The sequence below is a fragment of the Stutzerimonas stutzeri genome, from assembly GCF_009789555.1.
Lineage (GTDB): Bacteria > Pseudomonadota > Gammaproteobacteria > Pseudomonadales > Pseudomonadaceae > Stutzerimonas > Stutzerimonas stutzeri_R.
Window position 1 is genome coordinate 2,569,981 of the sequence record NZ_CP046902.1, and the last position, 461,373, is coordinate 3,031,353.

Genomic DNA, 461,373 nt, shown 5'->3' on the forward strand with positions numbered 1-461,373 from the left:
GCCTGCTGCAAGGCCGTGGCGAGGCGCGCCAGGCTACGTGGCACGTTGAGGTTCGAGGCGGCCACGTTCTTTTCGCCCTCGGGATGGTTCCAGAACATCAGCGCCAGGCGTTTCTCGGTGGGTGCGAGCCGGCGCAGGCGGGTCAGGCTGTCAACCTTGGCGAGCAGCGCCTCGACTTGCTCGGCAATGGGTGAAGGCTCGCCATTTTCGACGGCGGCGATCACCAGCGGGTCGCTCATGCCCCAGCTTTCCGGGACGGTCAGCAGGCTCGCGGCAGTGCGTGGCGAAATGCCGCTGTCGGATGCGCGCCACTGGGCGGGGCTCCCATCGCGCCAGGTGAGCGTCGAGATCACTGGAATACCAAGCGTCAGTAGTTCCGCCTGGCGCGCCGCACCGTTCTGCATGTGCTGGAGGTTGATCAATACATCGCTGCGCGCGGGTGCCAGCACCTCGGTCAGCGCTTGCGGATTCGCGTCGTCCATCCAGAACGCCAGCGGCGCCTGGCCTCGCGATTCACTGCGGCTCATCAGATCATCGATCAGTCGCAACTGACCGTCCACCAGGGCGCCGCGGTGTATGGCGAAGGCAACCCGCGGCGTATCTGCTTTCCAGCGCTTGGCGCCCCAGGCGAGGTAGTCGTCGAGCCGAGTGAAGGTCGAGGGAGCGTCCGGGTGGTAGAAGCCTGTCTTGCCCAGCGCTGCCGGCCCGGCAATGGCGTCGGTGGGCACCTTGTCGTGCCAGGCTCGCAGGTAAGCGAACAAATGCCTGAGGTTCTGCTCGCCACCGTTGCTGTAATAGCCGATCAATCGTGTCGCGACCGGTGCTGGCAGGCCGCCGAATGCGGGTGGGCCGCCGCCGACGCGTATCCATGGCCGTTCGCTGGCCATGAGCGCGTCGCCGACCTGTTGCTGCACTGCCGCAAGATCGGCCGGTCTCGGGGTGTCCAGTATCGTCAGGTCCGCCTCGGCCATAGCGGGCGCCTGGGTCGCTGAGCCGACGCGCACGCCCTCGAGCGTGACCCCGGCGTCGCTCGCCCAGCCTGCGAGCCGGTCGAGCTTGCCCTGCAGGACGAAGTCGGTGGTCAGCACCTGCACCTGGATGGTGCTTCGCGGAAGCGGGTCGGCGGACACCGTCGCTCCGCAACTGGCCAGGGCCATGAGCGCGATGCCGAATCTGATCCAGCTGGGCATGTCAGAAGCTCAGGCTCAGGCCGACGTGGTAGGTGCGCCCTGGTTCGGAGAAGGTGAAGTGATCGGACGTATCGGTAAACGCTTCGTCAGTCAGGTTTTCGATACCGCCGCGAATGCTGAGCGAGTCGGTGACCCGCTGGGTCAGCTCCAGGTGCCACAGGCTATAGGCCGGGACATCGAAGGCCGAATTACGCGAATAGGTCACTTGGCTGCCCACGTACTCCGCCCGGACCTGCCCGGTGAAGCGAGCGCTTGGCGACCATTGCAGCCGCGTGTTGGCCAGATGCCGGGCGCGGTCACCCAGACGCTGGTCGGCGCTGCGGTCGATTGCATCGAGATAGGTGTAGTTGAGGTCCCAGCGCAGGTTGGCGGGTAGGTCCAGGCTGCCGCCCAGCTCCAAGCCCCTGATGCGCGCCTCGTCGACGTTGTCGTAGTTGCGAACTTCCCGCCCGCGGACGCCGCAGCTCGATACGCAGATCGTCTGGATCAGTCCGCGCACGTTATTCTGGAACACCCCCGCGTTCAGCGACCAGCCGTCTGCCTTGTAGTCCGCGTTGATTTCGTAGGTTGTGTTGATCTCCGGTTCCAGGTCGGGGTTGCCGTGGATGATGAACTGCCCACCGCCGCCGATGGCCGAATAGCCTGGCGAGAGTTGCTTGAGTGCAGGCGCCTTGAAGCCGCGGCCACCGCCGCCCTTTATTGTCAGCGAGTCGTTCACGTGGTGGACCAGGTAGGCGCGTGGGCTGTTGTGCCAGCCATACGCCTCGTGGCGATCGAAGCGATTGCCCAGGACCAGGGACCACGCTTGGCTGAGTTCGATTTCATCCTGCAAGAACAGTGCGCGATGGATGGCCTGGGCATCGCCGTCCATGAATCCGCCGTCTTCGAGCTGTTCCCTGCGCCATTCACCGCCCAGCGTAAACAGGTGCGCGTCTGCCAACGGCAGGCTCAGGCTGCCATCGACAATGTCGTCGGTCATCCGCTGGTTTGGAGAGGAAGGGACGACCCCCTGGGTATACCGATTGGTGCGCTCCAGGCTGTTGCGATAGGCCCTGAGCGTGCTGTTGCCCCAGGTCCATGCACCACTGTGGGCGATGGCGTACCGTTCGCGTTCGATGCGGTCACTTGACTCGTATTCGACGGGTGCGGCGCCTGCGCTACGGGTATTGCGCCAGCGGTCGTCCAGGCCCTTTTCGACCGTGAAATCGATGCGCTGCGCCGTGTCCGGGGTCCAGCTCAGTGTGGCGCTTGCGCTGTGGGCGTCGCGTCCCTCGATTTCCGATTGCGCTGTGTCGCCGTGCAGCGGGGTTTCCTGTCGGCGTCGGGTCTCTGCGTTCAAGGACAGCCCCAGCAGGCCGGGTACCAGCGGGCCGCCCGCGTAGACGCCGAGCTGATGTGTCTGTCCGCCTCGATCATCCTCACGCACGCCACCGTTGAGCTGCATCGCACCGCGCCACGCGTCGGTCGCGCGTCGCGTGATGACATTGACCACACCGCCGAGGGCCTCCGAACCGTACAGGGACGACATCGGTCCGCGTATCACCTCGATACGCTCGATGGCCTCGACCGGCACCCAGCCCAGGTCGAAGTCCGCGTGCGCAACGGCACCCGCCGCCGAATTGATGCGCTGCCCGTTGACCAGCACCAGCGTATGTTCGCTGCTCATCCCGCGAATGCTGACGCCACGGCGTGTCATGCCGATACCGGTGAACTGCAAACCCGGTGTGCCCCGTAGCGCATCTTCCAGATCCTGAACCGGGCGCATGCTCAGATCGCTTCGCGTAATGACCGTAACGCTCGCAGGCGCATCGCTTAGCTGACGCGCCGTCGACGTCGCGGTGATAACCGTCGGTTCGAGTTTTACCGCTTGCTCGGCCAGGGCGGTCAAGGGCAGCAGGAGAAAGGTGGATAACAGACAAGGGTGGGGGCGGGTGATGCATGGTCGGATACTGCGGAACATCGAAACGTCTTCCGTGGGTTGGATGATGGCGATCTGGCGAGAAAACGATCCACCCGAATTCGAGCGGATCGCCTGGCAGCTCTACGAGCGGGGCATCACTTCTTGGCTGTAAACCCGGCAAAGCGCTTGTTAAAGCCGGCGATGCGGCCTTCGGAGGCCGTCTTGCGCTGCTTGCCGGTGTAGATGGGGTGCGATGCGCTGGAGACATCGAGGGTGACGTAGGGATAAGTGTTGCCGTCGGTGTGCTGGTGCGTACGGCCGGTCTCTACCGTCGAGCCGATGAGAAAATAGACGTCGGCGGCGGTGTCATGAAAAAGCACGGGGCGGTAGTCGGGGTGGATGCCTGGTTTCATGAGCAGCTCCTGCTGAGGGTCAACGAAGCGAGCGCAGCGGTTTGCCGGTGCGCTCGAGTACATATGTTATATCATAACTTTACTATCGAGCGAGGCGTGAAATTCACGGGCGACGCTTCGATGCCCAAGCCCACGCGGTGCGTCACGGCAAGCGATCCGTTGGGACCATGAACGAAGCCGAAGATAAGCCTGCGTCAGTAAGCCCTGGGTTATGCGCCAGGCACCGCAGCGTTCATTCGCCCCTGGCAGCGAACTGCCAGAGCGTTCAGCGCAACGGTCGCGTGGCGAGTTCGAGCCCCAACAACAGCAAAAATGACAGGAAGCACAGCCGAAAAGCCGTCGGGCTGATCCGCGCCTTGATCCGTTGTCCCAGCCACATGCCTACCAGCGCTGGGGCGATGGCCAGCGAAGACATCCCCAGTTGTTCGACATGGAAGGCGCCGTGAAGGATCAGCCCGGCGGCCAGGGCGAGGGTCGATGCGGTGAACGAAAGCCCCAGGCTCTGGACCAGTTCATCGCGCTCCATGCCCAGGGCCTGCAGGTAGGGCACCGCGGGGAAGACGAATACCCCGGTGGCGCCGGTGACCAGCCCGGTGGCCAGTCCGATCAGCGGCGACAGCCACGGTTCGACGTTCGGGGGGACGGAGAGCGTTGGGGCGAAGAGGGCAAATCCGGCATAAAGCATCAGGGCGATGCCCAGCGCTGGCGAGGACCACTGCGGGTCAAGCGAGGCGAGCATGGCCGAACCCGCGACCGTGCCGATCCCTATGCCGGAAATCATCGTCCACAAGCGCCGCAGCAGGCGCAACGTGGCGGGTCCGGCGAGCAATTGCCACAGGTTGGTCACCAAAGACGGTACGACCAGTAGCGCCGCGGCCGCGGCCGGAGGCATCACCACGCCGAGCAGACCCATGGCCACGGTGGGCAAGCCCATCCCCGTGACACCTTTGACCGTCCCGGCAACCAGAAACGTCATGGCCAGGGCAATGAGCAGAGCAGGTGAGTATTCGTTCATGCGGCTATTGGAGCCCGACCGAGCGGTTGGCACAATGCGGATATTCGAGTGGCAGTCTTCGGTTGAACCGAAGCCTTAGGGGCAGGTGATCACATGCGCTTCGATCTTGCGGACTTTCGCCTGTTCCTCTGTGTCGTCGAGGCGGGCAGTATCACCGGGGGCGCCGCCCGAGCGAACCTGGCCCTGGCCTCTGCCAGTGAGCGCCTGCGCAACATGGAATCGGACGCGGGGGTGCAATTGCTCGTGCGAGGTGCCCGGGGTGTCACGACCACCGAGGCGGGCGAGGCGCTGGCCCATCATGCGCGTCTGATGCTACGTCAACAGGCGGCGCTGATGAGCGAACTGCAAGGGTTCGCCGATGGCGAGAAAGGCACCTTGCATCTGTATGCCAACACCGCCGCGCTGACCGAATTTCTGCCTGGCAGGCTCGCGCGCTGGCTGGCTGGTCGACCGCACCTGAATGTCGAGCTCAAAGAGCGAACCAGTGCTGACATCGTCCGGACGATCGCCGCCGGGCTGGCCGAGGCCGGTATCGTTTCCGACGCCGCCGAGGTGCCGGGGCTCAGCTTTCAGCCGATCGCGGAGGATCACCTAGTACTGCTGCTCCCCCCGGAACACGGCTTCGCCAGTGCCGGCGCGGCCTGCTTCGCCGATCTGCTCAATGAGCCCTTCGTCGGCCTCGCGCCAGGCAACGCCCTGCAGGACCACATTGAAGATCATGCGCGCAGCGCCGGTCGCTCGCTGTCCGTGCGTATCCGCATGAAAACCTTCGACGGGGTCTGCGAGATGGTGTCGCACGGCATCGGCGTCGCCGTTATGCCGAAGGGGATTGCCAGCCGTTACCGCCGGCGTCATGCCTATCGCACATTGCCCCTGCAAGACCGCTGGGCGCTCCGGCAACTGTGCCTTTGCCACGGCGACTGGCAGGCCCTGTGCGCCCCCATGAAAAGCCTGCTGCTGCACCTGGGGGCCAAGCCGAATGCGCCATAGCGTAACCGGAACGGGGCGACAATATGTGCGGAGCCGGTGCACTGCGTTGCTGCCAGACATCTGCCATGAAGAGGGGGTTTTTGCCCTTACGAACTGAAGTTACGGTCGGGTTGTAAAGACCAGGTTGGTGCTCGCATGACAGATCCGAATGTACCAAGGGCTGGGTGCTGCGCATCACTGGAAGTCCCGGCTGCGCACGTCCAGGCCTGTCAGCAAGGGGGTGAGGTCGCTCAAGCGCCCGGCAATGACGTGGCGCACCCCGTTCGCCGACTCCAGGCGACCGTCGATCCGCAGCATCTGCGACTGTATCAGCACCCGCCGCTGGCGCTCGGCCAGATCGTTCCAGACCACCACGTTGATCATGCCGAACTCGTCTTCCAGGGTCACGAAGATGACTCCGCTGGCGGTTTGCGGGCGCTGACGGCCAATCACCAGGCCGGCGACGCTGATCAGGCGACCGTGCTCAATGTCGGCCAGCTCGCGCGAGCTGCGACAGCGCCGACTGCTGAGTTGATCCCGTAGCAGCGCCAGCGGATGCGGGCCTAGCGTGGTGCCCAGGGTGGCATAGTCGGTCACCAGATCTTCCCCGACGGTGGGGAGTGGAAGTGGCGCTGGTGCTTCCTGTGGCGCGCACTGGCCAGCGAACAGGGGCAGTTGTGGCTCGACTCCGGCCACCGCCCAGCGCGCCCGATGACGATGCCCAGCGAGACCGCGCAGGGCGCCGGCATCGGCCAGCTGCGCACGCGCGCGCGCATCCAGTTCGGCGCGCAGGCAGAGGTCATCGACGGCGACGAACGGCTGTAGCTGTCGCACCGCCTCGATACGCCGCGCATCCGCTTCTCGAAATCCACGGACCATGCGCAGGCCCAGGCGGATCGCGGGTTGATCATGGCCGGTTGGTTCAAGGCTGCAGTCCCAGTCGCTGTGATGCACATCCACTGGACGGATTTCCAGACCGTGACGGCGAGCGTCCTGGAGAATCTGATCGGGGTTGTAAAAGCCCATCGGCCAACTATTGATCAATGCGCAGGCGTAGGCGGCGGGTTCGTGGCATTTCAGCCAACAGCTGGCGTAGGTGAGCAGGGCGAAGCTGGCAGCATGGGATTCGGGAAAGCCGTAGCTGCCGAAGCCTTTGATCTGTTCGAAGATGCGTGCGATGAACTGTGCCGGGTAACCCCTTGCGGACATGCGTTCGGTCAGTCGTTGTCGGTGGGGTTCCAGGCCACCGTGACGCTTCCAGGCGGCCATGGATCGGCGCAGTTGATCGGCTTCGCCAGGCGTGTACTGGGCCGCGACGATCGCCAGCTCCATCACCTGTTCCTGGAACAGCGGCACACCAAGGGTGCGCTCGAAGACCAGTTTCAATTCATCGGAGGGATACTCCACCTTCTCTTCGCGGTTACGTCGACGCAGGTAGGGATGAACCATGTCCCCCTGAATTGGCCCCGGGCGCACGATGGCGACCTGGATCACCAGATCATAAAACGTGCGGGGCCGCAGCCGCGGCAGCATGGCCATCTGTGCCCGTGACTCGATCTGGAACACGCCGACGGTGTCGGCACGGCTGATCATGTCGTAGGTCGCACGGTCTTCCTTCGGCAGGCTGGCGATCGTCCAGCATGTGCCGCGATAGTGCTCGATCAGGTTGAAGCAGCGACGTAGCGCACTGAGCATGCCGAGGGCGAGCACATCGACCTTGAGCAGACCGACCTGGTCGAGATCGTCCTTGTCCCACTGAATCACGGTGCGCTCGGGCATGCTGGCGTTTTCCACCGGGACCAGGGTTTCGAGCGAGTGCTCGGAGATGACGAAGCCTCCGGGGTGTTGGGACAGGTGCCGTGGGAAGCCGATCAGCTCGCCGGTCAGTGTCAGTATTCGGCGCAGCACGGGGCTGTCAGGATCGAATCCGGCCTCATGCAGGCGTTCGGCATCAGGTACCCGGTCGCTCCAGCGGCCACAGCAGTCGGCCAGTGCGTTGATCTGGTCCGCCGGCAGGCCGAGTGCCTTGGCCACGTCACGCATCGCTCCGGTGGCGTGGTAGGTGCTGACCACTGCGGTGAGCGCGGCCCGCTCGCGGCCATAGCGGCGAAATACGTACTGGATGACTTCTTCCCGGCGCTCGTGCTCGAAATCGACGTCGATGTCCGGTGGCTCCTTGCGCTCCCGGGAGAGAAAGCGCTCGAACAGCAACGTGCTGCAAGACGGATCGAGTTCGGTGATACCCAGCACGAAACATACGCTGGAATTGGCTGCCGAGCCGCGGCCCTGGCAAAGAATCGCCTGGTCACGGGCGAAGCGAACGATGTCGTGAACGGTGAGGAAGTAGCTCTCATAGCCCAGTTCGGCGATCAGTTGCAGCTCGTGCTCCACCTGTGCGCGGGCTGACGCTGCGACGCCGGTTGGCCAGCGCCAGCGAATACCGTCCTCGACCAGCTTGCGTAGCCAGGAAGTGGCGTCATGATCCGTCGGCACCAGCTCGTGTGGGTACTGATAGCGCAGTTGGTCAAGATCGAACCGGCAGCGCTCGGCGATGCGCAGTGTTTCGGCGAGCAGTTCGGGGGGGTAGAGCTGCGCCAGCTCCTCGCGCCGACGCAGGTGGCGTTCGCCGTTAGGGAATAGATGGCGTCCGGCCTCAGCCACCGGCAGGTGTTGGCGGATCGCGGTCATGCAGTCCTGCAACGCACGACGGCCACGGGCGTGCATATGCACATCGCCGCACGCCACAGCAGGGATGTTCAGGCGCCTGGCCAGTGCATGCCATTGGCGCAGGCGCAGCGCATCGTCCGGACCACGATGCAGTTCGATGCCCAGCCAGAGGCAATCTGCAAAGCGCTCCCGTAGCCAATGACCTTCGGCGTCAGCCTCGGCATGCTGAGCGATCCAGATGACCAATAGCCCATCCAACGGCTCGCTCAGGTCTTCGGGGAGAAGTCGGTAACGGCCCTTTTCGGCACGGCGACGGGCACGGGTGATCAGCCGGCACAGGCTTTGATAGCCGGCCAGGTCGGCAACCAGCAGAACCAGCGTTGGCCCGCCTTCAATATGGATTTCGCTGCCGATAATCAGCGGGATGCCAGCCTCTTTCGAAGCCTGCCAGGCCCGTACGATGCCGGCCAGCGTGCATTCATCGGTAATGGCCAGAGCTCGATAGCCCAGACGTGCGGCGCGCTCGAACAACTCGCGGGCACTTGAAGCGCCCCGCTGGAAGCTGAAGTTGGACAGGCAATGCAGTTCGACGTATTCGACCGTCATGCGAACCAGCCGTGCAGCAGCAGGGGGCCTGGGCCGGGCACGGCGCGATAGGCCCAGCCACGCTGGCCGCTACGAGTTTGCACCTGATAATAGTCGCGGCGCACATCACTGCCGTCCCACCAGCCGGACTCGATGCGCTCCGGACCGGCGAGTATGCGCAGGGATGCTTCGTGCAGTGCTTTGGGCTCGGACAACAGCCAGCCGGGGCGGGGAAGTGCGGCTGCCGATGGTTCATGCGCACAAGCATGTTGTGGTTGCCAGGCGCATTCGGGGCGATGATCGGCGCGAGCGCTGAGCCCCTGCACGGCGTCATCACCCAGTCGCGCCCGCAGACGTTCGCGCAGCGGCTCCCAGGGCAGCGACTGTTGCGGTCGTTCTTCGAACAACTGGCGGTGTTCAGGAACGAAAGCGGGTAATTGGTGGGCCACCAGGCGCAGCGCCAGTACCGGCGCGGGCAATTGCACATGTTCCAGCCGCCCCCGCGTCAATTCGAACAGCATGGCCGGATCGCGTTCGGCGCTGAGCAGGCCAACCGGCATCGGGGTGTCGGCCAGGTTGCGGTGCTCCAGAAACAGGGTAAAACGCTGCACGCCGCTGTCACGACCGGCCAGATAGGCGGCAAGGTCGGCGGTCAATCGACGCAGCGGGAACAGCAGTGCCTGGTGCGATTCGACCTCGAAGTTAAGTTCGATACGGGTATCGAAGCGGTCCGGTGGTCGATAGAAGTCCAGCCCCAACGGACGATGCTCGAACAATGTGTCGAGGTGCCTCATGGCTTCGGCCGGAAAGCGCCGCGCCAGGCCATCGCGAGGTAGCGCGAGTACCTGCTTCAGGGTTCGCAGGCCCATGCGCGCCAACGCCGCCGTCACTTCACGCGGCAAGCCGATACGCTCGATCGGCAGTGGGTTCAGCACGCTGCGCAGCGTCTGGGAATCCGTCACGGCCAAGCCGTCATGTGCATTGGCCAGAACCCGTGCGGCGGCTGGGTTCGGTGCCAGGGTTATGCGGTGCTGAAAGCCCAGTGCATGCAGTTCATCGCGCAGGCGTGACTCCAGGCGAGGCCAGGGGCCGAACAGGTTGAAACTCGATTGCACCTCCAATAGCAGGCAGCGTGGGTAATGCAGGCTGACCTGTGAGCTGAAGCCGTAGGCCCAGGCGGCGAGGAATTGCTGCCAGCGTTCGATGGACGCTTGATCGTAATCGGCTGTGGCGAACGCGCGAGTCAGCGCCTGGGCAGCGATCAATGATTGCCCCGGCCTGAGGCCAAGCGCCCGTGCCGCCGGGTTGATTGCCTGCAGTACGCGGCGTTGCGCTGTGCCGCCCAAAAGCGCCAGCGGCGCCTCGGCATCGGCGCGACCGCGCAACACACCGTCCATGGCCAGTTGCGGCAGCAGGATACAAGCCCAGAGCGCGCTCATTTCAATGCCATGCCGTGGCAGGGATCGGCTGGGGCGAAGCCAGGCCGCCACGACACTTGAGCACTCGCAACTGGGCCGGCTGGGCTTCGACCGCCAGGCGCAGTGCCGCCGGTGACGGATTGACGGCCTCGCGCAGTGAACGGTAGGCGAAGGCCAGTGTCTGGCCGGTCTCGGCGGCGACCTGCAGGCGTCGCAGGGCGCGGTCATCGGCGTGCTGCGGCCAGCACAGCACCGCCCCACAGCTGCCCGAACGCAGGCATTGCTCGGTGGCCCACAGGGCATCGCGGCCCTGTGTGTCGATGATCGTCAGCTGTCGCAGGTCGATACCGGCAGCCAGCCAGGCCTGGGGATAAGGCACATGAGGCGGCGCCACCAGCACCACGCGCTCATTGGCCATGGTCAGCCGTGCCAGGGTCGGCCAGAGCAGGCTCAATTCTCCAATACCCGGGTGGTCGACGAGAATCTCGCTCAGCGCCGATTCCGGCCAGCCGCCGCCCGGCAGTGCAGCATCCAGCGCGGCACATCCGGTAGGTTGCGTGCTGGACGATACGGGTTTGGTCTGGCCGCGCCACAGACGGCGCGCGTCGATTAGATGGTTGAGTGCGACCACGGATGTCATGGCGGAGTATTCCGTACTACTGTATATCAATACAGTATTCGGCCTGGCCAATATGCCGGTCAAGCTGGGCCGATGAAACGCGTCTTCGTAAAACCCAGTCTTTTTATTTTGGTTATAACTAAATGAATTCTTATTCTTTTATTGTTTTCAACGCTTCTGGCTAGACTGGCTTCCATCACTCCGGAGGCACCGCGATGCGCAGCGAATCGATCCATTATCTGGTAGTGCCGGGCTGGCACGGCTCGCCTGACAATCACTGGCAAAGCCATTGGCAGCGCAGCCTGCCCAATAGCGCCAGGACAGAACAGGCCGATTGGTCGAGCCCTCATCGCGAGCAGTGGGTTGCCGAACTGGAACGCCGTATCGCACAGAGCACGTCCCCGGTCATTCTTATCGCCCACAGCCTGGGCTGCATCACCGTCGCACACTGGGCCGCGCAAGCTCCGGTCGACATGGTGCGGCGGATTCGTGGCGCGCTGCTGGTGGCACCGGCTGATGTGCAGCGTGACGGCTGCCCGGAGGCCCTGCGGGATTTCGCGCCGATTGCGCGCCAGAGGCTGCCGTTTCCCAGTCTGCTGATCGGTTCCGACAACGATGCTGCCGCGACAGCGGGTCGGGCCATCGAGCTGGGCCTGGATTGGGGCAGTGACACCGTCATCCTCTCAGGGGCCGGCCATATCAATGTCCAGTCGGGGCACACCCGTTGGGAGCAGGGTTTCGCCTACCTGTACCGCCTGCAGAATCGCATCGCCGAACAGGCCCGCAAGACAGCCTGAGGCATCGTCACCACCAGGACCCGGCCGCTCCAACGTGGCCGCCATCAGCAGCAACCGCATGAGGAGCAAGACATGAGTATCCGTCTCGGCGACATCGCACCCGACTTCGAGCAGGACTCCAGCGAAGGGCGCATCCGTTTTCATGAATGGCTCGGCGACAGCTGGGGCGTGTTGTTTTCCCATCCCGCTGATTTCACGCCGGTCTGCACCACCGAGCTGGGCTTCACCGCCAAGCTGAAGGACGAGTTCGCCAAGCGCGACGTCAAGGCCATTGCGCTGTCGGTGGACCCTGTCGATTCGCACGTGAAGTGGATCGATGACATCAACGAGACCCAGAACACCCGGGTCAACTTCCCGATCCTGGCTGACGGCGATCGCAAGGTGTCCGAGCTGTACGACCTGATCCACCCCAACGCCAATGACACCCTGACGGTGCGCTCATTGTTCGTCATCGATCCGAACAAGAAGGTACGCCTGACCATTACCTACCCGGCGAGCACGGGGCGGAATTTCAACGAGATCCTGCGCGTGATCGATTCGCTGCAACTGACCGACAACCATAAGGTCGCGACCCCGGCCAACTGGCAGGACGGCGACGAAGTGGTCATCGTGCCCTCGCTCAAGGACGAGGAGGAGCTCAAGCAACGCTTCCCCAAGGGCTATCGCGCGGTGAAACCCTATTTGCGCCTCACCCCGCAGCCCAATCGCGGATAGTGCATCACTTCGCACCTGTCGACCGCCCCGGTGACCTTTGCTTGTGCTGGAAAAATCTGTCGATTAGGATTCGCGCCCGGGTATGGGGCGCGAGTGTTCATCACTGCGCATGACCCTTATCGAATGCTGAAGCCCGGTTCGGAAACGACCGGGCTTTTTCGTGTGCCAGTGCGTCATGCGTGAACGGATCGGTTCCGCCCCTGAGAGTCAGAGGTGTCAGTGAGAATAGAGAGGATTGCCATGCGCGAACGCTTGTTGGCCGCGGAAAAGGTAAAGGCTATCGAGTGGCAGGACGGGCAGTTGCGCTTGCTCGACCAGCGCAAACTGCCGCTTGAAGAGGTATGGCACACCTACGATTCCGCTGCCGCTGTTGCCACGGCCATCCGCGAGATGGTCGTGCGTGGCGCTCCGGCGATCGGGATCAGCGCCGCGTACGGGCTGGTTCTGGGGCTCAGGGCCCGCCTCGCCGAAGGCGGGGACTGGCGCGCAGCCCTGGAAGCCGACTTCGAGATCCTGGCCGGTTCGCGCCCGACCGCCGTCAATCTGTTCTGGGCCCTGAATCAGATGCGCGAGCGGCTCGAGCGCCTGAAGCCGGATGAAGATCCGCTGACAGCCGCCGAGGCCCAGGCTGCCTCCATCCATGGCAGCGACCGCGAGGCGAACCTGACCATGGCGCAGTTCGGCGTCGACCTGATTCGCAAGCACCAGGGCAATCGGCAGAATCTGCTCACGCACTGCAACACCGGCGCGTTGGCCACCGGTGGTTTCGGCACGGCGCTCGGGGTGATACGGGCGGCGCATCTGGAAGGGCTCGTGGAGTGCGTTTACGCCGACGAGACGCGGCCCTGGTTGCAAGGGTCGCGGCTGACTGCCTGGGAGCTTGCCGGCGAAGGCGTGCCGGTCACGCTGAATGCCGATTCGGCGGCGGCGCATCTGATGAAGACGCGCGGCATCACCTGGGTCATCGTCGGCGCTGACCGGATTACTGCCAATGGCGATGTCGCCAACAAGATCGGGACCTATCAGCTTGCGGTCCTCGCGATGCACCATGGCGTGCGGTTCATGGTCGTGGCGCCCAGTTCCACCATCGACATGGAGTTGGAAACCGGCGACGACATTCCCATCGAAGAACGTGCCGGCAGCGAGTTGCTGGAAGTCCATGGCCAACGGTTCGCGGCACAAGTCGATGCGTTCAATCCGGTGTTCGATGTAACGCCGGCAGACCTCATCGATGCGATCGTGACCGAAAAAGGCGTCGTCGAGCGACCGAACGCCGCCAAACTCACCGCCCTGATGAGCCGCAAGCGACTTCATTGAACCCGGCTCAAGGCTTCCTGGATGTGCTTGCTGGAGCCTCCGGCTCGCCAGCTGTGATACCATCCCGCGCTTAATCGCAGGACCCTGCTGACTATAAGGAACCAGGCTTCCATGGGCGAACTGGCCAAAGAAATCCTCCCGGTCAATATCGAAGACGAACTCAAGCAGTCCTACCTCGATTACGCGATGAGCGTGATCGTCGGGCGGGCGCTGCCGGATGCGCGCGACGGATTGAAGCCCGTTCACCGCCGTGTGCTATATGCCATGAGCGAGCTGGGCAACGACTGGAACAAGCCATACAAGAAATCCGCCCGTGTGGTCGGTGACGTGATCGGTAAATACCATCCTCACGGCGACTCGGCGGTATACGACACCATCGTGCGAATGGCGCAGCCGTTCTCGTTGCGCTACATGCTGGTCGACGGCCAGGGCAACTTCGGTTCGGTCGATGGCGACAATGCCGCGGCCATGCGTTACACCGAAGTGCGGATGGCCAAGCTGGCTCACGAACTGCTGGCCGATCTGGACAAGGAAACCGTCGACTGGGTGCCCAACTATGATGGCACCGAGCAGATTCCGGCGGTCATGCCGACCAAGATCCCGAACCTGCTGGTCAACGGCTCCAGCGGCATCGCCGTGGGCATGGCGACCAATATCCCGCCGCATAACCTGGGCGAAGTCATCGACGGCTGCCTGGCGCTGATCGAGAACGCGGATATCACCATCGATGAGCTGATGCAGTTCATTCCGGGTCCCGATTTCCCCACGGCCGGCATCATCAACGGTCGTGCCGGTATCGTCGAGGCTTACCGCACCGGTCGCGGACGCATCTATATGCGGGCGCGCTCGATCATCGAAGACATCGACAAGGTCGGTGGTCGTCAGCAGATCGTGATCACCGAGTTGCCTTACCAGCTGAACAAGGCCCGACTGATCGAGAAGATCGCCGAGCTGGTCAAGGAGAAGAAGCTCGAAGGCATCACCGAGCTGCGTGACGAGTCGGACAAGGACGGCATGCGCGTGGTGATCGAACTGCGTCGCGGCGAAGTGCCGGAGGTCATCCTCAACAATCTGTACGCCCAGACCCAGCTGCAGAGCGTGTTCGGCATCAACGTGGTAGCGCTCATCGATGGGCAGCCGCGCACGCTGAACCTGAAGGAACTGCTTGAAGCCTTCGTTCGCCATCGCCGCGAAGTCGTGACCCGCCGGACCGTCTACGAGCTGCGCAAAGCGCGAGAGCGTGGGCACATCCTCGAAGGCCAGGCGGTTGCGCTGTCCAACATCGATCCGGTGATCGCCTTGATCAAGGCCTCGCCGACCCCGGCCGAAGCGAAGGAAGCGCTGATCGCCGAAGCCTGGGAATCCAGCGCCGTCGAATCGATGGTCGAGCGTGCCGGAGCCGATTCCTGCCGCCCCGAAGGGCTCGATCCTCAATACGGGCTGCGCGACGGCAAATACTACCTGTCCCCGGAACAGGCGCAGGCCATTCTCGATCTGCGCCTGCATCGCCTGACGGGGCTCGAGCATGAAAAGCTGCTCAGCGAATATCAGGAAATCCTCACCCAGATTGGCGAGTTGATCCGCATCCTGACCAACCCGGTGCGCCTGATGGAAGTCATTCGCGAGGAGCTCGAAGGCGTCAAGCGCGACTTCGGCGATGCCCGTCGTACCGAAATCCTCGAGGCGCGCCTGGACCTGACCCTGGCGGACCTGATCACCGAAGAAGAGCGCGTCGTCACCATTTCCCATGGTGGCTATGCCAAGTCGCAGCCGCTGGCGGCCTATCAGGCCCAGCGTCGCGGCGGTCGCGGAAAAGCGGCTACCGGAGTCAAGGAAGAGGACTACGTCGAGCATCTGCTGGTCGCCAACAGCCACACGACGCTGTTGCTGTTCTCCAGCAAAGGCAAGGTGTACTGGCTCAAGACCTACGAGATTCCCGAAGCGTCGCGCACATCGCGCGGTCGCCCGCTGGTCAACCTGCTGCCGCTTTCCGAAGGCGAGCACATCACTGCCATGCTGCAGGTCGACATCGAGGCGGCGCGTCAGCAGCAGCTCAACGGCGAGGATGATGTCGAAGATGCGGAAATCATCGGTGAAGCCGATGAGGTGGACGAGTCGCTCGAAGGCGAAGAGTCCGACGAGTCGGTAGACGAGCCGACCGGCACCTACATCTTCATGGCGACCGCCAAGGGCACCGTGAAGAAGACGCCGCTTTCGCAATTCAGCCGTCCACGCAGCGTCGGCCTGATCGCGCTCGGCCTGGAAGAGGGCGACACCCTGATCGCCGCCGCGGTTACCGACGGCGCCCGCGAAGTCATGTTGTTCTCCGACGGTGGCAAGGTCATCCGTTTCAAGGAAAAGCACGTGCGCACCATGGGGCGTACCGCCCGCGGCGTTCGTGGCATGCGTCTGCCCGAAGGGCAGCGTTTGATTTCCATGCTGATTCCCGAGCCCGACGCGCAGATTCTTACCGCCAGCCTCAATGGCTATGGCAAGCGCACGGTGATCGATGAGTTCCCGCGCCGCGGGCGTGGTGGCCAGGGCGTCATCGCCATGGTGACCAACGAGCGCAACGGCCCGCTGGTCGGTGCCGTTCAGGTGCAGCAGGGCGAGGAAATCATGCTGATTTCCGATCAGGGCACGTTGGTTCGTACCCGTGTCGATGAAGTGTCGTCGCTGGGTCGTAATACCCAGGGTGTGACGCTGATCAAACTGGGCAAGAACGAGCATCTGGTGGGCCTCGAAAGGGTTCAGGAGCCTTCCGAGGAAGATGTCCTGGAAGACATCGAGGCGGTTCTGGATGATGAGGCGCTGGACAAGGAAATGCCGGTTGTCAGCACCGAACCCAGCGAGGACGAGCTGCTCGGCGGGGGCGGAGACGTTCCGCCCGACGTAGTGCCTACCGACGACGAAAACTGATTCGGACGACATGCGAAGCCTCAGGCTTCGCATGTCCGTATCGAACGGAACCCGCTGCGGGTGAAGGGATTGCAAGCGCTGGACCTGAGCGCCTTGGCGACGGGCGGAGCGAGCATGGTATCGACCGTTTTTGAGAGAACGAAGATGAGCAAACGCGCCTTTAACTTCTGTGCAGGTCCAGCCGCGCTCCCTGAAGCCGTGCTGCAGCGCGCCCAGGCCGAACTCCTGGATTGGCAAGGTCGAGGCCTGTCGGTGATGGAAATGAGCCATCGCAGCGACGAATACACGGCCATCGCCGAAAAGGCCGAGCAGGACCTTCGTGACCTGCTGAGCATCCCGTCGAACTACAAGGTGCTGTTCCTGCAGGGCGGCGCCAGCCAGCAGTTCGCCGAGATCCCGCTGAACCTGCTGCCCGAGGGGGGCGTTGCCGATTACGTCGACACGGGCATCTGGTCGCGCAAGAGCATCGAGGAGGCCAAGCGTTTTGGCCATATCAATGTCGCGGCCAGTGCCAAGCCTTACGACTACTTCGCGATCCCGGGGCAGAACGAGTGGGCCCTCAGCGACAATGCGGCCTATCTGCACTACGCCAGCAACGAAACCATCGGCGGGCTGCAGTTCGACTGGGTGCCGGAGCTGGGTGATACGCCGCTGGTGGTCGACATGTCCTCGGACATTCTCTCCCGGCCGTTGGATGTGTCCCGCTTCGGCCTGATCTATGCGGGCGCGCAGAAGAACATCGGCCCGTCGGGGCTGGTGGTCGTCATCGTTCGCGAGGACCTGCTGGGTCGTGCGCGTTCCAGCTGCCCGACCATGCTCGATTACAAGATCGCCGCGGACAATGGCTCCATGTACAACACGCCGGCGACCTTTTCCTGGTACCTCTCAGGCCTGGTGTTCGAGTGGCTGAAGGAGCAGGGCGGTGTCGAGGCGATGGAGCATCGCAATCGTGCCAAGAAGGAGCTGCTTTATGGTGTGATCGACGCCAGCGACTTCTATTCCAACCCCATCGCCCATAATGCCCGCTCCTGGATGAACGTGCCGTTCAGGCTAGCCGACGAGCAGTTGGACAAGACGTTCCTGGCCGGGGCCGATGCACGCGGACTGCTCAATCTCAAAGGCCATCGTTCGGTGGGCGGCATGCGTGCTTCCATCTACAACGCGGTCGGTCTGGACGCTGTCGAGGCCCTGGTCGCCTACATGCGCGAGTTCGAGAAGGAGCACGGCTGATGAGCGATGTCGACCGGCTGAAGGCGCTGCGTGTTCGCATCGACAGTCTCGACGAGAAGATTCTCGAGCTGATCAGCGAGCGTGCCCGTTGCGCCCAGGACGTGGCGCGAGTGAAAACCGCCTCGCTGGCTGAGGGCGAGGAGGCGGTGTTCTATCGTCCAGAGCGCGAAGCCTGGGTGCTCAAGCACATCATGGAGCTGAACAAGGGGCCGTTGGATAACGAGGAGATGGCGCGGCTGTTCCGTGAAATCATGTCCTCCTGCCTGGCGCTGGAGCAGCCCCTGCGGGTCGCTTATCTCGGCCCGGAAGGCACCTTCTCACAGGCGGCGGCGCTGAAGCATTTCGGTCAGGCCGTGATCAGCAAGCCGATGGCGGCGATCGATGAAGTCTTTCGCGAAGTCGTGGCCGGTGCGGTTAATTTTGGCGTGGTCCCGGTGGAAAACTCCACCGAGGGCGCGGTCAACCATACGCTCGATAGCTTCCTCGAACATGACATCGTCATTTGCGGTGAAGTGGAGTTGCGGATTCATCATCACCTGTTGGTTGGCGAGACGACCAAAACCGACCGCATCACCCGCATCTATTCCCACGCGCAATCACTGGCGCAGTGTCGCAAGTGGCTTGACGCGCATTATCCGAGCGTCGAGCGCGTCGCGGTGTCGAGCAACGCCGACGCGGCCAAACGCGTCAAGAGCGAATGGAATTCCGCTGCGATTGCGGGCGACATGGCGGCTCAGCTTTACGGTCTGAGCAAAATTGCCGAAAAGATCGAAGACCGCCCGGATAACTCCACGCGCTTCCTCATCATCGGCAGCCAGGAAGTGCCGCCCACCGGCGACGACAAGACCTCGATCATCGTCTCCATGCGCAACAAGCCGGGCGCGTTGCATGAGCTGCTGATGCCGTTCCATTCCAATGGCATCGATCTCACACGCATCGAAACCCGCCCCTCGCGCAGCGGCAAATGGACCTATGTGTTCTTCATCGACTGCATCGGCCATCACCAGGATCCGCTGATCAGGGACGTGCTGGAGAAGATCGGCCGTGAAGCAGTGGCATTGAAGGTGCTGGGTTCATACCCGAAGGCGGTCCTCTAAAAAAAGCCGCTGAAAGCCGGGAGCCGGAAGCTGGAAGCCCAGAGCAATGCGATTGCTTCAAGCGCCAGCCACCGTGTGCTGGCTTTCAGCTTCAGCGGAGCTGAAAAATGAGCTGTGATTTCCTTGCCTTGGCTCAGCCAGGCGTGCAAAAGCTTTCGCCGTATGTGCCGGGCAAGCCGGTAGACGAACTGGCCCGCGAACTCGATCTGGATCCAGCTACCATCGTCAAGCTGGCCAGCAACGAGAACCCGCTGGGCCCCAGTCCCAAAGCCATCGCGGCGATCAAGGCGCAGCTCGACGAACTGACCCGCTATCCCGATGGCAACGGTTTCGTGCTGAAACATAAGCTGGCGGAGCGATACGACGTCGACGTCGACCAGGTGACGCTTGGCAACGGTTCCAACGATATCCTCGAACTGGTTGCGCGTGCCTATCTGGCGCCCGGTCTCAACGCGGTCTTCAGTGAACATGCGTTCGCCGTATATCCGATCGCAACCCAGGCGGTCGGCGCGCAAGCGAAGGCCGTGCCTGCCCGGCAATGGGGGCACGACCTGGATGCCATGCTGGCGGCTATCGATGAACGGACTCGTGTCGTGTTCCTCGCCAACCCCAACAACCCCACGGGCACCTGGTTCGCTGCCGACGCGCTGGGCACATTCCTCGCCAGCGTTCCCGAGCAGGTTCTGGTAGTGCTTGATGAGGCCTATATCGAGTACGCCACCGGTGGCGAACTGCCCGACGGCGTGGCGTTCCTGGCCTCGCACCCCAACCTCCTGGTTTCGCGGACCTTCTCCAAGGCCTACGGACTGGCTGCGTTGCGAGTGGGCTACGCCATCTGCTCGCCTCGGATTGCCGATGTGCTCAATCGCGTGCGCCAACCGTTCAATGTCAACAGCCTGGCGCTTGCAGCAGCTTGCGCAGCGCTCGATGACGAGCGCTATCTGACCGAAAGCCGGGCTTGCAACGCGGCCGGCATGCTTCAGCTCGAGGCCGGCTTCAAGGCGCTGGGTCTGGACTGGATTCCCTCGAGGGGCAATTTCATCGCCGTCGATTTCGGCCGCGACGCGGCACCGATCAACCAGGCGCTGCTAAGCCAAGGCATCATCGTACGGCCGATCGCAGGCTACGGAATGCCAACCTTCCTGCGGGTTTCCATCGGCACCGAGGCGGAGAACGCGCGCTTTCTCGACGTGCTTGGCAAGGTGCTCCAGTCTTGAGCCGAAACGCCACGCCACGCTCCGATATGCCGAAGGTCGGTCGTCTGGTCGTCATCGGCCTGGGCCTGATCGGCGGATCGTTTGCCAAAGGGCTGCGTGAAGCCGGTTTGTGCGAGGAGGTCGTCGGCTTCGATCTGGACCCACGCTCGCGCGAACTGGCCGTCGAGCTCGGGGTAGTGGATCGCTGCTGCGCCAACCTCGCTGAGGCGTGCCAGGGTGCGGAGGTCATTCAGCTTGCCGTTCCGATCCTGGCAACGGAACGCTTGCTGGCGGAACTCGCCACCCTCGATCTCGGCAACGCCGTACTGACGGATGTCGGAAGCGCCAAGGGCGATGTGGTGCGCCGCGCCCGTGAACTGTTCGGCCGGATGCCGCCGCGATTCGTGCCCGGCCATCCGATAGCCGGCTCGGAACAGAGTGGCGTCACGGCTGCCCAAAGCACGCTTTTCCGGCGGCACAAGGTGATCCTGACCCCGCTGGACGACACCGATCCGGCCGCGCTCCAGCTCGTCGACAGGCTGTGGCGCGCATTGGGGGCCGATGTCGAGCACATGGACGTACAGCACCACGATGAAGTGCTTGCGGCGACCAGCCATCTTCCTCATCTGCTGGCATTCGGGCTGGTGGATTCGCTGGCCAAGCGTAACGAAAACCTTGAGATATTCCGTTATGCAGCGGGCGGGTTTCGCGATTTCACCCGTATTGCCGGCAGCGATCCGGTGATGTGGCACGACATCTTTCTCGCCAACCGTGAAGCGGTGCTGCATACGCTGGACGATTTTCGCGCCGACCTCGACGCACTACGCGCGGCGGTCGATGAAGGAGACGGGCACAGGTTGTTGGGCGTTTTTACACGCGCCAAGGCTGCCCGGGAACATTTCAGCAAAATACTGGCTCGCAGAGCCTACGTGGACGTTATGCATTCCAAAGATCTGATCTTCCTTGCCAATCCTGGCGGCAGCCTCAGCGGTCACCTGCGTGTGCCAGGCGACAAATCCATTTCCCACCGTTCGATCATGCTCGGTTCGCTTGCCGAAGGCACCACCGAGGTGGAAGGCTTCCTCGAGGGCGAAGATGCCCTCGCGACCATCCAGGCATTCCGTGACATGGGCGTGGTCATCGAAGGGCCCAACCAGGGGCGCGTTACGGTGCACGGTGTCGGCCTGCGCGGCTTGAAGCCACCGCCGGGGCCGATCTATCTCGGGAACTCCGGTACGTCGATGCGCCTGTTGTCCGGCCTGCTGGCGGCGCAACCTTTCGATACGACGTTGACCGGCGATGCCTCGCTGTCGAAACGGCCGATGAATCGGGTAGCCAAGCCCCTGCGGGAAATGGGCGCCGTGATCGAGACCGCCGCCGAAGGTCGCCCACCGCTGACGATTCGCGGAGGCCAGAAGCTGTCGGGCATGCATTACGAAATGCCCATGGCCAGCGCGCAGGTCAAATCCTGTCTGCTCCTGGCTGGCCTGTATGCCGCTGAAAAGACTTCGGTCACCGAGCCGGCGCCGACGCGGGACCACACCGAGCGGATGCTGCGCGGCTTCGGTTATCCGGTGCAGGTGCGGGACAATACCGCGACGGTCGAGTCCGGCCACACGTTGCGTTCGACCCACATCGAGGTGCCAGCCGATATTTCATCTGCCGCGTTCTTCATGGTCGCAGCCAGCATCGCGCCAGGCTCCGAGATTATCCTCGAACATGTCGGCATCAACCCGACCCGTACCGGCGTCATCGATATCCTCAAGCTGATGGGCGCCAACATCGAACTGACCAACCTGCGTGAAGTAGGTGGCGAGCCGGTGGCCGACATTCGCGTGCGGGCAGCATCGCTGCGGGGTATCGATATTCCGGAAGATCTGGTTCCGCTCGCCATCGACGAATTCCCCGTGCTGTTCGTGGCTGCCGCCTGTGCCGACGGTCGGACTACCTTGCGCGGGGCGGAGGAGTTGCGCGTCAAGGAGTCCGATCGTATTCAGGTGATGGCCGATGGTCTGCAAACGCTGGGTGTGAAGGCCACGCCGACGCCGGATGGGATTATCATCGAAGGTGGCGGCCCGATCGGTGGTGGCGAAGTCTGGGCGCACGGCGATCACCGGATCGCGATGTCCTTCAGTGTTGCCGCGCTTCGGGCCGGTGCACCGATCCGTATCCATGATTGCGCCAACGTTGCCACTTCGTTCCCGAACTTCCTTGCCCTGGCCGAACGGGCCGGAATGCGTGTAGGTGTGGAGGATAATTCATGATCAGGCAGGTCCCGGTCATCACCATCGATGGCCCGAGCGGCTCCGGCAAGGGCACTGTGGCGGCGCTACTGGCGGCGAAGCTGGGATGGAACTTCCTCGATTCCGGCGCGCTGTACCGTTTGCTCGCCTTTGCCGCACGCAACCATGGGGTCGACCTGACCAACGAGGAAGCGCTCAAGCTCCTGGCCGCTCATCTGGATGTCCAGTTCGGCGCCGCCAAGGGCGGGCAGGGGATGCAGATCATTCTCGAGGGCGAGGACGTAACCCACGCGATCCGTAACGAGCAGGTCGGCGCCGGTGCCTCGCAGGTCGCCGCATTGCCGGTGGTGCGCGATGCATTGTTGCAGCGGCAGAAGGCGTTCCGCGAACCGCCCGGGCTGGTCGCTGACGGGCGAGACATGGGAACCGTGGTGTTCCCCGACGCATCCCTGAAGATTTTCCTGACCGCCAGCGCGGAGGAAAGAGCCCGTCGCCGCTTCCTGCAGTTGAAGGACAAGGGTGATGATGTTAATCTCGCGAGTCTTCTCGATGAGATACGGGCGCGCGACGAGCGTGATACCCAGCGTGAAGTGGCTCCGCTGAAACCGGCAGACGATGCGGTCGAGATGGATTCCACCGATCTTTCCATCGAGCAGGTGCTAGGACAGATTCTGAGTGAAGTCGCCAAGCGCGATTTCGCCTGAAGAGCGACCGCCGAGAGGCGGCCCGACGGCTTCTCGAAACCGGGAGGCTGTTAACAAGGAGGCATGTGGGAGTCCAGATCTCGTCCCGCAGGCCTTTTTTTATATGAATGAACCCACTTCTATCTGGGATGTGGAGATTGGGCGGATCCTCGTCCGAAAACAGCAGGAATAAACATGAGCGAAAGCTTTGCAGAACTTTTTGAAGAAAGCCTGAAAACCCTCGACATGCAGCCGGGTGCGATCATCACCGGCATCGTGGTCGACATCGACGGTGACTGGGTCACTGTTCATGCCGGTCTGAAATCCGAGGGCGTCATCCCGGTCGAGCAGTTCTACAACGAGCAGGGCGAGCTGACCATCAGCGTGGGTGACGAAGTTCACGTTGCGCTGGACGCGGTTGAAGATGGCTTCGGTGAAACCAAGCTGTCCCGCGAAAAAGCCAAGCGTGCAGAGTGCTGGATTGTTCTGGAAGCGGCTTTCGCAGCTGAGGAAGTGGTCAAGGGCGTTATCAACGGTAAGGTTAAGGGCGGCTTCACGGTCGACGTTAACGGCATCCGTGCGTTCCTGCCAGGTTCCCTGGTTGATGTCCGTCCAGTGCGTGATACCACTCACCTGGAAGGCAAGGAACTCGAGTTCAAGGTCATCAAGCTCGACCAGAAGCGCAACAACGTTGTCGTTTCCCGTCGTAGCGTCCTGGAAGCCGAGAACAGCGCCGAGCGCGAAGCGCTGCTGGAATCGCTGCAGGAAGGCCAGCAGGTCAAGGGTATCGTCAAGAACCTCACCGACTACGGCGCATTCGTCGACCTGGGCGGCGTGGACGGCCTGCTGCACATCACCGACATGGCCTGGAAGCGCATCAAGCATCCGTCGGAAATCGTCAACGTTGGCGATGAGATCGACGTCAAGGTGCTGAAGTTCGACCGCGAGCGTAACCGCGTATCCCTGGGTCTGAAGCAGCTGGGTGAAGACCCATGGGTTGCCATCAAGGCCCGTTACCCGGAAAACACCCGCGTCATGGCCCGCGTCACCAACCTCACCGACTACGGCTGCTTCGCCGAGCTGGAAGAGGGCGTCGAAGGTCTGGTACACGTTTCCGAAATGGATTGGACCAACAAGAACATCCACCCGTCGAAGGTCGTTCAGGTCGGCGACGAAGTGGAAGTCATGGTGCTGGACATCGACGAAGAGCGTCGTCGTATCTCCCTCGGCATCAAGCAGTGCAAGTCCAACCCATGGGAAGACTTCTCTGGCCAGTTCAACAAGGGCGACCGTATCTCCGGCACCATCAAGTCGATCACCGATTTCGGTATCTTCATTGGTCTGGACGGCGGCATCGACGGCCTGGTTCACCTGTCCGACATTTCCTGGAACGAAGCCGGTGAAGAAGCCGTGCGTCGCTTCAAGAAGGGCGACGAGCTGGACACCGTCATTCTGTCGGTCGATCCGGAGCGTGAGCGCATCTCCCTGGGCATCAAGCAGCTGGAAGACGATCCGTTCTCCAACTACGCCTCCGTCAATGACAAGGGCAGCATCGTTCGCGGTATCGTGAAAGAAGTTGACGCCAAAGGCGCCATCATCGATCTGGGTAACGATATCGAAGCTACGCTGAAAGCCTCCGAAATCAGCCGTGACCGCGTTGAAGACGCGCGTAACGTCCTGAAGGAAGGCGAAGAAGTCGAAGCCAAGATCATCAGCATCGACCGCAAGAGCCGCGTCATCAGCCTGTCCATCAAGTCGAAAGACGTTGAGGACGAGAAAGACGCGATGAAGGAACTGCGTACCAAGCAGGACGTAGAACCTGCTGCCGGTCCGACCACCATTGGTGATCTGATCCGTGCGCAAATGGAAAACCAGAACTAAGTTCTGCGATCCATTAAAAAGGGCGACTTCGGTCGCCCTTTTTTGTGCCCGCTTTTCGGCGGTGCGCCTTGCGGCCAGCGCCTGCTGCACGCCTCAATCTCGATGTGTGCCGGACGCCAGTGCCTGGTTCACGGCCAGCCAGCCCGCCACGGCTTCGTCGCCTACCTGTTTGAATGCGCGTTCGAGCAGGCGCACTTGCTCCCGTCTGAGCGCCTGCTCGAGCTTGGCGCCCTCAGGGGTGAAGCGCAGCATCCGCTTGCGCTTGTCATCCTCGGCCGTCCGGCTTTCCACCAGGTGCATTTCGATCAGTTGGCGCAGCGGTATGTTCAGTGCCTGCTTGCTTACGCCCAGGTAGTTGAGCAGCTCTTTGACGCTGAGGTCTGGATAACCTGCGATAAAGAACAGGATGCGGTGATGCACGCGGGAAAGTCCCCGGCGAGCGAGCATTTCATCCGGTTTGGCCGTGAAGGCCTGATAACCGAGAAAGAAACTCTCCATGATCTGGCGCTGAATTGTGCTTTTTTTTAGGTCAGGCATATTGACGTATTCGCGATCTTGGGCGTAATTTTGGTCAAGTAGTTTGACTCATTTTATTCCCTCCTGCATCCGGTACCCCAATGGCCTTCTCCGAACGCGTCGACCGCCTGAAAAGCTCGCTGATCCGTGAAATTCTCGCCGCTGCGCAGCGTCCCGAGGTGATGTCGTTTGCTGGAGGATTGCCAGCCGAGTCGATGCTGCCGAAGGTGGAGTGGGCGCAGATGCCGGTGAGCATGGGGCAGTACGGCATGAGCGAAGGAGAGCCGGCCTTGCGTGAGGTCATCGCCGCACAAGCACGTGCGCTCGGCGTTGATTGCACGGCCAGTCAGGTGCTTATCGTCAGTGGGTCCCAGCAGACCCTGGACCTTGCCTCGAAGCTGTTTATCGACCGTGGCACCGAGGTCTTGCTCGAGGCGCCGACCTATCTGGCGGCGCTACAGGTTTTCCAACTGTTCGGTGCTGATTGTCTCGCCGTGCCGCAGGAGGCCGATGGTCCGTCGCTGGAGGCGTTGCGTCAGCGATTGGAACAGCATAAGCCGGCATTCGCTTACCTCATTCCAACCTTCCAGAATCCATCGGCCGTGCGCTATAGCGAAGAGAAACGCGACGCGGTCGCGGCGCTGCTCGATGAGTTCAACGTCACCCTGATCGAAGATGAGCCCTATCGCGAGCTGGTGTTCGACGAAGGCAGTGCCCGACCCATTGTCAGCCGCATGCGCAAGGCGAGCTGGATATACACCGGTACGGTGTCCAAGACCTTGTTGCCGGGCCTGCGGGTGGGTTACCTGATCGCAACACCCGATCTTTTCCCTTATTTGCTGCGGCTCAAGCAATCGGCCGATCTGCACACCAACCGTATTGGCCAATGGCAGGCACTGCAATGGCTGGGAAGCGAGCAGTACCATGCTCACCTGAGCGAGCTGCGCCGCTTTTACCGGTTGCGCCGTGATGCGATGCAGGACGCGTTGCAAGCGTATTTTGGCGACCTGGCTGATTGGCAGCTTCCCCAGGGCGGGCTGTTCTTCTGGTTGCAGCTCAAACACCCGGTGGATACGCGAACCCTGCTCAAGCCCGCCCTGGCAGAGAACGTGGTGTTCATGCCCGGAGAGCCGTTCTTTGTCGATCCCGAGCAGAATCTGGGGTACCTGCGGCTCAATTTCAGCCACGTTGCGCCGGAGCGCCTGAGCGAAGGCGTGCGGCGCTTGGCGAATGTGATACGCGAATCACACGTGGTCGAGGCGGCATAACGAAATGCCGGTGCTTGCGGTGCCGCAGGGGGGAGGATATGTACAAGGTTTACGGTGATTACCGGTCCGGCAACTGCTACAAGGTCAAGCTGATGCTGCATCTGCTTGGGCGGGACTACCAGTGGGTGCCGGTGGATATTCTTCGCGGCGAGAGCCGTGAAGAGGCGTTCCTGAAAAAGAATCCCAACGGCAAAATCCCGGTGCTCGAACTGGACGATGGCACCTGTCTATGGGAGTCGAACGCCATCCTCAACTTTCTCGCCGAGGGCTCCGAGTTTCTCCCGTCGAGCCCGCGGTTGCGCACGCAGGTTCTGCAGTGGCAGTTCTTCGAGCAGTACAGCCATGAGCCGTTCATTGCCGTGGCGCGATTCATCAAGGTCTACCTGGGCTTGCCCGATGATCGCCTGGGTGAATATGCGGCCAAGCAATTGGACGGTTATCACGCACTGGATGTCATGGAGCAGCAGTTGCTGCGCACGCCCTATCTCGTCGATGACCAATACTCGATTGCGGACGTTGCGCTGTATGCCTATACGCATGTAGCCGAGGAGGGCGGCTTCCGGCTGGACGGGTATCCTGCGATCCGTGCGTGGTTGCAGCGTGTCGCCGGGCATCCACGGCATGTGGGTATGTTCGACGGGAAAGCGGAAGCGTAGCGCGGCGATGCGCTTGGCAATGGCCGGCCGCGCGCGGGAGCGCCCAGCCGGTCGGTTACCGGACCAGGCCGAGGAACTCGCTGCGGGTGGCGGCGTTTTCGCGGAACTGGCCGAGCATGACCGAGGTGACCATCGACGAGTTCTGCTTCTCGACGCCGCGCATCATCATGCACATGTGCTGGGCTTCAATGACGACAGCCACGCCCCAGGCGCCGGTGACCTGCTGGATTGCCTCGGCGATCTCGCGGGTAAGATTTTCCTGGATCTGCAGTCTGCGAGCGTACATGTCGACGATACGAGCGACTTTGGAAAGGCCGAGCACCTTGCCGTTCGGCAGGTAAGCGACGTGAGCCTTGCCAATGAACGGAAGCATATGGTGTTCGCACAATGAATACAGCTCGATGTTCTTCACCAATACCATTTCGCTGTTGTCGGAGCTGAACAGCGCACCGTTGGTGACTTCCTCGAGCGTCTGCTGGTAGCCCTTGCACAGGTACTGCATGGCTTTGGCGGCGCGCTTGGGCGTATCGAGCAGGCCCTCGCGGTTAACGTCCTCACCCAGTTGGCCGAGGATCGCGGTGTAATGTGTTTCCAGGGACATGTGACTACCTGTCAGGCTTGCGAAAAAGCGCGAATGCGAAGGTTAGGGGGTCGGCGGCCGGGCTGCAAGCAGCATGCGGCATGAATGAGCGGATCGAGCGTCGGACGTGACGCTACTCGTCGCGTCCCTCCAGCATGGTCCGCTTGAGGATCACGTATACCGCGCCGGTACCGCCATGCCTCGGCAAGCAGGAGGTGAAGCCCAGTACCTGCGTATGTTGGCGTAGCCAGGTATTGACGTGGCTTTTGATCAGCGGCCGCTTGCCGTCGATTCTGGCGGCCTTGCCATGGGTTACCCGCACACATCGGATTTCGAACCTGCAGGCTTCGGCGAGAAAGTCCCAGAGCAACTCGCGCGCTTTCTCAACGCTCAGGCCATGTAGATCCAGGCTGCCTTCGAAGGGGATCTGGCCGGCTTTCAGTTTGCGCATCTGGCTGTCCTGGACACCGTCGCGTGCCCAGTACAGTTCATCTTCTGCGGCAACATCGATGACGAACTGATCTGACAGGCCATCGATACGGGTCTGGTCATCACGGATGACGGCATTGGCTCGCCGCGTGGCGATCTGCGCCTTGTTACTGCGCGGTTTGCCGGTGTCGGCGCGGTCGTGCTCGATCGGCTTGACGCCACGAACAGCCGACTTGAACAGGGAAAAATCATCTTCTTGCATGGGGCCTCCGCAGTTGCCGGCAATTTTACCCCAAAGTTCCACCGATCGATCGCTTCGCTGAACCAGTGCAGGCACGCGGCGGTTGCCGTGCGATCACCGCTTGTTTTTCAGGCGGGGAGACAGGCTCAGCCCGCCAGGCTCACGTAAGCGACGGCGCACGCGACGCCGGATGAGCAAGCCGAGCAACCACAGGACCAGGCCGACCACCAGCAGCGTCACGGCAGCCTCGCGATCGAGCGCCATGCGCGCAATGGCTTCCTGGGGGCCGAACAGAGCGGCCGCGCCAGCGCCGCCCAGCAGTATGCCGAAGAGGATCAGCAGCAGACCGAGCGCTGAGCCGAGGCGCGCACCCCAACTGCGCTGTTGGCGAGGGCGCAGGCGGCGCGCATCGAATCCATCGGATCGTTTCATGGTTACCTCGTCAGAACTGGCTATGACCGGGACGGGGCCGGTCAGGTTCATTCATTGCCAGGTAACGCGTTACGGCTTGAAGGCTACGCCAATGCGCTGGCATCGGCCACGCAGACGGCGAAGTTGTCGGCAAGGATGGTCATCTCCATGCGGTGCACTTGCGCCGCCTCGATCGCGCCGTCTCCCATCGGCAGGTCGCGCGTCGCGCAGGCCTTGTCAACGAGGGTGCAGCGATAGCCATAGTCTTTCGCAGCGCGAACCGTGGTGCTTACGCTGGAATGGGTCATGAAGCCGCAGACGATGAGGTCGAGACGGCCGTGCTGCTGCAGTAATTCGTGCAGTTGGGTACCCGCGAAAGCGTTGGGGAGCGTTTTGCCAATCACGGTTTCGCCGGGAAGCGGAGCCGCCTCCGGCATGATCTGTCCGCGCAGGCCTTGCGGATCGAAGAGGCCGCCGGGAATGCCCAGGTGATGAACGTGTACGACGGGAGCGCCAGCCGCGCGGGCAGCGGCCAGCAACGTGCGGATTTGCTCGAGCGCCGCGTTCAGATTCGGCAGAGCCAGTGTGCCTGTCCGATATTCTTCCTGAACGTCGATGACCACCAGGGTCGCGTTAGCCAGAGTCGCCGGTGCATAACTACGGCCACTGAGCTGAAGCATGGTCTGTGGCTTGGACATGACTGACTCCTTGTTTTGAGAGGGGCATGATTGTGGCGCCAGTTGAACGATATGTGAACAGCCCAAGGTAATGAATTCGCCATCTGAATCGAAGATAACAGGCAATAGGCCACTACCTTCTCCGCATAACGCTGAGAAACTCGCTCGGCCATCGGCTAAACTTTCGCGCTTTTGACAGGAGATGCCTTGTGACCGCTTCGCTTTCCCGCTTGCGCACCTTGCGTGACCACATCCGCTGGGCGGTCAGCCGCTTCCATGCCGAGCAACTGTATTTCGGCCACGGCACGGACAACGCCTGGGATGAGGCGCGTCAATTGGTGCTCGGTGCGCTGCACTTGCCGTGGGAAATGGCGGACAGCTATCTCGATTGCCGTCTGGAGGACGATGAGCGCGAACACTTGCAGGGCTTGCTGCGCCGACGGATCGAGGAGCGCGTGCCTACCGCCTATCTGCTCGGGCAGGCATGGTTCTGCGGACTGCCGTTCATTGTCGATGAGCGCGTGCTGATCCCACGTTCACCGATCGGACAACTGATCGAGCGCCGTTTCGAACCCTGGTTGGCGCAGAGCCCCGCGCGGATCCTTGACCTGTGCACCGGCTCCGGCTGCATCGGTATCGCCTGCGCCTATGAGTTTCTCGATGCCCAAGTGGTGCTGGCGGATCTGTCCTTCGAGGCGCTCGAAGTGGCTAACCGCAACATCGAACAGCACGGATTGGAGGACCGGGTCTATACGGTTCAGAGCGATGGCTTCGACGGCCTGCCCAGGCAGCGCTTCGACCTGATCGTCTCGAACCCGCCGTACGTGGACGCGGAGGATTTCGCCGACATGCCCGATGAGTATCACCATGAGCCGGCGTTGGGGTTGGCGTGCGGCGATGATGGCCTGGACCTGGTGCGCCGAATGCTGGCCGAGGCTGCCGATCACCTGACCGAAACCGGCACGCTGGTCATCGAGGTCGGCAACAGCCAGGTGCACGTGGAAGCGCTTTATCCGGAAGTGGATTTCACCTGGCTGGACTTCACCGACGGTGGCCATGGGGTGTTCCTGCTCGCCGCGAACCAGTGTCGGGAACACCAGGCGCTGTTTCGCGAGCGGCTCGAACGCTGATGCACAGCCGGCGCTGACCGTGAGGCGGCGCCGGCGTGATCAGCGGGTCGCGATCCAGATCAGCAGCCCCGCCTGGAACAGCGCGAACGCGATGAGGCAGGCGATGGTGAACCTGAGCCCGCCGTCTTCGCGGCGAAACCTGTTCAGGCGCTCCTGCATGTCGCGAATCGTGTTTTCCTGCATCAATAGATTCTGATCGGCTTGTTCGAGCATCGCCGCGGCGTCCTTGAGCTCGATGATCTGCACCTTCTCGGTGTTCCAGTCGGGGCGCAGCGCACTGACCCGAGGCGCGCCATAGGTTGCCTTGAGCTGTTGAGGCTCTGGATAGAGGACATCCAGGCCCTGGCTCAGCAGACAATGGTCCCGTCGCAAACGCATGTCATTGCTGGTGATGTCCCTGGCCGGAAGCGCGCGCCCTTCGACCAGGTAGTGCGCCCAGCGCTTTTGTGCCCAGAGCGCGCCCTGTGCCAGCAGGAAGCGCCCAAGGCCACGGTTGACCGGCTCCACGCGCAGCCCCGAATCGGGACCGAAGCGCACTTCCTTGGCGCGATGATCCGCCCAGATTTCCAGTACGTTGTGCTTGTTGGACACGATCTGGCCCGGCAGCCGCACGATGAGCCTCAGCAGGCTCTGCTGCGGCGTGTGCCGCTCGACCTGCGCCAGTTCGACGAACCTGAGCGGCCGTGGGCCGGTCTCACGGTCGGTTGGCAGCCCTGACAGGCGCAGCAGCCGAAAGCGATCCGGGACCAGCGCCGCCCATGGATGCGGCTGTGGTGTCGTGGGCGCTTGGGCCTCGTTGTCCTGGGGTGATGGTGAACTCTCGGTCATGTCAGCGTCCTGGGCCGCGCGAATCATTGCGGCGTTCAACAGGCGTATCGGCCGATGGACGGTTAACTGGAGGCTGGCAATATGCCATGATCCTTCAGGAAGCGGGCGATCCGTTCCGTCAGCTCATGGGCGATGGGCAGCTCGGGCTGGTTGTAGCTGGCCGTCTGCGTGGCACGGTCCATTGCAGCGATGCGCAGCACATGATTCATCCTGGTTATCAGCGCCAGTTCCGCGTCCTCCCTGGCGCGCTGCAAGGCGAGCGCATCGTCGCGCTCGACCTGGATATCGTGGGTACCCTGGACGATCAGCGCGGGCGCGCGCGCATTGGCGAATGCTTGTGCAGGGTCCTGGGCGAACAGTGAGATCAAATAAGGCTGCACGCTTGGGCGAAACAGCACCTGCAATGCCTCCGGAACCGGTTCATGGGTGCGTCCCGCCTTGAGTTCATCGATCAGATAATGGGCGGTCGCCAGCAACGGCGGGGGCAGCCGGCCCTGGAGCTGTTCGCGCAGGAGCAGATCGATAGGGCGACCGCTCCCAGCAATGCTGATCAACGCGGCCGGCTCAACGAGCGGCGCGGTCAGGCTGGCGATCAAGGCGCCCTCGCTGTGGCCGATCAGCACCACTTTGGAGAAGCGCGGGTCGGCTTTCAGCAGCCGCACCCAGGCCACGGCATCGGCCACGTAACCCTCCACGCTCAGTTGACGCTCGTCCGGCGACGTCGCCAGGCTGCGGCCAACCCCGCGCTTGTCATAGCGGAGACTGGCGATGCCGCGTCTGGCAAGCGCTTGTGCCAATCGCTTGAGGCTGTCGTTGCGGCCCATGGGGTTGTTGCCGTTGCGGTCGGTCGGGCCCGATCCTGCGATTATCAGTGCCACCGGCAACGGTTCGGCGCTTTTAGGCAGGAGCAGCGTGCCGTGCAGATAACCTCCGGGTACCGGCACGGTCATCGTCTGGTTCAGCAGCGTCTGGGCCTGGCTGTGGGTGGCAAACATGGCAACAAATGCAAAGAGTAAGAACAAACGCATGGGCGGGAAGTCAGCCATCGGCGGAGCGGGTTGGATGCACAGCGAGCCGATTGGTTCGCTTGTCCGCAGTATGCGCTGTCACCATAGGGCAGTGAAACCGGTGGCGGCTCGGGTATACTTTCGGCCCTTTGTTTAGGTCGATCGCGGAGCGCCCTGCATGTCCGGCAACACATACGGCAAGCTGTTCACCGTTACCACCGCTGGCGAGAGCCATGGTCCGGCGCTGGTCGCCATCGTCGATGGTTGTCCGCCGGGGCTGGAGCTGTCCGCCGCAGACCTGCAGCGGGACCTCGACCGACGCAAGCCCGGCACCAGCCGGCATACCACCCAGCGTCAGGAAGCAGACGAGGTGGAAATCCTTTCCGGCGTATTCGAGGGGCGCACCACCGGTTGCCCGATTGGGTTGCTGATTCGCAATACCGACCAGAAGTCCAAGGATTACTCGGCGATCAAGGATCAGTTTCGTCCCGCTCATGCTGACTACAGCTACCATCACAAGTATGGCTTGCGCGACTATCGTGGTGGCGGACGCAGCTCGGCGCGCGAAACGGCCATGCGCGTTGCGGCAGGTGCCATCGCCAAGAAATACCTGGCGACGCTGGGCATTCAGGTGCGCGGCTACATGAGCCAGTTGGGGCCGATCGAAATCCCGTTCAAGACCTGGGACAGCGTTGAACAGAACGCGTTCTTCAGCCCCGATCCGGACAAGGTGCCGGAGCTGGAGGCGTACATGGACCAGTTGCGTCGCGACCAGGATTCGGTCGGTGCGAAAGTCACCGTGGTCGCCGAAGGCGTACCGCCCGGTCTCGGCGAGCCCATCTTCGATCGCCTGGACGCGGACCTTGCGCATGCCCTGATGAGTATCAACGCAGTCAAAGGCGTGGAGATCGGTGCCGGTTTCGCCAGTGTTAGCCAGCGCGGCACCGAGCACCGCGATGAAATGACGCCGGCCGGCTTCCTGTCGAACAATGCAGGTGGCGTGCTGGGTGGCATCTCCTCCGGTCAGCCGATCATCGCCCATCTGGCGCTCAAGCCAACCTCCAGCATCACCACGCCGGGTCGCTCGATCGATGTCGCTGGCCAGCCGGTCGAGGTGGTCACCAAGGGTCGTCACGACCCCTGCGTTGGTATCCGGGCCACGCCGATTGCCGAGGCGATGATGGCCATCGTGTTGCTGGATCATCTGCTGCGCCATCGTGGCCAGAATGCCGACGTGCAGGTGGCCACGCCGGTGTTGAGGCAACTATGAGCGTGAAGCTGGCAGATTGAAGCCGACAGAAGCGCCGCGCGCTCGACGCGGCGGCAGCCGTTGCTTCCCGCTCATGGCGCCAGGCGTATGACGACTGCTCTGCCGTACTGGCGCCTGTCCGGCTTTTATTTTTTCTACTTCGCGTTGCTCGGTTCCACCGCGCCGTTCCTCGGCCTGTATTTCGACCACCTTGGCTTCAGCGCCGAGCGAATCGGTGAACTGGTCGCCATCCCCATGCTGATGCGCTGCCTGGCGCCGAACCTGTGGGGTTGGCTGGGCGATGTCACGGGGCGGCGGCTGCTAATCGTCCGCGTTGGCGCGCTTTGCACGCTGCTTTCGTTCAGTTTGATCTTCTACGGTAAAAGCTACGCCTGGCTCGCCCTGGTGATGGCGCTGCATGCGTTCTTCTGGCATGCCGTGCTGCCGCAATTCGAAGTCATCACCCTGGCTCACCTGCGGGGGCAGGCGTCTCGCTACAGCCAGATTCGCCTGTGGGGCAGTGTCGGGTTCATTGTCGCGGTGGTGGGGCTTGGCGCACTGTTCGACCGGCTGAGCCTGGATATCTACCCCGTGGCGGTCATGGCCGTCATGATCGGCATTCTCATCAGCAGTGCCTGGGTGCCCAATGCGGTACCCGAGCAGCGACCGGAGACGGCCGGGCAGGGCGGCTTCCTCCGTCAACTATGCCGCCCTGGCGTACTGGCGTTCTTCGCCTGTGTTGGGCTGATGCAGGTCAGTCATGGGCCTTACTACACCTTCTTCAGCATTCATCTCGAAGCGCTCGGATATGGTCGCGGCACCATCGGCCTCCTGTGGGCGCTGGGTGTGATTGCCGAGATCCTGGTGTTCCTGGTGATGGCCAGGCTGTTGGCGCGCTTTTCGTTGCGCCAGGTCCTGGCGGCGAGTTTCGTGTTGGCGGCGATACGCTGGCTGCTGCTGGGCACGCTGGCCGATCACCTTGGCGTGCTGCTGGTCGCGCAGTTGATGCATGCCGCGACATTCGGCAGTTTTCATGCGGCGGCGATTCATTTCGTCCAGCGCAGCTTCGGCCATCGCCAGCAAGGGCAGGGGCAGGCGCTGTATGCGACGCTGGCTGGCATCGGTGGGGCGCTGGGTGCGCTTTACTCTGGCTACAGCTGGGCCAGCCTTGGCCCGCTATGGACCTTCGCCATCGCGAGTCTGGCGGCGCTGGCCGCAGCCGTTATCATTGCCATCCCCAAGCAGGAGAACCCGGCATGACCGCCAATCGTGAACACTTGTCGCAGGCCATCATCGACGCGGGCCGTTTCCTCTATGGTCGCGGCTGGTCGCCGGCGACCAGCAGCAACTATTCGGCGCGGCTGACGCGCGGCGAAGCCCTGCTGACCGTATCCGGCAAGCACAAGGGCCAACTGACGATGGATGATCTGCTGGCGGTCGACATGGACGGTCGCAGTCTGGAAGCGGGCAAGAAGCCGTCGGCCGAAACGCTGCTGCACACGCAGTTGTATCGCTGGAAACCGGAAATTGGCGCGGTGCTGCACACCCATTCGGTCAATGCCACCGTCCTGTCGCGCCTCTGCCTGAGCGATTCGCTGGTGTTTGCCGACTATGAACTGCAGAAGGCCTTGGGCGGCATTTCGACCCATGAATCCCAGGTCCTGGTGCCGATTTTCGACAACGACCAGGATATCAGTCGGCTCGCCTCACGGGTCCAGCCCTGGCTCGATGAGCATCCCGATTGCGTCGGCTATCTGATTCGCGGCCACGGCCTGTATACCTGGGGCGCCCAGATGAGCGATGCGCTTCGCCAGATCGAGGCATTCGAGTTCCTGTTCGAGTGCGAGCTGAAGATGCGCTCATTGCAGCGGGTCTGACCTCGCACCGCTTTCACCGCACGCAGCGCGTGCCCGAACAACCGATAAGGACCGGGGCAGCCATCCCGGCCGGAGACATCAATATGAGCATCCTCAGCGTTTATCAGGACAGCATTCCCGAGCAGCCACTCAAGGTCCTCACCCATGTCGACGACATCGCCGCCACACTGGCCGAGGTGGGTGTGCATCTCGAACGGTGGGAGGCCAGTGCCCCCATCGGTGCCGGCGCTGACCCGCAGGAGGTGATTGCTGCCTATCGCCCGCAGATCGACCGGCTGATGAAGGAGCGCGGCTACGTCACGGTCGATGTCATCAGCCTGACCCGCGATCACCCACAGAAGGCCGAACTGCGCGCCAAGTTTCTTGAGGAGCACCGTCATGCCGAGGACGAGGTGCGCTTCTTCGTCGCCGGTCGCGGGCTGTTCACACTGCACGTCGAGGACAAGGTATACGCGGTGCTCTGTGAAAAGAACGACCTGATTTCGGTGCCCGCCGGAACCCGGCACTGGTTCGACATGGGCGAAAACCCTTACTTCGTGGCCATTCGTCTGTTCAACAACCCTGAGGGCTGGGTCGCGCAATTCACCGGTGAAGACATCGCCGCGCGCTTCCCGAGGCTGGAGGATTGACGATGCCGATCAAAGCCATTGTCACCGACATCGAGGGCACCACCAGCGCGGTGAGCTTCGTCTTCGACGTGCTGTTCCCCTTCGCGCGGGCGCATTTGCCGGCGTTCGTACGCGACCACGGGGACGAAGCCGAAGTGGCGGAGCAGATTGCGGCGGTGCGTCGCGAAAGCGGTGAGCCGGATGCGGATATCGAACGCGTCGTCGAGATTCTCCTGGACTGGATCGCCGCCGACCGCAAGGCCACCCCTCTGAAGGCCCTGCAAGGCATGGTCTGGGCGCAAGGTTATCGTGCCGGCCAGCTCAAGGGCCACGTGTACCCGGACGCGGTGCAGGCGTTGCGCCGCTGGCACGATCAGGGGTACGCGCTGTATGTGTATTCGTCCGGGTCCGTCCAGGCGCAGAAGCTGATCTTTGGCTGTGCCGAGGTGGGCGACCTGACGCCACTGTTCTGCGGCTATTTCGACACGGGCAGCGGGCACAAGCGTGAGGCTGAATCCTATGTGCGGATCGCCGCCTCGATCGGCCTGCCCGCCGCCGAAATTCTGTTTCTGTCCGATGTCGTGGAGGAACTCGATGCCGCACGCGCGGCCGGCATGCACACCTGCGGACTGGCGCGTGACGGCGGTGAGCTGCCGGGGCATACGGTGGTCGACAGCTTCGCGGCCATCGACCCTGCCGGGTACTGAGCGGACCGCCTACTGAACCCTCAAACCGCCCAGGCATCCTAATTACGAACTCACCGTACTTTGGAGTCTTGCCATGACCGATGCTTTCGGCGGTATTTTCGGCCTGCTTATCCTTGCACTGGATATCTGGGCCATCGTCAGCGTGCTCCGTAGCGATAGCACCACTGGCAAAAAGGCCCTCTGGGTGTTGCTGATCGTCATTCTGCCGGTCCTGGGCCTGATCATCTGGGGCATCATGGGACCGCGTGGCAATCGTCCCGATGACCGGAACCTGAGGCCCTGACCGATGGAGACCTGGAGTGCGCTGCTGGCATTGGCGGTGGCGATCGCTGACGTCATCGCCATCATCCAGGTCTGGCGCACGCGCATCGAACCTGGACGCAAGATCATCTGGAGCCTTGTCATCGTGCTGTTGCCGGTGGTGGGGCTGATCATGTGGCTGGTCGCTGCCGGGCACCTGGCCAGGGTCAGGTTGTAATCGGTGTGCGAACGCTGGCGCTTGCGTTGCTGTTGTCAGCCGTGTCTGGCGCTGGCGCCCAGGAGCATGCGGCGTGGTCGATGTTGCGTGAAGGGCGGGCCGTTCTGATACTGCGGCACGCAACGGCGCCCGGATATGCCGATCCGCCGGGTTTCGTGCTGGAAGACTGCGCCACGCAGCGCAATCTCGACGAAGCAGGGCGCTCGGAGGCGAAGCGCTGGGGCGACTTGCTTCGCCAGAACGGCGTCTCCAGCCCGAGGATTCTCAGCAGTCGGTGGTGCCGGGCTCTGGAGACGGCCCGGCGGATGGCATTGGCGCCAGTCGAACCCGTTGCGGTGCTTGACTCCTTCTTCGATCGGCCCGGTCAGGGCGCAACCCAGACCGCGGCGTTGCGCCGGTTGATCAATTCGCTGTCGCCTGAACCACCCGTCGTGCTCGTCACGCACCAGGTCAACATAACGGCGCTGACCGGTGTGTTCCCGCGTTCCGGTGAGGGGATCGTGCTGGCCTTGCCGGTCAACGATCCACCGCACGTGTTGGCAAGGATTGCACCCCCGTAGGCTGCTTGCGCTTCGGCTCCATGAGGGCGTCGCTGTAGGTTTGCCAGATATGCACGGCCGCGTATGCACGCCACGGCCGCCATGCCTGTGATCGTGCCAGCAGCTGTTTGGCCGTTATGCCCGTGCTTCCCCATAACGGCGCCTTTAGCAGGCCAAGGTCGGCGGCCGGGAACGCATCCGCTTCACCGAACCCTCGAAGCGCAATGTACTCGGCGGTCCAAGGACCGATTCCCGGCAGCTCGCAGAGCCGGCTGACCAGCGCGTCCGCCCCCTGTCCGATCTGGAGTTCAAGCGCGCCATCGGCCACCGCGGCGGCGAAGCGCTGCAAGGTTGCGACGCGCTTGCCCGGCATGCCGATGTTCTCCATGCAGGCGCTGGCGATTACCGCGGCGCTAGGGAACAGCCGGAGCAGGGCGCCATCGGGGCTTGGCGAAGGCAGTTCTTCGCCAAACCGATCTACCAGACGCCGCGCAATGGTCACCGCCGCCTTTACCGTGATCTGCTGCCCAATGATGGCTCGCACGGCTTGTTCGAAGGGGTCGAAGGCACTGGGCAGCCGCAGCGCGGGGCTGGCACCGACCAGCGGCCCGAGCTGGGGGTCGTTGGTGAAATGGCGCGTAATGGCGGCTGGATCGGCGTCGAGATCGAACATCTTGCGAACCCGGGCGCCCAGCAGTGGCGCGTGCGCGTGTAGCGAATCGCTCAGCGTCAGTTCGAGCGCAGGCTGGACTGCCGAGAAACGGACACTGAGCCAGCCCGCGCTGTCGCCGACGCGCACGGTACGGCTGTAGCGGTCGGATTCGAGCGACTCGACACCGGGTAACAGGCGCAGTGCGAAATGCTGGTGGAACTGCGACCAGCTCCAGGGTGGATTGAAGGGGAGCCGAATGGAGGTCATGGGTCGACGATAGCCGGCATTGATGGGGTTGTCTTCACCAGATGCGCTTTGAAAACAGATGGTTCCACCTGTCATATGACCAAAGTAGAATGCGCGTCTTTGCCAGTGGGCGGGCGTGACGATTCGCGCCGCTTGTCCGTTACGCCATCCATCAGGGAGACACCCATGAGCGACTATCAGGAAACTCTCTACGAGGGATACGGCCAGCGTTTCAGGATCGACAAAATGCTGCATGAAGTGCGCACCGCGCATCAGCATCTGGTGATTTTCGAAAACGCACGCATGGGGCGCGTCATGGCGCTCGATGGGGTGATCCAGACGACCGAGGCAGACGAGTTCATCTATCACGAAATGCTCACGCACGTGCCGATTCTGGCGCACGGGCTGGCGCGTCGCGTGCTGATCATCGGCGGCGGCGACGGCGGCATGCTGCGCGAAGTGGCGAAGCATCGCGATGTCGAGAGCATCACCATGGTCGAGATCGATGGCACCGTTGTGGACATGTGCAAGGAGTTCCTGCCGGAACATTCCAAGGGTGCGTTCGACGATCCCCGGCTGAACCTGGTGATCGATGATGGCATGCGCTTCGTCGCGACCACCGAAGAAAAGTTTGATGTGATCATTTCCGACTCGACCGATCCCATCGGGCCGGGCGAGGTGCTGTTCTCCGAGAATTTCTACCAGGCGTGCCGCCGCTGCCTCAACGAGGGCGGGATACTGGTCACGCAGAACGGCACGCCTTTCATGCAACTGGCTGAAGTGCAGACCACCGCCAGGCGCATGAACGGGTTGTTTCCCGATTGGCATTTCTACCAGGCCGCGGTCCCTACCTACATTGGCGGCGCCATGACCTTCGCCTGGGGTGCCTGTGACTCGGACAGCCGCAAGCTGCCGCTTGAAACCCTGTGCCAACGGTTCGCTGGCAGCGGAATCGTCACCCGGTACTACAACCCCCATATCCATCTCGGCGCGTTCGCGCTGCCTCAATACGTATTGCAGGCGATCAACAAGCCCAGCAACGGCTAAGCTGTTCGGTGCACTGCGGCGTTTATCGCAGCGCCCGTTGTCGATTGACCGCAAAGGCATGGGCGCTTGTGACTGAAAGGGCCCATTGCGGCGGCGACACATTCGCCGTATGTTCGGAAGGCGGCTGTATGCCGCCGGCGGTGCGTGATGCGGTACCCGCTGAGTCTTTGCGGTCGAATCGAACTCCCCGGCTTCGCCGAGGCCTATTGGATATACCGCAAGGTCTTCCGCTTCTGACTTCCCATTTTGACCAGGCAACCCCACGGCTGGCACTGCCCAGTCGTTCGCGCAACGAGGCAGAACAAGGCTTTTCATACCTGAAATCGTTCATCCATGAGTGAGAGGAGGTTGTTTTATGAGTACCACCTTCCATGAGGATGTAAGCGGCAACGTGCTTTTGAGGATGAAAGAGGGAGGATTCGATTTTTCCCGCGTGCATCCCATAGAGTTCTACGCCGTGTTCCCGGACCGTGAACGCGCCTTCGCCGCCGCGAGCAGTTTTCGCGGTGAATGCGTCAACGCTCAGATTGCCCCCCGTGATGACGGCGCCTGGGACCTTCAGGTCAGCAAGGTGATGTATGCCACCTTCGATGGTATCGGTGACTTCGAGCAGGACCTGGAGAACCTGGTCGAGCCGCTGGGCGGTGTCGTCGACGGCTGGGGCGTGACGCAGGAAATCTCAGGCTGCGCTGTCTGACCGTCGTTCACTTCAACCAAGACCGAGTCCGCTTTGCAGTGCCTGGTCCCATGGCGGGATCGGGCCAAAGCGGCTTTTCAGAAACTCCAGCAGCAATCGACTACGGGAGTCGGCTTCGCGGGTCAGGCGCAGTGCGTAGATGCCGCTTGGCTCAGGGGCGGGCAGTCCATGTTCGCAGAACAGCGGCAGCAGCTCGCCGCGCAGCAGGTGATCGCTGACCAGCCAGGTCGGCAGATGTGCGATTCCCAGGCCGGCCAAGGTGCCGCACAGCAGTGCCTCGGCATTGTTCGCAACCATGCGCAGGCGTCTCGGGCGAAGCAACTGTCGTTTCCCGGCGTGTTCGAATCGCCAGGCGTGGGGCGGCGCGAGCGCATCCCAGTCCAGCCCGTCATGCTCCGGCAGTTCCTCGACGGTACGCGGCCTGCCCCGTTGCTGGAGATACGCCGGGCTGGCACAGACGATGCGCATCATCGGTGCCAGCGCAGTGGCGACCAGGCGCGTGTCAGCCAATGGCCCGATGCGCAGCACCAGATCGACCTCGCCCAGATGCTCGCCCTGCAGGTCGACGAAGCTGTCTATCAGGCGCAGCTGGATGTCGACGCCTGGATAGGCCTGCAGGAAGTCGGCAAGCGCGGGTGCCAGGTGACGACGTCCGAAGGGCGCCGGCGCGTCGATTCGAATACGGCCTTCCGGGGCACTTTGCAATGAGGTCATTTCCGCCCGCGCCAGATGCAGTTCCTGGACGATGCGCCGGGCGTGTTCGGAAAAGACCTGGCCGGCCGTGGTGGGCTTGATTGCATGGGTGCTGCGGCTGACCAGCTGACAATCGAGCGAACGTTCCAGCGAGTCGATGCGCCTCGCGACGGAGGAGGGCGTCAGCGCGTGGAGGCGAGCCGCGGCGGAGAAACTGCCGGTGTCCAGCACGTCGAGAAACAGCCTGAATTGGTCGGCCAGGGCCTGGGTGTCCATGTCATCAGCCTCTATGCGTAATATGCAAAGCCATTGTGCGCGCTTATGCATATACCCGCTATAAGGGCCTGGGTAGCATGTTCGTTTTTATCCGGAGCGGTTCATGGGACTCGTCGAATTCGGGCTGAACGTCGTGTTGGGTCTGGCGCTGGGAACGCTGGGCGGTCTGTTTGGCATCGGCGGTGGCCTGATCGCGATTCCGGTAGTGGGCGTGTTGTTCGGTCTGGATCAGCAGGTCGCCCAGGGCACGGCGTTGGTGATGGTGGTGCCCAACGTATTGCTGGCGATCTGGCGCTACCACCAGCGCAATCGTATCGACCCCCGTCACGCGGCGGCATTGGGTATCGCCAGTTTCTGCTTTGCCATCGCAGGCGCCGCCATTGCGGTTTCGCTGGATGCCGGGCGCATGCGCATCGCGTTCGTGGGTTTTCTCGTCGCCCTGGCGGTCTATACGCTCTCGCGTGCGTTCTTTCGACCACAGGCTGGCGGCACCGAGCTGCGTCACCCCTGGCCCTGGCTTGCAGCGCTGGGCGCCGGTGCAGGGGCGTTGGGCGGGTTGTTCGGCGTCGGCGGTGCGGTACTCGCGACGCCCGTGCTGACCGCCGTCTTCGGAACTTCCCAGGTCGTGGCGCAGGGGCTTTCGCTTTCTCTGGCGGCGCCCAGCACTGCCGTTACATTGTTCACCTACGCGACCCATGGGCAAGTCAACTGGTCGTTGGGGTTGCCGCTTGCCGTCGGCGGGCTGTTGAGCATCAGCCTGGGGGTAAAACTGGCCCATGCACTGCCGGAACGGCTGCTGCGCGTCCTGTTCAGTGGCTTTCTGCTGATGAGCGCGGTGATGCTGGCGCTGGAAGTCTGAGCCCGCTGGCCAGGCAGCGCTAGGAAACGAGCGGGCTCGGCTGCCGGCGTATCTCGCGGCGGGCGCTGCGAACCAGGCGGACGGTGAGCAGTATCGCGGCGCAACTCAACCCTGCGATGAGCCCTTGCCAGAGCCCGGCTGGACCGCTCGGCTCGCCGAATCGCTCAGTCAGGCCAAGCAGGTAGCCTACCGGCAAACCGAGCCCCCAATAGGCGAAGAGCGTGAAGATCATCGTCATGCGCGTGTCCTGGTAGCCGCGCAAGGCGCCTGCGGCGGTCACTTGCACCACGTCGGAGAACTGGAACAGCGCGGCGTAGAAGAACAGGCTCGCGGCGACCGCGATCACGGCGGGGTCGGTGGTGTAGATACGGGCAATCTGCTCGCCGAACAGGAGCATGGCGCCTGCGGAGAAACAGGCGTAGACCAGGCTCGATACAACGCCCAGGCCCGCGACAAATCGTGCGTCTCGCGGCGCACCGCGCCCCAGCGCCTGCCCGATGCGGATGGTGATGGCCATCCCCAGCGACAGCGGGATCATGAAGATCAATGAGGTGAAGTTGAGCGCGATCTGATGCCCGGCCACAACGGTTGCACCCAGGCCACCGATCAGCAGGGCGATGACCGAGAAGATACTGGCCTCGGCAAACACCGCGACGCCGATCGGTACGCCAACCGACAGCAGGCGGCTCAGTACCGACCAATCCGGCCAATCGAAGCGGGCGAACAGCCGGCTTGGCTGGTAATACTCGGCGCGTCGCACCCAGAACAACATGGCAAGCAGCATGAAGCCCATGACCAGAGCCGTCGACCAGCCGCAGCCGACGCCCCCCATGGCCGGCAGGCCCAGCTTGCCGTAGATGAAGATATAGTTCAGCGGAACGTTCAGCGTCAGCGCCAGGATGCCCACCACCATGCTGGGCCGGGTATGACCGAGCCCATCGCTGTAGCAACGCAGCACCTGGTAAAGCGCCACGGCTGGAAACCCACAGGCGACCGCCCGCAGGTACGCCATGGTGGGGTCGATCAAGGCCGTTTCGACCTGCATGAGGTGCAGGACCGGTTCGGCATTCCACATCAGCAACGCGAACAGCGTTCCGATGCCGAACCCCATCCACAGTGCTTGCCGTACCAACGGGCCGATCTGTTCGTGTTGGTCGCTACCGAAGCGCTGAGCGACGTTGGGTGTCGTCGCCAGGATGATCCCGGTCACCAACAGAAACACCGGGACCCAGATGGAGTTACCCAAGGCGACCGCGGCCAGATCGTGAGGGCTGACTCGCCCGGCCATCAGCGTATCGACGAAGCCCATCGCGGTGTTCGCCAGTTGGGCGATCATCATCGGCAGGGCGAGGGCAAAAAGAGTGCGCATCTCCACGCGCACTCGCCTGAGTTTCAACTCAGTCGACATTTCTGACATTCCGGATTGTATACAGAAGCGCGCTAGTTTACGCCGCTAGCAAGCCTCTCGGGAAGGCAGCACAACGGCGCTGCGCGGTCTAGAATGGGCCGATCACACACGGAGGCCACCCATGCGTATCCTTGCCGACGAAAACATCCCGCTGGTTGACGCCTTCTTCGCCGAGCACGGGGAGATTCGCCGTATGCCGGGCCGAAGCATCAACACGGCGGCGGTCGAGCAGGCCGATGTGCTGCTGGTCCGTTCGGTCACACGGGTAGACCGCGATCTGCTCGAAGGAAGCGCTGTACGCTTCGTGGGTACCTGCACGATAGGCACCGATCATCTGGATCTGGATTACTTCGAGGAGGCGGGTATCGGTTGGGCGAGTGCACCGGGCTGCAACGCCCGTGGCGTAGTCGACTACGTGCTCGGCAGCTTGCTCGCGCTGGCCGAGGGTGAAGGGGTCGAACTGGGCGATCGCCGTTACGGCGTGGTCGGCGCCGGCGAAGTGGGCGGCCGACTGGTGGAGGTCCTGCGCGGCCTGGGCTGGGATGTACGGGTCTGCGATCCGCCCCGGCAGGCGCGCGAGCTCGGCGAGTTCGTCAGCCTCGACGAGATACTTGCAGAGTGCGACGTCATCAGCCTTCACACACCTCTGACGCTGGAGGGCGAGCATGCAACGTTCCATTTGCTGGACAGGGCACGCCTGGAGCGGCTGCGCCCGGGGAGCTGGCTGATCAATGCCGCGCGCGGCGCCGTCGTCGACAATGCAGCGTTGCGCGAACAGTTGGCCGGGCGGCCCGATATCCAGGCCGTGCTCGACGTGTGGGAGGGGGAGCCGCAGGTCGATGTCGAGCTGGCGGAATTGTGCTGGATCGCGACACCGCATATCGCGGGCTACAGCCTGGACGGCAAGTTACGCGGGACGGCGCAGATCTACCAGGCATTCTGCGCCAGCCGCGGTCTGGAGCCGACCGTATCGCTGGCCACACTGATGCCCGCCGCGCCACTGCGCGGGCTTTGCTTCGGCGCCTCGGCCAGGCCAGAGGATGTGCTGGCAACGGTCTGTCGAGCCGTCTATGACCCGCGAAGAGACGATGCCGCATTCCGTCGCAGCCTCAATGCAGACGAGGCGCAGCGCCGTGAAGGTTTCGATCGGTTGCGCAAGCGATACCCGCCACGCCGCGAAATAGATGGACTGCAGGTCGGGTTCGATTCCGCGCAGCCCCAGCTTGAGCGACTCGTGCGGGCACTGGGCGCAACCTTGAAGCCGTGAATCGGCCGTAGCGGTAATCGCGATGCCATTGGCGTTGGCGGTGACGGGCTGGATGCAATTTCCGGCCTGCTCCGCTAGCATTACCCGTCCTCTGCTTTATCCGCGATGGTGTTATGAGTTATCAGGTACTAGCCCGTAAATGGCGTCCGCGCTCGTTCCGCGAAATGGTCGGGCAGACGCATGTGCTCAAGGCCCTGATCAACGCGCTGGACAGCCAGCGCCTGCACCATGCGTATCTGTTTACCGGCACTCGCGGGGTCGGCAAGACCACTATCGCGCGGATCATCGCCAAGTGCCTCAACTGTGAAACCGGCATCAGTTCCACGCCCTGCGGGCAGTGCTCGGTCTGCCGGGAGATCGACGAGGGCCGATTCGTCGATCTGATCGAAGTTGACGCGGCGAGTCGCACCAAGGTCGAAGATACGCGCGAGTTGCTGGACAACGTGCAGTACGCACCGAGCCGTGGCCGTTACAAGGTTTATCTGATCGACGAAGTGCACATGCTGTCGTCACACTCCTTCAACGCGCTGCTCAAGACCCTCGAAGAGCCGCCGCCGCACGTCAAGTTCCTGCTGGCCACGACGGACCCGCAGAAGCTGCCGGTGACCATCCTGTCGCGCTGCCTGCAGTTCTCCCTGAAGAACATGCCACCCGAGCGTGTGGTCGAGCACCTGACCCATGTGCTAGGCGTCGAGCAGGTCCCCTTCGAAGAAGATGCCCTCTGGCTGCTGGGCCGCGCCGCTGACGGTTCCATGCGTGATGCCATGAGCCTGACCGATCAGGCCATCGCATTTGGCGAGGGCAAGGTACTCGCCGCCGACGTGCGCAGCATGCTCGGCACCCTCGATCATGGCCAGGTCTACGGTGTGCTGCAGGCGCTTCTGGAAGGCAATGCCCGGGCACTACTGGAGGCGGTTCGTCATCTGGCCGAACAGGGTCCCGACTGGGGCGGTGTGCTGGCCGAAATGCTCAACGTCCTGCACCGTGTCGCCGTGGCCCAGGCGCTGCCTGAAGCGGTAGACAACGGCCAGGGCGATCGCGACCGGGTACTGGCGCTGGCCCAGGCATTGCCGGCCGAAGATGTTCAGTTCTATTACCAGATGGGCCTGATCGGTCGACGCGATCTGCCATTGGCGCCCGATCCGCGTAGCGGTTTCGAAATGGTTCTGTTGCGCATGCTTGCGTTTCGCCCTGCCGACAGTGACGACGCGCCGCGAACACCGCTAAAGCACCTGGGAGTCAGTCCGGCCACGACTGATTCCAGCGCAACCCAGGTGGCCGGTACGGCGACATCGGCTGCGCCGGCACCTGAGCCGCTCGCCCCCTCGGAGTCTTCGGCGCAAGCCGCTGTCGTGACCTCGCCTGTTCGAGCGACCGAATCGGCAGCCGCGGGCAAGGTCGAATCGGTACCGGCGGCGCCGCAATCCAAAGCCGAGCCCGTGGTGCCGGTTGTGGACGTGCCCTGGAACGAGCCACCGGACACGCCGCCAGTCGCGGTGGAAAGCGAGGCGCTGGAGCAGCGGACCGCAATGATCGAAGAGCCCGAGCACCGGGCGGCGGTGGTCGAGGTGAACGAGTCGGACGACGACGAGCCGCCGTTGACCGATGAAGATTATTTCGAGGTCGAAACCCAGGCCGAAGCCTATCTCGATGGGCTGGATGAGCTGCCGTCAGAGCCGCAGCCTGCCGAGCCAGCCCCGGCGATCGAGCCGGCAACCGGGCTGGCCGCAGAGTGGCTCGATATGTACCTGAAGCTTGGCCTGGGGGGATTGACCGGCAGCATCGCGGCCAATTGCACATTGGTATCGGTCGATGGCGATCGCTGGCTCATGCACCTGGACCCGGCGCAAAGCGCGCTATTCAACGCAACTCAGCATCGACGCCTGAACGATGCGCTCAATCAATACCACGGGCGTACATTGCAGCTGGACATAGAGTTGCAGACACCGCAGCAGGAAACACCCGCGCAGGCAGCCGCACGACGCCGCGGTGAGCGCCAGCGGGCGGCAGAGCAATCGATCCAGGCCGATCCCGTGGTGCAGCAGTTGATGCAACAGTTCGCGGCTGTCATTCGTGACGGTACCATCGAACCCGTAGAACACTCCGAACCCTGATCCGAGGTAAATACCATGATGAAAGGTGGCATGGCCGGCCTGATGAAACAGGCACAGCAGATGCAGGAAAGAATGCAGAAGATGCAGGAGGAGTTGGCCAACGCCGAGGTCACCGGCCAATCTGGCGCCGGCCTGGTAAGTGTCGTGATGAACGGCCGGCACGACGTCAAACGCGTCAGCCTGGACGACAGTCTGATGCAGGAGGACAAGGAGATTCTCGAAGACCTGATCGCCGCCGCGGTCAACGATGCGGTGCGCAAGATCGAGCAGAACAGCAAGGAAAAAATGGCGGGCATGACCGATGGCATGCAGTTGCCACCGGGCTTCAAAATGCCGTTCTGATCTGCGCAGGGTGTCGTCCTGACACCCCGGCAGCAGAGCCCTGCGAGCCATGACAGGCGCAGCGTCCGGGCGCCTGTCTCGGCCCGGACGCAGCCTGGTCCGGCCGCCCTTCAACGTCCGATCCGTCTCGTTTCATCCTCGCTCCCGGTGCCTCATGTCTTTCAGTCCACTGATTCGTCAACTCATCGATGCGCTACGCATTCTTCCGGGGGTCGGCCAGAAAACCGCCCAGCGCATGGCGCTGCAAATGCTCGAGCGTGACCGCAGCGGCGGACTGCGTTTGGCCCAGGCACTGACGCGGGCAATGGAAGAGGTGGGCTATTGCCGGCAGTGTCGTACCCTGAGCGAGGATGAGCTCTGTCCCCAATGCGCCGATCCTCGGCGGGACGATTCACTGCTGTGTATCGTGCAAAGCCCGGTGGATGTATTCGCCGTCGAGCAGACCGGCTTTCGCGGTCGCTACTTCGTGCTCAAGGGGCATCTGTCTCCGCTCGATGGGCTGGGGCCGGAGGCCATCGGCATTCCCGAGCTGCTGGTGCGAGTTGCTGAGGGCCAGTTCAGCGAGGCCATACTGGCGACGAACCCAACGGTGGAAGGCGAGGCTACCGCCCATTACATCGCGCAATTACTGATTCCAAAGGGGCTGACGCTCAGCCGTATTGCGCATGGCGTCCCGCTGGGGGGCGAGCTTGATCTGGTCGACGGCGGAACCCTTGCTCACGCGTTCGCCGGCCGAAAGACGATTACGCTTTAGGGATTTATAACTTCTGGTTAGTGGCTTATGGCTGTCAAGTAGTGCCGATGCGGGCAGAGTTCGTGTAAAGTTCTAAGCCAGAAATGGCTAATAACCAAATGATCTATATTGCTTTCATTTGGTTATATGTGGCGTAACGCTGCCGACGAACTCGAGGTCTCTGATGAAGGCGAAATACTGGCTGGTTCCCGCTCTGTTGCTGCTTGGCGCGGTCGCGCAAGCGCAGGAAAAATTCAAGGTCGGCTACATCCGTGTGATGGATGATGCCCAGGCCATGGTTGCCTACGAAGGCGAGTTGTACAAGAAACACGGGCTCGACGTAGAACTGGTCGAGTTCAGTTCGGGCACCGATCTTATCAAGGCGATTATCGGCGGCCAGTTGGATACCGGCGTTCTCGGTTTTACTAACGCCGTTGCCTGGGCCTCCAAAGGCGCAGACCTCAAGGTCGTCGGCGGTGCCCAGCAGGGCTACCACTCTATCGTGGCGCGGGAAGGGACCGGCATCGAGAACATCGCCGACCTGAAAGGCAAGATCCTTGCCTCGCAGAAAGAGGGCAGCACGGCGGACGCGGTCCTGCGCGGCGTTACGCTGAAGGCCGCCAACCTGGCGCCGAGCGATGTCAACATCATGGGCACCAGCCCGGCAGTCGCGGTGCAGTCCCTCGTGTCCGGCCGCGCCGATGCAGCATTTCTCTTCGAGCCCTACGATCGCATTGCCCAGCTCGTGGCGCCGGTCGAACAGATTTACGAAATCGGCGAAGTATGGCCATTCCCGTGCATGGTCGTGATCACATCCGGCGAAACCCTGGAAAAGCGCAAGGATGACGTCTGGAAGTCGCTGGACGCACAGCGCGAGGCCATCGAACTGCTGGAAAACCAGCCAGCCGAAGCGGCGAAGCTTATCGCTGACTACTTCATTGCCGAGCCAACGCTGAAGACGCTCAACCGGGGCGACCTGCCTCGCGAAGTCGTCATTGAAGAAGCCATCGCGACCCAGACCTTCACCGCCAAGCTGGGCAGCGACGATCTGGCGCGCATCCAGGAACTGGCAGATATCCTTCAGGACCTCGGGTCGCTCAAGACACGCGACGGCAAGCCGTTCGATACCAGCGCCATCCTGGACTTGTCCTGGCAACAGGCCCGCGAACTCTAGGTCGCCAGCAGGTCGTTTCACACACTGCCCGGCCCCAGCGCCGGGCAGTGTCATTACGCCCGTCTGATTGGGCAGTTTTCGAGGTCTTCAACGCGATGCAACTCAGGTTTGAAGAAGTAGACAAGCATTTCGGGCAGCTGGAAGTCATCAAAGGCTTCAATGGCGAATTCGCCCAAGGTGAGTTGGTCGCCCTTGTCGGGCCTTCCGGTTGTGGCAAATCGACACTGTTGCACCTTGTGGCAGGATTGGAGAATCCGACTGCCGGGCGCGTGCTCGCCGATGGCAAGAAGATTCCTGGCCCGAGTCCTCGGCGCACGCTGGTTTTTCAGGAGCACGCCCTGTATCCCTGGCTTTCGCTGCAGGCGAACGTAGCCATGGCGCTGGAACTGCAAGGCGTCGCCAAGGCTGACGCCTTCGATCAGGCGAAAGCCTGGCTCACGCGCGTGAGCCTGGATGGTTTCGAGCACTACTACCCGCATCAGGTATCCGGCGGCATGCGCCAGCGTACCGCGCTGGCGCGTGCGTTCATCGCCAAGCCTGAAGTGCTGTTGCTCGATGAGCCCTTCGGTGCGCTCGACGCGCTGACACGGATGGCCTTGCAGGATGTGCTGCGCGAGCTGATCGACGAGCATCAACCCACCGTGCTGTTGGTCACCCATGACGTAGACGAGGCGCTGTACCTGGCTGACCACGTATTGGTGTTCAGTGCACGCCCAGCGCGGGTGCTGAAGACCTTCAACTTTACCCACTGCGAGAAGAGCCACGATCTTTCCGAGTTCGCTGCCGAGCGGCGGGAAATTCTACGTTTGTTGGGGATCAAGACGGAGGTAGGGCACTGATGAGCCAGGGACGTCGTCTGACCGGTCCGAAAAAATATCTCGCCGTGATCCTGGCGATTCTGTTCATTCTTTTGATATGGCAGATCGCAGCATGGAGTCTGCCGGCATTTCTGATGCCTGGTATTCCGGTCGTTTTCGAGCGCTTGTTCACCACGGTCCAGGAGCCTGCGTTCCGCGATGGGCTATACGGCAGCATGAGCCGGCTCGGCAGCGGCTATAGCTTTGCATTGCTGTTCGGTATCGGTTTTGGCCTGCTGGGTGGTGTGCTGTTCTTCTTCCGCGAAATCCTGCGCTCGGCCATCGTGATTCTCCAGTCGATTCCGTCGATCGCCTGGGTGCCGCTGTTCCTGATCGTGATGGGCTTCGGCAACCTTCCGATCATCGTGGTCGTCGCACTGGCGGCCTTCTTTCCGATGGCGTTGTCGGTCATGAACGCTACCGAAAGCGTGCAACCGGTCCACGTGGCCGCGGCACGGGTGATGGGTGCCTCGCGTTGGCAATTGTTGCGGCGGGTCTACCTGCCGGCGGTCATGCCGGAACTCATCACCGGGGCACAGCTGGCCTTCGGTAACGCCTGGCGGGCGCTGATCTCGGCAGAGATGCTGATCGGCTTTGGCCAGGGGCTTGGGCGTTCGCTCGCGTATTCCGGCGAGATAGCCGACATGGCCGGGGTAATGATGAACATTCTGGTCATTGCCATTCTCGCGACGCTGATCGATCAGGTCGTACTGGAAAAATTCAAGCAACGGATGCTGCGCTACCAGTACGTATGAGAGGTGCGCCGTGACGTCATGCCTGCTGCGGCTGATAGTAATCCTGATGGCGCCGGTCTGGGCGTCCGCGGCGCCCTTGCAGGCTGTGCCGGCTGGCGATTATCGGCCGCTCAGGGCGGCGCAGGCGGAACCGCTCCAAGAAGGATTCGAAGCGGCCTGGCTGGCCGCATTGGGTGAGCAACTGGGCAATGAGATCGCGCTGGTCGAAACCGCGGTCCATCCCGATCTGCGAATCGGTGCGGTCGCCGCCGGGACGGTCTACTTTTCAAGCGAGATCGCGGCGCTGGCAGCTGCCGAGGCGGGGCCTGGGCAGTGGGCAGACCTCGATGGCGAGCCGTTTTGCGTCACGGCGGGTAGCCCTCATGCCGAGGTGGTTGCGTCCCGCTTCGGCGGTATTGCTCGCGTCTATCCCAGCGCAGCGCAAGCACTGATCGGGCTGAAGCTCGGTGAGTGCCGCGCCGTGGTGGATGATCGCCTGTTGCTGGAGCAGATCGCTGTGTTGCCCGAGTGGCGGCGCTACAACCGGCTGCTGACCCTGCCCGACGAGGCGGTCTCGCCCCTGCGAGTCGACGCGTCTGACGCGGCGCTGCAACAGCGGATAGAGCATCTGATCGCAAGCAAGCACGGGCAACAGGCACTGGCCGATATAACACAGCACTGGATCGATGAAGTCGCCTTTCAGGCCTATGTGCTGGCCGACACCCTGGACTGCCACTGATCCGTCGATCCTGAGGTGTTACTCCGCCTCGATGATCTGCGGTAGCGCCTGGCGCAGCCCATCCAGTTCGAATGGGGCTCGGATATGGCCGCGCAGGCTGCCATCGGGCCCGACGATGGCAATATTCGCGCTGTGACTGACACTGTATTCGCCACTGGTTTTGTCTGCCGGAACGAAAGGCAGGCCCAACGCCCTGGACAGTTTCTGCAACTGCGCCATGTCGCCCGTCAGCCCTTTGAATCCCGCCCGGTAGTAACCGAGATAGGTGCGCAGCGCCTCGGGTGTGTCGCGCGCAGGGTCAGCGCTCACCAATGTCAGTTGGAGTCGCTCGCGGACCGTGGGAGGCAGTTGGCCAAACAGTCGCCGCATGTCGCTCAGGGTCGTGGGGCAGATGTCAGGGCAGGCGGTGAATCCGAAGAACAGCAGGTGCCAGCGGCCGCGTAGGGAGTCGGTCGTGGCGGTCTGGCCGTGCTCGTCGACCAGTTCCACGCTCGGCAATGGGCGCTCGCGTGGCAACAGCCATACATTGGCCTCGTCGAGCAGGGCGTTGCGGTCGAGCGCAAACGATGGCGAGCACAACGCCAGCAATGCGGCGCAACGGATGATGCTCATCGTCTTGCGGAGCACGATCAGCGCTCGTTCAGTTCGAATGCAGTCAGCGTGAACGTTGGAATGCCCATGTCCTGCAGCTTGCGCGAACCACCCAGCTCGGGCAGGTCGATGATCGCGGCAGCCTCATGTATCTGCGCGCCCATTCGGCGAACCAGTTGCGCAGCGGCAACCAGCGTGCCGCCCGAGGCGATCAGGTCGTCCAGCAGCAATACCGAATCACCCTCGCAGAGACTGTCTGCATGCACTTCGAGGTGAGCTTCGCCGTATTCGGTGTGGTAGGACGCAGCCAGCACGTCAGCTGGGAGCTTGCCTTTCTTGCGGAACAGGATCAGGGGACGATTCAGTTCGTAGGCGATGATCGAGCCGATGATGAACCCACGTGCGTCTAGCGCGCCAACATGGCTGAAATCGCTTTCGACATAACGTTGAATCAGGCTATCGGCCACCATCCGAAGGGCTTTTGGCGACTGCAGCAGCGGGGTGATATCGCGGAATATCACGCCTGGCTTCGGGAAATCCGGGACAGGACGAATCAGCGTCTTTATCGAGAACTCGTCGAAAATCATACCGGCTCCACTATGCGTCCATATTCCCGCCCGCGAGGGCACATAGCCGACCGGAGTCTAGAATGCGAACTTCCTTGCCTTCAGCCTCGAGCAGGCCGCTCGCCTGGCAACGGGTGAAGACCCGTGAGACGGTTTCGACGGCCAGGCCCAGGTAACTGCCGATTTCATTGCGCGACATGGGCAGACGGAACTGGTTGGCAGAGAATCCACGCGCGCTGAAACGGGCCGACAGATTGATCAGAAAGGTTGCGATCCGTTCATCGGCGGTCTTTTTCGACAGCAGCATCATCATCTGCTGATCGTCGCGAATTTCGCGGCTCATGATTCGCATCAGCTGACGGCGCAGTTGTGGCAGCAGCACGCTGAGCTCATCGAGGCGATCGAATGGGATTTCGCACACTGAGGTCGTTTCCAGCGCTTGCGCCGAGACCGGGTAGGTTTCAGTGTCCATCCCTGAAAGCCCGACCAGTTCACTGGGAAGGTGGAAGCCCGTGATCTGCTCTTCGCCAGCATCCGTGACGCTGAAGGTCCTCAGGGCGCCCGAACGGATCGCGAATACGGAAGCGAACGCATCGCCCTGGCGAAAAAGCATCTCGCCCTTTTTCAACGGGCGTCCGCGCTTGACGATGTCATCCAGCGCTTCCATGTCCTGCATGTTCAGCGAAAGTGGCAGGCACAGGCCGGAAAGGCTGCAATCCTTGCAATGAGCTTGCGGCAGTTTGCGGACCTTGATCGACTCGGACATTGGCGGTTCCTGAAAAACCTTACGGGGCATGTAAGATTAACTCAGGCAGGCGTGTTAAGCCAAATTCGACGACGATCGCGGCGCGTCCTTAAGCCGGTGACCTTATTAGATAGCCCTGGACAATCGCGGAGCGGGGTGCGCGGGCAGGTAGTGGTCGAACGGCATGCACACCGAGTGAGCCAGCAGGCGTCCGGCCGGTAGAATCACGAGGGTGTCATCCTCGAGCTGGATCAGCCCATCAGTGGCCATCTGTTCGAGGGCGGGCCAGGCTTTCTCGAAGTAAGTCTTGAAACAGATCCCGTAGTCTCGTTCGATGTCCTCGAACCGCAACTCGAAGTCGCACATCAGTGCCTGGATGACCTGGCGCCTGATCTTGTCGTCCTCGTTGCATCGCAGCCCGCGTACCGTCGGGAGTTGACCCTGGTCCAGCGACTGCTGGTACAGGGTGATATCGCTGTTGTTCTGGCAGTACAGGTCGCCGATCTGGCTGATCGCCGAAACGCCCAGGCCGATCAGGTCACAGTGGCCATGGGTGGTATAGCCATGAAAGTTGCGCTGCAGCCTGCCGTCCTCCTGGGCCATCGCCAGTTCGTCGTCTGGCAGCGCGAAATGATCCATGCCGATATAGCGGTAGCCGGAACGGGTCAGTTGTTCGACGCTGTGCCGCAGCATCGCAAGTCTTTCGCTTGAGGCCGGAAGGTCGGCGGCATCGATTCGACGTTGCGCCATATACCGTTCAGGGATATGCGCATAGTAGGAAACGGAGACACGGTCCGGCTGTAACGCGATGACGGCGTCTACCGTTCGCGCGAATCGTTCGGGCGTCTGGAGCGGCAGTCCATAGACGATGTCGAGGTGGGTCGAGCGGTACTGCAGGGTGCGCGCCGCTTCGATGATCGTCTGGGTTTGCTCGAACGTCTGGGTTCGGTTGATTGCCTTCTGCACGTGCGAATCGATGTCGGGCAGGCCGATGACGGCGCGATTGAAGCCAAGCTCGCGCAGCATTCCCATCGTCGGCCAATCCGCTTCTCGCGGATCTATCTCGATGCCGAAGTCGGCATGATCGTCTTCCAGCAGGTTGAAATGTTTACGAAGATGCGCCATGAGCCGTCGCAACTCGCCGTGGCTGAAATAGGTCGGCGTGCCGCCGCCGAGATGCACCTGTTCGACCACCTGGTCTGGGCCGAGGTGGCGAGCGATCATCTCGATTTCCTTTTCGAGCCGCTGCAGGTAGGACGACGCCCGGTTGCGATCCTCGGTGATGACCTTGTTGCAGCGGCAGTGATAACAGACGCTCGAGCAGAACGGCAGATGGAGGTACAGCGAAAGCGGTCGGCCGGCGTGCCGACTTCGGCGCAGGCCGTGCAGCAGTTCGAAGGAGCCCAGCTTGCCACTGAACTGAAAGGGAGTCGGATAGGATGTATAGCGCGGCCCAGCCTGATCGTAACGATGGATCAGATCGGCATCCCAGCGAATGGCGTCGAGCATCTTACGTTCTCGGGTTGACGGCGGTGACGGGATTCTAGGTTGGGCGCAGCTGCGTAAACTTGACCTGTATCAAGCGAGCCCGGACCCCGCAGTCCGCGCAGACACCGGCGATACGTAGTGAGAGATTTATTCGCTGAATTATGGTCGGATTAACCAAACGGGCCTTGCGAACCCATTCGCTCATCCGCACAGGAGAAATTCATGCACAGCCGCCAGCAAGAGATCGCTGCCGCCCTCAATGTCTGCCCGCCGTTCGATGGCCCGGCAGCGGTACAGGCCGAGATAGATCGGCGTGTCGCCTTCCTCCAGTCATGCCTGCGCGAATCTGGCATGAAAACGTTGGTCCTCGGGATCAGCGGCGGTGTCGATTCGACCACCGCCGGCTTGCTCGCACAGCGTGCGGTCGAAGGCATGCGTGCTGCAGGGGAGGGCGACGATTACCGCTTCATCGCTGTCCGGCTGCCTTATCAGGTTCAGCATGACGAAGACGAGGCGCAGCTGGCGGTCGACTCGATCAAGCCGGACGAATGCCATACGGTCAATATCGGGGCGGCCGTCCAGGGCTTGTCCCGCGCCACCGAGGCGCTCGACGCGCTGCCCCCTGAGAAGCGCGACTTCGTGCTTGGTAACACCAAGGCGCGTATGCGCATGGTGGCCCAGTACACCATCGCCAACGCGCGCCACGGGCTGGTCATCGGCACCGATCACGCAGCCGAGGCCGTCATGGGGTTCTTCACCAAGTTCGGTGATGGCGCCTGCGACCTCACCCCCTTGGCTGGCCTGGTCAAGCATCAGGTTCGCGAACTCGCCGCCGCGTTAGGGGCACCCGAACAGTTGGTCAAGAAGGTGCCGACCGCTGATCTCGAGGAGCTTTCTCCCGGCAAGCCGGACGAAGATGCCCATGGCGTGACCTATCAGGATATCGATGCGTTTCTGCAAGGGCGCCCGGTGTCCGAGGAGGCAGCGACCATCATCGTCCAGACGTACGACAAGACTGCACACAAGCGGCAACTGCCCAAGGAACCCTGACGGAACGACAGGCGCGCAGGTCGGCTACGGGACGGATCCCGAGCACCTGTCGGCGGTTTCTTCAGGGGTGATGGTGTGCCGGCGCCTGCTGTTGCGGGGCGCTGGCACCATGGCCCATCAGCCAGTGCTGATGAGGGCCCGGTAAGGTCCAGATGCCGAACAGTATCACCATGGCTCCGCCCAGCATCCGAACGCCGCGTTTGCGTAAAAGAGCGGTGACGCGTTCGGCGGCCAGGCCGGTCGCCAGCAGCACGGGCCATGTGCCGATCCCGAACGCCAACATCAGCAAAGCACTGTCAAGCGCATCGCCCTGGCTTGCTGCCCAGAGCAGGGTGCTGTAGACCAGGCCGCACGGCAGCCAACCCCACAGCGCGCCGAGCAGCAGGGCTCTTGGCACGCTTTTCACCGGCATCAGTCGACGGGCGAACGGTTGGATATGGCGCCACAGCCCTCGTCCTACTGCTTCGACACGTGTCAGGCCGCTCCACCAGCCGGCCAGATAAAGGCCCATGCTGATCAGAAGGAGTGCGGCTGCCACTCTCAGCGCCATGGCGGCTGGGCTGTTGGCCACGGCCCACCCGGCAATGCCGATGAGCAGTCCTGCGCTGGCGTAACTGAGTACCCGGCCCAGATTGTAGGCCGCCAGCAGACGCAGGCGCCTGCCGCGTTGCTCGGGCGGGATCGCCATGGTCAGCGCGCCCATCAGGCCACCGCACATGCCCAGACAATGCCCACCTCCAAGCAGGCCGAGGACCAGCGCCGACACCAGAAGAGGGAATAACTCAACCACGGTCGGAGTTCCCCTCATCCCGCGCGGCGTCCGCCTGCTCGATGCCGGCGCGATGCTTGGGGTCTTCTTCGTCGAACAGAATGCTGTGGGCGGGGCCGTCGAGGTCGTCGTACTGGCCGCTGTCGACTGCCCAGAAAAATACCCAGATGGCCAGTGCGACGAGAACCACGGCAACAGGGATCAGAATGTAGAGTGCGGCCATAAGAGCCTCCAGGGCGGTGCGGCGGGCAAAGCTGAGCGGGCGTGAACGATCATCCTACGCCAGGTAGCGTGGGTTGACGGTTCGCCGGTCGGTCCGGCAGGCGCGTCAGGCGCAAGGCATTCAGCACCACGATCAGCGAGCTTGCCGACATGCCCAGGGCGGCCCATAGCGGAGTGACCCAGCCGACCGCGGCGAAGGGGAGGATCAGCCCGTTGTAAAGACTGGCCCAGGCAAGGTTCTCGATGATGATTCGACGGCTGCGGCGCGCTACGGTGAATGCCAGCACGAGACTATCGAGACGGTTGCTGAGCAAGACGGCATCGGCGCTGGTTTTCGCCAGGTCGGTCGCCGAGCCCATGGCCACGCTGATGTCCGCGGCCGCCAGTACCGGAGCGTCGTTGACGCCGTCGCCCAACATCAGCACACGACGACCTGCAGTTTGCAGACGCTGCAGGTGGGCGAGCTTGTCCGTCGGTGTCATTGCGCCGTGGGCCTCGTCGATGCCGAGCTGTGCAGCGATTTCGGCCACCACGGGTGAGCTGTCCCCTGACAGCAGCAGCGTCTTCCAACCACGGCGCTTGCAGGCGAGCAGCAGGGCGGGCGCGTCATCGCGGAGGCGGTCATCGAGCACCAGCCACGCAAGGGGCCCGTGGGTATCGCCCAGCAACAGCCATTGACCATGATCGCCCGGTGTGGCGGGGGCATCGCCCCCATAGCCGGCGGCGACGAAGTCGGGCTGCCCGATACGTAGCGTGCGTCCGGCGACCGAGCCCTGCAGACCATGACCCGGAACGCTGTTCACAGCGTCGGCCGCTTGCGGTGCCTGGCCGAAGGCCTTGGCAATCGGGTGTTCGGAGCGGTTTTCCAGCGCGGCGGCCAGGGACAGGCAGGTATCGGCATCCAGCTCGGCCAAGGGACGAACTTCGCTCAGGGTCAGGCGCCCTTCGGTCAGGGTGCCTGTCTTGTCGAAAACCACCGTGTCGATGTGATTGAGCCCCTCCAGCACGTGTCCTCGGGTGAGTAACAGTCCGAGCCGATGCAGCGTTCCGGTGGCTGTCGTCAGGGCGGTCGGGGTGGCGAGCGACAAGGCACAAGGGCAGGTCGCCACCAACAAGGCCAGGACGATCCAGAACGCACGTTGCGGGTCTATCTGCCACCAGACCATGCCAACCACCGCAGCGGTTACCAGCACGATCAGCAGGAACCATTGCGCGACCCTGTCGGCCAGCTCTGCCAGGCGCGGTTTGTCCGACTGGGCGCGTTCCAGCAGGCCTACGATGGCGGACAGACGAGTGTTGTCACCCAGCGCCTGGACTTCGACCGTCAGAACGCCTTCGACATTAAGGGTGCCGGCCGTAACGGCATCGCCAATATCGCGTGCCTGCGGTAGATATTCGCCGGTAAGGACCGATTCATCGATGCTCGATTGGCCACTGACGATTCGGCCATCGGCCGGAATCAGTGCGCCGGGTTGCACCAGGATCCTGTCGCCGAGTTGCAGCTCGCTGAGCAGAATGCGCGCCGTTTGGCCATCCGACGACAGCTTCAGGCAGGATGCCGGTAGCAGATTGACCAGTTGCGCGGTCGCCGCCGCGGTGCGTTCGCGCGCACGGCGTTCGAGGAATCGTCCCGCCAGCAGAAACAATGCGAACATGCCGACGGCGTCGAAGTACAGCTCGCCCTGGCCGGTCACGGTCGACCAGATGCCGGCGATATAAGCGCCTCCGATCGCCAGGGAAACCGAAACGTCCATGGACAAGTGGCGGGTACGCAAGTCGCGCAGCGCGCCTTTGAAAAAATCAGTGCAGCAGTAGAAGACGATAGGGGTGGTCAGCAGCAGGGCGGTCCAGCGAAGAATGCTGGCCATGCCTGGCGAGAGATCAATATTGAACTCAGGCCAGGTCGCCATGGTTGCCATCATCACTTGCATCCAGAGCAGCCCCGTCACGCCCAGTTGGCGCATGCTGCGACGGTTTTCCTGTGCGAGACGCTCGGCTGCCTGGTCGGCCTGGTAAGGGTGCGCGGCGTAACCGATGCGTCGAAGTTCGGAGAGCAATTCGCTGAGCGGCAGGACGGCATCGTTCCATTGCACACGAAGCCGGTGGTTGGAAAGGTTCAGGCTGGCTTCGGAGATCCCATCGAGTCCGCGAAGGTGCTTTTCGATCAGCCAGCCACAGGCGGCACAGCTGATGCCTTCGATCATCAGGGACGTACGGGCCAGTTCGCCTTCGTGCTCCACGAACGGCTGTTGCACATCCTTGCGGTCGTACAGGGCCAGTTCGTCGGCGAGTGCCCCCGGCAGGTTGCCGGGATTGACCGAGGCATCGCTGCGGTGCAGGTAATAGCTTTCTAGGCCTCCCTGGACGATGGCCTCCGCAACCGCCTGGCACCCTGGACAACACAGCGCCCGCTGCTCATTGAGCACGCGGGCGTGAAAGGCACTACCCGCGGGAACCGGTAGCCCGCAGTGGTAGCAGGGAGTTGGACGTGCCATCGACTGCTCAGTAGCTCAGGTCGAGTGCTTGCCCGCTTACGATTTCCTTTTCCTCGAACAGGCGCCAGTCCTGGTCACCTTCACGGCCAAGCAATTCCACGAAACGCCTGCCGGTGACGGGCTCCTGCATTTGGCCTTGATAGGTACCGTTGCCTTGAGGCTGAAGGACAATGCGACGGTCACGTTCGGGTTGCGTCGGCGAAATCAGATTGAGGACCATTTGTTGCGGTGCGCTGTTACCACTCAGTTGCACTTCGGCCAGCCCGCGCTCGTCATCAAGCGACAGTTGCGCCTGCATTTGCAGGCGTTCGGCGAGCTTCTCGCGTTCCAGCGACTGGTTGATACCCTTGCCGGCGTCGTAATAGTTGTCGGCGACGAGTGAGTCGGAATTGCGGATAGCGATGGTCAGCAGCGAGGTGCCGAGAATCACCGAGAACAGCAGAATGCCGATGACGAACCAAGCCCAGAATTGGGTGTACCACCGCGTTTGTTCATTTTCAGAGCGCATGTATGACCTTGCTTAGCGGATGCTTGGACCGATGAAACGGCTCTCTGCATCGTCATGGATGGATTCGTCGTCGACCGATTGGATACGGAAGACCACTTCATTGGTACTCGAAGGCAGCTTTTCAGGGGCAATGGACAGTTCCACCGGAACGGTGACCAGCTCGCCCGCGTCGGCACGAACCTCGTTGCGGCCCTCGTAGGCCAGGCCGTCCAGGCCGGATGCCTCGATCACGAAGGTCTGCTCGCGCTGAGCCTTGTTCATGATCTTCAGGGTATAGACGTTCTCGATGTTGCCTCGCTCGTTCTCGCGGTAGAGCACACGGTCCTTGATCACGTCCAGCTTGACCAATGGGCGGTGATAGACCGCGTACGAGAACAGGCTCAGCATGGCCAGCAGGGCTACGGCATAGCCAAGCAGGCGCGGACGCAACAGATGGGTCTTCTGACCGGACAGATTGTGTTCGGTGGTGTAGCTGATCAGTCCGCGCGGGTAGTTCATCTTGTCCATGATGGTGTCACAGGCATCGATACAGGCCGCGCAGCCAATACACTCGATCTGCAGGCCGTCGCGGATGTCGATACCGGTTGGGCAGACCTGGACGCACATGGTGCAATCAATGCAGTCGCCGAGGCCCATCGCTTTGTAGTCGGCATCCTTTTTGCGAGGTCCACGACGCTCGCCACGTCGGGGATCGTAGGAGACGATAAGCGTGTCCTTGTCGAACATCACGCTCTGGAACCGCGCATAGGGACACATGTAAATGCACACCTGCTCGCGCAGGTAGCCGGCGCTACCGTAGGTGGCCAGCGTGAAGAAGCCGATCCAGAACGCAGCCCAGCCATTGACGTTGAAGCTGAGGAGATCGGGAACCAACTGCCGGATGGGGGTGAAATATCCGACGAACGTAATGGCCACCAGGACGCCCACGGCGATCCAGATGGCGTGCTTGGCAAGCTTGCGGAGGAACTTGTTGGCGCTCATCGGCGCCTTGTCCAGCTTCATCCGTTGGTTACGATCACCTTCGGTAATCTTTTCTGCCCACATGTAGACCCAGGTAAACACGCTTTGAGGGCAGGTATAACCACACCAGACGCGGCCGGCGAATACAGTGATGAAGAACAGGCCGAAGGCACAAATGATCAGCAGCCACGACAAGAGCATGAAGTCCTGAGGCCAGAAGGTCGCGCCAAAGATATGGAACTTGCGCTCTGGCAAATCCCACCAGACCGCCTGGCGGCCATTCCAGTTGAGCCAGACCGTGCCGAAGAAGAGCACGAACAGGACTGCACCGCCGACGCGCCGCAGGTTGCGGAAAAGGCCGCTGAAAGCTCGGGTGTAGATCTTTTCACGCGCAGCGTAGAGGTCGCCTGACGCATCGATCTTGGAAGGAGGGGTTACATCGCGAACGGGGATCTGCTCAGTCATCAAGTGCGTACCACGGCGGAGGGTGAGTGTCCCGGTCGATACGTGCCGACCGGGATCTTTTGCTTACCTGCTGCGAATGGTACGCCTCGATTGCCGAGCTCAGATGCGACCGTAGGTCGCGCCTGGGCTGTTGGACTCAGTTCTCCGGCTTTTGCGAGAGGCTGTACACATAGGCTGCGAGCAGGTGCACCTTGTCGTTACCAAGAATGTGTTCCTGGGCGGGCATGCGACCGTTCCGGCCGTAGCGAAGGGTTTGCTGAATCTGTCCGAAACTCGAGCCGTAAAGCCATACGTTGTCAGTCAGATCCGGCGCGCCCATTGCCTGGGTGCCTTTGCCTTCAGGGCCGTGGCACGCTACACAGTTGGCAGCGAAGATCTTTTGACCCTGCTCAATATCGGCGGTGATGCCCTCGGGAATATCCCGGCCGGACAGCGTGCGAACATAACCGGCGACATTGCGGATGCCTTCTTCGCCGATCACATCGCGCCACGCGGGCATGGCAGCCTGGCGTCCACCCATGATGGTAGTCTTGATGGTTTCAGGCGCGCCGCCCCACAGCCAATCATCATCGGTCAGATTCGGGAAGCCGTAGGCACCCTTGGCGTCGGAACCGTGGCAGACGGAGCAGTTGGAAGCGAACAGGCGTCCGCCCATCTTCAGGGCTTGCGGGTCCTGGGCGACCTGTTCGACCGGCATCGATGCGAACTTCGCATAGAGTGGGCCGTACTGTTCGTTCGCCTTGTCGATCTCGCGCTGCCATTCCTTGACCTGTGTCCAGCCGCCTTCGTAGCCCGGCAGCAGGCCTTTCCAGTTGCCCAGACCTGGGTACAGAGCCAGGTAGCCGAGGGCGAAGATCACGGTGGCGACAAACAGCATGAACCACCAGCGGGGAAGCGGGTTGTCGTACTCTTCGATGCCATCATAGGAGTGGCCGACGGTTTCTTCGGTGCTGTCGTGGCGTTGTCCCTTGCGAGTGGCGAGCAACAGCCAGACCAATGCGGCGATGGTCCCCAAGCTCAGCAGGGTGATGTACCAACTCCAAAACGAGGTCATTTATTTCTTACTCCTGGAAGCTTCTTCGTCACGCTTCTTGGCGTCGGGCTCGTCTGCGAAGGGCAGATTGGCGGCTTCATCGAAGCTTTTCTTGCGCTTGCTGCTATAGGCCCAGAGCACGATGCCGATGAAGGCGACGAAAACAAGAATGGTGCCCAGACCGCGAAGAGTCCCGATATCCATGGTGCGTTACCGTTTGTTGGTGAGTGCAGTGCCAAGTACTTGCAAGTAGGCGACGAGGGCATCCATTTCGGTTTTGCCCTTGACTGCGTCCTTCGCGCCGGCGATGTCTTCGTCGGTGTAAGGCACGCCTACGCTTCGCAAGGCTTCCATTTTCTTGGCGGTGTCTTTGCCGTCCAGGTTGTGCTCGACCAGCCAGGGGTAAGAAGGCATCTTCGATTCGGGCACGACGTTGCGCGGGTTGTAGAGATGGGCGCGGTGCCAGTCATCGGAGTAGCGACCACCGACACGGGCCAGGTCCGGCCCGGTGCGCTTGGAGCCCCACAGGAACGGATGGTCGTAGACGCTTTCGCCAGCGACCGAGTAATGGCCGTAGCGCTCGGTCTCGGCACGGAACGGTCGGATCATCTGCGAGTGGCAGCCAACGCAGCCTTCGCGGATATACAGGTCACGACCTTCCAGCTGGAGCGCGGTGTAGGGCTTCATGCCTTCGACCGGCTCGTTGACGACGTCCTGGAAGAACAGCGGCACGATCTGGGTCAGACCACCGATGCTCACCGCGAGGACCATGAACAGGGTCAGCAGACCAATGTTCTTTTCGAGTATTTCGTGATTCTTCATTTATCGGTTCCCTCAGGCGATCTGCGCAGCGGCTTCGAATTCAGCCGGCTTGGCGGCACGCACAGTGCGCCAGGTGTTGTAAGCCATCAGCAGCATGCCGGTGAGGAAGAACGCACCGCCCAGCGCTCGCACGATGAAGCCGGGGTGACTGGCCTCCAGCGCTTCGACGAAGGAGTAGGTGAGGGTGCCGTCCTCGTTGATCGCACGCCACATCAGGCCCTGGGTGATGCCGTTGACCCACATCGAGGCGATGTAGAGCACGGTGCCGATGGTCGCCAGCCAGAAGTGGGCGTTGATCAGGCCGATGCTGTACATCTGCTCGCGAGCGAAGACCTTCGGAATCAGGTGATACATGGAGCCGATGGTGATCATGGCGACCCAGCCGAGTGCGCCGGCGTGAACATGGCCGATGGTCCAGTCGGTGTAGTGCGACAGCGCGTTGACCGTCTTGATCGCCATCATCGGGCCTTCGAACGTCGACATGCCGTAGAACGCCAGCGAGACGACCAGGAAACGCAGGATCGGATCGGTGCGCAGCTTATGCCAGGCGCCCGACAGGGTCATCATGCCGTTGATCATGCCGCCCCAGCTCGGTGCCAGCAGGATGATCGACATCACCATGCCCAGGCTTTGCGCCCATTCAGGCAGCGCGGTGTAGTGCAGGTGGTGCGGGCCAGCCCAGATATACAGGGTGATCAGCGCCCAGAAGTGCACGATGGACAAGCGATAGGAGTAGACCGGGCGGCCCGCTTGCTTGGGAACGAAGTAATACATCATTCCGAGGAACCCGGTGGTCAGGAAGAAACCTACCGCGTTGTGACCGTACCACCACTGGACCATGGCATCGGTAGCGCCAGAGTAGATGGAATAGGACTTGAACCAGGTCACCGGTACTTCCAGGTTGTTGACGATGTGCAGCATCGCCGTCACCAGGATAAAGGCACCGAAGAACCAGTTGCCCACATAGATGTGGCCGACCTTGCGCTTGAGGATGGTGCCGAAGAACACCACCGCATAGCAGATCCAGACGACCCCTAGCAGGATGTCGATCGGCCATTCCAGCTCGGCGTATTCCTTGGAGCTGGTGAAGCCCTGCGGCAGGGTGATCACGGCCAGAACGATAACCGCCTGCCAGCCCCAGAAGGTGAAGGACGCGAGGCCGTCAGAGAACAGACGGGCCTGCGAGGTCCGCTGCACGACATAGAATGACGTGGCCATCAATGCACAACCACCGAAGGCGAAGATCACCGCGTTGGTGTGCAGAGGACGCAAACGGCCGAAGCTGGTCCAGGGCAGATCGAAGTTGAGTTCAGGCCACACCAACTGTGCGGCGATAAACACACCCAGACCCATTCCGATAATTCCCCACACCACCGTCATGATGGCGAATTGGCGAACCACCTTATAGTTATATGCAGTCTCACTTATTGCTGTGCTCATGCAAGGCTTCCACGCTAAAGGCATATCAAGGGGCAAAAACGGCGGCAAGTATGGAGAAAGGAGGGGGGCAATGCAATCAACGCCCAGGCCATCTCGTGCCGTTCGGACCCTGATTCCAAGCGTATTCCATGCGCTTCGCAGGGTCGTTTTTCACATCATGCCGATGTGCAGAGTCGAGGGCCTCGCCTTGTAGTTCTGCGGAGTCTGGCGAGTGGGGATGAACTATAGGAGCTGCCGGTCGGCGGGCAAATAGAGGAGGGGGTGGACGGTGTGCGACAGAGCGTCGCAGTGCGGCTTTCGATGCTGGGGCTGAGCTGGAACAGGGCGGCACGGTCGCCGCCCTGTCAGGGGGATTACTGCTTGGCCAGGTGTTCTGCCTGTTGAGACAGACTGTATACGTAAGCTGCCAGCAGGTGAACCTTGTCATTGCCCAGATACTGTTCCTGCGCCGGCATCTGACCGTTACGTCCGTGACGAATGGTCTGTTGCAACTGAGGCAGCGTCGAGCCGTATATCCAGCCCGCAGAATTGGTCAGGTTTGGCGAACCCAGTACCGCCATGCCTTCACCATTCGCACCGTGGCAGACCGAGCAAGTCTGGGTATACACCTGGCTACCGGCGACGAGATCTGCCTCGGTGCCGTCCGGCAGGGCAAGGCCAGCGAGTTCGCTGCGTACATACGCTGCAACGTTCTTCACGCCATCTTCACCGATGACGGCGCCCCAGGCGGGCATGGTCGCGACGCGGCCGTGCAGGATGCTCGCCTTGATCGTCTCGGGATCGCCGCCCCAGCGCCACTCACTGTCAGCCAGGTTCGGGAAACCGTTCGAGCCTTTGGCATCCGAGCCGTGACAAACCGAGCAGTAGTTGGCGAAGAGACGGCCGCCGATCTTCAGGGCTCTGGGATCCTGAGCAACCTGCGTAACACTCATGGCCGAGTACTTGGCGAAGATCGGGCCGAACTTCGCATCGGCTTGGTCGATCTCCTGCTGCCATTGCTTGTCCTGCGTCCAGCCACCTTCGTAGCCCGGTAGTACACCCTTCCAGTTACCCAGGCCTGGGTAGAGCAGCAGATAGACGATGCTGAACACCAGGGTGCCGATGAAGAGCATGAACCACCACTTGGGCAGCGGGTTGTCGTATTCCTCGATACCGTCAAAGGAATGCCCCATGGTCTTGTCGGTCGTGCCTGCAGATTCACCCTTGCGGAAGGCGAAGATCAGCCAGAACAGAGCGACAATGGTGCCCAGCGTAAGCAGGGCGATGTATCCACTCCAGAAAGCGTTCATCTGTTACTCCTGGACAGCCCGAACGCTCGAACTGCCCGCGATGTTGGATCCCTGACGGCTGCCCCTTGCAGCGCGTCGTTTTCGATAGCGGCGCCGATGTCAGCGCTTGTTCTGAAGGGCAGTGCCGAGTACCTGCAGGTAAGCCACCATGGCGTCCATCTCGGTCTTGCCCTTGACGGCGGCTCCGGCTCGGGCGATGTCTTCATCGCTGTAGGGCACGCCAACGGCGCGCAGCGCTTTCATTTTCTTGGCGGTGTCCTTGCCATCCAGGGTGTCTTCTACCAGCCAGGGGTAAGAAGGCATCTTCGATTCGGGCACGACGTTGCGCGGGTTGTAGAGATGGGCGCGGTGCCAGTCGTCGGAGTAGCGACCACCGACACGGGCCAGGTCCGGCCCGGTGCGCTTGGAGCCCCACAGGAACGGATGGTCGTAGACGCTTTCGCCAGCGACCGAGTAATGGCCGTAGCGCTCGGTCTCGGCACGGAACGGTCGGATCATCTGCGAGTGGCAGCCAACGCAGCCTTCGCGGATATACAGGTCACGACCTTCCAGCTGGAGCGCGGTGTAGGGCTTCATGCCTTCGACCGGCTCGTTGACGACGTCCTGGAAGAACAGCGGCACGATCTGAGTCAGACCACCGATGCTCACCGCGAGGATCATGAACAGGGCCAGCAGGCCAACGTTCTTTTCGAGTATTTCGTGCTTCTTCATCAGTTGGCTCCTCAGGCGATCTGCGCGACGGCTGCGTTTTCGGCTGGCTTGGAGGCACTTACGGTGCGCCAGGTGTTGTAAGCCATCAGCAGCATGCCGGCGAAGAAGATTGCGCCGCCGATCATGCGGACCACGAAGCCCGGATGGCTCGCTTCAAGCGCTTCTGCAAAGGAGTAGGTAAGGGTGCCGTCTTCGTTGATCGCACGCCACATCAGGCCCTGCGCGATCCCGTTGACCCACATCGAGGCGATGTAGAGCACGGTGCCGATGGTGGCCAGCCAGAAGTGGGTGTTGATCAGGCCGATGCTGTACATCTGCTCGCGACCGAAGACCTTCGGAATCAGGTGGTACAGGGCACCAATGGAAACCATCGCGACCCAGCCGAGCGCCCCGGCGTGAACATGGCCGATGGTCCAGTCGGTGTAGTGCGACAGCGCGTTGACCGTCTTGATCGCCATCATCGGGCCTTCGAACGTCGACATGCCGTAGAACGCCAGGGAGACGACCAGGAAGCGCAGGATCGGATCGCTGCGCAGCTTATGCCAGGCGCCCGACAGGGTCATCATGCCGTTGATCATGCCACCCCAGCTCGGTGCGAGCAGGATCAGCGACATCACCATGCCCAGGCTTTGCGCCCAGTCCGGCAGTGCGGTGTAGTGCAGGTGGTGCGGGCCGGCCCAGATGTAAACGGTGATCAGCGCCCAGAAGTGAACGATCGACAGGCGATACGAATACACGGGGCGCTCGGCCTGTTTCGGAACGAAGTAGTACATGATCCCGAGGAAGCCGGCTGTGAGGAAGAAGCCCACGGCATTGTGGCCATACCACCATTGCACCATCGCATCGGTCGCACCGGCATACAGCGAGTAGGATTTCGTCGCAGTGACCGGGATTTCCAGGTTGTTGACGATATGCAGGATCGCCACCGTCAGGATGAACGCGCCGAAGAACCAGTTACCCACATAGATATGCTTGTTCTTGCGCGTGGCCAGTGTGCCGAAGAACACGATTGCGTAGGCCACCCAGACGATGGTGATGAGGATGTCGATCGGCCATTCCAGCTCGGCGTATTCCTTGGAGCTGGTGAAGCCCAGCGGAAGGGAAATCGCCGCGAGCAGGATGACCAGTTGCCAGCCCCAGAACGTGAACGCGGCCAGCTTGGGCGCGAACAGTGTGGTCTGGCAGGTGCGCTGGACGGAATAATAGGATGTTGCGAACAATGCGCAGCCGCCGAAGGCGAAAATTACCGCGTTGGTATGTAAGGGTCGCAAGCGGCCAAAGCTGGTCCAGGGCAGATCGAAGTTGAGGAACGGCCAAGCCAACTGTGCTGCGATGAAAACGCCGAGCCCCATCCCGACGATTCCCCACACCACCGTCATAACGGCGAATTGGCGGACCACCTTGTAGTCGTAGGCGGTACTGGTTGCTGTGTTCATGTATGGGCTTCCATCCACGGTAGTGAGCATGTTTTTGTTGCGTTGAGCAGGCATTTCTTCAAAAGAACGCGGGGGCAAGGATGGGCAAAGGGCAAACGGCTGGTATTGACGCTGATCAATACTCCCAGGGCGGTGAAATCCCACTCGTTCGGCGCGATGACCCGCGCCACGGGGCTTTCAGCAGTCTGATACTCGCGCATGGGGCGGGTGCTCCGATGGACAGCCCGTTCATGCAGGAGATGACCGAACGACTCGTGGAGCGTGGCATTGCGGTCTTTCGCTTCGAGTTCGCCTACATGGCGGAACGGCGGATGACGGGGCGCAGGCGACCGCCCAATCCGCAGGCGCAGCTGTTGCAGCAATGGCGGGAGGTGTACCGGTCGGTGCGACAGCAAACCGCAGGGGTTCTGGCGGTCGGTGGCAAGTCGATGGGAGGACGGATGGCAAGTCTGCTGGCCGACGAACTCCAGGTCGATGCGCTCGTGTGTCTGGGATATCCCTTCTACGCCGCCGGCAAGCCGGAAAAACCCAGGGTCGCCCACCTGGGTGAGTTGCGCACCCCGACACTGATCGTCCAGGGCGAGCGTGACGCGTTGGGCGACCGGGAGGCGGTCGGCGTCTATTCATTATCGCCGGCGATTGCCCTCCATTGGCTGGCGGCAGCGGACCACGATCTCAAGCCGCTCAAGAAGTCGGGGCTGACTCACGCGCAGCACCTGGACGCTGCGGCCGATGTCGTTGCGGCATTCTTGCGCGGTCTTTAAGCTGCTCACGGCGACGAAAAACGCCCGCTGCAGGGAGCGCTGCGAGCGGGCGTCGTCCAGTCCTGGCCAGTGCAACACTGCACCGCGTTCGGTCAGCGGTTGAAGCGCTCCACCAGGGTGTACTGCGATTGCGCGGTGAGCGCCAGATCCTCGGAAAGCTGCGCTGAGCTGTTCGCATCGCCGGAGGTCTGGTCGGCGAGGCGGGCGATATTGCTGACGTTGTGGCTGATCTCCTCGGCGACGGAGCTCTGTTGCTCGGTCGCCGAAGCGATCTGCGAGGTCATGTCGATGATGCGTCCCACCGCCATACTGATACCTGCCAGTGCCTTGTCCGCGTCGATCACCCGTTCAACGCCGCGGCTCGCCTGCGTGCGGCCTTGCTCGGTGGTCTCGACGGCCTGGCGCGCCTGCAACTGAAGTTTCTCGATCAGCTGATGGATCTGGCCTGTCGCGGTGGCGGTACGCTGAGCCAGTTGGCGAACTTCGTCGGCCACCACCGCGAAGCCACGGCCACTTTCCCCGGCGCGGGCTGCTTCGATGGCGGCATTGAGCGCGAGCAGGTTGGTCTGATCGGCGATGCTTTTGATCACGTCGACGACCGTACCGATTTCATCGCTGTTGCGTGCCAGCGCGGACACCGCGTCGCCCGTTTCGGTCACGGCGTGCGCCAGCAGTTCGATGGCCTTGCGGGTCTGGGCGCTGATCTCCTGCCCCTGAGCAGCCAACTGGTTGGCTTGCTCAGTGGCTTCCGCCGCCAGGGCCACATTGCCAGCGACTTCCTGCGTCGTAGCGGCCATCTGATTGATCGCGGTGGCGACCTGTTCGGTTTCGTGATGCTGCCGGGTCAGGCCGTCCGAACAGCTGTGGGCCAGCTCATCGGCTCGCCTGGCTTGTTGTTGCAACTGCACGGCGCTGTCCTGCAGGCGCGTCAAACAGGTTTTCAGGCGCGCATGTTCGCTGAGCATCGCCATTTCCAGGCGGGCTTCGGCGCCCTGGCTGTCGGTATACATCCGTGCGATCAGTGGATCGCTCATCGATTGTTCGGCGAGCCGCACCAGGCGGTTGACGCCACGCATCTGCCAGTGACGGCCAGCGAGCCCCAATGGCACGGATAGCAGTGCGGCCAACGCAAAACCCCAGATGTGATCGAGCCACACTCCGACCAGGAAGCCGACCTGGCTGGTCAGAATGAAAGGCATCCAGTTGATGGCGAACGACGTCCACTTGTCTCGCCGCGCAATGCCGTTTTTGCCTGTATTGAGGCGCGCATAGAGTGCCTCGGCCCGTTTTACCTGTTCACGGGTGGGCTTGGTGCGGACCGATTCATACCCGATGACGTTGCGCTGCATGTCGAGCACTGGCGTTACGTAGGCGTTGACCCAGTAATGATCGCCATCCTTGCGCCGATTCTTGACGATGCCCATCCAGGGCTTGCCGTCCTTGAGCGTCGCCCACATATGCGCGAATACCGCCGACGGCACGTCGGGGTGGCGGATGAGGTTGTGCGGAGCGCCGATGAGTTCACCGCGCTCAAAGCCGCTGACCTCGGCGAAGATGTCGTTGCAATAGCTGATCTTGCCTTTCAGGTCGGTCGTGGAGATCAGTCGCTGCTGGTCCGGAAACGCGTACTCGCGCTGGGTGATGGGCTGGTTGTTTCGCATGGGTACGCCTGGCGGTTCGAGGTGGGCTGGTGCGGGTTTCTTATTGTCATGTGATTGTCTTTATTAGCGGCCATCGGTTCGATTAGTTAAATGCGATCGACGGATGGCTGCACGCATAAAGCAGAACGCCCGCCGCAGCAACGCTGCAGGCGGGCGTATCGAGCGGCTGCGCCAGAGGGCTTCAGGCAGCGATCAGTTGCCTCAGCACGTAGTGCAGAATACCTCCGGCCTTGAAATACTGGACCTCGTTGAGCGTGTCGATGCGGCACAACACCTGGAAGTTATCCCGCGAGCCGTCTGCCCGTTCCACGTCCACGGTCAGCAACTGGCGTGGCTTGATATCGCTGCCCAGGCCGCGGATCGACAGCGTCTCGTCGCCGGTCAGGCCCAGCGACAACCGGGTCTGGTCACCGACGAACTGCAGCGCCAGGACGCCCATGCCGATCAGGTTGGAGCGGTGGATACGCTCGAAGCTTTCAGCGATCACGGCCTTTACGCCAAGCAGATTGGTGCCCTTGGCTGCCCAGTCGCGACTGGAGCCGGTGCCGTATTCCTTGCCGGCGATCACCACCAGCGGCACGCCTTCCGCCTGATAACGCATGGCGGCGTCGTAGATCGACATCCGCTGCGCGCTGGGCTGATGGATGGTGTCACCGCCTTCTTCGCCGCCGAGCATTTCGTTCTTGATACGAATGTTGGCGAAGGTGCCGCGCATCATCACTTCGTGATTGCCGCGGCGTGAGCCGTAGGAGTTGAAGTCTTCCGGTTTCACGCCTAACTGCTGGAGATACAGGCCGGCTGGGGAGCTGGCTTTGATGTTGCCCGCCGGTGAAATGTGGTCGGTCGTGATGGAGTCGCCGAAGAGCGCGAGGATGCGAGCGTTCTCGACGTCTTTCGGCGGCGCGGGCGGTTGGCCGATGTTTTCGAAGAAGGGCGGATTCTGCACATAACTGGATTGGCCGTTCCACTGATAGGTATCGCCAGCCGTTACCGCGATGGCTTTCCAATGCTCGTCGCCGCTGAACACGTCCGCGTAGCGCGAGCGGAACATCTGGCCGTCGATCTTGCTCACGGCTTCGTTCACCTCTGCGCTGGTGGGCCAGATGTCCTTGAGGTAGACCGGCTGGTTCTGGTCGTCGTAGCCCAGCGGATCCTTGTCCATGTTGATGCGCGTCGTGCCGGCCAGGGCGAACGCGACGACCAGTGGCGGCGAGGCCAGCCAGTTGGCCTTGACCATCGGATGTACGCGCCCTTCGAAGTTGCGGTTGCCGGACAGCACAGAGGAAACGATCAGGTCATTCTCGGTGATCGCCTGCCCGATCGCGTCCGGCAGCGGGCCGGAGTTACCGATACAGGTGGTGCAGCCGTAACCGACGAGGTTGAAACCGAGTTGATCCAGGTAGGTTGTCAGGCCGGCTCGCTCCAGATAGTCGGTGACGACCTTGGAACCCGGTGCGAGCGATGATTTGACCCAGGGTGCGCGCTTCATACCGCGCTCGATCGCCTTTTTCGCCACCAGCCCGGCAGCCATCAGGACGTTCGGGTTGGACGTGTTGGTGCAGGAGGTGATGGCGGCGATCACCACCGCGCCATGCTTGAGGCCGAAGTCCTCGCCGGCAACCGGTATTGCCGTGTCTGCTTGCTGAATCTTGCCGGTGGTTTCCAGCAGAAGGTCGAAGCTGGCGCCGATATCGCCCAACGAGACGCGATCCTGCGGCCGCTTCGGGCCCGCGAGCGAAGGTTGCACCTGGCTGAGATCGAGTTCCAGCGTGGCGGTGAACACGGGGTCCTGAGACTGGCTGTCGCGCCACATGCCTTGTGCCTTGCTATAGGCCTCGACCAGTGCGATGCGGTCCGGGTCGCGGCCCGTCAGGCGCAGGTAGTCGATGGTGATCTGGTCCACCGGGAAAAATCCGCAGGTGGCGCCGTATTCGGGCGCCATGTTGCCAATGGTGGCGCGGTCGGCGAGTGGCAGATGATCCAGCCCCGGGCCGAAGAACTCGACGAACTTGCCCACGACACCGTGCTTGCGCAGCATCTGCGTGACGGTGAGCACCAGATCGGTAGCCGTCACGCCTTCGTTGAGTTTGCCGGTCAGGCGCATGCCGACCACTTCCGGGATCAGCATCGACACGGGCTGGCCAAGCATCGCCGCTTCCGCCTCGATACCGCCTACGCCCCAGCCCAGCACGCCAAGGCCGTTGATCATGGTGGTGTGCGAGTCGGTGCCGACCAGGGTATCCGGATAGGCGATGGTTTCGCCGTTTTCGTCCTTGGTCCAAACCACCTGGCCCAGGTATTCGAGATTGACCTGGTGACAGATGCCGGTTCCCGGCGGCACCACACGGAAGTTATCGAACGCCTGCTGGCCCCAGCGCAGGAACTCGTAGCGCTCGCCGTTGCGCTGCATCTCGATCTCGACATTCTGCTCGAACGAACTGCCGCTGCCGAAGCGGTCGACCATCACCGAGTGGTCGATGACCAGATCCACGGGTGATAGCGGGTTGATGCGCTGTGGGTCGGCTCCGGCACGTGACACTGCGTCACGCATGGCGGTCAGGTCGACCACTGCGGGAACGCCGGTGAAATCCTGCATCAGCACGCGTGCGGGGCGGTACTGGATTTCACGCTCAGAGGTGTGGGTCTTCAGCCATACCGCCAGGGAGGTGAAGTCGTCGGCGCGTACCGTGACGTTGTCTTCAAAGCGCAGAAGGTTCTCGAGCAGTACCTTGAGGGAGGTTGGCAGGCGACTGATATCGCCCAACTGCTTCGCTGCTTCGGGGAGGCTGTAATAGTGATAGGTCTTGCCGTTTACATCGAGGCTTCGACGGCAATTCAGGCTGTCCAGGGATGGCATTCGTCTCTCCTTGTGCCCGCACGGTCGGGCTGACTGAGTAGGGAGCGGTCTGTTGAACTGGCTCCTGGCGAATCGTTTCGCCACGAACCGGTTGCCAATTCCAATTGGCGTGGAATTGGGCCAGGGCACGCATCAGCGGCGCTGATGCGGACCCCAGTGATTCCGAGCTGACTGTTCACTGGACCGGGACAGCGAGCCTGGGGTTCCCCAGTCGGTTATCATGCCCGGCTTTGGTCGCAGAGCGCTTCGGTGCCCCCGCGCCTTCGCGCCCACGACAGGATTGTTACCATGAAAACGCTGCTGTTGCATTGTCGCCCCGGCTTCGAAAACGAAGTGTGTGCCGAAATCAGCGACCAGGCGGCTCGCCTGGGCGTGGCGGGCTACGCCAAGGCAAAGCCGAACAGCGCCTGCGCGCAATTCATTTGCAACGAGCCGGAAGAGGCGCAGCGACTGATGCGCGGCGTGCGCTTCGCCCGCTTGATCTTTGCCCGGCAGTGGGCGCGCGGCGAGCCCCTGGCGTTGCCGGAAACCGATCGCATCGGCGTACTGCTCGAAGCGCTCAAGGCCTACCCGGTATGTGGCAGCCTATGGCTGGAGGTGCTGGATACCAACGACGGCAAGGAACTGTCGAACTTCTGCCGCAAGTTCGAGGCACCGTTACGCAAGGCGCTGATCAAGGCGGGGAGACTGGTCGAAGAGGGCACCGGGCCACGTCTGTTGCTGACTTTCCAAAGCGGGCGCGAGGTGTTTCTCGGGATTGCCGAAGCGGACAACAGCGCCATGTGGCCGATGGGTATTCCACGGCTGAAGTTTCCGCGGCAGGCACCGAGCCGTTCGACGCTGAAACTGGAAGAAGCCTGGCATCACTTCATCCCGCGCGAGCAATGGGATACGCGTCTGGCCGCCGGCATGACGGCGGTGGATCTGGGTGCATCGCCGGGCGGCTGGACCTGGCAACTGGTCAACCGGGACATTGAAGTGATGGCCGTGGACAACGGACCGATGAACGAGGAACTGCTCGAGTCCGGTCTGGTTGGCCATTACCGGGCCGACGGTTTCGCCTTCCGTCCGAAGCGACCGGTGGACTGGATGGTCTGTGACATCGTCGAGAAGCCGGCGAAGAATGCCGCGCTGCTGGAAACATGGATCGGCGAAGGCTTGTGCCGCGAGGCGGTGGTCAACCTCAAGCTGCCGATGAAGCAGCGCTATGCCGAGGTGAAGCGGCTGCTGGAACGCATCGCCGACGGGCTTGCCCAACGCGGGGTGAAGGCCAGCATCGGGTGCAAGCAGCTTTACCATGATCGCGAGGAAGTGACCTGCCATCTGCGCCGGCTGTGACGCCCTGACGGGGTGACCGCACGATCTGCCTGGGCGACAATGCCGTCCTGTTTTAGGAGCCTGTGATGTCTCAATCTGCTGAACTGTCTGCCGACGCGGTACTCGATGCCAGCGGCCTGAACTGTCCCGAACCGGTGATGATGTTGCACAACAAGGTGCGCGGGCTCGGCGGCGGCGAGCTGCTCAAGGTCATCGCGACCGATCCGTCCACCCAGCGCGATATTCCCAAGTTCTGCGTTTTCCTCGGCCACGAGCTGGTGGAGCAGCAGACCGACGAGGACACCTACGTCTACTGGATTCGCAAGAAGGCGGACTGAACCTGTGCCGAGCGGATAGAACGCGCTGCAATGCCGCCGCTCAGATACAGGGTGGCAGAAACGCCAGTTGCAGCCCGACGAATACCGTTGCCAGCGCGGCGATGAAATGGATTCCCGATGCGACCTTGGTCACGAAGACTTGCCGTTCGTCGAGATCGTGCGGGGGCCGCGACAGTTTCCAGGACCGCCGGCCCAACCCTAGCAACAGTGCGACGACGATCAGGGTGATAACGCCGAAACTGACGTTCAGCCAGTTGAATATGCCTTGCTCGGGAGGCGGCGGCGCGATCGAGCAGACCACCGCGTGCGAACCGTACATCGCTGCGAACCAGAGACTCCAGATCGCCAGCCCGAACGGAATCTGCACCGGATGGAAGACCGAGGTACGACGGTATCTCATCAGGCACCTCCCCACGCGGCCGGGAACAGGACGATGGCTGCATAGGCGCTCCAGACCACGCCCAGGTTGTAGTACCAGAGCTGCTCGACCACCACCGGTTCGTAGGGCGCCTTTTCACCCACGTAGCCGAAATGCACGCGCAACATCTGCAACAGCGTGCAGACAGTCGCAAGGCCGCAGTGAATCAGGCTGTAGGCGAGGATCACGAATATCACCGCGTCATGGGCGGTTTCGGTCAGGCGCAGATCAGCGCTCAGCAAAACCCACAGCAGGGCGCCGAACTGCACCACGCCTATCGCGGAAACGATGCCGAGATTTCGCAGCAGGTGAGTGGTCTCGCCACGCCGCAGTCGTGCCGGTATGACCCGCATCCACAGCGTCCCGACACTCAACAGCACCGCACTGGCCAACATCAGCCAGCCATTGAGCGCCGAATGCTCCGGCACCTGCCACTGTGGCGAAACGGTCCAGAGATAAAACCAGCCGAACAACAACGACAGGTAGAGCGTGCCGTTGGCCAGCAGCGTGACGCCCATGCCCCACAAGCCGGGGCCATCGAATGTCCGCGAATGCAGCGGCGGCTCACCGGGCTGCGTGTGTGCATCCGGAGCGGCGACCGGGTGCGCGCCGTTTTCCCACGACCAGCGAAACAGCACGATGAGCGTGGCAACGGTGGCGAGGAGGGCGACCCAGTAGAACTTGCTCAACAGGCTCAGGCAGAGCACCGCCAGAAACACCGACGCCACGAACGGCCACCAGCTGTTGCCGGGCAAATGGATGATTTCGCGCACGTTGCCGGTCAGCGGGTCCGAGCCCCAGGTTTCCCTGCGACCGTGGTCGATGGTCTTCAGCGCATGCTCGCCGCGCGCGATGCTCTGCGGCAGCTCTGGATCTTTCCAAAGAGGATGACGGTCAGTGATATCCGGCAGGCTGACGAAATTGTACGGACTGGGCGGCAAGCTGGTCGCCCACTCCAGCGTATCGGCGTTCCAGGGATTGGTCCTGGCCGGCTGGCCGAAGCGGAAGTGCAACACGATGTCCAGCAAAATGGTGCCGATGCCGATGGCCATGATGAAACTGCCGATCGAGGAGATCAGGTTGGGTATGTCCCAGCCCAGGCCCGTGTCGTAGGTATAGACCCGGCGCGGCATGCCGAGCAGGCCGGTCCAGTGCATGATCAGGAAGGTCGTGTTGAAGCCGATGAACACCAGCCAGAATCCCCAGCGACCGAGGCGCACCGAGGGCATGCGCCCGGAAAAATGCGGCAGCCAGTAATACAGTCCGGCCATCAGCGGGAAGAACATGCCGCCGACCAGTACGTAGTGCATGTGCGCGACGACGAAGTGAGTATCGTGGACCTGCCAGTCAAAGGGCACCAATGCGACCATCACGCCGGTCAGGCCGCCGCAGACGAACACGATCAGAAACCCCACCAGCCAGAGCATCGGCACGTGATACGCCGGCTTGCCCAGCCACAAGGTCGCGATCCAGGCAAAGACCTGCACACCGGTGGGAATCGCCACCAGCATGCTCGCCGCCGAGAAAAAGCCCAGCGCCAGTGCCGGGATGCCCACCGTGAACATGTGATGGACCCAGAGCCCGAAGCTGAGAAAGCCGGTCGTCAGTACGCCGAGCACCACCCAGCGATAACCCACCAGGGGCCGCTGGCAGAACACCGGCAACAGTGTCGAGACGATGCCTGCGCCAGGCAGGAAAATGATGTACACCTCGGGGTGACCGAACAGCCAGAACAGGTGCTGCCAGAGCACCGGATCGCCGCCCCTGGCGGTGTCGAAGAACGGCAGGTCGGCGGCGCGTTCCAGCTCCAGCAGGATGCTGCCGAGGATCAGCGGCGGGAACCCGAACACGATCATCAGCGCCATCACCAGGATGTACCACGCGTACAGCGGCATCTTGTGCAGGGCCATGCCGTTGGTGCGGGTGCGCAGGATCGACACCACCAGTTCGACACCCGCACTGACGGCGGAAATCTCGACGAAGGTGATGCCCAGCAGCCAGAAGTCGGAATTGACGCCGGGCATGTGCGAGGCGCTCGACAGCGGGGTGTACATGAACCAGCCGGCTTTCGGGGCGATGCCGAGAAACACGCTGGACAGCAGGATGATGCCGCCGAACAGGTAACAGTAATACCCAAGTGCCGACAGCCGCGGAAAGATCAGATCGCGCGCGCCGATCATCTTCGGAATCAGGTAAACCGCCAGACCTTCCATCATCGGCACGGCGAACAGGAACATCATCACCGAGCCGTGCATGGTGAAGACCTGGTTGTAGACGTCCGGCTCCATCAGGACGTAGCCGGGCATCGCCAGCTGCGTGCGAATCAGCATCGCCATCAGGCCGCCGATCAGGAAGAACACCCCGCCCGTAATGAGGAACCGCAGACCGATGCTGGTGTGGTTGACGATAGTCAGCGCGCGCCAGCCGCGAGGATTGCCCCACACGTCGTTGAACTGGTCGTGAAGCTGATCCGGGTCGGTAGAGGGGGCGCTGCCCCTGAACGAAGCATTCATGGCGCGAGCGTCTCCAGCCAGGCGGCGATTTGATCGAGGGTTTCAGGCGGGATGTCGTCATGCGCGGGCATGGCGTTGCCGAACTTGAGCGCTTTGTGTTCGCGCAGCCAGCGGCGCAAGCCTTCGGCATCGTTTTCAATCACACCGGCGCCCAGGCTGGGGCGGGTCGCCAAATCGGTCAGGTCCGGCGCGCGGTCGCCGTCGCTGATCCCCGCGACCCGATGGCACTGTCCGCAGCGATCATCGAACACCTGCCCGGCTTGGCCCGGCGCGCGCTGTTCGAACGCAAGGGTTCGACGTGCGGCAATCCACGCATCGAAGTCGGCCACTGACCGAGCCTCGACGTGAAGTTTCATGCGGGTGTGTTGCAGCCCGCAGAATTCGGAACATTGGCCATGGAATATCCCCGCGTGGCCGGCCTCGATACGGATCACGTTGGTGCGTCCCGGCAGCATGTCCATTTTCCCGCCGAGCCGGGGAATCCAGAACGAGTGAATGACATCGGCGCTGGTGACCTGCACGTCGATCAGCCGGCCAGCCGGAATGATCAACTGGTTGGCCGTGGTCACACCGCTCTCCGGATAGTGCACTTCCCACCACCACTGATGGCCCGTGACCTGCACCTTCAATGGCTGCTCGCCATCCACTGCCAGTGGCAGCATGCTGCGGCCAGTCGGGATGCCGAATATCAGCAGCACGATAATGCTCAGGCTCGGCAGTACGATGCCACCGCCGATGACCCAGCGGCGATTGAGCCGTATCGCATGTTCCTCGCTGGTCTGACGGGGCTTGCGCGCCAGCGCATAGACCCAGAGCACGCTGACAGCCACCAACACCAGGGTGGCGAAAGCGAACATGCCCCACCAGACATTCGCCACCTGTCTCGCCATCGGGCTGGCCGGGTCGAGGGTTGAAAACGGGCCTGTGCAGGCGCTCAACAAAGGAACTGCCAGCGCCAGCGTGGTCCATTTCAAGGGGCAGCCGACTCGTTGCAACGGTTGCGCGGCCCGTTCCTGTTTTTGTCGCTGGAGTGCCGGATGGCCAATTACCGAGGTTCCATTCACAGCCGCGCGGCGATCGCCGGGCATCCTCTGCATCCGATGCTGATCCATTTTCCGGTTGCCGCGCTCACCGGCCTGCTGCCGGTCGATCTTGCCCACCTCTGGACGCTTGATGACTTCTGGTGGCGTGCGGGGCTCTGGCTGGCGGGTGTGGGGGCGCTGGGTGGCTGGGTCGCGAGCATTTTCGGTCTGATCGACCTGATTTCGGTGCGCGAGATTCGCCAGAAGATCACCGCCTGGTGCCATGCGATCCTGGCCGTGATGATGCTGTCGCTGGCGTCGCTCAACTGGTTGCTGCGCTACCAGAACGACGGAGACGACATGCGCCTTTGGGCCCTGTATCTGTCGGCCATCACGGCCGCGTTGATTTCCCTGGCCGCCTATCTCGGAGGTCGGCTGGTCTACGAGCATGCCGTCGGCGTCGATCTGGACAAGGTCTGAGCCGGGCTGTGGATGAGGCGTGAGTCGTTCGGTCATGGGCGCTATTCGGTTAGATCGGCTAGAACGGCTTGGCCAGGACCAGCCAAAGCGTTGCGGTGATGAAGGTCGCGATGGCCACCCCGAGAAAGCGGCAGCGAATGCTCACGCTCTGTTCCGGAGACCGTTCGATACGCAGGACCAGCACGCCGCACAGCGCGTGGCACAGGACCATGCCGGCGACTGTACTGAGCTTGACGATCAGCCAACCGGCCATGATGTCGTCGCGCAGGAACAACGCCGTGCCTGAGATGATTGCGACGAGCGCTGCCGGGGTGCCGACGAGGTTGAACACCATGCGCGTCAGATGAGCATGGTCCCGGTAGAAAAGCGGATCGGTATGTCGGGTGCCGGCGGCAATGAGCGCGGGCAGATACAGCAATGTGCCGCACCAACACAGCAGGCCCGCGAAGTGCAGCAGTTTGAGCAGGGGCATCCACGTCTCCATCCGGCCCGCGGCAAGTCAGAGGTTGTGACAACCCTCTGCCGAGGCGGTTCGGGTGGAGCGGTCCTGTTCGGGAGCGAAAGGCCGCCGCGGACCGTCGCAGCGGCCGCGGTACCGTTCAGCCGTCGGCGCCGTGGTCCGCCTGCTTGAACAGCTGGCTTCCGCAGCGGCTGCAGAAGGCCGCATGAGGTTCATGGCTGAGCTTTTCGCAGGTCGGGCAGCGGCGCTGCAAGGTGTCCGTGCGCATGGCGGTCGCCAGTTCGGCGGTGAAGATGCCGGTCGGTACGGCAATGATCGAATAGCCGGTGATCATCACCAGAGTGGCGACAGCCTTGCCCAGCGGGGTATGCGGGACGATGTCGCCAAAGCCCACGGTCGTGAGTGTCACCACGGCCCAATAGATGCTCATCGGGATGCTGGTGAAACCATTCTGAGGCCCCTCGATGACATACATGAGGGTGCCGTAGATCAGCACCATGGTGGTTACGCTGAGCAGAAACACGATGATCTTCTGTTTGCTGCCGCGCAGCGCGACCAACAGGAAATTGGCCTGGCTCAGGTAATGCGTCAGTTTCAGCACACGAAACACCCGCAGCATGCGGATGGCGCGAATGACCAGCAGGTATTGGGCGTCTGGCAGAAGCAGCGCGACGAAGGCGGGCAGTACCGACAACAGGTCGATCGCGCCGTAGAAGCTGAACACGTACTTGCGCGGCTCGGGATGGCAATAGATGCGCACCAGGTATTCGACCGCGAAAATGGCCGTGAACAACCATTCCAGACCGGTCAGCAGCGCGCCATGCTGATCACGATAGCGGGCGACGCTGTCGAACATCACCACCACCAGACTGGCGAAGATGACGATCAGTAGCCAGGTGTCGAAGCGTTTCCCCGCGGGCGTGTTGGTGAAGAAAATAATCACGTAGAGCCGTTCGCGCCAGCTCATGGAACGGAGGGCGTCGTTGTCCATCTGCAAAAGCTCCTGGTAGATCGGTGAAAGCGAAACCTGTCCTGGCGTTCGAACCGCGCGGGCAGGATATCGTTACGGGCCGGTTGGAAAAAGCCGGGCGAAACCTTTCGGCTGGCACCTTTGCCTCGCGCCGTTTTCCGACATAGTCTTAGCCTTGCGCATCAAGCCTTGGAGAGCGACATGCCAGAATCCCAGTTGGTCGATCCGTTTGGCCGACGCATCACCTACCTCAGGCTGTCGGTCACCGACCGCTGCGACTTTCGCTGCACCTACTGCATGAGCGAAGACATGGTCTTCGCCCCGCGTGCGCAGATCCTCACGCTGGAAGAACTGTATGCGGTGGCCGATGCGTTCATCGGCCTGGGCGTCAGGCGTATTCGGGTGACCGGGGGCGAGCCGTTGGTGCGCAAAGGGCTACCGAGCCTGCTCAGCCGCCTGGGCGCGCGCGAGGAACTGGAAGACCTGGCCATCACCACAAACGGCTCGCAACTGCCTTCCCTCGCTCCCGTGCTGCGTGATGCGGGCGTCAAGCGGCTGAACATCAGTCTGGATTCGCTCAAGCGCGAACGCTTCGCCGAACTGACCCGCCGTGACAGGCTCGATCAGGTCATCGAAGGTATCGATGCCGCGCGCAGCGCCGGGTTCCGCCGGATCAAGCTCAACAGCGTGATCCAGAAGGGCCGCAATGACGATGAAGTGCTCGATCTGGTGAATTTCGCCGTCGACCGGGGGCTGGACATCAGCTTCATCGAAGAAATGCCGCTGGGCAACATCTCCAGCCATGCGCGTGAAATCACTTTCTGCTCAAGCGAGGAGGTGCGTGAGCGCATCGAGAGGGGGCATCGGCTGATTCGCAGCAGCCATACAACAGGGGGGCCGTCGCGGTATTGGCAGGTCGCCGGCAGTGAAACCCAGGTTGGTTTCATTTCCCCTCACAGCAACAATTTCTGTGGAAGCTGCAATCGAGTGCGCGTCACCGCCGAAGGCAAGCTGGTGCTCTGTCTTGGGCATGAAGGCGCGCTCGACCTCAAAACCCTGATGAGGCGCTATCCCGGTGACAGCGAGCGGCTGCGCCAGGCGCTGGTCGATGCGTTGCAGCTCAAGCCGGAGAAGCATGAATTCCGCACTGACGAACAAGTCCAGGTCGTACGCTTCATGAGCATGACGGGCGGGTGAGGCAAGCCGGAAGTATCCCCGTGAAGGCGTTTTCCCGCGGGCGCTAAGCACAAAGGCTTCAGTCGGCCGGGCGCCTCGTCAGTTGGCGGCTGGAGCCTTGCGCGTCGATGATGCCTGCCCATGCGCTTCAGCCGGACCGCTGTGTGCCGCTGCGCATATTTAGGTGAAACCGGCATGATAGACTTTGCCGCTTTGTGCCGGCCCTCACCCGACTCCAGGATTCCTGATGTTCACGGCTACTCTGCTTGTTCATCCCTACGCTGACGCCATGGAAAGGCACGCATGCGACTGAAAAGTATCAAGCTCGCCGGCTTCAAGTCATTCGTCGATCCCACCACGGTCAGCTTCCCGAGCAACATGGCTGCGGTCGTGGGGCCTAACGGGTGCGGCAAATCCAATATCATCGACGCCGTACGCTGGGTGATGGGTGAGAGTTCGGCAAAGAATCTGCGCGGCGAGTCGATGACCGACGTCATCTTCAACGGTTCCAATACGCGCAAACCCGTGGCCCAGGCCAGTATCGAACTGATCTTCGACAATTCCGATGGCACCCTGACGGGCGAATACGCGGCGTTCGCCGAGATTTCGATCCGCCGCCGGGTAACCCGGGATGCGCAGAACACCTATTTCCTCAACGGGGTGAAATGCCGGCGCCGCGATATCACCGATATCTTCCTCGGCACCGGCCTCGGCCCGCGCAGCTACTCGATCATCGAACAGGGCATGATCTCCAAGCTGATTGAGGCCAAGCCCGAGGACTTGCGCAACTTCATCGAAGAGGCGGCTGGCATCTCCAAATACAAGGAGCGCCGTCGCGAAACCGAAAACCGAATTCGCCGCACGCATGAAAACCTTGCGCGTCTGACCGACCTGCGCGAAGAGCTTGAACGACAGCTCGAACGGCTGCACCGCCAGGCGCAGTCCGCCGAGAAGTATCAGGAGTACAAGGCCGAGGAGCGTCAGCTCAAGGCGCAACTGTCGGCGTTGCGTTGGCAGGCGCTGAACGATCAGGTCGGCCAGCGCGAGCACGTGATCGGCGATCAGGAGGTCGGTTTCGAAGCACTGGTGGCTGAACAACGCAATGCGGACGCCAGCATCGAGCGGCTGCGCGACGGCCATCATGAGCTGTCCGAGCGGTTCAATCTGGTCCAGGGACGCTTCTATTCGGTCGGCGGCGATATCGCTCGGGTCGAACAGAGCATCCAGCACGGCCAGCAGCGGTTGCGCCAGTTGCAGGATGACCTGCGTGAGGCGGAACAGGCGCGTCTGGAGACCGAGTCGCACCTGGGCCACGACCGGACGCTGCTCGCGACGCTCGGCGAGGAGCTGGCCATGCTCGAGCCCGAGCGGGACGTCGCAGGGGCGGCGGCAGAGGAGACGGCCGCGCAGCTCGAAGAAGCCGAAACCGCCATGCAGACCTGGCAGGAACACTGGGAGCGGTTCAACCAGCAGAGCGCCGAGCCGCGTCGGGCAGCCGAGGTGCAGCAGGCGCGCATACAACAGCTGGAGCAAGGGTTGGAGCGTCTGGTTGAGCGCCAGCGTCGGCTCGAGGATGACCGCGCGGCACTCGCGGCCGACCCGGAAGATGCCGCAGTGGCCGAGATGAGCGAAATGCTGGCGGTTGGTGAGCTGACGCTCGAAGAACTGTCCGCTGCGCAGGAACATGCCGATCAGCAACTCGAACAACTGCGTGAACACTTGCAGCACGCCAGTCAGGCCGAGCAGCAGGCGCAGGGCGAGCTTCAGCGGCTGAATGGCCGTATCGCGTCGCTGGAGGCCTTGCAGCAGGCCGCGATGGACCCAGGCAAGGGCGTCACGCAATGGTTGCACGCGCGAGGGCTCGACCAGCGGCCGCGTCTCGCCGAAGGGCTTCGCGTTGAGCCCGGCTGGGAACTGGCAGTCGAAACCGTGTTGGGCGCGGACCTGCAAGCGGTGCTGCTGGACGACTTCGATGAACTCGACTTGAGCCACTTCGAGCAAGGCGAGCTGCGTCTCGCCCGTCGCGCACACCCGAGCGGAGCGGCCACTGGCAGTCTGCTGGACAAAGTCGAGTCGACCACCGATCTTTCGTCCTGGCTGGGTCGGGTGCAACCGGTCGACGATCTCGAGCAGGCGCTGGCGCAGCGCGGCTCGCTGGCCGCTGACGCAAGCCTGATCAGCCGTGATGGGTACTGGGTCGGCCGTCACTTTCTCCGGGTGCGGCGCGCGGGTGACGCCGAATCCGGTTTGCTGGCGCGCGGGCAAGAGCTGGAGCGGCTGTTGGTCGAACGCGATGAGCGCGAGGCCAGCCTTGAGTCGTTGGGCGAACGGCTCGGCCAGCTTCGCGAGGCGCAACGTGAACAGGAAGAGCGGCGCGAACAGCAGCGCCGCCGCCATCAGGAATTGTCTCGTCAGCAGAGTGAGTTGAACGCTCGATTGTCCGCCAGCCAGGCCAAGCTCGAGCAGTTGAGCTTGCGTCGCCGCCGTCTGGATGAAGAACTCGGCGAACTGTCCGAGCAGCGCGCGCTGGAGACCGAGCAGTTGGGCGAGGCGCGCCTGCATCTGCAAGACGCAGTCGACGCCATGGCGCTGGACAGCGAGCAGCGCGAGACGCTGTTGGCGAGCCGCGACGGCATTCGCGAGCAACTCGACCGCATTCGTCAGGACGCGCGCCAACACAAGGACCACGCACACCAACTGGCCGTGCGAGTCGGCTCGCTGAAAGCCCAGCACGATTCCACCCGCCAAGCGCTCGAGCGCCTCGAACAGCAGTTCGAGCGTGCCGTGGAACGGCGTGAGCAGCTCAGTCTGAATCTGGAAGAGGGGGAGGCGCCGCTCGAAGAGTTGCGCATGAAGCTCGAGGAGTTGCTGGAGCGCCGGATGGGCGTCGAGGACGAACTCAAAACGGCGCGCCTGGCGCTCGAAGATGCCGATCGCGACCTGCGCGACGCCGAGAAACGGCGTACCCAGGCTGAGCAGCAGGCGCAGCTGTTACGCGGTCAGCTCGAACAACAGCGAATGGAGTGGCAGGCGCTCAATGTTCGGCGCAAGGCCTTGCAGGACCAACTGCACGAGGATGGGTTCGACCTGCACGGGGTCCTCGCGACCCTGCCTGCGGGGGCTGGCGAAGCGGAGTGGGAGGCTGAGCTGGAACGTCTGGGCGCGCGCATCCAGCGCCTCGGGCCGATCAACCTCGCGGCAATCGACGAATATCAGCAGCAGTCTGAGCGCAAGCGCTATCTGGATGCCCAGCATGACGACCTTGCCGAAGCGCTGGACACCCTTGAGAACGTCATCCGCAAGATCGACAAGGAAACCCGCAATCGTTTCAAGGAAACGTTCGACCAGATCAACGCGGGGCTGCAGACCCTTTTTCCGAAGGTTTTTGGCGGCGGCAACGCTTATCTGGAACTTACCGGGGAAGATTTACTCGATACCGGGGTGGCGATCATGGCGCGTCCGCCGGGCAAGAAGAACAGCACCATTCACCTGCTGTCAGGTGGGGAAAAGGCGTTGACCGCTCTGGCGCTGGTGTTTGCGATCTTTCAGCTCAATCCGGCGCCGTTCTGCATGCTCGACGAAGTGGATGCGCCACTGGACGATGCCAACGTCGGGCGGTATGCACGCCTGGTCAAGGAAATGTCGGAGAAAGTGCAATTCATCTACATCACGCACAACAAGATCGCGATGGAAATGGCCGACCAGCTGATGGGAGTGACCATGCACGAGCCGGGTTGCTCGAGGCTGGTGGCGGTCGACGTGGAGCAAGCGGTTGCGCTCGCGGAGGCTTGAGTCGCGCCAGTTTCCGGGCCGGGACTCCGTAGGGGAGACGATAAAAGAGCCGCGTCGGGCGGTGCACATCTACCGTTCGTCGTGCTAGTTTAGAGCGCAATTTTTACGATGCGCGGATGAGCCTGTTCAGCGGCTGTGAATCTGCGTCTTTATCATCGATTTCAGGGGTTCAAGCATTAATGGATATCGGTCTGCGCGAGTGGCTGATCGTCATCGGCATCATTGTTATCGCTGGCATTCTTTTCGATGGCTGGCGGCGGATGCGCGGTAGCAAGGGCAAGTTGAAGTTCAAGCTGGACCGCAATATCGCGAGCAATCTTCCAGATGACGACGATTCGAACGAGCTGCTCGGTCCGCCGCGGGTCGTGAGTCGCGGCAATGAGCCCTCGCTGGACGAAACGGATCTGCCCTCGATGAGTGCCCGTGAGACGGGCAAACGCCGTAGCAGCGCGCCGCAGCAGGGCGACCTGCACTTCTCCAGCGATGAGCCAGAACCCGTTCCGACGCTGCTCGATCCTGTGGTGGGCGACGATGACGGGGCGCCCGAAGCCGATCAGGAGCTGCCGCCGGTCGAGGAAGTGCTGGTCATCAACGTGATTTCCCGCGACCCGCATGGCTTCCGTGGACCGGCGCTGCTGCAGAACATTCTGGAAAGCGGCCTGCGGTTCGGCGAGATGGACATTTTTCACCGCCACGAAAGCATGGCGGGCAACGGCGAAGTCTTGTTCTCGATGGCCAACGCGGTCAAACCCGGCACGTTCGACCTGGATGATATCGATCACTTCACGACGCCGGCCGTGAGTTTCTTCCTCGGCCTGCCCGGACCGCGCCATCCCAAGCAGGCGTTCGACGTGATGGTCGCTGCCGCCCGCAAGCTGTCGCAGGAACTCAACGGCGAGCTGAAAGACGACCAGCGCAGCGTGCTGACCGCGCAGACCATCGAGCACTACCGTCAGCGTATCGTCGAGTACGAGCGTCGCCAGATGACAATCAAACGCTGATCACGAAACCGCTCCCAGGAGCGGTTTTTTTTTGCGAGCAGATTGCCCAAAGCTTCGCCCCGAGGTCGGGCCTCCCACAGAAAGCACCGGCGACGGGCATACCGCAAAACCCAAACCCTCACCCAACCCTGTGGGAGGCGCGCCCCGCGGCGAACGCAGCCACAGGCCTGCCAGAACCCCAAAGCTTCGCCCCGAGGTCGGGCCTCCCACAGAAAAGCACCGCCGACTGGCGTACCGCAAAACCCAAACCCTCACTCAACCCCGTGGAAGGCGCGCCCCGCGGCGAATGCAGCCACAGGCCTGCCAGAACCCCAAAGCTTCGCCCCGAGGCCGGGCCTCCCACAAAAAAGCACCGCCGACGGGCAACCGCAAAACCCAAACCCTCACTCAACCCTGTGGAGGCGCGCCCGCGGCGAATGCAGCCACAGGCCTGCCAGAACCCCAAAGCTTCGCCCCGAGGTCGGGCCTCCCACAGAAAAGCACCACCGATGGGCATGCCGCAAAACCCAAACCCTCACTCAACCCTGTGGGAGGCGCGCCCCGCGGCGAATGCAGCCACAGGCCTGCCAGAACCCCAAAGCTTCGCCCCGAGGTCGGGCCTCCCACAGAAAAGCACCACCGATGGGCATGCCGCAAAACCCAAACCCTCACTCAACCCCGTGGGAGGCGCGCCCCGCGGCGAATGCAGGCCACAGGCCTGCCACCCCTCAAAGCTTCGCCCCGAGGCCGGGCCTCCCACAAAAAAGCACCGCCGACGGGCATACCGCAAAACCCAAACTCTCACTAAACCCCGTGGGAGGCGCGCCCCCGCGGCGAACGCAGGCCACAGGCCTGCCAGAACCCCAAAGCTTCGCCCCGAGGTCGGGCCTCCCACAAAAAAGCACCGCCGATGGGCATGCCGCAAAACCCAAACCCTCACTCAACCCCGTGGGAGGCGCGCCCCGCGGCGAACGCAGGCCTGCCGTCGATGCCGTAATCGGCTAGAATCGCGCAGCTTCCGATCAACCAAGGCGCGCTGATACTGTCTGATCAGCATTGCCACAGCTACGGCTACATCCTATGCCTTCCGCCCAGACCGCCGCAGAGCGCATCGCCGAGTTGCGCAGTGAAATCGACGCCCACAACTACCGCTACTACGTACTCGACGAGCCTGACGTGCCGGATGCGGAATATGACCGCCTGTTCAAGGAGCTCAAGGCGCTGGAAACCGAGCACCCTGAGCTGGTAACCCCGGACTCGCCTACCCAGCGCGTCGGCGGCGAGGCGCTGGCGGCCTTCGGGCAGGTCCGCCATGAAGTGCCGATGCTGAGCCTGGGTAACGCATTCGAAGAGCAGGACCTGATCGATTTCGACCGGCGCGCCCGCGAAGGGCTGGACCTGCCGGGAGGCGACCTTCTCGGTGGCGGCGTTGAGTTGGAATACAGCTGCGAGCCGAAGCTCGATGGCCTCGCCGTGAGCCTGCTCTACGAGAATGGCAAGTTGGTGCGTGGCGCCACGCGTGGCGACGGCAGCACCGGCGAAGACATCAGCGCCAATGTACGTACGATCCGAAATATCCCTTTGAAGCTGCACGGTAGCGGCTGGCCTGCGGTACTGGAGGTCCGGGGTGAAATCTACATGCCCAAGGCGGGGTTCGAGGCACTCAACGCGCGTCAGCTGGAGGCGGGCGCCAAGCCTTTTGCCAATCCTCGCAACGCCGCGGCCGGTAGCCTGCGGCAACTGGATTCGAAGATCACCGCAAGCCGGCCACTGGAACTGTGTGCCTACGGCGTAGGGCGTAGCGACGGCGAGTTGCCGGGTACCCACGTCGGCATACTCGAAGCGCTGAAAAGCTGGGGATTGCCGATCAGCCGGGAGCTCAGGCTGGCCAGGGGCGTGCAGCAATGCCGCGACTACTATCACGCCATCGGCGAGAAGCGCGATGCCTTGCCCTACGAGATCGACGGCGTGGTGTTCAAGGTCAACTCGACCGCTCAGCAGCGTGAGCTGGGTTTTCGCGCGCGCGAACCGCGCTGGGCCATCGCGCACAAGTTCCCGGCGCGCGAAGAAGTCACCGAACTGCTGGACGTGGAGTTTCAGGTTGGCCGAACGGGCGCCATCACGCCGGTCGCGCGGCTGAAGCCCGTACAGGTCGCTGGCGTGACAGTCTCCAACGCTACGCTGCATAACATGGATGAAGTCGCCCGTCTGGGTGTGATGATCGGCGATACGGTCATCGTGCGCCGCGCAGGCGACGTCATTCCACAGATTCTCGGCGTGATCCCCGAGCGTCGTCCCGAGGATGCGCGTGAAGTCCATGTGCCCGAGCAATGCCCGGTCTGCGGCTCGGCGGTCGAGCGTACCCAACTGATCAAACGCAGCAAGGGCCGGGAGTCGATCAGCGAAGGCTCGATCTATCGATGTGTCGGGCGTCTGGCCTGTCAGGCGCAGCTCAAACAGGCGATCATCCATTTCGTTTCCCGCAGAGCCATGGACATCGACGGCCTGGGCGACAAAATCGTCGAACAGCTGGTCGACACCGGCCTGGTCAACTCTCCGGCCGATCTCTATTGCCTGACGTATGAACAGGTGCTGGCACTGGAAGGTTTTGCCGAGATATCGAGCCGTAACCTGATCAAATCCATCGATGCCAGCCGTGCGCCGTCGCTGGCACGCTTCATCTATGCGCTGGGTATTCCGGATGTTGGCGAGGGCACCGCCAAGTTGTTGGCACGGGCATTGGGTTCGCTCGATCGCATCAGCCGGGCGTTGCCCGACGTGCTCGTCTATCTGCCAGACATCGGGTTGGAAGTCGCCCACGAGATCCACAGTTTCTTCGAGGATGAGCATAATCAGCGAGTCATCGAACAACTGCGCGAGCGGGGCGTGCAGTTGCAGGAGGAGGGCGGCGTGCATCCCGAGTTCGCCGCCTGCGCAACGCTGGCCGGATTGCTCGACAGGCTCAACATTCCCTTCATCGCGGCGACGGGCGCCCAGCGCCTCGCCGATCGCTTTGGCAGCCTCGACGCCATCATCGACGCCGACTGGCTCGATCTGCGTCAGGTCGAGCGGCTCAACGAGAAGGCCGCGCGGGCCCTGCGCGATTATTTCGACGACCCGACCCGCGCCGAACGCGCCCGTGCCATTGAAGCCCAGCTGCGTGAGTTCGGCATGCATTGGCAGAGCGAACGGAGGTCGGCGCAAAGCCTTCCGCTTGCGGGCCAGACCTGGGTGCTGACCGGCACATTGGAGAGCATGAGCCGCGACGAGGCGAAGGCACGACTGGAGGCGCTGGGTGCCAAGGTGTCGGGTTCTGTCTCGGCCAAGACCAGCGTCGTGGTCGCGGGGCCGGGTGCCGGTTCGAAACTGACGAAGGCCAACGAACTGGGCGTCGCGGTTGATGACGAGGCGTCCTTCCTGCAACGGCTCGCGGCGCTCGAGAACTGATTCTGAGCCGGCGGTGCGGCGAAGGAGTCGGCGCAGGGCGGGTGCGACGCCAATGCGCCAGGCGTTCGCCACCCCATCGGTTGTATGTCAGCGCTCGGCCGCGACCTTTTCCGGCGTGGTCACTCCGCGCTGAGCAGGCGTGGCCACAAGGCAAACTCTGCGACGAGTAGGCGCGGCCAAGGCAAACGCTTCGCGCCGGGGCGGCCCTCCCACAAAAGCGGCAGCGTTGCGTGGGTCGTGGGATGCGCTCTGCTCGAGCGGCCGTTGCATTCGCTGAAACTCTGCGACGAGTAGGCGCGGTCAAGGCAAAGGCTTCGCGCCGGGGCGGCCCTCCCACGAAAGCGGCGGCGTTGCGCGGGTCGTGGGATACGCTCTGCTCGAGCGGCCGTTGCATTTGCTGAAACTCTGCGACGAGTAGGCGCGGCCAAGGCAAAGGCTTCGCGCCGGCCGCACTCGATCTTTGCCGCGTTCGCCCGGTCGCCACCCGTCCAGGATCTTTTTGCTAAAGAATCCTTCCTCCTGTCCGAAAACCTCTGCAGGCGGACCTGCCCGGTTGCGGGTTCGCCGGTGTCGTACAGGTTGATCCCGGGGCTTGCAAAATATTTTCGACTGCCTCCTAAAGCTCACCGAAACGGCGCCGATAAGCTAATCGAATGCGAACTCAATGGGTGCCTGGGCAAAAGCCGGCCCGGAGTCGCAAGCTCAGGCAACCCTAGTAACTAGCGCCCTTGGAGGCACATCATGGCTCTTACAGTCAATACAAACATTGCGTCGCTCAACACTCAGCGCAACCTGAACAGCTCGTCCAACGCCCTTACTACCTCCATGCAGCGCCTGTCCACCGGTAGCCGCATCAATAGTGCCAAGGATGATGCGGCCGGCTTGCAGATTTCCAATCGCCTGACTAGTCAGATTAATGGTTTGAACGTCGCGGCGCGTAACGCCAATGACGGCATCTCGATGGCGCAAACAGCTGAAGGGGCTTTGCAGCAGTCCACCAATATTCTGCAGCGGATGCGCGAGCTATCGATTCAATCCGCTAACGGTAGTAACAGTGCCGAAGACCGCGCTTCACTACAACTGGAGGTCGATGGACTATTATTAGAGTTGACCCGTATCTCTGATACTACTTCGTTCGGTACTCAGAAGCTGCTGGATGGTAGTCTCACAGAAGCAGTTGATTTTCAGGTTGGCGCAAATGCGAACGAAACTATCTCGATTGATTTCACCACGGATTTCGACGCCGCTGGGCTGGCTGTTGATGCTGTCGATATTTCTACCGCTGACGGATCGCAAACTGCGATTGGATTGATCGACACTGCGCTGCAGACAATTGATGATAATCGCTCTGCCTTCGGTGCCGTTCAGAACCGCTTTGAAAACACCATTGCGAATCTGCAAAATATTGCTGAAAACGTATCTGCTTCCCGCGGCCGTATCCAGGACACTGACTTCGCCGCTGAAACTGCCAACCTGAGCAAAAACCAGATCCTTCAGCAGGCTGGTACTGCGATCCTCGCCCAGGCCAAGCAGCTGCCGCAGGCAGTTCTGAGTTTGCTGCAGTAGTAAGCAGAGGCATAATCATGAGGGTAGCGCCGTGCTCTACCCTCATTGATTCATGAGAGGTGAATCAATGGACGTCGGAAAAGTGGCTGGCGGAACCGCGCCGCAATCGCAGATGACAGCTGGATCGCCACCCGGCCTCCTTACGGAGGCTGGGTTTTCTGCGTCCGATAGGCCTCATCCATCGACAGCGCCAGCAAAAGCGAAAGAGCAGGAAAGCACCGCTGACCTGGTCGAAAAGCTTCGGTCGCAGATGCAGAATATCCAACGGGATCTGAGCTTCAGCGTCGACGATTCCACCGGCGACGTGGTGGTTCGTGTGGTCGATGGGGAAACAGGCAACATCGTTCGGCAGATACCGTCGGAGGAAATTCTTCGCCTTACCGAGCGACTGGATGAAATGCGTAGTTTGTTGTTTGAAGCCAAAGCCTGACGGTACGATTTTTGTATCGTGCTTTCCGGCTAATAATTTTTTGACGAGGTAGGGCTATGGCTGGCGTAACAGGTATTGGTTCCGGTATTGACATCGACAGTATCGTGTCCAGCATGGTCGCGGCTGAGCGTGCGCCCAAAGAGACGCAGCTTGCCAATCTCGAAAAGAAAACCACCACCCAAATTACTGCCGTTGGTGCTTTGAAAAGCGCCATCAGCGACTTCCAGACGGCGCTTGGCGTATTGAACAAGCCGGAGCTGTTCCAGGCCCGTTCGGCTGCATCCAGCAAGGCGGATCTGGTTGACGTCAGCGCCAGTACCAGTGCCGGCGCCGGTAGTTATCAGGTCGAGGTCGAAAAGCTGGCAACCAGCAGCAAGGTGGCCCTCGCTGCGGTCAAGAGCAGCGCCGACGCGCCGGCGATTTTTGCCAGCGGAACGCTGGAGATCTCTCTGGGCGTGCCGGGCGAGACGCCTTCAAAAGAATCGTTTTCCGTTACGGTGGACGAGAGTAACAACACCCTGGCGGGTATGCGTGATGCCATCAACGCGGCCGGCAAAGAGATGGGCGTCAGTGCCACCATCGTGACGGACGAGCATGGCTCGCGGCTGGTGCTCAGTAGCAGCAAGAGCGGTGACGGACGGGATATTACCGTGGCTGCATCTGACGAAGCCTCGGTACCGGCTGGTCAAGTCAGCCTCTCGAAACTGGCTTTCGACGGTACCTCGAGTGTCGATGGGGGCGCACGCACGCTGGCCACGGCCCAAAGCGCCAGGCTGTCTATTGATGGTCTGCAGATCGTGAGTGAAACCAACAAGGTCGAGGGCGCCATCGATGGCGTTACGCTCGATCTAAAGGCCAAAACTGCCGCTAACGAACCACTTACTATCAGTGTTGCGGAAGACAAGGCGGGCGTTAAAAAGCAGATCCAGTCCTTTGTCGATAGCTATAACAAGCTGATCGGCGTTATTAATGCGCAAACCAAAGTAACGTCCGTGGGCGACGACAAGGCTCCGGTAACCGGTGCGCTGGTAGGGGATGCTACGGCCCGCACCTTGCTCAATACCATTCGTAATGAATTGGTGAATGTGCAGGGAGATGGCGCACTGCGCGCATTGACCGATCTCGGCATCACCACGCAGAAGGACGGCACGCTGAAGATCGACGATGCCAAGCTGGGCAAGGCAATGGACAGCAACTTCACCGAGCTGTCGGCATTGTTCACTGGTGAAAAAGGCCTTGCTAGCCGTCTGGACGCGAAGCTCAAGCCCTACACCGAAACCGGCGGCATTCTCGAACAGCGCAACAAGGCGATGACCGAGACCATCTCGAAGATCGATGATCAGAAAGAAGATTTGAACCGTCGTATTACCTCGCTGCAAGAGCGGCTTTTCAAGCAGTTCAACGCGATGGATTTGCTGGTCGGTCAGCTATCGAATACCTCCTCGAGCTTGCTGGCTTCGCTGGAGAATCTGCCATGGGCGGCAGGTAATTCAAAAAAATAACCCCGCTTGACCGAATCGGGCCCAGGCCTTCCAGAAAGGCTTCGCCGCGAGGCGTGCCTGTCACATCAAGCGCCGCCGGGCTCACTCGGACCGCTATAAGCTTCGCCCCGGTTCTTCCGGGACGGCAGCGACTCCGCCGCAGGGTTGCGTGGTGGGACGCGCGACCCGGCACATGCCGAGGGGCTGAGCTTCGCTAGGCGAACAGACGTTGAAGCCCAAGCCTGCTTGCCGAGTGCGGTTTGTTATCGACCTGAAGCCGTCGCTGAGACGGCATTCTTTTTTAAGCAATTTTCTCGGGCGGCTATCAAGCTTGTGCGTCTGCGACCGATAAGCTGTACATGCAAATTGATGTGGCAGGGGGCTTATCCAAATGTACGCTATGGCAGCAATGAAGCAGTATCAGCAGGTGGGCGTCAAGGTTCAGGTCAACGAGGCCGACCCGCATCGCTTGATCCAGATGCTGATGCAGGGCGGCCTGGACCGCATCGCGCAGGCAAAAGGCGCCATGGAGCGTAATGCCTTCGCTGAGAAGGGGGCGCTGGTCGGCAAGGCCATCAACATTATCGGTGGCCTGCGCGATGCACTCGATAAGAGTGTCGGTGGTGAGCTGGCGGAAAACCTCGATCGCCTGTACGAGTACATGACGATGCGCCTGTTCGAGGCGAGCCGGCATAACGACATCGACAAACTGAACGAAGTCGGCAAGCTGCTCGGCGAGATCAAGTTGGCCTGGGATCAGATTGCGCCAAAGGCGTAAGCGGGTCTCCTCAATCCGGCTTGGGTCCGTCGAGCCAAGCCGCGATGAATCTGCGTTATTCGAGGACAATCATGCCGTCACGCACTCAGGCGTTTGCCACACTCACCGGAAAGCTTCGCGATGCGTTGGCCGCAGGGGATTGGGCTGCGATAGCGACGCTGGATGAGGAATGCCGCGCCCTGGTCGCGTCGTTGCGCGACGAAGATGCGTCGGACGTCGGACTCCGGGATCAACTCGAGTCGTTGACTAATCTGTACGGCGAACTCCAGCACTCTGGTCGCAACGAGCGGGAGCGGTTGATCGGTGAGCTGACTCGCTTGAGCCAGTCGAAGCACGTCAATCAAGCCTACACCCCGCTGGACTGAGTCACGCTCCGATCCGGGCGCGGTCGGGCAGGCTTTTGGCGGTGGAGCAGGCTGTCATCCTGTCAGGCGTGGCGCGACAGCCGAGCCGGCTGGATGATGGCGTCTTGTCCATCCACCCAGCCGGCGGCTCGGTCTGTGAGCGCGCTGACTGGGTTCAGCGATACTCGCAAAGGTAGGCCGTATCGCTGGCAACCTTCAGTTGAAACGTGCTGTTCGCAGGCACGGTGAACTGGCTGCCTGCGCCGAAGGTTTGATAGTTCTCGCTTCCGGGCAGCTTCACGTCCAGGCTGCCTGCGACCACGTGCATGACTTCCAGCTGGTTCGTACCGAATTCATAATCGCCGGGGGCCATCACACCGATGGTGGCCGGGCCTGCCGCCATGTCGAAGGCGATGGATTTGACGGTGCCGTCGAAGTACTCGTTGACCTTGAACATCGGAAACCTCTGAGGGTGCGAAAAAGGGTCGCCAGTATGCCGAAGCGCCGTGTTGCCGTCATCTGTCGCTGAGGTTACGAGCCTGCCGGCATTTCCGGCTTTCGGTTGGTGCCAGGGTCACGATCGGAAGATGAAATAAACCGCCCCCAGCAGACACAGGCCGGCCCAGAGATAGTCGAGCTTCAAGGGTTGCTGCATGTACAGGACGCTGAACGGCACGAAGATCGCGAGGGTGATTACCTCCTGCATGATCTTTAGCTGGCCGATGGACAGTTCGGTGTATCCAATGCGGTTGGCTGGCACCATGATCAGGTATTCGAACAGGGCGATGCACCAACTGATCAACGCGGCGATCAGCCAGGGCTTCCCGTTGAGCGTCTTGAGGTGGCCGTACCACGCGAAGGTCATGAAGAGGTTGGAGACGCAGAGCAGGGCAGCAGTCTGAAGCCAGATAGGCATGGGGGAACTCCAGTACGATGGCGGATCCTATTGCGGCGCCGCACCGCTCGCAAGCCCCCTGAAGGCCCCTTTCCGGTTAGTGCCTTTTATCCAGTCAGCCATTATTATCGCCGCCCCGTTTTTCATTCGGATGACTGGAATGAATTGCCGTCCCGGTTGCGGTGCGTGCTGCATTGCTCCTTCGATCAGTTCGCCGATTCCCGGTATGCCTTTCGGAAAACCGGCCGGCGAGCGCTGTATGCATCTCTCCGACAGCAATCACTGTGCTCTGTTTGGCCAACCGTCCAGGCCGGGCGTTTGTGCGGCGTTTCAGGCAGATCGCCTCGTCTGCGGCGACCGTCGGGAGGATGCGATCCGATTGCTCGGTTGGTTGGAGCAGGCCACGGCCTGACGTGCGCGGGTGGGAGGAGGGCGGCTGTGTTCGGAGTGTCGTGACATCGGTGGCTCGGGCAGCGAGATGGCTGACGCGCGTGTCGGGCCGCCGTGGGGCCATAAAAAAGGCTGCCTCATCGGCAGCCTTTCTCGTTCCGGCTAGCGGCTCAGCGAGGCAGGTCGCGCTGCGGATGGCCGGTGTACAGCTGACGCGGGCGGCCGATCTTCTGGCCCATCGCGATCATTTCCTTCCAGTGCGAGATCCAGCCGACGGTCCGCGCCAGAGCGAAGATTACGGTGAACATGCTGGTCGGGATGCCGATGGCCTTGAGGATGATCCCCGAGTAGAAATCGACGTTCGGATACAGGTTGCGTTCTGCGAAGTAGGGATCGTTGAGAGCGATTTCTTCCAGCTTCATCGCCAGTTCGAGCTGGGGATCGTTGATGCCCAGTTCGCCCAGGACTTCGTCGCAGGTCTGCTTCATGACCTTCGCGCGCGGATCGAAGTTCTTGTAAACCCGGTGGCCGAAGCCCATGAGTTTGAACGGATCGTTCTTGTCCTTGGCCTTGGCCAGGAAGGTCTCGATGTTCGATACGTCGCCAATCTCGTCCAGCATGGTGAGAACTGCTTCGTTCGCACCGCCGTGTGCCGGGCCCCAGAGGGCTGCGATACCGGCGGCGATACAGGCGAACGGGTTGGCGCCGGTGGAGCCCGCCAGGCGAACGGTGGACGTGGAGGCGTTTTGCTCGTGGTCAGCGTGCAGAATGAAGATGCGGTCCATGGCCTTGGCCAGAACGGGGCTGATCGGCTTCACTTCGCATGGTGTGTTGAACATCATGTGCAGGAAGTTTTCAGCATAGTTCAGGTCGTTTCGCGGATACATCATCGGCTGACCCATGGAGTACTTGTAGACCATGGCGGCCAGGGTCGGCATCTTGGCGACCAGGCGGACCGCAGAAATTTCGCGGTGGTGCGGGTCGTTGATGTCCAGCGAGTCGTGATAGAAGGCCGAGAGCGCGCCGACTACGCCGCACATGATGGCCATCGGGTGTGCATCGCGACGGAAACCATTAAGGAACGACTTGAGCTGCTCGTGAACCATCGTGTGGTTCTTGACCGTGCTGATGAACTTTGCTTTTTCCTCGGCGGTGGGCAGTTCGCCGTTCAGCAGGAGGTAGCAGGTCTCGAGGTAATCGGCCTTTTCGGCCAGCTGCTCGATCGGGTAGCCGCGATGCAGCAGAATTCCTTTGTCACCGTCTATATAGGTGATCTTGGATTCGCAAGAGGCGGTGGACATGAAGCCGGGATCGAAGGTGAAGCGACCCGTGGAGGTCAGGCCTCGAACATCGATTACGTCAGGCCCTACGGTGCCGGTTAAAACGGGCAGTTCGATGGCATCAGCGCCCTCGATGATCAACTGCGCTTTGTTGTCAGCCATGTATGGCCTCCTGTTTTATGCTTGGAATCATCATGGCCCCCCACGCAGGGCCCGCATCACTATAGTGAGATAAATCTCAAAGTCAATTTGCGGAAGTCGCCTGCGGCAGAGGGGTTTTACGGTCAATTCGCGTCACGGAAAAGGCTATTTACGGCATTTGGAATCCGGGGCGCCATCCGCCTTTAGTGGCACTGCACCACATTGTCATTAGCGACCTAACTGTTTATACTCGGCGACCGACCGGCAGGGGCCAAACAGGCAGTTTCCTGTGGGTTGTCACTCGTGGGTGGCGGGTACCGCTGCGTACTCTTCCCAACAACTTTGCCCTGCGCGTTAGGGGCTCTCAAGTGTGAAAAAAAGCCGTGAAAAGCCAACGACCTGTAAACCTAGATCTTAGGACAATAAAACTCCCGATCACTGCTTACACCTCAATCCTTCATCGCATCTCCGGCGTGATTCTGTTTGTGGGTGTAGCCATTCTGCTGCTTGCGCTGGATACCTCGCTTTCTTCTGCCGAAGGCTTCGAAGAGGTAAAGGCGTATCTTGGCAGTCCGCTGGCGAAGCTCGTGGTCTGGGTGCTGCTGTCCGCATTGCTGTATCACCTGGTGGCCGGTGTACGTCATCTGGTCATGGACACCGGGCATGGTGAGACGCTGGAAGGCGGCAAGCTGGGCTCGAAAATCGTTCTGGCCGTTTCGGCGGTACTGATCGTTCTGGCTGGAGTGTGGATATGGTAACCAACGTCACGAACTTCTCGCGTTCGGGTCTGTATGACTGGATGGCCCAGCGGGTCTCCGCAGTGGTTCTCGCGGCTTATTTTCTTTTCCTGATCGGATACCTGGTTGTGAATCCAGGGCTGGAATACGCCCAGTGGCAGGAGCTTTTTTCGGCCAGCTGGATGCGCATCTTCAGTCTGCTGGCGCTGGTCGCCCTGAGTGTGCATGCATGGGTTGGTATGTGGACGATTTCCACTGACTACCTGACCAACATGGCAATCGGTAAGTGGGCTACCGGTGTGCGTTTCCTCTTCCAGGCAGTGTGTGGCATCGCCATGTTCACGTTCTTCGTCTGGGGTGTGCAGATTCTTTGGGGTATCTGATCCATGGCTAGCATTCGTACTCTTTCTTATGACGCCATCATTATTGGTGGCGGTGGCGCGGGCATGCGCGCCGCGCTGCAGTTGGCCCAGGGCGGCCATAAAACTGCGGTGGTGACCAAGGTCTTTCCGACTCGCTCGCACACCGTTTCCGCACAGGGTGGCATCACCTGCGCCATCGCATCGGCCGATCCGAACGATGATTGGCGCTGGCATATGTACGATACCGTCAAGGGCTCCGACTATATCGGTGACCAGGACGCTATCGAATACATGTGCTCCGTTGGCCCTGAGGCCGTGTTCGAGCTGGAGCACATGGGGCTGCCGTTCTCGCGTACCGAACAGGGGCGTATCTACCAGCGTCCGTTCGGCGGCCAGTCGAAAGACTATGGCAAGGGCGGCCAGGCGGCTCGTACCTGTGCTGCCGCTGACCGTACCGGCCACGCGTTGCTGCACACCCTCTATCAGGCCAACCTCAAGGCAGGTACGTCCTTCCTGAACGAGTGGTACGGCGTGGATCTGGTGAAGAATCAGGATGGCGCCATTGTCGGCATCATCGCGATCTGCATCGAAAATGGTGAAACGGTCTATATCCGTTCCAAGGCCGTGGTTCTGGCTACTGGCGGCGCGGGTCGCATCTACGCATCGACCACCAATGCCCTGATCAATACCGGCGACGGTGTTGGCATGGCGCTGCGTGCTGGTGTGCCGGTGCAGGACATCGAGATGTGGCAGTTCCACCCGACCGGCATCGCCGGCGCCGGCGTGCTGGTGACCGAAGGCTGCCGTGGTGAGGGCGGTTATCTGATCAACAAGCACGGCGAGCGTTTCATGGAGCGTTATGCTCCTAACGCGAAAGACCTGGCGGGTCGCGACGTGGTCGCTCGTTCAATGGTCAAGGAAATCCTGGCCGGCAACGGCTGCGGTCCGGATGGCGACCATGTGATGCTGAAGCTCGACCATCTTGGCGAAGAAGTGCTGCATAGCCGCCTGCCAGGTATCTGCGAGCTGTCGAAGACATTCGCCCATGTCGATCCGGTGACTGCTCCGGTCCCTGTGGTACCGACCTGCCACTACATGATGGGCGGCATCGCCACCAACATTCATGGCCAGGCCATGACTCAGGACGCCAACGGCAACGACAAGATCATTGAAGGCTTGTTCGCGGTGGGCGAAGTGGCATGCGTATCCGTGCATGGCGCGAACCGTCTCGGCGGCAACTCGCTGCTGGACCTGGTGGTGTTCGGTCGTGCGGCCGGCCTGCATCTGGAGAAGGCGCTGAAGGAAGGGATCGAGCACCGCGGTGCTACCGAAACCGATCTGGACGTCGCGCTGAATCGCCTGGCCAGCCTGAACGAGCGGACGGCTGGCGAAGACGTCGCGTCGTTGCGCAAAGAGCTGCAGAGCTGCATGCAGAACTACTTCGGTGTATTCCGTACTGGCGAATACATGCAGAAGGGTATCGCTCAGCTTGCCGATCTGCGTCAGCGTATCGCTACGGTCAAGATCTCCGACAAGAGCCAGGCCTTCAATACCGCGCGTATCGAAGCGCTGGAATTGCAGAACCTTCTCGAAGTGGCCGAGGCGACTGCCATCGCCGCTGAAAACCGCAAAGAGTCCCGCGGCGCACATGCCCGTGAAGACTTCGAAGAGCGTGATGATGAGAACTGGCTGTGCCACACCCTGTACTTCCCGGGTGAAAAGCGTGTAGCCAAGCGTGCCGTGAACTTCTCTCCGAAGACAGTTCCGACTTTCGAACCCAAGGTCCGGACTTACTGAGGTCGCCGATATGTTGCAAGTGAGCGTTTATCGCTACAACCCGGATAAAGACGAAAAGCCCTACATGCAGGATTTTCAGGTCAATACCGATGGTAAGGACCTGATGGTGCTGGACGTGCTGGCCCTCATCAAGGAACAGGACGAAGGCTTCTCCTACCGTCGCTCGTGCCGTGAAGGGGTCTGTGGCTCCGATGGCATGAACCTGAACGGCAAGAACGGGCTGGCCTGCATCACGCCGTTGTCGTCCGTGGTCAAGGGCAACAAGCTGGTGGTGCGTCCGCTGCCCGGTTTGCCAGTAATTCGTGACTTGGCCGTGGATATGGGCATCTTCTATAAGCAGTACGAGAAGGTTCGCCCTTATCTGATGAACGATACGCCGGCTCCGGCTATCGAACGTCTGCAGACCCCGGAGGATCGGGAAAAGCTTGACGGTCTGTATGAGTGCATCCTGTGCGCTTGCTGCTCGACCAGCTGCCCGTCCTTCTGGTGGAACCCGGACAAGTTCCTTGGCCCCGCTGCGCTGCTCCAGGCCTACCGCTTCCTGGCCGACAGCCGCGACACCGAGACCGAGAACCGTCTGTCTGCACTGGATGATCCGTTCAGCGTGTTCCGCTGCCGTGGCATCATGAACTGCGTGAGTGTCTGCCCGAAAGGGTTGAACCCGACCAAGGCGATTGGTCATGTGCGGAACATGTTGCTGCAGAGCGCAACCTGATGTGCCCTCGGTGCCTGTGGTTATTCGTAATTGCAGGCCCTTGATGCTTCACCGCGACACCTACGGCGCCAGAGTTCGACTCGGCGCCGTAGTCTTAGTAGGAATCCCAGCTTACAAAGCCGGGATTTCGCTCTGAAAATTTGATGACCAGCAGGAGCATCCGGGGTGGTTCTCGGAAACTATCTGCGCGGTCCGTAGTGGCTTTACCCGGGTCGCTGCTTCAGAACTTGGGAAGTCATGCTGCGGTCTCCACGCTGGTGGTGTCTCCTTATCGAAGGTGACCAGACATGCAAGAAAGCGTAATGCAGCGCATGTGGGACAGTGCCCACCTATCCGGTGGTAACGCTGCCTATGTGGAAGAGCTTTATGAGCTCTACCTGCACGATCCCAACGCTGTGCCCGAAGAGTGGCGCACCTACTTCCAGAAGCTGCCTGTCAACGGTGGCGCTGCAGCCGATGTTTCGCATTCGACAATCCGCGATCACTTCGTCCTGCTGGCCAAGAACCAGCGTCGTGCCCAGCCTGTTTCCGCAGGTAGCGTCAGTAGCGAGCATGAGAAGAAGCAGGTCGAAGTCCTGCGTCTGATCCAGGCGTACCGGATGCGTGGCCATCAGGCTGCACAGCTCGATCCGCTCGGCTTGCAAAAGCGCCCGGTTCCGGCTGATCTGGCTATTAACCATTACGGTTTGACCGACGCGGACCTGGATACAGTGTTCCGTACGGGCGACCTTGCCATGGGCAAGGATCAGGCAACCTTGCGCGAAATTCACCAGGCGCTGCAAGAGACCTATTGCCGCACCATCGGTGCCGAATTCACCCATATCGTCGACTCCGACCAGCGCAACTGGTTTATCCAGCGCCTGGAAAGCGTTCGTGGGCGTCCGACCTTCTCGCCGGAGATCAAGAGCCATCTGCTTGAGCGCCTGACCGCTGCCGAGGGCCTGGAAAAATACCTGGGCACCAAGTACCCGGGGACCAAGCGTTTCGGTCTGGAGGGTGGCGAAAGTCTGATTCCGCTGCTCGATGAGATCATCCAGCGTTCCGGCTCGTACGGCACCAAGGAAATCGTCATCGGCATGGCCCACCGTGGCCGTCTCAACGTGCTGGTCAATACGTTCGGCAAGAACCCGCGCGACCTGTTCGACGAGTTCGAAGGCAAGAAGGTCGAAGGACTCAGTTCGGGTGACGTCAAGTATCACCAGGGCTTCTCCTCGAACGTCATGACGCCAGGCGGTGAAATTCATCTGGCCATGGCGTTCAACCCGTCGCACCTGGAAATCGTGTCCCCGGTGGTCGAAGGTTCCGTTCGTGCCCGTCAGGATCGCCGCTGTGATTCGGTGGGCGACAAGGTCCTTCCCGTGACCATCCACGGCGACGCCGCGGTGGCGGGGCAGGGTGTGGTCATGGAAACCTTCCAGATGTCCCAGACCCGCGCCTATCGCACGGGTGGCACCATCCGCATCGTGATCAACAACCAGGTTGGCTTCACGACCAACAAGCAGGAAGACGCGCGCTCGACCGAGTACGCGACTGATGTTGCCAAGATGATCCAGGCGCCGATTTTCCACGTGAACGCGGATGATCCAGAGGCTGTGCTGTTCATCACCCAGTTGGCGGTCGATTACCGTATGCAGTTCAAGCGTGACATCGTCATCGACCTGATCTGCTACCGTCGCCGCGGCCACAACGAAGCCGACGAGCCGAGCGGTACTCAGCCGCTGATGTACCAGAAGATCGCCAAGCAGCGCACCACTCGTGAGTTGTACGCCGACTCGCTGATCCAGTCGAACGTGCTGGCAGACGCCCAGGTCCAGGAGAAGGTCGATGAATATCGCACCGCCCTGGACAACGGCCTGCATGTGGTCAAGAGCCTGGTCAAGGAGCCCAACAAGGAGCTCTTCGTGGATTGGCGTCCTTACCTGGGTCATGCCTGGACCGCGCGCCACGACACGCGTTTCGAGCTGAAAGCCCTGCAGGAACTGTCCAGCAAGATGTTGGCGGTCCCGGAAGGCTTCGTCGTTCAGCGCCAGGTTGCGAAGATCCTCGAAGACCGCCAGAAGATGGGTGCCGGTGCGCTGGCAATCAACTGGGGTTACGCCGAGACGCTGGCCTACGCGACCCTGTTGTTCGAGGGCCATCCGGTTCGCATCAGCGGACAGGACGTAGGGCGCGGGACCTTCTCGCACCGCCACGCCGCGCTGCACAACCAGAAGGACGGCAGCACCTACATCCCCCTGCAGCATCTGTACGAAGGGCAGCCGCGCTTCGACCTGTACGACTCCTTCCTGTCGGAAGAAGCCGTACTTGCGTTCGAATACGGCTATGCCACCACAATGCCCAACGCGCTGGTGGTATGGGAGGCTCAGTTCGGTGACTTCGCCAACGGTGCGCAGGTCGTGATCGACCAGTTCATCACCAGTGGCGAGCACAAGTGGGGCCGTCTCTGTGGCCTCACCATGCTGCTGCCGCATGGCTATGAAGGGCAGGGGCCGGAGCATTCGTCGGCCCGCCTGGAGCGCTATCTGCAGCTGTGCGCCGAGCACAACATCCAGGTGTGCGTGCCGACCACGCCGGCACAGGTCTACCACATGCTGCGTCGCCAGGCGATCCGCCCGTTGCGCAAGCCTCTCGTGGCCCTGACGCCCAAGTCGTTGCTGCGTCACAAGCTGGCGACCTCGACGCTGGAAGAGCTGACGCAAGGCTCGTTCCTGACCGTGATTCCGGAAATCGATCAGATCGAGCCGAGCAAGGTCGAACGCCTGATCATGTGCAGCGGCAAGGTCTATTACGATCTGCTGGACAAGCGTCGCAACGAAGGCCGCGAAGATATCGCCATCGTTCGTCTGGAACAGCTCTATCCGTTCCCGGAAGAGGATCTGGCCGAGGTGCTCGCGCCCTACCAGAACCTCAAGAGCATCGTCTGGTGTCAGGAAGAGCCGATGAACCAGGGCGCGTGGTACTGCAGCCAGCACCACATGCGTCGTGTTGCCGTCGCGCACAAGAAAGAGCTGTTCCTGCAATACGCGGGTCGTGACGCCTCTGCTGCGCCTGCGGTCGGCTATGCCTCCATGCACGCCGAGCAGCAGGAAAAGCTGCTGCAGGATGCGTTCACCGTTTAAATCATTCTTGCAAGAGAGGCCGCGATAACGCGGCCTCGATGTAGAAATCGAATCAATAGGACCCAGCTAATGGCTATCGAGATCAAAGCCCCCCAATTCCCGGAATCGGTTGCTGACGGCACCGTCGCCACCTGGCACAAGCAGCCGGGCGAAGCGGTCAAGCGTGACGAGCTGATCGTCGACATCGAGACCGACAAGGTCGTGATGGAAGTACTGGCCGAAGCGGACGGCGTGCTGACCGAAATCGTCAAGAACGAAGGCGACACCGTCCTCAGCGGCGAGCTGCTCGGCAAGCTGGAAGCCGGTGCCACCGTCACTGCTTCGGCCCCAGCTGCGGCACCGGCCGAAGCCTCGGCTCCGGCAGCGGCTGCTCCAGCACCGGCCGCCGGCGGTGAAGACGCCATTCTTGCTCCGGCGGCGCGCAAGCTCGCCGAAGAGAATGGCATCGATCCCAACAGCGTCAAGGGCACGGGCAAGGACGGCCGCGTCACCAAGGAAGACCTGGTCGCAGCCATCGAAGCCAAGAAGTCGGCTCCGGCCGCCGCCAAGCCTGCTGCCAGTGCTGCCGCCGCGCCTGTCGCCGTTGCGGGCGATCGCACCGAGAAGCGCGTACCAATGACTCGTCTGCGCGCCAAGGTTGCCGAGCGTCTGGTCGAAGCACAGTCGAACATGGCGATGCTGACCACCTTCAACGAAGTCGACATGACCGAAGTCATGGCCCTGCGTTCGAAGTACAAGGACCTGTTCGAGAAGACTCACAACGGGGTCCGTCTGGGCTTCATGTCCTTCTTCGTCAAAGCCTCCGTCGAAGCGCTGAAGCGCTTCCCGGCGGTCAACGCGTCCATCGATGGCACCGACATCGTGTACCACGGCTATCAGGATATCGGCGTCGCTGTCTCCAGCGACCGCGGCCTGGTCGTGCCGGTGCTGCGCAACGCCGAGCTGATGAGCCTGGCTGAAGTCGAAAACGGCATCGCCACCTTCGGTAAGAAGGCCCGTGATGGCAAGTTGTCGATCGACGAAATGACTGGCGGCACCTTCACCATCACCAACGGCGGTACGTTCGGTTCGATGATGTCGACGCCTATCGTCAACCCGCCGCAAGCAGCCATTCTCGGCATGCACAACATCCTGCAGCGTCCGATGGCCGTCAATGGCCAGGTGGTGATCCGGCCGATGATGTACCTGGCCCTGTCCTATGATCATCGCCTGATCGACGGCAAGGAAGCAGTCAGCTTCCTGGTAACCATCAAGAACCTGCTGGAAGATCCGGCCCGTCTGCTGCTGGACATCTAACAAGCGTCACGGGCTGCGCGCGACAGGCTAGGCTAAAACCTTGCCGGTCGCCCGTGGCCTTTTTGACTTTTTAGCTGCACTCAAGAGGATTGGTAATGAGCCAGAAATTCGACGTCGTCGTCATCGGGGCCGGCCCCGGCGGATATGTAGCAGCCATTCGCGCAGCGCAACTGGGCCTGAAGACCGCCTGCATCGAAAAATATCAGGGCAAGGAAGGCAAGACCGCTCTCGGCGGCACCTGCCTGAACGTGGGTTGCATTCCGTCCAAGGCGCTGCTCGACAGCTCCTACAAGTTCCATGAGGCCCACGAGAGCTTCAAGGTTCACGGCATCAGCACGGGCGAAGTGGCCATGGACGTTCCGACCATGGTGGCCCGCAAGGACCAGATCGTTAAGAACCTCACCGGCGGTGTGGCGGGTCTGATGAAAGCCAATGGCGTGACCGTGTTCGAAGGCCACGGCAAGCTGCTCAGCGGCAAGCAGGTCGAAGTCACCGGTCTCGACGGCAACACCCAGGTGCTGGACGCCGACAACGTGATTCTTGCCTCCGGCTCCAAGCCGGTGGACATTCCGCCGGCGCCGGTCGATCAGAAGATCATCGTCGACTCCACCGGTGCACTGGATTTCCAGAGCGTTCCGGCGAAGTTGGGCGTCATCGGGGCCGGTGTGATCGGTCTGGAATTGGGCTCGGTGTGGGCGCGCCTGGGCGCTGAAGTCACCGTGCTGGAAGCCATGGACAAATTCCTGCCCGCTGCCGACGAGCAGATCTCCAAGGAAGCGTTCAAGGTGCTCAGCAAGCAGGGTCTGAAGATCCTGCTGGGCGCCCGCGTGACCGGCTCCGAAGTGAAGGGCGACCAGGTTACGGTCAACTTCACCAATGCCGAAGGCGAGCAGCAGCAGACCTTCGACAAGCTGATCGTGGCGGTGGGCCGCCGTCCGGTGACCACCGATCTGTTGGCCGCCGATGCCGGCGTCGACATGGACGAGCGTGGCTTCATCTTCGTTGACGATTATTGCGCTACCAGCGTACCTGGCGTTTACGCCATTGGTGACGTGGTTCGCGGCGCCATGCTGGCACACAAGGCCTCGGAAGAGGGCGTGATGGTTGCTGAGCGCATCGCAGGCCACAAATCGCAAATGAACTACGACCTGGTTCCGTCGGTCATCTATACCCATCCGGAAATCGCGTGGGTCGGCAAGACCGAGCAGGCGCTCAAGGCCGAAGGCGTAGAGATCAATGTCGGTACCTTCCCGTTCGCCGCCAGTGGCCGGGCGATGGCCGCCAACGATACCGCGGGTCTGGTCAAGGTGATTGCCGATGCCAAGACCGACCGCGTGCTGGGCGTTCACGTGATGGGTCCGGCTGCAGCCGAACTGGTTCAGCAGGGCGCGATCGGCATGGAGTTCGGCACCAGCGCCGAAGACCTGGGCATGATGGTCTTCTCGCATCCGACCATGTCCGAGGCGCTGCATGAAGCAGCATTGGCAGTGAATGGCCACGCCATCCACATTGCCAACCGCAAGAAGCGCTAACAGCGCCGCGGTAAAGTAGGCGACCCGCGAATGCTTCACTGGAGCATTCGCGTACCGTCGATACCTTCAACGCAAGGTATGACAGGTCTCTGAAAGGTGTTTCTAGATAGTTTTCAGCGACTTGAGGCGACGCGGCATACATGCAACGTCTGATGCACATCAAACCGAACGGTAGCTAAGATGAATCTTCACGAATATCAGGGTAAGCAGCTGTTTGCCGAGTACGGATTGCCAGTTTCCAAGGGCTACGCGGTCGATAGTCCGAAGGAAGCGGCCGAGGCATGCGACCACATTGGTGGTACCGAGTGGGTGGTCAAGGCCCAGGTACACGCCGGAGGTCGCGGCAAAGCGGGTGGTGTCAAGCTGGTGCGCAGCAAGGACGAAGCCCGTGCATTCGCCGAGCAGTGGCTGGACAAGCGTCTGGTGACCTACCAGACGGACGCCAATGGTCAGCCGGTCAGCAAGATTCTCGTCGAAGCCTGCACCGACATCGACAAGGAGCTCTATCTGGGCGCCGTGGTCGATCGCGCCACTCGCCGTATCGTGTTCATGGCGTCCACCGAAGGCGGCGTGGATATCGAGAAGGTTGCCCACGACACGCCTGAAAAAATCCTCAAGGCCACCATCGACCCGTTGGTTGGCGCGCAGCCGTTCCAGGGCCGCGAGCTGGCTTTCCAGCTGGGTCTGAAGGGTGACCAGGTCAAGCAGTTCGTGCACATCTTCGTTGGGCTGGGCAAGCTCTTCGTCGATTACGACCTGGCTCTGCTGGAAGTCAATCCGCTGGTGATCAAGAAGGACGGCAATCTGCATTGCCTGGACGCCAAGCTGAACATCGACAGCAACGCGATCTATCGCCAGCCGAAGCTGCGTGGCATGCAGGACCCGTCGCAGGACGACCCCCGCGAAGCGCATGCGGCCAAGTGGGAGCTGAACTACGTTGCGCTCGATGGCAACATCGGTTGCATGGTCAACGGCGCCGGCCTGGCCATGGGCACCATGGACATCGTCAACCTGCATGGCGGCAAGCCAGCCAACTTCCTCGACGTAGGTGGTGGCGCGACCGAGGAGCGGGTGACCGAAGCATTCAAGATCATTCTCTCCGATGAGAATGTCGCCGCGGTTCTGGTCAATATCTTCGGTGGTATCGTTCGCTGCGACATGATCGCAGAGGGCATCATCGGCGCGGTCAAGGAAGTCGGCGTGAAAGTGCCGGTTGTCGTCCGCCTCGAAGGCAACAACGCCGCACTTGGCGCGAAGATGCTGGGTGAAAGTGGTCTGAACATCATCGGTGCGACGAGCCTGACCGATGCGGCCATTCAAGTCGTCAAAGCCGCGGAGGGCAAATAATGAGCGTCCTGATCAACAAAGACACCAAGGTCATCTGCCAGGGCTTCACTGGCTCGCAGGGCACCTTCCACTCCGAGCAGGCGATCGAGTACGGGACCAAGATGGTCGGCGGTGTCACGCCTGGCAAGGGCGGCACCACTCACCTGGGGCTTCCGGTATTCAATACCGTCAAGGAAGCCGTTGAGGCGACCGGTGCCGATGCATCCGTGATCTACGTGCCTGCGCCGTTCTGCAAGGATTCGATCCTTGAAGCGGCGTTCGGCGGTATCAAACTGATCGTCTGCATCACCGAAGGCATTCCGACCCTCGACATGCTCGAAGTGAAGATCAAGTGCGACGAACTCGGTGTGCGGCTGATCGGCCCGAACTGCCCCGGCGTGATCACTCCGGGCGAGTGCAAGATCGGCATCCAGCCTGGCCATATCCACCTGCCAGGCAAGGTCGGTATCGTGTCGCGTTCCGGCACGCTGACCTATGAAGCGGTCAAGCAGACCACTGATGCCGGTTTCGGTCAGTCCACCTGCGTCGGTATCGGCGGTGACCCGATTCCGGGCTCGACCTTCATCGACATCCTCAAGCTGTTCCAGGAAGACCCACAGACCGAAGCGATCGTCATGATCGGCGAGATCGGCGGTTCCGCCGAGGAAGAAGCGGCGGCCTACATCAAGGCCAACGTGACCAAGCCCGTTGTGTCCTACATCGCCGGCGTAACCGCGCCTGCCGGTAAGCGCATGGGCCATGCCGGTGCGATCATCTCCGGTGGCAAGGGCACTGCCGACGAGAAATTCGCGGCGCTTCAGGATGCGGGCGTGAAAACCGTGCGTTCGCTTGCCGACATCGGCAAGGCCCTCGCGGAGCTGACCGGCTGGGAAGTCAAGCAAGGCTGATCTTTCGCGCGTGACGCCAAATGCCAGTCAGCTTGTCTGACTGGCATTTTTGTTTCGGGGGCTGCCGGAGCGTAGTGGACGCTCATCGTGCAGACGATGCGTCTTTTTGCCGTCATGCCAGAACGGCGCGAGTCCTCGCCCTGGACGGGAAATTCCATTAAGGTGCGTGCTTTTTTCTCGGGCGGCGCGGCAAGCATCGCGCGTGGTTCGGGACAACACGCCTGGGTGCGTTCGTCGTACCAGAACCCTCCTGCAGTGGTGATTACCGATGACTCGATTGAAAGGCCTGGATTTACTGGCCCTCGGCTTTATGACGTTCGCGCTGTTTCTAGGCGCGGGCAACATCATTTTCCCGCCCAGTGCCGGGCTTGCCGCAGGGCAGTCAATCTGGCCGGCCGCGACCGGCTTCCTGCTGACCGGTGTCGGCTTGCCGCTGCTTACGGTGGTGGCGCTTGCCCGGGTCGGCGGCGGCATGGACAGATTGACCGCACCCTTGGGGCGTGGCGCCGGCACGCTGTTGGCGGTGGCGGTTTATCTGGCCATCGGCCCGCTGTTCGCGACACCGCGCACGGCGGTGGTCTCGTTCGAGATGGGCGTAGCACCGTTCTCCGGCCATGCAGCCACGCCGCTGCTGGTTTATACGGTGCTGTTCTTCGTCGCCACGCTGTTCCTGGTGCTGAATCCCGGTCAACTGGTGGATCGGGTGGGTAAATTCATTACACCCGTGCTGCTTGCCGCCTTGCTGGTGCTTGGTGGCGCAGCGTTGTTCGCACCCGCCGGCGAAATCGGCAGCACTGCCGAAAGCTACCGTCACGCGCCGTTGCTCAAAGGCTTTCTGGAAGGCTATCTGACGATGGACACGCTCGGTGCGCTGGTATTCGGCATCGTAATCGCCACGGCCATTCGTGACCGTGGCGTGTCCGACCCCGCGTTGGTAACGCGCTATTCGATGATTGCCGGCGTCGTCGCGGCCATTGGCCTGTCGCTGGTCTACCTGGCGCTGTTCTATCTCGGCGCCACCAGCCAGGACATCGCGGGCGATGCGCAGAACGGCGTACAAGTCCTGACGACCTACGTGCAGCACACGTTCGGTACCACAGGGAGCCTGTTGCTGGCTGTCGTGATCACGCTGGCGTGCCTGACAACGGCGGTGGGGTTGACCACCGCCTGCGGCGAATTCTTCAGCAACCTGCTGCCGGTCAGTTATCGCATGGTGGTGATCGCCTTTACGCTGTTCAGCCTGGCCGTGGCGAATCAGGGGCTTACCCAACTGATCAGCGTTTCGGTGCCGGTACTGGTCGGGCTTTATCCGCTGGCGATCATGCTGGTCGCGCTGAGTCTGCTCGACCGCTGCTGGCTCTCGCAAAGTCGTGTGTTCATTCCGGTAATGGCCGTGACGTTTGTATTTGGCGTGGTCGATGGCCTCTCGGCTGCCGGGTTCACCGAGCTGGTCCCGGACCTTTTCGCGGCCTTGCCCCTGGCGGCGCAAAGCATGGGATGGCTGGTGCCGGTCATGGTTACGCTGGTGATCGCGGCCAGCATCGACCGCCTGCTCGGTCCGGTGCGTGCAGGCGATGGGACGCGCGCGCGGTGAACCGCGACCCGCTTTGGGAAGCGGAGCCCAGCGTGGAGTGGCTATAATCAGGCGCGAGTGTCCAGGGGACTGTCATGTCGATTCCGAGTCATCTTCTACCGCACCTGATTGCCGTCGTCTGGTTCATTTTGTGTTGGGCCGGGTATACCCGATACGCCAGCTGGCGTGGCCGGGATACCGCCTGCCTGGCCAGCGTGCTGCATCTGTACCGCCAGGACTGGATGCGTCGCATGCTGCTGCGCGACAACCGGATCGCCGACGCCAACGTCATCGGCAATCTGGAGCGCAATGCGGGTTTTTTCGCCTCCAGCACGCTGATCATCCTGGCCGGCATCCTCACGGCGCTGGGGGCCTCTGACCGCGCGGTCTCGCTGCTGGCCGATCTGCCGTTCGCCCAGCCGGTGAGTCGAGGTCTCTCCGAAATCAAGCTGCTCGCGCTGGGGGTTGTCTTCGTCTACGCGTTCTTCACCTTCAGCTGGTGCATGCGGCAATACAATTTCGCCGCTGTGCTGGTCGCTTCGGCACCCATGGCAGGGGAGCGCAACGTAAGCGACCAGGAGCGCAAGTCATTCGCCGAGCGGGCGGCGCGGGTCATCTCGATGGCCGCCAATCAGTTCAACTTCGGCTTGCGCGCGTACTATTTCGGCATGGCCACACTGGCCTGGTTCATTCACCCCTGGTTCTTCATGGGGGTGACCGCCGGCGTCGTCCTGATCCTGTATCGCCGCGAATTTCATTCCGATGTGCTGGAGGTGATGGTATTTACGCCAACCTTGCCCATCGACAGCCCCAAAGAATAGGGCGCCTTCGGCCAGCAGGTTAAAATGCTCGGCTTGATTCGATTTCGAGAGTTCGCATGAGCGATAGTCTGATACTGGAGCGCACGCAGCGTTTCCTTTCCCTGTTACGCCATTGTCAGGTGCTCGGCATGAGTGTCGAACACGCCGACGCCCGCGGGCTCACGCTGCGCCTTCCCTATAGCGAGAAGATCGTCAGCAATCCCGAAAGCGGGCTCGTTCATGGTGGCGCGATTACCACTCTGATGGACACGACCTGCGGCATTTCGACGGCATGTGCGTTGCCGGAGTTGGAGATTTGCCCGACGCTCGATCTGCGCATCGACTACATGCATCCGGCCGAGCCGAATCACGACGTGTTCGGCTTTGCCGAATGCTATCGCGTTACGCCCACGGTGATCTTCACCCGTGGCGTGGCGTACCAGCGCGACATCGACGAGCCGATCGCGCACGTCGTGGGCGCGTTCATGCGCATGGGCAAAAGCGCCCTGGTACCGAAGCCGGAGGTGCGTTCATGAGCAGTCTGGACCTCGATGCGCTGGTCAGCGACGCGCATGCCCGCAACAACTACGACACGCTTTTGCAGATGGTGCCGTACGCCAGGCTCATCGGCATCGAGTGCCTGCGCCTCGGCGACGAGATGGTGTTCAGGCTGCCGAAGAATCAGGACAACATCGGTAACCCCACGCTTCCGGCCATCCACGGCGGCGTGATCGCGGGCTTCATGGAGCACGCGGCGATGCTCCATCTGCTGATGTTCATGGGCGCGCCACATTTGCCCAAAATCATCGACTTCTCGATAGATTATCTTCGGGCCGGTCACTATCGTGACACCTTTGCTGCCTGCCAGGTCTGGCGCCAAGGACGCCGTGTGGCCAACGTTGCCGTTACGGCCTGGCAAACGAATCAGGCCGAGCCCATCGCCACTGCCCGTTGTCACTTCAAGGTCAACGAGCCCTGATACGTCTGGCGGCTACCACGCCACTGTAGTTGCCTTCAAGGATGTTGAATGGATGCGTTGCTGATACTGGGCGGGCTGCTGCTGATCGTAGCGGGTCTGGTCTGGTTGATCGTGCTGGCCTTCGGTAAAGGCCTGTTGTGGGGAGTCGGCAGTCTGCTTCCCCCGCTGACCCTGCTGTTCGTGTTCCGCCACTGGACCGCCGCTCGCAAAGCAATTGGCCTGGCCGGCTTGGGGATCATTCCGCTGACGGTAGGATTCACCCTGCTCGCCAGCCACGAGCCGGAACGCATGGCGGCAATCGCCAGCCTGCAATGGCTCGAACCGGATGAGCAGACGCAGCGTCACCATCTGGCGATCCGGCTGCACGGCCAGCTTGATGGCCGGCCGTTCAGCCCTCGGGTCGGCAGGCTCGTCGACGGCGTGCTGACGCTGCGTGAGGGAGACGATCTGTTTGCCAGGCAGGAAGTACGCATCCGACTCGGTGTCACGCCGCCTGGGCCGTTGCAGGTGGACGTACTGCCTCAGGATGTCGCTCCCGTGCCGGAGGTTGAAATCAACTGGATGCGCCCCGAGCAGGAGTTGCCCGAAGCGCGCCGAATCCAGAGTGGTTACACCCTGCACCTCAACCTGCAGCCGGTCCCGCCGAACAAACTGGTCGGCGATTTCCACCTCGTCTTGCCGGCGCATTACCGCACGAGCCTCAGCGGCGAGGTGGAAATCTTCACCGACGACTTGCGGTATCGCGAGGGGAAGGTCGATCTGAGCCACGATTCGGTGGACACGCTCGGCTATCTGGCCAGAGATCATCTGCAACGGCGCTTCGCCACGCGCGCGGTCACGCTCGAGTCCCTGGCGCCGGTCAGCTTTCCGGCATCGGCCATGGTGCTTCCGGTACGGGCGCGGATAAACGGCAAGCCCGAGCGTTTCGAACTCAGCCTGAGCAAGGGCGATCAGGGCTGGGCGGTAGACGACGACACCTATCCGTCATTGCCAATCGAAGCGCAAACGCCTCCTGAGGCTGCGGGCATTCGGCCGCAAGCGCTCCCGGACAACCCCGCATCGCCTCGCATCGATCGTCGGGAGCGGTTTTCCCTGGCACGCTTGCTGCGCGAACCTGCACGCTATGAGCATTTGCAGATGCGAGCCCATACGGCGCGTGGCGGACTGGCGCAAGGGCGCTTCGTCGGCATCGATCGCGAGGGCAACGTAGCGATCCGGCAAACGCTGAAGGGGCCGGGCGAGGCGACCTACAACCTGGCTCCCGGTGAAATCGTCCTGCTCGAATTGCTCGAGCCCTAGCCTCCTGGCGCTTCGGTCAGGCGATCGGCAACCGCGCCTGGCCGCCCGACGCCCTTGAATTCCTGTGCCAAGCCCCCATCTGCTTGTCATCGCCGCAGTCGCGGTCCGTGCCATTGACGATGTGGAGTTTGCAAGACGATGAGTGTGGAGACTCAAAACAAAGAAACCCTGGGCTTCCAGACCGAGGTGAAGCAGCTGCTTCACCTGATGATCCATTCCTTGTACTCGAACAAGGAAATCTTCCTTCGCGAGTTGATTTCCAACGCCTCGGATGCGGCCGACAAACTGCGTTTCGAAGCGCTGGCCAAACCGGAACTGCTCAAAGGCGGCGCCGATCTGAAGATTCGTGTCAGCTTCGACAAGGACGCCAGGACCGTGACCCTGGACGACAATGGCATCGGCATGAACCGTGAGGATGTCATCACCCATCTCGGAACCATCGCCAAGTCCGGCACCGCCGATTTCATGAAACACCTCACGGGCGATCAGAAAAAGGATTCGCACCTGATCGGCCAGTTCGGTGTGGGCTTCTATTCCGCATTCATCGTTGCCGATCAGGTTGAGGTGTTCAGCCGTCGCGCCGGCACGCCAGCCGAAGAGGGCGTGTATTGGTCGTCGAAGGGCGAGGGCGAGTTCGAAGTCGCCACCCTCGATAAGCCCGAGCGTGGCACCCGTATCGTGTTGCACCTGAAATCAGGCGAAGAAGAGTTCGCCGACGGTTGGCGGCTGCGCAACATCATCAAGAAATACTCCGACCATATCGCCTTGCCGATCGAGCTGCCCAAAGAGTTCCATGGCGAGGAAAAGGACAAGCCGGCCGAGCCCGAGTGGGAAACCGTCAACCGCGCCAGTGCACTCTGGACTCGCCCCCGCACTGAGGTGACGGACGAGGAATATCAGGAGTTCTACAAGCACGTCGGCCACGACTTCGAGAATCCGCTGGCCTGGAGCCACAACAAGGTCGAAGGCAAACTCGAATACACCTCGCTGCTCTTCGTGCCGGGCCGGGCGCCGTTCGATCTGTACCAGCGTGAAGCGCCCAAGGGCCTGAAGCTCTACGTTCAGCGCGTATTCATCATGGACCAGGCGGACGAATTCCTGCCGCTGTACCTGCGCTTCATCAAGGGCGTGATCGACTCCAACGATCTATCGCTGAACGTTTCGCGTGAGATTTTGCAGAAGGACCCGATCATCGACTCGATGAAGTCGGCCCTGACCAAGCGCGTGCTGGATATGCTGGACAAGCTGTCCAAGGACAAGCCGGAGGACTACAAGAACTTCTGGAAGCAGTTCGGCCAGGTGCTCAAGGAAGGTCCGGCGGAAGATTTCGCCAACAAGGAAAAGATCGCAGGTCTCCTGCGTTTCGCTTCTACCCAGGATGCTTCGGGCGAGCAGAGCGTGTCGCTCGCCGACTACCTCGGTCGCGTCAAGGACGGTCAGGACAAGATCTACTACCTCACCGGTGAGTCCTATGCGCAGGTCAAGAACAGCCCGCACCTCGAGGTTTTCCGCAAGAAGGGTATTGAGGTCCTCTTGCTGACCGACCGTATCGACGAGTGGCTGATGAGCTACCTCACCGAGTTCGATGGCAAGCAGTTCGTGGACGTCGCGCGCGGCGACCTGGATCTGGGCAAGCTGGACTCCGAAGAGGACAAGAAGGCTCAGGAAGAGATCGCGAAGGCGAAGGAAGGGCTCGTCGAGCGCCTCAAGACCGCGCTGGGCGATGCCGTGGCGGAGGTGCGGGTGTCGCACCGCTTGACCGACTCGCCAGCGATTCTCGCCATCGGTGAGCAGGATCTGGGCTTGCAGATGCGCCAGATTCTCGAGGCGAGCGGGCAGAAGGTTCCGGATTCCAAGCCGATCTTCGAGATCAATCCGCAGCACCCGCTGATCGAGAAGCTCGACGCCGAGCCGGACGAGGACCGTTTCGCCGATTTGTCGCACATTCTCTTCGATCAGGCTGCACTGGCTGCCGGCGATAGCCTCAAGGACCCGGCTGCCTATGTGCAGCGCCTCAACAAGCTGCTTGTCGAGCTGTCCGCTTAACACGCAGCGTACGCACAAAAGGCCCGTCAATGACGGGCCTTTTGCGTTCAGGTTGACGCACGTCACCGCGCCGAAGGCTCGTTCTGATTCCATGCATCGGCGCAGCTCGATCCGCGCAACGCCATTCGATACATGACGAGCCCGACCGGTGCGCTGGCAAAACCGCTGCGCCCACTGAACCGCCAAGCGGCGCAGCGGTCTATCCGGGTGGCTGTCAGGAGGTCTTGGTTGTTCAACTTACGAAACTGTTTCACCGCGCTGTGCCTGCTCTCGCTGATCTCACCGGCCCATGCGCGCGACTATCGCTACAGCGATGCGCATCTGCATTTTGTGGATTTCTTCCAAGAAAGCGATGGCATGAGCAAGCTGCTCGAGGCCATGGACGCTGGCGATATCGACCATGTGATGATCAGCGGCATTCCGGTCGCCAAGAAATGGCACGAAGACGAGCCCAAGCGGCCGCGTTACTATGCTGGCGATGACGCCCCGGTGTACTGGTACAGCGCAACCGATGTGGTGGTCGCGGCGGCGTTGAAGGCGCTGGACGAGGAGCAGCGGAGCCGGCTCCATCCGTTCCTGTCGGGCTTCAACCCCAACGACAAGAATGCCGACGCCCATATTCGGCGAATGCTCGATCTCGATCCGGGCCTCTGGCAGGGACTGGGGGAGATTTTCACTCGTCACGACGACATCACGGCCTTGACCGAAGGGGATACGCCTCGCGCCAATAACGAGGCGTTGACGCGCGTCTACCACCTGGCGGCCGAATTCGATCTTCCGGTGATGCTGCATTCCAACATCACCTCCAAGCGTGAGCGTAATCCGCTCTATCTGGCCGAATTGGAAGACCCGCTGCGCAATCATCCGCATACCCGTTTCATCTGGGCACATGCCGGGACCAGCATGGAGCTGCACCGTCATCAGGAGAAACTCGACTTCCTGCTGCCAACAGTCAGCCGCTTGCTGGACGATTACCCGAACCTGTTCATCGACCTTTCCTGGACGATGCTCAGGCCCTACCTGATGGACGAATCGGGGAAGCCTGACGAACAGTGGTTGGCGCTGATCGAGCGTCACCCTACGCGCTTCATGCTCGGTTCCGATGTCGTGGGGCGGTTTGACAGCCTCGCCGACGGCATGCGCGAATTCGATCCATTTCTGGATGCCTTGCCTGAGGATGTGGCGCGCAAGGTCGCGCGGGATAATTTCCTTGACGTCCTGCCTCGCAAGCGCAGGGCCAGCATTCGCTGAGCGCGCCGCGTATCTACGAAGGGCACGGCAGTGGTTGTGCGTGACCACTGCATTCGGCCGCTGGTCGTAATGGGCGCGTCGAGCGCTTTTCTGACGTCAAAACACTAAAGCTTCCGGGCTGGACTCCGATATCAGGGCTGTTACCGCTGCGATGTGAGCAGCGCGCCTTCTGGAGTAGAAAGTCCTATGTCGATTCGACGTTTGAATATCTCGAGCCGGTCTGCCGTCGGCTTCGGCCTGATCGGTCTGATGGTTCTGGCCCTGGGTTTGTTCGCCTTGAAGCAAATGGCCGAGATGCGCAAGGAATCCAGCGAAGTGGATCAGAACTGGCTGCCGAGCCTCATCAGCCTGGGCAATCTGAATGGCGGAATGCAGCGCATGCGTGCGCTTACCATGCGCATGGTCCTGCTCACCCACGACGACGCGCGCCGAGCGACGCTGCAGGCACTCGACAGGCTGACCGATGAAGTAAACCGGACCAAAGCCGACTACGAACACATGTTGACGACGGCCGCCGAGAAAGCCGCCTATGAACGGTTCGGAACGAGCCAGGCGTTGTATACGGTCGAACAGCGCAAGGTCCTGGAGTTGGCCAACCAGGGCGCCCGTGAGCAAGCGATGGAAGTCATCAACGGCAGCATGTCCGGGCATGCCGACGCGATGACTGCGGCTCTGTACGAACTCCAGCGCATCAACGGCGAGGAGGCAGGGCTCGCTGCGCAGCGTGCGCGTGCTGCGTACGACACGGCGTTCAACTGGGTGATCATCACGCTCATCATGGCCGCGTTTGCCACCGTGGCGTTGGCCGTACTCTTTACACGAAGCATCGTGCGGCCCTTGGGCCAAGCGGTTGAGGTGGCCGAGGCGGTGGCGTCGGGTGACCTGACCCGTGATTTCACCATTGAAGGCAACGATGAGCCGGCGCGACTCCTGGCGGCCCTGAAGGTGATGCAGGCCAATCTGCGCAGTACTCTCCAGGGTATTTCCGAATCGTCCAATCAGCTCGCCTCGGCCGCTGAAGAACTCAATACCGTCACCGAGGATTCGACCCGCGGCCTGCACCAGCAAAATCACGAGATCGAACAGGCTGCGACGGCGGTTAATGAGATGACGGCTGCGGTGGACGAGGTCGCGCGCAATGCGGTGGCCACGTCCGAGGCGTCGCGCGAGTCGGACACCACCGCGCAGCATGGTCGCCAACAGGTGATCAGGACCGTCGAGTCGATAGGTCTGTTGGCAGGCGACGTGACCACCACTGCGAACCAGGTCGAGCAGTTGGCCGGTCAGGTGAGGGACATCAGCAAAGTATTGGATGTCATTCGTTCGATCGCCGAGCAGACCAATTTGCTTGCGCTCAACGCTGCCATCGAAGCGGCCCGTGCTGGCGAGGCCGGGCGTGGCTTTGCCGTCGTCGCCGATGAGGTGAGGGCGCTGGCGCACCGTACCCAGCAGTCCACGCAGGAAATCGAGCAGATGATCGGGGATGTGCACCAGGGCACTGATAAGGCGGTGCAGGCCATGCAAGCCAGCAACGAACGTGCGCGCACGACGCTTGACGTGGCCCGTACCGCTGGTGAAGCGCTCGATGACATCACCCGGGCGATCAGCCAGATCAGTGAACGCAATCTGGTGATTGCCAGTGCCTCGGAGGAGCAGGCCCAGGTGGCGCGTGAGGTCGATCGAAACCTGGTCAACATCCGCGACCTGTCCTTGCAGACTTCGGCCGGAGCCAATCAGACCAGCGCCGCGAGCCAGGAACTGGCACGGTTGGCGATCAGCCTGAACGAGCTGGTTGCGCGTTTTCGCACCTGACCGCATACAGCCAGTGCCCCGCCCCGATCCTGGGACGGGGCCGTATGCGCACCTGTCTGATCGCGGCAGGCCAGGTCCCGATTCGTCTCAAAGCTGGGCATATCGGGCCGATATGGGTACCATCCGGCGTTTTTAATCGGCCGCAGCCATCGCGCGCGCGTCAGGCGATGCGCCCGGCCCAGCCTCTTACGCCGAGACTCTGCAATGTCCAACCTTTCAAGCCGCCTTTTCAGTGCCTATCAACGTGTCAGCCTGGTGGCGCAGATCCTGGTCGGTCTCGTAGCCGGTTGCGTGCTGGCATGGCTGTTCCCTGAAGCGGCGAAATCGGTCGGCTTGCTGGGCGACCTGTTCGTCGCCGGACTGAAGGCCGTTGCACCGATCCTGGTGTTCGTGCTGGTCACCGCGTCTCTGGCCAACCACAAACGCGGGCAGCCGACGCATATCCGGCCGATCCTGGTGCTTTATGCGTTGGGGACGCTGAGCGCTGCGGTGGTGGCTGTCATCGCCAGTACCTTATTCCCGACCGAATTGACATTGACAAGCCAGGCCAGCGACGTCGTGCCACCGTCGGGCGTCGGCGCGGTCCTGCAGACGCTGTTGTTCAACGTGGTCGACAACCCGGTGCACGCCCTGATCGAAGGCAACTTCATCGGCATCCTGGCGTGGGCCATCGGCCTTGGCGTCGCGTTCCGTCATGCCCGTGAAAGCACGCGTGATCTGATTGCGGATATATCGGACGGGGTGACGCTGATCGTCAAAGTGGTCATACGCTTCGCGCCGCTGGGGATATTCGGCCTGGTAGCCGGGACGCTGGCCGAATCCGGTTTCTCGGCGCTGGCCGGGTATCTGCAATTGCTGGCGGTGCTGGTCGGCAGCATGCTGTTCATGGCATTCGTGGTGAACCCGCTGATCGTGTTCTGGCAGATCCGTCGCAATCCGTATCCGCTTGTCCTGACCTGTCTGCGCGAAAGCGGGATCACGGCATTCTTCACACGCAGCTCGGCGGCCAACGTGCCGGTCAATATGCAGTTGTGCGAACGTCTCGGATTGCACAAGGACACCTACTCGGTGTCGATTCCCCTGGGCGCCACCATCAACATGGGCGGGGCGGCAATCACCATTACCGTGCTGACCCTGGCGGCCGTCAATACGCTGGGTATCGTCGTCGATATCCCCACGGCGATCCTGCTCAGCCTGCTCGCCGCCATTTGCGCTTGCGGCGCCTCCGGTGTGGCGGGTGGCTCGCTGCTGTTGATTCCGCTGGCCTGCAGCCTGTTCGGCATCTCCAACGACCTGGCCATGCAGGTGGTCGCGGTCGGATTCATCATCGGCGTGGTGCAGGACTCGACGGAAACCGCGCTGAATTCCTCGACCGACGCGCTGTTCACCGCGGCGTCCTGTATAGCCCATGGCGATGTGGAGCAAGAGGCTGTGCGTGGCTGAGTGAGCCTGCTGGGCCGGCGGCGTACCCTGGCTCGCAGCCGACAGCCGTGTGGTGCGAGAGAGCAAGCAGGTCCCAGGCGATACGAGGTACGCAAACAACAACGGCGCCCTGAGGCGCCGTTGTTGTTTTCGATGCAGCGATGAATCAGCCTTTCCAGCGCTTGAGAACCAGCGTGGCGTTGGTGCCACCGAAGCCGAAGCTGTTGCTCATCACGGTATCGATCTTGGCGTCTTCGCGGGTTTCGCGAACGATCGGCATGTCCGCGACTTCCGGGTCCAGCTCATCGATGTTGGCCGAGCCGGCAATGAAGTTGCCCTGCATCATCAGCATGCAGTAGATCGCTTCGTGCACGCCTGCGGCGCCCAGCGAGTGGCCGGACAGGCTCTTGGTGGAGCTGATGGCCGGAATCTTGTCGCCGAACATGTTACGCACGGCCTTGCTTTCGGCGACATCGCCGACCGGCGTGGAAGTGCCATGGGTGTTGAGGTAGTCGATGTCGCCATCGACGGTCGCCATTGCCTGCTGCATGCAGCGCAGGGCGCCTTCACCGCTCGGGGCAACCATGTCATAGCCGTCGGACGTCGCACCGTAACCGACGACTTCCGCATAGATCTTGGCGCCGCGCTTGAGCGCATGCTCCAGCTCTTCGACCACGACCATGCCGCCACCGCCTGCGATGACGAACCCGTCACGCTTTGCGTCGTAGGCGCGCGATGCCTTTTCAGGCGTGTCGTTGTACTGGCTGGACAAGGCGCCCATGGCGTCGAACAGACAGCTCTGGCTCCAGTGCTCTTCTTCGCCACCGCCGGCGAAGACGACGTCCTGCTTGCCCATCTGGATCTGTTCCATCGCGTGGCCGATGCAATGTGCGCTGGTGGCGCAGGCCGAAGCGATGGAGTAGTTGATGCCCTTGATACGGAACGGTGTTGCCAGGCAGGCCGAGACCGTGCTGCTCATCGTGCGCGGCACGCGGTATGGGCCGATGCGCTTGACGCCCTTGTCGCGCAGGATGTCGATGGCTTCCATCTGGTTGATGGTCGACGCGCCACCGGAACCGGCGATCAGGCCGATGCGCGGATTGGAAATCTCTTCGGCGCTGAGGCCGGAATCTTCCAGGGCCTGCTGCATGGCCAGATAGGCATAAGCCGCCGCATCGCCCATGAAACGCAGGACCTTGCGATCGATCAGCTCTTCGAGGTTCAGATTGACCGAACCTGAAACCTGGCTGCGCAGACCCATGTCCGCATAGGCCTGGTTGAAGCGAATGCCGGGGCGACTGGCGCGCAGGTTGGCGGAAACGGTGTCTTTGTCATTGCCGAGGCAGGAAACGATACCCAGGCCGGTGATCACGACGCGACGCATGCGGAAGTCCTTCAAAAGCTATCGGTAGATGTAAACAGGCCGACACGCAAACCTTCGGCACTGTAGATCTCGCGACCATCCACGCTGACGGTGCCGTCGGCAATGCCGAGGATCAGAGAGCGATTGATGGTGCGTTTGATATGGATGTTATAGGTAACCTTCTTGGCGGTCGGCAGGACCTGGCCAAAGAACTTCACCTCGCCAGAGCCCAGCGCACGACCACGGCCGGGGTTGCCCTGCCAGCCGAGATAGAAACCGACCAGCTGCCACATGGCGTCAAGGCCCAGGCAGCCGGGCATGACCGGGTCACCTTCGAAGTGGCAGGCAAAGAACCAGAGATCAGGGTTGATATCCAGCTCGGCGACCAGTTCACCTTTGCCGTACTTACCGCCCACTTCGCTGATGTGAACGATGCGATCGACCATCAGCATGTTCGGCGCGGGCAGTTGCGCATTACCGGGCCCGAAAAGCTCGCCGCGGCTGCAACGGAGCAGATCTTCCCGAGTAAAGGCCTGTTGTTTGGTCATGCGTATTCCTCAATGGTCCCTTTATGGAGGGCTTGCTGCTTTTGATCCGACTCGAAAACCGAGAGCCAGATCATAAAGACTAGTCATAGACTGCCACCTTGCGCCGAAAGTCACAGCGCAAGGACATGGATACCGTTCGTTTCGACCGACTACGAGACGACCATGGTAGAAACGGGCCGATACTTTAACACTCCTGACCTTTGACAACGACCATGTCGCGACTTGTCCTTTGCAGACCCTCGGTGAGTGCATCATGTAAATGTCGCAGGGCAGGGCTGCGCGACGGGATCTCATTTCCCCGCGTGGGCGTCTTTGGAAACTGTAACCTGATGATTCCATTGGTGAGTGGCTTTGCACTGGCTGTGTGCCGAGCGCTACGTATAATGCCGGACACTGCCACCGGGTGGCCCAAGACGGATACTCCATGACTGAACAGCAACCCATCGCGGTGCTTGGCGGCGGCAGCTTCGGCACCGCCATCGCGAACCTGCTTGCCGAGAACGGGCACGGCGTCCGGCTGTGGATGCGTGATGCCGAACAGGCCGAGCGTATTCGAACCGAGCGTCAGAACCCGCGCTATCTGAAAGGCGTGACGGTGCTGCCGGCCGTCAGCCCCGTCACCGATCTGGAGCAGACGCTGGCGGACTGCGAACTGGTGTTCGTGGCGCTGCCCTCCAGTGCGCTGCGCCAGGCATTGTCACCATTTGCCGCCCGCCTATCGGGCAAGATGCTGGTCAGTACGACCAAGGGCATCGAGGCGCAAGGGTTCATGCTGATGAGCCAGATTCTGCAGGAAATCGCGCCACAGGCGCGGATCGGTGTGATCTCGGGACCGAACCTGGCGCGTGAAGTGGCCGAGCATGCGTTGACTGCAACGGTCGTGGCCAGCGACGACGAGGCCCTGTGTCGGTGCGTGCAGCAGGCGCTGCACGGCCGGACGTTTCGCGTCTACGCCAGCAGCGATCGTTTCGGCGTCGAACTCGGCGGTGCGTTGAAAAACGTATACGCGATCATGGCCGGTATGGCCGCGGCCCTGGGCATGGGTGAGAACACGCGCAGCATGCTGATCACCCGCGCGCTGGCCGAGATGACCCGTTTCGCCGTGAAGTTGGGTGCCAACCCGATGACGTTTCTGGGATTGGCGGGCGTCGGCGATCTGATCGTCACCTGCACGTCTTCGAAAAGCCGCAACTTTCAGGTGGGCTATGCCCTGGGCGAAGGCCTGAGTCTCGACCAGGCCGTCTCCCGTCTGGGTGAGGTGGCCGAAGGCGTCAACACGATCAGGGTGCTGAAAACCAAGGCCGAGGAACTGCAAGTCTATATGCCACTGGTCGCTGGGCTGCATGCCATCCTGTTCGAGGGGCGTACGCTGGAACAGGTCATCGCGCTACTGATGCGCGGCGAGCCGAAGACCGACGTGGATTTCATTTCCACTGACGGCTTCTGAGAACGATAGCGGAGATAACGATGAGCACGTCACAACACCGCACCGATCGCGAATCGCTGATCCTGCGCACGATCTGGATGCTGGTTTTCTTTTTTGTCTGGCAAGTGGCCGAGCTGGTGCTGCTGGTGGTTGTGGCGGCCCAATTGGTGCTGCGCGCGCTGAACGGCAAGGCGAACGAAAGCCTGCAGGGACTGGGCGACAGCCTGAGCCAGTATGTGGCGCAGATCGGTCGTTTCGGTACTTTCAACACGGACCGCAAGCCCTGGCCGATGTCCGACTGGCCCAAGCCGCGCCCGGCCGACGTAGAAACGGCTCCGCCGGTCACTCCGGTGCCGCCGGCACAGGAGCCCCAGCCATGAAATTATGGCTGCTACGCCATGGGGAGGCTGAGCCGCGGGCACGGACCGATGCGCAGCGCAACCTGACAGCACAAGGCCGAATCGAGGTGCAGGGCGCCGCGGTCCATCTGCTCGATCAGCCCCTGCAGGCTATACTCGTCAGCCCCTATCAACGGGCCCAGCAGACGGCGGAGATCGTTCGCCAGGCGCTGGATTTCGTCGGGCCGGTCGAGACCGTATCCTGGCTGACACCCGAATCGGATCCGGGCGATGCGATGCTGTACCTCGACCGCCGCACCGAGCAGAACCTGCTGCTGGTGACTCACCAGCCCTTCGTTGGTGCGTTGGGCGGCTGGCTGGTCAGCGGCCATCGCGACGCGCCGCTGCCCATGGCGACCGCGAGCCTGGCCGAACTGGAGGGCGAGCACCTCGCGGCGGGTTTGATGCGTCTCGCCGGACTGAGACACCCAGGCTGAAGGGCGACATCGCCTGGCCGACCTGCCGGTTTTATTCAGAATAAAAACAGGAGAGCGACACTTGAGCATTTGGCACCGCCCCCCGGAACTCGAACAACTCAACGCGAACCGCCAGAACACCATCGTCGGACTGCTCGATATTCGCTTCGAAGCGGTCGACGATGATTCGCTCACCGCGAGCATGGTGGTCGATTCCCGCACGCATCAACCCTATGGCTTGCTGCACGGCGGCGCTTCGGTCGTACTGGCTGAAACCGTCGGGTCGGTAGCCAGTTACCAGTGCATCGATGCCAGCCGATTCTATTGCGTCGGTCTCGAAGTGAACGCCAACCATATTCGTGCATTGCGCAGCGGTCGCGTCACGGCGGTCTGCCGTCCGGTCCACCTTGGGCGCTCCAGCCATGTCTGGGATATTCGCCTGTGTGGCGACGACGGCAAGCTGAGCTGCATTTCGCGGTTGACGGTCGCCGTCATCCCGCTGGGCGAAAAGAGCCCGCGCCCTAAAGAGGCGTCGTAGACGCCTTGTTTGGCAGGACTGCCTTGGGTTCTGCCGCTCAGGCCGATTGCCGTAAAGGGAAGGGGACCAGACAATGGTGGTCTTTCCCTTCCCACATCGAACCCATGACGCAACGCATCTTCTTCGCCCACGCCAACGGTTTTCCCTCCGGTACCTATCGCAAGCTGTTCGACGCACTGGCGCCGCAGTATGTCGTCTCCCACCTCGACCAGCATGGCCATGACCCGCGTTTCCCGGTGGACGACAACTGGCAGAATCTGGTGCAGGAGCTGCTGGTACAACTGGAGGCGTTGAAAGAACCTGTGTGGGGTGTCGGGCATTCGTTGGGCGGGATGTTGCACTATCATGCAGCCCTGCAGCGGCCAGCATTCTATCGGGGCGTGGTCATGCTCGATTCGCCGATGACCACCTGGTTCGACCAGACCCTGATCTGGGCAGCCAAGCGCTTGGGTTTCATCGATCGCCTTACGCCTGCCGGCCGGACGCTGGGGCGTCGCGAGCAGTTCAGCAGCACCGAGGAGGCGCGGGACTATTTCGCCAGCAAGACCCTGTTTCGCGCGTTCGATCCCGATTGTCTGGACGCGTACCTCGAGCATGGGCTGGAGCCGACCGCAAAAGGGCTGCGTCTGCGCTTCGATCCGGACACCGAAATTCGGATTTACCGCAGCGTCCCACACGTGACGCCCGGCTGGCCGCACGCGCTGAAGATCCCACTTGCCGTGGTGCGGGGTCGCCAAAGCCGAGTGGTGCTGCCTCACCATGCCTATCTGCTGCGGTTGGTCGCTCACGGCGAGGCTCATTCCCTGCCGGGCGGACACATGTTCCCGCTTGAGCGCCCGCATGACACGGCGATGCTGCTCAAGCGGTTGTTCAGCCGCTGGAGCGACCTGGACCATAGGGGTGCTGCATGAGCGTCCTATTCGAAGAGATACGCCTGAGCCTGCCGCATATCGAGGTCGCGGCTCACCTATACGGCCCTGAAGACGGCCTGCCGGTCATCGCGCTGCACGGTTGGCTGGACAATGCCGCCACCTTTTCCCGGCTGGCGCCGCTGCTCGACGGTGTGCGGATCGTCGCGCTGGACCTGCCGGGGCATGGTCATTCCGATCACCGTCCTGCCGGTGCGGCCTATAACATCTGGGACTATGCCCATGATGTGCTACAGACTGCCGAGCAGTTCGGCTGGCAACGATTTTCGCTGCTGGGGCATTCGATGGGTGCCATCGTGTCGGTGTTACTGGCCGGCGCCATGCCCGATCGTATCGAGCGTCTGGCGCTGATCGACGGGGTGATTCCCTATACGGGCGAAGCCGACACCGCGCCGCAGAAGCTGGGGGAATCCTTGCAAGCGCTGCTCGCGGTCGACGACAAGCGCAAGCCGGTCTATGCCAACTTCGACCAGGCCGTCATGGCACGCATGAAGGGCGTCGGCGCGGTCAGCCGGGAAGCGGCCGAGCGGCTTGCCCAGCGAGGGTTGATGCCGGTTCCCGGCGGCTTCACCTGGCGTACCGATGCGCGGCTGATGCTGCCCTCACCGATGCGGCTGAGTCGTGCTCACGCACGGGCTTTCGCGCAGCGGGTGGCCTGCCCGGCGAGCCTGATATTGGCCGAGCAGGGTTTGATGACCCAACCGGCCACGCTCGAGCTGCTCGAGACACTGCCTTTCACGTTGCATCGTCTGCCTGGCGGGCATCATCTGCATCTGGATGATCAAGCGGGGGCGCAAGCGGTGGCGACCGTTTTCAATCCATTCTTCGCAGCGTGAAGGAGGTGCCAGCGCCGCCACGCAAGAATCTGTCGCAAAGCGTCGCTTGACTTGCTTTTGCCAACTGGTGAGGCTGGGCTATCGCCTCGACAGGAAACGCTTCAATGATCGACCACCGCTCCGCCGCCACGCCCAACGGTAAGACTGCCCGGACGAGGATCAGCCGTTGAGTTGCCGTATGCGAGCGGTATGGATCGCCGCACTGGCCATGCTCGCCCACGGGGCGATGGCTGCCGACCCGCCGGGAAGCCGGGACCTGGATGCGCTTTCGCGCTATCCGCAAGCGCAGATCGTGGCGTTCAAGGAGCAGCAGGTCCCGGAGCGGATCTATCCGCTGGATTCGATCCGCCGCATCAGCGGTCGCCTGCGCATGAGCGATCAAGTCAGCGCGAGCGGCCATCTTGTCGCCGTCACCTACCTGTTGCCGAACACCCATACCGGACTCGAAGCCTTCGAGCGGGCGCGCACTCAATTGTTGCAGAGCGGCGCAGAACTGCTGTTCTGGTGCGAGCAGCGCGATTGTGGTTCGAGCAGTCTTTGGGCCAACGAGATATTCCAGCGCTCGACCCTTTACGGGCCCGACACGCGGCAGGCCTATCTGCTGGCGCGGCTGCCTGGCGACTCGGATCAGTTGGTGGCGCTCTATGGCATCACGCGTGGCAACGGTCGTCCCTATCTGCAGGTCGAGCAATTCACGCCTGACGAGGCACTTGGGGTCATCCTGCCGAGCCCAGCGACCCTGTTGCGTCAGCTGAAGAGTACCGGCGAGCTCTGGTTGCCCCGATTGCCGCAAGCGCCCACGGCGGAGTGGGGCGCATTGCTGGCCAACGTCCTGCGGCTCGACAGCACCATGCGGGTTGCCCTGGAAGGAAAGGGCGCCGCAGGCTGGCATGAAGCCCTGACGCAGGAGCGGATCAAGGCGCGTCGCCTGGATGCCTTGGCAACGGACGAGGACGGCCTGCGAATCAAACTGTTGCGTTGATGGCATGTTTCAGACTGCAATAGCGCGCTCTGGTGCGCTTCGCTGAACACGCACCGCGTTTTCGATAGGTATCCCATGCTCAACAATGATCGCCTGCTGGTGCAGATTCTGCTCCTGGTGCTGCTCGGTGCCTGTGTGTGGGTGCTGGCTCCTTTTGCCTCCGCGCTGTTCTGGGCGGCGGTACTGGCATTCGCGAGCTGGCCGGTCATGCGCGTGCTGACTCGCTGGCTGAAAGGCAATTCGACGCTCGCCGCGACGCTGCTGACACTGGCATGGATGGTATCGGTCGCGGTGCCGCTGGTCTGGCTGGGGTTCAACATTGCCGACCAGATTCGCGAGGTCAACGTTCTGGTGCACAGTCTGCAGGTGCAGGGCTTGCCGGAGCCGCCGGCATGGCTGGGCGACCTGCCGCTTGTGGGCGATCGCCTGTTGATCCTCTGGAGCACGGTTGACGAGCAGGGCACGGCCTTCTTCGCGACCATTCGTCCCTACATCGGCCAGGTCGGCAACTGGCTGCTGGTGCGCAGCGCGCGAATCGGCGGCGGCATGCTGGAACTCGCACTCAGCCTGGTACTGGTGTTCTTCTTCTATCGTGACGGCCCGAAGCTCGCCGCCTTCGTCCACAGCCTGCTGCATCGGCTGATCGGGGAGCGCGCCGATCACTATCTGGAACTGGTAGCCGGTACGGTGCAGCGCGTCGTCAATGGTGTGATCGGCACGGCCGCGGCCCAGGCGATCCTGGCCTATGTGGGGTTCAGCATTGCGGGCATACCGGGTGCGTTGATCCTCGGCCTGCTGACCTTCGCGTTCAGCTTCCTGATGGTTCCACCGCTGATCTGGGGGCCGGCGGTGGCCTGGCTCGCCTGGCAGGGCGACTACGCAATGGCGGTGTTCCTCGGCGTCTGGGGCATGTTCATCATCAGCGGCGTGGACAACGTGCTCAAGCCTTACCTGATCAGCCGTGGCGGCAACCTGCCGTTGGTTGTCGTACTGCTCGGCGTGTTCGGCGGCGTCCTGGCGTTCGGTTTCATGGGATTGTTTCTCGGCCCGACGCTGCTGGCGGTCGCCTACAGCCTGCTGGGCGACTGGCTGATCAAGGAAGTGCCCCCCGACCAATTGCCCCGTAACTGATCGAGGCAACGCCAGAGGACGAGCCTGTCGAGATCGCTAGAGCTGTTCCTGCTCATATTTGTCGAGTGCGTCGCTGGCGATGATCTGGCCCAGCTTGATCAACTCCGGCGCCTTGTAGAACTCGTAGAAGCGGCAGGCGCGCTTGGGGATGTTGACCAGCACATTCGGTGGGTAACCGGCGATCTTGTACTGCGTCAGCGAAGACTGCATCACCTCGAAACTCTGGTTGATCAGTTCCAGCAGCGAGGCCGGACTGCCGACGTCGACCACCCGCGAGCCTTCGGCGGACTTCGGCGCGCTCTGCCCGGTGGGCGCCGAAGGGGGCTGGCTGGCATCGGCCTCGTCAGGGGGCGGGAGTTCGGCGAACTGCTCTTCCAGCCCTTTGCTGCGCCAGAACGGAATGTGCGAGCTGATCGAGCTGACCATCGCATCGAAGCGGCCAGGCCGGACCACTTCCGGCAACGGATACTGGCGATGATTGTTGGCGTTGAGGTTGACTGCAATGATGATATCGCTGTGGCTGGACACCACCGGCACGATCGGCAGAGGGTTGAGAATCCCGCCGTCCACCAGCATCCTGTTGCCCTGCATGACCGGTGTGAACAGGCTTGGAATTGCCGCCGACGCGCGCATCGCCAGTTCCAGGTTGCCTTCCTGAAACCATATTTCCTGCTGGTTGGTAAGGTCGGCCGCCACGGCGGTGAACGGTATCGGCAAATCTTCGATATTGACCGAACCCAGCATCTCGCGGATACGGCCAAATATTTTCTCCCCCCGTATGGCGCCGAGGCTGAAGCTCGGGTCGACCAGTCGCAGCATGTCGAAGTAGTCCAGGCTCTCGATCCATTCCCTGTACTCATCCAGCTTTCCCGCGGCGTAGATCCCGCCAACAACCGCACCCATCGAGCACCCTGCGATGCAATTGATCTCGTAACCCCGAGCGGTGAGTTCTTCGATGACCCCGATGTGCGCGTAACCGCGTGCGCCACCCGACCCCAATACCAGTGCGACCTTGTTGCCCATGTGATTCTCCCTGTGGCTGGGGCGATAGCTTCAAGCCTGGGGCGCCTGGCTTCAACCCCTGCTGAGGGATAAGTCGATAGCGGCCCGATCTGCCGCGGCGATGCGAATGCGTGAAGGGCCGCTGCGATATGCAATACCGCCAGAGGCCGGCCTTCTTGCTACAATCGGCGCCCGTTTTATCTGCGTCGCGAGAGCTATCCCGATGAGCGAACCCATCCGCCTCACCCAATACAGCCATGGTGCCGGCTGCGGCTGCAAGATTTCGCCCAAGGTGCTGGATGTGATTCTTGCCGGCAGTGGCGCACAGAACCTCGACCCGCGCCTGTGGGTTGGCAATGCCTCGCGCGACGATGCCGCCGTGTACGGCATCGATGAAGAGCGCGGTGTGGTATCGACCACTGATTTCTTCATGCCCATCGTGGACGATCCGTTCGATTTCGGTCGCATCGCCGCCACCAACGCCATCAGCGATATCTATGCCATGGGGGGAGACCCTCTGATGGCGATCGCGATTCTCGGTTGGCCGGTCAACCTGCTGCCACCGGAAGTCGCCCGCGAGGTCATCGCCGGTGGGCGTGCGGTCTGTGATGCGGCAGGCATTCCGTTGGCCGGTGGCCATTCGATCGATGCACCTGAGCCGATCTTCGGTCTGGCAGTGACCGGTCTGGTCAACAAATCGCAGATGAAGCGCAACGACACGGCTTCGGTCGGCTGCAAGCTCTACCTGACCAAGCCGCTGGGCATCGGCATCCTGACCACGGCTGAAAAGAAGGCCCGATTGCGAGCCGAGGACGTTGGGCTGGCTCGCGACTGGATGTGCACGCTGAACACGCCTGGCAGCTGCTTCGGCAAGCTCGCCGGTGTCCAGGCCATGACCGATGTCACCGGCTTCGGCCTGCTCGGGCATCTGGTGGAAATGGCGGACGGCAGTGGCGTGACCGCGCGCATCGAATACGCCCGCGTACCACGCCTCCAGGGCGTCGAGTATTACCTCGAGCAGGGCTGCGTACCGGGTGGCACCGGGCGCAACTTCGAAAGCTATGGCGACCGTATCGGCCCGCTCGATGAGATCCACAAACAGCTACTCTGCGATCCACAGACCAGCGGCGGGTTGCTGGTAGCCGTTGCGCCTGAAGGCGAGGCGCAATTCCTGGCAGCCGCGAAGCAACTCGGCCTGGCTCTCGAGCCGATCGGCGAACTCGTCGAGGCCGGCACCTATGCCGTCGAGGTCCGTTGATGCGCGGCGATACCGGCAACTACCGCGAGCTGTTTCTCGACGACGTGCCGATGATGGACGCTCGTGCGCCGGTTGAATTTGCCAAGGGCGCGTTTCCCGGCGTGGTCAACCTGCCGTTGATGAACGATATCGAACGGCAGAAAGTCGGCACCTGCTACAAGCAACATGGGCAGCAGGCGGCGATCGAACTCGGCCATCGGCTGGTCAGCGGATCGGTCAAGGCCCAGCGCATCCAGGCCTGGGTGGACTTCGCACGTAACAACCCGCAGGGCTATATCTATTGCTTCCGTGGCGGGCTGCGTTCACAACTGGTCCAGCAGTGGCTCAAGACCGAGGCGGGGATCGACTATCCGCGCGTGACCGGGGGCTACAAGGCGATGCGTCACTTTCTGCTCGACACGCTCGAGCACGCGGCCAACCGTGACGATTTCGTCCTGGTCGGCGGCATGACCGGTACGGGCAAGACTGAAGTGCTGGCGCGTCTGCAGGACAGTGTCGACCTGGAGGGCATCGCCAATCACCGGGGTTCGAGCTTTGGCAAGCGGGCCACGCCGCAACCGGTGCAGATCGATTTCGAGAATGCGCTGGCGATTCGCCTGCTGAAGCTGCAGCAGGCCGGAGCGCGGCAGTTCGTTCTGGAAGACGAAGCGCGGCTGGTCGGGCGCTGCTCGATTCCGCTGCCTTTGTTCCAGGGGATGCAATGTTATCCGCTGGTATGGCTGGAGGACAGCTTCGAAGGGCGCGTCGAGCGCATCCTCAAGGATTATGTGATCGACCTCTGCGCTGAATTCGTGGGCGAACAGGGCGAGGGCGGATTCAGCGCATTCGCCGAGCGTTTGCAGCAAAGTCTGGTCAATATCAGCAAGCGGCTCGGGGGCGAGTGCTATACGCGTCTGGCCGCGATCATGGATCAAGCGCTTGCCGAACAGGCTCGAAGCGGTGCGGTCGATCTGCACCGTGGATGGATCGAGGCGCTGCTGAGGCAGTACTACGATCCGATGTACGTCTACCAACGGGAGAGCAAGGCGTCCCGTATCGAATTCGCGGGAGAACAGGACGCGGTGGTCGAGTTTCTCCGCGAACGTGCACGCAGGAAAACCGAGCAGGACTCGAAATGAGGGATGTAGCGATGAAAAATCTGATCTGTTTGACCGTGCTGGCGCTGGCCCTGACTGGCTGCGCCGGCAAAACTGCTTATAGAGACAGCTGCGCGGCGCAGCTGAATGCTGCATGGGAGGAGCAGAGCCTTGCCGAAGCGGAGGGTTTTGCCGGCACCGTCAGCTATTCCAAGGCGTTGGCCTTGTTGACGGGCGCCAAGACCCAGCAGCAGTTCGAGGCCTACGAAGGCTGTGTCGAAAAAGCCAAGAAGGCGCGCTTCTATCTGCGTGAGTCGCGCGCTGGACGCTGACAGTGCTGGCGGCATCCGGCCCGGATGCCGCCGACCCTTTCTTTCGGCCCAGTGTGCCGGTCCGTTCAGCAGGACATCTTCATGCAACTTGATTTCTCACGCCTGACGCCGGCCGATGCTTATCGCTGGTTGACGTCCACCGTCACGCCGCGGCCGATCGCCTGGGTCTCGACCCGCTCCAGGGAGGGCATCAGCAACCTCGCGCCGTTCAGCTTCTTCCAGGTAATCAGTAGCGATCCCCCGACGCTGCTGATCAATGTCGGGCTGAAGGACGGCGCGCCCAAGGATACCGCCCGCAATGCCGAGGAAACGGGCGAACTGGTGGTGCAATTGGTGGGGGCGGGGCAGGCGCACGCGATGAATGCTTCCGCGGCGGTGTTGCCCCATGGCCACAGCGAATTCGAGCACTGCGCAATCGCCAGCGAGCCAGCCTCGCTCGTCGACGTTGCGCGCGTGAAGGGGGCACCCATCGCGTTCGAATGCCGGGTTGCGCAAATCCAGCCATACCCGCTGGCGTCGCCCAACTGCTACCTGATATTCGCCGAAGTGCTGCTGGCACACATCGACGACGCGGTGCTGGACGCGCGAGGTCGCATCGATCCGGCGCGGCTCGATCTGGTTGGAAGGCTCGGGGGCATCAGCTACGCCTATACCCGCGAGCGCTTCGAGATGGTCCGACCGTAGCGGCATCGAATCGACCGATGGCGTTCGCGTTCGACCATCCCGTCATCGTCCACCTCTGACGTACCCGTCCTGTCGACCGAGCCGCACGCGAGGCATCGTGGGCAGCACCGCCGGTCACCGCCGACGCCGATCAGGCGCGGGTCACAAGTTCGTCAATAAAGATTGCGGCTGGCTTTGCCTGGAGGCGCCAGGTCAGTAGGATCGATGGACGAATAGAAGGAGAGTGGCATGCGCGCTAGATTGGATGTCTGCCTGCGAGCGGTTAACGACATACTGCTCGGCAAGCAATCACAGGTGCGGTTGGCCATGGCGTGCCTGTTGGCCAGGGGGCACCTGCTGATCGAGGACCTGCCGGGAATGGGCAAGACGACCCTCAGCCACGCACTCGCCCGGGTGATGGGCCTGGAGTTCCAGCGGATCCAGTTCACTTCCGACCTGCTGCCGGGGGACATCCTCGGTACGTCCGTGTTCGACAAGGACAGCGGCCAGTTCGCTTTCCATCCCGGGCCGATCTTTGCCGAATTGATTCTGGCCGATGAGATCAATCGGGCCACCCCCAAGAGCCAGAGCGCTTTGCTCGAAGCCATGGAAGAAGGGCAAGTGACCATCGAGGGCGCTACGCGCCCGCTGCCTGAGCCGTTTTTCGTGGTGGCCACCCAGAACCCGGTCAGCTCCGGCGGTACGTTCTCGTTGCCCGAGTCACAGCTGGATCGGTTTCTGATGCGTTTGTCGCTGGGCTACCCGGCGAAAGCCGCAGAGAAGGCGCTGCTGCTCGGTGATTCGCGGCGCGATCTGCTGGTGCGACTGGAGCCATTGCTCGACCGCGCCGCGCTGGTGGAAATCCAGGACGCAGTGGCGCAGGTCAGGGTCAGCGATGCGCTGGTCGATTACGTACTGCGACTGGTCGAGGCAACCCGTACCCAGCCGCAATTCGCGTGGGGCCTGTCGCCGCGGGGCAGCCTCGCATTGCTGGCGGCTGCGCGCGCCTGGGCCTTTCTCGACGGTCGCGATTACGCCATACCGGAAGATGTCCAGGCGGTATTGCCTTCGGTGGTCGGACATCGCCTGCGCGAGCGTGCCGATGCCACCGGTCACGGCGGTGGCGCACTGGTGCAATGGCTGTTGCGTGAAGTGCCAGCGCTCTGACTCGATCGACCTGCCGGGAGGAACAGCATGCGACTACTGCCGCGGGTACGTGATCGCTGGTTGCTGAAGCGCATCCCGCCCGGCCCGAGCATGCGGCTCGACCAACGACGGATATTCATCATGCCGACGCCGGTGGGCATGACGTTCCTCGCCGCGTTGCTGCTGATGCTGGTGGCCGCGATCAACTACCAGAACAGCCTCGCCTATGGCCTGACGTTTCTGCTTGGCTCGGTATACATGGTCGCGATCCTTCATACTTGGCGCAATCTTGCCGGCCTGACGCTCCAGGCAGCGGGCTCGCAGGCGGTCTTTCTCGGCGAGCAGGCGCGCCTGCACGTACGACTCGAAAGCCGCGACCGGATCTACCAGGCCGTGGCGCTGGGCTGGCCGAAAAGCGGCTTGCAGGTGGTCGACGTGCCAGCGGGCGGGACCTGCGAGGTCGAGCTGAGCCTGCCGACCGAGCACCGTGGCTGGTTACGGCCTGGTCGTCTTCGCGTCGAGAGTCGCTTTCCGTTGGGCATCCTGGTGGCGTGGAGCTGGGTGGACCTGCAACTGGCCGCTCTGGTGTACCCGCGCCCGGTGGCCGGGGTCCTGCCTGAAATCGGAGGCTCGGCTGAGGACGCGCGCGAGGGCACTCGGGCGTCAGGGGCCGGTATCGATGATTACCAGGGCCTGAAGCCCTGGCAGCCGGGCGACTCCCGGCGGCGGCTGAACTGGAAAGCCTATTCACGCGGGCAAGGCCTGTTGGTCAAGGATTTCACTGCGGTGCTCGGACAGGAGCCCGTGCTTGACCTGGATGCGCTCGCCGGCGATATCGAGTCGCGGCTGTCCTTGCTCTGCCATTGGGTCGTCGAGTTGTCTGCTCGTCAACAGCCCTTCGCCTTGAGCGCGGGCGGCGCAATGATCGGGCCGGATGCGGGCGTCGACCACCGCAACCGTTGCCTGCGCCAGTTGGCGGTGTTCGGCCTGGCGCGGGAGGGCGACCGATGAGCACCCTGCAGACGATTCCTCGCAACGGGCTGCTCTGGCTGCTGGTTGCGCAGGTGCTGGTGATCCTGCCGCATCTTGGACATCTTCCGCCGTGGATCATCGGGCTCTGGTTGGCCTGTGCCACCTGGCGAGTGCAGATCTTCCGCATGCGCGCCCGCTACCCGCGCGCCTGGGTGAAAGCATTGATGATGGTCGGCGTCGGCGGCGGCGTGTACCTGTCGCGTGGCAGCCTGATCGGACTCGACGCCGGGGTCGTGCTGCTGATTGCCGCGTTCATCCTCAAACTGGTGGAAATGCGCAGCCGCCGCGATGCGTGGGTACTGATCTTCCTCGGCTTCTTTGCCGTGGCCACCAGCTATCTGTTCTACGACAGTCTGCTGGCCGGGCTCTACAGCCTGCTGCCGGTCATCGCGCTGCTGGCCGCGATGATCGGGCTCCAGCAGAGCAGTCGCGCTACCCACCCCTGGCCTACGATGCGCCTGGCGGGCTCGCTGCTGCTACAGGCCGTCCCGCTGATGCTGGTGCTCTTCGTGCTGTTCCCGAGAATGGGCCCGCTCTGGTCCTTGCCGCAGCCGAACGATCGGGGTGTGACGGGGCTTTCCGACAGCATGACGCCGGGCGACATCGCGCAACTGAGCCGTTCTGCCGAACTGGCATTCCGCGCCAGCTTCGAAGGGCCCATTCCCGAGCGGGACAGCCTGTACTGGCGCGCTGTCACCTTCGAGCGCTTCGATGGGCGGCGCTGGTCGCAGTCGCTCGCTTCACAGGTCCCGCAGGCGCCCGAATGGACGCCTCGGGGCAATCCACTGAGTTACACGGTGGTGATGCAGCCCAGTGGCCGCCCCTGGTTGTACGGGCTGGACGTGGCGAGGGTCGAGACCGGTGATGTGCGCTTGATGGCCGATTTCCACTTGCAGCGCCCGCGACCGATCGACCAGGCGTTGCTATACCGAGCCACCACGTGGCCCGATTCGCTGCGCGAACCCGTGGCGAGCCCCGCCACGTTGGAGCGTACCTTGCAACTGCCGGCGCAAGGCAACCCGCGCAGCCGCGCCTGGGCGGTCGCGTTGCGCCGCGAGCATCCGGACCCGGCGGCGACCGTGCAGGCGCTTCTCGAGCATTTCAACCAACAGCCATACCGCTACACGCTCCAGCCATCGCCGGTGGGGCAGGATATCGTCGACGACTTTCTGTTCGATACGTTGAACGGGTTCTGCATTCACTACGCCGGAGCGATGACCTTCGTCTTGCGCGCAGCCGGCATCCCCGCCCGAGTCGTTGCGGGTTACCAGGGCGGCGAGCTCAACCCCACAGGCAATTACCTGTCAGTTCGTCAGCTGGACGCTCACGCCTGGGTTGAATACTGGCGTGCGGATCACGGTTGGGTGGCCATTGACCCGACCTTCCAGGTTGCGCCGGAGCGTATCGAGCTGGGCTTGGAGCAGGCGCTTGCCGAGGAAGACGCGCTTTTTTCCGACGATCCGCTGGCGCTGCGCCGCTTGCGCGACGTGGGTTGGCTGAAGCAACTGCGATTCGGCTGGGAGAATCTCAACTACGGTTGGCAGCGCTGGGTGCTCGGCTATCAGGGCGAGCGGCAACTGGACCTGCTGAAGGGGCTGTTCGGCGGGCTCGATGCGGGCCGACTGGGGTTGTTCACCGTTGCCGCGACCATGCTGCTGATGGCAATCCTGGCCTTGACCCTGTTCAAGCCCTGGCGCCGCGAGCGTGATCCACAGCTACGGCTGTTCCATCGCTTCGAGCGCCTTCTGTCGCGCCAAGGCCTCGAGCGGCAGGCTGGCGAAGGCGCACGTGATTTTGCCGAGCGCGCGGCCGGTGCGCTGCCCACGGTAGCGGATTCGATCCGGGACTTTGCACATCGCTACGAAATGGCGCGTTATGCTGGCAGACCCGCGGACGGAAACGAACTGCGGGCTTCGCTTGCCAGGCTGCGACGTCAGCTGCCGTGGCGCCCCGGAAACCGCCGACTTCGTCGCGCTGTTCCCGGCGCTCGATAGCCGGGTGCGATAGGGGCCTATCACCATCGCCCAGTCGAATGCCTTGTGGGGCAGGCTGGCGATACCATGGACCATGATAAAAACAAACCTGAGGTGGGCATGACCTTTTCCGAACTGATCCAAGCCGTGCGTGATAATCCCGAGCATATCGTCGTCCCCGCTAGCTGGGGGCAAGGGCGTGCCGGCTTCGGTGGCCTGGTCGCCGCGCTGGTCTACGAGGCCATGCAGGCGACGGTGCCCGATGGCCGTCCGGTGCGCTCGCTGGCCGTTACCTTCGTCGGGCCCTTGACCGTCGACAAGCCGGTCCGCTTCGAGGCTGAAGTGCTGCGCGAGGGCAAGGCGGTCAGCCAGGTGCTCGGGCGGGCTGTACAGGACGGCCAGGTGGTGACCATCGTCCAGGGCAGTTTTGGCGCAGCGCGTACGTCGGCCATCCGCGTGGCTGCGGAGCCGGCTCCTGCGATGCCACCTGTAGACGCGTGTCAGGAATTACCCTATGTGCCAGGCGTGGCACCGGAGTTCACGCGTTACCTGGCGATGCGCTGGGGCATTGGAGGGTTGCCGTTCAGCGGCAATACGTCGCGTGAAATGGGCGGCTGGGTACGGCTACGTGGCGAGGTCGAGCGCGAACCGGTGACTGTCTCGCATCTGCTCGCACTGGTGGACGCCTGGCCGCCTGCGGTGCTGTCGCACCTGAACGGTTTCGCGCCCGGCAGCTCCTTGACCTGGACCATCGAGTTCATTCACCCAACGCCGCCACTCGACACCCATGATTGGTGCCAATACCTCGCGGTAATCGAGCATGCGCAGGATGGCTATGGCCATTGCGCCGCAGCGCTGTGGACACCTGACGGCCAACTGGTGGCATTGAGTCGCCAGACGGTCGCGGTGTTCGGCTGACCGAGGGCCAATCAGGCAGCGCGACCGAAGGCGCGCGAGCGGGAATGAGCCGCTCGGCTCGATACGGTCAGCGCACGGCGGTGAGCGCGCTGACCGGAGGCTCGCTCACAGCCTGAATTGCTGAATCGCCTTGCTCAGTTCCTTGGAAAGCGCCGCCAGTTCGGAACTCGTCGCCGCCGATGCCGCCGTCTGCTCCACGGTCTGCTCGGTGACGTCACGGATGCCGGTGACCGAGCGATTGAGCTCTTCCGCCACGCCGCTTTGCTGCTCCGCCGCATCCGCGATCTGCGTATTGCTTTCGCGCATCTGGGCGACTGCCGCCGTGATCGCCTCCAACGCCACGCCCGCTTCGCGGGCTTCGCTCACACAGTCGTCGGCCTTCAGTGAGCTTTCCTGCATGAATTCCACCGCGTCGCGCGTCATGGCTTGCAGGCCGGCTATCATCTGAGTGATCTCGTCGGTCGATACCTGGACGCGCTTGGCCAGACTACGCACCTCGTCGGCGACCACCGCGAAGCCGCGTCCCATCTCCCCCGCGCGTGCAGCCTCGATGGCGGCATTCAGCGCGAGCAGGTTGGTTTGCTCGGCAATGCTGTGAATGACGCTCACCACACCGCTGATCTTCTGGCTGTCTGCCGCGAGCTGGCCGATCGTCTCGGCTGTCTGTTGGACCCCTTGGGACAGGCTGGAAATGGAGCGCTCGACACGGGTCACGACGCGATGTCCGTCACCGGCGAGGCGATCCGCATGCTGCGACTGATCGCGTGTTTCACGCGCGTGATCGGCGATGTGATGGACCGTGGCGGTCATTTCGTTGATTGCGGTGGCCGCCTGATCGGTTTCGCTTTTCTGGCCGAGCATGCCCTGGCGAACTTCGCCCATGCTCGAGGCCAGGCGACTGGCACCGCCGTCCAGGCGCGTCGCGGCCTGGGTCACGGTGCTGACGATGCGCTGGTAGCCAGCCTGCATGGCATTGAATGCACCGGCCATCTGGCCAACCTCGTCGCGGCTGTCCAGCGGGGCGCGTACGGTCAGATCGCCGCTGCGCTCCACGTGCAACATGACGTCTTTCAGTGTGTTGAGATGGCTCAGCAGGAAGCGGATCATCACTTGGGACGCGGCCAGCAGCGCCAGCATCAGGATGGCCACGGCCAGCGCATAGCTGAAGAAGTGTTGCTTGAGCAACTGCCAGGCGCTGGGCGTGCGGGCCAGGACGACAAGCGTGTCGCCGCTCGGACGGGCGATCCGTTGTGCACCGACCACCGGGCTGGTGGCGAAAAAACGGTCGTGGTCGATGGCGACCCAGCCCTGGCCCGGCGCGATCGGTCGGCCCTCGACGGTCAGTGCCTGGCCGGCTGGGAAGCTGAGCAGATCGGGCTGCTGGGGAAGCGCGCTGTCCGCTGGCCAACTTTGCAACACGCTGGCCAGTTCCTGAGTGCTGGCCTGGGCATCCTGACTGCGCGACCGCTGTTCGAGTTGCAGGGCGAACAGCACCAGCAGCAAGGTGGTGACAAAGGTCACCATGTTCAACGCCCAGAATTTGTATTTCAGGGAAAGATCGCGAATCCAGAGAACCATATGTGCGCTTCTTGTGATGAGTGAAAGGGCATCGGTGCGTTTTTTTGTGAACTCGGTTCTATTAACGGCAGGAACGCGCTGGGCTTTAGCCCTGTTCCGCTGGTTCCAGAGGGGCCATGGCGAAGAACTGCTGAGCGCAGGCGGTCGTGGTTGAGGCAAGTTCACCCAGGCTCACGCCGCGATGGCGGGCTACTTCGCGCAACACCTCGGGGAGGAATGCGGGCTCGTTCTGGCCACCCTTGGGCTTGGGCCGCAACGTGCGCGGCAGCAGGTAGGGCGCATCGCTTTCGAGCATCAGCCGGGTAGCGGGGATCTCGCGAACCAATGGCTGCAGATGCGTGCCTCGTCGCTCGTCGCAGATCCAGCCAGTGATGCCGATATGCAGGTCGAGGTCCAGGTAGGCATAGAGGGCCCGTTTTTCCCCGGTAAAGCAGTGCACGACGGCGGCGCTCAGGCGGTCGCGCACCGGGCGCAGGATGTCCACCAGGCGTTGATCGGCGTCGCGCTCGTGGAGGAACAGCGGCAGGCCGGTTTCCATCGCCAGTTGCAGGTGCTCCTCGAGCACCCGTTCCTGTTGCGCACGCGGGGAGAGGTCCCGGTTGAAATCCAGCCCGCATTCACCGACGGCTCGCACTTCAGGCTCACCAAGCAACGCCTTCAGTCGATCGGCGGTTTCGGATGTCCATTGGCTCGCCTCATGGGGGTGGATGCCCGCGGTGCAGAACAACCGCTGACGGCTTTCGTCCAGTTCGCGGCAGAGCGCCAGCGCTGCTTCGCTCTCGGCCAGGCTGGTCCCGGTCAGTACCAGTTGACCGACGCCCGCGGCATAGGCTCGATCCAGAACGGCACGTGGGTCTCGCGCCAATGTCGGGTGGGTCAGGTTGACGCCGATGTCGATTAGCTGCACGAACTGCCTCTTTGATAAATCAAAATAATATAACGAATAAAAACAATAGCTTATTGATCCTACTTAATATCGATTCGTACGTCTGGCTGGCGGCTTCACTGTGGCTGTGAGAATCTTCGCCCCCGCGCCAGGCGGGATGCGCTTCCTGTTCTTCCGTACGAGTCGATACGCTGTAGATGATCCGACTGTTGCCATTGCTGTTGTGTCTGCTGGTGCTCGCGCCGTGGCCGGCCTCTGCGCGCGTGCCCGGGCCACAGGCCTGGCCGACGGTCGATACGGTACGCGATTTGGCGCAGATTCGCCGCAGTGGCACCCTGCGCGTGCTGGTCAACCAGAGCCGCAACAGCTCCGGAGAGGTCAAGGGGGAAGCCATTGGCATCGAATACGTCCGCCTGCGTGCGTTCGAGCAGTTCCTGAATCGCGGCTCGAAAGGTCCTCCGATCACCCTTGAAATCATTCCGAAGGCCAAGGACCAGTTGCTCGGCGCGTTGCAGCGAGGCGAGGGCGATCTGGTCGCACCCGGGGAGCTGCTCGAGCTGGGCACGATGCGTCGTGTCAGTCGTAGCCGGGCGGTGGTCGATAATGTCGCCATGGTGCTGGTCGGTCGCCAGGGTGGCCCTCGCTACAAGCGCTTCGAGCAGCTATCGGGGCGCAGTCTGGCGTTATCGGCCGGCAGCGCGGCGGGTACGGAACTCGAAGAAATCAATCAGCGGTTGATGCAAGCCGGCCGCGCGCCGATTGCCGTCGAGTGGGTAGACCCGACTCTTGCGGTCGAGGATGTGCTGGAGATGGTTCAGGCCGGCATCTATCCAGCCACGGTCGTCGAACGATCAATTGCGGAGCGCTGGGCCAAGGTGCTGCCCAAATTGCGGATCGAGCGAGAGCTGACCTTGGGCAAGCGTGGCGACATGCACTGGTTTCTGCGAAAGGAGGCGAGCATGTTGCGCGCCAGTGTCGATCGTTTCCTGCGTGACTACCGAGCGCCGGAGAACCAGGACGCCGCTTTCGTTCGCGTGTATCGGCGCCTGTACCGTGTGCAATACCCCCTCGATCGGCTCGGGCGGGAACGCCTTGAGACGGTACGCCCGACGCTGCAGCGGCATGCTCAGCTGCAGGATATCGATTGGCTCAACCTCGCGGCGCTCGCATTCAAGGAGTCGACGCTCAACCCGGCCGCGCGCGGTGCGTCCGGTGCCACCGGCCTCATGCAGGTAACGCCCGCGACCGCCCGCAGCATGGGCGTGAACGATATCGGCAAGCTCGACAACAATGTGCAAGCCAGCGCCAAATACCTGTCGACCATTCGGCGGAAGTTCTTCGCCAGCCCGAGGCTGAACGAGCGCGAGCGCATGGCGTTCATCCTGGCCGCTTACAACATGGGGCCGCAGCGGGTCCAGAGCATGCGTGCCGAAGCGCGTCGCCGAGGCCTCAACGCTGACCAGTGGTTTTTCCAGGTCGAGCGCGTCGCCATGGAAACCATGGGCATGGGCGTGGTCAGCTACGTCAACGCGGTGAACAAGTACTACCTGGCTTACACCCGTGAGCGCTATCTGCTCGAAGGCGGGCCGCAGAGCGCTGCCAATTGAGTGACTAACCGTTCTCCTGCACAAGCAGCTGTTCGGCTGCCTCCAGGCGCCGACGCTCGTTTTCGTTGAAGCGTTCGGCTGCAAGCCGGCGGATAGCCGCGCGTTTGTCCGCTTCTCCCAGGCCACGGCTGCTTTCGATGCGTTGCTTTTCATGGCGATAGTCGGCGAGCCGCCTCAACCAGGCCTGCCGGTCGCGATCAAGCCGTTCCAGGCGATCGGCGGCCGCGTTGCCGACCAGTTGCTGGCGCAGCTGACGCAGTTCGGTCACAGAAGCGCCTTTGGATTCCAGTGCACGGGACTGTTCGCGCAGTTCCGATTGCAGGTCGATGGCCAGCCTATCGCGCAGTTCCGGGGGTAATGCGCTTTGCAGGGGGTCAATGGCGGCTCCCTTGGCTGTGGGATCCAGCGCCGGATCACGGCCGATCGCCAAGCGTTCCAGCATGAAACGATCGGCTGCTTCGTCCAGCGAAAAGAACGCGGCATGTACGGCGTCGCCGAACAACCGCCCGCGCAATTGCTGGACCGCATCCAGCCGCTCGCGCATGGCGCCCAGATCCGCCCGCACCGGGTGGTTGTGTTCGAGGTGCAGCAGCTGGCGTTTGTAGTCCAGATATTGGCCGAGCAGCTGTAGTGCCTGGCCTTCCGCTGGCGGCGGGAGACGCACCTCGATGTACTGGTGCAGGCGGGCGACGCTGGCCTCGATGGGTTCCTCGCCGATCGAGGCGAGGAAATAATCGAAGACGCGACGGATACCGTTGTCAATGATCAGCCTGTCCGAGGCGTCCGCCCGGAGTTGGCCGTCGACCTGAGTGCCGGAGAAGGAGGGCGGCAGCCTGGGAACCGCCACGGGCGCCGCCTGGACGGTTGTCGGCACTGCGCGCGCGTCGATGGGCACGGATGGCGGGAGCTGGTTTGCTTCATCTCGCTCGTGCGGCGTCGGTACCGGCGCGATCGGGTCACGCCATTGAACCGCGACGCCGATGGCCACGGCCAGCAGGAACAGAACGGCAAGCGTCTTCATCGAGTTCGCGCCCGTGTCATGGCCGGGGCGGATGCGCCCCGGCGTCTTTTCATAAGCCTGCGTTCTTCAGGCGGTTGGCATGTTGGCGATAGACCGTCAATGGATCAGTTTCGAACAGACTGGTCAGGCCAAGCACCTGGTTGACCTCGTCCAGATGGTTCATCCGGTAGTTGTCGCGAATCACCATGCCCAGGTGCGAGCTGCAGCGTCCGACGAGGCCGTCGTTCGGCTCGTCGAAGGCGAGCGAGCCTGCGCCCAGCATGGCATCGCTGACATCCAGCGGATTGGTCAGCGGGCTGGTGCCGCTCCAGGAGTAGTAGCGCACACCGTTCACCTTGTACGCGCCCTCGCCGCATTCGCTGGCTGGGATGCCCTGCGGGAATCTGGCGTTGAAGCGCGCAGCGCCCTCGCTGTTGAGCGACTCGAGCGAACCGAGCGAATTCTGTGGCTGGGTGCTGGGACTCCCGGAGAGGAAATGAATCAAGGCGCCCATGCCGTTGACCAGGCCGGCAACGATGGCCTCGGCGCCGGAGCCCTCCGGTATCCTGCGAATCAGATCGGCGACATCCGAGCCCTTGTGCGGGGCGCCGACACTGGTGACTGACGCAACCAGGTCCGGGCGCACGGCAGCAACGTAGCGCACTGTCGGTCCGCCGTGGCTGTGGCCGATCAGGTTCACCTTCGGTTTGCCACTGATCGCGACGATCTCCTCGACCTGCTCCAGCAGTTCCTCCCCGCGCAGTTCAGTGGTGTTGAGCTGGCTCACTTCGGTTACGTAGACCTGCGCGCCGTCGCGTCGAAGGGCATGGGGAATGCCGTACCAGTAATCGATGCCGAGCATGCTGTCGAAGCCGAGCATGCCGTGCGCGAGCACAATCGGGTAGCGCGTCTGGGTGTAGCCACTGGAGCCGAACAGGCCTGCATGGACCTCGCTGGAGGCTATTGCCGCACCCAGGCATAGAGCGATCAGGTTCTTGTTATTCATGTATGCACTCATCGGTGGGTGAATGGGCTTGGGCAATCCGTCGCCTTCCACCGCGCACTGCGCGTACTGCCCTGGCGAGAACGCAGCAATCGTGCCAGCCAGGTCCGATCGAGCTGTGCCGGCGCGGCTGTCGCGGTTTCAGGCGATTCGGTTATGGCCAGGACGACGGCAGCCGCTTTGCCTGTTACCAGAGGCAACGCCACGCTGAGTAGGAGGGTGATGTTTTGCAACACCGCGCCGCTTGGTGAGCGACGTTCGTGCATTTTGACGACTTTACAGTCAGTTCAAAACCTGCCGGTCACGGATAGTCTATGGCGACGACATACCACAGCTTGGGTCCGGTCGGCGTCTGCACCTGGACCTCGGCATCGAGCGGCTTGCCCACGAGCGCCCGGGCCAGCGGCGAGTCGATGCTGATCAGCCCCTGGCGCAGATCCAGCTCGTCCGGACCGACGATGCGGTAGCGCGCCTGATCACCGTTCTCGTCTTCAACCGTTACCCAGGCGCCAAAATAGACCTTGCCCGGATCGCTCGGTTTTTCGCTGACGACCTTGAGCTTCTCAAGACGCTTGGTGAGAAACCGCACGCGGCTGTCTATCTCCCTGAGCATCTTCTTGCCGTAGGTGTATTCGGCGTTTTCGGAGCGATCGCCTTGCGCTGCCGCTTCGCTGACAGCCTGGGTAACCTGCGGGCGCCGGACGTGCCAGAGTTCATGCAGCTCCGCGCGTAGGCGCGCTTCGCCCTCTGGGGTGATCAATGGGGTGCCGGCGGGGCGTGGCGGACGATAACGGCTCATGGGTGTTCCGGGTAAGGCAGGAAGTCGCAGATTCTAGAGGGTCGTCTTCATTCGCTGGCTCAGTTTTCCCTGAGCACGCTGAGCGGGCTGGCATTGAGCGCCCGGCGTGTTCCCATGACACCGGCGGCGCCGACCAGCAGCGCGCCGATGACCGGCAGCCACAACAGCCAGGGATGCGGCTGCCAGCGCAGGTCGAACACGAAGTGGTAGAGCAGGGCACTGACCAGCTCGCAGCCGACCGCAGCAAGCAGGCCACTCGCTGCGCCAAGCACGCCGAATTCGGCACGCCTGGCTTTGAGCAGCAACCTGCGCTCGGCACCCAGTGCCCGCAGCAGGGCGCCCTGGCGGATGCGCTCGTCCAGGGTTGCCTGAAGCCCTGCGAAGAGCACTGCCAGGCCTGCGGCAAGAACGAACATCAACACGTACTCCACCGCCAGCGAGACCTGCGCCAGAATGCTGCGCAACTGGCTGAGCAAGGCCTCGACCTGCAATAGGGTGGCGGACGGGAAGTCGCGAGCCAGTTGCACCAATTCGCGATCCTTTCCCTCGGGCAGGTGGAAGCTGGTCATGTAGGTGGTCGGCACGTCCTGCAAGGTTTCCGGCTCGAAGATCATGTAGAAGTTGGGTTGGAAGTTGTCCCAGTTCACCTCCCGCAGGCTCGTCACGCTGACGTCGCGCGTGAGCCCGCCGACGGTGAAGCTGAGTCGATCCCCCAGTTGGACCTGAAGGCTCTCGGCCAACTCCGCTTCCACCGATACGCCGGGCAGTTCACCGCGTTCGCCATCCCACCAGCGCCCCGCGGCCAGGCGGTTATCGGCCGGCAGATCGCGCGCCCAGGTCAGGCTCAGGTCCCGGCGAATCGCCCGCTCGCCCTGGCTGTCCTTGCTGACCAGTTGGCGCACCGGTTCACCATTGATGGCAACCAGTCGGCCGGGCACCACCGGATACAGCGGGGCGGCGTGCTCCGACAAGCTCTGGATTCTCTCGGCGAAGGCGTCCCGGTCGGCTGGCAGCACATTGAGCACGAAATGGTTGGGGGCGTCCTCTGGGAGCTGGTTCTGCCAGGTATCAAGCAGTTCGCCGCGCAGCAACGCGATCAATGCCATTGCAAGCAATATGAGGCCAAAGGCCAGCGACTGACCGGCCGCCGCCAGCGGGTGACGCAGCAATTGCCCGAGCCCGAGGCGCCATGCCAGAGATGCGCCCGACAGTGTGCGACGCAGCCCTCTCAGGGCCAGCAGCAACAGGCCTCCGAGCACGACGGTGGCGATCAGGCCGCCGGAAAGCAGTGCAAGGGTGATTTTAAGGTCCAGGCTCAGGCGCCACATGATGAGACCGAGGGCGGCTACCGCTGCGCCATACACCAGCCACGTGCTGGGTGGAATCGGCAGGACGTCGCGGCGCAGCACCCTCAGCGGCGGTACACGCCCAAGCGCGGCCAGAGGCGGCAAGGCAAAGCCGGCCAGCGCGACGAGCCCGGTGGCGATGCCCGCCAGGGCTGGCCAGAGCGTGGCTCGAGGCACCTCGCTGACCAACAGGTCGCGCAGCAGAAAGAACAGCCCGTGTTGTGCGGCCCAGCCCAGCAATGCGCCTACAGCGCTCGCCGCCACGCCGAGATAGGCAAGCTGCAAGGTATAAAGCGCCAGCGCTTCGCGTCGTGACAGCCCCAGGCAGCGTAGCAGGGCGCTGGCATCGAAGCGGCGCGCGGCGAAACGGGTCGCGCACAGCGCCACCGCGACGCTGGCGAGCAGCACGGCCGCCAGGCTGGCCAGGTTCAGATAGCGCTCGGCGCGTCCCAGTGCGCCGCCGATCTGTCGGTTCCCGTCCTTGGCGGTCTCGATGCGCTGATGGGCTTGCAGTCCGGCTTTGATGGTTTGCTGGTAAGCGTCCAGTTGCTCCGGCGAGCCGCGCCAGAGGTCGCGATAGCGTACCCGGCTGCCCGGCTGCACCACGCCGGTGGCATCCAGGTCGTCCAGATGCATCAGCACGCGTGGCGTCAGGCTGTAGAAGTCGCCGACCCGATCGGGCTCGTAGGTCAGTACGCGGGTCAGTTGCAGCTGTTTGTTGCCAACCTCGATGTCATCGCCGATCTCGAGATCGAGCGCGGCGAACAGCCTTGCTTCGGCCCAGGCTTCGCCTGGTCTGGGGCCCGGCCCTGGTTGTTCCGGCTGATAGGGCGCGGCTGCGCTGCGCAACGCCCCGCGCAACGGGTAGCCGTCGCCGGCGGCCTTGACGCTGGTCAGCTGGAGATTGTCATCGGTGGCGACGACGCTGGAAAACTCCACGACGCGGGTGTGATCGAGCTGTAGCCGTTGGCCCGCTTCGATCTGCTCGGCTTCGGCAGGCTCGCTGCCGCGCAGCACCAGATCGGCACCGAGAAATTCGGTGGCGCGCAGCAACATTGCATCGTTCAGGCGGGCGCCGAAGTAGCCGATGGCGGTGCTCGCGGCGACGGCAATCACCAGCGCAAGAAACAATACACGCAGCTCGCCGGCGCGTGCATCCCGCAACAGCTGGCGCAGCGCGAGGGCAGCCAATCGGCTGGGCGGCACGCGCTTCATCGGGTCTGCTCGTCGCGAAGCTGACGCCCGCCTTCCAATCGAAGCAGGTGCTGACAGCGTCGTGCCAGGCGCTCGTCGTGGGTGACCAGTACCAGGGTCGTTCCGCGTTCGCGGTTCAGTTCGAAGAGCAGCTCGGTGATGGTCGCCCCGGTGTGGCTATCGAGGTTGCCGGTTGGTTCATCGGCGAACAGGACCTCGGGCTCGGCGGCGAATGCGCGGGCGACTGCGACACGCTGCTGTTCCCCGCCCGACAGTTGCCTTGGATAGTGATGCAGGCGAGCGCCCAGACCGACCCGACCGAGCAGCTCGGTGGCTTTCGTCTGCGCATCACGCCGGCCGTGCAGTTCGAGGGGCAGCATGACGTTCTCCAGCGCGTTGAGGCTGTCGAGCAACTGAAACGACTGGAAGACAAAGCCGACATGCTCGGCGCGCACGCGGGCGCGCTGGTCTTCGTCCAGCTGCGCGAGGCTGTGGCCGGCCAGTTGCACCTCGCCGGAGCTGGGCAGGTCCAGGCCTGCCAGCAGCCCGAGCAACGTCGACTTGCCGGAACCGGAGGTGCCGATGATTGCCAGGCTTTCCCCCTCGTTCAGGCTCAGGGACACGTCGTCGAGTATTGCCAGCTCGCCTTCCGCGCTGGGTACCGCTTTGCTAAGGTTCCGGGCATGAAGAATGCTGGCGCTCATGGAGATTCCGATGCGAAAGTGGCTGAGAAGTGGGGTCCTGGTACTGCTGTGCTGGGCTCAGGGAGCCCTGGCGGGAACGGTGCTGGTGGTCGGGGATAGTATCAGTGCCGCTTTCGGCCTGGAAACCAGTCAGGGGTGGGTGCACCTGCTCCAGCAACGCCTTGATACACACGCACCCGATCATCGGGTGGTGAACGCTTCGATCAGCGGCGATACCAGCGCCGGTGGGCGGGCCCGGTTGCCAACCCTGCTCGAGGAACATGAGCCGGAGATCGTGATCCTGGAGCTTGGCGGCAATGACGGTCTGCGCGGTCAATCGCCGGCCCAATTGAAGGCGAACCTTGCGGCCATGGTTGAGCAGTCGCAGCAGGCCGGTGCCAAGGTGCTGCTGCTTGGCATGCGTTTACCGCCCAACCTGGGACAGCGATACACCACGGCGTTCGCACAGGCGTTCGATTCCCTGGCGCAGGAACAGGCGCTGCCTTACGTGCCGTTCTTGCTCGAGGGCGTGGGCGGCGTCGAAGGCATGATGCAAGCGGACCGGATTCACCCCACTGCCGGTGCGCAGCAACGATTGCTGGACAATGTCTGGCCGGTGCTCGAACCCTTGCTTTGAGACGTGCGCGCGGCTACTGTCGCGCCCCTCGATCGGAGCCTCAAATGCCGCGCCCAGCCTGGACCCTGTTTGCCTATCGCCTCATCGTGCCCGACGAACAGTTCGACCTGTTCGCCTGCCGCGAGAATCGTCTGCATCTGGCGTTGCGGCAGCTTGAACTCGACGGTCGAGTGGACCGTACGCTTTGCGGCGGTTTTCTGCCTGCGCGGCCTCGCTGGCAGGACCTCGAACGCGCGGCGCTCAAGGATCGCCGACTCTGTCCGGCCTGCCGCGATGCGCTCAGCGCACAGCGCAAGGGCCTTCCGTCTGCCTCCAGCCATTGGTAGCTCGGCGCTTGCCGTCGCTTCGAGTACAATCGCAGCCAACCTATCACTCGTTACCAAGGAAACCCTGAATGTTCCCGCGCGCGTCTGCAGTCGCCTCCTGTGTGTCACTCGCTGCTTTGCTGTTGGCCGGACAGTCTGCTGCGCTCGAGTTGCCGCTACCCCCTGAAGGGGAGGACGTGGTGGGGCAGATTCAGGTCATCAAGGCCAAGTACGAAGATACCTTCGCGGCACTGGGCGAAACGTACGATCTGGGCTATCTGGAACTCGTTGCGGCCAACCCGGGTGTGGACCCCTGGTTGCCTGGCGAAGGGACCGACATCATCCTGCCGACGCGCTACATCCTGCCGCCGGGGCCGCGCGAGGGTATCGTCATCAATCTGGCCGAGTACCGCCTGTACTACTACCCGAAAGGCGAGAACGTGGTGCATACCTTTCCGCTTGGGATCGGGCGGGAAGGATGGGGCTCGCCGGTAGGCAATACCCGCATCTCCGCGATGACGAGCAATCCGGCGTGGTATCCCCCGCAGTCGATTCGAGACGAGCATGCCGCTGAAGGCGATCCGCTGCCCAAGGTTGTACCGCCGGGGCCGGATAACCCGCTTGGTCCGTACAAGATGAGCCTGGCATTGCCGGGTTACCTCATCCACGGCTCGAACAAGAAGTTCGGCATCGGCATGCGTGTCAGCCACGGTTGCTTTCGCATGCTCAACCACAACGTGCTGGAGTTGGCTGGACTGGTCAAGGTCGGGACCTCGGTACGGATCATCGACGAGCCTTACAAGTTCGGTGTGAGCGAGGGCAAGATCTACCTGGAGGCGCATACACCTTTGCAGGATGAGGACAAGCACATGACGCTCATGGATAAGCACGCGGTGGTGGTCAATACACTGTTGAAGCGTGACGAGGCGGCCGGTGTGCTGCAGCTCGATTGGGAGATGGTGCGCGAGATCATCGCCGGGGAAGATGGCCTGCCGATCCAGATTGCCGAACAGGCGCAGGCGCTGGCCAACCACGACGAGGAGCCGATCTTCTGAGTCGGTCGAGCGGAGCTATCGCCCTCGAGCGCCCACAAAAAAGCCGACCTGATTGCAGGTCGGCTTTTTTTATCGCCTGAAGCTTACTTGCGGCTGGCGCGTTCCAGCATACGCAGTGCACGCTCGTTGGCTTCGTCAGCGGTCTGCTGAGCCTTCTGAGCGGCTTGCAGAGCCTCGTCAGCCTTGCTGTAGGCTTCGTCCGCGCGGGCCTGAGCACGGGCAGCGGCGTCTTCGGTAGCGGTCAGACGGGCTTCGCTTTCCTTGGTCATGCTGTTGCTGCAACCAGTAGCCAGAACTGCGGCGAAAGCCAGAGCAGAAAATTTCAGAACGTTGTTCATCGTGTTCCCCTTAAGGATGAAATCCATGGCAACTTCCGTTATGGAAAGTTAGCGCGCACATACTACCGATAAGTTGAGCCAAGTAAACTGAGGCAGGCCGTTGTCGCCACAATTTTTTCTGCAAGCTCATCCTGTTTCACGGTCACGCTGGCCAGGTTGATTGAAAAACAATCAGAGCCAGTCGTTACTCGTTAAATGGACCGGCGAGGGGGCTTAAAAGTTGCACTTCGGACGGGCTTTGCCATGTGAGCGATATATCGGTCTCGCTGCCGCGCCGCACTACCAACTTAATCAATTGAAGCCAGGTCTTACATAGCGGTAGCATGCATCGTCCAGCTAACAAGAAAATGGGGTATGTGCGGGCCTCGCACGCACGCTCCCAACCGAAGGGCAGGCCAGCCTGCACAGGAGGCGAGATGACCGACAAGCTAACCATCCACCATGATCGAACAGGTCACCAGTTCGAGACCACCGTGGACGGCTATCGCGCCTATCTGGCTTATGTCGATCTAGGCAAGCAGACGCTCGATATCTATCGTACGTTCGTGCCAGATGCGCTTCGGGGACGGGGCGTTGCCGCCGTGCTGGCTCAGCACGCACTCGATTACGCGGCGCGCGAAGGTTACACCGTGATTCCGTCGTGCTCGTACGTGGAGTGGTATATCGAACGCCAGGCCAATGCGGCCGACCGTCTCGACAGCGAATAAAAAAACGCCGGCAAGCGGCGTTTTTCCAGGGCAGTTCCGCCTTTAGCCGCGAGCGCGCCTGGGCAGTACTTCCTTCAGCTTGGCATGCATGCCGAGAATGGCTTTCTCGGTGGTTTCCCAGTCGATGCAGGCGTCGGTAATGGATACGCCGTACTTCAGGTCGGCCAGGTCCTTGGGAATCGGCTGGCTGCCCCAGCCCAGGTGACTTTCTACCATCAGGCCGACGATGGAGTTGTTCCCCTCCAGGATCTGGTTGGCCACGTTGTCCATCACCAGCGGTTGCAATGCCGGGTCCTTGTTGGAGTTCGCGTGGCTGCAATCGACCATGATGTTGGGGCTGATGCCGGCCTTGTTCAGTTCCTGCTCGCACACCGCCACGCTGACCGAGTCGTAGTTCGGCTTGCCATTGCCGCCGCGCAACACGACATGCCCGTAGGCATTGCCTTTGGTGGTGACGATGGAAACGCCGCCAGACTGGTTGATGCCGAGGAAGCGATGCGGGCTGGACACCGATTGCAATGCATTGATCGCGACGGTCAGGCTGCCATCGGTGCCGTTCTTGAAACCCACTGCCGAGGACAGGCCCGATGCCATTTCACGGTGAGTCTGGGATTCGGTGGTGCGCGCGCCGATGGCCGACCAGCTGATCAGATCCTGCAGGTACTGCGGGGAGATCGGGTCCAGTGCTTCGGTGGCCGTTGGCAGGCCCATCTCGGCGAGGTCGAGCAGCAATTGCCGGCCGATGTGCAGGCCGTCCTGGATCTTGAACGAGTCATCCATGTAGGGATCGTTGATCAGGCCTTTCCAGCCGACCGTGGTACGTGGCTTCTCGAAGTACACGCGCATGACCAGATAAAGGCTGTCCGACACCTTATCGGCCAGCACTTTGAGGCGCTCGGCATATTCATGGGCCGCTTTGAGGTCATGAATCGAGCAGGGGCCAATCACGACGAACAGGCGATGGTCCTTGCCGTCGAGAATGTCGCGTACCACCTGGCGCCCTTCGGAAACGGTCTTCAACGCCGAAGGGGTCAGCGGAATTTCCCGCTTCAATTGCTCTGGCGTGATGAGTGTCTCGTTGGAGGAAACGTTAAGGTCATCGATCGGTAAATCAGCCATCGTGTTCTCGTCAGGTCACGGATGCCGTCCGCCAGCCAATCCCGGTGCGGCGGAGGGCTCAGGGGCGCAGCGGGGAGCGGAACCTTATCGCGTATTGCGTCGACTCGACAATAATCTTGACGTCGCAGGGCTCCTTGGCGCGCCCGACAACCGTGCCCCGCCGACGAGCGCGAGCCGGTGCGGTGGCTGGGCGCCGCCTCGGGACGCTGATAAGGTGGCGATCGAAGCGCGCCGTCGAGCGCGCGTCCCATTGATCAGTAGCTGGAGCTTGTGCATGAGCGCACCCACCCCTCGAATCGGAATCATCGGCACCGGGGCCATAGGCGGTTTCTACGGCGTGATGCTGGCGCGAGCCGGCTACGGCGTGCATTTTCTGCTGAGAAGTGAATACGAGGCGGTCACCCGTAATGGGCTGCGGATAAACAGCGCGGTGCATGGTTCGCTGCATCTGGAGACGGTGCAGGCGTATCGCAACGCGGCCGACATGCCCCCCTGCGACTGGCTGTTGGTCGGCGCAAAAAGCACCAGCAACCCGGAACTCGCGCCGCTGATCATCGAGGCCGCCGGTGAGGATGCCAAGGTCGTGGTATTGCAGAATGGGCTGGGTATCGAGGATGACCTGCGCCAGCTGCTGCCCGGATACATCCATCTGCTGGGTGGCCTCTGTTTCATCTGTGCGCACCGCTCGGCATTGGGTGTGGTCGAGCATCAGGCGCTCGGTGGCGTCAATCTTGGCTATCACTCGGGGTCGGCAGAAACGCCGGCGCAGCAACAGGCCGTGGTGCAAGAGGGCGTAGCGATGTTCCGCGCGGCGGGCGTCGACTCCAGCGCGGCGGTCAATCTCGCCCAGGCACGATGGCAGAAACTGGTATGGAACATGCCATACAACGGTCTTTCGGTCCTGCTGAATGCCGGTACGGCGCCGATGATGGCTGATCCGCATAGCCGCGCGCTGGTCCGGTCGATCATGCTGGAGGCCTGTGGCGCAGCGGCGGCCTGTGGCCATCCGCTGCCCGAGGTGCTGGTCGATCGGATGATGACCTCGACCGACCACATGCCCGACTACCTTCCGAGCATGTTCCACGATCATGCGCACGGACGTGCGATGGAACTCGACGCGATCTATGCCGCGCCGCTGGCTGCGGCTGCGAAGGCCGGCTTCGCGATGCCCAGGACCGAGGCGCTTTACCAGGCCCTGCGCTTCATTGCCGCGCGCGCGGACCGTTAGGCCAGATTATCGTTGAAGGTGACCGATCAGCCGCCGGGCGGCCGTTCGGGACGGTAGAGGTTTCTTTTGTGGCTGCTAAGCTCAGACGAGGCCGCTGAACCCGAGCGCCGCCCTGGCGTCCAGAATGCGATCGGCCTGGCCGTTCGCCGGGCCGGTCGCGGATACGCGGGCTGTTCATCTCGCACTTCGCAGCGCGGCGATCCGGGGCGGAATCGCCAGGAGGCGATACATACGGAAATGACCTAGAATTCCGATGTTCAGGTGCATAAAGTTATAAAAAGTGGTGGCGTTCAGGCGTCATTGGCCTTTGAGGGATCTCTATGAAGCTTCAGCAACTGCGTTACATCTGGGAGGTGGCGCATCATGACCTCAATGTCTCGGCGACCGCACAGAGCCTGTTCACGTCCCAACCCGGCATCAGCAAACAGATTCGCTTGCTCGAGGACGAGTTGGGCGTGGAAGTGTTTGCCCGCAGCGGGAAACACCTGACCCGCGTCACGCCGGCCGGCGAGCGGATCATTACCACGGCAGGGGAAATCCTCCGCAAGTGCGAAAGCATCAAACAGATCGCGCAGGAGTTTTCAAACGAGAAGCGCGGCACCCTCAGCATTGCGACGACCCATACGCAGGCCCGCTATGCCTTGCCGCAGGTGATCAGCTCGTTCATCAAGCAATACCCGGATGTCTCGCTGCATATGCACCAGGGGACCCCGATGCAGATTGCCGAAATGGCGGCCGATGGCACTGTGGATTTCGCCATCGCGACCGAGGGGCTGGAGCTGTTCGGTGACCTGGTGATGATGCCGTGCTATCGCTGGAATCGCTGTGTGGTCGTGCCGCAGGGGCATCCACTGGCGAAGCTGGAAAAGCTCACGCTCGAAGCCTTGGCCGAGCACCCGATCGTGACCTACGTGTTCGGCTTTACCGGACGCTCCAAGCTGGACGAGGCCTTCAGCCACAGGGGCCTGTCGCCGAAAGTGGTCTTCACCGCGGCGGACGCGGATGTCATCAAGACCTACGTGCGCCTGGGACTGGGCGTTGGCATCGTGGCGCGGATGGCCGTCGATGCGACGCTGGACGAGGATCTGGTGGCGCTCGACGCGAGCGAACTGTTCGAACCCAGCGTGACCAAGATCGGGTTCCGCAGAGGCACCTTTCTGCGCGGATTCATGTGCGATTTCATCGAAACCTTCGCGCCTCATCTCGATCGGGAGATGCTCGAGAAAGCCGTGCAATGCCGAAACAAGGCCGAACTGGACGACCTGTTTGCCAATGTCGATCTGCCGACCTTCTAGCGGCGCCGCGAACCGAGGTCCGAACGGCGCCGGGTCGAAGCGCGGTATCGCTGATACCCATGAGCGGGTCCGTCAGGGCCCGCTCAGCGACAGGCGTCCGCGGGTGGGCGAGTCGTCAGGCTCTGGCGATCAGATTGCCGGCGTGCAGGCCGCATTCCTTCTGCGTTGATTCTTCCCACCACCAGCGCCCCTCGCGCTCGTGCTGGTTCGGCAGCACCGGGCGCGTGCAAGGCTCGCAGCCGATGCTGATGAAGCCGCGTTCGTGCAGGCTGTTGTAAGGCAGTTCGAGCATTCGGATATAGGCCCAGACTTCCTCGCTGGTCATCTGCGCAAGGGGGTTGAACTTATACAACGTGTGCGCTGGCGTGGAAAAGGCGCTGTCGACTTCCAGTACCAATACCTGGCTGCGGGTGCCGGGGCTCTGATCGCGGCGCTGCCCGGTTGCCCAGGCACGGACGCCCGACAGCTTGCGGCGCAGAGGCTCGATCTTCCGGATGCCACAGCATTCGCCGTGGCCGTCCCGGTAGAAGCTGAACAGACCCTTCTCATTGACCATCGGCTGCAGCAGGGCTGGGTCCGGCGTCATGATTTCGATGGGAATGGCGTAGTGCTCGCGAACCTGCTCGATGAAGCGATACGTCTCACTGTGCAGGCGGCCGGTATCGAGACTGAACACTTTGACGTTCTTGTTCAGTTTCCAGGCCATGTCCACCAGCACTACGTCCTCGGCGCCGCTGAACGATATCCATAGGTCGTCTCCGAACAGGTCGAAGGCGAGCTTGAGGATATCTTGTGGGGATTTACCGGCATAGGCGGACGCCAGCTCGGCTACATCGATTGTTTGGCTCATCAGGCGGCTTCCTCGGTTGGCGCTTGGCGCTCTGCTGGCCGCGGATGTTAACAAATAGGCTTTATGACCCTAAATAACGTTAGAGCGACGATCCCAAACTTTAATGAATAAGGGCGTCGCGTTGCGTCGTTTCGCCCTTGCCGTTAGAGTGCCGCTTCCAATTTTTTCTGCTTTGAAGGGGTGGTCCGTGGAAATAGCCTGTCTCGACCTGGAAGGTGTCCTGGTTCCGGAAATCTGGATCGCCTTTGCCGAGGCCACTGGAATCGAATCGCTCCGGGCGACCACGCGGGACATTCCTGACTATGACGTGCTGATGAAGCAGCGCCTGCGTATCCTCGACGAGCACGGCCTCAAGCTGTCGGATATCCAGGCCGTCATTGCCACCCTGAAGCCGCTCGACGGCGCCGTGGCGTTCGTCGACTGGCTGCGTGAGCGGTTTCAGGTCGTCATTCTCTCAGACACCTTCTATGAATTCTCGCAGCCGCTCATGCGCCAGTTGGGATTCCCGACGCTGTTGTGCCACCGTCTGATCACCGACGAGTCGGGACGCGTCGTCAACTATGAGCTGCGCCAGAAAGACCCCAAGCGGCAGTCCGTGATCGCATTGAAGAGCCTGTACTACCGCGTGATTGCCGCTGGCGATTCGTACAACGACACCACCATGCTCGCCGAGGCGCATGCCGGTATCCTCTTCCACGCGCCCGACAACGTCATTCGTGAGTTCCCGCAGTTCCCGGCCGTGCACACCTTCGAGGCGCTCAAGCAGGAGTTCCTCAAGGCGTCGAATCGCACGCTCGAACTGTAAGAGACCAGCGGCGCGCGGGGCCTGTCGACCGGCCCCGCACTATAGCTGTTCCAGCGTCTCCATCAGCACCTTCACCTTGTCGAAGGTTTCCTGATATTCGGCCTGCCAGTCCGAATCCGCCACGATCCCGCCGCCGCCCCAGCACGTCGCCTGATCGTCTTGGATCAGTAGCGTGCGAATGGCAATGGAGCTGTCCATTTCGCCGCGTACGTCCAGGTACAGCAACGAGCCGCAATAAATCGAGCGGCAAGTGGGTTCCAGCTCATCGATCACTTGCATGGCACGGATCTTCGGCGCGCCGGTAATCGATCCGCCCGGAAAACTGCCCGCCAGCAGGTCCAGCGCATCCTTGCCGGCGGCCAGGGTTGCGCTGACACTGCTCACCAGATGGTGCACGTTTGGGTAGCTTTCCAGTGAAAACAGCTCCGGTACCCTGACGCTCCCCGTCTCGCAACTGCGACCAAGATCGTTGCGCAGCAGGTCGACGATCATCAGGTTCTCGGCGCGATCCTTTTCACTGGCCAGCAGCGCCTGGGCCTCGGCCTGATCGGCCCGGGGATCGCTGCGGCGCGGGCGCGTGCCCTTGATCGGACGGGTTTCCACGATGCCGTTGGCCAGACGAAGAAAACGTTCCGGTGACAGGCTCACGATTGCACCATCGTCCAGGGTCATGAAACCTGCGTAGGGCGTCGGGCATGCCGCGCGCAACGCCCGATAGGCCTGCCACGGGTCTCCTGCACATGGGGCACGGAAGCGCTGCGCGAAATTCACCTGGTAGCAATCGCCGGCCTGGATATAGCGCTGTATGCGCTCGACGGCGCTTTGGTAGTCGGAGCGTTGCAGGTCGGCGGCAAATCGCGACGCAAGCCTGAACGACAGCGGCCTTGGCTGCCACGGCGACTCGAACAGGTGGATCAGGCGAGTCCGGTCTTCAGCGGTCATCGCGGGGTGAAAGACCAACTGAGTCGTTTGCCGGTGGTGGTCGCTGATCAACGCCCAGGCATACAGGCCGAAGCGGGCGGTGGGCAGTGGCAGGTCCGCCGCGGCATTGGCAGGCAGGCGTTCGAGCCGTGCGCCGAAATCGTAACTGAGAAAACCCAGCAGGCCGCCGGTGAACGGCAGTTCCAGACCGGCCGGGGCCTCGGCGTCACCGAGTGTCTGCAAAGCGTTGCGAAGACGTGCGAAGAAGGCCGTGCCGGCCTCGGTCGTGCCGGGCTCCAGTCGTTCACTCGGCCAGGCGCTCAGCAGGTCGTAGCGCCCCCGTTCGGCAATCGGACGGCCGGAGTCGAACAACACCGCACCGGGCGCATGGCGAATGCGCTCGAACCAGCACGCCGGGTCAGGCTGATAGGGAAGGGCGTGTACCGAGCAGAAAGGCATTGAATAGCTTCGATCCGAAAACGGTCCGGCTGCCTGCCGGACCTCGCGTCACGCGTGGGGCGGTATATGGCCGAACAGATCCTGGGCGAATCGCACCCGCTCCTCTGGCGTCTCCTGGATGCCCTTTTTCTTCAATTCCTCGAGCCGGTTTTCCACCGCGTGCGTGCGGTGAGTCAGGCCGCAGTCGTTGGCGATCTGGATGTTCAGGCCGGGGCGAGCGTTGAGTTCCAGGATCAGCGGTCCCTTGTCCTGGTCCAGCACCATGTCGACGCCGATATAGCCCAGGCCGCAAAGCTCGTAGCAGCCCGCGGCGAGCTTCATGAAGCCATCCCAGTTCGGCAATTGCACGCTGTCCACCGCGTTGGTGGTGTCAGGGTGCTTGGCGATCTTGTTGTTCAGCCAGGTGCCGCGAAGCGTGATGCCCGTTGCCAGGTCCACGCCGACGCCGATTGCGCCCTGGTGGAGGTTGGCCTTGCCGCCGGATTGCCGTGTTGGCAGCCTTAGCATGGCCATCACCGGGTAGCCCATGAGGACGATGATGCGGATGTCCGGGACGCCCTCATAGCTGATGCTCTTGAAGATCGGATCCGGTGTGACGCGGTATTCGATCAGCGCGCGATCACGGTGGCCGCCGAGTGAGTAGAGACCGGTGAGAATGTTCGATATCTGATGCTCGATCTCGTCGTGCGTCATGATCTTCCCGGATACCGTCCGGTACCGGCCTTCGAAACGGTCGGCGATCACCAGGATGCCGTCACCGCCGGCCCCCTGGGCCGGCTTGACGACGAAGTCGACATGGTCCTTGACGATGTCCTTGAGCTTGTCGATGTCCTTCTCGGTCTCGATGACGCCGTACATCTCCGGCACGTCGATACCGGCCTCGATGGCCCTTTCCTTGGTAATGATCTTGTCGTCGACGATCGGATACAGGTTGCGTTTGTTGTACTTGAGCACGTAATCCGCGTTGCGGCGGTTGATGCCCATGATGCCCTTGGCTTCGAGGGCCTTCCACGTCTTGATCAGACCGAACATGGCTCAATCCTTCAGAAAGGCTTTGAATCGGAACAGCTCGGTCAGGCGATAGCCGCGATAACGACCCATTGCCAGCATGAAGCCCACCATGACCAGCAGCACGGCCGGGAACGTGAACATGAAGTAAGTCAGTTCCGGGACGCTCATCAGCATGTGTGCCAGGGTTGCGGCGACCAGCGTGCCTACGGCGACCTTGAACGCGTGGCTTGCGCCGCGTTCCTCCCAGGTAATCGACAGGCGCTCGATGGTCATGGTGAGAATGACCATCGGGAACAGCGCGACGGACAGCCCGCGTTCCAGGCCCAGTTTGTGGCTGAGCAGGCTGATCACCGCGATCAGTACGACGACAAAGGTCAATACGACGGAAAGCCGCGGCAGCATCTGCAGCTTGAGGTGTTCAAGGTACGATCGAAGCGACAGTCCCAGCGCGGTGATCACGGTAAACAGGATGATACCGAAGCCGAGCTGAGTTTCCCGGAACGCCAGGGCGATCAGGACCGGTGTGAAGGTGCCTAGCGTCTGCAGGCCGCCGAGGTTTCGCAGAATCAGAATAACCAATACACCGACCGGGATCATGATCATGATCTGGTAGGTCTGTTGGGTCTGCAGCGGCAGGCCATACAGCGAGTATTCGAGGAAGTCCGCGTCGGTGTTCTCGTCGGTCAGCTTGGCCAGGCGGATGGCGTTCATTTCACTGCTGTTGAGGGTGAAGGTCACCTGCGGATTCCGGCCGCCTTCCAGGCTCACCAACGGCTCGTCACCGGTCCACCAGACCAGGCGATCCTTCGGCAGTCCCTGCTCGCCGGTTTCCGGGTTGAAATACAGCCACTTGTCACCGTTGAAGCTGCGCAGCCACAGCTCGGGCGTTTGCGCCATGTCAGACGACAGCCGTACGGTATGCACGCGCTCCATGGGCACGTGTGCGATCGACAGCAGCAATTCGATCACGCGGGCCTTGTTCACCGTCGCGGAGTCGCCGCCCAGCAGGAGCTTGACGTTATCGTCGTTGGCGTTGTTGACGCGCTTGATGGCTTCGCTGATGAAGGTCTCGACGTCGGCCGAATGCTGGCGAATCGGCGACAGCAGCGCCTCGGCCGCAATCTTTTCGGCGCCTTCGACCGGGATGCTGTCGCGGAAGATCGGGCCGGTGGCCTTGGTTTGCTCACCGCTGTAGCGTCTGGTCAGCACCAGGCGGTAGTAGAGCGTCTGATTGCCGCTGACTCGCCGCGCCGACCAAGTGACTCGGCGGTTGCCGTCGGCGCGGTTGATGCTCACGCCATAGTTGTTGGAAATGAAACTTTCGTTGAGGCTGACGAACTCCTGGTTGAGCGGCGGCACATACATCTGCAGCTTCACCGGTTCGCGCGGATTGGCCTGGAATTCGACCTTGGCATCGATGTTCCACAGGTCGTCGGTTTCATCTTCGGTAATCGGAATTCCGAGGACGAAAATCTGGTACGCGGTAATCGCGATCCCCAATGTGACGAGTACAAAAATCAGAACTTTCAGGTGCAAGGTCAGGGCGCGCATGGCATTACTCGTCGGCGTCGGATTCGATGATGCAGCCGGGCTTGCCAGCAGCGTACTTAAGGCTTGGATCGACCAGGGCTTCGAAGCGGGTAAGCGCATCGGAACCGATTAAAAGTGGGTATTGGAAAGCGCTTCGGTCCGTGAGGTTCACTTCGATGCTGCGTTTAACCTTGCCCATGCACAGATCGAGCTCGACGACCGGGCGCGGCGTGTACGTTTTTTCTTCTTCCGGATCGAAGTCGCCCGCGCGGCGCTTGATCTTGCTGATGCGCTGCAAGGGAAGCTCGATCGGTCGGCTGTGAGCCTCGTCTATGGCGAGGTAGAAGCGCACCCAGCTCTTGCCGTCGCGTTTGAATCGCTCGATGTCGCGCGCGCTGAGTGAGGCGGTCTGCGCACCGGTGTCGAGCTTGGCCGGCACTTCAAGGCCGAAATCGGGCAGTGCGACATGTTCATTCAGGCCGTAGATGGTTTTTTCATCGGCCTGGACAAGCAGCGGAAAGAGCGAAAGACAAAGCAACAGGAGACGGGTTTTGGCGCTCATAGATCCAGAATTAGTCGAGTCAACAGAGGCATGGGCGCAACGACGACCCACGGGTTGAGAGCATGGCGAGGTGGCCGCCAGGCAAAAGTGCATAGCGCGGCATTCTAGCATGGGCATTTATTGGCGCGGCTAGCCTTGATGCGCCGGTGTCGCTATCGACGGCGTTGATGTTATTTGGCGAGCTTCCGGCAGATTGTCGACAATAGCCGTTCGTAGCATTGACTCGACGGCGATGCAGGCATAATTTGTGCGCATTGCTCAACGAGGTGTCAACAATATGCTCGATGCGTTGGAAGTCGCTCGCCCTGATCAGGTCGACAGCGGAACCCTGTCCGAGCACGTTTTCCGGTTGATCCAGGCCGCCATCGTTAAAGGCGAGATTGCTCCGGGTAGCAAGATTTCGGAACCCGAACTCGCACGCACCTATGGGATCAGTCGCGGGCCGCTGCGCGAGGCGATCCATCGGCTGGAGGGGCAGAAGCTGCTGGTGCGCGTGCCGCACGTAGGCGCACGGGTCGTTTCGCTCAGCCATGCGGAACTCATTGAACTCTATGAAATTCGCGAGTCGCTGGAGGGCATGGCCTGCCGGCTGGCCGCGCAACGCATGAGCGAGAGCGAGATCGATGAGCTGCGTCGCGTGCTGGAGACCCATGAGCGAGACGAGGCCTTCAGGGCTGGCGTGGGCTATTACCAGCAGGAAGGCGACTTCGACTTTCACTATCGGATCATTCAGGGCAGCGGCAATCGCACGCTGACCCAGATGCTCTGCGGCGAGCTGTATCAGCTCGTGAGGATGTATCGCATCCAGTTTTCCGCGACCCCGAACCGTCCCCATCAGGCGTTTGCTGAACATCATCGGATTCTTGACGCCATCGCCGACCGGGACGGGGAATTGGCCGAGTTGTTGATGCGCCGGCATATCGGCGCGTCCAAGCGCAATATCGAGCGCCACTACCAGGCGGCTCAACAACAGACACCACAACCAAGAGGTGAGGCATGACACTTCCTACTCCCGGCCAGCGTTTCCGCGATGCGGTGGCCAGTGAACACCCGCTGCAGGTGGTTGGCGCAATCAATGCCAATCACGCGCTGCTGGCCAAACGGGCCGGTTTCAAGGCGATCTACCTGTCGGGTGGCGGTGTTGCGGCCGGCTCGCTTGGTCTGCCCGATCTGGGCATCAGCGGGCTGGATGACGTGCTGACCGATGTACGCCGGATCACAGATGTCTGCGATCTGCCGTTGCTGGTCGATGTGGATACCGGTTTCGGCTCCTCGGCGTTCAACGTGGCGCGTACCGTCAAGTCGATGATCAAGTTCGGCGCCGCGGCGATTCACATCGAGGACCAGGTGGGCGCCAAGCGTTGCGGCCATCGTCCGAACAAGGAAATCGTCTCGCAGCAGGAAATGGTCGACCGGATCAAGGCGGCGGTCGATGCGCGTACCGACGACAGCTTCGTGATCATGGCGCGTACCGACGCGCTGGCGGTCGAGGGGCTCGAGTCTGCTCTGGAGCGTGCACAGGCCTGCGTCGACGCGGGTGCGGATATGGTCTTCCCGGAAGCGATCACCGAGCTGTCGATGTACAAGCTGTTCGCCGAAAAGGTTGGTGCGCCGATCCTTGCCAACATCACCGAGTTCGGCTCGACACCGCTGTACACCACGGACGAATTGGCCAGTGCCGACGTTTCACTGGTGCTTTATCCGCTGTCCGCGTTCCGTGCGATGAACAAGGCGGCCGAGAACGTCTACACCGCGATTCGCCGCGACGGGACGCAGAAGAATGTCGTCGACACCATGCAGACCCGCATGGAGCTGTACGAGCGCATCAACTATCACGCGTTCGAGCAAAGCCTCGACGCGCTTTTCGCGCAGAAGAAGGGCTGAGGTAAGCGGGCGATCCACGGCGATCGCCAGTCTGATGAATGAGCAGATTTGCAGTATCCAGAATAAATTCAATAAGGAGAAAGCAATGGCTGAAGCAAAAGTATTGAGTGGCGCTGGCTTGCGTGGCCAGGTCGCCGGGCAGACCGCGCTGTGCACGGTCGGCAAGACCGGTGCGGGCTTGACCTACCGGGGTTACGACGTACGCGATCTGGCGGCGCAGGCGGAATTCGAAGAGGTCGCCTATCTGCTGTTCTATGGTGAACTGCCGACGGCGCAGCAGCTTGCCGAATACAAGGCGCGTCTGAAAACCATGCGCGACCTTCCGACGGCGCTGAAAGAAGTGCTGGAGCGGATTCCGGCTGACGCGCATCCCATGGATGTCATGCGTACCGGGGCGTCCGTCCTGGGCACGCTCGAACCGGAACGCTCGTTCGAGCAGCAGCGCGACGTGGCCGAGCGACTGATGGCCGCCTTCCCGGCCATGATGTGCTACTGGTATCGCTTCACCCATGATCAGCAACGGATCGAGTGCAGCAGCGATGAAGACACGCTGGGCGGTCATTTCCTGGCCCTGCTGCACGGCAAGAAGCCGAGCGAGCTGCACGTCAAGGTGATGAACGTCTCGCTGATTCTCTATGCCGAACACGAGTTCAACGCCTCGACCTTCACCTCGCGCGTCTGCGCATCGACCTTGTCGGACATGTACTCCTGCGTTACCGGCGCCATCGGCTCGCTGCGCGGTCCGCTGCATGGCGGCGCCAACGAGGCGGCGATGGACATGATCGAGCAGTGGCAGTCGCCGGACGAGGCGGTGCAGGGCATCCTTGGCATGCTCGAACGCAAGGACAAGATCATGGGCTTCGGTCACGCGATCTATAAAGAGTCCGATCCGCGCAACGAGGTCATCAAGGTCTGGGCGAAAAAGCTGGCCGATGAAGTGGGCGATACCGTGCTGTTCCCGGTGTCGGTCGCCGTCGACGAGACGATGTGGGCACAGAAGAAACTCTTCCCCAACGCCGACTTCTACCATGCTTCGGCTTATCACTTCATGGGCATCCCGACCAAGCTGTTCACGCCGATCTTCGTCTGCTCTCGCGTCACCGGCTGGGCTTCCCACGTCATCGAACAACGGGCCAACAATCGCATCATCCGGCCAAGTGCCGAGTATGTCGGTCCGGAACAACGCAAGGTCGTTCCGATCGCTGAGCGCTGATCGAAAAGGGGAGCGCGCGCTGGCGTTCTCCCCGACCTGCTTCTGCGAACATTTTCACTGGATTGAGTCTTTCGGCATGAATACAGAACATCGCAAACCGCTGCCCGGCACGCAGCTGGACTACTTCGATACCCGCGCCGCGGTCGAAGCCATCCAGCCTGGGTCCTACGACACGCTGCCCTATACGTCGCGCGTACTGGCCGAACAGCTGGTGCGGCGTTGCGACCCGGCCACCCTGACCGACTCGCTGAAGCAGATCATAGAGCGTCGCCGCGACCTGGACTTTCCCTGGTATCCGGCGCGCGTGGTCTGTCACGACATTCTCGGCCAGACCGCTTTGGTGGACCTGGCCGGCCTGCGCGACGCGATCGCCGAGCAGGGCGGTGATCCGGCCAAGGTCAATCCAGTGGTGCCGACCCAATTGATCGTCGACCACTCGCTGGCCGTCGAATATGCCGGCTTCGACCCTGAAGCGTTCGAAAAGAACCGTGCCGTCGAAGAGCGTCGCAACGAGGACCGTTTCCACTTCATCGAGTGGACCAAGACGGCCTTCAAGAACGTCGATGTGATTCCGGCCGGCAACGGGATCATGCACCAGATCAACCTGGAGAAAATGTCTCCCGTCATTCAGGCCCGGGGCGGCATCGCCTTTCCGGACACCTGCGTCGGAACCGACAGCCACACCCCGCACGTCGATGCGCTCGGCGTGATCGCCGTGGGCGTTGGCGGCCTGGAAGCCGAGACGGTCATGCTCGGGCGCGCTTCGATGATGCGCCTGCCCGATATCGTCGGCGTCAGGCTGACCGGCAAACGGCAGCCCGGTATCACGGCGACCGACATCGTCCTGGCGCTGACCGAGTTCCTGCGCAGGGAGCGCGTGGTCGGCGCTTATGTGGAGTTCTTCGGGGACGGCGCGGCGAGCCTGACCATCGGCGACCGCGCGACGATTTCCAACATGTGCCCGGAGTACGGCGCGACCGCTGCGATGTTCTACATCGACCAGCAAACCATCGATTACCTGAAGCTGACCGGTCGTGAACCGGAACAGGTAGCACTGGTGGAAAACTACGCAAAGACCACCGGCCTCTGGGCTGATGCGTTGGTCGACGCCGAATACGAGCGGGTACTGGAATTCGACCTGTCGAGCGTCGAGCGCACCATGGCCGGTCCGTCCAACCCGCATCGCCGCCTGCCGACTTCGGCATTGCATGAGCGCGGAATCGCGGTGGATCTCGACAAGGCGCAAGCCGAAGAACGTGAAGGGCTGATGCCGGACGGCGCGGTGATCATCGCCGCGATTACCAGTTGCACCAACACGTCGAACCCGCGCAACGTGGTCGCCGCCGGCCTGCTGGCGAAAAAGGCCAACGCGCTGGGTTTGATGCGCAAACCCTGGGTCAAGACGTCATTCGCACCGGGCTCCAAGGTGGCCAAGTTGTACCTGGAGGATGCTGGCCTGCTGACGGAGCTGGAAGCGCTCGGTTTCGGCATCGTTGCCTATGCCTGCACCACCTGCAACGGCATGTCGGGCGCGCTGGACCCTGCGATCCAGCAGGAAATCATCGAGCGCGACCTGTACGCCACGGCGGTGCTGTCCGGCAACCGAAACTTCGATGGTCGTATCCATCCGTACGCCAAGCAGGCGTTCCTGGCATCGCCGCCGCTGGTGGTCGCCTATGCGATTGCCGGAACCGTGCGTTTCGATATCGAGAAAGACGTGCTGGGCCATGATCAGGCCGGCAATCCGGTGACGCTCAAGGACCTCTGGCCGAGCGACGAAGAGATCGACCGCATCGTCGCGGCGTCGGTCAAGCCGGAGCAGTTCAAGCAGATCTACATCCCGATGTTCGATCTGGGCACAGTGGTCGAGGCCGAAAGTCCGCTGTATGACTGGCGCCCGATGTCGACCTACATTCGTCGTCCGCCGTACTGGGAAGGCGCGCTTGCAGGAGAGCGGTCGCTCAAGGGCATGCGCCCGCTGGCGGTACTGCCGGACAACATCACCACCGATCACCTGTCGCCGTCGAACGCGATCCTGCTGGACAGTGCTGCCGGTGAATACCTGGCCAAAATGGGCCTGCCGGAAGAGGACTTCAACTCTTACGCCACGCATCGCGGCGACCACCTGACGGCTCAACGCGCGACCTTCGCCAACCCGCAATTGATCAACGAGATGGCGGTGGTCGACGGGCAGGTGAAGAAGGGCTCGCTGACCCGCGTCGAGCCGGATGGCACGGTGATGCGCATGTGGGAAGCTATCGAAACCTACATGAATCGCAAGCAGCCGCTGATCATCATCGCGGGCGCCGACTACGGCCAGGGTTCGTCTCGCGACTGGGCGGCCAAGGGCGTTCGGCTGGCGGGCGTGGAAGCCATCGTCGCCGAGGGCTTCGAGCGTATCCATCGCACCAATCTGGTCGGCATGGGCGTGCTGCCGCTGGAGTTCAAGCCCGGCACGACACGCCTGACGCTGGGCATCGACGGTAGCGAAACCTATGACGTGCTCGGCGAGCGCACGCCGCGGGCGACGCTGACGCTGGTGATCACGCGCAAGAACGGCGAGCGCATCGAGGTGCCGGTCACCTGCCGCCTCGATACCGCGGAGGAAGTCTCGATCTACGACGCCGGTGGGGTGCTGCAACGCTTCGCCAAGGACTTCCTCAACCAGTCCTGAAGGGGCGTCAGGCATCGCTGCCCAAGACGCAGCGATGCCTTCCTATGACTCAATCCGTGCCATGGCCAGTGGGTCATGGCTTTTTATGAGGGCAGGTTTCCATGGCTCATGCAGCGCAACTGAAAATTCCGGCCACCTACATGCGCGGTGGCACCAGCAAGGGCGTGTTTTTCCGACTGGAAGATTTGCCCGTTGAGGCGCAGGTTCCCGGCATGGCGCGGGACAAACTGTTCCTGCGCGTCATTGGCAGCCCCGACCCTTACGGCAAGCACACCGACGGTATGGGCGGCGCGACATCCAGCACCAGCAAATGCGTCATTCTGTCGAAGAGTGAGCGCCCGGAACACGACGTCGAATACCTCTATGGCCAGGTCTCGATCGACAGCGCCTTCGTCGACTGGAGTGGCAACTGCGGCAACCTATCTACGGCGGCCGGCGCCTTTGCGCTGCATGCGGGGCTGGTCGATCCGGCGCGGGTTCCGCAGGACGGCGTCTGCAGTGTGCGCATCTGGCAGGCCAATATCGGCAAGACCATCATTGCGCACGTGCCGGTGAGCAATGGAGACGTGCAGGAAACCGGCGATTTCGAACTGGACGGCGTGACCTTTCCATCCGCCGAAATCGTCCTGGAATTCATCGATCCGGCAGACGAAGGAGACGGTGAGGGCGGTGGCTCGATGTTCCCGACGGGGAATCTGGTCGACTCGCTCGAGGTGCCCGGCGTCGGCGTGTTGAAGGCAACCATGATCAACGCCGGCATCCCGACGATCTTCATCAACGCCGAGGAGGTCGGGCTCACCGGTAGCGAACTGCAGGATGCGATCAACGGCAATCCGGAGACGCTGGCCATGTTCGAACTCATTCGCGCACACGGTGCGCTGCGCATGGGGCTGATCAAGACGCTTGAGGAAGCCGGCAAGCGTCAGCACACGCCCAAGGTGGCATTCGTTGCCAAGCCGCGGGATTACGTCTCGTCCAGCGGCAAGGCGATTGGCGCCTCGGACGTTGACCTGCTGGTGCGTGCGCTCTCGATGGGCAAGCTTCACCACGCGATGATGGGCACCGCGGCGGTCGCCATCGGCACTGCCGCCTCGATTCCCGGCACCTTGGTCAATCTGGCGGCTGGTGGCGGAGATCGTTCTGAGGTGGTCTTCGGGCACCCCTCCGGTACGTTGCGAGTGGGCGCCGAGGCACGTCAGGTCGCCGGCGAATGGACGGTGCTCAAGGCCAGTATGAGCCGCAGCGCACGAATACTGATGGAAGGCTGGGTGCGTGTTCCGCGCGATGGGTTCTGAGGGCACGCGCCGCGTCAGCCTGCTCCCGCCTGCTTCCGCCTGCGTCTGATCGCAACGCCCGTTCATGGCGATTACGCAATCAAACGCCATGAAGCAAAAAGTCCGCACTAAGCGGACTTTTTGTTGTCTAGCAAAGCGGCACTTATTTGAGACGGCGCTCGACGCCTTTCTCGACCAGAATCTTGGCGGATATCTCTTCCACCGAGAAATGGGTGGAGTTGATGTAGTTGATGTTCTCGCGGCGGAACAGGTTTTCCACCTCGCGAACCTCGAACTCGCACTGGGCGTAACTGGCATAGCGGCTGTTGGGTTTGCGCTCGTTACGGATGGCCGTCAGCCGGTCCGGGTCGATGGTCAGGCCGAACAGCTTGTCCCGGTGGGTTTTCAAGGCGGTGGGCAGTTGCAGGCGCTCCATGTCGTCTTCGGTCAGCGGATAATTGGCTGCCCGGATGCCGTACTGCATCGCCATGTACAGGCAGGTGGGCGTTTTGCCGCACCTTGAGACACCGACCAGGATGAGGTCCGCCTTGTCGTAGTAGTGCGTGCGGGCGCCGTCATCGTTGTCGAGAGCGAAGTTGACCGCGTCGATTCGCTCCATGTAGTTGGCGTTATGGCCGATCGAATGGGATTTGCCGACCGAATAGGAGGAACGTGACATCAGTTCATGTTCCAGCGGAGCAAGGAAGGACGAAAAGATGTCGATCATGAAGCCATTGGATTCAGCCAGGATGTCCCGAATTTCCTGGTTCACAAGCGTATCGAATATGATCGGGCGCGCACCGTCGCTTTCCGCCGCTTTATTGATTTGCTGTACCATTGCCCGCGCTTTTTCGGCCGTGTCGATATACGGTCGGGTGAGCTTGGTGAAGCTGATGGTCTCGAACTGTGCCAACAGGCTCTGGCCGAGTGTCTCGGCCGTGATTCCGGTACCGTCGGATATAAAAAATGCAGTTCGTTTCATTGCGCCTGGGACCTTAAGTCAAGAACGGTTCTCAGCTATAGTAGGCCCCTTCGCCGAGCCTCGATTGGCGGGCATTGTTACCTATTTTGCAGGGCCAGACCACCGTGCTGCGGATGAGCACGAACCGAGTTTCCAACACAACGTGGAGAGATCACCTTGGTAGAGTACGTAGTTTCCCTCGATAAGCTCGGCAATCATGATGTTGAGCGTGTAGGGGGCAAGAACGCCTCCCTGGGCGAGATGATCAGCAACCTCGCAGGTGCGGGTGTTTCGGTACCAGGCGGTTTCGCCACGACAGCTCAGGCCTATCGTGATTTCATGGAGCTCAGCGGTCTCAACGAGCAGATCCATGCGCTTCTCGATGCATTGGATGTCGATGACGTGAACGCGCTGGCCAAGGCGGGCGCGCAGATCCGGGGCTGGGTGATGGAGGCTGAATTCCCGCCGCAGCTCGATGCCGATATCCGCACCGCATTCGCGGAAATGGCCGGCGGCAACGAAAACATGGCGGTAGCGGTTCGCTCGTCCGCCACCGCCGAGGACCTGCCGGATGCTTCCTTCGCTGGCCAGCAAGAGACCTTCCTCAACATTCGCGGTGTGGACAATGTGATCCGCGCCACCAAGGAAGTGTTCGCATCGCTGTTCAACGATCGCGCCATTGCCTATCGCGTACACCAGGGCTTTGATCACAAGCTGGTCGCCCTGTCCGCGGGTGTGCAACGCATGGTGCGTTCCGAGACCGGCACCGCCGGGGTGATGTTTACCCTGGACACCGAATCCGGCTTCCGTGACGTTGTGTTCATCACGGGCGCCTACGGGCTCGGCGAAACCGTTGTGCAGGGTGCGGTCAACCCCGACGAGTTCTACGTCCACAAGCACACCCTGGAAGCCGGCCGTCCTGCCATCCTGCGTCGCAACCTGGGCAGCAAGGCGATCAAAATGGTCTACGGCGAAGAAGCCAGCGCCGGCAAATCGGTGAAGACTGTCGAGGTCGATCAGGCCGACCGCATGCGCTTCTGCCTGACCGACGCCGAAGTCGCCAACCTTGCTCGCCAGGCAATGACCATCGAGAAGCACTACGGTCGCCCGATGGACATCGAGTGGGCCAAAGACGGCGACGACAACCAGCTGTACATCGTTCAGGCGCGACCGGAAACCGTGAAGAGCCGTAGCAGCGCCAACGTCATGGAGCGCTACCTGCTCAAGGAAAAGGGCACCGTCCTGGTCGAAGGCCGCGCCATCGGGCAGCGCATCGGTGCCGGCCCGGTCAAGATCATTCACGACGTGTCCGAGATGGACAAGGTTCAGCCAGGCGACGTACTGGTGTCCGACATGACCGACCCGGACTGGGAACCGGTGATGAAGCGTGCCAGCGCCATCGTGACCAACCGTGGCGGCCGTACCTGCCACGCGGCCATCATCGCTCGTGAACTGGGCATTCCCGCCGTCGTCGGCTGCGGCAACGCCACCGAGCTGCTACAGGATGGCCAGCGCGTCACCGTGACCTGCGCCGAAGGCGACACCGGTCTGATCTTCGAAGGCGAGCTGGGCTTCGACATCCGCCAGAATTCCATCGATGCCATGCCGGAGTTGCCGTTCAAGATCATGATGAACGTTGGCAACCCGGACCGCGCGTTCGATTTTGCCCAGTTGCCGAATGAGGGCGTGGGGCTTGCTCGTCTCGAGTTCATCATCAACCGCATGATCGGCGTGCACCCCAAGGCATTGCTGAATTTCGACGGTTTGCCGGCGGACATCAAGGCCAGCGTCGAAAAGCGTATCGCGGGATACGGTGACCCGGTCGATTTCTACGTCGAGAAGCTGGTCGAAGGTGTCAGCACGCTGGCGGCCGCATTCTGGCCCAAGAAGGTCATCGTGCGTCTGTCGGACTTCAAGTCCAACGAATACGCGAACCTGATCGGCGGCAAGCTCTACGAGCCGGAAGAAGAGAACCCGATGCTCGGCTTCCGTGGCGCTTCGCGCTATATCAGCGAGTCCTTCCGCGACTGTTTCGAACTCGAATGCCGCGCCATGCGCAAGGTTCGCGATGAGATGGGCCTGACCAACGTCGAGCTGATGGTGCCTTTCGTGCGTACACTCGGCGAGGCGTCGCAGGTCATCGATATTCTCGGACAGTTCGGCCTCAAGCGCGGTGAGAACGGTCTGCGCATCATCATGATGTGCGAACTTCCGTCCAACGCCCTGTTGGCCGATGAGTTCCTCGAGTTCTTCGATGGTTTCTCCATCGGCTCCAACGACATGACACAGCTGGCGCTCGGGCTGGACCGCGATTCCGGCATCATCGCCCACCTGTTCGATGAGCGTAATCCTGCTGTCAAGAAGCTGTTGGCGAGCGCCATTCAGGCGTGCAACAAGGCGGGCAAGTACATCGGTATCTGCGGCCAGGGACCCTCGGATCATCCTGATCTGGCCAAGTGGCTGATGGAGCAGGGGATCGAGAGTGTCTCGCTGAACCCCGATTCGGTACTGGACACCTGGTTCTTCCTGGCGGACGCCGAAATCAAATAATCGCAGGTTGAAAAAGGGCGGTCTCCGCCCTTTTTCATGCGCCGCGAGAGCGCGATTGCATCGCCTGGCTGCGTTGCAGCGGAGCTCCGGCGGTGCGAATGCGATATGGTGGGCAGCGAGCCAGGCGCTGGGCCCTGTGGTGCGGCGAGGCGCTATCCGTCGATGGAGATGGTCAGTGCCAGGGCCCGGTGCGATTCCTCTTCAAGGAGATTTCCCATGCAATACGTCACTCCCGATCTGTGCGACGCCTACCCTGAGCTGGTGCAGGTGGTAGAGCCTATCTTCAGTAATTTTGGCGGACGCGACTCCTTTGGCGGGCAGATCGTGACGATCAAGTGCTTCGAAGACAATTCGCGGGTCAAGGAACAGGTGGATGTCGAGGGTACCGGTAAAGTGTTGGTGGTCGATGGCGGTGGCTCGCTACGGCGTGCACTGCTCGGCGACATGCTGGCAGAAAAGGCCGCCCGTAACGGCTGGGAAGGATTGATCATCTACGGGTGTATCCGTGATGTCGATGTGATCGCCCAGACCGAGCTCGGCGTACAGGCGCTGGCCACTCACCCGATGAAGACCGACAAGCGTGGCATTGGCGACCTCAACGTGCCGGTGACGTTCTGTGGGGTCACGTTCCGTCCTGGCGAATACCTGTATGCCGATAACAACGGTATCGTCGTCTCGCCCGAAGCATTGAAGATGCCCGGCTGAGCACGGCGTCCGGTCACCCGAGCCCGGCTATGCCGGGCTTTTGCAATTTGATGGGGAACACGATTTTGTCTGAGGATTCGGGCCATTCGGGGCTCTTGCACGCGCTGGTGCTGGATGGGAAGGGTGGCGCGCGCCAGGTTGCCTACGCGGACGTTCCCTCGCTGGAACTGGCCGAGGCAGAAAGCCTTTGGCTTCACTGGGATCGCAGCCAAAGGCCGGCACAGACCTGGCTACGCAAGCGAAGTGGGTTGAGCGAATTCATCTGCGACGTGCTGCTGGAAGAAAACACCCGGCCGCGCCTGCTGGCCTTGCCTGGGGACGAGTTGCTGCTGTTCCTGCGTGGCGTCAACCTTAACCCCGACGCCGAGCCGGAGGACATGGTTTCGCTGCGGGTGTTTGCCGATGCGCGACGGGTCATCTCGCTGCGCCTGCGTCCGCTGCGATCCACCGAAGTGGTGCTCGAGCAACTGCGAGCCGGTATCGGACCGAAGACCTCATCCGAAATCCTGCTCGGTCTGGCCGATGCGCTGACCGACCGGGTCGATGACCTGGTGGCGGTGCTGACCGAGAAGCTGGACGAAGAAGAAGAGCGGATCGAGACGGATGAACGCTACACACCGCCTCAGGACAGGATGCTCTCGCTGCGCCGGCAAGCGGCGAGCCTGCGACGCTTTCTGCTGCCACAACGCGAAATTTACGCGCAGCTCACGCGCAATCGCTTGCCCTGGTTCGTCGATGACGATACGGACTACTGGAACGAGCTGAGCAACCGTCTGATTCGCTACCTCGAGGAGCTTGACCTGGTGCGTGAGCGAGTCAATCTGGTGCTCGAGGCAGAAGAAAGGCGAATGCGCGAGCGGATGAACAGAACCATGTATCTACTCGGCATCATCACCGGTTTTTTCCTTCCGATGAGTTTCCTGACCGGTTTGCTCGGCATCAATGTGGGCGGTATCCCGGGATCGGAGAACCCATACGGGTTCGCGTTGGCCTGCGCCGTCATCGCGGGGGTGGCCGGCTTTCAGTGGTGGATATTCCGGCGCCTGAAGTGGGTGTGAATGTGACTCGTCACACGGTCGGGCCGTCTAGAGCAGACTGTTAGCGAGGTAACCATGCGCGATCCTTTCGAAGAATCCTTGCGGGACATGCTCAACGCGCAACCGGCGCGTGACGACGATGCCTGCCTGGACCGCGTACTGAAGACGGCCAACCGTCAGGTTGGTGCCGGCGATCTGTTCGGCCTGATGGGGCATTGGCTCCAGACCGTGCTGATCGCCTTCAGCAGCGGGGCGCCGCACGCGTCGGCGGTCACGCGTCGTCGTTCCTCCTCCCACTCTTCTTTCGATAAGGCTGATTGATCATGGAATTGGATCCCTGGAGCCAGAGTCTGCTGGGTGCGATGAGCGCACTCTGGGCGCCTATCGCGGCGTTCATACCGCGGCTGTTCGGTGCGTTGCTGGTCGTGGTCGTTGGCTTCGTCGTTGCCAAACTGCTCGATACGCTGCTCTCCAAGCTCCTGGCCAAGATTGGCCTGGACCGGCTGGTCGCCGGAACCGGTGTGACCAAGTTGCTCGGGCGTGGAGGCATTCGCTTACCGGTATCGGCCTTGATCGGCAAGATCGTCTATTGGTTCGTGTTGTTGGTGTTTCTGGTCTCGGCCGCCGAATCGCTCGGTCTGGCCCGCGTATCGGCGACGCTCGACATGCTGGCGCTGTATGTGCCCAAGGTGTTCGGGGCGGCGCTGATCCTGCTCGTAGGGGTCCTGCTGGCCCAGTTGGTCAATGGCCTGGTTCGCGGCGCCGCTGAAGGTGTCGGGCTCGACTACGCCAGCGGCCTGGGGCGGATTGCCCAGGGCCTGGTGATCATCATTATCATCTCGGTCGCTATCGGCCAGCTCGAGGTCAAGACCGAGCTGCTCAACTACGTGATCGCCATTGCACTGATCTCCGTCGGGTTGGCGGTTGCGCTGGCCCTGGGGCTCGGTAGCCGCGAACTGGTCAGTCAGATTCTCGCCGGCATCTATGTGCGTGAGCTTTACGAGGTCGGCCAGCAGGTACGCCTCGACGGGCTGCAGCTCGAGGGCACCATCGAAGAGATCGGCACAGCCAAGACCCTGCTGCTCACCGAAGACGGCGAGCTGGTCTCGATTGCGAACCGAGTACTGCTCGAACAGCGCGTGGGCAGCCGTTAGGCCCGGAATCTGTTAAAGTGCGCCGCCTCTTTTGCGGGTTGCCCTGCATAGCGGCCACGACTTTTGCCGGTTCGAAGCGTTTTGACTAAAGCCCATCCGCCTACCATGAGCTACGACCCCCGCCAGCTTTCCGATGAGGAGCTGGTGCAGCGTGCCCATGCGGAACTGTTTCATATAACGCGCGCCTATGAAGAGCTGATGCGGCGCTATCAGCGGACGCTGTTTAATGTGTGCGCGCGCTATTTGGGAAACGACCGAGACGCAGATGACGTGTGTCAAGAAGTGATGCTCAAGGTTTTGTATGGTTTGAAGAACTTCGAAGGCAAGTCGAAGTTCAAGACATGGCTATACAGCATCACCTACAACGAATGTATTACTCAGTATCGGAAAGAGCGGCGCAAGCGCAGGTTACTTGATGCGCTGAGTCTCGATCCGGTCGAGGAAGCATCAGAAGAAAAAGCACCGAACGTGGAGGAAAAGGCGGGCCTAGACAAGTGGTTGGTCCATGTGAACCAGATCGATCGGGAAATTCTGGTGCTGCGCTTTGTCGCGGAGCTGGAATTCCAGGAGATCGCCGATATCATGCACATGGGTCTAAGCGCAACGAAGATGCGATACAAGCGCGCATTGGATAAACTACGTGAGAAATTTTCGGGAATCGTTGAAACTTAATGGCAACAAGCTGTCTTAGTGATAGCGAACAGCTTTGGCTTAGAGACAGCCGGTTTCCTTAGATTGTTCTGATACTCACCACAGATGGGGATTTACGGATGAAACTTAAAAACACCTTGGGCGTTGTAATTGGCTCTATGGTTGCTGCTACTTCACTTAGCGCGCTCGCCCAGGGCCAGGGCGCTGTAGAGGTGGAAGCATTCGGCAAGCACTACTTCTCCGACAGTGCTCGCGGCTTCGAAGACGAAGGCGAGCTCTATGGCGCTGGCGCCAGCTACTTCCTGACCGATGATGTCTCCCTGGGTCTGTCCTACGGTGAATATCACGACGTCACCTCCGACGAGCCTGTAGCGGGCGGCGGCCACAAGAACATCAAGGGCAGCCTGACTTCCCTCGATGCGGCCTACCATTTCGGTCAGCCAGGCGTCGGCCTGCGTCCTTACGTTTCCGCCGGTATGGCTCACCAGAGCATTGGCCAGGCTGCGCGTAGCGGCCGTGACCGCAGCACGTTTGCAAACATCGGTGCGGGTCTGAAGTACTACTTCACCGAAAACTTCTTCGCCAAGGCCAGCGTCGACGGCATGCACAACATCGACGCTGGCGACAGCGAATGGATGGCCGGTGTAGGCGTCGGTCTGAACTTCGGTGGCGGTGCGCGCCAGCAGGTCGCCCAGGTTGAGCCGACTCCAGAGCCGGCACCGGCTCCGATCGTCGATACCGAGCCAGAGCCGGAACCAGAGCTGGTACGTGTCGAGCTGGACGTCAAGTTCGACTTCGACAAAGCTCGCGTTCGTGAAGAAAGCTACAGCGACATCAAGAACCTGGCTGACTTCATGCAGCAGTACCCACAGACCAGCACCACCGTTGAAGGTCACACTGACTCGGTAGGTACCGATCAGTACAACCAGCGTCTGTCCGAGCGTCGTGCTCAGGCTGTTCGTGAAGTACTGGTCAACCAGTACGGTGTTGAAAGCCAGCGCGTCGACTCGGTTGGCTACGGCGAAACCCGCCCGGTTGCTGACAACAGCACCGAGGAAGGTCGTCAGATCAACCGTCGTGTAGAAGCTGAGGTCGAAGCACAGGTTCGTTGATTCGTACCAAGTGCGGCAAGGCTCATCGAAGGTGAGCCTTGCAGACTTCCAAAAATCCGATGCCAGGTTTCTGGCATCGGATTTTTTTTGGCCCAACACACCGGTTCCGGCTCGTAGGGCTGTTCGGCCCCAGCGATGAGGCGACCGAAGCGATACAGTGCCCTCGGTCACGTAGCCGGCTTGGCCGGGCTGGCGGTCGGGGCAAGGCGAGATTGGCCGGCAAGCGTCCGGCCGGGGCTGGATAGCGCGGATGCGAGCGTTGTTTGCCAGGACTGCCGATGGTCCCACGCTGGCGTAAGCCCGCACGGGAGCACGTACTGACCAAGGGCATTCGCCCACGTGGACCGCCTCTTGCAATGCCAAAGCGAAGCCGCCTGGGGGCCTATCGAAACGTCGTGTCGCAGGGTGGGGGTTACGCGAGCGAGATTGGGTTGGCTCGGGTATCGGCGCGCCGAGCGGCCGGGCATTCCGGTCGTCTTCCCTCCATGCCCAGGGGAGGCAAGCAGGCGCTGATCGGTCTCGTCCACATGGTGCGGTGCGAGCAACATGCCGATGGCGACCGTGGGTGCCGACAGGTTAGGGCTGCAGAGGATCGTCGCGCTCTTGCGTCAAGATTGGAAAGGCGAGACATAAAAAAATGCTGCTCCACTGGGGAGCAGCATTCGGCGGATGCCGGGGTATCGCTTAACCTCGGTTCGGGCCGAAGCCCGAACCGAAACCACGCTTAGTGGAACTGGTTCATGGTGTTGTCTTTGCCGCTAGCCTTCAGTGCCGCTTCGCCAGCGAAGTATTCCTTATGGTTGTCCCCAATATCGGAGCCAGCCATGTTCTGGTGCTTGACGCAGGCGATGCCCTGGCGCAGTTCCTGACGCTGAACACCCTTGACGTACGCCAGCATGCCTTCCTCGGCGAAGTAGCCTTTAGCCAGGTTGTCCGTCGACAGTGCTGCGGTGTGGTAGGTCGGCAGGGTGATCAGGTGGTGGAAGATACCCGCCTGAGCGGAGCCATCGCGCTGGAAGGTGCGGATCATTTCGTCTGCGCGGACGGCCAGTTCGGTCTCGTCATAGTCAACGCTCATCAGCTTGGCGCGGTCGTAGGCGGAAACGTCCTTGCCTTCGGCAGCCATGGCATCGAAGACCTGCTGACGGAAGTTCAGCGTCCAGTTGAACGACGGGCTGTTGTTATACACCAGCTTGGCAGTCGGAATGACTTCGCGGATGCGGTCGACCATGGCCTTGATCTGGCCGACGTGAGGCTTCTCGGTTTCGATCCACAGCAGGTCGGCGCCGTTCTGCAGCGAGGTGATGCAGTCCAGTACGCAGCGATCTTCACCAGTGCCCTTGCGGAACTGGAAGAGGTTGCTTGGCAGGCGCTTCGGACGCAGCAGTTTGCCTTCACGCTTGATCACGACGTCGCCGTTGCCCAGTTCGGCTTCGGTGATTTCTTCGCAATCAAGGAAAGAGTTGTACAGGTCGCCCAGATCGCCCGGCTCTTTGGTCACGGCGATCTGCTTGGTCAGGCCGGCACCCAGGGAATCGGTACGCGCCACGATGACGCCGTTATCGATACCCAGCTCAAGGAAGGCGTAACGGACGGCGGCGATCTTCGCCAGGAAGTCGGCATGAGGAACGGTGACTTTACCGTCCTGGTGACCGCACTGCTTCTCGTCGGATACCTGGTTTTCGATCTGGATGCAGCAAGCACCCGCTTCGATCATGCGCTTGGCCAGCAGGTAGGTCGCTTCCGGGTTGCCAAAGCCGGCGTCGATGTCGGCGATGATCGGGACAATGTGGGTTTCGTAGTTGTCGATCTGGTTCTGGATGTCGGCAGCCTTGGCGCTGTCGCCTGCTTCGCGGGCGGCATCCAGTGCAGTGAACAGCAGGTCCAGCTCACGCGAATCGGCCTGACGCAGGAAGGTGTAAAGCTCTTCGATCAGGTCGGAAACGGCGGTTTTCTCGTGCATCGACTGATCGGGCAGCGGTCCGAACTCCGAGCGCAGGGCGGCAACCATCCAGCCCGACAGGTAGAGGTAGCGCTTGTTGGTCGTCTTCAGGTGCTTTTTGATGGAGATCAGCTTCTGCTGACCGATGAACCCGTGCCAGCAACCCAGCGACTGCGTGTAGACGGACGAATCGGCGTCGTATTCGGCCATATCCTTGCGCATGATGTCGGCGGTGTATTGCGCGATTTCCAGACCGGTCTTGAAGCGGTTCTGAGCGCGCATACGGGCTACGGATTCAGGGTTGATAGCGCTCCAGCTGCTTCCAGCTACTTCTTTCAGAGCGGCAACGGCCTTGATGTCGTTTTGATAAGCGGACATGGTCAATCCTTCAAAAAATTCGTGTTTGGTTGAGCACCGACTTTCCCACCGAAACCTACGTGCTTACGCTGATCATGCGGGCTACACGCGGCAGAGCGTCGAAATACCGACCGGGACGAGGATTGGACCAAGAGAGGAGGGGTGTGCAGTTACGACCGCAAGAGCTGTCGGCTCGCGGCGGAATGATCGTGGCATTCCAACACACAGCGGCAAGGCCGTTGCGTGAGCAGCGATACTGACGTCTCGAGCTGATGCGTGAATCGCTTCCCCGTCCCTCAGGACGACTCGTTCCAGTCGCAACCTCGTCAGTCCGCCTTGTGGGCAGTACAGTCACGGAACGCCTCTGCTGGTTGGCTGAGTGCGATCCGGAGGCCCTTTCCAGGGCCCCTGGTTAGCGGGAGCGGGGCCATAATGCGCTGGCAGAAAACGTTCGTCAAATGTTTTGTAGTGCTTTTTTTAAGGCACTACATATTTCGAGGCGAAGCGGCGGGCCACCGAACTTTTCTAGTCCAGGGTGTCTACTTTCAGTCGTAGCGACAGGTCCTGGCGGCCTTGAGTGGAATATCGACGCAGCGTCCCGTGCTGGCTGGAGCTGGCGCTTTCGTCGATGCCGCCAAGCGAAATCCACTCTCCGAGCCGTCCACTGACACGGGTGTCGGTTTGCTGGATATCGATAGCGCCCGTGGCGGACGGATTGACGCGGTCCTGCTGGCTGCTGACGGTGACCTGTACACGGTCGCCATGGATCGTCGCGGTGGCGTAGAACCCGCGAGTCACGTCGCGGTACTGGGTCTGCTGGTAGATCTGGCCGTACCCATCGGTGCCACGCGTGGTAATCGGCACGCTCTGGCCGACCTGTATGAGCGCAGGGTATCCCTCGGTAGCCTGGACCTGTTGAATGCCGCCACCCTGGCTGCTGGTGCTGCGACGAATAATGCGGACCTGATCCCGGTCGTTCCTTTCGCCGCGCCCGGTGTGGGCCTCGACGTCTCCCGCTCGTATCGAGCCATCGACGCTGTAACCGCTGTCACTGCCGGTCGCGGCGTTCTGCGTGTCGATGCTGATCAGCAATCTGCGCGGTTCGCTGTCCAGTTGGGACAATACGTCGCGCAGCTCGCGGATAACCGAGGCGGGTGCGTTGACGATCAATTGGTTGCCATAGGCGTTCACCTTGCCCTGGTCGCCAACGACCGATTGCGCGATTGGCAGAACGTCTTCGGCCAGTCGAAAATTCAGCGGAATCACCTCGGTCGCTGCCTGAAGCGATACGCTGACCATCAACAAGAAGGCGGCGAGAAAACGGCGGGTCATAGCAGAAAGCTCCGCAGGTCAGGGTCTGACACACTGTGGTCCCAGGCGCCATCGAACTGCCGCTGCAGCTGGCGAGCGCGGCCGGGATCACGGTAAAGCGAATAGCCAGCATACGCGTCAGGATCGGGGCAAACCAGCACGCCACAGCCATCGGCTACCAGGAAAGTGGACGATGGCACCGCAGAGTCAGGGTTGAGTTTGCGTATCTGCATGTTGCTGCTCAAGCGACGCGACAGCCCAACCAGGCGGTGGCCGTGCCTGACGGCTTGGGAAGAATCCTTGAGCAGGACGCGCAGACGATTGCGCGGATGCATGCGCAGGAAGCCTACGCACGCCTGCTGAACGCTGCTGTGGTTATACAGCAGTGGGTCGAGATCGGGGCTGTAGAGACTCAAGCTGCGTCGTGCTTGCCCAATCATGGCGAGCACGTGTCGCCGGGCCTCGTCGGGGGAATCGAATGGCTGGATATCGCTCGTTTGGCCAAGAACGAAAGGCGCCGGCAGAGCGTGCGCCGACGGGGCGGGCGGCGCCGGAGGGTTATCGATCGAAAAGCGACCCGGAGAGTGGAAGTCGATGGCCGCCAGCTCACTGGTGGCGTTCGGACGATCCGGGTCGTCGGTGCGCATCGGAAGTCAGCTGCTCTTGCGAAGCATGTCGACGTGCGGTAAGCCCGCTTCGAGGAACTCTTCGCTGATGACCTCGAAGCCAAGTCGTTCATAGAAAGCCGTGGCATGCACCTGGGCGGTAAGCCGTTGCTCGGTCAGGCCACGGCGTTCGGCTTCTTCGATCACGGCTTTCATCAACGCGCCTCCCACGTTCATTCCACGCCAGTCACGAAGGACTGAAACGCGCCCGATGTGCCCATCGTTGAGCAATCGAGCGGTGCCGATGGGATAGCCGCTTTCCAGCGCAAGAAAATGAACGGCTTCGGCGTCGTCTGCGTCCCATTCGAGTTCCGGTGGAACCGACTGCTCTGCAATGAACACGGTTTCACGAATCCGCCTCAGATCGGCATTATCCTGTTGCCAGTCGGCGATGCGTACCTCTATGTCACTCATCAGCAAACTCCAGACTTCCCTGTTTGACCAACTGCAATATCAGATTACGCCCATCCTCGTCGTTCAGCCACGTCGCAAGGTTGTTCGCATGCAGCGCGTCAGCCGAACAGATCAGCTTCAGCAGCTCCTTCATGTGACCTGGAAGCAGCCGGCTCTGGCCGCTGGCGAACAGCAGCAGGCCGATGTCGACCTCGCTCCAGGCCAGGCGCGCGCTCAGGTTTCGTACCAGTATGGCACCCTCATCGAGCGCTGCGAACAGCGCCTGCTCTTCAATCTCAGGCCCTTGCACGCGCTCTGGATAGCGCGGTTCTGTCATGAACTGACCGAACCAGGTGAGCAAGAGGCGCTCATCGCTCATGTGCTCGGTGAGCATCGCGCGCAGACGATCCAGTGCATCGCTCTGGATCTGATGCGGATCCTGGGCAGGGACCAGATCGGCATCGCTGTAGCGCTCTTCGTCGGGCAGGAATTGTGCGAGAAAATCGGTGAAATGGGTCAGCACCTCTGCTGCGCTGGGCGCGCGGAAACCCAGCGAATAGGTCATGCACGCGTCTTCGGCAGTGCCGAAATGCGCCAGCCGTGGCGGCAGATAAAGCATGTCGCCGGGCTCGAGCACCCACTCGTCGGTACCCTGGAAGTCCGCGAGAATCCGCAAATCGGCATGCGCCAGCAGCGGGCTGTCACTGTCGCACATCTGCCCCAGCCGCCAGCGGCGTTGGCCGTGGGCCTGTAGCAGAAACACATCGTAGTTATCGAAATGCGGCCCCACACCGCCGCCAGGCGCCGCGAAGCTGACCATCACATCGTCGATTCGCCAATTGGGCAGGAAGCGGAAGTGCTCGATGAGCTCGGCGACTTCCGGGACCAATTGGTCGACTGCCTGTACCAGCAGCGTCCAGTCGCGCTCCGGCAGGTTCTGGTAGGTTTCCTCGCCGAACGGGCCGCGGCGCAGCTCCCAGGGATGCTCGCCGTGCTCGATGACCAGGCGAGACTCTACTTCTTCTTCCAATGACAGGCCGGCGAGTTCGTCCGGGGAAATCGGGCTTTCGAAGGCCGGGATGGCCTGGCGAATCAGGAGAGGCTTCTTCTGCCAGTAGTCACGCAGGAACTCTCGCGCGCTGATGCCGCCGAGAATTTGCAAAGGGATGTCGGAAGTCATGCCAGTTACCTTGCTCTGCTACAGAGCTGCAAATAAAAACGCCCGGCACAGCCGGGCGTGCAAAGAAAAGGGTCGTTCAGATCCGCTTGGCCTGGGCCGCGGCGTTGCCGATGTAGTTGGCTGGGGTGAGCTTGCGCAGCTCGGCCTTGGCTTCGGCCGGCATGTCCAGGTCATCGATGAACGCCTGCAGAGCCTCCGGGCTGATGCCTTTGCCTCGGGTCAATTCCTTGAGCTTCTCGTAGGGGTTCTCGATGGCGTACCGGCGCATGACGGTCTGGATCGGCTCGGCCAGCACTTCCCAGCATGCATCTAGGTCCTCGGCGATACGCGCTGCGTTGAGCTCCAGCTTGCCGATTCCCTTGAGGCTCGCCTCATAGGCGATGACGCTATGAGCAAAGCCGACACCCAGGTTGCGCAGTACGGTGGAATCGGTCAGGTCCCGCTGCCAGCGCGAAATGGGCAGCTTGCTCGCCAAGTGTTGCAGCAGGGCGTTGGCGATGCCCAGGTTACCTTCGGAGTTTTCGAAATCGATCGGGTTGACCTTGTGCGGCATGGTCGACGAACCGATCTCGCCGGCGACGGTGCGCTGCTTGAAATAGCCCAGCGAGATGTAGCCCCAGATGTCGCGGTCGAAGTCGATCAATATCGTGTTGAACCGTGCGACGGCATCGAACAGCTCGGCAATGTAGTCGTGCGGTTCGATCTGCGTGGTATAGGGGTTCCAGGAAAGCCCCAGATCGGCCTCGATGAATTCGCGTGCGTTGGCTTCCCAGTCGACGTCTGGGTAGGCAGACAGGTGGGCGTTGTAGTTACCCACCGCGCCGTTGATCTTGCCCAGCAGCGGCACGGCGGCGACCTGTGCGATCTGCCGCTCGAGGCGGTAGACCACGTTGGCCAGTTCCTTGCCGAGGGTGGTCGGCGAGGCGGGTTGGCCGTGTGTGCGCGACAGCATCGGAACATCGGCGTGGGCGATCGCCAGTGTACGAATGGCCTCCGCCAGTTGGCGCATCAGCGGCAGCAACACATCGTCGCGGCCCTCGCGCAGCATCAGCGCATGGGAGAGGTTGTTGATGTCTTCGCTGGTGCAGGCGAAGTGAATGAACTCATTGACCTTGGCGAGTTCTGGCAACTGCTTGGCCTGCTCCTTGAGCAGGTATTCCACCGCTTTCACGTCGTGGTTGGTGGTCCGCTCGAATTCCTTGACGCGCTCGGCATGCTCGAGCTGGAAATTTTCCGCCAGCTGGTCGAGGAGTGCGTTGGCCTCGTCGGAGAAGGGTGCGACTTCCGGTATCCCGGCATGGGCGGCCAGACGCTGCAACCAGCGAACTTCAACCTGAACGCGGCAGCGAATCAGGCCGAATTCGCTGAATATGGGGCGCAGAGCGCTGGTTTTGCCGGCGTAGCGGCCATCGACAGGGGAAACCGCGGTGAGCGATGAAAGCTGCATAGAGGGCATTCTCGGACAGTCGAGCAACGAAAAGAGGGCGCAGATTATACATGAATGCGGGCCAATGCCGCCGCCCCGGCTAGAACCGTTGTCGCGCCGGGGCGTGGCGGCTTATTCCGACCGGAGCAGGGGATACAGAGCGTCAAGCAATTTGCGGCGGCTGAATACCATCTGCCAACGGTGCCCGCCGAGCTGTCGCCAGAGCCGGGCGGAACGTATCCCGGCCAGCAGCAATGCGCGAATCTTGGCAGCATTGTCGCTTTGCTGAAGGTGACGCATGTCCCCCTGCACCTGGATGCGCTGGCGGAACGTGCTGAGGGTGTCCTGATACAAGCCGCCAAAGGACGCGATCACGTTTTCGTGTGTCAGCCCGAAGTGGTCGGCTTGTTGTTGTATCTGGTCCAGCCGGCTTGCAATCACCTGCAACAGGTCGCCCCGTTTGTCCAATTGGCGCTCGAGGCCGATCATCGCCAGCGCATAACGCAGTGGCTCGCGCTGCAGGCTGCTGGTATCGCGCTCCAGTGCGCCGACCAGGGCGCGGTAACCGTCGCGCAGGTTGAGGTCGTCGCCCCCGTAGATGTCCAGGGCAGGCTTGTCTTCGCGAACCAGCAGGCTGCCGAGCAGGCTGCCCAGCGCCGCGTTCGGCACCTGGCCGGTCCGCGCGATCCGGTCGACCAGTGCGGCCGCTTCGAATACCGCTCCGAGCGCAACCAGTTGCTCCTGCAGGGGCGTCATGGGCGCGCTCCGGTGAACCAGGGCTCGGCCGTTTCGATCACGCCGCCGCCGAGACAGACATCACCCTGGTAAAACACCACGGACTGCCCGGGCGTGACGGCGCGTTGAGGTTCGTCGAACAGGGCTCGATAGCCGTCGGCGGTCTGCTCCAATGTGCAGGCCTGATCACCCTGCCGATAACGGACCTTGGCGGTAAGGCGCAGCGGCGATGACAGCGCGACGGGGTTGACCCAGTAAATCTCCGAGGCGAACAAGGCGCGCGAGAACAGCCAGGGATGATCATTGCCCTGACCAACGACCAATACATTGCGCTCGAGGTCCTTGCTCAAGACATACCAGGGTTCGTCTCCGGCGTCCTTGAGTCCGCCGATGCCCAGGCCCTGGCGCTGGCCGATGGTGTGATACATCAAGCCATGATGGCGCCCGATCACGTCGCCGTCGATCGTCTCGATATCGCCTGGCTGCGCCGGCAAATACTGTTTGAGAAAATCGCTGAAGCGGCGTTCGCCAATGAAGCAGATGCCGGTGGAGTCCTTCTTTTTCGCTGTCGCGAGGCCGTGCTTTTCTGCGATGGCCCTTACCGCCGGCTTTTCGAGTTCGCCTACCGGAAATAGCGTCTTGCTCAACTGATCGCCGCCGACGGCATGCAGGAAGTAGCTCTGGTCCTTGTTCGGATCGAGGCCCTTGAGCAATTCGCTGCGTCCATCGATGTCGCGGCGCCGCACGTAGTGCCCGGTTGCGATCAGGTCGGCACCGAGCGCCAGGGCATAGTCGAGGAACGCCTTGAACTTGATTTCGCGATTGCACAGGATGTCCGGATTCGGCGTGCGACCGGCCTTGTACTCGGCCAGGAAGTGCTCGAAGACGTTGTCCCAATATTCGGCTGCGAAGTTGGCGGTGTGCAGCTTGATGCCGATCCGGTCGCAGACGGCCTGAGCGTCGGCCAGATCCTCACGTGCGGTGCAGTACTCGGTGCCGTCATCCTCTTCCCAGTTCTTCATGAACAGGCCTTCGACCTGGTACCCCTGTTCGAGCAGAAGCAGGGCGGAAACCGAGGAGTCGACGCCACCGGACATGCCGACTATGACGCGCAGGTTTTCAGGGGCAACGGATGTTGAATCAGACATGGCGACTCAGAGCTGACTGCAAAAGGTGTAATTCTAACAGGCTGGCCGGGCAAGCGGTTAAGGCCGATCAGTCGCGCACGACGGCGAGTGGGTGTGTCGGTCCTGCCAGATAGTCGTCGATGCAGCGCAGGATCAGTTCGCTGCGCCACCGCTCCGGTTGAGATGCCAGTTCGTCCCGTGTCATCCAGCAAGCCCCGACGATGCCGCTGTCGAGCGACCGTTGCGGGTCATGGCGAACCGGATGGGCCGAAAAGCAGATGCGTTGATAGGTGACGTCGTTGCTTGGTGCGGTGTAAAGGTAAACGCCGACGACGCCGCTCAGCTCGACCTCCCATCCGGTCTCCTCGAGCGTTTCGCGCACAGCCGCCTGGCGCAGTGTCTCGTTGGGCTCCAGATGCCCAGCCGGTTGGTTCAGGACCAGCCGACCGCCTTTCGATTCTTCAACCATGAGGAAGCGGCCGTCCGTTTCGACGATCGTGGCCACGGTGATATGAGGATGCCAGGTCATGTTTCAAGGGTCCTGTCTGTGCATGTCGATAGTAACGATCAGCGCGCCTGGAAAAAACAAAACCCCGGCACTGGGCCGGGGTTTCGGTTCAGCGGCGCCAGTCAGCGCCCGGTGACTCAGGCCAACGTCGCGAGGGCAGCGTTGAAGGTCGCGCTAGGACGCATCACCTGGCTGGTCAGCTCGGCGTTGGAGCGGTAGTAGCCACCGATCTCCACCGGCTTGCCCTGGACCTCGGCGAGTTCGGCAACGATGGCCTGCTCGTTATCGCTCAGCTGTTTGGCCAGCGGTGCGAAGTGAGCCTGCAGTTGCGCGTCCTCGGTCTGTGCAGCCAGTTCCTGGGCCCAGTACATCGCCAGGTAGAAATGGCTGCCGCGGTTATCCAGCTCACCGGTGCGACGCGAAGGAGACTTGTTGTTGTCGAGGAGCTTGCCGGTCGCGGCGTCCAGTGTCTTGCCGAGCAGTTTGGCCTTGACATTGTCCGTCTTGATTCCGGTTTCTTCCAGCGACACGGCCAGGGCCAGGAATTCGCCGAGCGAATCCCAACGCAAATGGTTTTCCTCCATCAGTTGCTGCACATGCTTGGGAGCCGAGCCGCCGGCGCCGGTTTCGTACATGCCGCCGCCCGCCATCAACGGGACGATGGAAAGCATTTTTGCCGACGTACCCAGCTCCATGATCGGGAACAGGTCGGTCAGGTAGTCACGCAATACGTTGCCGGTCACCGAGATGGTGTCCTGGCCACGAATCAGGCGCTCCATGCTCACACGAATGGCTTCGTTGTAGCCCATCATGCGGATATCCAGGCCGGTCAGGTCATGCTCCTGCAGGTAGGCTTCGACCTTCTTCTGAAGCTCGCGATCGTGGGCGCGCTCCGGGTCCAGCCAGAAGATGGCCGGGGTGTTGGACTGACGCGCGCGGGTGACGGCCAGCTTGACCCAGTCGCGGATCGGGGCGTCCTTGGTCTGGCAGGCACGCCAGATATCGCCTTTTTCGACCTGATGCTGCATCAGCACGGTGCCGTCGGCGAGCACGACCCGCATGGTGCCGTCGGCCGTCATTTCGAACGTCTTGTCGTGAGAGCCGTATTCCTCGGCTTTCTGCGCCATCAGGCCTACGTTGGGTACGCTGCCCATGGTGGTCGGGTCGAACGCACCATTGGTTTTGCAGAAATTGATCATTTCCTGGTAGATGCGGGCGTAAGTGCTTTCCGGCATTACGGCCTTGGTGTCCTTGAGTTTGCCGTCCTTGCCCCACATCTGACCGGAGCTGCGGATCATCGCCGGCATGGAAGCGTCGACGATCACATCGCTGGGAATGTGAAGGTTGGTAATGCCCTTGACCGAGTCGACCATCGCCATTTCCGGGCGGCCGGCATAGCAGGCGTGGATGTCTTGAAGGATTTCTTCCTGCTGGGAGTCCGGCAGCGACTTGATCTTGTCGTACACGCTGCTCAAGCCGTTGTTCGGGTTGACGCCGATCTCTTCGAACAGCTTGCCCCACTTGTTGAACAGGTCTTTGTAGTAAACGGTGACGGCGTGCCCGAAGACGATCGGGTGGGAAATTTTCATCATGGTCGCCTTGACGTGCAGCGACCACATCACGCCCGAATCCTTGCAGTCTTGCAGGGTGGCTTCGAAGAACTCACGCAGCTTCTTGCAGCTCATGAACATGCCGTCGAGCACTTCGCCTTTCTGCAGCGTGATCTGCTTCTTGACCTCTACGGTGCCGTCCTGGCCAACGAACTCGATACGCACGTCACCCGCTTCCTGCATGGTGATCGACTGCTCGCTGGAGAAGAAGTCGCCGCCGCGCATGTAGTCGGCATGGGACTGGGAAGCCTTGCTCCACTTGCCCATCGAATGGGGGTGCTTGCGGGCGAAGGCTTTGACCGCTGCCGGTGCGCGGCGGTCGGAGTTGCCCTCGCGTAGAACCGGGTTCACGGCGCTGCCGAGGATCTTGCTGTAACGCGCGCGTGCCTCTTTCTCGGCGTCGGTCTGAGGGTCTTCCGGGAAGTTGGGGATGTTGTAACCGAGCGCTTGCAGCTCGGCGATCGCCGCCTTGAGCTGGGGAACGGAAGCGCTGATGTTCGGAAGCTTGATGATGTTCGCGTCTGGCTGGCTGGTCAGCTCTGCGAGCTTGGCCAGGTCATCGGAGACGACCTTGTCAGCGTCCAGTTGGTCGGCAAAGCTTGCAAGAATGCGTCCTGCAAGAGAGATGTCACGTGTTTCGACGGCAATATCTGCGGAGGCGGCAAAGGCTTCTACAATGGGCAGAAGCGAGTAGGTGGCCAGCGCCGGGGCTTCGTCGGTGAAGGTATAGATGATCTTCGATCGGGTGGACATGTAGAGTTGACTCTCTCTTGCTGAGCGTGCACAGAACCTCGAAGTGCGCAGGTAGGCGCCTTGGCTACGTTTGTCGAGCCGGTCTCGAGATTCGCCGCGATGATGTTGGATGCAGCACCACTAGAGTGTTGAGCGTTCGATCCGTCCGGCTGCGGTTGGCAGCCTGGCGGTTTCAGGAGGCAAGGATCTCGTCGGAGGTCGGTTGGCCCCTCATGACTCGTTAGTCACCTAAGCAGTATATCACCCCGGCCCGTTGTCAAAGAATGCCCAAGCCATAAGACGAATGAACATATGGTTTCGGCCGATTCAACTGGGGTACTCTTCGGAGACGACCACTGTTTAATGTTTAACCACAAAAACGGAGTCCAGCATGGGATACCAAAAGATCCAGGTGCCTTCCAGCGGTGACAAAATCACCGTCAATGCCGACAACACCCTCACCGTCCCGAACAATCCGATCATCCCCTACATCGAGGGTGACGGGATCGGGGTCGATATCAGTCCGGTGATGATCAAGGTGGTCGATGCGGCGGTGGAAAAAGCCTACGGCGGCCAGCGCAAGATCTCCTGGATGGAAATCTACGCGGGAGAGAAGGCGACTCAGGTCTACGACCAGGACACCTGGCTACCCAAGGAGACCCTGGAGGCAGTTCGTGATTACGTGGTGTCCATCAAAGGGCCGCTGACCACACCGGTTGGCGGTGGTATCCGCTCGTTGAACGTTGCGTTGCGTCAGGAGCTCGATCTGTACGTCTGCCAGCGGCCGGTTCGCTGGTTCACGGGTGTGCCTAGCCCGGTGAAGAAGCCTGCCGATGTCGACATGGTGATTTTCCGCGAGAACTCCGAAGACATTTATGCGGGTGTCGAGTGGAAGGCGGGGTCGCCGGAAGCGGAAAAGGTCATCAAGTTCCTCACCGAGGAAATGGGCGTCAAGAAAATCCGTTTCACCGAGAACTGCGGCATCGGTATCAAGCCGGTATCGCTCGAAGGCACCAAGCGTCTGGTTCGCAAGGCCCTGCAGTATGCGGTCGATAACGATCGCAGCTCCGTGACCCTGGTGCACAAGGGCAACATCATGAAGTTCACCGAAGGCGCCTTCAAGGAGTGGGGCTACGAGGTGGCTCGTGATGAATTCGGTGCCGAGCTGCTGGACGGCGGCCCTTGGATGCAGTTCAAGAACCCCACGACCGGCAAGAACATCGTTGTAAAGGACGCGATTGCCGATGCCATGCTTCAGCAGATCCTGCTGCGCCCTGCCGAGTACGACGTGATCGCCACACTCAATCTGAACGGTGACTACCTGTCCGACGCCCTCGCCGCGGAAGTCGGTGGTATCGGCATTGCGCCGGGCGCCAACCTGTCCGATACCGTCGCGATGTTCGAGGCGACACACGGCACCGCGCCGAAATACGCCGGCCAGGACAAGGTCAACCCCGGTTCATTGATTCTGTCGGCCGAGATGATGCTGCGCCACATGGGGTGGGTGGAGGCGGCGGACCTGATCATCAAATCGACCGAAAGCACCATCGCGGCCAAGACCGTGACCTATGACTTCGAGCGGCTGTTGGACGGTGCCACGCTGCTGTCCTGCTCGGAATTCGGCGACGCCATGATCACGCATATGTAAGCTGACCGGGCAACACAAAAAGGCCGATCGATGATCGGCCTTTTTGTCGCCTGGAGTCAGGCGTCTACGGTCGACCCTTGTGAGGCAGGCGCCGCTGCCTCACAAGGGGTCTGGAGCGATTGAATGTTGGTTGCGTGCAGGCCCTTTGGACCTTGCAGAATATCGAACATGACCGCTTGCCCAGCTTTCAGAGTTCTGTACCCTTCCATCTGAATGGCAGAGTAGTGGGCGAACAGGTCCTCATCGCCGCCGTCTGCTACGATAAATCCATAGCCCTTGGCGTTGTTGAACCACTTGACCTTACCGCTTAGCATGCTGTTATCCCTCTGCAAAGGAGTCCATCACTGGAGTAACATCCATTTCATTCCGCGCTGATGCAGCACATGGCCCACACGCGCAGCCCGTTGCCGTTGTGGCACATACTGTTTGTATCATCGTTTTGCCGATAGTCAAGGCGACTCGTCAGGTGGCTGTGAAGCCCTTCCACTTACCCGGCCTCGGCGCCCCGATCTAGAACAGTTATACGCATGCGTGCATCTCCAGAGATTCGACTAATATTCAATCAAGATCGCCCCAAGCCCCTGGACGACGACTCTTCCGGCGTGGCTGTAGAAGAAGCCAAGCCGCAACTGAAGGCACCACCGATGTTCAAAGTTGTCATGTTTAATGACGACTACACGCCGATGGATTTCGTCGTGGAGGTGCTCGAGGGAATTTTCAATCACAATCGGGAGCTCGCCACCAAGATCATGCTGGCGGTTCATACCGAAGGGCGGGCCGTCTGTGGCGTCTACACACGAGACGTTGCGGAAACCAAAGCGATGCAGGTCAATCAATATGCAAGGGAATGCCAGCACCCGTTGCTTTGTGAGATCGAGAAGGACGGTTAAACCCGACTGTTGGGTAAGAGGTGAAAGCTATGTTGAACCGTGAGCTCGAAGTCACTCTGAATCTGGCTTTCAAGGAGGCTCGTACCAAGCGTCATGAATTCATGACGGTCGAACACCTCCTGTTGGCCTTGCTGGATAACGAAGCCGCCGCTACGGTCCTGCGGGCCTGTGGGGCCGGTCTGGATAAGTTGCGGCATGATCTGCAGGAATTCATCGACTCCACCACGCCGCTGATTCCTCAGCATGACGAGGAGCGCGAGACCCAGCCAACCCTGGGCTTCCAGCGCGTGCTGCAGCGCGCTGTCTTTCATGTTCAGAGCTCCGGCAAGCGCGAAGTCACCGGCGCGAACGTCCTGGTTGCGATCTTCAGCGAGCAGGAAAGCCAGGCGGTATTTCTGCTCAAGCAACAGAACGTTGCGCGTATCGACGTCGTCAACTACATCGCCCATGGAATTTCCAAGGTGCCGGGCAATAGCGGCAACCCTGAAAGCGATTCGGACATGCAGGACGAGGAGGGTGGTGAAGCGAGTGCATCGGGCAATCCGCTCGACGCGTACGCGAGCAACCTCAACGACCTGGCCCGTCAGGGGCGTATCGACCCGTTGGTCGGCCGCGAGCACGAGGTCGAGCGAGTCGCCCAGATCCTCGCGCGTCGGCGCAAAAACAATCCATTGCTGGTGGGCGAGGCCGGGGTCGGCAAGACGGCCATTGCCGAGGGGTTGGCCAAGCGGATCGTCGACAACCAAGTCCCCGACCTGCTGGCCAACAGCGTCGTCTATTCCCTTGACCTCGGTGCCTTGCTGGCCGGTACGAAATATCGCGGCGACTTCGAGAAGCGCTTCAAGGCGCTGCTGAACGAGTTGCGCAAGCGGCCCCAGGCGGTGCTGTTCATTGACGAAATCCATACCATCATCGGTGCCGGCGCGGCGTCTGGCGGTGTGATGGACGCTTCGAATCTGCTCAAGCCGCTGCTGTCCTCGGGAGAGATCCGATGCATCGGATCGACGACCTTCCAGGAATTTCGTGGGATATTCGAAAAGGATCGGGCGCTGGCGCGACGCTTCCAGAAAGTCGACGTTTCCGAGCCTTCCGTCGAGGACACCATTGGCATCCTGCGCGGGCTGAAGGGGCGCTTCGAGCAGCATCACGGCATCGAGTACAGTGATGAATCGCTGCGTGCCGCGGCGGAATTGGCGTCGCGCTACATCAACGATCGCCACATGCCGGACAAGGCAATCGATGTGATCGACGAGGCGGGCGCTTTCCAGAGGCTGCAGCCCGAAGACAAGCGTGCCGCCCGGATCGACGTCGAACAGGTCGAGGATATCGTGGCCAAGATCGCGCGGATTCCTCCAAAGCACGTCAGCACCTCCGACAAGGAACTGCTGCGTAATCTGCAGCGCGACCTGAAGCTCACGGTGTTCGGGCAGGACGATGCGATCGATTCGCTCGCCACTGCCATCAAGCTGTCCCGTGCAGGTTTGAAAGCGCCGGACAAGCCCGTGGGCTCGTTCCTTTTCGCGGGCCCCACCGGGGTCGGCAAGACGGAAGCGGCGCGCCAGTTGGCACGGGCGCTGGGGATCGATCTGGTGCGCTTCGACATGTCCGAGTACATGGAGCGTCATACCGTGTCGCGTCTAATCGGCGCACCGCCTGGCTATGTCGGTTTCGATCAGGGCGGCTTGTTGACCGAGGCGATTACCAAGCAGCCGCACTGTGTGCTCCTGCTCGACGAGATCGAGAAGGCGCATCCGGAGGTGTTCAACCTGCTCCTGCAGGTGATGGACCACGGCACCTTGACGGATAACAACGGCCGCAAGGCGGATTTCCGCAACGTCATCCTGATCATGACCACCAACGCAGGCGCTGAAACCGCGGCGCGCGCTTCCATCGGATTCACCCATCAGGATCATGCGTCCGATGCGATGGAGGTGATCAAGAAGAGCTTCACGCCCGAGTTCCGCAACCGTCTGGATACCATCATCCAGTTCGGTCGCCTGAGCCATGAAGTCATCAAGAGCATCGTCGACAAGTTCCTCATCGAACTGCAGGCGCAGCTGGAAGACAAGCATGTCACGCTCGAGGTATCGGACGCGGCGCGTGGTTGGCTGGCTGAGCGGGGCTATGACCCTCAGATGGGCGCGCGGCCCATGGCTCGTTTGATCCAGGACAAGATCAAGCGTCCACTGGCCGAAGAGATTCTCTTCGGAGAGCTGGCCGAGCATGGCGGCATCGTTCACATCGACATTCGTGACGGTGAGCCATTCTTCGACTTCGAGACTTCAGCCGAACTGGCTTGACGGTTGTACGACCGAGCCAAACAGAAACGCCCGGCATTGCCGGGCGTTTCTGTTTCGTTATCAGGCGATACGATCAGTTTTCAACGATGGGGGCGGTCCGATGGCGGCTCGATGTTCGAGTCGTCAGGTCGCTGTTCCAGCGCAAACAAAAAGCCCGGTCATAACCGGGCATTTCATGCTCGCGTCCGGTCAGCGGGCGCGGTAGGTGATGCGACCTTTGCTCAAGTCGTACGGGGTCAGTTCCACACGAACCTTGTCACCGGTCAGAATCCGGATGTAGTTCTTGCGCATCTTTCCGGAGATGTGCGCAGTAACGACGTGCCCATTTTCCAACTCCACGCGAAACATGGTGTTGGGCAGGGTGTCGACGACAGTACCTTCCATTTCGAAGCTGTCTTCTTTCGACATTCAGTAAAGCCCTCGGTGTCCAATGATTGACCCGGTGCGAAGAATGCCCGGGTAAAAGCGGCAAGTATTGTGCCTGAAAGGGCCCCGAGAGCCAAGGGCTCAGCTGAGAGTTATCCAGCGTTGATTAACCAGCAGTTCGATTGGACGATATTCGGTTTTGTAGTTCATCTTGCGGCAATTCTTGATCCAGTAGCCCAGATAGAGTGCTTTCAATCCGAGGCGCGCGGCTTCTCCGACCTGCCAGAGAATGGCGAAGCGGCCAAGGCTGCGACGCTCCTCGCTGGGGTCATAGAAGGTGTAGACGGCAGACAGGCCGTTGGGCAGTACGTCGGTCACCGCCAGGGCGAGCAGGCGCCCGTCCAGGCGAAACTCGTAAAAGCGGGAGAAGGGCAGGTCGCGGACGAGGAAGGTGTGAAACTGATCTCTGCTCGGGGGATACATGTCGCCGTCGGCGTGGCGCTGTTCGATGTAGCTCGCATAGAGCGTGTAGTACTCCTCGGTGAATGCAGGCCGTACGTTGGTGACGATCAGGTCGGTGTTGCGCTTCAGGATGCGCTTCTGCTGGCGATTGAGTTGTAGCCCTTCGGCGGGTATCCGGGCCGGAATGCAGGCGGTGCAGCGTTGGCAATGCGGTCGGTAGAGATGATCGCCGCTGCGGCGAAAGCCCATCTCCGACAGTTCGGCATACACCTGTACGTCCATCGGCTGGCTGGGGTCGAGGAACAGCGTGGTGGCCTGTTCGTCGGGCAGGTAACTGCACGCATGAGGCTGAGTGGCATAGAACTTGAGACGAGCCAGTGAAGTCATGGTCAGCTCTCGAAAATCTTGAAGTCAGTGTAGGTCAGCTTGGCTTCGTGGACTAGGACTCCCATCGGGCTGAACTGGGTTCGTCCAGATACCTGTCGAGCGCTTCGGCGAAGGTTTGGCGAGATATGCCGCGCGCACCGAAACTGGCCAGGTGTTGCGTCGGCATCTGGCAGTCAATCAATTTGAATCCCCAGTCTCGGAGACGTTCCACTAATGTCACGAATCCCGCCTTGGACGCATCGGTCGCGCGACTGAACATCGACTCACCGAAGAATAGCTGACCCATGGCCAGGCCATAGAGGCCGCCGACCAACCGTCCGTCTTGCCAGACTTCCACCGAGTGCGCCACGCCGAGCCGGTGCAGGGCCACATAGGCGTCCTGCATCGGCGTGGTGATCCAGGTGCCTTCGGCGTAGCTGCGAGGGGAGGCGCAGCCTTCGATGACCTCGGCAAATGCGCGGTCGAAGGTGATCTCGAATACCCCCTGGCGCAACGTCTTGCGCAGGCTGCGGGAGACATGCAACTCCTGCGGGTACAGAACCGTACGTGGGTCTGGCGACCACCAGAGCAGCGGTTGTCCGTCCTGATACCAGGGGAAGCAACCGTGGCGGTAGGCGGCCAGCAGGCGCTCCGGCGACAGGTCACCGCCCGCGGCGAGCAGGCCGTTGGGCTCGCGCATGGCCTTTTCCAGCGGGGGGAACGACAGGTCGTCGCGCTGCAACCAGGTCAGCATATCGATACGTCACGAGGGGCGGATGAGGGCATCCGCCCTGGCGGTGGGTTATTGGTCCAGGAACTTTTCGGCATCGAGTGCGGCCATGCAGCCGGCGCCGGCGGAAGTAATGGCCTGACGGTACACGTGATCGGCCACGTCGCCTGCCGCGAAGACGCCCGGGATCGTCGTGCAGGTGGCGTCGCCCTCGCTGCCACCCTTGATCTTGAGGTAGCCGTCTTTCATTTCGAGCTGGCCCTGGAACAGGTCCGTGTTGGGCTTGTGGCCGATCGCGATGAACACGCCTGACAGTTCGAGCTTCTGCTCTTCGCCAGACTGTGTGCTTTTCAGCCGCACGCCAGTCACGCCGCTGGCATCGCCCAATACCTCTTCGAGGGTGTGGTTCCAATGCAGTCGGATGTTGCCGTTAGCGGCCTTCTCCATGATCTTGTCTTGCAGAATCTTCTCGGAGCGCAGCTTGTCGCGACGATGGATCAGATGCACTTCCTTGGCGATGTTCGAGAGGTACAACGCTTCCTCCACGGCCGTGTTGCCACCGCCAATCACCGCGACCACCTGGTTGCGGTAGAAGAAGCCGTCGCAGGTGGCGCAGGCCGATACACCGCGCCCAGCGAATGCCTCTTCCGATGGAAGGCCGAGGTATTGTGCCGAGGCGCCTGTGGCGATGATCAGCGCATCGCAGCTGTAGGTGGCGCTGTCGCCCTTGAGGATGAATGGGCGCTGCTGCAGTTCGGCCGTATGGATGTGATCGAAGACGACGTCGGTGTCGAAGCGCTCCGCATGCTTTTGCATCCGCTCCATCAGGGCCGGACCGGTAAGGCCTTCGACATCACCGGGCCAATTGTCCACTTCTGTAGTAGTGGTGAGCTGGCCGCCAGGCTGGATGCCGGTGATCATCACCGGCTTCAGATTGGCACGGGCAGCGTATACCGCGGCGGTATAACCGGCCGGGCCCGAGCCGAGGATGATCAGACGTGAATGCTTGACTTCATTCATAAAAAGCCCTCATAAGCCTTTGTTGCGAATAGAGAAGCGTGCTCCAGTCGAGCCGCGCTGAAAAAACTGGCGTTTATGCTACACCGAAGCATCGAGAAAAGCCCAAGCCGGCGCGGAACCGGCATGCCATCGAATCGACAAACCCGTACAATGTCCAATTATCTGGCTGAATACGGTTCATAGAGCGCGCCGCAGGCGCAGGAAATAAAGCGTTTTGAAGAATACCTCCTCTACCGCGCCGGCTTCCGTCTGGCGACAGCAGTTGCATTACCGTCTCAAGGAAGGCGCCTTGATCGCGCTCGGCGCGCTGTGCGCATACCTCTGGATGGCATTGCTTACCTACGATCCAGCCGATCCCGGCTGGACGCATACCAGCAACGTCCAGCAAGTCCAGAATGCCGCGGGACGCGCCGGGGCCTGGTTCGCCGATGTGCTGTTCATGGCGCTCGGCTATTTTGCGTTCCTGTTTCCGTTGTTGCTGGGCATCAAGACCTGGCAGGTGTTTCGTGCCCGTCACCAGCCCTGGACATGGAACGGGTGGCTGTTCTCCTGGCGCTTGATCGGGCTCATCTTCCTGGTCCTTTCCGGCTCCGCGCTGGCGTATATCCACTTCCAGTTCGCCAACAACCTGCCGGCTTCGGCGGGCGGAGCCCTGGGGGAGAGTCTTGGGCAGCTTGCCGAGGCAGCGCTCAACGTCCAGGGCAGCACCCTTGTGCTGTTGGCGTTGTTCCTGTTCGGCCTGACCGTATTCACCGACCTGTCCTGGTTCAAGGTGATGGACCTGACCGGCAAGATCACGCTCGACCTGATCGAGCTGATCCAGAGTCTGTTCAGCCGCTGGTGGTCGGCCCGGAACGAGCGCAAGCAGGTCATCGCACAGTTGCGCGAAGCCGACGACGTGGTCAACGAAGTGGCTGGTTCACTCTCCGATCAGCGGGAGCGCGCCAAGGTAAAGGAGCGCCTGCTCGAGCGTGAAGAGTCGCTGAGCAAGCACATGAGCGAGCGGGAAAAACGCCCAGCGCCAGTGATCCCTCCCGCTGCACCGCCGAAGCCAGTCGAGCAGAGCAAGCGCGTCTTGAAGGAAAAGCAGGCGAACCTGTTCGTCGACCCTCTGATCGAAGGCAGCGTGCCGCCGCTTTCACTGCTGGACGTCGCCGAAAAGCAGCAAAAGCAGTACTCCCCCGAATCGCTGGAAGCCATGTCGCGCTTGCTGGAGATCAAGCTGAAGGAATTCGGCGTCGAGGTCATCGTCGAGTCGGTTCATCCGGGCCCGGTCATCACGCGCTTCGAGATTCAGCCGGCGGCTGGGGTCAAGGTCAGCCGAATCTCCAACCTGGCCAAGGATCTGGCGCGCTCCCTGGCGGTGATCAGTGTCCGCGTGGTCGAGGTGATTCCCGGCAAGACGACCGTGGGCATCGAAATCCCCAACGAGGATCGCCAGATCGTGCGGTTCTCGGAAGTCCTGTCGTCCGCACCTTATGATGATGCCAAATCCCCGGTCACCATCGCCCTCGGCCACGATATCGGGGGCAAGCCGGTGATCGCCGACCTGGCGAAAATGCCCCACCTGCTGGTGGCCGGTACCACTGGCTCGGGTAAGTCGGTCGGTGTGAACGCGATGATTCTTTCGATCCTGTTCAAGTCGACGCCAGAAGATGCGCGGCTGATCATGATCGACCCGAAAATGCTCGAATTGTCGATCTACGAAGGCATCCCGCACCTGCTGTGCCCGGTGGTGACCGATATGAAGGAGGCGGCCAACGCGTTGCGCTGGAGCGTCGCCGAGATGGAACGTCGCTACAAGCTGATGGCGGCCATGGGCGTGCGTAATCTGGCGGGCTTCAACCGCAAGGTGAAGGAAGCGGAGGAGGCCGGTACGCCGCTCACCGATCCGCTGTATCGTCGCGAGAGCATGGAAGATGAAGCGCCGCTGCTGAAAAAGCTGCCAACCATCGTCGTCGTCGTGGACGAATTCGCCGACATGATGATGATCGTCGGCAAGAAGGTCGAAGAGCTGATCGCGCGTATCGCGCAGAAGGCGCGCGCAGCCGGCATTCATCTGATTCTCGCTACCCAGCGGCCTTCGGTCGATGTGATCACCGGCCTGATCAAGGCCAACATTCCCACGCGCATGGCGTTCCAGGTGTCGAGCAAGATCGACTCGCGCACCATTCTCGACCAGGGCGGCGCCGAGCAACTGCTTGGCCATGGCGACATGCTTTATCTGCCGCCGGGCACCGGTTTGCCGATTCGCGTGCATGGCGCCTTCGTTTCCGACGATGAAGTGCATCGCGTCGTAGAGGCCTGGAAAGCGCGTGGCGCGCCCGACTACATCGAGGAGATCCTGGTCGGTGTCGAAGAGTCCGGCAGCGGCTTCGATGGCGGTGGCGGTGACGGCGGCAGTGGCGAGGGAAGCGAGGAGGACCCGCTCTACGACGAGGCCGTTCGCTTCGTCACCGAAAGCCGTCGCGCATCGATCTCCGCAGTGCAGCGCAAGCTGAAGATCGGCTACAACCGCGCCGCGCGTATGATCGAAGCCATGGAGATGGCGGGCGTCGTCACCTCAATGAATACCAATGGCTCGCGCGAAGTGCTCGCGCCGCCACCCATCCGCGACTAGCGCACTGAGGTCTCATGCAATTGATTCGCGTGCTGTTTGCATCCGCTCTACTGTTTACCCTGGCGCCGGCCCAGGCCGATCAGTCCGCCTCCGTGCAACGCCTGACCGGCTTGCTGCAGCAGGCTGAAACGCTGACTGGGCGCTTCTCCCAGCTGTCGTTGGACGGCACCGGCACCCAGCTCCAGGAGACATCCGGCGAGATGGCGCTGAAGCGGCCGGGCCAGTTTCGCTGGCACACCGACGAGCCGATGGAGCAATTGCTGGTGTCCAACGGCAAGAAGGTCTGGCTGTACGACCCGGACCTCGAACAGGTGACCATCCAGACATTGGATCAACGGCTGACCCACACACCGGCACTGTTGCTCTCGGGCGATGTGTCGGCAATCAGCGAGAACTTCGAGGTGTCGCACCAGCAAGCCGGCGAAGTAGTGGACTTCACGCTCAAGCCCAAGGCCAAGGACACGCTGTTCGATACGCTGCGCCTGTCCTTTCGAGGCAACGTGATCAACGACATGCAAATGGTCGACGGTGTCGGCCAGCGCACCAATATCCTGTTCCAGGGCGTCGAGCTGAACAAACCGCTCAAGGCTGATCTGTTCACCTTCGAAATACCAGAGGGAACCGACGTCATATCCGAGTGACCCGCGTCGGTCTTTTCGCCAACCGATACGGCCTGCTTTCCTGCAGGCCGTTTGCATGAGAGGTTCCCGTCCGCGATGGACCTGTTCAATCGCGATCCTGTCGCCCAGCCCCTGGCTGCACGTTTACGCGCGGCCAGCCTCGATGAATACGTCGGACAGGAACACCTGCTGGCGCGCGGCAAGCCACTGCGCGAGGCGCTTGAGCAGGGCGCGCTGCATTCGATGGTGTTCTGGGGCCCGCCCGGCGTCGGCAAGACGACCTTGGCGCGTTTGCTGGCCAAGGTTTCCGACGCCCACTTCGAGACCGTTTCGGCGGTGCTCGCCGGTGTGAAGGAAATCCGCCAGGCGGTGGAGATCGCCAAGCAACAGGCCGCGCAGTATGGCCGCCGCACCATTCTTTTCGTCGACGAGGTGCATCGATTCAACAAGTCGCAACAGGATGCCTTTCTTCCCTACGTGGAGGACGGCACGCTGATCTTCATCGGTGCCACTACCGAGAATCCCTCCTTCGAATTGAACAATGCCTTGTTGTCGAGAGCGCGTGTCTACGTGCTCAAGAGCCTCGATGAGGCCGCGCTGCGCCGCCTGGTGGCCCGTGCGCTGGGCGAGCCCAAAGGCCTGGGCGACATGCGCCTGAGCCTGCCCGAGGAGAGTTTCCAGATGCTCATGGCGGCCGCCGATGGCGACGGTCGGCGGCTGTTGAACCTGCTGGAAAACGCCTCGGACCTGGCCGAAGAGGGCGGTGAGATCAGTGTCGAGCTGTTGCAGGACCTGCTGGGCGATAGCCGGCGTCGTTTCGACAAGGGCGGCGAAGCCTTCTATGACCAGATATCGGCGTTGCACAAATCCGTCCGCGGCTCCAATCCGGATGCTGCGCTGTACTGGTTCGCGCGAATGATCGACGGAGGGTGCGATCCGCTGTACATCGCTCGCCGCGTGGTGCGAATGGCCAGCGAGGAGGTCGGTAACGCTGATCCGCGTGCGATGGGGCTGTGTCTATCCGCCTGGGATGTTCAAGAGCGCCTGGGCAGTCCGGAGGGAGAATTGGCGGTGGCCCAGGCCATCGTTTACCTGGCCTGCGCACCGAAGAGCAACGCTGTTTATATGGCCTACAAGGCGGCAATGCGCGACGTGGCTGAAAACGGCTCGCAGGAAGTGCCGTTGCACCTGCGAAACGCGCCAACCCGGCTGATGAAGGAACTGGGCTACGGCAATGAATACCGCTACGCCCATGATGAGCCCGATGCCTATGCCGCAGGCGAGGACTACTTTCCGGACGCCATGGCGCCGCGTCAGTACTATCAGCCTGTGCCGCGCGGGCTGGAGAGCAAGATCCGCGACAAGCTCGAGCACCTGGCACGTCTCGATCGACAAAGCCCACGGCAACGGAGAAAACCATGATACGGATGGCACTTGCCGTGGCGGCAGGGGGCGTGGTCGGTACGCTGATCCGTTTCGGTGTTGCGACTTGGGTATCGGCCCATTGGCCCCGCCATTTCTATCTGGCGACGCTGGCGGTCAACCTGCTCGGCTGTCTGCTGATCGGCTATCTGTATGCCGCCTTCCTGGCACGCCCGGACATTTCCCCGGAGCTGCGCGGCGGCCTCATCATCGGTTTCCTTGGCGCGCTGACGACGTTTTCCAGCTTCTCACTCGACGGGTTGCGCCTGCTGGAAAGCGGGCAACTCGCAACGGCATTCGGCTATGTCGGGCTCAGCGTGTTGGGCGGGCTGCTGGCCGCCTGGGGCGGGCTGGCGCTCGGCAGGTTATGAACCTGGCCGCGATCACAGTAAACTCCGCTACCGCTCCGCCTTTCCTCAAAGCTTTCACAGACGAGACTCACCATGCTTGATTCGAAACTGGTACGCACACAGCTGCAGGACGTCGCCGATCGCTTGGCTACTCGCGGCTACCAGCTGGACGTGGCGCGTATCGAGGCGCTGGAAGCACAGCGCAAGACCGTGCAGACCCGTACCGAGCAACTGCAAGCCGAGCGCAACGCTCGCTCCAAATCGATTGGCCAGGCCAAGCAGCGTGGCGAGGACATCGCGCCGTTGCTCGCCGATGTGGATCGAATGGCCAGCGAACTAGACGCAGGCAAGGTCGAGCTGGATGGCATTCAGGCCGAACTCGACCAACTGATGCTGAATGTGCCGAACTTGCCTCACGAGTCGGTACCGGTGGGCAAGGATGAAGACGATAACGTCGAAGTGCGCCGCTGGGGCACGCCCAATCGTTTCGATTTCGAGATCAAGGATCATGTCGCGCTGGGCGAGCAGCATGGTTGGCTGGACTTCGAAACCGCCGCCAAACTGTCGGGCGCGCGCTTCGCGCTGATGCGCGGGCCGATTGCGCGTCTTCACCGGGCGCTGTCTCAGTTCATGCTCGACCTGCACACCCGGGAGCACGGCTACGAAGAAGCCTACACACCGTATCTGGTCCAGGCACCGGCTTTGCAGGGCACCGGACAGTTGCCGAAGTTCGAGGAGGATCTGTTCAGGATCACGCGCGCGAACGAGGCCGACCTTTACCTGATTCCAACCGCCGAAGTGTCGCTGACCAACATCGTGGCCGGCGAAATCCTCGATGCCAGGCAACTGCCGTTGAAGTTCGTCGCGCATACGCCGTGCTTTCGTAGCGAGGCCGGTGCGTCCGGCCGCGATACCCGAGGGATGATCCGCCAGCATCAGTTCGACAAGGTCGAGATGGTACAGATCGTCGAGCCGAGCCAGTCCGCCGAGGCACTCGAAAGCCTCACAGCCAATGCGGAAAAGGTCTTGCAGTTGCTGGGCTTGCCCTACCGGGTGCTGGCCCTGTGCACCGGTGACATGGGCTTCGGTGCAACCAAGACCTATGATCTGGAGGTCTGGGTTCCGAGCCAGGACAAGTACCGCGAGATTTCCTCCTGCTCAAACTGCGGCGATTTCCAGGCACGTCGCATGCAGGCGCGCTTCCGTAACCCGGCAACCGGCAAGCCGGAACTGGTGCACACGCTCAATGGCTCGGGCCTGGCAGTGGGGCGCACGCTGGTGGCTGTACTGGAGAATTACCAGCAGGCGGACGGCGGCATTCGTGTGCCCGACGTCCTGAAGCCCTACATGGGTGGCATCGAGATCATCGGCTGATGCCGGTGCGCGGCGGCGAACCCGTCGCCGCTCTTTGGTTTCCAGTCGGCACTATGCTTACAGCTTGATCGCCGACAAGGGCCGTCTCCGGCGTAACGGCTGAGATGGTCTCACTTTTACAGTCACCAGGGCTCGCTGATGGATTTTCTGCCGCTGTTCCATAATCTCAGGGCGCGCGCTGTGCTGGTCATCGGTGGCGGCGAGATCGCCTTGCGCAAGGCGCGCCTGTTATCCGAGGCCGGGGCCGTGCTGCGTGTCGTGGCGCCCGAGATCGAGCCCCAACTGGCTGAACTGGTCGAGCAGGGCGGCGGGCAGGCGGTCCTGCGCGGCTATGTGCGCGACGATCTGGCGGGCTGCGTGCTGGTCATTGCCGCCACTGATGACGGTCGTCTGAATGCCCAGGTCTCAGAAGACGCCAAGGCGCTGGGCATTCCGGTCAACGTGGTGGATTCGCCCGACCTGTGCTCGGTCATCTTTCCAGCGATAGTCGATCGCTCGCCGCTGATCATTGCCGTGTCCAGCGGCGGCGACGCTCCGGTCCTGGCGCGCTTGATGCGGGCGCGTATCGAAACCTGGGTCCCGGCGGTGTACGGCCAGCTGGCCGGTCTGGCGAAGAAGTTCCGCAGCCAGGTCAAGGCGAAACTTCCGAACGTACAGCAGCGAAGGGTGTTCTGGGAGGAGGTGTTTCAGGGCCACATTGCCGAGCGTGCAATGACCGGACAGGTGAACGAAGCCGAGCGGCTGCTGGCGGCAAAGCTTTCTGGCGCAACGTCCAAGTGCCTTGGCGAGGTGTATCTGGTTGGTGCGGGACCCGGCGACCCGGATCTGCTGACCTTCCGCGCGCTGCGGTTGATGCAGCAAGCCGATGTCGTGCTTTACGACCGCTTGGTCGCGCCCGCCATCCTCGATCTGTGTCGCCGCGATGCCGACCGCATCTACGTCGGTAAACAGCGCGCCGCGCATGCTGTTCCGCAGGATCAGATCAATCAACTGCTGGTCACGCTTGCCCTGCAGGGCAAGCGGGTGTTGCGCCTGAAGGGTGGCGATCCCTTCATATTCGGGCGGGGTGGCGAGGAAATCGAAGAGCTGGCCGCGCATGACATTCCGTTCCAGGTCGTCCCGGGAATTACCGCCGCCAGCGGCTGCGCCGCCTACGCCGGTATACCCTTGACGCATCGCGACCATGCGCAATCGGTGCGTTTCGTTACCGGCCATTTGAAGGACGGCAGCTGCGACCTGCCTTGGTCGGAATTGGTCGCGCCCAGCCAGACCCTGGTGTTCTACATGGGGCTGGTGGGGCTACCGGTGATCTGCGAACAACTGATCGCCCACGGGCGTGCTGCCGATACGCCCGTCGCGCTGATCCAGCAGGGCACCACCAGCCATCAGCGGGTGTTTACCGGAACGCTCGCCAATCTCGCCGCGCGGATCGCGGGCGAGCAGGTCCAGGCGCCGACGCTGATCATTGTCGGCGAAGTGGTCACACTCCGCGAAAAGCTCGCCTGGTTCGAGGGCTCGGGTCGCGCGCCGGAATAAACGCGGCGCGTGCACTCATGCCGGCGCTAACGCGCCCTATCCGCCCTGTCAGCGCGACCAGATGCCCTTGCCTGGGAGGCGGTCGCGATCATGCGCACGATCCAGTGCCAGATGCGGGCCTTTCGGAATGATGCCGTTGGCATTGATATGACGATGACTCGCGTAGTAATGGCTCTTGATATGGGTGAAGTCGACGGTTTCGGCGATCCCGGGCCATTGGTACAGCTCGCGCAGCCAGTTCGACAGGTTCGGGTAGTCCTCGATCCGCCGCAGATTGCATTTGAAATGCCCGTGATAGACGGCATCGAAGCGGACCAATGTGGTGAACAGGCGCCAGTCCGCTTCGGTCAGATATTCGCCAGTGAGGTATCGCCGGTCACCGAGACGCCGCTCCAGCCAGTCCAGTTCGCTGAACACTTCGTCGAACGCCGCCTCGTAGGCCTTCTGCGTGGAGGCGAATCCGGCGCGATAAACCCCATTGTTGACCCGCGGATAGATTCGCTCGTTGAGCATCTCGATCTCGGCGCGCAGCGGTTCAGGGCAGAGGTCCAGTGTCGATCCGGTCAGCCCATCGAACGCCCTGTTGAAGATGCGGATCAACTCGGCGGACTCGTTATTGACGATGCGTTGCTGCTGGCGATCCCACAGCACCGGTACGGTGACGCGGCCGGTGTAGTTTTCGTCATCGCGGGTGTAGCGCTGATGCAGGTATTGCAGACCGTCCAGTGCGTCACCGGTGGAGCCTGTGTCCAGGTCGAAGGTCCAGCCGTGCTCGGCCATTAGCCAACTGACGACCGACACGTCGATCAACTGATCGAGCTGCTTGAGTTTGCGATAGATCAGCGTGCGATGTGCCCAAGGGCAGGCGAGCGAAACATAGAGGTGATAGCGTCCGGCTTCAGCCTTGACCGCGCGTTGGCCGTCCGGACCGGGCGAACCGTCCGCGGTCACCCAGTCGCGTCGTTGCGCCTGTTCTCGCTGGAATTCGCCGTCACGGCTGTTTTCGTACCAGCGGTCCTGCCACTGTCCATCCACCAAGAGCCCCATGTTCTGCCTCCTCGTGCTTTCAGATTAGGGGCCAGTCTATGGAGGATAGTTCGATGGATGGGTCACATTAGCCGGTCTGATCCATCGTTCAGAGCGATAGGTTGCGTCGTTCCCAATACTGGCGCGCCTGGCTGAACGCGGATTCGCGCGATTGGCCGAGCCCGCGCAACGCCAGCGCGATGGTCGCCACGACGGCCAGCTCACCGTACGCGTCCTCGACCGTGCCTTGCCAGACGGCCAGCAGATGCTGCGGATCGAGTGTCGCCGGCTTGACGTGGCGTTGTGGCGAAAGCGCCGGCCAGTCCTCGTCCCAGGACACGCCCGCTTGAGTGCCGTACAGGTGCGCAACGCCGTCCGGATTGACCTCGATCTCGCCGCCTTCACCTTTGATCACGATGGCCGTGTCTCCCAGCAAACGGCTGGCTTCGCGGTGATTGGCCTGGTAGCCGGGATGAAATATGCTTTGCAGACCGCAACGGGCACCCAGCGGGTTGAGGATGCGCGCCAGCGAATGGATGGGCGAGCGCAGCCCGAGAATGTTGCGTTGATCGATCATCCGCTGCAGTCCAGGCATCCAGAAACCGAGCGGGGCGAAGGCGAGGTTGGCCCGGTCCAGAGCAACGGCAACGCTGTTCCAGTCTTCGCAGCGGGCGATTCCCAGCAGATCGAGCTGCTGTTCGCTGTACATCCGGCCGGCGGTATGCGCGCCACCGCCGTGCATAAGGATGCGGACGCCGTTGCGTGCCAGGCACTTGGCTGCGAGCAGGTACCACGGCAGGTGGCGTTTCTTGCCGGCGTAGGTCGGCCAGTCAATATCCACGGCAATCGACGGCGCGTGCAGGCGCTCGCGTACGGCCTCGGTGAATCCGGCAAGCTCCTGCGCGCTCTCTTCCTTGTGCCGCAGCAACATCAGGAACGCACCGAGCTGGGTGTCTTCGACCTTACCGTCGAGCAGCATCCCCATGGCTTCGCGGGCTTCTTCTCGGGTGAGATCGCGGGCGCCGCGCTTGCCTTTGCCCAGGATCCGGACGAAGACGGCGAAGGGGTGTTCGGCAGGGGTGACAAGGCTCATATGCAGTTGCTCGGTTTCGGCAGGCCCGCCAGCTTTGCGGCGAGTTTGGCGGGTGTGCCTTTGAATAGACGGTTCAGGTGCATGCTTTTGCCCTTTTCCGGGCCGAGTTTCAGGGCGGTGTACTTGATCAGTGGGCGCGTTGCCGGAGAGAGCTGAAACTCGCGATAGAATTCCCGCAGCAGATGCAGAATCTCCCAATGCTCGGCTTCGAGGTTGATGCCCTCGGCCTTCGCCAGCGCCTCGGCGACCGATTCGTTCCAGTCGTCGAGGTTGACCAGGAATCCGTCCTGGTCCACAGCAACTTGCGCACCGTTCACATTCAACGCCTTCATAGCCATGTATTGGTCCGTGCATAGCGGCAGCACAGTTCGACGAAGCCTGGGTAATCGACCTGCCGCAAGCGTGCGGGCAGGTCTGAAAGGCCACGAGCGGCAACGTCTTCCTCCAGAGCGTAGAGCGTGATGCCGTCTGGCATCGACTCCAGCGACTCGCGGTGGGTGGTCGCGCACTGCACCGCGTAGACCGCGTCGCCACTCAGCAGCAAGGCATCGCCGTCACCAAGAAGACGAAGACAGCTGACCAGACGGTCGTCGCCGAACGGGGAGTGAGAAAGCACATGCAAGGTAGCCATCAGAGGGTGATCACATGGTCGTAACGGTTGATAAGGGCACCGAGTGCGGCATCGTCGAGCACCTCGACCGGCAAAGGCAGCGTCGTCTCGTCGAGCCCTCGCGATTCGAGGCTGCGCTTGGCGGCAAAGAGGGAATCGACACCGAACATCGCCAGCGCCTGCAGGTTGGCCGTCAGGTCTTTCTGCTGCAGATGTGCTGGCTGCTGCGCGGGGGCCAGCTGGAACACGCCATCATCGAGGAACAGCAGTGCGAGCGGGAGTTCGAACGCGCCGCCGGCCAGCACGATGTCCAATGCCTCGCGAGCCGTGGGGCCGGACCATGGCGATTGGCGGGTAATGATCAGCATCGAGCGCGCCATCAGTGGCCTCCGAAGCAGACGAGACGGTCCGCCTGCTGGCAGGCTTCATGTAACTGCCCCAGACCGGACAGCTCCCAGCCGGGCGCGATATTGGCGGCAGGCCGCTGATAGCGCCTCGCTTCCTGTTCATCCAATACGCCGCGGCGTAGGCCGGCGGCGATGCAGACCACCCCATCGAGCCGGTGGCTGCCGACGAAGTGGGTCCACTGGGCTGCGATGTCCTGCTCGTCCTGCCCCGCGACCAGATTGGCCGAGGCGCTGTGAACACCGTCCTGGTAAAGAAACAGCCGGACTATTTCATGCCCACCGGCCAGCACGGCTTCGGCGAAGCGCAACGCACGCCGCGAGGCCGGCGAATGGGCGGGGGAGAACAAGGCGATAACGAATTTCATGAGGCACCGTCGGATTGCTGGGGACATGATACGCCAGCGGCAGAAACGAAAAAGCCCGCCGAAGCGGGCTCGTTCAACGAGTGGCTATCAGTCGTCGCCACCCATGATGCCCATCAGCTGGAGCAGGCTGATGAACAGGTTATACAGCGAAACGTACAGGCCGATGGTCGCCATGATGTAGTTACGTTCGCCGCCGTGGATGATTGCGCTGGTCTGATACAGGATGCAGACCGAGGAAAACAGCACGAAGCCGGCGCTGATTGCCAGTTGCAGTCCGCTGATCTGGAAGAAGAAGCTAGCGACCATGGCGCCCAGCAGGACGAAGAAACCCGCCGTGATGAAGCCGCTCAGGAAGCTCATGTCCTTGCGGGTGATCAGCACGAAGGCCGATAGCCCGAAGAACACCAATGCGGTCATCGACAGCGCTGAGGCGATCAGCTCGCCGCCGTTGGCGGTGCCCAGGTACATATTGAGAATCGGCCCGAGCGTATAGCCCATGAACCCGGTCAGGGCGAACGTGGAAAGCAAGCCCCAGGCCGAGTTGCGCAGCTTGACGGTCAGGAAGAACAGTCCGTAGAAGCCGATCAACACCACGAAGATGTTCGGGTAGGCCGCATTCGCCTGCATCGCCATGTAGGCGACCAGGGCACTGAAGCCCAGGGTGATGGCCAGAAGGCCGTATGTATTGCGTAGAACGCGGCTGACTTCCTGCTGTTCAACCTGCGTGTGCGTAGATGCGTACTGTTGCTTGAGCATGTCGCCACTCCTGTAGATGTATTCAGCCTGAGGTGAATTGACTCGGATCATAGCAGAGCTTTCGTTTCACTCTAACAACAGAGTTTGACAGTGTGTTTCGTTCCGGTACTATGGCGCCCGCTCTCTGCGGAGGAGTGGCAGAGCGGTTGAATGCAACGGTCTTGAAAACCGTCGAAGGGGAAACTCTTCCGTGAGTTCGAATCTCACCTCCTCCGCCATATCGCAATCTGAAGGCCCCGTATTCCGGGGCTTTTGCGTTTCTGGAGCGTTTAAAAGCGGAGCACGACGGCCCCTGTTGTGCCGTGAAAATCATTCACTGACCGCGATCCGCTCGCCGGTTGGGCAGCACGTCGCCATCGAGTCGCAAGCGCCATCGAACTGGACGGGCGCCAGGCAGGCGCACCGCGCGTCAGCCTTCGTGCCGGTTACCGTTGGTCAGCCAGGTTCCAGCGAAGTGAACGGCCGCCGATAACTGGAGTGGGACATCCGGACCGCTCATTCACGCTCCGCTCTCAACACTGGACAAACGACATGCTTCTTCGACGCATCAAAATCGCGCCGCGCGCGTTTCTCAGCTTTTCCGTAATTGCGCTGCTCATGATACTGCTGGGCATCTTTTCTCTGGTCGAGCTGAAGGCGATCCGCGGAACCGCTGTCGAGCTGAGGGAAAACAGCATGCCCAGCTACGCCGCGCTGGGACAAATCAACGAGAACATTCTACGGATCCGAATCGTCTCATTTCGCATTTTGGTGGACCGTGAGCCGGAGCAACTGAGCGTCAGTATCGCTCGGGCCGCGGAGCTCACCGCGCAGTTGAAGAAAGCCAAGACACAATATGAAACCTTGCTGTCCAGCGAGCGCGAGCGCCAGCAGTTCGCCCGGCTGGAGCAGGCACTCGATGCCTATTACGCCGTCAACGACCAGCTGATCCGGCTATCGAACGAGGGTCGCCTGGATGAGCTCAGCGCGCTGCTCGGCACACAATACAAAGCGATTTCCGATGACCTGGGGGCGCAGTTCGGCGCGCTCATGAAAATAAACGCCGAAGCGGCGGACGAGTCCGCTGCGCTGGCTGACCAGGTTTATGACCGTGCGATCACAGCGGTGATCGGCCTGATTGTGTTCGCCGCCTTGCTTACCGCTGTGTTGGCGCTGATGCTGACCCGCAGTATCGTCAAGCCGCTGTCCGAAGCCGTACGGGTCTCGGAAACGATAGCAGGCGGAGATTTGACCGAGGCATTCGCTGTCGCCGGGGCGGATGAGCCGGCCACGCTGCTCCGTGCCATGCAGACGATGCAACAGAACCTGAAGGGTACGATCCAGAGTATCGCCAGTTCGTCGGATCAACTGGCGTCGGCAGCCGAAGAGCTGAATGCGGTCACCGAGGACTCGAGCAAAGGCCTCCACCAGCAGAATAACGAGCTGGAGCAAGCTGCAACCGCGGTCAACGAGATGACCGCGGCAGTCGATGAAGTCGCGCGAAACGCGGTTGCCACCTCCGAGGCCTCCCGCGACTCGGATAGAACAGCCCGAGAGGGACAGCGCCAGGTGATTAAGACCGTCGAATCTATCAATAGCCTGGCCGAGAATGTGACCGGCACGGCTGCGCAGGTCGAGCAGCTTGCAGACAAGATTCGCAGCATCAGCGGCGTACTCGATGTGATCCGCTCGATTGCCGAGCAGACGAACCTGCTGGCGCTCAATGCGGCGATCGAGGCGGCTCGCGCCGGGGAAGCCGGCCGTGGTTTCGCGGTAGTGGCTGACGAGGTTCGCGCCCTGGCGCACCGGACGCAGCAATCGACCCGCGAGATCGAAAGCATGATCGGCGGCGTGCAACAGGGCACCAACGACGCGATGGCTGCCATGCGCAACAGCAACGAGCTGGCCCATGGCACGTTGGATGTCGCACGCGCTGCCGGCCAGGCGCTCGAAGAAATCACCCAGGCGATCAGTCACATCACCGAGCGCAATCTGGTCATCGCCAGTGCTTCAGAGGAGCAGGCCCAGGTGGCGCGTGAAGTCGACCGCAACCTGGTCAACATCCGCGACCTTGCCGTGCAGACCTCGGCTGGCGCGCATCAGACCAACGCCGCCAGCCAGGACCTGTCCCGCCTGGCGATCGATTTGAATGGCCTGGTCATGCGGTTCAAGGTCTGACGGCGTCCCCCGGCTCAACGATATAGCCTCGTTCGGCGGCCGGGCCGCGCGAGGGCTGGCCGCGCCGAGGCGTTCGGCGTCCACGTTTGCGACGCTCGCACCTCCGCGCCCAGCGTGCAGGTAGTAATTCTTGGAGCTGTAGCGTTCCAGCACGTAGATTTCCTGGGGGATCAGGGGCGTGGGCATGGCTGTCAATGTCCACTCTGATCGGTATCCCAGTGCCAGAGGGTGTAGCCCTTGCTGACTTCGCTGGGAATGCTGGGGAAGACCTCGTCCTGCTCGAAGCGGCGACGGGAATCGCGTTGGGCGCGGGTGTACCAGTAGCCGGTGCGTGGGCAGGGCTGGCCGGCGTAGGTGGGGGGCGGTGGCAAGGCGCTGGGGCCTTTGCCTTCCTCAAGAGGAACGGTCTCGCCGGGCACGCGCTCGACCAGGGTCCAGAGGGTGGGTTGTTTAGTCGCTGCGTTCAAGCCGCTTGGAATGAGACCGCATTTTGCCATAGGGGCTGTGCGTTGGTACTTGCTGTGTTTCCCTGAAGCGATCAGGAATTGAGGCGAGGCATCTTCCACCTCGGGCAGGTAGATACCGGTTTGCAATATTGGCTCGCCCGTACGGACTTGTACCCTGGGATTCGAGCGGTAACGGGGCCAGGCGGTCGGTGGGTCCAATGGGCCCCGGGTAGAGGGGTTGTAACGTGTGGAAAGCGCTCCTTTGCACCACATGGCTTCGCTGGTGCGCATTATGTTACCGGCAAAAAAGGAGGCTCGGCCAATCAGCTCCCAGTACTGGTGTGCCGCCCCCGGCTCCACTTCATCCATCCACTCTTCCGAGTATTCGCGGGCACCGCGCAGGTCATTTTCCACACTGATTGCCGCACCGAGTCCGCTGTGGATACCATGGGTCAGCTCGATAAAACCCTCGTTCAGTGATTGCATGGTTTCACGAAAGATCGGTAATACCGTCTGTCCCCAGACGATATCCGGCTGGTACGGTAGAGGCCGCGTGCGGTAGTCCGGCGGCAATTGCCGAATAAAGCGCTGCAGGCAGCTTTCGACATGTTTGAGCATCACCTCCCAGGCGTCCTGCATATGCAGGTAGTAGTCCTCGGAGCTGTAGCGTTCCAGCACGTAGATTTCCTGGGGGATCAGGGGCGTGGGCATGGCTGTCAATGTCCGCTCTGATCGATATCCCAGTGCCAGAGGGTGTAGCCCTTGCTGACTTCGCTGGGAATGCTGGGGAAGACCTCGTCCTGTTCGAAGCGGCGGCGGGAATCGCGCTGGGCGCGGGTGTACCAGTAGCCGGTGCGTGGGCAGGGCTGGCCGGCGTAGGTGGGGGGCGGCGGCAAGGCACTGGGGCCTTTGCCTTCATCGAGGGGAACAGTTTCGCCGGGCACGCGCTCAACCAGGGTCCAGAGAGTGGGTTGCTCCGAGGCGCTTTGGAATCCACCTGGGGTTAAGCCTACCCGCGCTTCAGGGGCGGTGCGTTCATACTTGCTGTGTTTCCCGGAGGCGATCAGGAACTGAGGACAGGAATCTTCCACCTCGGGCAGGTAGATACCGGTTTGCAATATTGGCTCGCCCGTACGGACCTGTACCCTGGGGTTCAAACGGTAACGGGGCCAGGCAGTCGGTGGGTCCAGTGGTCCTCGGATAGAAGGCTCGTAACCTGTGGAAAGTTCTTCTTTGCACCACATGGCTTCGCTGGTCGACATTATATTGCCGGCAAAAAAGGAGGCGCGACCAATCAGCTCCCAGTACTGGTGTGCTGCCCCCGGCTCCACTTCATCCATCCACTCTTCCGAGTACTCGCGAGCACCGCGCAGGTCATTTTCCACACTGATCGCCGCACCGAGTCCGCTGTGGATGCCATGGGTCAGTTCGATAAAGCCCTCGTTCAGTGATTGCATGGTTTCACGAAAGATCGGCAATACCGTCTGCCCCCAGACGATATCCGGCTGGTACGGTAGAGGCCGCGTGCGATAGTCGGGTGGCAATTGCAGCATAAAGCGTTGCAGGCAGCTTTCGACATGCTGGAGCATCGCCTCCCAGGCGTCCTGCATATGCAGGTAGTAGTCCTTGGAGCTGTAGCGTTCCAGCATGTAGATTTCCTGGGGGATCAGGGGCGTGGGCATGGCTATTAATGTCCGCTCTGATCGGTATCCCAGTGCCAGAGGGTGTAGCCCTTGCTGACTTCGCTGGGAATGCTGGGGAATACCTCGTCCTGCTCGAAACGGCGACGGGAATCGCGTTGGGCGCGGTGTACCAGTAGCCGCTGCGTGGGCAGGGCTGGCCGGCGTAGGTGGGGGGCGGTGGCAAGGCGCTGGGGCCTTTGCCTTCCTCAAGAGGAACGGTCTCGCCGGGCACGCGCTCGACCAGGGTCCAGAGGGTGGGTTGCTCCGAGGCGCTTTGGAATCCACCTGGGGTTAAGCCTACCCGAGCTTCAGGGGCGGTGCGTTCATACTTGCTGTGTTTCCCGGAGGCGATCAGGAACTGAGGACAGGAATCTTCCACCTCTGGCAGGTAGATACCGGTTTGCAATATTGGCTCGCCCGTACGGACCTGTACCCTGGGATTCGAGCGGTAACGGGGCCAGGCGGTCGGTGGGTCCAGTGGTCCTCGGATAGAAGGCTCGTAACCTGTGGAAAGTTCTTCTTTGCACCACATGGCTTCGCTGGTTGACATTATATTGCCGGCAAAAAAGGAGGCTCGGCCAATCAGCTCCCAGTACTGGTCCGATGCTCCCGGTTCCACTTCATCCATCCATTCATCCGAGTATTCACGGGCACCGCGAAAATCGTTCTTGATACTGATTGCCGCACCGAGTCCGCTGTGGATGCCATGGGTCAGTTCGATAAAGCCTTCGTTCAGTGATTGCATGGTTTCACGAAAGATCGGCAGCACCGTCTGTCCCCAGACGATATCCGGCTGGTACGGTAGAGGCCGCGTGCGATAGTCGGGTGGCAATCGCAGCATAAAGCGTTGCAGGCAGCTTTCGACATGTTTGAGCATCGCCTCCCAGGCGTCCTGCATGTGCAGGTAGTAGTCCTTGGAGCTGTAGCGTTCCAGCATGTAGATTTCCTGGGGGATCAGGGGCGTAGGCATGCTGTCAATGTCCACTCTGATCGGTATCCCAGTGCCAGAGGGTGTAGCCCTTGCTGACTTCGCTGGGAATGCTGGGGAAGACCTCGTCCTGCTCGAAGCGGCGACGGGAATCGCGCTGGGCGCGGGTGTACCAGTAGCCGCTGCGTGGGCAGGGCTGTCCGGCGTAGGTGGGTGGCGGCGGCAAGGCGCTGGGGCCTTTGCCTTCATCGAGGGGAACGGTCTCGCCGGGCACGCGCTCGACCAGGGTCCAGAGGGTGGGTTGCTCCGAGGCGCTTTGGAATCCGCTGGGGCTTAGACCTACCCGAGCTTCAGGGGCCGTGCGCTCATACTTGCTGTGTTTCCCGGAAGCGATCAGGAACTGAGGACAGGAATCTTCCACCTCTGGCAGGTAGATGCCGGTTTGCAGTATTGGCTCACCCGTACGGACCTGTACCCTGGGATTCGAGCGGTAACGGGGCCAGGCAGTCGGTGGGTCCAATGGACCGCGGCTGGAGGGATTGTAACGTGTGGAAAGTGCACCTCTACACCAGATGGCTTGGGTTGTTCGTAGTATGTTGCCGGCAAAAAACGAGGCTCGGCCAATCAGCTCCCAGTACTGGTGTGCCGCCCCCGGCTCCACTTCATCCATCCACTCTTCCGAGTATTCACGGGCACCGCGCAGGTCATTTTCCACACTGATCGCCGCACCGAGTCCGCTGTGGATGCCATGGGTCAGTTCGATAAAGCCCTCGTTCAGTGACTGCATGGTTTCGCGGAAGATTGGTAATACCGTCTGCCCCCAGACGATATCCGGCTGGTACGGCAGTGGCCGCATGCGGTAGTCGGGTGGCAATTGCTGCATAAAGCGCTGCAGGCAGCTTTCGACATGCTGGAGCATCGCCTCCCAGGCGTCCTGCATATGCAGGTAGTAGTCCTTGGAGCTGTAGCGTTCCAGCACGTAGATTTCCTGGGGGATCAGGGGCGTGGGCATGGTGCGTCCTATTCGGGCAGGTCGAGTTTGTGGTCGGGTGGCAGGTAGCGTCTGTCGATCTTATTGGTCAGCTTGGGCAGGCCGAGAAATTCGTCGCTCTCGCCAGGGAAGTCTCTGTAGCCCCAATTCGTTGGTTGCCGTTTGCTCAGGTACACTGGTTGCAACTCACGAGGATCGACGACGATCTGCATGGCTCCGCCTTCCAATACATAAAGGCTGTCCTTGCGCAATTGCTGGCTGGCGGCTGGGCCTTCCCAGGCCTTCAGCGATTGGCCCGGCGGCACGGTATAGGTGACATATTCGCCGTTGCGGTTCCAGTAGCGCCATACAGCGAAGCGGCGGCGCCAGTCGTCACGGTTCTTCAGGGCGAGAAATTCCGCTTCGCGCATCCAGTGCCCGGCATTGTCATTGGAGCCTGGCGCGACCACACGGTAGAGCTTTTCTCCGGGTGGAATGGGCACTGGGGTAGCATCCTTGAACGTCTTGTAGAGATCTTTTAAGGGATCTGGTCCTGATGCGCTGATATCCGGCCAACCTGACTTTGAAGGTGCCTCTTCCATCGCTTTATGCACCAGCCTTTCCGTCTTATCCACCCACCCCGGCTTGTTCAGGTCGAGTTCAATTGCGTCGTTGGCTGCCTGTAGTGCCGGGGTGTTTGGGTGCACATTGACCGCGCCGACCCGGGCGCGGTGGCTCATGTCGGCCTCGATATCCAGGCGTCGGGCCAGTTTCTCCATCCAGTCGTGCACAGGGCGGATGCATTCCTCCAGTTTGGCGTGGGCCATGCGCCGAACATTGAGGACGGTTTCCAGCATCTGCCCGGCGCGGGTCGCCATGGCGGCGTCGCTCCAGCGCTGGATCAGCTCGATAAGCTCGCGCAGGCTGTCGATGAGTTGATCGAACACCTTCAGCAGTTCGCCCACGTCGAGTGCAGCGGCAAGCCTGCGTACTTCATCGGCCAGCCAGCGATAAGGCTCCAGAATATTGAGGCTATTAAGGGTCCGCCGTACGACGGGGCTTTGAAGGTGCTGGTTGAGCTTGAGGATACCGGCGTCGACGTAGGAGCGGCTGGCTTCCCAGAACTGCTCCATCTTGACTGCCTTGTCGCTCTTGGCAGCAAATTTGCGTCCGTAGGCGAAAAGAATCTTGCAGCAGCCCTTGGCCAGCGAGCCGAGTAGCGGAATCAGGCCGACCAGGGTCAGCAGCAGGGCGACCCAGGCCCATGTATTGCTGCTGTCGGCGTTGATTTTCTTGCAGTTGGCGGCGAGGTCGCGCACGTCGCAGATCTGATCGACTAACGGAATCATCGAGATCACCGTGCCGGTCACAATCTGCGCGGTGCTCTGTTCGTCGGCGAAGTCGCCCTGGAGCACGATCCATATCCACTCGGCGGCGGCGCTCAGGTCCTGCCTGGCGCTATCGACCCAGCGCACGGGGGCGGCCGCGTACCAGGCGAGCGCGTTTTCAAGTTCATCCCACATAGAGAGTCATCCTTAATTCAACTTGGCGCGGGCGGCAGCGATGAGCGTTGGCAGCGGTTCCCAGGCGGGGTCCTGCTGAGGTGGGAGGGGGGCGTACTCGACCTTGATGGCTTTTTCCGGCACGTTTTCATGCCGGGCGTAGCCTTCGGCATCGAGATTCCCGGCAATGACCTGACCGCCCTCGAAGAAAATCTGGTAGCCCTGCTCCGCGAACGGGGTGCCGTCAGGGCTGCGATGGTCGATGGCTATCCAGTTGCCTTGGGTCATCCAGGCCGGTAACGGCCAGGATGCCTGGCTCGCACCCGTCAGAACGTGCGCTTGAGCCTTGACCGTAAAGCTGCCGGGCATGCCGAACTCGATATCGCCGCCGGCGAGCCGGATGTAGGCCCCGCCGCAGAGCAGGGTGATGTGGTCCTTGGCGGCCATGGTGATGTGTTGCTGAGAGGAACTGAGTTCGATGCTTTGCTCGGCCTGCACCTTGATGCCGTTGTGCTGCGCCTGGATTTGCACTTCGCCCCGGTGGGCGATGTGGCGCATGTCGCCGCTTTGCGCAAACAGCCCCACGTCCTGCCCGGCGTTGAGCACGATGTTCTGCCCGGCGCTCAGGTGTTGGTGCTGTTGGGCGACGCTGTCGATGTGTTCGCTGGCGCTCAGGGCGATGCTGCGCGGGGTGGCGACGGCCACGCCCGCCGGGGCGCTGACGGCGATCAGCGGTTGGCCACCACCGCTGCCTTCGGGGTGGTCGTTGGCGCCCTGGTCGAGTTCGCGCACAGCGCTGGTCAGGGTCTGCTGCGGCTCGGGATCGTGGCCGATGCCCTGGTTGTCGGCGGCGACCTGGCCGAGCGTGCGCGCCAGTTCCAGCGCGCTCTCCAGCAGCGCGATGGCCCCGGCGCGGTCGAGCTGACCGCCGTTGGCTTGCGCCTGGGCCTCGGTGGACAGCAGCAGGCCCTTGGCCGCACGCAACGCGCCGCTGGCATCGCTGCGCAACTCGAAACCCTCGCCGCGTGGCGCGCCGCCTTGTGGCCTGGGATGGGTCAGAAAGCCTTCGTTCAGCGCGGTGTGCGCGTGATCGCTCATCAGCGCGATGCTGATTTCCCCGTGGGTGTCGTCGATGCGCAGCTCGTTGGCCCGGTTGGCCTGATGTTCCTTGCTGCGAATGGCGCTGAGGGTCTTGTAGTCGGGCAGCTTGTAGGGCGTCGGGTGAGTCGCCGGGTAGGTCCGTCCGGTGACGATCGGCTGATCGCAGTCACCGTCGAGGAAATCGACGATGACCTCGTGCCCGACCCGTGGCAGGGCGATATGCCCCCACGCCGGACCGGCCCAGTTCTGCGCCACCCGAATCCAGCAGGAGCTGTGCTCGTCGCCCTGCGCCCGGCGGTCCCAGGGAAACTCGACCTTGATCCGGGCGAAGGCGTCGCAATAGATTTCCTCGCGCGCAGGCCCGACCACCGTGGCGATATGCGGGCCGTCGATACGCGGCTTCGGCGGCAGCGGCGCGCACCAGTCGCTGTGGTCGGGCAGCAGCTCGGCGCGAAGATGATAATGCGTGCCCTGTTCGGCCTCGGCGGCTTCCTCCTGCTGGCTGGTGCTCTGGGTGCCGGCGTGATGCAGGCGCAGGGCGCGCCAGCCGCGATTCATGTCCGCACGCGGGTGGCCGATCAGGGTAAAGGCCGGGCCGGGCAGCAGCCGCGCATCGTCACCCTCGACCCGCGCCACCCGCGCATCGCCGCGCAGGGCCTGCAAACGGGTGCGGGTGAACGGCTGACCGGCTTCGTCCTGCTTGTAGCGTCCGGGATAGTCATAGCGCTGATAATCGCTGCGCTGGTGGTCGAGCTCGGCCCCCTCGACACTGTGCTGCTGGTTGTAGCGCGGGTGCTTGAAGGTGTAGTCGCGCTGGGTCTGGCGCGCGGTGCGCACCTGCTCGGCATAGGTGAAGCGGTGCAGCGCGGGCACGGGCGCATCGCCCCCGGCGCTGGGGTTGTAGAGCAACGGCTCGCCCTCAAGGGTGCCGTGGCTGTGAAGATGGTCGCTGAACAGCAGGCGATGACTGTTGGCACTGTGCGCGAAGGCGTAATAAAAACCTTCCTCGGCGGCCAGCCGCTCAATGAAGGCCAGATCGGTCTCACCGGCCTGCACGCAATACTCGCGGGGCAGGTGTTCACGGGTGCAGACCACTTCGCAATCGCTGAGGCCGTGCTGGGCGAGCACCTGCTCGATAATCTGAGGCACAGACAATGCCTGAAAGATGCGCCAGTCCGAGCACAGGCCCAGACGGGCCAGGGCGGGTTCGACCAGCGCCCGGTAACGGGTGCGACGAAAGCCGCTGTCGGCCTGCTCGAAGGCACTGACGCGGCCCTGCACATGACGCACGGCGACGCCGTACTGCTCGATGGTCAAGGTCAGAGGCTGATCGAGCACCTGAGCGAAATCGATGGCCGGATCGAAACTGGCCAGTTCCAGCTCCAGACGAAAAGGCTCGGAAAGCGCCTCGTCCAGGGTAAAACTCACCACCTCGAAATCACCCGCCGCAGCGGTGACGGTAAAACGCAGATCGGCTTGGCTCGGCATGACGTGCTCCTTGCGGCCGGCAAGCGATACCGGCGTCCATGACAAGAGAAGCCGCCACCGCCCAGGGCGGCAGCGGCGGTAGGCGCATCAGACGATCGGCTTGCGCCAGTCGTCGGAGGCCTCGGTGCCCTGCCACGGCATGGGTCCAGGTGATCTTGCGGTAAGCCAGGCTGATCTCGATCAGCTGGGTATAACCGGACTTGCTGCTGTCCTGCGCGTGCGGCAGCACGGTATTGATGTCGACGATGGTGGCGTCTTCAAGCAGGGTGGTGAAGAAATGCTCCTGCTTGCCCTCGACCGAAGTGCGGAACCATTGCGTTTCGACCTTGTTCAGGGTCTCGCCGGTGGCCAGAGCCTGATATAGCAGCGGGATGGCCTTGTTCAGCGCACAGGTAAACACGAACGGCTTGTGCACGCGCTGGCCGGAAGGCTGGCCGCTTTGCGGGTCGGTGGGCGTGGTCACGCGGTGCTTGATTTCCTGCACCAGGATCTGATCTTCGTGACCTTCCTGATAAACGTTACCGACCGAATCGGAAGTGAAAGCACCTTGGGTGATATTGCCCTGGGTCCTGCCAGTGATGGCAATGTATGCGGGTGTGGACATGACAGATTCCTTATGTCGTCGGGGGCCACGATGGCCTTGGGTCCGTCCCGGTGATGGGGACGAGAGCGACAGAGCATAGGACGTGCCAACATCCATAAAGATGGATAAAAGCCTTTTATAATCAATTGGTTAGGTGAATGTAGAATGTCGTTTACGACAAGCCGTTGGGCCTAAAACCCTAAAAAACACAGGGAAATTCAAGCAAGTCGGGCCATTTTTGACTCGGTGCTTCGTAAGTAATTGAAAACAAAGGATACGCGTCGAGCCATTTTTGGCCCGATCGAGCCAGAAATGGCCCGGTCGGTATTTTGACCAGCGAAGCGCTACTGATCAGTGGAGGTGGTGTCAGGTATATGAGGCGCTAAGTAGCGATATTTTGGAAAGAGAAAGTAGTAGCCCCGCATGCTGTTGCCGGGGCCTGGCTTCGATGAGGTCATCGTATCTGCTGTCGTACGGGTCGGCTTGCCGCGGTAGCGTAGATCAGGTGTCGCGCGGGGTGGATAGCGGAGCGAATTCAAACCCCAAACCCTTTCGACGCGGTTGTATGATGAGTTCGGCTTTGCCAAGATCAGAATGCGCCGGAGAGGGCATGGCCCGTTGAGCGGCGCGGGCGCTCGTTCTCTGAACGTCTGGCCCTGATCCGGCCCGCCAGCTTCCTACCGTGTTCCACCCAATCGACAGGCGAACCGATGCCCGCTGCGAAAACACCTGCTGCAAACGACACGTTGTTCATCCTGTCGCTGGTGGTGTTCAATTTCATCTCGTTCATCTCCATCGGCATTCCCCTGGCGTCGCTTCCAGGCTACGTGCACGAGACGCTTGGCTTCAGCACCGCCATCGCCGGTATCGTCATCGGCGCCCAATACCTGACCACCTTGCTCTGCCGCCCGCTTGCCGGGCGTCTTGCCGACGAGCGCGGCGCGAAGAAGACCGTATTGATCGGTATGGCGTCCGGCCTGGCCAGCGGCCTGTTGCTGCTGATCTCGGCGTTGCTGGAATCCTGGCCGATGGCGAGCATCGGCGTCATGCTGGCGAGCCGCTTGATCCTCGGCTTTGCGCAAAGTCTGATCGGCATTTCGGCGATCACCTGGGGAATCAGTCGACTCGGGCCGCAAAGCACCGCGCGAATGATTTCCTGGAACGGCGTCGCGGCCTATGGCGGGGTGGGTATCGGCGCACCGCTGGGTGTGTTTATGACGCAGTCGCTCGGGTTGTGGAGCCTGGGTGTGGTGACCATGCTGCTGGCCGCGACCGGTTTGGCCCTTGCCTGGCGCCGAGGCGACGCCCCCCTCAATCCGGGTGAGCGCTTGCCGTTCGGCAAGGTGTTGTGGAAGGTCGCTCCGCCCGGCATCAGTCTGGCGCTGGCGACGATCGGCTACGGAACGCTGACAGCCTTCATTGCGCTGTACTACAACGCGCGCGGTTGGGACGGGGCCGCCTGGTGCCTGACCGCTTTCGCGTTCGCCTTCATCGGAACGCGCCTGCTGTTCCCCAACCTGATCAACCGTGTCGGGGGTTATTCGGTTGCGGTGGTCTGTCTGGTGGTGGAAATCCTTGGGCTGCTCATGCTCTGGCTCGCCGAGGCGCCCGGCGTGGCCCTGGCCGGATCCGCCCTGACGGGGTGCGGGCTTTCCTTGCTCTATCCGGCGCTGGGAGTAGGCGTGGTATCACGCGTCGGGGCGGGCAACCGCAGCTCCGGACTCAGCGTCTTCGCTATGTTCTTCGATCTGGCGCTGGGGCTGTCCGGGGCGATCATGGGAGGGCTGGCCGTCTACATCGGGATGCAGAGCATCTTCCTCGGCGCGGCAGCGATGGCCGCGGCTGGCCTGGCAATCGTATGGGGGCTGCTCAAGCAGGAACGCAAGGCAGAAGGCTGACCGGGCGCCACTTTGGCGCCATGCGTTCATTCGAGGGGTGTGTCGGTCGAGGTGGCTGTGCGGGCCAGGGCAATACCGTCCAGGTCGCCCTGCAACTTGCTGAGGTAGTGCAGGAAATTGACGCTGTCATCGAAGCTGAAGCCTTTCAAGCCTTGCCGATAGAATTCCTCGATCCGCTGTTGGAGTGCGTCCCAGTAGGCGCGACCCTGTGCGGTCAACCTGACCAGCCGAGCGCGTCCATCGTCCGGGTGCGGTACGCGCTGTACATGCTGGTCCCGCTCCATGCGCTTGAGCACGCCGTCCAGGCTCTGGCGGCTGACGACCAAGTATTCGGTCAGTTGGTTGAACGAAATTCCGTCTTCATAGCCTGGGCGAGACAGCGCGCCGAGTACGGCCCACTGCACGGTGCTGATGCCCATCTCCTTCTGTACCTGCCGCTGCAGCACGTTGCCGGTCTGGAACAACCGGAAGAAAAGCCGGTTGGGAATGCTCTTGGTTTCAATCGCGGTCATCAGGGTTCCTTTGCGCGAAGGCGGTGCTCAGCCGGTCATGCCGATACGGCTATCTGGGAATGCACTCGCGGGCGATGATATTTTTCATGATCTGCGCCGTGCCGTCACCAATCTGCAGCCCGAGCACGTCGCGCATGCGTTGGGAAAAAGGCAGGTCTTCGCCCCACCCAGTGTGGCCATGGGCAAGCATGCACTGCTTGACCACATCGAACGCCAACTTTGGCGCCCACCATTTGTTCATCGCCGCTTCGGCGTTGTGCCGCTGGCCGGAATCCTTCAGCCAGAGCGCGTAGAAGCACTGCAAGCGGGCGGCCTGGACGTACGTCTGGAACTCGGCCAGCGGGTGGGTCAGTCCCTGGAAGGCGGCGAGTGGCTGGCCGAATGCCTGCCGCTCGGTCAGCCACTGCCAGGTCTCGTCCAGTGACTGCTGGGCCACGGCCAGGCACTGCAGGCCGATCAGCGCGCGGCTGTAGTCGAAGCCCTGCATGACCTGCTTGAAGCCCTGGCCCTCATCACCGAGCCGATGGCTGGCAGGCACCGCGACGTTATCGAAGAAGATCGAACCACGGCCAATGGCGCGCTGGCCGGCATCTTCGAAGCGTGTGGTGCTGATACCGGGCAGGTTCATGGGGACGAGAAAGGCGCTGATGCCATTGGCGCGAGCTTCCTGGGTGCCGGTGCGGGCAAACACGACGGCGACGTCAGCCTGGTCGGCCATGGAGATGGACGTTTTCTCCCCATTCAGGACGTAGACGTCGCCCCTGCGTTCGGCTTTGAGGCGCAGGCTCGCCGCATCGGAGCCGCCACCGGGTTCGGTCAGTGCGATGCACACGATCCGCCGACCGGCGGTAATCTCGGTGAGCCATTCGCTCGCCAGTTCGGGGCGGGCGTGCTGGCTGATGATCTGGCCGTTGAGCGAGGCCAGTAAGGGGATGTAGCCGACGTTGAAGTCGCCGCGTGAGATCTCCTCGACGATGATTCCAGCGGTCACGCAGTCCAGGCCGCTTCCGCCGTACTGCTCCGGTAGTTCTCCGCCGAGCAGCCCCATTTCGCCCATCTGGCGAATGACGTCACGTTCGATGATGCCGGCCTGGTCGCGTTTGCGGTAGGCGGGGGCGAGTACGTCGGCGCTGAAGCGAGCCACACTTTCGCGGATCGCGTTCTGGTCTTCATTGAAGGCGAAATTCATGGCGTTTTCCCCCTGCGCAGGGCGCAGTGATCGATTGGGTCCGGGTGCCCGGCGGAGCACCCGATGATGGGCGGAGCGAATGGCTCAGCGGTAGAACTTGCGGAAGTCCGGCGTGCGCTTTTCCTTGAACGCGGCGGTACCTTCCTTGGCCTCGTCGGTGTCGTAGTACAGGCTCAGGGCCTGCATGCCGAGGCCGCCGATTCCGGCGATGTTGTCACTGTCGGCATTGAACGAGCGTTTGGCGATGGAGAGGGCAGTGGGGCTCTTCTCGAGTATTTCGTCGCACCATTTCTGCACTTCGTCATCGAGCGCCTCGTGCGCTACGACGGCATTCACCAGGCCCCATTCCAGGGCCTGCCGCGCGCTGTACTTGCGGCACAGATACCAGATCTCCCGCGCGCGCTTCTCGCCCACGACGCGGGCGAGGTAGGCGGTTCCGAAGCCCGGATCGACCGAGCCGACCTTGGGCCCGACCTGCCCGAAAACGGCCTTGTCTGAGGCGATGGACAGATCGCAGATGACATGCAGCACGTGCCCGCCGCCGATGGCGAAGCCGTTGACACGGGCGATCACCGGCTTGGGCACCTCGCGGATCAGCCGCTGTAATTCTTCGACCGGCAGGCCGATCAGGCCACGTCCGTCGTATTGACCCGCGTGGGCGCTCTGGTCACCGCCGGTACAGAATGCCTTGTCGCCCGCGCCAGTGAAGACGATCACGCCGATGGATCTGTTCCAGCCGGCACGGTTGAACGCGTCGATCAGCTCCATGCAGGTCTGGCCGCGGAAGGCGTTATAGCGGTCCGGGCGATTGATGGTGATGGTCGCGACGCCATCGGCTTCGCTGTAGAGGATGTCTTCGTAGTCCATGTTGCTCTCCTGTTAGCCGGCCATGGTCAGGCCGCCGGATACGCTGATGACCTGGCCGGTGATGAAGTCCGCGTCGTCGCTGGCGAGCAGGCAGACGATGCCTGGGTAGTCGTCCGGCTGGCCGAGGCGGCGCTTGGGTACTGCGTTACGGAATGCTTCGAGCAGCTTTTCGGGATTGTTCGAGGTCGCCGCCACGCTTTTCAGCAGCGCGGTGTCGGTGGGGCCTGGGCAGACCACGTTGAAATTGACGTTCTTGCTCGCGAGCTCTCGCGCCAGGGTCTTCGACAGGCCGATCAAGCCGGCCTTGCAGGCGGCATACACCGCCTCGCCGGACGAGCCGACGCGTGCAGCGTCGGAGGCGATATTGATGACCTTGCCACCGCCTGCTTCGAGCATTTTCGGCAGCACGACGTGGTGCATGTTGAGCGCGCCGGTCAGGTTGATGTCGATCAGCTGTTGCCAGATGCCGGGGTCGCTCTTGAGAAACGGCATGAAACGATCGAAGCCGGCATTGTTGACCAGCACGGTGGGTACGCCCAGTTCGTCCTGCACACTGTTTACCGTTTCGACGATGCTGGCGTAGTCGGTGATATCCACCGTGTAGGCCTTCGCCTGGCCTGCCGCTTCGGTGATCAGCTCAGCGGTTGCCTGGGCAGCGGACGCGTCACGGTCGAATACCGCGACACGGCTGCCTTCAGCCGCGAAGCGCAGGCACAGGGCGCGACCGATGCCTCCGCCACCGCCGGTGACGATCACGGTTTTTTCACGTAGACCTTTCATGGGTGAGTACTCCGGTTGGGTGCGTTCAGGATGGGTTCAGGCCGGTTTCGCCGCCGAGAGGCAGAGGCTCATGGCCCGTTCGCGCAGTTTGAATTTCTGGATTTTTCCCGAAGGCGTGCGAGGCAATGCCGCCAGCACTTCCAGGTATTCGGGCAGGTAGTTGCGGGTGAGTCGTTGCTCGAGCAGGAAGCTGACGATGTCCTCCAGGCTCAGCGACCCATAACCCTCATGCAGCGTCACGTAGGCGCAGAGACGTTCGCCCAGCCGGGCGTCGGGGCAACCGACCAGGGCGACTGCCGAAATCGCCGGATGCTTGTAGAGCAGGTTTTCGATCTCTACCACCGGCACGTTTTCGCCGCCCCTGATCACCACATCCTTGGTGCGTCCGGTGATCCGGATGTAGCCCTCTGCATCCATGCGTGCCAGATCGCCGGTAGGGAACCAGCCGTTCTCGTCCACGCTGTAAAGGTCCGGGCGCTTGAGGTAACCGATGAACAGGCTGGCACCCCGAACCATGAGATTGCCTTCGGTCCCTTCCGGCACGGCCGCGCCGTCCTCATCGACAACGCGCACCTGCATATGGGGCAGGGCCAGGCCATCGCTGCCAATGGCGCGCTCCGGCGCGTCCTCGGGGCGGGTCATGGTCACCGCACCGTTCTCGGTCATTCCCCAGGCCGAGACGATCCGGGCATTGACCGCTGCGCCGGCCCGCTCCACCAACGCACTGGGTATCGGCGCGCCGGCGGACACAAAGGTGCGCAGCGAGCCCAGGGCCTGCTGATGCTGCGGTGCAACGTCAATCAGATCGGCCAGAAAAGGGGTCGATGCCATCGTAAAGGTGGGCCGCTCGGCCTCGGCGACACGGACTGCGAAGGCGGGGTCCCATACGTCCTGTAGCACGGCGGCGCACTTCAGGTAGATGGGCATCATCAGGCCGTAGAGAAAACCTGTCTGGTGAGCCATGGGGGAGGCCATGAAAATGACGTCCTGGCCGCTCAGGTGCAGGCGCTCGGCGTACGGACGGATGTTGCTCCAGAGGGTATTGCTACTGTGCAGCACGCCCTTCGGCTCGCCGGTGGTGCCGGAGGTGTAGAGCAGTTGCACGACGTCATCTGCACCGGGTCGCCGTTCGGCGAACAGCGCCCGGGTGTCCAGTTCCGCCTCCCAGGCGCGGTCCAGCAGTACCCGCTGGAAGCAGCGGTTTTCATCGTGACTGTCGATCACCAGTACATGTTCGAGCGCCGGCAGCTCGCCACGCAAACCGTCCACCATCGCCCCATGGTCAAAGCCACGGAAGGACTGCGGGACCACCAGCACGCGGCTTTGTGCATGGCTCAGCATGAAGCGCAGTTCATGCTCCCGGAAGATCGGCATCAGCGGATTGAGCACCGCACCGATGCGCACGCAAGCCAGATGCAGCGCGGTCATCTGCCACCAGTTGGGCAGTTGGCAGGACACCACGTCTCCTTTGTTCACACCCAGCGAAGCCAGGCCGGCCGCCATGCGCCGGACCACTCGATCCAGTTCCGCATAGGTGATCCTGTGTCGCTGAGCCTGGTTTGATCGGTACGCGACGATGGCCGTCGAGTCGGCGGCCATTGAAACGGCTTGGTCAAGGTAATCGGTAATGATCATGTCATTCCAGGCGCCAGCGCTGATCATCGATGCGCGGCGTTCGGCTGACACGGTTGCGGTGATAGTCATGGGGTAGACCACCTCTCGTTAGGTCGTATTGTTCTTGTTGTCGGCGAAGGTGAACCTCTGATCGCTGAACTGAAGATAAGACTGAACACATTAATATGTCAACATGTTGTCTTTATTTGAAGCGAGGCTAGACTGGGTTTCGAACATTCGCTGACGCTCCGCCATGCGGCTGGGCAACCTGGAGAAGCTATGAACTACACCCACATCCTGATCGAGCGGCAGGGCGCCGTCGGCGTCATTCGACTGAACCGGCCGCAGGTGCACAACGCCCTGAGCGCCGGCGTGATGACCGAACTGGGCGCTGCGTTACGGGCGTTCGAGCGTGACGGTGACATCCGCGCGATGGTGATCACTGGCAATGAAAGGGCCTTTGCGGCCGGGGCGGATATCGGCGAACTGCAGCACAAAGGATTTGCCGAGGCCTACCTGGAGGATTTCATCACTGCCACCTGGGAGGAGGTCGGGCGCTGTCGCAAACCAGTGATCGCCGCGGTGGCCGGACTGGCATTGGGCGGTGGCTGCGAACTGGCAATGATGTGCGACATCATCATCGCCGCCGACACCGCGCGGTTCGGACAACCGGAGGTCCGGCTGGGGACGCTGCCGGGTGCGGGCGGAACCCAGCGGCTTACCCGTGCGGTGGGCAAGGCCAAGGCGATGGACCTCTGCCTGACAGGCCGCACGATGAGTGCCGACGAAGCTGAGCGCTGCGACCTGGTCAGCCGCGTGGTGCCGGCGCAGACCCTCCTGGATGAAGCCATGCAGGTAGCCAGTCAGATTGCGGACTATTCGGAAATGGCGGTGAAGTTGAACAAGGAAGCGGTCAATCAAGCCTTCGAGACTGGCTTGAGCCAAGGCCTGAAATTCGAGCGGCGGCTACTTCACGCAAGCTTTGCCACTGCGGACCAGAAAGAAGGGATGCAGGCGTTCCTGAGCAAACGGGACCCTGTGTGGAACCACCGTTGACGCCGGCCGTTTCCAAAGCGGCCGGGCTGGCCGCTGCTGGCGGTTATCGTGCAGCCGCGCACATCCCGAGGTCCAGGGAGGCGCGTCGCGCCAACGCGGCGGCACTCGGCCGCCCAGCACCCTGGCGCCGCTGCAGCTGCTTCCATATCTCCAGTGGCTGTTTTGCACTGAGGTCGGATTGCTTGACCAGATCTTCCAGGTTCTTGCTGCTCATGGGGCCTCCGATAGCTCGACCGGGTGAAAGGGGTCTTTGGAAATCGCATCCTTGCGCCAGCCGTCGCGGCTTTCCATGGAGCTGAGAATGCCCTCGACGCGTTACAGCTTGTTGACAGATTCGTGGGCACTCGGCAAGCGGACAAGCGGTCGCCCAGGCTGCCCGAATGGGCAAGGCGAAGCGGGATCGGACCGAGTCGAGAGCGCCTTCGGCCGCCAAGCGCCGTCCTCGCTGCAATAGCCGTTTCGCTGCCTGAAGGGGATGGGTCGATATATAAACGCAGTGCGGTAATTGATTATCGCCAGGGGCGCCGTTCATCGTCCAAGAGGCAATAATTTTCGAACTCTTACCGCCTCCTGGTCTCGGAGTTAGTGAGGCGATTGTCATGCAGTCGCCAAATTCATTAGTACCATCATGTGACTGGAGAAATCTTATGTCGAATGATAAAAGCGGAAACCCAGGTAACTTTGCCAACGACCGTGAGAAAGCGTCCGAAGCCGGACAAAAGGGCGGGCAGAGCAGCGGTGGAAACTTCGCAAACGATCCGCAACGTGCGTCGGAGGCCGGCCAGAAAGGCGGTCAGAACAGCGGTGGCAACTTCGCCAATGACCGTGAAAAGGCGTCTGAGGCGGGCAAGAAAGGTGGCCAGAACAGCCACGGCGGTGGGCGCAACTCCTAGGCGCACATTGTTATAGCGTGACGCCTTTAAATATAAAGCGGGGCCTGCATTGCAGGTTCCGCTTTTTTACGACCCGCATTATCGAATAGCATTGGCTTATTGCAGCTCCCGCAAGTATCGCATTAATAGTGTGAATGGAACGTGTTGTCGCTATAACACTAGCTTATATTGATCTCGTAATGTTTTACGGAATAACCGATACGCTGAGTTGATAAGTCGAGTCGTTATCAACTGCACGATGCCGACCCATTGTCGACCATCGCTGCATCCGCCCGTCACGCCCCGGCTTTGCTCAGTACGAACGCCGACAGGAAGCCGAGCACCGTAATAATGCCGGTCAGGTCGTGTGTGGTTTCGAACGCCTCGGGGATCATCGTATCGACCAGCATGGCCAGGATTGCACCCGCTGCAATGGCGGTGGTCAGGGCAACCACCTCAGGCGGTACGTTTTGAAACAGGCTGTAACCGGCCATTGCCGCGAAACCCGATGCCAGTGCGATGCCCCCCCAGACACCAAACACGTAGCCAGCCGAACGTTTGGCATTCCGCATCCCGGCCGCGCTCGAAAGCCCCTCGGGTATGTTCGAAAGGAAGATGGCCGCGACGGTGACCAGGCTGACCCCGGTCCCGTGAAGCATGCTGATGCCTATCACAATGGACTCCGGAATACCGTCGAGCAAAGCACCCACTGCGATTGCACGGCCGCTGCCGCTCTGGGCCTCCTCCGCCTGCTGTTGACCTGAGCGCTTGCGGTGTCGGGCGCCTTGTCTGGCGAGCAGCGCGTTGGCGGCGGTGTACACGATCGCACCGGCCAGGAAGCCAACCGCGGTGGCCGCGAATCCTCCCCGCTGAAACGCCTTGTCCATCAGCTCGAACGACAACGCCGAGATCAATACGCCGCCGCCGAAGGCCATGACGGCGGCAATGTACCGTTGCGGCACCTTGAGCAGATAGCCTACGGCGGCGCCGATCAGCAGCGCACCGCCGGCCAGAAATCCCCAAAGCCCTGCCTGTAGCCAGATCGGCATGTCGCGCTCCTTCTGCGATGAATACGTGGCCTGCCTGGCGCGACGGGGCGGGGCATGAAGCGGCCGCCACGCTGCACCTTGGCGATACCATCCTACGCGCAACGCCCTGTCGCCCGTGCCCTTAGCTACGCGCGCGTTTCATGCAGGCCAGATGCCGGTCGTTGACCCGGTTGGCGAACCAGGCGGTGGTCAGGTTGCGGGTGATCTTCGGGCTTTCCAGGCGGATGCCCGGAAGCACGGCACGTGGCAAGGGCTTACCGGCACGCTGTTCAGCCAGTTCGAATACGCGTTCGTACAGGCGGGTTTTCTCGAAGCCGTGAGTATCCCCTCGTTCCAGCGCGTTGCGAATACCGGTTTCGCTCATGTCGAGCTTGCTCGCCAGCGAACGCACGGCCCGCTCGGTCTGCCCGGCCTTGCTGCTGCCATGAATGATCAGGTCGCCATCGAGGGCCAGCTTGATGCCGCTGGCGCGCGACACGGCCGCCTGAAACGCGGCGTTGCGGCTGGCATACCAGCCCGCGTTGAAGTCGGCGAAGCGATACAGCGGCTCAGTGTAGCTGGCCGGATAGTCCAGCAGGTGCGCAATGCCGAAGTACATGCCACCCCGGCGGGTGAACACTTCGTCGCGGATCGAACCCTGGCGCTCGAAGGGGTAGTCGCGCCGACGCGCCTCGGCGAAGGCGATGCTGACCTGCATCGGGCCACCTGTCTTGACGGGGTTGAGCGTCCCGAACAGCTGCTTGCCCAGCGGCATGATGCCAAGGAAATCGTCGAAGATTTCGCTCAGTTGCTCCTCGGTGCGCACTGCCGCCAGGCGCTGGCTGTAGGTCTTGCCGTTGGGCGATTGAACGTCCAGGGCAGCGTTCACCACGAACCGCGGAATGTGCAGGCGAGCGGCACGCCGGTGGATTTCCTCTCGGGCGATCTTCGCAAGCCCCGGTACCGGCGGCGTCGCCTGGAAGGTGGATTCCTGCACGGTGACGGCCAGGACCGAGCAGATGTTCTCGTCGTTGGGAACGATATCCAGTGCCTCGAAGGCGCTGTAGATGTCAATGGCCCAGCCCTGGCGGTCGGGGATGTCGCTCGGGATCAGCCGAACGATTTTCGCGCGCACCACCTCGGGCCGGGGCGTTGGCGCTTTCGATGGCTGCGTACCGCAGCCGGCCAGGATCAGCAGCACGGCGCCTGCGGCCGCGAGCCGGCGAGCGGCGCCGGCAGTGAGCGAGGCGAGGGGTAATGCATCGGTCCAGGCATGGCGCTGGAGTATGTTGAAAATCATGCGGTACCGAGTGTGTGAGCCCATGAAAGTCCGACAGTAAAACAGACGGAGCCGTTCTGCAGCCTCGGCGACCTGACCCGGCGCGAGGTGAACTTGCCCGGCTGATGTTGTCCGAATCCGGACGAGCCACCGCGTTGTCCGGGCGACGGCGCCTTCGACGAGCACAGAACCCATGAGCGATCCGCATTTCGATATCCGGCGCCTCGAACGCTACGATAGCAATACAGGCGAGTACCTGCTGGCGATCATTACCGACGAAGATCACGCGTCCCAGGTCGAGCTGGAGGGCGGGCAGATCGCCTGGCAATCGACCTTGCGCCACGACCGTCTGTATCGCGAGATCGGCAGCAGCGGCACGGCGAGCTTCCGCTTCGAGGACATTCCCGAGCACGAGGGTGGCGAGTTCCAGTTGATCAGTCTGATCGCCGAAGGTGGGCGAGGCGCCGAGTTTTCCGAACTGGTGATGTTCGGCAAGCGCCTGGTGACATTCGATGATCGAACGGGACTGGTCTGCGAGATTCGCGATCAGCAGCAATTGGTGCCCCGCCAGATTCTGATGACCGGCAGCGGCGACGAAGCCTTCAAGGGCTTCAAGAGTGAATGGGCGTCGCTTCACAACGATTATCTGGTGGTCGGTAGCCACGGCAAGACACCGGCTCAGGAGTGGGTAAAGGTGATCGACCGGCACTATGGCGTTCGCAGCGTCGACTGGTCGACCCGTTACCAGCGTATCCGCGAGGCGCTGGGTGTCGGCCCGGACGGCTATGTCATCCACGAAGCGGCGGAATGGCATCCGTATCGCCGCGAGTGGCTGTTCTTCCCACGCAAGATCTCGAGCACGCCATTCGATGAAGCGGTCGACGCGCGAGCGCGAGGCGGCAACCGGCTGATCATCGCCAACGAAGACTTCAGCCAGATTCGCACCCTGGAAGTGGGCGAGCGCATCCCCGAGCGCGGCGTTTCCTCGTTCAAGATTCTGCCGGGCCATCCTGATGAATGCGTTGGCTTGAAAAGCGTCGAGATCGGCGAACGGACCGAGAGCTACCTCTTCTGTTTCAACCTCGACGGCGAGGTCTTGCAGGACGATATTTTCATCGGCGACTACAAATGCGAGGGGCTGGAAATTCTCTGACAGCGAAGCGCCGACGGCAGAGCCCAAAACCAGCCGAAGGGCAGGTTTTCCGCTACGCTGATGATCACCCTCCGGCCGCGACAGAGACGACATGCATCGATCCACCCTCAACGAGCAGCACACCCGGGCGGGTTCCGCCTTCTGGCGGGACGCGACGCTGCCCTTCATCGAGGCGCGCACGGTCGCTGACGGGCGCCACGTCTGTTACGCCAAGCACAGCCATGAAACCTTCTCCGTGGGGTTGATCGACAGTGGTTGCAGCACCTACATCAACGGTCGCCATCACGGCCGCATCGATGCCGGGACCCTGGTGCTGATGAATCCGGGTGACGTGCATGCGTGCAATCCGATCGAAAGCCAGCCCTGGGCGTATCGAATGCTCTACGTGGATACCGGATGGCTTGCCGCGCTGCAGGACGAGCTGCGTGCCGATCAGGGCGGGTTTCGTTGTTTCGCGCCGGTATTGACTGGCGATCCACGGTTGCAGACGGGGTTCCGGCAGTTCCATGCGGTACTGACCGACGAGCAGGCCGAACCATTGCACAAGCACAGTGCGGCGGTTGAGTTCTTCACTGCCATGCATCGGCGACTGGGCATGGGAACGGTGGCCTCGATAAGCGACCCCAAGCTGAAAGACGCCGCTGAATTCATCGCCGACAACTATCAGCGTTCCATCAAGCTGGAAGACATCTGCTCGACGGCGGGCGTGTCGCCCTCGAGCCTGATCCGCGCGTTCAAGAAACACTACGGCCTGACGCCGCACGCCTATCTGACCAATCGCCGGGTACAGTTCGCGCGCGCCGAGTTGCGACGCGGCGTGCCGATCGCCGAGGCGGCCTTGGCGGCGGGTTTCGCTGACCAGGCGCATCTGCAGCGCGCTTTCAAGCAGCTGCTGGCCGCGACGCCCGGCCACTATCGAGGCCAGCGACGCGCCTGACGCGGCGCGGGGTGCCGCCGTGCTGGCTGACGAGGCCGCTAGGGCACCAGCAAGTACGTCGCGCAGCCTGCCAACAGCGCCGCCATCACCCGATTGAACCACCGCAACCGCGAAGCGTTGCTCAGATAATGTTGCACGAAGGTGCCGGCATAGGCCCAGCAGGCCAGCGAGGCGTAGCAGATCACAAAGTAGATCGCGGCGAAGCGCCAGACCGACGGGGCGTCACCGGCCGCGGCGAATAACCCCATCCCGGCTACCGACGCCAGCCAGGCCTTCGGATTCAACCACTGCATCAGGGCGCCATAGCGCATGGTCGGGCGCAGGATCGGTTTGTTCGTCGTCAAGCGACCGTCATCGCGCGCCAACCGGTAGGCCATGTAGAGCAGGAACGCGACGCCGGCGAGCCGGATGGATTCGGTGAGCCAGGGCCATCGGCCCAGCACTTCGTTCAGGCCGTGGCCGATCAGTAATAACAGCGCGGTGAACCCGAGGGTGGCTCCGCTGACGTGGCGCATGGCTGCACGCAGGCCGAACTGGGCGCCAGCACTCAGCGCGACGATATTGACCGGGCCGGGCGAGATGGATGAGGCCAGCGCAAAGGCGGCCATGGAGAGCATGAGGCTCATCGAAACTCCTGATTGCACGCAAGATGACCGCGCCAAGATAGGAGCCGGCGATACGTGCGTATTGAATGAAATGCGCACCGGGTCATGTCGCTCGGGCAGCCGTCACGCGCGGGCGGAGCTGGCACCCGGAACCGGGTGGTTACAAGCGAGGCGGTAAAACTCGACGGGTGCGCCACAGTCCAAGGCATGCCCTTGCATCGACGGCGACGCCGTCGCGCAACCATTTCCAGGAGACCCGATGGCCACAATCGACCTGCTGATCAGCGATTGCGATGGCGTGATCGTCGACAGCGAAATCATCAGCCACCGCGTGTTGTTCGAAGCATTGAGCCTGCATGTTCCGGCTGACCGGCTGGCCGAGGCTCTGGAGGGCACCTTCGGTCTGACGGTGCCGAGCATCATTGACCTCATCGAAAAGCGCTTCGATCTCACGATGCCGTCGACATTCGATGAAGACCTTCGTCGCCACAGCGAGAAAACGGTCGCCGACCAAGTCCAGGCGATTGCGGGCGTGCGCGATGCGCTGCTTGCCATCGATCTGCCGCTGGCCGTTGCGTCCAACAGTCGTCTGCATAACGTCCAGGCGTCGCTGCGTCGCGCCGGATTGACCGAACGTGTCGCGGGCAACATCTTCTGCGCCGAAATGGTGGCATCGCCCAAGCCGGCGCCGGATGTCTACCTGCTGGCTGCCGAACGCATGGGGGTCGCGCCGGGGCATTGTCTGGTCGTCGAGGACAGCCCGACCGGGGTACTGGCGGCACGCACCGCCGGGATGCAAGTCATTGGCTTCACCGGCGCGAGCCATATACCGGCCGGTCACGATCAGGCGCTGCGTGAACTGGGCGTGAAGGCAGTCATCAACCATATGCGCGAGCTGCCGGCCACGGTCGCGCGGTTCCGGCAGCCTTAAGCGGCTGAACGCCGCGCACCGCGTGTGTAACGGCCCACGCCTGGTCTTGTCTGTCCTGAAACGGACGTTTGGGGGGAATCGATGGTCGAGCGTTGGAAGTGGTTTCTCATCCGCATCAGCAAGCGGCCCTGGTTCAGAGCCAGCCTGTTTTCGGTGCTGGGCCTGGCGACCGCATTGGTGGCCCTGGCGGTCGCTCCTTACATTCCGGACGACATGCCCACCCGGGTCGGCTCGGATGCGGTGGACAACATTCTCGGCGTGCTTGCCTCGAGCATGCTCGCGGTCACGACCTTTTCGTTGAGCATCATGGTCGCGGCCTACGGTTCAGCGACCAGCAACGTCACGCCACGCGCGATCTCGCTGCTGGTGGAAGACACCACGACGCAGAACACCCTGTCCACCTTCATCGGCTCGTTCATTTTCAGTCTGGTCGGCATCATTGCGCTGAGCACCGGGCTGTATGGCGCCGAAGGTCGGGTCGTATTGTTTGCCGCGACCATTGTCGTGGTGATCCTGGTGGTGTACGCGCTCTTGCGCTGGATCGACCAACTGTCGGGGCTGGGCCGGGTGGCCGAGACCACGGCCAGGGTCGAGCGTGCCGCAACGCGCGCGCTGTGCCAACGGATGGAACAACCCTACCTGGGCGGCCGGCCGCTCGCTGTCGATGCCAGGGGGCTGCCGGGTGTGCGTCCCCTGTACGTCGACAAGGTGGGCTTCGTGCAACATATCGACATGCCTGCGCTGGGTGAGTTGACCCGATCGGACGCGTGTTCGGTGTACATCTGCGTACTGCCGGGCGTGTTCGTGGAGCCCAGCCAGCCGATCGCCTGGTCGGTCGGCATCGACGAACGCGACGATGGCCGGCTGCGTGATGCCTTTGTCATCGGAGCGCAACGGACATTCGAACGTGACCCGCGCTTTGGCTTGACGGTGATGGCCGAGGTCGCGTCCCGTGCCCTGTCGCCGGGGATCAATGACCAGGGCACCGCCATTGACGTCATCGGGCGTGGCGTGCGCGTGCTGTCGCACCTGGCCAGGCCCGCCGCACCCGAGAAGCCCGATTTCGAGCGGGTGTTTGCGCCCGGCTTGAGCGCGGCGGACGTACTGGACGATTTCTTTACACCCATCGCCCGCGACGGAGCGGCGTTGATCGAAGTCGCCCTGTGCCTGCAACAGGCACTGGCGTCACTGGGGCGGCTAGGCGATGCGGCGGTGGCGGTCGCTGCCCAGCGACAGGCGGAACTGGCGCTCAAGCGCGCCGAAGCAGCACTGACCTTGCCCGAGGACCGGGAGCGCCTGCGACAGGGCGCCGCGCAGGCGGGGCTCCTCGGGGGCTTGCGCTAGTGAACGCGCTACGGCCGGCTAGCCGATCAGGGCGTCTGTCGGAAACCTTACTTTTCCTTTACGTACGCTTCACACGAAGCTGACCGTCGCCGGCGTAAAGTCCTGTCCAGGCTGACGGAACAGCCAGCTCCATTGGGTGGGTTTGCCGCGACCGGTTGTGTATCGTGAAACAGCCGTGCAGACGCGGCGACCCGCTGCTTTTTTGTCCTAAACTTTTGCGTCGCGCCTGCGTGGGGCGGTCTAAAACATTTCGTGGGAGAGCAGTCAGCATGATCCTTCGTAGAAACTTCCTGGCGGTCGTGGCGGGCGTTGCGCTGTTCGGGCAAACGCTCGTCGCTCATGCCCAATTGCCTGACTTTACGCCGCTGGTAGAAGACGCCTCGCCGGCGGTCGTCAACATCAGCACCAAACAGAACACACCCGTGCGGGGCGGGCCCATGCAGATGCCGGATCTCGAAGGCATACCGCCGATGTTTCGCGAGTTCTTCGAGCGGGGCATACCGAAGCAGCCGGACCGTCGGCGCGAGGCGCAATCGCTGGGCTCGGGGTTCATCATCTCCGAAGATGGCTACATTCTGACCAACAACCACGTGGTCGCCGATGCCGACGAAATCATCGTGCGCCTGCCTGATCGCAGTGAGTTGCAGGCCAAGCTGGTCGGCGCGGACCCCCGCAGCGATGTCGCCCTGTTGAAGATCGACGGAGACGATCTGCCGATCGTGAAGATCGGCAAATCCGAAGCGCTGAAAGCGGGCGAGTGGGTGGTCGCCATCGGTTCGCCGTTCGGCTTCGATCACACGGTTACCGCCGGTGTCGTCAGCGCTACGGGGCGCAGCCTGCCGAACGAGAGTTATGTGCCGTTCATCCAGACCGACGTGGCCATCAACCCGGGAAATTCCGGTGGCCCGTTGTTCAATCTCGAGGGGGAAGTGGTCGGCATCAACTCGCAGATCTTCACCCGTTCCGGGGGCTTCATGGGATTGTCGTTCGCCATTCCGATCGACGTTGCCATGGATGTCGCCAATCAGCTGCGTGAGGATGGCAAGGTGAGCCGTGGCTGGCTCGGTGTGGTCATTCAGGAGGTCAACAAGGACCTGGCTGAATCGTTCGGCCTGGAGCGCCCGGCCGGTGCGCTCGTCGCACAGGTGATGGACGGCGGGCCCGCGGCCAAGGGTGGGCTGAAGGTGGGTGATGTGATCCTGAGCCTGAACGGCAAGGCGATCGACATGTCCGGTGACCTTCCGCATCTGGTTGGTGCCATGAAGCCGGGCAGCACGGCCAGGCTGGAGGTGGTGCGTGACGGCGATCGCCAGACGCTGTCCATCGATATTGGTGCGCTGCCCGAGGAGGGCGATCTGCTGGCCTCCGCCGGCGCCGGGGGCACCCTGCTCAGCGACAATCGCCTGGGCGTCTCGGTGGCCGAATTGACCGATGCGCAGCGTCAAGCGCTCGAGATCAATGGCGGCGTGGTCATCAGGGAAGTCGGCCAGGGCCCTGCGGCGATGATCGGTTTGCGGCCGGGGGATGTCATTACGCATCTCAACAACCAGGCCATCGGCTCGGTCAAGATCTTCAGCCAAGTGGTCAAGGCGCTGCCGAAGAATCGCTCCGTCTCCATGCGCGTGCTCCGCGAAGGACGGGCGAGTTTCATTACCTTCAGGCTTCCCAACTGACCGAACCGGCTGCGCTGCAGCTGAAAAAGAAAGGCCCGCTCGATGCGGGCCTTTCGCTGTCGGTGGCTGGCCTAGTCGACGACAAACAGCTTGGCGCCGGCCGCGGTGGATGATCGGTGCGCTTCGGCATTGTCCCCAACCTGGTAACTCATGCCGGGTTTGAGTACGAACGTACGGCCATCGTCCAGCTCGGTGTGCAGCTCGCCTTCGAGACAGAGCAGGATGTGGCCTTTGCGGCACCAGTGGTCGGCGAGATAGCCCGCGCTGTACTCCACCATCCGAACGCGAATTTGGCCAAAGTGGCAGGTGCGCCAGCGTGCGCTGCCGGTTTCGCCTGGATGTTCGCTGGGTTCGACCAGTGACCAGTCGGTCGTGCCGAAGGGAATGGCGGTCAATTTCACGACTGAATCCTTCCGTGGTTCGACGGGGTGCAGCCCTGCGGCTTGTACAGGCGCTGGGTAGAGGCCGGGTGGCGGGCGAGCTTGTCGACCGGTCTGCGTGGCCGTGCAACCAGCTCGCCACCGCAATTGGGGCAGACGTAGGCGAGCTTCGATGCTGCGCAGTTCGCGCAGAAGGTGCATTCGAAAGAGCAGATCAGCGCGCCGGTTGATTCGGGCGGCAGATCGGCGTCGCAACATTCGCAGCCAGGCCGAAGTTCGAGCATGTCGATTTCCTTTTTGAGCGGTCTATGGGGTATCCCTTCGCGGCGGTCAGGCCAGCTGGCGCATTGGGCTGGCTGGACGCAAGGACCTCGCGCAGGGAAGAATCGGCGTCACGAATCGCTTAAGCTAAAGCCTTCCATCCAGCGCTGCACCCGCTCTATCCACAACGTCGGGGCCCGAGTCATCGCCGACGTCGTCTGTATGTGCATATTACGGTTTTCATGCCTTCGTCGGGCACCAGGGGTAACACTATCTTGAGTCATGCAAGTGGAGCGAAACCGGCTCGCTCGGTACCGTTGCGCAGTCGTCTGCTGACCATCGCGCTTGCCGGGATCCTGCCCTTGGCCCTGGTCGCGGGCCTGGGCCTGGTATCGATCGTCAACGATCAGAGGCAGATGGCCAAGCAACGCAGCCTCGAGGCCACTCGTCTGGCCGCGACGGCCGTCGAGATCGAACTGGTCCGCTCGCTGAACGTGCTGCAGGCATTGTCGCAGTCTTCCTTGCTCGAAGACGGCGCGCTCGACAGCTTCGCCGAAATGATCCGGCGCGTCTTGCCAACGGTTCCCAGCTGGCATTCGCTGCTGATCATTACGCCGCAGGGCGAGGTCATCCGGCGTATTTCGCTGCATGAATCGCCTCGCTCCAGGCTGATCGCCGAACCCTACAGCTTCGCTGAGCTGATGCGAACAGGGGAGCCGCAGGTTGGCAACATGGCGCAAGGGCTCGACGGCCGCTGGGGCATTCCGTTGCGTGTGCCGGTAAAGATCGGGGGCGAGGTCCGCTATGTACTGACGGCGGTGCTCGAACCCAACGCCGTCGTCGACGTCATCAGCAACCGGCGTTTGCCGGAGGGTTGGGTGACCACGGTGCTGGATGCCCAGGGCATGCGCATCGCCCGATCCCATCGCAATGCCGAAACCCTGGGGCAGCCGGCCTCCGAAACGCTGGCCGAGCTGCTGGAGCACGACCGGGCCGAGGAAGGCATGGGCATGACCACAACCGTGGAGGGGACGTCGGTCTTCACGGCATTCGTGCGGCTCTCGCCGTCGAATTGGGTCGTGGCAACCGGCGTACCCACTGCCGACGTACAAGCCGGCGCGATCAGGGCGTTCACGCTCTATGGCGGTGGGCTGCTTCTGTCGCTGCTGTTGGCCGTTGCTGCCGCCTTGTTTGCAACCCGACGGATAAACGTGCCGATGCGTCAGTTGCGCCGGGCTGCCCAGGCGATCGGTAAAGGCCAGACGGTCAATGAGACCCCCGACAGTGAAATCGAAGAGGTGCGCGAAGTCGGGCGCGCGTTGGCTGCCGCTGCGCAGGCGCGCCAGGCGAGTGAAGCGGAGCGCGATTCGATGCTGGCGAGGCTGGCGTTGGCACAGGAAGACCTCACCGAGCAGGTCAGCGATCTGAAAGCGCTGCAGGCGCTCGGCAACCAATTGCTGCAATTGCCAACGCTGGACGCCCAGTTGCAGGAAATCGTCGAGGTGCTGTGCGAACTGCATGGTGCCGATCACGGCTTGCTGAGCATTCGGGAAACGGATCGCTCGTTGCGTGTCCATGCCTCGAAAGGCTTCACGCCGCCCTCGCTGGAACAGGTGAACGGCCGGCCGTCTGGCGTCGGGGTGGACGAAGCGGCGGTACGCGAGGGGCGTCGGGTGTCGGTCGCGGATACCGAAGCCGATCCGGCGTTCGCCGAGCTTGTCCCGCTCGCCCGCGCTGAGGGTTTCCGCTCGGTCCATTCGACGCCTATCAGACACAGCGATGGCAGCGTGCTCGGGGCCTTGACCGTACTGCTGGCCGAAAACCGGCTGCCTACCGAGCGCGAGACGCGTCTGGCCGATCTCGCCTCAGGGCTCGCCGCCGTGTTCATCGATCGCGCACGGGCCCAGACCAAGGCCGGTATGTTCGAGCAGCGACTGCGGGTTGCACTCGACTCATCGACGGTGCCGTTCAGTATCCTTTCGACGGTGCACGATGCGACCGGGCAGGTGATCGATTTCCTGCTGGCTTTCATCAATCCGACCGGGGCGGCCGCGCTGCGCGGCACGGTAGAGGAACTGACCGGCCGGCGGCTGACCGAGGTGCTAGGGCCCGATGCCAACGTGCAGGCGCTGGAAACGCTGGTGGCGGTCGCGACCTTCCAGCAGCCCCATGACCTTGAAATGCGCAGCACTGCATTTGGCGGGGATCGCTGGGTTCGCCTGGTCGCGACCCCTTACGAGCACAGCGTTGCTGTCTGGTTCGCCGATGTCACGCAAGCAAAACACCAGGAACAGGCGATCCTGGAGGCGGACCGGCGCAAAGACGAGTTTCTCGCGACCCTGGCTCACGAGCTGCGTAACCCGCTCGCTCCCATCCGCCTGGCCGCCGGCCTGTTCGGCACACCCGGCGCGTCCGAGGCACAGAAGCAGCGCAGCCAGCAGATCATCGAACGGCAGGTGAGGCACATGGCGTTGTTGCTCGATGACCTGTTCGATATTTCCCGCATTACCCTCGGCAAGCTGGTGCTGCGCAAGGAGTCGCTGGACCTGGGCGCCGTCATCGAGGCGGCCGTCGAGACCGCTCGCGCCAAGATCGAGGCGAAACAGCATGCGCTGACCGTGGAGTTGCCGGCCCAGCCGATCCTGCTGGAAGCCGATCCACTCCGGCTCGAGCAGATACTCGTCAACCTGCTCAACAATGCGGCGAAATTCACCGCCCAGGGCGGGCAGATTCGCATCAGCGCCACACGGCTGGGCGAAACCGCCACGGTTTCGGTGATCGACAACGGCGTGGGCATCGCCCGCGAACATCTCAAGCTGATCTTCGAACGCTTCGCCCAGGTGCCGACCAGCCGGGCGCAGGTCAACACCGGCCTGGGCATCGGGCTCGCGCTCGCCAGAGGGCTTGCGAATCTCCACGGGGGCGACATTCGAGTCAGTAGCGCCGGGCTGGGGCAGGGCGCGGAATTCAAGCTGAGCCTGCCGGCGCTCGCCGCGCCGCAGCCCAACTGGCCGCGTACGGAGCCTGTCAGGGCGGCGGACAACAAGCGCTGCGTGCTGGTTGCCGATGACAACCGTGACATCGCCGAAACCATGGCGGAGGTCCTCCGCCTGGAAGGGCACGATGTGCACCTGGCGTTCGACGGAAACGAGGCGTTCGAGCGTTACCAGCAACTCCACCCCGAAGTGGTACTGCTCGACATTGGCATGCCTGGCCTGCGTGGCGATGAGGTCGCACGGATGATCCGCTCCCAACCCTCGGCGTTCCATGTTCGCTTGGTGGCCATTACCGGCTGGGGGCAGCCGAGCGACAAGGAAAACGCGCTGGCGGCCGGGTTCGACGTGCACATGACCAAGCCCGTCGACATAGCCCGTTTGATCGCGCTGGTCGGGGCGTGATTGTCACGGCATCGCGCGCACGAACCGTGCAGACGCTGGGGCTTTTCCATCGCTTGCCGGTTGGCCTGCAAAAAAGGAGTGTCGCGCAGGGGTTTTTCTGGCACCTTGGCGACACAAACCGTAGTGCCGGCCGGCATGATCATCGATCGACCTGGCACCGCATGATGTGGAATCGGGAGAGACTGTAGCGGCACCGCCGCTCGCAGCGCCGAAGGAGCAACCGCCCCGGAAACTCTCAGGCAAAAGGACCGATACCACAGGTTTACTCTGAAGAGCCGCCGGGCCGTCGTCGCCCGTCGCACCGAAGGAGCAAGCGAGCGCCGCCAGGTCCGCGCTCGTGAAACTCTCAGGTCCAGAACAGAGGGGGCGCTCGATCCGCTTGTGGCGGACGGGCTCTAACCTTTGACGTTCTGGAGTTGTGCATGAAAACGATCGCAGTCATCGGTGGTGGTATTACCGGCATCACCACGGCTTACGCGCTGGCCAGGCGCGGTTTCGCCGTCACCCTGTTCGAAAAGCACCGCTACGCCGCGATGGAGACCTCCTTCGCCAACGGCGGCCAGCTCTCGGCCTCGAACGCCGAGGTCTGGAACCACTGGTCAACCCTCATCAAGGGCTTGAAGTGGATGCTCAAAAGCGATGCGCCGCTGCTGGTCAATCCCAAGCCCAGTTGGCACAAACTGTCCTGGTTCGCCGAGTTCATCGGCTCGATGCCGCACTACCGTCAAAACACCATCGAGACCGCGCGCCTGGCGATCGCCGCCCGTGAGCACCTGTTCGCATGGGCCGAGGAAGAGGGTATCGACTTCGATCTGAAGAAGGCGGGCATCCTGCACATCTACCGGAACAAGGCCGGCTTCGATCACGCCGGCAAGGTGTCCGAATTGCTTGCCCTGGGCGGCCTGCCGCGCCGCGCTGTAACGCCGGACGAAATGCGCGCAATCGAGCCGACGTTGGCGGGGCAGTATTACGGTGGCTATTACACCGAGTGCGACTCCACCGGCGACATCCATCTGTTCACCAACGGCCTCGCGGCGGCTGCGGTCCGTCTGGGGGTCGAATGCCGCTACGGCCAGGATGTGAAAGGTGTCGCCACCAACGGCAAGCAGGCGAGCGTCGTTCTCGGCACGCCGGGCGGCGATGAAACCCTGGAATTCGATGGCCTCGTGGTGTGCGCCGGTACCGCCAGCCGGGCATTGGCCGTGCAGCTGGGCGATCGGGTGAACATCTACCCGGTCAAGGGCTATTCGATCACCGTCAACCTCAATGACGAAGCCAGCCGCGCCGCCGCGCCGACCGTAAGCCTGCTGGACGATGAAACCAAGCTGGTCACCAGTCGCCTTGGCGATCACCGGCTGCGCGTTGCCGGCACCGCTGAATTCAATGGCTACAACCGCGACATCCGGGCCGACCGTATCCGCCCCCTGGTGGATTGGGTCGCCGAGTGCTTCCCGGGCGTCAGCACCCAGAGCGTCGTGCCTTGGGCCGGGCTGCGGCCGATGATGCCCAACATGATGCCCAAGGTGGGGCGTGGAAGCTCGCCGTGTGTGTTCTACAACACGGGCCACGGCCACCTCGGCTGGACCCTGAGCGCCATAACCGCAGACATGATCGGCGACGTGGTCATGCAATCGCTGGGTTCGCAGGCGACGCCTGTGCCGTCTCGTCCGCAGGCGACGCCGGCCTGATCCGGGCATCGACGGCCGCGGCAATCGCCGTGGTCGTCAGTCGTCGCGCGTCAGCACCTCCAGCAACTCGATTTCAAAGTACAGGTCGGAATTCGGCCTGATGTGTTTGCCCACCTGGCGTTCGCCGTACGCCAGATGGGCCGGGACGTGGAGTCTGCGCCTGCCGCCGACCCTCATGCCCATCAGCCCGATGTCCCAGCCCTTGATCACGCGGCCTGTACCGATCACGCACTGGAAGGGTCTGCCGCGCTCATGACTGGAGTCGAAGACCGTGCCGTCTTCAAGCTGGCCGCGATAGTGGGTGGTGATCAAGGCGCCCTTGACGACTGGCTTTCCTGAGCCGAGTTCGAGGTCTTCGATCTGCAATTCGTCGCTCATGTGCTTGTCTCTTTGAATGAACCGATTCAGACCAATACCTGGCGCGTGCTGGCGATAAGCCGGTGCACCTGCTTCTCCACTTCCGGCGGGGTGGCCGTCTCCGGGCCGCGGCCACGGGGGCAGGGCAGGCTCGCAGTGGTGCCGAACAGCCGGCAGATCAGTGGGCGCTCGGTATAGGCCTCACAACCTGCGGGGCCGAGATGCACGCAATTCCAGTGTGCCAGTGCGGCGTCATGCTGCGCGTCACTGCGCCGTGGCAGCCGGGCCATTTCTTCGGAGGAGGCTGTCACAGGCCCGCAGCAGTCATGGCAGCCGGGCTCACAGGCGAAGCCTGGAATCTGTCTTCGCAGCCGATCGATCGTGCGATTGGTACAACTCATTGCCGGTCCGTCCGGGGTGGGGCGCGCATCGTACCCGCTGGCAGGCGACCATGGGGCCTGTCCGCGCGCTTTTTTATGCCGGCGAGTCGAGGATGTCGTTCCAGTCCGGGTGTTTTTTCACATAGTCCGCAACGAATCCGCACACCGGCACCACGCGCTTGCCGCGTCGGCGGGCGTCGTCGAGCGCCGCTCGGACCAGCACGCTGCCCATGCCCTGGCCTGACAGGCTCGGATCAACCTCGGTATGCGTGAAGACCTGGCGTTCGCCATCGTCTCGGTATTCGGCGAAGCCGAGCGCCTCGCCGCCCATTTCCAGCACGTAGCGGTGGGCGCTTTCGTCGTGTCGTACGGTTGCGTCGGTCATCGAGTGGTTCCTTCTGCGGTATCGGTATGCCGGCGCGATCAAGGTTGCGCGCGGCCAAGCGGGCAGTGTTTAGAGTGCGTCGACCAATGCTTTGCCCATCTCGCAGCCGCGCGCGAGCGCTTCGTCGAAACTGGCGTAATGCCGGGCCTGGTCGACCCGCACCGGGACGATGATTTCGAGGTCTTTCACGACTTCAGCTCCCACCGCCCAAAGCGTCTCGCCGAAGGTTTCGTATTCGTAGCCGGTAATGTGCACGATGACATCGTGGTCGCGGTAGACCAACCGGTGACTGTGCGGGATCTGGTGATCGCTGCCGCTGGGGATGTGCGCCGGCGCATCGAAGTAGGGTTGTTCGGCGTCCGGTTTGACGGCCTTGCTCATTGCGGGACCTCCTCGGGTTGTCTGGATTGGGCCGAGGTCACGGCCCATCGTTCCCGAGCCAGGCGATGCGCGCGATGAACGTGTATCGGCCGGGGGCGATCTCCGCTGGCGCGAACGGCCGCCGACTCCCGTTCAAGGACTGAAATACTGCCTCTTCGAGCTGCAAGCCGCGTGGCCAGGCGGCGTTGATCGCGAGCGATGCGCCGACAGCGCGCTCGGCACCCTTAGTACCGGCAGCCAGGATGTGACCGGTGCGTTCTGCAAAAAAACAGGGCGCCTGTGCAGCGTTGGCGTGTTGCTCTATCGAGCCATCCGGTTAGGATCGGCCAATCCGCTGCCGATTCGCTCGGCGCGTCAACCGGTCAGATAGAAGGGAACCCACCATGACAGCACGCGAAATCGTCGTCGTCGGCGCCGTCCGCACCGCGATCGGCACCTTTGGCGGCGCGCTGAAGGACGTCGACCTGTCCACCCTGGCAACCACCGTCTGCCGCGCGGCGCTGGAACGCTCCGGCACGCCAGCCGATGCGGTGGGCCACGTGGTCATGGGCAACGTGATACCCACCGAGCCTCGCGACGGATACCTGGCGCGGGTTGCCGCCGTGGATGCGGGCATACCGGTGCAGACCCCGGCATTCAATGTCAACCGCCTGTGCGGCTCCGGCCTGCAGGCAGTGATCTCGGCGGCGCAGTCGATCCTGCTAGGCGATGCCGACCTGGCAATCGGAGGCGGTGCCGAGAACATGAGCCGCGGTCCGTTCATCTTGCCGAACATGCGCTGGGGCGCGCGCCTGGGCGACAGCCAGGCGGTCGACTACATGAACACGCTGCTGCACGATCCCTGGGGCAAGTTCCACATGGGCGTAACCGCCGAGAACGTGGCCGAGCGCTACCGAATCAGCCGCGAACGGCAGGATGCGCTGGCACTGCAAAGCCAGCAGCGCGCCGCACACGCGCTGCAAAACGGTTATTTCCGCCAGCAGATCGTTTCGGTCGAGACCGGCGGGCGCAAGGGCACCACCGTTTTCGACACGGACGAGCACGTGCGGGCGGACCTGACCGCCGAACGGCTTGCGGCGCTGAAGCCGGTGTTCAAGAAGGAGAACGGCACCGTGACCGCGGGCAACGCCTCCGGTCTGAACGACGGCGCCGCGGCGCTGGTACTGGCCGAAGCCGGACGGGCGCGGGCCCTGGGTCTGACGCCCATGGCACGGCTGGTCGGTTACGCCCATGCCGGCGTCGAGCCTGCGCTCATGGGGATCGGACCGGTGCCAGCGGTGCGCCAGCTGCTCGAGCGGACTGGCATTCGGCTCGAGCAGATCGATGTGATCGAGGCCAACGAAGCCTTTGCCGCCCAGGCCTGCGCCGTGATGCAGGAACTCGACATGGACCCGGCGCGGGTCAATCCCAATGGCTCCGGCATATCACTCGGACACCCGGTGGGCGCGACCGGCGCGATCATCAGCGTCAAGGCGATCCACGAGCTTCAACGCATCCAGGGCCGCTATGCATTGGTGACCCTGTGTATCGGCGGCGGGCAGGGCATCGCTGCGCTTTTCGAGCGTTGCTGACCTGCAATGGCCATTGGTCGAAAGGCGTTCGGACGACTGAAGATTCCGCTGCGCCGGCCGACAAGCTCTGACGAGGTGATATCGACGCAACGAGATCCGCTTTTCCCCCAGGACTAACCATGAACAACGCATCCGCCACCGACGCTTTATCGCTACTGCTGTTCACGCTGCGCAGCGGCAAGCAGATGGCGATCAACCTGTTGAAAGTCAGCGAAATCATACCCACGCCTTCGTTGACGCGGCTTCCCGAGTCGCATCCACATGTGCGAGGCGTCGCTACGCTGCGCGGCCAACCGTTATCGGTGATCGATCTGAGCCTGGCCATCGGCATGGCGCCCTTGCAGGACCCCAGGGGCGGTTGTCTGATCGTGACTGACATCAGCCGCTCGAAGCAGGGCTTGCACGTGCAGGCCGTGGTCAGGATCGTGCACATCCAGTCCTCGAAAATCCTGCCGCCGCCCTACGGCGCGCGCAACAGTTCGTTCATTACCGGCACGGCCGAGGTGGACGGCGAGCTGATCCAGATTTTGGACGTGGAAAAGGTCATTCACAATATCGCGCCGGTTCCGGGCGACGCGGACATTTCCTATCTCGATGATCAGGATGCGCAACTGCTGACCGAAACGCGTGCCCTGATCGTCGATGACAGCCAGGTGGCGATCCACATGTCGGTGTCGGCGCTGAGCAAGATGGGCATCACCTGCCATGCGGTGCGCAGTGCCCGCGAGGGATTCGAAAAACTCGCCAGCCTGAACAACAGCTACGAGGCGATCAACGTGGTGGTGTCGGATATCGAGATGCCGGAAATGGACGGCTACTCATTCACCCAGGCGCTGCGCAACCACCCCGATTACGCCTCCATCTATGTGCTGCTGCACACTTCGCTGGATAGCACCATCAGCACCGACAAGGCCAAGGCAGCCGGCGCCAATGACATCCTTACCAAGTTTTCACCGCCCGAAATGGCCAGGTGCATGCTGCGTGCGGCAAGGGTCATCCACCTTGGCGACGACGCTTCGGTGGCCTGAACCGATGCATGGCGGCGTGGCGTGATGCTCGGCCACCGCCGCCCGTGCTGGATCAGGCGCGCTGGCCGAAGGTCGCATCCCGAGTGTTGACGTAGAGCGCGTAGAGCGAATGGCTGCTGGCCATGAACAGTCGGTTGCCCTTGCTGCCACCGAAGCACAGGTTGGCGCAACGCTCCGGCAGCCTGATCCTGCCGATCGCCTGGCCCTGTGGATTGAAGATCATCACGCCGTCGAGGTCGGCGGTCACGGCGTCCGGTGAGCCGGAACTGCCCCAGCCGCACCACAGGTTTCCGTCCTCATCGCATTTGATACCGTCCAGCGCGCCATGGGTCGGCGCTTCGATGTGCTGGCGGCGCACGCCCAGGCTGCCGTCGTCATTGACCGGATAGGCCCAGACCAACCGATTGGGCTTTGCCCTGCCTTCGACGACATACAAGGTCTTCTGATCAGGCGAGAAGCACAAGCCGTTGGGGCCGGCGATCGATTCGATCACGCGGGTCACGGCACCGGTCTGGTCATCGATGCGGTAGACGCCGTCGGACAGTTGCGTCTCGATCTTGTGACCCTCGTAATAGTTGGCGGTCTGGAAGGGCGGGTCGGTGAACCAGATCGAGCCGTCTCGCCTGACGGCAATGTCGTTGGGCGAATTGAAACGCTTGCCTTCGAAACGGTCGGCCAGAACGGTGATGCTGCCATCCGGCTCGGTGCGGGTGATGCGACGGCCCAGGTCGTGGGTGGTCGAGCCCTCGCAGACCAACAGCCGACCTTGAAGGTCGCGGCCGAGGCCGTTGGAATGGTTCGACTGATGACGATAGACGTCGAACGAGCCGGTAATCTCGTCCCAGCGCATGATGCGGTTTTCCGGAATATCGCTGACCAGCAGGTAACGGCCGTCGCCTATCCAGACCGGCCCCTCGGCCCAGCGCATGCCGCCAGCGATCTTCTCGACGCTTGCATTGAACAGCCGGTACTTCGCGAAGCTCTCATCGAGAATCTCCACGTGCTCATCCGGGTAGCGTTGGCTCAGCGGTTCGGCCACGGCGAGACGGGACAGGCCCAGGCTGCTCATCGAAGCGATGCCGGCAGACACCATCAGCGAATTTCGCAGAAAGGTGCGGCGGGCGCTGTCCGGATCGGAGGAAGAAAGCTCGGTTTTATCAGTCATGGCGATGCGTCCTGGTTATTTCGAGGGTGAGTGAATCCGTTCCGCCCGTGATGGCGGTCGCGAAGGCTAGGGGTCAGCGGGACAGTCGAAGCAGGCTGTAGGTGACGCGGCGGCGCCGGTGCTTCGGTGGTGGAGCGTGCGAAAGGGACATTCAATTACCCCGTTGTTATTTTAGTTGTCGTACAACATGGCAGAGTATTGATAGGCAATTGCCGCTTGTCAAAGCGTGTCTCAGGGTTATGTCGCCTGGCTGAAGGTTGGGTAGGCGCTTGTCATCGTATGACTGGATGGCGTGTTTATCGGACCATACCCACCGTCGCCACGTACAATGAGCTCCTCGTAGAGATGAGGATGGGCGACGGTGGATGTACAGCAGGGCTTTGTCCTGACCCGGCACTGGCGCGACACGGCAGCCGGCACCGAGGTCGAGTTCTGGCTGGCGACCGATGCCGGTCCGCAGCGGCTACGCGTGCCGTATCAACCCTCGGTTGCGTTCGTCCCAGCGGTGCAGCAACGCGAGGTCGAACGGCTACTCCGCGGCGAGCGCGACGTCGAACTTCGACCGTTGGCCCTGGCCGATTTTCGTCATCGGCCGGTGCTCGGCCTGTATTGCAGGCAGCACCGTCAGTTGATGAATCTGGAAAAGCGCCTGCGGGCCGCCGGGCTGGATGTCTATGAAGGCGATATCCGTCCGCCGGAGCGTTATCTGATGGAGCGCTTCATCACCGCGCCGGTCAGCTTTACCGGTACGGCGGATGCGCAGGGCGTGCTCGTCCAGGCCCAGCTCAAGCCCGCGCCGAGCTACCGGCCCCGGCTCAAACTGGTCTCGCTGGATATCGAAACCACCCTGCGCGGGGAGCTGTATTCCATTGCGCTGCAAGGCTGCGGCGAGCGTCAGGTCTACATGCTCGGGCCGGCCAACGGCGATGCCAGTGCAGTGGACTTCCAGCTGGACTATTGCGACAGCCGCAGGCAACTGATCGAGCGTTTGAACGAGTGGCTGGCGCGCCATGACCCGGATGCGATCATCGGCTGGAACCTGGTCCAGTTCGACCTGCGCGTGTTGCGCGAACAGGCCCAACGCTACCAGGTGCCGCTGCGCCTCGGGCGCGGCGGCGAGGAGATGGCCTGGCGCGAACATGGCAGCCGCAGCCAACACTTTTTCGCAGCGGCCGCAGGGCGGCTGATCATCGACGGTATCGAGGCGCTGCGCTCGGCCACCTGGAGCTTCCCCTCGTTCAGCCTGGAAAACGTCGCGCAGACGTTACTCGGTGAGGGCAAGGCGATCGACACGCCCTATCAGCGCATGGACGAGATCAACCGCATGTTCGCCGAGGACAAGCCGGCCCTGGCGCGCTACAACCTCAAGGACTGCGAACTGGTCACGCGGATCTTCGACAGGACCGAACTGCTGACCTTCCTGCTCGAGCGTGCCACGGTCACCGGCTTGCCCGCTGACCGCAGCGGGGGTTCGGTGGCCGCTTTCGAACACCTGTATATCCCGCTGATGCACCGCCGGGGCTTCGTCGCGCCCAACCTCGGTGAGCGCCCCCCCGAGGCGAGCCCTGGTGGTTTCGTGATGAACTCGCAGCCGGGGCTGTACGAGTCGGTGCTGGTACTGGACTACAAGAGCCTTTATCCGTCGATCATCCGCACCTTTCTCATCGATCCGGTAGGGCTGGTGGAAGGCATGCGCGAACCGGGTGACAGCGAGTCGGTGCCCGGCTTTCGTGGCGCCCGGTTTTCCCGCGACCATCATTGCCTGCCGGCCATTGTCGAGCGCGTCTGGCAGGGGCGCGAAGCGGCCAAGCGCGACGGCAACAAGCCACTGTCGCAGGCACTGAAAATCATCATGAACGCTTTCTACGGCGTCCTCGGCTCAAGCGGCTGCCGCTTCTTCGACCCGCGCCTGGCCTCGTCCATCACCTTGCGCGGCCACGAGATCATGCGGCGTACCCGTGAGCTGATCGAGGCTGAGGGCTACAGCGTCATTTATGGCGACACCGACTCCACGTTCGTCTGGCTCAACCGGGCGCATAGCGATGAGGAGGCGGCGCGTATCGGCAGGACGCTGGTCGAGCAGATCAATGCGTGGTGGCGCGATCACCTGCAGCGCGAGTTCGGTTTGCAAAGTGCACTGGAATTGCAGTTCGAAAGCCACTTCAAGCGCTTCCTGATGCCCACCATCCGCGGCGCCGAGGAGGGCAGCAAGAAGCGCTACGCCGGGCTCGTGACGCGCCCCGACGGCAGCGATGGGCTCGTTTTCAAGGGCCTGGAAACGGTCCGTACCGACTGGTCGCCGCTGGCCCAGCAGTTCCAGCAGGAGCTGTACCGCCGCATTTTCAGCCGCGAGCCGTACCAGGACTATGTGCGCGACTACGTACGCCGCACGTTGGCCGGTGAGCTGGATGACCTGCTGATTCTGCGCAAGCGGTTGCGCCGACGGCTGGATGACTACGAACGCAACGTGCCGCCACACGTGCGTGCCGCGAGAATCGCCGACGATTACAACCAGCAACAAGGCCGGCAACGGCAGTATCAGAATGGTGGCTGGATTCGCTACCTGATGACCGTGGCGGGCCCGGAGCCGCTGGAAGCACGACGCGCGCCCATCGACTACGACCATTACGTGACGCGCCAACTGCAGCCGATCGCCGATGCCATCCTGCCATTCGTGGGCGACAGCTTCAGTGGCCTGATCGACGAGCAGCTGGGGCTGTTCTAGGACGAAGCCGACTGTGCCGGCGTCCGTGCCGTCGCCGTCCTGTCGCAGGCGGCGAGCAGGCAGGTGTCAGTCCGCTGCGCAAAGAGGCCAGCCCCGCTGATTGCCGCCATTCAGTGGGGTAATTTCGCGTGCCCGCCAGCGTATGGCTGGGCATTGAAACTTCCGTTTGAATTTTCGCCTTGACGGTTCTTCGGTTCGTTACCATAGTTTGTCCGGACAACATGACATCCGAACAAGTGGTACAACAAGAAGGAGAGCCGCATGGGCGTCAAGCAAGTGGGCGAGAACCGTTATCGTGGCCAGATCGGCCGGTATTTCGAGGAATTCCAGATAGGCGATGTCTACGAGCATCGCCCGGGGCGGACACTGACCGACGCGGACAACATTCATTTCTCGCTGATGACCATGAATTACCACCCGATGCATTGCGATGCGGCTTACGCCGCCAACAGTGAGTTCGGGAAACTCTTGATCAACAGCGGCCTGACAGTGGCAATCGTGCTGGGCATGACGGTCGCCGATGTCAGTGGCAAGGCGATCGCGAACCTCGGCTGGACAGACATCAAGCTCACCGCGCCGGTCTTCGCGGGCGACACCATCTATGCCGAATCCGAAGTGCTCGACAAGCGCGAGTCCAGCTCGCGTCCGAACCAGGGCATCGTCAAGGTGCGCACCGTGGGCAAAAAGGCCGACGGCACCGTGTTCATGATCTTCGACCGTACGGCACTTATCCAGAAACGTGAGGGCAACACCCTCGACGAGGCGGCCAATTACTGAGCCCGCCACTGGCCGGCGGCCGTCGCCGCCCAGGCAAGCAAAACGCTGTAGCTACACGAACCATCCTCAACAAAAACAATTTCGAGGAGATACCTCTGATGAAGCTCAAGCGCACTATCGCGGCCGCGGTCGCATGTTGCTCCCTGTCGTTGCTACCCGCGCATCTGTTCGCCGATGAACTGGTCTTGCCGAGCGAAGTCGCGGCCGGCCACTGGAAAACCCGTTACATGAAGGAGTTCGCCGAGGCGGTGGGCAACGGGACCGACGGAGAAATCGACGTCAAGATTTTCCCCGCGGGCCAGTTGTATAACGATCAGGATGCGCTCGCCGCGCTCGGTACCGGCGCCGTGCACATGGTCTGGCCGGTATCGGTGCGCGTGGAGTCCATCGACCCACGGGTCGGCGTCATCAACCTCCCGTTCGCCCTCGACGCCGAGCGTATGGCCAACCAGTGCTACGCCAAGGGCGTAACGGAGTTGTTGTCCTCCTACGTCGAGCCCCGCCAACTCAAGATCCTCGGGTTGCTGCGTACCGCCGATCTGTTCTTCATCTTTGCCGACCGCAACGTGCAGACGCTCGAGGACCTCAAGGGCAGCAAGATACGTGTCACTGGCGGCAAGGTGTTCCTCGATACGATCCGCAGCGTCAATGCAAGTCCCGTGTCGATGGCTGCTTCGGAGATGAGCACGGCACTGGGGCAGGGCGCGATCGACGGTGTCTTCACCTCGGCGGCGGGTTGGGCGGAAATGATCGGTTCGACCGGCAAATACGCCTACCACGTGCCCAACCTGTCCATGAGTACCTACGCGGTAGTGGTCGACAAGGGCTGGTTCGACGGACTGCCGGAGCAACAGCAGACGGCGATCAACCAGGCGCTCGAGGAGATCGTTCCGCGCCAGTGGCAGGAAGTGGCTGTCGAGGACCAGGCGCTGATCGACAAGATGGTGGCAGGCGGAGCCGAGTTCAATACCGCCTCGGCGGACGACATCCAGAAGTGGCGGCAATTGTCGGCGGCCAATATCGAGCGTTTTGCCGAGGCCTACCCGGACGTTCAGCCGAAGATGAACGAGCTGGCGCAGAGGTGTGGCAATGGGGATTGATTACATGCCGGCCAAAAAGGCGCCGCCGGCCGACTCCCAGCCCGTCCTGACACGACCGGGCGGCGCGGGATGGGGCCTCACCGGAGGCCGCTTGTTGCACAACGTCGCGACCTGTCTGTTCCTGGTGTCCATCGCCGTCATGCTGTTCGAAGGGTTGTCGCGGGCCGTGCTCGACCTCAGCTGGTTCTGGGCCGAGGAAAGCGTGCGCTATCTGATGGTCTGGGCGTTCTTCCTGACCCTCGGGGTGACCGGTCGGGCGGGGCACCATATTCGCACCGAGCTGTTGGTCGACCACCTGGGGCCGCGGTTGCGCAAGACCTGCCACCTTCTCGCCAGCCTGGTTGGGATCGCCTTCTGCAGCCTGCTGTTTTACGCCTCGCTGCCGCAGGTCCACCGGTATTACACGATGGGAATGATGACCGAGTCGAACCTCGATCTGCCGGTGTGGCTGCTGTTCCTCATCATGCCGCTGGGCGCGCTGCTCTACCTGGCCTACTACATCGGCTGCCTGGTACGCGCGTGGCGCGGCGAGGACCCATTCGCCACCTCGGACAAGGTCGAGGGATCACCCCTCTAGGAGAGCGTCATGCTGATAGTTCTTGCTCTGGTGACGATGCTGCTGTTCCTGGCCATTGGCACCCATGTGGCGGTGGCGCTCGGGCTGGTCACCACCGGTCTGATCCTGTTCGCCGCTGGCGTCCCGACCACGGTGATCGCCCAGACCGCCTTCAAATCGGTCAACAGCTACCCATTGATGGCGATCCCGATGTTTGTGCTCGCCGGCAATCTGATGATGAAGGGCAACATCGCCGAGTTGCTGATCCAGTTGGTCGGCAGCGTGGTGCGTGCGATACGCGGCGGCCTGGCGCTGACCGCCATGATCGCCAGTGTGTTCTTCGCTGCGGTATCCGGGTCCAGCGTCGGCTCGGCAGCGGCAATCGGTGCGTCGACCGTAGGCGGCCTCGACCGCGAGAATTACCCGCGGCGTTTTTCCGCTGCGATCGTCGCGGTCGGTGGCACCCTCGGGCTGATGATCCCGCCTTCGCTGGGTTTCATTCTGATCGGCTCGATTGTCGGTCTGCCGGTCGATCAGCTGTTCATCGCCGGCGTGCTGCCCGGACTGATGGAGGCCTCGTTGCTGATGATCGCGGTAATGATCTTTTCGCGTCGCGGCGGCTACGGCGGAGTGGTGCAGAAGGCTGACTGGGGCGCGTTCTCACGCAAGCTGCCGGGCGCCGGGGCCGCCTTGCTGATGCCCGTGCTGATTCTCGGCAGTATCTACACCGGTTACCTGACGCCCACGGAGGTGTCTGCGTTCGCAGCCGCCTACGCCGCGATTCTCTGTCTGCTGGTGTACCGCAGCGTCACGCTAGGCGGCGCCTGGAGCGTGGCCAAGGACTCCTTGCTGCAGACCAGCATGATCTTCGCGGTGGTCATGGGTGGCAGCCTGGTCGGCTTCGCTCTGGCACGCATGGGGGTGTCCGCCAGCCTGGTGTCCTTCATCACCGAGATGGACATCCAGCCCTGGCAGTTCCTGCTGCTGGCCAACCTGCTGCTGCTGGTGCTCGGCATGTTCCTCGACGGGGTGGCGATGATCGTGCTGACCGCGCCGCTGTTGTTTCCCGTGGCGACGCACCTTGGAATCAACCCCATGCACTTCGCCGTGATCATGGTGGCCAACGTGGAAATCGCCACGCTGACGCCCCCCATCGGCCTCAACCTCTTCGTCATGAGTGGCATCACCAAGCAGCCGGTGCATGAGGTTGCGCGTGGCGTCTTGCCCTTCTATCTGGTCCGGTTGGTCGGCTTGGCGCTGATCACCTTCGTTCCTGCCATCTCGCTCGCGCTGATCAGCTGAGGAAAGTGAAATGAACATCGCACTCGATACAACCAACGCAACGCAACTCATCGCCGGTACGCTGGCTGAATTCGCCGCCACGCTGCGGTACGAGGACATCCCCACCGACATACGCGAACGGGCCAAGCACTTGATGCTCGATGGCATTGGCATCGCGTACGCCTCGACCCACTACGATTTCGCGCACCGTTCGCTGGCCGCGGTCACCGAACTGGGGCAGGGCGACAGTGACGTGATCGGCCTGTCGGCGAAGCTGAGCCTGCGCGACGCCGTACTGATGAACGGCATCCTCGTCCACGGTCTGGATTTCGACGATACCCACGGCCCAGGCATCATTCACGCCACCGCCAGTTGCCTGCCCACCGCGCTGGGGGTAGCCGCCCACCTGGGCATCAGTGGCCGCGAACTGCTGACCGCCTACGTACTGGGAATGGAAGTGGCCACTCGTCTCGGTTCGGTGGCCAAGGGAGGCTTTCACCAGGTCGGTTTTCATCCGACCGGACTGGTCGGCGCCTTCGCGTGCGCCCTGATTGCCGGCCGGCTCCAGGGCCATAACGCCGCGCAGCTGGCAATGGCCCAGGGCATTGCCCTGAGCACGGCCAGCGGCAGCATGGAGTTCCTCCAGGACGGCGCCTGGACCAAGCGGATGCATCCGGGCTGGGCGGGTGTGGCTGGCGTCACGTCGGCAACGCTCGCGCGGCACGGCTTCATCGGCCCGAAGGCGGTTTACGAAGGCCGTTTCGGGCTGTTCAAGAGCCATCTCGGCCCGCTTGAAGAGGCCTGTGATTACGCCCTTGCCACCGAAGGTCTGGGCCGGCACTGGGAGATCGATAACGTCTCGGTCAAGCCGTTGCCGGCGTGCCACTTCACCCACGCCTGCGCCGACGCGGCCGTGCTGATCGGCCAGCAGCCGGGCTTCGATCTGCAGCAGATCGCCCACATTAAGGCGCTGGTACCTGCCGGTGTAATCAAGACGGTATGCGAGCCCGAGCAGTACAAGCGCCAACCCCAGAACACCTACGACGCACAGTTCAGCATTCCCTACGCGGTGGCCAGCGGCCTGGTACGTGGACGCTTCGGGCTGTCGGAGATCGACCCGGCCGCCATTGGCGACAAGGAGGTGCTGCGCGTCGCCAACCTGGTCGAGTATGCAGCCGACCCGGATTCGACCTTCCCGCGCCACTACACCGGGGAGGTGATCGTCACCCTTCGCGACGGAACCGTGCTGCGCCATCGCGAGGCGATCAACCGAGGCGGTTGCGATCGTCCGCTGGCCAACGGGGACATCGTCGAGAAGTTTCGCGAAAACCTTGCCCTGGTCGCGTCCAGCGCGCGTGCCGAAGAGGTCCTGCAAGCCGTACTCACCCTCGATAACGCCGTGTCGGCCAAGGCTGTCTCCAGCGCCTTGGCGGCCCGCGCCTGACTTTCAAGGAATAGACCGATGAACGACTATAACGAACAAGAAGGCATGATCCTCGACGCCCTGGACCGTTTCCTCGAAACCGAAGTCAAGCCGCACGTCCATGCGCTCGAACACGACGACATCTACCCGCACGAGATTGTCGAAAAGATGAAGGAGCTGGGGCTCTTCGGCTGCATCATCGCGCCCGAGTACGGTGGGCTCGGACTGAGCACGGCGACCTATGCCAAGGTCGTCGAGCGCATCTCGCACACCTGGATGTCGCTGTCGGGCATCATCAATTCGCACCTGATCATGGCGTCGGCCATTCAGCGGCATGGCACCGATGCGCAAAAGGATCAGTTTCTGCCACGCATGGCCAGCGGCGAGCTGAGAGGGGGCGTTGGGCTTACCGAGCCGGACGCCGGGACCGACCTACAGGCCATCCGCACCGTTGCCCGTCGCGACGGCGATCATTATGTGGTCAACGGCGCAAAGACCTGGATCACCAACAGCCTGCACGGCAACTGCCTGGCACTGCTGGTCAAGACCGATCCCAGCGCCGAGCCCCGGCACAAGGGGATGAGCCTGCTGATCGCCGAGAAGGGTCCGGGCTTCAAGGTGGCGCGCAAGCTGGAGAAACTCGGCTACCGCGGCATCGATACCTGCGAACTGGTGTTCGAAGACTACCGGGTGCCGGTCGATCGACTGATCGGTGGGGTAGAAGGCGTCGGCCTCAAGCATGTGCTGTCCGGCCTGGAGCTGGGGCGCATCAATGTGGCTGCACGAGGGGTCGGCGTGGCGCGTGCCGCGCTCGACGAGTCGTCCGGCTACGCCCAGATCCGCAAGACGTTCGGAAAACCGATCTGCGAGCACCAGGCGATTCAGCTGATGCTGGGCGAAATGGCCACGCGGGTCGAGGCCTCGCGCCTGTTGGTGGAGTCGGCTGCGCATGCCTTCGACAAGGGGGAGCGCTGCGACATGGAAGCCGGCATGGCCAAGTACTTCGCGACCGAGGCCGCATTGCGCAACGCCACGGACGCCCTGCGTATCCATGGCGGCTATGGCTACTCCAAGGAGTACAACGTCGAGCGGCTCTACCGCGACGCGCCGCTACTGACCATCGGTGAGGGGACCAACGAAATGCAGCGCATCATCATCGCCAAGCAACTGATCCAGAGGAGCCCGGTATGACGTTGCCACTCGAAGGCGTGCGCATCGTCGCCGTCGAACAGTACGGCGCCGGTCCGTTCGGCACCCAGCATCTGGCCGACCTCGGCGCAGAGGTCATCAAGGTGGAAAACCCGGCGGAAGGCGGAGAGGTCGGGCGCAGTGTCGGTCCCTACTTTTTCGAACCAGGCGATAGCCATTTCTATCAGTCGTTCAATCGCAACAAGAAGAGCATCACGCTGGACCTGAAAAACCCGCACGACAAGGGCGTGCTGGTCGACCTGATCAAGGGGGCCGACGCATTGTTCGACAACCTGCGCGGCGACCTTCCGGTCAAGCTTGGGCTGACTTACGAACAGTTGAAAGCGCACAACCCAAAGCTGGTCTGCGCGCACCTGTCGGCCTATGGCCGTGAGGGCTCGCGCAAGGCATGGCCGGGCTACGATTACCTGATGCAGGCCGAAGCCGGCTACCTGTCGCTCACGGGCGAGCCCGACGGTCCGCCGGCGCGCTTCGGTATTTCGATCATCGATATGATGACCGGAACCACGGCGGCGCTGGCGCTGGTATCGGCGCTGGTCGGCGCCCGCGCCACCGGGATAGGGCGCGATATCGACGTAAGCCTTTATGATGTCGCGATGCACAACCTCAGCTACCTGGCCACCTGGTACCTCAACGAGGGCGTGATGACCGAGCGTGCGCCTCGCTCGGCACACCCTTCGCTGACGCCCAGCCAGCTCTACCGTACAGCGGACGGCTGGATTTTCCTGATGTGCAACAAGGAGAAGTTCTGGGCGGTGCTGGCGAACCTGATCGGCAAGCCGGAATGGACGACCGACCCCCGCTATTGCAACTTCAAGGCGCGATTGCAGAACCGCGAGCGGCTGACCGAGGAGCTCGATGCCGTCCTGATGACCGCCAGCACCGAACAGTGGCTGGAGCGCTTCGGGGGGCAGGTGCCGGCGGCGCCGGTCAATGACGTTGCCCAGGCGCTGGACAGTTCGTTTGCCAGGGAGCAGGGGTTGATCGTCGAGATGCAGCACCCGGCCCGTGGCCCGGTCCAGACCGTGGCTTGTCCGATTCGCTGTCCCGGCGAGACGCTACCGAGCGAACCCGCGCCCCGGCTCGGCGCCGACACCGAGGCATTGCTTGTGGAGTTGGCGCGTGCGAAGGGGCGCCTCGAATCTTTTACAGGAGTCAAATGATATGAGCCAGGGTCTGCCATCCCTGCTGTCCGGTGGGCAACCGCGCTATCTCGTTCTCGCCCAGGCGTTGATCGACGACATCAAGGCGGGGCGCTATCCACTGGGCAGCCTGTTGCCGACCGAACATGAGCTGTGTCAGCAGTTCAGCGTGAGCCGGCATACGGTGCGGGAGGCGATCCGTCGCTTGAGTGAGTTGGGTCTGATCAGCCGCCAGCAGGGCGTCGGTACGCGGGTGAAGGCCACGGAAGTGGCCTCTCGTTACGTGCAGGCGAGCGAGGGCATCGCCGACCTGCATCAGTATGTGCGCGACGTGCGCCTGGAGATCGACGCGATCGGGGACGTGACGCTCGACGATGCCCTTGCCGAGTTGCTGGAGGCAAAACCCGGACAGATCTGGCTGCATGTCAGGGGGTTGCGTCATCGCGAGGGCGACACCGAGCCGCTGGCGCGTTCGGACGTGTATATCAATCGTGCCTATCGCGGCATCGCCGACGATCTCGGCGACGGGACGCAGCCGATCTACGCACTGATCGAGCGCCGATACGGCGTCCAGGTCGTCGAGGTAAGCCAGCACCTCAGCGCGGTCAACATCGGCGAAGCCGACGCGCGGTTGCTGGATGTCGAACCGGGCGAGGCCGGGCTGCAGGTCATACGCAAGTATTTCGGCGCCAACCAGGAGCTGCTCGAAGTCGCGATCAGCCTGCATCCGGGCTCTCGCTTCAGCTATTCGATGACTCAGCATCTGCGTTTTCAGGGAGCGTCCTGATGGGCAGAGGCTTTTTTCCGCTGATGGTCACCCTGGCGATTCAGGCGCTGGCGTCGATGGCGTCGTTTACCGTACCGGTACTCGCGCCGGCTGCGGCTCGGGAGCTGGCCGGTCCGGTCGCGCTGGTGGGCGTCTATGTCGCCCTGATCTACCTCAGTGCGATGGTGACCAGCCTGCTCAGCGGGGGCTGGGTCGTCCGTTTTGGCGCCATCCGGATCAGCCAGGTCTGCCTGCTGCTGTGCACGGCCGGCCTGCTGTGCGCGGCCAGCGGCACGCTCACCGGGATGGCCTTGAGCGCCTTGCTCATCGGCGCCGGCTACGGGCCGGTCACGCCCGCGAGTTCGCATATCCTGGCGCGTACCACGCCGGCGCACCTGATGGGCTTCATGTTTTCGTTGAAGCAGACCGGCGTGCCACTGGGCGGCGTGCTCGCCGGGGTCATGGTGCCGAGTCTGGTGGCCACGGTGAGCTGGCAGGGCGCCGCGATCGCGGTGGCGCTGGCCTGCGCCACGATGATGATCATTGCCCAACCTTTCCGCGCCGCACTGGACGATGACCGTCAGCCCGGGCATGCAGGCCCTCGCGACCCCTTGCGGCCACTGGTACGGGTATTCCAGCACCGACCGATTCGCGACCTGGCGCTGTGCTCGTTCTGCTTCGGCGCCATGCAGCTGTGCCTGACCACCTATCTGGTCACCTACCTGACCCACGAGTATGGCTTGCCGCTGACCACCGCCGGCCTGGTGCTGGCCATTACCCAGGGCGCCGGTATGGTGGGCCGCTTGTTCTGGGGCTGGATCGCCGATCGCTGGCTGGCACCCAGGCGACTGCTGCCGCTGCTGGCGCTGGCGATGGGCCTGGCGGCGGGCTTGACCGCTGCGTTCGACGCGGATTGGCCATTGGCGGTGGTGATGCTGGTCAGCGCGCTGTTCGGCGCCACGGCGATCGGCTGGAACGGCGTTTATCTCGCGGAAGTCGCCCGTCTGGCGCCGCCTGGCACGGCCGGGCTGTACACAGGTGGCACGCTGTTTTTCACCTACTTCGGCGTGGTTGCCGGCCCGCCCGTGTTCGCGCTGATCGCCGAGGCGAGTGGTTCGCTGGCCAGCGGCTATGCCACCTTCGCTGTGTTGTTGCTGGCGATCGGCCTGCTACTGGGTCATTTCGCTCGACGGCCAGCGCCTGTAACCGGCTCGCTCTGAGCCGGGACTCGCCCCAACGGAGGAATCATGCTCGCACGGTCCTACTTGTTCGTACCCGGCGATCGTCCGGAACGCTTCGAAAAAGCCTGCGCCAGCGGCGCTGACGCCGTGATCCTCGATCTCGAGGATGCGGTCGCGCCCGAGGGTAAGGACTCGGCGCGTGAAGCCGTGCGCGACTGGCTTGCCCAGGGCGGTCGTGCATGGGTACGCCTGAACGCTACCGAAACGCCCTGGTTCGAAGACGATTGCAGCCTGTTCGACGCACCGGGTCTGCTGGGTGTCTCGCTGCCGAAGGCGGAAACCGCCGGGCAGCTGCGCCAGTTGGCCGAACGTCTGCGCGACCCGTTGCGCATACTGCCTATCGTCGAGACCGCACGCGGTATCTGGCATGCGGGCGAGCTGGCGGGCGCGCCGAAGGTGGAGCGGCTGGCGTTCGGCTCGGTGGATTTCCAACTCGATACCGGCATCGTAGGGGATGGCCGCGAACTGCTGTACGCCCGTTCACGGCTGGTCCTCGCCTCGGCGATGGCCCGTATCGGCGCGCCAGTGGACGGCGTGACGGTACAGCTCGACGATGTCGCGCGGCTTGAAACCGATGTGCTCGACGCGCGGCGCATGGGGTTTGGTGGCAAGCTTTGCGTGCATCCGCGGCAGGTCCAGCCGATCAACCAGGGGTTCCTGCCGACGTCGGAGGAGGTGGCTTGGGCGCATGAGGTCATGGCAGTTGTCGAGGCGCACGAGGGCGTCGGCGCCATCAGCCTGCACGGCAAACTCATCGACCTGCCGGTGATCACCCGTGCCAGACGCATCCTCGACAGCGCCGCGACGGCCTGACACGCCATGGATCGGTACGTTTGGGTGAGTGATCGCGTTGATCGTCTGGAGTACGCAGCGCCTCGAGAACGGCTCAAGCAAGCGGCCGAGCGGTTGTTCGCCGACCATGGATTTCACCGGCTCAGCCTGCGTCAGCTGGCAAGCGAAGTCGGCATGCTTCCGGGCTCGCTATATGCCCATTTCGACGGCAAGGACAGCCTGCTTCAGGAACTCATCGAGGACGGTTACGAAGCCTTGGTCGAGGGCGCCCGCACCGAGCTGCATCACGCGCCGCACGGGGGCGCTCTGGAGGCGCTGGTGCGCCACCATCTCAGGTTTCGCCGTGACCATCCGTGCTGGTTCGCCCTGGCGACGGGTGAACGCCGCCACCTCGCCGCGCAACGGCAGGCCGAGATCATCCGCTACGAAGGCGAGTACGAGCACTTGTTCGTCCATGCGCTCGGTGCAGGCGCGGCCCGGGGCGTCCATGCCGGCGTGCGCCAACTGCTTCGCCTGCTCGATGCCCTGTCGCTGCACGACGAAGCGCACGAGGCGGCGCAGCTCAACGGCTGGGCACGCGATCTGGCGTGGCTGGCTGTACGGCAGCTGGCAGCCGGGCAGGTCACCGTGCCGGGCACCGGGAAACACGGAGCGGAGCGCATGGGAACGCGCGGCTGAGGTGGAACCGGTCGCTCCATAAGACGCTGAATCGCGAGGCAGGGAAGATCGACGACCGCCGCGCGCTGCCCGTCAGCGAAACTGCCGGTACACGATGGGGATCATGCGTACCGCATCGGTGGCGTAGCGCTTGGCCAGCCGTCGCGGCTCGGTGCACATACGATGCAGCCATTCGAGCGACATGCGCTGCATCCATCTCGGCGCACGTCTGACCTTGCCGGAGAGGAAGTCGATGGATGCACCGACGCAGAGTCCGACCCCTCGTGCTCGACCATCGGCCCGGATCAACCGCCCGAGGATTTCCTGGCGCGGGCAACCCACGGCAAGCACCACGAGTTCGGCGGGGTGTCGGATGACGAAGTCCAGGCATGCCTGAACGGCCTGCGGGTGGTCGAAGAATCCCATGGGTGGGTTGTAATGAGAGAAGGTTACATTCGGGTATAGCTGGCGCATCGTTCGTATCTGCGACGCGTCGCTGCCAATCACCGTCACTCGCCAGCTCTTCGCCTCGGCGACGCACATCAGCTCGCCGGTCAGGCTGCTGCCGGGAATGACCTCGGGAACCGGGGTGCGCAGCAGCGTCATCAGGCGTTTCAACACCTGGCTGTCGCAAATCCTGTGGCTGGCGTCGGCGTAGGCGCGGCGAAGTTCGGGGTCATCCTCGAGCTGAACCACATGGTTGACGTTCGGGGTGACGATATAGCTGAAGGTGCGCTCGCTCGCCTCGATGATGTGGTCGATGAGTTGAGCATTCGATCCGTCATAGAAATCGATGTCGAACCCTCTTATCGTGCTTTGTCGATTGCAACAGGACGGTCGCTCGTCTGCATGAGTCTCCTGGCGTCCCGGGTGCTTTTGCAAAAGGTGGTCTCCTCGTTCGGCGCGTGACACTGCACGCGGGGTACGTTCAAGCTCAGCCCAGCGTTGTCATCGCTGTAGCGTTGATTGCTCTTAAACTGAACCCGGTCGAACGCAGAGGTTCGAGCCAAATGCCGAGGAATCGGACCAGGCGTAGCGGGACCGACGCCCGGCCGGCACCGCCTTGCACGTGCGCGTGTTTGACGGAACGACCCCGATGCCGCTAACGCGCGCACCACTTGCAGGCTCAGACCGTTACGCTGGCCGATCCCGATCCATCCAGCGTGAAGGTGATGGTCTGGCCTGCGCGCGCCCAGTAGATGCCCGACCAACTGCCTGTGGCGATCAGGTCACCGGCGCGCAGGGGCGTGCCTTGTGCGGCGGCGTGGCGTGCCAGCCAGGGCACGGAGGACAATGGATCGACAAACGGATGCGATCCAGTGGCCTTGAAGCGTTCGTCGCCATCGACGTGCAGGGTCACCGTCTGGCGCGACCATTGCGGTCGGTCTGGCAGCGGCATCGGATCGCCGAGGACAAGGGCGCGGTTGAGTTGCTGGTCGGCAAGCCGAAGCAGGGCGTTGGCGCTTGCGCCGTTCTCCAGACGGCTGTCGCAGAGTTCGATAGCGGGCAACCAGGCGTCGATCGAAGCGAGTATTTCACCGTGATCCGGCGTGTCGGTCAGGTCTCGTCCGAGACGGATCACCAGCTCGCCCTCGATGCCGAGCGCTGTGGCGTAACCGGGCGGTACCTGCCAGCCCGATGGGTGAATCGCGGCAGCCGGGACTGCCGCCGCGCTGATCATTCCGCCCGGAGCGCCACCGAGTTTCCAGGCGCTCGGGCGAACGCCGTCGAACCACCCCAGCGCCGCGCTGACCTGCCGTTGCACCGCGTACGCCGCAGCGCTGTCCGGCAAGTCGAGGTCGGCCAGCGGCTGGCGCTTGCCGGTACGCCAGGCCGTTATCAAGCGCCTGGCGACTGCGTCGATCTGGGACTCGCTCACAGCGGGATCTCGGTCTGTCGCCGCCGTGGCTTGGCCGGATCAGGCCGGGCGCAGGGCAGGAACTGGCCGCGGCCCGCACTGCCTCGGGGTTGTTTACCGTCCCATACGATTTCGCCGCGCGACAGCGTCATTGCAGGCCAGGCGCTCAGCTGCATGCCGGCATAAGGGGTGTAATCCACATTGTGGTGCAGGCGATCGTTGTCCAGGCAGAAGGGTTGGCCTTCGTCCCAGATGACGAGATCCGCGTCGGAACCGATCGCGATGCTGCCCTTGCGCGGGTACAGCCCGTAGAGCTTGGCCGCATTGGTAGCGGTAAGCGCGACGAAGCTCTGTGGCGTGATCCGTCCGCTGCGCACACCCTCGGACCAGAGCAGGGCCATGCGAGTCTCGACACCCGGTATGCCGTTGGCGACCTGATCGAAAGACACGTGCTCGCCGTGCGCCTTCTTGCCGTCCGGGCCGTCGTAGCGGAAGGGCGCGTGATCGGAGGAAAACACCTCGAACGAGCCGTTTTCCAGGCCATCCCAGATGACCTGCTGGTTGGCCTTGTCCCGAGGTGGCGGGCTGCAGATGCATTTGGCGCCTTCGAAGCTGTCGTCGCACCCCAGCGAGTCGGCTGTCAGAAACAGGTACTGCGGGCAGGTTTCGGCGTACACCTTCAGGCCATTGCTCTGCGCCCAACGAATCTGTTCCACGGCCTCTCGCCCGGATACGTGGACGATCAGGATCGGCACGTCCACCAGCTCCGCCAGGGCAATGGCGCGGTGGGTCGCTTCGCGCTCGACGAGCATGGGCCGCGAGGTCGCGTGGTAGCGCGGCGCGGTGTGGCCGGCGGCGAGCAGGCGCTCGGTGAGCCAGGCGATGCAGTCGGCGTTCTCCGCATGCAGCATCACCATCGCGCCTTCGCTGCGCGCGACCGAGAGGGTATCGAGGATCTCACGGTCGCTGAGCTTCAGCGCATCGTAGGTCATGTAGATCTTGAACGAGGTGTAACCCTCGGCGATCAGGGCTGGCAGCTCGTCGCGAAGGACTTCCGGTGTCGGGTCGGTGACGATCAGGTGGAAGGCATAGTCGATCACCGGTTTCGTGCCTGCACGGCGGTGATAATCCTCCACGGCGGCGCGCAGGCTCTTGCCCTTTTCCTGACAGGCGAACGGAATCACCGTGGTGGTTCCGCCACACGCTGCCGAAACGGTGCCGCTGAGAAAGTCGTCGGCCATGGTCGAGCCATCACCGGTGGGCTGATCCAGATGCACGTGGCTGTCGATGCCGCCAGGCGTGACGTGGCGACCCTGCGCATCGATTTCATGGTTGCCGGCCGGCAGATCGAGGCCCATCGCGGCGATACGGCCATCGCGGATGCCTATGTCGCTGGTGAAGGTGTCCGCCGCGGTGACCACGCGGGCGTTGCGTATGACGGTGTCGAACGGTTGCATGTCAGGCTTCCTGAAGTAGCCGGCCCCAGCCGGTGATGCGGCGGGTGTCCACACCGGTGCGGCGCAGCATGTCCCAGACCACGGTGGTCACGGTATCCAGTACGGGAATACCGTGTTCGGCTTCCCAATGGGCGACGCGGTGGGCGGCATGAAGGTTGGTGCAGAAGGTGGCGACGGCTTCGGCGCCCGCCGCGACCACGTCCGCCACCTGACGGTCGAGCGTGGCTTCGTCGACCAGGGCGAACGCGAAATTTTCCTGGAGCTGCAGATGGCTTTCCGCCGAGGCGTCGATGCCAATTCCGGCATAGTTGGCGACGATCCTGTCCTGCACATCGGCAAGATACGGGGAGACGAGTCCCAACCGACGAATACCGAAGGCCGACAGTGCCTTGTTCAGCGCCAGGACCGATGTGCTGGCGGGCACGCCCGTGGCCTTGGTAATGGCGGCGCAGAGCGCTTCGTCCTGTTCGAAGCCCAGCCAGCCGGCGGAGGTGCCGCTCCAGCCGATGGCATCGACACGGGCATCGGCCAACAGCTTCGCCGCATCGAGGATATGTGTCTGCTGGAACTGCCCAAGCGCGTCGGGACTGAGGGCGATCTGGGTTACGGAAAACCGCGCGAAATGCACGCTGACTTCCGGCAGGCCCGAAATCAGCGACTGGGTCAGCGGTTCGAGCGAGGTGTTCGAGGAGGGCGTGAGAATGCCCAGGCGGATACGTTTCATCGTGCATTACCTGCGGCGGACGGATAGGGACGAAGCGGATTCGGGCAGCGTTGCCAGAGGGCCTGACACACGCGCTCGGCCTCGGCGCGTATTTCGGTTTCGTCGACACGGGTTGCGCGGCCTTGATCGATGACCTGCTCGCCGTTGACGAAGACGCTTTCCACATCGGCCGCGGTGGCGTTGTGAATCAGGCTGCCCAGAGGGTCGATGCAGGGCGTCAAATGCAACTGGCGGTAATCGAGAACGGCTATGTCGGCGAGCATGCCCACGGCCAGTCGGCCAATGCGATCTGCCCAACCCAATGCGCGCGCACCGTTGCCGGTGCCCATGGCGAACACATCCCTGGGTTGCCAGTCATCGGCGACGAAACCGGCTTGTAGACGGCCGACCGCCAGGGTCCAGCGCATCACCTCGATCATGTCGCCGTGCATGGTGTCGGTGGCGAGGCAGATTGGTGCGCCGGCATCGATCAATCGGCGGGTCGGGGCGGTCCGACCGGACATCGCATTGCCTACCGGTATATGCACCACGTGCGCTCCGCTGCGGCCGATCCGCGCAATGTCGGCATCGTCGAGGTGGATGCAGTGGCCGGCCAGCAGGCGATCGTTCAGCAGGCCCAGTCCGTCCAGCAACTCTACGGGGGAACAACCGTGTCGCGCACGGACCCAGTCCACTTCGTCCTGGCTCTGAGCAAGGTGGGTGCTGATCGGCAAGTCGTGCCGTTCGGCAAGGGCGGCTATATCGCACAGCAAATCCACCGAACAGGTGTCCGGCGCGTGGGCGGTCAGGTGTGCCTGGATACGGCCGTCAGCCTGTCCCGCCCATTGCTCTACGAATGCGGCGGCGCGCTCCAATTGCCGCTCGCCACGGGCGCGGTCGAAGCGGCGGTTGCCATCGAGCACCGAGGCGAAATCGACATCGGCGAGACGCTGGCTGGCGAACAGGCGCACGCCGGTTTCCGCCATGCCGGCGACGGTGGCTTCGGCATGTACGAAACTGTCGACCAGCGTGGTGCAGCCGGCGCGCAATGCTTCCAGGGCACCGAGTCGGGACAGGGCGAGCGCTTCTTCCTCGCTCAGCCATGACGCCTGCGGGAGTCCCGGCGTGTAGGACGGGGCGAAGCCGCAGTCCGGCGCTACGCCGCGGACGAAGTTCAATCCGGCGTGATAATGGGTATTGACGAAACCGGGAACGACGACTCGGCCAGGCAGCGCCAGTGTGCGGATGGCCGCGGGGCGCCCGTCGCCGATGAATGCGATGTGCTTGCCCCGTATGCCGAGATTTGACAGGCGGGCGACGCCGTCTTCCAGCAGCACGGTCGCGTCTGTGATCAGCAGGTCCAGAATGGCTTCAGTCATCAGGCAGCCATCCATCCGCCGTCCACCATCAAGGTGGCACCGGTCATGAAGGTCGAGTGATCGCTGGCCAGAAACAGCACGGCGCGGGCTACGTCTTCCGGGCACCCGAGGCGTGGCCAGGGTGTGCGGCGCGATGCGCGGTCGAGCACGCTGGCATCGACGGCGCGACCGGCGGCGCCGGTCTGAATCTTTCCTGGCGCCACGGCGTTGCAGACGATGAGGTCGGCGGCGTAGTCAGTGGCGATCTGTCGGGTCATGTAGTCGACGGCGGCCTTGGTGACGCCATAGCCTAGATCGCCGGGCGCGGCGATCAGACCGTGCTGGGATGAAACATTGATGAGCCGGCCACGCACCTCGTTGATCGGGGACTGGCTGAGCATCTGGCGCACGGCGGCGCGGCAGCAGCGGTAGACGCCGGTCAGATTGACATCCAGCAAGCGCTGCCAATCGGCCTCGTCGAGTTCCAGCAGTGGCCGCGCATGGCGAATGCAGGCGTTGTTGACCAGCACATCCAGGCGACCGAAACGTACGACTGTATCTGCAACGAGGGCGTCTACCTGCTCGCTGCACGCGACATCGGTGCGGATGAAGGTCGCGTCATGACCGTCGCGGGCAATAAGGTCGGCGGTCGGCTCGCCCCCTTCGATCACCTCGGTCGTCACGTCCGCAATCACGACGTGGGCGCCATTGGCAGCCAACTGGCGCGCAATCGCCCGGCCTATTCCGGATGCGGCGCCAGTAACGATACAGACCTTGCCGCTCATGTCGAAGCGTGCGCAAGGAAACGGAATATGTTCAGTCATGGTGTGCTGTGGCACCGATCGGTGCATGTTCCTCGAGCCAGTGGTGGTAGTCCGCTTGCGCCTCGGTCAGCCCGAAGCGCGGTCGAAAGGTGGTGTCGTCAACAAGCCGGTGGATATCCATGGACGCGCGGTCGTAGTCGGCGAAGTAGTCGATGTCGGGCTGCTCGCCCGGCGCCGCCAGACGCCATTCGAAGCCCGGATAGCGAGGCGCTATGCACGCGCACCAGTCGGCCACGCTCCATTCGAACCCAGCCGCCAGGTTGTAGCGTGGATAGCCCCAGTGCGGCTGATCGAGCAAGCTGGCCATGGCAGCGACTGCATCACGTACGTACAGCCAATCGCGCCGACCCGCGCGGGGCAGGATCGCCGTTTCGCCATGGCGGGCCCGCGCCAGGACCTGGAGTGGGGCGCTCAGTGTGTCCCGCACCCCGCTGTCCGCTTCCCAGGGACCGAAGCAGGTGCCCAGGCGACCCACCACGAGTGGCAGGCCGCGCAAGCTCGCGAGGCGCATGGCGGCTTCTTCCGCCGCACGCTTGGACATGCCGTAGAGCCCCTCCGGCAACAGCGGGGTGTCGTCTTCGTGCAGGGCCGTCGGCAGACGTCCGCTGCGCCCGTAAACGGAGCCGGAGCTGACATGCAATACGCGCTCTACGCCGTGATCGGCGGCTGCGCTTATCGCGGCAAGCACACCGCCGACGTTGACGTCGAAGATCGTTTGCGCCGCATGCCGCTCGCGCGCCTCGTTGGCGGTGATCGCCGCCAGCGTCACGAGCCGTTGCGGACGGTGTTCGCTCATCACCTCATACAATGCCTCGGCGTTCCTGACATCACCGATGCAAGACACGAAGCGACCGGGCAGCGCCGCGAACGCGCGGGTAGCGATTTCGGTGGGCACCGAGCGGTCGAAGCCGATCACCGTCTCGCCTCTCGTGAGCAGGTGCTCGGCGAGGGCCAGGCCGACGAAGCCGCTGCTGCCTGTGATGAGTGTGGTCATCTCAAGCCGTTTCCCTGACCGCTTCGGGTCGCAGCAGCGCGAGAATGTGGCGCTTGTAGTCGTTGAATGCCGTGCTGGTCGGGTCGCGTGGACGTTCCAGTTCGATTGGCAGAATCTCGCGGATGCGGCCGGGCCGGGCGGACATCACCGCAACGTGGGTGCCCAGCGCCAGCGACTCATCGATACCGTGGGTGACGAACACGATGGTGCTCTGGCTTTCACGCCAGATGCGGATCAACTCGCCGTGCATGTCCATTTTGGTCTGCTCGTCCAGCGCGCCGAACGGCTCGTCCATGAGGATCACTTCCGGATTCATCAACAGCGCACGGGCAATCCCGACGCGCTGGTTCATGCCACCGGAAAGCTCGCTCGGAAAGTGATTCTCGAAGCCTTTGAGTCCAACCATCTCGATGTAGCGTTGGGCCTTTTCACGGCGATCGGCCTTGCTGGCGCCACGCATCTTCAGGTGAAAGGCGACGTTCTCCCACACTGGCAGCCAGGGCATCAGGTTGGCCTGCTGGAACACCACGCCGCGATCAGCGCCCGGCTCGGTGATGAGCTGACCGCCGACCGTGACCGTCCCGGAGGACGGCTTGTCGAAACCGGCGATCATGTTGAGCAGTGTGGACTTGCCGCAACCACTGGGGCCCAGCAGGCAGAGAAACTCATTGCGCTTGACGGAGAGGCTGACGTTGTCCAGTGCCGTGACGACCTGCTTGCGCTGGCTGTCCTCGAATACCCGCGATACGTTGTCGATGGTGATCAGAGCCATGGTGTCAACCTTCCTTCGCTTGCAGAGTGGAGCCGCGCTGCCAACGCAGAACGCGTCCGGCGATGTACTTGATGACGTAATCGCTTAGAAAGCCGAGCAGGCCGATGCTGACCATCGAGGCGATGACGATGTCGTAGCGCAGGAAGTAATACGAGTCCCACAGCACGTAGCCGACCCCGCTCTTCACCGCGACCATTTCAGCCGTCACCGTGAGCATCCAGGCCGAGCCGATGGCGATCCGCAGGCCAGAGAAAATGCTCGGCAACGCGGCCGGAAACACGATGTGACGCAGCAGCTTCGACGGCGATCCGCCCGTCATGGCACCGGCGCGCAGCAAGTTGCGGTCGCACGTCTTCACGCCGTGAATGGTGCTGAGCAACACGGGGAAGAACGAGCCCATGAACACCAGAAAGATGGCGGGCTTGTCGGCAATGCCGAACCAGATGATCGCCAGCGGAATCCATGACACGGGCGGAATGGGACGCAACGTTTGCAACGTCGGCTCGATCAGGGCCTCAACCCGGCGTGACCATCCAATGGCCATGCCGATGCCGACGCCAAGCACGGTTGCGATCAGGAAGCCGGCAAACACCCGGCCGGAACTGGCGGCGATATCGGACAGCCAGCGGCCGGAATAACTCTGCGTGTTGCCGTCGGTGGTGAAGATCCAGTCGGCCCAGGCCAGTATCACCTGGGATGGCGCCGGCAGCAGGGCGGGTGGAAGGATGCCGGAGCGGGAGAATGTCTCCCACCCGGCGAGAAGCAGGATCGGCACGATGAAGCGCTCGATCCTCTGGTAGACGGCTTGCGAAAGCGAAGAAAACATTAGCGATCCTGAATCAATAGCCGAGTTCGGTTTTGGGCTGGCCGACCACGCGTTCCAGGAAGCCGTAGTCGAGGTTCTTCTCGACCGCCTCGGTGACGTCGGTATTGATGTATTTCAGGTCGCGCATCATCTTGGCGATGGCCACTGCCGATTCGCGATACATCTTGTAGTCCGGATACAGGTTGTCGACTGCGCCGACGGCGATGGCATTGTCCAGGCCGGTGACTTTCTGGATGGTGTCGACGAACAGCGCCCTGTCGTTGGCCATCATTTCGTTGACCGTGACGATGGCACGCACGGTTTCCTCGACGCCTTTCGGGTTGTCATCGATGACATCCGAGCGGGTGACGATCAGATTGGTCAGCTTGCCGGCCGCCTGGTCGTAGGGAAAATCGAAGAACTTTGCCGCCTTCACTTCGCGGATCTGGGTGGCGAACGGATCGACCGAGGTGATCAGTTCGACTTCGCCGCGGCGTAGCGCCTGCACGTGGTCAGACGGGTTGGGGATGTTGATGAACCGGACGTCCTTGTTGATATCGATGCCATGCGTCAGAAAGGCACCGCGCATGTGGATGTCCTGCGCATTACCTCGGGAAGCCGCGACCCGGAACGGTTTGTCGTCTTCCTTGTATTGCGCGATCAGGCGCTTCAGGCCGTCCCAGTCACCCGGTTCGATCGGCAGGTCGTTGCCGACGAGGATCTGCGAACCGCCATTGATCTGGCCGGAAATTCCGACGATGTCGAAGCCCTTGTCCAATGCCGTGGCGTAGTGCAGGTAGGTGACCTGAGCCACGTCGATGCTTTTTGAAAGCAGGGCGGTCAGCACATCGTTGCCGGTGTTGAACGAGATCGCGTCGAGCTTTACACCCGTGGCGCTCGCTGGCGTGAGTGACAGCGGGGTGCAGTGGGCGCACTTGGCGTAGCCGAGCTTGATGGGATCGGCTTCCTGTGCCTGGCTCATGGCCGGGCTCAGGGATGCGGCCAGCATCAGGGGCGCCAGCAGGGTGCCGGCAGTGCGCTTGAGTACAGCATAGGACGAGCGGATGGGTCGCATGTCGTGGCTCCGTTATTGTCACAAAATGAATGTGTCTTTGTGGCAAATCAGAAAGCAACTGTTATGCCAGTGTTGTGGCAATCGTCCGCAGAGGTCGGTATGGATCAATCGCGACCGCAACGTGTCACCCGTATTCGCTGGGCTGCGCCCGGATTGCGCCGGCATCCAACGCTCGGGCCCGCCGGGCAAAGGGCTGTTGGCTTTCGCTCTGACATTGGGTCCGATGCGCGATGCAGGTGCAGCGCGCAAGGGGATGACCCTTGGCGGTGCGTATTTGCACAATTGTTATTATTTTTGTGACAATCCGTTCGCCCAGGTACTCGGCGAAAGGCAGCCGCAAAGGAATCGATGTGTTGATTGAGAAAGAACCCGCACGCTCGCGCAAGGCCCGCAGCACCGGTCAGATACTGGGCACGAGCGACACGCTCGACGCCATCTATGAGCGAATCCTGACGGCCGTGATGGAGCACCGTCTGATTCCAGGGACAAAATTGGTCGAGGAGAAGCTCGCCGGCGTATTCCAGGTGAACCGCACGCGTATTCGCGAGGTGCTGGCGCGGCTTGCGTATGAGGGGGTGGTCACAACCATCCCCAACCGAGGTGCTTTTATTGCCAGCCCGTCAGTGGAAGAGGCGCGACATATCTTTCACGCGCGCCGGATCATGGAGCCGGCCTTGATTCGCAGCCTGGTGGAACAGGGCGATCCCAGGTATTTCCAGAAGCTGCACGACCATGTGGCCGAGGAGCGTGCTGCGCGTGATCGTGATGACAAGCGCGCGGTGATCCGGCTGTCAGGCGAGTTTCACCTGCTGATGGCGGAGATGGTCGGCAGTCCGCCATTAATCAAGCTCATGCGCGAACTGTCATCACTGACATGCCTGATCATCCTGCTGTACGACTCGCCCAACGTGCCGGCCTGCCCGAACCATGAACACACCGACATCATCGCGGCGATGGAGGCGGGCAACGTCGATAGCGCCATTGCGCTGATGCTCGGACATCTCGACCACATCGAGGCCACGCTCGATCTATCGCTGCCCGAGGACACCGAAGTGGACCTCGACGCGATATTCGGAAACCTGTGAACGGGCTCGCTGGCGCCATCGAACTGGCCGCACGGGTTCGCTGCGGCGCAACGCCTGCCGCAGCCGTTGCCGAGCGTCAGCTGGCGCGGATCGCTGCTCTGAATCCAGCGCTGAACGCACTGGTCCAGGTGGACGAAAACGACGTGCGGCGTCAGGCCGTGCTTATCGACGCGCGCTGTGCGGCCGGTGAACACCTGCCGCTGGCGGGCGTACCGGTCACCATCAAGGACAATCTCTGGATCGAGGGACGGATCAGCACCTGCGGCTCATGGCTTTACCGTAACCACCGCGCCGATCGTGACAGTTGGGCCGTAGCGCGTCTGCGACAGGCGGGCGCGCTGCTGGTGGGCGTGAGCAATTGTTCGGAGTTCGCCTGCAAGGGCGTGACGGACAATCGCGTGTATGGCGCGACCGCCAATCCCTGGGACCTGAACCGTACGCCAGGCGGTTCGTCCGGGGGCGCCGCCGCGGCGGTGGCGGCCGGATTGGGCATACTGGCGCTGGCCACCGATGCGGGAGGCTCTGCGCGACGGCCAGCGGCGCATTGCGGCGTGGTGGGCATGAAACCGAGCGTTGGTCGCGTTGCGGACCCCTGGGGCTTTCCCGTCATCGGCCGCGAACTGAACGTGATCGGTCAGTTGGGGCGACGTGTCGCGGATGTCGCCTTGATGCTCGAGGTGCTCACAGGCGCGCACCCGGCCGACCGCTTCTCGGTCCGCATGCCGAGGTTGGCCAGGCGCCCGATCCAGACGCTGCGTATCGGTTACAGCCCGGACCTTGGCCTGGACTATGCCGTCGATGCCGATGTCGCGGCTTGTCTGGAGCAGACGGTGAAACGGCTGCAATCGGCCGGCCTGCAAATACAACCGGTCGTCCCGCAATGGCCGCAGGGCCTTCCAACCGCCTCGTTGCTGGCAGCCCAGCACGCTGAACTCGCCGCGCATTTCGGTGCGGCTTACCGTGCCGACCCCAGCGGCTTCGATCCGGTGATCGCTGAGCAGATCGAGGCGGGACTGTCACTGCCCGCTACGCAATTGGTGGCGCTGGGCGCACTGCGGGACGCCGTCGTCGGCCACACGGCGGCGCTGTTCGAAACGGTGGACCTGCTGCTATGCCCGACCGTCCCGGTCGAGGCCTGGCCACGAGCGGCACTGGGCCCGTCGATGATCGGGGGTCGGCCAGCGAACCCGCGTGCGCACGCGGTTTTCACCCCGCTGTTCAATCAGGCCGGCGTTCCGGCCCTTTCGGTTCCCTGTGGCCTGGGTGCGCAGGGATTGCCCCTGGGACTGCAGATCGTAGGGCCACGCTTTCACGATGACGATGTGCTCCGCCTGGGGGCATTCGTCGAAAACATCCTGGCCCTGGAGCTGGCACCGCTGTGCTTCGCTCAGATGCCCGACACGTTGGAGAAGGCATGAAACTGTTGATCGTCAACCCGAACATATCCCAGAGCGTGACCGACCTGATCGAGGCCGAGGCGCGGCGCGTGGCAGCCCCCGACACGCGCATCACGATGGCCACGGCTACCGCTGGCGTGGCTTACATCGAGACACGCTTCGAAGCGCTGCTCGGCGCGCACGCCGTCGCCACTGTCGCTGGCGAACGGCTGGGGGAGTACGATGCCCTGCTGGTCGCGGCCTTCGGTGATCCGGGGCTTCTCGCCCTCAAGGAGGCGCTGGACGTACCCGTCGTCGGCATGACCGAAGCGGCCCTGATGACGGCGGCCCAGTTGGGACAGCGCATCGGCATCATCGCCATTTCCCACCGCATCACCGCCTGGTACCGCGAATGCGTCGACCAGTACGGGCTTTTGTCGCGCCTGGCGTGCATACGCCATTTGAACGACCCGTTGCGTGATCCCGGCAAGGTCCAGGTCGATCACGCGGCCAGCCTGCTCGATCTCAGTCAGCGGGCGGTTCTGGAGGATGGCGCGGATGTGCTGATCCTGGCCGGCGCGCCCCTGGCGGGCCTGGCTCGTAGTCTGGCGGGTCGATTGCCGGTGCCTGTCGTCGATGGCGTATCCAGCGGGGTCTGTCAGGCTGAGTCGCTTGTGCGCTTGCAGCCGGGCGTTGCGAGGCTGGGGAGTTTCGCGCGTCCACCCATCAAGCATCACGCCGGACTGCAACCGGCACTCGCAGCGCTATTGAATCCTCGAAACGCTTGACCGGCAGCAGGCTGCCGGCTGGGGCATTGCGCGATGCCAGGCACAGGACCCGGTCATCGCGATAATGCCGGCGGGGAGGGCGAAGACTTAATCCACAGAATCTGTGGATAAGCAGGTGGATATCGTCTTCGATTCAGCGCGTGAACCACCGGGAACGGGCCTCCGGTACAGGCTGGCTGATTTTTATCCAGCGTGCTTTCCATTGCGATTCAAAGGCTTAGCACAGTGCGGCTGCCCTGATGGTCGACGCGGCCGTGTTCAGGCTCGCCGGTGGGTTTCGCCGTGCCCGCGCATCGCGGACAGGCTCAGTGCCGGGGCAGATCGGGCGCCGGATAGCTGTCCACCACGCGCCGGTATTGGCTTGGCGAGGCGCCGATGTGCTGCTGGAAGAATCGAGTGAAATGGCCTTGCTCGGAAAATCCCAGACGCTCTGCAAGCACGCCAATGGTTCCGCTTCGTTCACGTTCCAGCCAGCGGAAGGCTTGACGCATGCGGGCATCGTTGAGCATCAGCATTGGCGTCATGCCGGTATTCTGGCGGAACAGGGTGAAAAAATGCGCCCGCGACAGGCCGCCGGCCAGCGCGGCGTTGGCGATACAGTCCGGGTCGTCCAGATGGGTCTGCAGATACTCACAGGCTCGCCGAATGCGCGCATCCGCGAAGCCGTGTCGAGCCGGCATGCCCAGCCGGCGAAGATGCCGCCATTGGGAAAAGTCCTCGATCAGCTCGATCAGAAAATCGAACAGCAGGAACTCGATGCGCTCCAGCGGCACCAGGCCGGACGAGTAGGCTTGGGCGATCAGCCGATCGGCCATTGCCCGATTCTTGCCGCTGAGCTCGATGCAGGGCTGGGAGAAGAATTCCGGATGCCCGCTGAGCGCCAGCGACTGTTGTGCGTCCGCCAGCCACGCCGGCTCGATGTAGAGCGCCAGGATCTGGGTGTATTCGGCGCCTGGTTGATAGTCGTAATAGTGCGGCTGCCAGGCATTGACGAGTACGGCGCTGCGGTCGGTCAGCGGAACCTGGCGACCGTTCACATTGAAAAAGGTATCCGCACCGGCCGCCTTCACCAGCACGTGGCACTCATGATGCGAGTGGGTGACCAGCGGTTTATCCATGTCGAGCAGAGCAACCCGGCCGAACTTTCCGTGAAATACACGTTGGGCAATGGACATCCTCAGCACCTCCATGTCGTGCCGGGATCATGGCCGGCGGGGTTGGACTGGACGGCAATCGAGCCATGCGCTGTCATGCGCCGATCAACCGCTGCGCCACCGATCATGGATTGGCGATGCGGTGGAAACGGAGCGGATTCAGAGCGCATCACGCGCCTTGCCTCGATAAACGCGTAGCACGTCGGCCATTACCGACAGCGCGATCTCGGCCGGTGTCTTGCTCCCGAGATCAAGGCCGATGGGCATGTGGATGCGCTCGATTTCTTCGTGCGTCAGGCCGCCCACGCGATGCAGCCGTTCGGCCCGCTTGGAGGAGGTTTGCCGTGACCCCATGGCGCCGATGTAGAAGGCGGGGGTTCGCACCGCCTCCATCAGTGCCAGATCATCGATACGTGGATCATGGGTCAGCGCGACCACGGCGGTGGCTTCGTGGCAGCCGCCAGCGGCGATGAACACCGAGGGCAGCATCGGCTGGACGACGACGCCGTCGACCAGCATGCCTTGCATCTCCTCGCGCGGATCGCAGGCAATCACTTCGCAGCCCAGGGCCCGCGCAAACCCCGCGCAGGCCTGCGCCACGGGCGATACACCGGCCAATAACAATCGCAGCGCCGGGCCGATCCGGATTTCCACCTGCTCGCCCTTTACACTGGTCTGCTCACCGCCATGGTCCGGCAGCAGTTCGGCGGTCCCACTGGTCAGATCCACGCGCCGCAGCAGACGCCGCTGGCCCTGCAACGTGGCCTGCAGTCCGAGCAGATGGTCGCGCCATGCCTCGCCAGGGGCATGATGTTCCACCAGCACTTGCAAAACGCCGCCGCAGGGCAGCCGCAGGCGGCTCCGTTCATCATCGGATTCGCCGTAGCGAACGATCTGGGCGGGCGCTTGCAGTTCGCCGTGCGCCAGGCTGGTCAGAAATTCCTCTTCCACACACCCGCCGGACAGCGATCCTGCATGAGCGCCATCGGCACGGGCGACGAGCAGCGCGCCGGGCGCCCGCGGGGCCGAGCCGTAGGTCGACAGCACGGTGCAAAACCACAGGTCATGCCCTTCGGCCACCCATTGCAGCGCCTGTTCGATCACCTGCTGATCAAGATGTTGCATGCCTTATCCCCTGGTTGCGGCCAACGCCCTGGCGGGCCGCGGTAATCGGTTACCCTTCGGGTTCGTCAGGTTCAGGAACCCTTGTGATGCTGTCTTGCTCTGTTCTCGATATCGGCACGGCGAAACTCGAGTATCGCCTGCTGAATGCCCCGGATACGACCCGTCCGACGCTCGTTTTGCTGCACGAAGGGCTGGGCTGCGTGGCGCTCTGGAAAGATTTCCCCGAGGCGCTGGCGGCGCGTACGGGCTGGCCGGTATTGGTCTATAGCCGCGAGGGCTACGGCGGATCGAGCCCCGTACCGCTGCCGCGCGGGCTGGACTACCTGAGCGTGGCGGGCCCAGACGAACTGGCAGCGGTTCTCGATGCGCTGTCGCTCGAGCGTGTGGTGCTCGTGGGCCACAGCGACGGCGCCTCGATCGCGCTGGCCTATGCGGCGCACAATGATCCTCGCGTCAAAGGTGTGGTGGCGCTGGCGCCGCACGTGACGGTCGAACAGGCGAGCCTCACCGGAATCCAGCGAACCCTCGATGCCTTTCACGGCGGCCGTCTGCGCGACCGACTGGCCGCCTATCATGGCGACAACACCGATGGTGCGTTCCGCGGTTGGAGCGATACCTGGCTGCAGCCGGCGTTCAGCGACTGGCATCTGCTCGACGAATTGCCACGCATTGCGCTGCCGATCCTGGCGGTGCAAGGACGCGATGACGAGTTCGCCACCGACGAGCAATTGAGGCTGATCGAGCAGCGGGTGCGCCACAGCCGCGTCGAGTTTCTGGAAAACTGCCGGCATTTCCCGCAGGACCAGGCCCGTGAGCGAACGCTCGCCCTGATCGAGGACTATCTGCAAAGCGTCCGACTTTAGCGGTGCGGCAGCTGGCCGGCGCCGCGGCTGCGATGGTGTCATCAGCTGCGCCCCTCGGCGGCGCTGGCCGCCTCGATGTCATCGAGCGTCGGGACGATTTCGGCCTCGTCACGCCAACGACGGACGATGCCCAGTTCGATGTCGAACATATCCAGGACGCGCCCGAGCGTGTGGTTGACCATGTCGTCGATCGACGTCGGGCGTGCATAGAAGGCAGGGACGGGCGGCGCGATCACGGCGCCGAGTTCAGCCAGCTCGGTCATGGTGCGCAGGTGGTTCCGGTGCAGCGGGGTCTCGCGCACCATCAGCACCAGCCGGCGCTGTTCCTTGAGGATGACATCCGCCGCGCGGGTCAGCAGCGAGGAGGTCACGCCACTGGCGATCTCCGACATCGTGCGCACCGAGCAGGGGGCAACGATCATGCCCATGGTCTTGAACGAGCCGCTGGCGATGGCTGCGCCGATGTCCTGGTTGGAATAGCTCACCGTCGCCATGGTCTTGAGTTCCGACCAGGACAACCCGGTTTCGTGAGCGAGGGTGATCAGCGCCGATTTGGTGACCATCAGGTGCGTTTCGATGGGGGTATCGCGCAGCAGCTCCAGGAGGCGCACGCCGTATATCGCGCCCGACGCGCCGGAAAGGCCGATGATGAGCCGCTGGGGGCGCGGGTTAGCTGATGTCATGGTCGATGTCCTGTATCGCGCCTTCCTTGTAGAAATGGATGGCATTGAGAGCGGTGCCCAGCGTTTTGCTGATGATGTCGATGAACAGCGTGGCGGCGGGCGTCAGCGGACGGCGGCTGTCGTGCACGCAGACCATGCGGCGGGTGATGCCCGGGGCGGCGAGCGGGTAGGCGCGCAACGCACCTTCTTCCAGGCCGCGCTGCAATACGGTCGCAGGCAGCAAGCTGATCCAATCGCTGCGCCGCAGAAAACTCTCGATCACCGTCAGGTCGTCGAGTTCGAGATGCGGGGTCAGCTCGATCCCATGTACGGCCAACGCCTGATCGATGACGATACGCAGGCCGTGGCGGCGCGAAGGCAGAACCAGCTTAAGCTGGGCCAGCTCCGTCAACGGCACGGGTGTCGGCATGCGCAATCGGGTCGTGGCGCCCGTCGCGACGAGCAGTTCTTCGTCGAGGATATCGATCCGGTTCAGGTGCTCCTGCTGGAAGCTCTGGTTGATGACTGCAAAGTCCAACGCGCCGGACAGGACACGGTCGATCAGGTCCTGGCTGTAGCCGTAGCTGACCTGCAGTTCGACGTCCGGGTGGTGCTCGACGAAATAGGCCAGGGTGCTTGCCAGTGCCTGGTTAGCCGCCGAAGCGATCAGCCCTGCGTTGATCCGCCCGCCGATCTTGCCGCTGCGATCGATCAGCGTCTGCCGGGCTTCGAGCAGGTCGCTCAGGATCGGCATGAACAGACGGTAGGCTTGCACGCCCGCTTCGGTCGGGGTCATGCCCTTGGGCGTACGGTCGAACAAAGGCTGGCCGATTTCTTCCTCCAGCTTGGCGATCTGCATCGAGAGAGCGGGCTGCACGATGTTCAGACGCTGCGCCGCCTTGGTGACCGAGCCTTCTTCGTAGAGACAGGTGAAGTACTTCAATTGGCGCAGTTCCATTTTCGAACCTCGGCGAGTGGTCTAGCTACAGAGTGCCGACATTCTGGTAGACGTGCTTGAGCTCTGTAAAATCAAGCAATGCGTCATAGCCGTGCAGCCGGCCCAGCCCACTCCTGCGATAGCCACCGGTCTCCGCTTCGGCGAACAGTTTGTTGTGATCATTGATCCACACGGTCCCGTTGCGTAGCGCCCGCGCCAGCCGCATGGCTCGGGCGCCGTCGCCGGTCCATACGCTCGCTGACAGGCCGAACTCGGTGTGATTGGCGCGGCGCACGGCCTCGGCTTCGTCTTCGAATGTTTCCAGTACCAGCAGGGGGCCGAAGATTTCCTCCTGGCAGAAGAACGCGCCGCTGTCCTGGTGGGCGATCAACGTCGGTGACAGGAACGCGCCGCGTTCGAGCCCGTCGCGGGGCCGTTGGCCGGCCAGCAAGACTTCGTCGCAGCTGTCCATCGACTCGCGAATCCGCGCCTCGACGAGATCGCGCGAGCGCCAGTCGATCAGCGGGCCCATCTGCGTGGCAGCGTCCAGCCCATGCCCCAGGCGGACCTCTGCGAGCGCGGCGGCGAGTGCCTTTTTCATCTCTGCCGCTCGGCTGGCATGCACCAGTACACGCCGGGCGGCCGTGCATTGCTGGCCTGAAATGAGGGTGGCGGCGGCGGCGAGCCGGGGCGCCACAGCGGCCACGTCGGCGTCCTCCAGGACCAGGCAGCACGATTTGCCACCGAGTTCCAGTGACAGCTTTTTCATGGTTGGCGCCGCATCGCGCATGATTTGGGTGCCGGTCGCGGTGGAGCCGGTGAAGCTCAGCACATCGACCTTCGGCGTCGCGGTCAGGTAAGCGGCGCCGGCATGTCCGGTCTCGGCGAACAGGTTGACGACTCCCGGGGCCAGGCCCGTCGATGCCAACAGCGGCGCGAGGAAAGCGGCGTTGAACAGCGCCGTTTGCGGAGCCGGTTTGACCACGCAGGTACAGCCGGCGGCCAGCGCCGGCGCCAGGGCTCGTACCAGCAGCACGGCCGGGGCGTTCCAGGGAATGATCAACCCGGCCACGCCGGCAGGCTCGCGCAGCATCGTGGAGAATTCGCCCGGCGCGACTTCCAGTACGTGGCCAGGGTTGTGACGCGCCAGGCCGGCGTAGTAAAGAATCTCCGAGATGGCACCACCGATCTCGCCCCGCGACTGTGCCAGCGCCTTGCCGTTCTCACGCGTGAGCAGGGTGGCCAGCTCCTCCTGGCGAGTCGTCAGTGCCGAAGCCCAGTCCAGCATGACCTGCTGACGCAAGCGCGGATTCTGTGCCCATTGCGGGTTGCCAAAGGCCTTTACGGCTGCCTCGACCGCGGCGCGGGCCTGTTGCTCGCCACCGTCTGCGAAGCGTCCGATGAGTTCGCCATTGGCGGGGTCGAGGCTGTCGGCCCACTGGCCGTCGTCACACCACTGCCCGTCGATGAAATGTCGTGCCTGCTGCATGAGTAACTCCTGTCCGGCGAAGCTTTTTTGTAGTTGTTGTAAGACGCTGGAAACGTCGCTGTGCCCGTTTGCCATGACCGGCCTGTGGCGCTCCGGTACCGCGCGCAGCCTCAGCCGTCGCGCGACTGTTCAATCAGTTGCGCCCAATCGGCGGCGGCCGGTCGGCTGACGTCGGCAAGGTCGACCTCGGCTTCGCCGGGTACGTGGATGCGCTTGAAACGCATCGGCGGTGCCGACAGCGGCACGGTCGCGTCGAAGCCCATCTTCGAACCAATCCCGTCGCGGGTGGACGGGTCGAGCTTGGAGCCCTGGGATTCGTGGATCAGCACCAGGTCTCGATCAGCCTGGAACCGCGTCGCGACCGCCCACTCGACTTCGGTGGGGTTGTGGATGTCGACGTCGGTGTCGACCACCACCACGTGCTTGATGTCGTAATGACCGCCGAGCGCGCCGAGGATCACATTCTTCGCTTCGCCTTCGGAGCGCTTTTCGATCTGAACGTAGAGGTGATAACGGCATACGCCACCGCGTGCCAGGTGCACATCGCGCACCGAAGGAAAACTGCGGCGCAGATGAGCCAGCATCGTCGCCTCGCGCGGAATGCCGCCCAGCAGCAGGTGCTCGAGTCCGCCGCCGACGATGGTGTGGAACATGGGCGATCGGCGGTGGGTGACCGCATCAACCTCGATGACATGGCGTTCGGCGCGCTCGCCGTAATACTGCGGGAATTCGCCGAACGGGCCTTCTTCTTCGCGGGCATTGGCGACCAGGCGGCCCTCGATGACGATCTCCGCCTCGGCCGGCACGCGAATGCGGTTGGTCACACACTTGGCCACCGGCAGCGCGCGTCCTTGCAGCGCACCGGCGATCTCGAGCTCGTCGTGATCGATGGGCACGATGGCCTGCGATGCCATCAGCGTCAGCGGGTCGCAGCCGACGACCACCGCGACCTCCAGGTCTTCATTGTTGCGCTCGGTCTCCTGGAAATACGCCAGGGTATGGCGCGGCAGCAGCAGTGCACCGAGGCGATTGGCGCCGCTGACCTGCAGTCGGTGAATGGACACGTTCTGGACGCCGGTGCGCGGGTTACGCGTGATCAGCAGGCCTGCGGTGATGTAGGCGCCACTGTCGTGCTCGTTGTGCGTGGGAATCGGCAACTGGGCGAGCAGGTCGACGTCGTGATGCACCACCTGCTGGCACGCCGGCTCCGCGACTTCCTGCCAAGGCAACGGCTCGAGGCTGGCATGTTCGAAGCGAGCCAGCACCTGACTGGGCTCCACGCCCATTGCTTCGGCCATCCATTGACGGTCCGAGAGCAAGCCCGAAATCACTGGAATCGCATGCCCATCGGGTTGCAGGAACAGCGACGCGCTGTGGCCGTCGAGGCGATTGGCAATGGCGGCGACACCGAAGCGCAGCGCCGTACCGGGACGGATCACGCTCAGCCGCTGAGTCTTCTGCAGATGATCCAGCCAGCCGCGCAGGCTGGCACCGACCGGCTGGGTGGCCGCAGCGGAATCGGGCGTGGAGGAGGGCATGGACGGCATGGCGAGTTCTCTCGTGGTTATTGTTTTGGCCATGCTAGGAGCGTCGTGCAAGCGTGCCTATTAAGGTTTTCTGATGCGGGCCATCAGTGCCGGCAATGCCCCGTGGTCAATCTCCTGGGCATCATCATTCACTGGTGCTCCAGGACCGAAACGGTGCGCGAGGGTGGCCGTCGCAGGCAGGACCCGGCCCGGATGGACGTGCATCGAGTCGCGCGGCCCGCGCATGGCGGCACGCCCCGGCGAAGAGGCGTGCCGCGCTGTCATGGCCGCAGGATCGCCGGGTCCATGACCAATTCGATGAGGAACGGCCGATCGGCCGCCAGCGCCTGCTCGAACGCGTCGGCGAACGCTTCGGTGCGGTCCACCCGCACCGCGCCGGCGCCGTACGCCTGGGCGAGAGCGACCATGTCCGGATTGACCAGATCAGTACCGTAGCGGCGTCCCGGATAGTGTTTGTCCTGGTGCATCCGGATCGAACCGTAGGACCCGTTGTTGACCACGATGACAATGATATTGGCGCGGTACTGCATGGCGGTCGCCAATTCCTGGCAGGTCATCTGGAAACAGCCATCACCGGCGAAGCACACCGCCGGCCGTGACGGTCGGGCGAGCTTGGCGGCGATCGCGGCGGGCAGGCCGTAACCCATCGAACCGGACGTCGGTGCCAATTGGCTGCCCCAGCCTCGGAATGGATAGAAGCGGTGCACCCAGAGCGTATAGTTGCCGGCGCCGTTGCTGATCACCGCTTCGGGCGGCAAGCGGCGCCCAAGCCAGGCGACAATCTCGCCCAGTTGCACCGGCCCGGGTAGCTCGGTCGGCTGTTGCCAGGCTTCGCGGTTTTCGCGCGCCCGTGACAGCCAGGCCTGGCGTTCGCTGTCGGTATCGGCGGGGGGCAGTGTCGAGACGGCCTCGGCGAAGTCCTGTACCGCGGCGCAGATCGCCAGGTCCGGAACCCGCACGCGACCCGGCTCCTGCGGATCGGGGTGGATGTGGACCAAGGTCTGGCGCGGCTTCGGGACATCCACCAGTGTGTAATGACCGGTGGCGATATCACCGAGGCGCGTGCCGACCGCGATCAGCAGATCGGCCTCTTCGATCAATCCGGCGAGTCCGGGATTCATGCCCAGCCCGGCGTCACCGGCATAGTTGGGGTGCGTGTTATCGAAACGATCCTGGCGCCGAAAGGCCGTGGCTACCGGCAGCCCCTGGGCCTCGGCGAATGCCTGCAGTCGCGCCCGGCATTCGGCGGTCCAGCCCGAGCCACCGAAGATCGCCAGTGGCCGTCGGGCATTGGCGAGCAGCGCTCGCAGGCGGGACATCGCCTGGGGGGACGGATAGCCCTGGCAGTTCGGCGCGGGTCCGATATCGATTGGCTCGATACGCGCGTACAGGAGGTCTTCCGGCAGACCGAGTACCACCGGGCCCTGCCGGCCGGAACACGCCGTCGTGAAGGCCCGGCTGAGGTATTCGGGCAGCCGCGCGGCGTCCTGGATGTCGGTCGCCCACTTGGCCACCGAACCGAACAGCGCACCGACGTCCACCTCCTGCCAGGCTTCGCGCTCGCGGAAGCCACGGGGTACCTGGCCGACGAATACCAGCAGGGGCGTGGAATCCTGTGCCGCCACGTGCAGCCCGGCCAGCGCATTGGCGCTGCCCGGTCCGCGCGTGACGAAGCATACCCCGGGTCGCCCGGTGGTCTTGGCATAGGCTTCGGCCATCATCGAGGCACCGCCTTCCTGGCGGCAGACCACCAGGGCGATGTCCGGCGCGTCATGCAATGCATCGAGCACCGGCAGGAAGCTCTCGCCAGGAACCGTGAAAACGCGGTCCACGCCGTTGCGCCGGAGCAGCTCGACGATGGCCTGGCCGGCGTCGGGTCTGTTGTCTTCTGTCATCGGGTCCTCTCTGGGTCGCCTGGGTGAAAAGGCGGCGCGGGACGGGCCCGCGCCGGGTCGGATTCACTCTAGCAGTCCCGCTTCCTGGTAGTACTTGCGTGCGCCCGGGTGCAGTGGCGCCGCGAGATTGGCCGCTTGCGCCGAGCCCTCGGCGGTCCAGTCTTTCATCGAGCCGAACGAACGCTTGAGCGCGTCCTGGCCTTCCATGACGGCCTTGGTGATGGCGTAGGCGTCTTCGTCGGACATCGACTCTGTGGCATACAGCGACGTGCTGAAACCAACGCCTTCGACCGTCTGGTCCTGTCGCTCGAACAGGTTGGCCGGCATGGTGGCGCGGACGAAGCCGAACTTTTCCAGGTACGCAATGGCGTCTTCGCTCAGGCTCAGAAAGCGCTGGCCGGGGGTGATCGACAGTTGCGCGGTGTTCGGGTGCCCGGCCGTGGTAATGCCGATGATCATGTCCAGCTGCTTGTCGCCGAACTGATCCTGCAAAATGCTCAGGTTCGATTTGCCGATGCTGCCGCCGAAGGATTCGATGTCCTCGTACGTCAGGCCATTGGCTTCGAGAATCAGCTTGGCGATGTATTCGTTGAGGCTGCCCTGCGGACCAGTACCGATGCGCACCGGCAGCTTCTTTTCCTTGATGTCGGCGATGGTCTGGATCGTGCTGTCGTTCTGCACGGTGATGCGTTGGTAGTACTGATCGATGCCGCCGACCAGGCCGCGCACGTTCTCGATCTTGCGATCGAACGGCCCGAACGGTTGCTGCGCCCAGGCGGCGACGGGCGGGAAGATCAGCCCGATGTCGGCGCGCTTGGCCGCCAACAGCTTGGTGTTGGCGATGGCCATGGGCGTGCCCTGGATATCGACTGTGGAGCCGTCGGGCAGGCGCTGGAGCATTTCGCCGCGCAGCGCGCCGGCATAGGCGTACCAGGTGGTTCCGGTCGGGCCAGCGGCGAATTTGACGTTCACCGGGTCGGCGGCCAGCGCGCTGCCGCTCAGTCCCATGGCGCCCAGTACCGCAACGGCTGCGTATCGCGTCAGGAATTTTCTCATGTTGTTGTTCTCCTTGGTTGAATGTGCGGCCCGCTGGCGCTAGGCCCCGGACCGTTCCAGCAGGCTGTGGTCCTGCGCGTGGCGCGCCTTACGGCTCTGCCATGCCCAGACACCGCACAGCAACGCCAGCCCGGCCAGCGACGCCTTGATCACCGGTGCGATCAGCAGGGCGGCGGCCACCAGCAGCAGTGCCGATTCGAACAGCGCGTTGCGCGCGCGCAGGTAGCCGGCCACGCACCCGGCCAGGGCATAGCAGCCGATCACCGCGGTGATGACCGCCGGCACGATTGCCTGCCAGTCGCCCTGCAGCAGCAGCGCCGGGCTGAAGACGAAGGCGAAGGCCACCAGGAAACCGGCCAGGCTATAACGGAACGCCACCCAGCCGGTCTGCCAGACGTTTGCCTTGGCGATACCGCCGGCGACGAAGGCGGCCAGCGCCACAGGGGGCGTGACCATCGACAAGGCGGCGAAATAGAGCACGAAGAAATGTGACGACAGCGCCGGGATGCCGAGTTTGTCGAGCGCCGGAATCGCCAGGATGGCGCCCATGATGTATGCCGCGGTGGTCGGCATGCCCATGCCCATCACAATGACCATGAACATCACCAGCAGCAATGCCGGAATCAGCATGCCGCCGGACAGTGCGGTGACGAAGCTGCCGAAGGTCAGCCCCAGGTTGGTCATCGAGGCGATGCCGACCACGATACCGGCGCCAGCGCAGGGGATAGCCACCGCGATGGCGCCGCGCGCACCGGACTCCAGCGCCTGCAACGAATCGCTGAACACCGAGCCGATGGCTTTCAGCACGCCGCGGCCGCCGTGCTCGGAAAAGCCCTCCCAGGCACGCGAGGCCAGGCCGAGGAACAACGTCAGCCAGATCGCCTGCAGCGTTGCCGAACTCAGCGCACGCCCCGCCATGATCTGGTAGACCAGCACGAACACCGGGATCAGCAGATACAGCCGCTTGAGTACGCTGCTCCAGTTGGTGCCCAGCTCGGAGCGCTTCAGTCCGGCCAGCCCCTTGCGCCGTGCCAGCAGGTCGACCACGAAATAAAGCGCGACGTAGAACAGCAGTGCCGGAATCAGCGCAGCGATCGCCACCTCAGCGTAGGGGATGCCCATGAACTGGGCGATCAGAAAGGCCGCTGCGCCCATGACCGGCGGCATCAACTGCCCGCCGGTGGAGGAGGCCGCCTCCACCGCGGCCGCCTGCTCGGCGCTCATGCCTGACTTCTTCATCGCCGGGATCGTGAACATGCCCATCACCGCCGCGTTAGCGGTGGCGCTGCCGCTCACCGAGCCAAACAGCGTTGAGGAAACGATCGAGACCTTGGCCATGCCGCCGCGGAACCGGCCGACCAGCAGCACGGAGAGATCCATGAACAGCTGGCCTCCGCCGAACAGCTGGAGAAACGCGCCGAACAGCAGGAAGTAGAAGACCTGACCGTAGGAGACGATGCTCGGGATGCCGAACACGCCCTCGTTCTGGAGCACCTGCACGTCGAGAAAGGTTTCAAGGAACAACCGGGTCGGTTCGCCGTCGTGGCCGATGATGCTCAGCATCGGGATGCCGCGCAGCTGCGGGCCGATGAACTGGTAGACCAGGAACACCAGAATCACCACCGTCAATCCCATGCCCAGGGCGCGTCGCACGGCCTCGATCACCAACGCGAGGGTGGCGAGGCCGACTACCAGGTCGATGGGCCGCAGCGGATCGACCATGGCGATACGCATCGTCAACGCTTGCGCGTTGAGCAGGTAGAACACGGCGATGCCGGCCGCCGTGGCGGCCAGGGCATAGTCCGAGACCCGCAGCAGGGTGAAATGGCCGAGGTCGCGTTGGCGCAGCGGATGGATGATGAATGTCAGGACCAGGCCGAACATGATGTGGATCGGCACCGCGACGATCAGGTCCAGCGGCGTCCCGTAGACCATGTAGATCTGGAATGCCGACCAGCAAAGGGCAACGAAGGAGGCGGGGTTGGCTAATCGTTTCATGGGATCAGCCCTCCCGGAAGACGGCCTGAGGCCGTAGACAGGCGAGAGGCCGGGTTGGCGCTCGTCGCGTTACGCGTGAGTAGGCTGTGCGGGCAATCGCCCGCTGCGATGCGGGTGACGAGGCGGGCCGGCGACCCGTGGGTCTGGCAGAGGATCATGGCGGTTCACCGTTGTTGTTCTTATCGGTAGTCTGCTCGGCCGACGCGAGCGTCGGCGGCAGATCCATCTTGGCGTTTGTAGAATGGCCTGGCCATTAACGATTTTTGATACAGGCCATCAGGCACCGCTCTAGCCGTATCGGGCGCAGGCCGTGCCTCAGCGGCGAATCTCGCCCAGCAGCCCCGATACCGCGACGCCGAACAACAGCGCCCAGAACGGAGAGCTGATACCCAGCAGGGAAAACTGGCTCATCGCGACGGCCAACGCCACGAAGGCGCCGATCTGGCAGGCACCCCCTTTCTGGAAGGCCTGCTGCAGGGCGCCCAGCAGCACGCCGATCATCGCCAGCCCTGCGACGACCACGATCAGCGCCTTGGGAAAGGCCAGGATGAAGGGCACCGCAAGCCCGGCGAACAACCCGAACAGCCCGAACAGTACGCCGTTGACGATCGCTGCGCCGTATCGCAGGCGCGGGTCGTCGCCCGCCTGCTCCGACGAACAGATGGCGGTCATCGGTCCCGCGATGTTGGCGTTGTGCCCGCCGAGCAGCCCGGCCAGCACACCTCCGATGCCGCTGATGACGGTCATCGCGTTGACCGGTGGGCGATACCCTTCAGTCATCAGCACACCGGTCGCCTGGGCGTTTTCCGCGCCGATCACCAGCGCCGTCAGCGGAATGGTGATCGCCAGGAAGGCATCGAACGAGAAGCTGGGCGCGGTGAATGCCGGCATCACCCAGGCGATGTTCACATCGGCCGGCTGCAGCTGGCCCAGGGCGAAGGCCAGCACCAGTCCGACCACGCCGGCAACCAGCACTGGCGGCACCGCGCGGGTGAAGCGCGTGACCAGGAAAAAGCTCAGCGCGGCCATGCCCGCGATCAGCGGCGCGCTGACGATGGCGTCGATCGCCCCGGTGGCGAAGCGGATCAGTGCGCCGGCGATCATCGCCATCACGATGGGCATCGGCAGCCAGCGCATAAGGCGGCCGATCAGCCCGGTAATGCCCAGCACGAAGACCAGCAGACCGCTCATGATGAAGGCCCCTATCGCCTCGCTGAACGGGATGACGGTGAGCGAGGCGGCAAGGATCGCCGCGCCGGGAATGGTGTATGCGCCGCAGATCGGTTGTCGGTAGCGCAGCGCCAGGAACAGGCTGATCAGCCCACCGAGGACGTAGATCGCGAACAGCCAGGAAACCGTCTGCGCATTGCTCAGGCGTCCGGCTTCGGCGGCATTGATCACCACCAGAGCCGGGCCGGTGCAGCCGAACAGGGCCGCCACCACACCCGCGCTGATGGACTTGGAATTAAACGCCCGGCGCAGCGTCGGCTCGCCGGTAGGGGCGGCGACATCGACCGCCGGATTGGACAGGTTCTGGGACATGGCAACGCCTTCGCTTTGTTGTTGTGCGTTCGCCGAGCGCCGCCCACGGAGGGCGGCACGCGTGTGTGCAAGCGTTTACTCGCCGCGGAATACCGCCTGGCGCTTGCCGTGGAAAGCCTCGACGCCTTCCTTGAAATCTGCCGAGCTGCGCAGCCGGCTGTAGCAGTGGCCTTCCATCTCGATGGCAACGGTCAGAGGCGAGTCCTCGTTGTCGTTGATCAGCTTCTTGGCGGTGCGCTGGGCCAAGGGCGAAAAACGCCGCAGCTCATCGACCAGTGCGTCCACGGTGCTCTCCAGCTCGCTGTCCGGAACGCATTCGGTGGCGATGCCCCAGTCGTACGCTTGCTGGCCGGTGATGCGCTTGGCACGCATCACCATGTGCTTGGTGCGGGTGATGCCGATGATCTTCTGCAGGCGGGCGGAGCCGCCGGAGCCTGGAATCTGGCCGAGGTTCTGTTCCGGCAGGGCATAGCGGGTGGTCTCGGATGCAACGCGGAAATCGCACGCCAACGACAGCTCGAAGCCCACCCCGAACGTATAGCCGCGGTTGGCGGCAATCACAGGCTTGGTGCAGCGCACCGGGGCCGCTACGTTCCAGGCCAGCTTGGATACGTGCTCCGGCGAGGCTTCGAGAAAGCCCTTGATGTCGCCGCCGCTGGAAAAGTGCTCGCCCTGCGCGCGCAGCACGATCACCCGCACCCCGGGGTGCGCGTCCAATGCTTCGAATACCTCGCGCAGCGTGTCGCGCTGGCTCATGGCGATCACGTTGAACGGAGGACGACCGAGAATGATGTCGGCGCGTTCGCGATCAAGGTCGAGTTCGACGGTGAAGCCGTCGAAGGGCGTTTCCAGAAATTGTTCGATCTGCAGGTTGTTCATTGTGTTTCCTCGTTTTAAAGATGCTCAGCCAACGGTCTCGGGGCTGCCGTACTGCGCCACCAGTACGCGCCGCAGAATCTTGCCGACGGGTGATTTGGGAATCTGGTCGATGAATTCGTAGCGCCGTGGGCGCTTGAAGCGGGCGAGTCCCGAGCAGACGCAATGAGCGTCCAGCTCGTCCTCGGTAATCGGATGGCGCAGCTTGATGAACGCGGCCACCAACTTTCCCCATTGCTCATCGGGAAGGCCGACCACGGCGACTTCCTCGACAGCCGGGTGCAGCGACAACACGTTTTCGATCTCCGCGGGGCTGACGTTTTCGCCCCCGGTGATGATCAGGTCGTCGACACGACCGGTCACGAACAGGTCGCCCGCCTCGTCGAAAAAGCCGGTGTCGCTGGTGAAGTACCAGCCGTGATGGATGGCCTTGGCATCGGAGTCGGGGCGCTTCCAGTAACCTTCGAAGGCTTCGTCGCTGCCGAGGTCGGCGATGATCTGGCCTTCTTCGTTCGGCCCGCACAGGTCATCCGGTGAGGTGCTGTCCAGGGCGACGACGCGGATGCGCTGGTTGAGCGCGCTACGCCCCGATGAGCCCGGTTTGCCGCTGGCCCGCTGGTCGATGGTGAAGGTGTAGATTTCCGAGCTGCCGTAATGGTTGACGAACAGCTCGGGTTTGAAGGCCCCCTCGACTCGCTGCATCAGGCCATCGCTCATTGGCGCGCCGGCGAAGCCAAGCTTGGTCACGCTGGCGACGCGTTCCGGGCTGAACGCCGGGTGCTCGATGAGCATGTGGTAAAGCGTCGGCACCAGATACAGGTTGGTGATTCGCTCGCGTTCGATGGCATCGAGGGTCGCTTCGACATCGAATTTGGGCACGCAGACGAAATGCCCATCGAGCAAGGCCATCGCCAGCAGCGAGCGCACGCCCATGGTGTGGTAAAGCGGCATGACGCCCAGGGTGCATTCCTCATGCCCGTAGAGATTCTGCGCCACGTGAGCCACGGCGGCGGCGCGTTCGGCGCGGTGGCGCCGTGGCACACCCTTGGGCCGGCTGGTGGTGCCCGAGGTGTAGAGCATCAGCGACCAGTCCTCCGGGGTGGCGCGCAAGATGGTTTCGCTCGGCCGCTGGGCACAGAGCTGCTCGAAGCTCAGCGCGCCTTCGGTCACCGCCTGGCCGACGCTGATGCAGGGCAGGTCGGCGATTGCGCAGGCGTTCACGGCGGCCCCTGCCGAGTCGTCATGGACCAGCGCGCGCGCTTCGGCGTCGCCGAGGCACCAGCTCAGGTCTTCTGCGGTGCAGCGCCAGTTCAAGGGCGTCATGATGATTCCGCTGAACTGACAGGCCCAGTGGAGGGTGGCCATTTCCCAGCGGTTCTGCATGACGGTAACCAGATGGTCGCCCTTCGTCAGCCCCAATTGCTCGAGACCGTGGCTGGCGCGCTGGATGTCGTCGAACCAGGTCTCGTAGGTTTTCTTGAGCTTGCCATCGCTGATCGCTATCGCCTGAGGCCGGCGCTCGACCGCGGCGAGAAAGCTGCGTCCAAGGTCAAACATGGTTGTCGTTCTCCACGGTGTTTTCTTGTCGTTGTCGTGCCACTTCGAGTACCGCCTGGACCATGCCGGTGTAGCCGGTACAGCGGCACAGATGCCCCGAAAGCATGTCGCGGACCTGGGTTTCATCCGGGCTGGGGACCCGCTCCAGGAATTCCACGCAGGACATCAGGATGCCGGCGGTGCAGAACCCACATTGCAACGCGTGGTGGCGGCTGAATGCCTGTTGCAGGTCGTTCATCACCTCGTCGCGTGCCAGCGACTCCACGGTATCGATGCGGCGCTCGTGCGCCTGTACCGCCAGCATCAGGCACGAGCGCGACGCGACCCCATCGACCAGCACGGTGCAGGCGCCGCAAACACCGTGCTCGCAGCCCACGTGTACGCCGGTGGCACCCAGTTCGTGGCGCAGGAAGTCGCAGAGCTGCATGCGTGGCTCGGCCAGGGCTTCGCGGCGGCGGCCGTTGAGTTCCAGGTTGATAGGGAAACGTTGGTCAGCTGGCGCGCGCATGGGAGAACCCCTCGATCAGTTGTTGGCCAAGCTCGCGCACCAGTTGACGTCGGTACGCGGCACTGGCGTGTACATCGTCCTGCGCACCGAGCGACCAGGCGAAGGTGTTGAGTGCGTCCTTGAGTTCTGCACCCAATGGCAGTCGGCGCAGGACCGAGCGATCGGCCACACCGCCGATGCCGAGGTCTACCCGGTCCTGACGGATGCAGGCGGCCAGCGCGACCAGGGCGAAATCGCCATGGCGCATCGCGATCTCACGGAAGCGATAGTCGACACCGGCTTCGCGAAGCGGAAAGTGCACTTCGACGACCAGCTCGTCAGGGCGCCTTTCAGTGGTCAGCACGCCCTGAAAGAACTGCTCGGCCGGCACCTCCCGGCGTTTGCCCTTGAGTGATTCGAGCACCACCGTTCCGCCCAGCGTGACCAGGCACAGTGGAATTTCGGCGCTAGGGTCGGCATGGGCGACCGAGCCGCATACGGTGCCGCGGTTGCGCGTCTGGAAGTGGCCGATCCACGGCATGGCCTGAGCGAGAAGGGGCACCTCGTCGGCAAGGCCGGGGCGATCCATCAACTCCACCTGGCGTACCGCGGCGCCAACCACCAGGCGCTGCTTTTCCACCTTTTGGTAGTGCAGATCGCGGGCGTGGTTGATGTCGATCAGTAGTTTCGGTTGGGCCAGGCGCATGTTCAGCACCGCCATGAGCGATTGACCGCCGGCGATGATCCGCGCCTGTTCACCATGCTCGGCAAGCAGTTGCAGGACTTCGCGCTTGTCGCCGGCACGGATGTAGTCGAATGCAGCGGGTTTCATTGGCCACCTCCCAGCAGTGCGCGCAGCCGCTGCCACAGGCTGGTCTCCACTGGCTTGCCAGTCAGCCGAAGGGCCAATCGGGCGAATATCTGGCCGATGATCACTTTCGAGGCGCTTTGCAACATGCGTCCGCCGACGGCGGCGACTTTGCCGCTGACGGCCGCGTCGTAGGCGTAATCCAGCCGCGTGTGGCCGTTTTCCAGCTCGACGAAGGTCACCTTGGCGCTACCCGTCGCGGAGCCCATCGGGCTGTTGCCTGAACCGGACAGTCGCAATGAATGCGGCGGCTCCAGGTCCGTTAGCCCGACGCGGGCGGCAAAGCGCGCGCGAATCATGCCGACGCCCACCGTTACATCGGCTCGGTAATGGTTCTCGCTTTCCAGCTCGAGCGCGTGGCAACCGGGAATGATCGCCTTGAGTGTTTCCGGATCGAGCAGGGCGTCATACACCGCCTGTGGCGGCGCCGGGATCTCAACCGAATCCTGGGCCTGCAGGGCAGAGCCTCCCGCTACCCGCGGGGTTTCCGGCGCCACGCCTTCAGGCGGTGGCGGCTCGTCGATGCCGATCATGGTGCGCACGCGTGAAGGCGTCAGCGGCAGCTTGATGTCGGAACGTCCCAGTGCATCGGCCATGGCATTGGCGATGCACACCGGTGTGCTCATGTTGTTGCCTTCGCCGACGCCCTTGGCGCCCAGCGGCGTAAAGGGAGACGGCGTCTCCATATGCAGGATCAGCGGTTCCACGGCCTCCGGCGCGGTCGGCACCAGGTAGTCGGCGAAGGTGCCTGATAGAAAGCTGCCGTCTTCGCCATAGGCGAACTCTTCCATCAAGGCGACGCCCAGGGCTTGGGTGAATCCGCCACGGATCTGCCCATCGACCAGCATCGGGTTGAGGATGCGTCCGGCGTCGTGGCAGGTCACGTAACGGTCGATGCGGACCTCGCCGGTGACCTTGTCGATCTCCAGAGCGCAGTAATCGAAGATGAATCCGTAACACAAGGAGCTGTTGATGCAGTCGTTGTCGTCCGGAGCGGTCAGTTGCGGTGGCGTCCAGAAAGCGGTTTCGCGCAGCCCGCCGCCTTCGCTCTCGGGCAGCAGGCCCGGCGACCAATGGGTCGATCCGGCGATGCGATGAAACGGCTGGTTCGGGCCGTCTTCGACGAATACCTTGCCGCTGGCGAAACGCACCTGGTCGGCCGGCACGTTCCACATCGAGGCGGCAATGGTAGCCATGCGTTCGCGAATCTTCACGGCGGCGTTGTACACAGCGCCAGCGACCGCACCGGCAAACCGGCTGGAATAGTTGCCCGAGGCGATCGACCAGGCGTCCTTGCCGGTGTCGAGTTCCACATTGACGTTGATGCTCTGGAGTGCCACCCCCAGAACGTCCGCGACGATCTGAGCGACAACGGTCTGGTGCCCTTGGCCCTGGGGTGTCGATGACACGTGCACGGTCACGCCGCCGAGTGGGTCGATGCTCACGGTGGCCGTGCTGACCGCGCCATTCTTGGGGCCACTCTTGCGGCGTTCGTCCGGCGTCATCGCCGTGGTGATATAGCCCATGTTGGAGATCGAGGGCTCGACCACAGCGGTGTAGCCGACACCATAAAGACGGCCCTCTGCACGGGCCTGTTCGCGACGCCGCAACAGTTCATCGAGCCCACCCTCACGAACCGCGAGATCGACCGTTGCGGGGTAATCACCGGAATCGAGCAGGGCACCGGCCGCTGCCCGGTAGGGGAAGACGCCCGCCGGTACGAGATTTCGACGGATGACCTGCAACGGGTCCAGGCCCAGTTGCACCGCCACTTCGTGCATCAGGCGCTCCAGCGCGAAGTACACCTGGCCGCCGCCAAAGCCGCGGTTGAGGCCGCTGGGCACCTTGTTGGTGAGTACCACGCGGTTGCGTACCGACAGGTTGCGGATCGCATAGGCTCCGGACAGGTTGCCGTGCATGCGATAGAAGGTGGCGGGCTCCGGCGCGCGCAGGTAGCCGCCGCAATCGTCGATCTGGTCGTAGTGCAAGGCGACGACTCGGCCATCGCTTTGCACGGCTGCGCTGATTTCGCATACCCGGTTGGTCGCGCTGGACGAGGCCTGCAGATGCTCCAGCCGGTCCTCGACCCACTTGACCGGCGCGCCGACCTTGCGCGCGGCCAGCCCCATCAGCACAACGTACGGAAAGACGCCCTGTTTGATACCGAAGCTGCCTCCCGAGTCCGGCGGGGTGCGTAGCCGCAGGCGATTGCCCGGTACGTTCAGTGCGCGCGCCATCACCGAGTGCAGCGCGTACGGGCCCTGGAAGTTGGACAGGACATCGTAGGTGCCCGTGGCGGGCAGGTATTGCCCGAGCACCACATAGCACTCGATCGGGGTGCAGGAGTTGCGCGGGTAATGAACCTTGATCGACACCTGGCGGTGGGCCGTTTCGAACGCCTGTTCCGGATCGCCGTAGCGAAAGCAGCGTTCGTTGACCACGTTGCTGCCCACGGCTTCATGGAGCACCGGCGCGTTGTCCTCGGCCGCCGCTTCGGGGTCGATGATCGGGGTCAGTGGTTCGTACTCGACCCGGACGGCATCCAGTGCGTCTTCAGCCAGATACCGATCATCGGCGATCACCACACAGACCGGCTCGCCGACATAACGAGCCTTGTCGACGGCCAGACACCAGTGTTCCATGGGCGCGCGGACACCCACCGGGAAGGGGTTCGCCCATCGCTTGACGTCGTCACCGGTCAGCACACCGTGCACGCCTTTCATCGCAAGCGCGGCCTCGGCATCCACCGAAACGATGCGCGCATGTGCATGGGGCGAACGCACGATGGCGGCGTGCAGCGTTCCGGGCGGCGTGGCGACATCGTCAGCATAGCGGCCCAGTCCGCGCAGCAGCGCCGTGTCCTCGACGCGAGCCTGGGAGCGTCCGATGTGGCCGACCCCGGCAGTGGCAGTGGGTTGGTACATGTTCATTGCGGGACTCTTATTCTGATGTGTCCCGAGTATTGGCGCAGGCCCGCCCAGGCTGCCTTGCCGGCGGCTATGGAGTTTTACCGGTGGATGTCCGGATTTGCCCTGGAGTCTGATTTTCGAAGCAGGTCAGACGGACCCTGAGCGGCTTTCGGTAGACGCAAGCGAATGCCGGGGCGTGGCGCGCTTGAGCGGTGCAGAAGGGGATTCAGGTCGGGCCGGCGACCCGGGCGGTTGTTTCGCCCGCGCGGCCGTATCGTTCGGCCAGCGCGCTACGCGCGAGAACACACGGCCCGGGCACGGCAATGGCCAGAATCAGGCTTTTTTCATGGACCAGTAGGCGGGTCTGAACAGGTCCCGTTCGCCCAGCAACAACACGCCCAGCGCAAAGGCGCAAAGCACCAGGACGATGTACACGCCCAACTGGAGCAGGCCATCAGGCGCTGGTAGCCAATGCAGCACCGTGGCGATTGCGGCAGCTGTGGCGATCCAGCGTAGAAGAATCCCTGGCGCCAGCCCGGTTGGCGAGGCGCGGTAGACGTAAAGGCCCATGAACAGCGCCTGCAGCGACGCGCCAGCGGAGAATGCGAAGGCCAGGCCCTCGGCGCCGTACGGGCCGTAGAGCAGCGCATCGAGGCCGATGGTCAGCGCTGAACTGACCAGCGTGATCGCCAGAAACAATCGAGACTGATGCTGGGCGAGCAGGGCGCGGCCCCAGAGCAGCGCCAACCCCATTGCCGGTAGCCCGGCCGCATACAGCACCACCAGCGACGCCGTGGCCTGGGTCTGCGGCGCGCCGAACTGACCCCTTTCCAGCAGAACCGCCACCACCGTCTGCGGAAACGAACAGAGCACTACCGCCGCCGGCACCAGGAACAGCAGCGTCGCCAGCAATCCCTTGCGTATCACCGCGGCGTGGCCGATGAAGTCGATATCGTTCCAGCTGGAGACGAATCGAGGGAAGAGCACCGACAGCACCGACAGTGCATAAAGGGTCAGCGGAATGGTGACGATGCGAAACGCGAAGGACAGCATGGTGATGCTGCCTTCGTCGAGATAGGACGCGAACATCCGCTCGGCCAGGATGCAGCCCTGCTGTGCGCCGGCGGCCAGCAGCACCGGCGCGAACGCGAGGCCGAAGCCGCCGGCGTGTCCGCGGGTCTCGGCCTGTTTCTCGCCGCGAAGATAAGCGATGCGTCGATGTTGCGCGACGATCAGTCCCAGCTGAGGCAGCAACATGCCGATGAAGATCACCATACCCGTGGGCTGGAACAGCAGGATGGCAATGATCGCCCCGGCGTTGAGCAGCACGGTTCGCGTCATCGGCAGGATGAACACCTCATCCATGTTCAACAGCGCGCCCTGGCAGTACAGGACCGCCTGGACGGCGATGAGCGCCGCGCCTACGCAGAACACCAGTTGCCCCGAGGCGACCTGAGCGTCGGTCCAGCCGGGCGCCAGCAAGGTAAGGAGCCAGTAGCTTGCAACGATGGCAACGGCGCTGACCGCGGCGCCCATGAGCATGACACGCCAGTAAAGCCAGCGGCTCACGGTTTCGAACAACGCCTGGGATTGGCTGCGCAGCTTTTGCAGGTACGGAATCATCGCATCGCGCAGGGCGAGGCCGAGGAAGTTTTCGAAGAACATCGGCAGAATCAGCGCGACGAAAATCAGGTCTGCTTCCCAGCTCAGGCCGAAGGCCTTGGCGATGAACAGGTCGCGTAGAAAACCGAGAAGAAAGCTGGCGACGGTCAGTGCCAGGATAACCAGTGATGCGTTCATTCCTTGATCCTGTACAGGCCATTATCGGGTGGCCTGATGAAAGCGGCATATCGACCGGATGCGGTGGATCGTCAGGGCCATTGCCCGGTGCGATGTACGTCAGCGGCCTGTCGAACGATACATAGACTGGACGGCTCAAGCATGGTTCCTGAGTCCTGGTTCGCAGGTTTGGCGATGTAATTCGGGCCGGACACGGCCGGATACGTAAAAATGCCGTAAATCCACTTTGCGAGCGGGGCGCGACTGCTTATGGTTCACGCTCATTTCCAGGCGAACCCAGTACATGTCCGAGGCAAACACTTCTTCTGCCGGCTCGATGCGGCGCTGGCTCATCATCGGCGGCGTAATCATCGTGGTCGCGCTACTGCTCTGGTGGTTGTGGCCAACTGCAACCGAGCAACCGCAACAACAGCGCGGAGGGCGCCCGGCCTTCGGTGCGTTCGGCGGCCCGACGCCGGTGCGAGTGGCCACGGTCGAGAAAGGCCGATTCGACGTTTACGCCAAGGCGCTCGGTACCGTTACGCCGCTGAACACCGTGAACGTTCGCAGCCGGGTAGCCGGGGAGCTGGTCGAGGTGCGCTTCGAGGAAGGTCAGCGGGTCAAGGCGGGCGACCTGCTCGCGGTCATCGACCCTCGTCCCTATGAGGTGGCGCTGCAGCAGGCAGAAGGTACGCTCAAGCAGAACCGTGCGCTGCTTGAAAATGCGCAGGTGGACCTCAAACGCTATCGAGGACTGTTCGCCGACGACAGCATCGCCAAGCAGACCCTCGACACGCAGCAGGCCCTGGTCAATCAGTACCAGGGCACGCTGGCGTCGAACCAGGCGGCGGTCAACGAGGCCAAGCTGAACCTGCAATTTACGCAGATTCGTGCGCCCATCGATGGACGGGTCGGCCTGCGCCAGTTGGACCAGGGCAACCTGGTCGCCGCCAACGACGCCACGCCGCTGGTCGTCATCACCCAGACCCAACCCATGGCGATCAGCTTCACACTGCCTGAAAGCGAGCTGCCGCCGGTCATTTCCCGTTTCCGTCGCGGTGATGAGCTGTCGGTGCAGGCCTGGGATCGTGGCGAGCGCATGCTCTTCGGTGAAGGGGTCCTGGAGAGCCTCGACAATCTGATCGACCCGACCACCGGCACGCTGAAAATGAAGGCGCGCTTCGATAACGAGGCAGAGCTGCTGCTTCCCAACCAGTTCGTCAACATCCGTCTTCGCGTGCAGACGCTGGAGGAGGCGACCCTGATCCCTTCGGCGGCGCTGCAGTTCGGTTCGCGCGGCAACTACGCCTATGTGGTTGGCGACGACTCCAAAGTCGAGCTGCGGGTACTGGAAGTGGGGCCGAGCAACGGTGAAATGACTGTCGTCGCCCAAGGGTTGAGCGCCGGCGAACGGATCGTCATGGAAGGCACCGATCGTCTGCGCGACGGCAGCGAAGTAGAAGTGGTCGACCGCCAGACGCTCGCCGAAGAAGCCGCCGAAAACCCGAAAATCGATCCACAAAGCGCGCAGGAGCGTTCGGCGCAATGAACATGTCGCGGCTGTTCATCCTCCGGCCGGTAGCGACCACCCTGACGATGATTGCCATCCTGCTGGCCGGCTTGATCGCCTATCGCATGCTGCCGGTCTCGGCGCTGCCGCAGGTGGATTATCCGACCATCCGGGTCATGACGCTCTATCCCGGCGCGAGTCCGGAGGTCATGACCAGCGCGGTGACCGCGCCGCTGGAGCGGCAGTTCGGGCAGATGCCCGGCTTGACCCAGATGTCCTCGACCAGTTCGGGCGGCGCTTCGGTGATTACCCTGCGTTTCTCCCTCGATGTCGCGCTGGACGTGGCCGAGCAGGAGGTGCAAGCGGCGATCAACGCGGCGGACAACCTACTGCCCGGCGATCTGCCGGCGCCGCCTGTGTATAACAAGGTCAACCCCGCGGACACGCCGGTAATGACGCTGGCGGTGACCTCGGAAAGCCTCGCCCTGCCTGAACTGCACGATCTGGTCGACACGCGTATGGCGCAGAAACTGGCGCAGATCAGCGGCGTGGGCATGGTCAGCATCGCCGGCGGCCAGCGCCCCGCGGTACGCATTCGGGTGAATCCGGAGGCGCTTGCGGCCTATGGATTGTCGCTTGCCGATGTTCGCTCGTTGATCACCAGTTCCAACGTCAATCAGCCCAAAGGCAACTTCGATGGCCCCACGCGCGTGTCGATGCTCGATGCCAACGATCAGCTGAAAACGCCGGAGGAATACGCAGCGCTCATACTGGCTTACGAAGACGGGGCGACACTGCGGCTCAGGGATGTTGCCGATATCATCGATGGCGCCGAAAACGAGCGCCTCGCGGCCTGGGCCAATCAAAGCCAGGCCGTATTGCTGAATATCCAGCGCCAGCCAGGCGCCAACGTGATCGAGGTGGTCGAACGCATCCAGGCGCTGCTTCCCGAGGTCACGGCCAGCATGCCGGCCGGTCTCGACGTGGTGGTGCTCACCGACCGTACGCAGACTATCCGCGCCGCGATCACCGATGTGCAGCATGAATTGCTGATGGCCACCTTTCTTGTGGTCATGGTCACCTTCGTGTTCCTCAAGCGGCTGTCGGCGACGATCATTCCGTCCATCGCGGTGCCCCTGTCACTCATCGGCACCTTTGCAGTGATGCACCTGGCCGGTTTTTCGCTGAACAACCTGACGCTGATGGCGCTGACCATCGCAACCGGCTTCGTGGTCGATGACGCCATCGTCATGCTCGAAAACATCGCCCGCCACGTGGAAGAGGGTGAGACGCCACTACAGGCTGCCCTCAAGGGCGCCAAGCAGATCGGCTTCACGCTGATTTCGTTGACGCTGTCGCTGATCGCGGTTTTGATTCCCCTGTTGTTCATGCAGGACGTGGTGGGGCGGCTGTTCCGCGAGTTCGCCATCACCCTGGCCGTTGCGATCCTGATTTCGCTGGTGGTATCGCTGACGCTGACGCCGATGATGTGCGCCAAGTTGCTCAAGCCCGCTACGGTGGAAAAATCCAAGCCGGACTGGGTCGAGCGGCTTATTGCCCAGTACGCGAACTGGCTGAGCTGGGTGCTGAATCATCAGCGGCTGACCTTGCTGGTGGCCGTGGCGACGCTGGGCCTGACCGTGGTGTTGTACCTCGCCGTGCCGAAAGGCTTCTTTCCGGTGCAGGACACCGGCGTGATCCAGGGCATCAGCGAAGCGCCGCAATCGATCTCCTTCCGCGAGATGAGCGAGCGGCAGCAATCGTTGTCTCGCGTGATCCTTGCCGATCCCGCGGTGACCAGCCTGTCGTCCTACATCGGTGTCGACGGTGACAACGTCACCCTCAACAGCGGTCGCCTGCTGATCAACCTCAAACCACATGATCAGCGTGACGTCACGGCGAGCCAGGTCATCGACCGCCTGCGGCCTGAGCTGGCGAAACTGCCGGGCATCGATCTGTACATGCAGCCGGTGCAGGATCTGTCCATCGAAGACCGGGTCAGCCGCACGCAATTCCAGTTCAGTCTCGAATCGCCGGACAGCGAATTGCTGAAAGAGTGGACGCCAAGACTGGTCGCGGCCTTGCGCGAACGTCCCGAACTGACCGATGTCGCCAGCGATCTGCAAAGCGATGGTCTGCAGATCTACCTGGATATCGATCGCGATGCGGCGGCACGGCTGGGTATCGAGATATCGGCGATCACCGATGCGCTGTACGACGCCTTCGGTCAGCGGCAGATTTCGACCATCTTCACCCAGGCCAGCCAGTATCGCGTGGTACTCGAAGCACAAGCGGGCAACCGCATCGGACCGCAGGCGCTGGAACAGTTGTTCGTGCAGAGCGAGGGCGGCACGCCGGTGCGGCTGTCGAGCCTGGCCACGCTGGAGCAGCGCAACGCGCCCTTGCTGATCAACCACATCGGGCAATTTCCGGCCGTGATGCTGTCATTCAACCTGGCTGACGAGGTGTCGTTGGGCAGGGCGGTTGAAGTCATCGAAGCGGTCGAGGCCGAGATCGGCCTGCCAGCCGGTATCCAGAGCCGCTTCCAGGGCGCCGCCGAGGCGTTCCGCGCGTCGCTGTCGAGCACCTTGCTGCTGATCCTGGCGGCCGTGGTGACCATGTATATCGTGCTCGGCGTACTCTACGAGAGCTACATCCATCCGATCACGATCCTGTCGACGCTCCCATCGGCGGCGGTCGGTGCCTTGCTCGCGCTGTTGCTGACCGGCAATGACCTCGGACTGATCGCCATCATCGGGATCATCCTGCTGATCGGCATCGTCAAGAAGAACGCGATCATGATGATCGACTTTGCCCTGGAAGCCGAGCGCCACCAGGGCATGAGCCCGCAGGACGCGATCTATCGAGCGGCGCTGTTGCGCTTCCGTCCGATTCTGATGACGACCCTGGCTGCACTCTTCGGTGCGGTACCGCTGATGCTGGCGTCCGGTTCGGGTGCCGAGTTGCGCCAGCCGTTGGGGCTGGTGCTGGTCGGCGGGCTATTGCTCAGCCAGTTGCTGACACTGTTCACCACGCCGGTGATCTATCTGTTTTTCGATCGCCTGGGGCGGCGCTTCCGGCGCAAGGATGTGGCAGAGCAGGAGTCGCTCGCATGACCGGCCCTGTTCGAACGATGGCGAGCCGGGTGACGAGGCTGCCCCGGATGATCGCGCTGGATACCGCCCTGCGTCCTGAGCGTGGCCGATCAGGTACATGCGCCGGGGCTTTCAGGTTCTCTGTTCGCATTGCTGGCTTGCAGCCATGAATCTGTCGGCTCCTTTCATCGCCCGTCCCGTGGCAACCATGCTGCTGAGCCTGGCGATCCTGCTGCTCGGTGGGGTCAGCTTCGGCCTGTTGCCGGTGTCGCCGCTGCCGAACATGGATTTTCCGGTCATCACGGTGCAGGCCAGCCTGCCGGGTGCGAGTCCGGAGATCATGGCCTCCAGCGTGGCGACGCCACTGGAGCGCTCGCTCGGCAGCATTGCCGGCGTGAGCCAGATGAGCAGTCGCAGCAGCCAGGGTTCGACGCGGATCATCATCCAGTTCGACCTCGACCGCGAGATCAACGGTGCCGCCAGGGATGTGCAGGCGGCAATCAATGCGTCGCGCAATCTGCTGCCCAGCGGCATGCGCAGCATGCCGACCTATCGCAAGATCAACCCGGCGCAGGCGCCGATCATGGTGCTGTCGCTGACCTCCGAAGTGCTCGACAAGGGCCAGCTCTACGACATCGGTTCCACCGTACTGGCGCAGAAGCTGTCGCAGGTTCCGGGTGTCGGCGAGGTGCAGGTCGGCGGCAGCTCGCTGCCGGCGGTGCGCGTCGAGCTCCAGCCGCAACAGCTCGAACAGTACGGCGTCTCGCTGGACGAGGTACGCGAGACCATCGCCTCCGCCAACGTGCGGCGTCCCAAAGGCATGGTCGAGGATGACGATCGTCACTGGCAGGTGCAGGCCAACGACCAGCTGCACGAGGCAGCCGATTACCTGCCGTTGATTATCCGCTACCAGGACGGTGCGGCGCTGCGTCTGAGCGACGTCGCCAAGGTGCGTGACGGCGTCGAGGATCGCTACAACGACGGCTTTTTCAACAACGAACGTGCCGTGCTGCTGGTGATCAACCGACAGGCCGGCGCCAACATCATCGAAACCATCGAGGGGATTCGCAACGAACTGCCGGCGTTGCAGGCCATCGTGCCGGGCAGCGTCGATATGGCAGTGGCGATGGACCGTTCGCCGGTCATCCGTGCGACGCTTCACGAGGCCGAGCGGACCCTGCTGATCGCGGTGGGGCTGGTGATCGTGCTGGTCTTCCTGTTCCTCGGTCGGCTGCGCACGGCGCTGATCCCGGCGCTGGCGGTCCCGGTTTCGCTCGTCGGTACGTTCGCGGTGATGTACCTGTTCGGCTTCTCGCTCAATGTGCTGTCGCTGATGGCGCTTATCCTGGCGGCCGGGCTGGTGGTGGATGACGCTATCGTGGTGCTGGAAAACATCGCGCGGCACATCGACGAAGGCGTTTCGCCCGTGCGTGCCGCCTATCTCGGCACCCGCGAGGTGGGCTTCACGCTGCTTTCGATGAACCTTTCGCTGGTCGTGGTATTCGTCTCGATCCTGTTCATGGGCGGTATCGTCGAGCGGCTGTTCCGCGAGTTCTCGATTACCCTGGCCGCCGCCATCCTGGTCTCGCTGCTGGTGTCGCTGACGCTGACGCCGATGCTGTGCGCGCGCTGGCTCAAGCCCCACCAGCCCGAACACGATGGGCGTCTGTACCGCTGGAGCCACCAGGCTCACCAATGGCTGTTGCGCCACTACGACCGTTCCCTCGGGTGGGCATTGCGCCATCACCGCATCACGCTGTTCACGCTCCTGGCGACGATAGGGCTCAATGTCTTTCTCTATATCGAAGTCCCCAAGACCTTTCTTCCGCAGCAGGACACCGGCCAACTGACCGGTTTCATCCGCGGCGACGACGGGCTGTCGTTCCAGGTCATGCAGCCAAAGATGGAAGCCTTCCGCAAGGCGGTGCTGGCCGATCCGGCAGTCGAGAGCGTGGCGGGCTTCATCGGCGGGCAGGGCGGGATCAATAACGCCTTCATGATCGTGCGGCTCAAGCCACTGGCCGAGCGCAAGATCTCGGCGCAGAAAGTGATCGAGCGTATTCGCAAGAACCAGCCGAAGGTGCCAGGTGGGCGCATGTTCCTCATGGCTGATCAGGACCTGCAGTTCGGGGGCGGTCGCCAGAGCAGCTCGGCGTACTCCTACAACCTGCTGGCCAGCGACCTCGCCGATCTGAGGACCTGGGTGCCGCAGGTCACCCGTGCGTTGATGGCCTTGCCCGAGCTGACCAGCATCGATGCCAACGAGGGCGAGGGCGCGCAACAGATCAGCCTGAAGATCGACCGCGACGCGGCCAAGCGGCTGGGTATCGACATGAGCACCGTCACCACGCTGCTCAACAACGCCTTCAGCCAGCGCCAGATATCCACCATCTACGAGTCGCTCAACCAGTATCGGGTCGTGATGGAGATCGACCCGAGTTACGCCCAGCATCCCGAGGTGCTGGAGCAGATCCAGGTGATCACCGGCGATGGTCGCCGTGTTCCGCTGGCCGCCTTCGCCCGCTACGAACGCAGCCTCGAAGAAGACCGGGTCAGTCACGATGGCCAGTTCGCTGCGGAGAACATCGACTTCGACCTGGCGCCGGATGTCAGCCTGGACCAGGCGACACGGGCCATCGAGCGCGCGGTGGCGGCCATCGGCATGCCCAGCGAGGTCCAGGGACGCCTGGGCGGCACTGGCGACGTGTTTCAGTCCACCCAGCAAGGCCAGCCGTTGATGATCCTCGGTGCATTGGTTCTGGTCTACATCGTGCTCGGCATCCTTTACGAGAGCTACATCCATCCGTTGACGATTCTGTCCACCTTGCCTTCGGCCGGTGTCGGTGCGTTGCTGGCGATCATCCTGACCGGGGAACAGTTCAGCCTGATTTCCCTGCTTGGGCTGTTCCTGCTGATCGGCGTAGTGAAAAAGAACGCAATCCTGATGATCGATCTGGCCCTGCAGTTCGAGCGCAACGACGGGCTGTCTCCGCCAGAGTCGATCCGTCGCGCCTGCCTGCTGCGTTTCCGTCCGATCCTGATGACCACCATGGCGGCCATCCTCGGTGCGCTGCCATTGCTGATGGGCGGGGCGGAGGGCGCCGAGATGCGCCAGCCGCTGGGCCTGAGCATCATCGGGGGGCTGGTGCTCAGCCAGATTCTCACGCTTTACACGACGCCGGTGGTCTACCTGTACCTGGACCGGGCACGTCATCGTTTCAACCGCTGGCGCGGTGTACGCACCGACGCCGCCCTGGAAAATCCGTTATGAGCTTGTTGTGTCTGAAGTATTCCGCGCGCCCGCTGGCCTTGCTGGTCATGGCGTTTTCATTGGGCGCCTGCACCCTTGGCCCCGATTATCAGCGCCCGGATCTGCCGACTTCCGCCGCGTTCAAACAGGCCGAAGGCTGGAAGAGCGCAACCCCTTCGGACGTATCGCAGCGTGGCGCGTGGTGGACGCTCTATGGCGATGCCGAACTGAACGCCCTGGTCGAGCGGCTGAATGTGTCCAACCAGAACCTGGCCGCGGCCGAGGCGCAGTATCGGCAGGCGCGCGCGTTAGTGCGCGGCGCGCGCTCGCAACTGTTTCCCGTGGTCGGGGCCAGCGGCGGCGTTTCCCGTGGAGGGCAGGGCCGGTCGACCGACGGCACGCAGAACACCTTCGGTAGCGGGGTCAGCGAAAGCTATGAAGTCGGGCTCGATGCATCCTGGGAGCTGGACATCTGGGGCCGGCTGCGGCGCAATCTGCAAGCCAATCGCGCCGACATGCAGGCGAGCGCGGCGGACCTGGCAGCGGTTCGCTTGAGCCTGCAGTCCGAACTGGTGCAGACCTACCTGCAACTGCGCGTGATGGATGAGCAGCAGCGCCTGCTGGATCAGACGGTGGAGGCGTTCGCACGCTCGCTGCGCCTGACGGAAAACCAATACCAGGCGGGCATCGTGCCCAGGTCGGACGTCAGCCAGGCGTTGACCCAGTTGAAAAGCACTCAGGCCCAGGCGATCGACCTGCGCTGGCAGCGGGCGCAGATGGAGCACGCCATCGCGGTGCTGGTCGGGGTGCCGCCCTCGGCCCTGGACATCGCCGAGCGTGGCGATATTCCTCGACTGCCCGAGGTGCCGCTGGCGCTGCCGTCGCAGTTGCTGGAGCGCCGTCCGGACATCGCTTCTGCCGAGCGACAGGTAATGGCCGCCAATGCACGGATTGGCGTGGCTGAAGCGGCCTGGTACCCGGACCTGACCCTGAGCGCCGGAGGCGGCTACCGCAACAGCAGCTTCAGCGATTTGATCAGCGTACCGAATCGCTTCTGGTCCCTGGGCCCTCAGCTCGCACTGACCCTGCTCGACTTCGGCGCTCGGCGGGCAGAGCTGGAACAGGCCGAAGCCCTCTACGACCAAACCGTGGCGACCTATCGGCAGACGGTTCTCGACAGCTTCCGCGAGGTCGAAGACAACCTCGTGCAGCTGCGCGTCCTGGCCGAAGAGGCGGTGGTGCAGCGCGAAGCGCTGGAGGCGGCGCAAGAGTCGCTGCGCCTGATCGAGAACCAGTATCGCGCGGGCACCGTGGACTTCCTCAGTGTGGCGACGGTGCAAACCACTGCGCTGAACAACGAGCGCACCAACCTCGCCTTGCTGGGTGACCGACTGACCGCCAGCGTGCAGCTCATCACGGCCCTGGGCGGAGGATGGAACGTCGAACAGCTGGAGGACGCTGAACCGGTTCAGCAATAAGCGCGGCCTTACGATTAGGCGGCTGCGTCTGATGTCGGGCGGGCGAGGCCCATAGCTGAGAACCAGTCCATAAAAAAGCGGTGCGCCGTTTGCGCTCGCCAACACGCGTGCAGCAAGGTTCCAGTTCAAATACCGAAAAGGAGATTGGTATGGCTGGCATCCCCATCGTTCACCGGGGGCCCATGACGTGCGCCCCATAATTGGACAGGGCGAAACGCCCATTCGCAGTGGTGCATGGACCGTGATGGTGGGAGGCCCGGCATGAGGCGCTACCACATCACGGTTGGCTCACCGACTACCGCAGGCGGCAGCGTAGTCACCGGTTGGGAACGTAGCACCCTCAACGGCAAGCATCTGGCACGCGAAGGCGACACGGTCGCCTGCCCGGCGTGCGGGGCCACGGGCACCATCGCCTGCACCGGCCCACGGCTTCAGGAAACCTTCGAAGGGCGGCTGGCCGCGCTGGAAGGTGATCTCTGCCTGTGCAAGTGCAGCCCGCCGCCACGGCTGGTCGCCAACCAGACGTTGCGTTACCAGACGCTCGGTGACAGCCCGGCGAGCCGGGCTGGTGCGCCGTTTGCCTCACCGCAGGCAGCGCCTGTCGGCTCGCAGCAGGCCGCCCCGCAAACGGAAAGCCATGGTCTGCAGGAGGAGGAAGAAGAGGAAGAAGAACTGACCGGCATCACCCTGCGTCTGGGGCTGTTCTTCGACGGTACCGGCAACAACCAGTCCAACAGTGAGGCCGCAGCGGGCTGCCGGGCCCGCGATGTGGGGTTGACGGAGGAGGAGGCCAAGGACATCCGCCAGCGCTGCGACGAGTATGGTTTTGATGCCGAAGGCAATGTGCCGGACAACAGCTACGGCAACCACGTCACCAATATTGCGCGGCTGCATGGTCTTTACCCGGATGACAGTATTGTCACCTTGCCTAAGGATGCAGATAAAGCCCACATCAAGGTTTATCTCGAAGGGATTGGCACCCTGAGCGGTAGTTCGGATTCGCTGTATGGCAAGGCGACAGGGCGGGGCGCTACCGGGGTGGTGGCACGTGTCGAGCAGGCACCCGGCTTGGTCATGCGTGCTTTGCGACTGCTGCAAGAGAATAACCCCGATGTCCAGATTCGGCGCATCGAGATCGACCTGTTCGGCTTCAGCCGGGGCGCGGCAGCTGCCCGCCACTGCGCCAACGATCTGCTCAAGGGCGCGGACAGTCTGTTGGCCAAAGTGTTGCCAGCGGGTTCGCCGTTGCTCAACGCCGGCTTCGCCTGGCGGCACAAGCGGGATTTCGAACTCAACTTCATTGGGCTGTTCGATACCGTGGCCGCCATCTTCGACCCGTGGAGCGGTGATCTGAGCCCGGCCAATGCCGCCAACCCCGGTCTGGAGCTGCGTCTGGCGCCCGGTTGTGCCCGCAAGGTGGTGCACCTGGTCGCCAACACCGAGTGGCGGCACAACTTTCCGCTGGTCAAGACCGACAACGACATCCAGGCCCCCGGTGCGCACTCGGACCTTGGCGGCGGCTATCCGCCTGTCGTTCGGGAAACGATCCTCCTCGACAAGCCGCTCAGCAACCTCGTCAGCCGAAATACCGCCGAAGAAGACACCGCAGTCTACCAGCGTATCCGGCAGCTTCTGGAGCAGGACATGCCTCTGTTGCAGGACTATGTGCAACGCATGGAGGTTTATACCTGGTCAGTAGATCAGCCCTACGACAGGCGCGATCATCTGCCCCCGCAAAAACGGGTGTATGCAGCCGCTCGTAGCATCCGTGAAGTGCGTGGCGAACTGTCGCTGGTCTACCTGCGTGTCATGCGGGATCTGGCGGTGCGCGCTGGGGTGGCATTCGAGCCGATACTCGACACCCCGGATTTCGCCCTGCCTGAGGAGTTGCAGCCGATCTCCGAGAAATTACGGGCACAGGCGCTGGGTGACTCCACAGTCGATTTGACGGCGGAAGAAGCGGCGCTGCTGCGCCGCCGCTATATTCACCTGTCCGCCAACTGGAACGCGAGTAACAACCCTGAGCGGGACATATTGTTCATCAATCGTCCGGCCAAGAATGCGCTGCGCAAGGTCTACCCCAATGCCTAGATTCGGATGGATACGGCCATGGCTATTGGCCCTGTGCCTGAGCGGCTGTGCCAACGGCTCCGAGCTGCCCTACGAGGATGTGCCGGCCTGGTATCTCGGTTTCGGAACGCCGAACTATATGCAGGTGTGGATCGAGACCGCTGATGTGGTCGATGTCAATGACCGGGTGTTTCGCCGGGCCATGAGTGGAATTGCCTCGACACAGCATCCGAAGAACCTTGAGAGCATCCCGACCCCGGTCGGCTGGCCGGAGCGTCCCGGGGGGGGGGCTGGCAAATATGTATTCGGCGCAGCGTTGCCCCGCCTGATCTATGTGCGCTGGCAGTCCCTGGTGGAGCCGCAGACCTATCAGGCCTATATCGTGATTCCCGAGGCGATTCAAAAAGAAATGGTCAAGCCGGAAAGAACCTATTGTCGAGCTGACGATAAATGGATTACTGACTATCGCAACATAGTGACCATTGGCCTGGCTCCCGGGGGCATCACCAAGACCTGGATACTGGGTCCATGTCTGGAGCCGATCGAAGTGGCGCGGGTCGAGGGCGAGGTGGTGAAGCGCGGGCCTTATGGGGGGCGATCCAACGGCATGTACGCTTTGCCACTCAAGCCAGAGTCCAAAGCCTATATCGAGAAGTACGGGATTCCGTATGACAGTTGGTAAGGCAGCGGATGTCGCCCTGCCTGAATTCAGATTTCGGCTATGAGCTTTGCGCATTAATGAGGGGCTGGGTCAAGTGAAAGCCCGGAGCAAGCATGCTCGGGCTTTACTCTGCCGGCCGATCAGGGTCGCTGCTTGCGATTCACCGTCTGCGCGGCCTTGATGATGTCGGCACCGATGACCGGTTCGAACTCCTTCCATACCGGTCTCATCGCTTCCCGCCAGGCTTCGCGTTCTTCGGGCGTCAGCTCGATCAGCGTCGAGGTGCCCGCCTTGCGGATGCGCTCCCGGTCGGCTTGGTTGGCTTCTTCAGCGGCGCGGTTCACCTCGTAGGTCACCTCGTCGATGATGCCCTCCAGCTCGGTACGAATCTTGTGTGGAATACCGAACCAGAACCGCGTGTTGCTCACCAGCATGTAGTCGAGCACGCCGTGATTGCTTTCGGTGATATACGGCTGCACGGTATGCATTTTCTTGCTGTAGATGTTCGACCAGGGGTTTTCGGCGCCCTGGACGGTGCCGTTCTGTAACGAGGCGAAGACATCGGCAAAGGCGATTTTCTTGGTTGGCGCACCCACCTGGGCAAACTGCGACTCCAGCACCGCCGAAGGCTGGATGCGGAAGGCCAGACCCTCTGCATCGCTCGGCAGGCGCAACGCCCGGGTGGCCGATAATTGCTTCATGCCGTTGTGCCAGTAGGCCAGGCCGGTGATGTTGTCCTTCTCCATGGAGCGCAGAAGCTGGCGGCCCTTGGCGCGCTTCTGGAAGCGATTCACGGCGTCCAGGTCGTCGAACAGGAAAGGCAGGTCGAATACCTGCACCTGCTTGGTGTATTTCTCGAACTTGGCCAGCGACGGTGCCAGCAGTTGAACGTCGTTGTTGCTCAGGGCTTCCAGTTCGTTGGCGTCGCCGTACAGCGTGGAGTTGGGGTAGACCTCGACGGCCACCTGGCCTGGCAAGCGCTCCTCGACCAGACGTTTGAACAGCAGGGCACCTTTGCCCTTGGGCGTGTCTTCGGCGACCACATGGGAGAACTTGATGACTATCGGTTCGGCTTCGACGGCGGTCGCGGTTAACGCGAGCACCAGGCCTGCAAGGGTGATGATCGGCTTGATCATTGAAAGGCTCTTATTTTGGTTGGTTGGCATGACGTCCGAAGACGCGATTGAGCTTCAACGGGACCTTATGCCAAATAAGCCGAACCACCTGAAGCGCTTTCGCGAAAAATTCACGATTGGATGAGCGGGAGCGGGCATGGATCACACTTTGCCCGCTTCGCCCCGGCAACCGCGCGTCGAGCTGGCGACGCAGGGCTGCCAGCGATCAGCTGCTGGCGAGCTGCCAACCGCCGCCCAGCGCCTTGTAAAGGGCGACGATACCCCGGTACAGATCGACTTCAGCCACGGCCTGCGCGTCCTCGGCGGCGAGGCGTTCACGCTCTGCATCGAGCAGCACCAGGAAATCCACGGTGCCTTCGCGGTAGCGGATCTGCGCCTGTTGTGCGGCGGCCCGGCTGGCATTGGACTGACGCAGCAATGAGAGCAACCGCTCCTGGGCGTGTGCATAGTCACTGAAGGCATTCTCCGATTCCTCCAGCGCAAGCAATACCTGTTGCTCGTAGTTCGCCAGCGCGCCCTCGGCCTGCGCTTCGGCACCGCGCAGCCGGGCGCGTACGCTGCCCATGTCGAACGCCGCCCAACTGATACTGGGCGCCGCGCCCCAGGCCTGTGCGGCGCTGGAGCCAATCTGCGAGCCACGGCCCGCGATGAATCCAAGGAACCCCGACAGGCTGACCCGGGGAAACAGATCCGCCGTCGCCACGCCGACATCGGCAGTCGCGGCCGCCAGTTGCCGTTCGGCCGCGAGAATGTCTGGGCGCCGTCGCAGCAGTTCGCCGGGGTCGCCGATTGGCAATGCCTTGGCGATTGCCGGCAGCGCCCGTGAAGACAGGTCGACGCTAAGCTGATCCGGACGCTGGCCAAGGAGGGTCGCGATTCGATTGCGGGCACGGGTCTGTGTCGCCTGCAACAGGGGCAGGCTGGCCTCGGTGGCCGCCAGTCGGGCGTCGGCGCGCAGCACGTCCAGTTCGCTGCCCATGCCGGCGTCGCGCAACTGCTCGGTCAGTCGATGGGAGTCACGTTGGTTGTCCAGATTCTGCCGAGCGATACGTTCACGCAGTTGTGCGCCACGCAGCTGGCCGTAGGCATCGACGAGTTCGGCGATCAGGCTCACCTGCAATTGGTAAAGCTCGGCTTGCGCGGCCTCGCTCTGCGCCTCGCTCGATTCGATTCGCCGCTGGATGCGCCCGAACAGGTCCAGCTCCCATGCCATGTCCAGGCCCAGGTCGTAGCGTTCGATGCTGCTTCGCTCATCGCTGAAGCCCGGCTGCTGCGCCTTGCCATACTCGGCAGTGGCACCGGCGGTCACGGTTGGAAAGCGATCATTGGCCGCGTCATCGCGAATCGACCGCGCCGCGCGCAGCCTGGCGAAGGCGATGCGCAGCTCTCGGTTTTCCGACAATGCCTCACCGACCAGCGCATCGAGCGTCGCGTCTTCGAACTGGCGCCACCAGGCGGATTCGAAGTGCGCGCGGTCGAAGCCAGCGGTACTGGCCCGCTCGATCCGGGCGGGCTGCGTTTGCGGCGCGCGATAGTCCGGGCCGACGGCGCAGGCGGTCAAGGCCATGAGCGCCGCCAGCAACAACGGAGTGGTGATAACGGCCTTCATGCATGTGCCTCCTTCAGTACAGCCTTGTTCGCTTCACGCTTCTCGACGAAAGCGCGAATCACCAGATAGAACACCGGGGTCAGCAGCAGACCGAAGAACGTCACGCCGAGCATCCCGCTGAACACCGCGACCCCCATGGCATGGCGCATCTCCGCACCGGCGCCGCTGGACAGCACCAGTGGCACCACACCCATGATGAAGGCGAAGCTGGTCATCAGGATGGGGCGCAGCCGCAGCCGGCAGGCTTCCAGTATCGCGGTCAGCCGGTCCATGCCTTCCTCCTGCTTGTCCTTGGCGAACTCGACGATCAGGATGGCGTTCTTGCAGGCCAGCCCCACCAGCACGATCAGGCCGATCTGAGTGAACACGTTGTTGTCGCCACCGGACAGAATCACCCCGGTGATGGCCGATAGCAGGGTCATCGGTACGATCAGAATCACCGCCAGCGGCAGACTCCAGCTCTCGTATTGAGCCGCCAGCACGAGGAAGGCCAGCAGCACGCAGAGCGGGAAGACGAACATCGCGGTGTTTCCGGCCAGGATCTGCTGGTAGGTCAGCTCGGTCCATTCATAGCTCATTCCGTTCGGCAATTCGGCCTTGAGCAGGCGTTCCATGGCGTCCTCGGCCTGGCCGGAGCTATAGCCTGGCGCCGCCGCGCCGTTGATCTCGGCGGTCAGGAACCCGTTGTAATGCATCACCCGATCGGGCCCGGCGCTGTCGCTGACCCTGACGAACGTCGACAGGGGAACCATCTCGCCACGGTCATTGCGAACCTTCAGCTGGCCGATCTGTTCCGGCGACAGGCGAAACCGCTGTTCGGCCTGAACGTTGACCTGATAGGTACGGCCGAAGCGGTTGAAGTCGTTCGCGTACAGCGAGCCGAGGTAGACCTGCATGGTGTCGAAGATCTGATCGATCGCCACGCCATGGGTCTTGGCCTTCTCGCGGTCTATATCGGCATCCACCTGCGGCACGTTGACCTGATAGCTGGTGAACAATCCGGCCAACTCCGGATAGTCGGCGCTCTTGGCGATTACGTTCTGCACCTGGGCGTACAGTTCTTCGTAACCGAGGTTGCCTCGATCCTGGACCTGTACGCGGAAGCCGCCGATGGTCCCCAGGCCTTGTACCGGTGGTGGCGGGAAGATCGCGAGATAGGCTTCCTGAATGCCCGCAAACTGGCCGTTCAGCTCGCCGGCAATGGCGCCGGCGGACATGTTTTCCTCCTTGCGCTGGTCGAAGTCTTTCAGCGCCACGAAGACGATGCCGCTGTTCGGGCTGTTGGTGAACCCGTTGATCGAAAGGCCGGGAAAAGCGATGGTGTTTTCAACGCCGGGGTGCTTGCCGGCGATGTCGGACATCTGCTTGATCACGTCTTCGGTGCGGTCCAGGGTGGCGGCATCCGGTAGCTGCGCGAAGGCGACCAGGTACTGCTTGTCCTGCGGCGGTACGAAGCCTGTCGGTGTACTGGCAAAGCCCATGTAGCCGAGCGCCACCAGGCCGACATAGACCACAAGCGCGATACCGCTGCCGCGAAGGATGCGTTTGACCGCGCCGACATAGCCATGGCTGGCACGCTCGAAAGCGCGGTTGAAGGGGGCGAACAACCAGCCGCCGAACAGTTTGTCCAGCACGCGCGAGAAGCCGTCCTTCGGCGCATCGTGGGCTCGCAGCAGCGCGGCGGCCAGGGCCGGCGACAGGGTCAGCGAGTTGAAGGCCGAAATCACCGTCGAAATGGCGATGGTCAGCGCGAACTGCTGGTAGAACTGTCCGGTGAGGCCGGAAATGAACGCGGTCGGGATGAACACCGCGCACAGCACCAGCGCCGTCGCGATGATAGGCCCGGTCACTTCCTTCATTGCCTGCTTGGTCGCTTCGACTGGCGTCTTGCCCAGGCCGATATTGCGCTCGACGTTTTCCACCACGACGATGGCATCGTCCACCACGATCCCGATTGCCAGCACCAGGCCGAACAACGACAGCGCATTGAGCGAAAAACCGAGCATGTGCATCACGGCAAAGGTACCGATCAGTGATACCGGAACGGCGGCGAGCGGAATGATCGAGGCGCGCCAGGTCTGCAGGAAGAGGATCACCACCAGCACCACCAGCACGATGGCCTCGAGCAGGGTGTGGACCACCGCTTCGATGGAGCCGCGCACGAAAATCGTCGGGTCATAGACGATCTCGTAGTCCACGCCCTCGGGGAAATCGCGCTTCAGCTCGGCCATACGGGCCCTGACCGAATCGGAAATCTCGATGGCGTTGGACCCGGGGCGCTGGAACACCGGGATGGCGACCGCGGGTTGGTTGTTGAGCAGCGAGCGCAAGGCGTATTGGCTGGAGCCCAACTCGATGCGGGCAATGTCTTTCAGCCGAGTGATCTCGCCGTCGTTGCCGGCCCGCACGACGATGTTCTCGAACTCTTCTTCGGTGACCAGGCGGCCCTGGGTGTTGATCGACAGCTGGAAATCGGTGGCACCCGGTGCAGGCGGTGCGCCGAGCGAACCGGCGGCGACCTGGCGGTTCTGTTCGCGGATCGCGCTGACCACATCGGTTGCGGTGAGGTTGCGTGAAGCGACTTTGTTCGGGTCGAGCCAGACGCGCAGCGAATAGTCGCCCATGCCGAACAACTGCACATCGCCGATGCCGTCCAGCCGCGCCAGCTCGTCCTTGACGTTGAGCGCGGCGTAGTTCGACAGATACAGCATGTCGTAGCGCTCATCGGGCGAGGTCAGGTGCACCACCATGGTGAGGTCCGGCGATGCCTTGTCCACCGTCACACCAAGGCGCTGCACCTCGGTGGGCAGCGTTGGCATGGTGCGGGTCACACGGTTCTGTACCTGAACCTGGGCATTGTCCAGGTCAGTCCCCAGGGCGAAGGTGATGGTCAGGGTCAGCTTGCCATCGGCCGTTGCCTGTGACGACATGTAGAGCATGCCCTCTACGCCGGTGATGGCCTGTTCCAGTGGCGAGGCAACCGTTTCACCGATCACCTTGGGGTTGGCGCCCGGAAAGTTGGCCCGTACGACCACCGTGGGCGGCACCACTTCGGGGTATTCGCTGATCGGCAACTGGAACAGCGAGATGGCACCCCCGATGAGGATCACCAGGGACAGCACCGCGGCGAAGATCGGCCGCAGGATGAAGAATTGCGAAAAATTCATGACGCACTCCGGGTCTGAGGGTGCGCATGACGCACCCTGACGGAATCGGTTTCGGGTTGTGCGCCGAGGCGCACGGTCGACTGGGGCCAGGCGTGTGCTCAGCTGTTCGGACGGCGCGCCACGCCGCGCTCAACGACCTGCGGCTTGAAGGCTGCGGTGATGGCGCGATGCTGTTCCTTCAACGCGGCCAGGGTGTCGGCATCGGCCATGGGCACATTTTGTGGCTCGACGGTCGCGCCTGGGCGAACCCGCTGCAGGCCGTTTACGACGATGGTTTCGCCTTCGCCCAGCCCGCTGCGTACGATGCGCAGGCCTTCGAGCTTGGGGCCCAGTTCGACCGAGCGGTAGTTGACCTTGCCATCGTCGCCGAGCACCAGCACGAATTTCTTGCCGAGATCGGTTCCCACGGCGACGTCCTTGATCAGTACGGCCTCATAGGTCGCGCTGCCCACCAGTTTCAGCCGTGCATAGAGCCCGGGCGTGAAACGGCCCTCACGGTTATCGAAGGCGGCGCGACCCCGTATGGTGCCGGTACGCGGATCGACCTGGTTGTCGATGAAGTCCATGTAGCCCAGGTGGGGATGCCCGTCCTCGCTGGACAGGCCGAGATAGACCGGCGTCGCCTCGCCGCGCGTGCCGTTGCGCGCCAGCTCGCGGTACTTCAGGTAGGTACGTTCGTCCGCTTCGAAGTAGGCGTAGACCTTGTCAGTGGACACGACGGTGGTCAGCAAGGCCTCGCCGGCGTTGACCAGGTTGCCGGCGGTGATCAGGGCGCGCCCGACCTGGCCAGCGATGGGCGATGTCACGCGGGTGAAGCTCAGATCCAGCCTGGCCGCTTCCAGTTGCGCCTCGATGGCTGCAACGGCTGATTTAGCCTCGCTCGCCGCGCTGACACGGGCATCGGCCAGTTCCGCGGAGATGGCGTTATTGGCCCGCAACCGCTCACCACGCTGGGCTTCGCTGGCGGTGCGTTGCTGGGTGGCGCGGGCTTGTTGCAGCTCGGCTTGCAGGCGTTTCACCTGTGCCTCGAACGGCCTCGGGTCGATCTGGAACAACAGATCGCCTTTGCTGACCCGCGCGCCTTCCTCGAAGGCGACCCTGTCGATAAAGCCCGACACCCGCGGGCGAATCTCCACCGACTCCGGTGCTTCCAGGCGGCCCGTGAGCTCATCCCATTCGGTGACCTGCTGTTCGATGACCTCGGCCACGCTGACCGTGGGGGCCGGCATCGCCGCTTCGGTGGCTTCCGGCGCTTGTCCGCAAGCCCCAACGAGGGCAGCGGCAACCGCGACCAAGGGGTAACGCAAGGCTTTGAGTGAACGTTCCATGCTTGACTCCGCAACTCGGGTTTTTATCGATGGCGGGAGTGTGCAGGGCGGCTTCGCGATGCAGAAATCGAACGAGGCGAATGTGAATATCATCCAGGATGATGATGCGAATCGCAGCATCGATGGCGCGAGAGGAGAGAGTCGTGCCGGCTGTGGCAGGATCGTCGTCCGGCTACATCGGGAGGTGTGACGGCGCGGTATATAGAATGGCTAAAGCGGGGTAGGCCTCGGGCGCGCTTGGCCGGGCTTGCCGGTTCGCCGAGTGTGCTGCGCAGCCGGAGACGTCGGTGCGGGGGTCAGAGGCTATCGGGGTCGCCGACGAACATCTGGATACGCGAACGCAGCCAGCGCTCGGCCGGGTCGTTGTCTTGCGCGCCGCGCCAGGCCATGGACAGTTCGAAATCCTGGCTGGTCTCGAACGGCAGCGGCTCGGCGCGCACGCCCCCATTGGCCGCCAGCGCTGCGGCCGCATAGTCCGGTACTGTCGCGACCAGGTCGGTGCCGGCCAGCAGGCTTGCCAGGCCGTTGAACTGCGGCACGGCCAGCACGACTTTGCGCTTGCAGCCATGCAGCGCCAGTTCTTCGTCTATATACCCGTTGAGGTCGCCTGCGAACGACACCATGGCGTGCGGGCGCGAGCAGTAGTCTTCCATGCTCATGCGCCCTGGAATGGTGTCGGCACGCAGGAGCATGGGTTTCGGGCGGCGCAATACCTTGCGCTTGGCGTTGGCCGGCAGTTCCTCGGTATAGCAGACGCCGACCGATATTTCTCCGGACGCCAGCAGCCCCGGCATAAGCAGGTAATTGGCGCGCCGCACCACCAGCACCACGCCAGGCGCTTCTGCCCGGATGCGTCGAAGCAATTGGGGCAGCAGCGCGAATTCGACCTCGTCGGTCAAACCGATACGAAACACCAGCTCGCTGGTGGCCGGATCGAAGGTGGATGCGCGGCTGACCGCTGTCGAGATCGAATCCAGTGCGGGGGAGAGCAGACCGGCGATCTCCTGCGCGCGCGCGGTTGGCTCCATGCTGCGGCCCGTGCGCACGAAGAGCGGATCGTCGAACAGCGTGCGCAGGCGTGCGAGTGCGGCACTGATCGCCGGTTGACCGAGGAACAGCTTTTCCGCCGCCCGGGTCACGCTGCGCTCGTGCATCAGCGTTTCGAAGACGATCAGCAGGTTCAGGTCCACACGGCGAAGGTCGTTGCGATTCATGCCATTCACTTCAAGCAGGGGTCTAACCAAGGGTACGGTCGACCTATGGGGTGCGGTGCATTCTAGACAGATCGCGATGACCTCGGCATGTCCATTTCCGCTTTGCAATGACACAAACCTGCAGGTTGTGATGCGGCTTTACATACACGAGATCATCATTCCGGCGCATGGCGACTATCGAGCGGAATGCGGGAATCGCGGCTGGAGTTGTGGCGACGGTGCAGATAGAGTCACTAACACAGTAGTAATCGAGGGGTCTTTCATGTCCCGTATCATCCGTTTCCATCAGTTCGGCCCTGCCGAGGTCCTGCGCTATGAGCAGCAGGATATGCCGCGGCCCGGTCCCGGCGAAGTGCTGATCGCCGCGCGTGCCATCGGCATTAGCTGGAACGACGTGCTGTGGCGACAGGACCTCGCACCGCGTCATGCGCGGCTGCCCTCCGGGCTGGGCTCCGAGATCGCCGGTGAGATCCTGGCGGTGGGCGACGACGTGGACGGTTTCGCGATCGGTGACGCGGTCGCAAGTTTCCCCGGCCATGATCTCAACGAGTATCCCCTGTACGGCGAGCATGCGCTGTTGCCGTACACCTCGCTGGTGCACTATCCCGACATGCTCAGCCCTGTCGAAGCCAGCATTCACTACACGCCGGCGCTGGTGGCCTATTTTGCCCTGGTTGAACTGGCGCAGCTGGAGCCTGGGCAGTATGTGCTGGTGACCGAGGCCCGCCATTGCACTGGCCCGACCGCCGTGCAGGTGGCCAAGGCGCTGGGCGGGCGAGTGATCGCCACGTGCGAGACGGCTGAAGACCGCGACTTCCTGCGCGAGCTGGGTGCCGAGACGGTGATCGTGACCGAGGAAGAGGATCTGGTCGGGCGGTTGCAGAAGATCACCGCAGGCGCCGGCGTGGAGGTCGTGCTCGACGCCTGCGGCGGGTCGCAGATGAAGCTGCTCGGTGATGTGATCGCACCGCGTGGCAAGCTCATTCTGTACGGGCTCAACGGTGGCAACGAAACGGCGTTTCCGGCATGCGCGGCGTTCAAGAAGAATTTCAAATTCTTCCTTCATTGCCTGTGTGATTTCACTGGCCAACCGGAGCTGGGCATCAAGCAGGACCGCGAGGCGGTCGAGCGTGCGCTGCTGCATATCAACCAGCTCACCGCCGATCGGTTGATCACGCCACAGGTCGACAAGGTGTTTGGCTTCGATGAGGTCATCGAAGCGCATCGGTACGTCGAGACCGGTATTCCCCGGGGCCGGGTCGTGCTTCGCGTGGATTGAACAGGGCCCGCTGTGCGGGCCCTCTCATCGCTTCACAGAAACTTTTCCCTCGTGGTTCAAGTCCTCCGAAGACAGGTTATTCACCTTGACGGAGGATTTTGCATGGCCGATGAAAACCAGACCCTACCCCCTCAGGAACAACCTGAGCCCGGTAAGGAAGACTTGATGAACCCGCGCCCCGAGTTTCGCGGCGAAGATTACAAGGCCGCCGGCAAACTGCAGGGTAAGGTTGCGATCATCACCGGTGGCGACAGTGGTATCGGTCGCTCGGTCGCGGTGCTCTATGCCCGCGAAGGGGCTGATGTGGCCATCCTCTATCTCGATCAGCACGAGGACGCACAGGAAACGCGTCGTGTGGTTGAAAGCCATGGCCGTCAATGCCTGACCTTCGCCGGCGACGTGGCTGATCGGGATGTGTGCCGCCAGGTTATCGACGAGACCCTGGCCGCGTTCGGCAAGCTCGACATCCTGGTCAACAACGCCGCCGAGCAGCATCCGCAGAAAGGCCTGGAAGACATCAGCGAAGAGCAGTGGGAGAAGACCTTCCGCACCAATATCTTCGGCATGTTCCAGATGACCAAGGCCGCGCTGCCCCATCTCAAGGAAGGCGCAGCGATCATCAACACCACCTCCGTGACGGCCTACAAGGGCAACCCGATGCTGATCGATTACTCCTCGACCAAGGGCGCGATCGTCGGCTTCACCCGGGCCTTGTCGATGAACCTGGCCGAACGCGGTATCCGCGTGAACGGCGTGGCGCCCGGGCCGATCTGGACACCGCTGATTCCGTCCACCTTCGATGCGGACAAGGTCGCCGAATTCGGCGCCAACGTGCCGTTCAAGCGCCCGGGCCAGCCCGATGAGGTGGCGCCGGCCTACGTCTACCTGGCCAGCAGCGATTCTTCCTATGTCAGCGGCCAGGTCATCCATGTGAACGGCGGTACGGTGGTCAACGGCTGATCATCGTTCGACAGGAGAAAGGTTATGCCTCGCACGATATGGAAGGGCGCCGTCAGCTTCGGTCTGGTTCATATTCCCGTCGCACTGGTTCCCGCCACGACACGGCAAGGGATCGATTTCGACTGGCTGGACAAACGCAGCATGGACCGGGTGGGCTACAAGCGCATCAACAAGACCACCGGCGAAGACATCGAGAGCGAGAACATCGTCAAGGGCGTCGAGTACGAGAAGGGGCACTACGTCGTGATCAGCGACGAAGAGATCAAGGCGGCGCACCCGAAGGCGACGCAAACGGTGGATATCGTCGCGTTCGTCGATGCCAAAGACATTTCGTTTCTCTATATCGATACGCCGTACTACCTGACGCCCGACCGCCGCGGGGAAAAGGTCTATGCGTTGCTGCGTGAAACGCTGGTCCAGACCGGCAAAGTGGGAATTGCCAACGTGGTGCTGCGCAACAAGCAGCACCTCGCGGTAGTCATGCCGCTGGGCAAGGCGCTGGTGATGAATACGCTCCGCTGGGCCGACGAAGTGCGTGGCGTCGAGTACCTCGAGATGAAGGACGAAGCGCTCAACGCCGACCTCAACCCGCGCGAGCTGGACATGGCCAAGCGACTGGTCGAAGACATGACCGAGGAATGGAACCCCGAGCAATACAAAGACACCTTCCAGGACCAGATCATGGATCTGGTGGAAACCAAGGCGCGCGAAGGCAAGCTCGAAGCCGTTGGCGGGCCGGAGGAAGCGGTCGATCGGCGCAGCGCCGACGTCATCGACCTTACCGAGTTGCTCAAGCGCAGCCTGGCCGGCAAGACCGCCAGCAAGGCCGTACCGGCCGAGGAAACCGACGAGCAGGCCGACGAAGACGAGGCGCCGCGCAAGCGCACGACCGCCAAGGGCACCGCCAGCAAAGCCAAGGCGGAGCCCAAGGCAGCGCCAAGCAAAGCCTCCGGCAGCAAGGCCTCGAGCGCACGCAAGAGCGCTGCCAGCAAGTCCAGCAGCAAGAAAGCCAGCTGACCTCGCGAGGTACCCATGGCCGGCAAGTCCGACAAAGCCAGCCGCCCCGATGTGGGCGGCATCGGCATCAGCAATCCACAACGGGTCATCGATGCGCGAAGCGGCGGCACCAAGCTGCAGTTGGCTGAGTACTACCTGGCCGTGGGCGACTGGCTGGTGCCGCATCTGGCCAACCGGCCGCTCTCCATCGTTCGCGCCCCCGAAGGGGTGGATGGGGAACGTTTCTTCCAGCGTCACTGCGGGCGTTTGAAAATGCCGCACATGCGTGTCCTGGACAAGTCCCTCGACCCGGAGCACGCGCGGCTGATCCAGGCTGACAGCGTCACCGCTGTGGTCGAAGCGGTCCAGATGGGCACCGTCGAGTTTCACACCTGGAACGCTCGCAGTGACCGTATCGATCGACCGGATCGCATCGTCTTCGACCTCGATCCGGACCCTTCGCTGCCGTGGTCGAGGATGGTCGAGGCAACCTCGATGACGCTGGACCTGCTGGCCGAACTGGGGCTCAACGCATTCCTCAAGACCAGTGGCGGCCGTGGCATGCACGTGGTGGTGCCGATCGATCGCCGGCAGGACTGGGACTGCGTCAATTCATTCGCCCGTAGCGTGACGGCGCGTCTGGCCAGCGATTTTCCCGAGCGGATCGCCGAGAAGATGGGGCCGAAGAACCGTGTCGGGAAAATCTTCGTGGACTACCTGCGCAACCAGCGCGGCGCCAGCACGGTCGCGGCGTATTCGGTTCGCGCGCGCCCCGGCTTGCCGGTATCGGTGCCCATTGCCCTCGATGAACTGGAACGGATCAGCGGGGCGGATCAGTGGACCATCCACAATCTGCCCGAGCGACTGCAGGCGCTGCCAGGCGACCCCTGGGCCGACTATGGGGCGACGCGACAGTCCATTTCTGCCCGGTTGTTGACTCAGCTCAACGCCTGATTCGACCGGTAACCTTTCCAATATCGAAACTCAAGCTAGCCTTGAACAGGCGCAGCGAACATGCGCCGCCCCCGTTGATCGCGCTGCAGGAACCATTGCAGAGCCCCCGCAGTCGATCATCCAGATGGGGAGATCATAACGAGTAACAGGAGATACCGATGACCGTGCGAGTATCCCGGCGACAGTTCCTGAAGTTCGGTGCGGCTGGTGTAGGCGCATCGAGCATGGCCATGATGGGATTTGCGCCTGATGAAGCCGTTGCGTCAGTTCGTCATTTCAAACTGACCGGCGCAAAGATTGCCCGCAACATTTGCACCTACTGCTCGGTGGGCTGCGGCATGTTGCTTTATTCGCGCGGCGATGGCGCCGCCAACGTCATCGACGACATCTACCATGTCGAGGGCGACCCGGATCATCCGGTCAGCCGCGGCTCGCTCTGCCCACGTGGGGCCGGGGTGCTGGACTTCATCAAGAGCGAATCCCGGGTCAAGTACCCGGAAGTGCGTGAGCCGTTCACCAACGAGTGGAAGCGCATCAGCTGGGATGAGGCCTTCACGCGCATCGCTCGCCACATGAAAGATGATCGCGACAAGAACTTCGAGACCCACGACGAGCAGGGGCGGCTGGTCAATCGCTGGATGACCACCTCCATGGTGGCGGCTTCGGCCTGCACCAACGAGACGGCCTACATCACGCAGAAGATCACCCGGGCACTCGGCATCCTCAAGCTCGACAACCAGGCGCGCGTTTGACACGGACCAACGGTGGCAGGTCTTGCCCCAACATTTGGTCGCGGTGCGATGACGAACCACTGGGTCGATATCGCCAACGCTAACGTCATTCTGTCGATGGGCGGTAATTCGGCTGAAGCGCATCCGGTGGGCTTCCGCTGGGTCATGCACGCCAAACAGCGCAGCGATGCGATCCTGATTTCCATCGACCCGCGTTTCAATCGCACCACGGCGGTTGCGGATTATCACGCGTGGATCAGGACCGGCACCGATATCGTCTTCCTGGGCGGTTTCATCAACTACCTGATCGAATCCGACCGCTACGCTCACGAATACGTACGCGAGTACACCGACGCCCGCCTGATCGTCGCCGAAGGGTTTGGTTTCGATGAAGGGCTGTTTACCGGGTATAACGAACAGGACCGAACCTACGACCGCGAGACCTGGAACTTCGAACTCGACGAGCGCGGTTTCGCCCGTGCCGATCCGACGCTGCAGCATCCGCGCTGCGTATTCCAGCTGATGCGCCAGCATTACAGCCGGTACACCATCGAGCAGGTCGAGAACGTCTGCGGCATGCCTCGAGAGAAAGTGCAGCAGATCTGGGACCTGATGGCCCAGACCTCGGCGCCCGACAAGACCATGACCATCCTCTACGCGCTGGGATGGACGCAGCACACCATCGGGTCCCAGATGATTCGTTGTGGTGCGATGGTGCAGCTGCTGCTTGGCAACATGGGCATGCCCGGCGGCGGCGTCAACGCGCTGCGCGGGCACTCCAACATTCAGGGCCTGACGGACATCGGTCTGCTGTCCAACCTGTTGCCTGGCTACATGAACCTTCCGTCCGTCGATCTGCAGAACTATGCCGACTACATGAAGACGCGGATCAAGCCGCCCTTGCTGGAAGGCGAGGTGTCGTACTGGAAGTTCTACGAGCGCTTCTTCGTCAGTCTGATGAAGGACTGGTACGGCGATGTCGCGACCGTCGAGAACGACTGGTGTTATGACTGGCTGCCTAAACTGTCCGAGCCGATCTACGACGTCCTCTATGCCGTCAACGACATGACGCTGGGCAAGATGACCGGCGCGTTTTGCCAAGGCTTCAACATTCTGGCGGCGTTCCCGAACAAGGCCAAGGTCATGGACGGGCTGTCGAAGCTCAAGTATTTCGTGATCATGGATCCGCTCAAGGTCGAGACCGGGGAATTCTGGAAAAACTTCGGCGAGTACCACGACGTCGATCCGTCGAAGATCGGCACTGAGGTCTTCCGGTTGCCGACCACCTGCTTTGCCGAAGACGACGGTTCCATCACTAATAGCTCGCGCTGGTTGCAATGGCACGAGAAAGCGGCGCCAGGGCCTGGCGAATCGATGACGGACACCGAAATCCTCGGTGAAGTGATGCTGCGGATCAAACACCTCTACGAGCAGGAGGGTGGCGCCTTCCCCGATCCGATCCTGAACCTTTCCTGGAACTACAAGGACCCCAAATTCCCCAAGGCAGCGGAGCTGGCCCAGGAGTACAACGGCAGGGCACTGGCCGACCTGACCGACGAGGCGGGCAATGTCGTTCGGCGCAAGGGCGAGTTGCTCAAGGATTTCAGTGAGCTGCGCGCAGACGGCTCGACCGCATGCGGTTGCTGGATCTATTCGGGTGCCTGGACCGAGGAAGGCAACATGATGGCCCGGCGCGACAACAGCGATCCGTACAACACCGGTAACACGCTGGAATGGGCCTGGGCCTGGCCGATGAACCGCCGGTTGCTCTACAACCGTGCCTCGGCTCGACCGGACGGTACGCCATGGGCGCCGAACAAGGCGTTCGTCTGGTGGAATGGGGAGCGCTGGACCGGGGCGGACGTTCCGGATTTCCCGCTGACTTCGCCGCCGTCCCAGGGCGTGGGGCCTTTCATCATCACCCAGACCGGGGCCGGACATCTGTTCGCCTCGGAATGGCTGAACGAAGGGCCGTTCCCTGAGCACTACGAACCGATGGAGACTCCCATCGACCGAAATCCGATGAACCCGGACAATCCGCTGGCGCTCAATAACCCGATCGCGCGTGTCTTCGAGCAGGATCGGGATTCGTTCGGTTCCAACAAGGATTTTCCCTACGCGGCAACGACATACCGCCTCACCGAACATTTCCACTACTGGACGACCCACGCGCGGCTTAACGCCATCGCCCAGCCGGAAAAGTTCATCGAGATGAGTACCGTGCTGGCCGAGGAACTGGGTATCGCGGCGGGCGAGCGGGTGAAGGTCACGTCCAAGCGGGGCTTCATCACGGCGGTCGCCGTGGTGACCAAGCGGTTGGTCCCGCTGCAGATCGACGGCCGTACCGTGCACCAGATCGGGATTCCGATCCATTGGGGCTTCAAGGGTGTCGCGAAAAAGGCGCACCTGACCAACACGCTCACGCCGTTCGTGGGTGATGGAAACACGCAGACGCCGGAGTTCAAGTCGTTCCTGGTGAATGTGGAGAAGATTGGAGGAGCCGTCTGATGCGTGGTGACCAGATCAACCTGCAAAACATCATCGCCCGTTCAGCGACCACCACCCCCTCGCCGCAGGTGCGGCATGGGGGCGTGGACAAGGTCACCAAGCTGATCGATGTGTCGGTCTGCATTGGCTGCAAGGCGTGTCAGGTGGCGTGTTCCGAATGGAACGACCTGCGCGACGAGGTCGGCGAGTGCGACGGGACCTACAACAACCCGCAGGACCTGACGGCCGAGTCGTTCGAGGTCATGCGCTTCAGTGAATACGAGAACGAGCAGGGCAACCTCGAGTGGCTGATCCGCAAGGATAACTGCATGCATTGCGCCGAGCCGGGCTGCCTAAAGGCCTGCCCGTCGCCAGGCGCCATCGTGCAATACGCCAACGGTATCGTGGATTTCAACTCCGAGCACTGCATCGGTTGCGGTTATTGCGTGGCCGGCTGCCCCTTCGATATCCCGCGTATCTCCAAGAAAGACAACAAGGCTTATAAGTGCACGCTGTGTTCGGACCGGGTCTATCACGGGCTCGAACCCGCCTGCGTGAAAAGCTGCCCAACCTCGGCGATCATGTTCGGCACCAAGGACGACATGCTCGACTACGGTGCCCATCGGGTCGAACATCTGAAGGGACGGGGCTACGAGAACGCCGGCATCTACGATCCACCGGGCGTTGGCGGCACGCACGTGGTGTATGTGTTGCAGCACGCCGACAAGCCGGAGATCTACAGCGGTCTGCCCAAGGACCCGCATATCAGTCCGACGGTCGAGCTGTGGAAGGGCGTAACCAAGCCGATCATGTCCGTGGCACTGGGCGTGTCGGTGCTGGCCGGGTTCTTCCACTACGTGATGAAGGGGCCCAAGGAGGAGCCCGAAGACGATCCGGACCCTGAGCTGGCAGCGCGCGACCGAGCGCTCGATCGTCGCGAGGAGGACCGGTTATGAGCCATTCCAACGTCAAGTACGGAATCCTGCGTTACGGATGGTGGACAAGGGTCAATCACTGGCTCATCGCGATCACCTTCGTCTTGCTCACCCTGAGTGGCCTCGCGCTGTTCTATCCAGCCTTCTTCGGCCTGACCGCGCTGTTCGGCGGGCCGGAGCCGACCCGAATCGTGCACCCCTATATCGGTGTGTTCATGTCGCTATTCTTTATGATCCAGGCGGTGCGCTTCTTCGGCGACAACCTGATCCGGCGCCATGACGTGCAATGGGTCCGGCAGATTGGCGACGTGCTCAGCAACCGCGACGAGCGTTTGCCGCCCGTGGGCAAGAACAACGCCGGTCAGAAGCTGGTGTACTGGATTTTCCTGGCCACGGTGCCGATCCTGCTGATCACCGGCATCGTGCTCTGGCGGCCCTGGATCGCCGATGACATGCCGGTCTGGGCCCTGCGCTGGGCGGTGATGATTCATGCGATCACGGCGTTCGTTGCCATCATCACGCTGGTCATCCACGTCTACTCGGCGATCTGGGTGAAAGGCTCGGTCCGCGCCATGACGCAAGGCCGCGTGAGCCATGCCTGGGCACGCCACCATCATGGTTTGTGGTACGAGGACATCATGCGCAACAACAAATCCGATGCTCAGAGCGCATCGCCGACAAGCGAAGTGCAGGATCGTCGCCCATGAATGGAGCTGCAGTGAATCATGCTTATGGCAGTGCGCCTTCCGGGATCATGGAAGCGCCGCATGTGACGCTTCCCGACGCCAAGGTTTTCAGTAAACGGGCCACCCGACTGAGGGAGCTGGTGGTACAGGTCCCGTCGCTGGATGAATTTCTCGCCTTCATGGCCCGGCTGGTACAGGCCCAGCATCAGGTGCTGAACGATCACGAGCCGGCGTGGCGCCCGGCGGCCGGGGCATTCGATCAGGCGCTGAAACATGGGATGCCGCCGCTGGGCTTCCAGGCGTTGCGTCGTGACGTTGGCTGGCAACACGACCTGCTCGCGCTGCTCGATGCCGTTGAACTGCACGTGGGGACGCGTCAGCGCCCCTTGCTCGGCACCTTGCGCGAAATGCCGCCTGAGCAGCGCGACGCACTGGCCGATGATGTGTTCGAGATGCGCCCCGGTAACGAGGCCACCCGAGCCTTGCTTCCGTTGGTGGCCGCAGCGCTGCAGGTCAGCTGGGTTCGCATGGCCATGGGGCTGCCCGACGCTCCCACGCGTCCGACGGGCGAGGCGAAGACGCTGTGCCCCTGTTGTGGCGCCGCGCCGGTCGCGAGCGTGGTGCATAACGAGCGCCATCGCAGCGGCGTGCGCTATCTGCATTGTGCGATCTGCGCGACAGAGTGGCATCTGGAGCGCATCACCTGCAGCGCATGCGACACCGGTGGCAAGTTGCTCTACCTGTCGCTTGATGACGACCAGGGCAAGCCTTTCCTGCCTGTCCAGGCGGAAGCCTGCGGCGAATGCCACAGCTACCTGAAACTCATGCAGCGTGAACTTCATGGGCGCGCCGAACCGATCGCCGACGATCTCGCCAGCCTGGCCCTGGACTTGCTACTGGCTGAGCAGGGCGAGTACGTACGAAGTGGCTACAACCCGTTGCTGATCACCGCCGACTAGCGTTTCAGGTGGGCTCCGGCTCTTCGTCGGCGACCGCCTGGCCGCCAAACGGGGTGCCGGGTTTGTAATCGTCGAGATCGTCGGGGCAGGGCAGCTGCGGCAAATCGCCCGGTCTGTCGTGCACGACGGGGTCGGGTTGCGGTACATCGGGGCGTGCATGCGGAGTCATGGAGGTCTCCATCCATCGTGATAACCACACCAGCAATAGCGCATGGCGGGCAGGGTGCAAGTGCGTCGCCACCCGTCGCGCCTGGCGTGTCATTGATTACAGACTGTTTTGCATGCCCCGCCCGAGTTTCCGACGTCCGTCAGCCAAGGGCGTCGGCTGGCCCCGTCGCAGCCTGTTCTGCTGAACTTTTAGACCCTCCGTTGGCTCGGAAGAACAGAGCCAGTGAAAGCCTGCCGAGCCGGTTCTCACACGGTAAACCCTATCCTGACGGTCCCGCTCTTCGAGCGGTTGGGTTTGCTGTATCGCAACGATCAAGGCCCCAGGAGCCCGTTCGATGATCGAGTCACAGCCCCACGCAACGATTCACCCCCGACTTGAACAGGCGTTGAAGATGCCGCGTATTGCCATCGAGGCGACCGAGCCGGTGCTCGATGGCGGTCGATTCGCTGCCAAGGCCATCATCGGCCACCCGGTGAACGTGACCAGCAAGATCTTCGCCGACGGTCATGATCAGCTGGCCGCTGCGATCTGCTGGCGCACCCGGGACGAAACCGGATGGCGTCGCGCCCGCCTCAAACTGATCGGTAACGACATATGGGAGGGGCATTTCACGCCAACACAGGTTGCCGGTCATGAGTTCATGATCGAAGCCTGGTGGGACGTGTACGAAACCTACCGTTACGAGCTGTCCAAGAAGCACGCCGCCGGTGTGCCGGTCCAGTTGGAGCTGGAGGAGGGCCGCTTGTTGCTGGAGCGCGCAAGCGGTCGTGCCCAGGGCGAAACCAAGGCCATCATCGATGACTTGCTGCATCGCCTGAGCACCGCGCATCTGGATGACGAGCGCGTCTCGGTGATGCTCGCCGACGAAACCGCCGCGGTCATGGCCGATGCGGACCCGCGCGAGCATTGCAGCCAAAGCCCGGTCTTCGCGCTGGACGTCGAACGCCCACTGGCCCAGTTCGCCAGCTGGTACGAGCTGTTTCCTCGCTCCGAAACCGACGATCCGAATCGCCATGGCACCTTTCGCGACGTCCACAAGCGGCTGCCGTCCATCCGCGACATGGGCTTCGATGTACTCTATTTCACGCCGATTCACCCCATCGGTCGCAAACACCGCAAGGGCCGCAACAACAGCCTGGACGCAGGACCGCACGATCCGGGCAGCCCCTATGCGATCGGCAGTGAAGAGGGCGGCCATGACGCGGTGCATCCGCAATTGGGCACGCTGGAGGACTTCCGGGAGCTGGTCGCGGCCGCGCGTGAGCATGGCCTGGAGATCGCCCTCGACTTTGCCATTCAATGCTCTCAGGATCACCCCTGGTTGAAAGAGCACCCGGGCTGGTTCTCCTGGCGCCCTGACGGGACCATTCGCTACGCCGAAAACCCGCCGAAAAAGTACCAGGACATCGTCAACGTCGATTTCTACGCCGAAGACGCCATGCCGGACCTGTGGATCGCGTTGCGTGACGTCGTCTGGCATTGGGTCGAGCAGGGCGTCAAGATCTTCCGGGTCGACAACCCCCACACCAAGCCGCTGCCGTTCTGGGAGTGGATGATCGCCGATATCCGTGAACGCGATCCGGATGTGATGTTCCTTGCCGAAGCCTTCACCCGTCCGGCGATGATGGCGCGCCTGGGCAAAGTCGGCTTCAACCAGAGCTATACCTACTTTACCTGGCGCAATAACAAGGCGGAGCTGACCGAATACCTCACTGAGCTCAACGAGCCGCCGCTGCGCGATTGCTATCGCCCGAATTTCTTCGTCAACACACCGGATATCAACCCGTTTTTCCTTCACGACTCAGGACGTCCCGGGTTTCTCATCCGCGCGGCACTGGCCACCATGGGCTCAGGGCTGTGGGGTATGTACTCAGGCTTCGAGCTGTGCGAGTCCGCGGCGATCCCCGGCAAGGAGGAATACCTGGACTCTGAGAAATATGAAATCCGCCCGCGTGACTATCACGCGCCCGGCAACATCATCGCCGAGATCGCGCAGCTCAATCGCATCCGCAGGCAGAACCCGGCCCTGCAGACCCATCTCGGGTTCAAGGCCTACACGGCCTATAACGACAACATCCTGTACTTCGGCAAACGCACGCCGGACCGCTCCAATTTCATTCTGGTCGCCATCAGCCTCGATCCGCATAACGCACAGGAAGCGCATTTCGAGTTGCCCTTGTGGGAACTCGGGTTGCCGGACCACGCCGAGACGCGCGGTGAAGACCTCATGAACGGGCATCGCTGGACGTGGTACGGCAAGACGCAATGGATGCGCATCGAGCCCTGGTACCAGCCGTTCGGTATCTGGCGGTTGACCGCCGACGCACCCGATCCGGACTTAAAGTAAATTCTAGGTTACGGGTAGTTATCGTTATATTTCAATCAGATATAAGATATACCTAGAGTTAGTCTCAAATACTGAAGCTCTTAGTCAGGCTCCACCCGACACCTCACAGGGGCGGGTTATGGAGGCCATAAAAGGAACGAGAAGATGGCCAAAGCGCGCAAACCCGCCGCATTCATCAAAGACCCCCTCTGGTACAAGGATGCGGTGGTCTATCAGGTACACCTAAAATCGTTTTACGACTCCAACAATGACGGCGTCGGCGACTTTCAGGGCTTGATCGAGAAGCTCGACTACATCGCCGACCTGGGCGTCAATACCATCTGGCTGTTGCCGTTCTACCCTTCGCCAAGGCGCGACGACGGGTATGACATCGCTGAATACCGGGGCGTGCACCCCGATTACGGGACCATGGCCGATGCGAGACGCTTCATTGCCGCCGCGCACAAACGCGGCTTGCGGGTGATCACCGAGCTGGTCATCAACCACACCTCGGACCAGCATCCATGGTTCCAGCGTGCACGCAAGGCGAAGAAGGGTTCCGCGGCTCGCGACTTCTATGTCTGGTCGGATACCGATGACAAATACGACGGCACGCGGATCATTTTCCTCGATACCGAAGTGTCGAACTGGACCTGGGACCCGGTCGCGCAGCAGTACTTCTGGCACCGGTTCTATTCACACCAGCCGGACCTCAATTTCGACAATCCGCAGGTGATGAAGGCGGTGCTCAGCGTGATGCGCTACTGGCTCGACCTGGGCATCGACGGGCTGCGGCTGGACGCGATTCCCTATCTGGTCGAACGCGACGGCACCAACAACGAAAACCTGCCGGAAACCCATGCGGTGCTGAAACAGATTCGCGCCGAGATCGATGCCAACTACCCGGACCGCATGCTGCTTGCCGAGGCCAACCAGTGGCCGGAAGACACCCAGCTGTATTTCGGCGGCGAGGACGGTGGGCCGGGGGATGAGTGCCACATGGCGTTCCACTTCCCGCTGATGCCGCGCATGTATATGGCTCTGGCGCAGGAGGACCGCTTTCCGATCACCGACATCCTCAGGCAGACGCCGGACATTCCCGCGAACTGCCAGTGGGCGATTTTCTTGCGTAACCATGATGAGCTGACGCTCGAAATGGTCACCGACAAGGAGCGCGACTACCTCTGGAACTACTACGCCTCGGACAAGCGCGCGCGGATCAACCTCGGCATTCGCCGGCGCCTGGCGCCGCTGCTCGAGCGCGACCGTCGCCGCATCGAACTGCTCAACAGCCTGCTGCTGTCGATGCCGGGCACCCCGGTGATCTATTACGGCGACGAAATCGGCATGGGCGACAACATTTTCCTCGGCGACCGCGACGGTGTGCGCACCCCGATGCAGTGGTCGGTGGACCGCAACGGCGGCTTCTCGCGGGCCGACCCGCCAAGCCTGGTCCTGCCACCGATCATGGACCCGCTGTATGGTTACCAGGCGATCAACGTCGAGGCGCAGCAGCGCGACCCGCACTCGCTGCTCAACTGGACGCGGCGGCTGCTGTCCATCCGCAAGCAGTTCAAGGCATTCGGCCGTGGCACGCTGAAGATGCTGGCGCCGAGCAATCGGCGGATTCTGGCGTACCTGCGCGAGTACACCGCCCCCAATGGCGAAACGGAGGTGATCTTCTGCGTCGCCAACGTGTCCCGTTCGGCCCAGGCGGCGGAACTCGAGCTTTCGCACTACGCCGGCATGGTGCCGGTGGAGATGGTGGGCGGAAGCGCGTTCCCGCCGATCGGCCAACTGCCCTATCTGCTGACATTGCCACCTTACGGCTTCTACTGGTTCCAGTTGGCGACCAGTCATCAGATGCCCAGCTGGCACCAGGAACCGGTGGCAACCATGCCTGATTTTCAGACCCTGGTGCTCAAGCGCCTGGATACCCTCACCAGCGCCAACAAGCGCATTCTCGAAACCGAGTCCTTGCCGGCCTATCTGCCCAAGCGACGGTGGTTCGCCAGCAAGGATGCGACCATCGACTCGATCCGGATCTGCTACAGCGTGCCGTTCGGCGACCCGCACAAGCCCGTGCTGTTGAGCGAAATCGCAGTGGATACCGGCGGGCGGACCGACCTTTACCAGTTGCCGCTGGGATTCCTCGACGAGGGCGATTTCGACATCGCCTTGCCGCAACAACTGGCGATGGCGCGGGTGCGCCGTGGACCGCAGGTGGGCCTGCTGACCGATGCCTTCGCACTGAACCAGTTCGTGTTGGGTGTCATACAAGGGCTGCGTGAGGGACAGGTGCTGCCCTGCGGTGAAGGCGAGATCCGCTTCGAGCCGATGGCCACGCTGGATGAAATCGAGCTGCCGGCCGACGCGGAAGTCCGCTACCTCTCGGCCGAGCAGTCCAACAGTTCGGCGATAATCGGCAGCAGCATGATGATCAAGGTGCTGCGTCGGGTGTCGGCGGGCGTGCATCCGGAACTGGAAATGGGCCGCTTCCTGACCGAGCAGGGCTTTACGCATATCTCGGCGATGCTCGGCCAGGTGACCCGCGTCGACAAGCAGGGCGAGCAGCATGCCTTGATGGTCGTGCAGCGCTACCTCGATAACCAGGGGGATGCGTGGGAATGGACGCTGAACACACTGGACCGCGCCGTTCGCGACCAGATTGCCGGTGGCGTTTCCCTGCATGAGAATCAGTACAGCGCCCTCGAGGAACTCGAAGCCTTCAATCGTCTGCTTGGGCAACGCCTGGGCGAGATGCACATGACGCTGGCGGCTGAAACCGATGACCCGGCCTTTGCCAGCGAGCCGACAGGCCCGGCCGACGTCAAGGCGTGGACCCGGGCGATCTCCGCTCAGGTAGAACGAGCGCTCGACCTGCTGCAAACCCACCGGGGCGACTTCGACCGCAAGGCGACCGTGCTCGTCGACCAGTTGTTGGCGCAACGCAAATCGTTGCTGGCCGAAGTCAAGCGCCTGGCCGCCCGTACCCAGGGCGGGTTGCGCACACGCGTGCACGGCGACCTTCACCTCGGGCAGGTCCTGGTGGCGCAGGGCGATGCATACTTCATCGACTTCGAAGGCGAACCGGCTCGTTCGCTGGATGAGCGCAGAAGCAAGCTGAGCCCGTTCAAGGACGTTTCCGGCGTATTGCGTTCGTTCGAATACGCCACTGCCATGACCCTGCGTAACGCGCAGATAAGCGACAGCTCCGAAGCGGCGGACCTGGTGCGGCGCAACATTTCCGATACCTACCAGCAAAGCGCGCGCAGTGTATTTCTCGAGGCCTATCGCGAGGCGACGGCGCAGATGCCGCATGCCTGGCAAGACGCTGCCGGGGCCGAAGCGGCCCTGGCCTTGTTCAGCCTTGAAAAAACCGCCTATGAAGTGGCCTACGAGGCAGAGAACCGCCCAGCCTGGCTGTCCGTTCCCCTTCAGGGACTGGCGGCACTGGCACAACAGATTTCCGATGGAGGTTCCCTATGAATGACCGACCGGCCGTGACCATGCCAGGCGAAACCCTGCTTCCCAGCGACGCTGATGTCGATGCGCTGGTGCGCGCCGAGCATGGCGATCCGTTTTCCATACTCGGCCCACACCCCGACGGTGACGGGCTGGTAATTCGCGCCTACTTGCCAAACGCGTTGGGCGTCGAGGTGCTCGAACGCACCGGGGGCCGCGTGCTGGCGGCGATGGAACAGGGCCAGGTGCCCGGCTTCTTTTTCACCCGGCTGACCAATCCGCAACCCTACCTGTTGAAAATCCGCTGGGCCGGCGGCGAACAGGTGACCGAAGACCCGTTCAGTTTCGGGCCGCAGCTCGGCGAAATGGACATGTACCTGTTTTCCGAGGGCAATCACCGTGAGATCGGCCGCGTGTTCGGTGCGCAGCCGATGGACGTCGACGGCGTGCAGGGCGTGCGCTTCGCCGTCTGGGCGCCCAATGCCCGACGCGTCTCGGTGGTCGGCAGCTTCAACGACTGGGATGGCCGTCGGCACCCGATGCGCCTGCGTTTTCCGGCCGGGGTCTGGGAAATCTTCATACCGCGTCTGCAGCCAGGCGACCGCTACAAATACGAGATTCTCGGTCCGCAAGGGATACTGCCTTTGAAGGCGGACCCCGTGGCGTTGGCCACCGAATTGCCGCCGGGCACTGCTTCGGTGATTTCCCATCCGCTGGAGTACGAGTGGAAAGACGACGCCTGGCTGCAGCAGCGGGTCGCGCGGCAATCGCTACAGGCGCCGATGACCATCTACGAGCTGCACGCCGGCTCGTGGCGCCGGGAGGGTGGCGACGATGGCCGGCTCTACGACTGGCATGAGCTGGCGGAGCGGCTGATTCCCTATGTCGTCGACATGGGCTTCACTCACATCGAACTGATGCCGATCATGGAGCATCCGTTCGGCGGGTCGTGGGGTTACCAGCTGCTGTCGCAATTCGCGCCGAGCGCTCGCTACGGTACCGCGCACGATTTCGCCGCCTTCGTCGACGCCTGCCACAACGCGGGGATTGGTGTGATCCTCGACTGGGTTCCGGCGCATTTCCCGACCGATGCCCACGGACTGGGCGAGTTCGACGGCACGGCGCTGTACGAATACGCGCATCCCTTCGAAGGCTTTCATCAGGACTGGGATACCTACATCTACAACCTGGGCCGCACTGAGGTGCACGGGTTCATGCTGGCCTCGGCGTTGCACTGGCTGCGCGAATTTCACGTCGATGCGTTGCGAGTCGATGCGGTCGCCTCGATGCTCTATCGCGATTATTCACGCAAGGAAGGCGAGTGGATTCCCAACCGTCACGGCGGCCGTGAAAACCTGGAGTCGATCGAGTTCCTGCGCCACCTGAACGACGTGGTGGCCACCGAGACGCCAGGCGCCCTGGTCATCGCCGAAGAGTCCACCGCCTTTCCGGGGGTCAGCAAGCCGACCGCCGAAGGGGGACTGGGCTTCGCCTACAAGTGGAACATGGGCTGGATGCACGACACGCTCAAGTACATTCACGAAGACCCGGTCAACCGTCAGTACCACCATGACAAGCTGACCTTCGGCATGGTCTACGCCTATTCGGAGCACTTTGTGCTGCCGATCTCCCACGACGAGGTGGTGCATGGCAAGGGTTCGCTGATCGACAAGATGCCCGGCGATCGCTGGCAGAAATTCGCCAACCTGCGGGCCTACCTGTCGTTCATGTGGACGCACCCGGGCAAGAAGCTGCTGTTCATGGGCAGCGAGTTCGGCCAGTGGCGGGAGTGGAGCCATGATCGCGAGCTTGATTGGCATCTGCTTGAGGAGGCTGATCATCGAGGGGTGCAGAATCTTGTCCGCGACCTCAATCGTCTGTACAGCCAGGAGCCGGCGTTGCATGAACTGGACAGCGATCCGCGAGGTTTTCAATGGCTGATCGGCGATGACCGCGTCAACAGCGTGTTCGCCTGGCTGCGTAAAAGTTCGACCGGGCATCCGTTGCTGGTCGTGGGCAACTTCACGCCCGTGGTGCGCGAGGGCTATCGGGTCGGCGTGCCGGAGGACAGCCGCTGGCTGGAAGTCTTCAACAGCGACGCGCAGTGCTACGGCGGCTCCAACGTGGGCAACGGCGGCGGGATACTGGCCGAACAGATCCCCGCGCACGGGCAGGACGTATCGCTTTCGCTGACGTTGCCACCGCTGGGCGTGATCATCCTGCGACCGCAGGTATAAAGCCTTCGGCGCCCGATAGGGCGCCCATGACAGAAGCCGGGACGATTCGTCGTCCCGGCTTTCTTGTACCTGTCCCCGTTAGCGGCCGACGGCTTTGTGGGCGGTGGGCGAATGCGCCTGGTCGTCGGCGGCCGCTTCGTTGGGCTGGGCTTCGTTGCCGGAGCGCAGCTTCTTTGCTCGGGCCTCGAGTACGACGTATACAAGGGTGGCGAAGAACAGCGGGACGAGAAAATAGACGACGCGATAGCCGATCAGGCCCGCCACGATCGCGCCTTTGCTGAGCTCGCCGCCCAGCGTCGCCACGAACACCGCTTCGATCACACCCAATCCCGCCGGAATATGGGCGATGACGCCTGCGATGCTGCTGATCATCAGGATGCCCAGCACCTCCGGGTACGGCGCCTTCTGCGACAGCATGAAATACACCACCAGCGCCATCAGCGACCAGTTCGCGGCACCCAGCAGCATCTGCACCACAGCCAGCCGCAACGAGGGCAGGTGGATTTCATGCTTGCGTATCGTCCAGTGCCGACGCTTGGAGAAGCCGCAGGCCCAGAGGTACAGCACCGCGACCACCAGCAGGGCGGCGCCGAGCACGCGTAGCGCGGTGTGGCCGATTTCCCAACTGTCTGGCGGGGTGATCCACCCGAGAGCAAAAATCAGCCCGGCCAGCCAGATATAGCCGAGCCAGTTGGTCAGCACGCTCAGGGTGAACACGCGAGTGATCTGCGAGGCGCGCAATCCCAGTCGCGAATACAGCCGGTAGCGCAACGCGATGCCGCCGACCCATGCGCTCAAGTTGAGGTTGAAGGCATAGCAAACGAAGGTCACCGGCACGATTTGCCGTACGGGCAGGTTGTGCTGCGCATAGCCTTTGCCAAGCACATCGAAACAGCAATAGACCGCATAGCTGCCCAGTGCGGCGGCCCCCGCCAACCACAGCGTCCGGGCGTCGTAGTTGCGCAGCGTCTGGTAGACCTCATCCCAGTCGACATTGCGTGCCAGGCCGATCAGCAGCCCGGCGACCAGAATGAAGAAGACATACGTGAGGATCTTCTTTATCAGCGGCCAGCGTTTGCGCCAGCCGCGGCGTGACGCGTCATGGGGTTCGCTCATTGATGATCTCGTTGCAAAGGGGCCGGGTTGGGCTCAAGCGGCTCCGGGTCGATGAGCTGCAGCTTGGGACGGTGGGCCGGGAACAGGCCGACCAGCTGCGGGAAATGGCGCAGGAAGTGAAAGATGAAAAACGCCAGCGGCGCTCGCCACCAGTAGCCGCGAATGATGCGTTCCAACGGAATGCGGCGGCAGTCCTGCTGCAGCAACCGGTCCAGGTTTTCGTGCAGTTGTCGGTTGAAGGCGTGATCGCGAATGATCAGGTTCGCCTCCAGATTGAGCGAAAGGCTCAGCGGGTCGAGATTGCTCGAACCCACCGTCGACCATTCGTAGTCGGCCAGGGCGACCTTGCCGTGCAACGGTCGACGGCAGTATTCGTGAATCTCCACGCCATCGCTGATCAGATAGTTGTAGAGCATGCGCGCGCCGAACTTGGCGATTGGCATGTCTGGCTGGCCCTGCAGGATCAGCCGCACCCGCACACCACGACGGGCCGCGTTACGGATTTCCCGCAGCACCCGATAGCCAGGAAAGAAGTAGGCGTTGGCGATCACCAGCCGAGAGCGCGCGTCCCGGATGGCCTGCAGGTAGTGTTGCTCGATGTCGTTGCGGTGGTCGTGGTTGTCGCGCGTGACGAACAGTGCCCGAGCCTCGCCTCGGCTGACACCGACGTAGCCGTTGCTCTGCGTGCGCACCCGACGGTGCCACCAGCGACGGTTCGATGGTTCCGCTTCGATGGTGCTGAGGGCGAAGCGGTGAATGTCGTGCACCACCGGACCTTCGACCCGCAGCGCGTAATCCTGCTTGGCCGCCGGGCCGTAATCGCCCAAGTGATCGGCTGAGAAGTTGATCCCGCCGATAAAGGCGACATTACCGTCTACCACCACGATCTTGCGGTGCATGCGTCGGAATACATTGACGCGCTTGCCAAGCAGCCGTTTGCCAGGGTCGAACATGTGAATGCGAACCCCGGCTCGCGCCATCGCCGCGGCGAAGTCTCCGTTCAGGTCTGCCGAGCCATAGCCGTCCACCGTGACATCGACACTGACGCCGCGCTCGGCCGCTGCGATCAGGACCTTTTGCAGTTCCTGGCCAACCTTGTCTTTGAAGAAAATGAAGGTTTCCAGCAGGACTTCCTTTTCAGCGGCCGCAATGGCCTCGAACACGGCAGGGAAGAACTCCTCGCCGTTTTCCAGCAACTGAAGACGATTCCCGTCTCTCCAGTGAAAATTCATAGGTGTATCTCCACCGCCAAGGGCAGATGATCGGACAAGTGCGTCCAGGGTTTGTTACCAAGTATGCGTGCTTTATGGCTCGTGGCATTGCGCACATAGATGCGATCCAGGCGCAGCATCGGCCAGCGCGCCGGGAAGGTCTTGGCGACCTTGCCCTGGGAGACGGCGAACACTTCGTGCATACCGGCGCAGCGGTCCAGTATCCGGGCGCCTTTGAGTCGCCAGTCGTTGAAGTCGCCCGCCACGACAACCGGGGCATCCTCGGCCAGTGAATCGAGTAACTCGCACAACAGGCCCAACTGCTGCTGGCGATGGGATTCGCGCAGTCCCAGATGCACGCAGATGGCGTGAAATTCTTCGTGCCCAGGCACTTGCAGCACACTGTGCAGCAAGCCACGGCGCTCGGGCCCGGCAATGGAGATGTCGAGATTCTCGTAGCGCGTGATCGGGAACTTGGACAGCAAGGCGTTCCCATGGTCGCCGTCCGGGTAGACGGCGTTGCGGCCATAGGCGAAATCGGTCCAGATGCTGTCGGCGAGAAACTCGTACTGGGACATCTTGGGCCAGTCGTGAAAGCGCAGGGCGTGTTTCTCGTGCGTTCCCAGCACTTCTTGCAGGAACACGATATCGGCCGATACAGCCCTGACCGCTTCGCGCAACTCCGGAAGAATGAAACGCCGGTTGAGCGCGGTGAATCCCTTGTGAGTATTGACGGTCAGCAGGCGAACCGCGTTGACCGCAGTGGACATATGAGCGTCCAGATCGCTGCTGTCGAGGGGGTGATTCTTGTCCAGGTTCAAACCAATGCTCCTTCCAGATGGCCCGGAGTGGTCTCCAGGTTTTCCTCCAGCCCGAGCCGGCGCAACAGCTGTCGCGCATCGTAGGGCGCTCGGACCTTCACGTCGTTGTCGAAATAGCAGTACACCTCGCGCCCCTTGCGCGACGGCGGCTTGTCGCTCGAAATGAGGTGGGCGTCGTCGGGCTGTCGGCCGGTGTTCCAGCGCGTGATCCGCTGACACCAGTTGTCCAGCGCCTCTTCGCTGTAGCCGCTGGTATAGAGTTCTTCGGCGCCGTGCAGGCGGATGTAGACGAAATCGCTGGTCAGGTCTTCCCGGTAGGGCCATTTGCCGGCCGTGTCGGCGACTACCAGGGCGACGTTGTATTTGCGCAACAGTGCGACGAACGCGGGGTCGACGAAGCCTTCGTGGCGTATCTCCACGGCATGTCGCAGCCGACGCTTGCGATCGATCTGCAGATAGCTGCGACCCTCCATGCGCGGCTCGCAGCCCTTGGCCATCTCCAGTGCGGCCTCGGTATCGTGTGGCAGCAGCGCGAGAAAGGCTTCGAAGCGTTCCGGGTCGAATTTGAACGAAGGTGGGAATTGCCAGAGCATCGGCCCGAGCTTTTCCTTGAGCGCAAGGACGCCAGAGGCGAGGAAGTTGGCAATGGGCTTCTCGACATCGCGCAACCGCAGGATGTGCGTGATATAGCGCGGCGCCTTGACGCTGAAGACGAAGCCCTTGGGCGTCTCGTCGTACCAGCCCGCATACAGTTCGGGCCGTTGCAGCGAGTAAAAGGAGCCGTTGATCTCGATACTGCTCACCGCGCGCGAGGCGAACTTCAGTTCGTTCTTCTGGGTCAGCCCCTTGGGATAGAAGTCACCTCGCCAGGGTGCGTACCGCCAGCCCGATATCCCGATATGGATGGCCGCCATCGGCTTCTCCTGTTACCTGCCGGGGCTCTGCATGCTGGTCGGATCGCTGGCAGGGAAGGTGTCGGCAACCGCCTTGTCGATCACGTTCTCCTCCGACCCGACCGCTGCCGAGTGAGTGCGTTGTGGCTGCAGTTCCACCTTGATCCAGCCGCGCTCGCGCCGGTCGAATGCCTCGAAGGCCGCAATCGCGTCGGTCATCGGCTTGACCTGCGTGAGGATTTTCGACGGGTCGATGCGACGCGCCTGGATCATCTCGATCAGCCGCGGAATGTATTTGCGGTGATGGCAGTTGCCCATGTTCATGGTGATGTTCTTGTTCATCGCCATGCCGATGGGAAAGCTCGTCGCCTCAGGCGGATAGACCCCGATGATGGACAGCGTCCCGGCCTTGGCCAGGCCCTGTACGGCCCATTCCAGCGCCTGAGCCGGGCCGTTGCCTGGCTGCCACTGAGCGCCTTGGCTCGGTTGTGCGCCATCGGCCGGCTTGCCACCGCAACAACCCTGTTCGGCATCGATACCGACAGCATCGATGGCCCGGTCGACGCCGATACCCGCGGTCAGCCGCCTCAATGTTTCCACCGGGTCCTCTCGATTGAAATCGATGATCTCCGCGCCCTGGTGCTGAGCCATGCGCAGGCGATCCTCGAACTGGTCGATGGCAAAGACGCGCCCGGCACCCAGCAGCTTGGCACTGGCAATGGCGAACTGGCCGACCGGGCCGCAGCCAAATACCGCGACCGTATCGCCGGGGCGAATCTCGGCCATTTCGGCGCCGAAATAGCCAGTAGGGAAAATATCGGACAGCAGAATGGCCTGGTCATCGCTGACGTCCGCGGGCAGCTTGACCAGACCGATATTGGCAAAGGGAATACGCGCTTTTTCGGCCTGCAGACCATGAAAGGGCCCGGTGGTCGAGGGGCCGCCATAGAAAGACGTACCGGCCTGCTTGCCATTCGGATTGGCGACGTCGCATTGCGCGAAATAGCCGGAACGGCAGTAAGAGCAGTTGCCGCAAGCGATGGTCGAGGGAATGACCACGCGATCGCCGATCTGCAGGTTGCGGACATCCTCGCCCAATTCTTCCACGATACCGACGGCTTCATGACCGAGAATGGTGCCTGGCTTCATTCCGCTGACGGTGCCGCGAACGAAGTGCAGATCGGTTCCGCAGATGGCGGAGGCGGTGATGCGAACGATCGCGTCGGTGGATGCCTCGATGCGTGGTTCGGCTACGTCTTCAAGGCGGATATCGCCAACACCGTGATAAACGACAGCTTTCATGGCTACTCCGTAACGCACCGTTCCAGCCGGCTGGGCTCGAAACGGTATCAATGATGGGTAATCCCCGTGCGAATCGGTCAGCCTCAGCCAAGGGCCGGCTGGCGCTCCGTCGGGTCGTCCGGCCTTGGCCGAGCGCGCCATCGGGCAGCACAGGGCGCCGAACGGGTGCACCTTCATTCGGACTGATCACGGCTTTGGCGGTTCATCTTTTTTTCGGACAGGCGTGTAGACGGGCGCGGCGTTCGCGGCGCGGTACACGGCTTCGGACTGATTGCGCGCGACCCGCTGCGCAATAGAGGACGGCTCAGGTGCGGGGCGCGTCCCAGGGCAACTCACCGGAGAAGGCTTCGACAAGGTAGTCGATCATGGCACGCACCTTCGCCGGAGGTCGCCGATCGGGCGGGTAGACCACATGGATGCCGCCCAGACCGAGCGGCGGTTGATCCAGCTCCAGCATCACCAGTTCGCCACGGCTCAGCGCGGCGGCGACGATGAACTGCGGTTGATAGATCAGCCCTTGGTCGCCCACCGCGGCGGCCACCAGGGCTGCACCATTGTTCGCGATCAGGTTGCCCTGGATCGGCACGCGAAACTCACCGGCAGGACCGAACGCCCATTCCCGGCCGCCTTGCAGGCTGGAGAGGCTGTACCCCAGGCAGTTGTGCCGGGAAAGTTCGCTGACCCGTCGCGGCGCGCCATGCAGCGCCAGGTAGCCAGGCGAGGCGCACACTCGCATTGGACAATCCGCCAGCCGCCTGGCCTGCAGCGGGCTGTCGCTGAGACGGCCTATGCGAACGGCCATGTCCCAGCTGCCTTCGATGAGATCGACCTGGCTATCGGTAAGGCCCAGCTCCACCTTGACCGCAGGGTGGCGTTGGCTGAATGCCGGCATCAGCGGGGCGATGAAGCGAGTCCCGAACGACAGCGGCACGTTCATGCGCAGCAGGCCCGCCGCGTCGATCCGCTGCGACGCGATGCTCGCTTCGGCTTCGTCGATTTCCGGGAGGATGCGCAGGCACGCCTCCAGATAGTTGCTACCGGCGGCTGTGAGGGCCAGGCGCCGGGTACTGCGGTGGAACAGCTTGACGCCCAGGCGGCTTTCCAGCGCATCGACATGTTTGGTCGCCATGGCGGGTGAAATCCCAAAATGGCGCGCTGCCGCCGAGAGGCTGCCGGCGCTGGCGGCACGGGTGAACACGCGCATTCCAGTGATTCGGTCAAGCATCCTGGCTCCTACTCCGGGTTGGAAGTGTTGGGGTGTTTTGCCTTGTTAAAGCCAAACGAAGTGTAATTCATACTGTCGCTTCACTTGCGAGGACGACGATGACATGACCCCTCAGCTCGGCCACCCCATCATGCCGGTACGGATGCCGACCCTGTTCGTACCGCACGGCGCCGGCCCTTGTTTTTTCATGGAATGGAACCCGGCCGATGCCTGGGCGCGGATGGCTGCCTTCCTCGAAGGTGTTGCCACGACACTGCCGCAACGTCCGCAGGCCATCGTGGTGGTTTCCGGCCACTGGCTGGAGCGGCAGGTCATGGTCACCGCCAACGCCCAGCCGCCGCTGATCTACGATTACACCGGTTTTCCGCCGCATACCTATGAGCTGCGTTACCCGGCGCCAGGCGATCCCGGGTTGGCGACACGTCTGCTCCAATTGCTTGAACAGGCCGGAATTGCCGCAGCAGCGGACCATCAGCGTGGTTACGATCATGGCGTCTTCATCCCGCTGAAACTGATGTATCCAGAGGCCGATGTGCCAGTGGTCCAGTTGTCATTGCGCCGCGACCTGGACGCCCAGGCTCACCTCGACATCGGCCACGCCATCGCGCCTTTACGTGACGAAGGCGTGCTGATCGTCGGCAGCGGCATGAGTTTCCACAACATGCGGGGCTATGGCGACCCGCTTTTCGGCCCGATCTCCGACGAGTTCGACCACTGGTTGAGCGATGCGGTCGCGGCCTCGCCCGCGCGGCGCGACGCCTTGCTCGCGCAATGGCAGGCAGCCCCGTCTGCGCGGCTTTGCCATCCGCCGAGGGCCGAAGAGCACTTGCTGCCGCTGATGGTGGCGGCCGGTGCCGCTGCGGACAGCGCGGGGCGTCAGGTTTTCTCCGACAGAGTCATGCAAACGACCCTGTCGGCCTATCGATTCGGTTGAGCCACCAACCGACAACAGAAGGAGTCGACATGCTCGTTTCTACCGTACAGATCGAAACATCCGACCCGAGCCGCCTGATCCGTCGGCTCTGCAAACACTGGAGCCACAAGTTCGAGGTCAGCTTCGACGAGCGGCAGGGCCAGATCGCGCTGGGCGATGCTCAATGCCTGCTGACGGCGGGCGAGGGGAGCCTGACGGCGCAAATTCGTACCGAAGACGAGGCGCAGCTGGAACGGATGGAAACCGTCGTGGCCGACCATCTCCAGCGAATGTCCGCGGACGAGTCCTTCAGCTTCGCTTGGCGGCGCTGAGATTGCGCAGAGGCTCAGCGGTCGTTGCGCGCGAAGTTCGGTAACGTGTCGACCGGTTGGGCGAAGCGGAAAGGGATCGATACCATCGAATCGCCATAGGCCTTCTGCACCACGAAATGCAGGTGCGGCCCGGTGCTGCGCCCGGTATTCCCTGACTGGCCGAGCAGCGTGCCGGCCTTGACCCGCTGTCCCGCTTTCACAAGGACCGAGCCGCGCTTGAGGTGCAGGTAAGCGCTGTGCGTGCCGTCGTCATGGGCAATCCGGACATAGTTGCCGGCCGGGTCGGGCAGGCGCCCGGCCTGCCCATTACGCACGTCCATTACCGTGCCCGTGCGCGCCGCAACGATCGGCGTGCCCACCGGCATCGCCACATCGACGGCGTAGCGGCCTTTCGGCGAATTGTGGCTGAAATCGCCACCGGCGCCCTGGGAGATACGGAACGGTCCGCCTTTCCAGGGCAGCGCATAGGCGTAACCGCCTACCGAGCCCTTTTTCCCCGGCTCCGGCGAGTAGATCATCGAATAGCTGAACGACTGCTGATACATCAACGGGTAGCTTGGCTGGCGCTTGTGCAGCGTGGCGATGCGCATGCGGGTTCGCGCGGGTACGGTGGTGCGGATCACGCCCTTGCCAACGCCAGCCACGTTGACCATCCGGGTCAGGCGCAACACCACTTCGACCGGCACATCCATGTCGTTGCGTACGTCCATCGCCTTGCCGGAACCTGCGCGATTGACGAACAGCCGAACGCTGCCAGGTTTGGTGGCGGGAAGCGTCGCGTTGGTAATGGCACCCGCAGCCAGCACAGGCAGTGCAGGCGCGCAGCAGAAGAACAGCAGAGCAAGTGAAATGATCAGCCGGGTCGAAGCCATAAGCGTGTGATCCGTCACGGATGGGACAACCTGTCGGCGGCTGGCAGGACAAATCCGTCGGGGTTCATGGATGCCGCGCAGGGGTTGGGACTCGATGGGTCACACCGGGTTCACTACCGCACGTCGATATCCAACCAAGGATTGAGGGACGATCGTTGCACCGATAAGCGTTGCCCTGACCCAGCCGCCAAGGCTCCAGCGCCCCGCGGACGGGACGCTGTTCACCGAAGCAAGCGCGGGCCCGGAGGTTATTCCTCTTCCTTGACCAGTTCGAACAGCAGCAACGAACGGCCGGTCAGCGCGTATTCATCGCTGAACTCGAACCGCTCGAGCCGCGCGTTGGGGTTGTTGGTGTCGATCAGGCGGTTCCAGTAGATCCCTTGTGGCACCTCCGGCAAGGTGAAATTCACGATGTCGTGGTGGGCGTTGACGATGATCAGCAGCGTCGCGTCCGAGCCTGCCCGACGTATGCCCGTCGGTTGCGCGCGGCCATCGAGCAGCATGCCCATGCAGCGGTTATGACCCTCCTGCCAGTGCTCGACGGTCATTTCCTCGGCGTGCGGAGCCAGCCAGGTGACGTCCTTGACGCCCAGTTCCTCATTGTAGGCACCGACCAGGAAGCGTCCGCGCCGCAGCATGGGGTAGCGCTGGCGGAGACGGATCAGCTTGCGCACGAAAGCCTGCAACGAGCGACTCTCTTCTGGAATGTCCCAGTCCACCCAGCCGATTTCGCTGTCCTGGCAGTAGGCATTGTTGTTGCCGTGCTGGGTACGTGCGAACTCGTCTCCGGCTACGATCATCGGCGTGCCCTGAGAGAACAGCAGCGTGCCGAAGAAGTTGCGCATCTGACGGAAGCGCAACTCGTTGATCTCCGGATCGTCGGTCGGCCCCTCGACGCCATGGTTCCAGGAGATGTTGTTGTCGCTGCCGTCGCGGTTGTCTTCGTCGTTGTCTTCGTTGTGCTTCTCGTTGTACGAGACCAGGTCCCTGAGGGTGAAGCCGTCATGGGCGGTGATGAAGTTGACCGAACTGAAGGGCCGCCGGCCGCGCTGATTGAACAGGTCGCCGGAGCCGGTCAGGCGGCTGGCGAAATCGGCCAATTGCCCGTCGTCGCCTCGCCAGAAGGCGCGGACGGTGTCGCGGAACTGATCGTTCCATTCCGCCCAGCCCGGTGGGAAGCCACCCACCTGATAGCCGCCGGGACCGCAATCCCAGGGTTCGGCGATCAACTTGGTCTTGGCCAGTACCGGGTCCTGGCGACAGGCGACCAGGAATCCGTGGCGCTCGTCATAGCCTTCGTGCTGTCGCCCGAGGATGGTTGCCAGGTCGAAGCGGAAGCCGTCCACGTGCATTTCTTCGGCCCAGTAGCGCAGCGAATCGGTGACCATCTGCACCACGCAGGGGTGGCTCATGTCCAGCGTGTTGCCGGTGCCGGAATCGTTGATGTAGTAGCGCTTTTCATCCGGCATCAACCGGTAGTACGAGGCATTGTCGATGCCCCTCATCGAGAGGGTCGGCCCCAGTTCGTTGCCTTCGGCGGTGTGGTTGTAGACCACGTCGAGAATGACTTCCAGATCGGCGTTGTGCAGGTGCGCGACCATTTCCTTGAATTCACTGATCTTGCCGCTCGCCAGGTATTTGGGGTGGGGCGCGAAGAAGGCGATGCTGTTGTAGCCCCAGTAGTTGCTCATGCCCTTTTCCAGCAGGTGCTGATCCTGGACGAAGGCGTGGATTGGCAGGAACTCGACCGATGACACGCCGAGCTTGCGCACGTAATCGATCACGTCCGCTGACTTGAAGCCAGCGAAGGTGCCGCGCATGTCTTCGGGCACCGAAGGGTGCCGCATGGTGAACCCGCGTACGTGGGTCTCGTAGATGATGGTGCGATCCCAGGGGACCTGTACCGGGCGATCATGTCCCCAGGTGAACGCCGGATCGATGATCTTGCACTTGGGCACGAAAGGCGCGCTGTCGCGCTCGTCGAAGCTCAGGTCCGCGTCGGGGTGGCCGATGGTGTAGCCAAACAGCGCCTCGGACCACTTCAGTTCGCCCACCAATTGTTTGGCGTATGGGTCGATCAACAGCTTGTTGGGGTTGAAGCGATGACCGGCCTCCGGCTCGTAGGGACCATGGACACGGTAACCGTAGACCTGTCCGGGATGCGCATCGGGCAGGTAGCCGTGCCAGATCTCGTCGGTGTATTCGGGCAGCTCGATCCGTTCGAGCTCGGTTTCGCCATCGGCATCGAACAGGCACAGCTCGACCTTGGTAGCGTTCGCGGAGAAGATCGCGAAGTTCACGCCCAACCCGTCCCAAGTGGCACCAAGCGGGAAGGGAAGCCCTTCACGAATCCGTGAAGGCGTCAGAATCTGAGGCGCTGCAGGTGTTTTCTTGCTCATGAAATCTCCGATGGCGGCTCGTGGTGCCTTACAAGGCGATGAAACACCGCGGTCAGTGGCGGCTTGGCAAGCCGGTCGAGGACCGCGGCGTTGGGTTCAGCTGTCCTTCCTGGCGCGGGGCGCGCGGGTTTTCTTCACACCTTCCGGGGTGCCTTCGGCGGCGTCGGTGCCTGCCTTGGCTTTTGGCCGCGCGCTGCCTTTGGCCGCACTGGCTGCCTTGGCCGGCTTGACGTCCTTGGGCTGCGTGGCGTCTTTTGCGGCCTTGACTGGTTTGGCGGCTTTTTCGGCGGGCATCGCATCGGTTGGCTTGGTGGCCGTTTTGCGTGCGCGACTGGCGGGTTTTTCGGACGGCGCTTTCTTCTCCGCCTCGACCAGCTTGCACGCCATTTCCCAATGGCGTTCTTCCTGGCCATCAGGGCGCCCCTCCGATACCCAGATGTCGTACGCGAATTCGCGGATGCGTTGCTCGTCTTTATTCATCGTTCTGATTCTCCTGTGAACTGATTGTTGGCTGTAGAAGCGCCAAAGGCAGGGGTTGCAAAATCTCGGTTACACGCAAACTCGCTTGTCTGGGTGTGACTGTATTTCCGTCAAAAAGTCGCTTCATGGCATGACCGCTCAGCGCATCGGGCAGGTGCACGCAGGTATCGCCCCAACGCTCGGGCGGAATCTGTGGCGACGGGCTGTCTGCGAGCAGGCCACTGGCGAGCCGCGCGGCGACGACGATGAGCCAGGTCCCGTCCAGCTCCCGGGCGAATGCAATGAGCCGATCGGCGTGCTCACCTTCGACTCTCAACGGCAGGTAACGGCCTTCGGTGAACAGTCGCGGCTGCGCGCGGCGCAGCTCGAGCGTCCGCGCGATCAACCATTGCTTGAGGCGAGCGTCCTTCCAGTTGGCCAGCAGCTCGGCAGGCTGCGCCTGTCGATCAAAGGTGCGCCGACGCGCATCGAAATCCACGGGGCGCCGGTTGTCCGGGTCGACCAGGCTGAAGTCCCAGTAATCGGTGCCCTGATAGAGGTCGGGCACGCCGGGGGTGGTCATGCGCAGCAAGGTCTGGGTCAGGCTGTTCAGCGCGCCGGTCGGCGCCAGCTCGGCGGCCGCCGCGGCGATGTCGTTGCGCAGCGTCTTGCACTTGTCGTCAAGCAACAGGGCGCGCACGTAACGCTGGCACGCGCCTTCGTACTCGCTGTTGGGGTCGGTCCAGGTGCTGCGCAGCTTGGCTTCGCGCACTGCCTTTTCCTGCCATTTGATGATCCGCTCGCAATACGCCTCGGCGCCCTGGCGGTCGTCCGCTTGCAGATCCAGCGGCCAGCTCCCCAGCAGGATCTGGAACAACAGCATTTCGTCACCGGCAGAGGGCGCAGGCCCGTCGGCCAGCTCCTGACGCTGGGCGTAGGCGAGCTGACGCCAATGGCGCACCTTGGCGGCGAACCAGGGCGCGCGCTCGCTGATGACGGTCATACGGGCACGGGTGTCTTCGCCGCGCTTGTGGTCGTGGGTAGCGGTGGCCAGCAGGTTGCGCGGGAAATGTTCGGCACGCGCCAGGCAGGCGGCGTGAAACGCATCCACCGGCGCACTGAAGGTCTGCGGATCGAAGCCGACATCGTTTCGCGACAGCAAGGCCCCGGAGCGATAACAGGCGGTGTCCTCCACGGCTTTGGCAGCGGCCGGTGAGGTGAGTTGCTGAAAGCGTGTACAGGCGTAGCGGCGGATACGTCGCGCCGGGCCGGGCGGCAGCGCCCGCAGGCTTTCACCCCCGAGCCAGCGGTCGAGCAGATCCAGCAGCGGCCAGTCCGCCTCGCCAAGCGTGCTGCGCGCGCCCGCCAATGCTTGCTGGAAGAACGGTTCGTCGGCGTCGCGGCGCCCACCGGCGCCGATATAGGTGCGATACACCGGGAAATGAACGATCAGTTCAAGCAGGGCCCGGCGAATGGCACCGAGGGTAATGTCGCGGGTCATCACATCGTAGCGCGCGACCTGCAGCAGCGCCTGAGCGACGGCTTCGAAGTCGCCGGCGAGAGGGCCCGTGAGCACCAGCTGGCGCGCCAGACGCACCTCTTCCATGAAGTCTTCCGGACGCTCGGCGGTTTCACTCCAGAGCGAGCAGAGCACCGATTTGCCGGCGGGGTCGTGCTGCAGCAACGACACCTGATTCATGAACTCATAACCGGTAGTGCCGTCCACGCCCCAGTCGTCGTGCAGACGCTCGCCTTCGGCGAGAATCTTTTCGACATAGATCGGCACATGCGCCTGCGCCGCCTCGGCGGGTCGCGCGGCATTCAGGCGGTCGACCCGGCGCCGCAGTTGTCGACAGTAGCCTCGCGGATTGGCCAGCCCGTCGACATGGTCGATGCGCAATCCATCGATCAGGCCTTCGCTGATCAGTTCGAAGATTTTTGCATGGGTTTCCTCGAACACCACCGGGCGTTCGACGCGCAGCCCGCCCAGCTCGTTGATGTCGAAAAAACGCCGCCAGTTGATATCGTCGCCGGCGGTGCGCCAACTGGCGAGGCGATAGTTCTGCCGCTCCAGCAGGCCGTGCAGCCGCCTGAAGCCCTCTTCGGTGGTCGAGTCGTAATGCGCGAGTGCGCCTTCGAGGATTTGCCGGGTCGCATCGTCTTCGAGCAGACGGGCCAGATCGGCCCGAAGCTGGCGGGCGGTCTGGTAGGCCGCGGGCTCGGTCTTCAATGCATCGAAGTGCTGAGCCAGCGCGCGCAGGTCATGGTTATCGGTCAGGCGCAGGACTTCGCCGTAGCTGGGCGGGGTGATCGGGAAGCGGTGCTCGTAATGTTCGGCGTAGAGCGCGCCGTTGGCCGCATCCAGGCGCAGCACCACGGTGCCCTCCTGCAGCGCCTCGCCGTAGTCGCTGCCGAGGAAGGGCACCAGCAGTTGGCCTTCGAGCAACGGATCGGGCGAATTCCATTGGATGTCGAAAAATTGCGCGTAGGGGCTGCGGCGGCCCCATTCGAGCACGTCCAGCCACCAGGGGTTACCCGAACCGCCGACCGCCATGTGGTTGGACACGATATCGAGGATCAGGCCCATGCCCTTGGCCCGCAACGCCTCGACCAGCCGGTGCAGTGCCGGTTCGCCACCCAGTTCGGGGTTGATGCGCGTCGGGTCGATGACGTCGTAGCCGTGCATCGAGCCGGGGCGTGCGGTCAGCAGGGGCGAGGCGTAGAGATGGCTGATGCCCAGATCGGCGAAGTAATCGACCAGAGCGGTGGCGTCGTCGAGGGTGAAATCGCGATGGAACTGCAATCGCAGCGTAGCGCTTAGGTCTCTCATCGGTGGTCGCTTCCAAGGGTCTGCTTGCGCACATCGGCCAGGATTTTCAATCGACGCGCACAGGCCGGGGCGTCAAGCAACGCGGCGCTGTCGGCGGGATAGCGACGACGCCAGTTGGGATGGGTATCGGTGGTGCCGGGCATGTTCGGCTGTTCCAGCAGGCAGAGCGCATCCTCGATGGGAAACAGCACCAACGGAGCCGGCGTGCGCGCCAGGAACGCGCCACAGGCATCGGCAAGCACCTCGGGATCGGTGAGGTCGCCCTGGATGTCCGGTGCGTACTCACGCAGCAGACGAAGCAGGCCGGCGCGCTCACGCTCGCGCTCCTCCAGTTGAGCCGCACGCTCATGCTCCTGGTTCTGGCCGACGCGGATGCGCCAATCGATGTCATGGCCCTGCCACCAACCATGGATCGTCGGCAGGTCATGGGTGGTCGAGGTTGCGAGGGCGGTGTGCGGCCAACGCATCGGTGGCGTGAATCGGCCATGCTGATCGCGCTCGAAGAACAACACCCGCATCCCCAGCAGGCCGCGCTCGGCCAGTTTGTCGCGAAGCCCTTCGGGCACGGTGCCAAGGTCTTCGCCGAGGATCACCGCATTGCGTCGCCAGGCTTCGATGGACAACAGTCGCAGCAGGTCGTCGAAGGGATAATTGAGGTAGGCACCCTCCGTCGGGCCGGCACCGGCGGGTATCACCCACAGTCGCATCAGCCCCATCACGTGGTCGATCCGCATGCCGCCGGCATGCGCGAGGTTCGCGCGCACCATCTCGATGAACGCACGGTAGCCATGGGCCTTGAGCCCCCAGGGTGAAAACGCCGAAATGCCCCAGCTCTGGCCCTGGCGATTGATGATGTCCGGCGGTGCGCCGACGCTCAGGGCCGCCAGCACTTCGTCCTGCCGGCTCCAGGCCTGGCTGCCGCCCCCATCGGCGCCCACGGCCAGATCACTGATCAGGCCGATCTTCATGCCGGCGCTGTGGGCGGCGGTCTGCGCGCGCTCCAGCCCCCGGGCAATCAGCCACTGGCAGAACGCGTGGTAGCTGACTTGCTCGGCATGCTCCTGGGCAAAACGTTCCACTGCAGGGCTTTGCGGGGTGCGGTACTGGTCGGGCCAATCGCGCCAGTGTTGTGGATGTCCTTGGTGATCGAGCAGCGCTGCGTGCAGCGCCTCGAACCGGCAATGATTTTCCAGTGCTTCGCCGCCTGCTTCGCGAAAACTGTCGAAGTCGGCCCGCTGGGCGTTACCGCCGTTGACGAAGTCGTCGAATAGCGCCCGGAGCAGCCGTTGGCGTGTCGTGGAAACAGCGTCCCAGTCGACCAGTTCCAACCGTTCCAGCCGCTGAAGTTCTTCGGCCAGCCCGCAGGACTCGATGGCAAGGCGCATCGGCGTATCGCCCAGTATCGCCTCCGGTGCGCTGTGGAGGATGTTATAGAACAGCCGGCTGGAGGGTGAGTAGGGACTGTACTGGCCGCTGTTGCCAGTAAACATGGCGTGAATAGGGCTGATGCCCAGCGCATCGGCGCCATGGGCGGCCGCGTTTCGCGCCAGGGTTTCGAGGGCCAGGGTGTCGCCGAGCCCTCCGTCACCGGGGCGCCGAAGACCGTACAACTGGACCGTCAGGCCCCAGGCGCCGGGACCGGCGATATCCTCGACATCGGGACAGGCGGACGGCGCGACCGCCAGCGTCAGGTGCTGACCGGCTATCTCCAGGCGGTGGTAACCGGGCGTATCGATTGCGCCCAGGCGCGCGTGTTCATCGAGCGCGCCTGGGTGGCGGGTGCCGTCCTCGAGCGTAAGCTCGTAAGGCGTGGATGGCTCGAAATAAAGCTCCAGCTCCAAGGCCGTCCCCTGATCGAGCGTGACCAGCGGCGGCAGGTTGGAGGTGCCGGCAATGGCGTCGAGCTTTTCAAGGCTGTTGTCGATTTCCGAGTCGCTGTCGGCCGCAAGCCCCAGTCCGTTGAGCACCGCGCGCAGCACCTCGGGGCGTACGCGCTGATCCTGCCCGTCGGCGTCTACCCAATCGATGGACAGGCCCGCCGCCTCAGCAAGACGGTGCAGTCGTTCATCGCTCATCGGCGACCTCCAGATGCAACGTGGCGGTTCGCGCCGGCAAGGTGCCCGCGCTGGGATCGGCTTCCGTGTCGCGGCTGACATGCAGCAGACGCGCATCGCCAGCCGGCGGAGGGACGCTGACCTCCTTCTCACCGAGGTTCAGTGCCAGGCGCAGTACCTGACCGTCGCCCAGACGCCAGCGGGCGAGGGCGGCCGCGTCGCCAAGGGCTTCAGCACCCAGGAACTGCGAGCCGTCCAGTCGCGGAACGATCTCCTGGTGGCGAATACGCAGCAACTGGCGATACAACGCCAGCCATTCGGCGTGCCCGGCCTGATCCTGCTTGCTGAAGTCGGGTTTCGACGCTTCGAAGGTCTCCACGGCGTTCGGGTCGGGAATGCGCTCACGCGTCTGTTCATCGGCGAACTCGGAAAACTCGGCGAACTCGCCACGACGACCTTCGCGTACCGCATCGGCCAGTTCACCGTGGTGGCTGGTGAAGAATAAAAAGGGTTCGCGGGCCCCCCATTCCTCGCCCATGAACAACAGCGGAATCATCGGCGAGAGCAGCAGGACGGCAGTCGCTGCCCTCAAGGCATCAGGATCGGCAAGGCTGACCAGCCGGTCACCGAAGGCTCGATTGCCGGTCTGGTCATGGTTCTGCAGAAACAGCACGAAAGACGTCGGCGGCAGATGCGCGCTGGGCTCGCCACGGGATTCGCCTCGACGGTTCTGATGGCCTTGATAGATGAAGCCTTCACCGAGAAAACGCACCAGTTTGGTCGTCGAGTCCTGATGATAGTCGGCGTAATAACCCTGACGTTCGTCGGTCAGCAGGGTGTGCAGGACGTTGTGCCCATCGTCGTTCCATTGCGCCGTGAAGCCCTGGGTGAGCAGGCTTGAACGGTTGTCCTCGTTTTCCAGGACCAGATGCAGGCGGCGTCCAGGCTCGGCGGCAGCGTGAACGCGCTCGGCCAGTTCGGTGAGAAAGGTACGGTCCGTAATGGCGTGGACAGCGTCCATGCGAAGCCCATCGAAGCGGTATTCCATCAACCACATCAGCGCGTTGTCGATGAAGAAATCCCGCACCTCGCGGCGCCGGAAGTCGATGGCGTCGCCCCAGGGCGTCTGCTGGTCATGGCGGAAGAAATGCTTGGCGTAACGGTGAAGATAGTTGCCGTCCGGACCGAAGTGGTTGTAGACGACGTCGATGAACACCATCAGGCCCAGGCCGTGCGCCGTGTCGATCAGATGCTTGAGCTGCTCGGGCGTGCCGTAGGCCGCCTCGGGAGCATAGTGCAGCACGCCGTCGTAGCCCCAGTTGCGCTCGCCGGGAAATTCGGCGAGCGGCATCAGCTCAATCGCCGTGACACCCAGCTCGGCCAGCGCCTGGAGTCGCTGCTCGATCTGCGCGTAACCACCGTAGGCGCCGACATGAAGCTCGTAAAGCACCGTTTCGTGCCATGGACGGCCCTGCCAGTCAGGGTTGCGCCAGGTGTAGCCATTCGGGTCGACGACGATGCTCGGATCGTGCACATCGCCGGCCTGCGCGCGAGACGCCGGGTCAGGCACGGTCAATTCGTCATCGATCAGAAAGCTGTAGCGGGTGCCGGGTCCTGCATCGGCTTCGACAGCGTACCAGCCGTTCTCGGCCTCTTTCATGGGCAGCGTTTGGCCGCCGACAATCACCAGGCTGACGCTTTGCGCATCGGGCGCCCAGAGCCTGAACCGGGTACGCGTGGCATCGAGTAACTCCGGTCCGTGTTGCCCATTGCGGGCTGGGCTGTTGTGCATTGATCGACCTCGTTAAAAAATGGCATGGGCCTCGCGCCGCCCGACCAGCAGGCGCTGGTAGAGGCGGTCATAGGGTTCGATCGCGTGACGCCAGAAAAATCCACTGCTCATCGCGCGGCAGCGCATAGCATTGAGCAGATGCGGCTTGCGGTGTATTTCCAATGCGCGCTCCACCGCCTGCCGATAGCTCGGCGTGGTGGCCTCGTTGAACAGAAAGCCGGTCACCCCGTCATCGATGCTGTCGGCGAGGCCACCCGTGCGGTGAGCGATGGGCAGCGAGGCGAAACGCTGCGCATACATCTGGCTCAGGCCACACGGCTCGTAGCGCGACGGCATCAGCAGGAAATCGCTGCCGGCAAAAAGCCGACGGGCATCGGTCTCGTTAAAGCCGATGTGCGCACCCACCCGTCCGGGGAAACGTTCGGTGAGGCGTCGTACTTCGTCTTCTATATGGCTGTCGCCGCGACCGAGGATCGCCAGCTGTCCGCCGCGCTGTACGATCGTCTCGGCAACTTCGATGGTCAGGTCGATGCCTTTCTGGTGAACCAGTCGAGACACCACGGCAAACAACGGGCCCTCGTCCTGCTCTAAACCGAACAACTCGCGGACATGGGCCGCATTGGCCTGCTTGCCCGCCCATTCGTGCGGGCCGAACTGGCTGATCAGGTGCGAGCAGTGCTGCGGTTCCCAGCTGTCGTCGATACCGTTCAGCAGCCCGGTCAACAGACCCTGGCGTGCCTTCATGGCCAGAAAGCCCTCCATGCCGCAGCCGAACGCCGGGGTGGTGATTTCCCGCGCGTAGGTCGCACTGACGGTGGTGACGTGATTGGCGTAGGCAATCCCCGCCTTGAGCAAGGACAATGCGCCGTAGAATTCCATGCGCTCGGGACTGCAGGCTTCGAGCGGGATCCCCAACTGGCGGCGCAGGCTCATGTCGATGTTGCCCTGGTACGCCAGGTTGTGAATGGTGAAGACGCTGGGTGTGCTCAGCCCTCGCCAGTGCATGTAGGCCGGGGTCAGCCCGGTAGGCCAGTCATGGGCATGGACCAGATCGGGTGTCCAGCGGATGCAGGCCGTGCCTGCGGCGATGTCGGCGGCGGCCATGCACAAGCGGGCGAAGCGCACCGGATTGTCCGGCCAGTCATTGCCGTGCTCGTCGCCATAGGGCAGGCCGTCGCGCTCGTAGAGTTCAGGGCAGATCAGCACGTAGATGATCAGGCCGTCCGGCATGTCGAGCCGACCGATCCGACAGGGCGGCAGATCACCTTGCGAAAGCACGTTGCCGACGATGCGGATCGGTACGCCGCATTGCATGACCTGGGTATAACCCGGGATCAGTACACGTACATCGTGACGCTCGCCCAACGCGCGGGGCAGGGCGGCGGACACGTCGGCGAGTCCACCGGTCTTGACCAGATCGGTCAGTTCCGAGGTCACGAACAGTATTTTTTTCTTGTCCACCTGCGTGCTGCGAAGTTGCAGCACCGGGCGCTCGATCGGCGCCCCCGCAGGTGGGGTTGTCTTGAGGTCGGCGGGCCGGGCATCCACTGCAGCAATACTCATAAGCACATCTCTCCAGGTGACCGGGTTTCCAACCGGCCATTACGAGCACGTTTGTTCCAGGCAGCGCCCCTTCGAGAGCTGCAAATCATGAGCACGGCAAGGGTGAAATTTTTCTTGTTGGAGCCGCTTGTTCCGCGGCACAGGGCGAGTTTTGCCCTACTTGAAAAAAGACCGAGCCGCTATGAATTAGTTCTCGGATTTCGAGGTAAACCATCAGGGGGAACTTTGCGGAGGGCGGCCGGTTCCGAAAATTGAGCCCAATCAGGCATTTTTCCACAGCCAGCCGGAGCGAAGATCATGCAAGACCTTGCTGAAATCGTGCAGTTTCTGAGCGACAAAGAATTGAAATTGACCACTGCCGAATCCTGTACCTGTGGCCTGATGGCCTCATTGTTAGGCGACATACCCGGCTGCGGTCAGGTTCTGGACAGCGGTTTCGTCGTGTATTCGCCGAAAGCGAAGAATCGGCTGCTTCACGTCAGTTTCGAAACCATCGAGACCTTTGGCCTGACCAGCGAAGAAGTCGCCACCGAGATGGCGGTCGGGGCACTCAATGCCAGCGTCGCCGACATTGCGATTGCCAATACGGGCGTTGCCGACGACAGCGAGGAGGACCCCGGCGGCACGCAGTGCTACGCCTTCGCGCTCATGCAAGGCGAACGCCAAGTCAGCGTCAGCGAAACAGTGCAGTTCGAAGGTGATCGGGTACAGATACGCAAACAGGCTGCTCGCTACGGGCTGGAGCAGTTACCGAGCAAATACGAACAGCTGCTGCGAAAGTTGCGCGAACACGACTGATCCGGGGCGGGGTGTCCCGGCGCACCGGGATGTGACCGCACGATGCGCGGTGCCCCACCATGCAGCACGTGGCAGGCTCGGTTACACCGGCGGCTGACGCTCCGGTTCGACGTGGTCCGGCACCGAGCTATCGACCTTCGATTTGCGTCCGACGCTCAGGTCCGCCCGCAGTTGCGGCAGGCAATGCGGGTACTGGCGCTGGACGAAGCCGATCAGGCTTTCGCGCACATGGCAGCGCAGATCCCAGTTGCGGGAAGAGTCGGGCGAACTGACCAGCACCCGCAACTGGATGGATTTCTCGCTGGTGTCGGTGACCTGCAGCACGATCACGCGTCCATCCCACAACTCGGGCACTTCCTGGCACACCCGGCGCAGTTCCTCGCGCAACGGCTCCAGAGGCAATGAATAATCGACCCAGAAGAACACCGATCCGATGATGCTCGAGTTGCGCCGCGTCCAGTTCTGGAATGGCTTCTCGATGAAGTACTGCAAGGGCACCACGAGTCGACGGTCATCCCAGATCCGCACGATGACGTAAGTGCCGGTGATTTCTTCGATGCGGCCCCATTCGTTCTCGACGATCACCACGTCGTCCAGCCGGATCGGCTGGGTGAGTGCGATCTGTATCCCCGCGATCAGATTGGCGAGCACCGGGCGGGCGGCGAAACCGACGGCCAGGCCTGCGAGGCCCGCAGAGGCCAACAGGCTGGCGCCGAACTGGCGAGCCGCCGGAAAGATCATCAGCATCGCCGCGGCGCCGATCAGCAGAATGAAGAAACCCAGGGTACGCAGCAGTACCCGCGATTGCGTCTGGATCTGTCGGGCGCGCAGGTTGTCGATCACATCCACGGGGTTTTTCAGCCGCACCGCGTGCTCGACTCCGCGTAGCAGGCGCAATGCCAGCCAGGTGAAGCAGCCAATGATCAGCAAGGTGGTCAGGCGCCGCGCCGCGCCGATCAGCGCGAAGTCGTCGCTGGCGGCCGTCAACACGGCTTGCAAACCCAATAGAGGCAGCAGCAGCCGAATGGGTTTCTCCAGCTGTTCGGACACCGCCTTGGTCAACAGAAAGCCGCGCCCCAGTCGCAACATCACGGCGGTCAGTACACGGCTGAACACGCTCAGCAGTACGACCACGAAGGCTGCGGCCAACAGGGTACGCAGCGCGGGTTCTGTTATGTAGGTTTCCCATTGCAGGGGTAGGTCGAGGAATTCGATACGCCAGCTCCGCTCCGATGAGTGCCTCAAGTGACTGATGACACCTCAGCAAAGTTCAGGCCGCGCATGCAGCCAGTCGGATAGGTGGAACTCCCATGGACGGCTCCTTTCACATTTATCAACAGGTGCAAGCCTTGATCGGAATTCGAACCAATGGGAGACACGCCATGCAAAGTGCACAGACCGGAAACGATGTCCGTATCGAACGTTTGATCGAGTGGCTGCGCGACGCGCATGCCATGGAAGCACAGGCCGAATCCATGCTCACCAAGCAGGCCAGCCGGATCGAGCATTACCCGCAGCTCAAGGCACGTATCGAGCAACACATCACCGAAACCCAGAACCAGGCCAAGCTGATCGAGACCTGTCTGCAACGCTACGACAAATCCTATTCGGGGCTGAAGGACCTCGGCGGCAAGATGATGGCGATGGGGCAGGCCATGGGCGGCATGATGGTCAACGATGAAGTGGTCAAGGGCGCCCAGATGGGCTACGTCTTCGAGAATTTGGAGATCGCCTCCTATGAGATTCTGATCGCGGCTGCCAAGGCCGTCGGCGATACCCAGACCGAGGAAATCTGCACCCGCATCCTGGCCGAAGAGGTTGCCATGGCCGAATGGATGCGCAGCCATCTGGCGGAACTCACCCAAGCTTATCTGACCCGCGCACAGGCCCCTAACACCGAGGCCAAGCGCTGACGGGCGAGCCCGTCAGCGAGGCTGGCGAGCGGCTTGGCTAGCGCTCGGCGGTCTTGGACGTAATCGAGGCGGTGACCAGGCCGCCTCGGGTCGCGTAAAGCTCGAAGCGCAGTTCCTGAGCGAGCCGCACCAGATTGGCCGCGTCGCGGCATTGGTCGTCCGTAATGCCGAAGACGGTCAGCTCTTCGCCGTCCACATGCTCTTCGTAGAGACGGACGGTGACGCGGCTGTCTTCCTGCGCATGGCAATCACAGCGAAAGGGATGAAGGTAGTTGCGAAGGATGTTTTCGATCGTCAACAGGGGTAGGCGCGACGCCATGATCCTTCCTCCCATCGTATGCCTGAGTTTGCGAGGCTGGTCGCCATCGGGAATGGCCGCCGTTATAGGGCGGCCCCTCTCAACGCTAGCAGGACCTGGTCCGTTGTAAATACCCTTTTGCCACCGCTCGGCAGAAGACCGTCCGTCATGTAACAACTGCCGTTGGGCTTGCCCGGCGGGTTGTGCCGCCGCTCTGGGCGCACAGACCTACAGCCACTGACCGCGCCGTTTCGCTCGCGGCCAATACAGACCCGAGATAGAGGAACCAGCATGAAATTGATATCGAAGTGGGTACTCGCAAGCCTTGTCGCGTCATCGTCGGCGTTCGCGCAATGGCCGGCAGGAACGCCGGAAGCCGAGCGGGGCGCGCGCCCCAGTCCGATGGGTAATCCGACGCCGCAGGAGACGCTCGATACCTACAAGGACAGCCAGGGCCGAACGGTTACCGAAGACGGCGACGTGGTCAGCACGCCACCGCGAACCGAAGGGGAGTCGGACCCCGACGTTGAAGATCCCTCCGTCAGCCCGGGTCGCCACTCCAGTCATGGCGGACCCACCGACTCGGCCTCGGACCCTGGCTCGATCGAATGAATGCGACTCGCGCAAGAGGCGACACGGTTGACCGCGACGTCGGACTTGCAGCATTGCGACGTGGCGACGTGCATGCCCGATGCAACCCACCGGGCATGCGGCAATCGCACGCGCTGCAAGACAGTGCTGTGCGATTACCTGAGCACTAACAGCCGGTAGACGCCAGCCTCGCTTTCAATCCCGTGAGTGTCGTGGGTGAAGCCGGGAAAGGATCGGTCGAATGCTTCCAGTGCCTTCAGATAGCCCAGCAGCGGCCCCTGCGCCGGGCCGGCGTTTTCTCCTGGCATCAGCAGCGGTATTCCCGGTGGGTAAGGCACGATCCCGGTTGCGACGACGCGGTCAGCCGCCTCATCCAGGGTGACCAGCTCGACCTCGTTCCTGACCAGTTTCTCGTAGGCCTGCACCGGGCTGAACTCGGCATCGGGCAGCGTACCGAATGCATGGGCCATTGCCGCCGTGGTCTTGTGCGCCTTCATGGCGGCGAAGATTTCATCGGACAGGTCCTTGAGGCCCATGCCGGCGTAGCGTTCCTGGTTGGCCACCAGCAGATCGGGCAGGCACTGTTCCAGCTCGAGGTTGGCGTCGTAGTCGCGCTTGAAGTCCAGCATTGCGTTGACCAGCGTGCCCCATTTGCCCTTGGTAATACCGATGGAAAACAGGAACAGGACGGTGAAATCAGTGGTTTTCTCAACCACGATGCCTTGCCGCGTCAGATACCGGCTCAGTACGCAGGCCGGGATGCCGGACGCGAGCAGGTTGCCGTCATCGCCCATGCCCGGGCTGAGCACCGACACCTTGATCGGGTCGAGCATGCAGTAGCCGTCTTCGATATCGCCAAAGCCGTGCCAGACCTCGCCTGGGTGCAGCACCCAGCAGTCTGGTTCGCGCCTGAGCCTGGCCGGATCGACTTCATGGAACGGAATCGACGCTGCGCCTACCCGGACCGAGCGCGGTTGCCAGCAGGTGAAAAACCAATCGTCCCGGCTCGACATTTCGCATTGCATGCGTGAAATGACCTGGCGGAACGCGATGGCTTCCTCAATAGACTCATTGGTCAGAATTTCGCCGTTGGGGGCTTCCATCATCGCGGAGCTGACGTCGCAGGACGCCATGATCGCGTAGTTGGGTGAGGTCGAGGCATGCATCATGAACGACTCGTTGAAGCGCCCGTGGGATATCGGGTTGCGGCCGTTGCGCACGTGGATCATCGAGGCCTGCGAAAGGGCGGCGAGCAGCTTATGGGTCGACTGGGTCGCGAAGACCGTCGGCTTCGACGCGTCGTGATCGTCCGGGCTGCCATGCATGGCAAATCGCTCCCTGTACAACGGATTGAAACGCGCATAGCCGTACCAGGCTTCGTCGAAGTGCAGCCGATCGACACTTTGCCCAAGCAACTCTTCGACGCGGCTCACGTTGTACGTCAGACCATCGTAGGTGGAGTTGGTGATGATCGCGTGGACCGGTGTCGGATCGATACGGGACGTCACCAGCGGGTTACGAGCAATCGCAGCTTTCACATGATCGGCACTCAGCGTCTGCGGGAGGATCGGGCCGATGATGCCGAAACGGTTGCGAGTCGGGACCAGATACGTCGGAATCGCACCGGACAGGGTCATCGCATGCTCGGCGGACTTGTGGCAGTTGCGGTCGCAGAGCGCGATCTGGTCGCGCGTGACGCTGGCCATGAGGATCACGCGGTTGGACGTGGAGGAGCCGTTGGTGACGTAATAGGTGCGATGCGCCCCGAACACTTTCGCCGCATAGCGCTCGCCCTGGCCGATGGGGCCGCTGTGGTCGAGCAGCGAGCCCAGCTCGTCAACCGAGATCGACAGGTCGGAACGCAGCATGTTCTCGCCAAAGAACTCGTAGAATGCCCGGCCTGCGGTGCTTTTCAGAAAAGCCGTGCCGCCGGCGTGGCCCGGCGTGTGCCAGGAATACTCATAGCTGCGGGAGAACTTCAGTAACGCACCGAACATCGGCGGCAATACCGCCTGTCGATAGCGCTCGATGGCCGCCAGGATACGGCCGCTCAGGAACTGGCTGGTGTCTTCGGGCAGCCAGATGAAGTCGTCGGCGTGCTGCATCACCAGCAGCGGCACATTCGAGGCCGTGCTGCGATTGCTGATCAGGAACACCGGCACTCGCGTGTTGCGTTCACGCAGGGCAGTGAGCAGCTCAATGCATTGCTGGTGATTTTCGCTGGTGTCCAGTTCCCAGCTGAGCAACACGCACTGGATCGCCGGGTCGCAACTGAGAATGGATCTGGCATCGCTCAGGCTTTCGGATGTCAAAACGCTGATCGAGCGTGCTTCCACGTCGTGGATCAATTGGCCCAGGGCCCTGCCGAACACGCTGTGTTCGTCGGGGGTGTCGCTGACCAGCAATGCCAGCATGCCAAGCGATTGTCTGTGCGTCATGGGCGCTTCTCCAGTCGGGTCAAGTCCAGGCGATGCACCGGGATGGGCTCACCCACGATGTGCTGCGCTGCAACGGTCTGCGTCGGGACGCTGTTGTTGACCGCTTCCAGGCGGATCAGCCGGTTGTTGACGAAGCCGAACAAGGTGTAGCCGACGATGGTTGCGACGCCGCCCAGCATCAGCGCCTGAGCGCCGGAGCTGTATAGCGCCAGGTAGCTGTAAGCCGCGGCGATGCAGGCGACGATATTGGTGACCAGCGCCTTTTTAGGTGGCACGTTGGAGACGTTCTGCAGCGTCATCAGCGTGGCCATGCAAAGGATGTAGGGCACCAGGTTGGTGACCACCGCAAGATTGACCAGGGTGTCGAACTGTTTGGAGAGGTCCGGGCTGATGGTCAGCAATGCCATGGCCGTCTGGATCGCCAGCAATATCAGCATGCTGATGATCGGAACCCCATGCTTGTTGGCCTTGGCGAAAATAGGCAGGAAGTAGCCGGTATCCGCCGAACTCTTGAACACCTGTGCGACGGTGAACTGCCAGCCCAGCAGCGATCCGATGCACGCGAGGACCATCAACCCCATGACGACGCTGCCAACCATTGGGTCGAACATCTTGGCGAACACCAGACCGAACGGCGCGGTGGACGCCACGAGTTCAGCGTTCCCGACGATGCCGGCGATGACATTGGTGGACGCGATGTAGATCACCGCGGCTCCCAGGGTTCCACCGAGCACCGCAATCGGTACGTTTCGTTCCGGATTCTCGACGGCATCGCCGTTGGCGCACGCCGACTCCAGCCCCAGGAACGCCCAGAGGGTGATGGCCACCGAAGCGCCTGCTGCTTCGTACCAGCTTTTGTCGTGCGGGTTCCAGCCAGCCGCATAGACGCTGCTGTCGAACCAGAACCAACCGATGGTCGAGACCAGCACGACCGGGGCGATCACGCCCCACACGGTCACCGAGCCGATCTTGCCGGTGATGTGCGCACCGCCGAAGTTGGCGGCGGTGGTGATCCATAACAACGCAATGGTCGCCAGACCGACTTGTAGCGAGTCGAGCGTTATACCGAATAACGTCTGGATGTAGCCCACCGCGGTGATGCTGATCGCAACGTTGGCGATCAACAACGACAGGCCGTAGGTGTAGTTGGTGATGTAGTTACCTGATTTGCCGAATGTATATTCGGCATAGCCACCCATGCCGCCCGTCTTCCGGCTGAGCATCCCGCACCGTGCGAATGCGTAAGCCAGCGCCAGGGAGCCGGTGGCGGTAATCAGCCAGGAGAGAATCGAGATCCCGCCCACCTCGGCGAGTTTGGAGGGCAGCAACACGATGCCGGACCCCAACATGTTGACGGCGGTCAACAGGGTCAGTTGCCCTACGCTCATTTTTTTTACGACAGACATGCTTCATTTCCTGAATTGAGGAACCACTGATAGCGGAGGGAGAAACGCAAGCTCAGTGCACGCACGGTCGTGATGGGCCCGCCGAGCAAAGCAGTCCCGGGCAGGCAAGTTGAAGCGTCTGGCGCATCCCGCGCCGATATAGGAATTTTCGCGGCGCACAGTAACACCGGGAAGTCGGTATCGATATTCGACAGATTGCCGCATCGAGCAAGCGTAGCCTGCCGTTCGGCGCTGAATGTCTTGATGAACGACCCAACGTCGTTTGAACACTTTATAAACAGAACGTAAGTCGAACAGGTTACAAGTCGATGTAAAGCCTGATACCACTCGCGCCAGACACCGAGGGCGCGTTGCACCCTGCAACCGGGGCGCCGCCGTTCACGCCACATCGTCCGGCGTTGGGAACTCCAGCCTTTGATCGCGGCTCTGTGGTCAATACAGGCAGGGAACCGGTCATGGCAGATGCATTAGACGAATACAACCGAAAACGGGATTTCAACGCCACCTCCGAGCCGTCGGGTGCCGACAGCCCCAAGGGCAAGCGCGCCGCGCCGAAGCGCTCGTCGGGCCATGCCCTGCAATTCTGCATCCAGAAGCACGACGCGACACGGCTGCATTACGACTTCCGCCTCGAGCTGGACGGCACGCTCAAAAGCTGGGCAGTGCCCAAAGGGCCGTCGCTCGATCCCCGCTCGCGCCGTCTGGCCGTGCACGTTGAAGATCATCCGCTGGAATACGCGACCTTCGAGGGCACGATTCCGGCGGGGCATTACGGCGCCGGTGATGTCATCGTCTGGGATCGCGGCATCTGGATACCGCAGGGCGATCCGCAAGAGGGATACCGCAAGGGAAAGCTCAAATTCAGCCTGCAAGGCGAAAAGCTCAGCGGTAGCTGGAACCTCGTGCGCACGCGTATGGATGGCGGGAAGGAGCAATGGTTTCTGATCAAGTCGAACGACGACGCGGCCCGACCTGAACAGGAATATGACATCGTCAGCGAGCAACCCGACAGCGTGCTGAGCGACCGCACGCTGGTTCCGCGCAAGCCTGGCAAGGCGAAGGCCGAAGCCAAGCCAAGGGCGGTCAAGACGCCCATGCGCAGCCGCCAGAAAGAACCCCCACCGATCATGCTTTCAGGAGCCAAGCCGGCGCCCTTGCCCGACAGCATCAAACCCCAGCTGGCCACTCTGGTCGACTCAGTGCCTGACGGTGACTGGCGTTATGAGGTCAAGTTCGATGGCTACCGGATCATGGCGCGAATCGAATCCGGAAAGGTGCAACTGTTCACCCGCAACGGCCACGACTGGACGGCAAAGATGCCTCGGCAGGCCGAAGCGCTTGCTGCACTGGGGCTGGAATCCGCCTGGCTTGACGGTGAAGTGGTGGTGCCCAACGAGGAAGGCACGCCCGATTTCCAGGCGTTGCAGAACGCCTTTGAAGTCGGCCGCAGCGGCGCCATCGTCTATTACCTGTTCGACCTGCCTTACCTGAACGGCATGGATCTGCGCGAGGTAGCGCTGGAGCAGCGGCGGGCGGCGCTGAGCGAACTTCTGGAGCATAACGACAGCGATCTGCTGAGGTTTTCCGCCGACTTTACCGAACAGCCTGAAAGCATGCTCGAAAGCGCCTGCCAGATGAAGCTCGAAGGGCTGATCGGAAAGCGCGCCGGCAGTCCCTACGTCTCCAGACGCAGCAATAGCTGGGTCAAGATCAAGTGCAAGAACCGTCAGGAATTCATCATCGTCGGCTTCACCGAGCCCAAGGGGACGCGTAGCGGCTTCGGCGCGCTACTGCTGGGCTTGCACAACGAGGCAGGCGAGCTGATTTATGCGGGAAAGGTTGGCACCGGATTCAACCAGGCCACGCTACAGAGCCTGCACGCCAAGCTCAAACCGCTGAAGACCGGAAAAAGTCCGCTGGCCAAACCGGCGCCCGCGGCGGATGTGCGAGGCGCTCACTGGCTCAAGCCTGAGTTGATGTGCGAAGTCGCCTACGCCGAAATGACCCGCCAGGGTGTGATCCGCCACTCGGTGTTTCACGGGCTGCGCGCCGACAAACCCGCTGAGGCCATCACCCAGGAGCGCCCGGCCAAGGCCGAAAAGGCTTCGGTTACGCGACAACCCAGGGGCACCCCGCCGAATGCTGCCGGCAAGATCAAGATTTCCAACCCGGAGCGCATCATCGATAAATCCATCGGCGCGACCAAGATGGAGCTGGCACGGTTCTACGCAGAGGTCGCGCCTTGGGCGTTGCCGCATCTGCGCCGCCGCCCGCTGGCGCTGGTACGTGCTCCCGAAGGCATCGACGGCGAACTGTTCTTCCAGAAACATACCGAAAAACTGAGCATTCCACACATCACCCAACTGGACACCGCGCTGTTTCCCAAACACGCCGCCCTGATGACCATCGATACGGTGGAAGCGTTGGTGAGCGCCGCACAGATGGGCACCATCGAATTGCATACCTGGAACGCGGTGGCGCCGGTACTCGATCACCCGGACCGCTTCGTACTCGACCTCGATCCCGACCCGGCGCTGCCGTGGAAACGCATGATCGAGGCGACCCAACTGACCCAGACCCTGTTGGACGAAATCGGCCTGCAATCTTTCCTCAAGACCAGCGGCGGCAAGGGACTGCACATTCTGGTGCCGCTCGAGCCAGTGCATGGCTGGAGCGAGGTGAAGGCCTTCAGTCAGGCCATCGCGCAATACATGGCCAAGTTGCTGCCGCAGCATTTCTCGGCGGTCAGCGGCCCGAAGAATCGGGTCGGACGGATCTTCATCGACTATCTGCGCAACAGCCAGGGCGCCAGTACCGTGGCCGCGTACTCGGTACGAGCGCGCGAGGGGCTGGGTGTCTCCGTACCGATTCACCGGGATGAACTGGCCGACCTCAAGGGGGCCAATCTCTGGACCATTCGCAATCTCATGTCACGGTTGGAAGAGCAGGGCGACGACGATCCCTGGGCCGGCATCGACGAGACGGGGCAGACGATCACTGCCGACATGCGCGAGCGGCTGGGGATGAAATGACCTGTATCCCGCGCAGCGGGCAGTATCAGTAATCGTCGCAGTCGGCACCTTGGCGCCGATAGCTCATCACGTGGGTTTCGCCGTTCGAATCGAGGTAGGTCATCCTGGCCTCGACCACCGCGCAGCCGCCCTTGGGCACCTCTATCGAGATCACCTTGGCGATGTCGAGATCATCGCCGTAATGATAGGGCGTCGGCTCCGGCGCGGCCTGGGCCCATTGAGCGGCCAGAGACAAGCCAGCGATCCACAACAGATTTTTCATAAGCACCTCTTTGCGTGGAAGCTGCGCAGGCGCGCAGCAAGGAATAAAAGGGCTGCCCAACGAGGGAAGGCAGCCAAGGCGGCAGGGCATCGGGCGACAAGGAGCGACCATCGAACGATGCCAGGCGGCGGACCGGGTCGATCACCGCACTGCCACAGGGCCAAGCGTACGGCCTGCGCGGGGCGGGAAAAATGGCGTTTCCCGAGAGGGACCGTTACCCATCGGGTAACAATGCTCAGGCCCAGTATTCAGGGTTCTGGAGCACCTGGTGATAACCGAAGAAGGCTTGCGGCAGTTCCTGTCTGAGGAACTCGACCCAGGTCCGGACCTTCGCATCCAGAAACCGGCGCGAGGGGTAGAGTGCGTAGATAGACTTTTCCTGCAGACGGTACTGCGGCAACAGCCGCACCAGGGAGCCGCGCTGCAGCGCCGGCACCGCGACGTAATCGGGCAACAGGCAGATCCCCATCCCGGCCTCGGCGGCGCTGCTCATGGCCTCGGCTACATTGACTTTGAATGTTTCGCCCGGCTGGATCGTCTGCTCACAACCGTTGCCAACGAAACTCCAGCTATCGGCGAACAGCGGATCGGCGAGGCGCAGGCAGCGATGCTGTGAGAGATCGGACGGCACCTTCGGAACACCGTGCTGGCGAAGGTAGATCGGCGAGGCACAGACGACATGAAACACCGTACCCAGTCGCTGCGCGATCAACTCGGAATCCGGCAAGTCGCGCGACAACGTGATGATCACGTCCAGGTGGTCTTCCAGCAGGCCGGGTTGACGCTGAGACAGAACCAGATCCAGATTCACCTCCCGGTGAATTTCGTTGTACCGCCCCGCGAGGGTTGCCAGTAGCTGAATGCCCAGGCCAATCGTGGAGTGGACCCGCAACGCTCCCCTGGGCACCCGATGCGCGCCACCGGCTTCGATTCGCGCCTGCTCGAGCTGTTCGAGGATTTCGCGGCTGTGGTCGAGATAGCGCTGCCCCGCATCGGTGAGGGCCAGGCGTCGCGTGGTGCGATGCAGCAGGCGCGCTTGCAGATGGTTCTCCAGCTCCGAAACCCGCCGGGAAACCTGTGCGGTGGAGGTGTCGGATTGCTGCGCCGCGGCAGTGAAGCTGCCAGCGTCGACGACCCGTACGAAAGTGCGCATTGCATGAACGATATCCATGGGCTTCTACCTGTGCGCCGTTGCGTCGTGATGGATGAGATCCGGAATGTCGCTGTGCGCTCGCCCCTGAGGTGGCACGACCGATTGCGCCGTGAACCCAGGGCGTTCATTCGGCCGTCGTGTGCAGCCCCAGGTTCGGCCCGTTGATTCCTGCCTGCGAACGAACGCGGCTGTTGCGTTCAGGACCAGTCTTCCGGCGCGTCGAGGGGCATCCGCCTGTTGGCGCTTGACGCTCGATCATTGGCCCGCGCCCAACCACCGCCCAGCGCCAGGAACAGGTCGACCTGATCCTCTGACAGCTGCGCTTGCGAGGCGGCCAGCACGGCCTCGGCGGTCGCCAGGGTACGCTCGGTGTCCAGGCTGTCGAGGTAGGCCAGCCGGCCCTCCTGATACAACCGACGGGTCTGGGCCGCGGCGCGGCTGGCGGCATCGCGGGCATCGCGCAGGGCCTGATGGCGTTGCAGGTCGTGGGCGTATCGGGCCAACAGCGTCTGGGTTTCGCGCAGCGCGTCGAGTACCACCCCATCGAAGCGGGCAAGGGCCGCGTCGGCACCGGCCTCCATGGCGCGGACGCGGGCGCGGTCGACCCGCGTCGGGATATGCCAGGAGATCGAAGGCCCGAACGCCCAGCGGCGCGTGATCGGATCGGCGATGTGTTCGAGCATGCCGGTGTAGCCCGCCGACGCGCCCAGGTCGATTTCCGGATACATCATCGCGGTGGCGACGCCGATGTCGGCAGTGGCCGCTGCGAGCAGGCGTTCAGCCGCACGGACATCGGGACGGCGCTTGAGCAGCGCGGCGCCATCGCCGACCGGGATCGGCTGTCGCAGACGCGGGGCTTGCTCGCAGGCCGCGACCGGTTCAGGAAGATCGTTCGGCGCACGTCCAAGCAGGGCGGCGAGCTGGTACAGCGCTGCGGACTTCTTCGATTCGAACGGCGGCAATTCAGCGCGCAGCGCCTGGACCTGAGCCCGCGCGCGGGACACGTCCACTTCATTACCGCGCCCGCCGTCGAACAGCCGCATCGCTACGTCCAGTTGGCGTCGCTGGATATCCAGCGAGTGCTCGGCAATCGCCAGTTGCGCGCTCGCATGGCACGCCTGGACATAGTTGCGCACAACCGCTGCCACGACCGTGATGCGTGCGCTTTCGAGCGCCGCGGCATGGGCGTCGGCGTTGGCGCCGGCCGACTCGGCAGCACGTTTCAGCCTGCCGAACAGATCGAGCTGATAGCCGATCGATAGCCCGACATCGGCGAGGTTCATCACGGGAATCTTTTCCTGCAGCGCCAGCGACTCACTCGACAGCTGGCCGCGGGCGAGGGACCCGGAACCGCCCACCTCGAGTTCCTGCGCATGGTGGGCCATCTGGAACCCTTGATAGGCGCGACGGAGATTGTGGTAGGCGAGGCGTACATCCGTATTGCGTGCCAGCGCCTCGCTTACCAGTTGGTCGAGCAGGGGATCTTCGTACAGTGTCCAGCCGTCGACCGGACGCTCGCGCTGCGCGACGTGCGCATTGCCGACCAGATCGAACGGCGCCTGAGCCTCGGCGCGCTGGATGGCCGCATCGCCGGGCAAGCGATAATCGGGTCCGACGGTGGTGCAGCCGCCAAGCGTGCCTGCCAGGACCAGTAAGGGGGCCAGGTATCGGTAGCTCATGGCGTGGCACGCTCGGTCCGGTCGGACGGTGGCCAGGGCAGTACCGAAAGTGTCGCGGTACGGCCGACAATCAGCCGTATGTCGGTCTGTTGATCCTGCTCCAGCACCACCCGTACCGGAATACGTTGGGCCAGTCGCACCCAATTGAAGCTTGGGTTGATGTCCGGCAGCAGGGAGTTGCCGCGCGCACGGTCGCGGTCTTCGATGCCGGCGGCGATGCTCTGGACATGGCCGCGCAGGTGCTGCGACTCGCCCATGAGTTGAATATCCACCGGTTGCCCGAGATCGATGGCGTTCAGTTTGGTCTCCTCGAAGTAGCCTTCGACGCGCAACGAGCGGGTATCGACGATCGACAGCACGGCGGTTCCGGTCCTGACATAGTCGCCGACACGCATGGTCTGGTCGCTGAGATAGCCATCGACCGGACTCAGCACGGTGGTGCGCTGCAGGTCGAGGCGGGCGACGCCGAGCGCGGCTTCCGCGGTTTTCAGCGCGGCTTCGGCACGCTTGACCCGGGTATCGCCGATTTCCACGGTTTCGGCGGCGATCAGGTCCTTCAACACGCGGTTGCGCCTGGCTTCCCGGCGCGCCTGGTCGAGCTGCGCGCGGCGCTCCAGAACGGTGGCCTCGGCTTCATCGACGGCCAGTTCGAAGCGCGCCTGATCGATCACGAACAACACTTGGCCACGAGTTACCTTCTGGTTGTCTCGCACGCGCAGTTCGGTGACCAGGCCGGACACATCGGGCGCCACCTGGATGACGTCGGCGTGCACGTGGCCGTCGCGGGTCCAGGGCGATTCCATGTAGTAGTCCCAGAGACGCAGGCTAACGACGCAGGCAATGGCGGCGGCCACAAGGGTCAATACCACCGAGCCGGTGGCGGGTATCCATTTCTTCACAATTGCACTCCCGAAGCCAGGGCAGTCAGGGCGCCCAACACCATGATGTAAAGGGCGAGGTTGAACAGCGGCGGGTGCCAGACCCAGCGATACACACCCAACCGACCCAGCACGGCGGTGAGCAGGCTTTTAAGCAGGTAGGCGATGAGCATCACCACCAGCAGCAGCGGGACATAGACGCCATAGATGTCCAGGTGACCGGTCATGCGCAGGCTCCCGTCGGCTCGCACCCGATGGCGGGGCGAGGCATGTCGAAGGTGTTGTCGAACAGCGCCAGGCGCAGGCCGTGCAGCGCCTGGCAAGCCTTGTCTGCGACGTGGCCCGGCTCAAGCGCCAGGCGCCGCAGGCTGACATCCAGCACATGGCGCAGGCGCTCTGGCGCGGGTTCGGGATGGCGAACCTTCGCGCAACGCAGGAAATAGTCACGCGCCTCGAGAAGCACCGGCTGCAGCCACTGCTCGGTGGACGCAGGAAGCTGCATTCGCTTGAGCTCCAACAGGCGCAGGCATATCCGCAGCTCACGGGTCGCGTCGTACAGCGCCAGTCCCTTGTCATCGAGCTGACCGAGGCGCGGCAACAGCTGCGCGGTACGGTCGATGACCAGCGAGGCGGCTTTGTCGTGATTCAATCCGGGCTTGGCCAGCACCCACCGCGACAGGCTGAGCCAACCGCTACGGGCCAGCCGGCGCGCCGCCCATTGCGTACCGAACGGCCGGGTCACGCGGGCCCAGATCAGCGCAATGACCACACCGAGCGCAGAGGACAAGGCCACGTCGGCGAACACGGCAAAATCAGCAGCGTATCGGTCTTCGATAGTCAGTGTGGAGAGCGTCTGCACCGCCAGCAGAATCGTCGTGCCGGCATACTGCGGGCGACCGGAAAAAGCACCCAGGACAAGCAACGGCGCGGCAAGGAGGATGGCCAGGCTGCCGAAGTCCTGCACGTTGGGCATCAGCGCGAACAGGTAGACGGCAGCCGCCACGATGGACATCAGGGTGGCCACCAGAAACGATTTGATGAACGGGGCGGGATTGTCCTGGCTGGCGAAAAAACAGCTGGCCACGGTGGCGATGAACACACCGGTGGCGCCATGCTTCCAGCCAGACAGGTACCACAGCAAACTGACCAACAACACCAGGACCCCGACCGACAGTGCAGTGAACGCCAGCAAGGGGTAGTCATAATGGCGCGGCGCGCCCATCAGCTGGCGTACCCGATAGCGCAGCACGGGGGGCTGCTCGGGATGTCCTTCGGCGAAGCATTGGTGCAGCTTCAGGGCATCCTGCCAGAGATCGATCAGACCCCGCACTTGCGAAAGCGCGCTGGCGATGGCCAGCCGTTGCGTCGGGTGGCGGTCGCTCAGTTCGGTTTGTAGCGGCCAGCTGCGGCGCTCGAGCTGCCCGGCGTCCGTTTGCGCATCCTCATCCTGAATCCAGCGATCGACCTGCCGTAGATACTCATCCAGCGCCGGCAGTGGTCCGGGCAGTTCCTGGCGAAGCTGGCGCAGCGCATCGCCCATGGAAATCACTTGCGGTGCGAGCAGCGCGATGCGCGCGCGAAACTCACGCGCGTGCCGGGCCGGAAGATGGCTGCTGCTGTCGTACTCGAGGTGCACGATCATGCCATCGAGGCCCATCACGTCGATCATCAACTGGTGCAGCCGGCGTTGATCGATAACCGCAGGCGCCGCTGCGTTGAGTGCCTGACACACCGCCAGGCGAGCATCGCCGAGCAGCGTTGCCATTCGCCCGCCCAGCACCGGCGCAATACGGCTGGGCAACAGCACCGCATTGACCAGGCTGGCGCAGACGATGCCCAGCACGATCTCCTCGGAGCGGGCCAGGGCCACATCGAAGATGCCTTGCGGATGGTTGACTTCGGCAAAGCTGATCAGCGGCACCGTATAGGCCGCCAGCAGAAAGATGTAACTGCGTGGCGAACGGTCCAGCAGCGACAGGTACAGCAGCGCGGCCACCCACACGGAAATGACCAGACTCAGCATCACCGGCTGTTGAGCGAACAGCGGCAATATCGCCACCGAAGCGGCGGCGCCGAGCAGTGTGCCGAGCGCCCGGTAGACCGCCTTCGACCGCGTCGCTCCGGAAAGCGGGTGCGAGACGATATAGACCGAGGCCATCGCCCAGTAAGGGTTGTCCAGCGCCATGGCGAGGGCAATGTATAGAGCGAGCAGGGCGGCAATCAGCGCTTTGGCTGAGAACAGCCATTCACGCCAGTTGGGCATAGGCATAAGTATTCATTTTTCTTGGAGCGATGACGGCGATGGGAATAGCGGACGTCATGGAGATCACAACTTGTTACATTTAACGCCAACACGATGTGACAAATCGAACAACCAATAGGACAATTCGAACTTTCCAATTCCGTGGCTGCGTGGCGGCCCGGTTGTTTCAGGCTGTCCGGCCCGTCGAGAAGCGATGAAGCGAATTCCCAACTACGGCCTCTATGGCGAGACCGCGCAGCCCGGCTGGCGCGACCTGCTGCACTGCGAATGGATCAACGATCGCAGTGAGCGATACCAGTGGGAAATCAAACCGCACCAGCATGATGCGCTGCTGCAGTTGTTCTATATCCGCAGCGGTGGCGGCGAGGTTTCGCTGGAGAATCAACGTCTGTCGTTCGCCGGTCCGAGCATCCTGGTGCTGCCGAGCCGCACCGTGCATGCGTTCAGCTATCACCGTGACACGGACGGTCCAATCATCACCGCAGCGCAGCGCCCGCTGGAGTCGATGGCGCGAATCGTCGCGCCAGGGCTGCTGGGCTTTCTCCAGCGTCCAAGTGTCGTGCCGTTGCCCTGGCTGGCCGATGGCAGCGAACCGATCTGGCCCCTGCTTGAGCTGATCCAGGCCGAGGCACGGGGCCAGGCACGGGGCAACGTTGCGGCAGGCCACGCATTGTTGCTGGCTCTGCTGATTCATGTGGCGCGGCTGGATGCATCCATCATTACGACGTCCCGGCCTCGACCGGGCAAGAATCGGCGCGCGGCCGTATTGAGGCGGTTTCGCGAGCTAGTGGACCAGCAATTTCGCAACCACTGGACGCTGGGGCGCTATAGCGAAGCCCTGGGGACGACCACGGCGACCCTCGGCCGTGTCTGTCGCGAAGAGGCCGGCGTCGCCCCCAGCGCGATCATCAGCGAGCGCATCGTTCGCGAGGCACAGCGCCAACTCGCCTACACCAGCCTGCACATCCAGCAGATCGCGCACGACCTGGGTTTTGCCGATACCGCATATTTCAGTCGTTTTTTTCGCAAACAGGCCGGGTTGAAACCCAGCGAGTTCCGAAGCGCGTTCCAACGAGGTGATCGAGCTGGCGTTCCGGTACGCGGCTGAGACCGTAGCGGCGCGCCGACCGGTCTGCGGCGCGGCATCTGGCGACGAGCTGACGGTTCGCTCCGCCTGTCGAGGCCCTTGCGGCACCGTTCGTCAGGCGGCTTCGCGGCAGGTGTTACAAACCAGAGCTAATCCAATTCGCGTCAGGAACGATTGGCGGGGTTAATTGTCTGGCGTCTCGCTTGTTAAGGACGCCTATCGCCCGAAGAAAAACGAAACGGCTCTTTCGTCTCGATTCCATTCATTCGAATTCCCACATTTTACATGGGGTTACCGGTAGACCTGGCAGTTGCCGGTCGTTTCGGTGTGCAAAGAAGGTCGTACCTGCTCGGTAATTAATCTTTATCTCAATGCATATAACGAAACGGCAAATCGCAGCGCGATTTAAATCGCGTTCTGGCTGCACATAGTTCGTCCGATAGTTTTTTTGGACTTGCACTCGCAAGGAAGGCTTTCCATAGTTCCGTCCAAGGCGAACGACGATGCTAAAGCTGAAAGTGCGAACCTGACTCGGCGACTGATCGCTCTGTCTAACAGTGGAAGTTTGTTTATGAATGACATCGCACAACTGCCTGGTAGTGCCTGGTTCCTGGTTCATTGCAAATCCAGGCAAGAACGTAGAGCGTTGGCAAATCTGACCGAGCAGGGATACGTTTGTTATCTCCCGCATATCTGCATCGCAAGGAAATCGAGCGCTGCGGACCCTTCGATACACAAGGACCAGGCGCTGTTTCCCGGCTACCTGTTCGTCCGTCTCACCCCAGACTCAAACTGGCACAGCCTGCGCTGTACACGCGGCGTGCTTCGCGTCGTAGGGTTCAATAACAGGCCCTACTCCATAGACGATGCGCTTATCGAGCAGATCAAGTACCGCTGCGGTGATCATAAACCGCTCGAGCCGGGTGACAAGGTCCAGGTGAGGTTGGGCGTAAGCGCCGGTATCGATGCGATATTCCTGACGGCGGACGGAGCGGAGCGCGCGGTCCTGTTGGTGAAACTTCTTAACCAGGAATGTCGGCTGAGCGTCGACAGTACGTTGATCGAGCCTGTGCTGTATCCCTGATAAAGCGACACGCAGCAGTAATTTTTACGATGTCGGTAGTTTGCAGTAGTTCTGTTTCGAGTAGCTGGGTGGCGATTCAGGGCGGGAGCGTGGTTGAACAAAACGGCAGGCCGAGCGTTACCAGAGCCAACAGTAGCCGTTAGCGCGTAATTACAAGGAGGAGGGCGGCCATGTCGATCCGTCTGATGTGGGCTTTGTTCATATTACCTATATCGCTTTTGGGCACATCGGTAGCGGCTCAGGATATATCCCAATACCGTATGTCGGCGGGCGATGTCATTAGCATCCGAGTACTCGGCGAGCCGGATCTGACGTTCGAAGAACTCCGTCTGACCGACGCGGGCTCGTTTTCTTACCCGTTCATCGGCGAAGTAAAGGCGAAGGGAAAGACCGTCGCGCAAATCGAAGAACTATTACTGACCGCATTGAAGGGTAAGTATCTGGTCAGCCCTCGGGTTTCGGTCAATGTGCTGGAGTATCGCCATTTCTACATCATTGGCGAGGTCAAGCTGCCTGGCGGATACCCCTATCAGCCAGGCTTGACCCTGCGTCGCGCCGCCGCGCTCGCCGGCGGGTTGACCGAACGGGCCTCGGCAAAGCGCATCACCATCATCCGGGATCTGGACCCTGCCCAGGGGCCTGTCGAAGCCTCGATGGATACGCCTGTCCTGCCGGGCGATACGGTGACCATCGAAGAAGGATTTTTCTGATGTGCATGAGCGCAAGTGGTGAGTTTCCTTATCCAGCGAGGCCGCTATGACCAGCCAACCGCCGTCTCTCGAGCGTCACTTGACCGTGCTGCCGCAGGAACCGCCCGAGGCCGAGCTCGACTTGCGCAAGCTCTGGATGAGTGTCTGGTTGCGCAAGTGGCCGATATTCGCCTTCGCACTGGTCGCAGCGTTGCTTGCCATGCTGGCAACCGCATGGATGACACCGCTCTACCGGGCCGGCGCAACCGTGCTGGTCCAGGGCGATGTGGCAAAGCTACTTGCCATCGAGGAGGTGAACCAGAGTGATGCCGCGTACAGCGATTATCTGCAAACCGAGATCGAGCTGCTCCGGTCACGCGTACTGGCCGAACGGGTGGTTCGCCAGCTCGACCTGGCGAACCACCCTGAGTTCGCGCCCGCGGAGCCGTTGGCGCCGCAGTGGCTGAGCGCGCTGATGCACCGGATCGGCCAGCTCTCCTGGCTGGGGATGCAACGCCAGCTGCCGATCGAACCCTACGACGAGGGCATGAAGGCGATAAAAAGCGCGACCGAACGATTGATGGCAGCGACCAGGGTGAATCCTCGTGGCAAAAGCCAGGTGGTCGCCCTGGATGTGTTGTTGGCTGACCCGTACACCGCCATGCAGGCCGCCAATGCGCTGGTCGATGGCTACATCCGGGGCAAGTTCGAGGCCAACATGGCGACGTCCGCGACGGCCGCGGACTGGATGAACAGTCGCCTCGATGAGCTTCGTCAGAAGCTACAGGAGTCTGAGAATCGTCTGCAGGCCTACCGGGAGTCCGAGGGACTGGTGGACGTGCAGGGCATCGCGACGGTGGCGGCGACCGAGCTGACGCTGACCAGCGACCGTCTGATCAATGCGCGGCGACAGCGGGCCGAAGCGCAAAGCCAATACCGTCAGGTCGAGATGATGAAACATGCTGGCATCGACGGCCTGGCCAGCGTCCCTGCCGTGTTGGCCGACCCGGTCATTCAGCAGTTCAAGGCGACGCGGGCGCAAGCCGCCGCAAGAGTAGATGAAGTCTCCCAGCGATACGGCCCGGGACATCCGGAACTGATCGCGGCGAAAGCTGAATTGGAAGCGGCTACGACGAGCCTGAAGACGCAGCTCAGCCAGGTGGTGTCGGGCATCGAGCGGAACTACCAACTGACGGTCGCCAACGAGCAATCCCAGCAAAGCCTGTTCGATGCCAACAAGCATCAGATCCAGACCCTTTCCAGCAAGGAATTCAGGGTGCGGGAACTTGCGCTGGAGGTTGAAGCGAACCGGGCGCTGTACGACACCTTCCTGGTCCGTTTGAAAGAAACGGCCGCGACCGCAGACCAGAACAGCGTCAACGTCCAGGTCGTCGATCGAGCGATGCTGCCCGAGGAGCCGGTCAAGCCGAACAGGCCGCTGATCATCGTTGTCACGGCCCTGGCAGCTTTGTGCTTCGCAGCCGCAGCGGGAGTGGTCAAGGACGTATTGAACGATACCTTCAGCACCACCGAGGCCATCGAGAAGAAACTGAACATTCCCGTACTGGGCATCGTGCCCTTGATGCCGAAGGCACAACGTCAGACGCTGGCTCAGTTGTATCTGCACGACCAGGATCGTCTTTTCACCGAGTCCGTCCGCACCATCCGAACCAAGCTTGAGATGGCCAACAGCGACCACCACAGCCAGGTGATCGTGGTGACCTCGGCGCTGCCCGGTGACGGAAAGAGCGTGCTGTCGGCCAACCTCGCCTACGCGCTTGCCGACATGGGCAGGGTGCTGCTGATCGATGCGGATCTGCGCAGGCCGACACTGGCGAAACGTTTCGCGCTGTCCAAGGATCGTTTGGGTGTGACCGACGTGGTCGAGGGGCGTGCGGCCCTGGAAGCGTGCATCGCAACGGTCGACGGCGTCGACATGCTGTGCGCCGGCAGTCCCGTGCGCGACCCCCTGAGCCTGCTGGCGTCCAGTCAGTTCACCCTGGCACTGGACTCGCTGAAGACTCGCTACGACCGGATCGTGGTGGATTCACCGCCGACCCAGGGCGTCAGCGATGTCATGGTCCTGGCGGCCGAGGCGGACACGCTGCTGTTCGTCGTGCGCAGCGAGGGCACGCCGATCATCGAAGTGGAGCGGGGCATCACACAACTGCAGCAGAACGCCACCCCAGCGGACTGGGTCATTCTCAATCAGGTGGATATACGCAAGGCGCAACGACAAGGCTATCGATACAGCAGTTACTACGACTACTACCAGTACGGAGGAACAACGGCCAGTTGATTGCCGGTCGGGCTCGCGTCGCCGTCCAACGAAAGGGATGACACATGAAACAATATATTCAGAACTCCGTTTGGCTGTTGCTGGAGAAGCTCATCAAGCTGGCCGTTGCGTTCGTCCTGATCGGGCTGGTGGCCAAACATCTCGGCCCCGAGGATTTCGGGATTCTGAGCCTGGGGCTCAGTGTGGCGAGCATCGTCTGGGCAGCGGGCAGCCTCGGGCTCGATCAGATTCTCATCAAGGAATTCACCCAACAGAGGTATTCGGATAGCGAACTGCTCAGTACGGCGGTCATCTGCCGGTTTACCGCCAGCGCCGTGCTCGTGATTCCCTGTGTCGTCGGGCTGTACCTGACCGATGCGCTCTCCGTCGCGCACAAGCTGGGGTACGCGATCACGATCTGCTCGGTGCTTTTCTACAACTTCAACAGCTATCAGGCGCTCTATCAGGCCAAATCCCAGTCATCGCATGTTGCCTACGTCGGGCTTTCCAGCCTGTGCCTCTCATCGATCGTCAAGATCGTGCTGTTATGGATCGACGCCGGGTTGATCCTGTTTGCCCTGAGTGCGGTATTCGACATCGCGATCAATTTGTTGCTGTACGCCTATTACCAGATGAACAAGCCGGTGCGGGTGAGCATCGCGTCGTTCAATTACGGCCTGGTAGGGGAGCTTTGGCGGCCCGCGGCCCCGATGCTGCTGTGTTCACTGATGATCGTGATCTACACCCGAATCGATCAGGTCATGATCGCTTTTCTTATCGGCGTCGATCAGGCCGGCGTCTACAGCGTCGCCATCCGGGTAGTGGAGGCTTATGCCGTCATACCGATCCTGATCGCAACGGCATTCTTTCCTTTCATTTGCAGCAAACCGGATGCGAGGAATATCCGTACCTACTTCGATATCGTCACGTTTTCATCGATTGCCGCGGGCTTGGCCATCTGGCTCGCCGCCTATGCGGCCATTCCATACCTGTTCGGCCCAGCGTACAGCCAGGCGCTGGATATATTGGGCATCGCGATGCTTGCCGGCGTGTTTTCGGTGGTCGGATTTGCCTGTACCAACTATCTGGTGGCCGTTGGCCTTGGCCACCTGCGTCCTCTGCGACTGGCGCTCGGGCTGCTGCTCAATATCGTGCTGAACCTGGTGCTCATTCCGCGATTCGGCTTATGGGGCGCGGCCGTCGCAACGCTGATCAGCCAGATCTTCGCGTCCTGGATCGGTAACGTACTGAGTCCGAAAACCATGGACTGCCTGAAGATGCAGAGCCGCGCGCTATTCACCCTGGGCATCCCGGGAACCAGCAGGGTGCTGCGTGACTTGTGGAGGGAGCGATCGGCGACCCCTCGACCAATCGAGTCAGGAGAGTTCTGATGCCTGAAGTTTCGATCATCATCCCGACCTACAACAGCGCCGCCTTCATCATGGATGCGGTCGCCTCAGTGAGGCGGGCCGTCGACGGGCTGAGCCATGAGATCATTCTGGTCGACGATCTGTCGCCCGACGTGCACATCCTGCGGGCCGTTACCGCGCGGGTACCGCACCTGCGAATCATAGAGAAGGCCGCAAAGAGCAATGCCGCGGAATCCCGGAATCTGGGCATCGCCGCATCTACCGGCGACTACATCTTTCTGCTCGACAGTGACGACGCATTTCTGCCTGAACACATAGCGCGACGCGTCGCGCTGCATGTACGCAGCGGTTGCGGCATCCTGTTCGGCCGCTATCGGGCGCGCAATGCGTACCGGACCTTCGACGTCCGGTTGCCGCTCTATCAGGGCGACATGCACCAGTACCTGTTCTGCCTGGACGGCGATGTTCGAAGCTCGACGATCAGCCTCTGCCGATCCCGCTACAGGGGCACGACATTCGATGGGTTGCAGGCCAAGCACCAGGACTGGGGTTTCGCGCTTCGCGCCGCCCGCAATGGCGAGACCCTGGGATTCGACGATGGCTACGGCGCGGTCATTGATTCGTCGGTGAACGGCGGGCGCATGAGCAACGTGCTGAATATTCCGGCCAGCCAGTATTTTCTCAATAGCTACATCAGCGAGCCGAGGCACCGGCGCGGCTTTGCCATGAACCATCTTCGGGTGGTGTTGAAGAACAATGACAAGGTAGCGACCGCCTTTGTCCATAGGGTCCTGATCGATTCGCTGCGCGATGCATCCCTGCTGGAACGCCTCGGCTACGCGCCGGCCGTACTGCTGACGAGCCCGAACCTGGCGCTGCCGGCGCGGCTGGCCATGCGAATGCTGGCAGCGGCACGCGCGTTCAGCATCAAGGGTTATCGCAAGATCATTCCCTCCTGATGCGGGGAGCCGGCATGCCCATTCCAATCATCATCGCGACGGTCTTGCGCCAAACAGGTGAAACCGGCGTACATACCCACTACCGGACCTTGTCGAAGTGGTTCGAATCCGGTGGCCGGACGCCACCGATGGTGGTGACGCCGTACGATCGGAACAAATGGCTGGTCTACCCGGTATTCGCGGTGCGCCGACTGATCGCACCGCTCAATGCAAGCCTCGGTCTGTGGTGGTATCGCCACTGGCATCAGCGGTGCCTGTATCTGAACCTGAAAGCCACGCTCGCCGATGGCCGGGCGTGTGTCGTCTATGCTCAATGTCCCATGTCGGCCGAGGCGGCACTCACCGCGCGTGCATCACCGGCCCAGCGTGTGGTGATGATCGCCCACTTCAACCTGTCGGAAGCGGATGAATGGGCAGGCAAGGGCGTCATAGCGCCGGACGGCAAGCTGTTCGACCAGATCCGAGCATACGAAGCCCGAGTGATTCCACGCCTGGATCGGTTGGTGTTCGTATCGGCCTTTATGCGGCGAAAGCTCTATGAACGCATTCGCGAAGCGCAGGCGGTAGACGCAAGAGTCATCCCGAACTTCATTTCCGCGCCCGTGCCTACGGCTGATCGACCCGCCCTGATGGGTGATCTGATCTGCGTCGGGACCCTGGAGCGACGAAAGAACCAGCGATACGCGCTGGAAATCGCGGCGGCCGTTTGCCAGGCGGGTTATCCGTTGCGCCTGACGTTCGTGGGTGGCGGTCCGGACCGGCCCGCGCTCGAGAAGGCCGCGCGAACCCTCGGCATCGAGGCGCATGTGCTGTTCACCGGTCACGTGGATGACGTGGCTGGCCTGATGGCGAGCCACCGCGCCTGCCTGCATGTTTCACGAATGGAAAGCTTCGGCATCGTCCTGATCGAAGCGATGGCGCTTGGGCTGCCGGTGTTTGCAAGCCGGGTCGGCGGGGTGCCGGAGGTGTTCGATGACGGGGCGGAGGGTCGTTTCATCCCGCTCGACAACGCGAGCACCGCGGCGCAGCTCATTCTCGACTGGCTCACCCGACCCGATGCGCTGCAACGCGCCGGCGTCCGGGCCAGGGCCCGTTTCGTGGCTCGCTTCGAGACCGGTAAGGTCGCCCATGATCTGGTCGGTTTTTTAACTGCGCCCGCCACGCAGTCGACACGCGCCGTTCATTCGCCGAGCAGCGCGCCGGGCATGAATGGCGAGGCTCATCGGATCTCCCATGCGAGGCGTTCGGATGCTGTCGAATAATCTAAGACCCAGCAGCATCATCGTGTTCCCGGCGTTCTGCCTGGCAAGCGCCATCGTCGCGTCCGCGGCGCTCACCCATCTGCTTGGCATTGTCGGCTTCACCGCGATGCCCTACGTACGGCTGGTGGTTGTCGCCGCCGCCATGCTTTTCGTCGCCGTGTTTCTGTTGCAGACACGGCTGAAGCCCACGCTGGCGAGCGGGAACCTCTGGCGCGCGGTGCTGGCATTGCAAGGGTTGGGACTGGTGTATCTGGTGCTGGGGTTGCTCAGGCAGAACAGCCATTTCTACCTGGTGACGGACCTCGCCTACCTGGCGATGTTTTTCCTGACGTTCCTGCTGGGCGCCTGGTGCTATCGGATCGGCAGGTTGCAGTTTTCCTACGCCACCATGCTGCGGGTGGTATTGACGTTGGTGGGCCTCACCTCGGTGTGCTGGGTCTTCGACCTGCAAGTCGGAACGCCGCCAGAACTGCTGATTCTCTGGGGCTGCGCACTGGTCATCGCGCTGGCCTATAAGCGCTACGTTCATGCATGCCTCCTGCTGTTGGCCGTGGTTCCGCAGATTGCCGGCCTCAACAGGGCCTTGCTGCTCGCTATCGTGGGCGGGCTGATGATCTATTTCTTCAGCTCTGCATGGGTGAAAAAGATTCGGCTTGTCTGCGTGCTGACGGTTTTTCTGGTGGTCCTGACCCTGGCGCTCGATGGGCTCGGAATACTCCAGGGCAGCAGCTTCGAACGCCGCATCGATGAAACGCTCACGCTATTGTCGGCGGAAGAGGGCGGCGACATGCCAGTACCGCTTCAGCAGCGCTTATACGAAGGGGCGCTCGTCAGCCAGGACATTCAGCAATCCATGCTGCCGGTATCGCTACTGTTCGGAATGGGCGCCGGATACACCCTGGACATGACGCAGAGTTCCGATTCATCGGTGGTCGATAGCCAATTACTGGGGGGGCAACATACCCACAACATCCATTTGCTGAGTTATGCGCTGCTGGCACGGTTCGGCTTGCTGGGCGCTGCCTGTTTCATATTTATCTTCCTGACCTGCGCGCGGCGATCCTACGTGCTGTTCAAGCGGATACCGACCGACAAAAGCACAGTGGAACTGCTCGCCAATCTTTTCGTGGTACTGCTGTTCCTGTTTTCAATCCCGGCGTCGTCGTTTCTATTTTCAAGCATGCTGCTGGGTTACTTCTGCGGTATCGCGAACGAGGCAAGGCTGACAGGGGCCCGGAGTCGACTCTTGTGTTGACGCCAGGGCGCATTGAAGAGGACTCCATGTGAAAGTATTGCTCGTAACCTCGTACCGCTCGAAAGGAGGGGCGCCGCGCGCGGCATCCCGGCTCGCAAATGCCCTGGCCGGGGCGGGTGCCGAGGTCGAGTATGTGACCATCTATCCCGCCCGAATGACGGTCCGGCAGAAAATGCGATATCTGGCTCGGGTTGCCTATGACCGTGTCCCGGCGTTGGTCGCCGCCCGAAAAAGGATCATGTTTTCCTCAGGTGCCTGGCCCAATGACAACCTGGTCGAGTCGATCAATGCCTCCGATGCCGACCTGGTCCATCTCCATTGGATAAATGGCGGCGGCATGTCGGTCGATGATCTCAAACGGATCAACAAACCGATTGTCTGGACGCTGCATGACATGTGGGCGTTTACCGGCGGCTGCCATTACGACGGTGGCTGCGACGGCTTCAGCTCAGGGTGCGGCCGTTGCCCGTTACTGAAGTCCAGCAACCCTGGAGATCTGAGCGCTGTCGGGGCCCAGCGCAAGACCGCCGCCTATCATCAGGTCGCGAACCTGACGATTATCGGACTCAGTCAGTGGATGGTCGATTGCGCTGCGCGTTCATCGGCCATGCAAGGGCTGACCATCAGGCGACTGCCCAATCCGATCGATGTGAACGTGTTTCGACCCGAGAGTCCTTCGCTCGCCCGGGAGCGGCTTGGCATTTCGCCGTCTACACGTCTCGTCGCGTTTGGCGCGGTAGCGGCAGTGGGCGACGACCGTAAGGGATTTCGAGAGTTGATTACGGCGCTGAGCGTGTTGAAGGAGAAAGGCTCTTCGAATATCGAGCTGGCGGTTTTTGGCGGCTCGGGTTCCCAACACATGCTCGACACGCCGTACAGGACCCATTACTTCGGACACATAGCCGGCGACGAGCAATTACGTGACGTCTACAGCGCCGCCGATGTCATGGTGGTGCCCTCCTTGCAAGAGGCATTCGGACAAACCGCCACCGAAGCCATGGCGTGTGGAACGCCGGTCGTCGCATTCGGCGCCACGGGCCTGCTGGACATTGTCGATCACAAGGTCAATGGCTACCTGGCGAGCGCCTTCGATGTTTCAAGCCTGGCCGAAGGGATCGGCTGGGTCCTCGATGCCAACAATCGGGAACCATTACGAAACAGGGCCCGCGCCAAGGTGGTCGAGCATTTCGCGAACGAAAGGGTCGCTGCCAAGTACCTGGCGCTTTACCAAAGCTGTGTCGCTCAGTCCGTTTCAAGTCCCGCCACCGCAACGACCAGTCCATTGCTGACGCGTTGAAGCACGGGCAGACCGGATGTGGGCGATATAACAATCATTAACGCTCCATAACTGCCTGTGCGTTCCGTTTTGCGCAGGCGGGGTAACTGTGCCCGGCTGCTATCCCATGCATCCGGCCTTATAGCCGAAAAACAATAACGAAGTTCTTCATCCAGGCCAGGCCTGCGCGCCGGCTAATTTCAAATCCCACAACAAACACAACAACGATGTGCGAACGATAGTTCCCGCGCAGGGACTCGTTCGGCCGCGCTCAGCCTGTTTCTATTAATTCCGCAGTTATTAATTTTATTGCGCTCGATCGGCTGCCCCTCAGGAAGGAGGTGATACGTCATTTCAATTAGCTGAACTCGATTCGGATATTTGCAACCGGCATCAACTATCAAATCCGCAGGGTGTATCGGAGGGGCAGATGAAATATCTTTTATATGGCATAAACTACAGTCCTGAACTGACCGGAATCGGTAAATACAGCGGGGAAATGGCTGAGTGGCTTGCCAAGCACGGACACGAGGTACGGGTGGTAACCGCCCATCCTTATTATCCCGACTGGAAGATATTCCCAGGCCATTCCCATTGGCGCTATGCCAGAACCCGGGAGGAGGGCGTGACAGTTATCCGTTGTCCACTGTATGTTCCCGCGAAACCGACTGCACTCAAGCGGCTGTTTCACCTGGCAAGTTTTTCCGTTACTTCAACCTTCGCACTTTTTGCCAATATCGGGTGGCGCCCCGACAAAGTCGTCCTGATCGTGCCGACCATGTTCTGCGCCGCACAGACAATACTTTACGCCAAGCTCACGCGCGCCAATTCCGTGCTGCATATCCAGGACTTCGAACTGGATGCCATGTTCGGCCTGGGCATGTGCAGCCGCCAGCGAGCGCGACGTCTCGCTTATAGAGTCGAGGCTTGGGCGCTGAATGCATTCGATCAGATTTCCACCATATCGGGCGGTATGATCGAGCGAGCACGTAATAAGGGCGTGCAAGAGCAGAGGCTCAGCTTGTTCCCCAACTGGTCCGAAGTCCGGCGATTTCACGGCGTGGCAAGATCGGCAGGGCTGTTGAGCCGGCTCGGCGTGGACCCTGGGAAGAAAGTGCTGATGTACTCAGGCAATATCGGCGAAAAACAGGGGCTGGGCTCGGTCATCGACGCGGCTGAATTGCTCGCCGCCCGAACCGATCTGATGTTCGTCATCGTCGGTGAAGGAGCAGGCAAGAGCCGGCTGGAAGAGAGCGTCAAGCTCAAGGGCCTGAAGAACGTGGTATTTGCGCCGCTGCAGTCGTACGAAGATTTGCCAGCGCTGCTGGCATCGGCTGATTGTCACCTCGTGATCCAGCGCCGTGGCGCAGCCGATTCCGTGCTGCCATCCAAGCTCACCAATATTCTGGCCGTGGGCGGCAATGCGGTCATCACCGCCGATCCTGGCACGAGCCTCGGCGTGTTATGCAAGGAACATCCGGGCATCGCTGCGCTCGTTGAGCCCGAATGCACGCATGCGTTGATCGCAGGTATCGAAAAATGCCTGTCCATGAGCGTGCCCAACCGAGTCGCCATGACCTATGCGCGGGAATACCTGGACAAGGACCGTATCCTTGCTCGCTTCGTGGCCGGCCCCGTCACACAACCCGTCACCGATCAGGTTGTGCCCGATATGCCCCCGCTGTTGCGGCCGTTCATGAAAATCAGGCCAGTGGCAGGCGACTCACCGACAAAACCCTTGATCATCACAGGCGCGACGGTCACAAAACACAGCGTCCTACCCGCGTGGCTTACCTCAGCCGTGCGTAAATAGCCAAATGAGGCTAGCGTCATAGAGCGTTCGATATGGCGCAGGCTTGAGGGGAGGGCGCTGCGTGATGTCCGCTCCCTTGAAAGCGCAACGACCTGTCCGAAGCTCGCTACCCGCACCATCGCCTGCACGGAGCCGCCACTAAATGTCCGCAGCGTTTAAGGAAGTCGATTCGCAAACAGTGTCGCGCCTGGCAAAGGATATGAATCACGTCGGTGTCGCGTTCATCGAGCGTTATCTCTGCCTGGAGCACCTGGTCATTGCACGCCGTGAGATCGAAGGCGAAGCCCGGCGCCATGGCGACAGAAGCTTTGCCATACGCGGCAACCCGGACGTGGCAGGAACGTTTTTCGAGCGACTGGCTTGCTCGAACGAGTTTCAGCGGCTGCTGCTCGATGTGCATGCCTGCGGAACGGGCCGGGTGCCTTCATCGTTCGAAAAGGTCCAGACCGTCATTCGCTGTCTGCAGGGACGCGACAGTGATGACGAGTCCAACCGATTCCATTATGACGCGACCATGCTGACCGTCCTGCTGCCGGTCTTCATACCGGAGCCCGACACGGACGCAGGACGCTTCGTCGTGTTCCCGAACGTCCGCAACCTGCGCTCCAGCGGGTTTCTGAATCTGCTGGAAAAAGCCCTGGTGCAGAACCGCATCAGCCAGCGCTGCATCGCGCTGGCTATCCGAGTAGGCTTGCTTCGTCCAATGAAAGTCCCGCTGGTCCCTGGCAACCTGTATTTTTTCTGGGGCTACCGCAGCTTGCATGCCAATGAACCTTGTACCCCGAACGAGCTGCGGACAACCGTCCTGTTTCATTACGACAACCCGCATCGACGCAGCTCACCGCACGAGCACGATGGCATCGGCAATGGCGAAGCACCATTGAGCAGATGCGATCAGGCTGGTCGCGATCAGCGAACCGGATTTTCATAAGCGCTGCGTTCCAATCCGGCATGCCTGGTGCCAAGCCGAACAGGTCCATGCGAGAAGGCAGGCAAGACGGTAAGCAAGAGGCGAAGCTGCCGTCGCGCGATCCGATACACGGGCATGATAACCTGATCGTGACTTCGCATAATGTATATTATGTTAAATATTGGCTATGGATCAGCAGGTGCGGACTGCGTCTTGCTGCTGTGGCTCCTGACAGTAAAAGAGATAAAACCTGATCAAAAAAAATACTGCAAAATCAGAGAGGTATGGGCTGTCTTGTTCTGGAAGCCCATTACTGCCCGCCGATATCCAGCCGAAAAAGCAGACTCCAGAAGCTTTTTGAACGGTTCAAAAAAAATAAAAACAAGACTAAAAAGTCTCTGCTACGGTTACGGAAAGCAGCTTTGAACGCTACCACCTGTAGATGGAGCCTCCGATGCCAGCATACACCAGAGACCCGCATCCGCTCTTTGCCGGTCCCGAGTCTATGCTTTTGGACCTTAAGCAGTACTATGCTTGCTACCCCTGCGTCGCAGCCTATCTCAGGAGTTTTTTGGCCGAGTTTGACGTTGAGAAGGATTTTGAATGGGGGCTTCGTTTTCTAGCCCTCCATAATCGTGCAGCCGGAACCTACGGTATTTACCGTACTTTTGTGGAGCGTCTGCTTCTATGGAGCTGGATCTTCGCTGGTAAATCGGCTTTGACATTAAATCGAAATGAATTTGAACAATTCGTTGGTTTCTGCAAAAGGCCACCTCGGCCTTGGGTCGGTGTAGCACCTTCGGCGCGATTCACTCAAAGCGACGGTAATTGGACGTTCAACGAAGGCTGGCGACCTTTCAACATCCGCAGTCAACCGGAGTCAAAATCTTACAGACCATTCACTGGTACATTGAGACAGATACAGAGCATCTGCAGTTCCTTCTACAATTTCCTACATGCAGAGGATGCAGCCGCAGTCAATCCAGTCGTCGCGTCTAGATTGCAGAGTGGGAGTGCAGACAAAGCAGATCACCCCGCCCGACGCTTCCTAACTTCAGGCCAACTCTTTCGTGTCATGCAAATTCTAGAGATTCGTGCAACAGGCGACCCTGCGGGAGAGCGCGCTCTTTTCATTGTAGCTGCGACTGTATTTTTGTGCCTACGCGCGACTGATCTTGCAGCGAGTGGTGAGTACTGGCCAAGTATGGATTGTTTCTCGTTTGAGGACGGCAGTTGGTGGTTGGTCCTAGATATCCCAGGCACCCAGCCGCAAAGGATCGCAGTCAACCCTAAATTTTTACCCTACTTGAAACGATACCGGAAAAGCAGAGGACTATCACCGCTGCCGGAACAAGATGACGGAGTTCCGCTTCTAGAGACTAGCCACGGGCGTCCGGGGCTTAGCGTTCGCCAAATTCGAGAGGTCGTTCGTGCAGCGCTCAGACAGGTGCATGCGGATATTACTTTAGAGGAAGAAAACGGCGGTCATTGGGACATTTTACTTGCGTCAAACCCGAGGCTACTGAGGGACAGTGGCGCAAGGAGTAGCGCTCAAACCCGCCTGCCCGCCGAACTGAAACAAGATCTACGTATTACGAGTCTCGCATATACCTATGGTAGGTATTATCAGGATTAACCGTGACGGACCGTCGTTCCACACAGCAATATCCGATAATCACCAGACCCGGATATTGCACAGATACGCTGAAAGAGTCAGTCTATACACCTCCAGTTAACTCCGTCCGGATCATTAACACAGGATGTCGCAGCGCCCACAGCCACTTTTCGAGACCTTTGAGCGCTTCCACGGACTCAACTTTCTACACCTGCATGGCGAGCTGCCTCTGGTGTGCGACTTCCTTTTGGACTTTCCTGGGGAGCTTCAGGCCACAGAGGGATATATGGCAGTCAGAGGCTTTCTGAAGTCCTACGTAGGCAACGAAGCCACGTTCAACTCCTATCGAACGCACGCCGAGCGGCTCCTATTGTGGTCACTTTTGTTGGCCGGTAAGCCTCTTCTGGCTTTGAGGCGCCGCGATGCCGAGGCCTTCATGGACTTCTGTCTAAACCCACCTGCCGACTGGGTGGGACCGGTAGTTAAATCGAGGTTTTTACGTATTGGCGGCAGGAAGCCGCTGGAAACGGACAGTTTTATGATCAACCAAGACTGGCGTCCGTTCACCTATACAGTCGCTAAGCGGGAGCGCAAAATCGCGGCGGAATCCGCGGGGCCCCTTCCCTCCCGGGTCTATCGGATGTCCCAGGGTTCCGTCGGTCAGGTGTTTGCTGTGTGTGGCAGTTTTTTCCAACACGCCATCGATGAGGGGCTGACTGAGGTCAACCCGTTTCGCGCAGTGAAGCAAAAGTGGATCTACAAGCAACGCAATACGGTGGATGTCGCTTCTCGCTCGTTGACCCAGCTGCAATGGAGCTACGTGATCGAAACCGCTGAGCTAATGGCTGCGGAGGATGCACTGTATGAGCGAACGTTGTTTATTGTTGCCACCTTGTTTTCTATGTACCTGCGGGTCTCCGATCTAGTCGGACGCGATAACTGGACGCCAACGATGGGCGATATTCGTCGCGACAGCATGGGTAACTGGTGGTTTCATGTGGTGGGCAAAGGCAACAAAGCTGCGAAAATCAGCGTCCGGGATGATTACATCCACGCCTACCTGGTGCGCTACCGTGTACACCTCGGGCTTCCTCCCCTGCCCTCCGCTCATGAGAGCACTCCGCTAATTGGCTCACTAAAAGGTCGAGCTGGGCTTTCTGACCGCCACATTCGATTGTTGCTACAGGAACTGTTTGATCGTTCGTTGGCGCGCATGTCTGAGGAAGGCTGGAGCGATGACGAGATTGATCAGCTGCGCTCGGCGTCGTTGCATTGGTTGCGCCATACATCCGCCACTTTCGATGCACCGCACCGTGACATGAAGGATCTCCAGGCCAACCTTCGTCACAACAGTATGAGTACCACCCAGAATACCTATTACAACTCGCTAGATGAGCAGCGCGCTCACTCCGTAAAGGGGCTAAAAGTAAAACAGTAGCCCCAAAAAAGTAGGTTATCGCTGCTCGAGCCCGCTCTCAACAGCCAGGACAGTCCAATCAGGCTGAGCGGCTAAGCCCTCTAACCTCCGGGGAAATCCTACCAGTCACTTCTCGAGGGAACGCGCTGCCAGCTAATTCACGGGCTACACTCACGGTTCTATGGAAGTAAGAGAATACAACGCAATCCAGCGTGTCGCCGTTTCGGTAGCTTCAGATCCGCTTCACTGGACGGTAGAAGACACATCATCCAGAGTGTAGGCTTGTTAATTTCTGCGGGCCGTCTGAAGCTCTAGCTTCCGAGACAATTGATTGATAGTAGGGGCTCATGCATGTCAAATGACGATGGAAATTCATTATCAAAAATCCGCTCGGATGCCATAGACAAAATTCGTCGGCTGCAGCGATCACCGCGCTACCACAGCTTTTTCAACGCGGAGGCAATCGAAGCCTTTAATAAGATAGAGAGCTCTGCCCTAGCAGGTGGGACAATTACGCATACCGACAAGATAGGCTCGAAGGGCAATGGCAGCACGTAACCTTCGGCCGTCTCATCAGCTCAAGGCGCTCATTCGTCCTTCCCGTTTAAATCTGCTGCTATCTTACCGAACGAACCCCAGCGACGGACCAGGTCATCGATTCGATCGGGAATGTGTTTAGTCTTGCTAAGCACTAGGCAGCGGGTCGTGCCTACATATTCCTCAAGCAGGTAAAGCACCCCCACGTCGGCATCCATCATTAGCAGAATTTCGTCGGTCAATCTCATAGTGCAGTCGTCGTCCTAGTCCTCGATATTCACACGCTGTGTCATCGCGATTCCCCAGAAACAGTCGGAATAGATGTGCGCAGGGGGGAGGCAGCGGCGAGCCACTACCAGCAAAGTCCCGCGGCGCATGCCACCAGCTTAGCAATGACCGCTCCGCCTCCGAAGGATAGTAATGGGCGATGAGCCAGCCGCTAACGTTGCGATCAATAACCTTTAAAAAATATAAAACCGGAAACTGGACATACAACGTTTTCAAAGCACGCTAAGCGGATGCGTCAGATGGACACCGTGATCGACACTGGCTTTGAGCAGAGCAATACTACATACCGATGCAGCTTTTGATGCTAAGCGCAGTGTGGATCAAGCGGAGCCAAAGGTTTGTCGGTCGCATATGGAGGAGCTCTTTATGGTTAACGCCGCCAGGCGTGCCGATAAAACGGCACTCGCCGCCCGCAAGCCTACGGAGTACCTCCTCCGTAGTGACCCTGGACTGCTCAGTCCAACTATGGTTTACAAACTGACTGCCGAGGGGTTCGAGATGAAAGATGTGCAAGACATGCTTTCGATTTCCGATCTCTACTCGGCGGAGAAGGTCCTTACCCGCATCGTGGGCAAATCCGCTAGGACGATTCAACGACAGAGCAAGGGAAATCAAACCGTGCGCCTCAGCTCTGTGCAGAGCGCTGTGGCCTTTCAATTTGCTACGCTCCTGGAGCGCGCTACCAAAGTGTTCGGTACTCAAATGCTAGCCGAAGAATGGCTGGGTCGGCCCTGCAGATATCTGGAAGGCGAAATACCTCTAGACGTTGTCAGCAATCCTGTGGGGTTTCAGGTAGTAAACGACTGCCTAGAGCGCATTGAGTACGGGGTTTATCAGTGAGCCAGCTGCGCGATCGGGCTCAAGCACGAACTGCAAGTAACAGTCCTTAGCTCGCGGCTGAAGGATTGCTCCACCTTCCTATCTGACGTAAACCATTCAAAGGTACTCATGTCTGTCGCGAAAGCTGTCTGGAGCCGAGTCAAGCACATGCGAAAAGGGAGGCCTTTTTCACGCAACGTTTTCGCGCAGGTAGGTTCAAGAGCTGCGGTTGATAAGACACTTTCAAACTTAGTGAAATCAGGCCATCTGGAGCGTGTCGCTCGCGGCGTCTATATGCGCCCAAAGATGAGCATATACACCGGCTGCAGGGTACGCCCAAGTCCGATAGACATTATGATGGTTCTTGCTAAGGCGAACGGCGAGACGATCCAAATACACGGGGCGGAGGCTGTTAGGAGGTTGGGCCTCAGTACGCAGATGCAGGTTGTGCCGACCTACTACACCAGCGGTACTACCCGCGTGATCAAAGCTGGCAATGCGGTGGTTCGCCTCAGGCATGTCTCTAATGCGCGCATGCAGTACGCCGGAACGAAGATAGGAACGGTGCTCACCGCGCTCTATTACCTCGGAAAACAGGGGTTGTCCGCGCAGGTCATTTCCAGGATCACAAAAGCCATGAGTAGCGAAGAGTTGCGTAAGCTAAAAGGTTGTAAAATGCCAGTATGGATGCGATCGGCATTGCTTCTTGTGAATGAAGCGGCTTTAGGCCCTGCTTCGAACGATCCGAGTGCGCTAAACACCAGATGCAAACTCTTGCCGCCTCGCAATACTCATTGATCTATAGCTGAAAGCACCTGGCCGCGCAGGGCGTAAATCGGCCAATGCAGCATTCATCAGCGGCCCGCTGCCAACCGCCCCCTCCATGCCCGTCGCGCTAACCGAGGCGCAGGCGATGGCGCTGGCTAGCGCGCGGATGGACTAAAGCCGCTAACAGGCATTCTTACTCGGGCTGACTTCGATAACGCCATAGTAGACCCAGTAGTTGAAGCAACTCGCTCGCTCAATGATTTTTTCTTCGCTATAGGTCGCGCTAGATTTCGCCCAGTCCTTGCTGTTCCATTCGGAACTTGATGGCCTCGACGGGATCCGAAGGCGGCATTGGATAATGCGCCTCCTCGTATTTCTCAATTAACGCCGCGAGCTCTTCCAGTTCATCACATTCTAACGAACCGATCTGCGCGCCCCACAGGTGCTCCAAGCGCGCCAAAGCCGTAGCCAGGTCGCTTTCGCTACGAATCGGCTCGATTTTCATTACACTGCCTCTGCGTTGATCTGGTGCACTGCGCCTGCATTATCCAGCGTTACTTTCAGCTTCATTTTTCAACTGATATTCCCAAATCAGTCCGCGTTGCAGGCACTCCCTTACCCAGCGCGAGGACTCTGCTACGTCACCTACGGTGTGGCTGAGCTCGCATCAGCGCTCTCGTCACAAAACATCGGATCTACGACAAGCCAAAGGCCGAGCGACGGATGCAGAGGACCATGCTTATCCTCTAACAGTCGTAGCTCGTATCGACGCCGTTCTTCAGCCCTACCAGCTAGCCAAACATCATCAGAGGTGGGGTAATGCCTCAATAGATGTTTTGCCTGACGACGTAAGGATTCAGGTAGAGATGATTCTCTAGACAATTCAAGAAGAAAATTTCGTGTCTGCACAACGGCGGCGGTACGTTCTTTTACCAAGCTCATAGGGGCAATGCTCCCGGATTATTTTGCCAGCGGGGAGACGGTGACCGCCCCAAGCGCAAGCGTCAGTATAGCGAGCCGAATCCGTTAGCTACACCTACTGTTAGGAAGCCGTACTTTACCCACCGGCGGTATCCTGGCCAGCAACTCCACTTTGCAAGTCTAACCCCCTCAAACAAAGCCGAGGTCCCCACAACTCAGAAGGGGATAGACCATCGGTTATAAGACCACCGCCAGCCGCAATCATACGGCCAGGGCAAAATCTCAAGCCATCCTACTAGGACGGGCCGGCCATCAAAACGAGACGTCAAAGACCAGCGGTACGATTGTATAAAGCGCGACGATGATCAGAAGCAACCCGATGACGTTCATCCAGATACCAGCTCGAATCATGTGCCGGATAGGCAGGTCCCCTGTGGCGAACGCGACGGCGTTGGATGGCGTGGCAACGGGCAGCATGAAGGCGCAGCTGACTGCAAACGTAACGACAATAGTCATCAGCAGCGGATCGATACCAAGTCCTACCGCAATCGAGCCCATGATGGGAAAGAATGCCGCTGCGGTAGCTGTGTTGCTCGTAAGTTCGGTGAGAAGGATGATGACTAATGCGGTCACGATCAGGATAAGTATCGGGGGTAACCCGGCGAGTCCGGAAACGCTCTCGCCTATCCAGACGCTCAGACCTGTGGCTGTGAATTGCGCTGACAAGGTCAAACCGCCGCCAAATAAGATCAGGACACCCCAAGGAACATCACGCGTCGCTGACCAGTTGAGCAGAGCTCCCTGCCCTTTGGTTGCTGGAACCACGAACATAAGCACGGCAGCCAGAATCGCCACACTGGTGTCGTTAACATTAGTCAGCCATGGAAGTGCCCCTTCAATCAGCGGAATCCGTGCCAGCAGCGGAAGGAATACCCAACAGAAGACGGCACCTGAAAACACCATCAGCACGCGGCTCTCTTCGGCTGATAACGGCCCCATAGTCTTCAATTCAGCCTCGATCATGTCGCGGCCACCCTTAATATCACTCACCTCCGAGCGAAATATGATTTTGGTCAGAACCAGCCAGGCAATTAGGAGCATGACCAGAGCAAACGGAACACCCAATAGCATCCAATGCCCAAACCCGATCTCTAGCCCATGCGAATTGGCCAAATAGGCGCGCATGAGCGCCATTGGAGGCTGGCCAATCAGGGTTGCCATCGAGCCAATGGTGATTGCATAGGCGATACCAATCAAAACCGCCGCCGAGAATTTTGGGGTCGCGTCTTCATTTCCTAGCGATTTGACGAGAAGAATGATCGAACCGCCAATCGGCATCATGATCACGGCTGTCGCCGTGTTGCTCACCCACATGGTGATGAACCAACTTGCGGCCATCAAACCGAACACGATTTGCGCAGGTTTGGTACCCACCGACAGAACCGTGAGCAGAGCGAATCGACGATGCAAATTCCAGCGTTGCGTGGCTAGCCCTAGCAATACGCCCCCCAGAACTAGGAACACGATCGAATTGGCGTAAGGCGTTGCAGCGTCGTTGATCGAGGTGATGCCCAGAAGCGGAAAAAGCACCAGTGGGAGCAGAGAAGTCACGGGAATTGGGATAGCTTCAGTGATCCACCATACCGCCATCAATATCGCAATGCCTGCGACTACCCTGGCGTTGGTATCGAGGGTATCGGGGAGCAGCAAGGCCGCGGCGAGAGCTATGGCTATTCCTATGACAAGCGACAGCGGCTTCAAGCCGGAGCTTTCAGTATTCCCGTGGGACGTAATCGCGTTTGGCTGATTCATTTCGAAGACTCTTGTTTTTATTAATGAGCAGCTATCGCCGTTGCAACGGTGTAGCCACTGGCGCAGGTTTCAGTGTTGCTCACGACGACACGACGAAAAACTGATTCGACGTGAGGCCGTAGTGATCGCCGGCTCCTTCTAAAGCAGCCATCTAATGCTTACTTGCTTCGTTTGAGGCCCTAGCTAAATATCAGCTGTCGTCCTCACGGATTGAGGACGGATGACGGCACAGCGGGCTGACCTCGATTTCCATGTAGGGGAACAACGGCAGTTGCATCAGTGTGTCGTGCAGTTCCTGGACACTGGCGACATCGAAGACGCTGTAGTTGGCGTACTGCCCGGCGATGCGCCACAGGTGGCGCCACTTGCCTTCGCGCATCAGCCCTTGGGCCAGTTCCTTCTCGTCGGCCTTGAGTTTCGCGGCCTTGGCCGGATCCATGTCGACCGGCAGTTTTACGATCATCTTTACGTGGAACAGCATTTTTCGAACCTCCAATCACGTGCGGCTGAAGAACGCCAGGCGCTCTTCATCGAGCGTCAGACCAAGGCCCGGCGTGCGCGGCACTTCCAGTTGGAAGTCGCGATAGACCGGCGCCTCGGTGACGATTTCTTCGGTGAGCAACAGCGGCCCGAACAGCTCGGTGCCCCAGGTCAGTTTGTTCAGGGTGACGAATGCGTGGGCCGAAGCCAGGGTGCCGATGGCGCCTTCGAGCATGGTCCCGCCGTACAGCGCGATCCCGGCCGCCTCGGCGATCTGCGCGGTGCGCAGCACGGGACGTGGCCCGCCGTTCTTGGCTATCTTCAGGGCGAAGATACTGGCCGCGCCGTCCGCTGCGAGGCTGAAGGCATCCTCGACGCTTTCGATGGATTCGTCGGCCATGATCGGCGCCGGGCTGCGTTGATTCAGGCGCACCTGCCCGCTGCGGTTTATCCGTGAGATCGGTTGCTCGATCAGGTCGATGCCGTTGTCACCAAGAATCTGGCAGGCACGGATTGCCTGGGATTCGTCCCAGTACTGGTTAACGTCGACACGCACGCTGGCGCGCTCGCCCAGCGCTTTCTTGATCGCGATGACGTGCTTGAGGTCAGCGTTCACCTCGTTCGCACCGATCTTCAGCTTGAAGATGCGGTGGCGGCGGATGTCGAGCATCTGTTCAGCTTCAGCGATGTCTTTCTCGGTGTCACCGCTGGCCAGGGTCCAGGCCACTTCCAGGCTGTCGCGCACGCGGCCACCCAGCAGCTCGCTGACGGGCAGTCCGAGGCGTTTGCCCTGGGCGTCGAGTAGCGCGCTTTCCAGGCCGGACTTGGCAAAGGTGTTGCCCTTGGCAGCCTTATCCAGACGCAGCATGGCGGCGTTGATATTCGCTGCATCCTGACCCACCAGAAGCGGGCCAAGATGGCTGTCGATGTTCTGCTTGATGCTTTCAGGGCTTTCGTTGCCGTAGGCCAGGCCACCGATGGTGGTGGACTCGCCGATGCCTTCGATACCGTCGCTGCAACGCAGGCGGATGATCACCAGCGTCTGCTGCTGCATGGTGTGCATCGCCAGCTTGTGCGGGCGGATGGTCGGCAAGTCGACGATGATCGACTCGAGGCTCACGATTCGGGGTGAAGTCATTTTGGCTTCCGTTTGCTATGAAATAGCGGTCCAAGAAACGATGCTTGATACCTGAAGAATCTTGTTTTCAGGCCGGTTAGAATCCCGCTACCGTGTATTCAAGGTCCAATATCGTTTTTATCTCGTACTATACCTAGGAGGTATCATGGAGCTTCGGCATGTGCGCTACTTCCAAGCAGTCGCCGAAACCCTGAACTTCACCCGCGCGGCCGAGCGCCTGAACATCGCCCAGCCCCCACTGAGTCGACAGATTCAGCAGCTTGAAGAGTTTTTGGGGACGGAGTTGTTGGAGCGCAGTCGCCCTCTCCAATTAACCGAAGCCGGCCGTTACTTTTATGAGCAGAGCGGGACGCTGCTACGCCAATTTCAGCAGGTATGCGAGCACACTCGGCGTATAGGTGAGGGGAAACGCCAGTGGCTGGGTATAGGCTTTGCCCCTTCTACACTTTATGCGGCGCTTCCTGAATTGATACGGGATCTGCGTCGAGACCCCGATCTCGAGCTGGGGCTGCACGAGATGACCACGCTACAACAGATTGAAGCCCTCAAAAGTGGACGTATCGATATCGGCTTTGGGCGAATTCATTTCGATGGCCCAGCTATTCACCAGCAGGTTCTCAGTGAAGATCGTCTGGTAGCCGTTGTACCTGTTGGGCACCGTTTGCTGGATCAACCCGTCACGCTTGACCGGTTGTCCCGCGAACCCTTCGTTCTGTATCCCGCAAATCCGCGACCGAGTTATGCCGATCACGTGCTGGCATTGTTCGCCAACCACGGGATGGGTATCCAGGTGTCGCAATGGGCCAATGAATTGCAAACCGCTATTGGTCTTGTGGCGGCTGGTCTCGGCGTGACACTGGTGCCAGCATGTGTTCAACAACAGCACCGCGCTGATATCGCCTACGCAGCCATTGTGGAAAGGGAGGCGGTGTCTCCAATCATCCTCAGCCGGCGCGCTGGCGATATCAGCAACATCGTCCAGCGCTGCCTCAAACTGATGTCGATGACGTAGGCCGTAGGCCGTAGGTTAGTTATCAATGCACAAAGCGGGCGTAACCCGAACATCGATCCGATAAATGCAGAAAATTGATGCAGGTTGAATAATGGAACTACGCGACCTAGACCTGAACCTTTTGCTGGTTTTTAACCAGCTGCTTATTGACCGCCGAGTGTCGACTGCTGCCGACAGCCTTGGGCTCACGCAGCCCGCGACAAGTAATGCGTTGAAGCGATTGCGCAAAGCGCTGAACGACGAACTTTTCGTGCGCACCCATCACGGTATGGAGCCCACCCCCTACGCGTTACAACTCGCCGACTCGATCACCCTCGCCATAGAAACCTTGCGTGAAGCATTCAAGCATGAGGAGCAGTTCGACCCCTTGACGGCAAGGCGCACCTTCACACTGGCGATGACGGACATCGGCGAGATCTACTTCATGCCAAAGCTGATGAACGCACTCTCTCGCTTAGCGCCTCATTGCTTGGTGAGTACGGTGCGAAGCAACACCGATACGCTGGCTGAAGATTTGCAGAGCGGCGCTGTTGACGTAGCCGTCGGCCTCCTGCCGAATCTTCAAGCGGGTTTTTTCCAACGTAGATTGTTCCACCACCAGTATGTTTGCCTTTGCCGACGCGATCACCCAGCTACGAAACAGCCGTTCACCCTGGAAGCCTATTCAAGCTATGAGCATGTCAGGGTCGTCGCGGCGAACACAGGGCATGGCGAGGCCGATGCGTTCATTCAGCGTGCCGGTGCCCAGCGCAATATCCGCCTCGAGGTGCCGCACTTCGTTGCAGTGGGACATATCCTGAAGCAATCCAATTTGATTGCGACCGTGCCGGAGCGATTCGCCAGCAGTTGTGCCGGACCGTTCGACCTCGTGCTGTTACCTCCACCTATGCCTTTGCCAGAAATTGCGATCAATCTGTTCTGGCACGCCAAGTACAACAAGGACCCGGCCAATCGCTGGATTCGCCAACTGATGTTTGATCTGTTTTCAGACTCGGCCGCGTAACCACCCGCCTGACCTCGCCTGTTGCGTTCCGTCGCCGACGGTAGAGCTACGTCAATCCTTTGGCAGACGCGTTTTAACCCTCTGTTAGACCACCTGATCTGCAGCGTTCCTTCGCCACTCCCACCGCGTAGTAAGCGAAAGCTCTGCCCAATTTTTATAGGCATCTCTGCGTCGACAAAACCTGACCTCTTCCAGGACGAACACCAAGCAATATTCACAACCGGCATATTCAACATAGGCATTGCGGTATTTACGGGGCGCGCAACACGACCAGATAGTGGAGGCATTCCAACAAAATAAATCCAATGAGAACCTTGCTATGCACCTGTCTTCTCCTCCTGCGATGCGTATTGGCATCGTTGGTGGCGGCATCGCCGGCGTCGCCCTTGCGCTAGATCTATGCCGTCATTCCCACCTTCACGTACAGCTCTTCGAGGCCGCCCCAGCCTTCGGCGAAGTGGGCGCTGGCGTCTCCTTTGGCGCCAACGCGGTTCAAGCGATTAAAGGGCTGGGTATCGGTGAGCCCTACCAACGAGTAGCCGACCGCACCCCTGCTCCTTGGCAGGACATCTGGTTCGAATGGCGCAAAGGCCGAGACGCCGGTTACCTCGGTGCCAGCGTCGCAGCAGGCGTCGGGCAATCCTCAGTGCACCGCGCAGACTTCCTGGATGTATTGGCCAGCGAGCTGCCTGATGGCATCGCTCAGTTCGGCAAACGGGCCGTTCGGGTCGAGCAGGACGGTACTCAGGCTCACGTATTTTTTACTGACGGAAGCAGCCACAGCTGCGACATCCTGATCGCTGCCGATGGCATCAAGTCCTCCATACGAGACCACGTCCTGGAGGGCCTCGGACAGCCCATGGCGTCACCGCGATTCAGCGGGACGTGCGCCTACAGGGGCATGATCGACAGCCAGCAACTGCGCGAGACCTATCGTGCACGCGGTCTGGATGAGCACCTGGTCAATGTTCCGCAGATGTACTTGGGGCTCGACGCGCACATCCTGACCTTCCCGGTTAAGCAAGGCCGACTGATTAATGTCGTCGCCTTTGTGTCCGACCGCAGTAGCGACAAGCCAGTATGGCCGAGCGACGCACCCTGGGTGCGTAATGCTTCCCAGCAGGAGATGCTGGAGGCTTTCGCAGACTGGGGGGACGCCGCTCGCGCACTTCTGGAGTCCATCCCCCACCCTACCCTGTGGGCACTTCACGACCTCGAGGAATTGCCGGGCTACGTTCATGGGCAGGTCGGCCTTATTGGTGATGCTGCACATGCGATGCTGCCACACCAAGGCGCAGGCGCCGGTCAGGGCCTTGAAGACGCCTGGCTCCTGGCTCGCTTGCTCAGCGACCCGCAGATTCTTAGCTCCCCACCCGCTGATGTCCTCAACGCCTACGACTCGATACGTCGGCCGCGAGCGTGCCGCGTGCAGCGAACGTCGTGGCAGGCCGGCGAACTCTATGAATTTCGCGACCCCGCTGTAGCAGATAACGAAGCATTGCTCGGAAAAACCCTGGCAGAACGCTTCGACTGGCTATGGAGCCACGACATGCAATCAGACCTTCAGTCGGCGCGCGCGCAGTTGGGCTGGTAGGGCCCCCAGCAACTGAAGTCGATTCCGATGCAGGCCTGCCGTCCGCCTGCCCTCAAAACTACCGATAAAAACAACAGGTGCTTTGCTCATGACAACTCGTATCTCTCATCAGCCTGAACTTCAGCAATTCTTTCGCCAGGCGGCCGGTTTGGACAACACCGGTGGTAACCCCCGCAATAAAGAGATCGTCCTGCGGATCCTGCAGGAAACCGCACGCATTATCGAAGACCTGCAGATCACAGATGACGAATTCTGGGCCGGGGTCAGCTATCTGAATCGCCTGGGAGGAAGCAACGAAGCCGGGTTGCTGGTTGCAGGCCTTGGCGTCGAGCATTTCCTTGATCTGTTGGCCGATGCACGCGACGAGGCTTCCGGTGTTTCCGGCGGTACTCCGCGGACGATTGAAGGTCCGCTATATGTTGCCGGTGCGCCGCTGTCCGAAGGCGAGGTGCGGATGGATGACGGAAGCGAGGACGGTGTTGCGACGGTGATGTTTCTCGAAGGTCGCGTCCTGGATATGCAAGGAAACCCCATCGCCGGCGCGACTGTCGACCTCTGGCAGGCCGATACCAAAGGCAACTACTCGTACTTCGACAAGAGCCAATCCGATTTCAACCTGCGTCGCCGGATTCTGACCGATGCCGAAGGCCGCTACCGCGCCCGTAGCATCGTACCGTCCGGTTATGGTTGTGATCCCGCCGGCCCGACCCAAGCCTGCCTGGACCAGCTCGGTCGACATGGTCAACGACCCGCCCACGTGCATTTTTTCATCTCGGCGCCAGGCTTCGAGCACCTCACCACGCAGATCAACCTTTCCAATGACGACCATCTTTGGGATGACTTTGCCTACGCGACCCGCGACGGTTTGATTGGCGAAATACGCTTTATCGAAGACCCCGCTCAAAGTGCTCAGCGCAATGTGGAGGGGCGCTTTGCCGAGATGAACTTTGACTTCCAGCTGCGACCAGCGCGCAGCGAGCAGGCCACCCAGCGCAGCCAGCGGCCGCGCGCCTTACAGGATTGAGCAGAAAAGCTGACCGCCTACGCCCATTACCTGAGGAAAAGACAATGTCCCAGCTCAACGCTCAGCCGTTAACCGTTCAAGTCGCCGTTCTTCGCGAAGCCGGCGCTCCTTTGCAAATCGAAAGCGCCACGTTAGGCGCTCCTGCACCTACCGAAGTCCGCGTGCGCGTGGTCGCTACCGGTGTCTGCCATACCGATATGGTGGTGCGGGATCAGCTGTTTCCCACGCCGTTGCCGATCGTCCTTGGCCACGAAGGGGCCGGCGTCGTGGAAGCCGTAGGATCGGCAGTGACCACCGTCGCCCCCGGTGACCATGTAGTGATGACGTATATGTCCTGCGGCCTATGCTCGCCCTGCGAAACCGGGCATCCAGCGCATTGCTCGCATATGCATCCGCTCAACTTCGGTGGCGGTCGGATCGACGGCAGCACCTCCAGTTGCAGCTGCGCCGATGAACATCCGATCCATGATCACTTCTTCGGCCAGTCGTCCTTCTCGACTCATGCAATGGCAAACGAGCGGAACGTGGTGAAAGTTCCCAAAGAGGCGCCCTTGGAGCTGCTAGGGCCATTGGGTTGCGGCATTCAAACCGGGGCAGGTTCAGTGCTTAACGCCCTTAGGGTTGAGGCTGGCTCAAGTTTCGTCGCCTTTGGCGCGGGCGCTGTAGGCCTGGCTGCAATCATGGCAGCAAGAGTCGCAGGCGCTACCACGATCATTGCAGTCGATGTGACGCCCAGTCGGCTGGAGCTGGCCCTCGAGCTCGGCGCTACCCACATCATCAACAGTCGCGAGGAAGACGCGGTACAGCGTGTGCATGCCATTACCGATGGCGGCGCCAACTACAGCCTCGAATGTTCCGGTCGTGCCGAAGTGCTCCGTCAGGCGATCGATTCGATCAGCATCCTTGGCACCTGCGGCATCGTTGGCGCGACCAAGATGGGTACCGAAGTGTCCTTCAACATCAATGACGTGATGATTCCGGGCAAGCGGATCATGGGAATAGTCCAGGGCGACGTCGTGGCCAAGGCGTTCATTCCCAAGCTGGTCGACCTGTACCTGCAGGGTCGCTTCCCCTTCGACAAGCTCTGCAAGTTCTACCCATTCGACGAAATCAATCAGGCAATGGCCGACAGCGAGAACGGCGTGACGATCAAGCCGATCCTTCGCATGCCCAGCTCCACTACCGCCTGACCCACCTATTCATTCCGAGGAACCTTCATGACCGTTCAACTCACCATTGATAACAGCAAGCGTGATGCTTCTGACGGCAAGACCTTTCAGCGGATCGATCCGTTGAACGGCAAGACTGTCAGCGTCGGTGCCGCCTGCAGCGTTGAAGATGCACTACAAGCAGCCGAATCCTCCGCGCGTGCATTTCGCACCTGGTCGAACACAGGGCCTACTGAGCGCCGCCGCATCCTGCTAGCTGCCGCCGATGCATTGGAAGCCAAGATGGCCGACTTCTGCACGGTTATGGCGGAAGAAATCGGTGCGTCGCAGCTATGGGCCCAGTTCAACGTAGGCGCCTCGGCAGGCTTGATGCGGGAGGCCGCGGCGCTAACTACCCAGATAAAGGGTGAAACCATTCCAACCGACAAACCTGGCGCCTTGTCGATGACGTTGCGTCAGCCGGTAGGCACCGTGTTGAGCATCGTGCCGTGGAACGGCCCGGTCATACTCGGTGCTCGGGCCATTGCGTACCCGTTGGCCTGTGGCAATACGGTGATTTTCAAAGGATCGGAAAACAGCCCGCGTACCCACGCGCTGTTAGCGGAAGCCTTCTATGAAGCGGGTTTGCCGGCGGGCGTGTTGAACTTCCTGATAAGCGCACCTGAAGACGCGGCAGCCGTGACCGAAGCGCTGGTCGCCCATGACAGCGTTCGCCGCGTCAACTTCACCGGCTCGACCAAGGTCGGGCGAATGATCGCGCAGACCTGCGCGACCCATCTGAAGCGCTGCCTGCTGGAACTGGGGGGCAAGGCGCCCTTCATCGTGCTGGATGATGCCGATATCGAAGGCGCAGTGAACGCTGCCGTATTCGGTGCGTTTCTCTACCAGGGGCAGATCTGCATGTCGACCGAGCGATTCGTGGTCGATGAGCGCGTTGCTGACGATTTCGTATCGCGCTTTTCGGCGCGAGTGGCTGCGCTGGAAACCAACGTGCCCAGCGAATCCGCGGCGTGTGTGATTGGCCCGATGATCGCTCAGGGTTCCGTGCAGCGTATCAATCAGCTGCTCGACGACGCCATTGGTAAAGGGGCGCAGATCGTTGCTGGAGGCCTGGCAGAAACCGCTCTGATGGCTCCGACATTGGTCGACCGAGTGACCCGGGACATGGACATTTACGATGAGGAAACCTTCGGCCCGGTAACCACCATCGTGCGCGTCAAGGACGCAGAGCAGGCTTTGGAAGTCGCCAACGACACCGCATACGGGCTCTCCTCCTCGATCTTCAGTGCCAACGTCACCAAGGCACTCAATCTGGCCGCGCGCCTGGACGCAGGGTGCGTACACATCAACGGTGCAACCGTGCAGAACGAGCCGCAGGCGCCTTACGGCGGCATGAAGAAAAGTGGTTACGGACGCTTCGACGGAAGCGCCGTGATCGAGGAGTTCACCGAGGTCAAGTGGGTCACGGTAGAACCTTCCGATCAGCCCTACCCGTTCTGATTCTACGATTCGGGCCGGCACGAGTGTCGGCCTTCGCCGCTACGTCGGCGATTCAAGTGCGATTACCGATACGTCACCGACTACAACAATAAAGTGGTGCATATGAACGATCTTCTCTCCGTAATGCGTGCCCATTACAACCCCTCCTCGCGCCTGTTGACAGGCACCGTTGCTGCCCTGCTGTCGCCCGTCGCTTTCGCCACAGAAGGCGGCGGTTCCTCGTACCCGATGGGTGCCGAAAACTATATGACCGGAGCGATGCCGCCGCCCGGCTTCTACACACAAGTATTCGCACAACGATATAGCGCTGACCGCCTTCGGGATGATGATGGTCGTAGCGCTGTGGCGCATTTCGATCTGGACGCCGCAGTCGTGGCGCCACGACTGATCTGGGTCACCGAACAAAAGGTCCTGGATGGCGACCTGGCGTTTCACATCAATGTGCCGTTCGTGGATCTGAAGGTTCAGGTCAACGAGCGGAGTCAGCGACGTCGTGGAATGGGCGACATTATCTTCGGTCCCTCTCTCGGCTATCACTACAGCGACAAGCTGCATGCCATCTATGCGGTCGATTTCTTCGCGCCTACCGGGCGCTATGACAGGGATGACTTGGCCAATATCGGACGCAACTATTGGGCAGTACAGCCACTGGCCGCCCTGTCCTATGTCGATCCTGCTGGGTTGAATTTCGATGTGAAGCTGATGTACGACTTCAACTTCCGTAACCCGGACACCGAATACCGCTCAGGACAGGAAGCGCATGCCGACTATTCGGCCGGTTGGGGATTTGGTAACGGCTGGGTCGTAGGCGTTGGCGGCTACGTTTATCGCCAGGTAACGGATGACAAACAATCTGGCGACACCGTAAACGACAACAAAGGCCGCGCATTCGCAATCGGTCCGTCGATTAAATACAGCGCAGACAGCGGCTGGTTCGTTACTGCCAAATGGCAGCGCGAGCAAGCTGTGCGTAATCGGGCCGAGGGCGAGGCTTACTGGTTGAAATTGACCATTCCTCTCTAATCAGTTCGGCATGGACCGAGCAGCACCGTGCGTTCGGAGTGTGATTCTCGCGGGGCCATATCCAGCGCTTTAGTAGGGATCCTGATTGGAGAATAAATCTCTACATACAGGCGATTGGCAGCGTGTTTATCGCCATCAGGATCTCTTCTATTCTTTTCTTAGTGCTCAGCGTTGCTATCGACTAGCCGGGAGTACCGCGCGGACAGCCCTGCTGAAGAGTCACCCACCCTGAAAAGAGGATCACCCCATGCCTGTTGTACGAGTTAGCTGGTTTGAAGGAAAAGACCACGCCGCGAAAGAAGCCGTCGCGGCTGAAATCACTCAAAGCATCGTAAAAAACACCGGCACCGACCCGAACTATATCTATGTCATTTTTGAAGACGTGGCCCCATCTGACTGGGCAGGAGCCGGCAAGCTGTTTGGCGCCGATCCTGAGAAGAATTGACGTTCCCGCCTTAAACCCAACGGGCTGCGAGACATCAGTTCTCGTAGCCCGTACTTCAACTCTTCCTCACGGGGGCGTCCGATTCCCAATCGACGTGCTCAAATTGCTCGACCAGAAAATTGATGAATGCACGCACTTTGGACGCCAAGTGTTTGCGGGTCGGGTAAACCGCATAAATGCCCAGCTCTATGGATCGATACGCCGGTAGTAGCTCTACCAGCCTGCCCTCGCGAATGTCCTCGCTAACCATGAAACTGGGCTGCAGCAGGATCCCGCCAGCATTCAACGCAACGGCTCGGCAGGTATCACCATTATTGCAGCGAATGACTGACCGTGTGCTGACCTTGTGCTCGCCATCCGGCCCGCTAAAACTCCATTCGCTACCGCTCGAAAAATTGCTATAGGCAATCACTCGGTGATCAATCAGGTCTTCTGGTTTTTTCATCGGCGTATGGTTTGCCAGATAGTCCGGTGATGCACACAGACGCATCCGAGTGCTCGCGAAACGCCGTCCCACCAGCGATGAACTCTCCATCCGCGCAATCCGTACTGCGACGTCATACCCCTCTTCCACCAGATCGACCTGACGATCGTTCAGGCTGATATCCAGTTCAAGTTTTGGGTGCAGGCTCAAAAAATGCGTCCAGAGCGGTGCCAAATGCAACACCCCAAAGCTCACCGGCGCATTCACTCTCAAGACGCCAGCAGGCTCATGAGAGCCGGACGAAACCGCGCTCTCCGCTTCCCCCATCAACGCCAACACTTCCCGCGCTTGCTGGTAGAAAACCCGCCCCTCTTCTGTAAGCGATAAGCGTCGTGTCGTGCGTTGCAACAAGCGCACGCCCAGACGTTCCTCCAGCGCGTTCACGTGTCTGGAAACCGCGGCTTTAGACATTTCTAACGCTTCAACGGCGCCGACGAAGCTCCCCTTGTCGACCACCGCGCAAAAGACTTGCATCTCCAGTGCTCGATCCATTATTGCCTCACTTTTCGGAACTATAAATCACATTAAAGCAGCTTTATCTCGATTAACGAACCTTTAAACTGAGCCCATCAAAACGCACACCAGGAGATACCCGCATGAACATTACCCTTATCGGTACCGGCAACATGGGCTCGGCTTTTGCTCAACAGTTATCCCAGGCAGGCCATCAGGTTCGCATCACCGGACGTGATCTGGACAAGGCGCGCGCCGTCGCAGCACAGCATGCAAACGTCGAAGCGTTCGCCGCCGACCAGGCGCTTGGCCAGAACGAAGTAGTGATTGTCGCTACTGCTTACCAGGACGCGGTAGCCGCACTGAGTGGCCTGGGCAGGCTCGACGGCAAAGTGATCATCGACATCACCAACCCGCTGACCGCCGACTACATGGGCCTGACCATTGGCCACAGCACCAGTGCAGCGGAGGAAATTGCCAAGGCGCTGCCCGGCGTAGAGCTGGTTAAAGGTTTCAACACCTTGTTCGCTCAGGTATTGGCCTCCGGCCCCAACTTTGCCAACGGCCAACAGGGCAGCGTATTCCTGGCAAGCGACAGCGCGCGGGCCAAACAGAACGCTGCCGCCTTGGCAGAAAGCCTGGGTTGGCAAACCGTGGATGCTGGCGGTCTGGTCAACGCTCGTTATCTCGAGGCGCTGGCCGGACTGAACATCTATCTCGGCTATGGCGCCGGCCTCGGCACCCAAATCGCGCCGACCTGGCTCAATCGTTAATTCCATTTATTCATTGCCTGGCGCTACGGCCGAAACGGCTGTGGCCCTTGGCAACCCACACTCATACGTTATTGGAAATTCCCATGACCGCCACAAATCGCACCCTCCCTTATGCCGCTCTGGTTCTACGCGTGATCCTCGGCGTGATGTTTCTCGCCCACGGCCTGACCAAGCTGCTGGTCTTTACCCCGGCTGGCACTGCAGGTTTCTTTGAGTCCATCGGTTTCCCAGGCTTTCTTGCGTACCCGGTTATTGCCTTCGAAGTGGTCGGCGGCCTGTTTCTTATTCTCGGAGTTTATGCGCGCTGGGTAGCAGCCATAGCCACAGTGCAACTACTGGTCGCAGCAAGTGTGCACTTCGGCAACGGGTGGAGCTTTACTAACGCCAATGGCGGTTGGGAATACCCGGTGTTTCTGGCCTTCACTGCTCTGGCTTTGGCTCTGCTGGATGACGGTGCCTTTGCGCTGAAGCGCTCGGTACGTAACCAGCCTCTGTAACGTTAACCTGGTCGGCCTTGTTGCCCGGCCGACCAAGTGTGCCCGAATCGGGCATCGACGAAGTTTTTCATTTACTAAAGCTGTAGCGATCATTCTCAACGAGCACATAGCGTTCGGGCAGTTCACTAACATCAAGCGGCACATTCGCTCGGTAAGATCGCTAATGGTCGATTAGTCTTTCCACCGATAATCACCGTCTTGATAGTCGATGATGAGCAGTTGATTGCGAGATTCTGAACCAGGTATTTGAGGACGTAGGCTTCAGAATTACTCAGGGAAGCAATGGCAAAGAGGCGATGAGCTCAATCGCATCATGAAGAACCTTCCCTGCTTAGTCTGAGACTACAAGATGCCTTCGCTGAAGGAGCTGGCCGAAGAGTGACTCGGCGATGTCGATCGGTGCCAGCTGGTCGACGACGGACCGGGAGTTCCGGTTCTCTTCAGGATTCGGTAAACCTTGTCTGGTTTGGTCAGTCCACTCAACCCGGGATAGACCACAGGGGTTACTGGAGCCAACCCTCGACAACCTTAGCACCGTGCTTCTCTTTCCAAGCCTTCAGAACGTTATGGTTACCGCCCTTTGTCTCCACAATCTCGCTGGTTTCGGGATGTTTGTATATTTTGACTTGGCGCTGTCTCCGCGGCCCGCGAGCAGCCGGAGCGGCATTCGGGCGACCTGCTTGCGGGTCCAGTAGAGAAATGATGTCGCGTAAGCCCACACCATAGTCGGCCATCAGATTACGGAGCTTTTCCTCGAACTCGATTTCGCGCTCAAGTTCTTTGTCATTTCTCAGAGCATCAAGCTGCTTAAGTTGTTCTGCGAGCTGGGCCTCTAACGCTTTGTATTCTGCAAGTTTGGACATTGGTAACCTTTCTACGGAACGGGCAATAGTTCGTTGTGGAGTTACTCTAACGCTTTGCTCCACTTGACCTGCCCCCCGATTTCAGTACCACGCTGAACTTAGTAGAGTCCGTTTTCCGAGCAGGAGACGGCAGTGAAAAAGCGTTTTACCGAAGAACAGATTCTCGACTTCCTCAAGCAGGCCGAGGGCGGTGTGCCGGTGAAGGAGCTGTGCCGGCGGCACGGCTTCAGTGATGCCTCGTTCTACACCTGGCGTGCCAAGTTCGGTGGCATGACCGTGCCGGACGCCAAGCGGCTCAAGGATCTCGAACTGGAGAACAGCCGGCTGAAGAAGCTGCTGGCCGAAGCCCATCTGGATATCGAGGCACTGAAGGTGGTCGCCCGGGGAAAAGGGTAAGCCCGACAACCCGGCGGGAGGCGGTGCAGGAGATGCAGGCCAGAACCGGCATCTCCGAGCGCCGTGCCTGTCAGTTGATCGGGCTGTCCCGCTCGGTGTTGCGCTACCAACCGCGAGGCAACGCGCAAAATACCGATCTGCAAGCCCAGTTGGTGGAGCTGTCCCAGGAGCGTCGGCGCTTTGGCTATCGCCGCCTGCATATCCTGCTGCGGCGGGCTGGCATGCAGGTCAACCACAAGCGGATTTACCGCCTGTATCGAGCTGCTGGCTTGATGATGAAGCGGCGCAGGCGTCGCCATGGCGTCGCGGTGGGGCGCGAACGTCTGAGTCTGCCGAGCGCACCGAACCAGGTCTGGTCGATGGACTTCGTCTTCGATGCACTCAGTACGGGGCGGAGGATCAAATGTCTGACGGTGGTCGATGACTTCACCAAGGAGGCGGTGGGTATCCTTGTGGATCACGGCATCAGCGGCTTTCGCGTTACTCGCGCATTGGATGAAATGGCCCGATTCCGCGGTTACCCCAAGGCAATCCGCACCGACCAGGGTCCCGAATTAACCGGCAAGGCACTTGATCAATGGGCCTATCAGCGCGACATCAAGCTGAAGCTGATTCAGCCTGGCAAGCCCACACAGAATGCGTTCATCGAATCATTCAACGGCAAGTTTCGGGATGAATGCCTGAACGAGCACTGGTTCTGCTCACTGGCCGAGGCCAGAATCCGCATCGCGGCCTGGCGAAGGGACTACAACGAACACCGACCGCACAGCGCTATCGGTAATAGCAACCCGGCAGAATTCGCTGCGCATTGGCGAGCGAGCCAGCACCAATCGCAACAGGAAATATTAATATCGACCCCAGGGCCTACTAAATAGGCAGCGGTACTAAAACTGGGGGCAGGTCACACTGTGTGAAATCGCTGCTGCGTTCTGCCGCTTCCAAAGTAAAGAAAGGCCGTGTTCGCGTACTATTTCCCCACCGAGCAAGGTCTCGCTGGAGTAGTGTGTTTCGGATAAGCGATGGTGTACGTAGACTAAGACGGAGGTTGCCAATGAAGATCACAGCTATGGAGCAGACTGAATCGGTCAGCGATGTTCTATGCGACGTTTGTGGCGACAGCACCCGTATTGAAGGGTATGGATTGCAATTCGGCACTCTTAGCGCCAGTTGGGGTTATGGCTCGACCCACGATGGCGAGCGCTATGAGGTCCACCTTTGCGAGCCCTGCTTTTTCAGAACGATTTCCGGCCTCAGACGAGAGCGCATGGTGAACTTTATGTTCAGCGATGAGGACCAGGATCTCAGAGATTTCGGACTCGTTGCTCGGAATAATTTTTTCAATGAGAGCGGTAGTTCGGCCTGAGTCTGAAAAGCCCAATTCTGCCAGCCTCCTGGCATAGGCAAGACCTACGCCCTTATTGGTGCCGGTAGCTAGCCTAGACACCATGCGTATTCATCGGTCGTTGGGGGCTAAATCAGGCGGTCTGCGCTACCGCATCCCTCTGAGCCCCTTTGACGTGGTGTTGAAGGACCCCTGCAAAACGCAGCGTGACTTCCCGCCGGGTGAAGCGCCATTCCCCATCACTCCGCTCAAACTGATCGAGGTACTTGCCGGTGCAGATAGGCTGTAACGGGAAGTCATCGACCTGCTGATGAACCGTGTAGTAACTTGCCGAACTCGCCCTTTCACCGGACGGGTCCACGTCAATGAGCTGGTTGGTAATGGAGTGCCACGTACGCGGAGTGCCATCCCCATGGACCTGCAGACCCGCGTTGAAAAACGCCAGCAGCCCTTCGACAGTCGATGCCTCGTTGCCTAGCACATGAATAACGGCATGTTTGAGAACGTCTGCCACGCCCTCAAAGTCACCGTTGTCGAGACGATGGATATAGATGGCGTGGAGGCGATGGATCGCGCTTTCGGCATCCAGGCGTGCCACGAGATCCCGCTGGTTGGTGCTATCAGTCATATCAAATACTCCAAGGATAATGTCGGTAAACAGGATTCAATTCTGGGAAGCCCCCCCTCGGCGAATAGCTCGACGCGTTGATATGGCTGGCCGCATCGCTGGCCAAGAACTACGCCCGTTAGGCACTCGATGTGGGCCCTGGCGCTCAAGTCGACAGCTGGCAAACAGCCTCCAGATTCACTCCGTCAGGGCCCAGTACATAGGCCGCGTAATAATCAGAGTGGTAACGGGGCCTGATCCCCGGCGCTCCGTTGTCCTTCCCGCCAGCGGCAATGGCAGCCGCATGGAATGCGTCGACCGCCTCATGACTCTGCGCGATCAACGCTATGTGCGCCCCGCAACTGGCGATAGCCGCGTGTTGCAGCCAGAGAAAAGGCTTACCTGCAGATCCGAACCCCAGGCGCCGAGGCTTCGATCGTGGAGGATCGGCATCAATGCTCATCATCAATGTGATCCCCAGCGGCTTAAGCGACTGCTCGTAGAAATCACGCGCCTGCGACATGTCCGACACACTGATGCCCATGTGATCAATTGCCGACCCAGCAAACTCACTCATCAGGTAACTCCTTAAGGCGCCGATTGTTCGGCAGATTCGTAAATTCGCTACCTACAGCGAGCATCGCCGACAGCACGGCGCGGCCGTATTTAGGAGCAGGCTAGTTCTCCTAGGTTTTATGGAGATTAGCGAGGGGCAAAGCGGCTACTCCTAGCCGATCAGACCTGGGAGGCGCCGCCGTCGGCGAACAGCTCGGCGCCGTTGATGTAACTCGACGCATCGCTCGCCAGGAAGAGCGCGGTCTGCCCGATCTCGTGCACCTGGCCGATCCTTCCGAGCGTGCTCTTCTCGTTGAACACATCGATCACCTGCTGAGCGTTTTCGCCAAGCACGTCGCGTAGGGACGGGGTGTCCACTGGCCCCGGGCTGAGCAAGTTAATGCGTACGCCCGAGCCTTTGATGTCGAGAATCCAGCTCCTCACCATCGCGCGTAAGGCTGCCTTGGTGGCTCCGTAGACGCTCATGCCAGGCCCCGGATTGATCGAAGAAGTCGAGCCGATGATGACGACGCTGCTCCCCTCGCCCATCAACGGCAACGCCCCCTGCACGGTAAACGTGGTGCCTTTGACATTGGTTGCGAACACCCGATCGAAACCCGCTTCAGTGATTGCCCCCAGAGGCTCGACTTCACCCATCCCGGCGTTGGCGATTAGCACATCGATACGGCCGTGGACCGCTCTGATATGCGTAAACAGTTCGGCGAGGTCGGCAGGATTCGAGATATCGGTCCGCACGGCAGACGCATTCCCACCGAGGCGGCTCACGGCTTCGTCGAGCTGAGGCTGGCGACGCCCGGTGATGATCAGGTCGGCGCCCTGGCTGGCGAACGCTTCGGCGATCGCAAAGCCGAGGCCCGAAGAACCGCCAGTGACCAGCACAACCTTGTTTTTGAATTGCATGAGAAATACCTCAACGAGTGAATATGTAGCGAACACTACATGGAGCCATGGTTATCCGCAAACTATTTAGCGATCACTAAATTCAATCGACCAGGCAAGAACGTATTTGAACTTGTATGTAGCGATCGCTACAGTTGTCGTATCAACCTCGAGAGACAGCCATGAACGAAAAACCCAGGCAGCGCCGCCCCGCCTTCGACCGGGAGCGAGGTATAGCCATCGCACAGGCAATGTTTCATCAGCGTGGTTTCGACGCGGTCAGCCTGGCCGACCTGACCGAGGCCATGAACATCAAGCCGCCAAGCTTTTACGCCGCCTATGGCAGCAAGGCCGAGCTGTTCGAGCGCGCGATGCATCGCTACGCCGGTGAAAACGCGCTCCCGATGGACAGATTGCTGGCACCGGATCGCCCTCCCGCAGAAGCGCTAACCTCTCTACTGGTTGCTGCTGCGCAGCAGTACGGGCGAGATAGCGCTTTGCGTGGCTGCCTGATCACCGAAGGCATGCGCGCGGACGATCCGGTCGCTCGAAACACGGCCGAGAAATTCGGCGACGCCGGAATCCAGGCGATCCGCCGCTACCTGGATCAGGTATGCCCGGACGCCGCGCAGGCGCTGGCTGACTACATGCTGATCACCCTGCGGGGGCTGTCTGCGGCAGCATGCAGTGGCATGTCCAGTGAGCGCCTGGTGGACGTGGCGCGGATTGCCGGCAGGCTGCTTGCCCATGAGCTCGAGGCAAGCGACAGTGCTGCGGATTCCGGAGCCACCGAGCATGGCCGCTACCCCGGCAGAATCAGCGATCAGTGATAGCCGTACCGGCGATGCTCTCGGCGAATCCGACGCCCAGCAGCTTTGCTGGCGTCTCGAAACCCGGCCGTCGTTCACCACTCATTACCCGGCGTGCCGCCTCTACTGCCGCAAGCGGCGTGTAGGTGTAGCCATTGACGGTTTCGATCACTGAACGCGCGACAGTGCCGTCAGCGCCGGTCACCTCGGCCACTGCTCGGGCGCGATGAGCTTCACGTTGTTGCGCGTCCGGACCCTCGGGGACCTGTGAGAGGTTTCCTTCTGGGAAGGGTTCGCCGGAAAAATGCACAAACATTGAAATGTTGGGAATGCCGGTGGAGTGCCAGCCGGTGACCAGATCACCGAAGGACAGCGGCGCACACAGTTCCAGGCCATCGCCAAAATCGAAGTGTCGCGGTTGCGCATCGGGTGTTGCCACAAGCTGCCCGTCAATCCGTGCTAGGAGCCCCGCTCCAATGATCTCGCTGACGCTCATGGCGGAGCCACGCGACATGGAACCCGCGACCTGAAGTGCGATGCTAAGTGACTGCGGATCCTGCACACGGCGAGCGACATACACCGCGAGGCAGTCCGTCGGCACCACGTCCCAGCCAACGCCAGGCAGCAGCATGACACCCGACTCGGCCGCCTCACCGCCCAATCGCTCAGCCAACCGGTACACATTGATCTCGGCCGTGATATCCAGATAGTCGACGCCAGCCTTGATGCAGGCCCGCATCAAGGCATCGGCGGTCTGCACGAAGGGCCCGGCAAAGTTCACCAGTACGCCGATGCCCTCCAGGGATTCGGCTGTTCGGGCATCGGGCGTGAACACGCGATAAGGAACGTCCAACTGGGCAGCCAGCACGCGCAGCTTGTCGTGGCTGCGCCCGGCAATGACGATTTCCAGTCCCTGCGCTACGGCATACTCGGCCGCCATGCGCCCCATGTAGCCGGTTGCGCCATAGATCATTAACGTCTTCATTGGACGTGCTGCCAGTTCTTGTAGACGAATTCCAGGCTGTACCCGTCAGGGTCCAGAACATTGGCCGCGTAGTAGTTCGGGTCGTAATGCAGCCGTGCGCCCGGTGCGCCGTTATCGACCGCGCCGTGGGCCAATGCGGCCGCATAGGCAGCTTCAGCCTGGGCTTTGCTGTCTGCGACAAAACCGACATGCACAGCGCGCCCTTCAACGTCCCCCTCGCGCAACCAGAAAAACATCCGGCCATTGGCGCCGAATCCTTTCAGGTCCGGATGCCCAGGCGGGCCGTCCTTGCCGTCGTAGTCCAGGCGAGCAGTGATGCCGAGCGGCGCCAAGGCCGCCTCGTAGAAACGAATGGAGCGCTCGATCTCGCTCACAGACAGAAAAATATGATCCAGCATGGCAACGTCTCCTAATCGTTCAGATGATGTAGCCGCCCGCGACTTCAATGGACTGGGCATTGATCCAAGCGCCCTCTTCCGACAACAGCATGACGATGATCCGAGCCACATCTTCGGGCTCACCGACCCTGCCCAGCGCCGTTTGCGCGGCCAGCATCGCTTCGAACTCATCATTGAGCCCGCCGCCCAACTCGGTTCGAATCGCCCCTGGGGAAACCGCATTGGCCCGGATACGCCGATCACCGAACTCCTTGGCCATATAGCGCGTAAGCACTTCCAGCCCACCCTTGAACGCCGCATAAGGCGCCACCCCGGCCGTGGCCACGCGTGTGGTGGCGCTGGTCAGGTTGACGATGCTGGCGTTTTCTTCCAGTAGCGGCAGCAATGTCTGCGTCAGGAAGAAAGGACCTTTGAGATGAATATTGAACAGTCCATCGAACTGCGCCTCGCTGACCGAGGCCAACGGGTTGAACAGGCCGTAACCGGCGTTATTCACCAAACCTGCGAGGGTAGTCGTACCCCAGGTGTGATGGAGCGCAGCGAGGACCGCCTCCCGGAACGCCTCGAAACTTCCGACATCACCTACGTCGAGCTTCAGCGCAACGGCCTCGCCGCCGGCTTGCTCGATGCGTCGCACCACCTCCTCGGCGGCGTCTGGATGGTGGTTGTAGGTGAGGATGACGCCCATGCCGCGCCGGGCGGCGTGTTCCGCTGCGCTGGCACCAATCCCTCGACTGCCTCCGGTAATGACGATAACGCCCATGACGTGCTCCCTGACTTTTGAATGAGCCTCCACAGTAATGAGCATCGCCATGGCGTACGCAGCCGTTCCTACTCGAAACCTGCCTGTTTCTGCTTTTTGCTTGCGCTGCTCGCGCTTCGCCATTCAGCATGGCCGGCATGAACGATCAACTGAACGAACTCCGCATCCTCGCCGCCAAGGCCGAAAACCGCCGCACGGAGACGGGCATTCCTCGCGTCGCCATGGTCCAGGGCAAGATTCCCGAACACATGCTGGCGGCGGTCTATGACCCGATGATCAACCTGATCCTGCAGGGCAGCAAAACCATGACCGTGGGCGATCGCACGCTGCGGTATGACCCGGCGACCTATTTCGTCATGTCCATCGAGCTGCCCGCAGTGGGCACGGTGCACCCTGCGGAATCAGGCGAGCCCTATCTGGCCATCAGCCTGACGCTTGACCCCGCTGTGTTATCCACCCTGCTGGCGGACCTGCCCAAACCCGTCGGGCATCATGAAAGCGACCCCGGTTTTTCAGTAGCTGCCGTTACGCCAGAGCTGATGGATGCCTGGGTGCGCATGTTGCGATTGATGGGCAACCCGGATGACATCGCAGCCCTCGCTCCAGCGTACGAACGCGAGATTCTGTTTCGCGTGTTGCAAGGCCCCCATGGTTGGATGTTGCGGGAAATCGCAGCGCCGGATACCGCCATGGCTCGAGTAAATCTGGCCATTCAGTGGATCCGCCGAGACTTTGCGGAGCCCATCAGGGTTGAAAGTCTGGCGCAAAAAGCGGCGATGAGCGTCTCGGCCTTTCACCGTCACTTCAAAGCGGTGACGACCTTGAGTCCGTTGCAATATCAAAAACGTGTGCGATTGCTTCAGGCGCGGATGCTCATGGTGGCCAGCGCCAGAAGCGTCACGGCCGCGGCATGCGAGGTGGGCTATGAAAGCCCCACACAGTTCAGCCGGGATTATGCGCGGGTGTTTGGCCTCCCTCCTGCCAGCGACGCACGAAGAATTCTCGGGGAAGCGAAGGCGTCCAGAAATTAACGGGTGGAAGGAGACGCGAAAAACTTCCTGAGGCTTTTGCCTAAACGAACAGTGAAAGGCAGCAGTCGGCCAATAGCTGCCTGTTCGTAACGGGGGAAAGCTTCCGGAAGGGGATGCCTGAACGCGTATGCTTACGAACTCGCGCTGTAGGTACTACGACATGCCCTCAATTCATACCCTGAACGCTCGCGGCAACATTCTGCTCCCTGTAATGCGTGAGTGCTTTTCCCTCAGCGATGCACGTACCTTTGCTGAAATACAGAATTTTCATGGCGAGTGCGTCGGTATCCTTAAAGCCAAGGGGATCGACTACGCCTCGCTCAGGACAGCCCTGACCCCGCAACCAACAAAGCACGAGGCGGCGTTCCTTTTCGATACGGATCTTTGTGCCCGGAGCTTCGTGCCTGGAGTGGAGTGCGCCGAAGCGCTATTTAGCGCGCTGGATGCCCAAACGACCCAAAGCATCTTGGGTGGAGAGCTTTTCGGCTCAGGCGATCAGCTTGCGCGCAAGCTGCTGGATCCCGCAGTAGTCAGCATAAAACCGAGTTTCCGTCTGCCCGATACGTGCTTCGTCTTGTACGTGAACAACCTGTCCGAAGGTGCTATTGCTGCCGTCGACACCAAACTCCAGCAGCTTCCTGCCTACGTAGGCTACTTGCCGTGCACTTACTCAAGCGCAGCCAAAACCTTCACCTCGCTGAACCTGATGAATTATGTGATCAAGCATGGCGGTACAGTCATCATGGGGCACGAAGATGATCGACCGAACACGCAGGACTTTAAGCTCCACCAGAATGACTACGTGAAACAGGGTTTCCGACTCAGGAGCATTCAGTCGATCTACTTCGGCACATTCCTCTCGTACAAGCCTGAACGCCTGCTGCTCGATGTCACCGACGACGACCTGGAGGTCGCGGTAAGGGCCATGTCGCCTGCTGTAGCACCGCTGGCAGAGTTCACGGTCCTCATTGAGGATGCCAAGTTCGAGAAGTACCTTCAGACCACGAAACTAGGAAAACTGCGAAAGGCCGGCTTGGCAGAACTGACCAAGGCCGAGCTTGAAACCGCAATCCGAAGCAAGCTGCGGATGAACTACCTGTACAACCTCGAGTGGGTGAGCCAACCGACCCATCAGCTCAGCAAATTCAACATCCTGCTTGAGTTCCCGCGAGTTGGCGGCCACCCGGAACGTGTAGTTGTGGCCCTGGAGTACCGCCCGGTCGACCGCATCCTTCGCCTTGTCACCATTACCTGACTACCCCAAGCCTTCAGAACATGGTCTTGCCTAACCGCTGCTGGACTGACATTGCTCTTTTCAATGTCGGGTGTCTTATGCTGCAGTTAGAGGGTAAAAAGGCAAATGCACCACCAAGGACGAGCTGTGGCGACTGTGACATGAGCAGAGCCCCCAGTTTCATATACGAAGTTATGGAGAACGTTGCTCGGTGAAAATCAGAAAAATTACGATCAAGAACTTTCGTGGGGTGAAAGAGCTTGACTGGGCCCTTCCTGCATCCGACATCTTCTGCCTCATAGGGAAGGGCGACTCCTCCAAGTCGACGATCCTAGAGGCAATCCGATTTACGTTCTATCCCCAATGGAATCTCACGCTCAGCGATTCAGACTTCTATCAATGCAAGGTCGAGAACACCATCACCATAGAAGTCACGATTGGCAATCTGGCTGAAGAGTTCTGCTCACTACACAAGTACGGCCCCTACCTCCGCGGCTGGGACGCAGCTGCTCGAATTCTCACGGACGAGCCGGACGACCATCTAGAGAATGTTTTGACCGTACGGCTCACGGTCGAAAAGGATCTGGAGCCGAAGTGGATCGTGGTCTGTGATCGCAACCCCGAGGGGACACCGTTCAAGCAAGCTGACAGAAACAAAGTCAGTGTGGGCCTGATCGGTGCGTACAGTGAGAAACAACTGTCCTGGGCGAATGGAACAGCGCTGGCCAAAATCACGGAGGCACAGAGCTTGAACGAGCTGCTGGCGAATGTCTCCAGAAACGCCAGGACATCGCTAGACACCGATCGTGATGCCAATCTTGTTAACTTCGATGCGGCGGCGGCGAAATCACAAGAGATGGCCAAGCTGCTCGGCGTACCTGTGGTGGATTCCTACAAAGCTCACCTTGATCTGAGCTCCCTAAATCTGAAAGTGGGCGGGCTGTCGCTGCACGACGGCGATATGCCGCTACGTCAGTTGGGCCTTGGATCGCGCCGGATGCTTCTGTGCGGCATTCAAACTGTGGGGCTAGAAGAAGGCCACATCACCTTGTTTGATGAGGTGGAGTTTGGCCTAGAGCCGCACCGGATCACCCGCCTCATCAAGCACGTGAGAGATGACGAACGAGGGCAGTACTTTCTCACGACCCACTCTCCAGCCGTGCTGCGCGAACTCACCGTGAATGAGCTTCATGTGGTTCACAACGCCGACGGCGTGGTTCAGATCATTTCCGCTGCCAAAGAAGGCCTTGAGGATCACGAGGTTCAAGGGAAGATTCGATCAAGCACCGAAGCATTTCTGGCAAAGAAGGTGGTGGTTTGCGAAGGCGCAACAGAGGTCGGCTTCCTGAGGGGTTTTGACGACTTCCAGATGGCGAGCAAGAAGGATCCGTTTTCCTTCCACGGTGTTGCGCTGCTAGATGCAAAGGGAGGCAGCAAGGTAAAGGCACTTGCGAAAGCCTTCAAATCGCTTGGCTATGACGTGACGGTGCTCGCTGATGGTGACGCCGAAGATCAGTTCTCTCCAAAGGATGAGAAAGAGCTAGCGGCTCTGAACATCCCAGTTCTGATGTGGAGCGACAAGCTTTCACTTGAGGAGAGGGCCTTTCAGGATCTTCCGTGGCCAAGCGTGCTAGCTAGTTTAAAACTCGCTCAAGACGAGCTGAGCTTCCCTGTGTACGACCATGTGCGCTCTAGGCTCCTTGCAGGAGATTTAGACAAGGACGCTGGCACTTGGATAGATCGTCCTGAGCTGCGTACAGCCATAGGTGTTGCGGCGAAGAAGTCCTGCTGGTTCAAGGACACCACTAGGGGTGACTTATGGTTTAAGGCGGTAAGCCAAGCCTTCCTCGACGCTGATTTCGCCCAAAAGAACCTTGCACTTGAGCTCGGCAAGCTTTGGGCATGGGCAGAACATGTCTGAGGAGCTAGCAACCAAGCTCAGCAATTGCCCAAACCGAGGGTACGTTATCGCACCTGCTGGATACGGCAAGACGCACCTCATTGCGTTGGCAGTGCGGGCCGCTGGCGGCCGGCAACTGATCCTGACTCACACCTTTGCGGGCGTGAACTCGATAAAAACCAAGATGACGTTACTTGGTGTTCCTGCTTCCAAATATCAGGTGGATACGATTGCAAGCTGGGCGCTGCGCCTTTGTTTGGCCTACCCCAAAAGCTCCGGCTGGGCGACTGAAAATCCGACCAGCAAGCAGTGGGGCAAGCTCTATGAAAGCTGCTCGGGATTGCTGAAGAAGCAGTTCATTCGCCATGTCGTATCAGCCACTTACACGGGAGTCTATGTAGATGAGTACCAGGACTGCTCCGATTCACAGCACTCGCTGGTCTGCGCCTTGGCAGATCTCTTTCCCTGCCGGATCCTGGGCGATCCCCTGCAGGCCATCTTTGACTTTGAGGATGGTAAGCCTGTGGACTGGAACGCAAGCGTGTATCCCACTTTCGACTGCCTGGGCGAGCTAGATACCCCTTGGCGTTGGAAACAGGCTGAAGCACATGAGCTGGGCGCCTGGCTGAAGGAGGCGCGGAAGAAGATTGAGCTGGGGCAAAAAATTGATCTAGTTGGTGGACTACCACGCAGCGTGATTCGCGTTGCAACCGCTACCGCGTTTCTGGAGGCCAAACAGTATTCATCGCTGTGCGACCAGCTAGGGCACAACGAGAGCGTGATTGCTCTGCACTGTGGGGATCCCAAGTCCAAGAATAAGACCCACCTTTTGGCCCGAAGCATGGCAGGTCGATTTTCTTCTATCGAGGAAGTTGAAGGCACAGACCTTCACTTATTCATCAAGAAGCTCGGAGTCGCGAAGACTGCCCAAGCGGGATTTCTTCTTGCCTTGGATTTTGCGAAAAAGTGTTTTACTGGCGTGACCAAGGCTTTGACTGCCGGAACCCAGAGAGGCGAGGTGGCGAAACTTAGTAAAAGCACAAAGTACCCACTAGTCCTGCATGCAGCGAATGACTACCTCAGCAACCCATCAAGCAGCCACCTCAAGTCGTTTTTTCTTGCGCTGAAGTCAAATCCAGAAACATCGCCCTACCGCCGTGACCTCCTGTATCGCTTACTCAACGTGCTGAAGCTACACATAGATGGAGAAGGAGCAACTCTCTCAGAGGCCGCAAACCTGTACCAGCGCGAAATGAGGCATACGGGGCGGCCTCTCAGCCACAGGAAGCTCATTGGGACAACGCTGCTAGTCAAAGGCCTGGAATACGACCATGCCGTCATCCTTGATGCAGACTCGCTTGACGCTAAGCATCTGTATGTCGCGATGACACGTGGGTCGAAGTCCCTCACCATCATCGGTACGGGTAGATACATTCCAGCAAAATGATCTGATGCCATAGACCCATAGGGCAGGGACCTCCGAAGCGCCTGTGAGCCCCTTTCAGTCTTGAGCAGTCCGCTTTTGGCCGACAGCGGCACTTCAGATGTCAGCGTCGGCAGTATTCTTCTGCATCGATATTCCAGTTTTCATACTGGCGGAACGTGAGGCCTTATATGCACAGCCTTCGGAACGTGGTGCCGGAAAACACCCAGCAAAACCCAACCAAAAAAACCGGCCATCTCGGGTTCAGAGAATGACCGGTAAACGCGCCACATACTATTCAGCGACAGGCGTTCTTGGCAGAGGCAGCTGCCTGCTCAACGCCACTCAGTTAAACACCATCCCTCCGTCAATGATGACCGCCTGCCCAGTCATATAGTCCGAATCCGGCCCGGAAAGGAATGACACGCAGGCCGCGACGTCCTCAGGCTGAGACAGACGTTTCAGGGTAATGTGTTGGGCGAATTGTTCCATGCCCCACTCAAAGCTCTGGTTGGCATTGTTTGCCACGTCCTGGGCGACCTTGCGCATCATCGGTGTATTCACGATACCGGGGCAGTATGCGTTTACGGTGATACCCAGGTGGGCCAGCTCTCTGGCGGCCGTTTGGGTGATGCCTCGCACAGCGAATTTAGTGCCGCCATAAACGGCCAGGTCCGGATTGCCGACATGGCCTGCCTGCGATGAAGCGCTGATGATTTTCCCGCCGTGGCCCAATGCCTTGAACGCTTTTACAGCAGCCTGGATGCCCCACAGGACCCCGCCTACGTTAATGTCGAAGGTTTTCCGGTAGATGTCCGGGGTGATGGTTTCGATCGGGGCAATCGGCGCGATACCTGCGTTGTTGATGACCACATGTAGTTCGCCCAGCCCATCGACCGCTTGCTGGACTGCTTTGAATACATCATCGCGATCGGCCACATCGACCTTGATCGCCAGGGCAGTGCCGCCGTTCGATTTGATTCTCTCGACAACCTGGCTGGCCGTCTCAATATTCATATCGGCGCATGCTACCGCAAAGCCATCAGTTGCCAATCGCAATGCAATGGCCTCACCAATGCCTTGGCCGGCGCCAGTAACAAATGCAACTTTTCCTTGGGACTTGGTCATTTCCGGTTTCCTTCTAGATTGTTATGGGAAATCAAACAGCGGCTACAGCTGCGCACAGGATCTCGCGGGATTAGAAATTTGCCTGGAGCTTCACGCCTGCGACGAGTGCGTTTTCTACCTCATAAACACCGCCCGGGTGGCGGACGTATTGCAGGTTCGGGCGGACGGTCAGCCAGTCGGTAACATGCACACCGTAGTTGAGTTCGATGTTGTATTCGCTGTGCTGCACAGGAACGTACTGCGGGTTGTCATAATCAGTAATGGCGTTGGCAGTGTTGATCTGGCGCTGACGCTTGGTGACGTCATCGTTGACATGGATTCGAGCAACCCCCAGACCGATATCGTCCTTGGGGCGAGCATCAAACGGACCGGTGTAGACCAGCCCGATGTTCTGAAAACTGTCGATACTGCTGGTTTCTCTATCATGGAAGGTGAAATTGGCAAATACGCTCAGGCCACGGGACGCATCGCCATTACGCGACGTTAGCTGCTGACGGCCCATGACCCACCAACCGCTTTTGCGGCTGCGGCTTTTTGCGGTCATACCGGTCACTCCTTGCGGGCGGCCATCGACGTCCTCGTAAATGTCGTTGGCACTGGCGCTGCTGTGGTAATAGCCAAGTCGGTATTCGCCTGGTAGCGCATGGGTACCCACGGTTGGCTTCCAGATCACCTCTATCGGGACCAATGCTCCCTGGGTGCCACTACCGCTGAGCTTGAAGCCGTTACCGACTTCCAGATTCGAAGGATTCTGCTCGAACACTCCGATCTGCACCGCCCAGTGGTCATCCAGGTTGTATTTGGCACGTAGCGCCCATTGGCTGACGGGACCGCTGTACCAGACATCCCCCGCTACGTTGCCGATGGGAGCGGCGCAGAATGCCAGGCTCTGGAAGTCGCAAGGGAAGCTGTTGAAGTCCTCGTTGACGCCCATGCGCCCAATCTTGAGATCCAGCGCCTCATCGAAAAACCGTTGGCGATACCACATTTGGGTCAGGCGCCAGGTTTGCCCGCGCCCCCATACCTCCTGCACGGAGCTGAGCTGCCCGGTACGTGGATCGCCGATGCGTTCGTTAGACAGGTTGTTGCCGCTTCGCTCGGTGACCAGCAACTGGAACTCGGCGGCATTCCAGCCAAGGAGTTTCTGCAGATCCAGATTGGCGCCCAGGGCCCATTGCGAGGTGTATCGGGCGGTGCGGTCATCGTTATAGCCGCCACTGAGATTGGCAGCGCCCTCACCGACGTAGCCGATGGTGAAATTCACACCTTTTTCGAGCAGTTCAGTGCGGGTGCCGCCCCAGTCCCCCAAACCCCATCGGGACGAGTCGCCGGCAGCAGCAGCGGGAAAAGCGATGCATGCAAAAAGGCTTAGCCCTACGGGCAGGCGCCAGAGGTTATTCATGTCGATTGGTCCTTGTTGTTATGGTTACGACACAGCGTTATCCAATCCGCAAGGCAGGGCCGTTGCAGCTTGGGGAATAGCGATCAATGCAAGATGAGCGTGGCCCGACCTCAATGCTCAGCCAGGTCAGCTAGATTCCCGCCAGACACAGGTATTTGATTTCGAGGTAATCCTCGATTCCGTACTTGGATCCCTCGCGCCCAACGCCGGACGCCTTGATGCCGCCAAAGGGCGCCGCTTCGGAGCTGATGATTCCGGTATTCACGCCGACGATGCCGTACTCCAGCGCCTCGCCGACGCGGAATACGCGCCCCAGATCGCTCGCGTAAAAATAGGCGGCCAGCCCGAACTCGGTATCGTTGGCTTTGCGGATGACTTCGGCGTCATTGAAGAAGCGGAAGACCGGAGCCAGAGGGCCGAAGGTTTCCTCTTTCGATACGCGAGCGATATCCGGCACGTCGACCAGGATCGTCGGCTGGAAAAAGTTGCCTCCCAGTTGATACGCCGCACCGCCCTGAAGCACCTTGGCGCCCTTTTCGATGGCGTCCTCGATATGCTCGCGCACCTTGGCGACCGCCTTCTCATCGATCAGCGGGCCAATGGTGGTGCCCTCGGCCATGCCATCTCCGAGTTTCAAACTGCCCACTGCTACGGCCAGCTTGTCGACGAAAGTGTCGTAAACCTTGTCGTGTACGTACAGGCGATTTGCACACACGCAGGTCTGGCCGGCGTTGCGGAATTTCGAGGCAAGAACGCCCTCTACAGCGGCGTCCAGGTCGGCATCTTCAAAGACGATAAACGGCGCATTGCCACCGAGCTCGAGGGATATCTTTTTGATGTCATGGCTGCACTTCTCCATGATCGTGCGGCCAATCTCGGTGGAGCCGGTGAAAGAGATTTTGCGGACCACCGGGTTGCTGGTCAGCTCTTCGGCAATCTCGGCGGCCGAGCCGGTCACGACCGACAGCACACCTTTTGGAATACCCGCTCGCTCGGCAAGCTCCACCAGGGCCAGCGCCGAAAAGGGCGTTTGCGAAGCCGGCTTGATCACCATTGTGCAACCTGCGGCCAATGCAGGTCCTGCCTTGCGGGTGATCATGGCGCTGGGAAAATTCCACGGCGTGATGGCGGCGCACACCCCTACGGGCTGCTTGAGTACCAGCAAGCGCTTGTCGGCAGAACCCGGGATCACGTCGCCGTAGATGCGCTTGCCCTCCTCCGCATACCACTCGATATAGGAAGCCGCAAAGACGATCTCACCACGCGCTTCGGCCAGGGGCTTGCCTTGTTCGAGGGTCATGATGCGGGCCAGGTCATCCTGGTTTTCGATGATCAGCTCGTACCAGCGGCGTAACGTAATGGCCCGCTCTTTTGCCGAAAGGGCGCGCCAGGCAGGCAGGGCACGATCAGCGGCTTCAATGGCGCGACGGGTTTCCGCCCCGCCCATGCGCGGAACATGGCCAATCACTGCGCCGGTCGATGGGTTGCCGACAGTGATGGTGGCGGCACTGTCGGCACCGATCCACTCGCCGTCGATATAGGCATGCTGACGAAACAGTTCGGGTTTTTTCAGGTTCACTGCATGTTCTCCGTCGGATACGCGGCGCCTCACGGGCGCCGTTCGAACGCACTCGCCCTCGCGAGGCGGCAACGAGTGCGCTTTCTTCGCGTTGATGTTCCGGTCAATGCTGGGCTTTTTGGGCGTAGCTACCGGACGGGCTCAGGCTCGTGAACTTGAAGCCTCGATAGCCTTCGTTCTGGACCGACGCGAGAATGTCTCTGAACGGGCCCAAACCGCCCATGTAGAAGTAGACGGAGTTGGTCTTGCCAGGAATGTTGGCGCCGAAGATCCAGGAATCGGCCTTGGCGAACAGCGTCTGGTCGGCGATCTCACGGCAGGTCACGCCCCACTGGCGTTCAGATTCAGGATCGGGCTCCATGCAGGCCAGCTCTTTTTCTTCCATGAAGCCGATCATGTCGGATACCCACTCCACCTCTGTCTCGATGGTGGGTGGCAGGTTGGTGAACGGACCGTTCGGGCCGAGAATCATGAACATGTTGGGGAAGTTGGCGGTCGCCACCGACAGGTAGCTGGACGGCCCTTCGCTCCAGTGATCCTTGATGCTGACGTCATTCCGGCCGCGGATATCGATGCGTTTGTAGTTGCCGTCCACCGCGTCGAAACCGGTGGCGAATATCAGCACGTCCAGCTCGTGCTCCACGCCATCGGCGGTACGAATGCCCGCTTCGGTGATTTCCTCGATCGGGTTGGCTTTGACGTCCACCAAGGAGACATTCGGCCGGTTGAAAGTGGCGTAATAGCCGCTGTCGCATAGTGGACGTTTCGCATAGAGGTCGCGCGGCATCAGCTTGCGCGCCGTTTCCGGATCCTTGACGATCTCGCCGATCTTCTCGCGAATGAAATCTTGAGCGGCCCGATTGGCTTGCTCGTCGATCGCAATGTCGTTGAAGGTCTGGAACATGAAGCGGAATCCACCACCGCCGTCCCAGGCACGCTGGAAGATTTGTTTACGCTCTTCCGGCGACACGCTCATCGTTGGGATGTCGCTTTCCTCAAAACCGAACGCCAGGCGAGACGAGCGTACCTGTTGCCAGATCGCATCATAGTTACGCTTGATGTCATCGACGTACTCGCGGCTAACCGGACCATTGCCGACAGGGACGGTGTACTGCGCGGAGCGCTGGAACACGGTGAGATGGTCAACGGTAGGCGCAATGGCCGTAATCACCTGGCAACCGGTCGAGCCCGTGCCTATGACGCCGACGCGCTTGCCCTCCAGAACGGCATCGGCTGGCCAATTGGCGGTGTGGTACATCTTGCCCTTGAACTGCTCCATCCCCTTGATCTTCGGCACGTTGGTGGCAGACAGCAGACCAAGCGCGGTGACCAGGTACTTGGCGGAGTACTGGTGCCCATTATCAGTGGTGACGGACCAGCGGTTGGTTTGTTCGTCGAACACGGCCGAGGTGATCGCCGTTTCCAGTTGGATATCCTTGCGCAGGTCGTGGCGATCAACCGCATGGTTCAGGTAGGACAGGATCTGCGGCTGGTCGACGTAGCGGGTGGTGATGTCCCACTCCTGGCAAAGCTCGCGATCCCACGAGAAGCAGTACACGAAGGTTTCACTATCGGACAAGGCGCCTGGATAGCGATTCCAGAACCAGGTGCCCCCAACGCCAGCTGCCTTGTCGAAGGCACGCACCTTCAAACCAAGCTCGTCGCGCAGTTTTTTCAGCATATAGATGCCACCAAAACCGGCACCGATGATGATCGCGTCAAGGTTGGTCACGTTGGTGCCAACGGAGCGTTTAGCCAGAACTGTAGTTGTCATTGTGTTCTCCTGATTGATCGGTGCACCTGAAGTCATCGCTCGTTCGCTAAGAGAATCTTCAGGCAAGCCGGTACCGTCTCCCCCAAAAACAAGATCGGGGGCGTGTCGAAACTCGATAGGTGAAGTGAGCGGATCAGCCCGACCCGCTCCGCTCTTACTTACAGCGAGAAGCCACCATCCACCGCGATTGCCTGGCCTGTGACATGAGGCGCGCAGGCGAGGTAGACCGCCAACTGGCCCATGTCCTCGACGGTTTGCGCTTCGCCTTGTGGTAGCAGGGCCGCCTGATGCCGCTCCCAAGATTGCTCCTCGGTTTCACCCGGCTCAGCCCAACGGCTGGACAGCCCCTCGTCACCGCGCCACATGCCAGTACCCACGACACCGGGGCACAGCGCGTTGACCGTGATGCCTTCACGGGCGACTTCTTTGGCGAATGCGTTGGAAAAACCGATGACAGCGAATTTGGATGCGCTGTAGTGAGACAGGTCCGGGAAGCCGACCTTGCCGGCGATCGATGCCAGATTGATGATGCGACCGAACCTGTGCTCACGCATCAGCCGCAGTTCAGCCTGGCAACAGAGGAATACGCCGCGTGCGTTGATGTTCATGATGCGGTCCCACTCGCTGACTGGCAGCTCGTCGACCTTACCCAAACTCACTACGCCCGCGTTGTTGACGGCTACATCCAGGCGACCGTAGTGCTCGCGTACCTGCTCGATCATTGCGCCAACGCTGTCGGGTTGGCTCACGTCCACTTGCAAGGCGATGGCGCGGCGGCCAATTGCACGCACACGGGCGGCGGCTTCTTCAGCGATGCCGAGGTCATAGTCGGCGAGTACCAGATCAGCGCCGGCTTTTGCCAGGCTCAAGGCGATGCCTTGGCCAATACCGCGGCCAGCGCCTGTTACCAGGGCAACCTTGCCGACCAGGGAAAAATCGACAGCAGTAGATTCGCTCATGAGATGCCTCTAATTATTGTTGTTGAATGCGACCGCTCATGGCGGTTCGCTGAGACGGATGGAGCAAATCAGGTGCCAATCTTAGAACTATCAGCTCAAAGCACCGTTCCAGAGCGCTTCCAGCATCGCGAAAGGCGAATTGCGATCGCAGCCGATCAAGACGTTATGTCTCGCGATGAGCGGGACGAAGGGAGAACGGTGAGACGTTATGTCTCACCCTGTAACGCAAATCGATTCAGCTTGTGGACACCGGTCAACACGCATTAAATGGCTGTACAAAAATTAGAATTGACCATGCGGAGGTAACATGTCCTCTGGTTACTCAAAGGCTCATGTGGAACACGTGAGCAGAGTGCTACGCACTGCCCAAAGCGCGCCGACGCTTCCCGTTCCGAGCAGCATCGTCGACTCCTGGCGCCGTTCGGTGCAGCACCACCAACTCGATCCAGGCTCGCTGCAGGGCCCACGAGTGCTCGAAGCACACCAACTCAATGAGCATCGAGAGCGTATCGATGATTTCCTGAGGCTGGCGGGCAATGAGATTGGTCGACTCCACCATCGAGTGCGCGATGCCGATTATTGCGTGATGCTCACCGATACCTTGGGATGCACCGTCGATTACTGCATCGATTCAACGATCCGCGGCGAGTATCGACGTGCCGGCATCGACCTCGGCACGTGCTGGACGGAAAGCGAAGAAGGCACCACCGCCGTATGTGCGGTTCTGATCGATAAGCAGCCGATCACCGTACACAAGCAGGATCACTTTCGCGCAGCGTTCATCGGCAACACCTGCTCTGCCGCCCCGGTCTTTTCCCCTTCCGGCGAGCTTTTCGCCGTTTTGGACGTATCCGCCATACGTTCGCCGGATGACAGGCGTAGCCAACATCTGATCCGTCAGATGGTCATTCAAAGCGCCGCTGAAATCGAAAATGCGTACTTCATGTACAGCACCCAGGATCTTTGGGTGTTGCGCGCGCATCCGTTTCCCGGGTATGTCGATAGCCAACCGCAGTTCCTGTTCGCATGGGATAGCGATGGTGTGATCCAGGCGCTCAATCCCGCCGCACGGCGGTTGCTGCTACAGCGTCACGGCCGGATTCCGGATACCGTCGATGAAGCCTTTATTTCAGACCGGCTTCCTGATCGCGCTGATGACACGGTTCATTACCTATCTGCGCTGAACCTACATGTGCGACTCAAAGCGCCAAGACGCCGTCCGAGCGCACGTGCAACCGGCAAGGTGGTCGAAGCGCTCGATCCAACGGTTGCCCGAGCTCTTGAACTGGCGGTGCGCGTCAAGGACCGAGGGCTGCCGGTATTGATTCATGGTGAGACAGGCGCTGGCAAAGAGCACTTCGCGTTGCAGTTGCATGCAGCCAGCAAACGCAAGGACAAGCCCTTCGTCGCCATCAATTGTGCGGCGATACCAGAAAACTTGATCGAAAGTGAGCTGTTCGGCTATTCGGCCGGCGCCTTCACCGGCGCATCAAGTAAAGGCATGCGGGGTCTGCTGCAACAGGCCGATGGCGGCACGCTATTTCTTGATGAGATCGGCGATATGCCGCTCACGCTGCAGACCCGCCTGCTGCGGGCATTGAGCGAAGGCCAAGTGTCGCCATTAGGCGCCTCACGCCCACAGGCCATCGACATTCAGGTCGTGTGTGCCAGCCACCGCGATCTCGTGACGCTGGTCGAGCAAGGTACGTTCCGTGAAGACCTGTACTTCCGCTTGAACGGCGCGCGCTTCGATATCCCGCCATTGCGCGAGCGCACCGATAAACTGGCCTTGATCAATAAGCTCTTGGACGAAGAATGCACGCGATCCGCAGAGCGCTTCCAACTGAGTGACGCGGCCTTGGAGATGCTGTTGAACTACAGTTGGCCCGGCAATATGCGCCAGCTGCATCATGCGCTGCGATATGCCTGTGCGGTGTGCGCCAGCCAGGTGATCGGTATCGAAGACTTGCCGGTAACGCTTGCTATCAGCGCCCCGGTGAACGGGGAGGAAACGTCAGCAGGAGACCCGGAACGTCAAGCGCTGATCGACACACTAGTACGCAATCGCTGGAAGCCGGTACTTGCTGCACAGGAGCTGGGAATTTCCCGTGCAACTCTTTACCGCCGCGTGAATCAGTACGGCATTAAGATGCCCGGCAAGGGTTCGTATAACTAGACGTCCATAGTTGAATGCCACCCTCCCGCTCAGCCAGCGCGAGGGCGGCTGCCCTTCTGACTCAAACGAGTTTTTCCAGCTCCGGCAGAATCTCGAACAGATCGCCTACCAGGCCGTAATCGGCAACCTGGTAGATGGGCGCTTCTTCGTCCTTGTTGATCGCGACGATCACTTTGGAGTCCTTCATACCTGCCAGGTGCTGGATGGCACCGGAGATACCCACCGCGATGTACAGCTGCGGCGCAACGATCTTGCCGGTCTGGCCGACCTGCATGTCATTTGGTACGAAGCCGGCGTCGACCGCCGCACGCGAGGCGCCGACGGCAGCGCCAAGCTTGTCGGCCAGCGAATACAGATGTTTGAAGTTCTCGCCATTCTGCATGCCACGACCACCGGAGACGACAATCTTTGCAGCAGTCAATTCCGGACGATCGGATTTGGCCAGTTCTTCGCCAACGAATGACGAAACGCCTGCGTCGCCCGTGCCGGAAACCTGTTCGACGCTAGCCGAACCACCTTCAGCGTTGACCGGATCGAAACCGGTCGCGCGAACGGTGATCACCTTGATCGGTGCGCTGGACTGGACAGTCGCGATGGCATTACCGGCATAGATCGGACGCTTGAAGGTATCAGCGCTTTCTACCGCAATGATCTCGGAAATCTGATCAACGTCCAGCTGGGCGGCTACGCGAGGCAGGAAGTTCTTGCCGTTGGTAGTAGCGGCCGCCAGGACATGGCTGTAATCCTTGGCCAGACCCGCGATCAATGGCGCGACGTTTTCCGGCAATTGATTGGCGTAGGCCGCATCTTCTGCAACCAGCACCTTGGAAACGCCTTCGATTTTGGAAGCCGCTTCGCCAATGGCCGCGCAATTGCTGCCGGCTACCAGCACATGAATGTCGCCGCCAATGGCTTTTGCGGCGGCCACGGTGTTGAGGGTCGCAGCAGCCAGAACGGCATTGTTGTGTTCAGCGATAACCAGGATAGTCATTTAGATTACCTTCGCCTCGTTCTTCAGTTTCTCGACCAGTTCAGCCACGGACTTGACCTTGATACCTGCGCTGCGAGCAGCTGGTGCTTCGACTTTCAACGTCTTCACAGTGGAGGTGGTCGATACGCCCAGTGCGTCGGGTGTCAGCACTTCCAGCGGCTTCTTCTTGGCCTTCATGATGTTCGGCAGCGACGCATAGCGCGGCTCGTTCAGACGCAGGTCGGTGGTGACGATCGCCGGGAGGTTCAGCGCAACGGTTTGTGCGCCGCCATCGATTTCACGCCCGACCTTGACCTTGTCACCTTCCACTTCGACTTTCGACGCGAAGGTGCCCTGAGCGAATCCGGTCAGTGCGCCCAGCATCTGGCCGGTCTGGTTGTTGTCGCTGTCGATGGCCTGCTTGCCGAGAATCACCAGTTGTGGCTGTTCCTTGTCGACCACGGCCTTGAGTAGCTTGGCCACGGCCAGGGAGTTCAGCTCTTCGGTCGACTCGACCAGTACGGCGCGATCTGCACCCAGTGCCAGCGCGGTACGCAGTTGCTCCTGGGCAGCGGTCGGACCAATGGAAACCACGACGATCTCGCTCGCGACACCCTTCTCTTTCAGGCGCACGGCTTCTTCCACGGCAATTTCGCAGAAGGGGTTCATCGACATCTTGACGTTGGCGAGGTCGACGCCGGAGTTGTCCGCCTTAACGCGAACCTTGACGTTGTAATCGACCACTCGTTTGACTGTTACCAGTATTTTCATATTGTCTCCGATTGCAGGCACCACAGAGGTGGCGGCGATCAATTGGTGCGTAGTGATTGAAGGTAGCGGCGCAAGGCAAAGCCCAGAGATAGCACCGTCAACGCGATGAAGAACCAGTCGATGGGGCCACGAATAAACACATCGAAACTGTTGCTGCTGATCAGCAGGGAACGACGGAAGTTGTCTTCCAGCATGGGCCCCAGGATGAAACCGATCAGAAACGGTGCTGAGGCAAATCCGGTACGGTTGAAAATGAAGCCGACCAGGCCGAACACCAGCATGACAGCGATATCGAAGGTGCTGTTGTTCACGGCGTAGGCGCCGTAGATGCAGAACATCAAAACGATGGGGAACAGGATCCGCTTGGGAACGTCGGCAATCCGGGAAAAATACCGGATCGCCAGCTTGCCGGTACCGAACAACACCACGGAGCTGAGCATGATGCCGCAGAACAGCGCGTAGATCAGATTCATGTTCTCTTGGAAAAGAATCGGTCCGGGAGTCAGTCCATGGATCATGAAAGCGCCGAGGATGATCGCGGTGATCACGTCGCCGGGGATTCCCAATGACAGCAGCGGAATCATGGTCGCGCCGGCAACCGCGTTGTTGCCCGCCTCGGCTGCGGCTACACCCTCGATTTCACCCTTGCCGAAATTGTCCCTGTTGGGCGAATTGCGGCGTGCCTCCGAATAGGAGATGAACGAAGCGGCTGTCGCGCCAGTGCCCGGAATGGCACCGATGATCACACCGATGAAGCTGCCTCGAATGATGCTGCGCATGCTGCCTTTGAGCTCCTGCCAAGTCACGTCGGCACCCGCCACGGCGGTCTGGATGTGCTCCCGGGCCCGCGACAGATAGAACTCAAGAATCTCGGGAATGGCGAACAGACCAATCAACAGCGGGATGAAGTTGATACGATCCATCAGATTGTAATTGTCGAAGGTCAGACGCTCGGTACCGTAGACCGGATCCATGCCAACCAGCGCGAGGATCACCCCTAGAGCAGCAGCGACCAGCCCCTTCATCACCGAATCACCGGAAACCGAAATGATGATGGTCAGCGAGAAGCAGATCAGCCAGAAATACTCCGGCGGCCCGAAGTTCAGCGCCAGCTTGGCCAGGTAACCCGCCAGGAAGATCAGCGACAGATTGGAGATGAAGTCGGCGATACAGGACGCGTACAGCGCCATGGACAGTGCCTTCTTGGCTTCACCTTTCTGCGCCATCGGGTAACCGTCCAGCAGCGTGCTGGCCGACGCTGGCGAGCCCGGTGTGCGGATCAGAATGGCAGTGATCGATCCGCCATACATGCCGCCCTTGTAAATACCGACCAGCAGCAGGATCGCGGTGACGGGCTCCATGCCGAAGGTGAACGGCAGCGCCAGGGCTACCGCCATGGTTGCGGTCAACCCGGGTATGGCTCCGATCACGACGCCAATCACCACGCCGACCGCGATCATCAGGATGTTTTCCACGCTCAGGAAAAGGCTGAGCACCTCAAGCATCTGGTCCATTTCATAATCTCATCAAGCGGGTACTCAATATCCCCAGAGCGAGCCGTAAGGCAGGGGAACATTCAGGCCATAGTCGAAGGCCAGGCAGATACCGATCGGCATCGCAACACCCAGCAGATAAATGCCAATGCGCCTGACCCCCATGGCTACGAACAGCAACATCGTGGCCAGCACGCCACAGACCGCCGCGCCCAGCAGCTCGAGCCCGAAGTAGTAAACGGCGAAGGCCAGCAACGGCAGCAGCCATTGATGGAGCGGCAAGTCGCGCAGTTTGGTGTATTTTTCTTCCCGCTCACGCTTCGGGCCAAACATCGCGCCGAGCACCAGACCGATACCAAGCAACAGAATCATCCAACCCATGATCTGAGGAAGGACCAGGGGCGACAGCAGCGGTGACTGAAGCCTGCGAGGCTCAACGATGTACGCTGGAACCAGATAAAACAGAAACGTAAGGGATGCCACGATGAGAACCAGACCGGCAGCTGCATCGACGCTGGCAAGCCTGGAGACTCTCTGGCGAATGGCGGTGTTTTTCATAATCCATCCAGTTAGGCAGAGGCGTCCCGCGCGGCGACGCCCCCTTGAAGCTATTGAGGCTTATTCGCCGAGTCCGGCGGCTTCGACCAAATCAGCCCACTGCTTAATATCCCGCTCGACCATGGACTTGAACGCTTCCCCGGATTCCTTGCCGGCGACAGCGCCCAGCTGCGGTAGGAAATCCTCGAACGCCTGGCTTTGCATGACGTTTTGCACGCCGGCCTGCAGCTTGCCGTAGGCCTCGTCGGACATCGAGGCGCTCCCAATAAGACCGAACCAGGCGGAGGTGGCAAAGTCGGACAGCCCCTGCTCAACACCAACGGACTGCACGGTCGGCACGTCCGGCAGGAAGGGCGAAGGCTCGCTGGTGCTGACAGCCAGTACCCGCAGTTGCCCCGACTTGATCATCGGATAGACAGTCGGCAGGTTCTCGAATGAAAAGTCGACATCACCCGACAGCAGTGCCGGAAGCGCCTCGCCACTTCCACGGAACGGAACGTGGGTCATCTGGGACGCACCGATCTTGGCTTTGAACAGTTCACCCGACATATGGATGGAGCTGCCGATACCAGGCGAGCTGAAGGAGGTCTGCTCGGTCTTCGCGGCTTGCACGAACTCTTCGAAGGTCTGGAACTTGCTCTTGGCCGGTACGACGAGGACGTTAGGGATATCAATAATGTTCTGAATAAAGCGGAAGTCTTTTACCGGGTCATAGGCCAGGGGATAAAGACTCGCGCCAACAGTGTGCCCCGGGGACGCCATCAGCACGCGGTAATCGGCATCGCGCTTGGAAACCCGGGCCAGTTGCGCGGTGGCAACAGTGGTGCCCGCACCCGGGCGGTTCTCGACGATAACGTTCACACCCAGTTCCGTGCCCAGAAGGTCGGCCACCCGACGGGACAGGATATCCGTGGAGCCACCGGCGGCGTACGGAACGACCAGTGTGATGTTCTTGGACGGCCAATCGGCAGCCTGGGCGGCCGTACCGAGCAGCGGAAGCAACACGGCAGCGCTTGTCGCCACCAGCATTTTCATCAACTTGTTCATATTATCTCTCTTGTGGTTGCGTATTTGATGACCCGGCATGTCGCAACATGACCGGGCTTACGTCCAGCTCAGGCAGTGAGCCAGTACCGGTTACTGGATGGGTTACGTGAGTTGCTCGATGACCCCCTTGTCTTTCAGAACATCCAGCGCATCGGCTGAAAGCCCCAGGACGGATTTCAGAACCTGCTCCGTGTGCTCACCGAGCATCGGCGCAGGCCGCTTGTACTCGACCGGCGTGCCCGAGAGCTTCACCGGGCTCCCGACCATCCTGAAGTCCGGGTTCTTGGCGTGCGGGATATCGACCAGCATGTCGCGCGCCAGCACCTGCGGCTCGGCCAGGGCGCGGCCGATGTCGTTGATCACGCCGACTGGTACCTTCGCCGCATGGATCCGGGTGACCCAGTTGTCGGCGGTGTCCTTGAGGAAGTGCTCGGACAGCAGCCCGACGATGGCGTCGCGGTTGCGCACGCGGTCGGCGTTTTTGGTGAAGCGCGGGTCCCGCGGCAGTTCCGGCAGGCTGATGGCATCGCACAGGGCTACGAACTGAGTGTCGTTGCCACAGGCAATGATGAAATCCATGTCGCTGGCAGTGAACACCTGATATGGCACGATGTTGACGTGGGCGTTGCCCTGACGGCCCGGCGGTTTGCCGGTGCTCAGGTAGTTCTGGCTCTGGTTGCCCAGGGCCGCCACCTGCACATCCAGCAGCGCCATATCGCAGTGCTGGCCGCGACCAGTCTTTTCACGTGCCAGCAACGCCGCCTGAATGGCGATGGTGGAATACAGGCCGGTCATTACGTCCGCCACGGCCACGCCCACCTTCTGCGGGCCGGCACCCGGCACACCGTCCTTCTCGCCGGTGATGCTCATCAGACCGCCCATGCCCTGGATGACGAAGTCGTAGCCGGGCTCTTCGGCGCGCGGGCCGGTCAGACCGAAACCGGTGATCGAGCAGTAGACCAGACGCGGATTAAGATTCGACAGGCTGTCGTAGTCCAGCCCGTACTTGGCCAGCGAGCCGGCCTTGTAGTTCTCGATCAGCACGTCGGAGGTTGCCGCCAGTGCTCGCACCAGCTCCTGACCTTCCGGCGTGGCGATGTTCATAGCCACCGACAGCTTGTTGCGGTTGGTGGACTGGTAATAGGACGCCTCGATGCTGTTCTCGCCATCCGGCGTTTTCATGTAAGGCGGGCCCCAGCCACGGGTGTCATCACCCACACGCGGCCGTTCGACCTTGATCACTTCGGCGCCAAGGTCGGCCAGCACCTGGCCGCACCAGGGGCCAGCCAATACACGACTCAGGTCGAGCACCCGAATCCCACTCAATGCACCCATGTCTCTTACCTTTTCAACACGGCCGGCGCAAAACTCCGCCGACCTGGTTCAGATGAGCAAACGGCGTTTTGCTCAGACGCGCTCGATGACCATGGCCAGGCCCTGGCCGACACCGATACACAGGCTGATGACCGCGTAGCGCTTGCCGCTGCGCTGCAATTCGCGCGCGGTGGACAGTGCCAGGCGCGCCCCGGAAGCCCCCAGCGGATGACCCACGGCGATCGCGCCACCGTTCGGGTTGACGCGCGGGTCGTCGAACGCCACATGCAGGCCCTTCAGACAGCCCAGCACCTGCGAGGCGAAGGCTTCGTTGATTTCGATGATGTCCATATCGGTCAGGCTCAGGCCAGCACGGGCCAGTGCCTTGTTGATGGCTTCCACCGGTCCAACGCCCATGATGCGCGGCTCGACGCCGGCAACGGCGGCGGACAGGATGCGTGCCATTGGCTTGAGGCCGTGCTTCTCGCCAGCGGCCTGGCTGCCGATCAGCAGCGCGGCGGCACCGTCGTTTACGCCCGAGGCGTTACCCGCGGTGACCACGCCGTCTTCAAACAGCGGGCGCAGCTTGGTCAGTGCGGCCATGTCGGATTGCGGACGCGGATGCTCATCCTCGGCGATCACGCTCGGCGGGGTCTTGCGACCGGTCGGCACGCTCACCGGCACGATCTCCTCGGCGAAGAAACCAGCCTGGCGCGCGGCTTCGAACTTGGCCTGAGAGGCAGCGGCAAAGGTGTCGGCCTCTTCACGGCTGATGCCAAATTCGAGGGCCACGTTGTCGCCAGTCTGCGGCATGCTGTCGTTGCCGAACTGCTCGATGATTTTCGGGTTCGGGAAGCGCGCGCCGATGGTGCTGTCGTACATCGTGAAGTCGCGGCTATAGGCCTTCTCGGCCTTGGCCATGACGAACGGGGCGCGCGACATGCTTTCCACGCCGCCTGCAACGAACAGTTCGCCTTCGTTGCAGGTGACGGCGCGTGCAGCATCGACGATCGCGGCCAGGCCACTGGCACACAGGCGGTTGACGGTCTGGCCGGGCACGGTGACCGGCAGGCCGGAGAGCAGCACGGCATGACGGGCGATGTTACGGCTGTCTTCACCGGCCTGGTTGGTGTTGCCGAGGATCAGGTCGTCAACGGCAGCCCCGTCAACGCCGGTGCGCGCAATCAGCTCGCGGATCACGTCGGCAATCAAATCATCCGGGCGAACCGGAGCCAGACCACCGGCGTGGCGACCGAAGGGAGTACGCAGGCCTGCGTAGATGTAGGCGTTCAGCATGATGATACCTATAAAGGAAAGGGTTATATGGTGGACGGCTCATCCAGGCGCAGCGATAGCCCCAGCAGGGCACGGCGACGCAGCCAATGGCTCGGGCGATAACGCGGGTCGCCGGTCACGTTCAGCATGCGCTCGAGTATGGTCAGCAGGCGACGCGGACCGAGGCTGTCGCCCCAGGCCAGCGGACCCTGCGGATAACCCAGGCCCAGACGCACGGCCTGATCAATATCCTCGGGGCTGGCGATCCGCTGCTGAGCGATGTCGCAGGCTAGGTTGACCACCATGGCCAGCACGCGCTGCGCTACGAAACCGACGCTGTCGCGAATCACGGTGACGCCCACGCCATCGCGGGCGAACAGCGCATGGGCGGCAGCGCGCATGTCCGGACGGGTAGCCGGGGTCATCATCAGAGTGCGATGGCGAGACAGATCGGTCAGCAGGTCCACGCACACCGTGCGGGCGGCATCCACACCGAAGCGGTTGGCTGCGGTGGTGGCGTCATCGCCGTACGGCGCAATCAGGCACAGCGCCTGCTCGGAAGGACGATCGCCTTCCTCCACCTGCGCACCCAACGCATCGAGCAGCACGGCCAGCTTCTGCTGATCGTCTGCGCTCTCGGTGGCGACCCACACTGGCGGCAATTGCTCGACGCTCGGCACCGGTTGCGGTCGCGGCGCATCGACCATCTGGCCGTTCTGGTAGCGGTAGAACCCCTGCCCCACCTTGCGGCCCACGCGGCCGGCCACCAGCATCTGGCGGGTCAGCGGGGACGGCGTGTAGCGCGGGTCGTTGTAGAACTGGGTATAGATCGATTCCATTACCGGATGGGAAACGTCCAGCGCGGTGAGGTCGAACAGCTCCAGCGGGCCCATGCGGAAACCGGCGCCTTCGCGCAGGATGCGGTCCACATCGCCTTGCGGGGCGACACCCTCACCGAGGATCTTCAGGGCTTCGGTACCGTAGGCACGGCCGGCATGGTTGACGATGAAACCTGGGGTGTCCTTGGCGCGCACACCGGTGTGGCCCATGCGCCTGGCCAGGTCCAGCAGGGCATCGCTGACGGCCGGATCGGTGGCGATGCCGTCGATGACTTCGACCACCCTCATCAATGGAACAGGGTTGAAAAAGTGAAAGCCGGCGACTCGCTGCGGATGCTGACAGGCTGTGGCGATGGCGCTCACCGAGAGCGACGAGGTGTTGGTCGCCAGGATGCATTCGGCGTCGACGATGCCTTCGAGCTGAGTCAGCAAGCCGCGCTTGGCATCCAGATTCTCGACGATGGCTTCCACCACCATGTCGCAAGCGGCGAGCTCTTCGATGGCGGTGACAGGCTTGAGCAGCGCCACGGCAGCGTCGGCGGAGGCCTGGGTGATCTTTTCCTTGGCCACCAGTTTGCCTAGGGTACTCGCGAGATTGTCGCGGGCAGTCACGGCTGCGCCCTCACGGGCATCATACAAACGCACTTCCACGCCAGCCTGCGCGGCAATCTGGGCTATGCCTGCACCCATTACGCCGGTGCCGACCAGCCCCATGGTGTTAATCGAGCGAGCCATGCTTACTCCCCGCGGTAGGTGGGTTTGCGCTTTTCGAAAAAGGCGGCGGCGCCTTCCTTCTGATCAGCGGAATCGAACAGTAGCTGGAACGCCTTGCGCTCCAGGGTCAGCGCGCTGTCCAGTGGCAGATCGGCGCCGGCCAGCATCACTTCCTTGATTTGTTGCACAGCCAGTGGCGGTAGCGCGGCGATTTCGCTGGCCAGGGCCAAGGCGCGCGAAAGGGTCTGATCGTCCGGCACCACTTCGCTGACCATTCCGATGGCCAACGCCTCGGGCGCCTTTACCATGCAGCCGGTCAGCGCGATGCGCATGGCCTGGAACTTGCCGACCGCGCGAATCAAACGCTGAGTGCCGCCGGCACCGGGCATTAAACCGAGTTTGACTTCCGGCTGACCGAAACGGGCCGACTCCCCGGCCACGATGATGTCGCAGTGCATCGCCAGTTCGCAGCCACCACCCAGGGCGAAGCCATTAACGGCGGCGATGACCGGCTTCGGACAGCGGGCAATCGGATCCCATAGCAGCTCGGTATGACGGCCATACATCTCGATCGGCGAGGCGCTGGCAAACTCCTTGATATCCGCACCTGCGACGAAGAACTGCTCACCACCGGTAAGCACGACGGCGCGAATATCGTCACGCCGGGCGAGCGTGCGGAAGTGCTCAGCCAACTGATGACGCACGCTCGCATTGAGCGCGTTCTTGGCTTCGGGACGGCTGATACGCACGACGGCGACACCGTCATGGGGATACTCCAGCAGTACGACTGGATCGAGTGGTTGGCTCATCTCTGCTCCGCTATTGGTCACGCAGATATGTCTGCTATGCGAAACTGCATTTCGCTTTTTCGTGGGGCGATAGGTTTTAACGTTGTTTTCTTTAAATGTCACCCCCCTGACATACGACTTTTGTCGAAGGAACCGTCGCGATAGCGGTCTATACCGAAAATAAACGTTCAGGCAAAGCAACCCTTGCCGACTGTCCGCTATGCGGAATACAATTTCGAAAAACTTGATTTTATAAAAAACGAGGCTCTACCATGCAACGCAGGATTAAGGATCGGTCCCCGGATCAGGACTCGCTTTTAGAGACCGAACGGGTTCTGCTCGATCCGATATCGGCTCTCGATGAGGAGGAAAAGGACCGCCAGTTCGTCACCGCGCTGGCCCGGGGCCTGGAGTTGCTGCGCTGTTTCAGCCCGCGCGAAAGCGTGTTGAGCAATCAGGAGCTGGCCCGCAAGGCCAACCTGCCTCGGCCGACCGTCAGCCGGTTGACTCACACGCTGACGCGCCTGGGTTATTTGAAGCAACTGCCCCAAGGCAAATACCAGCTGGACGTCGGTGTGATGTCGTTTGGCTACGGGATGCTCTCCAATCTGTCGATTCGGGCTGTAGCGCATCCTCTAATGGAACAGTTGGCCAACCACGCAAATGCGGCGGTGGCGATGGCGGCCCGGGACCGGCTGCAGATGGTTTATCTGGACGTGGTGCACGGCCAGGGCAACCTCACGATGCGGCGCCAAGTGGGTACCCATCTGCCTTTGCATCTGAGCGCTGCGGGACGTGCCTGCCTGGCTGGGCTGCCGGAAAATGAGTGCGATTTTCTACTGGACCGTATTCGCACCCGGCATCCCGAGGACTGGCCCAAGCTCCGCAAAGGCCTGGAAAAGGCCTTCCGGGACTACGCCGACTACGGCTACTGCCTGTCGATCGGCGAGTGGCACCGGGACGTGAATGCAGTTGCAGTGCCCATGACGCATGCGCAGCACGGGCTGCTGGCATTCAACTGCGGCGGCCCGAGTTTTCAGCTCTCGCGCGAAAAGCTGGAAGAGGACATCGGACCGCGGCTGGTCCACATGGTTAGCAACATCGAGGCCAGCACCCGCTGATGAAGAAGCGGGTCGTGCCTCGTCGATATGACGCGTCCGACCATCGGACCCTCGAGGAGTAACACATGATCCGCGATCCGGAAACATTGCAAATCCTGCTGGATTCCATCCGCCAGTTCGTCAACGAAGCGTTGATCCCGCGCGAAAACGAAGTTGCCGAAACCGACTCGATGCCGGCGGACATCGTCGAGCAGATGAAGGAAATGGGCCTATTCGGCCTGACCATTCCCGAGGATTTCGGGGGGCTGGGCGTGACCATGGAAGAGGAAGTGAACATTGCCTTCGAACTGGGCCGCACGTCCCCGGCGTTCCGCTCCTACATCGGCACCAACAACGGCATTGGCTCCATTGGAATCCTGCTCGACGGTACAGACGAGCAAAAAGCCAAGTACCTTCCCAAGCTGGCCGCTGGCGATTTCCTCAGCGCCTTCTGCCTAACCGAGCCGGACTCCGGCTCCGACGCCGCCTCGCTGAAGACCACCGCCGTTCGCGACGGTGATGTCTACGTCATCAACGGTACCAAGCGCTTTATCACCAATGCGCCGCATGCAGGCATCTTCACCGTGATGGCTCGTACCAACCGCGAAATCAAGGGCGCCGGTGGCATCAGTTCGTTCATCGTCGAAGCCCAAACCCCAGGCGTCACGGTCGGCAAGCGGGATCAAAAGATGGGCCAAAAAGGCGCGCATACCGCCGACGTGATTTTCGAGAACGTTCGCGTGCCGGCCGAAAACCTGATCGGTGGCAAGGAAGGCGTCGGCTTCAAGACCGCCATGAAGGTGCTCGATAAAGGTCGTCTGCACATCGCCGCACTCTCCGTAGGCGCCGCCGAGCGCATGCTCGCCGACTCTCTGCAGTACGCCATCGAGCGCAAGCAGTTCGGCCAGCCCATCGCCGAATTCCAGCTGATCCAGGCCATGCTGGCCGACAGCAAGGCCGAGATTTACGCTGCGCGCTGCATGGTGCTGGATGCCGCGCGCAAGCGCGACGAAGGCCTGAACGTCAGCACCGAGGCATCCTGTGCCAAGATGTTCGCCACCGAGATGTGCGGCCGCGTGGCCGACCGAGGCGTGCAGATCCATGGTGGCGCCGGGTACGTCAGCGAATATGCCATCGAGCGATTCTACCGCGACGTGCGCCTGTTCCGCCTGTACGAGGGCACCACTCAGATCCAGCAAATAATCATCGCCCGCAACATGATCCGCGAAGCACAGCGTTAACGCAGTGCAAGGGAACGTCGAGTGTGCTCTGGAGCGCTCTTGGTTATCGAGCAATCGTCGATAACCAAGGGCTCCCTACCTGCGAACAGCTGATTACCGCTGTGTCTGCGACAGCGGGTCCGTTCCCTGCTTCTGAAACGCCGCAAGAAAGGCTTTCAAAGCGGGTGAGTTATTTTCCGGATGCCAGGCCAGAGCTAGCTCAAGCAGTGGCGTCTCTTCAACCAGCGGTATGGCTGTCGCACCGTGCGGGAGCGAGCGGATATAGGTTCCGGGGTTCGCTGAACTGCGGCTTCGGTTAGTTCATGCATGGCATGGGAGCCGCCGCGCGACGAGCGATACTTTAGCAGGCTGATCCGGTAACGATGATTGTCTTCGCCTACCGCAGTTCATCTACCTTAACGAAAACCGTTAGCGCCTTATCTGGACCCTGCGACGAGGACACCAAATTTGTCGGGCCGGATAAGTAACAGGTGTACAGGCGTCAAGGTCTCTATTTCAAATGATGGCGGCATCTCGAACATGGAAGCGAGTATCAAGCCGTAGTTGGTCGAGGCCATGAAGCACGACTACGACCTGCTGAAAAAAAGACATGGATATCACCGATCTGGTTTTCGCCGCCTGGATCAGCGAATCCTACCTCAAGCGCGCGTACGCAGCATCTGACCTGGACTACGAGGCAGTGCAAACCATAGTCAGCCGGCTCCACGCGCCTCCCGGTCGTAATCCCGCTGAGATCTGTTGCGCCGCTAAAGGCAGCGTGGCCTTGGACAGCACCGCGGACATACTCGCCGCCGAAGCAAAGGCCACAGCCGACGGCTCTGCCATCTACGTCATCTACGACCACGTCAACCTCACCGGGCTGAAGCTGTTCGACAAAGATCAAGCACCCGAGCGAACAGCGAGCCCGCAACTTTTGTTCTCGCTACCAATGCAAGTTAGGGCTCTAGCGCCAAAGCTGAGCGTGATGGATGAGCTACCAACCCGTTTCAAATCAAAGGGGCAGCTTTCGGCCCAGAAGCGGTCGGTCGACTTCCTCGTATATTGATGCCATTCAAGTCATCGAAAGCTTCTGCTCTATCTGGTCGGGACAAATATAAGCCGAGGGTGCCGCGTATTCCTGGATCCGACAAGGTTGCTTCAAAGCCGCGAAATCAGCTCGAATCCTTGCATCACCGGAACGCTTGCTTCTGCATTCGTGGAGAAAGTCACCCAGCTTTGCCTGTGACGGCGCCTGGTTGCATCTGTACGGGCTAGCCGGTTTCGTGCAGAGGGAGATGTAGGGACCCCTTCGACCGGAAAATACTGCTCTCGTCGGAGGCGGTCCGCGCGGCTGGTTGAGGCATATGCGGGAAACAGCTGGCTGAGCATCGTCCTAGTAGGCACAAATGATGAGTGCCGCTACCCTTCTCAACCGCCTCGGCAGCTGTGCACTGCGCGGGCATAAAAGGCGGCTCAGGGTGTGTTGCGCTCAGGACTACGGCTCGCGGGGCGCGCCACATGATCAGTGCGGATGTCCTGACTTCACGCTCTTGCTACAGCCAATGGCTGCGCCAACCTGAAACCTGGTAATGGCAGCTTAAGCGAGACCACTGCAGCGAACATGAGCAGCACGCCGGAACTGCCAAAAGCGACCCAGTGCGTACCGAAGTGCTCATACCCCCACCCGCCAAGCCATGAGCTGATCATCGCTCCCACCTGATGGCCCAGGTAAGCGGTTCCATACATAACCCCAACCAGCCGCACGCCATATACATCCGCAAGGATGGCCGACGAGGTTGCAATACTGCCCGCCCAGACTATCCCACCAATGGTGGCTGCGATGTACAGCTCCCAGTGAGTACCGACCAGCAGAAGCGCGAAGAAACCCAACCCCCGAATGAAGTAGATGGCGGCCAGAATATTTCTACGCGGCACTCGATCGGACAATCGGCCAAGCACCAAAGTCCCGGCAATCGCCACTAGGCCGATCAGGCCGATGCCGTAGGAGCTGGTCATGGCATCGAAGCCGTGATCCATCAGCATGGGCACGCCATGTGTACCCAATAGATTCATGCTGTATCCGCACGCGAACAGGCCGAACACAATCTTCCAGAACGGAGACGTATGCATGGCGGCATTCAATGTAAGTCCACTCGCCGCAGCGTCATTGGCGGAGGCCGGGGAACCCGCTTTGGCCGGTAGCAGATCCGAGTTCTGTGGCACTTCATCGCGAATGATGAATAACGCCGCCGGTACGGTTATCAACACGAATGCAACAGCAAAGGAGACGAGACTGGTTTGCCAGTTATATGACTCGATTGACAGTGTCAGCAATGGTGTAACGACCGCCATGCCTGCCATCGATCCAGTGGACAGGAAGAACAAAGCCATACCACGCTGCCGAGTAAACCAGCGACTAATAACAGGTGTAAGGGCTACGGGGCTGGTGAACGCAAGACCAATGGACAACAGCACACCGAACGAAAGGAGAAAGGTGAATGGGGTGCGCGCAACAACCGTCCAGGCCGTTGCGCCTACGACGATTGCTGTGCCAAGTAACAGTACGCGGCGCGTTCCAATGCGCCCAACGAGATAGCCAGCCAGAGGCATCGCAAGTCCATAGAACAGCATGCCAATCCCGACGATGGTCGCGAGAAGACTGCGGCTAAACCCCAGGTCTTCCGCCATCGGCAAAAAGAACGGGCCGATGCCGAGGCGCATCCCAACGGTCAGCAAGGTGAGGAGCGTGGCGGCCGCAACGATGTTCCATCCGTGATACCAGTTACGTTCCCAGAGTGATGACAAAATCTGTCGCAATCCTGGCTTTGATTTCATCGAACGCTCCTCGAGTAAGTAGATGACCGCCTTAGCCGCTCAAGTACGTCGTGGCTACGCGATAGGTATGTCTAGTGTCCGTTTCTGGTATGCAAACTACGGTTTGAACCGGCCAGGCAGTGGTCATCAATGCCACTGCCTGGCCCTATCACTGATGTCCCGCTTTCATCCGTAACATATAGCTTGGCGCGCCGCTCCAGCGCTTTGCGCTCTACACGGATGTACCGATGACGGCGCCCTGCGGTCGCGTCCACGCTACGTTCAGTATGGCAACAGCGAATTGGCCTCATCCTCTGTAATCTCGGCCTCAGCCGCTATTTGCGCAATGACGGCTTGGCGACGCGCAGCATCGGGCGAAGCCAACGGGTCTGTTGGAAGCAGCTTATGGATCAAGACCAGATAGGCGAGCCCCAGGCGACGGTAGTCCTGACATTGAACCGCCTCCCACATCATGAAGACTGCACTAGCCAGGTTGTACAAGGCGGTTGCAGCGCGGCGGATATCGGCAGACATATCAGCGCGAGCCACACCCTCGACCGCGGCTATGGTGCGATCGAGAAGCTCCGACGCGAGGTTCATCCCCTCTTTCGGCAGCCGTGAAGAGCATTCTGCGAGCAGGCTGGAAAGGTGCTCGCAGAGAGGCATCAGCGCTTCATCGCGAACGGAGGCTCGAACGACGTCGAGCGCGACGATGTTGCTGGTACCTTCCCAGATCGAGCCAAGGTGGGCGTCGCGCAGGATACGGGCATCGCTCCACTCTTCGATGTAACCGAGCCCTCCCCTGAGCTCCATGGCGTCGCCTGCTACCTTGCGGGCGTCGCGGCACGCCCTGAACTTGATCAGAGGTGTCAGTATCCGCAAGCATTTCTGGGCGCGCGAGTCCCCGGCGTCTGCCTTGGCCAGCAAGGTCGCGGTTTGCATGAACATGGAGCGCGCTTGCTCGGTCGGCAGGCTCATCTTGATCAATTGCCGCTGAACGAGTGGCATGTCGACAAGGCGCCTACCGAATGCCCGACGGGAACGGGCGATGAATACCGATTCAGTCAGGGCGCGACGCATCAACCCGGCCGAACGAACCCCGTTGGACAATCGGGACATATTGACCATATCGGCCATCTGCTGGAAACCGCGGCCAATTTCACCAATCAGAAAAGCGGTCGCCCCTTCCAGAGTGATCTCACCGCTGGCCATTGAGCGCGTGCCCAACTTGTCTTTGAGGCGGACGATCCGGTAGGCATTCGGAGAACCATCGGCCTGAACCCGGGGAAGCAGGAACAGGCTGACGCCTTTCATGCCCTCGGGAGCATTCTTGGGCCGAGCCAATACCATTGCGAGATCTGCGTCCGGATTGGAGCAGAACCACTTTTCACCAGAGAGTTTCCATTGGCCCTGCTCGTACCTGGCGGTTGTCGAGATCGCCGATATGTCCGAGCCGGCTTCACGCTCGGTCATGAACATCGCTCCCTGAAATAGCCCGCTCAGTTCCCTAGCGGTCAGCGCCGGTAGATAACGCGCAATGAGCTCGGGATCACCGAACTTTCGCAACGTTCTGGTCAGCGAGTCGGTCATGCTGACGGGACAGCACAAACCAAACTCGGCTTGCACGAACAGATAAGTTAACGCGTATTTGACCAACGGCGAGGGCGCATCCTTCGTATGGCTCATCGCTGCTAGCCCTAGCTCAGCAAACGCCACCTGCTCCAATGCAACATAGTCCGGGTGTTTGCGGACCTCCTGAAGGTCATCCCCCCGTCGGTTGCGATGCTGCAGCACCGGCGGGTTTTGATCCGCTGAGAGTGCAAGCTCGTCAAGCTCCCCCCCTGCACGAGCCCCCAACCGCTCCATGACCGGACGCCATTGTTCGAACTCAGATTCCGTAAGGTAGACGGCGAGTAACCGGCCCAGCGCGGGATCAACTGTGTAAAGGTTGAGCCCGCGGCTGTCCGGAATGTTCGCCTGAGGGATTGGTACAGCGCTATCTAGTCTGGTCATGTTTGCCTCCGGCCTAAGCGAGCTTACGGCGAGTACGCTCACGCCGAATCGACAACGTGTGCCCCAGGTACAGGGTTATTACGATCGCCAGCCCGAACATGTCGGAGTAGATCTCAGGGTAGATGAACAGCCCTCCCGCAAGCAGAACGATTGCTCGCGCGAAGATGCCAAGGTGACCGATGCGGTAAAGGTAACCCTCGAACCCAGAGGCCAATAACCACATTGCCAGGACAGCTGTCAGTGCGGACTGAACGATCCCTGGCCAGGCGCCCTGAAGTATCAAGGAGGGGTTGATGACGAATAGAAATGGGAGAACGAAGAGAACGGCCCCCATGCGCATGGCATAAAAGCTCGTCTTGGTCGCGCCGGCGCCTGCCAGATTGGCAGCCGTGATCGCAGACAGCGCAACCGGTGGCGTGATGTAGGACATCATTCCCCAATAGAGAATGAACAGGTGGCTCGCAAGCGGATTGAGCCCGGCCTCCACCAGCGCGGGAGCCAGCAGGATCGACAGGAAAATGTAGACCGCACTCACCGTCATGCCCATTCCCAGCACGAAGCTCGTCACGGCACCGGCAATAAGCATCAAAGCGATGTTGCCGTCGGCGTACAGCAGGAGCTCACGCGCGAACGCTCCCGCCACCCCCGAATAGGACAACCCACCGACGACGAGCCCGATCCCGGCCAGGATCGCAACGAGATTGGCGACGCTCGTGCTCAATTCCTTGAGCAGCGTCAGCGCACCTTTGGCATTGAGTCGCCCATGTCTTTTGAACAGCGCAACGGCGATCAACACCAAGCTCGCGAAATAAGGGGCATAGGCTTCGATGCGCATGACCAGCATCATGTAGATGAGCGCAACGAGGCTAAATAGATAAGGCCAACCTGCCGTCAGCGTGCTCCATAAGCTTGGTATCTCGCTCGCTTCCAGGCCTTTCAAACCGTTACGTGCGGCGTAAATATCGACCTGAAATACGAGCACAACGTAGAACAACAAGGCGGGCAGTACCGCCGCCACCATGACCTCGGCATACGAAACGCCTAGGAATGAAGCCATGATGAAGGCGACGGCGCCCATCACCGGCGGCATCAGCGTTCCACCCGTTGACGCGCAAGCCTCCACCGAAGCCGCGTAGTGCGCCGGATAGCCCACCCTTTTCATGGTCGGGATGGTGATCGGTCCCGTGGAGAGGATGTTCGAGATCGCGCTACCGGACAGGCTTCCCATCAGCCCACTGGACAGCACAGCCACCTTGGCTGGACCCCCGCGGCTCCTGCCCATCAGCGCAGTAGCAAAGTTCATGAAGAACTCACCGCCGCCGGTGACCGTTAGGGTCGCTCCGAAAACGATGAATCCGATGACCAGATTCGCCACCACCTGCATCGGAATACCAATGATGCTTTCGACACCCATGACATGAGCGCGCACGGTTTCTGCCAGCGAGTATTCGTTACCCCACAGAAAACCCGGCATGTATCCAGCAAACAGCGGGTAGCTGCCGAACAGTAGCGCGACGAAAAAGACAACGGTGCCGGCGCATCGCCGGAGCGCCTCGAGGACAATTACCAACAGAACGGAAGCAACCGCAGTCGCTAACAACGGCGCCTGATAGTCCCAGCCTTGCTCGATGATTGTTTGGCCGTTGTAACCCAAATAAAGCGACACTCCGAGCACAACCGGAACAAGGACCCAATCGTACCAAGGCACGTGTTGAGCGTCGGCCTTCCGAGCGGGATAGCAAAGAAACGCGACGGCCAGAAACAGGCCAATCAGATAGTAAAGGTAGGCATTTCCCATAGGCTGGAAGCCAAAGAGCTTCAACGAAAAGGTCTGATTTATCGTTGTAAGCAGGCCCGCCCCACCCAAAAAGATGGCCAGATAGAGTGCAGCCCCTGACAGCCGCCCACTGTGCAGTTCGTTCGCGGTGTCAGCATCTAGGTTCGAAGCCATGAGATCACCATCCACAAAAATTTTTAATGAGGCTGCTACGGGCAGCGATGAGACCGCCTCGTAGCAGATGGAGGCTCTTCGGGCGAACCGTTAGTCGAGCTTGTTGATGGCCTCAGTGCGCTGGGCCTGCCAAAGCGTGTCGAACGCCTCGTCGGACATGTCTTTGCCCTCTTGAACGGCTCCTTTCCAAGCCGTTTTAAGCGCTTCCAAGCGCGCCATGCGCTTGTCGTTCCACGCCTGCGCGTCTTCGCTCCAGACGCCCTTTTCATTCAGGTATCGGATGGCTCCGTCGTGAAAGGGAACGTCTAACGGAGGCACGCCGGACTGGCTCAGCTCCCACCGCGGCATTACAGAAGTGGCGTTCCTGTACAGGTCATAGGTCTCGTCCAGCGCCTTGATGAAGGCATACGCATCCTTGTCATCCAGGTCGCAGCGAACGACCACCATCGGGTATCGATACGCGACCATGTTGACCGGGTGCTCTTTGGTTAGACCGGCACCTACCGATTCGGCGAATGGGGAGAATATGGGCGCAACCGTTCCCATTTTCTTCCACCCTGCTTCATCGTCCGGCGGAATATCCAGCCAACGAATCCCTCGGGGCGATTCCGCCAACTCATACATCTGACTGGGCGTGGTTACGGTAAAGGTGGCGTCGGCCTTGCCTTCGGCCAGTGAACTCATGGCTGAGGCATACGTAGGAAACGAAATCGCCTCGACGTCAGCTCCGGACAGGCCGCCAAAGGCCAACAAAGCATCAAGCTTTACGTTGATCGATGGATTCCCGGCAACGTACGCCACACGCTTGCCCTTCAATTCCGAAACCGAATGAATATCTGCATCGGCTGCAGTTACCAGGCCGCCGGAGGCAGGTCGCCCCGCCAGTGCGCACAGGTTTTGCGGTCCCCACTTGCGGGACGCGAAGTCGTAGATAGCCTCAGAGGCAAAGAAGGCTTCGGTTGCCAGAAACGCATAGTCGGTGCGGCCGTGCACGAGCGGCTGCAATCGGCCGATCGACGACCCGGACGGCTGGATGCGGATTCGCGTGTCGAATTTACGGCTGAACGCGTCGGCAATGGCCGAGGCTTCGGCATAGCCTGAAGAACCTACATCGTAGGCGCCCCATGTCATGGATTTCGGCAGCTCCTGTGCTTGTACGCCTACGGCCGCTACGAAGCTGCCGAGCGCCAGAATGCTGCCGAGGAGGTATTTAGGGTACGTGGTGAACATGGCTGAACCTCAATATTGTTGTTTTGGTGAAGGCCGGCATATAGCTCACCGGCCAAGTCTTGCCCTGATCCTGCACCGCCGCGTTCTCGCTTGGCGTCCAACATCGCTGCTCACTGCGCAGACGCTAGAGAGCTCGAATGATCGTTTTCACTCGTAAGCGAACGCCGGGGTGCGCATGCAGGCCCCGGCAAGTCGCTCGCGGATGACCGTGTCGGCCTGCTCGACGAGTCGAGTGACCAGTGCTCTGCAACTCGGTACGTCATCAATCAGTCCCTGCACCATCCCAGCCGACCAGACACCATGGTCCGGATCGCCCGTCTCGTAGACCATGCGCCCACGCAGGCCCGAAACGAGAGGTGCCAACTCGTCAAATGAAGCACCCTCCACCTCGCGTGAGCGGACATCTCCGCTGACGGTGTTACGCGCCACACGGACCGTATTGCGCAGAGTTCGCAGGATCAGATCGGTGCTTCGCTCATCGCCCTCAACGAGCCTTTCTTTGATGCGGTGATGGATAGGGCTTTCCTCTGTACACATGAACCGTGTACCCATGCTGATAGCGTCTGCGCCCAGTGCAAGCGCAGCCACCAGCCCGTACCCGTCAGCGAACCCGCCCGACGCGACCAATGGCACGGACAGGCGCCGGGCTGCGGCAGGAATCAGAACAAGCCCCGGGATATCGTCTTCACCGGGATGCCCTGCGCACTCGAACCCATCGATTGAAACCGCGTCCGCGCCCAGCTGCTGCGCCTTCAAGGCATGCCGCACCGAGGTGCACTTATGGATCACCTTGACGCCGTGGCTACGAAAGTCAGCGATATGTTCCTGAGGATTGCTTCCAGCGGTCTCCACAATTGTTACGCCTGCTTCGATGATCGCGGCTCGGTACTCGGCATAGGGCACGGGCTTGACCGTCGGAAGCACCGTCAAGTTGACCGCGAAAGGCCGATCGGTCAGCTGCCTGCAACATTCGATCTCCTTGTAGAGCGCCTCAGGACTTGGCTGCGTGAGCGCCGAGAGCGTGCCCAGCGCTCCTGCGTTGGCCACCGCAGCTACCAGCTCCGCGCGGGCTACCCACTGCATGCCGCCCTGCATGACCGGGTGTTCAATGCCAAAGGTTTCGGTAAAGCGGGTTGTCAGCACAGCCATGAGCGGCTCCTCAGATCGGGTCCCATGCAAAAACGTCCGGACTCCGGTCCAGCCCCATGAAGCTACCGCGCAAAGCCGGCATGCCATGCCCGGCAATATGCTCCGGTGTCCATCCACTATCGCTGTGGACACTGCGCAACGGTCGGCTTTGGCTCATCAGGAACAGCTCATTGTGGCGGGCCGCAAAGACCTGACCATTTACCTCGCGGGCCGCATCGGACGCCAAGTAAACGGCCAATGGGGCGTTTTTCTCGGGAGTCATGCGCTGAAGCTTCTCCACACGGGCCTTCTGCTCTGGCGTCTCGGCAGGAATGGAGTCCGTCATGCGACTCCAGGCAAATGGAGCAATACAGTTTGACCGGACGTTGTATCGCTGCATGTCGAGCGCGATCGACTTGGACAGAGCGACGATGCCGAGCTTAGCCGCCGAGTAGTTGGCCTGACCAAAGTTGCCGATCAGCCCCGAGGTGCTGGTCATGTGAACGAAGGCGCCGCTTTGCTGTGCGCGGAAATGCTCGGCTGCGGCCCGGCTCACAAAGAAACTGCCGTTGAGATGCACATTGATGACCGACAGCCAATCGTCGGCACTCATCTTGTGGAAAATGGCGTCGCGCAGAATGCCTGCGTTGTTGATGACGATATCCAGCCGGCCGAACGCATCGAGCGCGCTTGCCACGATTCGCTGCGCCCCGTCCCACTCGGAAACGCTATCGGTGTTGATCGCCCCCTCGCCACCGCCCTGCTGGATCAAGCCGAGGGTTTCCTCGGCCGGTGTGGCAGACCCGCCCGCCCCCTGAAGAGACACGCCAATATCGTTGATCAGTACCTTCGCCCCGCTTTGAGCGAGTGCTACGGCGAGCTCGCGACCGATGCCGCCTCCGGCGCCCGTTACGATCGCCACCTTGCCTTCGTTCAGTCGTTCAGTCATTGCCCTTTCCTATTGTTCGTTATGGATGGGTAGTCGGCGACACGCGCTCTAGGCGTGGTTCAGCTCGCGAGGCCGAGCAGGCTCTTCGCCAAGATGTTTCGTTGAATCTCGTTAGTGCCGCCGTAGATAGTCGTGGGGCGCGCTTGAATGAAGATCCCGGCCGGATGGAGCTCCGGGTCGTCCCGGAAAGGTTCAAGCAGGCCCGAATCCTGGCCGGCAATTTCGAGCCCCACCTCACTGATGCGTTGATACAGCTCGGATTGGAATATCTTCAGCATCGAGACCTCAGCGCCGAGCGTCTCGCCGCGCCTCAGTCGCTCTGCGAAGCGTGAATAGAGCGCCTTGTGGCATTCCAGATCCATGCGCAGAGCGGTGAACCGATCGGCAAATACAGGCTCGCCCCACAGTCCCAACGCCTTGGCCAGACGCGCCAGTCGCTCCAATGCAAAGGTGGATTGCTTGGGAGAGCCGAGAAAGATGCGCTCGAAGCCCAGCAAGGCCTTGGCCATGTCCCAGCCCTTGTTGGCTTCCCCGACGAGGTGGTCCTGCGGCACACGCACGTCGTTGAAGAAGACCTCGCTGAACTCGCCGTGCAGCTCCAGGTTGAGGATTGGACGAACCTCAATGCCGGGGCTGTCCATCGGAACCAGAATGAAGCTGATGCCTTGCTGGGGCTTGGCGCCGCGCTCTGTCCGCGCCAACAGAAAGATCCAGTTTGCGTCCGTGCCCATGGTCGTCCAGGTTTTCTGGCCGTTGATGATCCAGTGACCATCACGCAGCACCGCTTCGGTACGCAGGCTGGCCAGGTCCGAGCCGGCATTGGGCTCGCTATAGCCCTGGCACCAGATGTCTTCACCACTGAGGATCCGCGGCAGGAAACGCTCCCGCTGCGCCTCGGTCCCGTATCGAATGAGCAGCGGCCCCAGCATGGTGATGCCGCTGTCTGGCAGGCGAGCGCAACCGTAGCCTTCCATCTCTTCGATCATGATGAGTTGCTTGCCGGTGCTCAGCCCCATCCCGCCGTACTGCACGGGCCAGCCAGGACACAGCCACCCTTGTCGTGACAAAGCGCGATACCAGCCCTGGGTCTCTTCTCGACCGAGCCGGCGCGGCGGGTTGCGAATCTCGTCGGGATAATTTGCTGCAATCCACTGGCGGACGGTCTGACGAAACGAGTCGTCATCCATCGAGTTGTAGTCAGTCATGTCACTGTCCTCTAAAAGTGGGCGCGCGCTTGGCCAGAAACGCGGCCTTGCCTTCGGCATGGTCCGCACTCAGAAAGAGCTGGCTTTGAAGCTCGCCTTCACGCTCCAAAAGAAGGTCCATCCCATCCCCGAGCAGTGTTTTGGTCATGGCTAACGGCAGGGGTGCCTGGTGTTCAACGTTGGCTGCTCGTTCGAGCGCTATGTCGAGGGCCTTGCCCTCGTCACACACCACATCCACCAGGCCTATCCGATAGGCTTCCGATGCATCGACGACGTCGCCAAACATCAGCAGCTGCTTGGCCCGACCAACGCCAATGCGGGCAGGCAGGCTGTGCAGCAACCCGAGATCGGGAAGCAGCCCCACCTTCCCGAACGAAGCTGCAAAGCGTGCTGTGCGACTGCAGACCAGGCTGTCGCACGCCAGAGCAAGCGAGAGTCCCGCGCCAACAGCCCAGCCTTCGATAGCGGCTATCAAGGGCTTGCCCATGTGCGTCATCTGCCGCACCAGGCGTGCATTTTGCTGCATTCGCGCTCGCCCTTCCGACAGGTTGCCGACATTCATACCGCTGAGGTCGCCCCCCGCGCAGAAGACTTCAGCCGACCCGGCGATCACCACGCTACGAACCGCAGCATCGCGGTCGGCATCTTCCAAAGCGGCAAGCAGCGCAACGCGCATCGGCAGCGACATGGCATTGCGCCGCGCCGGGTTGTTCAGGCACAGCGTGCGCACGGTTCCGTTGGTGCTCTGAAGCAGGAGATCGCTCATAACGCGCCCTCGGACTCGAGCAACCTGAAGTACCGGCGCTTGTGAAAGGAGACCGACCCATGCGCGTTGAGCAGCACCATGGCCCGGCGCAGGAATAGGCCGATGTCGGCTTCATCCGTATAGCCAATGCCGCCGTGCAACTGGATCGCCTGTCGCGTGACGAGCATTGCCGCTTCCGCCGCCTTGACCTTGGCCGTGGAAACCAAGCGCTCGCATTCCGTTGGCGATCTATGGGCGTCGACGGCCATTGCCGCCTCGCTGACCATTGCACGGGCCAGTTCAACCTGGATCTTGAGATCGACCATGCGGTGCTGAAGCGCCTGGAACCCGCCAATCGGCCGGCCGAACTGGCGGCGTACGTTCAGGTATTCGCGGGTACGCTCTAACGCTGCATCCATCAGCCCAACCAGATAAGCGGCGCAGCCCAGGGCAGCTTTATCAAGCGCCGCGGGTGGCGCGTCGATCTGGCGCGCCGGTGAACCGCGAAACCGCAAATGGGCAAGGTGGCCACCGTCCTGTGTCGGTTCTTCAATTACGTCAACGCCCTCCGCTGAGCGATGCACCATGGCCAGGCCTGAATCACAGGCGACCAGCCAGGCATCGGCGGCGCCTCCGAGAACAACATGCCGGACCGTACCGGTCAGCCGACCGTCAGAGAGCGAAGGCAGCGCCTCTTTCGACTCGAACATGATCCCGGCTGGCAGCACCAGAAGCTCACCCGAAAGCAGCGCTTCACGCTCCTTGGCTGGCAGTAACGGCGCGACCAAACCCGCTTCGATCAACGGCTCAGGCAAGAGGCCCTGCCCCAGCTCCTCGAGCAGTGCCACGTATTCCGCCATGCCGAGACCACTGCCACCCAGCTCCTCAGCCAGACACAACCCAGGCCAACCCATCGAGCACACCTGCGACCATGTATCCCGGTCTACGGCTTGCTTCGCAAAGCGCTGCTTCCGGACCCGGGTTAGCCCGCCGTGTCGCGGAACCAGAGACGCTGCACTGTTGCGTATGAGCTGCAGGCGCTCATCTCGCTCACGAGCGATTTCAGCGATGTCGGTCATGGCTGTGCTCCATTTTCTTGTGGTTCTTGCGCCTGGCGATATTTGAAGCTGCCTGCGCCAGTCGCGATCAGAGTGCCCGCCTCGTCGAAAATCTCCGCTGCGCAAAAGCACAGCGTCCGGGTACGCCGAATCACGCGACCGACTGCATTGAGCTCGCTTCGTGATGCCCCCATGAAGTGGGTCGACATTTCGATGGTCACCATCGAACTGGCGGGCGTGAACGCCCGAATGGCGCCGGCCATAGCTGCATCGAGTACCGTCATCAGCACGCCGCCGTGGAAGTGGTCCAGGTAATTCATCAACTCGGGACGATGCTTGAGGCGAATCCGTACGACGTCTCCATCGACCCAGCGCTCCAGCCCAAGGAATTCCTGAAACGTGTAACGCCCGGTTGGAAAAGGGCCGCTGTTGACGGCGAGGTCTGCCGCTACGCGAGCCGGTTCGACAGAACGGTCCGAACTTCCGCGGACGACATCGCTGGTACCTGGAGCAACGGCTGAGTCGCCTGACGCCGGGCTGTCGCTGAGAGAAAGATGTTCAACGCTCATTGTTCTTGTTCTCTGAGTGAGTGGTTTGAAGTCCGCTTGGCTCAGTACGACTGACTCGCCAGGCCGACATGCCCATTGCTCAGCACCACAACGTCTCGCTCAACCGCGCGAGCCCGAAAGGAGCCGTCGTTCCACATCTCGGTTCGGATCGTTTCGCCTGGAAAAACCGGCGCTGAAAAACGCACGGTCAACGAACGTATGCGGGCGGATTGATAACTGGCCAGTTCGCTCAGCAGGGCATGAAACGCCACGCCCAACGTGCACAGTCCATGAAGGATTGGCCGTTGAAAGCCGCCTTTCAAAGCGAAGTCAGGGTCGGCATGCAACGGGTTGTCGTCGCCATTGAGGCGGTAGTAGAGCGCCTGCTCTGGCCGGGTAGCCAAATCGACCGAACGATCCGGCTCGCGCTCGGGGAGCACATGGGCTGTCGGCACCGGGCCACTGAGCGTGCCGCAACCGCCATCGCCACGTAAAAAGGTAGTGCTCGACGTTACGGCTATCAACTCGTCGCGCACCGGGTCGATGAGCTCCTTGTCGCTGTAGAGCAATGCGCCCTTGCCTGGGCCCTTGTCGACGATTCCGGTAACCCTTGTACGTCCGATCACTTCACCTTCCGTTGGCAGCTGGCGATGCCACTCGACACGTTGCTCCCCAAGTACCAGGCGTGTCGCATCAACGCCGGTGTCGGGCTTGCCAAGCCAGAAGCCCGGATAAGCCGCGACGACGGCCATTAACGGAAGTGCCTGAAAACCCGGACGATTGAAATCCACGAAGTCCAGCGACTGGCGATCCAACGGGTCGATACCAAGCCCTACCGAAAGCGCGTACAACGCCGTGCTGTGACGGTCCAGATGATGTCTAACGTCTGGAATCGGGTAGCGCAGGAGCCGTTCAAGATCTAGCGGCATCGGCCACCTCCGTGGTCTCAATCACGGCGTCCGCAGCAAACGCGCCCTGGCCTGTCGGCAGCGCGAAGACCGGGTTCAGATCGACTGACTGCAGGCGGACACCAGCACGACAGGCGAAGATCGACAGCTCAGACAGCATTTTGGCCAACGCGTCGATATCAACAGGCGCCCTGCCCCGGGCACCCAGTAGCAACGGCGCTCCCTTGATGGACAAGATGAGTTCACGAGCGCCTGCTAGGTCGAACGGGCATCGACGAAACGCCAAGTCCTTGAGAACTTCTACAAAAATCCCGCCAAGACCAAACACGGCGACGGGTCCAAAAAGAGGGTCTCGTTTGATGCCCATGAAACACTCGACGCCGGATATCTGGCGAGCCACCAGCACCCCATCCAGCCTGGCATCAGGCGCCCGCTCCCGACCACGGGCCATCAGGGTTTCAAAGCCATCGCGTACCGCGGCTGCCCCCATGACATTCAGCAGCACGCCACCAATCTCTGATTTGTGCGGAATATCGGCGGAAGCAATCTTCATAACAATGGGAAAACCGATTTCAGCGGCGTAGCGCTCGGCTTGGCCGGCGTCGCTGACTACACGCTCCGGTACGGAAGCGATGCCGAAATCGCTGAGAAGGGTCTTGGCGCAAGCCTCGCTTATCGCGCCGTTGGGCAGTTCGATAGGCTCGAAGGTTTGCGGCTCCGGCAACGGTCGGGCAAATGCATCGCCAAGGCGCCCCATCGCAGCGATCGCAGTGACCGCCTCGGTAGGGTCTTCGAACAACACGAAGCCTGCTTCCTCGTAGGGGGCGACTTGATCCTCATCCCCGATGAGCGAGATAACGAACAAGCGCTCCGGGTGCGCTTGTTTGACGGTTTTGAACGCCTCGCACAGTCGCGGCGCGATCGATGGAACAGTGCCGGCCTGGCTGAAAAACGCGAGCACCGACGCGTAGCCGCCGTCCGTGATCAAGCTTTCGGTAAACCGGCTCGCCAGCGCCAGATCATTCAGCACATGAGCGGTGAAATCCACAGGATTGATCGGTGAACTGAAAGGCAGAAGCTCTTTGAGCCTGGCCTGCGACGCTTCGGGCATCGATGGCATGGGCAGCCCGATATCCTCGGCGGCATCACTGACGATAATGCCGGCTCCGCCACTGATCGTGACCATTCCGAGGCTGTTGTTCACCGGATAGATCCGGCGTGTCGCCGCATAAGCGATATTCAGCAGTTCGGCACTGCTGTTGGTTCTTATAACCGCATAGTCGGCCAGGATGGCGTCAAAGACCTTGTCATCACCTACAAGCGCCGCGGTATGCGAAAGCGCAGCTCTTTGCCCCAGCGAGCTTCGTCCTACCTTCTGCAAAATGATCGGCTTGCGGGCCCGATGCGCCACTTCCAGCGCAGCGATAAAACTGTCTACATCTCGCACCGACTCGGCATAAGCTGTGACGACATCTATGTCTGGGTTCTCCACGAGCCAGCCAATCGATTCGCCCAGGGTAATGTCGCACTCATTGCCGGTGGCGACCATGATGGGCGTGCCGAGCCCGCGCGCCCGGGCCAATCCGAGCAGATGCGCGCCGTAAGCCCCCGACTGTGAGGCAATGCCGATGCGGCCCGGCAGCGGGAAGCCACGCTCGAGGCCGGATGCGAACGTACCGTAATATCCATGGTTCGCGTTGAATACGCCGGCCGTGTTGGGCCCGAGCAAACGCATGTTCCAACGACGGGCCGCGTCAACCAGCGCCGCTTGCAGCTCGACCCCCTCCCCCCCGACTTCGCTGAACCCCGAGGAGAAAATCAGTGCGCTGCGCGCTCCTTTCGCCCCTAACGCCTCGATGGTCGCAAGCACCTGCGCAGCCGGCACCGCCACAATCGCCGTATCCGGTGCCTCTGGCAGGTCATCGACATGCCCGAATGCGGGGATGCCCTGCACCTGCTCGCGTTTGGGATTGACGGGCATCAGCCGCCCGCTGAACCCTTGACGCAACATGTAGGAAACGGGCCGCCCGCCGATTCGCGTAGGATCGGTCGATGCGCCAACCACGGCCACCGAGCGAGGCTGTAGTAGCGACGTCAGGCTATCGAAGCGCATCCCGGACGCTTGGTTCTTGCTCTCTTGCATTGCCTTTCACGCCTTTGCTGAGTGTGGAGTTAAAGCGCCGCGGCGCTTCCGAGAACGGCTGTTACCTGGCTGGATAACGTTCCGCCATTTCCGTGCAGCAAGGCGATGTCAGCCTTGTCCAGCTGTCTGGCCCCTGCCTGCCGACGGATCTGCCTGACCGCCTCGATAATCAGGAACATTCCATACATGCCGGGATGGACACACGACAGGCCACCGCCATTGGTATTCACGGCCAGCTCCCCGCCCGGTGCGATGCGTCCTCCGCGGACGAACTCACGCGCCTCGCCTTTGGGGCAGAAGCCGAGGTCTTCCAGAAACAGCAACGTATTAAGGGTGAACGCGTCGTAGAGCATCACCAGATCAATGTCGGCATGCGCTACGTTCGCGGCAGCCATTGCCCGGGGACCGCTCTCCGAAGCAGCAGTCACGGTCAGATCCGGCATCGCCACGATCGACCGGTGCCATTGGGCACCTGCCGCCCCCATGAAATAGACCGGTGACTGCGGGAGATCCCGCGCTCGATCGGCGCGCACCATTACGCAGGCGCCGCCTCCGTCGGTGACCAGGCAACAGTCGGCTGCGCTGAGTGGGTCGCTGATCATTCGAGAGCTGAGCACGTCTTCGATGCTCAGCGGGCCCTGCGCAAATGCTTCCGGATTCAGATTGGCCCAGCCACGCGCCGCCACGGCAACCTCGGCAAGGTCTTCACGGGTGACGCCGTACTGGTGCATGTAACGGCTGGCCGCCAAGGCATAGGCGGTGATCGGATGGCGAGGCTTGTAAGGCGTCTCGTGCCACTGCGGCTCGCTCATCGACACCAGGCGCCCGCCAGCGGTCCGCTGGTTCGAGCCGTAACAGATCAGCGCGGCGTTGCAGAGTCCGGCCTCTAGCGCCAGCGTGGCTTGAAGGAGATGCATCTCAAAGCTCGACCCTCCTACGTTCGTGCCATCGAAGAAGGAAGGGCGGATGCCGAGATACTCCGCCACCGACAGCGTCGGGAAGGCATGCGAGCTCGTCGCAGCGAAGATCCCGTCAATGTCGCCAAGACTCAGCCCGGCATCGGCGATGGCCGCTAACGACGCCTGGCCAAGTAACTCGATTGCCGAGAACCCCGGCGCAGCCCCGATTCCAGCGGAGCCAATTCCAACGATGGCGGTTTTACCGCGAAGTGTGCTCATGCCGTTTCCCCCGCTAGCGGTCGGAAAACGACAGCCGGAGCGTCGTCGAGGATCATAATTTCAGCCTTCACGCGAGTACCGATTGGCGCGGACTCGCAGCCTTCAAGCCGCGTCATCATCCGCACGCCTTCATCAAGAGTTACCAGCGCAACGTTATGATTGCCCTGGCGTGATCGGTTCACGGTAATCGCATAAACCGTACCCAGACCGCTGGCCTCCACCCATTCGAGATCGGTCTCACCGGTAACGGGTATTGCCACGCGCGGATAGAACACGTACTTACCGCTAGAACGACTGCGCTGAAGCATGAATCGGCCCTCAGCGAGAAAGGATAGATAGCGTGCTTCGGGGCCAACTTCGCCGGAAGCTGTGAGCGGACCTATCATGGCCGTCCTCCAGATTGTTGTTATTCGGAGCGATGCCCCTACTATGTCGCCGTGAAAAATCCAAGGCGCCGTATGCAAGACTCGAAATTCAGCATACATTCCGAATACTGAATGTCAATCCGAATAGTGAATATGGAAACAGTAGATAGCGATACTCAAAAAAACCGCCCCGGCAGCAAGGACGTAGGCGCCGTCGTCAATGCAATCCAGATCCTGCGCCATCTCGCCCACAGCGCCGATGCTGAGGGGGTCGCGACAATCGCTCGCGCAACTGGGATCAGCGCAAGCACCACGTTCAACATCCTGCGAACGCTGACGAACGAACAATTGGTGTCTTTTGACGGGACCAATAAGTCCTACCGACTAGGACTTGGCCTCTCGGAGCTAGCGGTTAGCTTCATCGGCTATAGCTATACCGACCTGATTCAGCCCGAACTCGAGCGCCTGAGCCTGAATCATCGAATCCTTGTGGTCCTCTGGCAGGTGACCGGGGATAACCACATCATGGCCATGTCGCGTGCGATACCAAACTCAGCGCATGTTGATGTTCGGCTGAACTCGCGGCTACCGGAACTCATCGGCGCCGGCGGCCGCTGCATCGCGGGTTTACGAAATCTCCCGAAAGACGAGCTCCGCCGGCGATTCGCACGCCTGCACTGGGAGAACCCACCTCCGTTCGCAACCTATGCCAAAGATGCTAGGACGTCGCTCGATACCGGCTGGGCCATCGACGAGGGCAATCTCTATAGAGGGG

The 461,373-nt window shown here is 61.8% G+C and carries 401 protein-coding genes, 1 tRNA gene, 4 pseudogenes and 2 riboswitches (2 of these 408 cut by a window edge); of the genes and pseudogenes, 203 read left to right on the forward strand and 203 right to left on the reverse strand.

Going from position 1 to position 461,373, the window contains the following annotated elements; genetic code table 11:
* The 4 genes from cobN to GQA94_RS11975 form a co-directional block, all read right to left on the reverse strand.
* A protein-coding gene (cobN, locus tag GQA94_RS11960) for a cobaltochelatase subunit CobN (protein ID WP_158188229.1) crosses the window boundary here: on the reverse strand, positions 1-1,190 show its 5' end (the start). It extends 2,698 nt beyond the left edge of the window; 1,190 of the gene's 3,888 nt are visible here — the first part of the coding sequence; it begins with the start codon at positions 1,188-1,190; its stop codon lies beyond the left edge, outside the window.
* A gap of 1 nt (position 1,191) precedes the next feature.
* Positions 1,192-3,150 (reverse strand): TonB-dependent receptor domain-containing protein, encoded by a 1,959-nt coding sequence (locus GQA94_RS11965; protein ID WP_158188230.1) that lies wholly within the window; start codon positions 3,148-3,150, stop codon positions 1,192-1,194.
* A 95-nt stretch (positions 3,151-3,245) separates the two neighbouring features.
* On the reverse strand, positions 3,246-3,503 hold the full coding sequence (locus GQA94_RS11970) for a type B 50S ribosomal protein L31 (RefSeq protein ID WP_158188231.1): 258 nt from the start codon (positions 3,501-3,503) through the stop codon (positions 3,246-3,248).
* A 265-nt stretch (positions 3,504-3,768) separates the two neighbouring features.
* Entirely contained in the window at positions 3,769-4,518 is a 750-nt protein-coding gene (locus GQA94_RS11975; RefSeq protein ID WP_158188232.1) for a sulfite exporter TauE/SafE family protein, read from the reverse strand.
* Positions 4,519-4,611: 93 nt separating this feature from the next.
* On the opposite strand from GQA94_RS11975, the gene GQA94_RS11980 reads away from it, so the two are divergent.
* Positions 4,612-5,508 (forward strand): LysR family transcriptional regulator, encoded by an 897-nt coding sequence (locus tag GQA94_RS11980; protein ID WP_158188233.1) that lies wholly within the window; start codon positions 4,612-4,614, stop codon positions 5,506-5,508.
* 174 nt (positions 5,509-5,682) lie between these two features.
* Here GQA94_RS11980 and GQA94_RS11985 read toward each other — a convergent pair whose 3' ends face one another.
* From GQA94_RS11985 to imuA, 3 genes are read right to left on the reverse strand one after another with little or no spacing between them, the layout of a single operon-like run.
* Positions 5,683-8,760 (reverse strand): error-prone DNA polymerase, encoded by a 3,078-nt coding sequence (locus GQA94_RS11985; protein ID WP_158188234.1) that lies wholly within the window; start codon positions 8,758-8,760, stop codon positions 5,683-5,685.
* Positions 8,757-10,178, reverse strand: a complete 1,422-nt coding sequence (locus GQA94_RS11990) for a Y-family DNA polymerase (protein WP_158188235.1) — start codon at positions 10,176-10,178, stop codon at positions 8,757-8,759. The genes GQA94_RS11985 and GQA94_RS11990 overlap by 4 nt, the downstream gene beginning before the upstream one ends.
* A 1-nt stretch (position 10,179) precedes the next feature.
* Positions 10,180-10,797, reverse strand: a complete 618-nt coding sequence (gene imuA, locus GQA94_RS11995) for a translesion DNA synthesis-associated protein ImuA (RefSeq protein WP_158188236.1) — start codon at positions 10,795-10,797, stop codon at positions 10,180-10,182.
* Positions 10,798-10,991: 194 nt separating this feature from the next.
* Here imuA and GQA94_RS12000 point away from each other — a divergent pair, with 194 nt between their 5' ends.
* From GQA94_RS12000 to rpsA, 10 genes are all read left to right on the forward strand, one after another.
* Positions 10,992-11,573: an RBBP9/YdeN family alpha/beta hydrolase gene (locus GQA94_RS12000; RefSeq protein ID WP_158188237.1), complete on the forward strand. Its 582-nt coding sequence runs from the start codon at positions 10,992-10,994 to the stop codon at positions 11,571-11,573.
* 72 nt (positions 11,574-11,645) lie between these two features.
* On the forward strand, positions 11,646-12,287 hold the full coding sequence (locus GQA94_RS12005; protein ID WP_158188238.1) for a peroxiredoxin: 642 nt from the start codon (positions 11,646-11,648) through the stop codon (positions 12,285-12,287).
* A gap of 240 nt (positions 12,288-12,527) precedes the next feature.
* Positions 12,528-13,604, forward strand: a complete 1,077-nt coding sequence (mtnA, locus tag GQA94_RS12010) for an S-methyl-5-thioribose-1-phosphate isomerase (RefSeq protein ID WP_158188239.1) — start codon at positions 12,528-12,530, stop codon at positions 13,602-13,604.
* A gap of 111 nt (positions 13,605-13,715) precedes the next feature.
* Positions 13,716-16,523 (forward strand): DNA gyrase subunit A, encoded by a 2,808-nt coding sequence (gene gyrA / locus GQA94_RS12015; RefSeq protein ID WP_158188240.1) that lies wholly within the window; start codon positions 13,716-13,718, stop codon positions 16,521-16,523.
* A gap of 144 nt (positions 16,524-16,667) precedes the next feature.
* Positions 16,668-17,753: a 3-phosphoserine/phosphohydroxythreonine transaminase gene (gene serC, locus GQA94_RS12020; RefSeq protein WP_158188241.1), complete on the forward strand. Its 1,086-nt coding sequence runs from the start codon at positions 16,668-16,670 to the stop codon at positions 17,751-17,753.
* On the forward strand, positions 17,753-18,850 hold the full coding sequence (gene pheA / locus GQA94_RS12025) for a prephenate dehydratase (protein WP_158188242.1): 1,098 nt from the start codon (positions 17,753-17,755) through the stop codon (positions 18,848-18,850). Before serC ends, pheA begins: the two co-directional genes overlap by 1 nt.
* 107 nt (positions 18,851-18,957) lie before the next feature.
* Positions 18,958-20,067 (forward strand): histidinol-phosphate transaminase, encoded by a 1,110-nt coding sequence (hisC, locus tag GQA94_RS12030; RefSeq protein ID WP_158188243.1) that lies wholly within the window; start codon positions 18,958-18,960, stop codon positions 20,065-20,067.
* Positions 20,068-20,093: 26 nt separating this feature from the next.
* A complete protein-coding gene (locus GQA94_RS12035; protein WP_158190092.1) occupies positions 20,094-22,310 on the forward strand; it encodes a bifunctional prephenate dehydrogenase/3-phosphoshikimate 1-carboxyvinyltransferase in 2,217 nt (738 codons plus the stop codon).
* A complete protein-coding gene (cmk, locus tag GQA94_RS12040) occupies positions 22,307-22,993 on the forward strand; it encodes a (d)CMP kinase (RefSeq protein WP_158188244.1) in 687 nt (228 codons plus the stop codon). The genes GQA94_RS12035 and cmk overlap by 4 nt, the downstream gene beginning before the upstream one ends.
* A 174-nt stretch (positions 22,994-23,167) precedes the next feature.
* Positions 23,168-24,853 carry a 30S ribosomal protein S1 gene (gene rpsA, locus GQA94_RS12045; protein ID WP_158188245.1) on the forward strand — a complete coding sequence of 562 codons (1,686 nt, stop codon included), beginning with the start codon at positions 23,168-23,170 and terminating at the stop codon, positions 24,851-24,853.
* A gap of 93 nt (positions 24,854-24,946) precedes the next feature.
* Here the strand turns inward: rpsA and GQA94_RS12050 are convergent, their stop codons facing one another.
* On the reverse strand, positions 24,947-25,390 hold the full coding sequence (locus GQA94_RS12050; RefSeq protein ID WP_158188246.1) for a MarR family winged helix-turn-helix transcriptional regulator: 444 nt from the start codon (positions 25,388-25,390) through the stop codon (positions 24,947-24,949).
* Between the two features lie 80 nt (positions 25,391-25,470).
* On the opposite strand from GQA94_RS12050, the gene GQA94_RS12055 reads away from it, so the two are divergent.
* Together GQA94_RS12055 and GQA94_RS12060 are read left to right on the forward strand one after the other, a co-directional pair.
* Positions 25,471-26,637 carry a PLP-dependent aminotransferase family protein gene (locus tag GQA94_RS12055; protein WP_158188247.1) on the forward strand — a complete coding sequence of 389 codons (1,167 nt, stop codon included), beginning with the start codon at positions 25,471-25,473 and terminating at the stop codon, positions 26,635-26,637.
* 38 nt (positions 26,638-26,675) lie between these two features.
* On the forward strand, positions 26,676-27,293 hold the full coding sequence (locus GQA94_RS12060; RefSeq protein WP_158188248.1) for a glutathione S-transferase family protein: 618 nt from the start codon (positions 26,676-26,678) through the stop codon (positions 27,291-27,293).
* Positions 27,294-27,348: 55 nt separating this feature from the next.
* Here GQA94_RS12060 and folE read toward each other — a convergent pair whose 3' ends face one another.
* The 4 genes from folE to GQA94_RS12080 all read right to left on the reverse strand — a co-directional run bounded on the left by folE (position 27,349) and on the right by GQA94_RS12080 (position 29,652).
* Positions 27,349-27,894: a GTP cyclohydrolase I FolE gene (gene folE / locus GQA94_RS12065; protein ID WP_158188249.1), complete on the reverse strand. Its 546-nt coding sequence runs from the start codon at positions 27,892-27,894 to the stop codon at positions 27,349-27,351.
* Between the two features lie 112 nt (positions 27,895-28,006).
* Positions 28,007-28,564, reverse strand: coding sequence for a Smr/MutS family protein (locus tag GQA94_RS12070; protein ID WP_158188250.1), 558 nt, complete (start codon positions 28,562-28,564; stop codon positions 28,007-28,009).
* Positions 28,565-28,657: 93 nt separating this feature from the next.
* Complete coding sequence (locus GQA94_RS12075; RefSeq protein WP_158188251.1) at positions 28,658-28,975, reverse strand: hypothetical protein; 318 nt, start codon at positions 28,973-28,975, stop codon at positions 28,658-28,660.
* Between the two features lie 83 nt (positions 28,976-29,058).
* Positions 29,059-29,652: a cysteine hydrolase family protein gene (locus GQA94_RS12080; RefSeq protein WP_158188252.1), complete on the reverse strand. Its 594-nt coding sequence runs from the start codon at positions 29,650-29,652 to the stop codon at positions 29,059-29,061.
* Between the two features lie 188 nt (positions 29,653-29,840).
* Here GQA94_RS12080 and prmB point away from each other — a divergent pair, with 188 nt between their 5' ends.
* Positions 29,841-30,761, forward strand: a complete 921-nt coding sequence (gene prmB, locus GQA94_RS12085; protein WP_158188253.1) for a 50S ribosomal protein L3 N(5)-glutamine methyltransferase — start codon at positions 29,841-29,843, stop codon at positions 30,759-30,761.
* Between the two features lie 39 nt (positions 30,762-30,800).
* Here prmB and GQA94_RS12090 read toward each other — a convergent pair whose 3' ends face one another.
* Both GQA94_RS12090 and GQA94_RS12095 read right to left on the reverse strand, forming a co-directional pair.
* A complete protein-coding gene (locus tag GQA94_RS12090) occupies positions 30,801-31,589 on the reverse strand; it encodes a hypothetical protein (RefSeq protein ID WP_158188254.1) in 789 nt (262 codons plus the stop codon).
* A 62-nt stretch (positions 31,590-31,651) separates the two neighbouring features.
* Positions 31,652-32,617, reverse strand: coding sequence for an alpha/beta hydrolase family protein (locus GQA94_RS12095; RefSeq protein WP_158188255.1), 966 nt, complete (start codon positions 32,615-32,617; stop codon positions 31,652-31,654).
* Positions 32,618-32,774: 157 nt separating this feature from the next.
* Between GQA94_RS12095 and aroC the strand changes: the two genes are divergently transcribed.
* The 8 genes from aroC (at position 32,775) to GQA94_RS12135 (ending at position 38,075) form a co-directional block, all read left to right on the forward strand.
* Positions 32,775-33,866, forward strand: a complete 1,092-nt coding sequence (aroC, locus tag GQA94_RS12100) for a chorismate synthase (protein ID WP_158188256.1) — start codon at positions 32,775-32,777, stop codon at positions 33,864-33,866.
* Between the two features lie 87 nt (positions 33,867-33,953).
* Complete coding sequence (locus GQA94_RS12105) at positions 33,954-35,105, forward strand: MFS transporter (RefSeq protein ID WP_158188257.1); 1,152 nt, start codon at positions 33,954-33,956, stop codon at positions 35,103-35,105.
* The gene (locus tag GQA94_RS12110; RefSeq protein WP_158188258.1) at positions 35,102-35,722 is read left to right on the forward strand and encodes a methylthioribulose 1-phosphate dehydratase; all 621 of its coding nucleotides are present in this window, start codon (positions 35,102-35,104) and stop codon (positions 35,720-35,722) included. Before GQA94_RS12105 ends, GQA94_RS12110 begins: the two co-directional genes overlap by 4 nt.
* Before the next feature lie 83 nt (positions 35,723-35,805).
* Positions 35,806-36,351: a 1,2-dihydroxy-3-keto-5-methylthiopentene dioxygenase gene (locus tag GQA94_RS12115; RefSeq protein WP_158188259.1), complete on the forward strand. Its 546-nt coding sequence runs from the start codon at positions 35,806-35,808 to the stop codon at positions 36,349-36,351.
* A 2-nt stretch (positions 36,352-36,353) separates the two neighbouring features.
* Positions 36,354-37,037 carry an acireductone synthase gene (gene mtnC / locus GQA94_RS12120; RefSeq protein ID WP_158188260.1) on the forward strand — a complete coding sequence of 228 codons (684 nt, stop codon included), beginning with the start codon at positions 36,354-36,356 and terminating at the stop codon, positions 37,035-37,037.
* Between the two features lie 73 nt (positions 37,038-37,110).
* Positions 37,111-37,320 (forward strand): PLD nuclease N-terminal domain-containing protein, encoded by a 210-nt coding sequence (locus GQA94_RS12125; protein WP_021207933.1) that lies wholly within the window; start codon positions 37,111-37,113, stop codon positions 37,318-37,320.
* Positions 37,321-37,323: 3 nt separating this feature from the next.
* Positions 37,324-37,515 (forward strand): PLD nuclease N-terminal domain-containing protein, encoded by a 192-nt coding sequence (locus GQA94_RS12130; protein WP_158188261.1) that lies wholly within the window; start codon positions 37,324-37,326, stop codon positions 37,513-37,515.
* An 80-nt stretch (positions 37,516-37,595) separates the two neighbouring features.
* A complete protein-coding gene (locus tag GQA94_RS12135; RefSeq protein ID WP_233270153.1) occupies positions 37,596-38,075 on the forward strand; it encodes a histidine phosphatase family protein in 480 nt (159 codons plus the stop codon).
* Here GQA94_RS12135 and GQA94_RS12140 read toward each other — a convergent pair.
* Positions 38,032-38,973, reverse strand: coding sequence for a DNA-3-methyladenine glycosylase family protein (locus tag GQA94_RS12140; RefSeq protein WP_158188262.1), 942 nt, complete (start codon positions 38,971-38,973; stop codon positions 38,032-38,034). The two genes, GQA94_RS12135 and GQA94_RS12140, sit on opposite strands and share 44 nt — an antisense overlap.
* 165 nt (positions 38,974-39,138) lie before the next feature.
* Between GQA94_RS12140 and speE the strand changes: the two genes are divergently transcribed.
* Both speE and GQA94_RS12150 read left to right on the forward strand, forming a co-directional pair.
* Positions 39,139-39,999, forward strand: a complete 861-nt coding sequence (gene speE / locus GQA94_RS12145) for a polyamine aminopropyltransferase (protein WP_158188263.1) — start codon at positions 39,139-39,141, stop codon at positions 39,997-39,999.
* Between the two features lie 355 nt (positions 40,000-40,354).
* Positions 40,355-40,696, forward strand: a complete 342-nt coding sequence (locus GQA94_RS12150) for a ribonuclease E inhibitor RraB (protein WP_158188264.1) — start codon at positions 40,355-40,357, stop codon at positions 40,694-40,696.
* 12 nt (positions 40,697-40,708) lie between these two features.
* On the opposite strand, the gene GQA94_RS12155 is transcribed toward GQA94_RS12150, so the two are convergent.
* Entirely contained in the window at positions 40,709-41,665 is a 957-nt protein-coding gene (locus GQA94_RS12155; protein WP_158188265.1) for a LysR family transcriptional regulator, read from the reverse strand.
* Between the two features lie 103 nt (positions 41,666-41,768).
* Between GQA94_RS12155 and GQA94_RS12160 the strand changes: the two genes are divergently transcribed.
* Positions 41,769-42,524: a sulfite exporter TauE/SafE family protein gene (locus tag GQA94_RS12160; RefSeq protein WP_158188266.1), complete on the forward strand. Its 756-nt coding sequence runs from the start codon at positions 41,769-41,771 to the stop codon at positions 42,522-42,524.
* Positions 42,525-42,543: 19 nt separating this feature from the next.
* Here GQA94_RS12160 and GQA94_RS12165 read toward each other — a convergent pair whose 3' ends face one another.
* On the reverse strand, positions 42,544-43,932 hold the full coding sequence (locus GQA94_RS12165; protein ID WP_158188267.1) for an MATE family efflux transporter: 1,389 nt from the start codon (positions 43,930-43,932) through the stop codon (positions 42,544-42,546).
* A gap of 121 nt (positions 43,933-44,053) precedes the next feature.
* Between GQA94_RS12165 and pdxB the strand changes: the two genes are divergently transcribed.
* The 8 genes from pdxB (at position 44,054) to GQA94_RS12205 (ending at position 51,892) form a co-directional block, all read left to right on the forward strand.
* Positions 44,054-45,199 (forward strand): 4-phosphoerythronate dehydrogenase PdxB, encoded by a 1,146-nt coding sequence (gene pdxB / locus GQA94_RS12170; RefSeq protein ID WP_158188268.1) that lies wholly within the window; start codon positions 44,054-44,056, stop codon positions 45,197-45,199.
* Between the two features lie 113 nt (positions 45,200-45,312).
* Positions 45,313-47,313 carry a DNA polymerase III subunit gamma/tau gene (gene dnaX, locus GQA94_RS12175; RefSeq protein WP_158188269.1) on the forward strand — a complete coding sequence of 667 codons (2,001 nt, stop codon included), beginning with the start codon at positions 45,313-45,315 and terminating at the stop codon, positions 47,311-47,313.
* Positions 47,314-47,328: 15 nt separating this feature from the next.
* Entirely contained in the window at positions 47,329-47,655 is a 327-nt protein-coding gene (locus GQA94_RS12180; protein WP_158188270.1) for a YbaB/EbfC family nucleoid-associated protein, read from the forward strand.
* A 154-nt stretch (positions 47,656-47,809) separates the two neighbouring features.
* Positions 47,810-48,409, forward strand: coding sequence for a recombination mediator RecR (gene recR, locus GQA94_RS12185; protein WP_158188271.1), 600 nt, complete (start codon positions 47,810-47,812; stop codon positions 48,407-48,409).
* A gap of 163 nt (positions 48,410-48,572) precedes the next feature.
* Positions 48,573-49,562, forward strand: a complete 990-nt coding sequence (locus GQA94_RS12190; RefSeq protein ID WP_158188272.1) for an ABC transporter substrate-binding protein — start codon at positions 48,573-48,575, stop codon at positions 49,560-49,562.
* A gap of 95 nt (positions 49,563-49,657) precedes the next feature.
* Complete coding sequence (locus tag GQA94_RS12195; protein WP_158188273.1) at positions 49,658-50,401, forward strand: ABC transporter ATP-binding protein; 744 nt, start codon at positions 49,658-49,660, stop codon at positions 50,399-50,401.
* Positions 50,401-51,174, forward strand: coding sequence for an ABC transporter permease (locus GQA94_RS12200; protein WP_158188274.1), 774 nt, complete (start codon positions 50,401-50,403; stop codon positions 51,172-51,174). The genes GQA94_RS12195 and GQA94_RS12200 overlap by 1 nt, the downstream gene beginning before the upstream one ends.
* A gap of 10 nt (positions 51,175-51,184) precedes the next feature.
* Positions 51,185-51,892, forward strand: a complete 708-nt coding sequence (locus GQA94_RS12205; RefSeq protein WP_158188275.1) for a transporter substrate-binding domain-containing protein — start codon at positions 51,185-51,187, stop codon at positions 51,890-51,892.
* An 18-nt stretch (positions 51,893-51,910) separates the two neighbouring features.
* Here GQA94_RS12205 and GQA94_RS12210 read toward each other — a convergent pair whose 3' ends face one another.
* From GQA94_RS12210 to hemN, 4 genes are all read right to left on the reverse strand, one after another.
* A complete protein-coding gene (locus tag GQA94_RS12210; RefSeq protein ID WP_158190094.1) occupies positions 51,911-52,504 on the reverse strand; it encodes an SCO family protein in 594 nt (197 codons plus the stop codon).
* A gap of 17 nt (positions 52,505-52,521) precedes the next feature.
* Complete coding sequence (locus tag GQA94_RS12215; protein ID WP_158188276.1) at positions 52,522-53,070, reverse strand: adenine phosphoribosyltransferase; 549 nt, start codon at positions 53,068-53,070, stop codon at positions 52,522-52,524.
* Between the two features lie 10 nt (positions 53,071-53,080).
* The gene (gene fnr, locus GQA94_RS12220) at positions 53,081-53,815 is read right to left on the reverse strand and encodes a fumarate/nitrate reduction transcriptional regulator Fnr (protein ID WP_158188277.1); all 735 of its coding nucleotides are present in this window, start codon (positions 53,813-53,815) and stop codon (positions 53,081-53,083) included.
* Between the two features lie 105 nt (positions 53,816-53,920).
* On the reverse strand, positions 53,921-55,303 hold the full coding sequence (hemN, locus tag GQA94_RS12225; protein ID WP_158188278.1) for an oxygen-independent coproporphyrinogen III oxidase: 1,383 nt from the start codon (positions 55,301-55,303) through the stop codon (positions 53,921-53,923).
* Between the two features lie 201 nt (positions 55,304-55,504).
* Here hemN and nadE point away from each other — a divergent pair, with 201 nt between their 5' ends.
* On the forward strand, positions 55,505-56,332 hold the full coding sequence (gene nadE, locus GQA94_RS12230; protein WP_158188279.1) for an ammonia-dependent NAD(+) synthetase: 828 nt from the start codon (positions 55,505-55,507) through the stop codon (positions 56,330-56,332).
* A 61-nt stretch (positions 56,333-56,393) separates the two neighbouring features.
* Here nadE and GQA94_RS12235 read toward each other — a convergent pair whose 3' ends face one another.
* The 13 genes from GQA94_RS12235 to GQA94_RS23395 all read right to left on the reverse strand — a co-directional run bounded on the left by GQA94_RS12235 (position 56,394) and on the right by GQA94_RS23395 (position 68,682).
* On the reverse strand, positions 56,394-57,122 hold the full coding sequence (locus GQA94_RS12235) for a sulfite exporter TauE/SafE family protein (RefSeq protein WP_158188280.1): 729 nt from the start codon (positions 57,120-57,122) through the stop codon (positions 56,394-56,396).
* The gene (gene ccoS, locus GQA94_RS12240; protein WP_158188281.1) at positions 57,115-57,324 is read right to left on the reverse strand and encodes a cbb3-type cytochrome oxidase assembly protein CcoS; all 210 of its coding nucleotides are present in this window, start codon (positions 57,322-57,324) and stop codon (positions 57,115-57,117) included. The genes GQA94_RS12235 and ccoS overlap by 8 nt, the downstream gene beginning before the upstream one ends.
* Before the next feature lie 49 nt (positions 57,325-57,373).
* Positions 57,374-59,818: a heavy metal translocating P-type ATPase gene (locus GQA94_RS12245; protein ID WP_158188282.1), complete on the reverse strand. Its 2,445-nt coding sequence runs from the start codon at positions 59,816-59,818 to the stop codon at positions 57,374-57,376.
* 7 nt (positions 59,819-59,825) lie between these two features.
* The gene (locus tag GQA94_RS12250) at positions 59,826-60,326 is read right to left on the reverse strand and encodes a FixH family protein (protein WP_158188283.1); all 501 of its coding nucleotides are present in this window, start codon (positions 60,324-60,326) and stop codon (positions 59,826-59,828) included.
* Positions 60,327-60,338: 12 nt separating this feature from the next.
* On the reverse strand, positions 60,339-61,751 hold the full coding sequence (ccoG, locus tag GQA94_RS12255; protein WP_158188284.1) for a cytochrome c oxidase accessory protein CcoG: 1,413 nt from the start codon (positions 61,749-61,751) through the stop codon (positions 60,339-60,341).
* A gap of 136 nt (positions 61,752-61,887) precedes the next feature.
* Positions 61,888-62,805, reverse strand: a complete 918-nt coding sequence (gene ccoP, locus GQA94_RS12260; protein WP_158188285.1) for a cytochrome-c oxidase, cbb3-type subunit III — start codon at positions 62,803-62,805, stop codon at positions 61,888-61,890.
* A complete protein-coding gene (locus GQA94_RS12265) occupies positions 62,806-62,988 on the reverse strand; it encodes a cbb3-type cytochrome oxidase subunit 3 (RefSeq protein ID WP_131648563.1) in 183 nt (60 codons plus the stop codon).
* Between the two features lie 6 nt (positions 62,989-62,994).
* A complete protein-coding gene (gene ccoO, locus GQA94_RS12270) occupies positions 62,995-63,606 on the reverse strand; it encodes a cytochrome-c oxidase, cbb3-type subunit II (protein ID WP_158188286.1) in 612 nt (203 codons plus the stop codon).
* A gap of 12 nt (positions 63,607-63,618) precedes the next feature.
* Complete coding sequence (gene ccoN / locus GQA94_RS12275) at positions 63,619-65,046, reverse strand: cytochrome-c oxidase, cbb3-type subunit I (protein WP_158188287.1); 1,428 nt, start codon at positions 65,044-65,046, stop codon at positions 63,619-63,621.
* 353 nt (positions 65,047-65,399) lie between these two features.
* Positions 65,400-66,335: a cytochrome-c oxidase, cbb3-type subunit III gene (gene ccoP / locus GQA94_RS12280; RefSeq protein WP_158188288.1), complete on the reverse strand. Its 936-nt coding sequence runs from the start codon at positions 66,333-66,335 to the stop codon at positions 65,400-65,402.
* Positions 66,336-66,434: 99 nt separating this feature from the next.
* Positions 66,435-67,046: a cytochrome-c oxidase, cbb3-type subunit II gene (gene ccoO / locus GQA94_RS12285; protein ID WP_158188289.1), complete on the reverse strand. Its 612-nt coding sequence runs from the start codon at positions 67,044-67,046 to the stop codon at positions 66,435-66,437.
* An 11-nt stretch (positions 67,047-67,057) separates the two neighbouring features.
* Positions 67,058-68,482 (reverse strand): cytochrome-c oxidase, cbb3-type subunit I, encoded by a 1,425-nt coding sequence (gene ccoN / locus GQA94_RS12290; RefSeq protein ID WP_158188290.1) that lies wholly within the window; start codon positions 68,480-68,482, stop codon positions 67,058-67,060.
* Positions 68,479-68,682, reverse strand: a complete 204-nt coding sequence (locus GQA94_RS23395; RefSeq protein WP_233270277.1) for a hypothetical protein — start codon at positions 68,680-68,682, stop codon at positions 68,479-68,481. Before GQA94_RS23395 ends, ccoN (GQA94_RS12290) begins: the two co-directional genes overlap by 4 nt.
* A gap of 15 nt (positions 68,683-68,697) precedes the next feature.
* On the opposite strand from GQA94_RS23395, the gene GQA94_RS12295 reads away from it, so the two are divergent.
* On the forward strand, positions 68,698-69,246 hold the full coding sequence (locus tag GQA94_RS12295) for an alpha/beta family hydrolase (protein WP_336507995.1): 549 nt from the start codon (positions 68,698-68,700) through the stop codon (positions 69,244-69,246).
* A 92-nt stretch (positions 69,247-69,338) separates the two neighbouring features.
* Here GQA94_RS12295 and GQA94_RS12300 read toward each other — a convergent pair whose 3' ends face one another.
* Together GQA94_RS12300 and acnA are read right to left on the reverse strand one after the other, a co-directional pair.
* A complete protein-coding gene (locus GQA94_RS12300; protein ID WP_158188292.1) occupies positions 69,339-70,907 on the reverse strand; it encodes a methyl-accepting chemotaxis protein in 1,569 nt (522 codons plus the stop codon).
* Positions 70,908-71,088: 181 nt separating this feature from the next.
* Complete coding sequence (gene acnA / locus GQA94_RS12305; RefSeq protein WP_158188293.1) at positions 71,089-73,764, reverse strand: aconitate hydratase AcnA; 2,676 nt, start codon at positions 73,762-73,764, stop codon at positions 71,089-71,091.
* 288 nt (positions 73,765-74,052) lie between these two features.
* On the opposite strand from acnA, the gene rlmM reads away from it, so the two are divergent.
* Complete coding sequence (gene rlmM, locus GQA94_RS12310) at positions 74,053-75,102, forward strand: 23S rRNA (cytidine(2498)-2'-O)-methyltransferase RlmM (protein WP_158188294.1); 1,050 nt, start codon at positions 74,053-74,055, stop codon at positions 75,100-75,102.
* 65 nt (positions 75,103-75,167) lie between these two features.
* Complete coding sequence (tusA, locus tag GQA94_RS12315; protein ID WP_158188295.1) at positions 75,168-75,419, forward strand: sulfurtransferase TusA; 252 nt, start codon at positions 75,168-75,170, stop codon at positions 75,417-75,419.
* A gap of 40 nt (positions 75,420-75,459) precedes the next feature.
* Here the strand turns inward: tusA and GQA94_RS12320 are convergent, their stop codons facing one another.
* The 3 genes from GQA94_RS12320 to coxB are packed head-to-tail and all read right to left on the reverse strand — an operon-like array spanning position 75,460 to position 79,240.
* A complete protein-coding gene (locus GQA94_RS12320; RefSeq protein ID WP_158188296.1) occupies positions 75,460-75,819 on the reverse strand; it encodes a hypothetical protein in 360 nt (119 codons plus the stop codon).
* Positions 75,819-78,350 (reverse strand): cytochrome c oxidase subunit I, encoded by a 2,532-nt coding sequence (gene ctaD / locus GQA94_RS12325; RefSeq protein WP_158188297.1) that lies wholly within the window; start codon positions 78,348-78,350, stop codon positions 75,819-75,821. Before ctaD ends, GQA94_RS12320 begins: the two co-directional genes overlap by 1 nt.
* Entirely contained in the window at positions 78,347-79,240 is an 894-nt protein-coding gene (gene coxB / locus GQA94_RS12330) for a cytochrome c oxidase subunit II (RefSeq protein WP_158190095.1), read from the reverse strand. Before coxB ends, ctaD begins: the two co-directional genes overlap by 4 nt.
* Before the next feature lie 147 nt (positions 79,241-79,387).
* Between coxB and GQA94_RS12335 the strand changes: the two genes are divergently transcribed.
* On the forward strand, positions 79,388-79,852 hold the full coding sequence (locus GQA94_RS12335; RefSeq protein ID WP_158188298.1) for a DUF2231 domain-containing protein: 465 nt from the start codon (positions 79,388-79,390) through the stop codon (positions 79,850-79,852).
* A 58-nt stretch (positions 79,853-79,910) separates the two neighbouring features.
* On the opposite strand, the gene GQA94_RS12340 is transcribed toward GQA94_RS12335, so the two are convergent.
* The gene (locus GQA94_RS12340; RefSeq protein ID WP_158188299.1) at positions 79,911-80,324 is read right to left on the reverse strand and encodes a CopD family protein; all 414 of its coding nucleotides are present in this window, start codon (positions 80,322-80,324) and stop codon (positions 79,911-79,913) included.
* A gap of 127 nt (positions 80,325-80,451) precedes the next feature.
* Positions 80,452-81,303, reverse strand: a complete 852-nt coding sequence (locus tag GQA94_RS12345) for an ion transporter (RefSeq protein ID WP_158188300.1) — start codon at positions 81,301-81,303, stop codon at positions 80,452-80,454.
* 180 nt (positions 81,304-81,483) lie between these two features.
* Here GQA94_RS12345 and moaA point away from each other — a divergent pair, with 180 nt between their 5' ends.
* The 9 genes from moaA (at position 81,484) to GQA94_RS12390 (ending at position 95,297) form a co-directional block, all read left to right on the forward strand.
* Positions 81,484-82,479: a GTP 3',8-cyclase MoaA gene (gene moaA / locus GQA94_RS12350; protein ID WP_158188301.1), complete on the forward strand. Its 996-nt coding sequence runs from the start codon at positions 81,484-81,486 to the stop codon at positions 82,477-82,479.
* Positions 82,480-82,761: 282 nt separating this feature from the next.
* Positions 82,762-86,250, forward strand: coding sequence for a chromosome segregation protein SMC (gene smc, locus GQA94_RS12355; protein ID WP_158188302.1), 3,489 nt, complete (start codon positions 82,762-82,764; stop codon positions 86,248-86,250).
* Positions 86,251-86,429: 179 nt separating this feature from the next.
* Entirely contained in the window at positions 86,430-87,251 is an 822-nt protein-coding gene (zipA, locus tag GQA94_RS12360; RefSeq protein WP_158188303.1) for a cell division protein ZipA, read from the forward strand.
* A 1,059-nt stretch (positions 87,252-88,310) separates the two neighbouring features.
* Positions 88,311-90,677 (forward strand): NAD-dependent DNA ligase LigA, encoded by a 2,367-nt coding sequence (gene ligA, locus GQA94_RS12365; protein ID WP_158188304.1) that lies wholly within the window; start codon positions 88,311-88,313, stop codon positions 90,675-90,677.
* A 741-nt stretch (positions 90,678-91,418) separates the two neighbouring features.
* Positions 91,419-92,243 (forward strand): flagellin domain-containing protein, encoded by an 825-nt coding sequence (locus GQA94_RS12370; protein ID WP_158188305.1) that lies wholly within the window; start codon positions 91,419-91,421, stop codon positions 92,241-92,243.
* Positions 92,244-92,310: 67 nt separating this feature from the next.
* Positions 92,311-92,673 carry a flagellar protein FlaG gene (locus GQA94_RS12375; protein WP_233270154.1) on the forward strand — a complete coding sequence of 121 codons (363 nt, stop codon included), beginning with the start codon at positions 92,311-92,313 and terminating at the stop codon, positions 92,671-92,673.
* A gap of 56 nt (positions 92,674-92,729) precedes the next feature.
* On the forward strand, positions 92,730-94,175 hold the full coding sequence (gene fliD / locus GQA94_RS12380) for a flagellar filament capping protein FliD (RefSeq protein WP_158188306.1): 1,446 nt from the start codon (positions 92,730-92,732) through the stop codon (positions 94,173-94,175).
* A 370-nt stretch (positions 94,176-94,545) separates the two neighbouring features.
* Positions 94,546-94,932, forward strand: a complete 387-nt coding sequence (gene fliS, locus GQA94_RS12385) for a flagellar export chaperone FliS (protein ID WP_158188307.1) — start codon at positions 94,546-94,548, stop codon at positions 94,930-94,932.
* A 71-nt stretch (positions 94,933-95,003) separates the two neighbouring features.
* Positions 95,004-95,297, forward strand: coding sequence for a flagellar protein FliT (locus GQA94_RS12390; protein WP_158188308.1), 294 nt, complete (start codon positions 95,004-95,006; stop codon positions 95,295-95,297).
* A gap of 154 nt (positions 95,298-95,451) precedes the next feature.
* On the opposite strand, the gene GQA94_RS12395 is transcribed toward GQA94_RS12390, so the two are convergent.
* Together GQA94_RS12395 and GQA94_RS12400 are read right to left on the reverse strand one after the other, a co-directional pair.
* On the reverse strand, positions 95,452-95,733 hold the full coding sequence (locus GQA94_RS12395; protein WP_158188309.1) for a pyrimidine/purine nucleoside phosphorylase: 282 nt from the start codon (positions 95,731-95,733) through the stop codon (positions 95,452-95,454).
* Positions 95,734-95,850: 117 nt separating this feature from the next.
* Entirely contained in the window at positions 95,851-96,192 is a 342-nt protein-coding gene (locus GQA94_RS12400) for a DMT family protein (protein ID WP_158188310.1), read from the reverse strand.
* 139 nt (positions 96,193-96,331) lie between these two features.
* Between GQA94_RS12400 and GQA94_RS23400 the strand changes: the two genes are divergently transcribed.
* Positions 96,332-96,583, forward strand: a complete 252-nt coding sequence (locus GQA94_RS23400) for a YkgJ family cysteine cluster protein (RefSeq protein WP_158190097.1) — start codon at positions 96,332-96,334, stop codon at positions 96,581-96,583.
* Positions 96,584-96,731: 148 nt separating this feature from the next.
* On the opposite strand, the gene gltA is transcribed toward GQA94_RS23400, so the two are convergent.
* Positions 96,732-98,003 carry a citrate synthase gene (gene gltA, locus GQA94_RS12410; RefSeq protein ID WP_158188311.1) on the reverse strand — a complete coding sequence of 424 codons (1,272 nt, stop codon included), beginning with the start codon at positions 98,001-98,003 and terminating at the stop codon, positions 96,732-96,734.
* 362 nt (positions 98,004-98,365) lie between these two features.
* Between gltA and sdhC the strand changes: the two genes are divergently transcribed.
* The 18 genes from sdhC to sstT all read left to right on the forward strand — a co-directional run bounded on the left by sdhC (position 98,366) and on the right by sstT (position 120,977).
* Positions 98,366-98,740, forward strand: a complete 375-nt coding sequence (gene sdhC / locus GQA94_RS12415) for a succinate dehydrogenase, cytochrome b556 subunit (RefSeq protein ID WP_158188312.1) — start codon at positions 98,366-98,368, stop codon at positions 98,738-98,740.
* Positions 98,734-99,102: a succinate dehydrogenase, hydrophobic membrane anchor protein gene (sdhD, locus tag GQA94_RS12420; protein ID WP_158188313.1), complete on the forward strand. Its 369-nt coding sequence runs from the start codon at positions 98,734-98,736 to the stop codon at positions 99,100-99,102. Before sdhC ends, sdhD begins: the two co-directional genes overlap by 7 nt.
* 3 nt (positions 99,103-99,105) lie before the next feature.
* On the forward strand, positions 99,106-100,878 hold the full coding sequence (gene sdhA, locus GQA94_RS12425) for a succinate dehydrogenase flavoprotein subunit (protein ID WP_158188314.1): 1,773 nt from the start codon (positions 99,106-99,108) through the stop codon (positions 100,876-100,878).
* Between the two features lie 10 nt (positions 100,879-100,888).
* The gene (locus GQA94_RS12430) at positions 100,889-101,593 is read left to right on the forward strand and encodes a succinate dehydrogenase iron-sulfur subunit (RefSeq protein ID WP_158188315.1); all 705 of its coding nucleotides are present in this window, start codon (positions 100,889-100,891) and stop codon (positions 101,591-101,593) included.
* Between the two features lie 287 nt (positions 101,594-101,880).
* Positions 101,881-104,712, forward strand: coding sequence for a 2-oxoglutarate dehydrogenase E1 component (locus GQA94_RS12435; protein ID WP_158188316.1), 2,832 nt, complete (start codon positions 101,881-101,883; stop codon positions 104,710-104,712).
* 69 nt (positions 104,713-104,781) lie between these two features.
* On the forward strand, positions 104,782-106,008 hold the full coding sequence (gene odhB, locus GQA94_RS12440) for a 2-oxoglutarate dehydrogenase complex dihydrolipoyllysine-residue succinyltransferase (RefSeq protein WP_158188317.1): 1,227 nt from the start codon (positions 104,782-104,784) through the stop codon (positions 106,006-106,008).
* A gap of 95 nt (positions 106,009-106,103) precedes the next feature.
* Positions 106,104-107,540 carry a dihydrolipoyl dehydrogenase gene (gene lpdA / locus GQA94_RS12445; RefSeq protein WP_158188318.1) on the forward strand — a complete coding sequence of 479 codons (1,437 nt, stop codon included), beginning with the start codon at positions 106,104-106,106 and terminating at the stop codon, positions 107,538-107,540.
* Positions 107,541-107,720: 180 nt separating this feature from the next.
* Positions 107,721-108,887, forward strand: coding sequence for an ADP-forming succinate--CoA ligase subunit beta (sucC, locus tag GQA94_RS12450; RefSeq protein ID WP_131651543.1), 1,167 nt, complete (start codon positions 107,721-107,723; stop codon positions 108,885-108,887).
* Positions 108,887-109,774: a succinate--CoA ligase subunit alpha gene (gene sucD / locus GQA94_RS12455; RefSeq protein ID WP_158188319.1), complete on the forward strand. Its 888-nt coding sequence runs from the start codon at positions 108,887-108,889 to the stop codon at positions 109,772-109,774. The genes sucC and sucD overlap by 1 nt, the downstream gene beginning before the upstream one ends.
* Before the next feature lie 268 nt (positions 109,775-110,042).
* Positions 110,043-111,368, forward strand: a complete 1,326-nt coding sequence (brnQ, locus tag GQA94_RS12460; protein ID WP_158188320.1) for a branched-chain amino acid transport system II carrier protein — start codon at positions 110,043-110,045, stop codon at positions 111,366-111,368.
* Positions 111,369-111,442: 74 nt separating this feature from the next.
* On the forward strand, positions 111,443-112,168 hold the full coding sequence (locus GQA94_RS12465; RefSeq protein WP_158188321.1) for a DUF599 domain-containing protein: 726 nt from the start codon (positions 111,443-111,445) through the stop codon (positions 112,166-112,168).
* Between the two features lie 56 nt (positions 112,169-112,224).
* Positions 112,225-112,683 carry a PaaI family thioesterase gene (locus tag GQA94_RS12470; RefSeq protein WP_158188322.1) on the forward strand — a complete coding sequence of 153 codons (459 nt, stop codon included), beginning with the start codon at positions 112,225-112,227 and terminating at the stop codon, positions 112,681-112,683.
* Entirely contained in the window at positions 112,680-113,126 is a 447-nt protein-coding gene (locus GQA94_RS12475) for a PaaI family thioesterase (protein WP_158188323.1), read from the forward strand. The genes GQA94_RS12470 and GQA94_RS12475 overlap by 4 nt, the downstream gene beginning before the upstream one ends.
* 48 nt (positions 113,127-113,174) lie before the next feature.
* Positions 113,175-114,425 carry an MFS transporter gene (locus GQA94_RS12480; RefSeq protein WP_158188324.1) on the forward strand — a complete coding sequence of 417 codons (1,251 nt, stop codon included), beginning with the start codon at positions 113,175-113,177 and terminating at the stop codon, positions 114,423-114,425.
* A gap of 138 nt (positions 114,426-114,563) precedes the next feature.
* Positions 114,564-116,471, forward strand: coding sequence for a molecular chaperone HtpG (htpG, locus tag GQA94_RS12485; protein ID WP_158188325.1), 1,908 nt, complete (start codon positions 114,564-114,566; stop codon positions 116,469-116,471).
* 258 nt (positions 116,472-116,729) lie between these two features.
* Positions 116,730-117,722 carry an amidohydrolase family protein gene (locus GQA94_RS12490; RefSeq protein WP_423835438.1) on the forward strand — a complete coding sequence of 331 codons (993 nt, stop codon included), beginning with the start codon at positions 116,730-116,732 and terminating at the stop codon, positions 117,720-117,722.
* A 186-nt stretch (positions 117,723-117,908) separates the two neighbouring features.
* Positions 117,909-119,534, forward strand: coding sequence for a methyl-accepting chemotaxis protein (locus tag GQA94_RS12495; RefSeq protein ID WP_158188327.1), 1,626 nt, complete (start codon positions 117,909-117,911; stop codon positions 119,532-119,534).
* 204 nt (positions 119,535-119,738) lie between these two features.
* Entirely contained in the window at positions 119,739-120,977 is a 1,239-nt protein-coding gene (gene sstT, locus GQA94_RS12500) for a serine/threonine transporter SstT (RefSeq protein WP_158188328.1), read from the forward strand.
* A gap of 145 nt (positions 120,978-121,122) precedes the next feature.
* On the opposite strand, the gene fabB is transcribed toward sstT, so the two are convergent.
* Together fabB and fabA are read right to left on the reverse strand one after the other, a co-directional pair.
* On the reverse strand, positions 121,123-122,340 hold the full coding sequence (fabB, locus tag GQA94_RS12505; RefSeq protein ID WP_158188329.1) for a beta-ketoacyl-ACP synthase I: 1,218 nt from the start codon (positions 122,338-122,340) through the stop codon (positions 121,123-121,125).
* 11 nt (positions 122,341-122,351) lie between these two features.
* The gene (gene fabA, locus GQA94_RS12510; RefSeq protein ID WP_021207858.1) at positions 122,352-122,867 is read right to left on the reverse strand and encodes a 3-hydroxyacyl-[acyl-carrier-protein] dehydratase FabA; all 516 of its coding nucleotides are present in this window, start codon (positions 122,865-122,867) and stop codon (positions 122,352-122,354) included.
* A 424-nt stretch (positions 122,868-123,291) separates the two neighbouring features.
* On the opposite strand from fabA, the gene GQA94_RS12515 reads away from it, so the two are divergent.
* From GQA94_RS12515 to GQA94_RS12550, 8 genes are all read left to right on the forward strand, one after another.
* Positions 123,292-124,314: an NAD(P)H-dependent glycerol-3-phosphate dehydrogenase gene (locus tag GQA94_RS12515; protein WP_158188330.1), complete on the forward strand. Its 1,023-nt coding sequence runs from the start codon at positions 123,292-123,294 to the stop codon at positions 124,312-124,314.
* Positions 124,315-124,334: 20 nt separating this feature from the next.
* Positions 124,335-124,673: a DUF4389 domain-containing protein gene (locus GQA94_RS12520; protein ID WP_158188331.1), complete on the forward strand. Its 339-nt coding sequence runs from the start codon at positions 124,335-124,337 to the stop codon at positions 124,671-124,673.
* Positions 124,670-125,128: a phosphohistidine phosphatase SixA gene (sixA, locus tag GQA94_RS12525; protein WP_158188332.1), complete on the forward strand. Its 459-nt coding sequence runs from the start codon at positions 124,670-124,672 to the stop codon at positions 125,126-125,128. Before GQA94_RS12520 ends, sixA begins: the two co-directional genes overlap by 4 nt.
* 61 nt (positions 125,129-125,189) lie before the next feature.
* The gene (locus GQA94_RS12530; protein WP_158188333.1) at positions 125,190-125,645 is read left to right on the forward strand and encodes a hotdog fold thioesterase; all 456 of its coding nucleotides are present in this window, start codon (positions 125,190-125,192) and stop codon (positions 125,643-125,645) included.
* Between the two features lie 104 nt (positions 125,646-125,749).
* Positions 125,750-126,556, forward strand: coding sequence for an alpha/beta fold hydrolase (locus tag GQA94_RS12535; RefSeq protein ID WP_158188334.1), 807 nt, complete (start codon positions 125,750-125,752; stop codon positions 126,554-126,556).
* Positions 126,553-127,410, forward strand: a complete 858-nt coding sequence (locus tag GQA94_RS12540; RefSeq protein ID WP_158188335.1) for an alpha/beta fold hydrolase — start codon at positions 126,553-126,555, stop codon at positions 127,408-127,410. The genes GQA94_RS12535 and GQA94_RS12540 overlap by 4 nt, the downstream gene beginning before the upstream one ends.
* Before the next feature lie 178 nt (positions 127,411-127,588).
* Positions 127,589-128,392: a DUF4892 domain-containing protein gene (locus tag GQA94_RS12545; protein ID WP_158188336.1), complete on the forward strand. Its 804-nt coding sequence runs from the start codon at positions 127,589-127,591 to the stop codon at positions 128,390-128,392.
* A 75-nt stretch (positions 128,393-128,467) separates the two neighbouring features.
* Positions 128,468-129,523, forward strand: a complete 1,056-nt coding sequence (locus GQA94_RS12550; protein WP_158188337.1) for an AI-2E family transporter — start codon at positions 128,468-128,470, stop codon at positions 129,521-129,523.
* 36 nt (positions 129,524-129,559) lie between these two features.
* On the opposite strand, the gene GQA94_RS12555 is transcribed toward GQA94_RS12550, so the two are convergent.
* Positions 129,560-130,546 carry a patatin-like phospholipase family protein gene (locus GQA94_RS12555; RefSeq protein WP_158188338.1) on the reverse strand — a complete coding sequence of 329 codons (987 nt, stop codon included), beginning with the start codon at positions 130,544-130,546 and terminating at the stop codon, positions 129,560-129,562.
* A gap of 202 nt (positions 130,547-130,748) precedes the next feature.
* Between GQA94_RS12555 and selD the strand changes: the two genes are divergently transcribed.
* The 8 genes from selD to GQA94_RS12595 all read left to right on the forward strand — a co-directional run bounded on the left by selD (position 130,749) and on the right by GQA94_RS12595 (position 138,923).
* Entirely contained in the window at positions 130,749-131,783 is a 1,035-nt protein-coding gene (gene selD / locus GQA94_RS12560; protein WP_158188339.1) for a selenide, water dikinase SelD, read from the forward strand.
* The gene (gene mnmH / locus GQA94_RS12565) at positions 131,783-132,901 is read left to right on the forward strand and encodes a tRNA 2-selenouridine(34) synthase MnmH (protein ID WP_158188340.1); all 1,119 of its coding nucleotides are present in this window, start codon (positions 131,783-131,785) and stop codon (positions 132,899-132,901) included. Before selD ends, mnmH begins: the two co-directional genes overlap by 1 nt.
* A gap of 11 nt (positions 132,902-132,912) precedes the next feature.
* Positions 132,913-133,191 carry a hypothetical protein gene (locus GQA94_RS12570; protein WP_158188341.1) on the forward strand — a complete coding sequence of 93 codons (279 nt, stop codon included), beginning with the start codon at positions 132,913-132,915 and terminating at the stop codon, positions 133,189-133,191.
* Between the two features lie 81 nt (positions 133,192-133,272).
* Positions 133,273-133,875: a flavin reductase family protein gene (locus GQA94_RS12575; RefSeq protein WP_158188342.1), complete on the forward strand. Its 603-nt coding sequence runs from the start codon at positions 133,273-133,275 to the stop codon at positions 133,873-133,875.
* 228 nt (positions 133,876-134,103) lie between these two features.
* Positions 134,104-135,021 (forward strand): AAA family ATPase, encoded by a 918-nt coding sequence (locus GQA94_RS12580; protein ID WP_158188343.1) that lies wholly within the window; start codon positions 134,104-134,106, stop codon positions 135,019-135,021.
* Between the two features lie 27 nt (positions 135,022-135,048).
* Entirely contained in the window at positions 135,049-136,011 is a 963-nt protein-coding gene (locus GQA94_RS12585; protein ID WP_158188344.1) for a DUF58 domain-containing protein, read from the forward strand.
* Positions 136,008-138,026 carry a transglutaminase TgpA family protein gene (locus tag GQA94_RS12590; RefSeq protein ID WP_158188345.1) on the forward strand — a complete coding sequence of 673 codons (2,019 nt, stop codon included), beginning with the start codon at positions 136,008-136,010 and terminating at the stop codon, positions 138,024-138,026. Before GQA94_RS12585 ends, GQA94_RS12590 begins: the two co-directional genes overlap by 4 nt.
* Before the next feature lie 99 nt (positions 138,027-138,125).
* On the forward strand, positions 138,126-138,923 hold the full coding sequence (locus GQA94_RS12595) for an acyl-CoA thioesterase (protein WP_158190098.1): 798 nt from the start codon (positions 138,126-138,128) through the stop codon (positions 138,921-138,923).
* Between the two features lie 105 nt (positions 138,924-139,028).
* Here the strand turns inward: GQA94_RS12595 and GQA94_RS12600 are convergent, their stop codons facing one another.
* Positions 139,029-140,501 carry a methyl-accepting chemotaxis protein gene (locus tag GQA94_RS12600; RefSeq protein WP_158188346.1) on the reverse strand — a complete coding sequence of 491 codons (1,473 nt, stop codon included), beginning with the start codon at positions 140,499-140,501 and terminating at the stop codon, positions 139,029-139,031.
* Between the two features lie 85 nt (positions 140,502-140,586).
* Entirely contained in the window at positions 140,587-141,408 is an 822-nt protein-coding gene (locus tag GQA94_RS12605; RefSeq protein WP_158188347.1) for a TatD family hydrolase, read from the reverse strand.
* Between the two features lie 176 nt (positions 141,409-141,584).
* Here GQA94_RS12605 and GQA94_RS12610 point away from each other — a divergent pair, with 176 nt between their 5' ends.
* Positions 141,585-142,994 (forward strand): transglycosylase SLT domain-containing protein, encoded by a 1,410-nt coding sequence (locus GQA94_RS12610; protein ID WP_158188348.1) that lies wholly within the window; start codon positions 141,585-141,587, stop codon positions 142,992-142,994.
* Positions 142,995-142,998: 4 nt separating this feature from the next.
* Here GQA94_RS12610 and GQA94_RS12615 read toward each other — a convergent pair whose 3' ends face one another.
* From GQA94_RS12615 to GQA94_RS12635, 5 genes are all read right to left on the reverse strand, one after another.
* Positions 142,999-144,015 carry a lipase secretion chaperone gene (locus tag GQA94_RS12615; protein WP_158188349.1) on the reverse strand — a complete coding sequence of 339 codons (1,017 nt, stop codon included), beginning with the start codon at positions 144,013-144,015 and terminating at the stop codon, positions 142,999-143,001.
* A 49-nt stretch (positions 144,016-144,064) separates the two neighbouring features.
* Positions 144,065-145,000, reverse strand: coding sequence for a triacylglycerol lipase (locus tag GQA94_RS12620; RefSeq protein WP_158188350.1), 936 nt, complete (start codon positions 144,998-145,000; stop codon positions 144,065-144,067).
* 298 nt (positions 145,001-145,298) lie between these two features.
* Positions 145,299-145,796, reverse strand: coding sequence for a transcription elongation factor GreB (greB, locus tag GQA94_RS12625; protein ID WP_158188351.1), 498 nt, complete (start codon positions 145,794-145,796; stop codon positions 145,299-145,301).
* Positions 145,797-145,855: 59 nt separating this feature from the next.
* Positions 145,856-148,357 (reverse strand): ABC transporter permease, encoded by a 2,502-nt coding sequence (locus tag GQA94_RS12630; protein ID WP_158188352.1) that lies wholly within the window; start codon positions 148,355-148,357, stop codon positions 145,856-145,858.
* Positions 148,354-149,040 (reverse strand): ABC transporter ATP-binding protein, encoded by a 687-nt coding sequence (locus tag GQA94_RS12635; RefSeq protein ID WP_158188353.1) that lies wholly within the window; start codon positions 149,038-149,040, stop codon positions 148,354-148,356. Before GQA94_RS12635 ends, GQA94_RS12630 begins: the two co-directional genes overlap by 4 nt.
* A gap of 10 nt (positions 149,041-149,050) precedes the next feature.
* Between GQA94_RS12635 and GQA94_RS12640 the strand changes: the two genes are divergently transcribed.
* The 3 genes from GQA94_RS12640 (at position 149,051) to GQA94_RS12650 (ending at position 151,016) form a co-directional block, all read left to right on the forward strand.
* Entirely contained in the window at positions 149,051-149,656 is a 606-nt protein-coding gene (locus GQA94_RS12640; protein WP_158188354.1) for an arylesterase, read from the forward strand.
* Between the two features lie 44 nt (positions 149,657-149,700).
* Positions 149,701-149,982 (forward strand): hypothetical protein, encoded by a 282-nt coding sequence (locus GQA94_RS12645; protein WP_158188355.1) that lies wholly within the window; start codon positions 149,701-149,703, stop codon positions 149,980-149,982.
* A 68-nt stretch (positions 149,983-150,050) separates the two neighbouring features.
* A complete protein-coding gene (locus GQA94_RS12650; RefSeq protein ID WP_158188356.1) occupies positions 150,051-151,016 on the forward strand; it encodes a L,D-transpeptidase family protein in 966 nt (321 codons plus the stop codon).
* 83 nt (positions 151,017-151,099) lie between these two features.
* Here the strand turns inward: GQA94_RS12650 and GQA94_RS12655 are convergent, their stop codons facing one another.
* Positions 151,100-151,354, reverse strand: coding sequence for an Lpp/OprI family alanine-zipper lipoprotein (locus GQA94_RS12655; protein ID WP_014853168.1), 255 nt, complete (start codon positions 151,352-151,354; stop codon positions 151,100-151,102).
* 416 nt (positions 151,355-151,770) lie between these two features.
* Between GQA94_RS12655 and GQA94_RS12660 the strand changes: the two genes are divergently transcribed.
* Complete coding sequence (locus GQA94_RS12660; RefSeq protein ID WP_158188357.1) at positions 151,771-152,061, forward strand: GNAT family N-acetyltransferase; 291 nt, start codon at positions 151,771-151,773, stop codon at positions 152,059-152,061.
* Between the two features lie 42 nt (positions 152,062-152,103).
* Here GQA94_RS12660 and GQA94_RS12665 read toward each other — a convergent pair whose 3' ends face one another.
* Positions 152,104-153,180, reverse strand: a complete 1,077-nt coding sequence (locus GQA94_RS12665) for a 3-deoxy-7-phosphoheptulonate synthase (RefSeq protein WP_158188358.1) — start codon at positions 153,178-153,180, stop codon at positions 152,104-152,106.
* Positions 153,181-153,454: 274 nt separating this feature from the next.
* Between GQA94_RS12665 and GQA94_RS12670 the strand changes: the two genes are divergently transcribed.
* Complete coding sequence (locus GQA94_RS12670) at positions 153,455-154,408, forward strand: putative 2-dehydropantoate 2-reductase (RefSeq protein WP_158188359.1); 954 nt, start codon at positions 153,455-153,457, stop codon at positions 154,406-154,408.
* Between the two features lie 320 nt (positions 154,409-154,728).
* A complete protein-coding gene (gene cysB / locus GQA94_RS12675; protein WP_158188360.1) occupies positions 154,729-155,703 on the forward strand; it encodes an HTH-type transcriptional regulator CysB in 975 nt (324 codons plus the stop codon).
* Positions 155,704-155,818: 115 nt separating this feature from the next.
* On the opposite strand, the gene GQA94_RS12680 is transcribed toward cysB, so the two are convergent.
* Complete coding sequence (locus tag GQA94_RS12680) at positions 155,819-156,553, reverse strand: phosphoadenylyl-sulfate reductase (RefSeq protein WP_158188361.1); 735 nt, start codon at positions 156,551-156,553, stop codon at positions 155,819-155,821.
* 187 nt (positions 156,554-156,740) lie between these two features.
* Here GQA94_RS12680 and thrH point away from each other — a divergent pair, with 187 nt between their 5' ends.
* Complete coding sequence (gene thrH / locus GQA94_RS12685; protein ID WP_158188362.1) at positions 156,741-157,358, forward strand: bifunctional phosphoserine phosphatase/homoserine phosphotransferase ThrH; 618 nt, start codon at positions 156,741-156,743, stop codon at positions 157,356-157,358.
* 39 nt (positions 157,359-157,397) lie between these two features.
* On the opposite strand, the gene pabB is transcribed toward thrH, so the two are convergent.
* The 4 genes from pabB to GQA94_RS12705 are packed head-to-tail and all read right to left on the reverse strand — an operon-like array spanning position 157,398 to position 161,841.
* Complete coding sequence (gene pabB, locus GQA94_RS12690) at positions 157,398-158,738, reverse strand: aminodeoxychorismate synthase component I (protein ID WP_158188363.1); 1,341 nt, start codon at positions 158,736-158,738, stop codon at positions 157,398-157,400.
* 48 nt (positions 158,739-158,786) lie between these two features.
* Positions 158,787-159,770 carry an alpha-L-glutamate ligase-like protein gene (locus GQA94_RS12695; RefSeq protein ID WP_158188364.1) on the reverse strand — a complete coding sequence of 328 codons (984 nt, stop codon included), beginning with the start codon at positions 159,768-159,770 and terminating at the stop codon, positions 158,787-158,789.
* Positions 159,771-159,773: 3 nt separating this feature from the next.
* A complete protein-coding gene (locus GQA94_RS12700; protein ID WP_158188365.1) occupies positions 159,774-161,300 on the reverse strand; it encodes an inactive transglutaminase family protein in 1,527 nt (508 codons plus the stop codon).
* 4 nt (positions 161,301-161,304) lie between these two features.
* Entirely contained in the window at positions 161,305-161,841 is a 537-nt protein-coding gene (locus GQA94_RS12705; protein ID WP_158190099.1) for an ATP-dependent zinc protease, read from the reverse strand.
* A 277-nt stretch (positions 161,842-162,118) separates the two neighbouring features.
* Here GQA94_RS12705 and GQA94_RS12710 point away from each other — a divergent pair, with 277 nt between their 5' ends.
* The 5 genes from GQA94_RS12710 to prpF all read left to right on the forward strand — a co-directional run bounded on the left by GQA94_RS12710 (position 162,119) and on the right by prpF (position 168,907).
* On the forward strand, positions 162,119-162,841 hold the full coding sequence (locus GQA94_RS12710) for a GntR family transcriptional regulator (protein ID WP_158188366.1): 723 nt from the start codon (positions 162,119-162,121) through the stop codon (positions 162,839-162,841).
* Positions 162,838-163,725: a methylisocitrate lyase gene (prpB, locus tag GQA94_RS12715; protein WP_158188367.1), complete on the forward strand. Its 888-nt coding sequence runs from the start codon at positions 162,838-162,840 to the stop codon at positions 163,723-163,725. The genes GQA94_RS12710 and prpB overlap by 4 nt, the downstream gene beginning before the upstream one ends.
* An 85-nt stretch (positions 163,726-163,810) precedes the next feature.
* Complete coding sequence (gene prpC / locus GQA94_RS12720; protein WP_158188368.1) at positions 163,811-164,938, forward strand: bifunctional 2-methylcitrate synthase/citrate synthase; 1,128 nt, start codon at positions 163,811-163,813, stop codon at positions 164,936-164,938.
* A gap of 76 nt (positions 164,939-165,014) precedes the next feature.
* Positions 165,015-167,612, forward strand: a complete 2,598-nt coding sequence (gene acnD, locus GQA94_RS12725) for a Fe/S-dependent 2-methylisocitrate dehydratase AcnD (protein ID WP_158188369.1) — start codon at positions 165,015-165,017, stop codon at positions 167,610-167,612.
* A 101-nt stretch (positions 167,613-167,713) separates the two neighbouring features.
* Entirely contained in the window at positions 167,714-168,907 is a 1,194-nt protein-coding gene (gene prpF / locus GQA94_RS12730) for a 2-methylaconitate cis-trans isomerase PrpF (protein WP_158188370.1), read from the forward strand.
* Between the two features lie 142 nt (positions 168,908-169,049).
* Here the strand turns inward: prpF and ppsR are convergent, their stop codons facing one another.
* Complete coding sequence (gene ppsR, locus GQA94_RS12735; RefSeq protein WP_158188371.1) at positions 169,050-169,868, reverse strand: posphoenolpyruvate synthetase regulatory kinase/phosphorylase PpsR; 819 nt, start codon at positions 169,866-169,868, stop codon at positions 169,050-169,052.
* A 156-nt stretch (positions 169,869-170,024) separates the two neighbouring features.
* Here ppsR and ppsA point away from each other — a divergent pair, with 156 nt between their 5' ends.
* The 7 genes from ppsA to GQA94_RS12770 all read left to right on the forward strand — a co-directional run bounded on the left by ppsA (position 170,025) and on the right by GQA94_RS12770 (position 177,056).
* Positions 170,025-172,397 (forward strand): phosphoenolpyruvate synthase, encoded by a 2,373-nt coding sequence (ppsA, locus tag GQA94_RS12740; RefSeq protein WP_158188372.1) that lies wholly within the window; start codon positions 170,025-170,027, stop codon positions 172,395-172,397.
* Positions 172,398-172,613: 216 nt separating this feature from the next.
* Positions 172,614-173,102, forward strand: a complete 489-nt coding sequence (gene rraA, locus GQA94_RS12745; protein ID WP_158188373.1) for a ribonuclease E activity regulator RraA — start codon at positions 172,614-172,616, stop codon at positions 173,100-173,102.
* Between the two features lie 50 nt (positions 173,103-173,152).
* Positions 173,153-174,160: a zinc transporter ZntB gene (locus GQA94_RS12750; protein ID WP_423835316.1), complete on the forward strand. Its 1,008-nt coding sequence runs from the start codon at positions 173,153-173,155 to the stop codon at positions 174,158-174,160.
* A gap of 54 nt (positions 174,161-174,214) precedes the next feature.
* Positions 174,215-174,460, forward strand: coding sequence for a CrfX protein (locus GQA94_RS12755; RefSeq protein WP_158188374.1), 246 nt, complete (start codon positions 174,215-174,217; stop codon positions 174,458-174,460).
* 2 nt (positions 174,461-174,462) lie between these two features.
* Positions 174,463-175,293: a mechanosensitive ion channel family protein gene (locus GQA94_RS12760; protein ID WP_158188375.1), complete on the forward strand. Its 831-nt coding sequence runs from the start codon at positions 174,463-174,465 to the stop codon at positions 175,291-175,293.
* A gap of 105 nt (positions 175,294-175,398) precedes the next feature.
* Positions 175,399-175,965 carry an RNA polymerase sigma factor SigX gene (sigX, locus tag GQA94_RS12765; protein ID WP_158188376.1) on the forward strand — a complete coding sequence of 189 codons (567 nt, stop codon included), beginning with the start codon at positions 175,399-175,401 and terminating at the stop codon, positions 175,963-175,965.
* Between the two features lie 98 nt (positions 175,966-176,063).
* The gene (locus GQA94_RS12770) at positions 176,064-177,056 is read left to right on the forward strand and encodes an OmpA family protein (RefSeq protein WP_158188377.1); all 993 of its coding nucleotides are present in this window, start codon (positions 176,064-176,066) and stop codon (positions 177,054-177,056) included.
* Positions 177,057-177,780: 724 nt separating this feature from the next.
* Here the strand turns inward: GQA94_RS12770 and GQA94_RS12775 are convergent.
* The 10 genes from GQA94_RS12775 to GQA94_RS12820 all read right to left on the reverse strand — a co-directional run bounded on the left by GQA94_RS12775 (position 177,781) and on the right by GQA94_RS12820 (position 189,063).
* Positions 177,781-179,376, reverse strand: a complete 1,596-nt coding sequence (locus GQA94_RS12775; RefSeq protein ID WP_158188378.1) for an isocitrate lyase — start codon at positions 179,374-179,376, stop codon at positions 177,781-177,783.
* 504 nt (positions 179,377-179,880) lie between these two features.
* Positions 179,881-180,687 (reverse strand): secretin N-terminal domain-containing protein, encoded by an 807-nt coding sequence (locus GQA94_RS12780; protein WP_158188379.1) that lies wholly within the window; start codon positions 180,685-180,687, stop codon positions 179,881-179,883.
* Positions 180,684-181,313, reverse strand: coding sequence for a histone acetyltransferase HPA2 (locus GQA94_RS12785; RefSeq protein WP_158188380.1), 630 nt, complete (start codon positions 181,311-181,313; stop codon positions 180,684-180,686). The genes GQA94_RS12780 and GQA94_RS12785 overlap by 4 nt, the downstream gene beginning before the upstream one ends.
* Before the next feature lie 6 nt (positions 181,314-181,319).
* Positions 181,320-181,745, reverse strand: coding sequence for a GNAT family N-acetyltransferase (locus GQA94_RS12790; RefSeq protein ID WP_158188381.1), 426 nt, complete (start codon positions 181,743-181,745; stop codon positions 181,320-181,322).
* The gene (locus GQA94_RS12795; RefSeq protein ID WP_158188382.1) at positions 181,738-182,904 is read right to left on the reverse strand and encodes a cupin domain-containing protein; all 1,167 of its coding nucleotides are present in this window, start codon (positions 182,902-182,904) and stop codon (positions 181,738-181,740) included. Before GQA94_RS12795 ends, GQA94_RS12790 begins: the two co-directional genes overlap by 8 nt.
* 76 nt (positions 182,905-182,980) lie before the next feature.
* Positions 182,981-184,351, reverse strand: coding sequence for an adenylosuccinate lyase (gene purB / locus GQA94_RS12800; protein WP_158188383.1), 1,371 nt, complete (start codon positions 184,349-184,351; stop codon positions 182,981-182,983).
* Between the two features lie 111 nt (positions 184,352-184,462).
* Entirely contained in the window at positions 184,463-185,086 is a 624-nt protein-coding gene (hflD, locus tag GQA94_RS12805) for a high frequency lysogenization protein HflD (RefSeq protein ID WP_158188384.1), read from the reverse strand.
* On the reverse strand, positions 185,083-186,213 hold the full coding sequence (mnmA, locus tag GQA94_RS12810) for a tRNA 2-thiouridine(34) synthase MnmA (RefSeq protein WP_158188385.1): 1,131 nt from the start codon (positions 186,211-186,213) through the stop codon (positions 185,083-185,085). The genes hflD and mnmA overlap by 4 nt, the downstream gene beginning before the upstream one ends.
* A gap of 67 nt (positions 186,214-186,280) precedes the next feature.
* Positions 186,281-186,721 (reverse strand): NUDIX hydrolase, encoded by a 441-nt coding sequence (locus GQA94_RS12815; protein ID WP_158188386.1) that lies wholly within the window; start codon positions 186,719-186,721, stop codon positions 186,281-186,283.
* A 116-nt stretch (positions 186,722-186,837) separates the two neighbouring features.
* Entirely contained in the window at positions 186,838-189,063 is a 2,226-nt protein-coding gene (locus GQA94_RS12820) for an NADP-dependent isocitrate dehydrogenase (RefSeq protein WP_158188387.1), read from the reverse strand.
* 370 nt (positions 189,064-189,433) lie between these two features.
* On the opposite strand from GQA94_RS12820, the gene icd reads away from it, so the two are divergent.
* Positions 189,434-190,690 (forward strand): NADP-dependent isocitrate dehydrogenase, encoded by a 1,257-nt coding sequence (icd, locus tag GQA94_RS12825; RefSeq protein WP_158188388.1) that lies wholly within the window; start codon positions 189,434-189,436, stop codon positions 190,688-190,690.
* Between the two features lie 56 nt (positions 190,691-190,746).
* On the opposite strand, the gene cspD is transcribed toward icd, so the two are convergent.
* Positions 190,747-191,004 carry a cold shock domain-containing protein CspD gene (cspD, locus tag GQA94_RS12830; RefSeq protein WP_158188389.1) on the reverse strand — a complete coding sequence of 86 codons (258 nt, stop codon included), beginning with the start codon at positions 191,002-191,004 and terminating at the stop codon, positions 190,747-190,749.
* A 213-nt stretch (positions 191,005-191,217) separates the two neighbouring features.
* Between cspD and clpS the strand changes: the two genes are divergently transcribed.
* Positions 191,218-191,580 carry an ATP-dependent Clp protease adapter ClpS gene (gene clpS / locus GQA94_RS12835; protein ID WP_158188390.1) on the forward strand — a complete coding sequence of 121 codons (363 nt, stop codon included), beginning with the start codon at positions 191,218-191,220 and terminating at the stop codon, positions 191,578-191,580.
* Between the two features lie 29 nt (positions 191,581-191,609).
* Positions 191,610-193,880, forward strand: a complete 2,271-nt coding sequence (gene clpA, locus GQA94_RS12840) for an ATP-dependent Clp protease ATP-binding subunit ClpA (protein WP_158188391.1) — start codon at positions 191,610-191,612, stop codon at positions 193,878-193,880.
* A gap of 189 nt (positions 193,881-194,069) precedes the next feature.
* Here clpA and infA read toward each other — a convergent pair whose 3' ends face one another.
* The 4 genes from infA to trxB form a co-directional block, all read right to left on the reverse strand.
* Positions 194,070-194,288 carry a translation initiation factor IF-1 gene (infA, locus tag GQA94_RS12845; protein ID WP_002553999.1) on the reverse strand — a complete coding sequence of 73 codons (219 nt, stop codon included), beginning with the start codon at positions 194,286-194,288 and terminating at the stop codon, positions 194,070-194,072.
* A 99-nt stretch (positions 194,289-194,387) separates the two neighbouring features.
* The gene (locus GQA94_RS12850) at positions 194,388-195,095 is read right to left on the reverse strand and encodes an arginyltransferase (RefSeq protein ID WP_158188392.1); all 708 of its coding nucleotides are present in this window, start codon (positions 195,093-195,095) and stop codon (positions 194,388-194,390) included.
* Between the two features lie 52 nt (positions 195,096-195,147).
* Complete coding sequence (gene aat / locus GQA94_RS12855) at positions 195,148-195,828, reverse strand: leucyl/phenylalanyl-tRNA--protein transferase (protein WP_158188393.1); 681 nt, start codon at positions 195,826-195,828, stop codon at positions 195,148-195,150.
* Between the two features lie 48 nt (positions 195,829-195,876).
* On the reverse strand, positions 195,877-196,824 hold the full coding sequence (trxB, locus tag GQA94_RS12860; RefSeq protein WP_158188394.1) for a thioredoxin-disulfide reductase: 948 nt from the start codon (positions 196,822-196,824) through the stop codon (positions 195,877-195,879).
* 214 nt (positions 196,825-197,038) lie between these two features.
* Between trxB and ftsK the strand changes: the two genes are divergently transcribed.
* The 6 genes from ftsK to cysG all read left to right on the forward strand — a co-directional run bounded on the left by ftsK (position 197,039) and on the right by cysG (position 204,746).
* Positions 197,039-199,444: a DNA translocase FtsK gene (gene ftsK, locus GQA94_RS12865; RefSeq protein ID WP_199270039.1), complete on the forward strand. Its 2,406-nt coding sequence runs from the start codon at positions 197,039-197,041 to the stop codon at positions 199,442-199,444.
* Positions 199,445-199,458: 14 nt separating this feature from the next.
* Positions 199,459-200,085, forward strand: a complete 627-nt coding sequence (gene lolA / locus GQA94_RS12870; protein WP_158188395.1) for an outer membrane lipoprotein chaperone LolA — start codon at positions 199,459-199,461, stop codon at positions 200,083-200,085.
* Positions 200,086-200,160: 75 nt separating this feature from the next.
* Positions 200,161-201,486, forward strand: coding sequence for a replication-associated recombination protein A (locus GQA94_RS12875; protein WP_158188396.1), 1,326 nt, complete (start codon positions 200,161-200,163; stop codon positions 201,484-201,486).
* The gene (gene crcB, locus GQA94_RS12880) at positions 201,483-201,857 is read left to right on the forward strand and encodes a fluoride efflux transporter CrcB (RefSeq protein WP_158188397.1); all 375 of its coding nucleotides are present in this window, start codon (positions 201,483-201,485) and stop codon (positions 201,855-201,857) included. The genes GQA94_RS12875 and crcB overlap by 4 nt, the downstream gene beginning before the upstream one ends.
* A 72-nt stretch (positions 201,858-201,929) precedes the next feature.
* Positions 201,930-203,210, forward strand: coding sequence for a serine--tRNA ligase (gene serS / locus GQA94_RS12885; protein ID WP_158188398.1), 1,281 nt, complete (start codon positions 201,930-201,932; stop codon positions 203,208-203,210).
* 138 nt (positions 203,211-203,348) lie between these two features.
* A complete protein-coding gene (gene cysG / locus GQA94_RS12890) occupies positions 203,349-204,746 on the forward strand; it encodes a siroheme synthase CysG (protein WP_158188399.1) in 1,398 nt (465 codons plus the stop codon).
* Positions 204,747-204,794: 48 nt separating this feature from the next.
* Here the strand turns inward: cysG and GQA94_RS12895 are convergent, their stop codons facing one another.
* The 7 genes from GQA94_RS12895 to GQA94_RS12925 all read right to left on the reverse strand — a co-directional run bounded on the left by GQA94_RS12895 (position 204,795) and on the right by GQA94_RS12925 (position 209,003).
* Positions 204,795-205,793: a glutathione S-transferase family protein gene (locus GQA94_RS12895; RefSeq protein ID WP_158188400.1), complete on the reverse strand. Its 999-nt coding sequence runs from the start codon at positions 205,791-205,793 to the stop codon at positions 204,795-204,797.
* 88 nt (positions 205,794-205,881) lie between these two features.
* Positions 205,882-206,865 carry a glycosyl transferase family protein gene (locus tag GQA94_RS12900; RefSeq protein WP_158188401.1) on the reverse strand — a complete coding sequence of 328 codons (984 nt, stop codon included), beginning with the start codon at positions 206,863-206,865 and terminating at the stop codon, positions 205,882-205,884.
* Positions 206,862-207,197 carry a TusE/DsrC/DsvC family sulfur relay protein gene (locus tag GQA94_RS12905; RefSeq protein WP_158190102.1) on the reverse strand — a complete coding sequence of 112 codons (336 nt, stop codon included), beginning with the start codon at positions 207,195-207,197 and terminating at the stop codon, positions 206,862-206,864. The genes GQA94_RS12900 and GQA94_RS12905 overlap by 4 nt, the downstream gene beginning before the upstream one ends.
* A complete protein-coding gene (gene tusB / locus GQA94_RS12910; RefSeq protein WP_158188402.1) occupies positions 207,194-207,496 on the reverse strand; it encodes a sulfurtransferase complex subunit TusB in 303 nt (100 codons plus the stop codon). Before tusB ends, GQA94_RS12905 begins: the two co-directional genes overlap by 4 nt.
* Complete coding sequence (gene tusC / locus GQA94_RS12915; RefSeq protein WP_158188403.1) at positions 207,496-207,855, reverse strand: sulfurtransferase complex subunit TusC; 360 nt, start codon at positions 207,853-207,855, stop codon at positions 207,496-207,498. The genes tusB and tusC overlap by 1 nt, the downstream gene beginning before the upstream one ends.
* On the reverse strand, positions 207,855-208,247 hold the full coding sequence (gene tusD, locus GQA94_RS12920) for a sulfurtransferase complex subunit TusD (protein ID WP_158188404.1): 393 nt from the start codon (positions 208,245-208,247) through the stop codon (positions 207,855-207,857). Before tusD ends, tusC begins: the two co-directional genes overlap by 1 nt.
* Before the next feature lie 87 nt (positions 208,248-208,334).
* Positions 208,335-209,003, reverse strand: a complete 669-nt coding sequence (locus GQA94_RS12925) for a Bax inhibitor-1/YccA family protein (RefSeq protein ID WP_158188405.1) — start codon at positions 209,001-209,003, stop codon at positions 208,335-208,337.
* Positions 209,004-209,131: 128 nt separating this feature from the next.
* On the opposite strand from GQA94_RS12925, the gene GQA94_RS12930 reads away from it, so the two are divergent.
* Positions 209,132-209,221, forward strand: a tRNA-Ser gene (locus GQA94_RS12930).
* 313 nt (positions 209,222-209,534) lie between these two features.
* Positions 209,535-211,160, forward strand: a complete 1,626-nt coding sequence (locus GQA94_RS12935) for a methyl-accepting chemotaxis protein (RefSeq protein ID WP_158188406.1) — start codon at positions 209,535-209,537, stop codon at positions 211,158-211,160.
* A gap of 191 nt (positions 211,161-211,351) precedes the next feature.
* On the opposite strand, the gene GQA94_RS12940 is transcribed toward GQA94_RS12935, so the two are convergent.
* From GQA94_RS12940 to GQA94_RS12965, 6 genes and pseudogenes are all read right to left on the reverse strand, one after another.
* Positions 211,352-212,317, reverse strand: a complete 966-nt coding sequence (locus GQA94_RS12940) for a hypothetical protein (protein ID WP_158188407.1) — start codon at positions 212,315-212,317, stop codon at positions 211,352-211,354.
* A 5-nt stretch (positions 212,318-212,322) separates the two neighbouring features.
* Positions 212,323-213,288 (reverse strand): hypothetical protein, encoded by a 966-nt coding sequence (locus GQA94_RS12945; RefSeq protein WP_158188408.1) that lies wholly within the window; start codon positions 213,286-213,288, stop codon positions 212,323-212,325.
* 974 nt (positions 213,289-214,262) lie between these two features.
* On the reverse strand, positions 214,263-215,228 hold the full coding sequence (locus GQA94_RS12950; RefSeq protein ID WP_158188409.1) for a hypothetical protein: 966 nt from the start codon (positions 215,226-215,228) through the stop codon (positions 214,263-214,265).
* 8 nt (positions 215,229-215,236) lie between these two features.
* Positions 215,237-216,601, reverse strand: coding sequence for a hypothetical protein (locus GQA94_RS12955; protein WP_233270156.1), 1,365 nt, complete (start codon positions 216,599-216,601; stop codon positions 215,237-215,239).
* A 120-nt stretch (positions 216,602-216,721) separates the two neighbouring features.
* Positions 216,722-219,277, reverse strand: a complete 2,556-nt coding sequence (locus tag GQA94_RS12960) for a type VI secretion system Vgr family protein (protein WP_158188411.1) — start codon at positions 219,275-219,277, stop codon at positions 216,722-216,724.
* Positions 219,278-219,364: 87 nt separating this feature from the next.
* Positions 219,365-219,881, reverse strand: a pseudogene (locus GQA94_RS12965) (Hcp family type VI secretion system effector).
* Positions 219,882-220,570: 689 nt separating this feature from the next.
* On the opposite strand from GQA94_RS12965, the gene GQA94_RS12970 reads away from it, so the two are divergent.
* Positions 220,571-221,758 (forward strand): MFS transporter, encoded by a 1,188-nt coding sequence (locus GQA94_RS12970; protein WP_158188412.1) that lies wholly within the window; start codon positions 220,571-220,573, stop codon positions 221,756-221,758.
* A 26-nt stretch (positions 221,759-221,784) separates the two neighbouring features.
* Here the strand turns inward: GQA94_RS12970 and GQA94_RS12975 are convergent, their stop codons facing one another.
* The 5 genes from GQA94_RS12975 to GQA94_RS12995 form a co-directional block, all read right to left on the reverse strand.
* Complete coding sequence (locus GQA94_RS12975; RefSeq protein ID WP_158188413.1) at positions 221,785-222,270, reverse strand: MarR family winged helix-turn-helix transcriptional regulator; 486 nt, start codon at positions 222,268-222,270, stop codon at positions 221,785-221,787.
* 49 nt (positions 222,271-222,319) lie between these two features.
* Entirely contained in the window at positions 222,320-223,459 is a 1,140-nt protein-coding gene (gene aliB, locus GQA94_RS12980) for a cyclohexanecarboxyl-CoA dehydrogenase (protein WP_158188414.1), read from the reverse strand.
* A gap of 84 nt (positions 223,460-223,543) precedes the next feature.
* Positions 223,544-224,326 carry an enoyl-CoA hydratase-related protein gene (locus tag GQA94_RS12985; RefSeq protein ID WP_158188415.1) on the reverse strand — a complete coding sequence of 261 codons (783 nt, stop codon included), beginning with the start codon at positions 224,324-224,326 and terminating at the stop codon, positions 223,544-223,546.
* Between the two features lie 12 nt (positions 224,327-224,338).
* Positions 224,339-225,106: an SDR family NAD(P)-dependent oxidoreductase gene (locus GQA94_RS12990; protein ID WP_158188416.1), complete on the reverse strand. Its 768-nt coding sequence runs from the start codon at positions 225,104-225,106 to the stop codon at positions 224,339-224,341.
* Positions 225,107-225,142: 36 nt separating this feature from the next.
* Positions 225,143-226,810, reverse strand: a complete 1,668-nt coding sequence (locus GQA94_RS12995; protein ID WP_158188417.1) for a cyclohexanecarboxylate-CoA ligase — start codon at positions 226,808-226,810, stop codon at positions 225,143-225,145.
* A gap of 189 nt (positions 226,811-226,999) precedes the next feature.
* On the opposite strand from GQA94_RS12995, the gene GQA94_RS13000 reads away from it, so the two are divergent.
* The gene (locus GQA94_RS13000) at positions 227,000-227,776 is read left to right on the forward strand and encodes an enoyl-CoA hydratase (RefSeq protein WP_158188418.1); all 777 of its coding nucleotides are present in this window, start codon (positions 227,000-227,002) and stop codon (positions 227,774-227,776) included.
* A 43-nt stretch (positions 227,777-227,819) separates the two neighbouring features.
* Here the strand turns inward: GQA94_RS13000 and GQA94_RS13005 are convergent, their stop codons facing one another.
* Positions 227,820-227,990, reverse strand: a complete 171-nt coding sequence (locus GQA94_RS13005) for a hypothetical protein (RefSeq protein WP_158188419.1) — start codon at positions 227,988-227,990, stop codon at positions 227,820-227,822.
* A gap of 460 nt (positions 227,991-228,450) precedes the next feature.
* Between GQA94_RS13005 and GQA94_RS13010 the strand changes: the two are divergent.
* A pseudogene (locus tag GQA94_RS13010) lies at positions 228,451-228,669 on the forward strand (general stress protein); the annotation flags it as partial.
* 275 nt (positions 228,670-228,944) lie between these two features.
* Here the strand turns inward: GQA94_RS13010 and GQA94_RS13015 are convergent.
* Together GQA94_RS13015 and GQA94_RS13020 are read right to left on the reverse strand one after the other, a co-directional pair.
* Positions 228,945-229,697, reverse strand: coding sequence for a ZIP family metal transporter (locus tag GQA94_RS13015; RefSeq protein WP_158188421.1), 753 nt, complete (start codon positions 229,695-229,697; stop codon positions 228,945-228,947).
* Positions 229,698-229,818: 121 nt separating this feature from the next.
* On the reverse strand, positions 229,819-230,976 hold the full coding sequence (locus GQA94_RS13020) for a DUF1615 domain-containing protein (RefSeq protein ID WP_158188422.1): 1,158 nt from the start codon (positions 230,974-230,976) through the stop codon (positions 229,819-229,821).
* Positions 230,977-231,148: 172 nt separating this feature from the next.
* Between GQA94_RS13020 and GQA94_RS13025 the strand changes: the two genes are divergently transcribed.
* Both GQA94_RS13025 and GQA94_RS13030 read left to right on the forward strand, forming a co-directional pair.
* Positions 231,149-232,108, forward strand: a complete 960-nt coding sequence (locus GQA94_RS13025; protein WP_158188423.1) for a hypothetical protein — start codon at positions 231,149-231,151, stop codon at positions 232,106-232,108.
* Positions 232,109-232,199: 91 nt separating this feature from the next.
* On the forward strand, positions 232,200-233,045 hold the full coding sequence (locus tag GQA94_RS13030) for an AraC family transcriptional regulator (protein ID WP_158188424.1): 846 nt from the start codon (positions 232,200-232,202) through the stop codon (positions 233,043-233,045).
* Between the two features lie 38 nt (positions 233,046-233,083).
* Here the strand turns inward: GQA94_RS13030 and GQA94_RS13035 are convergent, their stop codons facing one another.
* Positions 233,084-233,671, reverse strand: coding sequence for a LysE family translocator (locus GQA94_RS13035; RefSeq protein WP_158188425.1), 588 nt, complete (start codon positions 233,669-233,671; stop codon positions 233,084-233,086).
* A 238-nt stretch (positions 233,672-233,909) separates the two neighbouring features.
* On the opposite strand from GQA94_RS13035, the gene GQA94_RS13040 reads away from it, so the two are divergent.
* The 3 genes from GQA94_RS13040 to GQA94_RS13050 all read left to right on the forward strand — a co-directional run bounded on the left by GQA94_RS13040 (position 233,910) and on the right by GQA94_RS13050 (position 237,598).
* Positions 233,910-234,581 (forward strand): HAD family hydrolase, encoded by a 672-nt coding sequence (locus GQA94_RS13040; RefSeq protein ID WP_158188426.1) that lies wholly within the window; start codon positions 233,910-233,912, stop codon positions 234,579-234,581.
* An 81-nt stretch (positions 234,582-234,662) separates the two neighbouring features.
* On the forward strand, positions 234,663-235,925 hold the full coding sequence (locus GQA94_RS13045) for a DUF2254 domain-containing protein (protein ID WP_158188427.1): 1,263 nt from the start codon (positions 234,663-234,665) through the stop codon (positions 235,923-235,925).
* A gap of 269 nt (positions 235,926-236,194) precedes the next feature.
* Complete coding sequence (locus GQA94_RS13050) at positions 236,195-237,598, forward strand: DegQ family serine endoprotease (protein WP_158188428.1); 1,404 nt, start codon at positions 236,195-236,197, stop codon at positions 237,596-237,598.
* A gap of 71 nt (positions 237,599-237,669) precedes the next feature.
* On the opposite strand, the gene GQA94_RS13055 is transcribed toward GQA94_RS13050, so the two are convergent.
* Both GQA94_RS13055 and GQA94_RS13060 read right to left on the reverse strand, forming a co-directional pair.
* Positions 237,670-237,999, reverse strand: a complete 330-nt coding sequence (locus GQA94_RS13055; protein ID WP_158188429.1) for a DHCW motif cupin fold protein — start codon at positions 237,997-237,999, stop codon at positions 237,670-237,672.
* Positions 237,996-238,262 (reverse strand): DUF1272 domain-containing protein, encoded by a 267-nt coding sequence (locus GQA94_RS13060; RefSeq protein ID WP_158188430.1) that lies wholly within the window; start codon positions 238,260-238,262, stop codon positions 237,996-237,998. Before GQA94_RS13060 ends, GQA94_RS13055 begins: the two co-directional genes overlap by 4 nt.
* Before the next feature lie 252 nt (positions 238,263-238,514).
* Here GQA94_RS13060 and GQA94_RS13065 point away from each other — a divergent pair, with 252 nt between their 5' ends.
* The gene (locus tag GQA94_RS13065; protein ID WP_158188431.1) at positions 238,515-241,637 is read left to right on the forward strand and encodes a hybrid sensor histidine kinase/response regulator; all 3,123 of its coding nucleotides are present in this window, start codon (positions 238,515-238,517) and stop codon (positions 241,635-241,637) included.
* 163 nt (positions 241,638-241,800) lie between these two features.
* A riboswitch (glycine riboswitch) is annotated at positions 241,801-241,898 on the forward strand.
* Positions 241,899-242,008: riboswitch (glycine riboswitch) on the forward strand.
* A 51-nt stretch (positions 242,009-242,059) separates the two neighbouring features.
* On the forward strand, positions 242,060-243,325 hold the full coding sequence (locus GQA94_RS13070) for a D-amino acid dehydrogenase (RefSeq protein WP_158188432.1): 1,266 nt from the start codon (positions 242,060-242,062) through the stop codon (positions 243,323-243,325).
* 36 nt (positions 243,326-243,361) lie between these two features.
* Here the strand turns inward: GQA94_RS13070 and GQA94_RS13075 are convergent, their stop codons facing one another.
* From GQA94_RS13075 to GQA94_RS13090, 4 genes are all read right to left on the reverse strand, one after another.
* The gene (locus GQA94_RS13075) at positions 243,362-243,703 is read right to left on the reverse strand and encodes an FKBP-type peptidyl-prolyl cis-trans isomerase (protein WP_158188433.1); all 342 of its coding nucleotides are present in this window, start codon (positions 243,701-243,703) and stop codon (positions 243,362-243,364) included.
* Between the two features lie 26 nt (positions 243,704-243,729).
* Positions 243,730-244,083 carry a YkgJ family cysteine cluster protein gene (locus tag GQA94_RS13080; RefSeq protein WP_158188434.1) on the reverse strand — a complete coding sequence of 118 codons (354 nt, stop codon included), beginning with the start codon at positions 244,081-244,083 and terminating at the stop codon, positions 243,730-243,732.
* Positions 244,084-244,156: 73 nt separating this feature from the next.
* A complete protein-coding gene (locus GQA94_RS13085) occupies positions 244,157-244,447 on the reverse strand; it encodes a GNAT family N-acetyltransferase (RefSeq protein ID WP_158188435.1) in 291 nt (96 codons plus the stop codon).
* A gap of 69 nt (positions 244,448-244,516) precedes the next feature.
* Positions 244,517-244,828, reverse strand: a complete 312-nt coding sequence (locus tag GQA94_RS13090; RefSeq protein WP_158188436.1) for a hypothetical protein — start codon at positions 244,826-244,828, stop codon at positions 244,517-244,519.
* A gap of 383 nt (positions 244,829-245,211) precedes the next feature.
* Here GQA94_RS13090 and GQA94_RS13095 point away from each other — a divergent pair, with 383 nt between their 5' ends.
* Positions 245,212-246,399 carry an acetyl-CoA C-acyltransferase family protein gene (locus tag GQA94_RS13095; protein WP_158188437.1) on the forward strand — a complete coding sequence of 396 codons (1,188 nt, stop codon included), beginning with the start codon at positions 245,212-245,214 and terminating at the stop codon, positions 246,397-246,399.
* 119 nt (positions 246,400-246,518) lie between these two features.
* The gene (locus GQA94_RS13100; RefSeq protein WP_158188438.1) at positions 246,519-247,427 is read left to right on the forward strand and encodes a chemotaxis protein CheV; all 909 of its coding nucleotides are present in this window, start codon (positions 246,519-246,521) and stop codon (positions 247,425-247,427) included.
* A gap of 52 nt (positions 247,428-247,479) precedes the next feature.
* Here GQA94_RS13100 and GQA94_RS13105 read toward each other — a convergent pair whose 3' ends face one another.
* The gene (locus GQA94_RS13105; RefSeq protein WP_199270040.1) at positions 247,480-248,592 is read right to left on the reverse strand and encodes an SMP-30/gluconolactonase/LRE family protein; all 1,113 of its coding nucleotides are present in this window, start codon (positions 248,590-248,592) and stop codon (positions 247,480-247,482) included.
* 361 nt (positions 248,593-248,953) lie between these two features.
* Here GQA94_RS13105 and GQA94_RS13110 point away from each other — a divergent pair, with 361 nt between their 5' ends.
* The 12 genes from GQA94_RS13110 (at position 248,954) to GQA94_RS13165 (ending at position 262,282) form a co-directional block, all read left to right on the forward strand.
* Complete coding sequence (locus GQA94_RS13110; RefSeq protein ID WP_158188439.1) at positions 248,954-251,317, forward strand: DNA polymerase II; 2,364 nt, start codon at positions 248,954-248,956, stop codon at positions 251,315-251,317.
* 261 nt (positions 251,318-251,578) lie between these two features.
* Positions 251,579-252,094 (forward strand): MaoC family dehydratase, encoded by a 516-nt coding sequence (locus GQA94_RS13115; protein ID WP_158188440.1) that lies wholly within the window; start codon positions 251,579-251,581, stop codon positions 252,092-252,094.
* Between the two features lie 98 nt (positions 252,095-252,192).
* Positions 252,193-253,194, forward strand: a complete 1,002-nt coding sequence (dctP, locus tag GQA94_RS13120) for a TRAP transporter substrate-binding protein DctP (protein WP_158188441.1) — start codon at positions 252,193-252,195, stop codon at positions 253,192-253,194.
* Between the two features lie 4 nt (positions 253,195-253,198).
* On the forward strand, positions 253,199-253,771 hold the full coding sequence (locus tag GQA94_RS13125) for a TRAP transporter small permease (RefSeq protein WP_199270041.1): 573 nt from the start codon (positions 253,199-253,201) through the stop codon (positions 253,769-253,771).
* Between the two features lie 9 nt (positions 253,772-253,780).
* Positions 253,781-255,052 carry a TRAP transporter large permease gene (locus GQA94_RS13130; protein WP_158188443.1) on the forward strand — a complete coding sequence of 424 codons (1,272 nt, stop codon included), beginning with the start codon at positions 253,781-253,783 and terminating at the stop codon, positions 255,050-255,052.
* A gap of 10 nt (positions 255,053-255,062) precedes the next feature.
* Complete coding sequence (locus GQA94_RS13135) at positions 255,063-256,475, forward strand: MmgE/PrpD family protein (RefSeq protein ID WP_158188444.1); 1,413 nt, start codon at positions 255,063-255,065, stop codon at positions 256,473-256,475.
* Between the two features lie 18 nt (positions 256,476-256,493).
* Positions 256,494-257,645 (forward strand): acyl-CoA dehydrogenase family protein, encoded by a 1,152-nt coding sequence (locus GQA94_RS13140; protein WP_158188445.1) that lies wholly within the window; start codon positions 256,494-256,496, stop codon positions 257,643-257,645.
* A complete protein-coding gene (locus tag GQA94_RS13145) occupies positions 257,642-258,826 on the forward strand; it encodes a CaiB/BaiF CoA transferase family protein (protein ID WP_158188446.1) in 1,185 nt (394 codons plus the stop codon). Before GQA94_RS13140 ends, GQA94_RS13145 begins: the two co-directional genes overlap by 4 nt.
* Position 258,827: 1 nt before the next feature.
* Complete coding sequence (locus tag GQA94_RS13150) at positions 258,828-259,592, forward strand: GntR family transcriptional regulator (RefSeq protein WP_158188447.1); 765 nt, start codon at positions 258,828-258,830, stop codon at positions 259,590-259,592.
* Positions 259,592-260,791, forward strand: coding sequence for an MFS transporter (locus GQA94_RS13155; RefSeq protein WP_158188448.1), 1,200 nt, complete (start codon positions 259,592-259,594; stop codon positions 260,789-260,791). The genes GQA94_RS13150 and GQA94_RS13155 overlap by 1 nt, the downstream gene beginning before the upstream one ends.
* A gap of 27 nt (positions 260,792-260,818) precedes the next feature.
* Complete coding sequence (locus GQA94_RS13160) at positions 260,819-261,625, forward strand: HpcH/HpaI aldolase/citrate lyase family protein (protein WP_158188449.1); 807 nt, start codon at positions 260,819-260,821, stop codon at positions 261,623-261,625.
* Between the two features lie 24 nt (positions 261,626-261,649).
* Entirely contained in the window at positions 261,650-262,282 is a 633-nt protein-coding gene (locus GQA94_RS13165; protein WP_233270157.1) for a TetR/AcrR family transcriptional regulator, read from the forward strand.
* A 72-nt stretch (positions 262,283-262,354) separates the two neighbouring features.
* Here GQA94_RS13165 and GQA94_RS13170 read toward each other — a convergent pair whose 3' ends face one another.
* The 10 genes from GQA94_RS13170 to GQA94_RS13215 all read right to left on the reverse strand — a co-directional run bounded on the left by GQA94_RS13170 (position 262,355) and on the right by GQA94_RS13215 (position 272,107).
* Complete coding sequence (locus tag GQA94_RS13170) at positions 262,355-263,143, reverse strand: WecB/TagA/CpsF family glycosyltransferase (protein WP_158188451.1); 789 nt, start codon at positions 263,141-263,143, stop codon at positions 262,355-262,357.
* Positions 263,144-263,387: 244 nt separating this feature from the next.
* Positions 263,388-264,140 carry a 2-keto-4-pentenoate hydratase gene (locus GQA94_RS13175; protein WP_233270158.1) on the reverse strand — a complete coding sequence of 251 codons (753 nt, stop codon included), beginning with the start codon at positions 264,138-264,140 and terminating at the stop codon, positions 263,388-263,390.
* On the reverse strand, positions 264,137-265,576 hold the full coding sequence (gene hydA, locus GQA94_RS13180) for a dihydropyrimidinase (protein ID WP_158188452.1): 1,440 nt from the start codon (positions 265,574-265,576) through the stop codon (positions 264,137-264,139). The genes GQA94_RS13175 and hydA overlap by 4 nt, the downstream gene beginning before the upstream one ends.
* Before the next feature lies 1 nt (position 265,577).
* Positions 265,578-266,300, reverse strand: coding sequence for a maleate cis-trans isomerase family protein (locus GQA94_RS13185; RefSeq protein WP_158188453.1), 723 nt, complete (start codon positions 266,298-266,300; stop codon positions 265,578-265,580).
* Entirely contained in the window at positions 266,297-267,658 is a 1,362-nt protein-coding gene (locus tag GQA94_RS13190) for an amidohydrolase family protein (RefSeq protein ID WP_158188454.1), read from the reverse strand. Before GQA94_RS13190 ends, GQA94_RS13185 begins: the two co-directional genes overlap by 4 nt.
* On the reverse strand, positions 267,658-268,461 hold the full coding sequence (locus tag GQA94_RS13195) for an SDR family NAD(P)-dependent oxidoreductase (protein ID WP_199270042.1): 804 nt from the start codon (positions 268,459-268,461) through the stop codon (positions 267,658-267,660). Before GQA94_RS13195 ends, GQA94_RS13190 begins: the two co-directional genes overlap by 1 nt.
* Positions 268,454-269,455 carry an NAD-dependent epimerase/dehydratase family protein gene (locus tag GQA94_RS13200; protein ID WP_158188455.1) on the reverse strand — a complete coding sequence of 334 codons (1,002 nt, stop codon included), beginning with the start codon at positions 269,453-269,455 and terminating at the stop codon, positions 268,454-268,456. The genes GQA94_RS13195 and GQA94_RS13200 overlap by 8 nt, the downstream gene beginning before the upstream one ends.
* A 1-nt stretch (position 269,456) precedes the next feature.
* The gene (locus GQA94_RS13205; RefSeq protein ID WP_158188456.1) at positions 269,457-270,227 is read right to left on the reverse strand and encodes an ABC transporter ATP-binding protein; all 771 of its coding nucleotides are present in this window, start codon (positions 270,225-270,227) and stop codon (positions 269,457-269,459) included.
* 4 nt (positions 270,228-270,231) lie between these two features.
* Positions 270,232-271,053, reverse strand: a complete 822-nt coding sequence (locus GQA94_RS13210; protein ID WP_158188457.1) for an ABC transporter permease — start codon at positions 271,051-271,053, stop codon at positions 270,232-270,234.
* A gap of 13 nt (positions 271,054-271,066) precedes the next feature.
* A complete protein-coding gene (locus GQA94_RS13215; RefSeq protein ID WP_158188458.1) occupies positions 271,067-272,107 on the reverse strand; it encodes an ABC transporter substrate-binding protein in 1,041 nt (346 codons plus the stop codon).
* 266 nt (positions 272,108-272,373) lie between these two features.
* Here GQA94_RS13215 and GQA94_RS13220 point away from each other — a divergent pair, with 266 nt between their 5' ends.
* Genes GQA94_RS13220 through GQA94_RS13230 form a run of 3 tightly spaced genes read left to right on the forward strand, consistent with a single transcriptional unit; the run spans position 272,374 to position 275,356 of the window.
* The gene (locus GQA94_RS13220) at positions 272,374-273,192 is read left to right on the forward strand and encodes a GntR family transcriptional regulator (RefSeq protein WP_233270264.1); all 819 of its coding nucleotides are present in this window, start codon (positions 272,374-272,376) and stop codon (positions 273,190-273,192) included.
* Positions 273,189-274,610, forward strand: a complete 1,422-nt coding sequence (locus GQA94_RS13225) for an amidase (RefSeq protein WP_199270043.1) — start codon at positions 273,189-273,191, stop codon at positions 274,608-274,610. The genes GQA94_RS13220 and GQA94_RS13225 overlap by 4 nt, the downstream gene beginning before the upstream one ends.
* On the forward strand, positions 274,607-275,356 hold the full coding sequence (locus GQA94_RS13230; RefSeq protein ID WP_158188459.1) for an aspartate/glutamate racemase family protein: 750 nt from the start codon (positions 274,607-274,609) through the stop codon (positions 275,354-275,356). The genes GQA94_RS13225 and GQA94_RS13230 overlap by 4 nt, the downstream gene beginning before the upstream one ends.
* Positions 275,357-275,661: 305 nt before the next feature.
* Here the strand turns inward: GQA94_RS13230 and GQA94_RS13235 are convergent, their stop codons facing one another.
* Both GQA94_RS13235 and GQA94_RS13240 read right to left on the reverse strand, forming a co-directional pair.
* Complete coding sequence (locus tag GQA94_RS13235; RefSeq protein WP_158188460.1) at positions 275,662-276,531, reverse strand: helix-turn-helix transcriptional regulator; 870 nt, start codon at positions 276,529-276,531, stop codon at positions 275,662-275,664.
* A 138-nt stretch (positions 276,532-276,669) separates the two neighbouring features.
* Positions 276,670-277,635, reverse strand: a complete 966-nt coding sequence (locus GQA94_RS13240) for an XdhC family protein (RefSeq protein ID WP_158188461.1) — start codon at positions 277,633-277,635, stop codon at positions 276,670-276,672.
* A gap of 86 nt (positions 277,636-277,721) precedes the next feature.
* Between GQA94_RS13240 and GQA94_RS13245 the strand changes: the two genes are divergently transcribed.
* Positions 277,722-278,498, forward strand: a complete 777-nt coding sequence (locus tag GQA94_RS13245; RefSeq protein WP_158188462.1) for an alpha/beta fold hydrolase — start codon at positions 277,722-277,724, stop codon at positions 278,496-278,498.
* A 41-nt stretch (positions 278,499-278,539) separates the two neighbouring features.
* Here the strand turns inward: GQA94_RS13245 and GQA94_RS13250 are convergent, their stop codons facing one another.
* The 14 genes from GQA94_RS13250 to GQA94_RS13315 form a co-directional block, all read right to left on the reverse strand.
* Entirely contained in the window at positions 278,540-279,181 is a 642-nt protein-coding gene (locus GQA94_RS13250; protein ID WP_158188463.1) for a UbiX family flavin prenyltransferase, read from the reverse strand.
* On the reverse strand, positions 279,168-280,118 hold the full coding sequence (locus GQA94_RS13255) for a LysR family transcriptional regulator (RefSeq protein WP_158188464.1): 951 nt from the start codon (positions 280,116-280,118) through the stop codon (positions 279,168-279,170). The genes GQA94_RS13250 and GQA94_RS13255 overlap by 14 nt, the downstream gene beginning before the upstream one ends.
* Positions 280,119-280,143: 25 nt before the next feature.
* Positions 280,144-281,586 (reverse strand): aldehyde dehydrogenase family protein, encoded by a 1,443-nt coding sequence (locus GQA94_RS13260; protein WP_158188465.1) that lies wholly within the window; start codon positions 281,584-281,586, stop codon positions 280,144-280,146.
* A gap of 110 nt (positions 281,587-281,696) precedes the next feature.
* On the reverse strand, positions 281,697-283,166 hold the full coding sequence (locus tag GQA94_RS13265; RefSeq protein ID WP_233270159.1) for a UbiD family decarboxylase: 1,470 nt from the start codon (positions 283,164-283,166) through the stop codon (positions 281,697-281,699).
* A gap of 227 nt (positions 283,167-283,393) precedes the next feature.
* Positions 283,394-285,028 (reverse strand): thiamine pyrophosphate-binding protein, encoded by a 1,635-nt coding sequence (locus tag GQA94_RS13270; RefSeq protein ID WP_158188466.1) that lies wholly within the window; start codon positions 285,026-285,028, stop codon positions 283,394-283,396.
* A gap of 63 nt (positions 285,029-285,091) precedes the next feature.
* Complete coding sequence (locus GQA94_RS13275; RefSeq protein WP_158188467.1) at positions 285,092-286,084, reverse strand: TAXI family TRAP transporter solute-binding subunit; 993 nt, start codon at positions 286,082-286,084, stop codon at positions 285,092-285,094.
* A 39-nt stretch (positions 286,085-286,123) separates the two neighbouring features.
* Complete coding sequence (locus tag GQA94_RS13280; protein ID WP_158188468.1) at positions 286,124-288,082, reverse strand: TRAP transporter permease; 1,959 nt, start codon at positions 288,080-288,082, stop codon at positions 286,124-286,126.
* Positions 288,083-288,397: 315 nt separating this feature from the next.
* Positions 288,398-289,624 (reverse strand): benzoate/H(+) symporter BenE family transporter, encoded by a 1,227-nt coding sequence (locus tag GQA94_RS13285; RefSeq protein ID WP_158188469.1) that lies wholly within the window; start codon positions 289,622-289,624, stop codon positions 288,398-288,400.
* Positions 289,625-289,699: 75 nt separating this feature from the next.
* Positions 289,700-290,503, reverse strand: coding sequence for an enoyl-CoA hydratase/isomerase family protein (locus GQA94_RS13290; RefSeq protein WP_158188470.1), 804 nt, complete (start codon positions 290,501-290,503; stop codon positions 289,700-289,702).
* 24 nt (positions 290,504-290,527) lie between these two features.
* Positions 290,528-292,057 carry an AMP-binding protein gene (locus GQA94_RS13295; RefSeq protein ID WP_158188471.1) on the reverse strand — a complete coding sequence of 510 codons (1,530 nt, stop codon included), beginning with the start codon at positions 292,055-292,057 and terminating at the stop codon, positions 290,528-290,530.
* Positions 292,050-292,565, reverse strand: a complete 516-nt coding sequence (locus GQA94_RS13300; RefSeq protein WP_158188472.1) for a (2Fe-2S)-binding protein — start codon at positions 292,563-292,565, stop codon at positions 292,050-292,052. Before GQA94_RS13300 ends, GQA94_RS13295 begins: the two co-directional genes overlap by 8 nt.
* Entirely contained in the window at positions 292,549-293,376 is an 828-nt protein-coding gene (locus GQA94_RS13305) for an FAD binding domain-containing protein (RefSeq protein WP_158188473.1), read from the reverse strand. Before GQA94_RS13305 ends, GQA94_RS13300 begins: the two co-directional genes overlap by 17 nt.
* The gene (locus GQA94_RS13310; RefSeq protein WP_158188474.1) at positions 293,373-296,342 is read right to left on the reverse strand and encodes a xanthine dehydrogenase family protein molybdopterin-binding subunit; all 2,970 of its coding nucleotides are present in this window, start codon (positions 296,340-296,342) and stop codon (positions 293,373-293,375) included. The genes GQA94_RS13305 and GQA94_RS13310 overlap by 4 nt, the downstream gene beginning before the upstream one ends.
* A 312-nt stretch (positions 296,343-296,654) precedes the next feature.
* Positions 296,655-298,121, reverse strand: a complete 1,467-nt coding sequence (locus tag GQA94_RS13315) for a lipid II flippase MurJ (protein WP_158188475.1) — start codon at positions 298,119-298,121, stop codon at positions 296,655-296,657.
* Between the two features lie 283 nt (positions 298,122-298,404).
* Here GQA94_RS13315 and GQA94_RS13320 point away from each other — a divergent pair, with 283 nt between their 5' ends.
* The 6 genes from GQA94_RS13320 to GQA94_RS13345 all read left to right on the forward strand — a co-directional run bounded on the left by GQA94_RS13320 (position 298,405) and on the right by GQA94_RS13345 (position 310,185).
* A complete protein-coding gene (locus GQA94_RS13320) occupies positions 298,405-299,649 on the forward strand; it encodes an MdtA/MuxA family multidrug efflux RND transporter periplasmic adaptor subunit (protein ID WP_158188476.1) in 1,245 nt (414 codons plus the stop codon).
* Positions 299,646-302,726 (forward strand): MdtB/MuxB family multidrug efflux RND transporter permease subunit, encoded by a 3,081-nt coding sequence (locus tag GQA94_RS13325; protein ID WP_158188477.1) that lies wholly within the window; start codon positions 299,646-299,648, stop codon positions 302,724-302,726. The genes GQA94_RS13320 and GQA94_RS13325 overlap by 4 nt, the downstream gene beginning before the upstream one ends.
* A gap of 145 nt (positions 302,727-302,871) precedes the next feature.
* Positions 302,872-305,976, forward strand: a complete 3,105-nt coding sequence (locus GQA94_RS13330) for an efflux RND transporter permease subunit (RefSeq protein ID WP_158188478.1) — start codon at positions 302,872-302,874, stop codon at positions 305,974-305,976.
* Positions 305,973-307,433, forward strand: a complete 1,461-nt coding sequence (locus GQA94_RS13335; RefSeq protein ID WP_158188479.1) for an efflux transporter outer membrane subunit — start codon at positions 305,973-305,975, stop codon at positions 307,431-307,433. The genes GQA94_RS13330 and GQA94_RS13335 overlap by 4 nt, the downstream gene beginning before the upstream one ends.
* 261 nt (positions 307,434-307,694) lie before the next feature.
* Entirely contained in the window at positions 307,695-309,524 is a 1,830-nt protein-coding gene (locus GQA94_RS13340) for a PAAR domain-containing protein (RefSeq protein ID WP_158188480.1), read from the forward strand.
* Positions 309,517-310,185 carry a DUF2931 family protein gene (locus GQA94_RS13345; RefSeq protein ID WP_158188481.1) on the forward strand — a complete coding sequence of 223 codons (669 nt, stop codon included), beginning with the start codon at positions 309,517-309,519 and terminating at the stop codon, positions 310,183-310,185. Before GQA94_RS13340 ends, GQA94_RS13345 begins: the two co-directional genes overlap by 8 nt.
* 119 nt (positions 310,186-310,304) lie before the next feature.
* Here the strand turns inward: GQA94_RS13345 and GQA94_RS13350 are convergent, their stop codons facing one another.
* The 4 genes from GQA94_RS13350 to GQA94_RS13365 form a co-directional block, all read right to left on the reverse strand.
* Positions 310,305-311,297, reverse strand: a complete 993-nt coding sequence (locus GQA94_RS13350; RefSeq protein ID WP_158190109.1) for a TRAP transporter substrate-binding protein — start codon at positions 311,295-311,297, stop codon at positions 310,305-310,307.
* A 208-nt stretch (positions 311,298-311,505) separates the two neighbouring features.
* Positions 311,506-312,909, reverse strand: coding sequence for an efflux transporter outer membrane subunit (locus GQA94_RS13355; RefSeq protein WP_158188482.1), 1,404 nt, complete (start codon positions 312,907-312,909; stop codon positions 311,506-311,508).
* Positions 312,906-316,076, reverse strand: coding sequence for an efflux RND transporter permease subunit (locus GQA94_RS13360; protein WP_158188483.1), 3,171 nt, complete (start codon positions 316,074-316,076; stop codon positions 312,906-312,908). The genes GQA94_RS13355 and GQA94_RS13360 overlap by 4 nt, the downstream gene beginning before the upstream one ends.
* A gap of 98 nt (positions 316,077-316,174) precedes the next feature.
* A complete protein-coding gene (locus GQA94_RS13365) occupies positions 316,175-317,404 on the reverse strand; it encodes an efflux RND transporter periplasmic adaptor subunit (RefSeq protein WP_158188484.1) in 1,230 nt (409 codons plus the stop codon).
* Here GQA94_RS13365 and GQA94_RS13370 point away from each other — a divergent pair.
* Positions 317,403-317,594: a hypothetical protein gene (locus tag GQA94_RS13370; protein WP_158188485.1), complete on the forward strand. Its 192-nt coding sequence runs from the start codon at positions 317,403-317,405 to the stop codon at positions 317,592-317,594. The two genes, GQA94_RS13365 and GQA94_RS13370, sit on opposite strands and share 2 nt — an antisense overlap.
* Positions 317,595-317,700: 106 nt before the next feature.
* On the opposite strand, the gene GQA94_RS13375 is transcribed toward GQA94_RS13370, so the two are convergent.
* Complete coding sequence (locus tag GQA94_RS13375) at positions 317,701-318,618, reverse strand: LysR family transcriptional regulator (protein ID WP_158188486.1); 918 nt, start codon at positions 318,616-318,618, stop codon at positions 317,701-317,703.
* 262 nt (positions 318,619-318,880) lie between these two features.
* Here GQA94_RS13375 and GQA94_RS13380 point away from each other — a divergent pair, with 262 nt between their 5' ends.
* From GQA94_RS13380 to fdhE, 8 genes are all read left to right on the forward strand, one after another.
* Positions 318,881-319,897: a zinc-dependent alcohol dehydrogenase family protein gene (locus tag GQA94_RS13380; RefSeq protein WP_158188487.1), complete on the forward strand. Its 1,017-nt coding sequence runs from the start codon at positions 318,881-318,883 to the stop codon at positions 319,895-319,897.
* A 102-nt stretch (positions 319,898-319,999) separates the two neighbouring features.
* The gene (locus GQA94_RS13385) at positions 320,000-320,857 is read left to right on the forward strand and encodes an SDR family oxidoreductase (protein ID WP_158188488.1); all 858 of its coding nucleotides are present in this window, start codon (positions 320,000-320,002) and stop codon (positions 320,855-320,857) included.
* Between the two features lie 24 nt (positions 320,858-320,881).
* Positions 320,882-321,874 carry a Ku protein gene (locus GQA94_RS13390; protein ID WP_158188489.1) on the forward strand — a complete coding sequence of 331 codons (993 nt, stop codon included), beginning with the start codon at positions 320,882-320,884 and terminating at the stop codon, positions 321,872-321,874.
* Positions 321,875-321,889: 15 nt separating this feature from the next.
* A complete protein-coding gene (ligD, locus tag GQA94_RS13395; RefSeq protein ID WP_158188490.1) occupies positions 321,890-322,807 on the forward strand; it encodes a non-homologous end-joining DNA ligase in 918 nt (305 codons plus the stop codon).
* A 158-nt stretch (positions 322,808-322,965) separates the two neighbouring features.
* Positions 322,966-326,046: a formate dehydrogenase-N subunit alpha gene (gene fdnG, locus GQA94_RS13400; protein ID WP_158188491.1), complete on the forward strand. Its 3,081-nt coding sequence runs from the start codon at positions 322,966-322,968 to the stop codon at positions 326,044-326,046.
* Positions 326,046-326,981 carry a formate dehydrogenase subunit beta gene (fdxH, locus tag GQA94_RS13405; RefSeq protein WP_158188492.1) on the forward strand — a complete coding sequence of 312 codons (936 nt, stop codon included), beginning with the start codon at positions 326,046-326,048 and terminating at the stop codon, positions 326,979-326,981. The genes fdnG and fdxH overlap by 1 nt, the downstream gene beginning before the upstream one ends.
* Positions 326,978-327,667: a formate dehydrogenase subunit gamma gene (locus GQA94_RS13410; RefSeq protein WP_158188493.1), complete on the forward strand. Its 690-nt coding sequence runs from the start codon at positions 326,978-326,980 to the stop codon at positions 327,665-327,667. Before fdxH ends, GQA94_RS13410 begins: the two co-directional genes overlap by 4 nt.
* Positions 327,664-328,605, forward strand: a complete 942-nt coding sequence (gene fdhE, locus GQA94_RS13415; protein ID WP_233270160.1) for a formate dehydrogenase accessory protein FdhE — start codon at positions 327,664-327,666, stop codon at positions 328,603-328,605. Before GQA94_RS13410 ends, fdhE begins: the two co-directional genes overlap by 4 nt.
* Positions 328,606-328,609: 4 nt before the next feature.
* On the opposite strand, the gene GQA94_RS23260 is transcribed toward fdhE, so the two are convergent.
* Entirely contained in the window at positions 328,610-328,774 is a 165-nt protein-coding gene (locus GQA94_RS23260; protein WP_199270044.1) for a hypothetical protein, read from the reverse strand.
* Positions 328,775-329,108: 334 nt separating this feature from the next.
* Between GQA94_RS23260 and GQA94_RS13420 the strand changes: the two genes are divergently transcribed.
* The 3 genes from GQA94_RS13420 (at position 329,109) to glgB (ending at position 336,802) form a co-directional block, all read left to right on the forward strand.
* Positions 329,109-331,121, forward strand: coding sequence for an alpha-1,4-glucan--maltose-1-phosphate maltosyltransferase (locus GQA94_RS13420; protein ID WP_158188494.1), 2,013 nt, complete (start codon positions 329,109-329,111; stop codon positions 331,119-331,121).
* Positions 331,122-331,265: 144 nt separating this feature from the next.
* On the forward strand, positions 331,266-334,589 hold the full coding sequence (gene treS / locus GQA94_RS13425; protein ID WP_158188495.1) for a maltose alpha-D-glucosyltransferase: 3,324 nt from the start codon (positions 331,266-331,268) through the stop codon (positions 334,587-334,589).
* Complete coding sequence (glgB, locus tag GQA94_RS13430) at positions 334,586-336,802, forward strand: 1,4-alpha-glucan branching protein GlgB (protein ID WP_158188496.1); 2,217 nt, start codon at positions 334,586-334,588, stop codon at positions 336,800-336,802. The genes treS and glgB overlap by 4 nt, the downstream gene beginning before the upstream one ends.
* A 78-nt stretch (positions 336,803-336,880) precedes the next feature.
* On the opposite strand, the gene GQA94_RS13435 is transcribed toward glgB, so the two are convergent.
* The 6 genes from GQA94_RS13435 to GQA94_RS13460 form a co-directional block, all read right to left on the reverse strand.
* The gene (locus GQA94_RS13435) at positions 336,881-337,918 is read right to left on the reverse strand and encodes a lysylphosphatidylglycerol synthase domain-containing protein (RefSeq protein WP_158188497.1); all 1,038 of its coding nucleotides are present in this window, start codon (positions 337,916-337,918) and stop codon (positions 336,881-336,883) included.
* Positions 337,915-339,150, reverse strand: a complete 1,236-nt coding sequence (clsB, locus tag GQA94_RS13440) for a cardiolipin synthase ClsB (RefSeq protein WP_158188498.1) — start codon at positions 339,148-339,150, stop codon at positions 337,915-337,917. Before clsB ends, GQA94_RS13435 begins: the two co-directional genes overlap by 4 nt.
* Positions 339,147-339,950 (reverse strand): endonuclease/exonuclease/phosphatase family protein, encoded by an 804-nt coding sequence (locus GQA94_RS13445; RefSeq protein WP_158188499.1) that lies wholly within the window; start codon positions 339,948-339,950, stop codon positions 339,147-339,149. Before GQA94_RS13445 ends, clsB begins: the two co-directional genes overlap by 4 nt.
* On the reverse strand, positions 339,947-340,864 hold the full coding sequence (locus GQA94_RS13450) for a DUF72 domain-containing protein (RefSeq protein ID WP_158188500.1): 918 nt from the start codon (positions 340,862-340,864) through the stop codon (positions 339,947-339,949). Before GQA94_RS13450 ends, GQA94_RS13445 begins: the two co-directional genes overlap by 4 nt.
* Before the next feature lie 12 nt (positions 340,865-340,876).
* A complete protein-coding gene (locus tag GQA94_RS13455; protein ID WP_158188501.1) occupies positions 340,877-342,145 on the reverse strand; it encodes a zinc-dependent alcohol dehydrogenase in 1,269 nt (422 codons plus the stop codon).
* Positions 342,146-342,449: 304 nt separating this feature from the next.
* Positions 342,450-343,370: a LysR family transcriptional regulator gene (locus GQA94_RS13460; RefSeq protein ID WP_158188502.1), complete on the reverse strand. Its 921-nt coding sequence runs from the start codon at positions 343,368-343,370 to the stop codon at positions 342,450-342,452.
* Between the two features lie 103 nt (positions 343,371-343,473).
* Between GQA94_RS13460 and GQA94_RS13465 the strand changes: the two genes are divergently transcribed.
* Both GQA94_RS13465 and GQA94_RS13470 read left to right on the forward strand, forming a co-directional pair.
* On the forward strand, positions 343,474-344,304 hold the full coding sequence (locus tag GQA94_RS13465) for a DODA-type extradiol aromatic ring-opening family dioxygenase (protein WP_233270161.1): 831 nt from the start codon (positions 343,474-343,476) through the stop codon (positions 344,302-344,304).
* Between the two features lie 29 nt (positions 344,305-344,333).
* Entirely contained in the window at positions 344,334-344,615 is a 282-nt protein-coding gene (locus tag GQA94_RS13470) for a DUF2218 domain-containing protein (protein ID WP_158188503.1), read from the forward strand.
* 14 nt (positions 344,616-344,629) lie between these two features.
* Here GQA94_RS13470 and GQA94_RS13475 read toward each other — a convergent pair whose 3' ends face one another.
* From GQA94_RS13475 to glgA, 7 genes are all read right to left on the reverse strand, one after another.
* Positions 344,630-345,487: a M23 family metallopeptidase gene (locus GQA94_RS13475; RefSeq protein ID WP_158188504.1), complete on the reverse strand. Its 858-nt coding sequence runs from the start codon at positions 345,485-345,487 to the stop codon at positions 344,630-344,632.
* A gap of 248 nt (positions 345,488-345,735) precedes the next feature.
* Positions 345,736-347,886: a glycogen debranching protein GlgX gene (gene glgX / locus GQA94_RS13480; RefSeq protein ID WP_158188505.1), complete on the reverse strand. Its 2,151-nt coding sequence runs from the start codon at positions 347,884-347,886 to the stop codon at positions 345,736-345,738.
* Between the two features lie 96 nt (positions 347,887-347,982).
* On the reverse strand, positions 347,983-348,366 hold the full coding sequence (locus GQA94_RS13485) for a DUF2934 domain-containing protein (protein WP_158188506.1): 384 nt from the start codon (positions 348,364-348,366) through the stop codon (positions 347,983-347,985).
* Positions 348,359-351,175, reverse strand: a complete 2,817-nt coding sequence (locus GQA94_RS13490; protein ID WP_158188507.1) for a malto-oligosyltrehalose synthase — start codon at positions 351,173-351,175, stop codon at positions 348,359-348,361. Before GQA94_RS13490 ends, GQA94_RS13485 begins: the two co-directional genes overlap by 8 nt.
* Positions 351,172-353,250 (reverse strand): 4-alpha-glucanotransferase, encoded by a 2,079-nt coding sequence (gene malQ, locus GQA94_RS13495; RefSeq protein ID WP_158188508.1) that lies wholly within the window; start codon positions 353,248-353,250, stop codon positions 351,172-351,174. Before malQ ends, GQA94_RS13490 begins: the two co-directional genes overlap by 4 nt.
* Positions 353,240-355,021 carry a malto-oligosyltrehalose trehalohydrolase gene (treZ, locus tag GQA94_RS13500; RefSeq protein ID WP_158188509.1) on the reverse strand — a complete coding sequence of 594 codons (1,782 nt, stop codon included), beginning with the start codon at positions 355,019-355,021 and terminating at the stop codon, positions 353,240-353,242. The genes malQ and treZ overlap by 11 nt, the downstream gene beginning before the upstream one ends.
* A 12-nt stretch (positions 355,022-355,033) precedes the next feature.
* Positions 355,034-356,584 carry a glycogen synthase GlgA gene (glgA, locus tag GQA94_RS13505; RefSeq protein WP_158188510.1) on the reverse strand — a complete coding sequence of 517 codons (1,551 nt, stop codon included), beginning with the start codon at positions 356,582-356,584 and terminating at the stop codon, positions 355,034-355,036.
* A 297-nt stretch (positions 356,585-356,881) separates the two neighbouring features.
* Between glgA and GQA94_RS13510 the strand changes: the two genes are divergently transcribed.
* Entirely contained in the window at positions 356,882-357,382 is a 501-nt protein-coding gene (locus GQA94_RS13510; protein ID WP_158188511.1) for a CinA family protein, read from the forward strand.
* A gap of 81 nt (positions 357,383-357,463) precedes the next feature.
* On the opposite strand, the gene GQA94_RS13515 is transcribed toward GQA94_RS13510, so the two are convergent.
* Positions 357,464-358,576, reverse strand: coding sequence for a mechanosensitive ion channel family protein (locus tag GQA94_RS13515; protein ID WP_158190112.1), 1,113 nt, complete (start codon positions 358,574-358,576; stop codon positions 357,464-357,466).
* A 188-nt stretch (positions 358,577-358,764) separates the two neighbouring features.
* Between GQA94_RS13515 and GQA94_RS13520 the strand changes: the two genes are divergently transcribed.
* Positions 358,765-359,295 carry a ferritin-like domain-containing protein gene (locus tag GQA94_RS13520; protein WP_158188512.1) on the forward strand — a complete coding sequence of 177 codons (531 nt, stop codon included), beginning with the start codon at positions 358,765-358,767 and terminating at the stop codon, positions 359,293-359,295.
* Between the two features lie 37 nt (positions 359,296-359,332).
* Here the strand turns inward: GQA94_RS13520 and GQA94_RS13525 are convergent, their stop codons facing one another.
* A complete protein-coding gene (locus GQA94_RS13525) occupies positions 359,333-359,614 on the reverse strand; it encodes a DUF1652 domain-containing protein (RefSeq protein WP_158188513.1) in 282 nt (93 codons plus the stop codon).
* A 270-nt stretch (positions 359,615-359,884) separates the two neighbouring features.
* Between GQA94_RS13525 and GQA94_RS13530 the strand changes: the two genes are divergently transcribed.
* Positions 359,885-360,205, forward strand: a complete 321-nt coding sequence (locus GQA94_RS13530; RefSeq protein ID WP_158188514.1) for a hypothetical protein — start codon at positions 359,885-359,887, stop codon at positions 360,203-360,205.
* Between the two features lie 134 nt (positions 360,206-360,339).
* Here GQA94_RS13530 and GQA94_RS13535 read toward each other — a convergent pair whose 3' ends face one another.
* Together GQA94_RS13535 and potE are read right to left on the reverse strand one after the other, a co-directional pair.
* A complete protein-coding gene (locus GQA94_RS13535; protein WP_158188515.1) occupies positions 360,340-362,622 on the reverse strand; it encodes an Orn/Lys/Arg decarboxylase N-terminal domain-containing protein in 2,283 nt (760 codons plus the stop codon).
* Positions 362,619-364,028, reverse strand: a complete 1,410-nt coding sequence (gene potE, locus GQA94_RS13540) for a putrescine-ornithine antiporter (RefSeq protein ID WP_158188516.1) — start codon at positions 364,026-364,028, stop codon at positions 362,619-362,621. Before potE ends, GQA94_RS13535 begins: the two co-directional genes overlap by 4 nt.
* 455 nt (positions 364,029-364,483) lie before the next feature.
* Between potE and ligD (GQA94_RS13545) the strand changes: the two genes are divergently transcribed.
* A complete protein-coding gene (gene ligD, locus GQA94_RS13545; RefSeq protein WP_158188517.1) occupies positions 364,484-367,060 on the forward strand; it encodes a DNA ligase D in 2,577 nt (858 codons plus the stop codon).
* Positions 367,061-367,085: 25 nt separating this feature from the next.
* Here the strand turns inward: ligD (GQA94_RS13545) and GQA94_RS13550 are convergent, their stop codons facing one another.
* The 6 genes from GQA94_RS13550 to GQA94_RS13575 form a co-directional block, all read right to left on the reverse strand.
* The gene (locus tag GQA94_RS13550) at positions 367,086-367,322 is read right to left on the reverse strand and encodes a DUF2790 domain-containing protein (RefSeq protein ID WP_158188518.1); all 237 of its coding nucleotides are present in this window, start codon (positions 367,320-367,322) and stop codon (positions 367,086-367,088) included.
* Positions 367,323-367,557: 235 nt separating this feature from the next.
* On the reverse strand, positions 367,558-368,493 hold the full coding sequence (locus tag GQA94_RS13555) for a LysR family transcriptional regulator (RefSeq protein ID WP_158188519.1): 936 nt from the start codon (positions 368,491-368,493) through the stop codon (positions 367,558-367,560).
* A 179-nt stretch (positions 368,494-368,672) separates the two neighbouring features.
* Complete coding sequence (locus tag GQA94_RS13560; RefSeq protein ID WP_158188520.1) at positions 368,673-370,154, reverse strand: efflux transporter outer membrane subunit; 1,482 nt, start codon at positions 370,152-370,154, stop codon at positions 368,673-368,675.
* Entirely contained in the window at positions 370,151-371,053 is a 903-nt protein-coding gene (locus GQA94_RS13565; RefSeq protein WP_158188521.1) for an efflux RND transporter periplasmic adaptor subunit, read from the reverse strand. The genes GQA94_RS13560 and GQA94_RS13565 overlap by 4 nt, the downstream gene beginning before the upstream one ends.
* A complete protein-coding gene (locus GQA94_RS13570; RefSeq protein WP_158188522.1) occupies positions 371,050-371,259 on the reverse strand; it encodes a DUF1656 domain-containing protein in 210 nt (69 codons plus the stop codon). Before GQA94_RS13570 ends, GQA94_RS13565 begins: the two co-directional genes overlap by 4 nt.
* The gene (locus GQA94_RS13575) at positions 371,256-373,301 is read right to left on the reverse strand and encodes an FUSC family protein (protein WP_158188523.1); all 2,046 of its coding nucleotides are present in this window, start codon (positions 373,299-373,301) and stop codon (positions 371,256-371,258) included. Before GQA94_RS13575 ends, GQA94_RS13570 begins: the two co-directional genes overlap by 4 nt.
* A gap of 187 nt (positions 373,302-373,488) precedes the next feature.
* Between GQA94_RS13575 and GQA94_RS13580 the strand changes: the two genes are divergently transcribed.
* The 14 genes from GQA94_RS13580 to GQA94_RS13645 all read left to right on the forward strand — a co-directional run bounded on the left by GQA94_RS13580 (position 373,489) and on the right by GQA94_RS13645 (position 390,868).
* Complete coding sequence (locus tag GQA94_RS13580; RefSeq protein WP_158188524.1) at positions 373,489-374,403, forward strand: helix-turn-helix domain-containing protein; 915 nt, start codon at positions 373,489-373,491, stop codon at positions 374,401-374,403.
* Between the two features lie 550 nt (positions 374,404-374,953).
* Entirely contained in the window at positions 374,954-375,466 is a 513-nt protein-coding gene (locus GQA94_RS13585; RefSeq protein WP_158188525.1) for a transcription termination/antitermination NusG family protein, read from the forward strand.
* A gap of 170 nt (positions 375,467-375,636) precedes the next feature.
* Positions 375,637-376,176 carry a polysaccharide biosynthesis/export family protein gene (locus GQA94_RS13590; RefSeq protein WP_158188526.1) on the forward strand — a complete coding sequence of 180 codons (540 nt, stop codon included), beginning with the start codon at positions 375,637-375,639 and terminating at the stop codon, positions 376,174-376,176.
* 46 nt (positions 376,177-376,222) lie between these two features.
* Complete coding sequence (locus GQA94_RS13595; RefSeq protein ID WP_158188527.1) at positions 376,223-378,454, forward strand: GumC family protein; 2,232 nt, start codon at positions 376,223-376,225, stop codon at positions 378,452-378,454.
* A 44-nt stretch (positions 378,455-378,498) separates the two neighbouring features.
* Positions 378,499-379,824, forward strand: coding sequence for a flippase (locus GQA94_RS13600; protein WP_158188528.1), 1,326 nt, complete (start codon positions 378,499-378,501; stop codon positions 379,822-379,824).
* Positions 379,824-380,762: a glycosyltransferase family 2 protein gene (locus GQA94_RS13605; protein ID WP_158188529.1), complete on the forward strand. Its 939-nt coding sequence runs from the start codon at positions 379,824-379,826 to the stop codon at positions 380,760-380,762. Before GQA94_RS13600 ends, GQA94_RS13605 begins: the two co-directional genes overlap by 1 nt.
* Before the next feature lie 14 nt (positions 380,763-380,776).
* A complete protein-coding gene (locus GQA94_RS13610; protein WP_158188530.1) occupies positions 380,777-382,024 on the forward strand; it encodes a glycosyltransferase family 4 protein in 1,248 nt (415 codons plus the stop codon).
* Positions 382,011-383,279, forward strand: a complete 1,269-nt coding sequence (locus GQA94_RS13615) for a hypothetical protein (RefSeq protein ID WP_158188531.1) — start codon at positions 382,011-382,013, stop codon at positions 383,277-383,279. Before GQA94_RS13610 ends, GQA94_RS13615 begins: the two co-directional genes overlap by 14 nt.
* A gap of 28 nt (positions 383,280-383,307) precedes the next feature.
* Positions 383,308-384,576 (forward strand): glycosyltransferase family 4 protein, encoded by a 1,269-nt coding sequence (locus GQA94_RS13620; protein ID WP_158188532.1) that lies wholly within the window; start codon positions 383,308-383,310, stop codon positions 384,574-384,576.
* Positions 384,577-384,985: 409 nt separating this feature from the next.
* Positions 384,986-386,368, forward strand: a complete 1,383-nt coding sequence (locus GQA94_RS13625; protein ID WP_158188533.1) for a glycosyltransferase WbuB — start codon at positions 384,986-384,988, stop codon at positions 386,366-386,368.
* 142 nt (positions 386,369-386,510) lie between these two features.
* Positions 386,511-387,299, forward strand: a complete 789-nt coding sequence (locus GQA94_RS13630; RefSeq protein WP_158188534.1) for a hypothetical protein — start codon at positions 386,511-386,513, stop codon at positions 387,297-387,299.
* Between the two features lie 433 nt (positions 387,300-387,732).
* Complete coding sequence (locus tag GQA94_RS13635; protein ID WP_233270162.1) at positions 387,733-388,914, forward strand: integrase; 1,182 nt, start codon at positions 387,733-387,735, stop codon at positions 388,912-388,914.
* A gap of 124 nt (positions 388,915-389,038) precedes the next feature.
* Positions 389,039-390,331, forward strand: coding sequence for a tyrosine-type recombinase/integrase (locus tag GQA94_RS13640; protein WP_199270045.1), 1,293 nt, complete (start codon positions 389,039-389,041; stop codon positions 390,329-390,331).
* Between the two features lie 330 nt (positions 390,332-390,661).
* Positions 390,662-390,868 carry a hypothetical protein gene (locus GQA94_RS13645; protein ID WP_158188535.1) on the forward strand — a complete coding sequence of 69 codons (207 nt, stop codon included), beginning with the start codon at positions 390,662-390,664 and terminating at the stop codon, positions 390,866-390,868.
* 29 nt (positions 390,869-390,897) lie between these two features.
* Here GQA94_RS13645 and GQA94_RS13650 read toward each other — a convergent pair whose 3' ends face one another.
* Complete coding sequence (locus GQA94_RS13650; protein ID WP_233270163.1) at positions 390,898-391,095, reverse strand: AbrB/MazE/SpoVT family DNA-binding domain-containing protein; 198 nt, start codon at positions 391,093-391,095, stop codon at positions 390,898-390,900.
* Positions 391,096-391,501: 406 nt separating this feature from the next.
* Here GQA94_RS13650 and GQA94_RS13655 point away from each other — a divergent pair, with 406 nt between their 5' ends.
* Both GQA94_RS13655 and GQA94_RS13660 read left to right on the forward strand, forming a co-directional pair.
* Positions 391,502-391,975, forward strand: a complete 474-nt coding sequence (locus GQA94_RS13655; protein WP_158188536.1) for an antitoxin Xre/MbcA/ParS toxin-binding domain-containing protein — start codon at positions 391,502-391,504, stop codon at positions 391,973-391,975.
* 108 nt (positions 391,976-392,083) lie between these two features.
* Positions 392,084-392,752, forward strand: coding sequence for a DUF6088 family protein (locus tag GQA94_RS13660; RefSeq protein WP_233270164.1), 669 nt, complete (start codon positions 392,084-392,086; stop codon positions 392,750-392,752).
* A gap of 265 nt (positions 392,753-393,017) precedes the next feature.
* On the opposite strand, the pseudogene GQA94_RS13665 reads toward GQA94_RS13660, so the two are convergent.
* The 5 genes and pseudogenes from GQA94_RS13665 to GQA94_RS13680 all read right to left on the reverse strand — a co-directional run.
* Positions 393,018-393,227 (reverse strand): annotated as a pseudogene (locus tag GQA94_RS13665) (helix-turn-helix domain-containing protein); the annotation flags it as partial.
* Positions 393,228-393,367: 140 nt separating this feature from the next.
* Positions 393,368-393,664, reverse strand: coding sequence for a BPSL0761 family protein (locus tag GQA94_RS23585; protein WP_307876491.1), 297 nt, complete (start codon positions 393,662-393,664; stop codon positions 393,368-393,370).
* A 291-nt stretch (positions 393,665-393,955) separates the two neighbouring features.
* Positions 393,956-395,455 (reverse strand): SLC13 family permease, encoded by a 1,500-nt coding sequence (locus tag GQA94_RS13670; RefSeq protein WP_158188538.1) that lies wholly within the window; start codon positions 395,453-395,455, stop codon positions 393,956-393,958.
* A gap of 190 nt (positions 395,456-395,645) precedes the next feature.
* Complete coding sequence (gene catC, locus GQA94_RS13675) at positions 395,646-395,936, reverse strand: muconolactone Delta-isomerase (protein WP_158188539.1); 291 nt, start codon at positions 395,934-395,936, stop codon at positions 395,646-395,648.
* Between the two features lie 15 nt (positions 395,937-395,951).
* Positions 395,952-397,073, reverse strand: coding sequence for a muconate cycloisomerase family protein (locus GQA94_RS13680; protein WP_158188540.1), 1,122 nt, complete (start codon positions 397,071-397,073; stop codon positions 395,952-395,954).
* Between the two features lie 145 nt (positions 397,074-397,218).
* On the opposite strand from GQA94_RS13680, the gene GQA94_RS13685 reads away from it, so the two are divergent.
* The 8 genes from GQA94_RS13685 to GQA94_RS13720 all read left to right on the forward strand — a co-directional run bounded on the left by GQA94_RS13685 (position 397,219) and on the right by GQA94_RS13720 (position 405,843).
* On the forward strand, positions 397,219-398,085 hold the full coding sequence (locus tag GQA94_RS13685) for a LysR family transcriptional regulator (RefSeq protein ID WP_158188541.1): 867 nt from the start codon (positions 397,219-397,221) through the stop codon (positions 398,083-398,085).
* 91 nt (positions 398,086-398,176) lie between these two features.
* On the forward strand, positions 398,177-399,088 hold the full coding sequence (locus GQA94_RS13690) for a LysR family transcriptional regulator (RefSeq protein WP_128121794.1): 912 nt from the start codon (positions 398,177-398,179) through the stop codon (positions 399,086-399,088).
* Between the two features lie 343 nt (positions 399,089-399,431).
* On the forward strand, positions 399,432-400,682 hold the full coding sequence (gene salA / locus GQA94_RS13695; RefSeq protein WP_199270154.1) for a salicylate 1-monooxygenase: 1,251 nt from the start codon (positions 399,432-399,434) through the stop codon (positions 400,680-400,682).
* An 88-nt stretch (positions 400,683-400,770) separates the two neighbouring features.
* Positions 400,771-401,706: a catechol 1,2-dioxygenase gene (gene catA / locus GQA94_RS13700; protein WP_158188542.1), complete on the forward strand. Its 936-nt coding sequence runs from the start codon at positions 400,771-400,773 to the stop codon at positions 401,704-401,706.
* 44 nt (positions 401,707-401,750) lie between these two features.
* Positions 401,751-402,896, forward strand: coding sequence for an NAD(P)-dependent alcohol dehydrogenase (locus tag GQA94_RS13705; protein WP_158188543.1), 1,146 nt, complete (start codon positions 401,751-401,753; stop codon positions 402,894-402,896).
* A gap of 27 nt (positions 402,897-402,923) precedes the next feature.
* Positions 402,924-404,375: an aldehyde dehydrogenase gene (locus tag GQA94_RS13710; RefSeq protein WP_158188544.1), complete on the forward strand. Its 1,452-nt coding sequence runs from the start codon at positions 402,924-402,926 to the stop codon at positions 404,373-404,375.
* A gap of 102 nt (positions 404,376-404,477) precedes the next feature.
* The gene (locus GQA94_RS13715; protein WP_423835318.1) at positions 404,478-405,398 is read left to right on the forward strand and encodes a SphA family protein; all 921 of its coding nucleotides are present in this window, start codon (positions 404,478-404,480) and stop codon (positions 405,396-405,398) included.
* 247 nt (positions 405,399-405,645) lie between these two features.
* Positions 405,646-405,843, forward strand: coding sequence for a tautomerase family protein (locus tag GQA94_RS13720; RefSeq protein ID WP_158188545.1), 198 nt, complete (start codon positions 405,646-405,648; stop codon positions 405,841-405,843).
* Positions 405,844-405,898: 55 nt separating this feature from the next.
* On the opposite strand, the gene GQA94_RS13725 is transcribed toward GQA94_RS13720, so the two are convergent.
* Complete coding sequence (locus GQA94_RS13725) at positions 405,899-406,819, reverse strand: LysR family transcriptional regulator (RefSeq protein WP_158188546.1); 921 nt, start codon at positions 406,817-406,819, stop codon at positions 405,899-405,901.
* Positions 406,820-406,923: 104 nt separating this feature from the next.
* Between GQA94_RS13725 and GQA94_RS13730 the strand changes: the two genes are divergently transcribed.
* Positions 406,924-407,553: an NADPH-dependent F420 reductase gene (locus GQA94_RS13730; RefSeq protein WP_158188547.1), complete on the forward strand. Its 630-nt coding sequence runs from the start codon at positions 406,924-406,926 to the stop codon at positions 407,551-407,553.
* Positions 407,554-407,636: 83 nt separating this feature from the next.
* Positions 407,637-408,050 carry a DoxX family protein gene (locus GQA94_RS13735; protein WP_158188548.1) on the forward strand — a complete coding sequence of 138 codons (414 nt, stop codon included), beginning with the start codon at positions 407,637-407,639 and terminating at the stop codon, positions 408,048-408,050.
* 503 nt (positions 408,051-408,553) lie between these two features.
* On the opposite strand, the gene GQA94_RS13740 is transcribed toward GQA94_RS13735, so the two are convergent.
* Positions 408,554-408,913, reverse strand: a complete 360-nt coding sequence (locus GQA94_RS13740; RefSeq protein WP_158188549.1) for a histone-like nucleoid-structuring protein, MvaT/MvaU family — start codon at positions 408,911-408,913, stop codon at positions 408,554-408,556.
* Between the two features lie 132 nt (positions 408,914-409,045).
* Between GQA94_RS13740 and GQA94_RS13745 the strand changes: the two genes are divergently transcribed.
* Together GQA94_RS13745 and GQA94_RS13750 are read left to right on the forward strand one after the other, a co-directional pair.
* Positions 409,046-410,184 (forward strand): IS3 family transposase gene (locus GQA94_RS13745; protein WP_158188550.1). Its coding sequence is split into 2 segments (ribosomal slippage): positions 409,046-409,295 and positions 409,295-410,184, totalling 1,140 coding nucleotides; the frame shifts between segments, so codons are not numbered across the junction.
* A 176-nt stretch (positions 410,185-410,360) separates the two neighbouring features.
* Positions 410,361-410,672 (forward strand): hypothetical protein, encoded by a 312-nt coding sequence (locus GQA94_RS13750; protein WP_199270046.1) that lies wholly within the window; start codon positions 410,361-410,363, stop codon positions 410,670-410,672.
* Between the two features lie 112 nt (positions 410,673-410,784).
* Here GQA94_RS13750 and GQA94_RS13755 read toward each other — a convergent pair whose 3' ends face one another.
* The 3 genes from GQA94_RS13755 to GQA94_RS13765 form a co-directional block, all read right to left on the reverse strand.
* Positions 410,785-411,279, reverse strand: coding sequence for a nuclear transport factor 2 family protein (locus tag GQA94_RS13755; protein WP_158188552.1), 495 nt, complete (start codon positions 411,277-411,279; stop codon positions 410,785-410,787).
* Between the two features lie 145 nt (positions 411,280-411,424).
* The gene (locus tag GQA94_RS13760) at positions 411,425-411,835 is read right to left on the reverse strand and encodes a VOC family protein (RefSeq protein WP_158188553.1); all 411 of its coding nucleotides are present in this window, start codon (positions 411,833-411,835) and stop codon (positions 411,425-411,427) included.
* A 158-nt stretch (positions 411,836-411,993) separates the two neighbouring features.
* A complete protein-coding gene (locus GQA94_RS13765) occupies positions 411,994-412,734 on the reverse strand; it encodes an SDR family NAD(P)-dependent oxidoreductase (RefSeq protein WP_158188554.1) in 741 nt (246 codons plus the stop codon).
* A gap of 161 nt (positions 412,735-412,895) precedes the next feature.
* Here GQA94_RS13765 and GQA94_RS13770 point away from each other — a divergent pair, with 161 nt between their 5' ends.
* On the forward strand, positions 412,896-413,543 hold the full coding sequence (locus GQA94_RS13770) for a TetR/AcrR family transcriptional regulator (protein ID WP_158188555.1): 648 nt from the start codon (positions 412,896-412,898) through the stop codon (positions 413,541-413,543).
* On the opposite strand, the gene GQA94_RS13775 is transcribed toward GQA94_RS13770, so the two are convergent.
* Genes GQA94_RS13775 through GQA94_RS13785 form a run of 3 tightly spaced genes read right to left on the reverse strand, consistent with a single transcriptional unit; the run spans position 413,530 to position 415,668 of the window.
* Positions 413,530-414,507 carry a saccharopine dehydrogenase family protein gene (locus GQA94_RS13775; RefSeq protein WP_158188556.1) on the reverse strand — a complete coding sequence of 326 codons (978 nt, stop codon included), beginning with the start codon at positions 414,505-414,507 and terminating at the stop codon, positions 413,530-413,532. The two genes, GQA94_RS13770 and GQA94_RS13775, sit on opposite strands and share 14 nt — an antisense overlap.
* On the reverse strand, positions 414,504-414,905 hold the full coding sequence (locus tag GQA94_RS13780; protein ID WP_158188557.1) for a VOC family protein: 402 nt from the start codon (positions 414,903-414,905) through the stop codon (positions 414,504-414,506). The genes GQA94_RS13775 and GQA94_RS13780 overlap by 4 nt, the downstream gene beginning before the upstream one ends.
* A gap of 19 nt (positions 414,906-414,924) precedes the next feature.
* Complete coding sequence (locus GQA94_RS13785; RefSeq protein WP_158188558.1) at positions 414,925-415,668, reverse strand: SDR family NAD(P)-dependent oxidoreductase; 744 nt, start codon at positions 415,666-415,668, stop codon at positions 414,925-414,927.
* A 137-nt stretch (positions 415,669-415,805) separates the two neighbouring features.
* Here GQA94_RS13785 and GQA94_RS13790 point away from each other — a divergent pair, with 137 nt between their 5' ends.
* The 4 genes from GQA94_RS13790 to GQA94_RS13805 all read left to right on the forward strand — a co-directional run bounded on the left by GQA94_RS13790 (position 415,806) and on the right by GQA94_RS13805 (position 421,280).
* Entirely contained in the window at positions 415,806-416,699 is an 894-nt protein-coding gene (locus tag GQA94_RS13790; protein ID WP_158188559.1) for an AraC family transcriptional regulator, read from the forward strand.
* 160 nt (positions 416,700-416,859) lie between these two features.
* On the forward strand, positions 416,860-417,954 hold the full coding sequence (locus GQA94_RS13795) for a hypothetical protein (RefSeq protein ID WP_125882712.1): 1,095 nt from the start codon (positions 416,860-416,862) through the stop codon (positions 417,952-417,954).
* A 190-nt stretch (positions 417,955-418,144) separates the two neighbouring features.
* The gene (locus GQA94_RS13800) at positions 418,145-419,854 is read left to right on the forward strand and encodes an ATP-dependent nuclease (protein WP_125882713.1); all 1,710 of its coding nucleotides are present in this window, start codon (positions 418,145-418,147) and stop codon (positions 419,852-419,854) included.
* Positions 419,847-421,280, forward strand: a complete 1,434-nt coding sequence (locus GQA94_RS13805) for a UvrD-helicase domain-containing protein (protein ID WP_158188560.1) — start codon at positions 419,847-419,849, stop codon at positions 421,278-421,280. The genes GQA94_RS13800 and GQA94_RS13805 overlap by 8 nt, the downstream gene beginning before the upstream one ends.
* A 321-nt stretch (positions 421,281-421,601) precedes the next feature.
* Here the strand turns inward: GQA94_RS13805 and GQA94_RS13810 are convergent, their stop codons facing one another.
* The 5 genes from GQA94_RS13810 to GQA94_RS13830 all read right to left on the reverse strand — a co-directional run bounded on the left by GQA94_RS13810 (position 421,602) and on the right by GQA94_RS13830 (position 428,098).
* Positions 421,602-422,384: a (S)-acetoin forming diacetyl reductase gene (locus tag GQA94_RS13810; RefSeq protein WP_125882666.1), complete on the reverse strand. Its 783-nt coding sequence runs from the start codon at positions 422,382-422,384 to the stop codon at positions 421,602-421,604.
* A gap of 70 nt (positions 422,385-422,454) precedes the next feature.
* Positions 422,455-423,786, reverse strand: coding sequence for a carbohydrate porin (locus GQA94_RS13815; protein ID WP_125882667.1), 1,332 nt, complete (start codon positions 423,784-423,786; stop codon positions 422,455-422,457).
* Between the two features lie 130 nt (positions 423,787-423,916).
* Positions 423,917-425,365, reverse strand: coding sequence for an NADP-dependent succinate-semialdehyde dehydrogenase (gene gabD, locus GQA94_RS13820; RefSeq protein ID WP_125882668.1), 1,449 nt, complete (start codon positions 425,363-425,365; stop codon positions 423,917-423,919).
* Between the two features lie 103 nt (positions 425,366-425,468).
* Positions 425,469-427,139 (reverse strand): flavin-containing monooxygenase, encoded by a 1,671-nt coding sequence (locus GQA94_RS13825; RefSeq protein WP_125882669.1) that lies wholly within the window; start codon positions 427,137-427,139, stop codon positions 425,469-425,471.
* Between the two features lie 158 nt (positions 427,140-427,297).
* A complete protein-coding gene (locus tag GQA94_RS13830; RefSeq protein ID WP_125882670.1) occupies positions 427,298-428,098 on the reverse strand; it encodes an SDR family NAD(P)-dependent oxidoreductase in 801 nt (266 codons plus the stop codon).
* Positions 428,099-428,405: 307 nt separating this feature from the next.
* On the opposite strand from GQA94_RS13830, the gene GQA94_RS13835 reads away from it, so the two are divergent.
* Positions 428,406-430,274: a sigma-54-dependent Fis family transcriptional regulator gene (locus tag GQA94_RS13835; protein WP_125882671.1), complete on the forward strand. Its 1,869-nt coding sequence runs from the start codon at positions 428,406-428,408 to the stop codon at positions 430,272-430,274.
* Between the two features lie 61 nt (positions 430,275-430,335).
* Here the strand turns inward: GQA94_RS13835 and GQA94_RS13840 are convergent, their stop codons facing one another.
* The 9 genes from GQA94_RS13840 to GQA94_RS13880 form a co-directional block, all read right to left on the reverse strand.
* Positions 430,336-431,265, reverse strand: a complete 930-nt coding sequence (locus tag GQA94_RS13840) for an electron transfer flavoprotein subunit alpha/FixB family protein (RefSeq protein WP_125882672.1) — start codon at positions 431,263-431,265, stop codon at positions 430,336-430,338.
* Positions 431,266-432,015: an electron transfer flavoprotein subunit beta/FixA family protein gene (locus GQA94_RS13845; RefSeq protein WP_125882673.1), complete on the reverse strand. Its 750-nt coding sequence runs from the start codon at positions 432,013-432,015 to the stop codon at positions 431,266-431,268. It abuts the gene before it with no gap.
* 38 nt (positions 432,016-432,053) lie between these two features.
* Positions 432,054-433,529: a tripartite tricarboxylate transporter permease gene (locus GQA94_RS13850; RefSeq protein WP_158188561.1), complete on the reverse strand. Its 1,476-nt coding sequence runs from the start codon at positions 433,527-433,529 to the stop codon at positions 432,054-432,056.
* A 24-nt stretch (positions 433,530-433,553) separates the two neighbouring features.
* Positions 433,554-434,066 carry a tripartite tricarboxylate transporter TctB family protein gene (locus GQA94_RS13855; RefSeq protein ID WP_125882675.1) on the reverse strand — a complete coding sequence of 171 codons (513 nt, stop codon included), beginning with the start codon at positions 434,064-434,066 and terminating at the stop codon, positions 433,554-433,556.
* Positions 434,067-434,126: 60 nt separating this feature from the next.
* Positions 434,127-435,113, reverse strand: a complete 987-nt coding sequence (locus tag GQA94_RS13860) for a Bug family tripartite tricarboxylate transporter substrate binding protein (RefSeq protein WP_125882676.1) — start codon at positions 435,111-435,113, stop codon at positions 434,127-434,129.
* Positions 435,114-435,215: 102 nt separating this feature from the next.
* Positions 435,216-436,448 carry a CaiB/BaiF CoA transferase family protein gene (locus GQA94_RS13865; protein ID WP_125882677.1) on the reverse strand — a complete coding sequence of 411 codons (1,233 nt, stop codon included), beginning with the start codon at positions 436,446-436,448 and terminating at the stop codon, positions 435,216-435,218.
* A 72-nt stretch (positions 436,449-436,520) separates the two neighbouring features.
* Positions 436,521-437,723: a 3-oxoadipyl-CoA thiolase gene (locus GQA94_RS13870; RefSeq protein WP_125882678.1), complete on the reverse strand. Its 1,203-nt coding sequence runs from the start codon at positions 437,721-437,723 to the stop codon at positions 436,521-436,523.
* 23 nt (positions 437,724-437,746) lie between these two features.
* On the reverse strand, positions 437,747-439,276 hold the full coding sequence (locus GQA94_RS13875; RefSeq protein ID WP_158188562.1) for a 3-hydroxyacyl-CoA dehydrogenase: 1,530 nt from the start codon (positions 439,274-439,276) through the stop codon (positions 437,747-437,749).
* A 2-nt stretch (positions 439,277-439,278) separates the two neighbouring features.
* A complete protein-coding gene (locus GQA94_RS13880; protein WP_125882680.1) occupies positions 439,279-440,064 on the reverse strand; it encodes an enoyl-CoA hydratase in 786 nt (261 codons plus the stop codon).
* A gap of 251 nt (positions 440,065-440,315) precedes the next feature.
* Here GQA94_RS13880 and GQA94_RS13885 point away from each other — a divergent pair, with 251 nt between their 5' ends.
* The 3 genes from GQA94_RS13885 (at position 440,316) to GQA94_RS13895 (ending at position 443,429) form a co-directional block, all read left to right on the forward strand.
* Complete coding sequence (locus tag GQA94_RS13885; RefSeq protein ID WP_125882681.1) at positions 440,316-441,164, forward strand: IclR family transcriptional regulator; 849 nt, start codon at positions 440,316-440,318, stop codon at positions 441,162-441,164.
* Between the two features lie 65 nt (positions 441,165-441,229).
* Positions 441,230-442,384, forward strand: a complete 1,155-nt coding sequence (locus GQA94_RS13890; RefSeq protein WP_125882682.1) for an acyl-CoA dehydrogenase family protein — start codon at positions 441,230-441,232, stop codon at positions 442,382-442,384.
* A gap of 589 nt (positions 442,385-442,973) precedes the next feature.
* Complete coding sequence (locus GQA94_RS13895; RefSeq protein ID WP_158188563.1) at positions 442,974-443,429, forward strand: hypothetical protein; 456 nt, start codon at positions 442,974-442,976, stop codon at positions 443,427-443,429.
* Between the two features lie 476 nt (positions 443,430-443,905).
* Here the strand turns inward: GQA94_RS13895 and GQA94_RS13900 are convergent, their stop codons facing one another.
* The 14 genes and pseudogenes from GQA94_RS13900 to GQA94_RS13965 form a co-directional block, all read right to left on the reverse strand.
* On the reverse strand, positions 443,906-445,198 hold the full coding sequence (locus GQA94_RS13900) for an MFS transporter (protein WP_158188564.1): 1,293 nt from the start codon (positions 445,196-445,198) through the stop codon (positions 443,906-443,908).
* Between the two features lie 261 nt (positions 445,199-445,459).
* Positions 445,460-447,190 (reverse strand): acyl-CoA dehydrogenase family protein, encoded by a 1,731-nt coding sequence (locus GQA94_RS13905; RefSeq protein ID WP_158188565.1) that lies wholly within the window; start codon positions 447,188-447,190, stop codon positions 445,460-445,462.
* Between the two features lie 13 nt (positions 447,191-447,203).
* Positions 447,204-449,141, reverse strand: coding sequence for a TRAP transporter permease (locus GQA94_RS13910; protein ID WP_158188566.1), 1,938 nt, complete (start codon positions 449,139-449,141; stop codon positions 447,204-447,206).
* Between the two features lie 90 nt (positions 449,142-449,231).
* Positions 449,232-450,371 carry a TAXI family TRAP transporter solute-binding subunit gene (locus GQA94_RS13915; protein ID WP_158188567.1) on the reverse strand — a complete coding sequence of 380 codons (1,140 nt, stop codon included), beginning with the start codon at positions 450,369-450,371 and terminating at the stop codon, positions 449,232-449,234.
* A 147-nt stretch (positions 450,372-450,518) separates the two neighbouring features.
* Positions 450,519-451,520, reverse strand: a complete 1,002-nt coding sequence (locus GQA94_RS13920) for an NAD(P)H-dependent flavin oxidoreductase (RefSeq protein ID WP_158188568.1) — start codon at positions 451,518-451,520, stop codon at positions 450,519-450,521.
* A 10-nt stretch (positions 451,521-451,530) separates the two neighbouring features.
* Positions 451,531-452,448, reverse strand: coding sequence for an SDR family NAD(P)-dependent oxidoreductase (locus GQA94_RS13925; RefSeq protein WP_158188569.1), 918 nt, complete (start codon positions 452,446-452,448; stop codon positions 451,531-451,533).
* Between the two features lie 59 nt (positions 452,449-452,507).
* A complete protein-coding gene (locus tag GQA94_RS13930) occupies positions 452,508-453,653 on the reverse strand; it encodes an acyl-CoA dehydrogenase family protein (protein ID WP_158188570.1) in 1,146 nt (381 codons plus the stop codon).
* Position 453,654: 1 nt separating this feature from the next.
* The gene (locus tag GQA94_RS13935) at positions 453,655-454,419 is read right to left on the reverse strand and encodes an enoyl-CoA hydratase/isomerase family protein (RefSeq protein WP_158188571.1); all 765 of its coding nucleotides are present in this window, start codon (positions 454,417-454,419) and stop codon (positions 453,655-453,657) included.
* Entirely contained in the window at positions 454,416-455,477 is a 1,062-nt protein-coding gene (locus GQA94_RS13940) for an acyl-CoA dehydrogenase family protein (protein ID WP_158188572.1), read from the reverse strand. Before GQA94_RS13940 ends, GQA94_RS13935 begins: the two co-directional genes overlap by 4 nt.
* A pseudogene (locus GQA94_RS13945) lies at positions 455,474-455,857 on the reverse strand (PaaI family thioesterase); the annotation flags it as partial. The pseudogene GQA94_RS13945 and the gene GQA94_RS13940, both read right to left, overlap by 4 nt.
* A gap of 209 nt (positions 455,858-456,066) precedes the next feature.
* Positions 456,067-456,933, reverse strand: coding sequence for a MaoC/PaaZ C-terminal domain-containing protein (locus GQA94_RS13950; protein WP_158188574.1), 867 nt, complete (start codon positions 456,931-456,933; stop codon positions 456,067-456,069).
* Positions 456,917-459,055 (reverse strand): acetate--CoA ligase family protein, encoded by a 2,139-nt coding sequence (locus tag GQA94_RS13955; protein ID WP_158188575.1) that lies wholly within the window; start codon positions 459,053-459,055, stop codon positions 456,917-456,919. Before GQA94_RS13955 ends, GQA94_RS13950 begins: the two co-directional genes overlap by 17 nt.
* A gap of 29 nt (positions 459,056-459,084) precedes the next feature.
* Entirely contained in the window at positions 459,085-460,233 is a 1,149-nt protein-coding gene (locus GQA94_RS13960) for a thiolase (RefSeq protein WP_158188576.1), read from the reverse strand.
* On the reverse strand, positions 460,230-460,619 hold the full coding sequence (locus GQA94_RS13965) for a Zn-ribbon domain-containing OB-fold protein (RefSeq protein WP_158188577.1): 390 nt from the start codon (positions 460,617-460,619) through the stop codon (positions 460,230-460,232). Before GQA94_RS13965 ends, GQA94_RS13960 begins: the two co-directional genes overlap by 4 nt.
* 132 nt (positions 460,620-460,751) lie before the next feature.
* Here GQA94_RS13965 and GQA94_RS13970 point away from each other — a divergent pair, with 132 nt between their 5' ends.
* Positions 460,752-461,373: the 5' portion of an IclR family transcriptional regulator gene (locus tag GQA94_RS13970; RefSeq protein WP_158188578.1), read on the forward strand. It continues 194 nt past the right edge of the window; the window shows 622 of its 816 coding nt (coding positions 1-622); its start codon is at positions 460,752-460,754; its stop codon lies beyond the right edge, outside the window.

Bases quoted from the DNA above. Each gene is read 5' to 3' on its own strand.
- GQA94_RS12940 (WP_158188407.1), bottom strand. From the start codon at position 212,317: ATGCCCACGCCCCTGATCCCCCAGGAAATCTACGTGCTGGAACGCTAC.
- brnQ (WP_158188320.1), top strand. From the start codon at position 110,043: ATGACTCGATTGAAAGGCCTGGATTTACTGGCCCTCGGCTTTATGACG.
- gltA (WP_158188311.1), bottom strand. From the start codon at position 98,003: ATGGCTGACAACAAAGCGCAGTTGATCATCGAGGGCGCTGATGCCATC.
- GQA94_RS13130 (WP_158188443.1), top strand. From the start codon at position 253,781: ATGCTGATAGTTCTTGCTCTGGTGACGATGCTGCTGTTCCTGGCCATT.
- ccoN (WP_158188287.1), bottom strand. From the start codon at position 65,046: ATGAGCACAGCAATAAGTGAGACTGCATATAACTATAAGGTGGTTCGC.
- GQA94_RS13625 (WP_158188533.1), top strand. From the start codon at position 384,986: ATGAAATATCTTTTATATGGCATAAACTACAGTCCTGAACTGACCGGA.
- GQA94_RS12105 (WP_158188257.1), top strand. From the start codon at position 33,954: ATGACGACTGCTCTGCCGTACTGGCGCCTGTCCGGCTTTTATTTTTTC.
- GQA94_RS13680 (WP_158188540.1), bottom strand. From the start codon at position 397,073: ATGACTTCACCCCGAATCGTGAGCCTCGAGTCGATCATCGTCGACTTG.
- GQA94_RS13345 (WP_158188481.1), top strand. From the start codon at position 309,517: ATGCCTAGATTCGGATGGATACGGCCATGGCTATTGGCCCTGTGCCTG.
- serC (WP_158188241.1), top strand. From the start codon at position 16,668: ATGAGCAAACGCGCCTTTAACTTCTGTGCAGGTCCAGCCGCGCTCCCT.
- GQA94_RS13245 (WP_158188462.1), top strand. From the start codon at position 277,722: ATGCTGTCTTGCTCTGTTCTCGATATCGGCACGGCGAAACTCGAGTAT.
- GQA94_RS13830 (WP_125882670.1), bottom strand. From the start codon at position 428,098: ATGAGCGAATCTACTGCTGTCGATTTTTCCCTGGTCGGCAAGGTTGCC.
- GQA94_RS13275 (WP_158188467.1), bottom strand. From the start codon at position 286,084: ATGAGAAAATTCCTGACGCGATACGCAGCCGTTGCGGTACTGGGCGCC.
- trxB (WP_158188394.1), bottom strand. From the start codon at position 196,824: ATGAATGAAGTCAAGCATTCACGTCTGATCATCCTCGGCTCGGGCCCG.
- treZ (WP_158188509.1), bottom strand. From the start codon at position 355,021: ATGCACAACAGCCCAGCCCGCAATGGGCAACACGGACCGGAGTTACTC.
- GQA94_RS12620 (WP_158188350.1), bottom strand. From the start codon at position 145,000: ATGAATAACAAGAACCTGATCGCTCTATGCCTGGGTGCGGCAATAGCC.
- hflD (WP_158188384.1), bottom strand. From the start codon at position 185,086: ATGACGCCCCTGCAGGAGCAACTGGTTGCGCTCGGAGCGGTATTCGAA.
- acnA (WP_158188293.1), bottom strand. From the start codon at position 73,764: ATGCCATCCCTGGACAGCCTGAATTGCCGTCGAAGCCTCGATGTAAAC.
- GQA94_RS13780 (WP_158188557.1), bottom strand. From the start codon at position 414,905: ATGCTGGATCATATTTTTCTGTCTGTGAGCGAGATCGAGCGCTCCATT.
- GQA94_RS12900 (WP_158188401.1), bottom strand. From the start codon at position 206,865: ATGAGCCTTGTCACCCCTGCCGAACACCCCTTCGCCGTCTTCGTCCGG.
- GQA94_RS13250 (WP_158188463.1), bottom strand. From the start codon at position 279,181: ATGACATCAGCTAACCCGCGCCCCCAGCGGCTCATCATCGGCCTTTCC.
- GQA94_RS13105 (WP_199270040.1), bottom strand. From the start codon at position 248,592: ATGACTGATAAAACCGAGCTTTCTTCCTCCGATCCGGACAGCGCCCGC.
- GQA94_RS13930 (WP_158188570.1), bottom strand. From the start codon at position 453,653: ATGACTGACTACAACTCGATGGATGACGACTCGTTTCGTCAGACCGTC.
- rraA (WP_158188373.1), top strand. From the start codon at position 172,614: ATGCAATACGTCACTCCCGATCTGTGCGACGCCTACCCTGAGCTGGTG.
- GQA94_RS12950 (WP_158188409.1), bottom strand. From the start codon at position 215,228: ATGCCCACGCCCCTGATCCCCCAGGAAATCTACGTGCTGGAACGCTAC.
- GQA94_RS12265 (WP_131648563.1), bottom strand. From the start codon at position 62,988: ATGGATATCGGGACTCTTCGCGGTCTGGGCACCATTCTTGTTTTCGTC.
- GQA94_RS12190 (WP_158188272.1), top strand. From the start codon at position 48,573: ATGAAGGCGAAATACTGGCTGGTTCCCGCTCTGTTGCTGCTTGGCGCG.
- GQA94_RS13900 (WP_158188564.1), bottom strand. From the start codon at position 445,198: ATGAAATCAAAGCCAGGATTGCGACAGATTTTGTCATCACTCTGGGAA.
- GQA94_RS12820 (WP_158188387.1), bottom strand. From the start codon at position 189,063: ATGTCCACCCGATCGAAGATCATCTATACCTTCACCGACGAAGCCCCG.
- GQA94_RS12590 (WP_158188345.1), top strand. From the start codon at position 136,008: ATGAGCACCCTGCAGACGATTCCTCGCAACGGGCTGCTCTGGCTGCTG.
- GQA94_RS13585 (WP_158188525.1), top strand. From the start codon at position 374,954: ATGAATGACATCGCACAACTGCCTGGTAGTGCCTGGTTCCTGGTTCAT.
- GQA94_RS12635 (WP_158188353.1), bottom strand. From the start codon at position 149,040: ATGAGCGCCAGCATTCTTCATGCCCGGAACCTTAGCAAAGCGGTACCC.
- GQA94_RS12945 (WP_158188408.1), bottom strand. From the start codon at position 213,288: ATGCCCACGCCCCTGATCCCCCAGGAAATCTACATGCTGGAACGCTAC.
- GQA94_RS12075 (WP_158188251.1), bottom strand. From the start codon at position 28,975: ATGAAACGATCCGATGGATTCGATGCGCGCCGCCTGCGCCCTCGCCAA.
- GQA94_RS12195 (WP_158188273.1), top strand. From the start codon at position 49,658: ATGCAACTCAGGTTTGAAGAAGTAGACAAGCATTTCGGGCAGCTGGAA.
- GQA94_RS13080 (WP_158188434.1), bottom strand. From the start codon at position 244,083: ATGAGTTGTACCAATCGCACGATCGATCGGCTGCGAAGACAGATTCCA.
- GQA94_RS12850 (WP_158188392.1), bottom strand. From the start codon at position 195,095: ATGACTTCACTGGCTCGTCTCAAGTTCTATGCCACTCAGCCTCATGCG.
- GQA94_RS12695 (WP_158188364.1), bottom strand. From the start codon at position 159,770: ATGTTCGGTCTGATCAAGACGTGGAAGGCCCTCGAAGCCAAGGGCATC.
- fliD (WP_158188306.1), top strand. From the start codon at position 92,730: ATGGCTGGCGTAACAGGTATTGGTTCCGGTATTGACATCGACAGTATC.
- catA (WP_158188542.1), top strand. From the start codon at position 400,771: ATGACAACTCGTATCTCTCATCAGCCTGAACTTCAGCAATTCTTTCGC.
- GQA94_RS13690 (WP_128121794.1), top strand. From the start codon at position 398,177: ATGGAACTACGCGACCTAGACCTGAACCTTTTGCTGGTTTTTAACCAG.
- GQA94_RS13920 (WP_158188568.1), bottom strand. From the start codon at position 451,520: ATGGCTGTGCTGACAACCCGCTTTACCGAAACCTTTGGCATTGAACAC.
- GQA94_RS13910 (WP_158188566.1), bottom strand. From the start codon at position 449,141: ATGGCTTCGAACCTAGATGCTGACACCGCGAACGAACTGCACAGTGGG.
- GQA94_RS12465 (WP_158188321.1), top strand. From the start codon at position 111,443: ATGTCGATTCCGAGTCATCTTCTACCGCACCTGATTGCCGTCGTCTGG.
- GQA94_RS12785 (WP_158188380.1), bottom strand. From the start codon at position 181,313: ATGCGCACCGACGACCCGGATCGTCCGAACGCCACCAGTGAGCTGGCG.
- GQA94_RS13340 (WP_158188480.1), top strand. From the start codon at position 307,695: ATGAGGCGCTACCACATCACGGTTGGCTCACCGACTACCGCAGGCGGC.
- GQA94_RS12655 (WP_014853168.1), bottom strand. From the start codon at position 151,354: ATGAACAACGTTCTGAAATTTTCTGCTCTGGCTTTCGCCGCAGTTCTG.
- GQA94_RS13905 (WP_158188565.1), bottom strand. From the start codon at position 447,190: ATGACCAGACTAGATAGCGCTGTACCAATCCCTCAGGCGAACATTCCG.
- GQA94_RS13650 (WP_233270163.1), bottom strand. From the start codon at position 391,095: ATGAGATTGACCGACGAAATTCTGCTAATGATGGATGCCGACGTGGGG.
- GQA94_RS12165 (WP_158188267.1), bottom strand. From the start codon at position 43,932: ATGTCGACTGAGTTGAAACTCAGGCGAGTGCGCGTGGAGATGCGCACT.
- GQA94_RS13490 (WP_158188507.1), bottom strand. From the start codon at position 351,175: ATGAGAGACCTAAGCGCTACGCTGCGATTGCAGTTCCATCGCGATTTC.
- GQA94_RS13535 (WP_158188515.1), bottom strand. From the start codon at position 362,622: ATGACGCACAGACAATCGCTTGGCATGCTGGCATTGCTGGTCAGCGAC.
- tusA (WP_158188295.1), top strand. From the start codon at position 75,168: ATGTCTCAATCTGCTGAACTGTCTGCCGACGCGGTACTCGATGCCAGC.
- GQA94_RS13465 (WP_233270161.1), top strand. From the start codon at position 343,474: ATGACCCCTCAGCTCGGCCACCCCATCATGCCGGTACGGATGCCGACC.
- fabB (WP_158188329.1), bottom strand. From the start codon at position 122,340: ATGCGTCGCGTCGTGATCACCGGCCTGGGTATCGTTTCCTGCCTCGGC.
- GQA94_RS12700 (WP_158188365.1), bottom strand. From the start codon at position 161,300: ATGCGCGCCCTGACCTTGCACCTGAAAGTTCTGATTTTTGTACTCGTC.
- GQA94_RS13255 (WP_158188464.1), bottom strand. From the start codon at position 280,118: ATGGAACTGCGCCAATTGAAGTACTTCACCTGTCTCTACGAAGAAGGC.
- GQA94_RS13100 (WP_158188438.1), top strand. From the start codon at position 246,519: ATGAACAACGCATCCGCCACCGACGCTTTATCGCTACTGCTGTTCACG.
- moaA (WP_158188301.1), top strand. From the start codon at position 81,484: ATGCCAGAATCCCAGTTGGTCGATCCGTTTGGCCGACGCATCACCTAC.
- GQA94_RS12585 (WP_158188344.1), top strand. From the start codon at position 135,049: ATGCGACTACTGCCGCGGGTACGTGATCGCTGGTTGCTGAAGCGCATC.
- GQA94_RS13420 (WP_158188494.1), top strand. From the start codon at position 329,109: ATGATCGAGTCACAGCCCCACGCAACGATTCACCCCCGACTTGAACAG.
- GQA94_RS12630 (WP_158188352.1), bottom strand. From the start codon at position 148,357: ATGAAGCGCGTGCCGCCCAGCCGATTGGCTGCCCTCGCGCTGCGCCAG.
- GQA94_RS13705 (WP_158188543.1), top strand. From the start codon at position 401,751: ATGTCCCAGCTCAACGCTCAGCCGTTAACCGTTCAAGTCGCCGTTCTT.
- GQA94_RS12925 (WP_158188405.1), bottom strand. From the start codon at position 209,003: ATGCTCAAGCAACAGTACGCATCTACGCACACGCAGGTTGAACAGCAG.
- GQA94_RS13660 (WP_233270164.1), top strand. From the start codon at position 392,084: ATGTCTGTCGCGAAAGCTGTCTGGAGCCGAGTCAAGCACATGCGAAAA.
- fliS (WP_158188307.1), top strand. From the start codon at position 94,546: ATGTACGCTATGGCAGCAATGAAGCAGTATCAGCAGGTGGGCGTCAAG.
- ccoG (WP_158188284.1), bottom strand. From the start codon at position 61,751: ATGACTGAGCAGATCCCCGTTCGCGATGTAACCCCTCCTTCCAAGATC.
- treS (WP_158188495.1), top strand. From the start codon at position 331,266: ATGGCCAAAGCGCGCAAACCCGCCGCATTCATCAAAGACCCCCTCTGG.
- GQA94_RS13790 (WP_158188559.1), top strand. From the start codon at position 415,806: ATGAACGATCAACTGAACGAACTCCGCATCCTCGCCGCCAAGGCCGAA.
- GQA94_RS12180 (WP_158188270.1), top strand. From the start codon at position 47,329: ATGATGAAAGGTGGCATGGCCGGCCTGATGAAACAGGCACAGCAGATG.
- GQA94_RS12975 (WP_158188413.1), bottom strand. From the start codon at position 222,270: ATGACCGCGATTGAAACCAAGAGCATTCCCAACCGGCTTTTCTTCCGG.
- GQA94_RS13925 (WP_158188569.1), bottom strand. From the start codon at position 452,448: ATGACTGAACGACTGAACGAAGGCAAGGTGGCGATCGTAACGGGCGCC.
- GQA94_RS12970 (WP_158188412.1), top strand. From the start codon at position 220,571: ATGCCCGCTGCGAAAACACCTGCTGCAAACGACACGTTGTTCATCCTG.
- GQA94_RS13670 (WP_158188538.1), bottom strand. From the start codon at position 395,455: ATGAATCAGCCAAACGCGATTACGTCCCACGGGAATACTGAAAGCTCC.
- purB (WP_158188383.1), bottom strand. From the start codon at position 184,351: ATGCAGCTTTCATCGCTCACCGCGGTTTCCCCTGTCGATGGCCGCTAC.
- GQA94_RS13735 (WP_158188548.1), top strand. From the start codon at position 407,637: ATGACCGCCACAAATCGCACCCTCCCTTATGCCGCTCTGGTTCTACGC.
- GQA94_RS13775 (WP_158188556.1), bottom strand. From the start codon at position 414,507: ATGAAGACGTTAATGATCTATGGCGCAACCGGCTACATGGGGCGCATG.
- glgA (WP_158188510.1), bottom strand. From the start codon at position 356,584: ATGAGTATTGCTGCAGTGGATGCCCGGCCCGCCGACCTCAAGACAACC.
- GQA94_RS13855 (WP_125882675.1), bottom strand. From the start codon at position 434,066: ATGAAAAACACCGCCATTCGCCAGAGAGTCTCCAGGCTTGCCAGCGTC.
- GQA94_RS13330 (WP_158188478.1), top strand. From the start codon at position 302,872: ATGAATCTGTCGGCTCCTTTCATCGCCCGTCCCGTGGCAACCATGCTG.
- GQA94_RS12610 (WP_158188348.1), top strand. From the start codon at position 141,585: ATGATCCGACTGTTGCCATTGCTGTTGTGTCTGCTGGTGCTCGCGCCG.
- sigX (WP_158188376.1), top strand. From the start codon at position 175,399: ATGAGCTACGACCCCCGCCAGCTTTCCGATGAGGAGCTGGTGCAGCGT.
- GQA94_RS13630 (WP_158188534.1), top strand. From the start codon at position 386,511: ATGTCCGCAGCGTTTAAGGAAGTCGATTCGCAAACAGTGTCGCGCCTG.
- GQA94_RS12985 (WP_158188415.1), bottom strand. From the start codon at position 224,326: ATGGACTACGAAGACATCCTCTACAGCGAAGCCGATGGCGTCGCGACC.
- fdxH (WP_158188492.1), top strand. From the start codon at position 326,046: ATGCGTGGTGACCAGATCAACCTGCAAAACATCATCGCCCGTTCAGCG.
- glgB (WP_158188496.1), top strand. From the start codon at position 334,586: ATGAATGACCGACCGGCCGTGACCATGCCAGGCGAAACCCTGCTTCCC.
- GQA94_RS13285 (WP_158188469.1), bottom strand. From the start codon at position 289,624: ATGTCCCAGAACCTGTCCAATCCGGCGGTCGATGTCGCCGCCCCTACC.
- GQA94_RS13370 (WP_158188485.1), top strand. From the start codon at position 317,403: ATGCTTGACTCCGCAACTCGGGTTTTTATCGATGGCGGGAGTGTGCAG.
- GQA94_RS13360 (WP_158188483.1), bottom strand. From the start codon at position 316,076: ATGAATTTTTCGCAATTCTTCATCCTGCGGCCGATCTTCGCCGCGGTG.
- GQA94_RS12340 (WP_158188299.1), bottom strand. From the start codon at position 80,324: ATGCCCCTGCTCAAACTGCTGCACTTCGCGGGCCTGCTGTGTTGGTGC.
- nadE (WP_158188279.1), top strand. From the start codon at position 55,505: ATGCACAGCCGCCAGCAAGAGATCGCTGCCGCCCTCAATGTCTGCCCG.
- lpdA (WP_158188318.1), top strand. From the start codon at position 106,104: ATGAGCCAGAAATTCGACGTCGTCGTCATCGGGGCCGGCCCCGGCGGA.
- cspD (WP_158188389.1), bottom strand. From the start codon at position 191,004: ATGCTAAGCGGTAAGGTCAAGTGGTTCAACAACGCCAAGGGCTATGGA.
- GQA94_RS12335 (WP_158188298.1), top strand. From the start codon at position 79,388: ATGGCCAATTACCGAGGTTCCATTCACAGCCGCGCGGCGATCGCCGGG.
- GQA94_RS12935 (WP_158188406.1), top strand. From the start codon at position 209,535: ATGCTTCTTCGACGCATCAAAATCGCGCCGCGCGCGTTTCTCAGCTTT.
- GQA94_RS13385 (WP_158188488.1), top strand. From the start codon at position 320,000: ATGGCCGATGAAAACCAGACCCTACCCCCTCAGGAACAACCTGAGCCC.
- GQA94_RS13560 (WP_158188520.1), bottom strand. From the start codon at position 370,154: ATGAGCTACCGATACCTGGCCCCCTTACTGGTCCTGGCAGGCACGCTT.
- GQA94_RS13865 (WP_125882677.1), bottom strand. From the start codon at position 436,448: ATGGGTGCATTGAGTGGGATTCGGGTGCTCGACCTGAGTCGTGTATTG.
- GQA94_RS13185 (WP_158188453.1), bottom strand. From the start codon at position 266,300: ATGAAACGTATCCGCCTGGGCATTCTCACGCCCTCCTCGAACACCTCG.
- GQA94_RS13095 (WP_158188437.1), top strand. From the start codon at position 245,212: ATGACAGCACGCGAAATCGTCGTCGTCGGCGCCGTCCGCACCGCGATC.
- prpC (WP_158188368.1), top strand. From the start codon at position 163,811: ATGGCTGAAGCAAAAGTATTGAGTGGCGCTGGCTTGCGTGGCCAGGTC.
- GQA94_RS13310 (WP_158188474.1), bottom strand. From the start codon at position 296,342: ATGAACATGTACCAACCCACTGCCACTGCCGGGGTCGGCCACATCGGA.
- malQ (WP_158188508.1), bottom strand. From the start codon at position 353,250: ATGAGCGATGAACGACTGCACCGTCTTGCTGAGGCGGCGGGCCTGTCC.
- GQA94_RS13015 (WP_158188421.1), bottom strand. From the start codon at position 229,697: ATGCCGATCTGGCTACAGGCAGGGCTTTGGGGATTTCTGGCCGGCGGT.
- GQA94_RS13195 (WP_199270042.1), bottom strand. From the start codon at position 268,461: ATGACTGAACATATTCCGTTTCCTTGCGCACGCTTCGACATGAGCGGC.
- tusD (WP_158188404.1), bottom strand. From the start codon at position 208,247: ATGAAATTCGTTATCGCCTTGTTCTCCCCCGCCCATTCGCCGGCCTCG.
- GQA94_RS12615 (WP_158188349.1), bottom strand. From the start codon at position 144,015: ATGAAGACGCTTGCCGTTCTGTTCCTGCTGGCCGTGGCCATCGGCGTC.
- GQA94_RS12815 (WP_158188386.1), bottom strand. From the start codon at position 186,721: ATGACCTGGCATCCTCATATCACCGTGGCCACGATCGTCGAAACGGAC.
- GQA94_RS12200 (WP_158188274.1), top strand. From the start codon at position 50,401: ATGAGCCAGGGACGTCGTCTGACCGGTCCGAAAAAATATCTCGCCGTG.
- GQA94_RS13655 (WP_158188536.1), top strand. From the start codon at position 391,502: ATGGTTAACGCCGCCAGGCGTGCCGATAAAACGGCACTCGCCGCCCGC.
- GQA94_RS12400 (WP_158188310.1), bottom strand. From the start codon at position 96,192: ATGCCTATCTGGCTTCAGACTGCTGCCCTGCTCTGCGTCTCCAACCTC.
- GQA94_RS12470 (WP_158188322.1), top strand. From the start codon at position 112,225: ATGAGCGATAGTCTGATACTGGAGCGCACGCAGCGTTTCCTTTCCCTG.
- GQA94_RS13040 (WP_158188426.1), top strand. From the start codon at position 233,910: ATGGCCACAATCGACCTGCTGATCAGCGATTGCGATGGCGTGATCGTC.
- prpB (WP_158188367.1), top strand. From the start codon at position 162,838: ATGACACTTCCTACTCCCGGCCAGCGTTTCCGCGATGCGGTGGCCAGT.
- GQA94_RS12475 (WP_158188323.1), top strand. From the start codon at position 112,680: ATGAGCAGTCTGGACCTCGATGCGCTGGTCAGCGACGCGCATGCCCGC.
- GQA94_RS13150 (WP_158188447.1), top strand. From the start codon at position 258,828: ATGAGCCAGGGTCTGCCATCCCTGCTGTCCGGTGGGCAACCGCGCTAT.
- GQA94_RS13730 (WP_158188547.1), top strand. From the start codon at position 406,924: ATGAACATTACCCTTATCGGTACCGGCAACATGGGCTCGGCTTTTGCT.
- GQA94_RS12990 (WP_158188416.1), bottom strand. From the start codon at position 225,106: ATGAAAGGTCTACGTGAAAAAACCGTGATCGTCACCGGCGGTGGCGGA.
- GQA94_RS13590 (WP_158188526.1), top strand. From the start codon at position 375,637: ATGTCGATCCGTCTGATGTGGGCTTTGTTCATATTACCTATATCGCTT.
- aliB (WP_158188414.1), bottom strand. From the start codon at position 223,459: ATGAATTTCGCCTTCAATGAAGACCAGAACGCGATCCGCGAAAGTGTG.
- GQA94_RS12430 (WP_158188315.1), top strand. From the start codon at position 100,889: ATGTTGCAAGTGAGCGTTTATCGCTACAACCCGGATAAAGACGAAAAG.
- GQA94_RS13720 (WP_158188545.1), top strand. From the start codon at position 405,646: ATGCCTGTTGTACGAGTTAGCTGGTTTGAAGGAAAAGACCACGCCGCG.
- GQA94_RS12600 (WP_158188346.1), bottom strand. From the start codon at position 140,501: ATGGTTCTCTGGATTCGCGATCTTTCCCTGAAATACAAATTCTGGGCG.
- GQA94_RS12060 (WP_158188248.1), top strand. From the start codon at position 26,676: ATGTACAAGGTTTACGGTGATTACCGGTCCGGCAACTGCTACAAGGTC.
- GQA94_RS13610 (WP_158188530.1), top strand. From the start codon at position 380,777: ATGCCCATTCCAATCATCATCGCGACGGTCTTGCGCCAAACAGGTGAA.
- GQA94_RS12905 (WP_158190102.1), bottom strand. From the start codon at position 207,197: ATGAAGGCGTTGAATGTGAACGGTGCGCAAGTTGCTGTGGACCAGGAC.
- GQA94_RS13810 (WP_125882666.1), bottom strand. From the start codon at position 422,384: ATGACCAAGTCCCAAGGAAAAGTTGCATTTGTTACTGGCGCCGGCCAA.
- crcB (WP_158188397.1), top strand. From the start codon at position 201,483: ATGATACGGATGGCACTTGCCGTGGCGGCAGGGGGCGTGGTCGGTACG.
- GQA94_RS13085 (WP_158188435.1), bottom strand. From the start codon at position 244,447: ATGACCGACGCAACCGTACGACACGACGAAAGCGCCCACCGCTACGTG.
- GQA94_RS12395 (WP_158188309.1), bottom strand. From the start codon at position 95,733: ATGTTCAAGGTCAACGAGTACTTCGACGGCACCGTCAAATCCATCGCC.
- GQA94_RS13435 (WP_158188497.1), bottom strand. From the start codon at position 337,918: ATGAGCGAACCCCATGACGCGTCACGCCGCGGCTGGCGCAAACGCTGG.
- GQA94_RS12095 (WP_158188255.1), bottom strand. From the start codon at position 32,617: ATGCGTTTGTTCTTACTCTTTGCATTTGTTGCCATGTTTGCCACCCAC.
- GQA94_RS12575 (WP_158188342.1), top strand. From the start codon at position 133,273: ATGCAACTTGATTTCTCACGCCTGACGCCGGCCGATGCTTATCGCTGG.
- GQA94_RS12480 (WP_158188324.1), top strand. From the start codon at position 113,175: ATGGATGCGTTGCTGATACTGGGCGGGCTGCTGCTGATCGTAGCGGGT.
- GQA94_RS13450 (WP_158188500.1), bottom strand. From the start codon at position 340,864: ATGGCGGCCATCCATATCGGGATATCGGGCTGGCGGTACGCACCCTGG.
- GQA94_RS13260 (WP_158188465.1), bottom strand. From the start codon at position 281,586: ATGCAGCAGGCACGACATTTCATCGACGGGCAGTGGTGTGACGACGGC.
- GQA94_RS13885 (WP_125882681.1), top strand. From the start codon at position 440,316: ATGCAACGCAGGATTAAGGATCGGTCCCCGGATCAGGACTCGCTTTTA.
- GQA94_RS12550 (WP_158188337.1), top strand. From the start codon at position 128,468: ATGCTCAACAATGATCGCCTGCTGGTGCAGATTCTGCTCCTGGTGCTG.
- GQA94_RS13035 (WP_158188425.1), bottom strand. From the start codon at position 233,671: ATGAGCCTCATGCTCTCCATGGCCGCCTTTGCGCTGGCCTCATCCATC.
- ligA (WP_158188304.1), top strand. From the start codon at position 88,311: ATGCCTTCCGCCCAGACCGCCGCAGAGCGCATCGCCGAGTTGCGCAGT.
- GQA94_RS13570 (WP_158188522.1), bottom strand. From the start codon at position 371,259: ATGACCGGTCACCTGGACATCTATGGCGTCTATGTCCCGCTGCTGCTG.
- GQA94_RS13615 (WP_158188531.1), top strand. From the start codon at position 382,011: ATGCTGTCGAATAATCTAAGACCCAGCAGCATCATCGTGTTCCCGGCG.
- hydA (WP_158188452.1), bottom strand. From the start codon at position 265,576: ATGCAACCGTTCGACACCGTCATACGCAACGCCCGCGTGGTCACCGCG.
- GQA94_RS12000 (WP_158188237.1), top strand. From the start codon at position 10,992: ATGCGCAGCGAATCGATCCATTATCTGGTAGTGCCGGGCTGGCACGGC.
- GQA94_RS13890 (WP_125882682.1), top strand. From the start codon at position 441,230: ATGATCCGCGATCCGGAAACATTGCAAATCCTGCTGGATTCCATCCGC.
- coxB (WP_158190095.1), bottom strand. From the start codon at position 79,240: ATGGCGAGACAGGTGGCGAATGTCTGGTGGGGCATGTTCGCTTTCGCC.
- GQA94_RS12760 (WP_158188375.1), top strand. From the start codon at position 174,463: ATGGAATTGGATCCCTGGAGCCAGAGTCTGCTGGGTGCGATGAGCGCA.
- GQA94_RS13755 (WP_158188552.1), bottom strand. From the start codon at position 411,279: ATGACTGATAGCACCAACCAGCGGGATCTCGTGGCACGCCTGGATGCC.
- GQA94_RS12215 (WP_158188276.1), bottom strand. From the start codon at position 53,070: ATGATTTTCGACGAGTTCTCGATAAAGACGCTGATTCGTCCTGTCCCG.
- GQA94_RS12650 (WP_158188356.1), top strand. From the start codon at position 150,051: ATGTTCCCGCGCGCGTCTGCAGTCGCCTCCTGTGTGTCACTCGCTGCT.
- infA (WP_002553999.1), bottom strand. From the start codon at position 194,288: ATGTCGAAAGAAGACAGCTTCGAAATGGAAGGTACTGTCGTCGACACC.
- GQA94_RS12055 (WP_158188247.1), top strand. From the start codon at position 25,471: ATGGCCTTCTCCGAACGCGTCGACCGCCTGAAAAGCTCGCTGATCCGT.
- GQA94_RS11975 (WP_158188232.1), bottom strand. From the start codon at position 4,518: ATGAACGAATACTCACCTGCTCTGCTCATTGCCCTGGCCATGACGTTT.
- GQA94_RS13140 (WP_158188445.1), top strand. From the start codon at position 256,494: ATGAACGACTATAACGAACAAGAAGGCATGATCCTCGACGCCCTGGAC.
- GQA94_RS12790 (WP_158188381.1), bottom strand. From the start codon at position 181,745: ATGAGTGACATAGAGGTACGCATCGCCGACTGGCAACAGGATAATGCC.
- fabA (WP_021207858.1), bottom strand. From the start codon at position 122,867: ATGACCAAACAACAGGCCTTTACTCGGGAAGATCTGCTCCGTTGCAGC.
- GQA94_RS13145 (WP_158188446.1), top strand. From the start codon at position 257,642: ATGACGTTGCCACTCGAAGGCGTGCGCATCGTCGCCGTCGAACAGTAC.
- GQA94_RS13365 (WP_158188484.1), bottom strand. From the start codon at position 317,404: ATGGAACGTTCACTCAAAGCCTTGCGTTACCCCTTGGTCGCGGTTGCC.
- GQA94_RS12515 (WP_158188330.1), top strand. From the start codon at position 123,292: ATGACTGAACAGCAACCCATCGCGGTGCTTGGCGGCGGCAGCTTCGGC.
- GQA94_RS12770 (WP_158188377.1), top strand. From the start codon at position 176,064: ATGAAACTTAAAAACACCTTGGGCGTTGTAATTGGCTCTATGGTTGCT.
- mtnA (WP_158188239.1), top strand. From the start codon at position 12,528: ATGCGCGAACGCTTGTTGGCCGCGGAAAAGGTAAAGGCTATCGAGTGG.
- GQA94_RS13895 (WP_158188563.1), top strand. From the start codon at position 442,974: ATGGATATCACCGATCTGGTTTTCGCCGCCTGGATCAGCGAATCCTAC.
- GQA94_RS13805 (WP_158188560.1), top strand. From the start codon at position 419,847: ATGTCTGAGGAGCTAGCAACCAAGCTCAGCAATTGCCCAAACCGAGGG.
- GQA94_RS12080 (WP_158188252.1), bottom strand. From the start codon at position 29,652: ATGTCCAAGCCACAGACCATGCTTCAGCTCAGTGGCCGTAGTTATGCA.
- GQA94_RS13125 (WP_199270041.1), top strand. From the start codon at position 253,199: ATGCCGGCCAAAAAGGCGCCGCCGGCCGACTCCCAGCCCGTCCTGACA.
- GQA94_RS13380 (WP_158188487.1), top strand. From the start codon at position 318,881: ATGTCCCGTATCATCCGTTTCCATCAGTTCGGCCCTGCCGAGGTCCTG.
- rlmM (WP_158188294.1), top strand. From the start codon at position 74,053: ATGAAAACGCTGCTGTTGCATTGTCGCCCCGGCTTCGAAAACGAAGTG.
- fnr (WP_158188277.1), bottom strand. From the start codon at position 53,815: ATGTCCGAGTCGATCAAGGTCCGCAAACTGCCGCAAGCTCATTGCAAG.
- aroC (WP_158188256.1), top strand. From the start codon at position 32,775: ATGTCCGGCAACACATACGGCAAGCTGTTCACCGTTACCACCGCTGGC.
- GQA94_RS11970 (WP_158188231.1), bottom strand. From the start codon at position 3,503: ATGAAACCAGGCATCCACCCCGACTACCGCCCCGTGCTTTTTCATGAC.
- GQA94_RS13750 (WP_199270046.1), top strand. From the start codon at position 410,361: ATGAAGATCACAGCTATGGAGCAGACTGAATCGGTCAGCGATGTTCTA.
- icd (WP_158188388.1), top strand. From the start codon at position 189,434: ATGGGATACCAAAAGATCCAGGTGCCTTCCAGCGGTGACAAAATCACC.
- GQA94_RS13045 (WP_158188427.1), top strand. From the start codon at position 234,663: ATGGTCGAGCGTTGGAAGTGGTTTCTCATCCGCATCAGCAAGCGGCCC.
- GQA94_RS11985 (WP_158188234.1), bottom strand. From the start codon at position 8,760: ATGACGGTCGAATACGTCGAACTGCATTGCCTGTCCAACTTCAGCTTC.
- GQA94_RS12160 (WP_158188266.1), top strand. From the start codon at position 41,769: ATGGGACTCGTCGAATTCGGGCTGAACGTCGTGTTGGGTCTGGCGCTG.
- GQA94_RS13115 (WP_158188440.1), top strand. From the start codon at position 251,579: ATGGGCGTCAAGCAAGTGGGCGAGAACCGTTATCGTGGCCAGATCGGC.
- GQA94_RS13030 (WP_158188424.1), top strand. From the start codon at position 232,200: ATGCATCGATCCACCCTCAACGAGCAGCACACCCGGGCGGGTTCCGCC.
- GQA94_RS12300 (WP_158188292.1), bottom strand. From the start codon at position 70,907: ATGCGAAACAACCAGCCCATCACCCAGCGCGAGTACGCGTTTCCGGAC.
- GQA94_RS13760 (WP_158188553.1), bottom strand. From the start codon at position 411,835: ATGAGTGAGTTTGCTGGGTCGGCAATTGATCACATGGGCATCAGTGTG.
- clpS (WP_158188390.1), top strand. From the start codon at position 191,218: ATGCGTGCATCTCCAGAGATTCGACTAATATTCAATCAAGATCGCCCC.
- GQA94_RS12520 (WP_158188331.1), top strand. From the start codon at position 124,335: ATGAGCACGTCACAACACCGCACCGATCGCGAATCGCTGATCCTGCGC.
- GQA94_RS12035 (WP_158190092.1), top strand. From the start codon at position 20,094: ATGCCGAAGGTCGGTCGTCTGGTCGTCATCGGCCTGGGCCTGATCGGC.
- GQA94_RS12960 (WP_158188411.1), bottom strand. From the start codon at position 219,277: ATGCCGAGCCAAGCCGATCTGCGTTTTACCGTCACCGCTGCGGCGGGT.
- GQA94_RS12210 (WP_158190094.1), bottom strand. From the start codon at position 52,504: ATGAGCATCATCCGTTGCGCCGCATTGCTGGCGTTGTGCTCGCCATCG.
- GQA94_RS12875 (WP_158188396.1), top strand. From the start codon at position 200,161: ATGGACCTGTTCAATCGCGATCCTGTCGCCCAGCCCCTGGCTGCACGT.
- rpsA (WP_158188245.1), top strand. From the start codon at position 23,168: ATGAGCGAAAGCTTTGCAGAACTTTTTGAAGAAAGCCTGAAAACCCTC.
- GQA94_RS13955 (WP_158188575.1), bottom strand. From the start codon at position 459,055: ATGCAAGAGAGCAAGAACCAAGCGTCCGGGATGCGCTTCGATAGCCTG.
- GQA94_RS13005 (WP_158188419.1), bottom strand. From the start codon at position 227,990: ATGAGCAGCAAGAACCTGGAAGATCTGGTCAAGCAATCCGACCTCAGT.
- GQA94_RS13475 (WP_158188504.1), bottom strand. From the start codon at position 345,487: ATGGCTTCGACCCGGCTGATCATTTCACTTGCTCTGCTGTTCTTCTGC.
- GQA94_RS12155 (WP_158188265.1), bottom strand. From the start codon at position 41,665: ATGGACACCCAGGCCCTGGCCGACCAATTCAGGCTGTTTCTCGACGTG.
- dctP (WP_158188441.1), top strand. From the start codon at position 252,193: ATGAAGCTCAAGCGCACTATCGCGGCCGCGGTCGCATGTTGCTCCCTG.
- GQA94_RS12495 (WP_158188327.1), top strand. From the start codon at position 117,909: ATGTCGATTCGACGTTTGAATATCTCGAGCCGGTCTGCCGTCGGCTTC.
- GQA94_RS12245 (WP_158188282.1), bottom strand. From the start codon at position 59,818: ATGGCACGTCCAACTCCCTGCTACCACTGCGGGCTACCGGTTCCCGCG.
- sdhA (WP_158188314.1), top strand. From the start codon at position 99,106: ATGGCTAGCATTCGTACTCTTTCTTATGACGCCATCATTATTGGTGGC.
- aat (WP_158188393.1), bottom strand. From the start codon at position 195,828: ATGCTGACCTGGTTGCAGCGCGACGACCTGTCGTTCCCCCCGCTGGAA.
- GQA94_RS13025 (WP_158188423.1), top strand. From the start codon at position 231,149: ATGAGCGATCCGCATTTCGATATCCGGCGCCTCGAACGCTACGATAGC.
- GQA94_RS12555 (WP_158188338.1), bottom strand. From the start codon at position 130,546: ATGGGCAACAAGGTCGCACTGGTATTGGGGTCGGGTGGCGCACGCGGT.
- GQA94_RS12005 (WP_158188238.1), top strand. From the start codon at position 11,646: ATGAGTATCCGTCTCGGCGACATCGCACCCGACTTCGAGCAGGACTCC.
- ligD (WP_158188490.1), top strand. From the start codon at position 321,890: ATGGCCGGCAAGTCCGACAAAGCCAGCCGCCCCGATGTGGGCGGCATC.
- GQA94_RS12125 (WP_021207933.1), top strand. From the start codon at position 37,111: ATGACCGATGCTTTCGGCGGTATTTTCGGCCTGCTTATCCTTGCACTG.
- prpF (WP_158188370.1), top strand. From the start codon at position 167,714: ATGGCTCATGCAGCGCAACTGAAAATTCCGGCCACCTACATGCGCGGT.
- GQA94_RS13280 (WP_158188468.1), bottom strand. From the start codon at position 288,082: ATGAAACGATTAGCCAACCCCGCCTCCTTCGTTGCCCTTTGCTGGTCG.
- ccoO (WP_158188289.1), bottom strand. From the start codon at position 67,046: ATGAAGAAGCACGAAATACTCGAAAAGAACGTTGGCCTGCTGGCCCTG.
- ligD (WP_158188517.1), top strand. From the start codon at position 364,484: ATGGCAGATGCATTAGACGAATACAACCGAAAACGGGATTTCAACGCC.
- GQA94_RS13785 (WP_158188558.1), bottom strand. From the start codon at position 415,668: ATGGGCGTTATCGTCATTACCGGAGGCAGTCGAGGGATTGGTGCCAGC.
- odhB (WP_158188317.1), top strand. From the start codon at position 104,782: ATGGCTATCGAGATCAAAGCCCCCCAATTCCCGGAATCGGTTGCTGAC.
- GQA94_RS13455 (WP_158188501.1), bottom strand. From the start codon at position 342,145: ATGAAAGCTGTCGTTTATCACGGTGTTGGCGATATCCGCCTTGAAGAC.
- GQA94_RS13725 (WP_158188546.1), bottom strand. From the start codon at position 406,819: ATGGATCGAGCACTGGAGATGCAAGTCTTTTGCGCGGTGGTCGACAAG.
- GQA94_RS13935 (WP_158188571.1), bottom strand. From the start codon at position 454,419: ATGAGCGATCTCCTGCTTCAGAGCACCAACGGAACCGTGCGCACGCTG.
- GQA94_RS13510 (WP_158188511.1), top strand. From the start codon at position 356,882: ATGCAAGACCTTGCTGAAATCGTGCAGTTTCTGAGCGACAAAGAATTG.
- GQA94_RS13710 (WP_158188544.1), top strand. From the start codon at position 402,924: ATGACCGTTCAACTCACCATTGATAACAGCAAGCGTGATGCTTCTGAC.
- ccoP (WP_158188288.1), bottom strand. From the start codon at position 66,335: ATGAACGCTTTCTGGAGTGGATACATCGCCCTGCTTACGCTGGGCACC.
- GQA94_RS12140 (WP_158188262.1), bottom strand. From the start codon at position 38,973: ATGACCTCCATTCGGCTCCCCTTCAATCCACCCTGGAGCTGGTCGCAG.
- htpG (WP_158188325.1), top strand. From the start codon at position 114,564: ATGAGTGTGGAGACTCAAAACAAAGAAACCCTGGGCTTCCAGACCGAG.
- GQA94_RS13645 (WP_158188535.1), top strand. From the start codon at position 390,662: ATGTCAAATGACGATGGAAATTCATTATCAAAAATCCGCTCGGATGCC.
- cmk (WP_158188244.1), top strand. From the start codon at position 22,307: ATGATCAGGCAGGTCCCGGTCATCACCATCGATGGCCCGAGCGGCTCC.
- imuA (WP_158188236.1), bottom strand. From the start codon at position 10,797: ATGACATCCGTGGTCGCACTCAACCATCTAATCGACGCGCGCCGTCTG.
- pabB (WP_158188363.1), bottom strand. From the start codon at position 158,738: ATGCCTTTCTGCTCGGTACACGCCCTTCCCTATCAGCCTGACCCGGCG.
- GQA94_RS13315 (WP_158188475.1), bottom strand. From the start codon at position 298,121: ATGAACGCATCACTGGTTATCCTGGCACTGACCGTCGCCAGCTTTCTT.
- GQA94_RS12895 (WP_158188400.1), bottom strand. From the start codon at position 205,793: ATGGGGCTCTTGGTGGATGGACAGTGGCAGGACCGCTGGTACGAAAAC.
- acnD (WP_158188369.1), top strand. From the start codon at position 165,015: ATGAATACAGAACATCGCAAACCGCTGCCCGGCACGCAGCTGGACTAC.
- GQA94_RS12375 (WP_233270154.1), top strand. From the start codon at position 92,311: ATGGACGTCGGAAAAGTGGCTGGCGGAACCGCGCCGCAATCGCAGATG.
- GQA94_RS13190 (WP_158188454.1), bottom strand. From the start codon at position 267,658: ATGACTGAAGCCATTCTGGACCTGCTGATCACAGACGCGACCGTGCTG.
- ccoS (WP_158188281.1), bottom strand. From the start codon at position 57,324: ATGGCCGCACTCTACATTCTGATCCCTGTTGCCGTGGTTCTCGTCGCA.
- GQA94_RS13020 (WP_158188422.1), bottom strand. From the start codon at position 230,976: ATGATTTTCAACATACTCCAGCGCCATGCCTGGACCGATGCATTACCC.
- GQA94_RS12580 (WP_158188343.1), top strand. From the start codon at position 134,104: ATGCGCGCTAGATTGGATGTCTGCCTGCGAGCGGTTAACGACATACTG.
- GQA94_RS13965 (WP_158188577.1), bottom strand. From the start codon at position 460,619: ATGATAGGTCCGCTCACAGCTTCCGGCGAAGTTGGCCCCGAAGCACGC.
- GQA94_RS13290 (WP_158188470.1), bottom strand. From the start codon at position 290,503: ATGAACAACCTGCAGATCGAACAATTTCTGGAAACGCCCTTCGACGGC.
- GQA94_RS13375 (WP_158188486.1), bottom strand. From the start codon at position 318,618: ATGAATCGCAACGACCTTCGCCGTGTGGACCTGAACCTGCTGATCGTC.
- catC (WP_158188539.1), bottom strand. From the start codon at position 395,936: ATGCTGTTCCACGTAAAGATGATCGTAAAACTGCCGGTCGACATGGAT.
- GQA94_RS12070 (WP_158188250.1), bottom strand. From the start codon at position 28,564: ATGCAAGAAGATGATTTTTCCCTGTTCAAGTCGGCTGTTCGTGGCGTC.
- GQA94_RS13740 (WP_158188549.1), bottom strand. From the start codon at position 408,913: ATGTCCAAACTTGCAGAATACAAAGCGTTAGAGGCCCAGCTCGCAGAA.
- GQA94_RS23395 (WP_233270277.1), bottom strand. From the start codon at position 68,682: ATGCGCGAGTATCAGACTGCTGAAAGCCCCGTGGCGCGGGTCATCGCG.
- GQA94_RS13200 (WP_158188455.1), bottom strand. From the start codon at position 269,455: ATGACCACACTCATCACAGGCAGCAGCGGCTTCGTCGGCCTGGCCCTC.
- serS (WP_158188398.1), top strand. From the start codon at position 201,930: ATGCTTGATTCGAAACTGGTACGCACACAGCTGCAGGACGTCGCCGAT.
- GQA94_RS13470 (WP_158188503.1), top strand. From the start codon at position 344,334: ATGCTCGTTTCTACCGTACAGATCGAAACATCCGACCCGAGCCGCCTG.
- smc (WP_158188302.1), top strand. From the start codon at position 82,762: ATGCGACTGAAAAGTATCAAGCTCGCCGGCTTCAAGTCATTCGTCGAT.
- GQA94_RS12320 (WP_158188296.1), bottom strand. From the start codon at position 75,819: ATGAGATACCGTCGTACCTCGGTCTTCCATCCGGTGCAGATTCCGTTC.
- folE (WP_158188249.1), bottom strand. From the start codon at position 27,894: ATGTCCCTGGAAACACATTACACCGCGATCCTCGGCCAACTGGGTGAG.
- GQA94_RS13230 (WP_158188459.1), top strand. From the start codon at position 274,607: ATGAAACTGTTGATCGTCAACCCGAACATATCCCAGAGCGTGACCGAC.
- ctaD (WP_158188297.1), bottom strand. From the start codon at position 78,350: ATGAATGCTTCGTTCAGGGGCAGCGCCCCCTCTACCGACCCGGATCAG.
- GQA94_RS11990 (WP_158188235.1), bottom strand. From the start codon at position 10,178: ATGAGCGCGCTCTGGGCTTGTATCCTGCTGCCGCAACTGGCCATGGAC.
- GQA94_RS13600 (WP_158188528.1), top strand. From the start codon at position 378,499: ATGAAACAATATATTCAGAACTCCGTTTGGCTGTTGCTGGAGAAGCTC.
- GQA94_RS13265 (WP_233270159.1), bottom strand. From the start codon at position 283,166: ATGGCCAAAACAATAACCACGAGAGAACTCGCCATGCCGTCCATGCCC.
- GQA94_RS12645 (WP_158188355.1), top strand. From the start codon at position 149,701: ATGCCGCGCCCAGCCTGGACCCTGTTTGCCTATCGCCTCATCGTGCCC.
- GQA94_RS13765 (WP_158188554.1), bottom strand. From the start codon at position 412,734: ATGCAATTCAAAAACAAGGTTGTGCTGGTCACTGGCGGTTCTTCGGGC.
- GQA94_RS13305 (WP_158188473.1), bottom strand. From the start codon at position 293,376: ATGAAACCCGCTGCATTCGACTACATCCGTGCCGGCGACAAGCGCGAA.
- clsB (WP_158188498.1), bottom strand. From the start codon at position 339,150: ATGAATTTTCACTGGAGAGACGGGAATCGTCTTCAGTTGCTGGAAAAC.
- sdhD (WP_158188313.1), top strand. From the start codon at position 98,734: ATGGTAACCAACGTCACGAACTTCTCGCGTTCGGGTCTGTATGACTGG.
- speE (WP_158188263.1), top strand. From the start codon at position 39,139: ATGAGCGACTATCAGGAAACTCTCTACGAGGGATACGGCCAGCGTTTC.
- GQA94_RS13355 (WP_158188482.1), bottom strand. From the start codon at position 312,909: ATGAAGGCCGTTATCACCACTCCGTTGTTGCTGGCGGCGCTCATGGCC.
- gyrA (WP_158188240.1), top strand. From the start codon at position 13,716: ATGGGCGAACTGGCCAAAGAAATCCTCCCGGTCAATATCGAAGACGAA.
- GQA94_RS12775 (WP_158188378.1), bottom strand. From the start codon at position 179,376: ATGTCCGCTTATCAAAACGACATCAAGGCCGTTGCCGCTCTGAAAGAA.
- GQA94_RS12660 (WP_158188357.1), top strand. From the start codon at position 151,771: ATGACCGACAAGCTAACCATCCACCATGATCGAACAGGTCACCAGTTC.
- GQA94_RS12680 (WP_158188361.1), bottom strand. From the start codon at position 156,553: ATGAGCCAAACAATCGATGTAGCCGAGCTGGCGTCCGCCTATGCCGGT.
- GQA94_RS13090 (WP_158188436.1), bottom strand. From the start codon at position 244,828: ATGAGCAAGGCCGTCAAACCGGACGCCGAACAACCCTACTTCGATGCG.
- GQA94_RS13685 (WP_158188541.1), top strand. From the start codon at position 397,219: ATGGAGCTTCGGCATGTGCGCTACTTCCAAGCAGTCGCCGAAACCCTG.
- selD (WP_158188339.1), top strand. From the start codon at position 130,749: ATGAGCGAACCCATCCGCCTCACCCAATACAGCCATGGTGCCGGCTGC.
- GQA94_RS13335 (WP_158188479.1), top strand. From the start codon at position 305,973: ATGAGCTTGTTGTGTCTGAAGTATTCCGCGCGCCCGCTGGCCTTGCTG.
- mnmH (WP_158188340.1), top strand. From the start codon at position 131,783: ATGCGCGGCGATACCGGCAACTACCGCGAGCTGTTTCTCGACGACGTG.
- GQA94_RS13070 (WP_158188432.1), top strand. From the start codon at position 242,060: ATGAAAACGATCGCAGTCATCGGTGGTGGTATTACCGGCATCACCACG.
- GQA94_RS12780 (WP_158188379.1), bottom strand. From the start codon at position 180,687: ATGACCCGCCGTTTTCTCGCCGCCTTCTTGTTGATGGTCAGCGTATCG.
- GQA94_RS12670 (WP_158188359.1), top strand. From the start codon at position 153,455: ATGAGCGCACCCACCCCTCGAATCGGAATCATCGGCACCGGGGCCATA.
- GQA94_RS13525 (WP_158188513.1), bottom strand. From the start codon at position 359,614: ATGGCGTCGCGCCTACCCCTGTTGACGATCGAAAACATCCTTCGCAAC.
- GQA94_RS12345 (WP_158188300.1), bottom strand. From the start codon at position 81,303: ATGGACAACGACGCCCTCCGTTCCATGAGCTGGCGCGAACGGCTCTAC.
- sucD (WP_158188319.1), top strand. From the start codon at position 108,887: ATGAGCGTCCTGATCAACAAAGACACCAAGGTCATCTGCCAGGGCTTC.
- GQA94_RS11980 (WP_158188233.1), top strand. From the start codon at position 4,612: ATGCGCTTCGATCTTGCGGACTTTCGCCTGTTCCTCTGTGTCGTCGAG.
- GQA94_RS12540 (WP_158188335.1), top strand. From the start codon at position 126,553: ATGAGCGTCCTATTCGAAGAGATACGCCTGAGCCTGCCGCATATCGAG.
- GQA94_RS13635 (WP_233270162.1), top strand. From the start codon at position 387,733: ATGCCAGCATACACCAGAGACCCGCATCCGCTCTTTGCCGGTCCCGAG.
- sstT (WP_158188328.1), top strand. From the start codon at position 119,739: ATGTCCAACCTTTCAAGCCGCCTTTTCAGTGCCTATCAACGTGTCAGC.
- GQA94_RS13770 (WP_158188555.1), top strand. From the start codon at position 412,896: ATGAACGAAAAACCCAGGCAGCGCCGCCCCGCCTTCGACCGGGAGCGA.
- tusC (WP_158188403.1), bottom strand. From the start codon at position 207,855: ATGGCGCGCTCGATGCTGATCATTACCCGCCAATCGCCATGGTCCGGC.
- GQA94_RS13460 (WP_158188502.1), bottom strand. From the start codon at position 343,370: ATGCTTGACCGAATCACTGGAATGCGCGTGTTCACCCGTGCCGCCAGC.
- GQA94_RS13815 (WP_125882667.1), bottom strand. From the start codon at position 423,786: ATGAATAACCTCTGGCGCCTGCCCGTAGGGCTAAGCCTTTTTGCATGC.
- GQA94_RS13240 (WP_158188461.1), bottom strand. From the start codon at position 277,635: ATGCAACATCTTGATCAGCAGGTGATCGAACAGGCGCTGCAATGGGTG.
- hisC (WP_158188243.1), top strand. From the start codon at position 18,958: ATGAGCTGTGATTTCCTTGCCTTGGCTCAGCCAGGCGTGCAAAAGCTT.
- clpA (WP_158188391.1), top strand. From the start codon at position 191,610: ATGTTGAACCGTGAGCTCGAAGTCACTCTGAATCTGGCTTTCAAGGAG.
- GQA94_RS12595 (WP_158190098.1), top strand. From the start codon at position 138,126: ATGACCTTTTCCGAACTGATCCAAGCCGTGCGTGATAATCCCGAGCAT.
- GQA94_RS13880 (WP_125882680.1), bottom strand. From the start codon at position 440,064: ATGAGCCAACCACTCGATCCAGTCGTACTGCTGGAGTATCCCCATGAC.
- GQA94_RS13050 (WP_158188428.1), top strand. From the start codon at position 236,195: ATGATCCTTCGTAGAAACTTCCTGGCGGTCGTGGCGGGCGTTGCGCTG.
- GQA94_RS13850 (WP_158188561.1), bottom strand. From the start codon at position 433,529: ATGGACCAGATGCTTGAGGTGCTCAGCCTTTTCCTGAGCGTGGAAAAC.
- GQA94_RS13135 (WP_158188444.1), top strand. From the start codon at position 255,063: ATGAACATCGCACTCGATACAACCAACGCAACGCAACTCATCGCCGGT.
- GQA94_RS13795 (WP_125882712.1), top strand. From the start codon at position 416,860: ATGCCCTCAATTCATACCCTGAACGCTCGCGGCAACATTCTGCTCCCT.
- GQA94_RS12755 (WP_158188374.1), top strand. From the start codon at position 174,215: ATGCGCGATCCTTTCGAAGAATCCTTGCGGGACATGCTCAACGCGCAA.
- GQA94_RS11965 (WP_158188230.1), bottom strand. From the start codon at position 3,150: ATGTTCCGCAGTATCCGACCATGCATCACCCGCCCCCACCCTTGTCTG.
- recR (WP_158188271.1), top strand. From the start codon at position 47,810: ATGTCTTTCAGTCCACTGATTCGTCAACTCATCGATGCGCTACGCATT.
- GQA94_RS13000 (WP_158188418.1), top strand. From the start codon at position 227,000: ATGAACTACACCCACATCCTGATCGAGCGGCAGGGCGCCGTCGGCGTC.
- GQA94_RS13060 (WP_158188430.1), bottom strand. From the start codon at position 238,262: ATGCTCGAACTTCGGCCTGGCTGCGAATGTTGCGACGCCGATCTGCCG.
- GQA94_RS13160 (WP_158188449.1), top strand. From the start codon at position 260,819: ATGCTCGCACGGTCCTACTTGTTCGTACCCGGCGATCGTCCGGAACGC.
- GQA94_RS13715 (WP_423835318.1), top strand. From the start codon at position 404,478: ATGAACGATCTTCTCTCCGTAATGCGTGCCCATTACAACCCCTCCTCG.
- GQA94_RS13860 (WP_125882676.1), bottom strand. From the start codon at position 435,113: ATGAACAAGTTGATGAAAATGCTGGTGGCGACAAGCGCTGCCGTGTTG.
- GQA94_RS13235 (WP_158188460.1), bottom strand. From the start codon at position 276,531: ATGTCCATTGCCCAACGTGTATTTCACGGAAAGTTCGGCCGGGTTGCT.
- ccoP (WP_158188285.1), bottom strand. From the start codon at position 62,805: ATGACCTCGTTTTGGAGTTGGTACATCACCCTGCTGAGCTTGGGGACC.
- fdhE (WP_233270160.1), top strand. From the start codon at position 327,664: ATGAATGGAGCTGCAGTGAATCATGCTTATGGCAGTGCGCCTTCCGGG.
- GQA94_RS12130 (WP_158188261.1), top strand. From the start codon at position 37,324: ATGGAGACCTGGAGTGCGCTGCTGGCATTGGCGGTGGCGATCGCTGAC.
- GQA94_RS13580 (WP_158188524.1), top strand. From the start codon at position 373,489: ATGAAGCGAATTCCCAACTACGGCCTCTATGGCGAGACCGCGCAGCCC.
- GQA94_RS13210 (WP_158188457.1), bottom strand. From the start codon at position 271,053: ATGTTTTCTTCGCTTTCGCAAGCCGTCTACCAGAGGATCGAGCGCTTC.
- pheA (WP_158188242.1), top strand. From the start codon at position 17,753: ATGAGCGATGTCGACCGGCTGAAGGCGCTGCGTGTTCGCATCGACAGT.
- GQA94_RS12665 (WP_158188358.1), bottom strand. From the start codon at position 153,180: ATGGCTGATTTACCGATCGATGACCTTAACGTTTCCTCCAACGAGACA.
- GQA94_RS12710 (WP_158188366.1), top strand. From the start codon at position 162,119: ATGCTCGATGCGTTGGAAGTCGCTCGCCCTGATCAGGTCGACAGCGGA.
- tusB (WP_158188402.1), bottom strand. From the start codon at position 207,496: ATGGCTACCTTGCATGTGCTTTCTCACTCCCCGTTCGGCGACGACCGT.
- GQA94_RS12115 (WP_158188259.1), top strand. From the start codon at position 35,806: ATGAGCATCCTCAGCGTTTATCAGGACAGCATTCCCGAGCAGCCACTC.
- GQA94_RS13300 (WP_158188472.1), bottom strand. From the start codon at position 292,565: ATGCGCGCGCCAGCTGACCAACGTTTCCCTATCAACCTGGAACTCAAC.
- GQA94_RS13915 (WP_158188567.1), bottom strand. From the start codon at position 450,371: ATGTTCACCACGTACCCTAAATACCTCCTCGGCAGCATTCTGGCGCTC.
- GQA94_RS12050 (WP_158188246.1), bottom strand. From the start codon at position 25,390: ATGCCTGACCTAAAAAAAAGCACAATTCAGCGCCAGATCATGGAGAGT.
- GQA94_RS13840 (WP_125882672.1), bottom strand. From the start codon at position 431,265: ATGACTATCCTGGTTATCGCTGAACACAACAATGCCGTTCTGGCTGCT.
- GQA94_RS12535 (WP_158188334.1), top strand. From the start codon at position 125,750: ATGACGCAACGCATCTTCTTCGCCCACGCCAACGGTTTTCCCTCCGGT.
- GQA94_RS12705 (WP_158190099.1), bottom strand. From the start codon at position 161,841: ATGAGCGCCAAAACCCGTCTCCTGTTGCTTTGTCTTTCGCTCTTTCCG.
- GQA94_RS13960 (WP_158188576.1), bottom strand. From the start codon at position 460,233: ATGAGCACACTTCGCGGTAAAACCGCCATCGTTGGAATTGGCTCCGCT.
- GQA94_RS13835 (WP_125882671.1), top strand. From the start codon at position 428,406: ATGTCCTCTGGTTACTCAAAGGCTCATGTGGAACACGTGAGCAGAGTG.
- GQA94_RS13325 (WP_158188477.1), top strand. From the start codon at position 299,646: ATGAACATGTCGCGGCTGTTCATCCTCCGGCCGGTAGCGACCACCCTG.
- GQA94_RS13825 (WP_125882669.1), bottom strand. From the start codon at position 427,139: ATGACAACTACAGTTCTGGCTAAACGCTCCGTTGGCACCAACGTGACC.
- GQA94_RS13555 (WP_158188519.1), bottom strand. From the start codon at position 368,493: ATGGATATCGTTCATGCAATGCGCACTTTCGTACGGGTCGTCGACGCT.
- GQA94_RS12150 (WP_158188264.1), top strand. From the start codon at position 40,355: ATGAGTACCACCTTCCATGAGGATGTAAGCGGCAACGTGCTTTTGAGG.
- GQA94_RS12390 (WP_158188308.1), top strand. From the start codon at position 95,004: ATGCCGTCACGCACTCAGGCGTTTGCCACACTCACCGGAAAGCTTCGC.
- GQA94_RS12090 (WP_158188254.1), bottom strand. From the start codon at position 31,589: ATGACCGAGAGTTCACCATCACCCCAGGACAACGAGGCCCAAGCGCCC.
- mtnC (WP_158188260.1), top strand. From the start codon at position 36,354: ATGCCGATCAAAGCCATTGTCACCGACATCGAGGGCACCACCAGCGCG.
- mnmA (WP_158188385.1), bottom strand. From the start codon at position 186,213: ATGTCTGATTCAACATCCGTTGCCCCTGAAAACCTGCGCGTCATAGTC.
- GQA94_RS13575 (WP_158188523.1), bottom strand. From the start codon at position 373,301: ATGCCTATGCCCAACTGGCGTGAATGGCTGTTCTCAGCCAAAGCGCTG.
- GQA94_RS12750 (WP_423835316.1), top strand. From the start codon at position 173,153: ATGGGGAACACGATTTTGTCTGAGGATTCGGGCCATTCGGGGCTCTTG.
- GQA94_RS13875 (WP_158188562.1), bottom strand. From the start codon at position 439,276: ATGGCTCGCTCGATTAACACCATGGGGCTGGTCGGCACCGGCGTAATG.
- GQA94_RS13410 (WP_158188493.1), top strand. From the start codon at position 326,978: ATGAGCCATTCCAACGTCAAGTACGGAATCCTGCGTTACGGATGGTGG.
- GQA94_RS13870 (WP_125882678.1), bottom strand. From the start codon at position 437,723: ATGCTGAACGCCTACATCTACGCAGGCCTGCGTACTCCCTTCGGTCGC.
- GQA94_RS12135 (WP_233270153.1), top strand. From the start codon at position 37,596: ATGTTGCGTGAAGGGCGGGCCGTTCTGATACTGCGGCACGCAACGGCG.
- GQA94_RS13215 (WP_158188458.1), bottom strand. From the start codon at position 272,107: ATGCGACCCATCCGCTCGTCCTATGCTGTACTCAAGCGCACTGCCGGC.
- GQA94_RS13520 (WP_158188512.1), top strand. From the start codon at position 358,765: ATGCAAAGTGCACAGACCGGAAACGATGTCCGTATCGAACGTTTGATC.
- GQA94_RS13295 (WP_158188471.1), bottom strand. From the start codon at position 292,057: ATGTTTGACCTTGGACGCAGCTTTCTCGCCGCGGTCGAGCGCCGGCCT.
- GQA94_RS13390 (WP_158188489.1), top strand. From the start codon at position 320,882: ATGCCTCGCACGATATGGAAGGGCGCCGTCAGCTTCGGTCTGGTTCAT.
- GQA94_RS12640 (WP_158188354.1), top strand. From the start codon at position 149,051: ATGCGAAAGTGGCTGAGAAGTGGGGTCCTGGTACTGCTGTGCTGGGCT.
- zipA (WP_158188303.1), top strand. From the start codon at position 86,430: ATGGATATCGGTCTGCGCGAGTGGCTGATCGTCATCGGCATCATTGTT.
- GQA94_RS13155 (WP_158188448.1), top strand. From the start codon at position 259,592: ATGGGCAGAGGCTTTTTTCCGCTGATGGTCACCCTGGCGATTCAGGCG.
- GQA94_RS13205 (WP_158188456.1), bottom strand. From the start codon at position 270,227: ATGGCTCTGATCACCATCGACAACGTATCGCGGGTATTCGAGGACAGC.
- ccoN (WP_158188290.1), bottom strand. From the start codon at position 68,482: ATGAACACAGCAACCAGTACCGCCTACGACTACAAGGTGGTCCGCCAA.
- GQA94_RS13845 (WP_125882673.1), bottom strand. From the start codon at position 432,015: ATGAAAATACTGGTAACAGTCAAACGAGTGGTCGATTACAACGTCAAG.
- glgX (WP_158188505.1), bottom strand. From the start codon at position 347,886: ATGAGCAAGAAAACACCTGCAGCGCCTCAGATTCTGACGCCTTCACGG.
- hemN (WP_158188278.1), bottom strand. From the start codon at position 55,303: ATGCTCGACGCCATTCGCTGGGATGCCGATCTGATCCATCGTTACGAT.
- GQA94_RS12995 (WP_158188417.1), bottom strand. From the start codon at position 226,810: ATGACTATCACCGCAACCGTGTCAGCCGAACGCCGCGCATCGATGATC.
- pdxB (WP_158188268.1), top strand. From the start codon at position 44,054: ATGCGTATCCTTGCCGACGAAAACATCCCGCTGGTTGACGCCTTCTTC.
- GQA94_RS12110 (WP_158188258.1), top strand. From the start codon at position 35,102: ATGACCGCCAATCGTGAACACTTGTCGCAGGCCATCATCGACGCGGGC.
- GQA94_RS13270 (WP_158188466.1), bottom strand. From the start codon at position 285,028: ATGACAGAAGACAACAGACCCGACGCCGGCCAGGCCATCGTCGAGCTG.
- GQA94_RS13320 (WP_158188476.1), top strand. From the start codon at position 298,405: ATGTCCGAGGCAAACACTTCTTCTGCCGGCTCGATGCGGCGCTGGCTC.
- GQA94_RS13950 (WP_158188574.1), bottom strand. From the start codon at position 456,933: ATGCCGCTAGATCTTGAACGGCTCCTGCGCTACCCGATTCCAGACGTT.
- GQA94_RS12370 (WP_158188305.1), top strand. From the start codon at position 91,419: ATGGCTCTTACAGTCAATACAAACATTGCGTCGCTCAACACTCAGCGC.
- GQA94_RS12545 (WP_158188336.1), top strand. From the start codon at position 127,589: ATGCGAGCGGTATGGATCGCCGCACTGGCCATGCTCGCCCACGGGGCG.
- GQA94_RS12570 (WP_158188341.1), top strand. From the start codon at position 132,913: ATGAAAAATCTGATCTGTTTGACCGTGCTGGCGCTGGCCCTGACTGGC.
- potE (WP_158188516.1), bottom strand. From the start codon at position 364,028: ATGTCTGTCGTAAAAAAAATGAGCGTAGGGCAACTGACCCTGTTGACC.
- cysG (WP_158188399.1), top strand. From the start codon at position 203,349: ATGGATTTTCTGCCGCTGTTCCATAATCTCAGGGCGCGCGCTGTGCTG.
- GQA94_RS13530 (WP_158188514.1), top strand. From the start codon at position 359,885: ATGAAATTGATATCGAAGTGGGTACTCGCAAGCCTTGTCGCGTCATCG.
- GQA94_RS13485 (WP_158188506.1), bottom strand. From the start codon at position 348,366: ATGAATAAAGACGAGCAACGCATCCGCGAATTCGCGTACGACATCTGG.
- GQA94_RS23585 (WP_307876491.1), bottom strand. From the start codon at position 393,664: ATGAGCTTGGTAAAAGAACGTACCGCCGCCGTTGTGCAGACACGAAAT.
- salA (WP_199270154.1), top strand. From the start codon at position 399,432: ATGCGTATTGGCATCGTTGGTGGCGGCATCGCCGGCGTCGCCCTTGCG.
- greB (WP_158188351.1), bottom strand. From the start codon at position 145,796: ATGAGCCGTTATCGTCCGCCACGCCCCGCCGGCACCCCATTGATCACC.
- GQA94_RS13605 (WP_158188529.1), top strand. From the start codon at position 379,824: ATGCCTGAAGTTTCGATCATCATCCCGACCTACAACAGCGCCGCCTTC.
- GQA94_RS13640 (WP_199270045.1), top strand. From the start codon at position 389,039: ATGTCGCAGCGCCCACAGCCACTTTTCGAGACCTTTGAGCGCTTCCAC.
- GQA94_RS23400 (WP_158190097.1), top strand. From the start codon at position 96,332: ATGAATTGCCGTCCCGGTTGCGGTGCGTGCTGCATTGCTCCTTCGATC.
- GQA94_RS12295 (WP_336507995.1), top strand. From the start codon at position 68,698: ATGGACAGCCCGTTCATGCAGGAGATGACCGAACGACTCGTGGAGCGT.
- sixA (WP_158188332.1), top strand. From the start codon at position 124,670: ATGAAATTATGGCTGCTACGCCATGGGGAGGCTGAGCCGCGGGCACGG.
- dnaX (WP_158188269.1), top strand. From the start codon at position 45,313: ATGAGTTATCAGGTACTAGCCCGTAAATGGCGTCCGCGCTCGTTCCGC.
- lolA (WP_158188395.1), top strand. From the start codon at position 199,459: ATGCAATTGATTCGCGTGCTGTTTGCATCCGCTCTACTGTTTACCCTG.
- GQA94_RS13550 (WP_158188518.1), bottom strand. From the start codon at position 367,322: ATGAAAAATCTGTTGTGGATCGCTGGCTTGTCTCTGGCCGCTCAATGG.
- cysB (WP_158188360.1), top strand. From the start codon at position 154,729: ATGAAGCTTCAGCAACTGCGTTACATCTGGGAGGTGGCGCATCATGAC.
- GQA94_RS12795 (WP_158188382.1), bottom strand. From the start codon at position 182,904: ATGACTTCCGACATCCCTTTGCAAATTCTCGGCGGCATCAGCGCGCGA.
- GQA94_RS13595 (WP_158188527.1), top strand. From the start codon at position 376,223: ATGACCAGCCAACCGCCGTCTCTCGAGCGTCACTTGACCGTGCTGCCG.
- GQA94_RS13075 (WP_158188433.1), bottom strand. From the start codon at position 243,703: ATGAGCGACGAATTGCAGATCGAAGACCTCGAACTCGGCTCAGGAAAG.
- sucC (WP_131651543.1), top strand. From the start codon at position 107,721: ATGAATCTTCACGAATATCAGGGTAAGCAGCTGTTTGCCGAGTACGGA.
- ppsR (WP_158188371.1), bottom strand. From the start codon at position 169,868: ATGAAACGAACTGCATTTTTTATATCCGACGGTACCGGAATCACGGCC.
- GQA94_RS12250 (WP_158188283.1), bottom strand. From the start codon at position 60,326: ATGCGCTCTGAAAATGAACAAACGCGGTGGTACACCCAATTCTGGGCT.
- GQA94_RS13940 (WP_158188572.1), bottom strand. From the start codon at position 455,477: ATGACCGACATCGCTGAAATCGCTCGTGAGCGAGATGAGCGCCTGCAG.
- GQA94_RS23260 (WP_199270044.1), bottom strand. From the start codon at position 328,774: ATGACTCCGCATGCACGCCCCGATGTACCGCAACCCGACCCCGTCGTG.
- ccoO (WP_158188286.1), bottom strand. From the start codon at position 63,606: ATGAAGAATCACGAAATACTCGAAAAGAACATTGGTCTGCTGACCCTG.
- GQA94_RS12435 (WP_158188316.1), top strand. From the start codon at position 101,881: ATGCAAGAAAGCGTAATGCAGCGCATGTGGGACAGTGCCCACCTATCC.